The organism is Streptomyces sp. cg40, from assembly GCF_050320165.1.
GTDB classification, from domain to species: Bacteria; Actinomycetota; Actinomycetes; order Streptomycetales; family Streptomycetaceae; genus Streptomyces; species Streptomyces hokutonensis.
Genome location: NZ_CP190128.1, coordinates 9,093,393 through 9,548,559 on the forward strand (window position 1 = coordinate 9,093,393; position 455,167 = coordinate 9,548,559).

At 70.8% G+C, this 455,167-nt stretch carries 404 protein-coding genes, 2 tRNA genes, 6 pseudogenes and 1 riboswitch (2 of these 413 only partly in view); of the genes and pseudogenes, 244 read left to right on the forward strand and 168 right to left on the reverse strand.

The features are described 5' to 3' along the window. The 4 genes in view from glyA to ACQHII_RS41045 are tightly spaced (at most 12 nt apart) and all read left to right on the forward strand, a layout consistent with a single transcriptional unit that may run on beyond the window. Window positions 1-711: the 3' portion of a serine hydroxymethyltransferase gene (gene glyA / locus ACQHII_RS41030; RefSeq protein ID WP_427923992.1), read on the forward strand. It extends 573 nt beyond the left edge of the window; only the last 711 of its 1,284 coding nucleotides appear in the window; the start codon falls outside the window, past its left edge; it ends in the stop codon at window positions 709-711. Continuing rightward, window positions 708-1,940 carry a sarcosine oxidase subunit beta family protein gene (locus tag ACQHII_RS41035; RefSeq protein WP_427923993.1) on the forward strand — a complete coding sequence of 411 codons (1,233 nt, stop codon included), beginning with the start codon at window positions 708-710 and terminating at the stop codon, window positions 1,938-1,940. Before glyA ends, ACQHII_RS41035 begins: the two co-directional genes overlap by 4 nt. 12 nt (window positions 1,941-1,952) lie before the next feature. After that, entirely contained in the window at window positions 1,953-5,246 is a 3,294-nt protein-coding gene (locus ACQHII_RS41040; protein ID WP_427923994.1) for a sarcosine oxidase subunit delta family protein, read from the forward strand. Beyond that, window positions 5,239-5,850 (forward strand): sarcosine oxidase subunit gamma, encoded by a 612-nt coding sequence (locus ACQHII_RS41045; RefSeq protein ID WP_427923995.1) that lies wholly within the window; start codon window positions 5,239-5,241, stop codon window positions 5,848-5,850. Before ACQHII_RS41040 ends, ACQHII_RS41045 begins: the two co-directional genes overlap by 8 nt. A 64-nt stretch (window positions 5,851-5,914) precedes the next feature. Here ACQHII_RS41045 and ACQHII_RS41050 read toward each other — a convergent pair whose 3' ends face one another. Next, window positions 5,915-7,375 (reverse strand): MFS transporter, encoded by a 1,461-nt coding sequence (locus ACQHII_RS41050; protein WP_427923996.1) that lies wholly within the window; start codon window positions 7,373-7,375, stop codon window positions 5,915-5,917. A 264-nt stretch (window positions 7,376-7,639) separates the two neighbouring features. On the opposite strand from ACQHII_RS41050, the gene ACQHII_RS41055 reads away from it, so the two are divergent. Continuing rightward, window positions 7,640-9,415, forward strand: coding sequence for a tannase/feruloyl esterase family alpha/beta hydrolase (locus ACQHII_RS41055; RefSeq protein WP_427923997.1), 1,776 nt, complete (start codon window positions 7,640-7,642; stop codon window positions 9,413-9,415). 139 nt (window positions 9,416-9,554) lie between these two features. Next, window positions 9,555-9,887, forward strand: a complete 333-nt coding sequence (locus ACQHII_RS41060) for a DUF2218 domain-containing protein (RefSeq protein ID WP_427923998.1) — start codon at window positions 9,555-9,557, stop codon at window positions 9,885-9,887. 19 nt (window positions 9,888-9,906) lie between these two features. Here ACQHII_RS41060 and ACQHII_RS41065 read toward each other — a convergent pair whose 3' ends face one another. The 6 genes from ACQHII_RS41065 to ACQHII_RS41090 form a co-directional block, all read right to left on the reverse strand. Then, the gene (locus tag ACQHII_RS41065; RefSeq protein WP_427923999.1) at window positions 9,907-10,443 is read right to left on the reverse strand and encodes an NUDIX hydrolase family protein; all 537 of its coding nucleotides are present in this window, start codon (window positions 10,441-10,443) and stop codon (window positions 9,907-9,909) included. Between the two features lie 15 nt (window positions 10,444-10,458). Next, window positions 10,459-11,598: an amidohydrolase family protein gene (locus ACQHII_RS41070; RefSeq protein WP_427924000.1), complete on the reverse strand. Its 1,140-nt coding sequence runs from the start codon at window positions 11,596-11,598 to the stop codon at window positions 10,459-10,461. A gap of 2 nt (window positions 11,599-11,600) precedes the next feature. Beyond that, complete coding sequence (locus tag ACQHII_RS41075) at window positions 11,601-13,004, reverse strand: glutamine synthetase family protein (RefSeq protein ID WP_427924001.1); 1,404 nt, start codon at window positions 13,002-13,004, stop codon at window positions 11,601-11,603. A 36-nt stretch (window positions 13,005-13,040) separates the two neighbouring features. Then, window positions 13,041-13,853, reverse strand: a complete 813-nt coding sequence (locus ACQHII_RS41080) for an SAM-dependent methyltransferase (RefSeq protein WP_427924002.1) — start codon at window positions 13,851-13,853, stop codon at window positions 13,041-13,043. A gap of 112 nt (window positions 13,854-13,965) precedes the next feature. After that, the gene (locus ACQHII_RS41085) at window positions 13,966-14,811 is read right to left on the reverse strand and encodes a hypothetical protein (protein ID WP_427924003.1); all 846 of its coding nucleotides are present in this window, start codon (window positions 14,809-14,811) and stop codon (window positions 13,966-13,968) included. Between the two features lie 96 nt (window positions 14,812-14,907). Further along, the gene (locus tag ACQHII_RS41090; protein ID WP_427924004.1) at window positions 14,908-15,255 is read right to left on the reverse strand and encodes a hypothetical protein; all 348 of its coding nucleotides are present in this window, start codon (window positions 15,253-15,255) and stop codon (window positions 14,908-14,910) included. A 165-nt stretch (window positions 15,256-15,420) separates the two neighbouring features. Between ACQHII_RS41090 and ACQHII_RS41095 the strand changes: the two are divergent. Then, window positions 15,421-15,879, forward strand: a pseudogene (locus ACQHII_RS41095) (potassium channel family protein); the annotation flags it as partial. A gap of 25 nt (window positions 15,880-15,904) precedes the next feature. On the opposite strand, the gene ACQHII_RS41100 reads toward ACQHII_RS41095, so the two are convergent. The 4 genes from ACQHII_RS41100 to ACQHII_RS41115 form a co-directional block, all read right to left on the reverse strand. Beyond that, window positions 15,905-17,458 (reverse strand): carboxylesterase/lipase family protein, encoded by a 1,554-nt coding sequence (locus ACQHII_RS41100; RefSeq protein ID WP_427924005.1) that lies wholly within the window; start codon window positions 17,456-17,458, stop codon window positions 15,905-15,907. 109 nt (window positions 17,459-17,567) lie between these two features. Next, window positions 17,568-19,049 (reverse strand): MFS transporter, encoded by a 1,482-nt coding sequence (locus ACQHII_RS41105; protein WP_427924006.1) that lies wholly within the window; start codon window positions 19,047-19,049, stop codon window positions 17,568-17,570. Window positions 19,050-19,141: 92 nt separating this feature from the next. Continuing rightward, window positions 19,142-20,353: a sensor histidine kinase gene (locus ACQHII_RS41110; RefSeq protein WP_427924007.1), complete on the reverse strand. Its 1,212-nt coding sequence runs from the start codon at window positions 20,351-20,353 to the stop codon at window positions 19,142-19,144. Between the two features lie 82 nt (window positions 20,354-20,435). Next, window positions 20,436-21,473 (reverse strand): zinc-dependent alcohol dehydrogenase, encoded by a 1,038-nt coding sequence (locus ACQHII_RS41115; protein WP_427924008.1) that lies wholly within the window; start codon window positions 21,471-21,473, stop codon window positions 20,436-20,438. A 254-nt stretch (window positions 21,474-21,727) separates the two neighbouring features. Between ACQHII_RS41115 and ACQHII_RS41120 the strand changes: the two genes are divergently transcribed. After that, the gene (locus tag ACQHII_RS41120) at window positions 21,728-22,225 is read left to right on the forward strand and encodes a MarR family winged helix-turn-helix transcriptional regulator (protein ID WP_427924009.1); all 498 of its coding nucleotides are present in this window, start codon (window positions 21,728-21,730) and stop codon (window positions 22,223-22,225) included. A gap of 4 nt (window positions 22,226-22,229) precedes the next feature. Here ACQHII_RS41120 and ACQHII_RS41125 read toward each other — a convergent pair whose 3' ends face one another. From ACQHII_RS41125 to ACQHII_RS41140, 4 genes are read right to left on the reverse strand one after another with little or no spacing between them, the layout of a single operon-like run. Then, the gene (locus tag ACQHII_RS41125; RefSeq protein WP_427924010.1) at window positions 22,230-22,922 is read right to left on the reverse strand and encodes a response regulator; all 693 of its coding nucleotides are present in this window, start codon (window positions 22,920-22,922) and stop codon (window positions 22,230-22,232) included. A 39-nt stretch (window positions 22,923-22,961) separates the two neighbouring features. Further along, on the reverse strand, window positions 22,962-24,959 hold the full coding sequence (locus ACQHII_RS41130) for an FtsX-like permease family protein (RefSeq protein ID WP_427924011.1): 1,998 nt from the start codon (window positions 24,957-24,959) through the stop codon (window positions 22,962-22,964). A 16-nt stretch (window positions 24,960-24,975) separates the two neighbouring features. Beyond that, on the reverse strand, window positions 24,976-25,659 hold the full coding sequence (locus tag ACQHII_RS41135) for an ABC transporter ATP-binding protein (RefSeq protein WP_427924012.1): 684 nt from the start codon (window positions 25,657-25,659) through the stop codon (window positions 24,976-24,978). Further along, complete coding sequence (locus tag ACQHII_RS41140; RefSeq protein ID WP_427924013.1) at window positions 25,656-26,030, reverse strand: DUF4333 domain-containing protein; 375 nt, start codon at window positions 26,028-26,030, stop codon at window positions 25,656-25,658. Before ACQHII_RS41140 ends, ACQHII_RS41135 begins: the two co-directional genes overlap by 4 nt. A gap of 155 nt (window positions 26,031-26,185) precedes the next feature. On the opposite strand from ACQHII_RS41140, the gene ACQHII_RS41145 reads away from it, so the two are divergent. Next, the gene (locus tag ACQHII_RS41145; RefSeq protein ID WP_427924014.1) at window positions 26,186-27,349 is read left to right on the forward strand and encodes a sensor histidine kinase; all 1,164 of its coding nucleotides are present in this window, start codon (window positions 26,186-26,188) and stop codon (window positions 27,347-27,349) included. A 57-nt stretch (window positions 27,350-27,406) separates the two neighbouring features. Here the strand turns inward: ACQHII_RS41145 and ACQHII_RS41150 are convergent, their stop codons facing one another. Beyond that, window positions 27,407-27,550, reverse strand: a complete 144-nt coding sequence (locus tag ACQHII_RS41150; protein ID WP_427924015.1) for an SAM-dependent methyltransferase — start codon at window positions 27,548-27,550, stop codon at window positions 27,407-27,409. Next, a complete protein-coding gene (locus ACQHII_RS41155; protein WP_427924016.1) occupies window positions 27,547-28,371 on the reverse strand; it encodes a lysophospholipase in 825 nt (274 codons plus the stop codon). Before ACQHII_RS41155 ends, ACQHII_RS41150 begins: the two co-directional genes overlap by 4 nt. 114 nt (window positions 28,372-28,485) lie before the next feature. Between ACQHII_RS41155 and ACQHII_RS41160 the strand changes: the two genes are divergently transcribed. Together ACQHII_RS41160 and ACQHII_RS41165 are read left to right on the forward strand one after the other, a co-directional pair. Continuing rightward, a complete protein-coding gene (locus ACQHII_RS41160; protein WP_427924017.1) occupies window positions 28,486-29,259 on the forward strand; it encodes a sulfite exporter TauE/SafE family protein in 774 nt (257 codons plus the stop codon). Window positions 29,260-29,291: 32 nt separating this feature from the next. After that, complete coding sequence (locus ACQHII_RS41165) at window positions 29,292-30,041, forward strand: cobalt-precorrin-6A reductase (protein WP_427924018.1); 750 nt, start codon at window positions 29,292-29,294, stop codon at window positions 30,039-30,041. Here ACQHII_RS41165 and ACQHII_RS41170 read toward each other — a convergent pair. From ACQHII_RS41170 to ACQHII_RS41185, 4 genes are all read right to left on the reverse strand, one after another. Next, window positions 30,028-30,492, reverse strand: coding sequence for a hypothetical protein (locus tag ACQHII_RS41170; RefSeq protein ID WP_427924019.1), 465 nt, complete (start codon window positions 30,490-30,492; stop codon window positions 30,028-30,030). The genes ACQHII_RS41165 and ACQHII_RS41170 overlap by 14 nt on opposite strands. Before the next feature lie 42 nt (window positions 30,493-30,534). Next, complete coding sequence (locus ACQHII_RS41175; protein ID WP_427924020.1) at window positions 30,535-32,613, reverse strand: MDR family MFS transporter; 2,079 nt, start codon at window positions 32,611-32,613, stop codon at window positions 30,535-30,537. Window positions 32,614-32,683: 70 nt separating this feature from the next. Further along, entirely contained in the window at window positions 32,684-33,457 is a 774-nt protein-coding gene (gene cobF, locus ACQHII_RS41180) for a precorrin-6A synthase (deacetylating) (RefSeq protein WP_427924021.1), read from the reverse strand. 147 nt (window positions 33,458-33,604) lie between these two features. Beyond that, complete coding sequence (locus tag ACQHII_RS41185) at window positions 33,605-34,135, reverse strand: DUF309 domain-containing protein (protein ID WP_427924022.1); 531 nt, start codon at window positions 34,133-34,135, stop codon at window positions 33,605-33,607. Between the two features lie 100 nt (window positions 34,136-34,235). On the opposite strand from ACQHII_RS41185, the gene ACQHII_RS41190 reads away from it, so the two are divergent. The 3 genes from ACQHII_RS41190 to ACQHII_RS41200 all read left to right on the forward strand — a co-directional run bounded on the left by ACQHII_RS41190 (window position 34,236) and on the right by ACQHII_RS41200 (window position 35,729). After that, a tRNA-Pro gene (locus ACQHII_RS41190) sits at window positions 34,236-34,309 on the forward strand. A gap of 227 nt (window positions 34,310-34,536) precedes the next feature. Further along, window positions 34,537-35,427, forward strand: a complete 891-nt coding sequence (locus ACQHII_RS41195) for an IS3 family transposase (protein ID WP_427924023.1) — start codon at window positions 34,537-34,539, stop codon at window positions 35,425-35,427. Between the two features lie 164 nt (window positions 35,428-35,591). After that, a complete protein-coding gene (locus ACQHII_RS41200) occupies window positions 35,592-35,729 on the forward strand; it encodes an aldehyde dehydrogenase family protein (RefSeq protein ID WP_427924024.1) in 138 nt (45 codons plus the stop codon). A 45-nt stretch (window positions 35,730-35,774) separates the two neighbouring features. Here ACQHII_RS41200 and ACQHII_RS41205 read toward each other — a convergent pair whose 3' ends face one another. The 8 genes from ACQHII_RS41205 to ACQHII_RS41240 all read right to left on the reverse strand — a co-directional run bounded on the left by ACQHII_RS41205 (window position 35,775) and on the right by ACQHII_RS41240 (window position 48,945). Beyond that, window positions 35,775-37,235 carry a condensation domain-containing protein gene (locus tag ACQHII_RS41205; RefSeq protein ID WP_427924025.1) on the reverse strand — a complete coding sequence of 487 codons (1,461 nt, stop codon included), beginning with the start codon at window positions 37,233-37,235 and terminating at the stop codon, window positions 35,775-35,777. After that, entirely contained in the window at window positions 37,228-39,570 is a 2,343-nt protein-coding gene (locus ACQHII_RS41210) for a M20/M25/M40 family metallo-hydrolase (protein WP_427924026.1), read from the reverse strand. Before ACQHII_RS41210 ends, ACQHII_RS41205 begins: the two co-directional genes overlap by 8 nt. Further along, entirely contained in the window at window positions 39,563-41,365 is a 1,803-nt protein-coding gene (locus ACQHII_RS41215; protein ID WP_427924027.1) for a non-ribosomal peptide synthetase, read from the reverse strand. The genes ACQHII_RS41210 and ACQHII_RS41215 overlap by 8 nt, the downstream gene beginning before the upstream one ends. After that, complete coding sequence (locus tag ACQHII_RS41220) at window positions 41,365-44,733, reverse strand: amino acid adenylation domain-containing protein (RefSeq protein ID WP_427924028.1); 3,369 nt, start codon at window positions 44,731-44,733, stop codon at window positions 41,365-41,367. Before ACQHII_RS41220 ends, ACQHII_RS41215 begins: the two co-directional genes overlap by 1 nt. Further along, complete coding sequence (locus tag ACQHII_RS41225; RefSeq protein ID WP_427924029.1) at window positions 44,730-45,545, reverse strand: class I SAM-dependent methyltransferase; 816 nt, start codon at window positions 45,543-45,545, stop codon at window positions 44,730-44,732. Before ACQHII_RS41225 ends, ACQHII_RS41220 begins: the two co-directional genes overlap by 4 nt. Window positions 45,546-45,561: 16 nt before the next feature. Next, on the reverse strand, window positions 45,562-46,632 hold the full coding sequence (locus ACQHII_RS41230; protein WP_427924030.1) for an ornithine cyclodeaminase family protein: 1,071 nt from the start codon (window positions 46,630-46,632) through the stop codon (window positions 45,562-45,564). Window positions 46,633-46,693: 61 nt separating this feature from the next. Continuing rightward, window positions 46,694-47,926, reverse strand: coding sequence for an MFS transporter (locus ACQHII_RS41235; protein ID WP_427924031.1), 1,233 nt, complete (start codon window positions 47,924-47,926; stop codon window positions 46,694-46,696). Beyond that, window positions 47,923-48,945: a pyridoxal-phosphate dependent enzyme gene (locus tag ACQHII_RS41240; RefSeq protein WP_427924032.1), complete on the reverse strand. Its 1,023-nt coding sequence runs from the start codon at window positions 48,943-48,945 to the stop codon at window positions 47,923-47,925. Before ACQHII_RS41240 ends, ACQHII_RS41235 begins: the two co-directional genes overlap by 4 nt. A 562-nt stretch (window positions 48,946-49,507) precedes the next feature. On the opposite strand from ACQHII_RS41240, the gene ACQHII_RS41245 reads away from it, so the two are divergent. The 5 genes from ACQHII_RS41245 (at window position 49,508) to ACQHII_RS41265 (ending at window position 55,201) form a co-directional block, all read left to right on the forward strand. Further along, window positions 49,508-50,254 carry an IclR family transcriptional regulator gene (locus ACQHII_RS41245; protein WP_427924033.1) on the forward strand — a complete coding sequence of 249 codons (747 nt, stop codon included), beginning with the start codon at window positions 49,508-49,510 and terminating at the stop codon, window positions 50,252-50,254. A 95-nt stretch (window positions 50,255-50,349) separates the two neighbouring features. Continuing rightward, the gene (gene hisD, locus ACQHII_RS41250) at window positions 50,350-51,723 is read left to right on the forward strand and encodes a histidinol dehydrogenase (RefSeq protein WP_427924034.1); all 1,374 of its coding nucleotides are present in this window, start codon (window positions 50,350-50,352) and stop codon (window positions 51,721-51,723) included. Next, window positions 51,720-52,976: an alpha-hydroxy acid oxidase gene (locus tag ACQHII_RS41255; RefSeq protein WP_427924035.1), complete on the forward strand. Its 1,257-nt coding sequence runs from the start codon at window positions 51,720-51,722 to the stop codon at window positions 52,974-52,976. Before hisD ends, ACQHII_RS41255 begins: the two co-directional genes overlap by 4 nt. Then, window positions 52,969-53,700, forward strand: coding sequence for an SDR family NAD(P)-dependent oxidoreductase (locus tag ACQHII_RS41260; RefSeq protein WP_427924036.1), 732 nt, complete (start codon window positions 52,969-52,971; stop codon window positions 53,698-53,700). The genes ACQHII_RS41255 and ACQHII_RS41260 overlap by 8 nt, the downstream gene beginning before the upstream one ends. Before the next feature lie 40 nt (window positions 53,701-53,740). Beyond that, window positions 53,741-55,201 (forward strand): purine-cytosine permease family protein, encoded by a 1,461-nt coding sequence (locus ACQHII_RS41265; RefSeq protein ID WP_427924037.1) that lies wholly within the window; start codon window positions 53,741-53,743, stop codon window positions 55,199-55,201. A gap of 400 nt (window positions 55,202-55,601) precedes the next feature. Here ACQHII_RS41265 and ACQHII_RS41270 read toward each other — a convergent pair. Beyond that, window positions 55,602-55,751, reverse strand: a pseudogene (locus ACQHII_RS41270) (thioredoxin family protein); the annotation flags it as partial. A 3-nt stretch (window positions 55,752-55,754) separates the two neighbouring features. Between ACQHII_RS41270 and ACQHII_RS41275 the strand changes: the two are divergent. Continuing rightward, the gene (locus ACQHII_RS41275) at window positions 55,755-56,081 is read left to right on the forward strand and encodes a CHAT domain-containing protein (RefSeq protein ID WP_427925519.1); all 327 of its coding nucleotides are present in this window, start codon (window positions 55,755-55,757) and stop codon (window positions 56,079-56,081) included. Window positions 56,082-56,161: 80 nt separating this feature from the next. On the opposite strand, the gene ACQHII_RS41280 is transcribed toward ACQHII_RS41275, so the two are convergent. The 3 genes from ACQHII_RS41280 to ACQHII_RS41290 all read right to left on the reverse strand — a co-directional run bounded on the left by ACQHII_RS41280 (window position 56,162) and on the right by ACQHII_RS41290 (window position 58,154). After that, window positions 56,162-56,977 carry an SAM-dependent methyltransferase gene (locus tag ACQHII_RS41280; protein WP_262057566.1) on the reverse strand — a complete coding sequence of 272 codons (816 nt, stop codon included), beginning with the start codon at window positions 56,975-56,977 and terminating at the stop codon, window positions 56,162-56,164. Window positions 56,978-57,040: 63 nt separating this feature from the next. Continuing rightward, window positions 57,041-57,277, reverse strand: coding sequence for a DUF397 domain-containing protein (locus tag ACQHII_RS41285; RefSeq protein ID WP_427924038.1), 237 nt, complete (start codon window positions 57,275-57,277; stop codon window positions 57,041-57,043). Between the two features lies 1 nt (window position 57,278). Further along, entirely contained in the window at window positions 57,279-58,154 is an 876-nt protein-coding gene (locus tag ACQHII_RS41290) for a helix-turn-helix domain-containing protein (protein ID WP_427924039.1), read from the reverse strand. Window positions 58,155-58,657: 503 nt separating this feature from the next. On the opposite strand from ACQHII_RS41290, the gene ACQHII_RS41295 reads away from it, so the two are divergent. From ACQHII_RS41295 to ACQHII_RS41315, 5 genes are all read left to right on the forward strand, one after another. Next, entirely contained in the window at window positions 58,658-59,005 is a 348-nt protein-coding gene (locus ACQHII_RS41295; RefSeq protein WP_427924040.1) for an ATP-binding protein, read from the forward strand. Between the two features lie 265 nt (window positions 59,006-59,270). Next, window positions 59,271-59,657, forward strand: a complete 387-nt coding sequence (locus tag ACQHII_RS41300) for a hypothetical protein (RefSeq protein WP_427924041.1) — start codon at window positions 59,271-59,273, stop codon at window positions 59,655-59,657. 149 nt (window positions 59,658-59,806) lie between these two features. After that, on the forward strand, window positions 59,807-60,454 hold the full coding sequence (locus tag ACQHII_RS41305; RefSeq protein WP_427925520.1) for a hypothetical protein: 648 nt from the start codon (window positions 59,807-59,809) through the stop codon (window positions 60,452-60,454). Between the two features lie 56 nt (window positions 60,455-60,510). Beyond that, window positions 60,511-60,924 (forward strand): DUF6153 family protein, encoded by a 414-nt coding sequence (locus ACQHII_RS41310; protein ID WP_427924042.1) that lies wholly within the window; start codon window positions 60,511-60,513, stop codon window positions 60,922-60,924. A gap of 74 nt (window positions 60,925-60,998) precedes the next feature. Continuing rightward, on the forward strand, window positions 60,999-61,598 hold the full coding sequence (locus ACQHII_RS41315) for a DUF305 domain-containing protein (RefSeq protein WP_427924043.1): 600 nt from the start codon (window positions 60,999-61,001) through the stop codon (window positions 61,596-61,598). 60 nt (window positions 61,599-61,658) lie between these two features. On the opposite strand, the gene ACQHII_RS41320 is transcribed toward ACQHII_RS41315, so the two are convergent. Next, window positions 61,659-62,786, reverse strand: coding sequence for a DUF5954 family protein (locus tag ACQHII_RS41320; protein WP_427924044.1), 1,128 nt, complete (start codon window positions 62,784-62,786; stop codon window positions 61,659-61,661). Between the two features lie 166 nt (window positions 62,787-62,952). Between ACQHII_RS41320 and ACQHII_RS41325 the strand changes: the two genes are divergently transcribed. Beyond that, entirely contained in the window at window positions 62,953-63,615 is a 663-nt protein-coding gene (locus ACQHII_RS41325; protein ID WP_019070839.1) for an NUDIX domain-containing protein, read from the forward strand. Window positions 63,616-63,703: 88 nt separating this feature from the next. Further along, the gene (locus tag ACQHII_RS41330; protein WP_427924045.1) at window positions 63,704-64,702 is read left to right on the forward strand and encodes an aldo/keto reductase; all 999 of its coding nucleotides are present in this window, start codon (window positions 63,704-63,706) and stop codon (window positions 64,700-64,702) included. Here the strand turns inward: ACQHII_RS41330 and ACQHII_RS41335 are convergent. From ACQHII_RS41335 to iolC, 6 genes are read right to left on the reverse strand one after another with little or no spacing between them, the layout of a single operon-like run. Continuing rightward, window positions 64,692-65,477 (reverse strand): GntR family transcriptional regulator, encoded by a 786-nt coding sequence (locus ACQHII_RS41335; protein WP_427924046.1) that lies wholly within the window; start codon window positions 65,475-65,477, stop codon window positions 64,692-64,694. The genes ACQHII_RS41330 and ACQHII_RS41335 overlap by 11 nt on opposite strands. A 33-nt stretch (window positions 65,478-65,510) precedes the next feature. Beyond that, window positions 65,511-67,004: a CoA-acylating methylmalonate-semialdehyde dehydrogenase gene (locus tag ACQHII_RS41340; protein WP_427924047.1), complete on the reverse strand. Its 1,494-nt coding sequence runs from the start codon at window positions 67,002-67,004 to the stop codon at window positions 65,511-65,513. 29 nt (window positions 67,005-67,033) lie between these two features. Further along, on the reverse strand, window positions 67,034-68,911 hold the full coding sequence (gene iolD, locus ACQHII_RS41345) for a 3D-(3,5/4)-trihydroxycyclohexane-1,2-dione acylhydrolase (decyclizing) (RefSeq protein ID WP_427924048.1): 1,878 nt from the start codon (window positions 68,909-68,911) through the stop codon (window positions 67,034-67,036). Continuing rightward, window positions 68,911-69,807, reverse strand: coding sequence for a 5-deoxy-glucuronate isomerase (gene iolB, locus ACQHII_RS41350; RefSeq protein WP_427924049.1), 897 nt, complete (start codon window positions 69,805-69,807; stop codon window positions 68,911-68,913). Before iolB ends, iolD begins: the two co-directional genes overlap by 1 nt. Before the next feature lie 14 nt (window positions 69,808-69,821). Next, on the reverse strand, window positions 69,822-70,700 hold the full coding sequence (locus ACQHII_RS41355) for a Cgl0159 family (beta/alpha)8-fold protein (RefSeq protein ID WP_427924050.1): 879 nt from the start codon (window positions 70,698-70,700) through the stop codon (window positions 69,822-69,824). A 39-nt stretch (window positions 70,701-70,739) separates the two neighbouring features. Further along, a complete protein-coding gene (gene iolC / locus ACQHII_RS41360; protein ID WP_427924051.1) occupies window positions 70,740-71,708 on the reverse strand; it encodes a 5-dehydro-2-deoxygluconokinase in 969 nt (322 codons plus the stop codon). A 289-nt stretch (window positions 71,709-71,997) separates the two neighbouring features. Between iolC and ACQHII_RS41365 the strand changes: the two genes are divergently transcribed. Genes ACQHII_RS41365 through ACQHII_RS41390 form a run of 6 tightly spaced genes read left to right on the forward strand, consistent with a single transcriptional unit; the run spans window position 71,998 to window position 78,738 of the window. Continuing rightward, a complete protein-coding gene (locus tag ACQHII_RS41365) occupies window positions 71,998-73,017 on the forward strand; it encodes a sugar ABC transporter substrate-binding protein (RefSeq protein WP_427924052.1) in 1,020 nt (339 codons plus the stop codon). Beyond that, on the forward strand, window positions 73,017-74,093 hold the full coding sequence (locus ACQHII_RS41370) for an ABC transporter permease (protein ID WP_427924053.1): 1,077 nt from the start codon (window positions 73,017-73,019) through the stop codon (window positions 74,091-74,093). Before ACQHII_RS41365 ends, ACQHII_RS41370 begins: the two co-directional genes overlap by 1 nt. Before the next feature lie 5 nt (window positions 74,094-74,098). Beyond that, window positions 74,099-75,013 carry an ATP-binding cassette domain-containing protein gene (locus ACQHII_RS41375; protein ID WP_427924054.1) on the forward strand — a complete coding sequence of 305 codons (915 nt, stop codon included), beginning with the start codon at window positions 74,099-74,101 and terminating at the stop codon, window positions 75,011-75,013. Between the two features lies 1 nt (window position 75,014). After that, window positions 75,015-75,923, forward strand: coding sequence for a sugar phosphate isomerase/epimerase family protein (locus ACQHII_RS41380; RefSeq protein ID WP_427924055.1), 909 nt, complete (start codon window positions 75,015-75,017; stop codon window positions 75,921-75,923). Between the two features lie 52 nt (window positions 75,924-75,975). Then, window positions 75,976-76,995 carry a Gfo/Idh/MocA family protein gene (locus ACQHII_RS41385; RefSeq protein ID WP_427925521.1) on the forward strand — a complete coding sequence of 340 codons (1,020 nt, stop codon included), beginning with the start codon at window positions 75,976-75,978 and terminating at the stop codon, window positions 76,993-76,995. 18 nt (window positions 76,996-77,013) lie between these two features. Then, the gene (locus tag ACQHII_RS41390) at window positions 77,014-78,738 is read left to right on the forward strand and encodes a tetratricopeptide repeat protein (protein ID WP_427924056.1); all 1,725 of its coding nucleotides are present in this window, start codon (window positions 77,014-77,016) and stop codon (window positions 78,736-78,738) included. Here ACQHII_RS41390 and ACQHII_RS41395 read toward each other — a convergent pair. From ACQHII_RS41395 to ACQHII_RS41405, 3 genes are all read right to left on the reverse strand, one after another. After that, window positions 78,687-79,709 carry a Gfo/Idh/MocA family protein gene (locus ACQHII_RS41395; protein WP_427924057.1) on the reverse strand — a complete coding sequence of 341 codons (1,023 nt, stop codon included), beginning with the start codon at window positions 79,707-79,709 and terminating at the stop codon, window positions 78,687-78,689. The genes ACQHII_RS41390 and ACQHII_RS41395 overlap by 52 nt on opposite strands. Continuing rightward, a complete protein-coding gene (locus tag ACQHII_RS41400) occupies window positions 79,706-80,710 on the reverse strand; it encodes a Gfo/Idh/MocA family protein (protein ID WP_427924058.1) in 1,005 nt (334 codons plus the stop codon). Before ACQHII_RS41400 ends, ACQHII_RS41395 begins: the two co-directional genes overlap by 4 nt. A gap of 94 nt (window positions 80,711-80,804) precedes the next feature. Further along, complete coding sequence (locus ACQHII_RS41405) at window positions 80,805-81,980, reverse strand: phytanoyl-CoA dioxygenase family protein (RefSeq protein ID WP_427924059.1); 1,176 nt, start codon at window positions 81,978-81,980, stop codon at window positions 80,805-80,807. Between the two features lie 107 nt (window positions 81,981-82,087). Here ACQHII_RS41405 and ACQHII_RS41410 point away from each other — a divergent pair, with 107 nt between their 5' ends. Further along, window positions 82,088-83,119: a LacI family DNA-binding transcriptional regulator gene (locus ACQHII_RS41410; protein WP_427924060.1), complete on the forward strand. Its 1,032-nt coding sequence runs from the start codon at window positions 82,088-82,090 to the stop codon at window positions 83,117-83,119. A 16-nt stretch (window positions 83,120-83,135) separates the two neighbouring features. Here ACQHII_RS41410 and ACQHII_RS41415 read toward each other — a convergent pair whose 3' ends face one another. Next, window positions 83,136-83,480, reverse strand: coding sequence for a cupin domain-containing protein (locus ACQHII_RS41415; protein WP_427924061.1), 345 nt, complete (start codon window positions 83,478-83,480; stop codon window positions 83,136-83,138). A gap of 123 nt (window positions 83,481-83,603) precedes the next feature. On the opposite strand from ACQHII_RS41415, the gene ACQHII_RS41420 reads away from it, so the two are divergent. Then, window positions 83,604-84,128: a hypothetical protein gene (locus ACQHII_RS41420; RefSeq protein ID WP_427924062.1), complete on the forward strand. Its 525-nt coding sequence runs from the start codon at window positions 83,604-83,606 to the stop codon at window positions 84,126-84,128. Window positions 84,129-84,166: 38 nt separating this feature from the next. Here ACQHII_RS41420 and ACQHII_RS41425 read toward each other — a convergent pair whose 3' ends face one another. After that, a complete protein-coding gene (locus ACQHII_RS41425; RefSeq protein WP_427924063.1) occupies window positions 84,167-85,864 on the reverse strand; it encodes a sigma-54-dependent Fis family transcriptional regulator in 1,698 nt (565 codons plus the stop codon). A 161-nt stretch (window positions 85,865-86,025) separates the two neighbouring features. Between ACQHII_RS41425 and ACQHII_RS41430 the strand changes: the two genes are divergently transcribed. Genes ACQHII_RS41430 through ACQHII_RS41440 form a run of 3 tightly spaced genes read left to right on the forward strand, consistent with a single transcriptional unit; the run spans window position 86,026 to window position 89,716 of the window. Continuing rightward, the gene (locus ACQHII_RS41430) at window positions 86,026-87,762 is read left to right on the forward strand and encodes an FAD-dependent oxidoreductase (RefSeq protein WP_427924064.1); all 1,737 of its coding nucleotides are present in this window, start codon (window positions 86,026-86,028) and stop codon (window positions 87,760-87,762) included. A 26-nt stretch (window positions 87,763-87,788) separates the two neighbouring features. After that, entirely contained in the window at window positions 87,789-88,649 is an 861-nt protein-coding gene (locus tag ACQHII_RS41435) for an intradiol ring-cleavage dioxygenase (protein ID WP_427924065.1), read from the forward strand. After that, complete coding sequence (locus ACQHII_RS41440; RefSeq protein WP_427924066.1) at window positions 88,646-89,716, forward strand: maleylacetate reductase; 1,071 nt, start codon at window positions 88,646-88,648, stop codon at window positions 89,714-89,716. Before ACQHII_RS41435 ends, ACQHII_RS41440 begins: the two co-directional genes overlap by 4 nt. Here ACQHII_RS41440 and ACQHII_RS41445 read toward each other — a convergent pair whose 3' ends face one another. Further along, on the reverse strand, window positions 89,717-90,295 hold the full coding sequence (locus tag ACQHII_RS41445) for a TetR/AcrR family transcriptional regulator (protein WP_427924067.1): 579 nt from the start codon (window positions 90,293-90,295) through the stop codon (window positions 89,717-89,719). A 147-nt stretch (window positions 90,296-90,442) separates the two neighbouring features. On the opposite strand from ACQHII_RS41445, the gene ACQHII_RS41450 reads away from it, so the two are divergent. The 4 genes from ACQHII_RS41450 (at window position 90,443) to ACQHII_RS41465 (ending at window position 93,818) form a co-directional block, all read left to right on the forward strand. After that, window positions 90,443-91,909, forward strand: coding sequence for an MFS transporter (locus ACQHII_RS41450; RefSeq protein ID WP_427924068.1), 1,467 nt, complete (start codon window positions 90,443-90,445; stop codon window positions 91,907-91,909). 26 nt (window positions 91,910-91,935) lie between these two features. Next, the gene (locus tag ACQHII_RS41455; RefSeq protein WP_427924069.1) at window positions 91,936-92,700 is read left to right on the forward strand and encodes an NUDIX domain-containing protein; all 765 of its coding nucleotides are present in this window, start codon (window positions 91,936-91,938) and stop codon (window positions 92,698-92,700) included. Between the two features lie 69 nt (window positions 92,701-92,769). Next, complete coding sequence (locus tag ACQHII_RS41460; RefSeq protein ID WP_427924070.1) at window positions 92,770-93,684, forward strand: YceI family protein; 915 nt, start codon at window positions 92,770-92,772, stop codon at window positions 93,682-93,684. 60 nt (window positions 93,685-93,744) lie between these two features. After that, a tRNA-Pro gene (locus ACQHII_RS41465) sits at window positions 93,745-93,818 on the forward strand. A 135-nt stretch (window positions 93,819-93,953) separates the two neighbouring features. Here ACQHII_RS41465 and ACQHII_RS41470 read toward each other — a convergent pair. Then, window positions 93,954-94,133, reverse strand: coding sequence for a hypothetical protein (locus tag ACQHII_RS41470; RefSeq protein ID WP_427924071.1), 180 nt, complete (start codon window positions 94,131-94,133; stop codon window positions 93,954-93,956). Window positions 94,134-94,306: 173 nt separating this feature from the next. Between ACQHII_RS41470 and ACQHII_RS41475 the strand changes: the two genes are divergently transcribed. After that, complete coding sequence (locus ACQHII_RS41475; protein ID WP_427924072.1) at window positions 94,307-97,141, forward strand: BTAD domain-containing putative transcriptional regulator; 2,835 nt, start codon at window positions 94,307-94,309, stop codon at window positions 97,139-97,141. Here ACQHII_RS41475 and ACQHII_RS41480 read toward each other — a convergent pair. Beyond that, on the reverse strand, window positions 97,122-97,514 hold the full coding sequence (locus ACQHII_RS41480; protein WP_427924073.1) for an SH3 domain-containing protein: 393 nt from the start codon (window positions 97,512-97,514) through the stop codon (window positions 97,122-97,124). The genes ACQHII_RS41475 and ACQHII_RS41480 overlap by 20 nt on opposite strands. A 182-nt stretch (window positions 97,515-97,696) precedes the next feature. Between ACQHII_RS41480 and ACQHII_RS41485 the strand changes: the two genes are divergently transcribed. Further along, window positions 97,697-98,152 (forward strand): tellurite resistance TerB family protein, encoded by a 456-nt coding sequence (locus tag ACQHII_RS41485; protein WP_427924074.1) that lies wholly within the window; start codon window positions 97,697-97,699, stop codon window positions 98,150-98,152. Window positions 98,153-98,238: 86 nt separating this feature from the next. Here the strand turns inward: ACQHII_RS41485 and ACQHII_RS41490 are convergent, their stop codons facing one another. Beyond that, window positions 98,239-99,171 (reverse strand): M56 family metallopeptidase, encoded by a 933-nt coding sequence (locus tag ACQHII_RS41490; RefSeq protein ID WP_427924075.1) that lies wholly within the window; start codon window positions 99,169-99,171, stop codon window positions 98,239-98,241. Window positions 99,172-99,177: 6 nt separating this feature from the next. Continuing rightward, window positions 99,178-99,576 (reverse strand): BlaI/MecI/CopY family transcriptional regulator, encoded by a 399-nt coding sequence (locus ACQHII_RS41495; RefSeq protein ID WP_427924076.1) that lies wholly within the window; start codon window positions 99,574-99,576, stop codon window positions 99,178-99,180. A gap of 162 nt (window positions 99,577-99,738) precedes the next feature. Between ACQHII_RS41495 and ACQHII_RS41500 the strand changes: the two genes are divergently transcribed. After that, on the forward strand, window positions 99,739-100,314 hold the full coding sequence (locus tag ACQHII_RS41500; protein ID WP_200714024.1) for a TerD family protein: 576 nt from the start codon (window positions 99,739-99,741) through the stop codon (window positions 100,312-100,314). Window positions 100,315-100,382: 68 nt separating this feature from the next. Further along, entirely contained in the window at window positions 100,383-100,964 is a 582-nt protein-coding gene (locus ACQHII_RS41505; RefSeq protein WP_427924077.1) for a TerD family protein, read from the forward strand. A gap of 118 nt (window positions 100,965-101,082) precedes the next feature. Here the strand turns inward: ACQHII_RS41505 and ACQHII_RS41510 are convergent, their stop codons facing one another. Then, entirely contained in the window at window positions 101,083-101,742 is a 660-nt protein-coding gene (locus tag ACQHII_RS41510) for a zinc ribbon domain-containing protein (RefSeq protein WP_427924078.1), read from the reverse strand. Between the two features lie 165 nt (window positions 101,743-101,907). On the opposite strand from ACQHII_RS41510, the gene ACQHII_RS41515 reads away from it, so the two are divergent. From ACQHII_RS41515 to ACQHII_RS41535, 5 genes are all read left to right on the forward strand, one after another. Then, a complete protein-coding gene (locus tag ACQHII_RS41515) occupies window positions 101,908-102,606 on the forward strand; it encodes a lytic transglycosylase domain-containing protein (RefSeq protein ID WP_427924079.1) in 699 nt (232 codons plus the stop codon). 301 nt (window positions 102,607-102,907) lie between these two features. Beyond that, window positions 102,908-104,620 (forward strand): LCP family protein, encoded by a 1,713-nt coding sequence (locus ACQHII_RS41520; RefSeq protein WP_427924080.1) that lies wholly within the window; start codon window positions 102,908-102,910, stop codon window positions 104,618-104,620. A gap of 75 nt (window positions 104,621-104,695) precedes the next feature. Next, window positions 104,696-104,962 carry a hypothetical protein gene (locus tag ACQHII_RS41525; protein ID WP_427924081.1) on the forward strand — a complete coding sequence of 89 codons (267 nt, stop codon included), beginning with the start codon at window positions 104,696-104,698 and terminating at the stop codon, window positions 104,960-104,962. 81 nt (window positions 104,963-105,043) lie between these two features. Next, a complete protein-coding gene (locus ACQHII_RS41530) occupies window positions 105,044-105,256 on the forward strand; it encodes a hypothetical protein (RefSeq protein ID WP_427924082.1) in 213 nt (70 codons plus the stop codon). Window positions 105,257-105,499: 243 nt separating this feature from the next. Then, complete coding sequence (locus ACQHII_RS41535; protein WP_427924083.1) at window positions 105,500-109,060, forward strand: choice-of-anchor D domain-containing protein; 3,561 nt, start codon at window positions 105,500-105,502, stop codon at window positions 109,058-109,060. Window positions 109,061-109,484: 424 nt separating this feature from the next. Here ACQHII_RS41535 and ACQHII_RS41540 read toward each other — a convergent pair whose 3' ends face one another. Continuing rightward, a complete protein-coding gene (locus ACQHII_RS41540) occupies window positions 109,485-110,510 on the reverse strand; it encodes a glycoside hydrolase family 43 protein (protein ID WP_427924084.1) in 1,026 nt (341 codons plus the stop codon). Window positions 110,511-110,652: 142 nt separating this feature from the next. Here ACQHII_RS41540 and ACQHII_RS41545 point away from each other — a divergent pair, with 142 nt between their 5' ends. From ACQHII_RS41545 to ACQHII_RS41630, 18 genes are all read left to right on the forward strand, one after another. Beyond that, on the forward strand, window positions 110,653-112,470 hold the full coding sequence (locus tag ACQHII_RS41545) for an ABC transporter ATP-binding protein (RefSeq protein ID WP_427924085.1): 1,818 nt from the start codon (window positions 110,653-110,655) through the stop codon (window positions 112,468-112,470). Window positions 112,471-112,671: 201 nt separating this feature from the next. After that, window positions 112,672-114,021, forward strand: a complete 1,350-nt coding sequence (locus ACQHII_RS41550) for an extracellular solute-binding protein (RefSeq protein ID WP_427924086.1) — start codon at window positions 112,672-112,674, stop codon at window positions 114,019-114,021. Beyond that, window positions 114,018-115,019: a carbohydrate ABC transporter permease gene (locus ACQHII_RS41555; RefSeq protein WP_427924087.1), complete on the forward strand. Its 1,002-nt coding sequence runs from the start codon at window positions 114,018-114,020 to the stop codon at window positions 115,017-115,019. Before ACQHII_RS41550 ends, ACQHII_RS41555 begins: the two co-directional genes overlap by 4 nt. Next, window positions 115,016-115,879 (forward strand): carbohydrate ABC transporter permease, encoded by an 864-nt coding sequence (locus tag ACQHII_RS41560; protein ID WP_427924088.1) that lies wholly within the window; start codon window positions 115,016-115,018, stop codon window positions 115,877-115,879. The genes ACQHII_RS41555 and ACQHII_RS41560 overlap by 4 nt, the downstream gene beginning before the upstream one ends. Window positions 115,880-116,037: 158 nt before the next feature. After that, window positions 116,038-117,567: a glycosyl hydrolase family 28 protein gene (locus ACQHII_RS41565; RefSeq protein ID WP_427924089.1), complete on the forward strand. Its 1,530-nt coding sequence runs from the start codon at window positions 116,038-116,040 to the stop codon at window positions 117,565-117,567. Next, window positions 117,564-120,995: an alginate lyase family protein gene (locus tag ACQHII_RS41570; RefSeq protein WP_427924090.1), complete on the forward strand. Its 3,432-nt coding sequence runs from the start codon at window positions 117,564-117,566 to the stop codon at window positions 120,993-120,995. Before ACQHII_RS41565 ends, ACQHII_RS41570 begins: the two co-directional genes overlap by 4 nt. A 27-nt stretch (window positions 120,996-121,022) precedes the next feature. Next, window positions 121,023-122,273, forward strand: coding sequence for an alginate lyase family protein (locus ACQHII_RS41575; protein ID WP_427924091.1), 1,251 nt, complete (start codon window positions 121,023-121,025; stop codon window positions 122,271-122,273). A 115-nt stretch (window positions 122,274-122,388) separates the two neighbouring features. Continuing rightward, on the forward strand, window positions 122,389-122,502 hold the full coding sequence (locus ACQHII_RS41580) for a putative leader peptide (protein ID WP_317880146.1): 114 nt from the start codon (window positions 122,389-122,391) through the stop codon (window positions 122,500-122,502). 66 nt (window positions 122,503-122,568) lie between these two features. Then, on the forward strand, window positions 122,569-123,453 hold the full coding sequence (locus tag ACQHII_RS41585) for a glutathione S-transferase C-terminal domain-containing protein (protein ID WP_427924092.1): 885 nt from the start codon (window positions 122,569-122,571) through the stop codon (window positions 123,451-123,453). Between the two features lie 76 nt (window positions 123,454-123,529). Further along, window positions 123,530-123,638, forward strand: a riboswitch (SAM riboswitch). 336 nt (window positions 123,639-123,974) lie between these two features. After that, window positions 123,975-124,955 (forward strand): amino acid ABC transporter permease, encoded by a 981-nt coding sequence (locus ACQHII_RS41590; RefSeq protein WP_427924093.1) that lies wholly within the window; start codon window positions 123,975-123,977, stop codon window positions 124,953-124,955. After that, window positions 124,952-125,749 (forward strand): amino acid ABC transporter ATP-binding protein, encoded by a 798-nt coding sequence (locus ACQHII_RS41595; protein ID WP_427924094.1) that lies wholly within the window; start codon window positions 124,952-124,954, stop codon window positions 125,747-125,749. Before ACQHII_RS41590 ends, ACQHII_RS41595 begins: the two co-directional genes overlap by 4 nt. 64 nt (window positions 125,750-125,813) lie before the next feature. Beyond that, window positions 125,814-126,842 (forward strand): ABC transporter substrate-binding protein, encoded by a 1,029-nt coding sequence (locus tag ACQHII_RS41600; RefSeq protein ID WP_427924095.1) that lies wholly within the window; start codon window positions 125,814-125,816, stop codon window positions 126,840-126,842. A gap of 80 nt (window positions 126,843-126,922) precedes the next feature. Beyond that, window positions 126,923-127,660 (forward strand): GNAT family N-acetyltransferase, encoded by a 738-nt coding sequence (locus ACQHII_RS41605; RefSeq protein ID WP_427924096.1) that lies wholly within the window; start codon window positions 126,923-126,925, stop codon window positions 127,658-127,660. A gap of 47 nt (window positions 127,661-127,707) precedes the next feature. Next, the gene (locus ACQHII_RS41610; RefSeq protein WP_399116364.1) at window positions 127,708-127,797 is read left to right on the forward strand and encodes a putative leader peptide; all 90 of its coding nucleotides are present in this window, start codon (window positions 127,708-127,710) and stop codon (window positions 127,795-127,797) included. A 113-nt stretch (window positions 127,798-127,910) separates the two neighbouring features. After that, window positions 127,911-129,131 (forward strand): LLM class flavin-dependent oxidoreductase, encoded by a 1,221-nt coding sequence (locus tag ACQHII_RS41615; protein WP_427924097.1) that lies wholly within the window; start codon window positions 127,911-127,913, stop codon window positions 129,129-129,131. Window positions 129,132-129,150: 19 nt separating this feature from the next. After that, on the forward strand, window positions 129,151-130,524 hold the full coding sequence (locus ACQHII_RS41620) for an NtaA/DmoA family FMN-dependent monooxygenase (RefSeq protein ID WP_427924098.1): 1,374 nt from the start codon (window positions 129,151-129,153) through the stop codon (window positions 130,522-130,524). Beyond that, window positions 130,521-131,612, forward strand: coding sequence for an LLM class flavin-dependent oxidoreductase (locus tag ACQHII_RS41625; protein ID WP_427924099.1), 1,092 nt, complete (start codon window positions 130,521-130,523; stop codon window positions 131,610-131,612). The genes ACQHII_RS41620 and ACQHII_RS41625 overlap by 4 nt, the downstream gene beginning before the upstream one ends. Next, a complete protein-coding gene (locus ACQHII_RS41630; RefSeq protein WP_427924100.1) occupies window positions 131,605-132,741 on the forward strand; it encodes an LLM class flavin-dependent oxidoreductase in 1,137 nt (378 codons plus the stop codon). Before ACQHII_RS41625 ends, ACQHII_RS41630 begins: the two co-directional genes overlap by 8 nt. Here ACQHII_RS41630 and ACQHII_RS41635 read toward each other — a convergent pair. Further along, window positions 132,720-133,094: a hypothetical protein gene (locus ACQHII_RS41635; RefSeq protein ID WP_427924101.1), complete on the reverse strand. Its 375-nt coding sequence runs from the start codon at window positions 133,092-133,094 to the stop codon at window positions 132,720-132,722. The genes ACQHII_RS41630 and ACQHII_RS41635 overlap by 22 nt on opposite strands. A 49-nt stretch (window positions 133,095-133,143) precedes the next feature. Between ACQHII_RS41635 and ACQHII_RS41640 the strand changes: the two genes are divergently transcribed. After that, window positions 133,144-133,593, forward strand: coding sequence for an N-acetyltransferase family protein (locus ACQHII_RS41640; RefSeq protein ID WP_427925522.1), 450 nt, complete (start codon window positions 133,144-133,146; stop codon window positions 133,591-133,593). Here ACQHII_RS41640 and ACQHII_RS41645 read toward each other — a convergent pair. Next, complete coding sequence (locus ACQHII_RS41645) at window positions 133,568-133,750, reverse strand: hypothetical protein (protein ID WP_427924102.1); 183 nt, start codon at window positions 133,748-133,750, stop codon at window positions 133,568-133,570. The two genes, ACQHII_RS41640 and ACQHII_RS41645, sit on opposite strands and share 26 nt — an antisense overlap. A gap of 138 nt (window positions 133,751-133,888) precedes the next feature. On the opposite strand from ACQHII_RS41645, the pseudogene ACQHII_RS41650 reads away from it, so the two are divergent. Together ACQHII_RS41650 and ACQHII_RS41655 are read left to right on the forward strand one after the other, a co-directional pair. Beyond that, window positions 133,889-134,050, forward strand: a pseudogene (locus ACQHII_RS41650) (sulfurtransferase); the annotation flags it as partial. 169 nt (window positions 134,051-134,219) lie between these two features. Then, window positions 134,220-134,588 carry a sulfurtransferase gene (locus ACQHII_RS41655; protein ID WP_427924103.1) on the forward strand — a complete coding sequence of 123 codons (369 nt, stop codon included), beginning with the start codon at window positions 134,220-134,222 and terminating at the stop codon, window positions 134,586-134,588. A gap of 132 nt (window positions 134,589-134,720) precedes the next feature. Here ACQHII_RS41655 and ACQHII_RS41660 read toward each other — a convergent pair whose 3' ends face one another. Next, entirely contained in the window at window positions 134,721-135,818 is a 1,098-nt protein-coding gene (locus ACQHII_RS41660) for a M12 family metallopeptidase (RefSeq protein ID WP_427924104.1), read from the reverse strand. Window positions 135,819-135,915: 97 nt separating this feature from the next. Between ACQHII_RS41660 and ACQHII_RS41665 the strand changes: the two genes are divergently transcribed. Further along, window positions 135,916-137,793, forward strand: coding sequence for a LuxR C-terminal-related transcriptional regulator (locus tag ACQHII_RS41665; RefSeq protein ID WP_427924105.1), 1,878 nt, complete (start codon window positions 135,916-135,918; stop codon window positions 137,791-137,793). Window positions 137,794-138,147: 354 nt separating this feature from the next. Here the strand turns inward: ACQHII_RS41665 and ACQHII_RS41670 are convergent, their stop codons facing one another. Next, window positions 138,148-140,751: a CHAT domain-containing protein gene (locus ACQHII_RS41670; RefSeq protein ID WP_427924106.1), complete on the reverse strand. Its 2,604-nt coding sequence runs from the start codon at window positions 140,749-140,751 to the stop codon at window positions 138,148-138,150. 109 nt (window positions 140,752-140,860) lie between these two features. Here ACQHII_RS41670 and ACQHII_RS41675 point away from each other — a divergent pair, with 109 nt between their 5' ends. Genes ACQHII_RS41675 through ACQHII_RS41685 form a run of 3 tightly spaced genes read left to right on the forward strand, consistent with a single transcriptional unit; the run spans window position 140,861 to window position 143,480 of the window. After that, on the forward strand, window positions 140,861-142,297 hold the full coding sequence (locus ACQHII_RS41675; protein ID WP_427924107.1) for a S8/S53 family peptidase: 1,437 nt from the start codon (window positions 140,861-140,863) through the stop codon (window positions 142,295-142,297). Further along, window positions 142,294-142,932 carry an RNA polymerase sigma factor gene (locus tag ACQHII_RS41680; protein WP_427924108.1) on the forward strand — a complete coding sequence of 213 codons (639 nt, stop codon included), beginning with the start codon at window positions 142,294-142,296 and terminating at the stop codon, window positions 142,930-142,932. Before ACQHII_RS41675 ends, ACQHII_RS41680 begins: the two co-directional genes overlap by 4 nt. A 5-nt stretch (window positions 142,933-142,937) precedes the next feature. Beyond that, window positions 142,938-143,480, forward strand: a complete 543-nt coding sequence (locus ACQHII_RS41685; RefSeq protein WP_427925523.1) for a hypothetical protein — start codon at window positions 142,938-142,940, stop codon at window positions 143,478-143,480. Window positions 143,481-143,541: 61 nt separating this feature from the next. Here ACQHII_RS41685 and ACQHII_RS41690 read toward each other — a convergent pair whose 3' ends face one another. Both ACQHII_RS41690 and ACQHII_RS41695 read right to left on the reverse strand, forming a co-directional pair. Further along, window positions 143,542-144,768: a cytochrome P450 gene (locus tag ACQHII_RS41690; protein WP_427924109.1), complete on the reverse strand. Its 1,227-nt coding sequence runs from the start codon at window positions 144,766-144,768 to the stop codon at window positions 143,542-143,544. A gap of 57 nt (window positions 144,769-144,825) precedes the next feature. Further along, the gene (locus ACQHII_RS41695) at window positions 144,826-145,650 is read right to left on the reverse strand and encodes an N-formylglutamate amidohydrolase (RefSeq protein ID WP_427924110.1); all 825 of its coding nucleotides are present in this window, start codon (window positions 145,648-145,650) and stop codon (window positions 144,826-144,828) included. 84 nt (window positions 145,651-145,734) lie between these two features. Here ACQHII_RS41695 and ACQHII_RS41700 point away from each other — a divergent pair, with 84 nt between their 5' ends. Next, a complete protein-coding gene (locus tag ACQHII_RS41700; protein WP_427924111.1) occupies window positions 145,735-146,076 on the forward strand; it encodes a DUF5713 family protein in 342 nt (113 codons plus the stop codon). Between the two features lie 88 nt (window positions 146,077-146,164). On the opposite strand, the gene ACQHII_RS41705 is transcribed toward ACQHII_RS41700, so the two are convergent. Beyond that, on the reverse strand, window positions 146,165-148,384 hold the full coding sequence (locus ACQHII_RS41705) for an NADP-dependent isocitrate dehydrogenase (RefSeq protein WP_427924112.1): 2,220 nt from the start codon (window positions 148,382-148,384) through the stop codon (window positions 146,165-146,167). A 210-nt stretch (window positions 148,385-148,594) separates the two neighbouring features. Between ACQHII_RS41705 and ACQHII_RS41710 the strand changes: the two genes are divergently transcribed. After that, window positions 148,595-150,178, forward strand: a complete 1,584-nt coding sequence (locus tag ACQHII_RS41710) for a M1 family metallopeptidase (RefSeq protein ID WP_427924113.1) — start codon at window positions 148,595-148,597, stop codon at window positions 150,176-150,178. Window positions 150,179-150,220: 42 nt separating this feature from the next. Here ACQHII_RS41710 and ACQHII_RS41715 read toward each other — a convergent pair whose 3' ends face one another. Next, window positions 150,221-151,318, reverse strand: coding sequence for a mechanosensitive ion channel family protein (locus tag ACQHII_RS41715; RefSeq protein WP_427924114.1), 1,098 nt, complete (start codon window positions 151,316-151,318; stop codon window positions 150,221-150,223). A gap of 246 nt (window positions 151,319-151,564) precedes the next feature. Here ACQHII_RS41715 and ACQHII_RS41720 point away from each other — a divergent pair, with 246 nt between their 5' ends. After that, window positions 151,565-153,004 (forward strand): FGGY family carbohydrate kinase, encoded by a 1,440-nt coding sequence (locus ACQHII_RS41720; protein WP_427924115.1) that lies wholly within the window; start codon window positions 151,565-151,567, stop codon window positions 153,002-153,004. Window positions 153,005-153,213: 209 nt separating this feature from the next. Here ACQHII_RS41720 and ACQHII_RS41725 read toward each other — a convergent pair whose 3' ends face one another. Further along, window positions 153,214-154,146, reverse strand: coding sequence for a lysylphosphatidylglycerol synthase transmembrane domain-containing protein (locus ACQHII_RS41725; RefSeq protein WP_427924116.1), 933 nt, complete (start codon window positions 154,144-154,146; stop codon window positions 153,214-153,216). Window positions 154,147-154,296: 150 nt separating this feature from the next. Between ACQHII_RS41725 and ACQHII_RS41730 the strand changes: the two genes are divergently transcribed. Then, window positions 154,297-156,174 carry an ABC transporter ATP-binding protein gene (locus ACQHII_RS41730; protein ID WP_427925524.1) on the forward strand — a complete coding sequence of 626 codons (1,878 nt, stop codon included), beginning with the start codon at window positions 154,297-154,299 and terminating at the stop codon, window positions 156,172-156,174. 11 nt (window positions 156,175-156,185) lie between these two features. Here ACQHII_RS41730 and ACQHII_RS41735 read toward each other — a convergent pair whose 3' ends face one another. The 3 genes from ACQHII_RS41735 to ACQHII_RS41745 form a co-directional block, all read right to left on the reverse strand. After that, window positions 156,186-157,637, reverse strand: coding sequence for a purine-cytosine permease family protein (locus ACQHII_RS41735; protein WP_427924117.1), 1,452 nt, complete (start codon window positions 157,635-157,637; stop codon window positions 156,186-156,188). Window positions 157,638-157,921: 284 nt separating this feature from the next. After that, on the reverse strand, window positions 157,922-159,265 hold the full coding sequence (locus ACQHII_RS41740; protein ID WP_427924118.1) for an aminomethyl transferase family protein: 1,344 nt from the start codon (window positions 159,263-159,265) through the stop codon (window positions 157,922-157,924). A gap of 384 nt (window positions 159,266-159,649) precedes the next feature. Then, window positions 159,650-160,549: a LacI family DNA-binding transcriptional regulator gene (locus ACQHII_RS41745; RefSeq protein WP_427924119.1), complete on the reverse strand. Its 900-nt coding sequence runs from the start codon at window positions 160,547-160,549 to the stop codon at window positions 159,650-159,652. A gap of 413 nt (window positions 160,550-160,962) precedes the next feature. On the opposite strand from ACQHII_RS41745, the gene ACQHII_RS41750 reads away from it, so the two are divergent. The 7 genes from ACQHII_RS41750 (at window position 160,963) to ACQHII_RS41780 (ending at window position 168,899) form a co-directional block, all read left to right on the forward strand. Continuing rightward, window positions 160,963-162,369: an NAD-binding protein gene (locus ACQHII_RS41750; RefSeq protein WP_427924120.1), complete on the forward strand. Its 1,407-nt coding sequence runs from the start codon at window positions 160,963-160,965 to the stop codon at window positions 162,367-162,369. Between the two features lie 169 nt (window positions 162,370-162,538). Then, window positions 162,539-163,429: a dihydropteroate synthase gene (gene folP, locus ACQHII_RS41755; RefSeq protein ID WP_427924121.1), complete on the forward strand. Its 891-nt coding sequence runs from the start codon at window positions 162,539-162,541 to the stop codon at window positions 163,427-163,429. A gap of 106 nt (window positions 163,430-163,535) precedes the next feature. Beyond that, window positions 163,536-164,879, forward strand: coding sequence for an aminomethyl transferase family protein (locus ACQHII_RS41760; protein ID WP_427924122.1), 1,344 nt, complete (start codon window positions 163,536-163,538; stop codon window positions 164,877-164,879). Window positions 164,880-165,059: 180 nt separating this feature from the next. Then, window positions 165,060-165,932 (forward strand): methylenetetrahydrofolate reductase, encoded by an 873-nt coding sequence (locus tag ACQHII_RS41765; protein ID WP_427924123.1) that lies wholly within the window; start codon window positions 165,060-165,062, stop codon window positions 165,930-165,932. Beyond that, entirely contained in the window at window positions 165,929-166,837 is a 909-nt protein-coding gene (gene purU, locus ACQHII_RS41770; RefSeq protein WP_427924124.1) for a formyltetrahydrofolate deformylase, read from the forward strand. Before ACQHII_RS41765 ends, purU begins: the two co-directional genes overlap by 4 nt. Window positions 166,838-166,880: 43 nt before the next feature. Beyond that, window positions 166,881-167,744, forward strand: a complete 864-nt coding sequence (locus ACQHII_RS41775; RefSeq protein WP_427924125.1) for a bifunctional 5,10-methylenetetrahydrofolate dehydrogenase/5,10-methenyltetrahydrofolate cyclohydrolase — start codon at window positions 166,881-166,883, stop codon at window positions 167,742-167,744. A 78-nt stretch (window positions 167,745-167,822) separates the two neighbouring features. Then, window positions 167,823-168,899: a chorismate-binding protein gene (locus tag ACQHII_RS41780; RefSeq protein WP_427924126.1), complete on the forward strand. Its 1,077-nt coding sequence runs from the start codon at window positions 167,823-167,825 to the stop codon at window positions 168,897-168,899. Between the two features lie 93 nt (window positions 168,900-168,992). On the opposite strand, the gene ACQHII_RS41785 is transcribed toward ACQHII_RS41780, so the two are convergent. Continuing rightward, window positions 168,993-170,105: a cobalamin-independent methionine synthase II family protein gene (locus tag ACQHII_RS41785; RefSeq protein WP_427924127.1), complete on the reverse strand. Its 1,113-nt coding sequence runs from the start codon at window positions 170,103-170,105 to the stop codon at window positions 168,993-168,995. A gap of 101 nt (window positions 170,106-170,206) precedes the next feature. Beyond that, a complete protein-coding gene (locus tag ACQHII_RS41790; RefSeq protein ID WP_427925525.1) occupies window positions 170,207-170,812 on the reverse strand; it encodes a TetR/AcrR family transcriptional regulator in 606 nt (201 codons plus the stop codon). 464 nt (window positions 170,813-171,276) lie between these two features. Between ACQHII_RS41790 and ACQHII_RS41795 the strand changes: the two genes are divergently transcribed. Both ACQHII_RS41795 and ACQHII_RS41800 read left to right on the forward strand, forming a co-directional pair. Further along, window positions 171,277-172,188 (forward strand): LysR family transcriptional regulator, encoded by a 912-nt coding sequence (locus tag ACQHII_RS41795; RefSeq protein ID WP_427924128.1) that lies wholly within the window; start codon window positions 171,277-171,279, stop codon window positions 172,186-172,188. A gap of 136 nt (window positions 172,189-172,324) precedes the next feature. Beyond that, a complete protein-coding gene (locus ACQHII_RS41800; RefSeq protein WP_427924129.1) occupies window positions 172,325-173,452 on the forward strand; it encodes an MBL fold metallo-hydrolase in 1,128 nt (375 codons plus the stop codon). Window positions 173,453-173,683: 231 nt separating this feature from the next. On the opposite strand, the gene ACQHII_RS41805 is transcribed toward ACQHII_RS41800, so the two are convergent. From ACQHII_RS41805 to ACQHII_RS41825, 5 genes are all read right to left on the reverse strand, one after another. Then, the gene (locus ACQHII_RS41805; RefSeq protein WP_427924130.1) at window positions 173,684-174,709 is read right to left on the reverse strand and encodes an amidohydrolase family protein; all 1,026 of its coding nucleotides are present in this window, start codon (window positions 174,707-174,709) and stop codon (window positions 173,684-173,686) included. A 322-nt stretch (window positions 174,710-175,031) separates the two neighbouring features. Beyond that, window positions 175,032-176,336, reverse strand: a complete 1,305-nt coding sequence (gene dctA, locus ACQHII_RS41810) for a C4-dicarboxylate transporter DctA (RefSeq protein ID WP_427924131.1) — start codon at window positions 176,334-176,336, stop codon at window positions 175,032-175,034. A gap of 63 nt (window positions 176,337-176,399) precedes the next feature. Beyond that, the gene (locus ACQHII_RS41815) at window positions 176,400-177,296 is read right to left on the reverse strand and encodes a hypothetical protein (RefSeq protein ID WP_427924132.1); all 897 of its coding nucleotides are present in this window, start codon (window positions 177,294-177,296) and stop codon (window positions 176,400-176,402) included. Continuing rightward, window positions 177,289-178,155, reverse strand: coding sequence for an amidohydrolase family protein (locus ACQHII_RS41820; protein ID WP_427924133.1), 867 nt, complete (start codon window positions 178,153-178,155; stop codon window positions 177,289-177,291). Before ACQHII_RS41820 ends, ACQHII_RS41815 begins: the two co-directional genes overlap by 8 nt. A gap of 465 nt (window positions 178,156-178,620) precedes the next feature. Next, a complete protein-coding gene (locus tag ACQHII_RS41825; protein WP_427924134.1) occupies window positions 178,621-179,250 on the reverse strand; it encodes a GntR family transcriptional regulator in 630 nt (209 codons plus the stop codon). A 353-nt stretch (window positions 179,251-179,603) separates the two neighbouring features. On the opposite strand from ACQHII_RS41825, the gene panD reads away from it, so the two are divergent. The 4 genes from panD (at window position 179,604) to ACQHII_RS41845 (ending at window position 182,536) form a co-directional block, all read left to right on the forward strand. Continuing rightward, window positions 179,604-180,023, forward strand: a complete 420-nt coding sequence (gene panD / locus ACQHII_RS41830) for an aspartate 1-decarboxylase (protein ID WP_427924135.1) — start codon at window positions 179,604-179,606, stop codon at window positions 180,021-180,023. Window positions 180,024-180,045: 22 nt separating this feature from the next. Continuing rightward, complete coding sequence (locus tag ACQHII_RS41835; RefSeq protein ID WP_427924136.1) at window positions 180,046-180,390, forward strand: GNAT family N-acetyltransferase; 345 nt, start codon at window positions 180,046-180,048, stop codon at window positions 180,388-180,390. A gap of 40 nt (window positions 180,391-180,430) precedes the next feature. Further along, a complete protein-coding gene (locus tag ACQHII_RS41840; protein ID WP_427924137.1) occupies window positions 180,431-181,069 on the forward strand; it encodes an aspartate/glutamate racemase family protein in 639 nt (212 codons plus the stop codon). Between the two features lie 1,113 nt (window positions 181,070-182,182). Next, a complete protein-coding gene (locus ACQHII_RS41845) occupies window positions 182,183-182,536 on the forward strand; it encodes a VOC family protein (protein ID WP_427924138.1) in 354 nt (117 codons plus the stop codon). 42 nt (window positions 182,537-182,578) lie between these two features. Here the strand turns inward: ACQHII_RS41845 and gndA are convergent, their stop codons facing one another. Beyond that, window positions 182,579-184,018 carry an NADP-dependent phosphogluconate dehydrogenase gene (gndA, locus tag ACQHII_RS41850; RefSeq protein WP_427924139.1) on the reverse strand — a complete coding sequence of 480 codons (1,440 nt, stop codon included), beginning with the start codon at window positions 184,016-184,018 and terminating at the stop codon, window positions 182,579-182,581. A gap of 255 nt (window positions 184,019-184,273) precedes the next feature. On the opposite strand from gndA, the gene ACQHII_RS41855 reads away from it, so the two are divergent. Then, window positions 184,274-185,470 carry a transglycosylase family protein gene (locus ACQHII_RS41855; protein WP_427924140.1) on the forward strand — a complete coding sequence of 399 codons (1,197 nt, stop codon included), beginning with the start codon at window positions 184,274-184,276 and terminating at the stop codon, window positions 185,468-185,470. Here ACQHII_RS41855 and ACQHII_RS41860 read toward each other — a convergent pair. Beyond that, a complete protein-coding gene (locus ACQHII_RS41860; RefSeq protein WP_427924141.1) occupies window positions 185,460-186,584 on the reverse strand; it encodes a DMT family transporter in 1,125 nt (374 codons plus the stop codon). The genes ACQHII_RS41855 and ACQHII_RS41860 overlap by 11 nt on opposite strands. 210 nt (window positions 186,585-186,794) lie before the next feature. Here ACQHII_RS41860 and ACQHII_RS41865 point away from each other — a divergent pair, with 210 nt between their 5' ends. The 8 genes from ACQHII_RS41865 to ACQHII_RS41900 all read left to right on the forward strand — a co-directional run bounded on the left by ACQHII_RS41865 (window position 186,795) and on the right by ACQHII_RS41900 (window position 198,485). Then, window positions 186,795-187,544, forward strand: coding sequence for a (2Fe-2S)-binding protein (locus tag ACQHII_RS41865; RefSeq protein WP_427924142.1), 750 nt, complete (start codon window positions 186,795-186,797; stop codon window positions 187,542-187,544). Window positions 187,545-187,583: 39 nt separating this feature from the next. Further along, window positions 187,584-188,735 (forward strand): glycogen synthase, encoded by a 1,152-nt coding sequence (gene glgA, locus ACQHII_RS41870; RefSeq protein WP_427924143.1) that lies wholly within the window; start codon window positions 187,584-187,586, stop codon window positions 188,733-188,735. Window positions 188,736-188,786: 51 nt separating this feature from the next. After that, window positions 188,787-190,007, forward strand: a complete 1,221-nt coding sequence (glgC, locus tag ACQHII_RS41875) for a glucose-1-phosphate adenylyltransferase (protein ID WP_427924144.1) — start codon at window positions 188,787-188,789, stop codon at window positions 190,005-190,007. A 144-nt stretch (window positions 190,008-190,151) separates the two neighbouring features. Beyond that, the gene (locus tag ACQHII_RS41880; protein ID WP_427924145.1) at window positions 190,152-192,767 is read left to right on the forward strand and encodes a PA14 domain-containing protein; all 2,616 of its coding nucleotides are present in this window, start codon (window positions 190,152-190,154) and stop codon (window positions 192,765-192,767) included. 17 nt (window positions 192,768-192,784) lie between these two features. Next, window positions 192,785-195,100, forward strand: a complete 2,316-nt coding sequence (locus ACQHII_RS41885; protein ID WP_427924146.1) for a GH92 family glycosyl hydrolase — start codon at window positions 192,785-192,787, stop codon at window positions 195,098-195,100. A gap of 155 nt (window positions 195,101-195,255) precedes the next feature. Then, entirely contained in the window at window positions 195,256-196,581 is a 1,326-nt protein-coding gene (locus ACQHII_RS41890; protein WP_427924147.1) for a wax ester/triacylglycerol synthase family O-acyltransferase, read from the forward strand. 106 nt (window positions 196,582-196,687) lie between these two features. Next, complete coding sequence (locus tag ACQHII_RS41895; protein WP_427924148.1) at window positions 196,688-198,181, forward strand: SDR family NAD(P)-dependent oxidoreductase; 1,494 nt, start codon at window positions 196,688-196,690, stop codon at window positions 198,179-198,181. Between the two features lie 70 nt (window positions 198,182-198,251). After that, the gene (locus ACQHII_RS41900; protein WP_427924149.1) at window positions 198,252-198,485 is read left to right on the forward strand and encodes a hypothetical protein; all 234 of its coding nucleotides are present in this window, start codon (window positions 198,252-198,254) and stop codon (window positions 198,483-198,485) included. 9 nt (window positions 198,486-198,494) lie between these two features. Here the strand turns inward: ACQHII_RS41900 and ACQHII_RS41905 are convergent, their stop codons facing one another. The 3 genes from ACQHII_RS41905 to ACQHII_RS41915 all read right to left on the reverse strand — a co-directional run bounded on the left by ACQHII_RS41905 (window position 198,495) and on the right by ACQHII_RS41915 (window position 200,478). Next, window positions 198,495-199,301, reverse strand: coding sequence for an SDR family oxidoreductase (locus tag ACQHII_RS41905; protein ID WP_427925526.1), 807 nt, complete (start codon window positions 199,299-199,301; stop codon window positions 198,495-198,497). A gap of 28 nt (window positions 199,302-199,329) precedes the next feature. Further along, window positions 199,330-199,905, reverse strand: a complete 576-nt coding sequence (locus ACQHII_RS41910; RefSeq protein ID WP_427924150.1) for an HD domain-containing protein — start codon at window positions 199,903-199,905, stop codon at window positions 199,330-199,332. A 132-nt stretch (window positions 199,906-200,037) separates the two neighbouring features. Then, the gene (locus ACQHII_RS41915; protein ID WP_427924151.1) at window positions 200,038-200,478 is read right to left on the reverse strand and encodes a TetR-like C-terminal domain-containing protein; all 441 of its coding nucleotides are present in this window, start codon (window positions 200,476-200,478) and stop codon (window positions 200,038-200,040) included. Here ACQHII_RS41915 and ACQHII_RS41920 point away from each other — a divergent pair. After that, entirely contained in the window at window positions 200,444-201,064 is a 621-nt protein-coding gene (locus ACQHII_RS41920) for an alpha/beta hydrolase family protein (protein WP_427924152.1), read from the forward strand. The genes ACQHII_RS41915 and ACQHII_RS41920 overlap by 35 nt on opposite strands. A gap of 8 nt (window positions 201,065-201,072) precedes the next feature. On the opposite strand, the gene ACQHII_RS41925 is transcribed toward ACQHII_RS41920, so the two are convergent. After that, a complete protein-coding gene (locus tag ACQHII_RS41925; RefSeq protein ID WP_427924153.1) occupies window positions 201,073-201,639 on the reverse strand; it encodes a class I SAM-dependent methyltransferase in 567 nt (188 codons plus the stop codon). Between the two features lie 131 nt (window positions 201,640-201,770). Between ACQHII_RS41925 and ACQHII_RS41930 the strand changes: the two genes are divergently transcribed. Genes ACQHII_RS41930 through ACQHII_RS41940 form a run of 3 tightly spaced genes read left to right on the forward strand, consistent with a single transcriptional unit; the run spans window position 201,771 to window position 205,377 of the window. Continuing rightward, entirely contained in the window at window positions 201,771-203,051 is a 1,281-nt protein-coding gene (locus ACQHII_RS41930) for a sensor histidine kinase (RefSeq protein WP_427924154.1), read from the forward strand. Beyond that, window positions 203,048-203,755: a response regulator gene (locus ACQHII_RS41935; RefSeq protein WP_427924155.1), complete on the forward strand. Its 708-nt coding sequence runs from the start codon at window positions 203,048-203,050 to the stop codon at window positions 203,753-203,755. The genes ACQHII_RS41930 and ACQHII_RS41935 overlap by 4 nt, the downstream gene beginning before the upstream one ends. A gap of 59 nt (window positions 203,756-203,814) precedes the next feature. Then, window positions 203,815-205,377, forward strand: coding sequence for an alpha/beta hydrolase (locus ACQHII_RS41940; RefSeq protein ID WP_427924156.1), 1,563 nt, complete (start codon window positions 203,815-203,817; stop codon window positions 205,375-205,377). A gap of 97 nt (window positions 205,378-205,474) precedes the next feature. Here ACQHII_RS41940 and ACQHII_RS41945 read toward each other — a convergent pair whose 3' ends face one another. From ACQHII_RS41945 to ACQHII_RS41955, 3 genes are all read right to left on the reverse strand, one after another. Next, complete coding sequence (locus ACQHII_RS41945; RefSeq protein ID WP_427924157.1) at window positions 205,475-206,797, reverse strand: salicylate synthase; 1,323 nt, start codon at window positions 206,795-206,797, stop codon at window positions 205,475-205,477. Continuing rightward, a complete protein-coding gene (locus tag ACQHII_RS41950; protein ID WP_427924158.1) occupies window positions 206,794-207,609 on the reverse strand; it encodes a class I SAM-dependent methyltransferase in 816 nt (271 codons plus the stop codon). The genes ACQHII_RS41945 and ACQHII_RS41950 overlap by 4 nt, the downstream gene beginning before the upstream one ends. A 187-nt stretch (window positions 207,610-207,796) precedes the next feature. Further along, window positions 207,797-208,930 carry an FAD-dependent oxidoreductase gene (locus tag ACQHII_RS41955; RefSeq protein WP_427924159.1) on the reverse strand — a complete coding sequence of 378 codons (1,134 nt, stop codon included), beginning with the start codon at window positions 208,928-208,930 and terminating at the stop codon, window positions 207,797-207,799. Between the two features lie 252 nt (window positions 208,931-209,182). Between ACQHII_RS41955 and ACQHII_RS41960 the strand changes: the two genes are divergently transcribed. The 4 genes from ACQHII_RS41960 (at window position 209,183) to ACQHII_RS41975 (ending at window position 213,592) form a co-directional block, all read left to right on the forward strand. Beyond that, window positions 209,183-209,788, forward strand: a complete 606-nt coding sequence (locus ACQHII_RS41960) for a TetR/AcrR family transcriptional regulator (protein WP_427924160.1) — start codon at window positions 209,183-209,185, stop codon at window positions 209,786-209,788. Between the two features lie 190 nt (window positions 209,789-209,978). Continuing rightward, window positions 209,979-211,547, forward strand: a complete 1,569-nt coding sequence (locus ACQHII_RS41965) for an oleate hydratase (protein ID WP_427925527.1) — start codon at window positions 209,979-209,981, stop codon at window positions 211,545-211,547. A gap of 623 nt (window positions 211,548-212,170) precedes the next feature. Beyond that, a complete protein-coding gene (locus tag ACQHII_RS41970; RefSeq protein WP_427924161.1) occupies window positions 212,171-213,232 on the forward strand; it encodes a ricin-type beta-trefoil lectin domain protein in 1,062 nt (353 codons plus the stop codon). Window positions 213,233-213,274: 42 nt separating this feature from the next. Beyond that, window positions 213,275-213,592, forward strand: a complete 318-nt coding sequence (locus ACQHII_RS41975; protein WP_427924162.1) for a hypothetical protein — start codon at window positions 213,275-213,277, stop codon at window positions 213,590-213,592. Between the two features lie 31 nt (window positions 213,593-213,623). Here the strand turns inward: ACQHII_RS41975 and ACQHII_RS41980 are convergent, their stop codons facing one another. Continuing rightward, window positions 213,624-214,394 carry a methyltransferase domain-containing protein gene (locus ACQHII_RS41980; protein WP_427924163.1) on the reverse strand — a complete coding sequence of 257 codons (771 nt, stop codon included), beginning with the start codon at window positions 214,392-214,394 and terminating at the stop codon, window positions 213,624-213,626. A 28-nt stretch (window positions 214,395-214,422) separates the two neighbouring features. Between ACQHII_RS41980 and ACQHII_RS41985 the strand changes: the two genes are divergently transcribed. Further along, a complete protein-coding gene (locus ACQHII_RS41985) occupies window positions 214,423-214,905 on the forward strand; it encodes a MerR family transcriptional regulator (RefSeq protein WP_427924164.1) in 483 nt (160 codons plus the stop codon). Here ACQHII_RS41985 and ACQHII_RS41990 read toward each other — a convergent pair. After that, window positions 214,863-215,975, reverse strand: a complete 1,113-nt coding sequence (locus ACQHII_RS41990) for a sensor histidine kinase (RefSeq protein ID WP_427924165.1) — start codon at window positions 215,973-215,975, stop codon at window positions 214,863-214,865. The genes ACQHII_RS41985 and ACQHII_RS41990 overlap by 43 nt on opposite strands. Continuing rightward, a complete protein-coding gene (locus ACQHII_RS41995) occupies window positions 215,972-216,640 on the reverse strand; it encodes a response regulator (RefSeq protein WP_427924166.1) in 669 nt (222 codons plus the stop codon). The genes ACQHII_RS41990 and ACQHII_RS41995 overlap by 4 nt, the downstream gene beginning before the upstream one ends. A 178-nt stretch (window positions 216,641-216,818) precedes the next feature. Between ACQHII_RS41995 and ACQHII_RS42000 the strand changes: the two genes are divergently transcribed. Continuing rightward, window positions 216,819-218,063: a DUF418 domain-containing protein gene (locus ACQHII_RS42000; protein WP_427924167.1), complete on the forward strand. Its 1,245-nt coding sequence runs from the start codon at window positions 216,819-216,821 to the stop codon at window positions 218,061-218,063. Window positions 218,064-218,137: 74 nt separating this feature from the next. Here the strand turns inward: ACQHII_RS42000 and ACQHII_RS42005 are convergent, their stop codons facing one another. After that, window positions 218,138-218,806 carry a winged helix-turn-helix transcriptional regulator gene (locus tag ACQHII_RS42005; RefSeq protein ID WP_427924168.1) on the reverse strand — a complete coding sequence of 223 codons (669 nt, stop codon included), beginning with the start codon at window positions 218,804-218,806 and terminating at the stop codon, window positions 218,138-218,140. 81 nt (window positions 218,807-218,887) lie between these two features. On the opposite strand from ACQHII_RS42005, the gene ACQHII_RS42010 reads away from it, so the two are divergent. Together ACQHII_RS42010 and ACQHII_RS42015 are read left to right on the forward strand one after the other, a co-directional pair. Beyond that, window positions 218,888-220,486, forward strand: coding sequence for an MFS transporter (locus ACQHII_RS42010; protein ID WP_427924169.1), 1,599 nt, complete (start codon window positions 218,888-218,890; stop codon window positions 220,484-220,486). Then, window positions 220,483-221,274 carry an SAM-dependent methyltransferase gene (locus tag ACQHII_RS42015; protein WP_427924170.1) on the forward strand — a complete coding sequence of 264 codons (792 nt, stop codon included), beginning with the start codon at window positions 220,483-220,485 and terminating at the stop codon, window positions 221,272-221,274. Before ACQHII_RS42010 ends, ACQHII_RS42015 begins: the two co-directional genes overlap by 4 nt. Window positions 221,275-221,689: 415 nt before the next feature. Here ACQHII_RS42015 and ACQHII_RS42020 read toward each other — a convergent pair whose 3' ends face one another. After that, window positions 221,690-222,580, reverse strand: a complete 891-nt coding sequence (locus ACQHII_RS42020) for an alpha/beta fold hydrolase (protein ID WP_427924171.1) — start codon at window positions 222,578-222,580, stop codon at window positions 221,690-221,692. A gap of 57 nt (window positions 222,581-222,637) precedes the next feature. Between ACQHII_RS42020 and ACQHII_RS42025 the strand changes: the two genes are divergently transcribed. Together ACQHII_RS42025 and ACQHII_RS42030 are read left to right on the forward strand one after the other, a co-directional pair. Continuing rightward, on the forward strand, window positions 222,638-223,213 hold the full coding sequence (locus ACQHII_RS42025; protein ID WP_427924172.1) for a TetR/AcrR family transcriptional regulator: 576 nt from the start codon (window positions 222,638-222,640) through the stop codon (window positions 223,211-223,213). A gap of 106 nt (window positions 223,214-223,319) precedes the next feature. Then, on the forward strand, window positions 223,320-224,555 hold the full coding sequence (locus ACQHII_RS42030) for an epoxide hydrolase family protein (RefSeq protein WP_427924173.1): 1,236 nt from the start codon (window positions 223,320-223,322) through the stop codon (window positions 224,553-224,555). A gap of 21 nt (window positions 224,556-224,576) precedes the next feature. Here ACQHII_RS42030 and ACQHII_RS42035 read toward each other — a convergent pair whose 3' ends face one another. Further along, complete coding sequence (locus ACQHII_RS42035; protein ID WP_427924174.1) at window positions 224,577-225,947, reverse strand: cellulose-binding domain-containing protein; 1,371 nt, start codon at window positions 225,945-225,947, stop codon at window positions 224,577-224,579. A gap of 151 nt (window positions 225,948-226,098) precedes the next feature. Next, entirely contained in the window at window positions 226,099-228,807 is a 2,709-nt protein-coding gene (locus ACQHII_RS42040; RefSeq protein WP_427924175.1) for a pectinesterase family protein, read from the reverse strand. Window positions 228,808-229,075: 268 nt separating this feature from the next. Here ACQHII_RS42040 and ACQHII_RS42045 point away from each other — a divergent pair. The 3 genes and pseudogenes from ACQHII_RS42045 to ACQHII_RS42055 all read left to right on the forward strand — a co-directional run. Further along, window positions 229,076-229,288, forward strand: a pseudogene (locus ACQHII_RS42045) (RNA polymerase sigma factor); the annotation flags it as partial. A 118-nt stretch (window positions 229,289-229,406) separates the two neighbouring features. After that, entirely contained in the window at window positions 229,407-229,928 is a 522-nt protein-coding gene (locus ACQHII_RS42050) for an aldo/keto reductase (protein ID WP_427924176.1), read from the forward strand. Between the two features lie 119 nt (window positions 229,929-230,047). Further along, entirely contained in the window at window positions 230,048-230,452 is a 405-nt protein-coding gene (locus ACQHII_RS42055; protein ID WP_427925528.1) for a hypothetical protein, read from the forward strand. A 58-nt stretch (window positions 230,453-230,510) separates the two neighbouring features. Here ACQHII_RS42055 and ACQHII_RS42060 read toward each other — a convergent pair whose 3' ends face one another. After that, window positions 230,511-231,092 (reverse strand): Rv1733c family protein, encoded by a 582-nt coding sequence (locus ACQHII_RS42060; protein ID WP_427924177.1) that lies wholly within the window; start codon window positions 231,090-231,092, stop codon window positions 230,511-230,513. A gap of 127 nt (window positions 231,093-231,219) precedes the next feature. After that, window positions 231,220-231,615: an STAS domain-containing protein gene (locus ACQHII_RS42065; RefSeq protein WP_427924178.1), complete on the reverse strand. Its 396-nt coding sequence runs from the start codon at window positions 231,613-231,615 to the stop codon at window positions 231,220-231,222. A gap of 119 nt (window positions 231,616-231,734) precedes the next feature. Between ACQHII_RS42065 and ACQHII_RS42070 the strand changes: the two genes are divergently transcribed. From ACQHII_RS42070 to ACQHII_RS42090, 5 genes are all read left to right on the forward strand, one after another. Further along, window positions 231,735-232,832, forward strand: a complete 1,098-nt coding sequence (locus ACQHII_RS42070; RefSeq protein ID WP_427924179.1) for a zinc-dependent alcohol dehydrogenase family protein — start codon at window positions 231,735-231,737, stop codon at window positions 232,830-232,832. After that, window positions 232,825-233,574 carry a helix-turn-helix domain-containing protein gene (locus ACQHII_RS42075; RefSeq protein ID WP_427924180.1) on the forward strand — a complete coding sequence of 250 codons (750 nt, stop codon included), beginning with the start codon at window positions 232,825-232,827 and terminating at the stop codon, window positions 233,572-233,574. Before ACQHII_RS42070 ends, ACQHII_RS42075 begins: the two co-directional genes overlap by 8 nt. A 49-nt stretch (window positions 233,575-233,623) precedes the next feature. Further along, the gene (locus ACQHII_RS42080; RefSeq protein ID WP_427924181.1) at window positions 233,624-234,070 is read left to right on the forward strand and encodes a pyridoxamine 5'-phosphate oxidase family protein; all 447 of its coding nucleotides are present in this window, start codon (window positions 233,624-233,626) and stop codon (window positions 234,068-234,070) included. 219 nt (window positions 234,071-234,289) lie between these two features. Further along, the gene (locus ACQHII_RS42085) at window positions 234,290-235,123 is read left to right on the forward strand and encodes a universal stress protein (RefSeq protein WP_427924182.1); all 834 of its coding nucleotides are present in this window, start codon (window positions 234,290-234,292) and stop codon (window positions 235,121-235,123) included. Window positions 235,124-235,259: 136 nt separating this feature from the next. Then, a complete protein-coding gene (locus tag ACQHII_RS42090; RefSeq protein ID WP_427924183.1) occupies window positions 235,260-235,880 on the forward strand; it encodes a hypothetical protein in 621 nt (206 codons plus the stop codon). A gap of 81 nt (window positions 235,881-235,961) precedes the next feature. On the opposite strand, the gene ACQHII_RS42095 is transcribed toward ACQHII_RS42090, so the two are convergent. From ACQHII_RS42095 to ACQHII_RS42105, 3 genes are all read right to left on the reverse strand, one after another. Beyond that, entirely contained in the window at window positions 235,962-236,396 is a 435-nt protein-coding gene (locus ACQHII_RS42095; RefSeq protein ID WP_427924184.1) for a pyridoxamine 5'-phosphate oxidase family protein, read from the reverse strand. Window positions 236,397-236,644: 248 nt separating this feature from the next. Beyond that, entirely contained in the window at window positions 236,645-237,064 is a 420-nt protein-coding gene (locus ACQHII_RS42100) for a hypothetical protein (protein ID WP_427924185.1), read from the reverse strand. Window positions 237,065-237,188: 124 nt separating this feature from the next. Further along, the gene (locus ACQHII_RS42105) at window positions 237,189-238,031 is read right to left on the reverse strand and encodes a hypothetical protein (RefSeq protein WP_427924186.1); all 843 of its coding nucleotides are present in this window, start codon (window positions 238,029-238,031) and stop codon (window positions 237,189-237,191) included. A 282-nt stretch (window positions 238,032-238,313) separates the two neighbouring features. Here ACQHII_RS42105 and ACQHII_RS42110 point away from each other — a divergent pair, with 282 nt between their 5' ends. From ACQHII_RS42110 to ACQHII_RS42145, 8 genes are all read left to right on the forward strand, one after another. Further along, a complete protein-coding gene (locus ACQHII_RS42110) occupies window positions 238,314-240,041 on the forward strand; it encodes a GAF domain-containing protein (protein WP_427924187.1) in 1,728 nt (575 codons plus the stop codon). A 172-nt stretch (window positions 240,042-240,213) separates the two neighbouring features. Further along, complete coding sequence (locus tag ACQHII_RS42115; protein ID WP_427924188.1) at window positions 240,214-241,518, forward strand: GAF domain-containing protein; 1,305 nt, start codon at window positions 240,214-240,216, stop codon at window positions 241,516-241,518. 59 nt (window positions 241,519-241,577) lie between these two features. Beyond that, window positions 241,578-243,098, forward strand: coding sequence for an aldehyde dehydrogenase family protein (locus tag ACQHII_RS42120; RefSeq protein WP_427924189.1), 1,521 nt, complete (start codon window positions 241,578-241,580; stop codon window positions 243,096-243,098). Window positions 243,099-243,112: 14 nt separating this feature from the next. Then, on the forward strand, window positions 243,113-243,481 hold the full coding sequence (locus tag ACQHII_RS42125; protein ID WP_427924190.1) for a DUF779 domain-containing protein: 369 nt from the start codon (window positions 243,113-243,115) through the stop codon (window positions 243,479-243,481). Between the two features lie 10 nt (window positions 243,482-243,491). Beyond that, window positions 243,492-244,505: a zinc-dependent alcohol dehydrogenase gene (locus ACQHII_RS42130; RefSeq protein WP_427924191.1), complete on the forward strand. Its 1,014-nt coding sequence runs from the start codon at window positions 243,492-243,494 to the stop codon at window positions 244,503-244,505. Between the two features lie 43 nt (window positions 244,506-244,548). Beyond that, window positions 244,549-245,682 carry an NAD(P) transhydrogenase subunit alpha gene (locus ACQHII_RS42135; protein WP_427924192.1) on the forward strand — a complete coding sequence of 378 codons (1,134 nt, stop codon included), beginning with the start codon at window positions 244,549-244,551 and terminating at the stop codon, window positions 245,680-245,682. After that, window positions 245,679-245,993, forward strand: a complete 315-nt coding sequence (locus ACQHII_RS42140) for an NAD(P) transhydrogenase subunit alpha (RefSeq protein ID WP_427924193.1) — start codon at window positions 245,679-245,681, stop codon at window positions 245,991-245,993. The genes ACQHII_RS42135 and ACQHII_RS42140 overlap by 4 nt, the downstream gene beginning before the upstream one ends. Before the next feature lie 5 nt (window positions 245,994-245,998). Further along, window positions 245,999-247,417: an NAD(P)(+) transhydrogenase (Re/Si-specific) subunit beta gene (locus tag ACQHII_RS42145; protein ID WP_427925529.1), complete on the forward strand. Its 1,419-nt coding sequence runs from the start codon at window positions 245,999-246,001 to the stop codon at window positions 247,415-247,417. A 63-nt stretch (window positions 247,418-247,480) separates the two neighbouring features. Here the strand turns inward: ACQHII_RS42145 and ACQHII_RS42150 are convergent, their stop codons facing one another. Further along, window positions 247,481-248,365 (reverse strand): universal stress protein, encoded by an 885-nt coding sequence (locus ACQHII_RS42150; protein ID WP_427924194.1) that lies wholly within the window; start codon window positions 248,363-248,365, stop codon window positions 247,481-247,483. A gap of 182 nt (window positions 248,366-248,547) precedes the next feature. On the opposite strand from ACQHII_RS42150, the gene ACQHII_RS42155 reads away from it, so the two are divergent. From ACQHII_RS42155 to ACQHII_RS42165, 3 genes are all read left to right on the forward strand, one after another. Next, window positions 248,548-249,219 carry a CBS domain-containing protein gene (locus tag ACQHII_RS42155; RefSeq protein WP_427924195.1) on the forward strand — a complete coding sequence of 224 codons (672 nt, stop codon included), beginning with the start codon at window positions 248,548-248,550 and terminating at the stop codon, window positions 249,217-249,219. A 114-nt stretch (window positions 249,220-249,333) separates the two neighbouring features. After that, window positions 249,334-249,756, forward strand: coding sequence for an Hsp20/alpha crystallin family protein (locus ACQHII_RS42160; protein ID WP_427924196.1), 423 nt, complete (start codon window positions 249,334-249,336; stop codon window positions 249,754-249,756). 13 nt (window positions 249,757-249,769) lie between these two features. After that, window positions 249,770-251,293 carry an MBL fold metallo-hydrolase RNA specificity domain-containing protein gene (locus ACQHII_RS42165; RefSeq protein ID WP_427924197.1) on the forward strand — a complete coding sequence of 508 codons (1,524 nt, stop codon included), beginning with the start codon at window positions 249,770-249,772 and terminating at the stop codon, window positions 251,291-251,293. A 358-nt stretch (window positions 251,294-251,651) separates the two neighbouring features. On the opposite strand, the gene ACQHII_RS42170 is transcribed toward ACQHII_RS42165, so the two are convergent. Both ACQHII_RS42170 and ACQHII_RS42175 read right to left on the reverse strand, forming a co-directional pair. Beyond that, complete coding sequence (locus ACQHII_RS42170; RefSeq protein ID WP_427924198.1) at window positions 251,652-252,164, reverse strand: universal stress protein; 513 nt, start codon at window positions 252,162-252,164, stop codon at window positions 251,652-251,654. Window positions 252,165-252,282: 118 nt separating this feature from the next. Continuing rightward, a complete protein-coding gene (locus ACQHII_RS42175) occupies window positions 252,283-252,936 on the reverse strand; it encodes a DUF4389 domain-containing protein (protein WP_427924199.1) in 654 nt (217 codons plus the stop codon). Between the two features lie 351 nt (window positions 252,937-253,287). Between ACQHII_RS42175 and ACQHII_RS42180 the strand changes: the two genes are divergently transcribed. From ACQHII_RS42180 to ACQHII_RS42190, 3 genes are all read left to right on the forward strand, one after another. Next, on the forward strand, window positions 253,288-254,187 hold the full coding sequence (locus tag ACQHII_RS42180; protein ID WP_427924200.1) for a universal stress protein: 900 nt from the start codon (window positions 253,288-253,290) through the stop codon (window positions 254,185-254,187). A gap of 40 nt (window positions 254,188-254,227) precedes the next feature. Then, window positions 254,228-254,473 carry an SHOCT domain-containing protein gene (locus ACQHII_RS42185; protein WP_427924201.1) on the forward strand — a complete coding sequence of 82 codons (246 nt, stop codon included), beginning with the start codon at window positions 254,228-254,230 and terminating at the stop codon, window positions 254,471-254,473. Window positions 254,474-254,716: 243 nt separating this feature from the next. Further along, entirely contained in the window at window positions 254,717-255,565 is an 849-nt protein-coding gene (locus ACQHII_RS42190; RefSeq protein WP_427924202.1) for a universal stress protein, read from the forward strand. 189 nt (window positions 255,566-255,754) lie between these two features. On the opposite strand, the gene ACQHII_RS42195 is transcribed toward ACQHII_RS42190, so the two are convergent. Beyond that, on the reverse strand, window positions 255,755-256,744 hold the full coding sequence (locus ACQHII_RS42195) for an Acg family FMN-binding oxidoreductase (protein WP_427924203.1): 990 nt from the start codon (window positions 256,742-256,744) through the stop codon (window positions 255,755-255,757). Window positions 256,745-256,878: 134 nt separating this feature from the next. Beyond that, window positions 256,879-257,568, reverse strand: a complete 690-nt coding sequence (locus ACQHII_RS42200; protein ID WP_427924204.1) for a response regulator — start codon at window positions 257,566-257,568, stop codon at window positions 256,879-256,881. A gap of 225 nt (window positions 257,569-257,793) precedes the next feature. Here ACQHII_RS42200 and ACQHII_RS42205 point away from each other — a divergent pair, with 225 nt between their 5' ends. Next, the gene (locus ACQHII_RS42205) at window positions 257,794-258,372 is read left to right on the forward strand and encodes an Rv1733c family protein (protein ID WP_427924205.1); all 579 of its coding nucleotides are present in this window, start codon (window positions 257,794-257,796) and stop codon (window positions 258,370-258,372) included. Window positions 258,373-258,437: 65 nt separating this feature from the next. Here ACQHII_RS42205 and ACQHII_RS42210 read toward each other — a convergent pair whose 3' ends face one another. Then, on the reverse strand, window positions 258,438-259,097 hold the full coding sequence (locus ACQHII_RS42210; protein ID WP_427924206.1) for a CBS domain-containing protein: 660 nt from the start codon (window positions 259,095-259,097) through the stop codon (window positions 258,438-258,440). A 35-nt stretch (window positions 259,098-259,132) separates the two neighbouring features. Continuing rightward, window positions 259,133-259,597 carry a Crp/Fnr family transcriptional regulator gene (locus tag ACQHII_RS42215; protein ID WP_427924207.1) on the reverse strand — a complete coding sequence of 155 codons (465 nt, stop codon included), beginning with the start codon at window positions 259,595-259,597 and terminating at the stop codon, window positions 259,133-259,135. 220 nt (window positions 259,598-259,817) lie between these two features. On the opposite strand from ACQHII_RS42215, the gene ACQHII_RS42220 reads away from it, so the two are divergent. The 15 genes and pseudogenes from ACQHII_RS42220 to ACQHII_RS42290 form a co-directional block, all read left to right on the forward strand. Beyond that, a complete protein-coding gene (locus tag ACQHII_RS42220; RefSeq protein WP_427924208.1) occupies window positions 259,818-260,018 on the forward strand; it encodes a hypothetical protein in 201 nt (66 codons plus the stop codon). A gap of 122 nt (window positions 260,019-260,140) precedes the next feature. Continuing rightward, window positions 260,141-260,644, forward strand: a complete 504-nt coding sequence (locus ACQHII_RS42225) for a hypothetical protein (RefSeq protein ID WP_427924209.1) — start codon at window positions 260,141-260,143, stop codon at window positions 260,642-260,644. 624 nt (window positions 260,645-261,268) lie between these two features. Then, window positions 261,269-261,895, forward strand: a complete 627-nt coding sequence (locus ACQHII_RS42230) for a DoxX family membrane protein (protein ID WP_427924210.1) — start codon at window positions 261,269-261,271, stop codon at window positions 261,893-261,895. Window positions 261,896-262,044: 149 nt separating this feature from the next. After that, window positions 262,045-262,950, forward strand: coding sequence for a universal stress protein (locus tag ACQHII_RS42235; RefSeq protein WP_427924211.1), 906 nt, complete (start codon window positions 262,045-262,047; stop codon window positions 262,948-262,950). A 36-nt stretch (window positions 262,951-262,986) separates the two neighbouring features. Further along, entirely contained in the window at window positions 262,987-264,009 is a 1,023-nt protein-coding gene (locus ACQHII_RS42240; RefSeq protein ID WP_427924212.1) for a zinc-dependent alcohol dehydrogenase, read from the forward strand. Between the two features lie 5 nt (window positions 264,010-264,014). Beyond that, the gene (locus ACQHII_RS42245; RefSeq protein ID WP_427924213.1) at window positions 264,015-264,893 is read left to right on the forward strand and encodes a universal stress protein; all 879 of its coding nucleotides are present in this window, start codon (window positions 264,015-264,017) and stop codon (window positions 264,891-264,893) included. A gap of 84 nt (window positions 264,894-264,977) precedes the next feature. Continuing rightward, window positions 264,978-267,359, forward strand: a complete 2,382-nt coding sequence (locus ACQHII_RS42250; RefSeq protein WP_427924214.1) for a phosphoketolase family protein — start codon at window positions 264,978-264,980, stop codon at window positions 267,357-267,359. Window positions 267,360-267,390: 31 nt separating this feature from the next. Beyond that, window positions 267,391-268,404 carry a type I glyceraldehyde-3-phosphate dehydrogenase gene (gap, locus tag ACQHII_RS42255; protein ID WP_427924215.1) on the forward strand — a complete coding sequence of 338 codons (1,014 nt, stop codon included), beginning with the start codon at window positions 267,391-267,393 and terminating at the stop codon, window positions 268,402-268,404. A 150-nt stretch (window positions 268,405-268,554) separates the two neighbouring features. Continuing rightward, window positions 268,555-271,245, forward strand: coding sequence for a GNAT family N-acetyltransferase (locus tag ACQHII_RS42260; RefSeq protein WP_427924216.1), 2,691 nt, complete (start codon window positions 268,555-268,557; stop codon window positions 271,243-271,245). Window positions 271,246-271,257: 12 nt separating this feature from the next. Beyond that, window positions 271,258-271,989, forward strand: coding sequence for a CBS domain-containing protein (locus ACQHII_RS42265; protein ID WP_427924217.1), 732 nt, complete (start codon window positions 271,258-271,260; stop codon window positions 271,987-271,989). A gap of 20 nt (window positions 271,990-272,009) precedes the next feature. Beyond that, complete coding sequence (locus ACQHII_RS42270; protein ID WP_427924218.1) at window positions 272,010-272,519, forward strand: flavodoxin domain-containing protein; 510 nt, start codon at window positions 272,010-272,012, stop codon at window positions 272,517-272,519. Between the two features lie 396 nt (window positions 272,520-272,915). Further along, on the forward strand, window positions 272,916-273,506 hold the full coding sequence (locus tag ACQHII_RS42275; RefSeq protein ID WP_427924219.1) for a TetR/AcrR family transcriptional regulator: 591 nt from the start codon (window positions 272,916-272,918) through the stop codon (window positions 273,504-273,506). 270 nt (window positions 273,507-273,776) lie between these two features. Beyond that, on the forward strand, window positions 273,777-276,032 hold the full coding sequence (locus tag ACQHII_RS42280) for an MMPL family transporter (RefSeq protein WP_427924220.1): 2,256 nt from the start codon (window positions 273,777-273,779) through the stop codon (window positions 276,030-276,032). A gap of 146 nt (window positions 276,033-276,178) precedes the next feature. Beyond that, the gene (locus tag ACQHII_RS42285; protein ID WP_427924221.1) at window positions 276,179-276,967 is read left to right on the forward strand and encodes a LuxR C-terminal-related transcriptional regulator; all 789 of its coding nucleotides are present in this window, start codon (window positions 276,179-276,181) and stop codon (window positions 276,965-276,967) included. Next, window positions 276,907-277,554: pseudogene (locus ACQHII_RS42290) on the forward strand (response regulator transcription factor); the annotation flags it as partial. The gene ACQHII_RS42285 and the pseudogene ACQHII_RS42290, both read left to right, overlap by 61 nt. Window positions 277,555-277,706: 152 nt before the next feature. Here the strand turns inward: ACQHII_RS42290 and ACQHII_RS42295 are convergent. After that, window positions 277,707-278,180, reverse strand: coding sequence for a cyclic nucleotide-binding domain-containing protein (locus ACQHII_RS42295; RefSeq protein WP_427924222.1), 474 nt, complete (start codon window positions 278,178-278,180; stop codon window positions 277,707-277,709). Between the two features lie 165 nt (window positions 278,181-278,345). Next, complete coding sequence (locus tag ACQHII_RS42300) at window positions 278,346-279,176, reverse strand: universal stress protein (protein ID WP_427924223.1); 831 nt, start codon at window positions 279,174-279,176, stop codon at window positions 278,346-278,348. A gap of 165 nt (window positions 279,177-279,341) precedes the next feature. Here ACQHII_RS42300 and ACQHII_RS42305 point away from each other — a divergent pair, with 165 nt between their 5' ends. Both ACQHII_RS42305 and ppdK read left to right on the forward strand, forming a co-directional pair. Next, complete coding sequence (locus tag ACQHII_RS42305; RefSeq protein ID WP_427924224.1) at window positions 279,342-280,277, forward strand: universal stress protein; 936 nt, start codon at window positions 279,342-279,344, stop codon at window positions 280,275-280,277. Window positions 280,278-280,291: 14 nt separating this feature from the next. Next, window positions 280,292-282,994, forward strand: a complete 2,703-nt coding sequence (gene ppdK, locus ACQHII_RS42310) for a pyruvate, phosphate dikinase (RefSeq protein ID WP_427924225.1) — start codon at window positions 280,292-280,294, stop codon at window positions 282,992-282,994. A 70-nt stretch (window positions 282,995-283,064) separates the two neighbouring features. Here ppdK and ACQHII_RS42315 read toward each other — a convergent pair whose 3' ends face one another. Together ACQHII_RS42315 and ACQHII_RS42320 are read right to left on the reverse strand one after the other, a co-directional pair. Continuing rightward, window positions 283,065-284,663, reverse strand: a complete 1,599-nt coding sequence (locus ACQHII_RS42315) for an acetolactate synthase large subunit (RefSeq protein ID WP_427924226.1) — start codon at window positions 284,661-284,663, stop codon at window positions 283,065-283,067. Beyond that, window positions 284,647-286,020 carry an FAD-binding oxidoreductase gene (locus ACQHII_RS42320; RefSeq protein ID WP_427924227.1) on the reverse strand — a complete coding sequence of 458 codons (1,374 nt, stop codon included), beginning with the start codon at window positions 286,018-286,020 and terminating at the stop codon, window positions 284,647-284,649. Before ACQHII_RS42320 ends, ACQHII_RS42315 begins: the two co-directional genes overlap by 17 nt. Before the next feature lie 223 nt (window positions 286,021-286,243). On the opposite strand from ACQHII_RS42320, the gene ACQHII_RS42325 reads away from it, so the two are divergent. Together ACQHII_RS42325 and ACQHII_RS42330 are read left to right on the forward strand one after the other, a co-directional pair. Then, window positions 286,244-286,873, forward strand: coding sequence for a DUF3887 domain-containing protein (locus ACQHII_RS42325; protein WP_427924228.1), 630 nt, complete (start codon window positions 286,244-286,246; stop codon window positions 286,871-286,873). Window positions 286,874-286,896: 23 nt separating this feature from the next. Then, window positions 286,897-287,112 (forward strand): PLDc N-terminal domain-containing protein, encoded by a 216-nt coding sequence (locus ACQHII_RS42330; RefSeq protein WP_427924229.1) that lies wholly within the window; start codon window positions 286,897-286,899, stop codon window positions 287,110-287,112. A 59-nt stretch (window positions 287,113-287,171) separates the two neighbouring features. Here ACQHII_RS42330 and ACQHII_RS42335 read toward each other — a convergent pair whose 3' ends face one another. Then, window positions 287,172-287,534, reverse strand: a complete 363-nt coding sequence (locus ACQHII_RS42335; protein WP_427924230.1) for an oleate hydratase — start codon at window positions 287,532-287,534, stop codon at window positions 287,172-287,174. A gap of 212 nt (window positions 287,535-287,746) precedes the next feature. Here ACQHII_RS42335 and ACQHII_RS42340 point away from each other — a divergent pair, with 212 nt between their 5' ends. The 8 genes from ACQHII_RS42340 (at window position 287,747) to ACQHII_RS42375 (ending at window position 296,648) form a co-directional block, all read left to right on the forward strand. Continuing rightward, window positions 287,747-289,150: an amino acid permease gene (locus ACQHII_RS42340; protein ID WP_427925530.1), complete on the forward strand. Its 1,404-nt coding sequence runs from the start codon at window positions 287,747-287,749 to the stop codon at window positions 289,148-289,150. A 52-nt stretch (window positions 289,151-289,202) separates the two neighbouring features. Next, window positions 289,203-290,423, forward strand: a complete 1,221-nt coding sequence (locus ACQHII_RS42345) for an arginine deiminase (protein ID WP_427924231.1) — start codon at window positions 289,203-289,205, stop codon at window positions 290,421-290,423. 58 nt (window positions 290,424-290,481) lie between these two features. After that, on the forward strand, window positions 290,482-291,483 hold the full coding sequence (gene argF / locus ACQHII_RS42350; protein WP_427924232.1) for an ornithine carbamoyltransferase: 1,002 nt from the start codon (window positions 290,482-290,484) through the stop codon (window positions 291,481-291,483). A 3-nt stretch (window positions 291,484-291,486) separates the two neighbouring features. Next, entirely contained in the window at window positions 291,487-292,410 is a 924-nt protein-coding gene (locus ACQHII_RS42355; RefSeq protein ID WP_427924233.1) for a carbamate kinase, read from the forward strand. Between the two features lie 148 nt (window positions 292,411-292,558). Continuing rightward, window positions 292,559-294,817: a formate C-acetyltransferase gene (gene pflB / locus ACQHII_RS42360; RefSeq protein WP_427924234.1), complete on the forward strand. Its 2,259-nt coding sequence runs from the start codon at window positions 292,559-292,561 to the stop codon at window positions 294,815-294,817. Window positions 294,818-294,822: 5 nt separating this feature from the next. Beyond that, window positions 294,823-295,560 carry a pyruvate formate-lyase-activating protein gene (gene pflA, locus ACQHII_RS42365; RefSeq protein WP_427924235.1) on the forward strand — a complete coding sequence of 246 codons (738 nt, stop codon included), beginning with the start codon at window positions 294,823-294,825 and terminating at the stop codon, window positions 295,558-295,560. Window positions 295,561-295,935: 375 nt separating this feature from the next. Next, window positions 295,936-296,109, forward strand: coding sequence for a hypothetical protein (locus ACQHII_RS42370; protein ID WP_019068289.1), 174 nt, complete (start codon window positions 295,936-295,938; stop codon window positions 296,107-296,109). A gap of 56 nt (window positions 296,110-296,165) precedes the next feature. Beyond that, entirely contained in the window at window positions 296,166-296,648 is a 483-nt protein-coding gene (locus tag ACQHII_RS42375) for an N-acetyltransferase family protein (RefSeq protein WP_427924236.1), read from the forward strand. 9 nt (window positions 296,649-296,657) lie between these two features. Here the strand turns inward: ACQHII_RS42375 and ACQHII_RS42380 are convergent, their stop codons facing one another. Further along, a complete protein-coding gene (locus tag ACQHII_RS42380; RefSeq protein ID WP_427924237.1) occupies window positions 296,658-298,001 on the reverse strand; it encodes an amidase in 1,344 nt (447 codons plus the stop codon). 257 nt (window positions 298,002-298,258) lie between these two features. On the opposite strand from ACQHII_RS42380, the gene ACQHII_RS42385 reads away from it, so the two are divergent. Further along, window positions 298,259-300,118, forward strand: a complete 1,860-nt coding sequence (locus ACQHII_RS42385) for a family 20 glycosylhydrolase (protein WP_427924238.1) — start codon at window positions 298,259-298,261, stop codon at window positions 300,116-300,118. Between the two features lie 18 nt (window positions 300,119-300,136). Continuing rightward, window positions 300,137-301,684, forward strand: coding sequence for an alpha-L-fucosidase (locus tag ACQHII_RS42390; RefSeq protein ID WP_427924239.1), 1,548 nt, complete (start codon window positions 300,137-300,139; stop codon window positions 301,682-301,684). 10 nt (window positions 301,685-301,694) lie between these two features. Here ACQHII_RS42390 and ACQHII_RS42395 read toward each other — a convergent pair whose 3' ends face one another. Together ACQHII_RS42395 and ACQHII_RS42400 are read right to left on the reverse strand one after the other, a co-directional pair. Continuing rightward, the gene (locus tag ACQHII_RS42395; RefSeq protein ID WP_427924240.1) at window positions 301,695-302,600 is read right to left on the reverse strand and encodes a helix-turn-helix domain-containing protein; all 906 of its coding nucleotides are present in this window, start codon (window positions 302,598-302,600) and stop codon (window positions 301,695-301,697) included. 159 nt (window positions 302,601-302,759) lie between these two features. Further along, window positions 302,760-302,999 (reverse strand): DUF397 domain-containing protein, encoded by a 240-nt coding sequence (locus ACQHII_RS42400; protein ID WP_427924241.1) that lies wholly within the window; start codon window positions 302,997-302,999, stop codon window positions 302,760-302,762. Between the two features lie 221 nt (window positions 303,000-303,220). On the opposite strand from ACQHII_RS42400, the gene ACQHII_RS42405 reads away from it, so the two are divergent. Next, a complete protein-coding gene (locus ACQHII_RS42405; protein WP_427924242.1) occupies window positions 303,221-303,769 on the forward strand; it encodes an ATP-binding protein in 549 nt (182 codons plus the stop codon). Window positions 303,770-303,833: 64 nt separating this feature from the next. On the opposite strand, the gene ACQHII_RS42410 is transcribed toward ACQHII_RS42405, so the two are convergent. Then, window positions 303,834-304,640 (reverse strand): SAM-dependent methyltransferase, encoded by an 807-nt coding sequence (locus ACQHII_RS42410; RefSeq protein WP_427924243.1) that lies wholly within the window; start codon window positions 304,638-304,640, stop codon window positions 303,834-303,836. A gap of 70 nt (window positions 304,641-304,710) precedes the next feature. Continuing rightward, on the reverse strand, window positions 304,711-305,718 hold the full coding sequence (locus ACQHII_RS42415) for a LacI family DNA-binding transcriptional regulator (protein WP_427925531.1): 1,008 nt from the start codon (window positions 305,716-305,718) through the stop codon (window positions 304,711-304,713). 270 nt (window positions 305,719-305,988) lie between these two features. On the opposite strand from ACQHII_RS42415, the gene ACQHII_RS42420 reads away from it, so the two are divergent. From ACQHII_RS42420 to ACQHII_RS42445, 6 genes are read left to right on the forward strand one after another with little or no spacing between them, the layout of a single operon-like run. Continuing rightward, window positions 305,989-307,281, forward strand: coding sequence for an ABC transporter substrate-binding protein (locus tag ACQHII_RS42420; protein WP_427924244.1), 1,293 nt, complete (start codon window positions 305,989-305,991; stop codon window positions 307,279-307,281). A 6-nt stretch (window positions 307,282-307,287) separates the two neighbouring features. Beyond that, the gene (locus tag ACQHII_RS42425; RefSeq protein ID WP_201049696.1) at window positions 307,288-308,181 is read left to right on the forward strand and encodes a carbohydrate ABC transporter permease; all 894 of its coding nucleotides are present in this window, start codon (window positions 307,288-307,290) and stop codon (window positions 308,179-308,181) included. After that, entirely contained in the window at window positions 308,178-309,080 is a 903-nt protein-coding gene (locus ACQHII_RS42430; protein ID WP_427924245.1) for a carbohydrate ABC transporter permease, read from the forward strand. Before ACQHII_RS42425 ends, ACQHII_RS42430 begins: the two co-directional genes overlap by 4 nt. A gap of 43 nt (window positions 309,081-309,123) precedes the next feature. Then, the gene (locus ACQHII_RS42435) at window positions 309,124-310,380 is read left to right on the forward strand and encodes a glycoside hydrolase 5 family protein (RefSeq protein ID WP_427924246.1); all 1,257 of its coding nucleotides are present in this window, start codon (window positions 309,124-309,126) and stop codon (window positions 310,378-310,380) included. Continuing rightward, complete coding sequence (locus tag ACQHII_RS42440; RefSeq protein WP_427924247.1) at window positions 310,377-312,395, forward strand: endo-beta-N-acetylglucosaminidase; 2,019 nt, start codon at window positions 310,377-310,379, stop codon at window positions 312,393-312,395. The genes ACQHII_RS42435 and ACQHII_RS42440 overlap by 4 nt, the downstream gene beginning before the upstream one ends. A 42-nt stretch (window positions 312,396-312,437) precedes the next feature. Then, window positions 312,438-315,452, forward strand: coding sequence for an alpha-mannosidase (locus ACQHII_RS42445; RefSeq protein ID WP_427924248.1), 3,015 nt, complete (start codon window positions 312,438-312,440; stop codon window positions 315,450-315,452). 157 nt (window positions 315,453-315,609) lie between these two features. On the opposite strand, the gene ACQHII_RS42450 is transcribed toward ACQHII_RS42445, so the two are convergent. Further along, window positions 315,610-316,368 carry a nuclear transport factor 2 family protein gene (locus ACQHII_RS42450; protein ID WP_427924249.1) on the reverse strand — a complete coding sequence of 253 codons (759 nt, stop codon included), beginning with the start codon at window positions 316,366-316,368 and terminating at the stop codon, window positions 315,610-315,612. 96 nt (window positions 316,369-316,464) lie between these two features. Here ACQHII_RS42450 and ACQHII_RS42455 point away from each other — a divergent pair, with 96 nt between their 5' ends. After that, window positions 316,465-317,358, forward strand: coding sequence for an AraC family transcriptional regulator (locus ACQHII_RS42455; protein ID WP_427924250.1), 894 nt, complete (start codon window positions 316,465-316,467; stop codon window positions 317,356-317,358). Window positions 317,359-317,430: 72 nt separating this feature from the next. On the opposite strand, the gene ACQHII_RS42460 is transcribed toward ACQHII_RS42455, so the two are convergent. After that, entirely contained in the window at window positions 317,431-318,132 is a 702-nt protein-coding gene (locus tag ACQHII_RS42460) for a FadR/GntR family transcriptional regulator (protein WP_019068307.1), read from the reverse strand. Between the two features lie 163 nt (window positions 318,133-318,295). On the opposite strand from ACQHII_RS42460, the gene ACQHII_RS42465 reads away from it, so the two are divergent. Genes ACQHII_RS42465 through ACQHII_RS42500 form a run of 8 tightly spaced genes read left to right on the forward strand, consistent with a single transcriptional unit; the run spans window position 318,296 to window position 326,193 of the window. Next, window positions 318,296-319,369: a sugar ABC transporter substrate-binding protein gene (locus tag ACQHII_RS42465; protein WP_427924251.1), complete on the forward strand. Its 1,074-nt coding sequence runs from the start codon at window positions 318,296-318,298 to the stop codon at window positions 319,367-319,369. Continuing rightward, entirely contained in the window at window positions 319,366-320,877 is a 1,512-nt protein-coding gene (locus tag ACQHII_RS42470; RefSeq protein ID WP_427924252.1) for a sugar ABC transporter ATP-binding protein, read from the forward strand. The genes ACQHII_RS42465 and ACQHII_RS42470 overlap by 4 nt, the downstream gene beginning before the upstream one ends. Beyond that, the gene (locus tag ACQHII_RS42475; RefSeq protein ID WP_427924253.1) at window positions 320,870-321,898 is read left to right on the forward strand and encodes an ABC transporter permease; all 1,029 of its coding nucleotides are present in this window, start codon (window positions 320,870-320,872) and stop codon (window positions 321,896-321,898) included. Before ACQHII_RS42470 ends, ACQHII_RS42475 begins: the two co-directional genes overlap by 8 nt. Before the next feature lie 60 nt (window positions 321,899-321,958). Then, the gene (locus ACQHII_RS42480) at window positions 321,959-323,308 is read left to right on the forward strand and encodes an L-fuconate dehydratase (protein ID WP_427924254.1); all 1,350 of its coding nucleotides are present in this window, start codon (window positions 321,959-321,961) and stop codon (window positions 323,306-323,308) included. Further along, window positions 323,305-324,060: an SDR family NAD(P)-dependent oxidoreductase gene (locus tag ACQHII_RS42485; RefSeq protein WP_427924255.1), complete on the forward strand. Its 756-nt coding sequence runs from the start codon at window positions 323,305-323,307 to the stop codon at window positions 324,058-324,060. Before ACQHII_RS42480 ends, ACQHII_RS42485 begins: the two co-directional genes overlap by 4 nt. Continuing rightward, window positions 324,057-325,046, forward strand: coding sequence for an aldo/keto reductase (locus ACQHII_RS42490; protein ID WP_427924256.1), 990 nt, complete (start codon window positions 324,057-324,059; stop codon window positions 325,044-325,046). Before ACQHII_RS42485 ends, ACQHII_RS42490 begins: the two co-directional genes overlap by 4 nt. Then, entirely contained in the window at window positions 325,043-325,357 is a 315-nt protein-coding gene (locus ACQHII_RS42495) for an L-rhamnose mutarotase (protein WP_427924257.1), read from the forward strand. Before ACQHII_RS42490 ends, ACQHII_RS42495 begins: the two co-directional genes overlap by 4 nt. Next, window positions 325,354-326,193 carry an amidohydrolase family protein gene (locus ACQHII_RS42500; protein WP_427924258.1) on the forward strand — a complete coding sequence of 280 codons (840 nt, stop codon included), beginning with the start codon at window positions 325,354-325,356 and terminating at the stop codon, window positions 326,191-326,193. Before ACQHII_RS42495 ends, ACQHII_RS42500 begins: the two co-directional genes overlap by 4 nt. Here ACQHII_RS42500 and ACQHII_RS42505 read toward each other — a convergent pair. Then, window positions 326,181-327,608, reverse strand: a complete 1,428-nt coding sequence (locus ACQHII_RS42505; protein WP_427924259.1) for a lipase maturation factor family protein — start codon at window positions 327,606-327,608, stop codon at window positions 326,181-326,183. The genes ACQHII_RS42500 and ACQHII_RS42505 overlap by 13 nt on opposite strands. 135 nt (window positions 327,609-327,743) lie before the next feature. Between ACQHII_RS42505 and ACQHII_RS42510 the strand changes: the two genes are divergently transcribed. From ACQHII_RS42510 to ACQHII_RS42520, 3 genes are all read left to right on the forward strand, one after another. Further along, a complete protein-coding gene (locus ACQHII_RS42510) occupies window positions 327,744-329,090 on the forward strand; it encodes a DUF6777 domain-containing protein (protein WP_427924260.1) in 1,347 nt (448 codons plus the stop codon). 86 nt (window positions 329,091-329,176) lie between these two features. Continuing rightward, on the forward strand, window positions 329,177-331,243 hold the full coding sequence (locus ACQHII_RS42515) for a SpoIIE family protein phosphatase (protein ID WP_427924261.1): 2,067 nt from the start codon (window positions 329,177-329,179) through the stop codon (window positions 331,241-331,243). Window positions 331,244-331,274: 31 nt separating this feature from the next. Beyond that, window positions 331,275-332,138, forward strand: coding sequence for an Fpg/Nei family DNA glycosylase (locus ACQHII_RS42520; RefSeq protein WP_427924262.1), 864 nt, complete (start codon window positions 331,275-331,277; stop codon window positions 332,136-332,138). 51 nt (window positions 332,139-332,189) lie between these two features. On the opposite strand, the gene ACQHII_RS42525 is transcribed toward ACQHII_RS42520, so the two are convergent. Then, entirely contained in the window at window positions 332,190-332,441 is a 252-nt protein-coding gene (locus ACQHII_RS42525) for a hypothetical protein (protein ID WP_427924263.1), read from the reverse strand. A 26-nt stretch (window positions 332,442-332,467) separates the two neighbouring features. Continuing rightward, window positions 332,468-333,184, reverse strand: coding sequence for an SDR family oxidoreductase (locus tag ACQHII_RS42530; RefSeq protein ID WP_427924264.1), 717 nt, complete (start codon window positions 333,182-333,184; stop codon window positions 332,468-332,470). Between the two features lie 72 nt (window positions 333,185-333,256). On the opposite strand from ACQHII_RS42530, the gene ACQHII_RS42535 reads away from it, so the two are divergent. Beyond that, window positions 333,257-334,078, forward strand: coding sequence for a helix-turn-helix transcriptional regulator (locus ACQHII_RS42535; protein WP_427924265.1), 822 nt, complete (start codon window positions 333,257-333,259; stop codon window positions 334,076-334,078). Here ACQHII_RS42535 and ACQHII_RS42540 read toward each other — a convergent pair. The 3 genes from ACQHII_RS42540 to ACQHII_RS42550 form a co-directional block, all read right to left on the reverse strand. After that, window positions 334,065-334,715, reverse strand: a complete 651-nt coding sequence (locus tag ACQHII_RS42540) for a zf-HC2 domain-containing protein (RefSeq protein WP_427924266.1) — start codon at window positions 334,713-334,715, stop codon at window positions 334,065-334,067. The two genes, ACQHII_RS42535 and ACQHII_RS42540, sit on opposite strands and share 14 nt — an antisense overlap. A gap of 141 nt (window positions 334,716-334,856) precedes the next feature. Beyond that, a complete protein-coding gene (locus ACQHII_RS42545; RefSeq protein ID WP_019068324.1) occupies window positions 334,857-335,372 on the reverse strand; it encodes a hypothetical protein in 516 nt (171 codons plus the stop codon). 157 nt (window positions 335,373-335,529) lie between these two features. Beyond that, window positions 335,530-336,075 (reverse strand): sigma-70 family RNA polymerase sigma factor, encoded by a 546-nt coding sequence (locus ACQHII_RS42550; protein ID WP_359614403.1) that lies wholly within the window; start codon window positions 336,073-336,075, stop codon window positions 335,530-335,532. Between the two features lie 222 nt (window positions 336,076-336,297). Here ACQHII_RS42550 and ACQHII_RS42555 point away from each other — a divergent pair, with 222 nt between their 5' ends. Beyond that, window positions 336,298-337,437, forward strand: coding sequence for a CapA family protein (locus ACQHII_RS42555; protein WP_427924267.1), 1,140 nt, complete (start codon window positions 336,298-336,300; stop codon window positions 337,435-337,437). 25 nt (window positions 337,438-337,462) lie between these two features. Here ACQHII_RS42555 and ACQHII_RS42560 read toward each other — a convergent pair whose 3' ends face one another. Then, entirely contained in the window at window positions 337,463-337,939 is a 477-nt protein-coding gene (locus tag ACQHII_RS42560) for a MarR family winged helix-turn-helix transcriptional regulator (protein WP_427924268.1), read from the reverse strand. 57 nt (window positions 337,940-337,996) lie between these two features. Here ACQHII_RS42560 and ACQHII_RS42565 point away from each other — a divergent pair, with 57 nt between their 5' ends. After that, the gene (locus ACQHII_RS42565) at window positions 337,997-338,824 is read left to right on the forward strand and encodes an alpha/beta fold hydrolase (protein ID WP_427924269.1); all 828 of its coding nucleotides are present in this window, start codon (window positions 337,997-337,999) and stop codon (window positions 338,822-338,824) included. A gap of 7 nt (window positions 338,825-338,831) precedes the next feature. On the opposite strand, the gene ACQHII_RS42570 is transcribed toward ACQHII_RS42565, so the two are convergent. Continuing rightward, window positions 338,832-339,293, reverse strand: coding sequence for a universal stress protein (locus tag ACQHII_RS42570; RefSeq protein WP_427924270.1), 462 nt, complete (start codon window positions 339,291-339,293; stop codon window positions 338,832-338,834). A 90-nt stretch (window positions 339,294-339,383) separates the two neighbouring features. On the opposite strand from ACQHII_RS42570, the gene lysX reads away from it, so the two are divergent. After that, on the forward strand, window positions 339,384-342,662 hold the full coding sequence (gene lysX / locus ACQHII_RS42575; RefSeq protein WP_427924271.1) for a bifunctional lysylphosphatidylglycerol synthetase/lysine--tRNA ligase LysX: 3,279 nt from the start codon (window positions 339,384-339,386) through the stop codon (window positions 342,660-342,662). Between the two features lie 91 nt (window positions 342,663-342,753). After that, entirely contained in the window at window positions 342,754-343,593 is an 840-nt protein-coding gene (locus ACQHII_RS42580) for a polysaccharide deacetylase family protein (protein ID WP_427924272.1), read from the forward strand. 39 nt (window positions 343,594-343,632) lie between these two features. On the opposite strand, the gene ACQHII_RS42585 is transcribed toward ACQHII_RS42580, so the two are convergent. Next, window positions 343,633-344,304 carry a class F sortase gene (locus ACQHII_RS42585; protein WP_093623622.1) on the reverse strand — a complete coding sequence of 224 codons (672 nt, stop codon included), beginning with the start codon at window positions 344,302-344,304 and terminating at the stop codon, window positions 343,633-343,635. Between the two features lie 332 nt (window positions 344,305-344,636). Between ACQHII_RS42585 and ACQHII_RS42590 the strand changes: the two genes are divergently transcribed. Next, window positions 344,637-345,140: a hypothetical protein gene (locus tag ACQHII_RS42590; RefSeq protein ID WP_427924273.1), complete on the forward strand. Its 504-nt coding sequence runs from the start codon at window positions 344,637-344,639 to the stop codon at window positions 345,138-345,140. 95 nt (window positions 345,141-345,235) lie between these two features. Here ACQHII_RS42590 and ACQHII_RS42595 read toward each other — a convergent pair whose 3' ends face one another. The 3 genes from ACQHII_RS42595 to ACQHII_RS42605 form a co-directional block, all read right to left on the reverse strand. Next, the gene (locus ACQHII_RS42595; protein WP_427924274.1) at window positions 345,236-345,784 is read right to left on the reverse strand and encodes a hypothetical protein; all 549 of its coding nucleotides are present in this window, start codon (window positions 345,782-345,784) and stop codon (window positions 345,236-345,238) included. Between the two features lie 234 nt (window positions 345,785-346,018). After that, window positions 346,019-346,783, reverse strand: a complete 765-nt coding sequence (locus tag ACQHII_RS42600; RefSeq protein ID WP_427924275.1) for a DUF4239 domain-containing protein — start codon at window positions 346,781-346,783, stop codon at window positions 346,019-346,021. Window positions 346,784-346,799: 16 nt separating this feature from the next. Continuing rightward, window positions 346,800-347,405, reverse strand: coding sequence for a hypothetical protein (locus ACQHII_RS42605; protein ID WP_427924276.1), 606 nt, complete (start codon window positions 347,403-347,405; stop codon window positions 346,800-346,802). A 269-nt stretch (window positions 347,406-347,674) separates the two neighbouring features. Between ACQHII_RS42605 and ACQHII_RS42610 the strand changes: the two genes are divergently transcribed. From ACQHII_RS42610 to ACQHII_RS42620, 3 genes are all read left to right on the forward strand, one after another. After that, on the forward strand, window positions 347,675-348,634 hold the full coding sequence (locus ACQHII_RS42610) for an SCO0930 family lipoprotein (protein WP_427924277.1): 960 nt from the start codon (window positions 347,675-347,677) through the stop codon (window positions 348,632-348,634). A 339-nt stretch (window positions 348,635-348,973) separates the two neighbouring features. Continuing rightward, window positions 348,974-349,786: an SAM-dependent methyltransferase gene (locus ACQHII_RS42615; RefSeq protein ID WP_427924278.1), complete on the forward strand. Its 813-nt coding sequence runs from the start codon at window positions 348,974-348,976 to the stop codon at window positions 349,784-349,786. Continuing rightward, window positions 349,783-351,927, forward strand: a complete 2,145-nt coding sequence (locus tag ACQHII_RS42620) for a putative bifunctional diguanylate cyclase/phosphodiesterase (RefSeq protein WP_427924279.1) — start codon at window positions 349,783-349,785, stop codon at window positions 351,925-351,927. Before ACQHII_RS42615 ends, ACQHII_RS42620 begins: the two co-directional genes overlap by 4 nt. A 12-nt stretch (window positions 351,928-351,939) precedes the next feature. Here ACQHII_RS42620 and ACQHII_RS42625 read toward each other — a convergent pair whose 3' ends face one another. Continuing rightward, on the reverse strand, window positions 351,940-353,166 hold the full coding sequence (locus ACQHII_RS42625) for a PQQ-binding-like beta-propeller repeat protein (protein ID WP_427924280.1): 1,227 nt from the start codon (window positions 353,164-353,166) through the stop codon (window positions 351,940-351,942). A 44-nt stretch (window positions 353,167-353,210) separates the two neighbouring features. Continuing rightward, entirely contained in the window at window positions 353,211-354,092 is an 882-nt protein-coding gene (locus ACQHII_RS42630) for a LysR family transcriptional regulator (RefSeq protein WP_427924281.1), read from the reverse strand. 120 nt (window positions 354,093-354,212) lie between these two features. On the opposite strand from ACQHII_RS42630, the gene ACQHII_RS42635 reads away from it, so the two are divergent. From ACQHII_RS42635 to ACQHII_RS42665, 7 genes are all read left to right on the forward strand, one after another. Next, complete coding sequence (locus ACQHII_RS42635) at window positions 354,213-354,884, forward strand: succinate dehydrogenase (RefSeq protein WP_427925532.1); 672 nt, start codon at window positions 354,213-354,215, stop codon at window positions 354,882-354,884. A 1-nt stretch (window position 354,885) separates the two neighbouring features. Beyond that, window positions 354,886-356,838, forward strand: a complete 1,953-nt coding sequence (locus tag ACQHII_RS42640; RefSeq protein ID WP_427924282.1) for a fumarate reductase/succinate dehydrogenase flavoprotein subunit — start codon at window positions 354,886-354,888, stop codon at window positions 356,836-356,838. Continuing rightward, window positions 356,835-357,584 carry a succinate dehydrogenase/fumarate reductase iron-sulfur subunit gene (locus tag ACQHII_RS42645; RefSeq protein ID WP_427924283.1) on the forward strand — a complete coding sequence of 250 codons (750 nt, stop codon included), beginning with the start codon at window positions 356,835-356,837 and terminating at the stop codon, window positions 357,582-357,584. The genes ACQHII_RS42640 and ACQHII_RS42645 overlap by 4 nt, the downstream gene beginning before the upstream one ends. 121 nt (window positions 357,585-357,705) lie before the next feature. Then, complete coding sequence (locus ACQHII_RS42650) at window positions 357,706-358,731, forward strand: hypothetical protein (protein ID WP_427924284.1); 1,026 nt, start codon at window positions 357,706-357,708, stop codon at window positions 358,729-358,731. 172 nt (window positions 358,732-358,903) lie between these two features. After that, window positions 358,904-359,677 (forward strand): GNAT family N-acetyltransferase, encoded by a 774-nt coding sequence (locus ACQHII_RS42655; protein WP_427924285.1) that lies wholly within the window; start codon window positions 358,904-358,906, stop codon window positions 359,675-359,677. Next, window positions 359,677-360,612, forward strand: a complete 936-nt coding sequence (locus ACQHII_RS42660) for a lysophospholipid acyltransferase family protein (RefSeq protein ID WP_427924286.1) — start codon at window positions 359,677-359,679, stop codon at window positions 360,610-360,612. The genes ACQHII_RS42655 and ACQHII_RS42660 overlap by 1 nt, the downstream gene beginning before the upstream one ends. Window positions 360,613-360,730: 118 nt before the next feature. Beyond that, complete coding sequence (locus ACQHII_RS42665) at window positions 360,731-361,903, forward strand: alanine--tRNA ligase-related protein (RefSeq protein WP_427924287.1); 1,173 nt, start codon at window positions 360,731-360,733, stop codon at window positions 361,901-361,903. Here the strand turns inward: ACQHII_RS42665 and ACQHII_RS42670 are convergent. Next, window positions 361,873-364,188 (reverse strand): ATP-binding cassette domain-containing protein, encoded by a 2,316-nt coding sequence (locus ACQHII_RS42670; RefSeq protein ID WP_427924288.1) that lies wholly within the window; start codon window positions 364,186-364,188, stop codon window positions 361,873-361,875. The genes ACQHII_RS42665 and ACQHII_RS42670 overlap by 31 nt on opposite strands. 172 nt (window positions 364,189-364,360) lie before the next feature. Here ACQHII_RS42670 and ACQHII_RS42675 point away from each other — a divergent pair, with 172 nt between their 5' ends. Then, the gene (locus ACQHII_RS42675) at window positions 364,361-365,383 is read left to right on the forward strand and encodes an alcohol dehydrogenase catalytic domain-containing protein (protein WP_427924289.1); all 1,023 of its coding nucleotides are present in this window, start codon (window positions 364,361-364,363) and stop codon (window positions 365,381-365,383) included. On the opposite strand, the gene ACQHII_RS42680 is transcribed toward ACQHII_RS42675, so the two are convergent. Together ACQHII_RS42680 and ACQHII_RS42685 are read right to left on the reverse strand one after the other, a co-directional pair. Further along, window positions 365,373-366,368 (reverse strand): LLM class flavin-dependent oxidoreductase, encoded by a 996-nt coding sequence (locus ACQHII_RS42680; protein WP_427924290.1) that lies wholly within the window; start codon window positions 366,366-366,368, stop codon window positions 365,373-365,375. The genes ACQHII_RS42675 and ACQHII_RS42680 overlap by 11 nt on opposite strands. 52 nt (window positions 366,369-366,420) lie before the next feature. Further along, complete coding sequence (locus tag ACQHII_RS42685) at window positions 366,421-366,843, reverse strand: (2Fe-2S) ferredoxin domain-containing protein (protein ID WP_427924291.1); 423 nt, start codon at window positions 366,841-366,843, stop codon at window positions 366,421-366,423. 68 nt (window positions 366,844-366,911) lie between these two features. Here ACQHII_RS42685 and ACQHII_RS42690 point away from each other — a divergent pair, with 68 nt between their 5' ends. The 4 genes from ACQHII_RS42690 to ACQHII_RS42705 all read left to right on the forward strand — a co-directional run bounded on the left by ACQHII_RS42690 (window position 366,912) and on the right by ACQHII_RS42705 (window position 369,001). Next, window positions 366,912-367,406 (forward strand): LNS2 domain-containing protein, encoded by a 495-nt coding sequence (locus tag ACQHII_RS42690; RefSeq protein WP_427924292.1) that lies wholly within the window; start codon window positions 366,912-366,914, stop codon window positions 367,404-367,406. Between the two features lie 69 nt (window positions 367,407-367,475). Then, window positions 367,476-367,817 carry an ArsR/SmtB family transcription factor gene (locus tag ACQHII_RS42695; protein WP_019068355.1) on the forward strand — a complete coding sequence of 114 codons (342 nt, stop codon included), beginning with the start codon at window positions 367,476-367,478 and terminating at the stop codon, window positions 367,815-367,817. A gap of 3 nt (window positions 367,818-367,820) precedes the next feature. Next, window positions 367,821-368,333, forward strand: coding sequence for an SRPBCC family protein (locus tag ACQHII_RS42700; protein ID WP_427924293.1), 513 nt, complete (start codon window positions 367,821-367,823; stop codon window positions 368,331-368,333). Then, window positions 368,333-369,001 carry a dihydrofolate reductase family protein gene (locus ACQHII_RS42705; protein ID WP_427924294.1) on the forward strand — a complete coding sequence of 223 codons (669 nt, stop codon included), beginning with the start codon at window positions 368,333-368,335 and terminating at the stop codon, window positions 368,999-369,001. The genes ACQHII_RS42700 and ACQHII_RS42705 overlap by 1 nt, the downstream gene beginning before the upstream one ends. A gap of 9 nt (window positions 369,002-369,010) precedes the next feature. On the opposite strand, the gene ACQHII_RS42710 is transcribed toward ACQHII_RS42705, so the two are convergent. From ACQHII_RS42710 to egtA, 5 genes are all read right to left on the reverse strand, one after another. Then, on the reverse strand, window positions 369,011-369,226 hold the full coding sequence (locus tag ACQHII_RS42710; protein ID WP_019068358.1) for a dodecin: 216 nt from the start codon (window positions 369,224-369,226) through the stop codon (window positions 369,011-369,013). A gap of 93 nt (window positions 369,227-369,319) precedes the next feature. Beyond that, on the reverse strand, window positions 369,320-370,282 hold the full coding sequence (gene egtD, locus ACQHII_RS42715) for an L-histidine N(alpha)-methyltransferase (protein WP_427924295.1): 963 nt from the start codon (window positions 370,280-370,282) through the stop codon (window positions 369,320-369,322). Continuing rightward, complete coding sequence (egtC, locus tag ACQHII_RS42720) at window positions 370,279-371,052, reverse strand: ergothioneine biosynthesis protein EgtC (protein WP_427924296.1); 774 nt, start codon at window positions 371,050-371,052, stop codon at window positions 370,279-370,281. Before egtC ends, egtD begins: the two co-directional genes overlap by 4 nt. After that, the gene (gene egtB / locus ACQHII_RS42725) at window positions 371,052-372,383 is read right to left on the reverse strand and encodes an ergothioneine biosynthesis protein EgtB (RefSeq protein WP_427924297.1); all 1,332 of its coding nucleotides are present in this window, start codon (window positions 372,381-372,383) and stop codon (window positions 371,052-371,054) included. The genes egtC and egtB overlap by 1 nt, the downstream gene beginning before the upstream one ends. Next, window positions 372,380-373,684: an ergothioneine biosynthesis glutamate--cysteine ligase EgtA gene (egtA, locus tag ACQHII_RS42730; protein WP_427924298.1), complete on the reverse strand. Its 1,305-nt coding sequence runs from the start codon at window positions 373,682-373,684 to the stop codon at window positions 372,380-372,382. The genes egtB and egtA overlap by 4 nt, the downstream gene beginning before the upstream one ends. A gap of 280 nt (window positions 373,685-373,964) precedes the next feature. Between egtA and ACQHII_RS42735 the strand changes: the two genes are divergently transcribed. Next, the gene (locus ACQHII_RS42735) at window positions 373,965-374,789 is read left to right on the forward strand and encodes a TIGR02452 family protein (RefSeq protein ID WP_427924299.1); all 825 of its coding nucleotides are present in this window, start codon (window positions 373,965-373,967) and stop codon (window positions 374,787-374,789) included. A gap of 4 nt (window positions 374,790-374,793) precedes the next feature. Here the strand turns inward: ACQHII_RS42735 and ACQHII_RS42740 are convergent, their stop codons facing one another. From ACQHII_RS42740 to ACQHII_RS42755, 4 genes are all read right to left on the reverse strand, one after another. Then, on the reverse strand, window positions 374,794-375,240 hold the full coding sequence (locus ACQHII_RS42740) for a type II toxin-antitoxin system PemK/MazF family toxin (RefSeq protein ID WP_019068365.1): 447 nt from the start codon (window positions 375,238-375,240) through the stop codon (window positions 374,794-374,796). Between the two features lie 55 nt (window positions 375,241-375,295). Then, window positions 375,296-376,783, reverse strand: a complete 1,488-nt coding sequence (locus tag ACQHII_RS42745; RefSeq protein ID WP_427924300.1) for an SPFH domain-containing protein — start codon at window positions 376,781-376,783, stop codon at window positions 375,296-375,298. Between the two features lie 144 nt (window positions 376,784-376,927). Further along, on the reverse strand, window positions 376,928-377,146 hold the full coding sequence (locus tag ACQHII_RS42750) for a hypothetical protein (RefSeq protein WP_427924301.1): 219 nt from the start codon (window positions 377,144-377,146) through the stop codon (window positions 376,928-376,930). A gap of 2 nt (window positions 377,147-377,148) precedes the next feature. After that, a complete protein-coding gene (locus ACQHII_RS42755) occupies window positions 377,149-378,594 on the reverse strand; it encodes an amidase (protein WP_427924302.1) in 1,446 nt (481 codons plus the stop codon). 249 nt (window positions 378,595-378,843) lie between these two features. Here ACQHII_RS42755 and ACQHII_RS42760 point away from each other — a divergent pair, with 249 nt between their 5' ends. After that, window positions 378,844-380,232, forward strand: a complete 1,389-nt coding sequence (locus ACQHII_RS42760) for a glycoside hydrolase family 43 protein (protein ID WP_427924303.1) — start codon at window positions 378,844-378,846, stop codon at window positions 380,230-380,232. 13 nt (window positions 380,233-380,245) lie between these two features. Here ACQHII_RS42760 and ACQHII_RS42765 read toward each other — a convergent pair whose 3' ends face one another. Then, window positions 380,246-381,697 carry a PucR family transcriptional regulator gene (locus ACQHII_RS42765; protein WP_427924304.1) on the reverse strand — a complete coding sequence of 484 codons (1,452 nt, stop codon included), beginning with the start codon at window positions 381,695-381,697 and terminating at the stop codon, window positions 380,246-380,248. A gap of 103 nt (window positions 381,698-381,800) precedes the next feature. Here ACQHII_RS42765 and ACQHII_RS42770 point away from each other — a divergent pair, with 103 nt between their 5' ends. From ACQHII_RS42770 to ACQHII_RS42780, 3 genes are read left to right on the forward strand one after another with little or no spacing between them, the layout of a single operon-like run. Continuing rightward, a complete protein-coding gene (locus tag ACQHII_RS42770; RefSeq protein WP_427924305.1) occupies window positions 381,801-383,336 on the forward strand; it encodes a purine-cytosine permease family protein in 1,536 nt (511 codons plus the stop codon). Window positions 383,337-383,356: 20 nt separating this feature from the next. After that, a complete protein-coding gene (locus ACQHII_RS42775; protein WP_427924306.1) occupies window positions 383,357-383,758 on the forward strand; it encodes a nuclear transport factor 2 family protein in 402 nt (133 codons plus the stop codon). Window positions 383,759-383,773: 15 nt separating this feature from the next. Beyond that, window positions 383,774-385,198 (forward strand): gamma-aminobutyraldehyde dehydrogenase, encoded by a 1,425-nt coding sequence (locus ACQHII_RS42780; protein WP_427924307.1) that lies wholly within the window; start codon window positions 383,774-383,776, stop codon window positions 385,196-385,198. On the opposite strand, the gene ACQHII_RS42785 is transcribed toward ACQHII_RS42780, so the two are convergent. From ACQHII_RS42785 to ACQHII_RS42800, 4 genes are all read right to left on the reverse strand, one after another. Continuing rightward, window positions 385,190-386,149, reverse strand: a complete 960-nt coding sequence (locus tag ACQHII_RS42785) for an SMI1/KNR4 family protein (protein WP_427924308.1) — start codon at window positions 386,147-386,149, stop codon at window positions 385,190-385,192. The genes ACQHII_RS42780 and ACQHII_RS42785 overlap by 9 nt on opposite strands. Window positions 386,150-386,282: 133 nt before the next feature. Beyond that, window positions 386,283-387,575, reverse strand: a complete 1,293-nt coding sequence (locus ACQHII_RS42790) for a cation:proton antiporter (RefSeq protein WP_427924309.1) — start codon at window positions 387,573-387,575, stop codon at window positions 386,283-386,285. Between the two features lie 244 nt (window positions 387,576-387,819). Further along, entirely contained in the window at window positions 387,820-389,190 is a 1,371-nt protein-coding gene (locus ACQHII_RS42795; protein ID WP_427924310.1) for a Fic family protein, read from the reverse strand. Window positions 389,191-389,251: 61 nt separating this feature from the next. Beyond that, a complete protein-coding gene (locus ACQHII_RS42800) occupies window positions 389,252-390,559 on the reverse strand; it encodes an MFS transporter (RefSeq protein ID WP_427924311.1) in 1,308 nt (435 codons plus the stop codon). A gap of 280 nt (window positions 390,560-390,839) precedes the next feature. Between ACQHII_RS42800 and ACQHII_RS42805 the strand changes: the two genes are divergently transcribed. After that, complete coding sequence (locus ACQHII_RS42805) at window positions 390,840-391,184, forward strand: hypothetical protein (RefSeq protein ID WP_427924312.1); 345 nt, start codon at window positions 390,840-390,842, stop codon at window positions 391,182-391,184. Here the strand turns inward: ACQHII_RS42805 and ACQHII_RS42810 are convergent. Further along, window positions 391,181-392,782, reverse strand: a complete 1,602-nt coding sequence (locus ACQHII_RS42810) for a purple acid phosphatase family protein (protein ID WP_427924313.1) — start codon at window positions 392,780-392,782, stop codon at window positions 391,181-391,183. The two genes, ACQHII_RS42805 and ACQHII_RS42810, sit on opposite strands and share 4 nt — an antisense overlap. A 526-nt stretch (window positions 392,783-393,308) precedes the next feature. Further along, the gene (locus tag ACQHII_RS42815) at window positions 393,309-394,499 is read right to left on the reverse strand and encodes an MFS transporter (RefSeq protein ID WP_427924314.1); all 1,191 of its coding nucleotides are present in this window, start codon (window positions 394,497-394,499) and stop codon (window positions 393,309-393,311) included. Window positions 394,500-394,631: 132 nt separating this feature from the next. Between ACQHII_RS42815 and ACQHII_RS42820 the strand changes: the two genes are divergently transcribed. Continuing rightward, entirely contained in the window at window positions 394,632-395,711 is a 1,080-nt protein-coding gene (locus ACQHII_RS42820) for an AraC family transcriptional regulator (protein WP_427924315.1), read from the forward strand. A gap of 4 nt (window positions 395,712-395,715) precedes the next feature. On the opposite strand, the gene ACQHII_RS42825 is transcribed toward ACQHII_RS42820, so the two are convergent. The 3 genes from ACQHII_RS42825 to ACQHII_RS42835 are packed head-to-tail and all read right to left on the reverse strand — an operon-like array spanning window position 395,716 to window position 399,346. Beyond that, complete coding sequence (locus tag ACQHII_RS42825; protein WP_427924316.1) at window positions 395,716-397,128, reverse strand: aldehyde dehydrogenase family protein; 1,413 nt, start codon at window positions 397,126-397,128, stop codon at window positions 395,716-395,718. Then, entirely contained in the window at window positions 397,125-398,003 is an 879-nt protein-coding gene (locus ACQHII_RS42830; RefSeq protein WP_427924317.1) for an SDR family NAD(P)-dependent oxidoreductase, read from the reverse strand. Before ACQHII_RS42830 ends, ACQHII_RS42825 begins: the two co-directional genes overlap by 4 nt. Then, a complete protein-coding gene (locus ACQHII_RS42835; protein WP_427924318.1) occupies window positions 398,000-399,346 on the reverse strand; it encodes a flavin-containing monooxygenase in 1,347 nt (448 codons plus the stop codon). The genes ACQHII_RS42830 and ACQHII_RS42835 overlap by 4 nt, the downstream gene beginning before the upstream one ends. 293 nt (window positions 399,347-399,639) lie before the next feature. Between ACQHII_RS42835 and ACQHII_RS42840 the strand changes: the two genes are divergently transcribed. Then, on the forward strand, window positions 399,640-400,593 hold the full coding sequence (locus ACQHII_RS42840; protein WP_427924319.1) for an SMP-30/gluconolactonase/LRE family protein: 954 nt from the start codon (window positions 399,640-399,642) through the stop codon (window positions 400,591-400,593). A gap of 62 nt (window positions 400,594-400,655) precedes the next feature. Here the strand turns inward: ACQHII_RS42840 and ACQHII_RS42845 are convergent, their stop codons facing one another. Next, window positions 400,656-402,278 (reverse strand): MFS transporter, encoded by a 1,623-nt coding sequence (locus ACQHII_RS42845; RefSeq protein WP_427924320.1) that lies wholly within the window; start codon window positions 402,276-402,278, stop codon window positions 400,656-400,658. Window positions 402,279-402,419: 141 nt separating this feature from the next. Here ACQHII_RS42845 and ACQHII_RS42850 point away from each other — a divergent pair, with 141 nt between their 5' ends. Then, entirely contained in the window at window positions 402,420-403,415 is a 996-nt protein-coding gene (locus ACQHII_RS42850; protein WP_427924321.1) for an Lrp/AsnC family transcriptional regulator, read from the forward strand. Between the two features lie 77 nt (window positions 403,416-403,492). On the opposite strand, the gene ACQHII_RS42855 is transcribed toward ACQHII_RS42850, so the two are convergent. The 3 genes from ACQHII_RS42855 to ACQHII_RS42865 form a co-directional block, all read right to left on the reverse strand. Next, on the reverse strand, window positions 403,493-404,833 hold the full coding sequence (locus ACQHII_RS42855; protein ID WP_427924322.1) for a jacalin-like lectin: 1,341 nt from the start codon (window positions 404,831-404,833) through the stop codon (window positions 403,493-403,495). Window positions 404,834-405,062: 229 nt separating this feature from the next. Next, complete coding sequence (locus tag ACQHII_RS42860; protein WP_427924323.1) at window positions 405,063-406,157, reverse strand: helix-turn-helix domain-containing protein; 1,095 nt, start codon at window positions 406,155-406,157, stop codon at window positions 405,063-405,065. Window positions 406,158-406,395: 238 nt separating this feature from the next. Next, complete coding sequence (locus ACQHII_RS42865; RefSeq protein ID WP_427924324.1) at window positions 406,396-407,370, reverse strand: alpha/beta hydrolase; 975 nt, start codon at window positions 407,368-407,370, stop codon at window positions 406,396-406,398. A gap of 214 nt (window positions 407,371-407,584) precedes the next feature. On the opposite strand from ACQHII_RS42865, the gene ACQHII_RS42870 reads away from it, so the two are divergent. Further along, the gene (locus ACQHII_RS42870; RefSeq protein ID WP_427924325.1) at window positions 407,585-408,532 is read left to right on the forward strand and encodes a TerC family protein; all 948 of its coding nucleotides are present in this window, start codon (window positions 407,585-407,587) and stop codon (window positions 408,530-408,532) included. A 74-nt stretch (window positions 408,533-408,606) separates the two neighbouring features. Further along, window positions 408,607-409,488, forward strand: coding sequence for an LLM class F420-dependent oxidoreductase (locus ACQHII_RS42875; RefSeq protein WP_427924326.1), 882 nt, complete (start codon window positions 408,607-408,609; stop codon window positions 409,486-409,488). A gap of 73 nt (window positions 409,489-409,561) precedes the next feature. Here the strand turns inward: ACQHII_RS42875 and ACQHII_RS42880 are convergent, their stop codons facing one another. Next, window positions 409,562-410,125: an NAD(P)H-dependent oxidoreductase gene (locus tag ACQHII_RS42880; protein ID WP_427924327.1), complete on the reverse strand. Its 564-nt coding sequence runs from the start codon at window positions 410,123-410,125 to the stop codon at window positions 409,562-409,564. Window positions 410,126-410,230: 105 nt separating this feature from the next. On the opposite strand from ACQHII_RS42880, the gene ACQHII_RS42885 reads away from it, so the two are divergent. After that, entirely contained in the window at window positions 410,231-410,911 is a 681-nt protein-coding gene (locus tag ACQHII_RS42885; RefSeq protein ID WP_427924328.1) for a TetR/AcrR family transcriptional regulator, read from the forward strand. 7 nt (window positions 410,912-410,918) lie between these two features. Here ACQHII_RS42885 and ACQHII_RS42890 read toward each other — a convergent pair whose 3' ends face one another. Both ACQHII_RS42890 and ACQHII_RS42895 read right to left on the reverse strand, forming a co-directional pair. Continuing rightward, entirely contained in the window at window positions 410,919-412,055 is a 1,137-nt protein-coding gene (locus ACQHII_RS42890) for an FAD-dependent oxidoreductase (RefSeq protein WP_427924329.1), read from the reverse strand. A gap of 35 nt (window positions 412,056-412,090) precedes the next feature. Beyond that, window positions 412,091-412,765: a TetR/AcrR family transcriptional regulator gene (locus ACQHII_RS42895; RefSeq protein WP_427924330.1), complete on the reverse strand. Its 675-nt coding sequence runs from the start codon at window positions 412,763-412,765 to the stop codon at window positions 412,091-412,093. 140 nt (window positions 412,766-412,905) lie between these two features. Between ACQHII_RS42895 and ACQHII_RS42900 the strand changes: the two genes are divergently transcribed. Together ACQHII_RS42900 and ACQHII_RS42905 are read left to right on the forward strand one after the other, a co-directional pair. Beyond that, entirely contained in the window at window positions 412,906-413,940 is a 1,035-nt protein-coding gene (locus ACQHII_RS42900) for a LacI family DNA-binding transcriptional regulator (protein ID WP_427924331.1), read from the forward strand. Window positions 413,941-414,136: 196 nt separating this feature from the next. After that, window positions 414,137-415,573: a benzaldehyde dehydrogenase gene (locus ACQHII_RS42905; protein ID WP_427924332.1), complete on the forward strand. Its 1,437-nt coding sequence runs from the start codon at window positions 414,137-414,139 to the stop codon at window positions 415,571-415,573. A gap of 9 nt (window positions 415,574-415,582) precedes the next feature. Here the strand turns inward: ACQHII_RS42905 and trxA are convergent, their stop codons facing one another. After that, complete coding sequence (gene trxA, locus ACQHII_RS42910) at window positions 415,583-415,972, reverse strand: thioredoxin (RefSeq protein ID WP_019068403.1); 390 nt, start codon at window positions 415,970-415,972, stop codon at window positions 415,583-415,585. Window positions 415,973-416,094: 122 nt separating this feature from the next. Between trxA and ACQHII_RS42915 the strand changes: the two genes are divergently transcribed. Then, the gene (locus tag ACQHII_RS42915; RefSeq protein WP_427924333.1) at window positions 416,095-417,525 is read left to right on the forward strand and encodes a dihydrolipoyl dehydrogenase family protein; all 1,431 of its coding nucleotides are present in this window, start codon (window positions 416,095-416,097) and stop codon (window positions 417,523-417,525) included. A gap of 14 nt (window positions 417,526-417,539) precedes the next feature. On the opposite strand, the gene ACQHII_RS42920 is transcribed toward ACQHII_RS42915, so the two are convergent. Further along, a complete protein-coding gene (locus ACQHII_RS42920) occupies window positions 417,540-418,184 on the reverse strand; it encodes a peptide deformylase (protein ID WP_427924334.1) in 645 nt (214 codons plus the stop codon). Between the two features lie 163 nt (window positions 418,185-418,347). Here ACQHII_RS42920 and ACQHII_RS42925 point away from each other — a divergent pair, with 163 nt between their 5' ends. Beyond that, window positions 418,348-419,739 (forward strand): PepSY-associated TM helix domain-containing protein, encoded by a 1,392-nt coding sequence (locus ACQHII_RS42925; RefSeq protein WP_427924335.1) that lies wholly within the window; start codon window positions 418,348-418,350, stop codon window positions 419,737-419,739. 64 nt (window positions 419,740-419,803) lie between these two features. Here ACQHII_RS42925 and ACQHII_RS42930 read toward each other — a convergent pair whose 3' ends face one another. Genes ACQHII_RS42930 through ACQHII_RS42940 form a run of 3 tightly spaced genes read right to left on the reverse strand, consistent with a single transcriptional unit; the run spans window position 419,804 to window position 421,125 of the window. Further along, window positions 419,804-420,151 carry a tetratricopeptide repeat protein gene (locus tag ACQHII_RS42930; protein WP_363093604.1) on the reverse strand — a complete coding sequence of 116 codons (348 nt, stop codon included), beginning with the start codon at window positions 420,149-420,151 and terminating at the stop codon, window positions 419,804-419,806. A 48-nt stretch (window positions 420,152-420,199) separates the two neighbouring features. Then, complete coding sequence (locus tag ACQHII_RS42935; RefSeq protein ID WP_427924336.1) at window positions 420,200-420,646, reverse strand: helix-turn-helix domain-containing protein; 447 nt, start codon at window positions 420,644-420,646, stop codon at window positions 420,200-420,202. After that, window positions 420,643-421,125, reverse strand: coding sequence for a MarR family winged helix-turn-helix transcriptional regulator (locus ACQHII_RS42940; protein WP_427924337.1), 483 nt, complete (start codon window positions 421,123-421,125; stop codon window positions 420,643-420,645). The genes ACQHII_RS42935 and ACQHII_RS42940 overlap by 4 nt, the downstream gene beginning before the upstream one ends. Window positions 421,126-421,263: 138 nt before the next feature. Between ACQHII_RS42940 and ACQHII_RS42945 the strand changes: the two genes are divergently transcribed. Next, window positions 421,264-422,229 (forward strand): pirin family protein, encoded by a 966-nt coding sequence (locus ACQHII_RS42945; RefSeq protein ID WP_427924338.1) that lies wholly within the window; start codon window positions 421,264-421,266, stop codon window positions 422,227-422,229. 369 nt (window positions 422,230-422,598) lie between these two features. Continuing rightward, window positions 422,599-422,736 carry a hypothetical protein gene (locus tag ACQHII_RS42950; RefSeq protein WP_427924339.1) on the forward strand — a complete coding sequence of 46 codons (138 nt, stop codon included), beginning with the start codon at window positions 422,599-422,601 and terminating at the stop codon, window positions 422,734-422,736. A 252-nt stretch (window positions 422,737-422,988) separates the two neighbouring features. On the opposite strand, the gene ACQHII_RS42955 is transcribed toward ACQHII_RS42950, so the two are convergent. Then, window positions 422,989-424,554 carry an MFS transporter gene (locus tag ACQHII_RS42955; protein WP_427924340.1) on the reverse strand — a complete coding sequence of 522 codons (1,566 nt, stop codon included), beginning with the start codon at window positions 424,552-424,554 and terminating at the stop codon, window positions 422,989-422,991. After that, complete coding sequence (locus tag ACQHII_RS42960) at window positions 424,551-425,984, reverse strand: MFS transporter (RefSeq protein WP_427924341.1); 1,434 nt, start codon at window positions 425,982-425,984, stop codon at window positions 424,551-424,553. The genes ACQHII_RS42955 and ACQHII_RS42960 overlap by 4 nt, the downstream gene beginning before the upstream one ends. 139 nt (window positions 425,985-426,123) lie before the next feature. On the opposite strand from ACQHII_RS42960, the gene ACQHII_RS42965 reads away from it, so the two are divergent. The 4 genes from ACQHII_RS42965 to ACQHII_RS42980 all read left to right on the forward strand — a co-directional run bounded on the left by ACQHII_RS42965 (window position 426,124) and on the right by ACQHII_RS42980 (window position 429,424). Then, window positions 426,124-426,759 (forward strand): TetR/AcrR family transcriptional regulator, encoded by a 636-nt coding sequence (locus ACQHII_RS42965; RefSeq protein ID WP_427924342.1) that lies wholly within the window; start codon window positions 426,124-426,126, stop codon window positions 426,757-426,759. Window positions 426,760-426,938: 179 nt separating this feature from the next. Then, window positions 426,939-427,199 (forward strand): hypothetical protein, encoded by a 261-nt coding sequence (locus ACQHII_RS42970; protein WP_427924343.1) that lies wholly within the window; start codon window positions 426,939-426,941, stop codon window positions 427,197-427,199. A 91-nt stretch (window positions 427,200-427,290) separates the two neighbouring features. Beyond that, a complete protein-coding gene (locus tag ACQHII_RS42975; protein WP_427924344.1) occupies window positions 427,291-427,968 on the forward strand; it encodes a response regulator transcription factor in 678 nt (225 codons plus the stop codon). Continuing rightward, window positions 427,961-429,424, forward strand: a complete 1,464-nt coding sequence (locus ACQHII_RS42980) for a sensor histidine kinase (protein WP_427924345.1) — start codon at window positions 427,961-427,963, stop codon at window positions 429,422-429,424. Before ACQHII_RS42975 ends, ACQHII_RS42980 begins: the two co-directional genes overlap by 8 nt. 52 nt (window positions 429,425-429,476) lie before the next feature. Here ACQHII_RS42980 and ACQHII_RS42985 read toward each other — a convergent pair whose 3' ends face one another. Next, window positions 429,477-430,427, reverse strand: coding sequence for a GlxA family transcriptional regulator (locus tag ACQHII_RS42985; RefSeq protein WP_427924346.1), 951 nt, complete (start codon window positions 430,425-430,427; stop codon window positions 429,477-429,479). Between the two features lie 73 nt (window positions 430,428-430,500). On the opposite strand from ACQHII_RS42985, the gene ACQHII_RS42990 reads away from it, so the two are divergent. From ACQHII_RS42990 to ACQHII_RS43000, 3 genes are all read left to right on the forward strand, one after another. Beyond that, window positions 430,501-431,166 carry an HD domain-containing protein gene (locus ACQHII_RS42990; RefSeq protein WP_427924347.1) on the forward strand — a complete coding sequence of 222 codons (666 nt, stop codon included), beginning with the start codon at window positions 430,501-430,503 and terminating at the stop codon, window positions 431,164-431,166. A 108-nt stretch (window positions 431,167-431,274) separates the two neighbouring features. Then, the gene (locus ACQHII_RS42995; protein ID WP_427924348.1) at window positions 431,275-431,868 is read left to right on the forward strand and encodes a carbonic anhydrase; all 594 of its coding nucleotides are present in this window, start codon (window positions 431,275-431,277) and stop codon (window positions 431,866-431,868) included. A gap of 111 nt (window positions 431,869-431,979) precedes the next feature. Beyond that, window positions 431,980-432,783 carry an alpha/beta fold hydrolase gene (locus ACQHII_RS43000; protein ID WP_427924349.1) on the forward strand — a complete coding sequence of 268 codons (804 nt, stop codon included), beginning with the start codon at window positions 431,980-431,982 and terminating at the stop codon, window positions 432,781-432,783. Between the two features lie 226 nt (window positions 432,784-433,009). Here ACQHII_RS43000 and ACQHII_RS43005 read toward each other — a convergent pair whose 3' ends face one another. Both ACQHII_RS43005 and ACQHII_RS43010 read right to left on the reverse strand, forming a co-directional pair. Next, window positions 433,010-434,626, reverse strand: coding sequence for a succinic semialdehyde dehydrogenase (locus tag ACQHII_RS43005; RefSeq protein ID WP_427924350.1), 1,617 nt, complete (start codon window positions 434,624-434,626; stop codon window positions 433,010-433,012). Between the two features lie 164 nt (window positions 434,627-434,790). Next, window positions 434,791-435,417 (reverse strand): TetR/AcrR family transcriptional regulator, encoded by a 627-nt coding sequence (locus ACQHII_RS43010; RefSeq protein WP_427924351.1) that lies wholly within the window; start codon window positions 435,415-435,417, stop codon window positions 434,791-434,793. Window positions 435,418-435,527: 110 nt separating this feature from the next. On the opposite strand from ACQHII_RS43010, the gene ACQHII_RS43015 reads away from it, so the two are divergent. The 6 genes and pseudogenes from ACQHII_RS43015 (at window position 435,528) to ACQHII_RS43040 (ending at window position 441,615) form a co-directional block, all read left to right on the forward strand. Continuing rightward, entirely contained in the window at window positions 435,528-436,949 is a 1,422-nt protein-coding gene (locus ACQHII_RS43015; protein WP_427924352.1) for an MFS transporter, read from the forward strand. Between the two features lie 64 nt (window positions 436,950-437,013). After that, window positions 437,014-437,889: an NAD(P)H-binding protein gene (locus tag ACQHII_RS43020; RefSeq protein ID WP_427924353.1), complete on the forward strand. Its 876-nt coding sequence runs from the start codon at window positions 437,014-437,016 to the stop codon at window positions 437,887-437,889. A 38-nt stretch (window positions 437,890-437,927) separates the two neighbouring features. Further along, window positions 437,928-438,758: an oxidoreductase gene (locus ACQHII_RS43025; protein ID WP_427924354.1), complete on the forward strand. Its 831-nt coding sequence runs from the start codon at window positions 437,928-437,930 to the stop codon at window positions 438,756-438,758. 53 nt (window positions 438,759-438,811) lie between these two features. Beyond that, a pseudogene (locus tag ACQHII_RS43030) lies at window positions 438,812-438,979 on the forward strand (transposase); the annotation flags it as partial. 192 nt (window positions 438,980-439,171) lie between these two features. Beyond that, entirely contained in the window at window positions 439,172-440,566 is a 1,395-nt protein-coding gene (gene dctA, locus ACQHII_RS43035; RefSeq protein WP_427924355.1) for a C4-dicarboxylate transporter DctA, read from the forward strand. After that, window positions 440,566-441,615, forward strand: a complete 1,050-nt coding sequence (locus tag ACQHII_RS43040; RefSeq protein WP_427924356.1) for an isocitrate/isopropylmalate family dehydrogenase — start codon at window positions 440,566-440,568, stop codon at window positions 441,613-441,615. The genes dctA (ACQHII_RS43035) and ACQHII_RS43040 overlap by 1 nt, the downstream gene beginning before the upstream one ends. A gap of 49 nt (window positions 441,616-441,664) precedes the next feature. Here the strand turns inward: ACQHII_RS43040 and ACQHII_RS43045 are convergent, their stop codons facing one another. The 3 genes from ACQHII_RS43045 to ACQHII_RS43055 all read right to left on the reverse strand — a co-directional run bounded on the left by ACQHII_RS43045 (window position 441,665) and on the right by ACQHII_RS43055 (window position 445,381). After that, the gene (locus ACQHII_RS43045) at window positions 441,665-442,450 is read right to left on the reverse strand and encodes a hypothetical protein (RefSeq protein ID WP_427924357.1); all 786 of its coding nucleotides are present in this window, start codon (window positions 442,448-442,450) and stop codon (window positions 441,665-441,667) included. A 70-nt stretch (window positions 442,451-442,520) separates the two neighbouring features. Continuing rightward, window positions 442,521-443,519, reverse strand: a complete 999-nt coding sequence (locus ACQHII_RS43050) for an AraC family transcriptional regulator (RefSeq protein ID WP_427924358.1) — start codon at window positions 443,517-443,519, stop codon at window positions 442,521-442,523. A 170-nt stretch (window positions 443,520-443,689) separates the two neighbouring features. After that, window positions 443,690-445,381 (reverse strand): RICIN domain-containing protein, encoded by a 1,692-nt coding sequence (locus tag ACQHII_RS43055; protein WP_427924359.1) that lies wholly within the window; start codon window positions 445,379-445,381, stop codon window positions 443,690-443,692. Between the two features lie 1,584 nt (window positions 445,382-446,965). On the opposite strand from ACQHII_RS43055, the gene araB reads away from it, so the two are divergent. The 3 genes from araB to araD all read left to right on the forward strand — a co-directional run bounded on the left by araB (window position 446,966) and on the right by araD (window position 451,078). Further along, window positions 446,966-448,645 carry a ribulokinase gene (gene araB / locus ACQHII_RS43060; protein WP_427924360.1) on the forward strand — a complete coding sequence of 560 codons (1,680 nt, stop codon included), beginning with the start codon at window positions 446,966-446,968 and terminating at the stop codon, window positions 448,643-448,645. A 161-nt stretch (window positions 448,646-448,806) separates the two neighbouring features. Beyond that, a complete protein-coding gene (araA, locus tag ACQHII_RS43065) occupies window positions 448,807-450,324 on the forward strand; it encodes an L-arabinose isomerase (RefSeq protein WP_427924361.1) in 1,518 nt (505 codons plus the stop codon). 31 nt (window positions 450,325-450,355) lie between these two features. Further along, window positions 450,356-451,078 carry an L-ribulose-5-phosphate 4-epimerase AraD gene (araD, locus tag ACQHII_RS43070; protein ID WP_427924362.1) on the forward strand — a complete coding sequence of 241 codons (723 nt, stop codon included), beginning with the start codon at window positions 450,356-450,358 and terminating at the stop codon, window positions 451,076-451,078. Between the two features lie 221 nt (window positions 451,079-451,299). Here the strand turns inward: araD and ACQHII_RS43075 are convergent, their stop codons facing one another. Beyond that, window positions 451,300-452,319 carry a LacI family DNA-binding transcriptional regulator gene (locus ACQHII_RS43075; RefSeq protein ID WP_427924363.1) on the reverse strand — a complete coding sequence of 340 codons (1,020 nt, stop codon included), beginning with the start codon at window positions 452,317-452,319 and terminating at the stop codon, window positions 451,300-451,302. 253 nt (window positions 452,320-452,572) lie between these two features. Here ACQHII_RS43075 and ACQHII_RS43080 point away from each other — a divergent pair, with 253 nt between their 5' ends. Both ACQHII_RS43080 and ACQHII_RS43085 read left to right on the forward strand, forming a co-directional pair. After that, the gene (locus ACQHII_RS43080) at window positions 452,573-454,579 is read left to right on the forward strand and encodes a glycoside hydrolase family 127 protein (RefSeq protein ID WP_427924364.1); all 2,007 of its coding nucleotides are present in this window, start codon (window positions 452,573-452,575) and stop codon (window positions 454,577-454,579) included. A gap of 89 nt (window positions 454,580-454,668) precedes the next feature. Then, window positions 454,669-455,167, forward strand: the 5' end (the start) of a protein-coding gene (locus ACQHII_RS43085; RefSeq protein WP_427924365.1) for a sugar ABC transporter substrate-binding protein. Its footprint extends 755 nt past the window's final position; only the first 499 of its 1,254 coding nucleotides appear in the window; it begins with the start codon at window positions 454,669-454,671; its stop codon lies beyond the right edge, outside the window.

Sequence of the window (455,167 nt, forward strand, 5' to 3'; positions counted from 1 at the left end):
GACGAGGTGGGCGCCCTGCTGATGGTCGACATGGCGCACTTCGCGGGCCTGGTGGCCGCGGGCCTGCACCCGAACCCGGTCCCGCACGCGCACGTGACCACGACGACCACACACAAAACCCTCGGCGGCCCGCGCGGCGGAGTCATCCTCACCAACGAGGCCGACCTCGCCAAGAAGATCAACTCGGCGGTGTTCCCCGGCATGCAGGGCGGCCCGCTGGAGCACGTCATCGCCGCGAAGGCGGTCTCGTTCAGGGTCGCGGCCTCACCCGAGTTCGCCGAACGCCAGGCCCGCACTCTCGCGGGCTCGCGCATCCTCGCCGAACGCCTCACGCGGCCGGACGTGGCGGACACCGGGGTGAAGGTCCTCACCGGCGGCACGGACGTCCACCTGGTCCTGGTCGACCTGCGCGACTCCGAACTGGACGGCAGGCAGGCGGAAGACCTCCTCCACGAGATCGGCATCACCGTCAACCGCAACGCCGTCCCCTTCGACCCGCGCCCGCCCATGGTCACATCGGGACTGCGCATCGGCACCCCGGCACTGGCGACACGCGGCTTCACGGAGGAGGACTTCGCGGAGGTCTCCGACGTGATCGCGCGGGCCCTCCAACCCGAGCCGGACACAAGCGAGTTGCGCGCCCGCACGGAGGCCCTGGCGGCGCAACACCCGCTCTACCCGCACCTGTCCGAGGAGGACGACCCCCGATGACCCCGCGCACCCCGGGCGCCGACCTCCCCGAACACCCCGACTGGCTGTGGCGCACACCCGAGCCGAAACGCTCGTACGACGTGATCGTGGTCGGCGGCGGAGGCCACGGCCTGGCCACCGCCCACTACTTGGCGAAGAACCACGGCATCACGAACGTCGCGGTGCTGGAGAAGGGCTGGCTCGCGGGCGGCAACATGGCCCGCAACACCACGATCATCCGCTCCAACTACCTCTGGGACGAGAGCGCGGGCATCTACGAGCACGCGCTGAAGCTGTGGGAGGGACTGGAGGAGGAACTCGACTACCCGATCCTCTTCTCCCAGCGCGGAGTGCTCAACCTCGCCCACAGCCTCCAGGACGTCCGAGACAGCGTGCGCCGGGTGGAGGCCAACCGCCTGAACGGCGTGGACGCGGAATGGCTCGACGAACGCCAGGTCAAAGAGGTCTGCCCGATCGTCAACATCTCACCGGACGTGCGCTATCCGGTGATGGGCGCCACGTATCAACCACGCGCGGGCATCGCCAAGCACGACCATGTGGCCTGGGGCCTGGCCCGCTCGGCGGATGCCGCCGGCATCGACATCATCCAGAACTGCGAAGTCACCGGCCTGGACATCGTCGACGGCAGGGTGACCGGCGTCCAGACGACGCTCGGCCCGATAGCGGCAGGCAAGGTGGCCCTGTGCTCAGCCGGCCACACATCGGTCCTCGCGGCGATGGCGGGCATCGAACTCCCCCTCCAGAGTCACCCGTTGCAGGCGCTGGTGTCGGAGCTGCTGGAGCCGGTCCACCCCACGGTCGTCATGTCCAACGCGGTCCACGTGTACGTGAGCCAGGCGCACAAGGGCGAGTTGGTGATGGGCGCGGGTATCGACTCGTACAACTCCTACACGCAGCGCGGCGCGTTCCACATCATCGAGGAGCAAATGGCGGCGGCCCTCGAACTGTTCCCGGTCTTCGCCCGCGCCCACGTCCTGCGCACCTGGGGCGGCATCGTGGACGTCACCCCCGACGCCTCACCCATAGTCGGCCTCACTCCGGTCAACAACCTCTACCTGAACTGCGGTTGGGGAACCGGAGGCTTCAAGGCCACCCCGGGCGTCGGCTGGGTCTACGCGCACACCATCGCCCACGACACGCCTCACCACCTCAACGCCCCCTTCTCGCTCGACCGTTTCACCACCGGCGCGCTCGTCGACGAGCACGGCGCCGCCGCGGTGGCCCACTAGGGAGCCCGAACCATGCTGCTGATCCCCTGCCCCTGGTGCGGGCCCCGCGACGAAGCCGAGTTCCACTACGGCGGCCAGGCCCACGTGGCCTACCCGGAAAACCCGTCAGACCTGACCGACGAGGAGTGGGCCCGCTTCCTCTTCTTCCGCGCCAACCCCAAAGGCCCCTTCGCGGAACGCTGGAGCCACGCGGCAGGCTGCCGGCGCTGGTTCAACGCGGTACGCGACACGTCGACGAACGAGATCCTGACGGTGTACAGGTCGGGCGAGCAACGCCCGGACACATACGAACCACGTCAGGCACAGTCAGCCCGTCGGGCGTCCACTTCTCAACAAGGTCCCGCACCATCAGCCCGTCCGGCGTTTGAGGACGAGGCCCCTTCAGGGCCGACGGGGGTCCAGGGGGCAGAGCCCCCTGGGAACGGGACGGGTAGGGGCGGCGGGGGCGCTGCATCCATCGGCGGCTCCGCCGCGGGTAATCCGTACCGCCACCCCACCCAAGGCCGAATCCACCGAAACACCCCCCTCACCTTCACCTTCGACGGCACCGAATACACGGGCTACAAGGGCGACACCCTCGCCTCCGCCCTCCTCGCCAACGGCGTCGTCCAAACCGGCACCAGCATCAAACTCGGCCGCCCCCGAGGCATCTTCACCGCCGGAGTCGAAGAACCCAACGCGGTCATCCAGATAGAGGCCCCCTTCCCGGAGCCGATGCTCCCCGCGACCACGATCGAGCTCTACGACGGCCTCGTCGCGACCAGCCTCCCCGGCCAGGGCCGCCTCGCCGCCACCCCGGACCCGGCCCGCTACGACGCCGTCCACACCCACTGCGACCTGCTCGTGGTCGGCGCGGGCCCCGCCGGCCTCGCGGCCGCCGCGGCCGCCGCCCGCAGCGGAGCCCGAGTCGTCCTCGCCGACGACCGCCCCGAACTGGGCGGCAGCCTCCTCGACACGGCCCAACTCCTCTACTGGGTAAAGGAGTTGAGCGAGGAACTCACCGCCACCCCCGACATCCGCGTCCTGTCCCGCACCACCGTCTTCGGCCACTACGACGACAACCACCTCCTCGCCGTGGAACGCCGCACGAACCACCTCGGCGCAGCGGCCCCCACCCACGTCTCCAGGGAACGCGTCTGGCGCATCCGAGCCCGCCGAGTAGTCCTCGCAACGGGCGCGCACGAACGCTCACTTGCCTTCGCGGACAACGATCGCCCCGGAGTAATGCTCGCAGCCTCGGCCCGCGCCTACGTCAACCGCCACGGCGTCCTGCCCGGCCGCCAGGCCGTCGTCTTCACCACCAACGACAGTGCGTACGCAGCCGCGTTGGACCTCGCGAGCGCCGGAATCCACATCGCGGCGATCGTGGACACCCGCCCGTCCGAGAACGGGCCGACGGAGTGGGCACGCCGAGCCCGAGAAGCCAGCATCGAAGTATTCACCGGACACGCAGTCGTCGCCACCGAGGGCACCCCGCGACTCAGCGCCGTGACGGTCGCCCCCTACGCCGAAACCACAGGCACGACAAGGCACTTCGCGGCCGACCTCCTCCTGGTCTCCGGCGGCTGGAACCCGGTGGCCCACCTCTTCAGCCAGGCGGGCGGCAAGCTCCGCTACGACGACACCCTCGGCTCCTTCGTCCCCGACACCTGCCGTCAGGCGGTCGAGGTCGCGGGCAGTGCGAACGGAGCGCTGGACCTGGCCGAAGTCCTCGCGCAGGGCGCAGCCGCAGGCACCCGCGCGATCGAGGCCGAGGGCTACACCGCCGAGGCCCCGAACCTGCCCCAGGTGCCCGCGGAACCCGCCCCCACCCCCGCCATGCAGGTCTTCCTCGTCCCCTCCGCAACCGAAGCCCCCCGCTTCGTGGACCTCCAACGAGACGTCACAGTCGCCGACTTGACCCGCGCCACATCCGCCGGCCTCAACTCGGTCGAACACACCAAGCGCTACACCACAGCGGGCACCGCCAACGACCAGGGCAAGACCTCCGGCATCCTGGCGAGCGGGGTGGTCGCCGAACTCCTCGGTGTGGACGTGTCGTCGCTCGGCACCACAACCTTCCGCCCGCCCTACACCCCCGTCTCCTTCGCCACCCTCGCGGGCCGCGACCGGGGCGCGCTGCACGACCCGATCCGTACGACCGCCCTGCACGACTGGCACGTCATGCAGGGCGCCCTGTTCGAGAACGTCGGCCAGTGGAAGCGCCCTTGGTACTACCCGCAGGACGGCGAGGACATGGAGACCGCGGTCCTGCGCGAGTGCGCGGCGGCCCGCGAGGGCGTCGCGTTCATGGACGGTTCCACGCTCGGCAAGATCGACGTGCAGGGCCCGGACGCACCCGTCTTCCTCGACCGGCTCTACACCAACATGATGAGCAACCTGAAGGTCGGCATGATCCGTTACGGAGTCATGTGCCGCCCGGACGGCATGGTCTTCGACGACGGCACCGCCATCCGCCTCGCCCCGGACCGCTACCTGGTCACCACGACCACGGGCAACGCCGCCGCGGTACTGGACTGGATGGAGGAGTGGCACCAGACCGAGTGGCCCGAACTCCGCGTCCACTGCGCCTCGGTGACCGAACAGTGGGCCACGGTCGCCCTGGTCGGCCCCCGCTCCCGCGAGGTGCTCGGCTCGCTCGCTCCCCAACTGGCCGTCGGCAACGACGACTTCCCGTTCATGGCCTGGCGGGACACCACCGTCGCCGGCATCGAGGCCAGGGTGTGCCGGATCAGCTTCTCTGGCGAACTCGCCTACGAGATCAACGTGTCACCGTGGGAGGCCCTCGCCCTGTGGGAGGCGCTGTACGAGGCCGGTGCCCCCTTCGGCATCACCCCGTACGGCACCGAGACCATGCACGTCCTGCGCGCCGAGAAGGGCTACCCGATCATCGGCCAGGACACCGACGGCACCGTGACTCCCCATGACCTGGGCATGAGTTGGGCGGTGTCGAAGAAGAAGCCCGACTTCGTCGGCAAGCGTTCCTACGCCCGCGCCGACGCCGTCCGCCCCGACCGCAAACACCTGGTCGGCCTGCTCCCGGACGACCCCGCCGCCTACCTCCCCGAGGGCACCCAACTGATCGCCGACAGCGTGCTTCCGGCCCCGCCCGTCCCGATGCTCGGCCATGTCACCTCCAGCTACCGCAGCGCCGCCCTCGGCCGCACCTTCGCCCTCGCCCTGATCAAGGGCGGCCGCGACCGCATCGGCGACCGCCTCTACGCCCCGGTGGGCGACCGCCTGATCCCGGTCACCGTGGCGAGCCCCGTCCTCTACGACCCCGAAGGAGCCCGCCGCGATGGCTGACACCGCCCTCTCCGTGCCGCGCCGCAGCCCCCTCGCGGGTGCCGCGGACCGGCTGGCCGCCGCGACCCGTTCCTCCGGCGGCGCGGTCCGGCTGGCCGAGCTGCCCTTCCTGGCCAAGGTGAACGTCCGGCTCGACGCGAAGGGCGCGGCGGCGGACGCCGTAGGACTCGCTCTTGGGCTGTCGCTGCCCCTGGAGCCCAACACAGTGGTGCGGGCTGGAGAGTTGAGGGCGCTGTGGCTCGGGCCCGACGAGTGGCTGGTGGTGGGGCCGCCGGGCACGCAGCGGGACGTGGAGCACCGGATCCGGGCGGCGAGCAGTGACGAGCATGTGTCCGTCACCGATGTGTCCGCCCAGCGCACCACCCTGCTCGTCTCGGGCGCCCGGGCCCGCGACCTGCTCGCCCACGGCTGCCCCCTGGACCTGCACCCGCGTGCCTTCGGTGCCGGACGCTGTGCCCAGACCACCCTGGCCCGCACCCAGGTCGTGCTGGTCGCCCGGGACGAACCCGGGGCCGGATTCTGGGTGTTGGTGCGTTCGTCCTTCGCCGGGTATCTGACGGACTGGCTGCTGGACGCGGCGGCCGAATATCTCCATAGCGCCTGAACCGACGCTACGCCGAAGGCCGTTCGCCCGTCGCCGGGAGAACGGCCTTCGCGGCACGCTGACTTCAGGCCGCCTGGCCGACCTCCACCTCGTCGAGATGCTTGCTCTTGGGGATCAGAGCGACGAGCACCGCGCCCACGGCGACGCAACCGACCACCAGCCAGAGGCCGTTGGTGAAGCCGGCGTCGAGATAGAACTGGGTGCCCTTGAGGATCGCCCCGTGCTGCGCCATCACGACGAAGGCCAGCTGGGAGACGACGATCTGGGCGACGCCCTGGCCGAGGTTCTGGACGCCGTTGGCCAGCGCCTGTTCCTCGGGTGTGACCACCTCGATGATCATGATGGGTACGATCGCCATGGTGATGCCCGTACCCAGCCCCGCGATCACGCCCATCTCGATGATCTGCGGGGCGCTGTGGTGCAGATGGGTGCCGATGCCGTAGCCGAGGACCGCGAGTGAGGCGCCGGTGCCCAGGAGGATGCGTGCGTCCAGCCGGCGGGCGAGGAAACCGGTGGCCACGGCCCCGATGATGATCATGGCGCTGATGGGGCTGGTCACGATGGCGTTGTGGGTTCCCGACCAGCCGAGGCCCGCCGAGATGGTGGGGATGTTGGGCATCAGGATCAGGAGCTGGATCACCACGCCGACGGCGCTGAGCGAGCCGGCCGCGATGGACGTGGCCAGCAGAACGGTCCACACGGGGCGACGCCGGGTCATGGAGAGGGGGAACAGGGGTTCGGCGACCCGGCGCTCCACGAAGACGAAGACGACCAGCGCGACGGCGGCTCCGACGACGTAGCCGATGAACTTGCCGCTGCCCCAGCCCCAGTGCGAGCCCTGGCCGACGGCGTAGACGATCGCCGTGACCCCGCCGCCGAGGAGGATTCCGCCGACCCAGTCCATCCGGCCGGCCGCCGCGCGGACCGGGCTCTCCGGCACGAAGGCGCCCACCAGCAGGAAGCTCACGGCGGTGCTGATGGCCATGAACCACAGGACACCGCGGAAGCCGTAGTCGTCCAGCAGCCAGCCGGACAGGAACGGTCCACCGAAGGCGACGAGACCGACACCGCCGGCCAGGATGCCGCTGGCGACGCCGACCCACTTGCGGGGGAACACATCGCGGGTGATGGCGTAGGCGAGCGGCGCGCTGGCGGTGTAGATGCCCGCGATGCCGCGGCCGATCAGCAGGGTGCGGTAGTCGGTGGCGACGGCCGAGAGCAGGTCGCCGACCAGGCCGAGCCCGATGGCGACGAGCAGGACGCGCTTCTTGCCGAAGATGGCCGCTGCCTTGACCACGAACGGCAGGAAGAACGTTCCGGTCAACAGGGTCATCAGGGTGAACCACGCGATCTCCGTGGTTCTGAAGTGGATCGCGATGTCGGCCTGTGCGATGCCGGACAACGCGGCCATGAGCGCGACGAGTTGGACGGTCCACACGAGCGCGATGACCACGAGGGCGTTGCGAGCGGTGGAGGGTGATGTTTCGTCGTCCTGCGGGGGACTGATCTGGGTCTGGGAGGACATCGGCGGCCTTCCGTAAGTGAGCGGAGCGAAGGTCCAGTGAGCCGATAAATTAGACCTAACGGTCGGTACAATCAATAAGTTGCGCAGAAAGAAAACTGATGGTGCGGCGGGCGTCGGCTCCGGCCCTGGTCGGTGGTATCGCGCCAAGTCTTCGACGAAATCGTCAACAATAGAGTCGACGCTATTGCCTGCGGATTACCGGAGAGCTACGTTCCTCGCCGTGCCTGCACGACCCCGGTCCGGCGAGCGAACGGAGTACTCAGCATGCCCAAGCTGTTCAGAAGGTGTCGTTGGAACTCGGCCACCTTCCTGGCCACCCTCGCGGCGGCCGTCGCCCTGGTGATCGGGGCGAGCCTGGTGCTGGCCAACAGCGCCACCGGCGGTGCGCAGGCCGCCGACTCGGCGTCGGCGAAGGCTGTTTCGGCGGCCACCTCGACCTCGGGCATCGCGCCGGCCATGTCCTGCTCCGGCGTCGCCCAACTCGACCTGGCCGCCGCGGTCCCGGGCGTGCCCTTCGAGATCAGCTCGGCCACCGAACTCGCCGCGAGCGCCAACACCCTCGGCAACTGGGCCGCTTGTGACGTCAAAGGCGTGATCGCCCCACAGATCCACTTCGAGATCAAGCTCCCCGAGACCGGCTGGCAGGCCGACTACCTCCAGCTCGGCTGCGGCGGCCTGTGCGGCGGCGCCACCGTCACCAACGCCCCCGCCTCCGCCGGCTGCGTCCCGCTGACCACCGGCGCCTTCGCCGTCGCCTCCAGCGACGAGGGCCACCAGGTAGGCGGCGGCCTCTTCTCCACCGACCCCACCCTGAGCGCCGACTTCGGCTACAAGTCCGACCACGAACTGGTCCAGGCGGCCAAGGCGATCATCAAGCAGTACTACGGCCGGGCGGCCACCCACTCCTACTTCGACGGCTGCTCCCAGGGCGGCCACCAGGGCCTCACCGAGGCGCAGCGCTACCCGACCGACTTCGACGGCATCATCGCCGGCGCCCCGGCCAACAACTTCACCGCGCTGAACACCTTCTCGCACGCCTGGACCGCCCAGTCCGTGTACCTGAACGGCGGCCCGGCGACGATCACCAACGCCGACCTCGCCGACCTCCACAAGGCCGTCCTCAAGGGCTGCGACGCCCCCGCCGACGGCATCGTCGCCGACCCGCTCAGCTGCACCTGGGACCCCGGCACCATCCAGTGCGCGGCCGGCCAGACCTCGACGTCCGACGCGTACTGCCTGACCGCCGACCAGGTCACCACACTGCGCCGCATCTACGCCGGACCCGCCGACGAACACGGCCAACTCCTCTACCCCGGCTACCAGTTGCGCGGCTCCGAGCTGAACTGGGCCGGCATCATCACCCCGGCCACCGCGACCGGCACCAGCGGCGACATGAGCTTCGTCCGCGAGACCCTGCGCTACCAGATCTTCGACAGCCCCCAACCGGCCCTGACCTACAAGGACATCAAGTTCACGGCCGCCTACTACGACAAGGTGATGCGGCCCAACGAGGGCATGTACGACGCCACCGACCCCGACCTCACCGCGTTCAAGAAGGCCGGCGGCAAGCTGATCCTCTGGCACGGCCTCGGCGACCAGCACATCCCGGCCGTCGGAACGATGGCCTACTACAAGGCGGTTGAGAAGGTCATGGGCGGCGAGGCGGCCACCGAGTCCTTCGCCCGGCTGTTCCTGCTCCCCGGCGTCGCCCACTGCGGCGGCGGCCAGGGCCCGAACACCTTCGACGCACTGACCGCGATCACCGACTGGGTCACCGAGGGCGACGCCCCGGCGAGCCTGACGACGAAGTCGGTCGACAGCGGCGGCAACACCACCGCCTCCCGCCCGGTCTACCCCTTCCCGTACTACGCCAAGAACACCACGGGCGGCTCGGACACCGACGCGAGCAGCTACACCCCCGTCAAGTCCACCGCGGAGGCCAGGCTCAAGCTCGACTGGCTCGGCTCCTTCCGCTCCGGCTACGAGACGGTCGGCAACTGGGTGGGCCGCAAGTGGGTCGTCACCAAGGGCAAGAACTGACATACGGGAGAAGCCGACGGGCACGGCATCCATACGTTTCGGATCGTGCCGGGTGTCGTGTCCGTGCGGTCGGCGCAACTCTCCGGCACCATCGAGTCGTTGAGCACCCCCGTCGCACCCCCGTCACCCTGGAGCCCTCATGTCCCGATCCGAGGCACGCGTCGTCACCGACCGGCCGCAGCGCTACGCCAAGCAACTCGCCTCCCACCTGGGCCGGCGCAGCGAGACCAGTTGGGACGAGGAGACGGGGGAGGGGCGTCTCGTCTTCCAGGACGGCACAGGATCGCTGACCGCCACCGAGGGGGCGTTGCTGCTCGCGGTGGAGGCGGAGCCCGAGTTCCTCGATCGGCTGGAAGACGTGGTGGGCCGGCATCTGGTCCGCTTCGGCACCAAGGACGAGCTGGTCGTCGAGTGGCGGCGCGACAACGGCGAACCCGGCACCAGTCAGCGCAGCCCCGGCGACACTGCCTGAGCCGCGGTGACGGTCCAGGTCAGGACACGCAGCCCACGTGGGCCAGCGCCTGCTTGAGCAGCACCCCGTGCCCGCCCGGCATCTCGCTGCGCAGCGCCTCCGAGGCGGCCTCCTCCGGACTGAACCAGACCAGGTCGAGCGCGTCCTGCCGGGGCCGGCAGTCACCGGTGACCGGCACGACGTAGGCAAGGGACACCGCGTGCTGCCGGGGGTCGTGGTACGGGGTGACCCCGTGCGTGGGGAAGTACTCGGCGACCGTGAACGGCTGCAGCGAGGCCGGGATACGGGGCAGCGCGACCGGGCCGAGGTCCTTCTCCAGGTTGCGCAGCAGGGCGTCCCGGATCCGCTCGTGGTGCAGTACGCGGCCGGAGACGAGCGTGCGGTTCACCGTGCCGTCGGGGCCGATGCGCAGCAGCAGGCCGATGCTGGTCACCTCGCCGCTGTCGTCGACGCGGACGGGCACCGCCTCGACGTACAGGATCGGCATGCGGGCGCGTGCCTGTTCGAGGTCGTCGGCGGACAGCCAACCGGGCGTGGTATCGGTCATGTCAGACATTGCTTGATCATACTTTCAGTGTCCGTCGGATAGCCGGTAGACCCGGCGGGCGTTGTCCGCTCCCGCCCAGCGCGCCATTCGCAGCGCGTCGGACAGGCCCAGTTCGTCGGCGTCCACCCGGTCCTGGAGAAGATCCCCCAGACCCCGGCGGAACGCCAGCGCGCCGAGCCCGTAGAACTCGGCCAGACCATAGGCGTCGGAGCTGTACAGCAGTTTGCGGAAGGGGGTGACCTCCAGCGCCTCGGCCAGTACCGCCCGAGCCCGGAGCGGACCTACATGATGCAGGGTGAGTCCCACATCCAGGTACACCCGCTCGAAGACGGCCGCCAGGTAGCCGGCCTGGCGCTGGTACGGCCAGCAGTGCAGGAGCAGCACCGGGATCGTCCCGGAGATCAGGTGCAGCCAGTCCGTGAGGAGGGTCGGGTCCGTGCGGTGCAGCCGGATGTCGTTGTCGCCGAAGCCCGTGTGCAGTTGGAGCGGGAGCCCCAGGTCGACCGCGGTCCACAGCAACTCCCGCGTCAGCACCGGGTCTTCGAGCCGTCCGCCCCGGGTCAGCCAGGCGCGGGCCGCGCTGGTCACCTCCGCCTCCGAGGGGCGGGCGGGGTCGAGATCGAACCCCGTCCGGTACGCGGCCACCGACTTCACCCCCACCACCCCCGTCCGCCGCACCGCGTCCAGGGCGGCGGCCCGGAACGCGTCCGCGTACCCGTCCGGCTCGACACCCCGCGCGGCCACACCCTCCGCGACGGTTTCAAGCCGTACGACCTCATGGGCGACCGCGCCGGTCACCCCGGCGAGTTCGGCGGGCGTGGTGATGGCGTGCGGGGCGAACCCCGTGTCGACGCAGAACACACCCGTCCCCGCTGCGGCGAGGAAGCGCCGGTTGACCTCGTCCGGCCCCAACTCGGCGCGCCGGGCGAGGTATTCGTCGGCGGGCGCGTGCCGCTCCAGGTCCAACAGGGGTGCGCAGTGACGCCGTACGGCGATCCCGACCGGGCTGTCGAAAGGCGAGATCCCGCTGCCGGGCCAGACGTCGCCCTCGGTGAGCAGTGACTCGAAGGCCGTCCGGTCCAGGTCCTCGGTGACGACCCCGTGGCAGTGGTGGTCCACCAACTCCAGTGCGGCGAGCGCCTCGTGGACCGGTCCAATGCCCATCGTCAGTACTTCCAGCGGTAGGCCGCCGCGATCCGCTCGTCGTCCAGGTCGGTCACGGCCGCGATCTCGCCCTGTCGTACGGCGATCACCGCGTCGGCCAGGACCGGTCCAAGTGCGGCCCGCAGCAGCTCGTCCTTGCGGAACTCGGCGACCGACTCGGCCAGCGAGGTCGGAAGTCGCCGTACACCACGGGCCGTTGCCTCCGCCGTGCCGAGGTGTGCCGGGTCTCCGGTGGTCTCCTCGGGCAGGGCGGCCGACGAGGTGAGGCCGTCGAGTCCCGCGGTGATCAGGCAGCCGAGGGCGAGATAGGGGTTGGCGGCCAGGTCGACCGGCTTCACCTCCAGGTTCGCCGCCTGGGCGCGGAGGCCTGCCGTACCGGTGATGACACGCACCGCGGCCTCGCGGGTCTCGCGGCCCCAGGCGGTGAACACCCCGGCCCACTGGGAGGGTTGGAGCCGGAAGTAGCTGGCCGGGCTCGGCGCCGTGACGGCGGTGAGGGCCGGGAGGTGGGCGAGGACGCCGGCCGCGAACGACTCGGCGCCGGCCGTCATGCCGTAGCGCCTCTCGCCCCCGGCGTGCAGGTTCGCACCGTCGCGCCAGGCCGAGAGGTGGATGTGCCCGCCGTTGCCGACACCCTGGGCGAGGACGGCCGGCGTGAACGAGGCGCGCAGGCCGTGCCGCCCGGAGACCGCGCGCACGGTCTGCCGTACGAGCACGCTGCGGTCGGCCGCCGCGACCGGGTCGAGCGCGCCGACCGAGAGCTCGAACTGCCCGGCCGCGTACTCGGGATGGAACTGGTCGACGTCCACGCCCTGCGCCGCCAGTGCGGACAGCAACTCGGCGCCGTAGTCGCTCAGTTCGACCTGCCGGGTCGCGCTGTAGGCCGGGCCGGTCGTGGCGGGGACGAACTCGCCGGCGGGTGCGGTGTCCAGGCCGAGCACCCACTCGATCTCGATGCCCGCGCGGAAGGTGAGCCCGTGCCGCCGCTCCGCGTCCGTGACGATCCGGCGCAGGAACGTGCGGCTGCAGCCGGGGTGTTGCTCGCCTTCCTGGGTGATCCGGTCGACCGGCGCCCAGGCCCAGCCGGGCTGCCCGGACAGGACGGTCAGCTGGTCCAGGTCGGGGTACAGGCGCAGGTCGCCGTCCGGTGAGCCGAGGACGTCGGTCGTGACGATGGAGTCGTTCGCCAGGAAGGTGTCGAACACCGGGGACATGCCTACGCCCCAGGCCGCGGCCGAGGCGAGCCTCGCGGTCGGGACCGTCTTCACCCGGCCCACGCCCGCGGTGTCGACGTAGGCCAGGACGATCCCGTGCACCCCCCGTCCGGTCAGCTCCGTGGCCAGTGCGGTGGCGCGCTCGACCTCGCCGGGGCGTCCGCCGGGCAGTGGGTCGGCAAGGGTGGTCATACGTCCTCCACGGTCGCGTCCTGGTCGGCTGCGCCGTCAGGGTTTCACGGCCACAGCTCCGAACTGCGGTACCACGGCCGGGGAGTCGGAGTCCGGGCGCCACTGCGAGCACGGCACCAGACCGGGGTCGAGGAGGTCGAGGCCCTCGAAGAAGGCGGCGACGTCGGCGCGGCTGCGGGCGGTGATCGGGGGAGTGGCGTTCTCGTTCCAGAACTCCATCGCCGGGACGTTGCCCTCGCCGCCGAGATCCGCGTCGAAGGTGGGGTGGGTGAGGACCAGGAAGCTGCCCGAGGGGACCGCGGCCATGACGTTGCGCACGACCTCCCGGGCTGCCTCGGTGTCGAGGACGAAGTTCAGGATGCCCAGCATCATCACCGCGACGGGACGTTCGAAGTCCAGTGTGTCGGCGGCTCGTCGGACGATCGTCGCCGGGTCGTGCGCGTCCGCGTCGATGTAGTCGGTGACGCCCTCGGGGGTGCTCGTCAGCAGCGTACGGGCGTGGATCAGCACCAGCGGGTCGTTGTCGACGTACACGATCCGCGCGTCCGGGGCGACGCGCTGGGCGATCTCGTGCGTGTTGTCGACGGTCGGCAGTCCGGTGCCGATGTCGAGGAACTGCCGTACCCCGAGCTCGCCGGCCAGGAACCGCACCGCCCGGCCGAGGAAGTCCCGGTCGGCGCGGGCCACTTCACGGATCACCGGGAACATGCCGGCGACGTGCTCGCCGACCCGCTGGTCGATCTCGTAGTTGTCCTTGCCGCCGATCCAGTAGTTCCACACACGCGCGTTGTGCGCCACACCGGTGTTGAGCCGGGTTGGTCCCTCTGCCGGGGTGTCGCTGTCACTCACGTCTTGACTCCTTGTCGCCCGCGCCGCCGTCCCCGCCATTGTGCCGCGAGTTGATCACCCGGCCCAAGGATTCGCGATGATCGGGCGCATGTTCTTCGGAGAGAGCGAACTGTCAGTCGACGTCGCCGGGTTGGGCGGGCGGCGTCTTCCCGGCCAGGACGTCCTTCAGATGCGAGGTGCCCTGCTGCACGGCGGCCTTGGTCGTACCCGACTCCGTGCCGTCGAGGCCGCCGGAGGTGACGGTGATCGCATCGGTGCCGACGCGGACGACCGCCAACTGGAGTGTGAGTGTGGTGGGTTGGGCGGCGCCCGTGCTCGTGACGGTCACCTGGAGACCCTGTCGGGCGTCGCCGACGGACGGCACCGAGTCCTCGATGACCTGGACCGTGCGCCGGCCGCCCTTGGAGTCGGTCGCGGTGAACTGGTCGCACTTCACCGGCAGCGTCTTCAGCCAGTTCAGGGAGGCGCCGAGCCTGGCCCGGTCGTAGGCGGCGACCTGGTACAGCAGTCGGGACTCGCTCTGCTCGAACCCGGTCAGCGCGGACGCGCCGGACGGCTTGCCGAGGAGATCGTCGCCGTAGAGCGCGTCGAGCAGTTTCTGGCAGTCGGCGGAGTTCGTCTTCGCAGTGAGGAGGGCGCCGACGTCGACCTTGCCGATGACGAGCTTGTCGCCCCAGGTCGCTGCGTCCTTGACCTGCGTCCAGTTGTCCTCCAGGTCGGCCTCGGTGATCAGCGCGGCCTTGGCACCCGCCTCGGTGAGGACGGGCGAGGCGGACCTCCCGGTGCGGGGCGAGGCGAGCGGAGACTTCGCGGCGAGCGGGGAGGCGGCGATGTCCGAGGCGCTGTCACCGCCCGCACCACCGCTGCCGCCGGAACAGGCCGCGCAGGTCAGCAGCGTGCCCGCCGCCAGGGCTGCGGCGGCGACACGGACGGGGCGGGAGGACGGGCGACGGTGCATGACGGGGCCTCCAGGGGGAGTGGCGGTCCCCCTCAGGGCACCATCGGGCCGCCCGGCCCTCCAGCGCAGGGGGCCGTTCGGGTGAGAGGAGTGGTGTCAGGGTGCGCTGTCCGGCGGCGACTCCTGCGGCCCGGAATGCCGATGCGGCAGATGCAGATGATGCTCATGCGGCTGTGGGGGTTCGTGCTCCGCGAGGCGCGCCCGTTCGGCGAGCCCGGCCTCCAGCACGTGCACCGTGCGCCCGCCGCACTTCGGGCAGACCGCGTCGGCGAGCGGCGACCTCATGGCCCGGCCCTCCTCGTCGACGTACTCCTGCGTGGTCAGGCCGGAGGCGTCGGTCGGGTCGGTGAAGAACATGACCTGGAAGGTGGCCTCCCAGAAGTGGCCGCAGTCACCGCAGGTGAACGCGAAGGTCTCCGGAACGGCTCGGGGTTCCGCCGTCATGGAACGGTCCTCTGTCTCGTGGGCGGGCGGGTCGGACAGCAGTGCCCTCCAGCGCACAACGCCGCACGTCGTACGGCAACTCGAACGCCCCGTCCGGCATGCCCGCACCCGTCCCCGCCCCGACACTGGTCCCAGGCCCCGGCACCGTGACACGAAGGAGTGACCATGCTGCCCGGATTCCTCACCAGGGCGGTCGAGTTGCTGCTCGGCAGGGAGGGCCGCTCCCTCCATCTCAAGGCGGCGGGCGCGGCGACGGCGGTCCTCGGCGTGGTGATGCTCGTCGGCTCGTGGGCCGTGGTCGCCGCCGAACACGGAGCCCGCGGCGCCAACCTGACGACGTACCCGAGGGCCCTGTGGTGGTCGATCGAGACGGCGACGACGGTCGGGTACGGCGACTTCTACCCGGTCACGTTGTGGGGCCGCGTGGTCGGCTCGGTGGTGATGGTCGTCGGCATCACCACCTACGGCCTGGTCACCGCTGCTCTGGCCACCTGGTTCGTCGGCCGCGAACAGCGCCGCCGGCATCATCTCGCCGACGGCGCAAAGGAGTTGAGCGAGGAGACGGCCCGCGCCTTGCACGAACGCTTCGACCGGCTGGAGCGGTTGCTCGCGGGGAAGGGGGGAGAGCCCGTGACGGTACGCGGCCCGGCTACTCGGCCAGCGGCAGCGCGCGGAAGGTGTACCCCTCCCACAGTCGCCGAGAGGTCTCCTCGGGGTAGGCGCTGACCACGGGGTGGGCGTCGAGGACCTGCACCGACCGCTGCTCGGTGTCGTACGCGGGCCAGCCCGGGTCGCCCGTTCGCGCGAACTCCGCCCAGGACGACCGGAATCGGGACGACAGCGCCAGGGCCTCGGGAGAGGGCTCGACGTCGGCGAACAGCAGATTCCCCAGGTCGGCGCTGAAGGTGCCGAACAGCAGCGGGACGTCGAGGCCGTGGCAGGCGCCCAGCACACCGCCCAACCCCGGGGCGGGCCAGGTGAGTTCGTAGACGTGCGCGCGACCGCCGCCGGCGAGCTGAGCCTCGGCCAGGTGCAACGAGGGGGCGCCGAACAGCCAGTCGGTCTGGACGCGTTCGTGCAACTCCTCGGGTGAGCCGTCCGGGAAGGCGTCGCGATACGCCGACTCGGCGTCCGGACCGGGCCCGAACCGCCGCAGTGCCGTACTCGCGTCCGCCGGCCCGATCTTCCCGGACTGCCCGGCGAGCACGACGAACAGCCGGTACTCGTCCCGGTTGTGACCGACCATCAGTTCCACGTCCCGGGCCGCACCGGCCGCCAGCCCCTCCCAGGGCGTTACGGGCAGCACCTCGCCGTCCACGACGGGCGAGAACGGCGTCACCGTGTGGACGACCGAACCCCAGCGGTCCTCGTACTGGGGCATCTTGGGGCCCAGCGTCTCGCCCAGCGAAGGCAGTTGGCGCGGGTCCACGGTCGCCAGGTCGGCGACCGTGGGGCGCAGTCCCGCCTCGGCGGCGATTGCGGCGGCGATGTCCTTGGCCAGCGGGTCGGAGAAGAAGGTGCCGGGCACGCTCTGCGCGATCGCCCGCCGGAACAGCCCGGACGCGCTCGGCATGACCAGCAGCGAGGCCACCGAGCCGCCGCCGGCCGACTCGCCGAAGACCGTGACCTGTTCCGGATCGCCGCCGAACGCCGTGATGTTGTCCCGCACCCATTCCAGCGCGGCGACCTGGTCGAGCAGCCCGCGGTTGGCGGGCGCGCCGTCGATCCGCGCGAACCCCTCGATGCCGACACGGTAGTTGAGGCTCACGACCACGACATCGCCGTCTCGCGCGATGTGCTGGGCGTCGTAGCCGGGGCTGCCCGCGTGCCCCAGCTTGTAGGCCCCGCCGTAGATCCACACCATGACCGGGCGGCGGGCCGCCGGATCGGGTGCGGGTGTCCACACGTTGACGGTCAGCCAGTCGTCGCCCATGGGGCCCGTCAGGACACCCCGGCGGCCCTGGATACCGGACTCCTGCGGGGGTGGCGGCCCGAACTCGAAGGCGTCGCGCACACCGTCCCAGCCGCGTACCGGGCGCGGTGCCTGGAAGCGGGCCTCCCCGACGGGCGGTTCGGCGAACGGGATGCCGCGGAAGACCACGAGCCCGTCCTCCAGCCGTCCGCGCACCGCACCGGCGGCGAGCCGCACCACCGGTGCGGCGGCCGAACCGGCCTTCGTGTCACGGGAGTTGGGCGTTGTCATCGTGGACTCCTCGCTCGGGGACGGCAGGCTGCGCGGACAGGCCGAGGGCGGTCGCCGTCCCGCTGGGTGCGGGGCGGCGACCGCCGTGTGCTCGATGAACCAGAATGCCTCAGGCCTTGGCCTCGGAGACCTCCGGAGCGGGGGCCGGTGCCTTGTCGGCCGGTGTCTCGACGGCCGTACGGGCCTTGGGGATCAGGCTCGCGAGGAAGAAGGCCAGCAGCGCGGCTCCCGCACCGATCGCCATGACCACCTTGAAGCCGTTCTCCGACGGAAGCGCGGCGCCGCCGAAGTCGGTGGTCATCTGGGCCAGGATCACACCCGCGATGGCGCTGGCGAAGCTGGTGCCCAGGGACCGCATCAGGGTGTTGAGGCTGTTGGCGGCACCGGTCTGGGACGGGTCGACCGCGCCCATGATCAGAGCGGGCAGGGCGCCGTAGGTGAAGCCGACACCCGCGCCGATGATGCAGGAGACCAGGATGAGGTGCCAGACCTCGGACATCAGCAGGATGTTCAGGGCGTAGCCGGAGGCCACGATCAGGGCGCCGATCATCAGGGTGACCTTGGGGCCCTTGGCCTTGGTGACGCCCGCCGACACCGCCGACATGGCCATCATGACCAGGCCCTGCGGGGCCAGCACCAGGCCCACCGTCAGCATCGACTTGCCCAGGCCGTAGCCGGTCTGCGTGGGCAGTTGGAGGAGCTGGGGGAGGACCAGGGACATCGCGAACATCGAGAAGCCGAGGGCGATCGAGGCCAGGTTGGTGAAGAGCACCTGCGGCTTGGCGGTCGTACGCAGGTCGACCAGCGGCTGCGGGCTGCGCAGCTCGTACCAGCCCCAGGAGAGCAGGATCACGACGGCGGCGACACCGAGGACCAGGGTGGTCGCGCTGGTCCAGCCCCAGTCGGAGCCCTTGGAGATGGCGAGCAGCAGCGAGACCAGTCCGGCGGAGAGCCCGAGCGAGCCGACCAGGTCGAAGCGGCCACCGGTGCGGACCTTCGACTCGGGCACCAGCGTCAGGACCAGCAGGAAGGACAGGACACCGAGGACGGCGGAGACCCAGAAGAGGATGTGCCAGTTGTAGTGGTCCGCGATGAAGGCGGCCGAGGGCAGACCCAGGGCGCCACCGACGCCGAGCGAGGCGCTCATCAGGGCGGTGGAGCCGGCCAGCCGGTCGCTGGGCAGTACGTCCCGCATGATGCTGATGCCGAGCGGGACGACCGCGGCGGCCAGCCCCTGGAGTGCGCGGCCGATGACCATCGGGACCAGCGAGTCGGCCAGGGCGCACACGATCGAGCCGGACACCAGCAGCACGATGCTGGTCAGCAGCATCCGGCGCTTGCCGAACATGTCGCCGAGGCGGCCCACGACCGGGGTGGCCACGGCGGCGGCCAGCAGGGTGGCAGTGACCGCCCACGCGGTGTTCGACGCGGAGGCGTCCAGGTACTTCGGGAGCTCCGGGATGATCGGGATGACCAGCGTCTGCATCAGCGAGACGACGATTCCCGCGAAGGCCAGCACCGCGACGACGGCGTTCGACCTCGGCGGAGCGGAGGAACCCGCTTCGGCGGGTCGGGCAAGGGCGTCGGACATGGCGGAGCCTCCATCGGGAACGGGAACGAGCTGCGACGATCAGGGACGAGCTGACTTGCTTGACTCACTCAACCATAATGAGATTGATTGAGTTACGCAAGTACATCTTGGGTGTGAGCCGGTGAACGGGGGAGTAACGGCAGTTCGGTCACGACCTCGAAGCCGCCCTCGGGCCGATGGCCTGCATGGAGTCGGCCACCGGCGGAGAGCGCCCGCTCCCGCATGCCGATGACGCCGTACCCGCCCCCGGCGGCGGGGGAGGAGGGGGCTGCCGTACCCCCGTGGTCGGTGACGGTGATGCCCAGCCGGTCGTGCGAGTAGCAGAGCCGCACCTCGGCCGAGCCGGTGCCCGCGTGCTTGGTCACATTGGTGAGCGCCTCCTGCACGATCCGGTACGCCGTGAGGTCCGTACCGGCGGACAGCGGCCGCGGCCTGCCCTCCGTGCTGACGCTGACGACGAGGCCGGCGGGCTCGAACGAGGCGGCCAGCTCGGCGAGTTGAGCCAGCCCGGGTGCAGGGCCCGAGGGAGTCTCCGAGTCGTCCGCGTGCCGCAACAGGCCCACGGTGGCCTTGAGTTCGCGGACGGCCGACAGCGTGGTGCCCGCGAGTTCGCCGGCGATCCGCTCGGCCTCCTCGGGGCGGCTGCGCATCAGCCGTACGACGGTGCCTGCTTGGAGGTTGGCCAGGACGAGGTGATGGGCGACGACGTCGTGCAGATCGCGGGCGATCCGCATGCGTTCCTCGGTGACACGGTGCCTGGCCTCCTGCTCGCGGGTGCGTTCCGCGTGCTCGGCGCGGGCCTGCACCGCCTCCAGATAGGCCGCGCGGAGCCGGGTGGTGGTGCCGAGCGAGGTGGGCAGCAGCAGCCAGAAGACCGGGCCGAGCAGTTTCAGGACCAGCGGTTCGTTGTTGGGGCCCACGATCAGGGCCGTGCCCACCAGCAGGGTGATGCCGGCGGCGGTGAAGAGGTTCGCGGTGGTCCGCTCGGAGCGCAGGGCCAGCGTGTAGAGCGCGACCATGAGCGGGCCGATCACCAGGACCGTGACGATGTAGCCGAGCCCGGCCACCGCCATGGCGCAGCAGAGGGTGAGCACCACGGTCGTGCGCGGCAGAGTGCGTCGCCACAGCAGGGCGACCGAGGCGAGACCCGTGACCAACACGCCGGGCCACCAAGGGACTTCGAGGTCGCGGCCGGGGATCGTCAGCATGCTGCCGGGGAAGGCGCAGGCGAGGAGTACGGCGGCGAGGACCAGGTCGACGGTACGGGGATGGCAGCGCAGCACCCGCTGCAGGCGGTGGATCATGGTGTGGGGGTCCTGTCCGGGGCGGCCGGGCGCGCCGGTGGCCGCCGGGGGCGGTGGGGCCGGCGCGCCGTCCGCTGCTCGTCTACTCGTCGAAGGTGACGACGATCTTCTCCGCCGCGCCCGGCGTCAGCGCGAGCTCGAAGGCGTGCTCGACCTCGCCGAAGGGCACCCGGTGACTGATCAGCTTGGCGAACCGCTCGTGGTGCTCGACGATCTCCTGGGTGACCTCGAAGATCTCGGTGGGGTAGCCCTGCGAGGCGATCAGGGTGAGCTCGCTGCGCAGCATCCCGCCGAGGTCGATGTCGGCGCCCTTCTTCTGTACGGCGACCATGACCAGCTTGGCGCCCCACTTCGCGGAGTCGACCGTGGTGTTGACGACGGCGGCGACACCGGCGGCGTCGATGTAGATGTCGGTGCCGGGGCGGGGCTGGCCGAGCGCGTTGGCGGCCTGCCCGTGCAGCTCGGTGAGGCGTGACGTCACGTCCTCCTCGGCGGAGTTGATGACGGCGTCCGCGCCGACCGCGAGAGCGGTCTCCATGCGGGAGGCGATGACGTCGGCGACGACGACGTGCTCGACCCCGCGCAGCTTCAGCCAGATCGCCGCGCCCAGGCCGATCGGTCCGGCGCCGAAGATGACAACCTTGTCGCCGGGCTTCGCCTCGGAACGGTTCACGGCGTGCCGGGCCACCGCCATCGGCTCGTTGAGGGAGGCGACGTCGAAGGGCACGGTGTCGGGGAAGACGGTGACGCTCTTGCCGACCTCGCAGTCCTCCAGCAGGAGGTAGTCGCTCATGGCACCGTGCCTGCCGCCGCAGCCGATGATCCCGGAGGGGGAGCCCTGCGGGTTGACGACCACCCGGTCCCCGGCCTTCAGACCGTCGACCTCGGCGCCGACCTCGACGATCTCGCCGGCCGGCTCGTGCCCGAGGGGGACCGGCACCATGGTGCCGCCCGCGCCGAACGGGCCGCCGCCGATGTGCAGGAAGAAGGTGTCGGTACCGCAGATCCCGCAGGCACGGATCTTCATGAGGGCGTCCTTGGGCCCGGGCACCGGACGCTCGACGTCCACCACCTCGATCTTGTCTACGGAGCCGGTCTGGACGGACTTCATCGTGGCCATGAGGGAGCTCGCTTTCCATGTGCGTGAGGGGTGTCACCGGCCCCGGCGGCGGACGGGGGGAGTGCTCCGACCGCCGGGCCCGGTGACGGCGCCATACTCCGTCCCCACGGCGTACGGCGCGACGGGGACACCTCCGCTTCGGTGACCCCAGCTCTGGACTTGCTTGAGTTAGGCAACCATAAATGCATTACTTAAGTCAAGCAACCGTCTCTCGACCTTGCTTAACTCAGGCAAGTACCTGTTACGGTGGACGCATGTCCACACCGCCACCCGCAACAACGCCCGTCCCGGCGGACGTAGTCGAGATCGAGCGGGTCCTGACCCGCATCGCCTATCTGGCCGGGCGGGCCCGGCAGCACGAGCGTCTGATGGCGCTGGTCGGGCTGCCCCTGGACCGGGCCGCCGTGGCGATTCTGCGCTACATCGCCGAGAGCGAGCCGCTGCGCCCCGGAGTCCTCGCGGTCCGGATGTCGGTGGAGGCCTCCCATGTCACCCGCCAGCTACGGCAGTTGGAGCAGCTCGGCCATGTGGTCCGCATCCCGGACCCCGACGACGGCCGCGCCCAGCGCATCCAGCTCACCGACAGCGGACTGGCCGCCGTCGACCGCATCCGGGACGTGAGCCGCCGGGGCATGGAGATGGCGCTGGCGGACTGGTCCTCGGAGGACCTGCGCCAACTCGCGGCGCTCTTCCACCGGTTGGTCGACGACTTCGTCACGCACGCCGAGGCGGCCCTGGACATCCCGGCCTGACGGCTCAGGGGGCCGGCCGCACCTGACCGTGCTGCCAGGCCCAGGCCGCGATCTCGACGCGGTTCCGCGCGGCCAGTTTCAGCTGGACGCTGGAGAGATGCGTCTTCACCGTGGACAGGGAGACGTACAACTCGGCGGCGATCTCGGCGTTCGTCCGGCCGAGGGCGACGAGCCGGACGACCTCGGCCTCGCGGTCGGTGAGCGGCTCGCGCAACGCCGGTGCGGGCGGGGCCGGTTCGGGTGCCGCCGTGGTCGTGTCGGTGAGGTGCCTCAGCAGCCGGACGGTGACCGAGGGCGAGACCAACGAGTCGCCGGCCGCCGCCGCCCGGACCGCCTCCGCCAGCAGTGTCGGCCCCGAGTCCTTCAGCAGGAACCCGCAGGCCCCGCCGCGCAGCGCGCCGTACACGTACTCGTCCAGGTCGAAGGTCGTCACCACGACCACCCGCAGTGGATCGGCCACGTCCGGCCCCGCCAGCAACCGCGTCGCCGCCAGACCGTCCAGCTTCGGCATCCGGATGTCCAGCAGACACACATCGGGCCGCTCACGCCGGGCCAGCGCCACGGCCTCCTCCCCGTCGACCGCCTCGGCGACCACGGTGATGTCGGGCTGCGCGTCCAGGAAGAACCGGAAACCGGTACGGACCATCTCCTGGTCGTCGGCGATCAGCACACGGATGGGCGGGGCGGGGACGGTCATGGGTCGATCATGCCTCAGAGGGGAAGGGGGCGGTCGGTGTCAGTCCGTCGTCCGGGCCGGGTCCGCCGTGACCGCGCGCAGCAGCGGGCGGCTGGTGCCGATCGCGGCGAGCATGGCGAGGGCGCCGAGGGTCACGCAGACGGCCAGTTGCACGGCGCCGGAGGTGCTGATCGTGCTGCCTGCGGCCTTGTTGACCTGGACGGCGGCGTACAGGCCGGTCGCGGTGGTGCCGCCGGCCAGGACGAGCAGCGGGAGCACCGTCTCGCGGACCCTGGCCCGGTCCAAGACCTTCAGCGGCGTACCGGACAGACGCAGCAGACCGTACGTACGACGCCGGTCGAGGACGTTCGCGGCGGCGGTCAGACCCGCCGAGGCCGTCGCGACCAGGAAGCTCACCGCCAGTGTGGCGGTGCCGAGTTGGGCGAGCCGGTCGGTGACGGCGGCGTCCTGCGCCTCCGCGTAGGCACCCGCGTACGGCAGTCGTCCCGCGGCGAGCGGCTGGAGGACGGTGACGGCCGTGTCGAGGGCGGCCGGTCCGCCGGAGACGCGCGCGACCACGCCGTCGCTGCCGCCGAGCAGGAAGCCGTCGTCGTCCGTGCCGACGGTCGCGTCGACGCCCGCCGCGCGCAGCAGCCGGCGGGCCTCGCCCACCGTGTGCCGGGCGTCGGCCGCGTTCGCGGTCGGTACGGCGACCTGGCCCTGGTGGTCGAGGCCGACGATGCCGAGCAGGCCGACGGTGAAGAACCCGGCGACGAACCCCGCCAGCACCAGACCACTGACCGTCCGCCAGGCACCGCGCGGATCGTCGCTGAGCCTGCGGGCCGCCAGCAGGGTCGCCGGGCGGCGGGCGAACCGCCCCACGACCCGGCCCAGCCGGTCCACGAGCCACGGCCCGAACATCCAGAACGCGCCGTAGAACAGCACCATCAGCGCGACCAGCGTCCCCGGCTTCAGCGTGCTGCCGTGCGTGCTCATCCGGATGTAGACCAGCACCGCCACGAACAGCACGAGCCGGACCAGCCGGGTACGGCGCGGGTCCGACTGCTGGGCGACCCCGAGCGGCGAGGACGCGACCTGCCGCAGCGTCGACATCGCGCTCACCGCGATCAGCCCGGCCACCCCCACCACGACCGCCACCACCCACGGCAGCCCCACCCACAACTGCCCGACGTACCAGGTCCCGATCCCGTACGGCACCTCGGCGAGCGCGGGCAGCAGCGCGGCGTAGGCCACCGCCCCCGCCAGGGCACCGGCCGCACCCACCGCTGCCGCCTCCACGCCGGTCATGGCGAGGATCTGCCGGGGAGTCGCCCCGGCGAGCCGCAGCGCCGCGAGGCGTTGTTCCCGGCGGGCAGCGCCTAGCCGCCCGGCAGCCGAGGCCAGCACGATCACGGGGACGACGAGTAGACCCACACCGAGTAGTACGGCCGACTGGTCGTCGACGGTGAACACGCTCCGCTGGGTACCGGCGAACCCGGAGACCACGGAGCGCGCCGTCAGCCCCACGTCGTAAATGCCCTGCCCGTCCGCCGACTCGGAGACCGCCGGGTCCGTGGGGGACCGGCCGATCACCGCCACGAGCTCGTCGGGCGAGGCGAGCCCGGCGGCGCCGATCGTGCCGTAGGACGTCGACTTCGGGAAACGGTCGGCCAGTTGGGTCGGGGGGAGGGCGCGGAGGAGTCGCGCGAGGGCCGGGGAGACGTACCAATCACCCTGCTTCGGGAAGGAGTTGAGGCCGGGTGGGGCGGGTGTCGGTGCCTGGTGCGGGAGTTGGGCCAGGGAGACGACGGTGATCGGTTCGTCGCGGACGTAGGTCGTGGCGAGGGCTTGGATCGCGGTGCCGTGGCGGTCGGGGTCGGGGGTGCGCCAAGCGGTGCGGTCCGCTCGGGCACCCGCGCCCAAGTAGGCGGCGAGCAGGGTGAGCAGGACGAGGGAGCCCACGGCGGCCGCTGCGGCGGCGAGGAGTTGGCTCTGCAGGCCGCGGCGGCCGGAGGACTTCGCGAGGTGCCAGGTCAGGGACAGAACGGGGGAACGCATCGAGGTCTCTGAGAGCTCAACTGGCGGTGAACTGGCTGTAGTTGCTGATCCGGCCGTCCCGGACCTGGAGGACCCGGTCGCAGTGCGCGGCCACCTCGGCGTCGTGCGTGACCATCACCAGCGCGGCACCCTGCTCACGGGTCACCGACGTCAGCAGCCGTACGACCTCCGTGCCGGTCGCCTGGTCCAGGGCGCCGGTCGGCTCGTCGGCGAAGACCACGTCCGGCGCCACGGCCAACGCCCGTGCGATGGCGACCCGTTGGGCCTGGCCACCGGACAACTGGCCGGGGCGGCGTCCCTCCAGACCGTCCAGGCCGAGCGGTGCGAACCAGCGCCGGGCGCGCTCCACCGCCTGTGCGCGGGGCAGCCCCTCCAGCATCAGCGGCAGGGCGACGTTCTCCTCGGCGGGCAGTTCGGGCAGCAACTGACCGGACTGGAAGACGAATCCGAACCTCTTGCGGCGCAGCGCGCTGAGCCGGTTCTCGCCCAGGTCGTCGATACGGTCCCCGCACAGCAGCACCTGGCCGCCGTCCGGGCGGACGATCCCCGCAAGGGTGTGCAGCAGCGTGGACTTGCCGGAGCCCGACGGGCCCATGATCGCGAGGGAGTCGCGGGCACCGACCTCCACGTCCACGCCCGCCAGGGCCGTGGTGGAGCCGTACTTCTTGATCAGGCCGACACCGGCCAGCACGGTGCTCATGAGCGGTCGAACTTCCAGGTGACGGAGTCGGCCGAGGCCTTGACCACGGTGACCGGGATGTCGACCGCCGTGCCGTCGCTCTTGCGGCCCGTGCAGGTGACGGTCGCTCCGGCGACGGCCTTCAGGCCGGTGGGGCAGGTGACCCCCGAGATCTTGTCGCCGACCCAGGGGAGCGGGTGGTACCTGCTCTGCGCCCGGCCGGCCACGATGTCCGCCGACAGCGCCTTGTGGCCGTCGACCGTGACCGTGCTGTGCGCGTCGAGTTCGGTGGTGGACTGCGTGCCGGACAGCAGATGGGTGCCGAGCGCACCGAGGGCGACCGCGGCCGTCGCGCCGCCGATCACCCCGATGACGAACCTGGTGGACTGCATCACGCGTACTCCTGAAGGGTGGGAGGGGAGGAAGCGGTCCCACTCTCGTCGGCCCGGACCCGGGCCCGCCTCGGCCGAACGGCCAGGGTTCGCACCACCCCCGCTCGACCGTTCGGCCGATCCCACCACACCACGCCTCGCATACCGTGACCAGCATGAGATCCGTCACCGGCCGGGGCTGCGCACGGGGGCTCGCCGTGGGCGCCCTGCTCGGTCTCGCGGCCTACGACCTGAGTTTCACCGCCTCCACCGGCCGCTCGGCCTGGCCCGCGGTCCTGGTGCTCGGCATCGGCCTGGCCGCCGTCCTGTGGTCCGTCGCCCGGCGCCCGCGGTGGCTCACCCCGCAGCTGCGCACTGCCGCGCCCGCCGTCCTCTCGCTCCTCTACAGCGCGGGCGCGATCCTCGCCGGGCACTCGGAGCTGTTCGGCCCCGGCGAGATCGTGATCCTGCTGACCCTGACCTTCATCGCCGTACGGCACTGCCCGCAGCCCTGGGCCGCGGTCTGCGGCGTCCTGGACGGCCTCGCGCTGCTCGCCCTGCCGGCTCGCTACTTCCACTCGGTCACCGACGACAACCTGCTGCTGGTCACCACGATCGGACTGGTCCTCGTCGGGGCCACCGCCGGGTTCGCCGGGTATCTGCGCTCCCTCGACTACCGCCGCACCGTCGCGGTCACCGAGACCCGGCGCGCCGAACGCCTCGCCATCGCCGCCGACCTGCACGACTTCGTCGCCCACCACGTCACCGGAATCCTCGTGCAGACCCAGGTGGCCCGCATGATGGCGACCAGCAGGCCCGCGGACCTCGACCCCGTGCTCTCGGGCATCGAACGCGCCGCGACCGAGGCCCTGGCGTCCATGCGGCGCACGGTCGGTGTGCTGCGCGACGCCGGACCGGACGCGGCCGACCGCCGCCCGGCCGGCGACCTCGCCGCCGTCGCCGAACTCGTCGACGGCTTCGCGAGCCCGGTCCAAAAGGTCGTCCTGCGCCGCGACCCGGCACTCCCCGACGACCTCCCGCACGAGGTGCAGGCCGCCGCCTTCCGGGTCGTACAGGAAGCCCTGACGAACGTACGACGGCACGCGGCCGACGCCGCCGAGGTCACCGTGGGGCTGCGCCGCGCGGGCCGCCGGCTGGAGGTCACGGTGACGGACGACGGCCGCGGCGGCACCCAGCTTCCGGCCGCCGCGCACGGCGGCGGCTTCGGTCTCGTCGGCCTCACGGAACGGGTGACGGCGCTCGGCGGTGAACTCCGGGCCGGTCCGCGCGCAGGGGGCGGGTGGGAGGTGCGGGCAGTGTTTCCGGCGGGGCGGCCCTGAGGGGGCGTGGCTTTCCGGGCGGTCCCGTCAGGCCTTGAAACCGACCCCTCCGTACAGCTAGACCGGTCCCTCGCCGGGCGGTGTCTCGCCCTCCGCGAGTTCCGGGTGCCAGTCGGTTATGGACACGATCCCGGGGGCGATCGGCTCAAGTCCCCTGAAGAAACTGCCCACTTCGGCGTGCGAGCAGTTCGGCACGGTCATGCCGACCCGGTGCCGTCGCTCAACACGCCGTCCAGGAAACGGATCAGGTCCGCGAAGACCTCCGCCCGGTTCGTCTCGTGGAACACCTCGTGCCGGGAGCCCGGATACACGTGCTCGGTCAACTCCCCACCGCTCAGCCGCTCGACGCCCACGAGACTGCCGGACAGCGGGACGAGCCGGTCGTCACCGCCGTGCAGCCACAGCAGCGGCAGCCGGCCGATGTCGCCCCCGTCGGCGACCGTCGTCAGGGTGCGGGCGAAGGCCTCCAGCGTCGGCCGCTTCATTGGACCGTGCCAAACCAGCGGATCCGCGGCGTACGCCGCACCGACCCCCGGGTCACGGGAGAGCGCGGCCGGGCTGATCGGGACGTCCGGGATCTCGTCGAGGGCGAGCAGCCGCTGCGGCAGCTCCCAGGTACCGATCACCGGCCCGGACAGCACGAGCGCGGCGAGCTCGTCGCCGTAACGCTGCGCGAAACGGGATGCGATCAGGCCGCCCATGGAGTGGCCGATCAGGACGAGGGGCACGCCCGGGTAGGTGGCGCGGGCCAGGTCGGCGACGGAGTGCAGGTCCGTGACCACGTCCTCGAAGTCGTCGATCAGCACACGCTCACCGCCCGACTCGCCGTGACCCCGGTGGTCGGGCCCGAGGACGGCGGCGCCGTGCGCGACGAGTACGGCGGCCAACCCGGCGTACCGGCCCATGTGTTCGCCGTAGCCGTGCGCGACGAGGACGACGTACCGCGGGCGCTCGTGCGGCCACTCACGTGCGGTGATCGTGCTGCGGGTACCGGGGAGGACGTGCTCGCGGGTGTCGGCCACGGTCAGAAACTAGCACCGCCGGTCCGACGCCATGATCCACCGAGGTATGGCAGGGGCCACCTGGCGAGACACTCCTTACGCGGGGAGATGTAAGGACATACGATCGGTCCTCGCATGAACACGATGACGCTCTGGCACATATCCGGCTGGGAATTCGCCGCGCTCGCCGCCGCGGCCCTGCTCGTCGGCTTCTCCAAGACCGCCGTGAGCGGGGCCAACACGGTCAGTCTGGCGATCTTCGCTGCCGTCCTGCCCGCCCGCGCCTCCACCGGCGTACTGCTCCCGATCCTGATCGTCGGAGACGTGCTCGCCGTCCTCACCTACCGGCGGCACGCCCACTGGCCCACCCTGTGGCGGCTGTTCCCGGCGGTCGCGGCGGGAGTCGTGATCGGGACCCTGTTCCTGGTGTGGGCCGACGACGCGGTCGTACGGACGTCGATCGGCGCGATCCTGCTGTTGATGGCCGGGGTGACCTTGTGGCGCCGCCGCAGGGCGGAGGCCGACGACGAACCGGACTCGGTGGCCACCAGGTCCGGGAGGGTGAAGGCCCGCTCCTACGGGGTGCTCGGCGGCTTCACCACGATGGTCGCCAACGCCGGCGGTCCGGTCATGTCGATGTACCTGCTCTCGGCGGGCTTCCGGAAGCTAGGCTTCCTGGGCACCTCGGCCTTCTTCTTCCTGATCGTCAACGTGACCAAGGTGCCCTTCAGCGTCGGCCTCGGCCTGATCGACGGCCACTCACTGCTGCTCGACGCGGCACTCGCGGCGTTCGTCGTGCCCGGCGCGCTGATCGGCAAATGGGCCGTGAACCGCATCAACCAGCGCCTGTTCGAGCAACTGGTGATCGCGGCGACGATCATCGGCGGCCTGCAACTGCTCCTGCGCTGACTCTCGGCCCCGTGACCTCGTACGCTCGCCCCATGCCCCCGCACATCCTGATCCTCGGCGGCACCACCGAGGCCCGAGAGCTGGCCGCCGAGCTGGCGGTACGGCGTTCCGAGGTCCGGGTGACGACCTCGCTCGCCGGGCGGGTCTCGCGGCCCCGGGCACTGGCCGGGGACGTACGGATCGGCGGGTTCGGCGGCGCGGACGGGCTGGCCGAGTGGCTGCGGGAGCAGCGCGTGGACGCGGTCGTCGACGCCACGCACCCCTTCGCCGAGTCGATCACCGCGAACGCGGCACGGGCCGTGGCGGACACCGGGTTGCCCGCCGTGGTCCTGCGCCGGCCCGGCTGGCGACCGGTACCCGGAGACCGCTGGCACCCGGTCGCCACACTGCCCGAGGCCGCGGAGGCGCTCCCCGGACTCGGGCACCGCATCCTCCTGACCACCGGCCGCCTGGGTCTTGCCGCCTTCGCCCACCTGTCCCAACTGCACTTCGTCGTACGGTCGGTGGAGCCGCCCGAGTCCCCGATGCCACCGGACATCGAGGTACTCCTCGCACGCGGGCCCTTCACGGTGGACGACGAGGCGGCGCTGCTGCGCAAGCACCGGATCGACGTGGTTGTGACGAAGGACAGCGGGGGAGCGGCGACGGCGGCCAAACTCACGGCCGCGCGGGAGGCGGGCGTCCCGGTGGTGGTCGTAGGACGGCCGCCGTTGCCGGAGGGCGTGCGCGTGGTGCCTGATGTCGCCGGGGCGCTGGAGTGGCTGGGGTTCAGCCCGGGGTGACGACCGTCGCCCGGAGGCGGTCCACCGCGCGCAGCACCTCGTCACGGTTCTTGGCGCTCTTGATCCAGGCGGGGAGCCGGGCGACCAGGGTCATCTTCTGCCCGGTGTCGTACCAGGGTGCGCGTTCGCGCAGGTCGGCGGCGACGAACCGCCTGATGAGGTCCAGGTGTCGGAGGTTGTACGCCCACACTTCGCCGTGCCTTGTCCCGGCCCGCAGCCACAGGGTCGGCCGGGGGCCGTGGGACGGAGTCGTGTCGATCCGGCACAGGCCGCAGGACCGGCAGACCAGGCGTGTGTGCGGATACCTCCTGCCGTCGGCGTCCGGAGGTGTGCACGGGCGCCGCTCGAAGTGGGCGATCCGCTCGCAGCGCGGGCACCGGACCAGCGTCGACGACGCGAAGTCGGCGAGTGTGGCGCGCGGGTCGTGGAAGCGCACGGGTGTCCGGGACATGCCGTGAGTGTGACAGCGGCTCCGCTCGCCCGGCACCCGTTTTCAGGAGGCGGAGTTCTCCGCCAACTCCGCCGGGCGCTGCGGGAGTCCGGAGCTCAGGTCCTCCACCAGGAGGCGCTTGGCGATGGTGTCGACCGCGGCACGCAGGTCGGCGTTCGAGGGGCGGCCGATGTCCTGCTGGACCCGGGCCTCCAGCCAGTTGCCCCAGGCCCTGCCGATGATCTCGGCCTCGCGTTCGCCCGCCGCGGTGTGGGAGAGGAGGGAGCCGGTGCGGGTGAGGTAGCCCTCCTCGACCATGCGGTCGAAGACCGGGAGGAGCACCTCCGGGGGCATGTGACGGCGGGCGGCGATCAGGCCGAGGCTGGCGTGGCCGACCATCCTGCCGAACAGTTCGACCTGCATCACGGCCCAGGCACCCGCGATGTCCAGCCGGGTGTCGGAGTCCGTGATGATCCGCCGGGCGGTGTCGAGGTCCGTGCTGCCGATGACCTTGCCGACGGCCGCTTCGAGGAGGCGCTGCGAGTCCCCGCCGCGCGGTGACGCGAAGCCCTCGCCCATGTCGGTGGAGCCCATGCGCGCGCTGTCGCGCAGTTCGACCTGCTTGAGGAACAGGGCGACGACGAAGCCGATCACCGCGACCGGGACCGTCCAGCGGAACACCGTCTGGATGGTGTCGGCGTACGCGTTGATGATCGGCGCGGCGGCGGCGTGCGGCAGTTTGTGCAGGCCCTCGGGGCTGGTCGCCGCCTTGGTGATGGTCGCGGGGTTCAGCGCGCTCGTCCTCGCGGCGGACGCGATGCCGTCCTTGAGGTTGGGCGCCAGGCTGTTGGCGTAGATCGTGCCGAAGACGGCGGTGCCGAACGAGCTGCCCAGCGTACGGAAGAAGGTGACGCCGGAGGTCGCGGTGCCCAGGTCGGTGTACTCGACGGTGTTCTGCACGGCGATCGTCAGCACCTGCATGCACAGCCCGATGCCGGTGCCGAGCACGAACATGTACACCGATTCCAGGAACGCTCCGGTGCCCGGACCCATGAGGGACATCAGATACAGCCCGACGCCCATCACCGCGGAGCCGATGATCGGGAAGAGCCGGTACTGGCCGGTCTTGCTGACCACGTTGCCGCTGAACACGGACGCGATCAGCAGCCCGATCACCATGGGCAGCGTCCGCACACCGGAGACCGTGGCCGAGTCGCCGTCCACGTACTGAAGGTAGGTCGGCAGATACGTGAGCGCGCCGAGCATCGCGAAACCGACGATGAAGCTGAGGATCGAGCAGACCGCGAACACCGGGTTGCCGAACAGCCGCATGGGCAGCATGGGTTGGGCGGCCCGCGTCTCCACCCAGCAGAACAGGGCGAGCGCGATGGCGCCGCCCACGAACAGGCCGATGATGGTCGCCGAACCCCACGCGTACTCGTTGCCGCCCCAACTCGTCGCCAGGATCAGGGAGCTCGCGCCGACCGCGACCAGTGCGATGCCGAGATAGTCGATGACGGGCCGTACGGCCGACTTGACCACGGGGATGGTGCGGGCCGCCGCGACGACGACCACGATCGCGATCGGCACGTTGACGTAGAACGCCCAGCGCCAGGTCAGATGGTCGGTGAACAGGCCGCCCAGCAGCGGTCCGATGACCGTGGCCACGCCGAACACCGCGCCGATCGCGCCCTGGTACTTGCCGCGCTCCCGCAGCGGGATGACGTCGGCGATCAGCGCCATCGCCGTCACCATCAGCCCGCCCGCGCCGATGCCCTGCACCGCACGCCAGGCGATCAGCAGCGTCATGTTGGTGGCGAGACCGCACAGGAACGAGCCCGTGATGAACACGATCGCCGAGACCTGGAAGACCACCTTGCGGCCGAACAGGTCACCGAACTTGCCGACCAGCACGGTCGCTACGGTCTCCGCCAGCAGATACGCGGTGACCACCCACGACATGTGCGCGGCGCCGCCCAGGTCCGACACGATCGTCGGCAGGGCCGTGCCCACGATGGTCTGGTCGAGGGCCGCGAGCAGCATGCCGAGCATGATCGTCACGAAGACGACGTTGCGACGGCGAGGGTCCAGCACGGGGGGCTGCTGCGCGGAGGGCAGCGAGGTTTCCTCGGCGACTGTCACGAGGTCACTTTCACACCGGTGGACCATCCGTGCACAGTGGGCGGGGCCGCTCGGGTTGCTTCCTCGCGCGCTACTCCGCCGCCGGGTGCCGGCGCAGCAGATACGTGTCCATGATCCAGCCCTTGCGCTCCCGGGCCTCCGCCCGCAGCCGCTCGATGCGCGGGGCGGCCTCGGCTATCGGCCCGGAGGCGAGGATCTCGTCCGGGGTGCCGATGTAGGCGCCCCAGTAGATGTCGATGTCCTGGTCGGCGTACTTCCGGAAGGTCTGCTGCGCGTCGAGCATCACGACCACGTCGTCGACGCCTTCCGGGAACCCCTCGGACAGCCGCCTGCCGGTGGTGATCTGCACCGGCCGGGCCACCCGGTTCAGCCCCGTGCGGTGCCGGGCGACGAGCGCCGAGACACTGCTGATGCCGGGCACGACGTCGTACTCGAAGGCCGCCGCGCCCCGCTCCAGGATCTCCTCCAGGATCCCGAGCGTGCTGTCGTACAGCGAAGGATCCCCCCACACCAGGAACGCGCCGCTCTCGTCCTCGCCCAACTCCTCGGTGATCAGCCGCTCGTAGATGTCCGCGCGGGCACTGCGCCAGTCCCCGACCGCGGGGGAGTACGCGGCGCCCCCGGCCTTCCGGTCCCGGTCCGGGTCGCGCGCCTCGACCAGGCGGTACGTCGCCTCCGGTATGTGCGCGTCGAGCATGTCCCGGCGGAGCCCGGTCAGGTCGGACTTCACCTCGCCCTTGTCGAGAATGAAGAACACGTCGGTGCTCCGCAGCGCCCTGACCGCCTGGAGGGTGAGCTGCTCGGGGTCGCCCGCACCGATACCGATGACATGAATCTTTCGCACACCCCCGAGTCTGCCCCACGCCACTGACAGTCCGTACATCGCACCGGCACGGACCGGCACGGACACGGCATCGACCGGCTAGGACGTCGCGCGTAACACCGGCGCAGACCGGCTAGGACGTTCCGTGCAACACCGGCACAGGACCGCCTAGGACGTCCCGCGCAGCCGGGGCGCCCGTGCCCGCGCGTCCACGCTCCCGCCGCCCCGCTCCACGTCGTCCCCGAGCCCCCGCGCCCACGCGGCGACCCCCGCGAGATCCATCCCGTACGGCCGCTCCCGCCCGGTCAGGGCCGCCCACTCCGCCACGCCGCCGGCCCCGCGCCGCAGCAGCCGGGCGCCGCCGGTGACGTTCCCCCGGGCCGCGTGCGTGAGCCCCACCGCGAGCTGGGCGAGCCCGCGCCACAGGGCCCGCTCCTCGTCCGGCCCCGACTTCCAGGCGTCCTCGAACACCTCGTGCGCGTGGAACGGCTTCCCCTCGTCGAGCAGCGCCTGCGCCTCGACGACGGTCTCCTCCGGCGCCCGCACGACGCCCTCGGGCTGCCGGGCCACGCCCTGCGAGCCGTACGGCAGCGGCCGCCCGAGTCCGTCCCGGGGCCGGGCATTGCGCGCCCGCCCGTCGCCGTCCCGGTCCCGCAGGTCGTCCGTACCGTCCGCACCGGCCGAGGATGTGTCGCTCATACGACGATTGTCCCGCGCCCGCCACCGGCTTCGGCGCACCCCCGGGCGTGGGGTAGGCTGCTGTTCGCGCGATCACGCGGTTCACCGCAGGAAAGCGCACCGGGACGTGGCGCAGCTTGGTAGCGCACTTGACTGGGGGTCAAGGGGTCGCAGGTTCAAATCCTGTCGTCCCGACTTTTCGAAGTCGCAGTTCAGGGGCCGTTTCAGAGGAAATCTGAAGCGGCCCTTTGATCATTCCTGGGGACCATTTGGGGACCAGGGCGCTTGACGGGGGGTGATGCCGGTATGACCTCCGAAGAGCAAGAGGAACTCAGGTGACTGCGGCGGGAGAACGCCCGGCTGAAGGAGGGCAGCGAGATCCTCCGGAAAGCCGCTGCCTATTTCGCACGGGAGACGACACGGTGATCCGCTTCTGTTTCGTCGACGAATACCGGAACGCCCATGGCGTGAAGCGGATGTGTGACGTCCTGGGCTGGGACCGCTCCGGCTACTGCACCTGGCACAAGAACAAGGAGACACGACAGCAGAGGGCGGACGGGGAAGAAGAACTGGCGCGGCAGATCCGGGAGATCCACACCGATTCCCGGGGCGCCTACGGAGCCCTGCGTATCACTCGCTCCTTGCGGGTGCAGGGACGCGTCGTGAATCGAAAGCGCGCCGCGCGGGTTGTGCGGGAACGGCAGCTCTCCGGGATGACGCGCCGGAAACCACGGTCGCTGACGAAACCGGACCGCATGGCACCGCCGGCCCCCGACCTCGTTCAGCTGGACTTCAACGCACCGATGCCGGGCCTGAAGCTCGTCGGTGACATCACCTGCCTGCCCACAGCCGAGGGATGGCTGTACCTGGCCGCGGTGATCGACCTGTGCACGCGTGAAGTCGTGGGCTGGTCTATGGTCGACCACATGCGTACGCAGCTGGTAGGTGACGCCATTCGGATGGCTCATGCCGGCGGGCATACGGCCGGTAACGCAATCTTCCACACCGACCGCGGATCCCAATATACGTCTATCCAATTCCGGGAAAAATTGGCGGAGTTGGACCTCCGTCAGAGCACAGGCCGAGCCGGCTCGTGCTTCGACAATGCGGCTGCGGAGAGCTTCTTCGCCGTACTCAAGTCCGAGATCGGCACCACCGCTTGGCCGACCCGTACCCGTATGCAGGCCCGGCAGGACGTATTCCGATGGATCGCGCAGTATTACAGCCGAGAGCGGATCCACTCGACCATCGGCCACCTCACCCCGCACCACGCACGGACCCGCTATCGGCAACGCCTCGACCTCGTGGCATAAAACGGAAGTGTCGGACTTCAAGGGGTCACTTCGGACGAGGCCATCACCCTCGCCAACGCCACCGAGTACAGCCTGGCCTACGCCGTGTGGTGCGGGGGCGTCGCCCGGGGGATGACCCTGCCCACCGCATCGAGGCCGGCCAAGTCGCTGTCAACAGCGGTGTCATGGGCATCGAGGCACCGTTCGGCGGCTACCGGACGAGCGGCATCGGCCGGGAAAAGGGCATCGGCGCCCTCCACGAGTACACCCGGCTCAAGACGGTCAGCGTCAGCGTCACCCTGCCGGACCCCGCGACCAAGTGACGTTCGCCGGCGTCACCGGAGAACACGACGGGCAGCAGGGATCCGTCACTCCGTGAGCCCGCTGGTGCCGGTGACCCAGTTGTCCCTGCCCCAGGGGGTCGCCGCGTCTTCCAGCGGATCGATCTCGCCGTTGGTCTCCGCCGTCGAGAGGAGTTCCGCGACGGTGTGTTCGGGTTCCCGAACCGCGGCGGCCAGAACTCTCGACAGGAAGGTGAGGAACTCGATGGCCTCGCCGGGGCTCATGAGGGAGGGACGATGGGTGAGCCAGCCGGAGGCCGGTCCGTCATCAGGCTCGATCAGGTACAGCGCCAGGGCCCGAGGGAGGGCTGCGGTGCGAAAGCCCAGGAGTCGGAAGGGCAGGTCCCCGGGATGGTTCGGTTCCGCGTCGCACATCGATCGTGGATAGACCTGCAGAGACACGGGAGCCACGTCGTCGAGGTCCGGGGCGTCCTGGTGGCTTCCCTCCGACAGGGCGTCTTTTACCAGGTGAAATGGTGTACCGGCGTGGTCCAGGGAGTCGAGCAGTGTGTCCTGTGCACGTTCCACCAGTCGCGGGAAAGGCGCCGCGCGGTCGACGGGGACTCGCAGCAGTACTCGGTTGGCGAACAGGCCGACCAGCGCCTCGTGCTCCTCCTCGTCACGTCCGGCGTACGGTACGGAGATGATGGCCTCGCCTGCCCCCGACCGCTGCGCCAGCGCCGCGGCCAGGACGGCCAGGGTGATGGTGTACGTGGTCGTCCCGAGCGAATTCGCCAAGCGCCTCAGCCCTGTTCCCGTGTTCTCGGGGAGGGTGAATGGCATGTCCAGTGCGGACGTGCTCCGCGGCGCGGGCGTTTCGCCACCGGTCCACAGTCCGCTGGAGACTCCGGACAGGTGCGTGCGCCACCACGGTAGGTCTCGGCTCGACCAGCCGGACCTGTCACGCTCCGCGCGCTCGGAGACGTATGCGGCCCAGCCGCCGTCCGCCTTGGTGTCCGGCTCCGCCGGAGCAGCCTCTCCGTTCGCCAACTCCCTGTAGCTGTCTTGGATTTCTCGGACCAGGACGCCACAACTCCAACCGTCGGCCACGATGTGGCTCACCGTGAGGAGCAGGAGATGGAGCTCCGCTTCGAGGGTGATCAGCGTGACACGCAGGGGCCAGTGCGACTCCAGGTCCACACGGATCGCACTGTCCCTTGCGCCGAGTTGGGCGCAGACGGCTGCTCTGCGGTCCTCCGGCAGACCGGTCAGCCTGACCGTGTGGATCGGAAAGGTGACCGGCGCTGCGCGGAGTGTGGCTCGGGGCGCCTCGTCAGGTCCGGGGATGACGCGCGTCCGCAGGGGAGCGTGGCGGCGGACCACCGCGGCCACGGCCCGGGACAGCAGGAGCGGGTCGACCTCGTCCTGTATCAGGTAGGTCGGCGAGATCTGGTCGGCGAGGCCGTCCGAGGCGCGTGCTGCCCGCCAGCGACGTACCTGACTCTCCGTCAGATCGATGGGGGTCGCGTCGTGTTCGTCGTCACGCATGTGACGTCCTCCCTTCGGCGCGAGCAGTCGAGGGGGTGGCGGACACCCGTAGTTGGGCGAGGAGTTGGTAGATGGTTTCCGTGCCCCGTCGCAGTGCCTCTGCCTCGATGTACTCGTCCGTTCCGTGCATGCGCCGCAGGCTCTCCCGTTCGACGGCATAGGGATAGATCCCGTAGACCGGAATGTCCTGTTCCCTGAAGGGGACCGCGCTGGTCACCGCTTCGAACTGCGCTGCCGTCGTGGCCACCCCGTCGTGGGTCGTCGCCACCGCCCGCTGCCACATGCGGAAGATGTCCGTGTCCTGGGTGGACGACGGCGTCGCCAGGTAGCCGGTGATGCGGTCCAGCGTCTGCTGCTCCGTTTCGCCTGTTCGACCGATGACGGTCAACTTCGCGTGGTCCACGACCAGTTCCCGTAGCAGACGCAGTACGTCCGCGGGCGCGTCGGCATGGGGAAGGAAGCTGACGCGCAGCTGCGCGGACGCGTGACCGGGGACGATGCTCGTGTAGTAGCCGGCGTCGGCGGAGATGAACGCGAGGGTCGTACGCATCATGGCGTTGTGCAGCTCGGGATGGCCGCTCAGCTTGAGGGCGTGCTCCCCCGCGGTGTTCCGCGCCGACTGGGAACGGGCCTCCAGCATGTCCCGTAGAGCGGCCGCGAACGCCTGGTCACGGGTGCTGCGGCTCAGCGCGTCGAAGTAACCGCGGGACAGTGTGTTCGGACGGATGCGGAAACGGTACGCGTCGAGCAGTTCGAGAGCCCGCGCGAGACGGATGACCGCCTGCCCCTCATAGGGCTTCGACGTGTGGGTCGCGTACCCCCCGGTGTCGATCTGGACGAGCATCGACCGTTTGTCGGAGCAGGTCAGACTGGCGAGCATCGGGGATGTTCCGTCCGGCTGGTTGAGTACCCAGCCGCCCTCCGTCAGTACGACACCGGGAACGATCTCGCCCGGCTTCTGGGAGAGCAGCCAGCTCACCCCGTAGGGGCCGTTCTCCTCGTCGCAGTCCGACCAGAAGATCACCTCGCGGTCGAAGCGCGCTCCTTCTCGCAGATGCCTTACCAGGGCAGTGACGAATGCCGCGTTGGTGCCCTTCATGTCCAGGGCGCCGCGGCCGTACAGACGTCCGTCCTTCACCTCACCCGCAAACGGATCCACCGTCCAGGGGTCGCCGACCGCGGGCACGACGTCGGAGTGGCCGAGCAGCAGCAGCGGCGCCTTGTCCGTGGGGCCCGCGGCCGGCACCCGTGCAAAGAAGTGGACGTTGTCGGCCTTCGGCGTGGGCACGATCTCGGTCGTTGCCCCCGCGTCGTCGAAGATGCCCTGCAGCATGCGGGCGTACGGCAGCGTGACCGCCCCGTCGCCCGGATTGCTCGTGTCGTGCCGGATCATCGCGACGGCGAGAGCGACCGGATCGGCCGCGTCGACGGTGAAAGCCGTCGCGGCGGCTCGAACCTGGGCCGGACGGTCTCCGGCCCTGTCGGAGCCGGCCGCTGCGGCTGCCGCTTCCGGGGGCTGTGCCGGCCCGATGGACAGGGAGCCCAACGTGCCGGCGACCGCCCCGACACCGAGCCCGAGCAGCGACCGTCGTGACGGCTTCTGGGCGTCGGCCACGGCCGACAGACAGACGTGGATCACCTGCTCGGGATGAGTCCGGTGAACGTAGTGGCCGCCGTCGAGGACGTGCTCGGACCAACCCGCGTCGGTGTGTCGTCCCCAGTCCCTGGCCGCGGATTCGAGTACGCGTGTGTCGTCCTTGGCCCGAACAGTCCGGATGGGTACGGGAAGGGGCGACGCGGCACGGCCGTCGTATCCGCCGGCGAGCCGGAGATCCGCGAGTACCGGCGGCAGCAGGAGTTCTTCGAACGCGGTGTCCTGGAGGAGTTCGGGCTCGGTGAGGCCCGTCCGAGCCACGTACGCTCGCGCGTCCGCCGAGGTGAGGGGCCCGGCCTCACCCGTGTAGGCCGTCGGTGGCCGACTGGCCACCGGGCAGAGCCGGGCGACGTCGCGGTCCGCCGCCAGCAGAGCCCGGCAGATCTCGTACGCGATGACGCCCCCCAGACTGACACCGACCAGGACCAGTCGGTGGTCGAAGCGGAGCAGCTCGGCGGCGACAGCCGACGCGTACTCGGACATGTCCGTCACCGGCGCCTCGTCCGTGCGCAGTCCCCGGCCCGGGGGGTCCACCAGGGCCAGTGCGGTGCCCGTCGGTGCCCGGGACACCCAGGAGCTGAACGACGCCCCGTGGGCACCGGTCGGTGGTACGCACACGACGAGCGTGTGGGCGTCGTCCGTCGGCTGGGGGAAGCGCAGCCACGCGGCTCTCTCACGCATGTGTCACACCCTGTCCGGCCTCTCGGCAGAGCGCGGCGATCCCCGAGAAGGTCGGGGCACCGAGCAGTTGGCGCAGGCTGACACGTCGGCCGAATGCCTTTTCCAGCCGGTTGGTGAGTCGCACGGCCAGCAGTGAGTGCCCGCCCGCGTCGAAGAAGTTCTCGTCGGCCGTCGCCGGAGCCGTGCCGAGCAACTGCTCCCAGAGCCCGACAAGCACGCTCTCCGTGTCGTCGGTGGGGGCGAACCGCTCCCGTGGTCCGTGGGTGACGCTCTCGGCGCGCGTCCTGAGGAGGCTGCGGTCCAGCTTGCCGTTGGTGCCCAGCGGCAAGTCCGGCAGAACGATGATCCGTGACGGGACCATGTAGTCCGGCAGCCGGTCGCGGACGTAGGCGCGCAGAGCCGCCGGATCCGCTTCGACCGCTTCGGTCACACAGGCGATCAGCCGAGGCTCACCCTGTTCCTCGGCGACGTAGACACCCGCGTCGGCGACGAACGGAGACGTACGCAGGGTCGTCTCCACCTCTTCGAGTTCGACGCGGTAGCCGCGGATCTTCACCTGGTTGTCGGAGCGCCCGACGATCTCCAGGTTCCCGTCCGACGACAGGCGGCCGCGGTCTCCGGTGCGGTAGCGCCGGACCCCGTCGGCCCCTGTGGCGAACCTGTCGCTGTCGCCGTCGCGGACGTAGCCCAGCGCGAGCGGTGGCCCCGCCACCCACACCTCGCCGACCACGCCGGGGGGCAGTTCCCGGCCGAGCCGGTCGTGCACGGTGAGGGACGCGCCGGCCACGGGCTTGCCCACCGGCACTCGTTCGGCGTCCGGAGCCAGCGCCGACACGTCGTACGCCGCGACGTTCGAGGCCGTCTCGGTCATGCCGTAGAGATTGAGCAGTGTGGTGCCCGGAAGCAGCTCGCGGAACCGCAGGGCCGTGGTCACCGGCAGCGCGTCGGCCCCGCTGGTCACCAGGGTCGGCTGGTGGGCAAGGCCGCCGCGGCGGTCCACCTCGTCGAGCAGTCCCGTAACGAGGTGCGGAGTGAGGAACAGATGCGTGAGGTGTTCCCGGACGACGGCGTCCGCGAAGAGCGCGGGATCCAGAACCTCCTCCCGGCTCAGGAAGACCGACGGGATGCCCTGCAGCAGACCGCCGAGCATCTCCCAGGGAGAGGCCACCAGCGACACGGACTTCTGGACCGCGATGACCGCTCCGGGCTTGAAGGGGTGATCGCTCCACATCCACAGCAGCCGGTTGAACACGGAACCACGGCTGACACGCACGCCCTTCGGGGCGCCGGTAGTGCCCGAGGTGTAGACGATATGGAACACCGATGTGCTGGAATCGCCGGAGTCGTGAGCCGTCAGCACCGGCCCCTCCGAGACCTCCGCCAGGCGCACCCGGGGTGCGTCGAGCGTGGGGAACTGGTCGAGCCCCGGCTCCGCCAGGACGCAGTCGGGTGCCACCTCCTCGATCATCCGGCGCTGTCGGCGAGCCGGAACCGCGGGGTCGAGGCCGAGGTAGCCGGCGCCCGTCCGCAGGATGGCGAGCACCCCGGCGAGAGCGGCGGGGCCCCGGTCGGCCGCAAGCGCGACGATGCCGCCGGGCCGCACCCCGCGATCGGCGAGCTGTGTCGCGAGGCGGCCACTCCATTCGTCAAGCTCTCGGAACGTAAGGGTCTGCCGGCCACTACGCACAGCGGTCGCGTCCGGGGCCGCGGCCACCTGGGCCGCGAACAACTGCAGGAAGGGCGCGGAGCCGTTGCCGAGTCCGGCCTTCTCGGGTGCGGGGATGTCGGACAGCATCAGTGTGTTCCTCCCGTGGTGAGGTTCGAGACGAGGTGCCGGCTTTCCGCGCCGGGCAGGAGATCCAGCGCGCGGATCGTGGTGCCGGGGCTTTCCGCCAGTGCGCGCACGGCCAGCAGAGTGCTCTGGAGCACGCGCCGGGCGGCGTCCGCGTCCATGAGCTGCTCCTGGTAGGCGAACTGCAGGACGAGTTCCAGCGGACCGTGCGGCTGGGCGTAGAGCGCGCAGTCGTACTTGGTGTAACCGGTGTCGAGTTCGACGAAGCGGAAGGTCACGCCGTCCGCGGTGGTGTCCCTGGCCGGATAGGCCGGCATGTTGAGCATGGTCTGGAACACGGGCGTCGCCGAGCCGCTGCGTGCGGCCGACGGAAGGTCCCGCAGCGTCCAGCCGAAGGGGTGGTCGGCTGCGGCATAGCCGTCAAGGACCACATCGCGCACCTCCTCGGCGAAGGCACCGAGGGACGTGTCTGCGTCCACCGGGATGCGCAGCGGCAGCATCGACAGCATGAAGGCCGCCACGTCGGCCTGCTCGGGCCGGTCGCGGCCCGCCATCGGGGCGCCGATCACCACCTCGTCGGCGTCTCCGTAGTAGGTGAGAGCCAGTGCGTAGGCGGCGAGGAGGACACTGAACGCCGTGCCGCCCACGCGCCGTGCCGCCGCCCGCACGGAGGCGGTCAGCTCTTGGTCGACCACGGCCTCGACGATCCGGCCGCGGTACGTCGGCCGGGCCGGACGCGGCTTCTGCGCCACGTCGAGTACGGGCAGCTCACCGGTGAGCTGCCGCCGCCAGTAGGTTCCGGCCTCGGCGACCTCCGGCGTGCGCTGCAGCCGGCTCTGCCAGTCGAGGTAACGGTCGTAGCTCGCGGCCCTTGTCCCGGAGGCGACGGCCCCGGGTTCCGCCACCAGCCGATACAGGTCGGCGAGCCGTTGGAAGAGCACGGTCGCACCCCAGCCGTCCAGCAGGATCTCGTGCATGCTGACCAGCAGCCGGTGTTCCGCGTCTCCCATGACGAACAGCTGGACCCGCAGCGGCGGCTCGGCCGACAGGTCGAAGGGACGGGCGGCTTCGGTGACGGCGCGAGCACGATAGTGGAGTCGACGCTCCTCGGCGTCCTGGCCTTCGAGGTCTTCGGCTTCGGGCAGCGGCACCCGCCAGTACGGATAGGTGTGGACGATTTCGCCGTCCCGCTCCGTGAACCGGGCGACGAGGGCGGGGTTCTCATCGAGCAGCAGGTCCCAGGCGAGGGAGAGCCGGACGCGGTCCAGCGGACCGTCCAGCAGCAGCGAGCCCTGATAGCTGTAGTACGGACTGTCGGGGTCGAGGCGCCAGTGGAAGTAGACCCCTTCCTGCTGCGGTGTCAGCGGGCGGGTGCGCGGACCCTCTGCCCGGACGGCCTCGGCAGCGGGTGCTTCGGGGGCGGGCGCGTCGGTGGCGAGGGCGGCGAGCGCCGCAGGGCTGCCGTCGATGAGGACGTCCCGCAGTGTCGCGCGGGTCCCTTCCGCACGCAGCCCGGACAGCAGACGCATGGCGAGCAGCGAGTCTCCGCCCAGTTCCAGGAAGGTGTCGGTGCGGCTCACGGAGTCGATGCCCACCAGCTGAGCGATGAGAGCGGCGATGTGCCGCTCCACGGGATTCGCCGGCAGGTCGAAGGCACGGTCGACGGACCGCTCCCTCGGGGGAGGCGCGGGGAGGGCCGCGTAGTCCGTCTTGCCGTTTCTGGTGAGGGGCAGGTGCGGAAGCTCCACGAGCGCGCGCGGCACCATCGACTTGGGCAGCCGGTCGGCAAGGAACGCGCGCAACTCGTCCACGGCGAGAGGAGAACGGTGCGGTACGGCATAGCCGACGAGCCGGGGAGTTCCCGTGGCAGCGGTCGCGAGCCCTGTCTCCCGGGCGACGAGCGCCGGGTCGGGTTCCGGGACGTGCACGGTCACGGCACAAGCGGCCACCGCCGGGTGGGCGCCGAGGACGGTTTCGATTTCGCCGAGTTCCATCCGTACGCCGCCCACCTTCACCTGGCGGTCGATCCGGCCGAGGTATTCGAGTTCGCCGGCGGGAAGGACACGTACGGCGTCTCCCGTGCGGTACACCCTGCCGTGTCCGCCGAAAGGGTCCTGAAAGAAGGCCTCGGCCGTACGTCGCGGATCGCCGAGGTAGCCACGGCCGACGGCGACACCGCCCACGAACAGTTCGCCCACCTCGCCGCGCGGGCAGGACAGCCAGGCGCCGTCCTCCTCGCGCAGCACGTACAGCGTGACGTTGCCGATGGGACCGCCGATCGGCAGGTGGCGAACCTCGGGGCCGGGCGGGTCGAGTCGGGCATGGGTGACGTCGTCAGAGCATTCCGTGGGTCCGTACGCGTTCACGAGTCCGATCGCCGGAAAGGCCGAGAACCAGCGCAGAGCCAGTGGCGGTGGCAGCTCCTCACCGGTGGCGATCATCCAGCGGAGTCCGCCGAGACCGCCGTCGGCGGGTCGGGCGTCGTGGGCATCCAGCAGGAAGCGGATCAGCGTGGGTACGACCTCAAGGACGGTCGTACCGCGACGCCTGACGGACGCCAGCAACGCGCTCCCGTCCTGGGCCTCGTCGTCGGTGTAGATCTGTACGGTGCCACCGGTCAGGAACGGGACGAGCATCTGCCAGATGGAGATGTCGAAACCCAGCGGGGCGGTCTGCGCGAGTGTGTCCGCTTCGTCGAATGCCAGGTCCTGGACCTTCGCCCAGAGATGATTGAGCATTCCCTGATGCTCGACGAGCGCTCCCTTCGGACGACCCGTGGATCCCGAGGTGTAGAGGACGTAGCGGATCTCGTCCGGCGGCGGTGGCAGCGGCCGCGCGGCGAAGGGCGTGTCCGCGTCGGCCAACGTCAGTGGCAGGACCGGGCAGCAGGCCGCCTCGGCACCCTTGAGCAACGGTTCCCGGCCGTCCGGAGGGCCGGTAGTGATCAGCAGGACCGCCGCGCTGTCGTTCAGCACGTCCTCGACACGGGCCGCTGGCCACCCGGGATCCACGGGAAGATAGACGGCTCCCAGTAGTTCCAAGGCCAGAAACGCCGTCACGACCTGGCTGCCGCGCCGGCCGCCGACGGCGACGACGTGCCCGGCACCAATGCCCTGTGCGGAGAGTGCCGCCGCGGCTCGCCGGGCCTCGTCGGCCAGTTCCTGGTAGCTGAGGGTGCGGTCGGCCTCCTCGATGGCCGGACGTCGAGGCGTCCGATCGGCGTGGCGCTCCACATGCGTGATGACCGCGTCGGTCAGGTCGTACGCCTCGGTCCTGGACAACGCGGCGGAGATCGCGGCCTGCCGCTGTCCGGCGGCGATGGGAAGCAGCTCGAAGGCGCCGGGTGCCACGAGCGCGGCGCGGCCGTTCACACCCGCTCCTTCTTCTCGGCGACCACGAGGAGGTACTCCACGGGAACACCGGTGCCACGGCCGTCAGCGGTGACGAAGCGCTCCGTCATCTCCACCATTTCGGCGCGCAGTTCGAACCATCGGCTGGGTGGGGAAATGGTGTTGCGGGCGGCGATGCACGGACCGAAGCAGGACTCGAAGAAGGCGACCAGCGCCTCGGCGTCCGGGAAGGGATACCAGAGCTCTCGGCGCTCGGCCGTCAGCGCGAACTGCTTCCCCAGCAGCTCCCGCAGGTAGTCCTCGTCGCCCCACAGCATGGGTTGGCCCTGGTGACCCGTGGGAGACGGGAAGTACGCGGAGAGGATCTCCTGGAAGTGCGCGGTCCAACTGCGGCTGGTCCAGTTGCACATGCCGATGCGTCCGTCGACACGGCAGACCCGCGCCATCTCGCCCGCGGCGGCCTCGTGGTTGGGGGCGAACTGCACACCGTAGGTGGAGGTCACGAGATCGAACGACTCGTCCTCGAAGGGGAGTTCCTCGGCATCGCCCCGGTGCAGGTCAACCTGGACCCCGGCTTGCGCGGCGCGCTCGCGCGCGTCCGGGAAGAACTCGTCGGTCAGATCGAGCCCCTGGACACGGGCCCCTCGCTGTGCCGACAGGATGGCCACGTTGCCGTTGCCGGTCGCCACGTCCAGGTGTGCCGTGCCCGGCCCGGGCGCGAGCCGTTCGATCAGGTCGACGGCTCCGGGCCTGAGCAGGTCGGCGACATGGCGGTACTCGCCGTACGACCACATGGTGCGGTTGACTTCACGGATGTCCTGATGCGTGGGCATGAGTGTCTCGTCTCTCTCAGAGGCTGAGCAGGCTGCCGATGCCCCGGGCTTCGGCCTCGGCGTGAACTCGGTCGGCTACGGCGACGTCGAGGATGGACATGCCGAACGGGTTGCTGACGACGATGTCGGTCTCGTTGCGGCGACCGGGATGACGTCCCGTCACGATGTCTCCCAAGGTGGCGTCGATCCGCCGGGCTCTCGGCTGCCGGCTCACACCGGAGCGCGGTTCACCGTCAGGGCCGAGCAGGGTCCCTGCCCGGTGCATACGGCCGAGCAGACGTCGCGGGTCGTCGCGCACCAGACCCCAGTCGTCCACCACGACCAGATCGGCGTCCAGGACGGCCGCCTCGGTGAGATCGTCCAGGGAGACATGCGCGACCAGCGTGCCGGGCTTGAGCCAGTCGGGCTCGATGTACCCCTCGGTGACGGTGGTGACAGGGACGACGAGATCGGCATCGGCCACGCATTCCCGCGCTCCGTCAACCGCCTTCACCTTGACGCCTTCCCCGTCGGGCAGGCCGGTGACGAAGTCCAGAAAGGTCTTTGCACGGCCCGGTGTGATGTCGTAGGCGACGACTTCGTTCACCGTGGGCAGACTGCGCAGAAGCAGCGCCGCATGGGCCTGTGCCAGGGTCCCGCAGCCGATGAGCGCCAGCGTTCGCGGTGATTCGACGGCGAGATGCCGTGCCGCCAGCGCGGTGACGGCGGCAGTACGCATGGCGCTGATGTACGCGGCCTCCATGAGGGCGACGGGCCGCGCGGTCTCCGGTTCGAGGAGCAGGGTGAACCCCTGGGAGCGGGGGATGCCCCGGTCGGGGTTGGCGAGGCTCGCGTTGATCGTCTTCAGACCGATCACCGGACGGGTGTCACCGAGGAGTGCGCCCGGCATGGCCAGGCATCGGGCGGCGGCGCCGTCAGGCGTGGTCCAGCCGAGGTACGCCTCCTCCGGGAGGATCGACCTGCCTTCGCCGTGCAGGACGAGTGCCTCGGCCACCGCGTCGACGATGTCGACACCACGGGCCGCTTCGATGACATCCGCTCGGGTCAGGTAGCGGAACCTGCTGTCGGGATACTGCTCGAAGTCCATGGGGGATCTCCTGGAGTCCGGCGGGTACGGGAGGGAGCGGGCACAAAGGCCTGGATCGGTGTCAGCCACCGGGTTGGAGAACGGACGACTCCACGCGGTGCTGGGCTCGGAGCACGAACACGGGAACGATCGAGGCGAGGACGAAGAGCACGGCGAGGACCATCCAGCCGGCCGTTCCGAGAGCGATGACGACTCCTGTCATCAGGAGGGGGCCCGCCACCCGGTTGGCCGTTGTACGCCCGAGGTTGAACAGCACCAGGTAGGAACTGCGCGCGTCTTCGGGAGCGAGCTCGTAGGAGAGCGTCCATGAGGCACCCACCTGCAGCACTTCGGCGAAGGTCAGGACGACGACGGCGCACGCCATGACCGAGACGGCGCCGCGTACACCGAATCCGGGCGCCGCGGCGAATCCGACGCACGAGACGGCGAGCAGTCCACCGGCGGCGCCGTAGGCGGACCAGGAGCTCCGGGTCGTGCGATAGCAGCGGTTCAGCGGGTACTGCAGAGCGATGCACGCGACGGTGTTGACGGTGTAGAGGATTCCGACGAAGCGCTCGGGCACGTCCGTGTGCGTCACCAGCCACAGCGGGAAGGCGATGTTCAGCATCGGCGTCCACAGCGAGAGCACGGCGTTGTACAGGGTGAGGTTCAGCAGCCGACGGTCTTTCAGCAGTGGTGTGATGCTTCGCCGTGCTCGCGGGGCAGTACGGTCTCCGCCCATGACGAGCAGCAGCAGGGCGACGGCCGCGTACGCGGACGCACCGCCCAGCAGCAGCCAGTGGAATGTGCCGCGATCGGCTGTGCCGAGCACGACGCCCGCGATCAAGCCGCCCACGCTGATACCTACGTTGACGATCGTGCGCTGCACAGCCATGACCCGGCTGCGCAGGTCCTCGGTCGTCTGAGCGCCCACGTATGCCTGGACGAGCGGTGGGGAGGACTGTTCCGCCACGGCGATGGCGACCGTGACACACAGGAAGCTGGGCCAACCGTCGACCCAGAGGTAGGACAGTGTGGCGATCGAACGCAGGAGATCGACGCCGACCAGCACCCGGCGCGGTCCGAAGCGTTCCGCGAGCCGGGCGACCAGGACCGCGCTCGGCATGGCCAGGGCTCCCGCGATGCTCAGTCCGGCACCCACCGCTGCGGCGCTCAGCCCCACGACCTGAATGAAGTAGATGGTCGAGACGGCCAGGAACAGGCCGGTTCCGGTCCACTCCACGAACGCCACCAGCTGAATCGACGGCAGGTAGGCGCTCCACGTGGACCTGTCGGCCCCTTTGAGCATGCTCATGAAGCATTCCAGGCGAAGGAGAGTCCTCGGGCGCGCAATCGGCCGATCGCGTCGCTGAGGTCGTCGTGGATGCCCTGCGCCTTGATCCAGTCGTCGGAGTAGAAGGTGTCGAAGTACTTGGCGCCCCCGTCCGCCGCGAGACAGACGGGGAAGGGGCCCGGCGTCCCCGACTCGACGTCGTGGACAAGGGCGCGGACCGCGCAACCGGTGGAACCACCGACGGCCATGCCCAGGTCCTCGCGCAGAACGCGGCAGACGGCGATGGCCTCGACATCCTCCACGTGCACGGCACGGTCGTGCTCTTCGTGGCTCAGAAACGTGGATCGCCGGCTTGCCCCGATCCCGGGTATGAGCCGCCGGCCGGTGGTGCCGCCGAGGGCGACCGAACCGGTCACATCGACGGCTACACAGGTGACATCGGGCCGATGCCGACGCATGTACGCCGCAATGCCCGCGAGCGTTCCCCCGGTGGAGACAGGCGCGTACACGGCACTCAGCAGTGGTCCCGCCTGGTCGGCGATCTCCGGTCCGGTGGTGTCCTGGTGCACTTGCGGGCTCGCCAGGTTCTCGTACTGATTGGGCCAGCGATACGTCGGGTTCTCGGCGCAGATGCGGCGCACCGTGTCGAGTCTGCTCAGGAGGTAGCCGCCTTGTCCGTCGGGCTCGTCCACCACGATCAGCCGGGCTCCTTGCTCGACCAGCGTTCGTCGAGTCGCTCGTGGTGTCTTCAGATCCACGACCGCCAGAAACTCGCAGTCGATGGCGGGAAGGATGTGCGCCATCGCCAGGCCAAGATTTCCCGAGGTCGATTCAACGACCACTGTGCCCGGTACGAGCGGCTGTTGCCGATGGAGTTCCCGCAGCAGCCCGACCGCTGTCCGCGCTTTGATCGACCCAGCGGCGCCGTGCTCTTCCAATTTGAGGCCGAATGCGGTCGTGCCGCCCTGTAACGAGAGCGAAGCCCGACCCAGCGGCGTGCGGCGTAACGCACGCTCGAAAACACGCTCGACACGCAACATGGAGCCCCCGTTCAGTTCCGCCAGGCGAGTGGTCGACTGCCGGTGAAGGTGATTCATCGCGAATGGCTGTGCGTTGTTTATCGCCCTTCATGGCGACAGCAATGGCGATTTCCGGCTGCCATGAAAACAGGCGTCACGAGACAGTCGAACAATATGCGGCTTCTGAGCACCTCGATGACGTGAGGGCATGGCAAACAGGTCACCCGTCCTTGTGGGCTGTCGCGATGCGGCGTTCGCAAATAGGAACGGCGTACTCGGTCGATGCGTCCAGCATGAGGATGATCGACAGTCGACGTCAAGACTGCCTTGAGCCCTTTATAAGCCATTCGCAGGAGCATCCACTTGGACACGCTTAATCGCGATATGCGCCGATTTGACAATGTCGTTGAAAGCGGAGGAGTGGGGCACCTGTGCGACTCTCGCGAGCGCCCCTTGACGGACCTGCCTCCGTGTCCCAAGATTCGACGAGCCTGTTGCACGTCGTTCCTATATGGGAACGCTTCTGGTGCTCCTCTGTTCTGTTCAACTCGTTGTCGACCGACGCCAAGAACGAGGAGAGTTCGTGGAGGAATCGGGATTCGGGGCCGTAATGCCGACGGGTAATCGCTCGGTGAGCAGGGCACTGGACATTCTTGAGTTACTGGCCGGCTCTGAGCGCCCGCTGGGCCTGGCCGAAGTGGCCAAGAGGCTCGATCTGCCGAAGACCAGCGCGCTGAGCCTGCTGCGCGCCCTGCTGTCGCGTTCCTTCGCGGCGCTCGACGAAGAAGGCCGGTATACGCTCGGTCTGCGCAGTTTCGAAGTGGGCAGTGTTTATCTGCAGCGGATGACGCCCGTCCGGGCCGTCGAGACGGAACTCCGCGTTCTCACCGTCGAGTTGCTGGTCACCTCGCACTTCGCCATTCTGCAGGGCAACGACGTCGTCTACTTGGCCAAACACGATCCGCCACAGGGCGTTGTCCGCCTGGCGAGTTCGCTCGGTGCGCGGCTGCCGGCCATCAGTACCGCCGTCGGACTGGCACAGCTCGCCCACACGGGGCTGCCTCCCGAAGCGCGCACGGCCCGGTTGCTGGAACAGGTGGAGCAGGTCAGGCTCACCGGCTACGCGACCGACGACGGTGGCACGGTGCACGGCATCCAGTGCGTGGCGGCTCCGGTCTTCGACGCCGGCGGCTGCTGTGGCGCCATCGGGATCAGCCACCTGCAGGGCGGGCAGGAGACGGCGGTGGTGGCTTCGGCGGTGTGCAACGCGGCCCAGCGTGCCTCGGCTGTTCTCGGCGGTGCCCGCGTATTGCCGGACACCGCGACCTGAGTTCCCGCGGCCCCCGCTCCCCGGGGACGCTCCAGCGCCAAGTCCTGCGACGAATGGCCGAAGTCCCGTCCCAGTACTCCGGAAGGTGCCGATCCATGACCACCACCACGACCACGACGACCAACGGTCCCCTCCGTCTGATCGGAGTGTGGTCACAGCTCGACTCCGACTCGCGCGCTCGCGCGGTCACCCGCGGCACCGACAAGATCTTCGATCCCGCATTACGCGCAAGCGTTCTCGAACTGCTCGACGATGTCCGGACCAACGGGGACGACGCCCTGGTCCGCGCCTTGGCGAAGTACGACGGCTGCACAGTGGCCCCGGACCGGCTGCGCGTCACGGAAGACGAGTTCGAACAGGCACGACGTGCCGTCGACCCGAAACTGCTGACCGCTGTCCGCGACAGCATCGACCACGTACGGCGCTTCAACGAGCACGTCGCGGCCCGCGGTGACTGGAGCTTCGAGAGCGAGCCCGGTCTGACGGTCGGCGAGAAGGTCGGCCCCATCGCCGCCGCCGGGCTGTTCGTGCCAAGCGGCAAGGGCTCGTACCCCTCCGTCCTCGTCCAGTTGGGCACCCCCGCACGGGTCGCGGGCGTACCGGAGATCGCCGTCGTGGTACCGCCCGTGCCGGGCTCCGACGGAGAGATCGACGCTGCCGTCCTCGTCGTCGCCGACGAACTGGGCCTGCGCCAGGTGTTCCGCGCCAACGGGCCGTCGGGCATCGCAGCCCTGGCCTTCGGCACGGAGACCGTACCCAAGGTCCGAAAGATCGTGGGGCCCGGAAGCCCAGCGGTCATCTGCGCCCAGGTCGAGGTACAGCGCTTCGGCACCGTGACAAGCATGCTCCTGGGGCCGAGCGAGAGCTTGATCTTGGCCGATGACAGCGCCGACGTCCGGCTGCTCGCCGCCGACCTGCTCAACGAGGCCGAGCACGGACCGGACTCCTCCAGCCTGCTCGTCACCGACAGCGGGGCGCTCCTCGATGCCGTCCAGCACGAAGTGGCACGGCAGTTGGCCCGGCTTCCCGAACCCCGCCGCGGCTACGCGGAACTGGCCCTGGGCGTCAACGGCGGCGCCGTGCTGGTCGAGAACCTCGAAGAGGGCGCCGAGGTGGCCAACCACTATGCCCCCGAGCACATGCAGATCGCCGTCCGTGACGAGGACGCGGTGCTGGCCCTGCTCCACGACGCCGGCGAGATCCTGGTCGGTCAGTGGACCCCGGTGTCGGCGGCCAACTACGTCATCGGGTGTCCGGCCGCCCTGCCGACCAGTGGATTCGCCAAGGTCAACGGCGGGGTGACAGCGGAAGCCTTCCTCAAGCGCACGGCCGTGGCACGCGCCGATGCGCGGGCACTGGCCAGGATGAGCGACACGGTCATCGCGTTCACCGGGCACGAGGGATTCCCTGCCCACGAGGCCGCCGTGCGCATCCGACTCGACGGCGCCGGACACGGAGCGGCACGATGAGGATGCGTGAGATCCGCGAACTCGTCCGACCCCGCGCGTCCGGCCTCGGCCGCACCTCCGTCCTCGACCGCTGCCATGACATGGATGACCTGCGTACCGCGGCCCGCCGACGGCTGCCCCGCGCCGTATTCGACTACGTCGACGGCGGGGCCGACGAGGAGATCACCCTCGCGGCCAACCGCGACGCGTTCCGTCGCGTGTGCTTCTCTCCCCGTGTGCTGCGCGACGTGTCCGCTCCCGACCTGTCCACCCGGCTGTTCGGGGCGGACCTCCGCTCGCCGCTGGGGCTGGCGCCCACTGGCTACACGCGCATGATCCACCCCGATGCCGAGCCCGCGGTGGCCCGCGCCGCCGCGGCGCGCGGCCTTCCCTACACCCTCTCCACCGTCGCGACCACGGCACTGGAGGACGTGGCGGAGACAGGCCACACCAACCTGTGGTTCCAGTTGTACGTGCTGAAGGACCGCGCCCTGACGTACGCACTGGTCAGCCGGGCCGAGGCCGCCGGCTTTCACGTACTGGAGGTCGCCCTGGACACAGCCGTCGCCGGTCACCGCACCCGGGACGCGCGCAACGGCTTCACCATCCCGCCCAGGCTCGCCCTGCGCACTGTCCTGGACATCGGCACCCGACCCGGTTACTGGACGTCCGTGCTGCGGGGCGCGCCGCTCACCCTGGCCAACCTGCAGGCGTCGGACTCACCCGGACAGCGGGCCACGGTCGCCGCCCTCAACGACCTCTTCGATCCCGCGGTGACCTGGGACGACATCGCCGAACTGCGAGCGCGGTGGCCGGGCGCGCTGATCCTCAAGGGACCACTCGGTCCCGCGGACGTGCGCCGCGCCATCGAGGCCGGCGCCGACGGCGTCCACCTCTCCAACCACGGAGGCCGGCAGCTCGACCGGTGCGTCAGCCCGCTCGACCTGCTCCGGCCCGCCCGCGAGGCCGCCGGGGACCGCCTCGCGCTGGTGCTGGACTCCGGTGTCCGGCACGGCGCGGACATCGCCGCGGCCCTGGCGCTCGGAGCGGACCTGTGCATGATCGGGCGCCCCTACTTGTACGGTGCCGCGGTCGGCGGCCGAGCAGGTGTCGAGCGCGCGGTCGACCTGCTGGTCGCCCAACTGCGCCGCACCGTCCAGCTGTTGGGCGTCACCGACCTGACGGAGCTGCGTAAACACGGGCCGGAACTGGTCGCCCTGACGCCGTCACCGCTTCCGCACCGGCCGGCCGGAGGCGAGGACGGCCATGTCTGACGCACCGCGCAGGATCCTTGTCTCCGGCGGCACCAGCGGTATCGGGCGTGCCTGCGTCGAACGCCTCGTCTCCTGCGGGCACCGGCTCTGGGTCCTCGGCTCGCGCGAACCCGGACTGCGAGCGGTCAGGGAGGCCCTGCCGCTGGCCGGGAGCAGCCGCTGCGACGTCGCCGACGCCGACGCCGTGGAGGGTGCGGTCGCCGAGGCGGTGGCCGAACTCGGTGGTCTCGACGGGGCGTTCGTCAACGCCGGCATCGACGGCCTCGGCGTCCCGGCGACCGATGTCGATGTCGCCCACTTCCGCCGGGTCCTGGACGTCAACGTCATCGGGGCGTTCCTCGTGGCCCGGGAAACCGCCAAGGCCATGAAGGGCCCGGCCTCGATCGTCATGAACGCGTCCATGAACGCGCTCCGTCCGGAGACCGGGTTCGTGGACTACAACGCCAGCAAGGCCGCCGTCGTCAGCATCGCGCGGACCATGGCGATCGAACTGGCACCTGAGGGCATCGCGGTGACGGCACTGTGCCCCGGCTACTTCCCCACCCCCATGACGGCCCCGTACCTGGACGACCCCTCCACCCGAGCCGAACTGCTGGCGAAGATCCCGGCCGGACGCTTCGGCCGGCTCCACGAGGTCGCAGCCCTCGTGGACTTCCTGCTGACCTCGGATGCCGCCTACATGACCGGCGGCGTGATCACCCTGGACGGCGCGGCCGGCGCCTGACCCCAGGTCCCCGAACGGTCCCCCACACTAGGAGTTCGCGGTGCACGAGTCCGGCACGCCCCTCTCCTCCTCCGCTCCCCGCGCCGACCGGCCGCCGCCCTCCCCGGACGCGGAACGGACGTGGTCCCCGGAGCGAAGGTCCGTCGAGTTCGTACCGCACCAGGCCAGATACGGCCGTAGCCGAAGCCTCTTCACCCTCTGGTTCGGCGCCAACATGCAAGTCACCACCATCGCGGCGGGCGCACTGAACGTCTCGATCGGTCTCAGTCTCGGCTGGGCACTGCTGTCCGTCCTGGTCGGCAACCTGACCGGTGCGGTCTTCATGGCCCTCCACTCGGCGCAGGGTCCCCGACTGGGCATTCCCCAAATGATCCAGAGCCGGGCCCAGTTCGGGTACGTCGGCGCGATCCTGCCCCTGGTCCTGGTCCTGCTGATGTACCTCGGCTTCTTCGCCACCACGGGCGTGCAGGGCGGACAGGCCCTGGCGGGATGGAGCGGAATGCCGGCGTCACCGGCCATGATCCTCGTCTCCACGGCCATCCTCATCGCGGCGATCTTCGGCTACCGGCTCATCCACGCCATGCAGAAGTGGGTCAGTCTGCTGTCGTGCATCGCCTTCGCCTACCTGACAGTCCGGCTCCTGACCGCGGGCGACCTGGCCGCCGCGTGGCAGCATCAGCACGTGACCGCGGGCTCCTTCCTGCTCGGCACGGCACTGGCCGCCACCTGGCAGATCACCTACGCCCCTTACGTAGCCGACTACTCGCGCTACCTGCCCCAGCACACCTCCATCAAGAGCACCTACTGGTACACCTACGCCGGCTCCGTCCTCGCCTCCTGCTGGATGATGGCGTTCGGGGTCCTGGCGGCGGCAGTTGCCCCGAGCTCGTTCGACGGCGGCTCGGTGGAGTTCATCGTGCACCAGTCCCAGGGCGACTACGGCGTGTTCTACGCGGTGATCCTTCTTGGCATCGTGGGCATCAACTCCCTGAACCTGTACGGCATCTTCATGGCGACCACGAGCATCGTCACCGCCCTGACGCCGCTGCGCGTGGGCCCACGGTCCCGGGCCCTGATCATCACGCTGGCCGCGTCCGCCGGCACCACCGTCGGCCTGTCCGCGAGCAGCGACTTCCTCGGCAACTTCCTGAACTTCATCCTGTTGCTGGCCTACTTCCTGATCCCCTGGACGGCGATCAACCTCGCGGACTTCTACCTGGTCCGCAAGGAGACGTACGACATCCCGTCGATCTTCGACCCCGCGGGCCGGTACCAAGGCGTCGACCTTCGGACGGCGACCGCCTATGCCGTGGGTGTTGCCACCGAACTGCCTTTCGTCAACTCGGGGTTCTACGTCGGCCCGCTGGTCGCGCCCCTCGGCGGAGCGGACATCTCGTGGTGCATCGGACTGGTCACCTCCGGAGCGGCGTACGTCTTCCTCATGCGACGGTTCACGCGCGCCGGCGACGGGAAGCTCATGGCGGCGACCTCTTCCAACTGAACGGGCAGGCCCGACAGTTGATCGGACAAGATCGATCCCGACAACCGACTTGCCTGGTGAAGGGCTTGGAAGTCACCGTGAATGAAGCCGGTCGGCAGCCCACTGGACAGGGCCGTGGCGCGCGTGACCTCGGCCGCGGCAGCCGTGTGGTCTCCGTCCGTGAGATCGCCCGGACCGCCGTGGAGGCGCCGCAGCCGGCTGCGCCGGCAGCGCGTCGGATCCGGCCGTGAGTTGTCGACGGACGACACGTGCATGGCGTCAACCCGTTGCACGAGATCGTGGCCGCGACCGACTGCGTTGGGTGACCTGTGGGGGTGTCTCAGCCTCAAGGTGCCTCAGGCGGCGCAGCTCCCACAGGCGGGACGAGACGGGCCTCGCGGCCATGTGCCGCAGCGGCCGCTCAGAGGTGGCCGTCCAGGAACTTCCGTACCTCGGCGATGGTCATGGGCCCCGTGCCGTGCGCCACCGCCTCTCCCTCCTTCAGCAGGACGTAGGACGGGGCTCCGGTGATCCCGTATCGCTCGGTCGCGGCCGGACAACGTGTGATGTCGTCATCACGCACACGGACGTCGGAGACACCTTCCTCGCATTCCTGTCGGCCTGTGACACCTTCACTGCCGGAGACGTCGTTCCCGACGAATGCCTGACCGTCGGGTCGGCCCCGCAACTCACCGGGTACCGTCACGTGATCGCTACCCAGTGGCCCGTGTGCGACGGAGGTACCGCAGACCTCGCGGCTGTCCTCAGGAACCCACCTGGTGGGTCCTCTGCATTCACCTCGGTCCGGAGCGGCCAAACCAAGCAGGGCGGTGACGGCGGACGTCGCTGTGGGCCAGGATCTGGAGCCGGTGGGTGGACCACACGGCGCTCGCGACCCTGAACAGCACGCGCACGAACGCACGCCCTGCGCAGATGAGGGGCGGTTCCGGAGGATTCCGGAACCGCCCCTCGATCATGTGGTCACGGCTTGCGTGCGACCGCTCCGTACATCGCGATGTCCTCGTCGCGGATGTTCTGCTCGCCCGTGCCGTCCGGGTGCCACTTGTGGACCTGGACGATGCCGGGTTCGACCAGCTCGAGACCGTCGAAGAACTCGTGGGCCTCGTCGATGGTGCGCAGCCGCATCGGCATGTCGCGGGCCGCGTACTCGCGGGCGACGCGGCCCACCTCCTGCGGCGCGAACTCGGCGGTGCCGATCGACATCGCGAGGTAGCTGCCCGAGGGGAGGGGCTCCAGCAGGCGCCGTACGACGCCCACCGCGTCGTCCGCGTCGAGCATGAAGTGCACGATGGCGATCACCGTCAGCGCCACCGGCCGGGAGAGGTCCAGGGTCTCGCGCAGCTCCGGCGCGTCGAGGATCGTGGACGGTTCACGGAAGTCGGCCTCGATGTACGACGTCCTGCCCTCGGCCGTGCTGGAGAGCAGCCCCTGGGACAGGGTGAGGACGATGGGGTCGTTGTCGACGTAGACCACTCGTGACTCGGGAGCCACCTGCTGGGCGATCTCGTGCAGGTTCGGCGAGGTGGGGATGCCGGTGCCGACGTCCAGGAACTGGCGGACGCCCGCCTCCTCGGCGAGCCAGCGCACGGCCCGGTTCATCCAGTCCCGGTTGGCGCGCATGTGGATCGGGAGCGCGGGCCACTCCCGGGACATGGCGTCGCCCGCCTCCTTGTCGGCGGGGTAGTAGTCCTTCCCGCCCATGATGTAGTCGTAGATCCGCGCGGAGTGCGCGTGCTCGGTGTCGATGCGGTCGGCCGGCCATCCGTTGTCGGGCAACGCCGTGTCTCCCATGTGAGTTGTGAAGGTTCGGGACGAACTCTCAATAAAAACAAGGGGGGTTCACAGAAGGAAGTCGGCGTCACCCGCCTTCACGCCCGTGACGAAGCTCGTCATCTCGCGGGGTGTGAAAACCAGCGCCGGGCCGTCGGGGTCGGTCGACTGCCGTACGGCGACGCGTCCGTCGGCGAGCTTCTTCACTTCCACGCAGGCGCCGCCGGCGTCGTCGCTCCACGGCTTGGTCCAGCCGCGTGTGCCGAGGTTCCGGGACGGTATGCCGTTGCGTATGGGGTGGTGCACGTCAGAGCTCCTTGCGAATCGCACCGAGGAGGGCCTCGGTCTTGCGGGCGGGTGCCGCCTGGGCACCCAGCCGGTCCAGGGCCTCGCGATACACCACGACGTCGTCGCTCTTGTCCAGATAGACAGCGCCCACCAGGCCGTTGAGATAGACGACGTCGGGCAGTTCGGCCGCCCGGAACCGGAAGAGGTGGAACGCCCCGGCCCGCATCGCCGGGTGCGGGCCGTTGGCGAACGGCATGATCTGCAGCGTCACATGAGGCAGCCGGTTGACCTCGATCAGGTGGTCGACCTGGGCGCGCATCACCGCGGAACCCCCGACCGGCCAGCGCAGCACCGTCTCGTCCATCACGACCCACACCCGCGGGGGCGCCTCGCGGGTCAGCAGCTCCTGGCGGCGCATGCGCAGGGCGACCCGGCGCTCCGTGGCCTCGGCGGCGGCGTGCGGGTTGCCCGCGCCGAGCAGGGCCCGTGCGTACTCCTCGGTCTGCAGCAGCCCGTGGACGAACTCGTTCTCGTAGGCGCGTACTTGCAGCGCCGCCTGCTCCAGGCTCAGATACGCGGCGAACCAGTCCGGCATGACATCGCGGTACGTGTGCCACCAGCCGCGCTTGCTGGCCTCGCGGACCGACTTCAGGAAGGTGTCGATCTCCTGACGATCCGTCACCCCATAGACCTGGAGCAGCTTTTCGGCGTCCGCCAGGCGCAACCGGGCCACCTTGGCGGCCTCCATGCGGCGGATCGTGGAGTGGCTGACCCCGATGGCCGCGCCCGCCTCCTCGTACGTGAGTCCCGCGCGGGTCCGCAGTTCCTCCAGCTGGCGGCCGAGGATCATGCGCAGGACGGAGGGGACGCCGCCCCAGTCGGTCTCCGCGGTCACGGTCTACCTCCCTTGCGCCTCCAGCTCCGGGCGGCAGTCTGGCAGGGTCTCGCTCTTCAGGGACTCTTTCGATCACTTCCTGGCGGAAGCAGCATGCACTTCGCGAGGTGCAATTTTCAACTTGCCGGTTGCGATGCGTTGTTGGCAGGTGCCACAGTAAGCAGGTCGTCACGGCTCCTCGAAGAGCCGGACGGCGCAGCCCAGTTGGGGGAAAGGGCTACGACCTGCGTTGGCCCGGCAGGGTCGCCGTTCGCGCCTCGTGCGCGGCCGGTCGGCGCGACACCGGCACCGCCCAGGGTGCGAAGGCACACGAAAGGCGTACGGCGATGGCTCCGCCCTCTGTCCCCCAGCCGCTGGACCGACCTCCCGGAGGCGAGCGCCCTGGCCGACTCCCTGGGCCGCGAGGCCCCGGCCGGCTCGTCTCCGGGAACCAACACCCCCGCCACAGCCATCTGTTCGGCCTGCCGGCGACCCCGGCGTCGGTAGGCCTGGCGCGCAGAACCGTGGACGAACTGCTCATCGCGTGGGGCGTCCGCGAAGCCGTCCGGGACAACGCCGTCGTCGTGACCTCCGAACTCGTCACCAACGCGATCACGCACTCCGCGAGCGACTGGATCGTCTGCGAGGTGCGGATCGCGGACGGAGTCCTCCGGATCGAGGTCGAGGACCAGAACCGCGGTTCCACGCTCCCGGCACCCGGTCGGCCCGGCCCCGACGACCAGGGCGGGCGCGGTCTCCTGCTCGTCACAGCGCTCAGCAGAGACTGGGGCGCGGTGGACGTCCCGCACCGGTCCGGGCGGATCGTCTGGGCCGAACTGGCCACGGGCGAGGGCGAATCCGCCCCGCCCTGACGTCCGCCCGCGTCTCCCCGCCCGGCCCATTCCCCCACCTGGCCGAAGGGTCCCCCACATGTACCTGTCCCGCCGCCGCGACCCGATCCCGTCCCCCTCCGAGCCGTCGGCTCGCAGCTTCGCTCAGCCTCCCCATCCCGCCGAGCCGCCGGTTCCTGGCTTTGCTTCACCCCCGTCCCCCTCCGGGCCCCCGGTTCACAGCTCCGCCCAGCCCCCGAATCCCGTCGAGCCGCCGCCGCACGACCGCGTCCGCCCCGGACGCCTGGTGATCCCCGCACCGTTACGCGCGAGCCTCGGCTACGACGCCGTGGGCATGCCCCGGGAACACGGGGAACGCATCCTGGACCGTCTGCACCGCGTCGGCTGCATCTTCGCCGACGCCCGGCGCTGGTGGTGGATCGTGCCGGCCGGTTCGCACATCGGCGTCGTCTGGCCGCCGTCCATCAGCTACGCGATCGGCGCCCAGTTGGCCGACCCCTCCTGGACGAGCACCCGCCCGAAACCGGGCCGGGAACATCCCCGGCTGATCCATTCCCCCGAGACCGGGCAGCCCTACACGCCGCCGATACCCCTGTACTTCCTCACCTGTCGCGTCGCCGGCAGCGCTCCGCTCTGGTCCCTGGAGACGGCGAACCGGCCGGCCGCTCAGTGATCCGCTACGGCCTCCGACGTATTTCCGGTCCGGTGGGGTGTCGGTAGGAACACCCCCGATCCGGTCCTCAGGCCCAGGGACTGTGTGTGGCTTCGGCGGCAGGATTCAAGGCGTACCGAATCCACCACACGGAAACTCCGGGGGACCCCATGAACGAAATGTCGGCCAGGCGTCTTGCCGGCGGTGCGGGAATCGCCACCGCTGCCCTTCTCATCGTCGAAGTTCCGCTGTACTTCATCTATTCGGGGCCGCCGCCGGACGCGAACGTCCTCTCCCGGCTGCTGATCGGGATCGTCGCGCTGGCCTTTCTGCTGGTGTTCGTGACAGCCTTCCGCGAACTGGTGAAGCGGGTGAATCCCGCGTACGAGTGGGCCGGTTCCATGGCCTTCACCGCGGGGCTGGTCTACACGACGGTCACGCTGGTCTCCAGCGGTCTGGAGGCCGGTGCCGTCATCGCCGCCGACCATCCGATCGACCCGACGATCGACGTCAGCGGCACCTACATTCTCTACGGGTCGATCTCCCGGCTCATGCTCGCGTTCTTTCTGACCGCGCTGGGATTCGCCGTCTCCCGCACGGAAATCCTGCCGCGCTGGACCAGCCGGTCGGCCTATGTCCTGGCCGGGATCAATCTGGCTTTCGTACCGTCCCTGTTCTTCGGGAACTCTCCCGCGAACTTCTACGCGGCGAACGGCTGGGGAACCACCGCTCTCATGGGCGCCGTTCTCAGCTATTGGCTGCTCGCGCTGGGCATCTCCACCTACCGCAGCGCGAAAGCGCCGGCAGCGCTGAACTGACCGGGGAAAGGCACCCCTTGTGCGGCCACCATACCCAGGGAGGGTATGGTGGCCGCATGGCCCGTCCCGGACATCCCGCAGCGCCGCACCCGAGGGTGCGGCGCTGCGGGATGCTCGTGGCCACGGTGCTCCTGGGCCTCCTGGGCATGCACGGACTCGGGCCCGTTCCGCTGGCCCACCCCGTGCCGGAGCACGCCGTGACCGCCATGACGGCGGCCATGGGAGAGAAGGCGTCGACCCCCGACCCCTGCGATCACGACGGGGGCGGCTGCGGCAGCCACATGACCCACGCGGACGCGACCTGCGCCTCCGCCTCCGTCGCCGGCACTCCGGCCGTGGCTCCGCTGCTGGTGCCCGACGTGGCCGCCTGCGCTCAACTGCCGGACGCGCTAGGGTCCTTGACCGACGGCGGCCCCGACGGCGGCCGAGCCCCGCCCTCCCTCGCCGAACTCCAACTCCTGCGGATCTAAAGCGGCCCGCGCGCCCACCCGCGCGCTTCGGCATGCCCAGCACAGACAACCGCATGAGTTCCAGGAGTACCACCATGACCGCACAACGCGGGTTCGCCCGTCGTACCGTCGCGCTCGCCGTCACCGCCTCGGTGGCCGCCCTCACGCTCGCCGCCTGTGGCGACAACAGCGACAGCAAGGGAAGCGGCGGGACCAAGACCGGCGGGCACAACGCCGCCGACGTCTCCTTCTCCAAGGAGATGATCCAGCACCACCGGCAGGCCGTGGAGATGGCCGGACTCGCCGCCGACCGGGCCTCCTCGGCCCAGGTCAAGAGCCTCGCCACGAAGATCAAGGGCGCACAGGACCCCGAGATCAAGACCATGTCCGGCTGGCTCACCTCGTGGGGCGAGAAGGTGCCCCAGGACATGACCGGCATGGGCCACGACATGTCGTCCTCGGCGTCCGGGATGATGACCGAGGCCGACATGGGCAAGCTGGAGAAGGCCTCCGGCGCCATGTTCGACAGCATGTTCCTCAACATGATGGTCGAACACCACGAGGGCGCCGTGACGATGGCCAAGACCGAGAAGGCGGACGGCAGTTACGGCCCCGCCACCGCGCTCGCGGCCGACGTGATCACGGCGCAGAGTGCCGAGATCGAGCAGATGAACAAGATGCTCGGCAAGAACTGACGCCACCGGTGGACGGGGTGGGGCCGATCGCGTGCCGTGCGGTCGGCCCCACCCCCACGCTCAGGACCCCTCCGCCGCCTCCCGCTTCCGGCGCTGCTCCTCGAACAGCCGCAGGAACTCCTTCGCCTGCTCGTCCGCCACCCGCTGCTGCTCGGCCTCCTCCTCGCCGACCACCCGGTTCTCGTCGAACAGGCCCTCCGCGCGCAGCTGTTCCTCCTGGACGGCGGTCGGCAGCTCCGGGTCGTGGTCGGAGGGGCGCGGGCCCTCGGGACCGTCGGGGCCGATCCGGACGAGCCGTTCGACCCGCACGATCCGCGTCCGGCACCCGTCGATCACGATCTCGTCGCAGCGCTCGGCGTCGATCCGGTCGGCCGCCCGCGCGTACTCGGCCCGTGTCTCCTCGTCGAGCTGCTCCATGGCCGGCGCCATCACCCGCAGATAGGTGGTGAGCGTGTCCCGCGCCCCCTGCGGGCTCTGGTTGGTCATCTGCGTCGGCTGCCAGCCGCCGTCCGTGTACTCCGCCGCGGTGAACTCGGCGGGCAGCAGCACACCCCCGGGATGCGTCTTCAGGGCGCGAACCGAGTCCCTGCGCACGGGGGCGGGGGCCGTGCCCGGGGCGCGGACCAGCGAGAGCAGTTCCATCCGCAGGATGCCCTCGGACATGCCCGTCGCGGTGAACGGGTCGATCACGAACCCCGTGGTGCGGCTGGGCAGTTCATGGCCGTGCCCGACCTTCGCCGGGTCGGGGTCGGACGGGCGGGGCGGCTCCGGTCCGGTCGGTCCCATCCGGATGAACTGGTCGGCCCGCACGACCCGGAACCGCCGGTCGTGCACCGTGAGCTCGTCCACCTTCTCCCAGTCCAGCCGCTCCGCTCCCCGCAGCCACTCCTGCTGGGACGCCGTGTCGCCCGCGTCGCCGGCCTCCCGCGCGCGTTGGCGGAAGGTCATCGCCAGTGTGTCGCGGGAGCTCTGCGGGGCCATGTTGCCGAACCGGGAGACGACCTGCCAGCCGCCGGAATCCAGCTCCTCGGCCACTCCGAACACCGGGCCGCCGCCGGCCAGGACATCCGGGTAGGCCTCGCGGGCCTGCCACGCCTCCACGTCCGCGAGGGCGGCCGCCGGGGCGTCCTGCAGCGCTTCCATCCTGATCACCCGGTATCCGGGAACCTGATCGCCGTGCTCAGACATGCTCCCAGCATGCCCAGCCGACAGGACGACAGGCGACGAATCAACGCAACCGGCACATCGGTTGGGCCCCCGGCTCGCCGGATTCGGCCACGCGTTCCACACCGCGGGGTGATAGACGTCGGGGCATGACCAACTCGATCGTCTCCTCCTCTCCGGCCGGCATCCGATGACCGCGGGCGCCGACACCCCCGACCGCCGGGGCCGCACCGGCCTGGACCGCACCGGCCTCGACCTGACCGGCAACCCCCGGGTCAGGGTCCGCGACGTGACACTGCTCTCCAGCCACTGGTACGTCGAGCGCACCACCACCTTCGACTTCCGGCACGCCGACGGCACCTGGACCACCCAGGAACGCGAGACCCACGACCGCGGCAACGGCGCGACACTGCTCCTCTACGACGCCGAGCGCGAAACGGTCCTGCTCACCCGGCAGTTCCGCTTCCCCGTGTACGTCAACGGCCACCCCGACGGCATGCTCGTCGAGACCCCGGGCGGCCTCCTCGACGACGAGGACGAACACCCCGAGGAGGCCGTACGGCGCGAGGTGGTCGAGGAGACCGGGCACACCGTGGGCGAGGTGGAGCACGTCTTCGACGTCTACATGAGCCCCGGCTCGGTCACCGAACGCATCGGCTTCTACGCCGCCTCCTACGGCCCCTCCACCCGCACCCACGAGGGCGGGGGCCTCCAGGAGGAGGGCGAGGACATCGAGATCCTCGAACTGCCCTTCCGCAGCGCCCTGGAGATGATCCGCACCGGGGAGATCGCCGACGCCAAGACCATCATGCTGCTCCAATGGGCGGCGCTGGACGGGCCGTTCGCCAAGTAGCCGCACAGAGGCTTGACTTGAAGTGCGCTTCAAGCGCGAGACTCCCGTTCGTGCCCGGAGAACCCGGGTGCGAACGGGAGGGATCATCATGAAGTACCGCACCATCGGCGCCGATCCGGCCCACCGCCGCGAGGTGAGCGTGCTCGCGCTCGGGGCCATGCTGTTCGGCTCCCGCACCGACGAGGCGACCTCCTTCGCCGTGCTCGACCGCTATGTGGAGGCCGGCGGGAACTTCATCGACACGTCCGACAACTACGCGTTCTGGACCGACGGCAGCCAGGGCGGCCAGAGCGAGAAGCTGCTCGGGCGGTGGCGGCGCAGCCGCGGCATCGGCGACGAGATCGTCATCGCCACCAAGCTCGGCGCCCGCCCGCTGGCCCCCGGCACGAGCTACACCGACAACCCGGAAGGCCTGTCCGCGAAGGTCATCCGCGAGTCGGCCGAACGCAGCCGCGAACGCCTCGGCGTGGACAAGCTCGACCTGCTGTACGCCCACATCGAGGACCAGAGCGTTCCGCTCCAGGAGACCGTCAAGGGCTTCGCCGAACTGGTCGCCGAGGGCACCGTCGGTGTTCTCGGCGTCAGCAACCACGCCGCCTGGCGGGTGGAACGCGCCCGAGCGCTCGCCGCCGCGGCCGGACTGCCCGGCTACGAGGTCCTCCAGTACCAGCACAGCTATCTGCGCCCCCGGAACGACGTACCGTCGGAACTCTTCCCCGACGGCAGCCTCGGCAGCGCGGGCCCGGACCTGCTCGGCTATCTGCGCGCCGAGCCCGCCCTCACCCTGGTCGCCTACTCACCCCTGCTGGCCGGCGCCTACACCCGCGAGGACAAACCCCTGCCCGCCGACTACGACCACCCCGGCACCCCCGCCCGCCTCGCCGTGCTGCGGGAGGTGGCGAAGGAGACCGGGGCGAGCGTCAACCAGGTTGTCCTGGCCTGGCAGTTGGGCGGTCCGCTGCCGATCGTCCCGCTCGCGGGCGCCTCGTCGGTGGCCCAGCTGGAGGAGAACCTCGCGGCCGTGGACCTGGAGCTGACGGCGGAGCAGCGCGCACGCCTGGACTCCGCCGTCCAGGTCAGGGCCTGACCAGCAGCTGGAAGTCGAACGCGTACCGGGACGCCCGGTAGATGTGCGTCCCGTACTCGACCGGCCGCCCCGTGTCGTCGTACGCCGTGCGCTGCATGGTGAGCAGTGCCGCGTTCTCCTTCTCGTCGAGCCGGGCGGCCTCCTCGGGGGTGGCCGAGCGGGCACCTATCGTCTGGCGGGCGCTGTGCAGGGTGATGCCGGCGGTGCGCAGCATCCGGTACAGACCCGTCGACTCCAGCCGGGCGGTGTCGAGTTCGAGCAGATTGGCCGGAAGGTAGTTGCACAGGAACGCCACCGGCTGGCCGTGCGTGGAGCGCAGCCGTTCCAGGAGCGTGACCTCGCTGCCCTCCGCGACCCCGAGGGCCGCCGCGACATCCGCGGTCGCGGGCACGCCCTCGTTGCGCAGCACTTCCGTGGTCGGTCCCTGCCCGGCCGACTCCAGGTCGTCGTAGAGGCTGCTGAGCTCCAGCGGTCTCTTGACCTGGCTGTGCACCACCTGGGTGCCGACCCCCCGCCGCCGGACCAACAGCCCCTTGTCGACAAGGGACTGGATGGCCTGGCGGACGGTGGGGCGGGACAGACCGAGGCGGACCGACAGGTCGATCTCGTTGCCCAGGAGGTTGCCCGGCGCGAGGGTCCCGTGCTCGATCGCACCCTCCAGCTGCTGTGCGAGCTGGTAGTACAGCGGCACCGGACTGTTGCGGTCCAGGGCGAAATGCAGGCCGTCGAGCGGGGATCCGGTCACGGCACGCGAGTAGCCACCGGTCTTCGCCACAGAAGGCACCTCCTCACAAGGGGTGACGGATCGTCAGGAGTTGCTGGGGAAACCGAGGTTGATGCCACCGTCGGCCGGGTCCGGCCAGCGGGTGGTGATCACCTTGCCCTGCGTGTAGAAGGCGATGCCGTCGTTGCCGTAGATGTGGAGGTCCCCGAAGAGGGAGTCCTTCCAGCCGCCGAAGGAGTGGTAGCCCACGGGCACCGGGATCGGCACGTTGACGCCGACCATGCCCGCCTTGACCTCCATCTGGAAGCGGCGGGCGGCGCCGCCGTCCCGGGTGAAGATCGCGGTGCCGTTGCCCCAACGGGAGCTGTTGATCAGGGTGATGGCCTCGTCGTAGGACTCGGCGCGGACGACGACCAGGACCGGTCCAAAGATCTCGTCCTTGTACGCGTCCGCCGTCAGCGGGACCTTGTCGAGCAGGGAGACACCGAGGAAGAAGCCGTCCTCGTGGCCCTCGACCGAGAAACCGGTGCCGTCGACGACGACCTCCGCGCCCTGGGCCGCGGCCGAGGCGACGTAGGACGCCACCTTGTCGCGGTGCTCGCGGGTGATGAGCGGGCCCATCTCGCTGGCCGGGTCGTTGCCGGGGCCGATGCGCAGGTTGCCGGCGCGCTCGGCGATCTTGCTCACCAGCTCGTCGCCGGTGTCGCCGACCGCGACCACGACGGAGACGGCCATGCAGCGCTCGCCGGCCGAGCCGTAGGCCGCGTTGATCGCCTGGTCGGCCGCGAAGTCCAGGTCCGCGTCCGGCAGGACGAGCATGTGGTTCTTGGCGCCGCCGAGGGCCTGCACGCGCTTGCCGTGCTCGACCGCCTTGAGCTGGATGTACTTCGCGATCGGCGTCGAGCCGACGAAGGAGACGGCCTCGATGTCCGGGTGCTCCAGGATGCGGTCGACGGCGACCTTGTCGCCCTGCACGACGTTCAGCACACCCTGCGGCAGACCCGCCTCGGAGGCGAGTTCGGCCAGCCGGAAGGACGCCGACGGGTCCTTCTCGCTCGGCTTCAGCACGAAGGTGTTGCCGGTCGCGACGGCCAGGGGGAACATCCACATCGGCACCATGGCCGGGAAGTTGAAGGGCGTGATGCCCGCAACAACGCCCAGCGGCTGGCGAATTGACGCCACGTCGACACGGGTCGAGACCTGCGTCGACAGCTCGCCCTTCAGCTGCACGCTGATGCCGCAGGCGAGTTCGACGATCTCCATGCCGCGCGCGACCTCGCCGAGCGCGTCCGAGTGCACCTTGCCGTGCTCGGCGGTGATCAGCTCGGCGATCTCGTCGCGGTGCGCGTCCAGCAGCTCGCGGTACTTGAACAGGATCGCGGTGCGCTTCGCGAGCGAGGAGGTGCCCCAGCTCTCGAACGCGGCCTTCGCGGAGGCGACGGCGGCGTCCACCTCGTCGACGGTCGCGAAGCCGACCTGCTTCTCCTGGGCGCCGGTCGCCGGGTTGTACACGGGGCCGAAGCGGCCGGACGTGCTCTCGACGGGCTTGCCGTCGATCCAGTGGGTGATCGTCTTCATGGTGCAAGTGCCTTTCGGGGGAGGGGGGTTCAGAGGTGGCGGCGACGGTCGACGACCTGGCGGTCGTACTCCTGACGGGCCTCTACGGCCGATGCGCGCGAGGCGGTCTCGGCGACCGGTACGTCCCACCAGGCCTCGGCCGGGGGAGCGGTCGGGGTGGCGGTGTCGGTCTCGACGTAGACGCAGGTGGGCCGGTCGGAGGCGCGGGCCGCGGCCAGTGCCTCGCGCAGTTCGCGCACGGTCTTGGGGCGCAGGACGTCCATGCCGAGGCTGGCCGCGTTGGCGGCGAGGTCGACCGGGAGCGGGGCGCCGGAGAAGGTGCCGTCGGCGGCCCGGTAGCGGTAGGCGGTGCCGAAGCGCTCGCCACCGACCGATTCGGAGAGGCCGCCGATGGAGGCGTAGCCGTGGTTCTGGATCAGCACCAGGTTGACCGGCAGGCCCTCCTGGACGGCCGTGACGATCTCGGTCGGCATCATCAGATACGTGCCGTCGCCGACCAGCGACCACACGGCGACGTCGGGCGCGGCCTGCTGGACACCGATGCCGGCCGGGATCTCGTACCCCATGCAGGAGTAGCCGTATTCGAGGTGGTACTGGCGCGGCGAGCGCGCCCGCCACAGCTTGTGCAGGTCACCGGGGAGCGAACCGGCCGCGTTGATCACCACGTCGTCGTCGCCGACAACCGAGTCGAGGGCGCCGAGGAGTTGGGTCTGGGTCGGTACGGCGTTCTCGTCCGGGGCGGTGAACGCGGCGCTGACCACCCGCTCCCAACTCTCCTTGCCCGCGCGGTACTCGGCCTCGTAGGCGGCGTCCACGCGGTGGCCTTCGAGGCTCGAAGTCAGCGCCTCCAGACCGGACTTCGCGTCCGCGACCAGCGTGCGCGCGGCCAGCTTGTGGGCGTCGAAGGCGGTGATGTTGAGGTTGACGAAGCGGACGGCCGGGTTCTGGAAGAGCGTGTTGGAGGCCGTCGTGAAGTCGGTGTAGCGGGTGCCGACGCCGATGATCAGGTCGGCGGCGCGCGCGATGTCGTCGCTGACCGCGGTACCGGTGTGGCCGATGCCGCCCAGGTCGGCCGGGTGGTCGTGGCGCAGCGAGCCCTTGCCCGCCTGCGTGGAGGCGACCGGGATGCCGGTGGCGTCGACCAGGGCCTTCAGCGCCTCTTCGGCGCGGCTGTGGTGGATGCCGCCGCCCGCGACGATCAGCGGGCGCGCGGCGGACCGGATGGCCCGGGCGGCCTCGGCCAGTTCGAAGACATCGGGGGCAGGACGGCGTACGTGCCACACGCGGTCGGCGAAGAAATCCTCCGGCCAGTCGTAGGCCTCGGCCTGAACGTCCTGCGGGAGAGCCAGAGTTACCGCTCCGGTCTCGACCGGGTCGGCGAGCACGCGCATCGCGTTCAGGGCGGCCGGGATCAGCGCCTCGGGGCGGCTGATCCGGTCGAAGTAGCGGGACACCGGGCGCAGGGTGTCGTTGACCGAGAGGTCCGCCTCGACCGGGTGCTCCAGCTGCTGGAGCAGCGGGTCGGCGGCGCGGGTCGCGAAGTAGTCGCCGGGGAGGAGCAGGACCGGCAGACGGTTGATCGTGGCGAGCGCGGCGCCCGTGACCAGGTTGGTGGCGCCCGGTCCGATGGACGTCGTGACGGCCTGCGCGGAGAGCCGGTCGAGCTGGCGGGCGTAGCCGACTGCCGCGTGCACCATGGCCTGTTCGTTGCGGCCCTGGTGGAACGGCATCGTGTCCTCGCCCGCCTCCAGGAGCGCCTGACCGAGTCCCGCGACATTGCCGTGGCCGAAGATGCCCCAGGTACCGGCGATCAGCCGGTGCCGTACGCCGTCGCGCTCGGTGTACTGGGCCGACAGGAACTGCACCAGGGCCTGCGCGACGGTCAGGCGGCGGGTGGGGGTGGTCATCAGGACTTCTCCGGTGCCGTGTAGAGGGGGAGGCGGGGGTCGACGGGCTGCTCGGGCCACGTGCCGCGGACCCAGGCGTGATCGGGGTGGTCGCAGATCAGCCAGGAGCGGTCCTCGTCGGGGCCCGCCATGACGTTGAGGTAGTACATGTGGTGGCCGGGCACCGCCATCGAGGGCCCGTGCCAGCCGTCCGGGATCAACACGACGTCCCCGCCCCGGACTTCGGCCAGGACGTCGGTGTTACGGCCCTGCCCGGACGGGGAGACGCGCTGGTAGCCGAGGCCCGGCGTGCCCTCGTGGTCGGCGAACTCGAAGTAGTAGACCTCTTCGAGGACGGACTCCTCACCGGGCCGGTGCTCGTCGTGCTTGTGCGGCGGGAAGGAGGACCAGTTGCCGCCCGGCGTGATCACCTCCACGGCGATGAGCTTGTCGCACTCGAAGACGCCGGCCGCGCCGAAGTTGTTGACCTGGCGGCTGCTGTTGCCGGTGCCGCGCAGCTCCACCGGCACCGAGGAGGCCGGGCCGTAGCGGGCGGGCAGTCGGCGGGTGCAGCGGGCGCCGGTCAGCGCGAAGCGGCCACCGCCGGCCGACGAGATCGTCGTACGGGAATCCCTCGGGACGTACGCGAAGTCGCTCACGGCGGTGAACACGCTCTCGCGGCCGTGGAGTTCGAAGGTGTCGTGGCCGAAGTCGTCGGCGGCCGAGACCGTGCAGCCGCCGCTGAGCGGGAGGACGATCCACTCGCTGTCGTCGGTGTCGAAGGTGTGCGTGCCGCCCGGCGGCAGCTCCACGACCCGCAGGCTGGAGTAGCCCCAGGCCGCCGACTCGGGGGTGACGTCCACGACGTAGGGGCCGCCCAGGGCCTTTCCGGCGGGAAGGTGGTACGCGCTCGTCATCGTGTGCCTCCGGTTCACAACAGACCCACGGCGGTGTCCACCGCCGCTTCCACGCCGCCGTCGGCGGGGTACAACAGGGAACGGCCCACGACCAGGCCCTGGACGGTCGGCAGCCGCAGCGCCTTGCGCCACTTCTCGTACGCGCCCTCCTGGTCGTCGCCGACCTCGCCGCCGAGCAGCACGGCCGGCAGCGTCGAGGTCTCCATGACCTCGGCCATGTCGTCCGGGTCGGCGGTGACGGGCAGCTTCAGCCAGGTGTAGGCCGAGGTGCCGCCCAGGCCGGAGGAGATGGCGATCGAGCGGGTCACGGCTTCCGCGGACAGGTCGTTGCGGACCTTGCCGTCGACCCGGCGGGAGATGAACGGCTCGACGAACAGGGGGAGTTGACGGGCGGCCATGTCGTCTATCGCGCGGGCCGTCGACTCCAGGGTGGTGAGGGAGCCCGGGTCGTCGTAGTCGATGCGGAGCAGCAGCTTGCCCGCGTCGAAGCGGAGCCGCTCGATGTCCTCGGCGCGGTGGCCGGTGAAGCGGTCGTCCATCTCGAACGCGGCGCCGGAGAGGCCGCCGCGGTTCATCGAGCCCATCACGACCTTGCCGTCCAGGACTCCCAGGAGCAGCAGGTCCTCAAGTATGTCGGCGGTGGCGAGCACCCCGTCGACACCCGGCCGGGACAGCGCCACGCACAGGCGTTCCAGCAGGTCGGAACGGTTCGCCATGGCCGTACGGCGGTCGCCGACGCCGAGCGCGCCGCGGGCCGGGTGGTCCGCGGCCACGATCATCAGACGGCCGCTGTCACCGAGCAGCGGGCGCCGCACCCGGCGGGCCGCCGCCTCGGCGATCGCCTCCGGATGGCGGGCTCTGACCGTGACCAGGTCGGGGATGCTGATGCTCAAGAGAAGCTCCGTTCAGGGGTGGCTCGGGCGGTCACGGGGTCAGGCGTCCACGCGCGCGCCGGCGAGCAGGTCCTCGACCTCGGACTCGGTGGGCATCGCGGTGGAGCAGGCGAGGCGGGAGGCGACGAGGGCGCCGGCCGCGTTGGCGAACCGCATGGTCTTCGCCAGCTCCCAGCCGGACAGCAGTCCGTGGCACAGCGAGCCGCCGAACGCGTCGCCCGCGCCGAGACCGTTGAGCACCTCGACCGGGACCGGCGGCACCTCGGCGGTCGTGCCGTCGCGGTGCACGGCCAGCACACCCTTGGGGCCCTGCTTGACGACGGCCAGCTCCACGCCCGCCTCCAGCAGCGCCTCGGCGCAGGCGCGGGGCTCGCGGACGCCGGTGGCGATCTCGCACTCGTCGAGGTTGCCGACCGCGACGGTGGTGTGGCGCAGGGCCTCCGCGTAGTACGGGCGGGCCTCCTCCGGGTCCTTCCAGAACATGGGGCGCCAGTCCAGGTCGAAGACCGTCGTGCCGGCCTTGTCGCGCGCCTTGAGGGCGGCCAGCGTGGCGGAGCGGCTCGGCTCCTCGCTCAGCCCGGTACCCGTGATCCAGAAGACGCGGGCCTGGCGGATCGCGAAGTAGTCCAGCTCGTCGGTGAGTATCTCCAGGTCGGGGGCCTTGGGCTGCCGGTAGAAGTACAGCGGGAAGTCGTCCGGCGGGAAGATCTCGCAGAAGGTGACCGGGGTGGGGTACTCGGCGACCGGCGTGACCCAGCGGTCGTCCACCCCGAAGTCCCTGAGCGCCTCGTGCAGATAGGCGCCGAAGGGGTCGTCGCCGGTGCGGGTGATCACCGCGGTGTTCCGGCCGAGCCGGGCGGCGGCCACGGCCACGTTGCTCGCCGAACCTCCGAGGAACTTCCCGAAGGTCTCCACCCGCGCCAGCGGCACGCCGGACTGCAACGGGTAGAGATCGACCCCGATACGACCCATGGTGATGAGATCGAAGGGCTGGGCTGACTCGGCCATGCGCGGCACTCCTCTGAGCTACTGGGGGGTGGGCGGGTCCCGAGGGCCTGCCGACTCCCAGGTGTAGGACTCCGAGGGGCGCTCTGTCAATAGTTTGTACTTACATTCGGACCTGCTTGTGAAATGATGTCTTAACAAAGTATTGACAGCGGGCGCGACCGGGGATTGGATTCCGTCCCAGCGCAACAGCCGTGTTTCACGGCTACGACCCGGGGCCGCACAGGCCCCGAGCCCTGATCTCTGAGATCATTGCTCCCTTTCCCCTGAAGCACAGTGAGGTGCAGGAAAGATGGACCGTTCTTCCCACTCCCGTACGCGCAGAATGGCCCCCTTCGTGGCGGTCGCCGCGGCAGCGGCACTGACCCTCGCCGGCTGCTCCAGCAGCTCGGGCGGCAAGAAGTCCACGGAGGACACCTCCGGCGCCTCCGCGGGCAAGGCCAGCACTCCCCGCATGACGGTCGCCCTGGTCACGCACCAGGCGCCCGGGGACACGTTCTGGGACATCGTCCGCAAGGGTGCCCAGGCCGCCGCCGACAAGGACAACATCAAGCTCATCTACTCGGCCGACCCGAACGCGGGCAACCAGTCGAACCTGGTGCAGAACGCGATCGACCAGAAGGTCGACGGCATCGCGGTCACCCTCGCCAAGCCCGACGCCCTCAAGGACGTCATCGGCAAGGCGAAGACCGCGAACATACCGGTCGTCGGCCTCAACTCCGGTCTCAGCGACTGGAAGAAGCTCGGACTGCTGGAGTTCTTCGGCCAGGACGAGACGGTCGCCGGCGAGGCGCTCGGCAACCGGCTGAACACGGAGGGCGCCAAGAAGGTCGTCTGTGTCATCCAGGAGCAGGGCAACATCGGCCTGACCCAGCGCTGCGACGGCGTGAAGAAGACCTTCAGCGGCACCACCGAGGTCCTCAACGTCAACGGTACGGACATGCCGTCGGTGAAGTCGACGATCACCGCCAAGCTCACCCAGGACAAGGCCATCGACTACGTGGTCGCGCTGGGCGCCCCGTTCGCGCTGACCGCCGTGCAGTCGGTGTCCGACGCGGGCAGCAAGGCCAAGATCGCCACCTTCGACCTCAACAAGGACCTGACGGGCGCCATCAGCAAGGGCACCATCCAGTTCGCGGTCGACCAGCAGCCGTACCTCCAGGGCTACCTGGCCGTCGACTCGCTGTGGCTGTACAAGAACAACGGCAACTACAGCGGTGGTGGTGAGCAGCCCGTACTGACCGGCCCGGCCTTCGTCGACAAGACCAACGTCGCAGCAGTCGCCAAGTACGCCGCCAACGGAACCCGGTGATGAGCATGACCCAGCACGCCGAGCCGGCGGTGACCACACCGCCGGCCCCCGGCCCCAAGCCCACCGACGGCCGGACCGCGGAACGCCCGCTGGCCATCCGGCTGTTGGCCCGCCCCGAGGTCGGTGTCTTCCTCGGTGCGGCAGCGGTGTACGTGTTCTTCCTGATCGCTGCTCCGCCGGTGCGGGACGGCGCGTCGATGGCGAACATTCTCTACAGTTCGTCGACGATCGGGATCATGGCGCTGCCGGTGGCGCTGCTGATGATCGGCGGGGAGTTCGACCTCTCGGCCGGTGTCGCGGTGATCACCTCGGCGCTGACCGCGAGCATGCTCAGCTACCAGCTCACCATGAACGTGTGGGTCGGTGTGATCGTCGCGCTGGTGGTGTCGCTGGGGATCGGGTTCCTCAACGGGTGGATGGTCGTCAAGACCGGACTGCCGAGCTTCCTGGTCACCCTGGGCAGCTTCCTGATCCTCCAGGGCGTCAACCTCGCCGTCACCAAGCTGGTGACGGGGAACGTGGCGACCGACGACATCAGCAACATGGACGGCTTCGGCCAGGCCAAGAAGGTCTTCGCGTCCTCGTTCGAGGTCGGCGGCGTCAACGTGAAGATCACCATCGTGTACTGGCTGGTGTTCGCGGCGATCGCGACCTGGGTGCTGCTGCGCACGAAGTACGGCAACTGGGTCTTCGCGGTCGGCGGCAACAAGGACTCCGCCCGCGCCGTCGGTGTCCCGGTGGCGTTCACGAAGATCTCGCTGTTCATGCTGGTCGGCTTCGGTGCCTGGTTCATCGGCATGCACCAGCTGTTCTCCTTCAACACCGTGCAGTCCGGCGAGGGCGTCGGGCAGGAGCTGATCTACATCTCCGCGGCCGTGATCGGCGGCTGTCTGCTGACCGGCGGCGCCGGCTCGGCGATCGGCCCGGTGTTCGGGGCGTTCATGTTCGGCATGGTCCAGCAGGGCATCGTCTACGCCGGCTGGAACCCCGACTGGTTCAAGGCGTTCCTGGGCGTGATGCTGCTGGGCGCCGTCATGATCAATCTGTGGGTGCAGCGCACCGCGACCCGGAGGTGACCTCGATGACCGACAACACGACCGGCACCCACGGCGCGATCCTGACCGACACGCCGGCCACCGGCGGGGACCACCCCCTCGTCCGGCTCCGCAACGCCGGCAAGTCCTACGGCAACGTCCGTGCCCTGCACGGCGTCGACCTCGAAGTCCGCCCCGGCCAGGTCACCTGCGTCCTGGGCGACAACGGCGCCGGCAAGTCCACCCTGATCAAAATCATCTCCGGCCTGCACCAGCACACCGAGGGCGAGTTCCTCGTCGACGGCCGGCCGGTGCACTTCACCACCCCCCGCCAGGCACTCGACCGCGGTATCGCCACCGTCTACCAGGACCTGGCCGTCGTCCCGCTGATGCCGGTGTGGCGCAACTTCTTCCTCGGCTCCGAGATGACCAAGGGCCCCTGGCCCGTCCGCCGCCTCGACATCGAGAAGATGAAACAGACCGCCGACGAGGAACTGCGCAACATGGGCATCGTCCTGGACAACCTCGACCAGCCCATCGGCACCCTCTCCGGCGGCCAGCGCCAGTGCGTCGCCATCGCCCGCGCCGTCTACTTCGGCGCCCGCGTCCTCATCCTCGACGAACCCACCGCCGCCCTCGGCGTCAAGCAGTCCGGCGTGGTGCTCAAGTACGTGGCCGCAGCGCGGGAGCGGGGCCTCGGGGTCATCTTCATCACCCACAACCCCCACCACGCCTACATGGTCGGCGACCACTTCAGCGTCCTGCGCCTGGGCACCATGGAACTCTCCGCCGAACGCAGCGCCATCACCCTGGAGGAACTCACCAACCACATGGCGGGCGGCACCGAACTCGCCGCGCTCAAGCACGAGTTGTCCCAGGTCCGCGGCGTCGACGTCGAGGAACTCCCCGAGGAGAAGGACCTCAAGGCCTCGGCGGGCACCGCTTCCGAAGGGACGTCCTGACATGGCCGAGCGTGCCCTCCTGGACCGCATCCGGGTGGGCTCCGCCCCCGACTCCTGGGGCGTGTGGTTCCCGGACGACCCCCAACAGGTGCCGTGGCAGCGGTTCCTGGACGAGGTCGCCCAGGCCGGCTACTCCTGGATCGAGCTGGGCCCGTACGGCTATCTGCCGACCGACCCGGCCCGGCTCACGGACGAGATCGCCGCGCGCGACCTGAAGGTCTCCGCGGGTACGGTCTTCACCGGCCTGCACCGCGGCCCCTCCGTCTGGGACGCCACCTGGGAGCACGTGAGCCAAGTGGCCGCGCTCACCCAGGCGATGGGCGCCAGGCATCTCGTGGTCATCCCCTCCTTCTGGCGGGACGACAAGACCGCCGAGATCCTGGAGCCGCCGGAGCTGACCGGCGAGCAGTGGGCGCACCTCACCAAGGGCATGGAACGCCTCGGCCACGAGGTCAAGGAGGCGTACGGGCTCGACATCGTCGTCCACCCGCACGCCGACACCCACCTCGACACCGAGGACCACGTCGAGCACTTCCTCGACTCGACCGACTCCGAACTGGTCAACCTCTGCCTGGATACGGGGCATTACGCCTACTGCGGCGGCGACAGCGTCAAGCTGATCGAGGCCTACGGCGAACGCATCGGCTATCTGCACCTCAAGCAGGTCGACCCGGAGATCCTCGCCGACGTCGTCAAGAACGAGATCCCGTTCGGACCGGCCGTGCAGCGCGGCGTGATGTGCGAACCGCCGTCCGGCGTACCGGAGTTGGAACCGGTGCTGGTCGCGGCGCAGCGCCTGGGCGTGGAGTTGTTCGCGATCGTCGAGCAGGACATGTACCCGTGCGAGCCGGACAAGCCCCTCCCCATCGCGGAACGCACCCGCAAGTTCCTCCGCTCCTGCGGTGCTTGACGAACGTGAGCAACGTGACGACCCTGACGAGCCGAAAGGACGGCCGATGGCCATGAACCCGCGCGACACGCTCGGAGTGGCAGTGGTCGGAACCGGAAAGATGGGGGCGGACCACGTCCGCCGGATCGAGGACGTGATCAACGGCGCCCGGGTGAGCGCCGTCGTGGACGTCGACGCCGAGCGCGCCAAACGGATCGCGTCCGGGATCGAGGGCTGCACCGCGTACACCGACCCGGCCGCCGCGATGGCGGCGGCCGACGTCGACGCGGTCCTGATCGCCTCACCGGGCCCCGCCCACGAGGCGGCCCTGCTGACGGCCTTCGAGCACGACCTCCCGGTCCTGTGCGAGAAGCCGCTCACCCCCGACGCGGCCTCCGCGCTGCGCGTTCTGGAGGCCGAGGTGCGCCTCGGCCACCGCCGGGTCCAGGTCGGCTTCATGCGGCGCTACGACGCCGAGTACATGAAGCTCAAGTCCCTGCTGGAAACAGGCCAGTTGGGCCGACCGCTGATGCTGCACAACCGGCACCGCAACGCGGCCAGCCCGCCCTTCTTCACCAGCTCCATGCTGATCAGCGACTCCGTGGCCCACGAGACCGACGCGACCCGTTGGCTCCTCGGACACGAGATCACGGCCGTCCACGTGCTGCGCCCACGGCCCTCGGCGAGCGCCCCGGACGACCTCCAGGACCCGCAGTTCGTCGTCTTCGAGACCGACGGCGGCGCGATCGTCGACGTCGAGATGTTCGTCAACTGCGGCTTCGGCTACCAGGTCCAGGCCGAGATCGTCTGCGAACGCGGCACCGCCCGCATCGGCGACGGCCACGCCATGGTCACCAACATGGCCGGCCGCTGGGGCGGCACCATCGCCCAGGACTTCACCGAACGCTTCGCCGACGCCTACGACCGGGAGATCCAGACCTGGGTCGACGCCACCCGCCGCGGCGAGGTCACCGGCCCCACGGCCTGGGACGGCTACGCGTCGGCGGCCGTGTGCGAGGCGGGAGTACGGGCGTTGGAGGAGGGTGTGCGGGTAGAGGTCGAGTTGGCGGAGCGGCCCGCGCTCTACCGCTAGCGACTTCAGGGGGCGCGGATGGGCCCGGTGCGCATGCTGCTGCCGTCGCTGCGCGCGACGGCACGCCTGGCTCCCGGTCCGGGAGTTCCGCTGCTCGGGGCCGCGCTGCTGCACTGCGCGGTCCCCGGCTGGGCCCTGCTGCGTCCGCCCCCGCCCGCCCGGCGGTCGGTCTGGGCCCGGGAAGCGGTCGCCCTGTACCGCCCCCAGGCAGAGCAAACCCGCCCCGGACAACGCCACTTGGACGCGCTCAGCCGCGCACTGGTCGTGCACGCCCACACCCTGGTGCTGGCGAAGCGGTACGCGGAAGCCGGCCCCGTCGTGGACGCGGCGCTGGCTGTGCCGGGAGCGCGGATGTCACCGACGCTGACCGCGTGCGCCCTCCACACACGGGCACAGGCACTTGTCTTCGGCGGCCGGGCGGACGAGGCCCAGGAACCCGCCCGGGAGTGCGTGGAGTCGTACCGCGGTTCGCCGCCTCCCGCGCGGCGGGACCGAAGCCTGGGTGCCTTGCCGGTCGCCCTGCGCACGCAGGGACTCGCGTTCACCCTCGTCGGCCGTACGGCGGAGTCCGTCGCCGTGTACCTGGAGTGTGCCGACCTTCTACGGGCCATGCCCATACGGCGGTTGTCGCGTTTCCTGCGGCTGCGGGCGCAGGTGCTGGTCGAACTGGCCGGCGGACTGCGGGCGCTCGGCCGGTACGAGGAGGTCCTCGCGCTGGAGGCCGAGGCGAAGGACGCGGTGTACGGGATGATCGCGAGGTTCTATCCGGAACTCGTCCTGCCGTTGCGCGTCCGGCTCCTCACGGACCTGGCCCACTGCCGCAGCGCGACGGGCTCTCCCGCTGCCGCACGCACGAACGCCGACGAGGCGGTGGCCCTGGCCCGTGAACTGGCCGACCAGCCCGAGTGGTTCGCCGAGGCGCTGTACTGCCTGGGCCTCGTCCTCGACGAACTGGGCGCGTACGACGAGCTGTTGACCATCCTCATGGAACTGGCCGAGCTGTACACGCGCCTGGCCGCCGACCGTCCGGAGGTCTTCGAACCGCTGCTCGCCGACACCCTGGACGACCTGGCCCGCTGTCACCGGCGAAGCGGCGATCACCTCAAGGCCGTGGCGGACACGGAACGGGCCGTGGCCCTGTACCGGCGCCTGGGACGGCAGGAGGACCAACTCGCCCGCCTCCTCGCCAACTTGAGCATCCGTCAGCAGAGCGCCGACGACGCGGAGTCGGCCGTGTCGAGCGCCCGCGAAGCAGTGGCCCTCACCCGCCGGCTCGCCGAGTCCGACAGCGAGACCCACGGTCCCCCGACCGCCCGCCGCCTGCGGGTCCTGGCCCAGGCCCTCGGTCTCGCCGGCGACCACACCGCCGCCGTGGCCCGCTACGAGGAGGCCGAGGCCGTCCTGAGAGACCTGATCGGCGTCCCCGGTGTCGAGGCGGAACTGGCGGTCACGGTCTCGGCCCTCGCCGACGCGCTCGACACCGGGATCCAGGACCGGCTGGCCGCCGGTCGGCCCGACGAGGCGGTCGCCGCCCTGCGCTGCCTGCTGGACCTCACCCGCCGCACCGACATCAGGGACGTCCACGCCCGGTGTGTCATCGCCTTCGCCCGCTCCCGTGCGGAACGCCCGGACGACATCGACGTCGTCCGGGCGTGGGAGCGGGTGGTCGGAGAGCCGTACCCGACCTTCGTCTACCGCAGAACCGACACCCGCGGCCGGGGCGCGAAGCCCGCCGCGCGGTAGGACTCGTCGATGAGGGTCATCGTCGCGACCGCGTCGTCCGGACCCAGCGGCAGGGGCGCGCCGTTCCTCAACCGGGCGGCGAACGCGTCCAGTTGGTAGGTGTACGAGGAGCGGCGGCCGAGGCGCTCCGTGCGCTCGCCGTCCGTGGTGCGGACGACGACCCGGTCGTCGAGGTGGGGGAGGACGAAGTTGGGCGCGAACGCCTCGCCCCGGCTGCCGGTGATCCGGCAGCTCATCACCAACTCGTCGTAGGCCATGTGGCAGCGGGCGGAGCCCGTGGCGCCGCTCGGGAAGGCGAGGTCGGCGTCCAGCCACTCGTCGACGCCCGGCGCGCCCGAGCGTTCGCCGCCCCGGGCCGAGACCAGCCGGGGTGCGCCGCCCGCCCAGGGCGCGAGCATGCGCTGGGCGTGCAGGCTGTAGCAGCCCAGGTCCATGACGGCGCCGCCGGCCAGGTCGAGCGACCAGCGCGGGTCGGTGTCCGGCGGGGCCGGGATCGCCACGAGGGTCTCCACGTGCCGCAGTTCGCCCAGTTCACCGGAGGCCAGCAGCTCGTGCAGGCGGCGGGTGACCGGGTGGAAGAGGTAGTGGAAGGCCTCCATGAAGACCGTGCCGGCCTTCGCCGCCGCCTCCCGGACCTCCGCCGCCTCCTCGGCGTTGCTCGCCGAGGGCTTCTCCGACAGGACGTGCTTGCCCGCCTCCAGGGCGGCGAGGTTCCACGGCCCGTGCAGACCGTTGGCGAGGGGGTTGTAGACGACCTCCACCTCGGGGTCGGCGATCAGGTCTGCGTACGAGTCCGCGACCCGCTCGACGCGGTGCGCCGCGGCGTACGCCTGCGCGCGGTCCCGGTCGCGGGCGGCCACCGCCACGAGGCGGTGGCCGGTCGTCCGGGCCGGGCCGATCAGGGAATGCTCGGTGATCCGAGCCGCTCCCAGTACTCCGATGCGCAGTGGTTCCCGGCCCGGACCGCTCATGCTTCGCGTACCTCCTGGATGGTGACGGGGCGGTGCTCGTGCAGCGACAGGGTGCAGGCGTCGGCGATCCAGCCGGCCTCCAGCGCGTCCGCCACGGTGCAGGGGGAGGTGCGGGTGCCGGCCACCACCTCGGTGAACGCGGTGAGTTCGGCGCGGTAGGCGGCCGTGAAGCGGTCCATGAAGAAGTCGTGCGGGACGCCCGCCGGGAAGGTCACGCCGGGCTCCACGGAGCGCAGCGGCAGCTTGTCCTCCAGGCCGACCGCGATGGAGTCGGTGAAGCCGTGGATCTCCATGCGGACGTCGTAACCCCGGGCGTTGTGGCGGGAGTTGGAGACCACCGCGATGGTGCCGTCGTCCAGGGTGAGGATGGCGCCGGTGGTGTCGGCGTCGCCCGCCTCCTTGATGTACTCGGCGCCCCGGTTGCCGCCGACCGCGTACACCTCGACGACCTCGCGGCCGGTGACCCAGCGGATGATGTCGAAGTCGTGCACGGAACAGTCGCGGAAGATGCCACCGGAGGCGGCGATGTACGCGGCCGGCGGCGGCGCCGGGTCCAGCGTGGTGGAGCGCACGGTGTGCAGCTTGCCCAGTTCGCCGGACTGCACGGCGGCGCGCGCGTTGACGAAGCCGGTGTCGAAGCGGCGGTTGTAGCCGATCTGGATCGGCACGTCGCTGCCCTCGACGGCCTTGAGGACCTTGACGCCCTCGGCCATCGTCCTGGCGACCGGCTTCTCGCAGAAGACCGGGATGCCCGCCTCGACGGCGGCCAGGATCAGGCCCGGGTGGGCGTCGGTCGCCGCGGCCACCACGACACCGTCGACCCCGGCGGCCAGCACGGCCTCGGGGGAGTCCGCGACCTCGGCGCCGAACCGCTCGGCGGCCTTCTTGGCGGCCTCCGCGAACGGGTCGGCCACGACGAGGGACTCGACCACGTCGAGTCCGGACAGGGTCTCGGCGTGGAAGGCGCCGATACGGCCGAGGCCGAGGATTCCGATGCGCATGGGGGCTCTTGCTTTCTTGAGGGGTGCGGGTGTCTTGCTGTTGTCCCTCGCGAGGGTTCCTCGCGAGACGGTGAACGTCGGTCGGGGGTGCTCCTCAGCTCTCGCGCCGTTCGGCGCCGGCCCGCAGCTCGCCGCGGAGCGCCTGCGGGGCCCATCCCTCGCGCACCGCGCGGCGCACGATGTCGGCCTGCGAGGGCGGGGCGAGCCCCTCGACGGGCGGGTCGTTGTCGAGGTTGGTGGGGAACGGATAGCCCTCGGCACTGGCCGCGACGACCGCGTCCAGCCACTCCTCGCGCACGCCTTCGGCCTTCCGCCGGAGCAGCACCGGGAAGACCGCGTTGCTGACGGCCTCGCGGTCCACCGTCTCCATCGCCCGCCCGAACGCGGAGGACACCTGGAGCAGGTTGGCCATGCGCCGCACATCGGCGGTGCGGTTGGTGCCGGCCGCGTGGAACAGTGCCGGGTTGAAGAACGCGGCATCGCCCTTGGCGAGCGGGAGTTGGATGTGATGGGCCTCGAAGTAGGCCTGGAATTCCGGGAGTCGCCACGCCAGATAGCCGGGCTCGTACTTCTGCGAGTGCGGCAGGTACATCGTCGGCCCCGACTCCACCGGCATGTCGCAGTGCGCGACGGCCCCTTGGAGGGTGAGCACGGGCGAGAGGCGGTGCACGTGCGCCGGGTAGCCGGCGGCGGTCTCGTTGCCGAGGAAGCCGAGGTGGTAGTCGCGGTGCGCGGTCTGGGCCGCGCCGCCCGGGTGGACCACGTTGATCTGCGAGGTGACCTGGTAGCCGGGACCGAGCCAGGCCTCGGACACCAGGGCCAGCATGTCGTTCGCGTAGTAGTCGGCGAACGCCTCCGGGTCGTAGAGCGCGGCCTTCTCCAGGGCGTTCCACACCCGGTCGTTGGCCCCCGGCTTCGCGAAGTGGTCACCGGCCCCCGCGCCGGAGGCGTGCTGCTCGGCGATCAGCGCGTCGAAGACCTCGGTCGTACGGTCCACCACCGTCGCGTCCGGGAACGCGTCCCGCAGGACCACGATGCCGGGTCCCTCGGCGAACACCCGCACCAGCTCGGTCCCCACCTCGCGGCGCTCACCGGCCGCCACCGACTTGCGGAGCCGGTCGCTGTCGTAGACGAGGACGTTCCGCTCGACCGAGGACGCGTACGGGAAGTCGCCCAGGTCGGTCGGCTGCTCGACGAGCGTGCGGAAGGCGTCGAGGTCGCAGTCCTGCTCGGTGAGCCAGGCGGGGCGTGCTGCGGATGTGAAGGACATCTTCGTCCCCTCGGGTCACGGAGTGGTGCGGTCCTGTCATTCTTGTCAGTACAAACCCTTCGAACAACCGGCAGCATGCCATCAAAAACCCCTCAAGGAGACGACCGGTGGGCCACCCCTTCCCGATCAGGGAAATCGCACGTCAGGCGGGTCTCAGCGAGGCCACCGTGGACCGGGTGCTGAACGGCAGGGGCGGTGTCCGCGAGAGCACCGAGCGTGAGGTCAGGCAGGCCATCGCCGATCTCGACCGGCAGCGCACCCAGGTCCGGCTGGTCGGCCGTACGTTCATGATCGACATCGTGATGCAGACACCGGAGCGCTTCTCCACCGCCGTACGGGTGGCGCTGGAGGCCGAGCTGCCCGACCTGCACCCGGCCGTGGTGCGCTCCCGCTTCCACTTCCGCGAGACCGCGCCGGTCAAGGAACTCGTCGCCACCCTCGACCGGATCGCCCGGCGCGGCTCGCAGGGCGTCATCCTCAAGGCGCCGGACGTCCCCGAGATCACCGCGGCCGTCGGCCGGCTCGTCACCGCCGGTATCCCGGTCGTCACCCTGGTCACCGACCTGCCCGCGAGCGCCCGCCTCGCCTACGTCGGCATAGACAACCGGGCGGCGGGCGCCACCGCCGCCTACCTGATGGGCCAGTGGCTCGGCGACCGCCCCGGCAACATCCTCACCAGCCTGAGCAGCGGTTTCTTCCGCAACGAGGAGGAGCGCGAGATGGGCTTCCGCAGCACCATGCGCGCCCGCTACCCGGACCGGGCCCTCGTGGAGATCACCGAGGGCCACGGCCTGGACGCCACCCAGTACGAGCTGGTCCGGGCCGCCCTCAAGCGCGACCCGGACATCCGGGCGGTCTACTCGATCGGCGGCGGCAACATCGCGACCCTGCGCGCCTTCGCCGACCTGGGCCGCGAGTGCGCCGTGTTCGTCGCGCACGACCTCGACCACGACAACACCCGGCTGCTGCACGAGCACCGGCTCTCCGCCGTCCTCCACCACGACCTGCGCCAGGACGTCCGCGAGGCCTGCCGCCTGGTGATGCGCGCGCACGACGCGCTGCCGCCCTCCGGACCGACCCTGCCGTCCGCGATCCAGGTCGTCACGCCCTACAACATGCCGGTGGCGGCGGCCCGTTGAGGATCGGCGGCGATCGTCAGAGGTTGATCGCGTACGCCTTGCGCAGCGTCTCGTGCACCGTCCACGTCGTACGGTCGCCCTCGCGCAGCACGGCCAGGTCCCCGGGACCGACCGTCAGCGTCTCCCCGCCCTCGACCTCGATGGTCGCCGAGCCGCTGATCACGACGAACAGCTCGTCCGCCTCCGTGTCGGTGACCACCCCCGGCGTGATCTGCCAGATCCCGCGGATCTGCCGCCCGTCCTCGGACTCCCACACGACCTTCCCGGTCACCTCGGGCGTACCGGAGACGATCTGCGCCGGGTCGAGAGGCTCGGGTTCGAGCTCGGCGTCGGGGATGCGGACAACGAAACTGTGCGTCATACGGCGACCCTAGCCCGGCCGGGCACGGCCCGTGCGTGGACACTGTGTGGGGTATCGGCCCAGGTCGGGGGACACTTCGTCGCGGAGTGGCGGCCCGGGTGGGGCCGGGCGATCGTGGAGGGCATGGCGCAGACCACGGAGGCCGTCCCCGAACCGCAGCCGCACCCGCACTCGCACGCGACCCGGGAGAACATCCTCTTCGGAGGCGTCTACGGCGCCGTCCTCGCCTGCTCGATGGTCGCCGCGCTCACCCAGTACGGCCACACCGACCAGGCCAGCCGCCGCTACGACGCCCTCTGGCTGCTGGTGACCGCGGGCGCCTCGGCGCTCGCCCACGGGTACGCCCACTACATCGCCGAGCGCGCTCCGCACCGCCGCTGGGACGCCCTGCGCACCCTGCGTGACGAGTGGCCGCTGGTCGCCGCCGCGGTGCCCACCGTGCTGCTGCTCGCCGGGGCCGGCTGGGGCTGGTGGCCCGCGAACGGCGTCGAGTACGCGGCCTTCGTCCTCAACATCGCGCTGCTGTTCGTCCTGGGCCTGGTCACGGCCCGCTGGTCGGCGCGGAGTTGGGTGGTGGCCGTGGTGATCGGGGTGCTGGACGCGCTGCTCGGCGTGGTCGTGGTGGTCGCGAACGCCCTGATCAAATAGGCCGGTTCAGTGTCCGACGGGCCTGGTCGATCCGCTGCTCACGAGACGCCCTGGTAGCCGCGCAGCTTGCGGTACAGCGTCGCCCGTCCGATGCCCAGCGCGGCAGCAGCCCGCGCCTTGTTGCCGCCGTGCCTGCGCAACGCGCCCAGGATCGCGGCGCGTTCGGCGTGCTCCATCGGGCTGAGCCGCCGCGCCGCGGGACCCTCCCGGACGGGATCGGGCAGTTCGGCCCGCCGCACCGGACCGGTGACCCGCCGATGCTCGGCCAACGTCCGTACGACATGAGCGAGTTCGGTGACGTTCCCGGGCCACGGATGCTCCTCCAGGGCCCGCAGCGCGTCCAGCGTCCAGCTGAGCGGCGGCTGTCCCGGGGCCGGCCGGGGAGCCAGGACCGGCAGCAACTCCCGTACGTCCTCGCGGCGTTCACGCAGCGCGGGCAGGGCGACCGACCGGGCGGCCAGGGTGTCCAGGAGGCGCTGGAAGCAGGGGCCCGGGGGAGTGCCGGGCGTGTAGGTGACCAGCAGACGCACGTCCGGGTGTTCTTCGAGCACGGAGTTGAGCGCGGCGACGTCCGGCTGGGCCAGCCGTTCGGCGTGCCGCAGGAGCAGGGGGCGGCCGTCGGCCAACTCGCTGTACTTCACGCCCAGTTCGGGCGACTCGGCAGCGTCGGCGACCAACGGCACGGTCTCGCCGAGCAGTTCACGGGCCAGCGCGGTCTTGCCGGTGCCGCGCTCGCCGGTCAGCAGCAGCAGCGGCTCCGGCACCCGGGCCAGCTCCACCGCCCGCGCGACCGCGTGCCGCCAGGGCACCGACCCGCCCGCGAGCGCCAGCGCGGGGCGCGCAACGGGACGCGGCACCTCGACGGCCCGCGCTTCGAGTACGGCGACGATCCCGAGCACGTGCCCCTCGTGCCGTACGGGAGTGATCGCGGCGGTGCAGCCGGCGTTGTCGGGGAGCGTCGTGTCGTACGACTCCCGGTTCGTGCTCGCGCGCTCCAGGGCGGCCAGGACCTGGGGGGTGGCGAGGCGGACGGCGGCCTCGCTGATCAGGCGGTTGCGGCCGTCGAGGGCGACGACCGCGCGGCCGGGGCCGTGCGCGGCGCGGGTGTAGGCGTCGAGGAGCACCCGTTCGGCCGTACGGGAGCGGGCGAGGAGTTCCGCCTCCACCGAGACGGCCGCGGCCTCCGCGAGGGCGGCACCGGGATGCGGGCCGCAGCCGGCGCACAGGCCGGACGCGACCGTCACCGTGCCGAGCGCCTGCCCGGTCTCCGGGGCGAACAGCGGCACGCTGACCGCGGACACGTCCTGCCACAGGTCGAGGAAGTGCTCGGGACCGTGCACCTCGGCCCGGCGCCGGGTGCGCAGGGCGAGTGTCGCGCTGTTGTGGCCCACCTCCCGCTCGGACAGATCGCGGCACCGGTCGCCGCCGGGTACCTCGCCCGCCGTCCACAGCACCCGCAGCCGCTCGTCGGTCAGCAGCAGCGCCGAGTGGCCGCCGAGCGCCGGCGCGACGCGCTCAAGGACTGGCCGCGCCGCCTCCAACAGGGCTGATTCGACAGGCGGTTCGGGATCCTGGACCGGTCCATCGAGGTCGTGCCGTACGCCGAAGAAGCGGGCGCGCCGCCACGCGGCGAGGACCTCGTCCGGGACGCCGTCGGGCAGCGGGCGGCCGGTCAGGAACCGCTCGCGCGCCTGGCGCAGCGGGGCGAGGGCGGGGGAGTGCTCCACGACGGTCATGACGCCTCACACCGTATCGGGCCCGTGACGGCGGCCGCCGTGGGGCTGTGACTGTCTCGTAATGAGACACCCGAGGGTGTTCCGCCCGCATGATGATCGTGAAGAGTCGGTGCCCTTCTCACCCCGGCCCCAACCTGCCTCACCCCCTGGAGCGTCCCGCCGTGCACGTTGTCGAGACCGACGTACTGATCGTGGGCAGCGGCCCGGCCGGAGCCGCCGCCGCGCTGGCGCTGAGCACCTACGGCGTCCCCCACATCGTCGTCACCCGCTACTCGCGCCTCACCAGGACGCCCCGCGCGCACATCACCAACCAGCGCACCATGGAGGTCCTGCGCGACCTCGGCGTCGAGGACGAGGTGCTGGCGAAGGCGACCCCGCAGAACCTGATGGGCAACACCACGTTCTGCACCAGCCTGGCCGGCGAGGAGCTGGGCCGGATCCGCTCCTGGGGCAACGACCCGCTCGTACAGGCCGCGCACGACCTGGCCAGCCCGACCCGCATGTGCGACATGCCGCAGCACCTGATGGAACCGGTGCTCGTCGACGCGGCGCTCGCGCGCGGCTCGAACGTCCGCTTCAGCACGGTCTACAAGTCCTTCGAGCAGGACGAGGACGGCGTCACGGTCACCGTCGAGGACCGGCTGCGCGGCGACGAGTACCGGATCCGCGCCAAGTACCTGATCGGCGCGGACGGCGGCCGTTCGCAGGTCGCGGAGGACGCCGGGCTGCCGATGGGCGGCCAGATGGGGGTCGCGGGCAGCATCAACATCGTCTTCGAGGCGGACCTCACGAAGTACACCGCCCACCGGCCCTCCACCCTCTACTGGGTGCTCGCCCCGGGGGCCAACGTCGGCGGCATCGGCGCGGGCCTGGTGCGCTGCGTCAGCCCCTGGAACGAGTGGCTGATCGTGTGGGGCTACGACGTGACCGCCGGCGCCCCCGACCTCACCGAGGAGTACGCGCTGTCCGTCGTAAGGCAGTTGGTCGGCGACGACGACATCCCCGTGACCATCAAGTCGTCCTCCGCGTGGACGGTCAACGAGATGTACGCCGAGACCTACGCCAACGGCCGGGTCCTGTGCGCCGGGGACGCCGTCCACCGCCACCCGCCGTCCAACGGGCTCGGCTCCAACACCTCGATACAGGACGCCTACAACCTGGCGTGGAAGCTGAAGCTGGTCCTCGACGGGACGGCCGCACCCAAGCTGTTGGACACGTACGACGCCGAACGCGCGCCCGTCGGCAAGCAGATCGTCACCCGCGCCAACAAGTCCATCGGCGAGACCGCCCCGATCTTCGAGGCGCTCGACGGACTCTCCCCGCAGACCCCCGAGCAGCTGTGGGCCAACATCGCCGCCCGCAAGGACGCCACCGAGGCCGCGGAGAAGCAACGGTCCGCGCTGCGCGAGGCGATCGCCTACAAGGTCTACGAGTTCAACGCGCACGGCGTCGACCTCAACCAGCGCTACACGTCCGACGCGATCGTCCCCGACGGCACCCCCGACCCCGGCTTCGGCCGCGACCGCGAGCTGCACCACCAGCCCAGCTCCCGCCCCGGCGCCAAGCTCCCACACGCCTGGATCACCTCCGGCACCCGCACCGTCTCGACCCTCGACACGGTCGGCAAGGGCCGCTTCACGCTCCTCACCGGCATCGGCGGCGAGACCTGGCTGCGCGCGGCCGAGGCGCAGTCCCTCGACATCGCCACGGTCGTCATCGGCCCCGGCCGGCAGTACGAGGACCCGTACGGCGACTGGGCCCGCCTGAGCGAGATCGCCGACGGGGGCGCCCTCCTCGTCCGCCCCGACGGCTACGTCGCGTTCCGCCACGCCGACGCGGCCGAGAACGCCGAACAGTTGCTCACGGACGCGCTGCGCCGCATCCTCGGGCACGGCTGACATTTCGCTTTGTTTAGGGAGCCGTAATGACCACTCATGTCACCGTCACCGACGAAGCCGTCGCCAGTCTGCGGGACACCGCCGACCCGCGCCTGCACGAACTGCTCTCCGGCCTGATCCGGCACCTGCACGCGTTCGCGTCGGAGACCCGCCTGACCCAGGAGGAGTGGGAGCGGGCGATCGGCTTCCTGACGGAGACCGGCCAGACCTGCACGGACACCCGGCAGGAGTTCATCCTCCTGTCGGACGTGCTCGGCCTGTCGATGCTGGTGGAGACCATCAACGGCGAGCGCGAGGCCGGTGCCACCGAGTCGACGGTGCTCGGTCCCTTCCACATGACCGAGTCGCCGGTCCGTGAACTCGGCGCGAACATCGACCTGTTGGGTGGCGGCGAGCCCTGCGTGGTCAGCGGCCGGGTCGTGTCGGGGGACGGCACCCCGCTCCCCGGCGCCCTCCTCGACGTGTGGCAGGCCGACGGCAACGGCTTCTACGACGTGCAGCAGCCGGACGTCCAACCCCCCGGCAACGGACGGGGGTTGTTCACCACGGACGCCGAGGGCCGCTTCCGGTTCCGCACCTGTGTGCCGAGCCCGTACCCCATCCCCACGGACGGCCCGGTCGGCGACCTCCTCAGGGCGACCGGCCGCCACCCCTACCGCCCCGCCCACATCCACTTCATCGCCACGGCCGACGGCCACACCCCCGTCACCACCCACATCTTCGTCGCGGGCAGCGACTATCTCGACTCCGACGCCGTCTTCGCCGTCAAGCAGAGCCTCGTCGCGGACTTCACCCCGACCGACGACCCGTCCCTGGCACGGGAGTTCGGCATCGCCAACCCGTTCCGGCACGCGCGGTTCGACCTCGTACTGGAGCGGAGCGCGTGAAGGACTTCCTCGACTTCGCCTACGACGCCCAGCCCATGCGGGTCGTCTTCCGTCCCGGCGCCGCGCTGACCGCGACCGCCGGTGAGGCCGAACGGCTCGGTCTGCGGCGGGTGTTGGTGCTCTCGGGTGCCCGGGGCGCGGACACCGCCCAGGCGGTCGCCGACTCGCTGGGAGAGGTGTGCGTCGGGGTGCACGCCGAGGCGAAGATGCACGTGCCGGTCGAAGTGGCCGACCGCGCCGTCGAGTTGGCGCGTTCGCTGGGTGCCGACGGATGTGTCGCGGTCGGCGGCGGTTCGTCGATCGGGCTCGGCAAGGCCATCGCCCTGCGCACCGGCCTCCCGCTGATCGCCGTGCCCTCCACCTACTCCGGCTCGGAGATGACCCCGGTCTGGGGCCTCACCGAACACGGCGCCAAACGCACCGGCCGCGACCCCGCCGTCCGGCCCCGCAGCGTCGTCTACGACCCGGAGCTGACCCTCGGACTCCCCGTCCCGCTCACGGTGACCAGCGCTATCAACGCCACCGCGCACGCCGTCGAGGCCCTCTACGCCCCGGACGGTTCACCCCTGATCGCGCTGATGGCGGAGGAGGGCATGCGGGCGATGGCGGGCGCGCTTCCCGAACTGGCCGCCGAACCACGGTCGTTGGAGGCCCGTGGGCGCGCCCTGTACGGGGCGTGGCTCTGCGGTTCCTGTCTCGGCGCCACCACCATGGGCCTGCACCACAAGCTCTGCCATGTCCTCGGCGGCACCTTCGGCCTGCCGCACGCGGAGACCCACACGGTGGTGCTGCCGTACGCGCTGGCGTACAACGCGCCCGCCGCACCGGAGGCGGCGGCCGCGGTGGCCCGTGCGCTGGACGCCCCGGTTGCCCCGACCGCCCTGTGGGAGCTGGCCGGACGGCTCGGCGCACCGCGCTCGCTCGCCGAACTCGGCCTGAAGGAGGGCGACTTGGCGACGGCGGCCGAACAGGCGGTGAGCCAGGCGTACGCCAATCCCAGGCCGGTCACCGAGGAGGGCGTACTCGCCTTGCTGCGCGCGGCCTACGAGGGCGCCGCCCCCGTGTAGTCAGCGGTTCGTGCGGACGCCGTCCAGCGCGATGGCCAGGACGCGGTCGCGCTGGGCGTCGTCCACGAACGTCGTCCCGGTGACCCCGGCCACCAGGCGCAGCAGATCACCGAAGTCCATGTCGGTGCGGGCCAGGCCCGCCTTCTGCGCGCGCTCGAACAGCGGGCCGCCCGCGGAGAACATCGACTCGCGGCAGGTCCCGAAGATCTCCGAGTCGTTCTCCAGCGCCTGGCGCACCGCCTGCTTGGTCACCATGTAGCCCGAGAACCGGCCCAGCCACGACGTCAGCGCCTCCCACGGCTCCTGGTCGGCGACGTCCAGGGCGGCCTGGCACAGGGAGTTCACCTCGTCCGCGTAGACGCTCTCGAAGAGGGCCCGGCGGGTCGGGAAGTTGCGGTAGAGCGTGCCGATGCCGACGCCCGCGCGTCTGGCGACGTCCTCCAGCGAGGCGTCCGCGCCGTGCTCCGCGAAGGCCTCGCGGGCGGCGGCCAGCAGGGCGTCGTAGTTGCGGGCGGCGTCCTTTCGGTGGGGGCGCTGGGCCGCGACGATTTCACTGACGGGGAACGGCTGGGCCGTCACTGATGCCTCCCGGGCGGACTCGGTTGAACCGGAGGTGTGCCTCCGCTATGGTGGAGGGGTACCTCCACTTTAGCAGTGGTGGGTGCGTACCGCCGTGCACGTGTGCGTGCGGACGCGCCCTGCCTGCTTGTTTCGGAGAGGCTCTCCATGCCCCGCACATCCACCACCCGCCTCACCTTCGCGGTCCTCGCGACGGGAGCGGGCGTCTTCTCCATGCTGCAGTCGCTGATCGCGCCGGCCCTGCCGACCGTCCAGCACGCGCTGCACACCTCCCAGTCCACCGCGACCTGGGTGATGACGGCCTATCTGCTGTCCGCCTCGGTCTTCACCCCGATACTCGGCCGCGTCGGCGACCTGATCGGCAAGAAACGCACACTCGTCGCCGTCCTGCTCGCCATCCTGGCCGGCTGTCTCGTCGCCGCGCTCGCGCCCAACATCGGCGTACTGATCGTCGCCCGGGTCGTCCAGGGCATCGGCGGCGCGCTGCTCCCGCTCTCCTTCGGCATCATCCGCGACGAGTTCGACGCGTCCCGAGTACCGGGTAGCATCAGCAACCTGTCCGCCGTGATCGCCGCCGGCGGCGGTATCGGCATGGTGGCCGCCGGACCCATCGTGTCCGCGCTCGACTACCGCTGGCTGTTCTGGTTCCCCGTCGGCATCGTCGCCGCCACCACCCTCATCGCCCTGCGCTACGTCCCCGAGTCGCCGAGCCGCGCCGGGGGGAGCGTCAACTGGTCCGGCGCAGTGCTCCTTTCGGCCTGGCTGGTCGCCCTGCTGCTGCCGCTGAGCCAGGCGAGCCGGTGGGGCTGGGGCTCCATCCGGGTCGTGGGCCTGTTCGCCGCGGCCGTCGTACTCTTCGCGGCCTGGCTGTACGCCGAGGCCCGCTCCCGCAGCCCGCTCATCGACCTCAAGGTGATGCGACTGCGGTCCGTGTGGACCACCAACACCGCCGCGCTGCTCTTCGGCGCCGGCATGTACTCGATCTGGTCCTTCCTGCCCGGCTTCGTCCAGACCCCGTCGTCCGCCGGCTACGGCTTCGGCGCCAGCGTCACCGCGTCCGGACTCCTGATGCTGCCCATGCTGATCGCGATGTTCGTCTCCGGCGTCCTCAGCGGCCGGCTCGAACCCGTCGTCGGCGCCAAGGCACTGCTCACCGCCGGTGCCGCACTCGGCGCGGTCGCCTGCGGCATCCTCGCCCTCTGGCACGACCAGCAGTGGCAGATCGCCCTCGTCGCGGGCATCTTCGGCCTCGGTATCGGACTCGCCTTCGCCTCCATGGCCAACCTCATCGTCGGCAGCGTCCCGCCCGAGCAGACCGGCGCCGCGACCGGCATGAACGCCAACATCCGCACCATCGGCGGCTCCATCGGCGCCGCGGTGACCAGCGTCCTGGTCACCGGCCACCTCCAGGCGTCCGGCCTGCCCTACGGCTCCGGGTACACCCACGGCTTCACGCTGCTCGCGGTGCTCTGCCTGGCCGCGGCGCTGGCCGCGCTCATGGTGCCGGTGCGGCGGGCCGGACGTGGCGGAGGAACGACCGTCGGCACCTCCGAGTCGACGCTCCTGAAGGCGGAGGAAGAGGCCTCGGTGATGGCTCCCGGCGCCCTCAACTGACCCGGCCGGTATGCCAGCATGAGCCGATGATCGAACCGAGCGCGCGGCGCCCCGGCGCCGAACTCCTGGACGTCCACCGACTCAGGCTTCTCGAATCAGCCGCTCCTCGGCTCACCCCCGAGGAGCGGCTCGCCATGGACCGCGTCTGGGACGAACGGGTGCGCGCCAACCCGAGTCTCTTCGACGGGCCGGTCCTGGTGTGCGCGGGCACACGGCGCGAGGGGCCGTACGGACTGGCCGTCTCCTGGGTCCGGACGACCTACCGGCACTTCGCCCTCCGCCGCGTCCCGTGGTCCACCTCGTGGCTGCCGTCCTTCTTCGTCTCCGTCCTCCAACCGGCCGACGACGGACGGCTGCTGGTCGGCCGGATGTCCAACTCCACGGCAGCTCCGGGCCGTTGGCAGCTACCCGGCGGCTCGCTCGAACCCCCCGAGGGCGGCCAACCGCTCGACATGCGGGCCCTGCACCGCCACGCCGCACGGGAGTTGATCGAGGAGACCGGCATCGAGGCCCGGCCCGAGGACCTCACCTTCTGGAACGTCACCCGTGCCGGAAACGGCAGCATCGGTGTCCTGTTCCGCGCCCCGTCCCTCCCGGCGACGCGGCTGAGCGAGCGGTTCGAGGCGATGGCGGCCGCGGAGACGGCACAGGGCCGCGAACCGGAACTGAACCGCATCGCGCTGATCGGCTCCACGGCCCAACTCCCGGACCTGGCGGGCCCGCACGCGGACTATCTGGAGCCGATCGTCCGCCGCTACGCGGAAGGCGGCGGAACGGGTGTCTCGATATGAGACACCCGCAAGGGTGACGAAGCCTTCAGGATCGGCGGAGCACGACCGCTGTGAAGAAAGGTGATCACCATGGCCCTCGCACTGCTCAGGCGCTGGCTGCCCCAGGGCGCCTCCGCCCCGGCGGCGGGCCTCTCGCTCCCCCTCCCGCCCGGCGCCGGCGGCCTCGGCCGTGAGATCGTCGACCCGATGGGCGTGCCCATGGCGTCCGCCGAGGTCACGGTGACGGCCCTGGACTCGCACCGCGTCACCGCCTCCGGTACGACCGACCCGTACGGCTTCTTCCTCGCCGTGCTGCCGCCCGGGCGCTACAGCCTCCTCGTCTCGGCCCAGGGACTCCAGCCGCACCAGGAGACGGTGGAGATCGCCGCCGGAACCGCCGCGCCCACCGAACGCGTATGGCTCCAGCCCGGCCGCGCCCAGGAACTCCCGCCGCCCGGCACCTGGCTCTTCGACCCGCCGCACACCGCGATCCGCTTCATCGCCAAGCACGTCGGCATGGCCCATGTGCACGGCCGCTTCGAGCGTTTCCAGGGCGGCATCCAGATCGCCCAGGAGGTGACCGAGTCCAAGGTCCAGGTCCGCATCGACGCGTCCAGCATCACCACCGGCAACACCACGCGCGACAACCATCTGCGCTCCGGTGACTTCCTCGACGTGGAGCGCTACCCGTACATCGACTTCACCAGCACGCGGTTCGCGTACCGCGGCGGCAGCAAGTGGACCTTGCAGGGCTCGCTCACGATGCACGGAGTGAGCCGCTCGGTGAACCTGGACACCACCTACCTGGGCACCGTCAACGGCGGCTACGCGGAGGAACTCCGCTGCGCGGCCCTCGCCACGGCCGAACTGCACCGCGAGGACTACACGTTGAACTGGCGCAGCATGCTCGCCCGGGGCATCGCGGTCGTCGGCCCCACCGTCCAGCTGGAGCTGGACATCCAGGCGATGTACCGCACCCACGACACCCCGACGCCGCCGAAGTGACCTTGCGCATGCGGTAAGGTTTACCTGCGCGTTCACCCGACCGACCGGGTGGGGCGCGACCGGGACGTGGCGCAGCTTGGTAGCGCACTTGACTGGGGGTCAAGGGGTCGCAGGTTCAAATCCTGTCGTCCCGACGGTGCGAAGGGTCTTCACGGGCGAGAGCCTGTGGGGGCCCTTTTCGCGTGGGTCGTTTCCGATCAGGCCCCCGACGACGCGGCGGCCCGGACGAGCGGGGCGACGAAGATACACACGCGTCTTGACAAGAAGTGCTACACCGCGAGCTGGTCGGAGCACCCGTCCGGCGTGGCCTCGGGCCCGCCGCCCACCTCCGCCGAGGTCATCGTGGGGCTGCCTTCCTGTGACAGCGGCTGCACCCAGCCGCCGGCGAACTTCGGCACCCCCGGTGAGCCGGCCCGGCACGCACTCCGCCCGGCGAGGCGGAACGACATCGCCGAGGGGAAGACCTGACCGGCCGGAACCTTGTCGGGCTGTCTTACGCGTGCGTAGCGTGTGACGTGACCTGGTGCCTGGGAGGTGTCGACAGGGCGACGCCGGTGAACGGGCTGACCGGCCAGGGCAGAGTGCGGACGGTGCGCGCGTCCGATCGCCGGGGGTTGTCGTGGTGACGTTCAGACTTCTCGGGCCCGTCGAGATCGTGGGCCGCGGCCCCGTCGACGTGGGCCCTCCGCAGCGGCGGAGCGTGCTGGCGGCGCTCGCCGTGGACGCCGGACGGGCAGTGCCGTTGGAGACACTGCTGAGGCGCGTGTGGGGTGAGGATCCGCCGGAGGGGTCGCGTTCGGCGCTGTACGCGCATGTGGCCCGCATCCGGCAGGTGCTCGCGGCCACCGGGGCCGTTCGCGCGCCGGGCCTGCTGCGGCGGAGCGGTGGTTATGTGCTGGACACCGACTCCGAGGAGGTGGACCTCCACCGGTTCCATCGCCTGGTCGCCGACGCCCGCCGAACCGGCCGGAGCGACGCAGACCAGGTGCGGATGCTCCGCGAGGCCCTGGACCTGTGGCGCGGGGAGCCGCTCACCGGACTGTCGGGGGAGTGGGTGTCGCGGATGCGCGACACCTGGGAGCGGCAGCGGCTGGACGCGGTCACCGCCTGGGCCGACGCGGAGACCGCGGTGGGCAACCACGCTGTGGTGATCGGCCGCTTGCCCGAACTGATCGGCGAACACCCGCTCGTGGAGCCGCTGGTGGCCGTGCTGATGCGGGCGCTGTACGAGGCGGGGCGCGGCGCCGAGGCCCTGGAGTGCTTCGCCGAGGTACGCGAGCGGCTGGCCGAGGAGCTGGGCGCCGATCCGGGGGCCGAGCTGCGGCAACTCCACCGGGCGATCCTGCAAGGCGCCCACGAGCCGGCCCGGGCCACGGCTCCGCCGCCCGCGGCACGGCCCCGGTCCGCGCCGGTGCCGGCCCGACTGCCCCTGGACGTACCGGCGTTCACCGGCCGGGAGGAGGAACTGGCCCGGCTCGACAAGATCCTCGCGGAGGGCATCGGCAGCCCCGCGCCGGCGGTGGTCTCGACCCTCTCCGGGACCGCGGGCGTGGGGAAGACGGCCATGGCCGTCCACTGGGCGCACCGGGTGGCCGACTGGTTCGAGGACGGCCAGCTCTACGTCAACCTCCACGGCTTCGAGCCTTCGCGGCCACCCGTGACCCCGGTGGAGGCACTGCCCCGATTACTGGAGGCGTTGGGCGTGCTCCCGCAGCACATGCCGGTGAGCCTGGAGGCGCAGACCGGGCTGTACCGCAGCCTGCTGGCGGGACGGCGGATGCTGGTGATGCTCGACAACGCCCGCGACGCCGAACAGGTGCGGGCGTTCCTCCCCGGCAGTCCCGGCTGCTTCACCCTGGTGACCAGCCGGAACCGGCTCTCCGGACTGATCGCCCTGGAGGGAGCCCGGAGCCTCGTCCTGGACGTGCTGCCCGCGGCGGAGTGCCGGCGGCTGCTCGCCCGCCGGATAGGTGCCGAGCGCGTGATGTCCGAACCGCTTGCGGTCGACGAGATCGTGAGCCGCTGCGCGCGGCTGCCGCTGGCCCTGGTGATCGTGGCGGCCCGCGCGGCCGTCGAGCCGCGGCTCGGCCTGGCCCGGCTCGCCGCCGAACTCCGGGACGCCCAGGCCTCGCCCGACGGGCTGGACAGCTTCGGCGACGAGGACACCCGGGCGGACGTACGGACCGTCTTCTCCTGGTCGTACGGCGCCCTGAGCCCCCAGGCCGCCCGGATGTTCCGGCTGCTCGGTGTGCACCCCGGTCCGGACATCAGCGTGGCCGCCGCCGCGAGCCTCGCCGGGCTCCCCGTCCAGCACGCGGGCCGACTGCTGACCGTGCTGGCCGACAGCTGTCTGGTCACGGAGTACTCGCGCGGCAGATACGTACTGCACGACCTCTTGCGGATGTACGCCGCCGAACTCGCCGGTACCGCGGACGCCGCCGAAGAGACGCGAGCCGCGTACGACCGTGTGTTCGGCCACTACCTGCACTCCGCGCACTCCGCCGACCGCATGCTCGATCCGCACCGCGACACGATCGCACTGCCGCCCGCGGTCCCCGGCGTCTCCCCCGAACACGCCGCGGACCACGGAGCGGCCCTTTCCTGGTTCACCGCCGAGCACCCCGTGCTCCTCGCGGTGGTGCACCGGTCGGGCACCGCCACGAGGGCACCGGATGCCCAGGTCTGGCAGCTGACCCGTGCCCTGAGCACGTTTCTGCAGCGCCGCGGACACTGGTCCGACTGGGCCGCCGCACAGGAGGCCGCGCTGGACGCCGCGCTCCGCTCGGCTTCCCCGGTCGGCGAGGCCGACGCCCACCGCGGCCTCGGCCGTGCGTACACCCGCCTGACGCGTCTGGACGAGGCGCTCACCCACCTCGCCCGCGCCCTGGACCTCCACAAAGCCCTCGACGACCGTACGGAAGTGGCCCACACCCACCTCGACCTGGCCCGCCTGCACGCCCGGCGGGACGCCTGCCCCGAAGCCCTGGCCTGCGCCCAGGAGGCCCTCGACCAGTACACGTCCCTGGGCCACCGGGCCGGACGGGCGCGGGCACTGAACGCGGTCGGCTGGTACCACGCGCAGCTCGGCGACCACCAGCGGTGCGTGGAGTTGTGCGGGCAGGCGCTGGAACTCTTCACCGAACTCGGCGTCCGCGACGGGCAGGCGGACACCTGGGACAGCCTCGGCTACGCCCACCAGCACCTCGGCGACCACCGCCGGGCCGCGGACTGCTACGGCAACGCCGTCGCGCTCTTCCACAGCCTCGGCGACCGCTACTTCGAGGCCGACGTGCTGGTCCACCTCGGCGAGAGCCACCGTGCCGCCGGCGAGACCCGGGCGGCACAGCGGGCCGCGCGGAGCGCGGCGGACATCCTCGACGAACTCGGCGTACCGGACTCGGACGGGGTCCGGGCCCGGCTGCGCCGCCTCGGCCTGCTCAGGAGTAGTCGCAGGTGAGACCCGCTTGGGCGCCGTAGTTGGGCAGCAGGGAGTCGCTCACCCACCCGTACGTGCCGTCGGTTTCGTTCTTGAGGTACGTCCAGGTGTTTCCGGAGTCGTTGAAGAGATAGCAGTAGTAGTTCAGGACGTCCCGGTTGTCCGCGTAGCCGGTGATACCGCAAGCGGTGCTGGGTCCGGAACGCATGTTCGCGGAGACGCCCGCCGTCTGCCGCACATAGGCGCTCCCGTCGCGGTTGGGGCCGCTGATGTTGCAGGTTGCCGCGGACGCGGGCGCGGCCAGTCCGACCACGGCCGCCGGAACGGCGAGTGCGGCCACTGCGACGGATACGAGTCCGTGCCTCGCCGGCCTGGTGCTGAAGTTCTTGTTCACTCTTCCTCCCCTGCGCGATGACGTGCGATGACGTGCACGTGACGACGATGGAGAGGAGTCCTTGCCGGAAACTTGTCGGAATCTTGCTGCCGGTGCAGCTGCTATCTTCTACAACGCTGTAGATATAGAAGTGGACGGCCGCCGGGTTCACCCCGGACGGCCCCGGAGCATTCGGAGTTGGCATGGCACTCTGGGACCGCATCAAGGAGTCGGCATCGACGATGCAGACCCAACTCGTGGCGAAGAAGAACGACTTGAAGAGCGGGGCGTTCCGGGACGCGAGCATGGCGATGTGCGCGCTCGTCGCCGCGGCCGACGGGAGGATCGACCCGGCCGAGCGCCAGCGGGTCGCCCAACTCATCTTCAGCAACGAGGTGTTGCAGAACTTCCCGGCCGACGACCTCCAGCGCCGCTTCGACGACAACCTCAACAAGCTGACCGCCGATTTCGACTTCGGCAAGGTGGGCGTGCTCCAGGAGATCGCCAAGGCGAAGAAGAAGCCGGCCGAGGCGCGTGCCGTGATCCAGATCGGCATCGTCATCGGCGGCGCCGACGGTGACTTCGACGCCACCGAGCGGGCCGTGGTCCGCGACGCCTGCTTCGCGCTGGGGCTGCCCCCGCACGAGTTCGACCTGTGAGCCGACCCCGCTGAGCTGAACAGAGGTGAACAGAACAGCCCTGCGGCCCACGGGAGTTGTGTCCCGTGGGCCGCGACTGCGTTCCGCTACAGCGGAGTTGCCGCGTGCAGCAGGAGCAGCAGCGTCACCGCCGAGTTCGCCGAGAACGTGGCGGACAGGGCGGCGCCCGCCGCGGCGCTCCACAGGGCCAGGCCCACGGCGGTGAACAGCGGCGGCCAGGTGCGTGCCGGAGGCGCCGGCGCGAGCAGCGCGGCGACGCGGCGGGGGAGCGGTCCCGGCGCCGCGAGGCCCGCGAGCGTCGGTCCCGGTGTGCCGCGTGAGACGAGCGCCGCCTTGCCGATCGCGCGGGCCACGGCCTTGCGGCTGCCGACACGGTGGGCGGCCTCCTCGTCCGCCCAGCGCTCGGCGACGTAGACGACCGCCGTCCGCAGTGGCAGCAGGAACGGGTTTGCCTGCGCGGCCAGTTGAGCGATCAGCAGGTGGCGGTGGTGCCGGGCGGCGAGGTGGGCCCGCTCGTGCGCGAACAGGGCTCGGCGCTCCTGAGCGTCCAGGCGGTCGAGCATGCCGGTGGACACCACGATCCGGTCGCGTGGACCGGCGGGCAGGGCGTACGCGTACGGCTCGGCGTCCGGGAGGACCGCGACCGACGTGTCGCGCAGGCCGGTGAGTGCCGCGTGAGCCTGCCGTCGTACGCGGAAATGGCGCCACAGGGTCCGGCCGCAGCCCCCAACCACCGCCAGGAGCAAGGGAATCGCGGCTTTCCCCGCGATCTCGTCCTGGGGCACGCTCTCCCGGACCTCGGGATCCGACCAGCCGTCCGGCAGGGGATTGCCGGGGAGTTGTGCGGTGCCGACCACCATCAGCAGGCCCAGGCACAGGGTGCTGCACACGGCCATGACGGCGGCCACGACGCTCAGTACGGTCGTCGCCGCGCGCGGGTGCAGATGCTGGGTGGCGAGGTGGGCGATCGGCCAGGCCGTCAACGGCAGGAGCAGTGGCAGGAGGACGAAGACACCCACGGGGCGTCAGCCCGCCGACTCGTCGGGCTCGTCGGCCGCCTGGTCCAGCAGGGCGCGCAGCAGTTGCTCGTCGTCCTCCGGCAGGGCCGTGATGAAGCTGGCCAGTACCGCCCTGCGGTCCTGCTCACGATCGAGCACCTTGCGCATCTTCAGCGCGGCGAGCCCCGCCTCGTCCGCGGCGGGCGACCAGACGAACGAGCGGCCCTCCCGCCTGCGCGTCACGGCCTGCTTCTCCAGCAGGCGGATCAGCACGGTCATCACGGTGGTGTAGGCGAGATCGGCGTCCAGACGCTCCTGCACCCAGGCCGCGGTCACCGGCGTCCCGGCGGTGTGCAGGGCGGTGAGCACCTGCGTCTCCAGCGCGCCCTGTGCCCGGCGCGGGGGACGCGGATCCGGTTTCGCCACGTTCCGTTCTCCTCCTGCCGCTGCGGGGTCGCGATCGTCACATCGTAGCTACGCGGTGTCGGCGGTCCGTGCCGCCCTCCCTGATATTTCTACAGTGTTGTAGATTCTAACCCGGGTCCGTGCCTCGGACCCGGATCGTCGGCATGCGTGGAGGGACGAGTCATGGGTGTTTCCCTGTCCAAGGGCGGCAATGTTTCGCTGAGCAAGGAGGCGCCGGGTCTCACGGCGGTGCTGGTGGGCCTGGGCTGGGACGTGCGCACCACGACCGGCGCGGACTTCGACCTGGACGCCTCCGCGCTGCTGCTCGACGCGTCGGGCAAGGTCCCCTCCGACCAGCACTTCGTCTTCTACAACAACCTCAAGAGCCCCGAGGGCTCGGTGGAGCACACCGGCGACAACCTCACCGGTGAGGGCGAGGGCGACGACGAGTCCCTCAAGGTGGACCTCGCCGCCGTACCGGCCGAGGTCGACAAGATCGTCTTCCCCGTCTCGATCCACGACGCCGACTCCCGCGGACAGAGCTTCGGGCAGGTCCGCAACGCCTTCATCCGCGTCGTCAACCAGGCCGGCGGCGCCGAACTCGCCCGCTACGACCTGTCCGAGGACGCGTCGACCGAGACCGCCATGGTCTTCGGCGAGCTCTACCGCAACGGCGCGGAGTGGAAGTTCCGTGCGGTGGGCCAGGGTTACGCCGCCGGGCTGGCCGGCATCGCCGCCGACTTCGGGGTCGGTGTCTGAGGAGTCCGCACCCGCGCCCCGAACTCCTCGTCCAGCAGCCCGCCGAGCGGCAGAAAGAGAGACCGCGCATGTCCGTCAACCTGGGCAAGGGCCAGCAGGTCAGCCTCAGCAAGTCCGACGGCAGTGCCCTGACGTCCGTACGCATGGGGCTCGGCTGGCAGGCCGCGCCCCGCAAGGGATTCCTGGCCAAGCTGACCGGTCCCCGCGAGATCGACCTGGACGCCTCGGCCCTGCTCTTCGCCGGCCGGGAGTCCGTCGACGTCGTCTACTTCCAGCATCTGACGAGCGACGACGGTTCCGTCCGCCACACCGGGGACAACCTGGTCGGCGGCGCCGGCTCCGGTGACGACGAGACGATCCTGGTGGACCTCGGCCGGGTCCCCGTCCACATCGACCAGATCGTCTTCACGGTCAACTCGTTCACCGGTCAGACCTTCGCCGAGGTGCAGAACGCCTTCTGCCGGCTGATCGACGAGACCACCGGACAGGAGCTGGCCCGCTACACGCTCAGCGGTGGTGGCACCTACACGGCCCAGATCATGGCAAAACTTTACCGAGCGGGTGGCGGCTGGCAGTTGAAGGCGATCGGCGAACCCGCGGCCGGCCGCACCTTCCAGGACCTGCTGCCCGCCGTGGCCGCCCATCTGTGACCGCTCCCGACCCGTGCCGAGCGGCACGGGTCGGGACTCGGAGCGCCGGCCGTGCTTCGCGCCCGCGAACTGCCGCGCTTTGTCGGGGACTTGCGCGTCCTCGACACCGCTGACCGCGCTACCGCCGTGTTCCGCACCCCGGGCAGAACGCGGCGCCGTCCGGCACCGCGGCGGAGCAGGACGTGCACGCGTTGGACTGGGCGAGGTGATAGCCGCACCCGGAGCAGAAGGCGGCCCCGTGGGTCTCGGTCCGGCACTGCGGGCACACCAACTGCCGTGGTGTGGAGGGGTCGTAGCCCTGTCCGGCCTGCTGGCCCGCGGCGTAGGCCCGCTGGGACGCCATGTCGTTGAGGCCGCGCTGCTGGGCCGCCATGGCCTCGGCCGCGGTGTCGGGGGCGCAGCGCAGACACAGGCCCTGTGCCGCGTTCCAGCAGCGTCCGCAGACGTAGTCGGTGCAGCGCGCGCAGCGGTTGAAGTGCCCCTCCGCGTTGTCGATCGCCTGCTGGAAGGCGTGGTCGCGGGCCTGTCCCCAGCCGGCTCCCGCGAGCCCGTCGGCCGCGGACGACATGCCCCGGCCGGCGCTGCCCAGCAGACTCCAGGCCGCGTCGACGCCCTTGCCGAGCCAGGTGGCGGCCCGCTCGCCGACGTACGCCTCGAACGGTGAACGCCAGGTGTCGTAGCAGCGGGCGCACGAGAACTCGAACTGGAAACCGGCCCCCGTTCCGTTGCGTACGCACAGGTCACGGTAGTTGTTGCTGAAGTAGATCTCACCGCTCACGTGGTCCCCCCACAGTTCAGGCCATCGGCACACTGCCGTATGACGCGAGCGGCAGAGTACTGGTTCTCGCCAAATTCCCGGTGATGGGGGGACATCTGACCAGGGGGAGGGCTTGCGGTACGTTCGGGTTCCGGATGCGCACGCCGTCCTGAGAGAAGGCGGGAGATGGCCGAACCCCGGACCCGGTCCCGGCGACGATGGCTCGCGCTCGCGGTCTTCGCGGTCGTCGTCTACGTCCTCGTACGCGCGGCGGACACGCCACAGGCCGCGACTCCGAGCCCGTCGACCCGGGCGTCCGGATCGGCCACGGCGGGTGGTTCGGTCACGGCGGGTGGTTCGGCCAGTCCGTCGGCCTCGCCCACCACCTCGTCCTACGACCCAGCCGCCTACGCGGCCCAAGTCCGCGCCCGGGCCCAACAGGCCGGTGTGAGCGCCCAGTTGGTGATGGCGATCCTCTACAACGAGGCGTACAAGCCGCATGACGCGGCCTTCGAGCGGGCCTGGCAGCGGTACAAGCCGGACGCGGCCTTCGGTATCGCCAACATGCACCGCGCGACCTTCGACGAGGTCAAGCGGGGCCGGGACTTCGCCGACCGCAGCTGGGACGAACTCCCCGACGACCGCGACCTCGCCATCGAGGCCGAGGCCTGGTACCTGCACGACCTGGCGGCTCAACTCCCCGCGGCCCGCCACACATCCCTCGGCGAGGACGACCTGCTCGCCCTCGGCTACAACACCGGCGCGGGCAACATGCTCGCCTTCGCCCGCGGCACGACCCCGGGCAGCCAGGCGCAGTCGTACCTGGACCGCCTGCACGCCAACTGGGCCAAGGCCGGGAAAGCCGTTGCCGGGCAGGGCAGTTGAACGTCACTCGCCGGGTCGGCGAAGACACCGCTGCTCAAGGCCGCCCGGAATCCCGCTCCTTGAGTGCAGGCGTCCAGGACTCGCTCTTGAAGATCCGGGTCGCCCTGCCCGCCGGGAGTCCGTACGACCGAACAGGGCCTCGCTCGATCCGAGTTGGGACCCCGGAAGGGGGAGAGCCCTGAGGCGGAAGTGATGACAGTTGCTATATTGCGCAATCATCCGGCTCAAGGGGTGCGCCCTGACATGCGGGTGGGCCCGTCGGGGCGGTGGTCGGTGTCGGTGACAGCGTAGGGAGTGGTGGATGAGCGACCCCCGGGGCGAGAGGTCCGGCCGTGCGGCCACGCGGGATCGCTCCGGCATGCCACGCCCGCGCAGAGCGGACGAGGGGTCGGCCCATCGGCCACCGGCCGGGAGAGCCGCCGCGCGGCAGGCGGCGAGGGGCGGCGGTCACCGCTCGCGCCGCCGGGCCAAACCGGTGGCCCGGCGCCGAAGGGTCGCCCGCATAGCCCTGATCACGGTCTCGGCGCTGATCCTCGTGACCGCCGGAGTCGGCACCTGGCTCTGGGAGCACCTGAACGGCAACATCAACAGCGTCGCGCTCGACGACGGCGCGGGCGGCAAGGAGAAGGCCGACGCCTTCGGCCGTACGCCGATCAACCTCCTGGTGATCGGTTCGGACGGCCGGAACAACGCGGCCGACTGCAAACTGGGCGGCGGCTGCGGCTCCGGGAGTTCGACCGTCGGCCACAACGCGGACGTGGAGATGGTGGTGCACGTCTCCGCGGACCGGTCCAACGCCACCGTGATGAGCGTGCCGCGCGACACCATGACCCAGGTGCCCGCCTGCAAGGACCCGGACAGCAGCCAGGCGACGGCCGGTTACTACGGCCAGATCAACAGCGCGCTGCAGTACGGCCCGGCATGCCAGGTGAAGACCGTGCACCAGCTCACCGGCGTCACGATCGACCACTTCGTGATGCTCGACTTCGCCGGTGTGGTGAAGATGTCCGACGCGGTCGGCGGGGTCTCGGTCTGCGTCAGCGACAACGTCTACGACACCTACTCGCACCTGAAGCTCGCCAAGGGCACCCACACCCTCAAGGGCGAGGCGGCGCTGGAGTTCGTCCGTTCCCGGCACGGCTTCGGCGACGGCAGCGACCTCGGCCGTACCGTCTCCCAGCACCTCTTCCTGAGCGCGATGATCCGCAAGTTCAAGAGCGCGGGCACGCTGGCCAACCCCGCCAAGGTGTACTCCCTGGCCGACGCCGCCACCAAGGCCCTGACCGTCGACACCGGCCTCGGCAGCGTCGGCAAGCTCGTGGACCTGGCGACCGACCTGGACAAGGTCCCCTCCAAGCGGATGACCTTCACCACCATGCAGACCGGCGCCGACCCGGCCAACGCCGACCGGGTCGTCCCGGCGGCCGGTGCCAAGTCGCTGTTCGCGGCCATCGCCAACGACCAGTCGCTGAGTTCGGGCAGCGGCAAGAAGAAGAAAGCATCCTCCTCGCCGACCGCGTCCGCGCCCGCCACGGTGCCGGCCGCCGAGGTCGCCGTGAAGGTGGAGAACGGCACCACCATCGGCGGACGCGCCTCCGTGATCGCCGACGCCCTCATCGCCAAGGGCTTCAGCCCCGGCACCAGCACCGGCAACGCCCCCGAACAGGCGGCGACCACCAAACTCACCTACGGCCCGGGCGAGAAGGCCGAGGCCCAGACGGTGGCCTCCGCCCTCGGCCTGTCGGCCTCCCACCTCACCCAGAGCAGCGCGAGCGGCCTGACCCTCGTCATCGGCGCCGACTGGCCTACCGGCACCACGCTCTCCGGCGGTTCCTCGTCCGCCGCCCCCGCCGACACCCACGCGGCCGTCTCCAACGCCAACGCCTCGACCGCCGACCAGTCGAACTCCTGTGCCAAGGTCAGCCCGTACAAGACCGTGTCCCTGAACGGCGTGCCGATGACGCCCGCCCAGGCCTACGCGGCGGCGAGCAGCAGGAAGGACTCCGCTTCGTAGCCGACGACGGCCTCCGCGGCCGCGGCCCCAATATTCTCGGCAGGGACCCGCCTCGTGTCCGTACCATCCTCCGCGATGAAGAGGCGTGTGCAGTTCACCGAGCAGGTCGCGCGGTTCCTTGAGTACATGCCGGCCTCGGACCGGGAGAAGTTCGAGCGCCTCCTCGGCCGGATCGTGGCCGACCCCGAGGGCGACGGCAGTCACCTCGCCCACACCACCGACACCGTGACGCGTTCAGCCTGGGCAGACGGCGTCAACATCCACTACGTCGTGACGAGCTTCTTCGTGGTCGTCATCGTGCTGGACATCTACGACGCGACGCGCGGCTTCAACGAGGTGTAGCCCTCGGAGTGTGCGCAACACGCGGCGTTCACGAATTGCGCGCTGAAGCAAGAAACTTGCACTCACTTGTGCAATTGATTCTTGACCTCGGCCCCGACGGCCCAGTACTCCAGCGCGGCCCTTGAGGCCTCCGGCCATTCCTGCGTCCATCTGGACGGCACCGGCCGGTCGGTGCGGTGGACGAACACCACCGGCCGGCCGATCTCCTTCCTCGACGTCCGCGCGAGCATCCCCGATTCGGCGTCCGGCGGCGGTGGCTCCACCGCGACGCTGAACCTGTACGTCGACGCCTGACCTCTGACCCCACCCTCCCCACGTGCCGCAGGACCCTCCGTCCGGCGGCACCGGCATATGCGCGGTCCACCTGAGATCTTGCGGGCCACGTTTTTATTTGTTGCAGAGTTCTGTCTAGTTATTGCGTGATCATGTCTATGACATTACGGTCCCCCATGCATCGTCACCAACCCCCCGTCTCCCTCCCCTCCCTGGCGATGCCCGCGGAACAGTCGCGGCATTTCATGATCAAAGGAGTGGCACGTGTTCCATTCCATCCGAGATCTGAGACGAGCCCTCGTCTGGGCGGTCAGCACCGTGATGCTGGCCGCCGTCGGCGTCTTCGCTCTGGCGGCGGCACCCGCCTCGGCGGCGTCCACCGCCACCGGCGGCAGCGGCGCGAGCCTGCCCTACGTCGAGGTGCAGGCGGAGAACTCCGCCACCAACGGCACGAACATCGGCCCGAGTTACACCGCCGGCCAGCTCGCCGACGAGGCCTCCTACCGCAAGGCCACGACCCTCCAGGGCACCGGCCAGTACGTCACGTTCACCACACCGGTGGCCACCAACTCGATCAACTTCCGCTACAGCATCCCCGACACCTCGGGCGGTTCGGTGTACACCGCCGCGCTGTCGCTGTACGTGGGCGGCGTCAAGCAGCCCGACTTCACCCTGACCAACGCCTACAGCTGGTACTACGGCAGCTACCCCTTCACCAACACCCCTGGCAGCAACCCGCACCACTTCTACGACGAGGCCCACCGTCTGTTCTCCACCACCTATCCGGCGGGCACGACCTTCAAGCTCCAGGTCGACGCGGGCGACACCGCCTCCTCCTACACGATCGACTTCGCCGACTTCGAGCAGGTCGGCGCCGCCCTGACCGCCCCCTCCGGCTCGGTCTCGGTGACCAGCAAGGGCGCCGACGCGACCGGCGTGGCCGACGCGACCAGCGCGTTCAACGCCGCGATCAGCTCGGCCGGCCCCGGCGGCACCGTGTGGATCCCGCCGGGCACCTTCAACATCCCCGGCCACATCAGCGTCAACAACGTCACGATCGCCGGCGCCGGCATGTGGTACTCCACCGTCACCGGCACGGCCCCCGGCTTCTACGGCAACTCCGCGCCCAACGCGAGCACCGGCGTCCGCCTCCAGAACTTCGCGATCTTCGGCAATGTGCAGGAACGCGACGACAGCGCCCAGGTCAACGGCATCGGCGGCGCGATGAGCTCCTCCACCGTCTCCAACCTGTGGATCGACCACATGAAGGTCGGCGCCTGGATGGACGGGCCGATGGACGGCCTGACGTTCACCGGTATGCGCATCCGGGACACCACCGCCGACGGCATCAACTTCCATGGCGGCGTCACCGATTCGAAGGTGACCAACAGCGACATCCGCAACACCGGCGACGACGGCATCGCCACCTGGGCGGACTCCGCCATCGGCGCCGACGCGGGCGACACGATCTCCAACAACACCGTGTCCCTGCAGATCCTCGCCAACGCCATCGCGATCTACGGCGGCCACGACAACACCGTCAGCGGCAACCGGGTCGTGGACACCGGCATCGCCCAGGGCGGCGGCATCCACGTGGGGCAGCGCTTCACCTCGACCCCGGTCGGCACCACCACGATCTCCGACAACACCATGGTCCGGGCCGGCAGCCTCGACCCCAACTGGCAGTTCGGCGTAGGCGCGTTGTGGTTCGACGGCAGCCAGGGCGCGATCACCGGACCCATCAACGTGACCAACGCCCTGATCCAGCAGAGCCCTTACGAAGCGGTGCAGTGGGTCGAGGGCACCATCAGCGGCGTCAACCTCACCAACGTGACCATCGCCGGCACCGGAACCTTCGCCCTCCAGGAACAGACCGGCGGCGCGGCCAAGTTCACCAACGTCTCGGCCACCGGCGTCGGTTACTCGAATCCGGTGTACAGCTGCTCGGGCGGCAACTTCGTCGTCACCGACGGCGGCGGCAACTCCGGTATCAGCGGCACGCCTTACTGCGGCGGCTGGCCCGCACCCGTGTATCCGCCCTATCCGTCCGAAGGCGTGACGGCCACCCCCGGCGCGCTCAACTTCGGTTCGGTGGCTACCGGTTCGACGAGCGACGCCCAGACCGTGACGGTCTCCAACCCGACCAACAGCGCCGCGTCCGTCTCCTCGATCTCCGCCAGCGGCGACTTCTCCCAGACCAACACCTGCGGCTCGTCGATCGCGGCGAACGGCTCCTGCACAGTCAGTGTGAGGTTCGCGCCGACCGCGACGGGCAGCCGTAGCGGATCTCTGACCGTCAACGCGGGCGGGGTCACCAACACGGTCACCCTCTCCGGTACCGGCACCGCGCCGGGGCCGGTGCTGAACACCGACCCGGCGAGTCTGGCCTTCGACGGTACGGTGGTCGGCTCGTCGGCCACCGCGCAGACGGTGAAGGTGACGAACTCGGGCACCGCGTCGGCGACCGTCTCCGCCGTCGCGGCGACCGGTGACTTCAGCCAGACCAACAACTGCTCCACCCTCGCGGTCGGCGCCTCCTGCACGGTGACCGTCGGCTTCAAGCCCACCACGGGCGGAGCGCGCACGGGCAACCTGACCGTCACCAGCAACGCCAACAACAGCCCAACTGCCGTATCCCTGACCGGAACCGGCATCGACAGCACCACCGACATCGCCGCCGGACGGCCTGCTTCGGCGAGTTCGAGCAACAGCCCCTACGTCGCCTCGAACCTCACCGACCCGGACGCGTCGACGTACTGGGAGGGCACGAACGGCTCGTTCCCGCAGTGGGCGCAGGTCGACCTCGGCCAGAACTACAGTGTCGGCAAGGTCGTCCTCAAACTCCCGCCGGCCACGGCATGGTCGGCCCGCACCGAGACCCTGTCGGTGCAGGGCTCCACGGACGGCTCCAGCTTCTCCACCATCAAGGCCTCGGCCGGCTACACCTTCGACCCGAACGCCAACGGCAACACGGCGACCATCACGTTCAGCGCCGCCACGGCGCGCTATGTGCGGGTGAACATCACCGCCAACTCGGGCTGGAACGCGGCCCAGTTGTCGGACTTCGAGGTGTTCCCCAGCGGCGGCGGCTCCTCCCCGGCGACCCTCTCGGCCAGCCCGACGTCATTGACGTATCCCACCCAGGCGCTCAACACCGCGAGCAGCGCGCAGTCGGTGACGGTGACCAACACCGGGACCGCCGCCGCGACCGTCTCCGGCGTCACCACCACGGGCGACTTCGGGCAGAGCAACACCTGCGGGACGTCGATCGCGGCGGGCGCCTCCTGCACGGTGGCCGTCACCTTCACACCCACCGCGTCCGGCACCCGAACCGGCGAACTCGACATCGCCAGCAACGCGTCGAACGGCACCACCACGGTCCAGCTGACCGGCACCGGAGCCGGCACGGTGAGCCGCAACCTGGCGGCGGGCGCGGCCACCACCGAGTCCAGCCACACCGACGTCTACGCCTCGTCGAACGTGACGGACGGCAACCAGGGCACCTACTGGGAGAGCGCCAACAACGCCTTCCCGCAGTGGGTCCAGGTCGACCTCGGCTCCGCGCAGAGCACCGGCCGCGTCGTCCTCCAACTCCCCGCCACCTGGGGCGCCCGCAACCAGACGCTGTCCCTGTCGGGCAGCACCGACGGCTCCTCCTTCACCACCCTCAAGGCGTCGGCCACCTACACCTTCGACCCCACCACCAACAACACGGTCACCCTCACGTTCACCGCGGCCACCGAGCGGTACCTCAGGGTGAACATCACGGCGAACAACGGCTGGCCGGCCGGCCAGATCTCCGAGTTCCAGGTCTGGAACACCTGACCTGACACGACGGTGCCGCCGGGCGCACCCGCGCCCGGCGGTCCCCACCACCGAACGGAGTCGGGATGTGTGTCACCCGCAGGGTCTTCCTGAGGGCCGCGATCGCGGCCACCGCGGTGGGAGCGGCGGAGTCCGTATTCCCTCCGACAGCGTCAGCCGCGGGCTCGCCGGGCGACGTCGTCGGCAAGGTCACCGTCGGCCACCAGGGCTGGTTCGCGTGTGTCGGCGACGGCGCGCCGATCAACGGCTGGTGGCACTGGAGCCAGGACTGGGGCCGGCCGCCGTCCCGCAACAACACCAATCATCAAGTGCTGGCCCGACGTGCGCGAGTACACGAACACCTACCAGACCTCGTACGCCGCCCTGGGCCGGGCAGGTCTCGGAGTTCCAGGTGTACGGCGCCCGAGGGGCGGTCGGTGTCGGGTCAGCCCCCGCCGTCCAGGTCCGTGCGCTGCCGCATCACCCGCAACTCGCGGTCCAGCAGCTCCACTTCGTACAACTTGCCGCGCGCGTTCTCAAACGGACGGTGGAGGATCAGCATCAACCGCCCCTCGAACGTGGGGAACAGCATCCCGTGTCCGCTGTCCTCCCGTACCAGCGGCCGGTGTTGGTGCCACGGCCCGGTGAGTTCGCCCGACTCCGAGACGGCGTAGGTCTGGACGTAACCACCGCTCAGGCTGCCGTCCGGGTCGGCACGGTTCTTCTCGTACGTCGACCAGAGCATGAGCAGGGAACCGCCGGGGGTGCGGTAGAGCTGCGGTCCGTCCGTGACGTAGGGCGGGAGTTGGTGCGGGACGCCGGCCGGGATCTCCTCGCCGATCCAGGACGCGTCCGAGGCCTTGAACAGGAAGACCGGGTCGCCGATCGTCCCGGTGAGGTCCGGGGCCAGCCGGATCGCCTCCATGGTGCCGTCGACGGTCTGCAGCCACTCGTGCGCGTACACCATCCACGGCTGCCCGGACGGGTCGACGTACAGCGTGCCGTCCAGGGTCATGAGGTGTTCGGGAGGGGTGGGGCGTAGGGGGTCGACCACGGTGAAGGGGCCGAGCAGGGAATCGGACACGGCCGTGACCGTGCCGCGCCGGTGGTTCGCGAGGGTGAACGGCGTGCCCCAGCGGCCGGGCGGCGGCACCGGAAGCGGGCGCTTCTCGTCGTGCAGCGTGGTGAAGAGGTAGTACCTGCCGTTCCAGGGGTGCACCTCCGGCGCCCAACCGCCGTCGCCCGCCCAGAGGTCGGTCTGTTCCGCCGCCAGGAACACCACCGCGGGACGTGTCCAGTCGCGCAGGTCGGGACTGCGGTAGACCATCGTGCCGACGCCCTCGACACCCGACACCGAGGGGTCGTTGGACGTGTAGAGGTGATACGTGCGCGTCTCCTCGTCCGCGACGACGAACGGATCGTGCAACGGCATGTCGGGGAGCCGCAGGGGCTCACTCACCTGGATCACCATGAACTCACCGTAGGGCCCTCATCCCCCGTGCGCACCACCGCTGTTGGGGGAAAAACGCTTGGACCGCACGGCCGCCCGCGCGGGACACTGCCATTCCTGGCCAGCGCCTATGCCGGGCGCCGTACGACATCATGGGGTGGGGATGGGATCGCCTGAAACGCGCGAGGCCGGGTCGCGCCGGGGCTCGGTACTGCTCGCACTGCGTTACTACGGCCGGGAGTTGGCCCGGCTCCGCCGGTGGACCGCGCCCGCCACACTCTTACCGGCACTGGGCAACATCGGCATCAACTACGTCGCTCCGCTGATCGTCGCGAAGCTCGTCGGCCGTATCGCCGGCGACACGGGCATCGGCGTTCGCTCGACCCTGCCGTACGTCCTCGGGTTCGCCGGAGTGCTGCTGTTCGCCGAGGTGCTGTGGCGGCTCGGACTGCACTGTCTCAACCGGCTGGACGCGCTCGGCATCGAGCACCTGTATGTGATCGGCATGGACGAGCTCTTCGCCAAGGACGCCGCGTTCTTCCACGAGAACTTCGCCGGGTCCCTCACCAAGCGGGTGTTGAGCTTCGCCTCCCGCTTCGAGGAGTTCGTCGACACGATGACCTTCCAGGTCGTCGGCAGCCTGGTGCCACTGCTGTTCGGCTCGGTCGTGCTCTGGCGCTACGAACCGCTGCTCGTCGTAGGGCTGTTGGTGATGATCGCGCTCACCGCCCTGGTCGTGGCACCCCTCATCCGGCGCCGCCAGGCACTCGTCGACCAGCGCGAGGAGGCCATCGCCCGGGTCTCCGGCCATGTCGCCGACAGCCTGATGAACATGGACACGGTCCGCGCGTTCGCCGCCGAGGAACGCGAGGCCGCCGAACACCGCTCCCGTGTCGCCAAGTCGCGCCGGCTGACCCTGCGCTCCTGGGACTACGGCAACCTGCGCATCGACACCATCGTCGCGCCACTGTCCGTACTCACCAACGCACTTGGCCTGCTGCTGGCGGTCGCGCTGGGCGGCGGCGAGCACGGAGTCGAGGCGGTCGTGGTCGCCTTCACGTACTACTCCAACGCGACCCGGATCATGTTCGAGTTCAACCAGATCTACCGGCGCCTGGAAAGCTCGATGACCGAGGCCGCCCAGTTCACCGAACTGCTGCTGGCCTCGCCCACCGTGCTCGACCCGGACACGCCGGAACCGCTGCTCTCCCGCGCCGCCGACGTCCGCTTCGAGAACGTGACCTTCGCCCACGCGGGCGCCGACACCCTCTTCGACGGGCTCGAACTGAACGTGCCCAGCGGCACGAAGATCGGCCTCGTGGGCCGGTCCGGCGGCGGCAAGACCACGCTCAGCCGGTTGCTGCTGCGCATGACGGACATCGACTCCGGCCGCATCCTGATCGGCGGTCAGGACATCAGCCGGCTGCGCCAGGCCGACCTGCGGAGCCTGATCGCCTACGTCCCGCAGGACCCGGCGATGTTCCACCGCACGCTGCGGGAGAACATCGCGTTCGCCCGGCCCGACGCCACCGACGCCGAGGTCCGCCGGGCGGCCGAGGCCGCGCACGTCACCGAGTTCGCCGACGCGCTGCCGGACGGCTTCGACACGATGGTGGGGGAGCGCGGGATCAAGCTCTCCGGCGGACAGCGTCAACGCGTCGCCCTGGCCCGGGCGATCCTGCGCGACGCCCCGATCCTGCTCCTCGACGAGGCGACCAGCGCCCTCGACTCCGAGAGCGAGATCCTCGTCCAGGAGGCGCTGTGGCGGCTCATGGAGGGGCGGACGGCACTCGTCGTCGCGCACCGGCTGAGCACGGTCGCCGGCATGGACCGGCTCGTCGTCCTCGACCGCGGCCACATCGTCGAACAGGGCACGCACCAGGAGCTGTTGGCGGCCGAGGGCGCCTACGCGAAGCTCTGGCAGCATCAGTCGGGCGGTTTCCTCGACGAGAGCCCCGAGCGCGCCGCCGACCTGCACTGACGTTCCGGACACCGGCCAGGTGTCCGGGATTTTCAGCACACAGACGGACAACCGGTTTCTAGTAAACCGTGTTCCAGGACTGTGTCGTCGAGGTCACCCAGTCTTTTCGAAAGTTCGCCCAAGGTCTTGACGCCGTTTCCAAGCCGGAAGAAGCTCTGCCCCAACGCGTGACAACCGGTTTCTATTGGAGGTGGTGCGGTCATGCACCCACATGCTGGTGCACCCCTGAGCCGCCGACAATTTCTCGCCCTCTCGGCAACCGGTGCCGCGACCGGCGCGGCGGCGCTGAACGGCTGCGCCCTCCAGGTGTCGACCGGGGTGCGCGCAGGGGGCGAGACCATCACGGTGATGGCGAAGGCCGACGACCTCGGCCCCGACCTCGTCAAGCAGGCCAAGCAGGACACCGGCATCGCCATCAAGCGGGTCGACTACGACATCACCAAGCTGATCGCGATGCTCACCAGCGGCAACCCGCCGGACCTGGTGCGCGGGGTCGGCGCCGTGGACGCCGCGTTCTACGCCGCGCGGGACGTCATGCAGGAACTGGACTCCTACTTCGCCACCAGCACCGTCCTGCGGCCGGGCGACCTCGATCCCGTCAACGACCTCTGGCGCTACGACGGCAAGGTCCAGGGCAGAGGCCCCCGCTACGGCATGGCCAAGGACTTCTCCCAGGACTCCATGTTCTGGTTCAACACCGCGGCCTTCGACAAGAAGGGCGTCGCCTACCCGTCCGAGGACACCCCCATCACCTTCGACGAGTGGCTGGACCATGCCCAGCACCTCGTACAGCGTTCGAACGGTCAGACGACCGTCTTCGGCGGCAGCTACAACGGCCTGGTCAAACTCACCCTCATGGCGACCATGACCGCATCCGCCGGCGGCAGCCTGTTCGCCGACGACTTCGACAAGGTCGACTTCACCACCCCCGAGGCCCGCAAGGCGCTGGCCTGGTACCTGGACTACTGCAAGCTCAAGGTCGGCCCCAGCCCCGTCCTGCCCGACCCCAACGGCTGGGACGGACCCACCTACCAGGCCGGCCGGATGGCCATGTCGAACAACGGCTACTGGATGGGCGGCATGATCGGCACCGACAAGAAGCTGGCCGAGGTCTCCCGGCTCGCCCCCGCCCCCGTCTTCGCGGGCGGCCCCCGGATCAGCGCCTGCCAGGGCGGCACCGGCATGTGGATGCCCCGCGGGTCGAAGAACAAGGGCGCCGCCTGGCGGGTCTTCGAGTGGTTCTTCGGCGAGTCACCCGCCAAGGCCCGCGCCTCCAGCGGCTGGGGCATCCCCACCCTGAAGTCCCTCCGGCCCCTGATGCCCCATCAGGAGGACTTCCAGAAAAGGTCGTTGAGCGCACAGCAGAACGAACTGAAGCACTTCTCGGTGGTCGCCGTCTCGCCGTACATCTCGGGTGACGCCTTCGAGTCCCTCTTCAACCAGGCGGCCACGCCCGCGATGCAGGGCGAGATGTCCGTCGAGCGCCTCGCCGGACGCCTCAACTCGGTCATCAACGAACAGATCAAACGCGGGAAGGAGCAGGTGGGATGACGGTCGATCAGGCGTCCTCGCCGGCCGTCGGACGGCCGCGCCCGACCGCGGACGCGGGCCGCCCCCGGTCCGCCGCGCGCACCGGGCCGTCCATGACGACGCGCAAGCACCGCGCGTTCTACATGTTCGCCTCACCGTGGATCATCGGCTTCTCGCTGCTGACCATCGCACCCATGGCGTACGCGCTGTGGCTGAGCTTCACCACCTACGACGGCATCTCCCCGCACTGGCACTACGTCGGCCTCGGCAACTACCGCGAGCTGATGGGCGATTCGGTCACCTGGGACGCCCTCGGCCGGGCCGGTCTCTTCGCGCTGCTCTCCGTACCGCTGTCGATCGTCGCGGGACTGGCACTCGCCGTCCTCGTCAACCGCCCCCTCAAGGGACGCGGCCTCTTCCGCACCCTGCTCTACCTTCCCGCCGTGGTACCGCCGGTGGGCGCGGGCATCGCCTTCAAGAACCTCTTCGACCAGAACTCCGGTGCCGCCAACGGCGCGTTGACCTTCTTCGGCTTCGACGCGATCGGCTGGCTGGCCGACCCCTACGCCCGCTACGTCCTCGTCATGACGGTGCTCTGGGCCGCCGGCAACATCATGATCATCTCGCTGGCGGGGCTCCAGGACGTCCCCCGCGAACTCCACGAGGCGGCCCGCATCGACGGCGCGAGCGCCTGGCGCACCTTCCGCAGTATCACCGTGCCGCTGCTGTCACCCGTACTGCTCTTCCAGACCGTGACCGGGGTGATCGCCTCGGTGCAGACCATCATGCCCATGCTGCTGGCCCCCATCGCCGGTACGGGCGGCCTCACTTCGATCCCGCAGTCCAACTACACCTACATGATCCATGTGTTCTCGGAGTACTTCGCGCTCGGCCGCTACGGCTACGCCTCCGCGCTGCTGTGGGTGCTCTTCGTCCTGATCCTCGTCGCGACCGGACTCATCTTCAGGTTCACCTCCGGCGTGGTCTTCTACAACGTCGGCCCGGAGGCGCAGAAGTGACCGCCACCAGCGTGCACCCCAAGTCCCCGGCCCGCACGCGGATACGCGTCAACCGGCTCGTCCTCTACACGGCGCTCGTCGTCATCACGGGCCTGTTCCTGGGCCCGTTCGGCTGGCTGATCCTCACCGGCCTCAAGGCCCCCGCCGAGCTGGCCGCCGCACCCGTGCACTGGCTGCCGACGCACTTCGAGTGGCACAACTTCGTCGACGCCTACCGGGCCATCGACTTCCTCGGCTACGCCCGCAACTCCCTGATCATCGCGACCATTTACGCCACTCTCGTCACGCTCAGCTCCGCCTGGGTCGGCTTCGGCTTCGCCCGGCTCACCGCGCCCGGCAAGAAGGTCCTGTTCGGCATCCTCATCGGCTCGATGATGCTGCCCCAGATGATCACCCTGCTGCCGACCTACCTGATCTTCGCCAAGTTCGGCATGGTCGACACCTATTGGCCGTGGGTGCTGTGGGGTCTGTCCTCGGCGCCATATCTCGTCTTCCTCTTCCGCCAGTTCTTCGCGGGCCTTCCCCGCGAGTTGGAGGAGGCGGCCATCGTCGACGGCTGCGGCTACGGCGGGATCTTCTGGCGGATCTTCCTTCCGCAGTCCTGGCCGGTCCTCTCGGCGAGCTTCGTCATCGCCTTCACCTGGACCTGGGGCGACTACATCGCGCCCCAACTCCTTCTCTCCACCGACCACTCCACGCTCGCCGTCGCGGTGATGACCACCTACGTCTCGGCGGCCGGCACCCCCAACACCAACCTCCAGGCCGCGGCCTCCGTCATGTACGTCGTCCCGATCCTGCTGATCTTCCTCGTCGCCCAGCGCGGGTTCGTCGCCGGGATGTCGACGAGCGGTCTCAAGTAGCCCTTCTTTGCGCCCTGTTGCACCGCGACTGAGCCGTAGGGGTGCGCCGGTGTCGAGAGCGTGAGCGCGCGGAGGCCCGAAGGGCTGAGCACGGTCGCGGGCTCGACACCGGCTGGAGCACCCCGCAGGTGAAGGAGCAAATCAAACAAGGAGTAGGTATGAACACGCCCTTTTCCCGTCGTGCGGCCCTCCAGGCCGCCGGTGCCACCGCGCTCGCCGCCGGTCTGTCCGGGCTGACCGCCACGGCGGCGCACGCCGGCGACGACCACAACTCCCGCCCCAAACTGGTCACTTACCCGCGCCCCACGGCCATGCCGACCAACACCAGCTTCCAGGTGCGGGTCCGTACCGCCCCCGACGGCGTCTGGCAGACCCTCGACATCTACCGGCCGCAGTTCGAGGAGATCAACGCCACCACCGGGTCGGGCAAGGTCTACAGCTCGTCGATGGCGTACTTCGACTTCAACGGCTCGGTCGAGATCGAGGTGACGTACCTCAAGGGCGGCACCACCAAGGCCCGGGTGAGACCGGACGCGCTGGGCATCACGCCCGAACTCCTCGGCGACACCCTGCGGTTCACCCTGGACGAGCCCAGGGACGTCGTCGTCCAGATCAACGACGAGATCTTCGACGCCCTGCACCTGATCACCAACCGCGTCGAGCACCACGCCCCGTCCGCCGACGACCCGGACGTCATCTACTTCGGCCCCGGCGTCCACACCGTCACGGGCAACGTCCTCCTGGTCCCCAGCGGCAAGACCGTCTACCTCGCGGGCGGCGCCGTCCTGACCGCGCAGGTCTACTTCAAGGACGTGGAGAAGTCCCGCCTCACGGGCCGCGGCGTGCTCTACAACAACCCCGGCGGCGCGATCCTCTGCGAGGGCAGCAAGAACATCCGGGTCGAGGACGTCATCATCCTCAACCCGGCAGGCTACGCGGGCACGTTCGCCGAGAGCGACAACGTCCACATCAAGAAGGCACGCGCGTTCAGCTCGAAGGGCAACGGCGACGGATTCGACGTCTTCTCCTCGACCCGGATCACCTTCGACGGCTGCTTCATGCGCAACTCCGACGACTGCATCGCCATCTACTGCCACCGCTGGAACTACTACGGCGACACCCGCGACATCACCGTCAAGAACTGCACTCTGTGGGCCGATGTCGCCCACCCGATCAACGTCGGCACACACGGCAACTCCGACGCGCCCGAGACGATCGAGAACCTCGTCATCGAGAACATCGACATCCTCGACCACCGCGAACCCCAGATGAACTACCAGGGCTGCATCGCCCTCAACCCCGGCGACTCCAACCTCATCAAGAACGTCCGCATCGAGGACGTACGGATCGAGGACTTCCGCTGGGGCCAGGTCATCTACATGAAGGTGATGTTCAACACGAAGTACAACACCTCGGTCGGCCGCGGCATCGACGGCGTCTACGTCAAGAACCTCAGCTACACGGGCACCCACGCCAACCCGTCGCTCTTCCTCGGCTACGACGCCGAACACGCCATCACCAACGTCACGTTCGAGAACCTGGTCATCAACGGGCTGGTCGTCGCCGACTCGATGAAGAAGCCGAGTTGGTACTACACCACTGACGAGATTCAGTGGTTCTACAACGAGCACGTCACGAACTTGAAGTTCCTCACGACGGCCGAGGCAGAGGCGGCTGCGGCGTCATGAGGAGCCCTGCACGTAGGAGAGCGTCTCGGTCGGCTGCGGCGCCGTTGGGGCTGGGCGCGCAGTTCCCCGCGCCCCTCAAGGGCGTTGTCGAACCGGAGTCGACTACACCGGGTTCGCTCAGCCGCCGGGGCTTCCTCGGCGGCACCGCGGCCCTCCTGCTGGCCTCGGGTGCGAGCGGACTGCTCGTACCCGGGCGGGCGGCGGCCTCGGACGACACCGGAGTGACCTTCTCCCACCCCGGCCTCCTGCACACCACCGACGATCTCGCCCGGATGGGAGCGGCGGTCGCCGCCAAGCAATCCCCGGTCTACGACGGCTACTTGGCGCTCGCGGCCCACGCCCGCTCCTCCGCGTCGTACGCCGTGCAGAACACCGGGCAGATCACCACCTGGGGCCGCGGCCCCGCCAACTACCAGAACCAGGCCGTCGCCGACTCGGCCGCCGCCTACCAGAACGCCCTCATCTGGGCGGTCACCGGCGACACCGCGCACGCCGACAAGGCCCGCGACATCCTCAACGCCTGGTCCGCCTCGCTCACCGCGATCACCGGAGCCGACGGCCCCCTCGGCGCCGGCCTCCAGGCCTTCAAGTTCGTCAACGCGGCCGAACTCCTCCGCCACACCGGCTACGACGGCTGGAGTGCCGCCGACATCGCCCGCTGCGAGGACTCCTTCCTCCGCGTCTGGTACCCGGCGCTCTCCGGCTACACCCTCTACGCCAACGGCAACTGGGACCTGACGTCCCTTCAATCCCTGCTGGCCATAGGCGTGTTCACCGAGCAACCCACCCTCTTCTACGACGCGCTCCGCTTCGCCGCGGCCGGTGCGGGCAACGGCAGCGTCCTCCACCGCATCGTCACCGCCGCCGGCCAGGGACAGGAGAGCGGCCGGGACCAGGGCCACGAACAGCTCGCGGTCGGCCTGCTCGCGGACGCCGCGCAGGTCGCCTGGAACCAGGGCGTCGACCTCTGGGGCTTCGACGACAACCGCATCCTCGCCAACGTCGAGTACGCCGCCCGCTACAACCTCGGCGGCGATGTCCCCTTCGTCCCCGACCTCGACCGCACGGGCAAGTACATCAAGCTGGCCGTCTCGGCCACTTCGCGCGGCAACCTGCCGCCCATCTACGAGATGGCGTACGCGCACTACTCGGGCGTGCGCGGCCTCGACGCCCCGTACACGAAGAACGCCGTCTTCCGCGGCACCGGCGGCACCCGGGTCGTCGAGGGCAGCAACGACGATCTGCCGAGTTGGGGCACCTTCGCCTACGCCGGCGCCACGGCAACTGCGCCGACCGTGCCGACACCACCGGCCGGTGTCACGGCATTGGGCAACGACCGTTCGGTGCAGGTGAGTTGGCTGCCCTCGACCTGGGCCGACTCCTACACGGTCCTGCGGGCGAACGACGTCGACGGCCACTACGAGAGGATCGCTTCCGGCGTCGACCAGCCGACGTACACCGACCGCGACGTGCACGCCGGACGGACGTACTACTACACCGTCACGGCCACCAACACCATTGGAGCGAGCGGCAGTTCGGCATGGGCAGCCGCCTCCGCCGGGCTCCCCGGGCCCTGGTCGACCCAGGACATCGGGGACGTGAAGATCCCCGGTTCCGCCGTCTTCGACGGGGAGCGCTTCGTGCTGGAGGCGAGCGGTACCGCCGACACCTACCGTCTCGTCCACCTCCCACTGCGCGGCGACGGCACGGTCACCGCGCGGATCGTATGGCCGCTCAGCTCGCAGTACTCCAAGATCGGTGTCACCGTCCGCGCCTCCCTCGACGCCGACGCTCCGCACGCCTCGATGCTCGTCCAGGGGCTGCCGCTGCACACCTGGAGCGGAGTGTGGACCGTGCGGCCCGCTACCGGTGCCGACATCTCCGCGACCGGCAGCACTCCCGTACCGCCCGCGCAGCAACAGGCGATCACTGTCAACGCGTCCTTCCCGATCTCCGACCTCGGCACGCTGCCCGAGTCGGCCACCCCGCTGGAGGCGCCGTACGTCGAGGGCGCCGGTGACGGCTACCGGCTGCGGAAGCCCTACTGGGTGCGGGTGACCCGGAAGAGTGCGCGCTGCACCGGCGCCATCTCGCCGGACGGCGTCCACTGGACCGAAGTCGGTTCCACCGAGGTCGAGTTGGGACGCACCGCGTACGCGGGACTCGCCCTCACCTCCTGCCTCGGAGTCGACCAGGACTACGCCGAGACCGGCACCGGCGCCTTCGACAACGTCAGCGTGACATCCGCGAGCGGCACGGTGTGGCGCGTGCCCCGCCCCGCCCGTACCGCCACCGACCCGACGGCCCAAACCGGTGCCGACGCGGTCGAGTTGGCCTGGAGCGACCCGGACCTCTCCGCCGAGTACACGGTCCTCCGCGCCACGCGGACCGACGGGCCGTACAAGCCCCTCGCCACCCGCGTCGGTCCGGTCGGCTTCGGTACCCGCATCCGGTACGTCGACGCGACGGGGACGCCTGGAACGACGTACCACTACACGGTCGCGAAGACCAACGCCGGTGGACGCGGGCCGCGTTCGACACCGGCCCGGGCCGTGATGCCGAACCCCTCCGCGCCCCAACTCACCTCCGCGAACACCGTGTTCACGAACGAAGGAGCCGACTTCCGTCATCTGCTGCGGGCCTCGCACGAGCCCGTGCGGTTCACCGCGGACGGGCTGCCCGCCGGGCTGCGCATCGACCGGCGCACCGGGCTCATCTCCGGAATCCCCACGGAGACGGGGGAGTTCACGGTCGCGACCACCGCCGGCAACGCCTCAGGGACCGCCACCGGCACCCTCGCTCTCACGGTCGGCACCGCGCCGCCCGCGCCGTGGACGTACGGCGATCTCGGCGACACCGTGCTCGACGACCGTGACTTCGGGACGCTGGGCGTGGTGGCGATCACCACGCCGGGCAGCACGTCGTACGACGGCGGGACCTTCACCGTGCGCGGCGCAGGCGTCGATCTGAACGCCAACGGCCAAGGAATGACAGGGCAGTTCGTGCGGCGGCCGGTCAGCGGTGACTGTGAGGTCGTCGCCCGGCTCGTCTCCCGGACCGGTGTCACGACCGACCGGGTCGGGCTGCTCATGGCGAAGTCGCTGTCGCCGTTCGACCAGGCGGCGGGCGTAATCGTCAGTGGTGGGACGACCGCACAGCTCATGCTCCGCAGGACCGTGGCCGGTGCCTCCGCCTTCACCGGTGGTGCCGCTGTCACCCTGCCCGCCCTGCTGCGGCTGAAGCGCGTCGGGACCGCCTTCAGCGCGGCGTTGTCGACCGATGACGGTGTCACCTGGACCCCCCTCGCCGACGGAGAGATCCCCGGCTTCGGTGACGCCCCCTACTACGTCGGTCTGGTGGTCTGCTCGCGCAGTCAACCGGTCCGCTGCACCACGGAGTTCGACGAGGTGAGCATCACGCCCACCTGATCCTCCACGGATTGGAGATGCACAGCGATGAGCCGCACTTCCCCCCACGAGCACCTCCGCAGAACAGAGTTGAGCCGCCGCGGTCTGTTGAAGACCGCGGGCGGGCTCACCGCAGCCGTCGCTCTCGGCGGCGCCGCGGTGGCCACGACCGCGCACGCGGCCCCGGCCACCTTCACCCACCCCGGCATGCTGCACAACGCCGGTGACATCAACCGGGCCAAGGTCAGGGTTGCGGCGGGAACCGACCCCTGGCTGTCCGGCTGGAACAGGCTGACCGCCAACTCCCACTCGCAGTCGACCTGGACGAACCGGGCGACCGCGACGATCATCCGGGGCGGCGACGGCCAGAACTACAGCCTGCTCTACAACGACATCGCCGCCGCCTACCAGAACGCCCTGCGCTGGAAAGTCGGTGGCACCGAGGCGAACGCCGTGTGTGCCGCGAACATCCTCAACGCCTGGTCGACCACGCTGACTTCGGTCACCGGGAACGCCGACCGGTTCCTCGCGTCCGGTATCTACGGCTGGCAGTTCGCCAACGCCTGCGAACTCATGCGGGACTACAGCGGGTTCGATCTGGCCGCCGCGCAGGAGATGCTGGCCAACGTCTTCTATCCGCTCAACAACAGCTTCCTCACCAACCACAACGACGCCTGCATCACCAACTACTGGGCCAACTGGGACCTCTGCAACATGGCGTCGATCCTGGCCATCGGGATCCTCAACGAGGACAGCGCCAAGTACGACCAGGCCGTCACGTACTTCAAGTCGGGTGCGGGCAACGGCTCGATCGCGCACGCCGTGCCGTATCTGTACACCGACTCCGACGGCTACGCGCTCGGCCAGTGGCAGGAGTCCGGCCGCGACCAGGGGCACACCGTCATGGGCATGGGGCAGATGGGCGCCGTGTGCGAGATGGCCTGGAACCAGGGCGACGACCTGTACTCGTACGACAGTCGCCGCTTCATGAAGGCCGCCCAGTACGTCGCCAAGTACAACGCGGGCAGCGACGTGCCCTTCACCACCTACACCTGGGGGACCGGGCAGAGCTGCGCCCAGTCGTCCCAGACGGTGATCTCCTCCGCCTCGCGCGGCCAGATCCGGCCGGTGTGGGCGATGCTCCACTTCCACTACAACCGCCGGATCAGCCTCGACGACAAGTACATCTCGGCCATGTACTACAACCTCGTCGCACCCGAGGGCGGGGGAGGTGACTACGGCTCCGACAGCGGCGGCTACGACCAGCTCGGCTTCGGGACCCTGATGTACGCGAAGTAGCGGCCCGGCCTGTCCACGGGTCGGGACCGGTGCCCGACCCGTGGACGCCCTCTTGACCCCGGGCGACGGTGGATCGACACTCCAGTAGGGAATCCTAGTGAACAGGTAGGGAAACATGGGGCGCCTTGAGCCGGTCACCACCAGCCGAGTGGACCGTTCGCCCCTTCTGACCTCCCGCCGTCACATCGATCTGCTGCGGGTCTGCAGCGCCATGAGCCCACTGCGCTGAGCCCCTCCACCGTTCGACGACGCTTCCGCCGCGCGTACGTCCACGCGCCCGTACCCGGGGAGTCCCATGTCCGTCACGCCTCTCGCCGCCGTCCCCTCGCCCCGCTCCGCCCCCCTGTTCAGGGGCAGGATCGGGAGCGACGCGCGCAGCGGGCACTACGCCGTCCCGCGCCGCTACCGCCTCCATCTGTCCACCGCCTGCGCCGACGGCCTGCGCATCGCCGTCACCCACAGCCTGCTCGGCCTCCACGAGAGCTGTCCGGCCGTGTTCCTGTCCGCCGTACCCGACTGTCCGAGTGGTGGACACTCCGCACTGCGTCCGCTCTACGAGGCGAGCGCCCACCGCTACTCCGGTCCGGCCGCCGCGCCCGTCCTGAGCGACGACTGGTCCGGCCGGATCGTCAGCACCCACGCTCCCGACATCACCCGCGACCTCGCCCGGCACTTCGGCGCGGGCGGACCCGAGCTCCACCCGTGCGGCGCCGAGTCGGAGATCGAGGCCGTCGAGCGGCTCTGCGCGCAGGGCATCGAGGACGCGGCACAGCGCGCCGGCGCGGCCGGCGGCGAACAGGCCGGGCGTGACGAGGCCCTCGGCCTGCTGCTGGAGACGCTGGGCTCGCTCGACCGCTGGCTGGACGGCCGCGAGCACATGATCCGCGACGAACTCACCGCCGCCGACGTCGAGTTGTGGGTGACGCTGGTGCAACTCGACACTGTGCACCGCTACCACCTGGACGCCGCCGCCGTGCAGCGCATCGCCGACCACCCCCACCTGTGGGCCTACGCCCGCCGGCTGGCCGCCCACCCGGCCTTCGGTACCCACCTCGACCTCGACGGCATCGCCCGCCGCCACCACGCCCGCTGCCAGGGCCTGGAGGCCGCCGGCGCCGCCGTCCAGATCCTGGACTGGGCAGCCCATGCCGCGGACGAAACGGGAGCTTGCCGCAGTTGAGCGGCGTCTCCACCGTCCATTTGCTGGACGGCCGTTGACATTCGTTCGGGCAATTGTCTTAACTTGCGGCCAGAACGGTCATGAGTGTCAGCGACAAGCCCTGGCTTGCTGACCGGCAACCCTCGCACGCGGTGGGGTGCCCCAGGTGACGACCGGACCGGATGACGTTTCGGTAAGCGCGAGGCCCCACGGGGCCGGAACAGTGACAGGTGACGCCATGTACGCAGCTCCCAGGACGGCCACATGCCGCCCGCAGGGCTGCGTACGGTCGTACGCCAACCTGTTCGTCGCCGACCGCGCTGTCGATCTGCTCCGGGTCAGCAGCGCACTGTGTACCGCGTCGGGCCGCGCCCGCTGTCGCGCCTGACGACCAGTCGGCCGACGCACCTCTGACGCACACCCGATCCCGTCGGTGTGCCTGCCCCCTTCCCCGCCCCCGGTCCCGCGCACCCCGCGCGTGCCGTCAGCCGTCGCGCGTCCACCGCCGCGGACCGGGGTCTGTGAAACCGCCGGAGCCCACCATGAGTGAACCCCCAGGCACCACCGTGTCCCTGGCTGCCGTCCCCGCAGCCGACGCCCCGTCAAAACCCCTGACGGCACAGCGAGTTCAGCCGCTGCGCCGGCCCGGCCGGTGGATCGTCACGCTGGTCGTGCTGGTGCTGATCGCCCAGTTCGTCCACGGACTGGTCACCAACTCCTTCTACCAGTGGGACCGCTTCGGCTACTGGTTCCTGCGCCCGACGATCCTCGACGGACTCGTCATCACGCTCGAAGTGGCCGCGCTCAGCGCGGTGTCGGGCCTCCTCGGCGGCATCCTGCTCGCCCTGGCCCGGCTGTCGAAGAGCCCCGTGCTGCGCGCCGCGAGCTGGACCTATGTATGGGCGCTGCGCTCCATCCCGCTCATCGTGGTACTGATCTTCCTCTACAACTTCAGCGCCCTGTACCAGACCCTCAGCATCGGCGTCCCCTTCGGCCCCGCCTTCTTCTCCTTCGACGAGTCGAAGCTCGCCACCGACATGGTCGTCGCCGTCGTCGGACTCAGCCTCAACGAGGCGGCGTACGCGGCCGAAGTGGTCCGCGGCGGCATCCTCTCCGTCGACCAGGGCCAGCACGAGGCGGCCTCCGCGCTCGGCCTCCCCAAGGGCTACCAGTTCCGCAGAATCGTCTTCCCGCAGGCCCTGCGCTCCATCACCCCGAACTACGTCAACCAGCTGATCGGCCTGATCAAGAGCACCTCGCTGGTCTTCTACGTCTCGCTGCTCGACCTGTTCGGCTCCGCGCAGACGATGGGCTCCACCTACCCCGGCGACATCGTGCCGCTGCTCCTGGTCGTCACCGTCTGGTACCTGATCCTGACCAGCGTCGTGTCGGTCGTCCAGTTCTACGTCGAGCGCCACTACGCCCGGGGCGCCACCCGCTCCCTGCCGCCCACCCCGATCCAGAAACTCCGCGACGGTGTCACCGATCTGCGGGCCCGCATCCGCAGGGAGACCGCCGTATGACCACGAACACCGTCGAACCGCTGGCGGACATCACACCCGCCGCCGTAGAGGTGCACGACGTCCACAAGTGGTACGGCGCCCACCGGGTGCTGGACGGCGTCGATCTCACGGTGCGGCCCGGCGAGGTCACCGTGATCCTCGGCCCGTCCGGCTCCGGCAAGTCCACGCTGCTGCGGGTCATCAACCACCTGGAGAAGCCCGAGATCGGGTACGTCAGCGTCAACGGCGAGCTGATCGGGGTGAGGCAACAGGGCGGACGGCTCAAGGAGTTGAGCGAGCGCGCCATCCTCGCGCAGCGCAGCCGGATCGGGTTCGTCTTCCAGAACTTCAACCTCTTCCCGCACCTGACCGTCCTCGACAACGTGGCCGCCGCCCCGGTCGCCACCGGCAGGCTCGGCAAGCCCGAAGCACTTGAACTGGCAAGGGAGTTGCTCGCCCGCGTCGGTCTCGCCGAGAAGACCGGCGCCTACCCGAGGCAGCTCTCCGGCGGCCAGCAGCAGCGCGTCGCCATCGCACGGGCCCTCGCCCTCCGCCCCGGCGTCATCCTCTTCGACGAGCCGACCTCCGCCCTCGACCCCGAACTCGTCGGCGAAGTCCTGTCCGTCATCAAGGACTTGGCGACCAGCGGCACCACCCTCGTCATCGTCACCCACGAGATCGGCTTCGCCCGCGAGGTCGCCGACCGGGTCGTCTTCATCGACGGCGGAAAGATCGTCGAACAGGGCCCGCCGCACGAGGTCCTCGACAAGCCACAGCACGAGCGCACCAGGGACTTCCTCAGCAAGGTCCTCTGAGCCACCCCCTCTTCACCTTCACCTTCACCTTCAACAGCCCTCAACACCGAGCCTAGGAACAGCCATGTCTACTCTCAGCCTGCGCAGCAGAATCACTCGCGGACTCACCGCGGGAACCGTCCTCGCTTCCCTCGCCGGTGGTCTCGCGGCCTGCGGCGGCGACAGTGACGCGGCCACCACGTCCGCCGGTGCCGCCTCCGGCACCGTCACCGTGGGCGCCTTCTCCCTCGGTGCCGCCAAGGAGGCCACGCTCAAGGTCGCCGAAGTGAAGTCGATCAGCGCCGAGTTGCCCAAGTCCATAGCGAAGAGCGGCAAGCTGGAGATCGGCGTCGGCTTCCTGCCCGCCGGTTCCCCGCCGCTCGGCTACGTCGGCTCGGACCAGAAGACCCTCACCGGTTCCGAGACCGACATCGCCCGCCTGGTCGCCGCCGTCCTCGGTCTCAAGCCCGAGCTGAAGAACTCCACTTGGGAGAACCTCTTCATCGGCCTGGACAGCGGCAAGGTCGACGTCGCCTTCTCCAACGTCACCGACACCGAGGAGCGCAAGGCGAAGTACGAGTTCGCCTCCTACCGCGAGGACAACCTCGGCTTCGCGGTGAAGGCCGACAACTCCTGGAACTTCGACGGCAATTACGAGAACCTCGCCGGCAAGACCGTCGCCGTGGGCGCCGGCACCAACCAGGAGCGGATCCTCCTGGAGTGGAAGAAGAAGCTGGCCGCCGAGGGCAAGAAGGCGCTCACCGTCAAGTACTTCCAGGACAACAACAGCACCTACCTGGCGCTGGCCTCCGGGAAGATCGACGCCTACCTCGCCCCCAACCCCTCGGTCGCCTACCAGGTCTCCTCGACCAAGGGCACGGCCAAGGCGGTCCGCAACGCGGGCACGTACTCCGGCGCCGGATCCACCCTCCAGGGCCTGATCGCGGCCACCGCGAAGAAGGACAGCGGCCTCGCCAAGCCCCTCGCGGACGCCATCAACTACCTGATCAAGAACGGCCAGTACGCCAAGTGGCTGGCCGCCTGGAACCTCTCCAACGAGGCCGTCGCCAAGTCCGAGATCAACCCGCCCGGACTGCCCAAGACCGACTCCTGACCCACCCTCTCCGCAAGGGGACCCCGCCACGCCCCGGCGGGGTCCCCGACCCGTGCGACCAGTACCGGAGCCGTCACCCGATGTCTTCCACCGCCAGCCTCGAAACGACCACCTCCCACGTCCTGGACAACCCGGCCTGGGCAGCGCTCACCGGCCCGCACACCCACCTCGCCGAACGCGTCGGCCGCGCCGCCCGCTACCCCGTCGACGTGGCCGCCTTCAACGCCATCACCGACAACGACGACCCACGCGCCTGGGCCGACCTGGCCACGCTCATCGGCCCTGGCGGAACCGCCGCCGTGCGCGGAGTGAGCGAGACCCCGGACGGCTGGGAGATCGTCCGTTCCGGACAGGGTGTCCAGCTGGTGGACACCGGTCTGCGGGCCGAGCCGGACCCCGAGGCAGTCCTCCTCGGCCCGGACGACGTGCCCGAGATCCTCGACCTGGTCGCCCGCACCGAACCCGGCCCCTATCTGCCCCGCACCGTCGAGATGGGCACCTACCTCGGCATCCGCCACGAGGGCCGACTGGTCGCCCTGGCCGGCGAGCGCCTCCACCCGCCCGGCTGGACCGAGATCAGCGCCGTGTGCACCGACCCCGGCCACCGCGGCCGGGGCCTGGCCACCCGCCTGGTCCGTGCCGTCGCCGCAGGCATCAAGGAACGCGGCGACCACCCCTTCCTGCACGCCGCCGCCACCAACACCAACGCCATCCGGCTGTACGAGTCGATCGGCTTCACCCTGCGCGCCCGTACGGTCTTCTCGCTCGTACGCTTCACCGGTCCGACTTCCGCCGCCGATCCGGAAGAAACGGCATAGCCGTGCGGTTGCCCCTACTGAAGCCGGATTCCGTGGAGGTGGAGCACATGTGTGGCACCGCTGTCCTCCACGTGCGACTCACCACCCGCCAGCACATAGACCTGCTGCGCGTGGCCGGCGCGCTCTGTCGCCCCTGACCCCTCCCCCAGCCTTCGGCCGGGGGGACCCCCATTCGCTGCGCTCCCCAGCCGCCGTGCGCCCATGTCCCTGGGCCGGCGATCTCGTACGGACCTCCAGGAAGGCACCACTCGTGTCATCGACCTCCCCTTCTCCACTGCATCTCGCCGTCGCCCTCGACGGCACCGGCTGGCACCCCGCCTCCTGGCGCGAACCGGTGGCCCGGCCCCGTGACCTGTTCAAAGCCGCCTACTGGGCCGACCAGGTCGCCGAGGCCGAGCGCGGTCTGCTCGACTTCGTGACTTTCGAGGACGGCCTAGGCCTCCAGTCCTCGCACTACGGCGAACTGGACGGCCGCACCGACCAGGTCCGCGGACGCCTCGACGCCGTACTGATCGCGGCCCGGATCGCACCGCTGACCAGCCACATAGGTCTGGTCCCGACAGTGGTGTCCACGCACACGGAGCCCTTCCACATATCCAAGGCGATCGCCACCCTCGACTACGTCAGCACCGGCCGCGCCGGTGTGCGGGTGCAGCTCTCCGCCCGGCCGCACGAGGCCGACCACTTCGGACGGCGCACCTTCGAGCCGCTCAGCCTGGAGAGCCTGCGCACCCCCGCCGGACAGCAGCGGCTCACCGAGCACTTCGACGAGGCCGCCGACTACATCGAGGTCGTGCGCCGCCTCTGGGACAGCTGGGAGGACGACACCGAGATCCGGGACGTCGCCACCGGCCGCTTCGTCGACCGCGACAAACTGCACTACATCGACTTCGAGGGCCGCCACTTCAGCGTCAAGGGCCCCTCGATCACCCCCCGGCCGCCGCAGGGCCAGCCGATCGTCAGCTCTCTGGCCCACCAGACCGTCCCGTACCGGCTGGTGGCCCGCGCCACCGACATCGGCTATGTCACCCCGCACGACACCGAGGACGCGCGGGCGATCGTCGCGGAGATCCGCGCCGAACAGGACGCGGCGGGGCGCGCCGACGAGCCGCTGCACATCTTCGGCGACCTCGTCGTCCTCCTCGACGACGACGAGGCCACGGCGGTCGCCCGCCGTGAGCGCCTCGACGCCCTGGCCGGAGAGCCGTACACCAGCGACGCCCGGATCTTCGCCGGTACACCCGCCCAACTCGCCGATCTCCTCCAGGAGTTGCAGTCGGCGGGGCTGACCGGCTTCCGGCTGCGGCCCGCCGTCGCCGGACACGACCTGCCGGCGATCACCCAGGGGCTGGTCCCCGAACTCCAGCGCCGGAACGCCTTCCGCCGCGCCTACGAGGCCGACACCCTGCGCGGCCTGCTGGGGCTCGCCCGCCCCGCCAACCGCTACGCCGCCGCCGCGGCCACCGCCTGAGCCGGAGGGACCGTACGACATGAGCAAGCCCCTGAAGCAGATCCACCTGGCCGCCCACTTCCCCGGTGTCAACAACACCACCGTGTGGAGCGACCCCGCGGCCGGCAGCCACATCGAGTTCAGCTCCTTCGCGCACTTCGCGAAGACCGCCGAGCGCGCCAAGTTCGACTTCCTCTTCCTCGCCGAGGGACTGCGGCTGCGCGAACAGGGCGGGAAGATCTACGACTTGGACGTGGTCGGCCGCCCCGACACCTTCACGATCCTCGCCGCGCTCGCCGCCGTCACCGAACACCTCGGCCTCACCGGCACCATCAACTCCACCTTCAACGAGCCCTACGAGGTGGCCCGCCAGTTCGCCAGCCTCGACCACCTCTCCGACGGCCGCGCCGCCTGGAACGTCGTCACCTCCTGGGACGCGTTCACCGGCGAGAACTTCCGCCGCGGCGGCTTCCTGCCGCAGGACGAGCGCTACTCCCGGGCCAAGGAGTTCCTCGCCACCACCAACGAACTCTTCGACTCCTGGCACGGCGACGAGATCCTCGCCGACCAGGCGAGCGGCACCTTCCTGAGCGACGCCAAGGCCGGAGCCTTCGTCCACCAGGGCCAACACTTCGACATCCAGGGCCAGTTCAACGTCCCGCGCTCCCCGCAGGGACGCCCGGTCATCTTCCAGGCGGGCGACTCCGACGAGGGCCGTGAGTTCGCGGCCTCCAGCGCCGACGCCATCTTCAGCCGGTACAGCACGCTCGACCAGGGCCAGGCCTTCTACACCGACGTCAAGTCCCGCCTCGCCAAGTACGGCCGCAGGCCGGACCAGTTGCTGATCCTCCCGGCCGCCACCTTCGTGCTCGGCGACACCGACGCCGAGGCCGAGGACCTGGCGAAGGAGGTCCGCCGCCAGCAGGTCAGCGGCGCCACGGCCATCAAGCACCTGGAGTTCGTCTGGAACCGGGACCTGTCCTCCTACGACCCGGACGGCCCGCTGCCCGACATCGAACCGGACGTCAGCGACAACCACATCTCCAAGGGCCGCGCGCAAGTACGCATGTACCGCGACCCGTTGGCCACCGCCCGCGAGTGGCGCGAGCGGGCCGCCGCGAACAACTGGTCCATCCGGGACCTGGTCATCGAGACCGGCAACCGGCAGGCCTTCATCGGCTCCCCGTCCACGGTCGCGAAGACCATCAACGACTTCGTGCAGGCCGACGCCAGCGACGGCTTCATCCTCGTCCCGCACATCACCCCGACCGGACTCGACCCCTTCGCCGACAAGGTCGTCCCGCTCCTCCAGGAACAAGGCGTCTTCCGCACCGAGTACGAAGGACCCACCCTCCGCGACCACCTCGGCCTCGCCCACCCCGACGAGGTACGCGAGGAACGGGCGGCGTCGTGAAGTTCCTCGCGATCACGCTCATCGTCCACCGGCCCGACCCGGTCACGGGCATCCAGAAGCCGACCCACGAGCGTTTCCGCGAGGTCCTCGAAAACGCCGTACTGGCCGAGGAGTTGGGCCTGGACGGCTTCGGTGTGGGGGAGCGGCACGAACGGCCCTTCATCTCCTCCTCGCCGACCGTCGTCCTCAGCCACGTCGCCGCCCTCACCCGCCGTATCCGGCTCTTCACGGCGGTCACCACACTGAGCCTCCTCGACCCGGTGCGGGCCTACGAGGACTACGCCACACTGGACCATCTCTCCGGCGGACGCCTCGACCTGATCATCGGAAAGGGCAACGGCACGGCCCAGCGCGAGCTGTTCCACGTCACGCCCGAGGACCAGTGGGAGCGCAACGCCGAGAGCTACGAGGTGTTCCGGCAGCTCTGGCGGCAGGACAAGGTGACGGCGAAGACCAGGTTCCGCCCGGAGCTGAAGGACGCGGAGGTGTGGCCGCGCCCCTACCAGCAGCCGATCCGGGTCTGGCACGGCAGCGCGACGAGCAAGGAGAGCGTCGACCTGGCGGCTCGCTACGGCGACCCGCTGTTCTCAGCGAACGTCACCAACCCCATAGAGCCCTATGCCGAGTTGATCCGCCACTACCGGGAGCGCTGGGAGCACTACGGCCACGATCCGGCGGACATCGCGGTAGGCGCGGGCACGGCCGGCCTCTATGTCGCTCCCACGACCCAGGAGGCGCTGGCCGTCTACCGCCCGATCTTCGAGAGCAACCTCGCATTCCAGAAGCAGGTCGGCCTGCCCGTCGTCTTCGAGACCCTGGAGGACTTCGTCGAGCGCAGCTCCGCGCTGATCGGCAGCCCGCAGCAGGTCATCGACAAGGTGCACCGCTACCACGAACAGTTCGGGCACACCCTGCTCCATCTGCACGCGGACGCAGGTGGCTTGACGGACCGTCAGCACCGTGACTCGCTGGAGCTGTTCGGGTCGGCGGTGGCTCCCGTGCTGCGCAAGGCCATCCCGGACCCGCCCTTCGACTGGGGCCCGGTATTGCCGGATGCGTCCACGACTGAGGAGCCCGCACATGCCTGACATCCCGCTCGGCGTCCTCGACCTGGTCCCGATCTCCTCGGGCTCCAGCGCACCCGAGGCCCTGCGCAACTCCATCGAACTCGCGCGCAGGGCCGAGGAGTTCGGATACGCCCGCTACTGGTTCGCCGAACACCACCTCAACCCCGGGGTCGCGGGCACGTCCCCCGCGGTGGTCCTGGCGCTCACGGCGTCCGCGACCTCCACCATCCGGCTCGGCTCCGGAGCCGTACAACTCGGCCACCGCACCGCGCTGTCCACGGTCGAGGAGTTCGGCCTGCTCGACGCGCTGCACCCGGGCCGCTTCGACCTGGGCCTGGGCCGCTCGGGCGGCCGACCGTCGCCCCCGCTGCCGTCGGCCACCCCGGTCGTCGACGGCCGGGCCCCCAACGGCCTGCGCATCCCGCCCCGTTTCTCCTTCGAACGGCTCCTCGGCTCACCCAGGATCGCCCTCCAGCGCAAGCTGCTCCTGCTGCCCAAGGCCGAGTCCCAGGAGTACGGCGAGCAGATCGACGACGTCCTCGCGCTGCTGGCCGGCACGTACCGTTCCCCGGAGGGCGTCGAGGCCCACGTCGTACCGGGCGAGGGCGCCGACCTGGAGCTGTGGATCCTGGGCAGCAGCGGAGGAACCAGCGCCGAGGTCGCGGGTCGCAACGGTCTCCGTTTCGCGGCGAATTACCACGTCAGCCCTGCCAGCGTCCTTGAGGCGGCGGACGGTTACCGCGCCGCGTTCCAGCCCTCCGACGTCCTCGACAAGCCGTACGTCAGCGTCTCCGCCGACGTCGTCGTCGCCGAGGACGACGAGACCGCCCGCGAACTCGCCACCGGCTACGGACTGTGGGTGCGCTCCATCCGCACGGCGGAGGGCGCCATCAAGTTCCCGACCCCTGACGAGGCCCGCGCCCACGTCTGGACCGACGAGGACCGCGAACTGGTCCAGGACCGCATCGACACCCAGTTCGTCGGCTCACCCGCCCGGGTCGCCGACCAACTGGAACAACTCCAAGAGGCGGTCGGCGCCGACGAGTTGCTCATCACCACCATTACCCACGCCCACACGGACCGGGTGCGCTCCTACGAACTCCTCGCAGAAGAATGGCGCCGCCGGGGTCACTCCTCCCAGTCGAGCTGATGCTCCGGGGTCCCCACGGAACGCCCGTACGCGACCGCTTCGGCGCGGCCGGCCTCATCGCCGCGCCGATAGCGGAACACCTTTCCCGCGAAGACGACGACCCGCTCATCGCCGACGGTGAAGTCGGCGTACCAGCCGTTGGCCCGCTCCAAAGTGGCGGCGAGCGCGTTCGCGATCGGACCCGAGGCGCTGTCGTCGTCGGTCTCCCACTCGATGAACGTCCACGCGTCGGGCTGCCCGGCCGTCGCGCTCGCCGAGTTGTCGACCCGCTCGATCTTCCGGATACGCAGCCCGTGCGGCGCGAACACGGCACCGGGGCGCAGGCTCTCGCCGAGAACGTAACCCGTGATCATGACCCATCTCCTTCTCAACTCCGTATGGCTCTCTGCCATGATCGATGCCATGGACGTCCGTATCGAACCCGCCGATGTCATCGACCTCCACCAGGTCCTGGAGGACCACGCACGCTACTGGGGAGAGCGTGACCTTCGCGCGCTGCATCTGACCGCGCTGGTGCAGGAGTTCGGGTCCACGTGTCTGGTCGCCCGGGCCGACGACGGCATCCGTGGGTACCTCTTCGGGTTCGTCACTCCCGATCACACCGGCTACGTGCACCTGATCGCGACCCGGGACGACGCACGCGGCACAGGTCTGGGGCGCGACCTGTACACGGCGTTCATCGAGGCCGCCGGACGGCAGGGTGCCGTCCGCCTCAAGGCCATCACCTCGGTCACCAACGAGGGTTCGGTCGCCTTCCATCGCACCCTCGGTTTCGACGCGAGTCTGGTCGAGGACTACGACGGGCCGGGCCGACCCCGCGTCGTCTTCACCCGCGAACTGCCGCCCGGCTAGCGCGGGCGCACAGGTCCAGCAGACGCCGTCCGCCCTCCTCGGCGAACCACTCCGCGTGGCCCACGTAATACTCGTACGCCAGCCGGGTGTTCTCCGCCGACCGCGTCACACCGTGGAAGTAGCCCAGCTCGGAGAGCGCGAACTCGGCGTGGACCAAGGGGAGTAGTGCGGGGAGTGCCTGAGACTCCGCTGGACTGAGCGGACGCATGGACCGGTAGCCGGACGGCGATCACCGCTCCGCGAGCGGGCGCGGGACCTGGCCGAGCGGCACCTGCCCGGATCGCGACACGCCGATCTGACCGGTGACTTCTCCGACCACGAGGCGCCGTACCGCTTCGCCGCGCCGTCCCCCGAGGCCCTCGCCGCCGTGCTGGCCCGGCTGGGTGTGGGGGAGGGAACCGAGGTCGTCACGTACGACAGCGGCGGCGGCATCTGGGCGGCCCGCCTGTGGTGGATGCTCCGGGCGATCGGCGTACCGGTGACGGTCCTGGACGGCGGTCTCGAAACGTGGGAGGCGGCCGGGCGTCCGCTCGCCTCCGGCGACGACACCGCGCCGGTCGGGGACGTTCGTCCCGTGACACCCGTCGTACGACCGGATCTGTGGTCTGTGGTCCGGGATCGAGGACGTGGCGGCAGTCAGCCGCGGCGAGCGGCCCGGCACCCTGGTCTGCGCGCTGCCGTCCGGCGGCTACGACGGCTCCGTGCCGACCCGCTACAGCCGCCGCGGACACATCCCCGGCAGCCGCAGCCTCCCGGGACGGGGACTTCTCGACGAGGCCGGACGCGTCCTGCCGACCGAGGAACTCACTGCCAGGATCGGAGCCGTCCTCGACACCGACGACTCACCGGTCGTCCTGTACTGCGGCGGCGGGATCTCGGCGGCGGGCGCCGCACTCGCGCTCACCCTGCTCGGCCGTACGGACGTCTCCGTCTACGACGGCTCACTGGAGGAGTGGTCCAAGGACCCTGCCCGGCCACTGGAGTTGGGGTCCTAGAACGGTTAGGCGGCCGAACATGGTGGCGTGGCCGAGGAAACGTCTCCCTCCCCCGAAGGTGACGTTTCCTCGGCCGCTTCCCCCGGCGCCGGACCGTGGTCCGTCCGTCCGCGTGCGGCTGTACTCATGCTGTTACCAGCACATCACCGCGGTGTCCCCCGACCCCCACGTGGAGTACAGGCGCACACGGACGAAGTAGCGGCGGCCCTTGACGAGCCTGACCTTGAGCGTTGCGTTGTGCGGGGTGCCCCCGTCGTCCTGGCCGGCGAGGAAGCGTGGTTCGCCGTCCCGTTCCTCGAAGACCACGACGACCGCGTCGCTGTCCCCGAAGGTGCCGAGGGCGTACTCGCGCGTCTGGGTCGGCTCGATCGCGAAGTCGGCCTGCTCGCCCGGCCCCAGTCGCAGCGGCGCCGAACGGAACGGCACCAGCTCGGCCGGCCGGGGAGGGCCGACGGGCGGGTACCAGCGGAGCACGAACTCCTTGTCCGAGGAGGAGAGTCCGCCGTGCGGGTGCAGACCCGTGCGGTACTCCTCCGGCTCCAGGACCAGGCCGGACGTGAACGGGTACTCCATGATCGACTGCGGGTCCCAGACGGAGCCGTTGACCTCGTCCGGGTCCAGCTTGCGCAGGATGTTGAACCGTGTGCGGTCCCGGCTCCAGAAGTTCGGAGGGCCCGCCAGCTCGGCGTACACGGCCTCGTCGTCCCAGTGGATCCCGGCGAACGGGCTCTGGTGCTCGTGCAGCATGCCCAGGGCGTGCCCGATCTCGTGCAGGGCCGTGCCGCGCTGTCCGGGCGCGGTCAGGTCCCAGCCGAAGTTCATCGTGCGGTCGCCCAGACCGACTGTGAGCGCGTCGCGCCCCACCGCCGACCAGGAGCCGTCACCGGCCTGGAACCCGATGCGCAGCTCCGCCTCCGAACGGTCGCTCACCTCGGCGAAGTCGACACCGATGCCGAGCCCCTGCCACTCACGGAAGCACTCGCGTACGACGTCCTGCTGCTCCTTGGCGCCGGCCCACGGCACCCGCTGCAGCTCGCCGGTCCCGGGCACCGGGATGACGGACGTGTCGGCGGCGGCGGAGTTGTCGACGTCGAAGAAGTAGTAGTGCAGGACCGTGCCGTTGACCCACATCCGGCTTCCGCCGACGAGCGCACCGCGCCGCTCCGCGGCCAGTCCCGGTCCGAACTCCGGGGCCGGCTGCTGCGTGAGGGAGCAGTAGCGAGCGGTCATGCGACCAGAGTGCCGGTGACGGTACCCGGGCGCCTGAGTCGAGGGCTACTCAAGTCACCCTGTATCAGGCGTGAGTAGCCCGACTCATATCTGCGTGATGACTTTCGAACAGGACGCGAAGACCCTTGAACTGCCCTGGCCGTTCACCGGCCGGGAGGACGAACTCGAACTGATCCGCAGGTCGTTGACGGCGGGACGGCACGGCATCGTGGTCACCGGCCCGGCCGGCCGCGGCAAGACCCGGCTCGTCACCGAGGCCGTCCGGGGCGGCGACTGCGCCCGGATCACCGGGACGCCCGAGACCCGCGCGCTGCCCTTCGCCGCGTTCGCCCACCTGCTGCCCGAGAGCGTCTCCCTGCACCGAGCGGTCCAACTCCTGTCCGGCACCCGGCTGTTGCTCATCGACGACGCCCACCTCCTCGACGACTCCTCGGCCGCCCTCGTCCACCAGCTCGCCGTCCACGGCCGGACCCGCCTGATCGTCGTGGTGGCCGACGGCGACCCGGTGCCCGGCGCGGTCTCCCGCCTGTGGACAGGCGAACTGCTGCCGCGCCTCGCGCTGGAGCCGCTGCCCCGCGAGGAGATCGCCCAGCTGCTCGCGGCGGGCGCCGGCGGCCCGCTGGAGCCCCTCACCGTGAAGCGCCTCCACCGCCTCTGCCAAGGCGATCTCCGTCTGCTGCGCGACCTGTTCGGCGCGGTGCGCGAGCGCGGGCTGCTGACTCGTGCCACGGACACCGACGAGTGGGCCTGGCGCGGCCCGGTGCCGGTCACCGCGACGGTCCGCGAACGCACCGCGCAGGTCCTCGCCCGGGCCGACCTCGACGAGCGCGAGAGCCTCGAACGCCTCGCCTTCGCCGAGCCGTTGGCGTCCGCCCTGGACGACTTCGACCTCGACATCCTCGAACGCCTGGAGGCCGAGGACCTGATCCGCGTCGACGACCGGGGCGCCGTCCGCCTCACCCACCCCCTGCACGGCCCCGCGCTGCGCGCCGCCGCCGGCCGGCTCCGCGCCCGCCGCCTGGCCCGCACCCCCGACCAGTGCGTCCCGGCCCTCGCGGCCGAACGGGCCGAACTCACCGACCGCATCGACCGCACCGACGTACGGCCGCTGCCGACCCCGGTGGGGGAGTGGCTGGTGGCCGAGGGCGCACAGGTACCGGCCGGGTACGCGGCCGTACGCGCCCGGTTCGCCAGGCTGCGCGGCGAACTGCGCGAGGCCGCGGCCTGGGCGCGGGAAGGACTGCGGGAGACCCCTGCGGATCGCGCCTGCGAGGCCGAACTCGCCCTGGCCGCCGCCCAGTCGGGCGATGTGCCGGACACCGACCAGACCCTCGCCCACCGCCCCGCGACCGGCTGGCTGGCGGCGGCCCGGGGCGATGTGGAGACGGCCCGCGAGACCGTGGCCGAGGCGGTGGCGCCGGACCGGCGCGGGGACGCCGCCGAGGACGGCAGGCCCGCCGCGTACGCCCTCTACGACGCCGTACGCCTCGGCGCTCCCGAACGCGTCGCCGGCCGGCTCGCCCGGCTGCCCGGCGACGGACCGGCCGTGCTCGCCCGGCACGCCGAGGCGCTGGTCGACGGCGACGGGCCCGCGCTGGACCGGGTCGCGGGGGAGCTGGAGCAGCGCGGGTTCCTGCTGTTCGCGGCCGAGGCGCACGCACAGGCCGTCCGGGCGCACCGCGATCCGCGCGCCGCCCGCATGTCCCGCACCCGAGCGGTCGCGCTGGCTCGACGCTGCCAGGGCGCCCGCACCCCGGCACTGTCCGGCCTGGTGCTCGGCGAACTCACCGCCCGCCAGCGCCAGATCGTCACCCTCGCCGCAGCGGGCCTCAGCAACCGCCAGATCGCCGAACGCCTCACCCTCTCGGTCCGCACCGTCGGCAACCACCTCTACAGCGCCTACGCCCGCCTCGGCGCGAGCGACCGCGGCGCGCTGCCGTGGTTGGTGGAGTTGCCGGCGGGGCAGTCGGCGTGACCGGTGGCCCGCCGCCGGTTCGGCCGGTGAGGGTGCTCCGAATGGGGTGAGCGTCCGGCTTGTGGGCTGGTGGATGGTGGTGCCCGGGGTGTGGTGCAGGGGGTCTGCCGGTTGGCGCGAGGGGGTGGGGGCGCTGCCGTGGTTGGTGGAGTTGCCGGCGGGGGAGTCGGCGTGACCGGTGGCCCGCCGTCGGTTCGGCCGGTGAGGCTGTTCCGAAGAGGGTGAGCGTCCGGCTTGTGGGCTGGTGGGCGGCGGTGCCCGGGGGTGGCCGCGGTGTGGCGCAGGGGCTTTGCCAGTCGGCGCGATCGGCCGGGGCGCAGTCGGCGTGACCCGGTGCGCCCCCGGGGCGGCCGGTCAGGCCGCTCCGAACGCCGTGAACGCCCAGCCCGTTGCCTGGTGCATCGCGTCGCCCGGCAGCGCGGCCCGGGCGTCGCGCAGGGCCTCCGCCAGGGACAGGCCCGCGCCGAGGCCCTTGTGGAGGGCGAGCATCAGCGGGACCACGGCGGCGTCGCTGACGGGGGCGCTGCTCGCCACCACTCCCGCCGTGCCCAGCGGGAGCAACGCCGTTACCAGGCCGAGGAGTTCGTCCGCGCCCACCGGGGCGAGGCGGGCCGTGTCGCAGCTGGAGAGGATGATCCGGTACGGGCTGCGGGCGAGGCGTTCGAAGTCGTGGACGATGAGCGGGCCGTCGGCCATGCGAAGGGCCGAGAACAGGGGGCTGTCCGCGCGGAACGTGCCGTGCGCGGCGATATGGGCCAACGTCGCGCCGTCCAACTCGGCCAGCACCCGGGGGACTTCGGCGTCGTCGTGCTCCAGGACCGTGGGCCTGCCGTAATGGTCGGCCAGGGCCGGGACCTCGGCGCCGTCGGTCGCGAGGCCGGGCCCGCGCACCAGAACGTGCCGTCCGCCGGGCGGTGGCCCGGTGTCCAGCGCGCGCAGCCAACTACCCGCCGACGGCGACACACTGAGCACCCGCTCGCGCAGCGAGGGCAGCAACGCCCAGGGAACGCGGTGGAGTCGGCCCGGCGGGACCACCACCACCGGCCCGGAGCCAAGGTGTTGGGCCGCCTCGCCCAGGAGGAGTTCCTCCAGCCGTCGGCCCGCCGCCTCCACGACCGGGAGCCTGGCCTCCGCCCCGGGGTGCGCCAGTCGCCGCAGCCCCGCCTGCACGTGTTCCGCCTCGGCCATCGCCTCGGCAAGCAGCCCCGCCTCGAACCGCCGGACCCGCCCCTGGCCGCAGAGCAGGGCGTGCACCCGCCCGTCGACCACGGCGAGTTCCACCAGCCGTCCCTCACCGAGCCGCGCCAGCAGCCGAGTCGGGTCGAAGCGTTCGCCCTCGCCGGGGGCGTCGCCGCGCATGTGGAGGGTGCGGGAGCGGATCTCCCCTTCCAGGCGCCGCTGTTCGCGCTCCAGGGCCTGTACCGGGTGGCCCTCCATGCGGGCCTCCTCCGCGCGGGCGGCGATCTCACGGAACGCCGTCAGACCGCTGAGCAGGACGGGGTCGGCGGGCGGCCGGGCGGGCGGGGTGGACAGCGCGGTCGCCCGCCAGCGCTCGCTCCACGCCAACAGCCGTCGCGGGCCACCGGAGTCGAGGCTCGCCCGCTGTGCGAGGGCCGCCAGCTCAGCGCCCTGGGCGGTCGCCCGGGCCCGCAACTCCGAGGCGCCCAGGGTCGTACGGTGGTCGTCCAGGACGTCGAGTCCGCGTCGGCAGGCTTCCAGGACCCCGCGTCCCGAACCGGCGGCCTCGGCGCGCAGTGCCTGCGCCGCCCAGCCGGTCATCCGGGCCAGCGGCGGTCCGGCGCGTCTGCTGCGGGCGGCGACCGCCAAGTGCCGTTCCGCGTCCGCCGTCCAGCCCAGCGCCAGCGCGATCCGGCCCGCGAGCAGCGCGGCCTCCGGCGCGGACGGGGAGCCGAACGCGGCCAGCCGACCGGCCACCGCGGCGGCGTCCGCGACCAGCCGGCCCGAGGCCCGACCGGCCGCCAACCTCGCCTCGATCAGCACCAGTTGGGCATGCGTCTGCCACCAGGTGCGGCGCTGCGCGGCGAACAGCCGTACCGCGACGGCCGCGCGCGCGATGGCCGTGGCCGGATCGTCCGCGAGCCGCGCCGCCCGGGCGGCCACGAGCAGCAGCTCCGCCTTGCGGGTGGACTGCCCGCCGATGCCGTCCAGCAGCCCGACCGCCGTGTCCGCCTGGGCCAGTGCCTCGGCGGCCAGGCCCGCGCTCAGCAGCACCTCGCAGCGGCGGATGGTGAGCATGAAGGTGGGGGTGGTGAGTTTGGCGTACATCTCCTCTGCCTCGTCGAGGAGTTGGAGCGCCACCGGGATGTCGCCCGACCGGAACGCGGCCAGACCCCGGCTCTCCACCGCGTCGGCCTTGTCGTGCTCCTGGCCGGTGGTCTCCCACAGCCGCTCGGCCGCGGTGAAGTCGGCGTCGGCCCGGTCCACCGCGCCGAGCGCGAGATGCACGGTCGCGCGCAGGGTCAGTGCCCGCGCCGTCCAGATCACGTCCTCCGTCTGCCGCAGCACGGGTATCGCCCGCCGTACGTCGTCCAGCGCCTCCTTGTGCCGGCCCAGCACCCACCAGACGTAGGCCCGGCGGAACAGGACGCGCGCCCGGGTCTGTCCGCCACCGCGAGCGATGCCCCGCTCGAAGGCCGCCAGGCCCTGCCGGGTGCGGCCCGCGTGCACCAGCGCCACCCCGAGCGTGCCGAGGACGTCCGCCTCCCGCTCCGCCGACTCCGCGCGCGCCGCCAGGTCGCGGGCGCGCCGCAGGTGCTTGAGGGCGAGTCGGAGATCGCCGAAGTCCCGCTGCCAGATACCGATCACATGGTGGGCCACGGAGGCCTGGAACGGCGTCGGATCGCCGTCGAGGACCTCCCGCGCACCGGCCAGCGCCTCGCTCGGAGCCGCGAACACCATCGGCAGCAGTTCGAGAACCGGGTCGCCATCCGCTGTCACTCCTCGGATGGTAGTGGCCCCCGGTGCACACCACACGCGTTTGGCGCTGTATCAAGTAACGGCCCGCGGGCTCTGACTGACGACCGCCGCCGCAGTGGAGGGACACGCCATGGCACCACAGCGATTCCACGAGCAGTTCGACCAGATCCAGCGCTCGATGCCCGACATCCCCCTCGCGATGGGGCCCGACGACTCCGCCGAGTTCTTCTACGAGAAGGGCGTCGTGCTCGCCCGCGACGGCGAGGAGGCCCGCCTCGTCGAGGACACCGTACGCACCCACTTCACCGCGGCCACCGGCCTCACCGCCGACTCCGTCCGCCGGGCCGGACCCGAGACCAACCGGTCCGGGATCACCCGCATCCAGGTCGGCGACCCCGGCCACGGCGACCGGCGCGGCGACCGCGCGGTTGCCAACGCGCTGCGCGCCCTGCGCGAACCGGAGGGCCGCGCGGGCCGCCGGCTCGTCAGCCGCAACCATGTCGTGTCGATCGCCGTGAACGCCTGTCCCGGCGACGAACCCGTGCCCGCTCCGCTCACCCAGGGCGCCAACCCCGCACCCGTGGAAGCCGGTTACGACGCGGACACCGCCGTCGACGTCCTCGTCATCGACACCGGGCTCATGCACGACTACCGGTCCTACCCGCTGCTCGCCCACGTCCAGGGCGACCCGCAGATCAGGGAGACCGACGCGGCGGGAGTGCTCCAACAGTACGTAGGACACGGCACGTTCATCGCCGGGCTCGTCGCGGCCGTCTCGCCCAACACCGAGGTGACCGTCCGCAACACCCTCAACGACGCGGGCGCCATCCTCGAATCCGACTTCGGCGAGGCGCTGTTCGCCGCCGTCGACCAGAACGGCTGGCCCGACGTCATCAGCCTCTCCGCCGGCACCAGCAACGGCCGCACCGACGGACTCCTCGGCGTCGAGGGCTTCATGCAGGCGCTGCGCGCCCAGCGCACCCTGCTCGTCGCCGCGGCCGGCAACAACGCCAGCGCCACCCCCTTCTGGCCCGCCGCCTACGCCGACCTGCCCGACTACCAGGACGTCGTCCTCTCGGTCGGCGCCCTGCGCGGCGACGGCGAGTACGGCGCCTGCTTCAGCAACCACGGCGCCTGGGTCAAGGCCTACGCCCCCGGCGAGCGGCTCGTCGGCCCCCTCACCGGCTTCGACGCACCCACGCCGTACACCTACCAGCACAGCACCTACGACGCCTGCCGGTTCGGCTTCACCTACTCCTGCACCTGTCAGTACCCCAGCCACACCGGGGTGTTGAGCCAGCAGGGCGACAACTCGACCGGAAAGCCCGACCAGGTGATGTTCGAGGGGTTCGCGCACTGGAGCGGGACCTCGTTCGCCACCCCCGTCGCCGCAGGGCTGGTCGCCGCCTACATGACCGCGAACAAGGAGAGCGACGCACGCGCCGCCCGTACCCAACTCCTCGCTGCCAACACCGAGTACGCCGAAGTACGCGGGGCGCATGTACCGGCGCTGCGCCCGCCCACCTGGCGCCCGGTCCCCGTCGTGCCGCTCTCCGCTCCGGCATGAGGGCCGGAACCATCCCCTCCACGGCGTACGATGACATGCCGTACACGAGGGGTGGCACCGTGGACCGTGCAGAAGTCGGCGCGCTCGTCCGGTCGGCAGTCGACGGCGACGCGGCGGCCTGGAAGGCGCTCGTGGAGGGGCTCAGCCCACTGGTCTGGTCAGTGGTGCGCGCCCATCGGCTCTCCGACGCCGACGCCGGCGAGGTGTACCAGACCGTGTGGTTCCGCTTCGCCCAGCACCTGGGCCGGATCCGGGACCCCGACAAGGCGGGCTCCTGGCTGGCGAGCACCGCGCGCAACGAGTGCCTGAAGGTGATCAAGGGACTGCGGCGGCTCATGCCCACGGACGATCCCCAACTCCTCGACCGCGTCAGCGAGGAGCGCACCCCCGAGCAGTCGGTCCTCGACTCGGAGGAGGCGGCCACCGAGGCCGAGCGCATCCGCAGGCTGTGGCAGGAGTTCGCCGGACTGGGCGAACGGTGCAGGCAGTTGCTGCGGGTCCTGATGGCCTCGCCGCCACCCAGCTATCAGGAGGTGTCCGCCGGTCTGGGCATCGCCGTGGGCAGCATCGGACCCATGCGCCAGCGCTGTCTGCGCCGGCTGCGAGCCCGACTGGACGCCGGGGAGGCGCTGTGAACGGCATGTACGGCGACGGTCCCGGCGCGTTCGACGCCTTCGGCCAGGACCCCCTCGACGACGAGGAGTTCGACGACCAGCAGGGCGAACAGGGCGGCGACGGCTCGGAGTTCGACGACGCCCTCCTGGAGGAGGAGCTGCGCCAGGCGGCCGCCATCCTGGATCCGGTCCCCGCCGAACTGCGCCAAGTCGCCATGGATGCCTACGCGTTGTACGACATGGACGCCCGGCTCGCGGAGCTGACCTTCGACTCCCTGGTGGACGCCATCCCGGTCAGGGGAGCCCTGGACGTACCCCGCATGCTGACCTTCACGGCGGGCGAACTCAGCGTCGACGTGGAAGTCACGAGCGAGGGCCTGATGGGCCAGGTGATGCCGCCCCAGTCGGCCGGCATCGAGGTCCTGAACGGCCCGCAGGCCCTGCGCCCCACCACGCTCACGGCCGACTCGATGGGCCGTTTCACCAGCGACGTGACCCCGGCCGGCCCGTTCGCGCTACGGCTGCGGACCGGCGGGGAGGTGGTCGTCACGGAGTGGCTGCGGGCGTGACCGACGGTGCGCGAGGAAGGAGAGCGGGACACCCCTTCCTCGCGCATCAGGGCCCAGCGCCCTACCAGGTCACCGGCAGCGTCTGCGGTCCCCGGATCATCGTCTTCCGGCGCCAGACGATCTCCTCGGCGGGGACGGCCAGTTGGAGCCCGGGCAGCCGGTCCAGCAGGGTGTCGACGAGGAGTTCGGTCTGTAGCCGGGCCAGCACGGCGCCGGTGCAGTAGTGCGGGCCGTTGCCCAGGGCCAGATGCGGGTTGGGATCGCGGTCGACGTCGATGCGGTCCGGGTCCGGGAAGACGGCCGGGTCGCGGTTGGCGGCGAGGTAGGAGACGTAGACCGGGTCCCCCGCGCTGATCCGGTGGCCGTGCAGCTCGACGTCCTCCAGGGCGATCCGGGCCAGCCCGACGGAGGAGCGGTGCGGGATGTACCGCAGGAGTTCGTCCAACGCGGCCTCCCTGCACTCCGGTTGACCCCGCAGGCGCTCCAGCAGCTCGGGGCGGGTGAGCATCAGGTACAGCATCTGGCCGCAGTTGTGGGTGACCGCCTCCCCGCCGATCTGCAACGGGCCCGCGAGGCCCACCGCCTCCGGCTCGCTGATGTCGCCCCGGGCCACGGCGGTGCCCAGCAGTGAGTACACATCGGTGCCGTCGCTGTCGGCGCGGGCACGGATGGTGTCGGTGATCCACGCGTACATGCCGTTCTTGGCGCGGTCGGCGGCCTCGGCACCACCGGACGTGGAGATGATCTGCCGGGTCCAGGAGTGCACCTGCTCCCGGTCCTCCTCGGGCACGCCCATGACCTCGCTGACCACAGCGAGCGGGAAGGGCTCCAGGACCCGCTCGATCAGATCCGCCGGCGGCCCGTCCGCCACGACCCCGTCGACCAGCGAGTCCAGCAGCGCCTGCGCCCGGGGCCGCAGCCGTTTCATCGCGCCGACCGTGAATGCGCCCGCGACCGGCTTGCGCAGCCGGTTGTGGTCCGGCTGGTCGGCGAACGCCAGCGACCCCGGACGCGGCTTGAAGTGCGGGGCCATGCGCGTCACTTGACGGGTCGTCACCTCCGCGCGGCCGAATCGCGGATCATTGGTGATCATCTTCACGTCGTCGTAGCGGGTGGCCAGCCACGCCCAGCCCTCACCGTGCGGCAGCCGGATCCGGTTCAGCGGGCCCTCGCGCATCAGCTCCGCGAGGACCGGGTCGAAGTCGGTCCCCGTCAGCTCGATCGGGGGCCAGTCGCGCACGGGCGGCTGCGGGGCCTGGCTGGTCAGCGTGGTGGTCTCCTCGGTCATGCGTCCACCCTCGTACGCCCCCGCCCGCCTGTCTTGCGGGAGTGCTCCAGCCGGAGGTCAGCCCGACACGGAGGCCACGAGCGCCGCCAGCGCGGAAGCGAGCCGGGCGACCGAGAGACCGTCGGGCTGGCCCCCGGGCTCCGTCATGTACGTGTCCCGGCGCAGCTCCACCATCAGCGCTCCTACGGCCGGCTCCTTGCCGTAGAACTCCAGCGGTACGTAGGTCCCGATGAAGGGGCTGTTGACGCCGATCCCCCCGCACCCCGCGAAGGCCTCGCGCGCCGCCGCCAGCAGGGTGGGCGGGGTGTGGAAGGCGTCCGTGCCCAGGCAGACGGGCGGCCGGGGGCCGGTGCCGTGGAGCTCGTAGGGGAGCGGGGCGGTCGGATAGGAGTGCAGGTCGACGACGACGGCCCGGCCGGTCGCGGCCAGCCGGTCGGCGACGGCCTCCGCCATGGCCCGGGCGTACGGGCGGAAGTAGCGGTCGATCAACGGCTCGGGGTCGTGCTCTGCGGGCCGTAGCTCGGCGCGGTGCGTGGTGCGGGTGTAGACCGCGCCCATGCCCACGGCGAGCATCTCCTCCCGCTCGTCCGGGAACCGCTCCGGATCGACGACCAGCCGCGACAGCCGGTTCACGAACCGCCACGGGCGGAACGCACACGCGCGCGCCGCCTCCTCGGCGATCCGGGCCGTGTGGCTGTCCGTGATGTGGTCCAGCTCGCGCGCCAGTGCCTGGTCGTCCAGCACGATGTCCGCGCGGACCTCGTCCGGTATCTCCCGCGCGGAATGCGGCACATGAAGGATCACGGGCGAGTCGGCGGCGCCGGGCAGCAGCTCGAAGGACGGCGCGGAGGAAGACGCCGAGGACGGCGCGGAGAGGGACACGGGCGGCTCCCGGAGGCGTTGTCAGTGGCGTGGTGCAGGATCAAGGTATCGGCAGCGACGATCACGAACCGGGGGAGCACCGCCATGCCCGTCAGCAACCAGCAGATCACCGAGCACGCGTTCCTGCGCGCGCTGTACCGGGACGACTACTACCCCGACCCCGTGGTGGACCTCGGCAAGGCGATCCTGCTGCGCCTGTGCGAGCGCATCGAGACCGAGCGGCCCGCCGACCTGCGCGCGCTGTACGTGCTGACCGAGGTCGCCACCGAGGAGTTCAACGCGCTGCAGGACGACTTCGAGGCGGCCGGCAGTGAGATCGAGACCGTGGCGCGCGAGGAGATAGCCGAGGACTTCTGGTTCGTGGCCAAGGCGTACGGCTTCGCGGACGCGGACGTGGAGGAGCTGATCGCCGTACGGGACTGGTGACCGGTGGGCTGTCGCGCTGTCGCGTGGGAACGCAGCCGCCCCGGCCGGGACGAACCCGGCCGGGGCGGAGTGGCACGGAGAGCTTGCGTCAGCTCAGGGAGGCCAGCGCCTCGTTCCACGTCGTCGACGGGCGCATCACCTTCGCGGCCTTGGCCGGGTCGGGCTGGTAGTAGCCGCCGATGTCCGCCGGGTGGCCCTGGACCGCGAGGAGTTCCTCGATGATCGTCTGCTCGGCGCCCGCGAGCGTCTCGGCGAGGGAGGCGAAGGCCTTCGCGAGGTCCGCGTCCTCGGTCTGCGCGGCCAGCTCCTGCGCCCAGTACAGGGAAAGGAAGAAGTGGCTGCCGCGGTTGTCGATGCCGCCGACGCGACGGGTCGGCGACTTGTCCTCGTTGAGGAAGGTCGCCGTCGCCCGGTCGAGGGTGTCGGCGAGGACCTTGGCGCGGGTGTTTCCGGTGAACGTCGCGTACTGCTCCAGGGAGGGGACCAGCGCGAAGAACTCACCGAGCGAGTCCCAGCGCAGGTAGTCCTCCTTGACCAGCTGCTGCACGTGCTTCGGCGCGGAGCCGCCGGCGCCCGTCTCGAAGAGGCCGCCGCCCGCCATCAGCGGGACGACCGACAGCATCTTGGCGCTGGTGCCCAGCTCCAGGATGGGGAAGAGGTCGGTCAGGTAGTCGCGCAGCACGTTGCCGGTCACCGAGATGGTGTCCTCGCCGCGGCGGATGCGCTCCACCGACAGCTTGGTGGCCTCGACCGGGGCGAGGACACGGATGTCCAGACCCTCGGTGTCGTGCTCCGGCAGGTACGCCTCGACCTTCCTGATCAGCTGGGCGTCGTGCGCGCGGGTCTCGTCCAGCCAGAACACCGCCGGGCTGCCGGTGGCACGCGCACGCGTGACGGCCAGCTTCACCCAGTCCTTGATCGGAGCGTCCTTGGTCTGGCAGGCGCGGAAGATGTCGCCCTCGGCGACCGGCTGCTCCAGGACGACATTGCCGGCCTGGTCGACGAGGCGGACCGTACCCGCGGCCTGGACCTCGAAGGTCTTGTCGTGGGAGCCGTACTCCTCGGCCTTCTGCGCCATCAGACCGACGTTGGGCACCGAGCCCATGGTCGACGGGTCGTAGGCGCCGTGGGCGCGGCAGTCGTCGAGGACGGCCTGGTAGACGCCGGAGTAGGAGGAGTCCGGGAGCACCGCGAGGGTGTCGGCCTCCGCGCCGTCCGGGCCCCACATGTGGCCGGAGGTGCGGATCATGGCCGGCATCGAGGCGTCGACGATGACGTCGGACGGCACGTGCAGGTTGGTGATGCCCTTGTCGGAGTCGACCATCGCGAGCGCGGGGCCCTCGGCGATCTCCGCGTCGAAGGAGGCCTTGATCGCGTCGCCCTCGGGCAGCGCGGCGAGGCCCTTGAGGATGCCGCCGAGACCGTCGTTCGGGGAGAGACCGGCGGCGGCGAGCGTGGCGCCGTACTGCTCGAAGGTCTTCGGGAAGAAGGCGCGGACCACGTGGCCGAAGATGATCGGGTCGGAGACCTTCATCATCGTGGCCTTGAGGTGCACCGAGAAGAGGATGTCCTCGGCCTTGGCGCGGGCGATCTGCGCGGTGAGGAACTCGCGCAGCTCGGCGACGTGCAGCACGGAGGCGTCGACGACCTCGTCCTTCTGGACGGGTACGGACTCGCGCAGCACGGTGGTGGTGCCGTCCTCGGCGACCAGCTCGATGCGCAGCGCACCGGCCTCGGCGATCGTCGCGGACTTCTCGGTGGAGCGGAAGTCGTTCTCGCCCATGGTCGCGACATTGGTCTTGGAGTCGGCCGACCAGGCGCCCATGCGATGCGGGTGGGTCTTCGCGTAGTTCTTGACCGAGGCGGGGGCGCGCCGGTCGGAGTTGCCCTCGCGCAGGACCGGGTTCACCGCGGAGCCCTTGACCTTGTCGTAGCGGGACTGGATGTCCCGCTCCTCGTCGGTCTTCGGGTCGTCCGGGTAGTTCGGCAGCGCGTAGCCCTGCTCCTGGAGCTCGGCCACGGCGGCCTTGAGCTGCGGGATGGACGCCGAGATGTTCGGCAGCTTGATGATGTTGGCCTCGGGCGTCTTCGCCAGTTCGCCCAGCTCGTGCAGGGCGTCCGGGATGCGCTGGTCCTCGGTCAGGTACTCCGGGAACACGGCGATGATGCGCCCGGCCAGCGAGATGTCCCGCGTGGTCACGGCGACACCCGCCTGCGAGGCGTACGCCTGGACCACCGGCAGGAAGGAATACGTCGCCAGGGCCGGGGCCTCGTCAGTGTGCGTATAGATGATGGTCGAGTCAGTCACCGGTGCTCCGCTCCACGTCTGCAACATTGCTCGACATCAAGATATCTCGTGATGCGGTCCCACTCGACAGCGGTCCGTCCGCACTGCGCGAACACCAGTCCGTCGATCAAGGGCAACCGTTCGCCCGACCTCGTGGTCAGTAACGGGTGGATCACCTTCACCGACCGACGGCCGGAGCTGACCACCCGGCCGCCCGAGCGAAAGCGGACCATGAGAAATCGCACCAGAGTGACGGCCCCGCTGGCCGCCCTGATAGGTACGGCCACGGCACTGACCACGGGTTCCCCGGCCTTCGCGGCCGGACGGGGGAACGACGACGGGACGACCGGAGGGGGCAACGCGGACACGGCGACCGGACGGGGGAAGGGCGCGGAGGGCGGCGAGACCCTCGGCGACCCGGTGTACCCGGGCCTCGGCAACGACGGCTACCGCGTCCACTCCTACGACCTCGACCTCGCCTACGACGCGACGACCAAGCTCGTCGCCGGCACAGTCACGATAGAACTGCGCACCACCGAGGCCCTGACCCGCTTCTCCCTCGACGCCCTCGGCCTCGACATCCACGAGGTCCGCGTCCAGGGCCGCAGCGCCGACTTCGAGCAGGCGGGCGAGAAGCTGCGGATCACGCCCGCCCGGACGCTGCCGGCGAAGGCCCGGGTCACCGTCTGCGTGGAGTACTCCGCCGACCCGAGCCGCGCCGCCGCACCTACCGGCGGCTGGGTCCTCACCCCCGACGGTTTCGCGGTGTGCGGCCAGCCGAACCTGGCTCACACCGTCTTCCCCTGCAACGACCACCCCAGCGACAAGGCCGACTTCACGTTCCGCGTCACCGTCCCGGACGGGCTGCGCGGGGTCGCGAACGGTCAACTGGTGTGCACCGAGCGGCTGGACGGTGACCGGACCGCGTTCAGCTACCGCTCGCGCTCGCCGATGGCGACCGAGCTGGTGCAGATCACGGTCGGCGACTACGTCGTCAAGGAGCGCCGCGGCCCGCACGGCCTGCCGCTGCGGGACATCGTGCCGACCGCCCGCGCCGCCGCCCTGGAACCGGCGCTCGCGCTGACCCCGGGCCTGGTGGACTGGCTGGAGCAGCGGCTGGGGGCGTTCCCGTTCGAGACGTACGGACTGCTGCCCTGCAACTCCGACAGCCCGACCGCCTTCGATTTCACGGGACTCGAGACCCAGACCCTCACCCTGTACAAGCCGAACTTCCTGCTCCAGGTGGAGAGCAAGATCGGCTCGCACATGATGCACGAGCTGGTCCACTCCTGGTTCGGCAACAGCGTCAGCCCCGCCACCTGGGCCGACCTGTGGCTCAACGAGGGCCACGCCGACTTCTACGGACTGCTCTACCGCTACGAGCGCGGCTGGCCCGACTCGCTCGGCCTCACCACGATGGAGGCCCGCATGAAGGACACCTACGCGCGCGGCGACCAGTGGCGCCACGACTCCGGGCCGGTCGCGGCCCCCAACGCGGTCAACCTCTTCGACAACCAGCGCTACCTGGGCGGTGTCCTGGTCCTGTACGCCCTGCGGGAGTTCATCGGCGAGGACACCTTCCACGCCGTGGAGCGCACCTTCCTCGCCCGCTACCGCGACTCCTCGGCGACGACGGAGGACTACATCGCCGTCGCGTCGAGGGTCTCTGGCCAGGACCTGTCCGGTTTCCTTCGGGACTGGCTCTACGGTACGACGACGCCGCGCATGCCCGGTCATCCGGACTGGACGGTGACGCCGGTGAAGCCGTCGCTCGCCGCCCCGCGGCACTACCGCGACAACTCGGCGACGCTCTGAGGGAGTTGACCGGTCGGGGTCGGCCCGGCCGCACTTGACCCGTCAGTCGAGCCGGGCGGAGGACACTTCGCCCGGCTCGTCCTCCCGGACCCGCTGCTGCGGTATGGCGATGGACCCCTGCTGGAGCGCCACGGTCCGCGTCGGCGCCGGGATACGGATGCCTTCCTCCCGATACCGCTTGTGCAGGCGCTTGATGAACTCGTGCTTGATGCGGAACTGGTCGCTGAACTCGCCCACGCCCAGGATCACCGTGAAGCCGATCCGCGAGTCGCCGAACGTGTGGAAGCGGATGGCCGGTTCGTGCTCCGGGATCGCTCCGGTGATGTCGGTCATGACCTCGGCGATGACCTCCATGGTCACCTCCTCGACGTGCTCCAGGTCGCTGTCGTACCCGACGCCCACCTGGACCAGGATCGTCAACTGCTGCTCGGGACGCATGAAGTTGGTCATGTTCGTCTTGGCGAGCTGGCCGTTCGGTATGACGACCAGGTTGTTGGAGAGCGCCCTGACCGTCGTCTGACGCCAGTTGATGTCCTCGACGTAGCCCTCCTCGCCGCTGCTCAGCCGGATGTAGTCGCCGGGCTGCACGGTCTTCGAGGCGAGGATGTGGATCCCGGCGAACAGGTTCGCGAGGGTGTCCTGGAGCGCGAGCGCGACGGCGAGACCACCGACGCCCAGGGCGGTGAGCATGGGCGCTATCGAGATGCCCAGCGTCTGGAGCATCACCAGGAAGCCGATGGCCAGGACCAGTATCCGGGTGATGTTGACGAAGATCGTGGCCGAACCGGCGACACCGGAACGGGAGTTGGTGACCGCCCGGACCAGGCCGGCGATCACGCGGGCCGCCGACACCGTCACGGCGAGGATCACCAGCACCCGGAGCGTCTGGTTGACCTGGTGCTGAACCGTGTGCGTCAACGGCAGCACCGCCCCCGCGACCGCCGCGCCCCCGGCGATCGCCGACCACGGCACCACGGTCCGCAGCGCGTCGACGATCACGTCGTCGCCGCTCCAGCGGGTGCGATCGGCGTGCTTGCCGAGCCAGCGCAGCAGCACGCGCAGCAGGAACGCCGCCAACAGGCCCGAGGCCAGAGCGATTCCGGCCAGCATGAAGTCGTCCAGGGTCGGCGTGCGGTTCATCGGTCACCTCGAATTGCGGGCATTGCCGGTAGTGCGGTCGCGCCGGCCGGGACGGACCCGCACACCGACGCGACCGCTCATCCTGCCGTATCCGTGCCGTGGGTCCGTACCCCCGCATCCCCCGCTGCTGCCCGGTTGTTCCCAACTCCTCAGATATATCTACGAGTTGACTGAAGATCAGAAATGCTTGACGCGGTGTGCGGGACGGCGGCAGGCTGGCGGGCGTTGATCTACGGGAGGGGTGGTATGACGGGTCCGGTACTCGCCGTCGACCAGGGAACATCCGGTACGAAGGCCCTGGTGATCTGTCCCGAACGCGGCGTGATCGGCACCGGGTTCGTCTCGGTGGGGAACCGCCGGCCGGCGGACGGCCTGATCGAGGCCGACCCCGAGGAACTGTACGAGTCGGTGATCGTCGCCGGGCGCCGCGCGCTCGCCGAGGCCGACGAACCCGTGACGGCGCTTGGCCTCGCCAACCAGGGCGAGACCGTGCTCGCCTGGGACCCCGACACCGGTATGCCGCTGACCGACGCGCTCGTGCGGCAGGACCGGCGTGCGGAGAGCGTCTGTGCCGGACTCGCCGAGCACGCCGACGAGTTACGCGTACTGACCGGGCTGCCGCTCGACCCGTACTTCGCCGCCCCCAAGATGGCCTGGATCCGTCGGCACCTCACCCGCGAGGGCATGGTCACCACCAGCGACTCCTGGCTGGTGCACCGCCTCACCGGCACCCATGTCACCGACGCCGCGACGGCCGGCCGTACCCAGCTCCTGGACCTGGACAAGGCCGTCTGGTCGCCGCGCGCCCTCGACCTCTACGGACTCCTGGACGAACGCCTCCCGGGCGTCGTCGACTGCGCCCGACCCATCGGTACGACCACCGCGTTCGGCGCGGAGATCCCCCTCACCGGACTCGTCGTGGACCAGCAGGCGGCCCTGTTCGCCCAGCGCATCACCGCACCCGGCAGCGCCAAGTGCACTTACGGCACAGGGGCGTTCCTGCTCGCGCACACCGGCGGTGCACCCCGGCGCGGAGACTCGGGCCTGGCGAGCTGCGTGGCCTGGCGGCTGGACGGGCGGACGAGTTACTGCCTCGACGGGCAGGTGTACACGGCCGCGTCCGCCGTACGCTGGCTCACCGACCTCGGCGTCATCGCCGGCCCCGCCGACCTCGACCGCGTCGGCGGCACCGTCCCCGACAACGGCGGCGTCACCTTCGTCCCCGCCCTCGCCGGACTCGCCGCCCCCTGGTGGCGCGGCGACCTGCGCGGCTCCCTCACCGGACTCGGCCTCGACACCACGGCCGGACACCTGGTGCACGCCCTGTGCGAGGGCATCGCCGCACAGGTCGTCGAACTCGCCGCGGCCGCCACCACCGACCTCGGCACCCCTCTAGACGTGCTGCGCGTCGACGGCGGCCTCGCCCGCTCCGCCCTGCTCATGCAGACCCAGGCCGACCTGCTGCAATGCCCCGTCGAGGTGTCTGTGCTGCCCGACGCGACCGCCCTCGGCGTGGGCGCGCTGGCCCGACTCGGCGCCGAACCCGGACTGTCCCTCGCCGACGCGCTGCCCGACGCGAAACCCTCCGCCGTCTACGAACCCCGCATCGGCCCCGACCACGCGGCCGAACGCCTCGCCGCCTTCCGGTCCGAGGTCACCGCCCTGCTCGACCGGACCCCCGCATGACCGTCACGGCCAACGACCCCCTGCCGCCCCGGAGTTCCCACAGCAGCAGACCCGACTCGCCGCAGGAGGAGCCCAGTTCGGTGATTCCGTGCTCGCCAGGCAAGTAAAAAGAATAAACGAGGGAGTTGAGGCAAGCGCGAATCAGCCCTGGCCGACGATTCGACCAGGGCTGATGCTTCTTTACAGGGATGTCGGATCGGAGTCGTGAATCAGATGACTCGCAGCCGGACCAGCGCGCCGAGCGTCAACGCGCCCGGAATGATGGGGATCCAGACGGTGATGATCCGGTACGCCAGCACCACCGCCGTGGCCACCGCGACCGGACCGCCCGCCGCGACCAGCGCCACGATCAGCGCGGCCTCCACCGAGCCGATCCCGCCCGGCGTGGGCACCAGTGCGACGGCGACCGTCGCCGCGAGATAGGCGAGCGCCATCTGCGCGGGCGGCACCGGCAGATTCAACGCCTGCCCCACGGCGACCAGTCCGGCCGCCTGAAGCGCGGGGAACGCCAGCGAACCGCCCCACAGCGCCAGCGCCCGGGCCGGCCGGGTGTGCACCGAACGGGCCTCGCTCAGCGCGGTGCGCAGGAACGACAGGACGGCGGTACGCAGCCGCCGTACCAGAACGAGCACCACGACCGCCGCGCACAGCACGGCGCCGAGGATCAGCAGCAGCGGGCCAACCGCCCCCGCGGGAAGGAGAGTTCCCAGGCGCAGGGCGTCAGGGAAGGCGATCAGCAGACCGGTCAGCAGGGTCAGCCGGGCTATCGACTCCGCGAGCAGGAACAGGGCCAGCGCGGCCGACGAACGGGCCAGCGGCAGCCCGCACACCGTCAGGAACCGCAGGTTCACCGCGCCCGCGCCAAGTCCCGTGGGCAGCAGGTGATTCGCGGCGCCCGCCGCGAACTGTGTGGCCAACAGCCGTCGCGCGGGAAGCCGTTCGACGACGGCGCCCTGCCGGGTGACCGCGGCGGCGACCCACGTCAGACAGGTGGCACCGGCCGCCGCCACCAGCCAGGGCCACTCCGCCGACCGCAGCTGGCCGAAGCCCGCGACGAGGACGGACCGGTGCTGGACGGCGACGACGGCGACCAGGAGCAATGGGAGCAGGCACAGGATCTGCCGGACGCGGATGTGTCTCACATCACTGGAGGTTCTCCGCGCCACGACAACTGCGGGTTGCGGCAGCACGGACAGTTCCTTACGCGAGGCCTTACACGTGTCCTCGCGCGGGGATCCGGCGGATACGTTGACCTCAACGCCGCTTGAGGTCCTACGGTCTCTCCCATGAGCATGGAGAGCACGGCCTGGACCCAACTGCACAGCGTCATGACCGCGGAACAGGAGCGCCGCCCGCTGGCCCGCGCCACGCTCCGCCGCATCGCCGCGTTCGCGCGACCGCACCGCCGCCCGATCGCCCGCTTCGTCCTGCTCGGGGTGCTGACCGCCCTGCTCGCCGTCGCGACCCCCGTACTGGCCGGACATGTCGTCGACGCGATCGTGTCGGGTGGCGACGACGGCACCGTCGTACGCCTCGCCCTGCTCATCGCCCTGATCGCGGTCGCGGAGGCGGCGCTCGGCATTCTCGGCCGACGCCTTTCCTCGGCGCTCGGGGAGGGACTCATCCTCGATCTGCGGACAGCCGTCTTCGATCATGTGCAGCGCATGCCGGTCGCGTTCTTCACACGTACCCGTACGGGAGCGCTCGTCTCCCGACTCAACAACGACGTCATCGGCGCCCAGCGGGCGTTCAGCAACACGCTCTCCGGAGTGGTGTCCAACGTGGTGACACTGCTGCTCACGCTGGCCGTCATGCTCACCCTGTCCTGGCAGATCACCCTGCTCGCGCTCGTCCTGCTCCCGGTGTTCGTCATCCCGGCCCGCCGGATGGGCAGCCGCATGGCCCGCATGCAGCGCGAGGCGGCGACCCTGAACGCGGCGATGAGCACCCGTATGACCGAACGCTTCTCCGCCCCCGGCGCCACCCTCGTCAAACTCTTCGGCCGCCCCGAGGAGGAATCCGTGGAGTTCGCCGAGCGCGCGAGCCGCGTCCGCGACATCGGCGTCCGCACGGCCACCGCCCAGTCGGTGTTCATCACCTCACTGACCCTGGTCTCCGCCCTGGCCCTCGCCCTCGTCTACGGCCTCGGCGGCTGGTTCGCCCTGCACGGCACCCTGGAGCCGGGCGCCGTCGTCTCCCTGGCCCTGCTCCTGACCCGCCTCTACGCCCCGCTCACCGCGCTCGCCGGAGCCCGCGTCGAGGTGATGAGCGCCCTGGTCAGCTTCGAGCGCGTCTTCGAGGTGCTCGACCTGAAACCGCTGATCGAGGACAAACCCGACGCCCGCGAGGTCCCCGAGGGCCCGGTCGCGGTCGAGTTCGACGAGGTCCGCTTCGCCTACCCCTCCGCCGACAAGGTCTCCCTCGCCTCACTCGAAGAGGTCGCCTCCCTCGACACCCGCGGCGGCGCCGAGGTCCTGCACGGCGTCTCCTTCCGCGCCGAACCCGGCCAGACCGTCGCCCTCGTCGGCTCCTCCGGCGCCGGCAAGTCGACCATCGCCCAACTCCTGCCCCGGCTCTACGACGTCGACGAAGGCGCCGTCCGCATCGGCGGCACCGACGTCCGCGACCTCACCGCCGCCTCCCTGCGGGCCACCCTCGGCATGGTCACCCAGGACGGCCACCTCTTCCACGACTCCGTCCGCGCCAACCTGCTGCTGGCCAGGCCCGCCGCCACCGAGGACGAGTTGTGGGACGCGCTGCGCCGCTCCCGCCTCGACGATCTCGTACGGTCCCTGCCCGACGGCCTGGACACGGTCGTCGGCGAACGCGGCTACCGTCTCTCCGGAGGCGAGCGCCAACGCCTCACCATCGCCCGCCTGTTGCTGGCCCGCCAGCGCGTCGTCATCCTCGACGAGGCCACCGCCCACCTGGACAACACCTCGGAGGCCGCCGTGCAGGAGGCCCTGACGGAGGCACTCCAGGACCGTACGGCCGTGGTGATCGCCCACCGGCTGTCCACGGTGCGCTCCGCCGACCAGATCCTGGTCGTCGAGGCGGGGCGCATCGTGGAACGCGGCACGCACGACGAACTCCTCGCCGCCGACGGGCGGTACGCCGAGCTGTACCGCACGCAGTTCGCGAAGCAGGCGGTACCGGACGCGGTCGCATAGGGGGCGCGAGGTCAGGGCTCGCGGTGTTCGTGCGCCGCCTTCTCCAGGTCCACTGCCTCCGCCTCGGCCACCCGGATCTCGGCCTCGACGTCGATCGAGCGGCTGAGCCACCAGTACAGGAGCCCGGCGACCGGCAGTCCGACGAACAGGGAGAGGTCGGCGCCGTCCATGGCGTGGGCGATCGGGCCGACGTAGAGCGTGCCGACGGAGAAGAACGGCACCATCACGCCGAAGCCCACCAGGTAGGAGATGATCCCGTGCCAGCCCCAACGGCCGTAGATGCCGTGCGGGTTGAAGATCTCGGCGATGGCGTAGTGACCGCGGCGCACCACGTAGTAGTCCATCAGGTTGACCGCGGTCCACGGGATGAACAGATAGAGCACCAGCAGCAGGAAGTTGTTGAAGTTCGTCAGGAAGTCGGCGGTCGCGGCGAACGCGCCGATCAGCGAGAGCGCGGCGGTCAGCCCGATCGTCAACGCCCTTACGCTCACGGTGGGTCGGACCCTCTTGAGCGAGTCGATCGCGCTGATCAGGGTCAGCGAACCGCCGTACATGTTCAGCGCGGTGACGGAGATCAGGCCCAGGGTGGCGAAGAGGAGGACGATCGCGCCGAAGCCGCTGAACACCTTGTCGCCCGCCGCGTTGATCGAGCGGATCGTGTCGAAGTCCTTGCCCGCCCAGGCCGCGAGCAGCGCGCCGAGCGTCATCAGCCAGACCCCGCCGAGCGCCGAGCCGAAGTAGGTCCAGTAGAAGGTCTTGCGGACGGTCACGTCCGGCGGGAGGTAGCGCGAGTAGTCCGAGACGTAGATCGCCCAGCTGATCTGATAGCCGGCGACCACACCGAACTGCGCCAGGAACGGCGTCCAGGAGAAGCCGCCGAGGTCGAAGGAGCCCGCCGGGTAGTGCAGGGTCGCCAGCACGCCCACGGTGAAGATGCCGAAGACGACCAGGAAGGTGTACGTCAGGAACTGCTCCGCCTTGTGGATGACGTCGTAGCCCACCAGCGCGATCACGAAACCGACGACGGTGACCACGGCCACCCACATCTTGGTGTTGCCGTGCACCGTGGTGTGCAGGGCCTCACCGGCCAGGATCGTGTTGAAGACGTTGAAGCCCGCGTACTGCACATACGCGAACAGCCACACCAACAGGGCGCCCACGTAACCGAATTGGGGCCGCGACTGGATCATCTGCGGCAGTCCGAGCTGCGGTCCCTGGGCCGAGTGGAAGGCCATGAAGAAGGTGCCGAGCAGGGTGCCGGCGACGATCGCGATGAGCGACCAGATGAGGTTGCCGCCCTCGGTGATGCTGATCAGACCGACCGCCAGCGTGGCGATCTGCGCGTTCGACATGAACCACAGGGGGCCGAGGTGCCACAGCTTGCCGTGGCGCTCGTTCAGGGGGACGTAGTCGATGGAACGTATCTCCAGCCCCGACACCCGGGGCTCTGATGCGGTGGTCACGGTGCCTCCCAGGTGCTGATCCAGCCTCTGTGGCCACATTCATCCCCCACGGAGGACTCGGCAACCGCAACGGAGACTGTGAAACCAGCCCTTGACCCGCGACCGCGTGGAAGGAGCCGAGTCCGGGAGTTTCCGATGCCGCGCACCGTGTTCAGGCCCAAGCTCCAAGACCGCCCTCGTCGACGCCTGTCGGGCACGGGTGGTGCGGGCGGGGCACCAGGCGGGAGCCGCCTGCCTGGTGCCCCGCCCTGCAAGGGGCGCAACCTCGCCGGAGCGGACCGCTGTCAGTGCTTGGCGCCGGCGAAGGGCCTGCGGATGACGGTGGCGCGGATGGTGGTCTGGGAGTGGCGTTCGACGGTGGGGTTGGCGGAGCCGCCGTCGGGCTCGCCCCAGACCAGTTCGACCTGCTGTCCGTACTGGACGTCGTCGTCGATCATGACGACGGATATCCAGCCGCGGACGTTGGCCGTGTAGCTGCACAGGGTCGACAGACCGACCAGCCGGCCGTTGCTCTCGACGCGGTCGAACTGGGAGGCGGCGTAGAAGGCGGCGGGCATCTCGATGTACTTGAAGCGCCGGTCGCCCTGCTCGTACTGGGAGGCGAAGACACGCGCGACGTCATCGCGGTGCCAGGCCAGCCAGGCCTTGCGGCGGTGCTTCTCGCCTTTCCGGCGCTCCAGTGCCTCGCGGCCGATGAAGTCGTGGTCGAACTTGAGGATGTGGCCGTAACCGAGGTCCCAGGGGGTGACGTAGTAGTCCTCGACGCGGTCGGAGGCGAAGCTGCCGCCGAGGGAGAGATTGGCTTCGAAGGTCCGCACGCCGAGCCATTCGCGGTACGTCCTCATGCTCTCGCCCGAGTAGACCGCGGGGACGGTGTTGGCGATCCAGCCGGACTCGGTGGCCACGGAGGCGTAGGCACGGGCACCGATCTGACGGACACCGAAGGGCTCGCCGGCTTCCAGGATGGCGTCGCGGACGTCGTCGATGTGTTCGTAGGGGCCGAAGAACTCAAGGCCGGGGAAGCCGGACATACGGTGGTTGAGGGCGGTGACCTCGTGCTTGCCGATGTTGAACCTGCCCATGCTGAAGAAGGGGATGTCGGGCATGGGGCCGCCGTTGACCTGCTCGAAGATGGCCGAGGCGTGCGGGCCCTGGAGTTGGAGGCGGAAGAACTCGCGGCCGTGCGGGTTCTGCGCGGTGCGTTCGTCGCGGCGCAGGGTGACGTCGTAGCCGCCGGTCTCGGCATGGAACTGGACCCAGTTGAGGGCCGGCGGACGGCCGACGAGGCGGACATGGTTGTCGGCGAGGCAGAAGAGGATGCAGTCGCCGATCATGTAGCCGTCGTGGTTGACCGCGATGAACTGCTTGGCCTTCATCGGGCCGAAGCCCTGGAAGGTGTTGGCGCCGACATCGGCCAACAGCCGGTAGCAGTCGGGTCCTTCGACGGTGAGGTCGGTCATGTGGTGGGACAGGTCCATCAGCGCCGCCGAGTTGCGCCAACTCTCCTGCTCGTCAAGCCAGTTGGTGAACTCGGCCTTGATCGGGAACGGGTAGGCGCCGGAACGGCCGCTGCGCAGCAGGCCCAAGGGCCCTCCGGCCGCCTGGATCTGCTCTTCGAGTTGTGCCATCGGTGTTCTCCATGTCGTCGCGATGCGTGGGTGAGGCGGCGGCAAAGGCGTGGCCGGCCGTTCTGTCGACGGCAGGGGCGAAGCCGTTTGCGACGCCTGGCGTCGTGAGTGACCCGGCTCGGGGGTGTCGCGGCTGAGGGGTGCGGCCCGAACGGGCGGGCACGCCGAAGAGCCGGAAGCCTTCGTCGGCGTTGTGTACTGTACGGTACGGTACACTTCTGGCGCGCTCAAGAGCCGGGCGCGGAAAATCTGAAGCGGAGGGCCGGCAGCGGCCGGCCGGAGGTCACGTTCCGCCTACGCCGACGAGGGCGTGGACCCTCCGGTCGGTGGAATCCACGCCGCCGTCTTCGTGATCACCGCGGGTGAAGTGCGTGGCCCGCCCCGTCAGGTCGACTCGCGGACGACGACCCGCGCGGGCGGGGGCTCCAGACCGCTGGTGTCGAGCCCCAGGGCGAGCCGGGCGCTGAGCCGGCCGTGGGCCTCGCCGTCGACGTTGATCGTGGTCAGCGAGGGGATGACGTGTTCGCCGTAGCCGTTGTCGTCGAAGCCGATCACGGCCGTGTCGGCCGGCACGCGCCGGCCCAGGTCGCGCAGGGCGGTGAGGACGCGCAGGGCCACGTCGTCGTTGAAGCCGGCGATCGCGGTCACCGCGGGGGTCCGGGAGAGGAACGCGCTGACGGCGTCGGCGCAGGCGGACCGGTCCCGGGGGGTGATGAAGGAGACGGGAGTGGGGATGCCGAGGTTCTGTGCGGCGTGCTCGATGAAGCGGAGCCGGGCCGCGGCGAGCGGTGACTCGGTGTCCGGCAGCGCCAGGGCGATGTGAGTGTGGCCGTGTTCGACGAGGTGGCGGATCTGGAGCGCGGTGTGGGCGGCCAGGCCGTTGCGCCAGCCGCCTCCCAGGTCGTCGAGGGCGTGACCGGTCAGGTACGTCTCGCCGAAGCGGATCACCGCACGGGGGACGATGGCGTCGAGGACCTGCTGCGTGGACTGCTTGGTGTGGTGGCCGTGCCGGACCAGGAGCACGTGGTCGTGGGCGGCCAACTCCGTGTCGAGCCCGTGGATGTAGCTGCGGGAGTACGCGCCTTCCATGCCCGCGTCGATGTTCAGGACGACGACCCGGGAGGACCCTTCGCGCAGTGCTCGCGCCACGCCGTGCGGAACGTAGCCGAGAGTTCGGGCCGCCTCCTTCACCCGGTCGCGGGTGGCGGCCGAGATCGTCTGGTGAGGGTCGTCGTTGAGAACGAAACTGACGGTGGCGCGGGAAACACCGCTCGCCGCAGCCACGTCGTTCAGCGTGACTCTTCTGGACGTCCCCATCACCCCTGCTCTGACGTTCTCGTGCGCACCTGAGTCCCAGCGACATGGGCGTTCACCCATTGTAAGGAGACCGACGGGATTCGATCGCGCCTTGCCCCGTACGGCACTGAACCGTACGGTACGGCGCGGCGGGCATGGAGATCCCGGATCGGGCGTCCCTCCGTATCCTCGCGTAATCACGCCGAGCCGTCCTACAGACGGGCGAAGGGTCGTACGCCGTGGTGCCGTCCGAAGGCCGGCCGTGGCTCCCGCGTCGGTCGTTCACGACAACCACCGTCGGCCGAAGGCCACTTGACGACCCGCACCGCTTCCCCGACCGGCTCCAGCCGGTCGACCGCCCACCGGCTCACCGTCATCTCTCAAGGCAGGACATCGCCCTTATGGCCTTGGATTCAGTGCATCACAAGCAGCACGGCCCCGTCCGTTCGTACGTCGTCATCGGCGACACGCACCTGGCCGGCCGGGTGTGCAGTGCGCTTCACGGCTCGTCCGACGCGGTGCGGCACCTCCCGCGTCCGCGTGACCCCGAACTGCGCGCGGCGCTGGCCCCGCGGCCGGCGGGCGTGGCCGTACTGCTCCACGACGATGTCGCGGCCCTGCGCTACGCGCTCGCCGTCGCGCACGTCTCGCCCGACGTACCTCTGATCGTCACGATCTTCGATCGCACGATCGCCGATGAACTCGCGCGCCTCCTGCCGCAGTGCGACGTCACCTCGCCGGCCGACCTCGCGGCGCCGTCACTGGCCGGCCCGTGCCTGGATCCTTCCTTCGTCGCCGCTCGCCGGCGCGGAGGGTGTGTCCAGGTCGTCCGGGAGCGTGACGGTGTCCTGGCAGCCGAGGAAGCGGCCCTGCCGGGGCAGCGGCGTCGCCGGTACCTCGGACGGTGGGGCGGGTTCCAGCTGCGCTCCCACGATCCGGGCACCCGGCTGCTCGTCCTGGGCATGCTCGCGATGCTCGTCGTACTCGCCGCCGACTGGGTGTGGCTCACGGCGGCCGGCCATCGCCCGTCCGAGGCGCTGTTCGAGGCGGCCCGGGTGGTGGCCGGCGTGGGTCCGGCCGCCGCGCCACCGGACGCCCACGCGTATCAGTTCTTCGCCGTCCTCGCGATGCTGAGCACCGTCGCCTTCACCGCCTTCTTCACCGCGGGAGTGGTCGAGCGCATGCTCGGACCGCGCCTGATCGGGCTGGTCGGTCCGCGCACTCTGCCCCGCGCGGGGCACGTCATCGTGGTGGGAATGGGCCAGGTCGGCATGCGCCTCTGCGTCGAGCTGCGCGCCCTGGGCATCCCCGTCGTCGGCGTCGAACGCGACCCGCAGGCCGCGACCGCACGGCTGGCGCGCACCCTCGGGATTCCCGTCATGGACGGTCACGGCGGAGACCGCCACGTACTGGAACGGCTGCGCATCGGTCACGCCCGGGCGCTGGCCGCCGTCGGCTCCGACGACCTGGACAACGTCGCCGTGGCCATCGCCGCCCACGGCGTCGCACCGCACATCCGCGTGGTGATGCGAGCGGGCGAGGACGACGCCATCGCCGAGACGCGCTCGCTGCTGCCCATGGGTGTCGTCTCCGACATCACCGGTCTGGCCGCCGGGTATGTGGTCGCCCGGCTGCGCGCCGAGCCGGTCGGCGACGTGGTCGCCCATCACGACGAGATCAGGTTGCGGGACACCTCCGGCGTGTGGCGCCGCAGCGCCCTGGTCGGTCACGACCGCTGCGCCCACGTCGAGGGGCGTCGTCAGCTGACGGGCGACGAAATTCGACCGCCCAGGACTAGAACGATTTAGCGATCCGTTGTAACGTGTCCGCTATATCGATTTAGCTTTTCCAGCTCGCAGGGCGGACGGCCCGCGGGCGGAGGAGGTCGTTCGACCCGTGATCGACATGCGATGTGCCGTGGCGCAGCCACCCCCGCAAGGTCCCGCCGGGCTTCCACGGCCCGGCCGGTGCCTGGTGATGGGCATCTTGAACGTGACCCCGGACTCGTTCTCCGACGGTGGCCGGTACGCCGGGACCGGACCGGCCGTGGAACGGGGTCTGAGACTCGCGGAGGAGGGCGCCGACCTGGTCGACGTGGGCGGCGAGTCCACCCGGCCGGGGGCCGAACCGGTCCCGGTGGAGGCGGAGTTGACCCGTGTGGTGCCGGTGGTGCGGGAGCTGGTGCGTGCGGAGGTGGCCGTCAGTGTGGACACCATGCACGCGGCGGTCGCCCGCGCCGCGATCGAGGCCGGCGCCTGCATGGTCAACGACGTCAGCGGAGGGCTGGCGGATCCCGCCATGGCCGCCGTCGTCGCGGCGGCCGGGGTGCCGTACGTGGCGATGCACTGGCGTGCGCCCAGCCGCGAGATGGACCGCCACGCGGTCTACCGCGACGTCGTCGGCGATGTCACCGCCGAACTGCTGCGCCGCGTGGAGGCGCTCACCGCGGCCGGGATCGATCCGGGGCGCATCATCCTCGACCCCGGACTCGGGTTCGCCAAGCGTGCCGCCCACGACTGGGAACTCCTCACGCATCTGCCCGACCTGCGGGCCACCGGTCTCCCCGTGCTGGTGGGGGCGTCCAGGAAGCGTTTCATCGGTGCCGCGTTGAGCGACCGGGCGGGGATCGACACCGTGCCCCGCGACCGCGACGCGGCGTCGGCGGCGGTGTCCGCCCTGGCCGCCGCTGGCGGCGCGTTCTGCGTGCGCGTGCACGACGTCCGCTCCAGCCTGCACGCGGTGTCTGTGGCCGCCGCCTGGGCGGGCGTCCGTCGGCTCGCGGAGTCCGGAGACCGTCGCGCTGAGCCATCAAAGAATGCGCCGCACGAGTCTCCCCAAGCTCCGAACCCGTCTGCTAGCTTGCGCTAGATCGTTCTAGCGATCCCCCTTTTCCTCCCGAAGTGAGCCGATTGTGACGAGCCGCGTCACTAGATCGATTTAGCACTTCTGGGAGAGGGCTTTGAGAGGAGCCGCAATGGCAATCCCCAGTCTTCAGGACGGCATCGACAAGGCCGGTTCGCCCGTCGGTCTGCTCTGGCAGCCGAACGCCGAGCCGTGGACCCCCGAGGTGGTCGAGCGGGAGTACGTCGGCTGGCGCCAGGAGCAGGCGGCCTGGCACGAGGGCGTCGCACTGCTCAACCTCTCGCACCACATGTTCGACCTGTGGATCGAGGGTCCCGACGCCACCCGGGTGCTGGCCGACTACGGCGCCAACAACTTCGAGAAGTTCGCGATCGGCCAGGCCAAGCAGTACGTACCGGTCACCCGGGACGGCAAGATCGTCACCGACGGCATCCTCCTGCGGCGCGCCGAGGACAAGTACCTCCTCAGTGGTGTCCCCGCCGCCCAGCACTGGGTGCAGTACCACGCGGAGAAGGGCGGCTACGACGTCGCCTTCGAGACCGACGCGTCCTCCGCCTTCCGGCCCGGCGGCGGTGACCCCAAACTGTTCCGCTACCAGATCCAGGGTCCGCTGGCACTGGAGCTGATCGAGAACGTCTTCGGCGGCCCGCTGCCGGAGACCAAGTTCTTCCACTCCACGCCGGTCACCCTGCACGGCCGCTCCTTCGAGGCACTGCGCCACGGCATGGCCGGGCAGGCGGGCTACGAGTTCATCGGCCCCTGGGAGCACGCCGCGTACGTGCACGAGGCGTTCCTCAAGGCCGGTGAACCGCTGGGCCTGGTGCAGGTCGGCGCGCTGGCGTACACCACGCCGAGTGTCGAGAGCGGCTGGATCCCCTCGCCGGTCCCGGGCATCTACGTCGACCCCGAACTCGCGGAATACCGCGCCTGGCTCCCGCTGTTCGGCATCGAGGGCAAGCGCCCGCTCAACGGCAGCTACTTCTCGGAGAACATCGAGGATTTCTACGTCTCCCCGTACGAGCTGGGCTACGGCCGGCTGATCCACTTCGGGCACGACTTCCACGGCCGCGACGCCCTGCTCAAGGCGAAGGACGAGCCCCGCCGCACCAAGGTCACCCTGGTGTTCGACGCCGACGACGTGCGCCGGGTGATCGGCGGGGGAGCGGATCCTGGCTTCGTCCTCACCTACGCCCGCCACCGGGTGGAGACCTCGGCCGGCCTGGTCGGCGCGACCATGCAGACCGCGTCGATCGACCCGGTCGGCACGGTGCTGGCGCAGACGCTGATCGACTCCGCGCACGCCGAGCCCGGCACCGAGGTGACCGTGGTCTGGGGCGAGCACCCCGGTCTCGGTACCGACCCCGAGGCCGACCTCGGGTTCCCGCGCATCCGCGCGACCGTCCAGCCCAGCCCGTTCGACCGGCACGCGCGCACCGAGTACCGGCGTAACCGGTAGCACTTCGCGGGGCCGGCTCGTCGTCCGCGGGCCCGTCGTGGCTGGTCGCGCCCACGCGGCGGAGCCGCACATCGACGCGGCCCCGCACCCCTGCGGGGCGCACCGCGCACGGTGGGTGGCCGGACGTGGCGTCACACGTCCGGCCGCCCACCGCCCCCTTCCCGATCGACAAGGAGCACGATGAACCCCCTCAGCACGGCCTCGGCGGCGGTGAGCACATCGCTGCTGGAGGACTTCTCCCTGGAGATGACAGGCAAGGACGTCCCGAAACTGGAGGAGGCCCGGCACTCCATCCCGCAGGGCACCCGCATCAACGTCACCTTCCTCGGCAACGAGAACCTCGAACTGCGCCTGGAGGCGTCCCGGGCGGTGAAACGCCTCGGCTTCGTGCCGGTGCCGCACATCTCCGCCCGACGCCTCGGCTCGCAGGCCGAGTTCGAGGAGTTCCTCGCCCGGCTCCGGGCCGACGGCACCTGCGCCAACGTCTTCACCGTCGGCGGCGACCCCACCCGCCCCGAGGGCCCCTACGAGGACTCGCTCGCCCTCATCGAGACGGGACTGCTGCGGGAGTACGGCGTCCGGCACATCAGCATCAGCGGCTACCCGGAGGGCCACCCGGACATCGCTCGGGACGTGCTGTGGTCCGCGCTGCGGGAGAAGAACGCGTCCATCGCCGAGCAGGAACTCGACGGCAGCGTCATCACCCAGTTCGGCTTCGACGTCGATCCCGTCCTGGCCTGGCTGGAGAAGGTCCGCGCGGAGGGCATCACGCTGCCCGTCCGGATCGGCGTCCCCGGACCGGCCGGTGTGCGACGGCTGATGTCGTACGCCACCCGGTTCGGCGTCGGCACCAGCGCCTCCATCGCCAAGAAGTACGGCCTGTCCATCACCAACCTGATGGGCACCGCGGGCCCGGACAGGTTCCTGCGCGCACTCGCGGACGGCTACGACCCGGCCCGCCACGGAGACATAAAGATCCACTTCTACACCTTCGGCGGCCTGCGGGCCACGTCCGAGTGGATCGCACAGTTCAGGAAGGACAACCTCGTATGACCGTCACGCAGGCCGCGCCCACCAGCATCACCAAGAAGACCGGGGGAGCGGGGCACCAGGCGTCACTGATCGTCCAGGGAGCCGACGCCACCGGCATCGTCGCGGCCGTGACCTCGGTCCTCGGCCGGCACGGCGCCAACATCGTCTCCCTCGACCAGTACTCCGACAACCCGCAGGGCGGCGCCTTCTTCCAGCGCACGGTGTTCGGCCTGGAGGGACTGCGGGCCGCGCTGCCCGGCCTGCGCGCCGACTTCGACAAGGAGTTGGTGAAGCCGTACGGCCTCGGCTACACCCTGCGCGACCTGTCCGTGCCGAAACGGGTCGCGATCTTCGCCTCCAAGTCCGACCACTGCCTGCTCGACCTGCTGTGGCGCCACCGGCAGGGCCAACTCCCGGTCAGTATCGCCATGGTGATCTCCAACCACCCCGACACCGCGGAGGAGGTACGCAGCTTCGGCATCCCCTTCTTCCACGTCCCGTCCATGGGCGCGGACAAGTCGGCCGCCGAAGCCGAACACCTGCGGCTGCTCAAGGACAACGTCGACTTCGTCGTCCTCGCCCGCTACATGCAGATCCTCTCCGGCGACTTCATCGAGCAGGTCGGCGTACCGATCATCAACATCCACCACTCCTTCCTGCCCGCCTTCATCGGCGCCGGTCCCTACGCCAAGGCCAAGGAGCGGGGCGTGAAACTGGTGGGCGCCACCGCCCACTACGTCACCGAGGACCTCGACGAGGGCCCGATCATCGAGCAGGACGTGGTGCGGGTCAGCCACGCCCACACGGCCGCCGACCTCACCCGTCGCGGAGCCGACGTGGAACGCGCCGTCCTCTCCCGCGCGGTGCTGTGGCACGCCGAGGACCGGGTCATCCGCAACGGCAAGCACACCATCGTCTTCGCCTGAACCCGCGCGTGGAACGTTCACCGGCAGAAAGCGGTTCGCCCTCATGACAACCACCATCGACGGTTCCCGGATCGCCCGTGACATCCGGGCCCGGGTCGCCGAACGGGTCGCCGAGACCGCGGTCCTGGGACGGGTGCCCGGTCTGGCGACCATCCTGGTCGGCGACGACCCGGCCAGCGCCGTCTACGTCGCCGCCAAACGCCGCGCCATCCGCGAGGCCGGTATGCGCGACTTCCACCGACACCTTCCCCGGCACTCCTCCGAGGCCGAAGTCGCCGCGCTCATCGACGAGTTGGCGGCCGCACCGGACGTCTCCGGAATCCTGCTCCAACTCCCGCTGCCCGCCCACCTCGACGCCGCGGCCCTGATCGACCGGATCCCCGCGGCCAAGGACGTCGACGGCCTGACCACAGCCAGTGCGGGCCGACTGGCCCGCGGCGAACGCGGACTGCGCCCCTGCACACCGAGCGGCGTCATCGAACTCCTCGACACCGAGGGCATCGAACTCAGGGGCGCGTGCGTCGCCGTCGTCGGCTGGGGCGAACTCGTCGGCCGCCCCCTGGCCCAGCTGCTGCTGAGACGCGGCGCCACGGTGACGGTCGCCCACGAGTTCACCGCCGACCTGGCGGCCGTCACCCGCCCCGCGGACATCGTCGTGGTCGCCACCGGAGTCCGGGGTCTTGTCGGACCCGAGCACGTCAAGCCCGGCGCCACCGTCATCGACGTCGGCATCCACCGCACCCCCCAGGGCCTGACCGGCGATGTCCGCGCCGCCGAACTCGACGGCGTCGCCGGCCGCATCACCCCCGTTCCGGGCGGGGTGGGCCCGATGACCATCGCCATGCTGATGGTCAACACCCTCCGGGCAGCCGAGTGGAACGCCGTGCCCGACACCGTGCCCGCATGAGCGAGTTGGCGGGTTGGTGCCCAGGGCGTCGACGCGCGCCGAAGCTGTTCGCCCGCGATCGGAAAGGTGCCGGACACGATGCGACTGCCACTCCGACTCCCGCCGCTGGCCCGGCTCGGTGGCCGGGTGGCGACCGACCTGATCGACGTCACCCATGACCCCGCCGCGCTCGACTCCGAGGGCTTCTGGGCCGTCGTGGCCGACTTCGAGGGGCGCTTGACCTGCGCCCGCTTCCGAGACGTACGGCCCGCCGCGCAGCACCCCGTCCGAGGCGCCCGTTGGAACGGTCCCGCGCCCGGCCTGTGGGCCACGTCGCTGGACCGCGAGGCCTACATGGAGGGCGTGCGGCGTATCCGCGAGCACATCGCGCGCGGTGAGGTGTACCAGGCCAACCTCTGCCGTGTGCTGTCCGCACGCATCGGCGCGGACGCCGACATCGAGGCGCTGGCCGACCGGTTGGCGGCCCGCCACCACGCGCCGTACGCGGGCCTGATCAGGCTGCCGGGCCCGGGTCTTGAGGTGGCGACGGCCTCCCCCGAACTCTTCCTGCGCCGCGAAGGGCGGGCGATCGAGTCGGGCCCCATCAAGGGGACCGGGCGCACCGAGGCGGACCTGCTGGAGAAGGACTTCGCCGAGAACGTGATGATCGTCGACCTCGTCCGCAACGACCTCGGTCGCGTGTGCGCCACCGGCAGCGTCACCGTGCCGGACCTGTGCGCGGTGGAACGCCATCCCGGGCTCGTCCACCTCGTCTCCACGGTGAGCGGCGAGCTGCGCGACGGAGTGGGCTGGCCCGAGCTGCTGGCGGCGACCTTCCCACCGGGATCCGTCACGGGCGCTCCGAAGGAGAGCGCCCTCGGCATCATCACCGCCCTGGAGACCGCACCTCGTGGACCGTACTGCGGCGGCATCGGCTGGGTCGACGCCGATCGCGGCACCGGCGAACTGGCCGTCGGTATCCGCACCTTCTGGATCGACCGCGCCCGCCAGCGCCTCAACTTCGGCGCCGGAGCCGGCATCACCTGGGACTCGGACCCCGAACGGGAGTGGCAGGAGACCGAGTTGAAGGCGGCGAGGCTGCTGGCGATCGCATCCAACGGCGGCTCGGCGGACGCGCACCCGCGCCGACGGCTCGCGGTCCTCGACGGCACGTGAGGAACCGCACCGGGTCAAAGACCCACTGGACGGAGGCTGTTGAGCCGTGAGCCAGCCGCTGTAGCGCCCTTGCTGGGTGCCGTGGTGCCGCGATCAACCCCAGACAAGACGCGCGGTCTCCGCGACGAGCTCCAGCTTGCGGCGCTGTTCGTCGACGGTCAGCAGATTGCCCTGGCTCGTCGAGGCGAACCCGCACTGCGGGCTCAGGGCGAGCTGCTCCAACGGCAGATACTGCGACGCCTCGTCGATGCGCCGGCGCAGGGTGTCCACCGACTCCAGCTCCGCCACCTTGGACGACACCAGCCCCAGGACGACGGTCTTGGCGGGCGGCACGAAGCGCAGCGGCTCGAAGCCGCCGGAACGCTCCGTGTCGTACTCCAGCAGGAAGCGGTCGACCTCGACCTCGCCGAACACCCGCTCCGCGATGGGCTCGTAGCCGCCCCGGGCGGACCAGGCGCTGCGCATGTTGCCCCGGCAGAAGTGCATGGCCACGGTCATGCCGGGGCGCCGCGAACGGGCCGACCGTATAAGGCCGTTGTCCGTGTCGATGATGTGGGAGAGATGTCCCTCCAGGTCGGTCACCCGGCGCATCCGCGCGGCCTCGGGATCGATGTTGGCCCAATAGGCGAGCGAGTCGAGCTGAAGCCAGGACACTCCGGTGTCGATCAGATCGGCGATGTCCTGCCGGTAGATGCCGGCCAGCGCAGCCACCGCGTCCCGTCGGGTCGGATAGACGTCCTCCGACACCCCCGGCCGCCAGAAGCCCGCCACCATCGTCGGACTGGCCATGGTGATCTTGTACGGCCCCTGTGTGTTCCCGGACAGCCAGCGGGCCTCGGCGAGGGACAGCGGCGTCCGCCGGTACAGGGGCGCGGTGATCGCCACCGACGCGACGTCGCCGTCGAGTTCGGCGCCGTCGCTGTCACGGATCCAGCGGGGCCGGGCCGAGGACTCCTCGGCGGGAGCCAGCCCGCCGACCGTCTCCACCACCGAAGCCATGAAGTCGTCCCGCCGCACCTCGCCGTCGGTGAAGACCTGCATTCCGGCGTCCTGTTGCAGCTTCACCGCGGCGGTCGCCGCCTGGTCCTCGAGCTCGGTGAGCCGCTCGCCGGAGACCTCCCCCCGCCGGTGCGCGGCACGCGCCGCCAGCAGTTCCCCGGGACGCAGCAGGCTTCCCACATGTTCGGCTCGGATCGTCGTCGGCATCGGCCGTCCCTTGCTCGAAGGTCGCAAGACAGCTGTACGGTACGGTCCAGTACACCTCGGGGGCAAGATGTGTGCCGGGCGCAGTGTGCTTCGCGAAGAGGTCAGGCCGGGTCGACGGAGACACCGTGCAGAAAGACCCGTACCGCCTCCTCGATGGACGCACGGACCTCGGCCTCGGTCAGCTTCACGGGCGCGTCCGTCAGCAGCCGCATCTGCGCGTGGCCCAGCATGGCCTGGTAGAGCTGTTCCGCCGCTCGCACCGGGTCCTCGACCCTGATCAGCCCGTCGTCGCACGCCTGTTGGAGGCAGCGCCCGAGTACCGCGTGACCCGCGTTCGGCCCGTGCTCGGCGAAGACCTCCCCGAGCCCGGGGATGCGTACGGCCTCCGCGGTGACCAGCCGGTGCAGGGCGATCGCCTCGGGCGTGAGGACGACACCGGCGAAGTGCTGACCGAGTGCGACCAGGGTGTCGGTGAGGTTCGCGCTGCCCGGCGTGAACGTGTGCAGCGGCTGGGACCATTCGTCGCACAGCGCCTGCACGGACGCGCGGAACAGGGCGCTCTTGTCGGTGAAATAGCGGTACAGGGTCGCCTTGGACCCGCCCACCGCCGTCAGTACGTCCTCCATGGAGACGCCGGCGTAGCCGCGCGCGATGAACAGCTCACCCGCAGCCCGCGTGATGAGTTGTCGCCGGTCCGTCGCTGTCATCCTCACACCGGTCATGTTAGGTGCCTGGCTGCTGCGGACTTCGGTCAGCTCCACCGGCTCTGGCGCGGGTCAGGTCATGGACCGCGGCGGCGCGGCAAGGTCGAGACGGCGACCGCCGCCGCAGCCGTCCCGGGCCGCCTCCGTGAGGCGGCCGGATGCCGAGTTTCGCGATCATCGCGGCGGCCTCCTCGGCCTCCTCGGCCTCCTCGGCCTCCTCGGCCTGCCTCTGTGCCGAACCGGGGCTTCCAGCAGGGACCTCGTGATCATGACTGGTTTCTGTTACGATCACTAGATCGATCTAGTATCGGTAAGTGTGTCGACCGGCATGACCCTGACGGTCCTCCGCTTCGCCATCGTCCGCCTTCCGGGTTCGTCGCCTGCGAGATGGCTTCACCCACGTGCATCGCCCCATGTTCGACGCGGCCCGGAGGGACACCGGCGCCGCGGACGACCGGAGGAACGCCATGGACCGTCTGCTCCTCATGCGCAGTTTCGTCATCGTCGCCGACCTCGGCAGCTTCAGCGGAGCCGCCAAAGCGCTGGGGTCGTCGGGATCACTCGTGTCGCGGCATGTCGCCGAGCTGGAGCGACAGGTCGGCGTCCGGCTGGTCAACCGCACGTCCCGCTCGGTGAGCCTGACCGAACCGGGCCTGCGCTACGCCGAGTTCGCCGCCCGCATCGTGAAGGAGATCGACGCCGAGGACTCCAGCATCGCGGATCTGCACGACAGGGCGGAGGGCGTGCTCAGCATCATCTGCCCGAAGTGGATAGGGAGTCTGGACCTCGGGGACGCCATCGCCGCGTTCTCCGCGGCCCACCCGAAGATCCGGATCCGGTTCGAGCTGGGAGGCGTGTCCGACCGTACGTACGACTTCCTGGACGGCGGCTTCGACCTGGCGTTCCACACTCGGGACCTCCGGGACTCCAACGTGCGCCTGAAGAAGATCGCCTCGCTGCCCTTCGTCCTGTGCGCGTCGAAGACGTACATCGACGAACACGGCCCCTTGGCGCACCCCAATGACCTGGCCACCCACGACTGCCTGGTGCACATCAACGACCCCGTCTGGCGCATCGGGCACGGACGCGCCTCCACGCTGCACAAGATCCGCAACGTGGCCTTCTCGTCCAACTCGTACATCGCCCTCCAGAAGGCCGCCGTCCACGGCCGCGGCATCGCCCTGCTGCCGCAGCGGTCCGCCTACGACGATCTCGTCTCCGGCGCTCTGCAGGTCCAGCTGCCCGAACTGGCCGCACCCGACCGCCCGCTCTACGCGATTCACGGCCCCGGCCCGGGCACCCAGCGCAAGATCACGGTCTTCCTGGACTTCCTCGCCAAGTGGTTCGCGGAGAACCCGATTCCCACGATCGGCTGTTGACGTTCGCCGATACCTGCGCGGCGCGAAACTTTATGATTCGCCCCGGTAACCAATATTTTGTACCGACTGATGGACAGCCGTGCTCGGTGTGGCCACTGTGGCAACGCGAATCGAGCCACGAAGGAGCTGTCTCCTCATGTGTGAACCTCTGGGTGAACCGACGTCCCGCCGGACGATGCTGGGCGCGATGACGGCCTCGGCCGCCGCCGTGGCCCTGCCGCTCTTCGGCGCCGAACCGGCCGCCGCGGCCACGAACACCGCATCCGCGCCCTCCGCGACAGGCCTGTCCGTGACGCTGCTCGGCACCAACGGCGGCCCGCCGCCCCTGGCGACCCGGTACGGCATCGCGTCGGCCCTGACGGTCAACGGCAGGACGTACGTGATCGACTGCGGACGAGGGGCGGTGACCCAGTACCTGCGCGCCGGCCTGTCCATGCCCTCGCTGGCCGGAATCTTCCTGACCCACCTGCACGCCGACCACATCGTCGACTACTACTCCTTCCCGCTGCTGTCGGCGGGCGCCTCGGGCGCGCAGGGCTTCCAGAACCCGATCCAGGTCTACGGCCCCGGTCCCGCCGGGATCGCGTCGACCGTCGCCGGTGCTCCGGGGCCGTTGCCGGGCACCGTCGAGATGACGAGGCTGGCGGGCCGGGCGTACGCGGCGTCGCCGACCTTCTTCATGACCGAGCACGCGGGCATCGACCCGGCGACCCTGCTCGACGTCCACGACGTCCTGCCGCCGTCCTCCGTCGGCGCCTCGGCGGCGAACTCCGCGCCGGCCATGGCGCCGTTCACCGTCATGGAGAACGACGACGTCAAGGTCACCGCCGTCCTGGTCCCGCACGGCGCGGTGTTCCCCGCCTACGCCTACCGCTTCGACACCGACCACGGCAGCGTCGTCTTCTCCGGCGACACGGCACCGACCCAGAACGTCATCACGCTCGCGGCGCACGCGGACGTCCTGGTCCACGAGGCCCTGTACCCGGCCGGTCTCGCGAGCCTCGGCCTGCCCCAGGCGCTGATCGACCACATCACCTCGACCCACACGGATGTGGCCCAACTGGGCCGGATCGCCGCCGAGTCGGACGTGGGCACCCTGCTCACGACCCACCTCGGCCCGGGGCAGCAGACGGTGGTCTCCGACGCGACCTGGCGCCGCCTCCTCCGCGACAGCGCACGCCGGGCCGACTTCGGCGGACCGATGGTCCTGGGCACGGACCTGCTGCGGCTGCCGGTACGGAGGCGCGGGGCGCGGCGGTCCTGAGCCGTCAGATGCCCGGCTGGAAGGCTGTCGCTACGAGTGGTTCGCCGTGACCACTTGCTGACGTGACGCGCAGCCACTGCGGGGAGCCCAAGAAGAGACCAGTGATGACCTTGAACTCTCGGTAGGGCTTCCCGGCAACGGTCATGGGAACTGCACCAGGGCTGTCCGACGAGCCAGTCCAGGGCAGACGTAACTCTCAGGCCTGGACGGGCAAACGGCCGCGGAGACCGCTCAGCGGCCCTGGTCGCTGAGGAGTGCGTCGAGGCGGGGGTAGACAGTGCGCGCGTTGTGCTCCTGTACGGCGGCCAGTCGGTCGGCGGACAGCCCGGCCGCGTGTGTGTAGCGGCGGGTGTCGTCGAAGTGGTGGCCGGTGCAGGGGTCGATGTCCCGTACGGCGCCGATCATCTCCGAGGCGAAGAGGATGTTCTTCGTGGGGACGACGTCGAGGAGGAGGTCGATGCCGGGCTGGTGGTAGACGCAGGTGTCGAAGTAGACGTTGTCGAGGAGGTGTTCTTCGAGTGGGGGTTTGTCGAGGGCCATGGCCAGTCCGCGGAAGCGGCCCCAGTGGTAGGGGACGGCGCCGCCGCCGTGCGGGATGATCAGGCGGAGGGTGGGGAAGTCGGTGAAGAGGTCGCCCTGGAGGAGCTGCATGAACGCTGTGGTGTCGGCGTTGAGGTAGTGGGCGCCGGTGGTGTGGAAGGCGGGGTTGACGCTGGTGCTGACGTGGACCATCGCCGGGGTGCCGTACTCGACCATTTTCTCGTAGAGCGGGTACCAGGAGCGATCGGTGAGGGGTGGGGCGGTCCAGTGGCCGCCTGAGGGGTCGGGGTTGAGGTTGAGGGCGACGGCGCCGAACTCCTCCACGCAGCGGGTCAGTTCGGGTATGCAGGTCGCGGGGTCGACGCCCGGGGACTGCGGGAGCATGGCGGCGGGGACGAAGCGCCGGGGGTAGAGGGCGGCGACCCGGTGGCAGAGCTCGTTGCAGATGGCGGCCCAGGCGGCGGAGGTCCGGAAATCCCCGACGTGGTGGGCCATGAAGGACGCGCGGGGTGAGAAGACCGTCATGTCGATGCCGCGTTCGTCCATGAGGCGCAGCTGGTTGGACTCGATGCTCTCGCGCAGCTCGTCGTCGGAGACGCGGAGGTCGGCGGGGGAGGGGGCGGTCGCGGGGTCGGTGAGCGAGGCGATCTGCCGGTTGCGCCAACTCTCCAGCGCGGGCGGCGCGGTGGTGTAGTGCCCGTGACAGTCGATGATCATGAGTTCGTCCCTCTCGCGGAAGTCTTGTCGGTGCCGACGGGGATCCCGTGTCCTTGCCTGCAATGTCGTCAAAGGTTTGTGGTGGGGGATGGGCGCCGCCGATCGCCTCCGTCGCCGGGGCGCCCGGCGTGGGTGATGTGGCGGCCCCGGAATCCGTCTCGGCCACATACGGCATCGGTTGGCTGTGGCTGTGGCTGTGGCTGTGGCTGTGGCTGTGGCTACGGGCGACGGTGTGACCGGACATCCACGTCTGCCTCGCGCCTGACGTCCCCGCCCGGTATCGAGGCCGCCCCGCCCTGGCCTGCTTCGTGCACCGGGCGCGTCACGCGGCTGTCCGGTAACCGGCATCGAGTTCCGCGTCCAGCCGGTCCCGGTCGATGGCGTTCTCCCATTTCCCGACCACGAGTGTCGCCACGCAGTTGCCGGCGACGTTGGTGAAGACGAAGGCGGCCGACAGGATGCTGTGGATGCCCAGCACCAGGGCGATGCTGTCCACCGGGATCTTGTGCGTGGTGCTCAGGGTCAGCGCCAGCACGGCGATCGCGGACCCCGACACCCCCGCGCCGCCCTTGGACGTCAGCAGCAGCACGAGCAGAAGACCGACCTGCGCCTTCCAGCCCAGGTCACTGCCGGTGGCCTGGGCCAGGAAGACACTGACCGACGCGAAGTACAGACACGTTCCGTCGTGATTGAAGCTGTACGCGGTGGGCAGCACCAGACCCACCACCGGCTCGTCCACTCCAAGTCTCTCGAGTTTGGAGGTGAGTTGGGGGAAGACGCTCTCCGACGAGCTGGTGCCGAGCACGAGGAACAGCTCCGCGCGGAAGTACCGCAGCAGCTTGAACAGGCTGACGCCCGCATACCGCGACACCGGCCACAGGACCAGGACGAAGAAGAGCACGACGATCAGGTAGAAGACCCCGATCAGTTTTCCGAGCGAGGTCAGTGTGCCCAGTCCGTACTTGGAGACCGTGAAGGCGATGGCGCCGAAGGCCGCGAGCGGTGCGATGCGCATGACCTTGCGGATGATCCAGAACAGCGTCTGCTGGACGCTGCCGACGATGTCCAGCACGGGTTGCGCCCGATCGCCGAGCGAGGCCAGACCGCAGGCGAACAGGACGGAGAACACCAGGACTTGAAGGATGTCTCCCTCGGCGAACGCCTGTACCGCGGAGGTGGGCACCAGGCTGACTAGGAAGTCGTCAAAGCCTTGCGACTTGGCGGGTGCGGTATCGGCCGCCGAGTGCAGTGACGACGGATCTATGTGCATACCCGCACCCGGGCGCAGCACGTTGACCACGACGAGCCCGATGACGAGGGCGATCGTTGTGATCACCTCGAAGTACACGAGTGAGCGCACCGCGATACGGCCGACCTTGCCGAGATCACGGACACTGGCGATGCCGTGGGTGACGGTGCAGAAGATGATGAGACCGACCACCATCTGGATGAGGTGGATGAAGATGTCGCCGAGGAACTGAAGATGGTGTCCGACGGACGGGGCGAAGTTGCCCACGACGACGCCCAGCGCGACTCCTGCGAGCACCTGGAACGCGAGGTCGTGGTAGAGGCGGCGGGGCGGCCTGACCGGTTGTACGGGTACGGCCGTGGATGTTGCTTCACTCATCGGCGTTTCCAGTTTCGTCGTTGAAAGACTGGGTTGAAGGATTGCTGGGGCGCTGGTGGGGGCTCAGGCGGTGTCGCTGCCCAGGACCCTCCTCGCCGGTTCGAAGATCTCCTCCGGCGTGAGCTTCCTGGGCAGCAGCCCCTGCTCCAGGCAGGCCCCCACGACGAGTTCGATCGGCTCACGCAGACGGTCGAAGCCGAAGAGGGCCGGGGCCGGTACGGCATCGGGGCGTTCGACGGCCGCATCGGCCCTGAGGAGAAGGTGATACGCCGCTCGGACCGCCTGCGGGTCCCGGCGGCAGACCGACGCACCGGCGACGACCATGTGGTTGACGGGCATGTACCCGTGCCGGTGCCACCACTGCTCGTCACGTGCGTCGGCGTCCGGTACGACGCGCACGAACTCCTCACTCTCGGGGAGGTCGTTGCCGAGTATCGCGGCGTCGATCCGGCCCTCGCGCAACAGATCGGGCAGGGCGGCCCGGCCGCTCTCGCGCCTGACGAAGCCGGGGTCCGTGTACTGGGCCACGTGAGGTTCGTCGTGGGTGATCCAGCGGATGTCGCGTGGCACCAGACCGAAGTCCTCGGCGAGGTGTGCGCGCACCCACATCCCGGTGGTCTGGGTGTACGAACGCACACCGACCCGCCTGCCCGCCAGCTGTGCCGGTGTGACCGGTCGTGCGGCGTGGGCGATGAGACAGCCCCGCTGGAAGCGCGCGGCCACCACGGCCGGCAGCAGGACCACGGGACGGCCGTAGGCGATGGCCTGCAAGGCGGTCACGACGGCCAACTCGCTGAGGTCGTAGGCCTCTTCGCGCACCATGGGCGCGAAGGCCCGGTGGATTGGTACGACGTCGCTGAACGACAGAGTGACCCGCGCGTCACGGATTTCGCCGCTCTTCAGCTTCGCGGTGTGAAGGTGGTCGGCGAGGACGGTGCGCAGGACGGAGGGCTCAGGCATGTGCTTCGCCCGTCGTCGCGAGGGCGGGATAGAACGCGAGGGCCGTACCGCCGAAGATCGACCTCAGGTCGTCGTCGCACAGGCCGGCCAGCGCGCCCCGGGCCTCGTCGAGGATGCCGGAGAGAGTCCCTTCCGCCGCGGGGAAGTTGGAGCCCCACGCGATACGTCCGGCGCCGTACGAGGCCAGCAGGTCCGCCAGGAAAGCCTCGCTCGTGGACTTGCCGACCTTGGCGGCGTCCAAGGCCCGATGGGTGAGTTTCAGGTGGACGCCGGGGTGGTCCGCCAACTCGAACAGTTCCCTCGACAGACGGTAAGGGGGGCCGTCGGACAGATCGGGGCGCGCGCAGTGGTCGAGCAGTACCCGCACCCGGGGAAAACGCTCCAGCAGTCTCCGCAGGGCGGGCAGACCCTGGATCGTCATCTGAAGACACACGGGGATGTCGTTCCGCTCCGCGTAGGCCCATGTGGGATACGAGCGTTCGTGGCCCAGCCAGTCCGCCTGGCCGGGCATCGTGGTCCCGGTGGTGAACAGGCGGAAGCCGGACAGCCCCTGCTCCTGGTACTTCTCCATCTGCGCTGTGGCGTCGTCGGCCAGGGCGTCGATCGAGTAGACCCCGACGAACCGGTCCGGGTGGGTCCGGACGGCTTCGGCGACGTAACGGTTGTCGTGCCCGTAGACCGTCGAGGCCTGTACCACCACGGCCCTTGAGACCCCCGCCTCGTCGAGCGCGCGCACCAGGCCGTCGATGTCCACGGGGTGGGCCCGCGACCACGCGGACTGCCGTCCCCCGACAGGGGCGTGGGGATAGCGCGTGGTGTCCGACGAGATGACGTGCGTGTGCGTGTCCACGATCTGCACCAGGTCTCCCAAGGGTTCTCGGACGGACGCCGGTCGCTCGGCACGTTGGCCGGAACCTGCACACCGACTGAAGTCCAGGCGGCCAAGATTGTCAACAATTTTATCCGCTAATTTTTGCAGCGATGAGCAACGGGCGGTGCCGACCGACCGTGGAGGAGGGGTTGCGGGGAGGGGCGAAACGGGGGGCCGGAACGACATGGGCCATTGCTGACGTGGAGAGACGGCCGACTGTTGATCCTCTGTGGGCATGCCGCGTCTCGGGGGCGGTCGGCCGCGCCGACGACGACAGGCGTGTATCGAAGTGCGCAGGGCCGGCCCGGCATCCCACCGTGGCGGGTGACGCCTTCCGGCGCACCCCTGCGTGATCCCGCCGGTCAGGGGCGGTGCCCGCTGTCCGACCGGAGGAGGCCGTCCGACCGGAGGAGTCCGTCCGACCGGACGGGGCTGCCCCCGGTGCGCGTCATCTCACACGGGCGACGGGCCGTGCGGCCCGGTCGTGCGCAACTCGTCGATCACGCTGGCCAGTTGGGCCTCGGCGGCCGCGTCGGCGGCGTCGGCGTCACCGGCGACGACAGCGTCGATGATGGACAGGAGCTGGGGCAGAGACTGCTGCGGGCGTCCGGGCCGCATCGCGAGCCGGAACTGGAACCGCACCATCTGTGTGTTGAGGCGCTCCAGTTGACGCTTGGCGACCACCTGGCCGCTGAACTCGATGATGAGGTCGTGCAGTCTTCGGTTGAGCGTCGAGTAGGTCTCGGGGGAGTTCTCGGCGACCGCCGCACGCAACTGCGCGCCGACCTCGGTGAGTTCGGCACGCTGCGCCTCGCTCGCGTGCTCGGCCGCCCTGCGCGCGCACACCCGCTCCAGCGCGGAGCGGCACTCGGTGATCTGGATGGCCTCCTCGACCGAGATCACCCTGACCCGCGCCCCTCGGTTGCGCACAATCTCCACCAGGTCGTCGGAGACGAGGTCGAGCAGCGCTTCGCGTACGGAGCTCCTGGTTACCCCGAGCTCGTCGGCCAGGTCCTGCACCACGAGCCGCTGCCCCGGCACGAGCTCGCCGACCCGCAGAGCGTGGCGGATGTAGGTGCTCACGTGGCTCCGAGCGGCCGCCCCTTGGATGCGCGTGCTGGTCACAGGCTGTCGCTCTCTCCCACCCGCGGACGTGCGCCGCCCTGTGCTCACAGGGTCCGGATCAGATCGCTGATTTTATCACCGGAGATATTGTCAGCGATCATGGGCGGTGGTTGAGCGGGATCCTTGACGTCGCCGCGTGCCGAGTGGTTCGCGGTCAAGCGGTTCGCGCGTACTTAGCGAGTCGGCACGGTCAGCACGAGTCCTGAAAAACCCGGGGAGAGCTGACCGTGCACGCGACTCGTTGTAGGGTGGGGAAACAGCCCTTGACCTGCAATAACGCAGGCAGGGAGCCTACTTGTGGGAGTACCCCGATGCTGCGTACTATGTTCAAGTCCAAGATCCACCGTGCCACCGTCACCCAGGCCGACCTGCACTACGTCGGCTCCGTGACCATCGACGCCGAGCTGCTGGAAGCCGCCGATCTGCTGCCCGGCGAGCTGGTGCACATCGTCGACATCAACAACGGCGCCCGCCTGGAGACATACGTCATCGAGGGCGAGCGGGGCTCGGGAGTGATCGGTATCAATGGTGCCGCCGCCCATCTCGTCCACCCCGGAGACCTGGTGATCATCATCAGTTACGCTCAGGTGTCCGACGCCGAGGCGCGGGCGCTTCGGCCCCGGGTCGTGCACGTGGACTCCGCCAACCGGATCGTGGGCCTGGGTGCCGATCCGTCCGAACCGGTACCGGGTTCGGAGCAGGCGCGCAGCCCGCAGGCCGTCACGGCCTGACCACCACACCAGGAGTAGGCCCATGAGCGAGATCGAGATCCGCGACGACCGGGCGGCGGGCCGCCTGGAGGCGATCGGCGACGGCGAAGTCGTAGGCCACATCGAGTACTTCGTCCTCGAATCCCCCGAGCGCGCGCTCGTCCCGGTCCACACCATCGTGGAACCGGCCCACGAGGGAAAGGGCATCGCGGGTTCACTGGCCCGCGAGCTGTACGGCATCGCCGCGCGTGAGGGCATCGTCGTCGCCCCGCTCTGCCCCTACGTCGTGAAGTGGGCGGCCCGCCATCCCGACGAGGCTCCGGCCGCCGATCCCGCGCTGCAGAAGGCGGCGATGGAGTGGCTCGCGGCGCATCCCGGCCGGTTCTAGACGGCACGTCGGTACCGGTTCCGGAAGAAAGGCCCGCCGCGTGCTCGCCCTCCTGCACACGTCACCCGCCCACGTCCCGGTCTTCGACGCCCTGCGCGACGAGGACCACCAGGGCCTGGACCTGTGGCACTTCGTCGACGAGGAGTTGCTCGCACGGGCCCGCCGCGAGGGCCCGGAAGCGGTGACCGACGCGGTACGGGACGCACTGGCGCAGGCCGTCGCCGCGGGGGCCCAGGCGGTGCTGTGCACCTGCTCGACCATCGGCGCGGTGGCGGAGTCGGCAGGTGCCGACATCGGTGTGCCGGTGCTGCGCGGCGACCGCCCGATGGCGGCGGCCGCCGTCGCCGCGGGTGCCCGCGTCGTCGTGGCCGCCACGCTGGAGAGCACGCTGGGGCCGACGGTGGCGCTGGTCGAGGAGGAGGGCCGCCGCATCGGCCGCCCCGTCGCCGTTCGCACCCTGCTTGTCGAAGGCGCTTGGGCCCGCTTCGAGTCCGGCGACGACGAGGGCTGCGCCCGACTGGTCGCCGATGCGGTGGACGCGATCGAGGATGCCGACGCGATCGTCCTGGCGCAGGGTTCCATGGCCGGCGCCCAGCACCTGACGACCACCCGGATCCCGGTGCTGTCGAGCCCGCGCCTGGGGCTGGGCGCGGGGGCTCGGGCGGTGCGGGCGGGGTGAGTCCGGCGGGGCTGGGCTGCGTGCGTCGAGTGAGTCCGGCGGGGTCCGGGGGCTTTGCGTCGGATGAGACTGGCGGGGCCTGGGGGCTGTGCGCTGGTGAGTCTGGCGGGTTCGGACGGCGCGCATCGGGTGGGTCCGGCGAAGCTCGGGCCCGGGCTGTCGGGTGTGTCCGGCGGAGCTCGGATCAGCGGTGGCGGGTGAGTCCGGCAGAGTCCAGGGGGCGTGCGTCGGGTGAGTCTCTCAGGACTCGGGCGAGGCGTGTGGGGTGAATGCGGCCGGGCTCGGGCAACGGGCGTCAGGCGTGTCTGTCAGGGCTCGGGTGACCAGTGTCGGGTGAGTCCGACTGGGCCCGGAGGCCCAGCGCCGAGTGAGTTCGCCGAGGCCCGGGCGCTGTGCGTCGGGAAGTCTGGCGAGGCTGGGGCAGCGCCTGTGGGGTGAATCCGGCGAGCCCCAGGCCACCCCTTGCGGGCGAATGCGGCGGGGTCCGGAGGCCCTGCCTCGGGCGAGTCCGACAGGACCCGGGGACTGAACGTTGGATCAGTTCGACGGCGCCCGCGCAGTGCCCGTCGGCCGCGCCCGCCGACGTCCCGCCCCGCGCGTCCCGTGAGCCCGCCCGGGTGAGTGGCGGCGCGGGTGACGGGTAGGTGGGGGAGTAGTCCAGAGCCGACGTACCCACTGGCTGGAGGACACCATGACCAACCCGTATCCCGACCCCGTACCACCCGGACCCACCCCGGGACCGGGCCCCGACCCCGTACCCCCGGGACCGACTCCAGGCCCCGGTCCCGTACCGCCAGGCCCGACTCCCGGCCCCACACCGGGCCCGGGTCCGGACCCGGAACCCCCGACGCCCCGGCCCACGCCACCGCCGGGTCCCGTCCCCGGCCCGTCCCCTGTTCCACCCGGCCCGACCCCGGAGCCCTCCCCGTCCCCCATTCCACCGGGACCGGAACCCGTACCGAACCCGGAGCCGGGACCGCCGCTCACCTGAAGCCGTGAGCGTGGCGCCGGCCGTGTGAAGCGGGGCACCTGCGAGTCGCCCATCTGAAACCGGTCGCAGGCCATGACGTCCGACCTCACCGTCCCGGCCGCCCTCCTGGCAGGATGGCCGACATGGAACGTGTGCTTGGAATCGGCGGACACTTCATGCGGGCCACCGACCCTGCGGCCCTCAGCTCCTGGTACCGCGACTGCCTCGGTCTGGACGTCGACGAGCACGGGCTGTGGCAGCAGGAAGCCGGGCCGACGGTGTTCGCGGCCTTCCCCGCCGACACCGACTACTTCGGGTCCCGCACCCAGCAGACGATGCTCAACTTCCGGGTCCGCGACCTCGACGCGATGCTCGCGCAGTTGCGCGCCAAGGGCGCGGACGTGGACGCGGAGACACAGGACATGGACGGCGTCGGACGGTTCGGCTGGGTCACCGACCCCGAGGGCAACCGCATCGAACTGTGGCAGCCCGCCTGACCGGATCCCCGGCAGGCGGGCTGGACACGGCAGCGGACGAGGTCAGCCCGTGACCTCCGAGCGGTCACCGCCCCACAGGGTGTGGAACGAGCCCTCCTGGTCCACCCGGCGGTACGTGTGCGCCCCGAAGAAGTCCCGCTGCCCCTGCGTGAGCGCCGCGGGCAGCCGCTCGGCGCGCAGTGCGTCGTAGTAGGCGAGGGCGGCCGAGAAGCCGGGCGTCGGGACACCCTGGCGGGTCGCCGCTACGACGACTTCGCGCCAGTCGTCCTGCGCCGCCGCGATCTCCTGCGCGAACGTCGCGTCCGCCAGCAGGCTCGGCAGGTCCGCGCGGGCGTCGTACGCCGCGCGGATACGGTCGAGGAACGCCGCGCGGATGATGCAGCCGCCGCGCCAGATCGAGGAGACCGCGCCGAGGTCGACGTTCCAGTCGTACTCCTCGCTGCCCGCCGCGATCTCGTGGAAGCCCTGCGTGTACGACACGATCTTCGACGCGTACAGGGCCTGCTCGACGCGGTCCGCGAAGGCCGCCGCCTCGGACTCGCCCAGCGGCGAGGCCGTCGGTCCGGCCAGGCCCCGTGACGCCTCGCGCAGGGCCGCGTGCCCGGACAGGGAGCGGGCGAAGACCGCCTCGGCGATGCCGGAGACCGGGACCCCGAGGTCGAGGGCGATCTGCACCGTCCACCGGCCCGTGCCCTTCTGCTCGGCCTGGTCGACGACGACGTCCACGAACGGCTTGCCGGTGGCCGCGTCCACGTGGGACAGCACCTCGGCGGTGATCTCGATCAGATAGGAGTCCAGCCGGCCCGTGTTCCAGGTACGGAAGATCTCCGCGATCCTGGCGGGGGAGTACCCGGCGACATCGCGCAGCAACTGGTACGCCTCGCCGATCAGCTGCATGTCGGCGTACTCGATGCCGTTGTGCACCATCTTCACGAAGTGCCCGGCGCCGTCGGGACCCACATGGGTCACACAGGGCGCCCCGTCCGCGGCCTTCGCGGAGATCTTCTCCAGCATGGGACCGAGCGAGTCGTACGACTCCTTCGGGCCGCCGGGCATGATGCTCGGCCCGTGCAGCGCGCCCTCCTCGCCGCCGGAGACGCCCATGCCGACGAAGTGGATGCCCTGTTCGCGCAGGTCGCGCTCGCGGCGGCGGGTGTCCGCGAAGTGCGCGTTGCCACCGTCGATGATCATGTCGCCGGGTTCGAGGAGCGGGGCGAACTCCTGGATCACCGCGTCCGTCGGGTCACCGGCCTTGACCATGATGACCAGGCGGCGCGGACGCTCCAGCGCGGTCACGAAGTCCTTGGCCGTCTCCGCCGCGATGAAGTCGCCCTCGCCCCCGAACTCCTCCACCAGGGCGTGGGTGCGGGACGCGGTCCGGTTGTGCACGGCGACCGTATAGCCGTTGCGCGCGAAGTTCCGGGCGAGGTTGCGGCCCATGACCGCGAGGCCCGTGACGCCGATCTGCGCTGAAGTGCTCATTCGGTTGGCTCCTAAGGATCAGGAAGATCAAGCCTAAAGATCAGGAAGGTCCTGAACGTCGGTGGTACCGGTCGTGCTCGCCAGTATTGCCGCTCGGTCCATCCTGGCCTGCCGGTACCCCGGCCGCACGTGCTCACCGCAACCGGAGCGGCCCGCTGACCACTTGAGCCACAGGGCGGCCGGTTGCCGTCTTGTCATGGCCTGTTCGTGGCGCTTACTTTTGGCCCTCCTGACGTATGTCGAGGGGGATTCTCCATGGCCGTACGCGGCCGGCACCGCCGGTATCAGCCGAACAGGATCAACCGTTCCTCGCTCCTCACGGTCACGGCGGGCGGTGCGGGCATCGCGATCCCCCTCGTCGGCGCCGGTGCGGGCAGTGCCCAGGCGGCCGACGTGAGCACCTGGAACAAGGTCGCCGCCTGCGAGTCCAGCGGCGACTGGAGCATCAACACGGGCAACGGGTACTACGGCGGGCTCCAGTTCACCCAGTCCACCTGGGAGGCTTACGGCGGCACGGCGTACGCGAGCCGCGCGGATCTGGCCACCCGGGACCAGCAGATCGCCGTCGCGGAAAAGGTGCTCAAGGGGCAGGGCCCCGGCGCCTGGCCGGTGTGCTCGGTGCGCGCCGGGCTCACCCGGGGCGGCGACACCCCCGACATCCACGTCGGCGGCACCAGGACCGGGAGTACCAAAGCCGGCAGCACCAAGGCCGAGGACGCCAAGACGCAGACCGCCAAGCGGTCCGTGAAGGACGTACAGCCGCAGACCACACCGCAGTCCCGCGCGGGCACCGTCGAGATGTACACGGTCGTGCGCGGCGACACCCTCTCCGGGATCGCCGAGACCGAGCGCGTCGACGGCGGCTGGCACGCGCTCTACACCGCGAACCGCACGACCGTCGGCGACGACCCGGACCTGATCCTGCCGGGCCAGCGGCTGAGCCTGCACGGCAAGGCCGAGACGAAGACCCGTACGGCGACGAAACCGGCCACCAAGGCGGCCACGAAGACCGAGACGAAGAAGACCACCACCAAGAAGTCGACGAGTGACTCCCTCGTCGCCCCCGTCAACGCCCCCATCGGCACGGCGTACCACGCGGAGGGCTCCGCCTGGTCGAAGGGCTACCACACCGGCGTCGACTTCCTTGTCCCCACCGGCACTTCGGTGAAGGCCATCGAGGCGGGGCAGGTGGTCACCGCGGGCTGGGGCGGCTCGTACGGCTACCAGGTGGTGATCCGGCACGCCGACGGGCGGTACTCGCAGTACGCCCACCTGTCCGCGATCTCGGTGCGGGACGGGCAGTCCGTCGGCGCCGGGCAGCGCATCGGGCGGTCGGGGTCCACCGGCAACACCACGGGCCCGCATCTGCACTTCGAGGTGCGGACGGGGCCCGGGTTCGGTACCGACATCGACCCGCTCGCCTATCTGCGGGCCGGCGGCGTCACGATTTGACGCGTGTGCGATGCCGGTCGTGGACCGGCATCATCACGTACAGCCCGGCGTGGAACGGGCCGAAGTAGCTCGGTGTCGCGGCGGAGCCGGCCGGCTCCAGGGTTCCGTAACCCTCGTCCGCCGGGATCGCCGCCGGGGCCGGGACCAGAATGTCCCCGGCCGTGACGCCGAGGTCCACGTCGACGTTCGCGCTCACGTCGACGGGCTGTCCAGGGAGGGCGTCCAGCAACTCCTCGATGGGCGCCGGCGCGACGGGAGCCGCCGTGGTGGACGATGCGTGCTCGCTCTCCAGCCGCTCGGTGGTGAGCAGGATCAGGCCACCGGCGGCGACCACTCCGGCGCTCAGGGCGAGCAGGGTGCCCGTCGTGCCGTAGCGGAAGGTCTCGCCGAACATCGTGATGCCGACGACGGCCGCCACCACCGGGTTGACGACCGTCAGGACGGCCAGCGGAGCCGCCAGGCCCGCGCCCCGGTAGGAGGCCTGCGAGAGCATCAGACCGGCGACCGCGAAGACGGCGATCACGGCCAGGAAGGGGATGTCGGTAGCCGATATCGCGCCGTTGTCCCAGTCGACCGTCACCGTCTTCGTGAACACCGAGGACATGCCGAACGCTATGCCGGACGCGGTCGCCAGCAGCACGCTGCGCACCGCCGGGTGCCGGTGTGCCGCGCGGCCCGCGATCATCAGGGTCGCGACCACCGCACCGGTGAACACCGCCACGGACACCCGCTGGGCGGTGCTCAGCGAGTGGCTGTCGGACGCGCCGACCAGGGAGAGCAGACCGGCGAGACCGATCGTCGCCATGATCGCGCCGCGCCACGCGGTGGAACCGGCCTTGCGGCCGACGAACAGGGCCGCCATCGGCAGCGCGAACACGATGGTCAGCGCGCCCAGCGGCTGCACCAGGCTCAGCGGGCCGTAGGCCAGCGCCACCACGTGCAGCAGACCGCCCGCACCGTTCAGCGCGACCGCCGCCCACCAGCTCGGGCGGCGCAGCGGCGCGTACTCCTGGTCGGGAGAGGACACCGCGACGCGCTCCTGCACGATCGCTCCGCCCGCGTAGGCCACGGCGGAGACGAGCGACAGCACGATGGACAACGCGAGGGCGCTCATCGGCAGCTCCTCTGCGTCAGGCGGGTGCCTCTGGCACCACGCGGCGAACGGTCGGCTTTCATACAGAACACGATGCCGCCCGATCTTCTTCCCGTCGTCGTACCTGAGCACCGATTGGGTAGTACTGCCGATGGAGTACGAACCACCCCTTGTCCTCCCCAAGGTGGGTGACACCAGGGGGACACCCCCTGGGTGGAACCCCTAGGAGCCTTGGTACTACTGCTGTTCGTGGACCTCGACCCCGAACTCGCCGCGCTCCGCGCCCTCGGCGGCTTCTTCGTACTACGCACGGGCGCAGCACCGAACGGCCCGCTGCCGACGCTCGCGGCGATCTACGAAAACCCGGTGTCGGATGTTTACGGAAATTCCCTGACTTTCCGTGTTCATGCCGTCGCGGAGCGTCTCCGGGCCCCTGAGCTGCGCATTTCCGCCTCGATCGCACAACAGGCGCTCGCGGCCCGCTTGTGGTCGGCGGCGCTCGGCTGTGCCGCCCTCTACGGCCGCGTCCCCGACCTCGACCCGCGCCTGCTGCACTGGGACGCGGGCGGCGCCGCACCGGACGACCTGTGGCTGGCCGAGGTCCGCCCGCTGCCCGTCGACGCCCTGGCGGACGTCGTGCTCCACGCCCACCTGGAACCCCTGAACGCGGCCCTGATCGCCCACCACCGCATCTCCGCCGGCCTGCTGTGGGGCAACGCGGCCTCCGCGCTGGCGGGCGCGGCCCGCGAACTCGACCGGTGGGCACGCGCGCGTGGCCGTCCGGAAGTGGCCACGCGCGCGCGTGCCCTCACCGCGGAACTCCTCGCCCACCCCCTCCTCGCCGGCACCGGAACCCTCACCGGAACCGCCTTCCGGCGCCGCAGCTGCTGCCTCTACTACCGGGTCCCCGGCGGCGGGGTCTGCGGGGACTGCTGCTTCACACAACCGCCCGGCCCTTCCGCGAAAGCCGCTTCTGGGTGACCATGAGTGCAATCAGCCGCTGAGAACAAGGGGTTACGGGTGCGAGTGGGACTGCTGACCCGGGAGTACCCGCCGGATGTGTACGGCGGCGCGGGCGTCCATGTGGAGTTCCTGGCCCGGGAGTTGAGGCCCCTGGTCGACCTGGACGTGCACTGCTGGGGCGAGGGCCGCACGGAGGGCGTCGTACGCCACCGCTCCTGGCCGACCCTGGACGGCGCCAACGACGCCCTGCGCACCTTCTCCGTCGACCTCTCCATGGCCGCCGCCCTCGAAGGCCGCGAACTCGTCCACTCCCACACCTGGTACGCCAACCTGGCCGGCCACTTCGCCAAGCTCCTCTACTGCGTCCCGCACGTGATGACCGCCCACTCCCTGGAGCCGCTGCGCCCCTGGAAGGCCGAGCAGCTCGGCGGCGGCTACGCCCTCTCCAGCTGGGCCGAGCGCACCGCGATCGAGGCCGCGGACGCCGTGGTCGCCGTATCGGGAGCCATGCGCGAGGACATCCTCGCCTGCTATCCGTCGCTGGACCCCGCCACCGTACGGGTCATCCACAACGGCATCGACACCACGCTCTACCGCCCCGACCACGGCACCGACGTCCTCACCCGGCTCGGCATCGACCCCGACCGCCCCTACGTGCTGTTCGTCGGCCGCATCACCCGCCAGAAGGGCGTGCCCCATCTGCTGCGCGCGGTGCGCGGCCTCGACCCGGCCGCGCAGGTCGTGCTGTGCGCGGGCGCGCCCGACACGCCCGAGATCGACCGTGAGTTCCGCGACCTCTTCGAGGAGCTGAGCCGGGTCCGCGAGGGCGTGCACTGGATCCCCCAGATGCTGCCCCGACCGGAGGTCATCCAGCTCCTCACCCACGCCACCGTCTTCGCCTGCCCCTCGGTCTACGAGCCCCTGGGGATCGTCAACCTGGAGGCGATGGCCTGCGGTACCGCCGTGGTCGCCTCGCGTGTCGGGGGCATCCCCGAGGTGGTCGCGGACGGCGAGACCGGCCTGCTGGTGTCCATCGAGGAAAACTTCGAGGAGAACCTGGCGACGGCCCTCGACTCCGTGCTCGCCGACCCGGAGACTGCGAAGCGCATGGGCGAGGCAGGGCGGAAGCGCGCGGTGGGCGAGTTCGGCTGGGACGCCGTGGCGCTGCGCACCGCGCGGCTCTACGAGGAGATCCTCAAACAGGCTTAGTGTGCGCTGCTCAGGGGCAGGCTGGGGTCAACCAGGGTGAGGGGAGCGGCCATGCGTCGTGGCGGACCTTCGGTGCTCGGGATCGTACTGGCGGGCGGTGAGGGCAAGCGGCTGATGCCCTTGACCGCCGACCGGGCCAAACCCGCGGTCACCTTCGGCGGCACGTACCGCCTCGTGGATTTCGTACTGTCCAATCTCGTCAACGCCGACATCCTGCGCATCTGCGTCCTCACGCAGTACAAGTCGCACTCGCTGGACCGCCACATCACCACCACCTGGCGCATGTCCAGCCTGCTCGGCAACTACGTCACACCTGTTCCGGCGCAGCAGCGCCTGGGCCCGCGCTGGTACCTCGGCAGCGCGGACGCGATCCTCCAGTCGCTGAACCTGATCTACGACGAGCGCCCCGAGTACGTCGCGGTCTTCGGCGCCGACCACGTCTACCGCATGGACCCCCGGCAGATGCTCGCCCAGCACATCGACAGCGGCGCGGGCGTCACCGTGGCCGGAATCCGTGTCCCGCGCGCGGAGTCCTCGCAGTTCGGCGTGATCACCCCGGGCTCGGACGGCCAGACGGTCGAGCGGTTCCTGGAGAAGCCCGCCGACCCGCCGGGCCTGGTCGACGACCCGGAGTGCGTCTACGCCTCCATGGGCAACTACATCTTCACCACCAAGGCCCTGATAGAGGCCCTCCAGCGGGACGCCGAGGACATCGGCTCGGTGCACGACATGGGCGGCTCGATCCTGCCCGCGCTCACCGACCGGGGCGAGGCCGCGCTCTACGACTTCAGCGCCAACCACGTCCCCGGCGAGACCACCCGCGACCAGGGCTACTGGCGCGACGTCGGCACCCTGGACGCCTACTACGACGCCCACATGGACCTCATCGCCGAGCGCCCCGCCTTCAACCTCTACAACCGCAACTGGCCGATCTACACCCACTCCGGCCAGCTCTCCCCGGCCCGCTTCAACGCCGGCGGCATGGCCAGCGAGTCGATCATCAGCTCCGGCTGCCTCATCCGCGGCCAGGTCACCCGCTCGGTGCTCTCCCCGGGTGTGGTGGTCGACCCGGGAGCCGTCGTCCAGGGCTCGATCCTGCACGACAACGTCCACATCGGGCGCGGCGCGGTGGTCCGGGGCGCCGTCCTGGACAAGAACGTCGAGGTCCCGCCGGGCGCGACGATCGGCGTCAACCCGGAGCGCGACGCCGACCTGTACACGGTCTCCAAGGGCGGGGTCATCGCCCTCGGGAAGGGCCAACTGGTCACGTAGGTACCGGACATCGGCCCCGGTGCGTCTCGACCGCACCGGGGCTTTGCCGTGCCATGACCCAGACTTGTCATGTCCCTGGACGGAAGGCGGAATCCGTGTTGTCATGCCAACTGCTGCCCATGACAACGTTGTTATGGAGGTTCCGTGCGCATCAGACGTCTCAAGGACCGACTCGCGTTACTGCTCGCGCTGGCACTCGGCATCGCCGCCCTGGCGGCCGTCCCCACCGCGAACGCCACCACCGCCGACGACCCCGTCGAGATCCACGGCCTGAAGGGCGAGTACTACACCCAGTCCGCTCCGGGCGCCTTCGACTTCGCCGACCTCAAGGCCACCGGCGTCGACCCGAACCTCGACTTCGACAACCTCGAACCCCGGCTCGCCTTCACCACCGGCCAGTCGGACGACGTCAGCGTCCGCTGGACCGGAAAGATCGTCCCGGCGAAGTCCGGCCCCCACACCTTCTCGATCATCGGCGACAACGGCTTCCGCCTCTGGATCGGCGGACAGCTCGTCATCGACCACTGGGTCGACGACTGGGACACCGAACAGACCGCCGCCCCTGTCGAGTTGACCGCCGGCACGGCCTACGACATCAAGGTCGAGTACTTCGAGCACTACGGAGGCTCCAACCTCCACCTCCGCTGGACCGAACCCGGCGGCACCAAGGTCCCCGTCCCGCAGTCGGCCTTCCGCCTCCCCGACGGCTACGACTACGACGGCGCGATCGCCACCACGGTCACCGGCACCGGCCGCACCCTCAAGCTCGACTTCGCCCAGCCCCTCGCCACACCCCCGGCCGACCTCACCGACCACCTCGAAGCGGTGATCGGCGGCGCCAAGTGGCCCTTGGGGGCGGCTCAGTTGGACCCGACGGACGCGCGAACCCTGCTCGTCCCGCTCACCGAACCCGTCGTGGGCAACAAGACGGGCACCGCCCCCGGCACCGCAGACATCCGCTACGACGGCGCAGCCGGCCTCACCACGGCTGATGGCAACGTTATCAACGCCTTCTGGAGCACCGGCCCGAACCGCTCCACCCACGAACTGCGCACCCGGTGGGCCGACCAGGTGGGCCCGCACAACGCCCTCCCCGAGTACCCGCGCCCCCAGCTCACCCGCACCGACTGGCGCAATCTCAACGGCAGTTGGCAGTTCGCGGCGGCGACAGCGGGGGAGTCCCCGCCCGTCGGCCGGACACTCGCCGAGCGCATCCTCGTCCCGTACCCCGTCGAGTCCCAGCTCTCCGGCCTCGAACGGCACGAGGACCGCATGTGGTACCGCCGCACCTTCACCGTCCCCGCCGACTGGAGGATCGGCTCGGGCAAGCGGCTGATGCTCAACTTCGGTGCCGTCGACTGGCGGGCCGAGGTCTACGTCAACGGCACGAAGGTCACCGAACACCAGGGCGGCTACGACAAGTTCAGCGCCGACGTCACCGACGCCCTGAAGCCCGGCCGCACCCAGGAACTGATCGTCGGCGTCTACGACCCCACGGACGCGTCGAACGGCGAGAACCCCCCGATCGGCAAGCAGCGCCTCGACCCGAGCGGCATCTGGTACACCCCGACCTCGGGCATCTGGCAGACGGTCTGGATGGAACCGGTCGCCACCGACCACGTCGACTCCCTCAAGCTCACCCCGGACGTCACCAAGAGCCAACTCGCCGTCGAGGCACAGGGAGTCAGGGACGGCGTGGCGATCACGGCGACGGCGTACGACGGAAAGCGAGCGGTGGCCACCGCACACGGCCGCACCGGCGCCCCGCTCACCCTGACAGTCAAGAACCCCCAACTCTGGTCGCCCGACAACCCGTTCCTCTACGACCTGAAGGTCACCGTCGGCCAGGACCGCGTCGGCAGCTACTTCGGGATGCGCTCGATCGCCGTCGAGAAGGTGAACGGCGTCCCGCGCACGGTCCTCAACGGCAAGCCGGTCTTCATGATGGCCACCCTCGACCAGGGCTTCTGGCCCGACGGCCTCTACACGGCTCCGACCGACGAGGCACTGGCCCACGACCTCAAGGTGCACAAGGAGTTGGGCTTCAACGCGGTGCGCAAGCACATCAAGGTCGAGCCCGACCGCTGGTTCTACTGGGCCGACCGGCTCGGCCTCATGGTGTGGCAGGACATGCCCGCGACGACCGCCGGGGTGAACCCGTCGCCCGCCGCCCGCGCCGAGTACGAGCGCGAGCTGAAGCAGCTGATCGACCAGCACATCAGCAGCCCGTCGATCGTCATGTGGGTGACGTTCAACGAGGGCTGGGGCCAGTACGACGAGGCCCGCATCGCCGACCAGGCCAAGGCCTGGGACCCGACACGGCTCGTCAACAGCATGTCCGGCATCAACCTCGGCGTCGACGGCGGCACCGGCGACATCATCGACGAACACGGCTATCCCAGCCCCGCCCTGCCACCCCACCCGGACGGTCAACGCGCCCTGGTCAGCGGCGAGTACGGCGGTCTCGGGCTCGCGGTCCCGGGCCACGCCTGGTCGGTCCAGCAGTCGTACGTCGACGTCGACCCGGCCGCCTACACCGACGACTACCTCACCAAGCTCGCCGAGGTGCACGCCCTGACCTGCCAGGGGAGCAACGGCGCGGTCTACACGCAGATCTCCGACGTCGAGGGCGAGTTGAACGGCCTGATGACCTACGACCGGCGGGTACTGAAGCCCGACGCACAACGGGTGAAGGCCGCCCAGCAGGCCCTGATCCACGACGCCTCGCAGGCGACCCCCGCAGGGTGCCCCACCACCTGAACTCCCTTGGAGGACCCATGAGATGGACCCGGCGCCTGCGGTTGTGCATGGCGGGGGCGGTGGCAGTGTCCGCGCTGTTCGCCGCCCCCGCCGCAGCCGAGGCCTCTGTCGACGGTCAACTCACCGACCTGGTCAACCCGTTCATCGGCACCGAGAACGACGGCAACACCTATCCCGGCGCCGCCGTGCCCTTCGGCATGGTGCAGTTCTCGCCGGACACCGGCCACAACACCGGCTACGACTACTCCCAGAACCACATCCGCGGCTTCTCCCTCGTGCACCTCTCCGGCGTCGGCTGCGGCCTCGGCGGCGATCTGCCCGTACTGCCCACGACCGGCGAGGTGACGCAGACCGACTACGCCCAGTACGCGGCCGAGTTCGGCCACGACGACGAGCACGCGAGCCCCGGCTACTACCAAGTCGGCCTGAAAACAGGCATCGAGGCCGAACTGACGGCGACCGCGCGCACCGGCGTCCAGCGCTACACCTTCCCGGCCACCGACAAGGCCAACGTCCTGCTCAACGCGGCCCAGTCGCTGCACTCCGGGGTCTCCTCGCAGGTCGAGGTCCTCGACAACAGGACCGTGCGCACCACCATCACCGGCCGCGGCTTCTGCCAGGACACCAAGCCCTACACCGTCCACACGATCACCCGCTTCGACCGGTCCTTCACCACCTACGGCACCTGGAACGGTCCAACGGTGACCGCCGCTTCCAGGACCGGGAGCGGCGGCGCGTACGTCCGCTTCGACACGACGAAGGACCGTACGGTCGAGGCGACCACGGCCCTGTCGTACGTCGACGCGCACGGCGCGGCCGTCAACCTCCGTGCGGAGGGCGGGAGTTCGTTCGACGCGGTACGCCACCGGGCCCGACGGGCCTGGGAGGACCGGCTCGACGACGTCCGCGCACAAGGCGGTTCCGACGCTCTGCGTCGGACCTTCTACTCGTCCTTGTACCGGTCCTTCCTCGCGCCCAACATCGGCAGCGACGCCGACGGCCGCTACACCGGCTGGGACCAGAAGATCCACCGCGCGAAGGGCTTCACCTACTACCAGAACTGGTCCCTCTGGGACACCTACCGCACCCAGTCCCAACTCCTCGCCCTGCTCGCGCCGCGCGAGGCCCGGGACATGGCGATCTCGGTGATCAGGATCGACGAGGAGAGCGGCTGGCTGCCCAAGTGGGGCTACGGCACGGTCGAGACGAACATCATGACCGGCGACCCGGTGACGCCGTTCCTCACCAACGCCTATCAGCAAGGCCTGTTGAAGGGCTACGAGGAGCGTGCCTACCGGGCGTTGAAGCAGAACGCCGACGGCATGCCGCCCACCGAGTCGGCGGCGGTCGGGCGGGAGGCCAACAAGGAGTACATCGCGGAAGGCTTCGCGCCGTACATCGAGGACCGCCCGCACGCGAAGCCCGGTGACTCCGACTACGACCACGGGGCCTCGGCCACCCTGGAATACGCCCTCTCGGACGCGATGCTCGCGCAGATGGCCCGTGACCTGGGGCACCCCGCCGACGCCGCCCGGTATGCGGCCCGCGCCCAGAGCTACCGGAACATCTTCGACCCCTCGACCGGCTTCTTCCGCGCCCGCGATGCCTTCGGCGCCTTCGTCGGTCCCGCCGACCCGGCGCAGAGCGAGGGCTTCCACGAGGGCACGTCCTGGCAGTACCAGTGGCTGGTACCGCAGGACCTGCCCGGCATGGTCGACCTCATCGGCGGGCGACAGGCGGCCAACGCACGGCTGGACTCCTTCTTCGCCTACGACCAGCTGCTCGCCGACCCCGCGAAGACCGCCCGCGAGGTGTGGGTCAACGGGCCGTACGACTACTACAACGCGGACAAGTACAACCCGCAGAACGAGCCCGACCTGATCGCCCCCTACACCTATCTGTCGACCGGGCAGCCCTGGAAGACGACCGATGTCGTCCATGCGGCGCTGACCCTGTTCACGGACGGCCCGACCGGCATGACCGGCAACGACGACCTCGGCACGATGTCCGCCTGGAACGTGCTGTCGTCGATCGGGATCTTCCCGGTCCAGCCCGGCTACGACACCTGGGGTCTGTCCACGCCCGTCTTCGAGCGGGTCGACCTGACCCTGGACCGCCGCTACTACCCGCACGGCGCCCTCACCATCAAGGCGCCCGGCACCTCCGCCGGCGACCGCTACATCCAGGCGGCCCGGACGGACGGGACGCCGTACGACCGCACCTACCTCACGACCGGGCAGTTGAGGTCCGTACGGTCGCTGGACTTCACGGTCGGCCCGCACCCGTCGGAGTGGGGTACGTCACCCCAGGCGGGACCACCGGCACTGAAGTGACCTCAGGCGCCACTGGAGTCCCGCCCCTCCCAGAGGGGCGGGACCGGGGCTGGATGTAATCTGCTGTTAACTGTGCGTAGCTTGATCGTACTTGACCGTAATCGCTTGTCGGCGCTTGACTGCTTGCTCACCCCTAGTCGACGCGAGGCAAGCCTTTGACTTCCGATCTGCTCGCTCCCCTCGACCTGGCGTTCTGGAACATCGAGTCCGACCGGAACCCGATGCACCTGGGCGCACTCGGCGTCTTCTCGGCACACTCGCCGACCGCGGGAGCCCACGCCGCCGACCTCCTCGCCGCCCGCGCCGCCGCCGTGCCCGGGCTGCGGATGCGCATCCGGGACGTGTGGCAGCCGCTGTCGCTGTCCTTCGGGAGCGCCACCCGCGAGGAGGACCCCGACTTCGACCCGCTGCACCACGTCCGGCTGCACGCCCCGACCGCCGACTTCCAGGAGGTCGCGGGCCGGCTCATGGAACGCCCGCTGGAGCGCGGCCGGCCCCCGTGGGAGGCGCATGTGCTGCCCGGCGAGGACGGTGTCTCCTTCGCCGTGCTGTTCAAGTTCCACCACGCCCTGGCCGACGGACTGCGGGCGCTGACCCTCGCCGCCGCGATCCTCGACCCGATGGACATGCCCGAGCGGCGACCCCGTCCCGAGGAGCCCGCACGCGGTCTCCTGCCCGATGTGCGCAAGCTGCCCGGGCTGCTGCGGGGCGCCCTGTCCGACGTAGGCCGGGCCCTCGACATCGGGGCGTCCGTCGCCCGCTCCACGCTCGACGTCCGTTCGTCGGCGGCGCTGGCCTCCGAGCCGTCGGGCACCCGTCGTACCGCCGGAGTCGTCGTCGACCTCGACGACGTGCACCGGATCCGCAAGACCGTCGGCGGCACCGTCAACGACGTGCTCATCGCCGTCGTCGCGGGCGCCCTGCGCCGCTGGCTCGACGAGCGCGGCGACGGCAGCGAGGGCGTCGCGCCCCGCGCCCTGATCCCCGTCTCCAAACGCCGCCCCCGCAGCGCCCAGCCGCAGGGCAACCGGCTCTCCGGGTACCTGATACGGCTGCCCGTCGACGACCCCGACCCGCTCGGGCGGCTCGACTCGGTGCGCGCGGACATGGACCGCAACAAGGACGCGGGTCCCAACCGGGGCGCGGGCGCCGTCGCCCTGCTCGCCGACCACGTGCCGGCGCTCGGCCACCGGCTCGGCGGACCGTTCGCCGCGCAGGCCGCCCGGCTCTGGTTCGACATCCTCGTCACCAGCGTCCCGCTGCCCAGCATCGGTCTGAAGCTCGGCGGCAACCCGGTCACCGCGGTCTTCCCGTACGCCCCGCTGGCCCGCGGCCAGTCCCTCGCGGTCGCCGTCTCCACCTTCCGGGGACACGTCCACTACGGCCTCGTCGCGGACGCGGCCGCCGTACCGGATCTCGATCTGTTCGCGCGTGCGCTCACCGAGGAGGTGGAGACACTCATCACCGCCTGCGGGTCGTGACGCGGAACGAGTTTGGTGCTGCGGCCCGGCGCTCCGTAAAATTCCCTGTTCGACGGCCGGTGCGCTCTGAGCGCCGCCGCGGACGACCCAAGGAAACGGCAGCGCGATGACGGTGACAGAGAACGGCTCCACGACCCCGGACGAGGTCGTGTACGGGCCCGGCATCGACCCCGAGCGGCTGGCCGTCTGCCTCAGCGTGCTCGACGAGCTGGAGAAGATCGACGTCGACCACCCCGACGCGATCACCGTGCGCCGGGCCACCGCCGGTATCTACCGCAGCGTCAAGCAGCGCCGCCGCCAGGAGCGCCGGGCCGCGAAGACCGCGCACGACAAGGCCGTCACCGAGTCCACCGCGACCGGCTCCGCCCAGCGCATCGACGACGAGACCGAGGGCCTGCTCCCGTCGTCGGTGACGGAGGAGGGCCGGATCGCCGGGATACTCCAGCGACCGCGCTCCTGCTACACCTGCAAGACCCGGTACGTGGAAGTCGACTACTTCTACCACCAGCTCTGTCCCGACTGCGCCCGCCTGAACCGCGAGAAGCGCGACGTCCACGCCGACCTCACCGGCAAGCGCGCGCTGCTCACCGGCGGTCGCGCCAAGATCGGCATGTACATCGCGCTCAGGCTGCTGCGCGACGGCGCCCACACGACGATCACCACGCGCTTCCCCAAGGACGCCATCCGCCGCTTCAAGGCCATGGACGACTCGGCGGACTGGCTGCACCGCCTGGAGGTCGTCGGCATCGACCTCCGCGACCCGGCCCAGGCCGTCGCCCTCGGCGACCAGGTCGCCGAGGCGGGCCCGCTGGACATCCTCATCAACAACGCGACGCAGACCGTACGACGCCTGCCGTCCGCCTACGCCGCGCTCGTCGACGGCGAGAGCGCCCCGCTGCCCGCCGGAGAGCTGCCCGCCCACCACGTCATCGGCGCGTTCGGCTCCGGCGCGGTCGACGGCCTCGCCGCGCTGCCCGTCGGGATCTCCGGCCTCGACGCCCAGCAGGTCGCCGACCTGGCTCTGGTCGCGGGCAACGCCAGCGTCGCCCGGCACCTCGACGGCACCGCCATCGACGCCGGTGGCCTGGTCCCCGACGTGGTCGACACCAACACCTGGGTGCAGACCATCGAGCAGATCTCCCCGGTCGAGCTCCTTGAGACCCAACTCTGCAACTACACCGCGCCGTTCATCCTCATCAGCAAGCTCCGCCCGGCCATGGCCGCCGCCGCGAAGACGGCGACCAGCGGGCGCTCGTACATCGTCAACGTCTCCGCGATGGAGGGCGTCTTCGGGCGCGGCTACAAGGGCGCCGGACACCCGAACACCAACGCCGCCAAGGCCGCGATGAACATGGTGACCCGCACCAGCGGCCAGGAGATGTTCCAGTCCGACGGCATCCTCATGACGTCCGTCGACACCGGCTGGATCACCGACGAACGCCCCCACTACGACAAGCTCCGCCTCGCCGAGGAGGGCTTCCACGCCCCACTTGACCTGGTCGACGGGGCGGCCCGGGTTTACGATCCGATTGTGCGCGGCGAGCAGGGCGAGGACCTGTACGGCGTCTTCCTGAAGGACTACGCGCCCGGCAAGTGGTAACCCGCCACCCCGGCCGCGAGCCGGGGTCCGCCGGGTCCCGGCCCTGGTGAGCGCCGCGCGAGGAGTTCCCATGGCCAGTGCACACGGCATCGATCCGAGGGCCTTCGAAGACCCGCGCAACCACTACCCGACCGACGACCAGTTCTACGCGAGCGACCGCCCGGCACACCCCGTACTGCCGGAGGACCGCCCGCGCGGCGGCGGGCCCACGACCACGGTCAAGCACCGTGGGACCTGGGCCACCGTCGCACTCCTCGCCGGGATCGTCCTGCTGATCCTCGTGGGGATCGCCCTGTTCCCGTGAGCGAGCCGGTCATGAGTGCGGCGGTCCCGCCGACCTCAGCCGGTCGTGGACGGCGTACCCGCCCGACGTGTACGCCGCGCGCACCCGTGTCCCGCCGTCCACCAGCAGCTCCGCCCCGGTGATCCACTCGGCCTGGTCGGAGGCCAGCCACAGCACAGCCCGTGCGATGTCGGCCGGTTCCCCGATCCGGCCGAGCGGCAGCCCGGCGGCGACCTCCGCCTCGCCCGGCTCCCACACGAAGCGCGCCATCTCGGTGCGTACGAGTCCCGGGGAGACGGAGTTGACCCGCACCCCCGGCGCGAGTTCCCCCGCGAGCTGCTGCGTGAGGTGCAGCAGCGCCGCCTTGCTGGTCGAGTAGGCCCCCACGTTCGGCCCGACATGCGCGGCACCCTCGGTGCACACGTTGACCACCGCACCGCCGTGCTCCCGCATCCACGCCCGCCACGCGCACTGCACCAACCGCAGCGGCGCCTCGACGTTCACGGTGAAGGCAGCCCGCCAGGCATCCGGATCGGCTTCCATCAGCGGGCCGTACGGCTGGTTCGTCGCCGCGTTGTTGACGACCACGTCGATCCGCCCGAAGGCACGCAGCACGAACTCGGCCAATTCCCTCGGGTGTTCGGGGTCGCCGACATCCCCGGGCAGTCCGACCCCGCCCAACTCCGCCGCGACACGCGCCACTTCACCGGAGTCCCGTGCGCTCACGCACACCTGGGCCCCGGCCCCGGCGAACGCCTCGGCGACCGCGCGCCCGATCCCGCGCGTGCCGCCGGTGACCAGGACGGCCCGACCGCGCAGACCGTACGACGACGACATCATCGCCGTACGATCTCATGACGGACCGTCAGTCGACAGCCCCCAGGCGGGAGTTGGGCAACCGTGAGTTCCGGGCGGCGACGATGCCGAGGACCGTGCGCCAGTCCTCCAGGACGCCGGCGTCGAGGTCGACGACCTTGGCCGCGTCGTCGGCCTGGCGGAGGGTGATCGCGTCGTCGGCGAGCGGATCGCGCTCGAAGGCGGCGGCCTCGGCGTGGGACATCGGACCGCCCTGGGCCCGAAGGGTCAGCGTGCTCTGCGCGGACAGGTCGTGGTCCGGCGAGACGGTGGCCAGGTAACGCTTCGCCGGCACATGCAGGCGGACCAGGTGGGCGACCCGGTCGCCGAGCAGGGCGTGGACGGCGTCCGCCGCGTGGTCGGCGTGTCCGGCGTCGTCGCCGGGTTGGAGGAGATGTCCGATGTCGTGGACCAGGCCGGCGACCTGGAGTTCCTTGTCGGCGGGGCGACTTCGGCGCAGCAGTGCGGCGGTCTGCAGTGCGTGGTCGTGCAGATCGACCGGATCACCGCTCCGGTCCGGGGTGTCCCAGGCGCCCCGGCAGGCGTACAGCAGGTCCATCAGCTCCTCGACGCTGCGCAACTCCATGCGTCAGTCCTCCCGCGAGACAGCCTGTGCGGAACGCCAGGAGATCATGGCGAGCTTTCGGACCGGCCAACGGGACCTGAACTGCGCGACGCCTTCGGTGACGCAGGCCATGCGCCGGCTCGGGAGTCGCCGCTATGGGGAGTCGGGCCGCGTGCGGACGGAGTCCTGTCCGGCCAGGCCGTGCAGGAGGGTGTCGATCATCCGCTCGATCCGGTCCTCCTCGACGGGTTGCCGGACGAGCAGTGCTCTGAAGTGGAGCGGTGCGACCAGCAGTTCGAGGGTGAGCTGGTGATCGGCGTCGGCCGGGAGTTCACGGCGGTCGATGGCGCGGTCGACGACGACTCGGGTGACGTCGTAGCGGCTCTCCCCGAACTGGGCGCGACTCTCGGCCAGTTGAGGATCCTCCTCGGCCGTGGCCATCGCCTGGGCCAGTGCGATGCCCAGGGGGGTGTCCAGGTAGGCCCATCTGCTCGCGCCCTTCGACCTCCCCGCCGACCGGCCGGTGGTGCTCGCCGGCGGGGGCGTGGACAGCTGGAAGATGGATGTGCACGGGCTGACGGTGCTCCTGGCCATCCACCTCCGGGCCCGGGTGCTGGTCTTCGACATCGCGGGCACCGGCGAATCGACGGTGCCGATGACCGGCGTCGGCGGCGCGGAGCTGGTCACCGGGCTGATCGGGCACGCCCGGTCGCCGGGCAACGTAGTGGTCGCGCATGTGGGCAGCTCGATGGGCGGGTATTTCTCGGCCCGGTCGGGTCTCGGCGGTGAGGTCGACGCCGCCGTGGTGCTGGGCGGGCCGGTCGAAGCGGCGTTCACCGACGCGCGCAAGGACGCCTTCGGGATGGACGGGATCCTCGGCAACGCGATGGGCTTCGACGCGCCGCCCACCCGCGAGCAACTGGTCGCGGGCCGGGCCGAGTTCTCGCTCCGCCCACTGCTCGACCAGGACCGCAACAGCCCCATGCTGGTGGTGAACGGCGCCGACGACGTCCACGTGCCGCAGCACGACACCCTGGTGTTTCAGGGCCGCCGCGACACCGTCGTGAACCTCGTCCCCGACACCGGGCACTGCGCGGTGAGCAAGCTGCCCGAGGTGTTCCCGGCGATCATCGGCTGGCTGGACGGCGCGCTGGCCGACAAGGCGGAGACGGACCGGTGAGCGGCCGGTCATGGTTTCTGGGTGGCCCGGTGTACGAACGCGGGTGGCAGGTTCGGCCAGACCACGGTCGAGCGTTCCAACTCGCTGAAGCGGCGGGCCAGTTCGGCGGTGAAGTGCCGGGCGGGTGGTGTCCAGGCCGCGTGGAGGTAGGCGAAGGTGGCGAACCGGCCGCCGGGCGTGAGGACTTCGGCCACGGCGTCCAGGATGCGCCCGCGCTGTTCCCGGGCCATGACGGTCCACGGCAGCCCGGAGACCACCGCATCAGCCGGTTCGCCTGCCACGCCCGCCAGTTCGGCCGCCGAGCCGCGCACCACGGTCAGGCGTGTGTCCCGCCGGGTGGCCGAAAGCCTCGCCGCGAGCGCCGGGTTGAGCTCGATCGCGACTAGCCGTGCCGAGGGCGCGAGCCGGGCCAGGATCGCGTCCGTGAACACCCCGGTTCCCGGGCCGAGTTCGACCACGAGCCGGGCCTCCTCCAGGCCGATGCCCTCGGTCATCGCATACGCCAGCCGTCGTGAACTGGCCGCCACGGCACCGGTCATGAGGGGCCGTCTGAGGAATTCGGTGGTGATCGACATGGCGGCCATGGTGGAAGCGCCCGGGGTGGCCGTTCGTCGTGTCCCCGGGCGGTGCGTGTACGACCGTGGGAGGACCCCATGACGCCCGCCGGGACGATGTGGGGGAGCGGTCCCGGCCGTAGCGTGAAGTGGTGCTTCGGCTGATCGAGACCCTGTCCCGCCTGCGGCGGAGCCGCCCGTGGCTGACGGACGCCCTGCTGGTCGTGCTGGTGGCGGTGCCGCCGGTGATCCGACCGGAGCCGGGCTGGCGGCCGGTCTGGGTGCAGGCGGTCGTGTACGTCGCCCTGGTACTGCCCCTGCTGTGGCGCCGCCGCCGGCCGGTGCTGGTCGCGGCCCTGGTGACGGCGGTGTTCTGGGCGCAGTTCCTCGGACAGGTGTGGGGGCAGGAGCCGGGACGCGGCGCCGTCGCCCTGGCCGCGGCCCTGGCCACCCTCACGGTGCGCGGCCTGCGCCGCGCCGCCGCGGTGACCGTGGTCTGCGCCGCCGGCTGCGTGGTGCTGTGGATTCCCGCGTGGCAGCGGGACTACGGCGCCGGCCCGGGTGCCCGGGGTGCCTGGCTCACTCCGCTCGCGGTGGGCCTTCTGCTGGCCGGGGCCTGGGTGTTCGGCGAGTACGTCCGGGCCCGGCGCGCCTACGTCGCCGAGTTCGAACGGCGGGCCGCGCTCGCCGAATCGGAACGCCTCGCCCTGGCCAAGGTCGCCGTCGCCGAGGAACGGGCCCGCATCGCCCGCGAGATCCACGACGTCCTCGCGCACAGCGTGAGCGTGATGGTGCTCAACGCGGAGGGCGGCAGGCTGATGCGGCACGTCGACCCCGCCGTCGTCGACCGCACCCTCGGCGTCATCAGCGCGACCGGCCGCGAGGCCCTGGGCGAACTGCGCCGACTGCTGGAGGTGTTGCGCACCCCTGACGCGGGCGCAGACTCCGGTTCCGCTCCCGATGGCGCCGATCCCGGCGGTTCCGCTCCCGATGGCGCCGGCGAACGCCTCTCGGCCGATCTGCGGCGGCTGGTCGGACGACTCAACACCAGTGGCAGGCAAGCCCAGTTGGACCTGCGCGGAGAACAGGACGGCCTTCCGGCGGATCTCAGCGCGCAGACGTACCGCATCGTGCAGGAGGCGCTCACCAACGTCGTCAAGCACGCCCCGCCGGACGCGACGGTCCACGTACGGGTCGACACCGGCAGCCAGGGGCCCGGCCGGCTGGTGCGCGTCAGGGTGGAGAACTCGGCCGGAGCGACGGACCGGCGCCCGGCTCCGCTGCTCCCCTCCGGCCGCGGGCTCACCGGCATGCGCGAGCGAACCGCCCTGTACGGCGGACGCGTCGACGCCGGCCCCACAACCGACGGCGGCTACCGCGTCGTAGCGACCCTGCGTCCTGCCCGGCACGAGCCCACCGCGGCGACCCGATGAAGGAACAGGCCCCGACCCCGAATCGCTTCGCGTCATCGGCATCGACGTCCCGGGTGCTGATCTGCGACGACCAGGAGCTGATCCGGATGGGGCTGCGCATGGTCGTCGACAGCCAGCCCGATCTGACCGTGGTGGGTGAGGCCGCCGACGGCGACGCGGCGATCGCGGGTGTGGCCGCCCTGGAGCCGGACCTCGTCCTGATGGACGTCCGCATGCCCGGGCTGGACGGGCTCGCCGCGACCGAGATCCTCTGCGCGCGGCCCCAGGGGCCGCGCATCCTGCTGGTCACCACCTTCGACCTCGACGAGTACGCCTACGCGGCGCTGCGGGCCGGCGCGAACGGCTTCCTCGTGAAGGACGCCCCCGCCGAGGAGATCCTGGTGACCGTCCGCGCGGTGCTGCGGGGCGCGACCATGGTGGCGCCCTCGCTGACCCGGCGCCTGGTCGAACGCTTCGTCCTGCACGCCCCCGTGACCGCGCCCGCCCAGCGCGACCGCCTGGCGGCCCTCACCGAGCGGGAACGCGAAGTCCTCGCCCTGGTCGCCAAGGGACTCGCGAACGGCGAGATCGCGGACCGCCTCTTCGTCGGGGAGACGACCGTCAAGACCCACCTCGGCCGGATCCTGACCAAGCTCGGCCTCCGGGACCGTATCCACGCGGTGATCTTCGCCTACGAGAGCGGGCTGGTACGAGTCGGGGACTGAGCGGTGGCGCCCCGAAAACCGGGATACAGCCCCCACCAGTGATGGCTACAGTGAGTGACATGACGATCACGTTCCGCGCGGCATTCGGGAGGGCGGTGGCGGCGGCGCTCCTGGCCGTGGCCGCCCTCCCGGCGACCGCGGTCGCTGTTCCGCAGACCCCGATCACGCCCACCGACCCGGCTCCGGACCAGCGGCATCTCGTCTGGAAGACCTGTGCCCGCGGTCCCGACGACGACACCGGCAAGGCCCTCGACCGGGCCGGCGCCCAATGCGCCGACCTGGCGGTCCCGCTGGACTACGCGACCCCCGGCGGCCGGACGATCGGCATCGCGGTGGCCCGCCTCCGGGCCGCCGACCCCGCCCACCGCATCGGCACGCTGCTCTACAACATGGGCGGACCGGCGGATCCGGCGATCGAGTCCCTGTTGGCCGTCGGCGCGGCGATGGGGGAGACGGCCCGGCGCTACGACATCGTCGGCGTGGACCCGCGCTTCACCGGCCGCAACACACCACTCGACTGCGGCTGGCGGACCGAGACCTACTTCCGCTCGGCGGGATCGGACCGGGCGGGCTTCGAGCGCACGAGGGACTTCGAACGCGGCCTCGCCGAACAGTGCCGCGACCGAGCCGCAGCCCTTCTGCCCCACGTCTCCACGCGCAACGCGGCCCGCGACATGGACGCCGTCCGCGCCGCCCTCGGCGAGCGCCGGATCTCCTACTACGGCGTCTCGTACGGCACGTATCTGGGTGAGGTCTACACGGCGATGTTCCCCGGCCGCACCGACCGTGTCGTCCTCGACGGCGTGCACGATCCGAGCCGCCTCGCCCCCTGGGCGGAGTACGGCACGGAGAAGGTCGACGAGGACGCCCTGCGCCACTGGGCGGGCTGGGCGGCGGCCCACGACGGGACGTACGGGCTGGGCTCCACCGCCGACGCCGTGCTCGCCACCCTCGACGGCATCCAGTCCGCGGCCGTCGGGCGACCGTTGGCCATCGGCCCGTACCGGGTGGACCGGCACGTGGCGCCGCTGTTCGAGTACGCGGTCCTCGGCGACGACACGGAGGAGGGGGACGCGCTCGTCGCGGGTGTCTTCCGCACCCTCAAGCAGGCCGCCGACACCGGACACGCCGAGCCGGACGCCTTCCTCACCGCCTTCCTGGCGGCGACGCTGACCGGCGACGGCTCCGCGTACGGCAGCACCCAGACCGCGTACCTGTGCGCCGACACACCGGGACCGCGCGACACCGAGGTCCACTGGCGCGCGATCGAACGGACCCGCGCCCGGCACCCGCTGTTCGGCCCGCTCCTCAACAACGTCACCCCGTGTTCCTTCTGGCCGCGGCCCGTGGAGCGGCCGGTCACCACCGTCCAGAACAACATCCCGGCCCTCATGGTCAACGCCACCGGCGACCCCCGGGTGCCGTACTCGGAGGCCCGGCAGATGCATGCCAGGTGGCCCGCGTCCCGGTTCGTCACCGTCACCGGCTCCTACCGGCACGGGGTGTACGGCACCGACTACGGCGACGTCTGCGTCAACGACACCGTCAACGCCTACCTCGCCACCGGACGGCTCCCTGCGGCCGACCGAATTTGTGGGCCCGTACGGCCGGCGCGGCAATGAAGGGGCGTAGCCCCGCTCCCCGGACACCGGCGGCATCCGGTCCCGCCGCGTCCCCGAACCCGGAAGCTCCGGTTCGTGGCGCCGAACCGACTGCCCGTCAAGCGGCGGGATCAGAAGGGATTTCCGTTGTGGCGACGGGGGTCTGTCCGCTGATGGCGGGGACGAGATGGTGGGCGACGCTGCGCAACTTCTCGCAGGTTTCCTCGTGTTCGCGTTCGGGCCGGGACTGCGCCACGACGCCGGCCCCGGCCTGGAGCCAGCACCGTCCGTCCTGTCGGAAGACGCTGCGCAGCACGAGGGCGGCGTCCAGGGTGCCGTCGGCGTCGCAGGTGAGGACCGCGCCCGCGTACAGGCCCCGGGGCCTTCCTTCGAGGGTCCGGATCAGGGGATACGCCGGAGTCTTGGGGATACCGGTCGCGGTGACGGCCGGGAAGAGGGCCGCGAACGCGTCCCAAGGGCCGCGGTCGGGGCGGAGTCGTCCGGTGACGGTGGAGGCAAGATGCTGGACGGTGCCGCGGCCGAGGACGGTCATATATGCGCTGACAACGCTGTCGTCGCACACCGTGTCGAGCTCTTCCAGCGCGAGCCGGACCGAGATGGCGTGCTCGTGGATCTCCTTGGGGTCGCCGAGGAGGGCGGCGCGCAGCCGGGCGTCGTCGGCGGCCGTTCCGGTCCTGGCCCGGGTGCCGGCCAGCGGGCGGGTGGTGACACGGCCGTCGGCGGTGACCTCGGCCACCGTCTCCGGGCTGAACCCGGCGGCCTGAATGCCGCCGAGGTCGAGCAGGAACGAGCGTGCGGGGGTGTTGGCCCGCCGCCCCGCGACAAAGCTGGCGACCAGGTCCACCGGGGCCGGTACGGGGACCTGCCGGGAGAGGATGACCTTCTCCAGCGGGCCCTGCCGCCGCAGTTCCACCAGGGCCGCGGCGACCGCGGCCCGGTAGTTGCCGGTGTCCTCCAGGGGGAGCGCGATCCGTCCGGCCGGTTCCGGCGGCCTGCCCGGGGCGGGGGACCGGACCAGGTCGGCGATCAGGTCCAGCCGTTCGGGGACGACGGACCGGACGAGGACCTCCGTCCCGTCGGCGCGCACCTCGTCGGTGGGCACGACCAGGTGCAGCAGGGTCTGCGTGGGGTCCGGGTCTCCTCCGGCCAGTACGGCGCCCAGTTCGAACGCGGCCCAGCCGTACGCCCGCCAGTCCTGGACCGGAGTCTCGGCGAGGCGTGCCCCCACCCGTCCGAACTCTGCGGTGTCCGCCCCGGTCAGCCGGACCGAGGCCAGGACGCCGCCGGCCAGGGACCATCCGGCATCGCTCTCGTACACCACGTACGGGTCGAACAGGCCGCTGCGGACCAGCCGGGCCATCAGCGGCAGCGGGTCCTCCCGCAGCGGCAGGCGCAGTTCCCGGTAGGTGGTGCGGGTCATCGGGGTCCGTCCTTCTCGCTCTCGTGCGAGCGGCGGCCCCGCGCGCTGATCAGGGGGTAGGAGTTGACGACGAATTCCGGGTGCCGCAACAGCGCCTGGAACCCGTCCAGTTCAGCCGCCGGCACACCGGACCGGGCCAGCCCGTCGGCGACCTGGTCGGTGTTGTGCCGGTGCAGGGCGATGCCGGTGCCGCCGCCGGGCCATGCCTCGGCATACGTGCTCGCGGCGATGTCGCGCAGTCCGGCGGCGGCCATCGCTCCCAGCGTGCGGCGTCCCCACAATGGATCGGCCCCGGCCTCCGCCAGCAGGCCCATCAACGCCGTGTGGACCCGGTCGAACAGTTCCGCCGACGAGGCGTCGGGCGCGGCCAGCACCGGGGTCCAGCCACAGTCGAACTCCTCCAGCACCAGCCATCCGCCCGGTCGCAGAGCCGCAACGAGCTTCTGGAGCACCTCCAGTCGCTCCGGCAGATGCAGCAGAACCAGCCGGGCGTGGACGAGGTCGTAGTCCCTGTCCGGCAGCGGATCGTGGACGACGTCGTGCCGCAGCAGCCGCACATGCTCCGGACGGTCGTGTGAAGCGGCCCACCGCGGTTCGAGCTCGGTGACCGTCACCTGGCCCCGCGGCCCCACCCGGTCCCCGAGCCAGTCGCCCAACGAGGAACTGCCGCCGCCGACTTCGAGGCATCGCCAGCCCGTGGCGAGTCCGGTCAGTTCCAACTGACGGCGGGAGACGGGGTCGTAGCACGACTCCAGAGCCGAGAAGCGGCCGACGGCCTGCGCGGCGGCGCTGTCGAAGAGGTAGTGGGACACGGACTGCCTCCACGTACAGGAGGGAACAGTGCTCTCCCATGGTCACGGAGTGAGCGGGAGTCAATACACGGCGCTCAAGAGGCAGCCCGGTCGAAAGGCGTACCCGGGCTCACTCATGGGACGTACGGTTGTCGAACTCCGCGTCCTGGCTCCGTGGTTCACGCGGGGGAGGCCGGTCCCACCCTCGTCAGCCTTCCTCCTGCCGCGCGAAGTCGGGAAGTTCGGTGGACAGGAGGTGTTCGGCGCCGCCGTCGAGGAGTCGCTGCATCTCGGTGGAGCGGGGTAGCAGGGTCTTCTCGTAGGTGTGGAGGGCGTCGTCGACGGTGGGGTGGTTCGCGAGGGCGAGGGCCAGTTCGCAGGCGTCGAGCATGGCGAGGTTGACGCCGACGCCGAGCGGGGGCATGAGGTGGGCGGCGTCGCCGAGCAGGGTGACGGTGGGGTCGTGGTCCCAGGTGTGGGGGACGGGCAGGGCGTGGACGGGGCGGTCGACGTAGCGGCCGTCGTTGTCGCCGATCAGTCGGCGCAGCGCCGGTGACCAGTCGCGGAACCGCTCCAGCAGCAGTGCCCGGATGCCGTCGGTGTCCTGGACGGTCAGGCCGCTCGCGGTGATCCAGTCGGCGGGGACGCGCTGGATGACGTAGACACGGATGTGGTCGCCGCTGCTGCGCTGGGCGAACAGTCCGCGGTCGCCGTCGGCCGCGGCGGCGCTGCCCTGGCCGACGAGTCCGGCGATGTCGGGGTGCCGGTTCTCGACGTCGTGGAACCAGGCTTCGAGAAAGCTGATGCCGGTGTACTCGGGGGTGGCGGGAGAGAGGGCGCGGCGGACCCGGGACCACGCGCCGTCGGCGCCGATGACCAGGTCGGCCTCGACGGTCGTGCCATCGGTGAAGTGGAGCTGCCGGGGGCCCACTTCGGGACCGCCGACGGTTTCGAGGGTGCGGCCCCAGCGGACCGTGCCCGGCCGGAGGGAGTTCAGAAGGAGGTCGCGCAGCTGACCGCGGTCGATCTCCGGCTTGAAGCGGTCGCCCTCTTCGGCGGTGTGGTGGAACAGGAGCGTGCCCTGCGGGTCCAGTTGACGCATCTCCTGCCCTTCGGGGCGGGAGAGCTGGAAGAACTCCTCCAGCAGTCCGGCCTCGCGCAGGGCGATCTGGCCGTTGTCCTCGTGGAGGTCGAGGGTGCCGCCCTGGTCGCGGGCGTCGGGACCCGACGCCTGGTCGTGGACGGTGACGGCAATGCCGTGCAGCTGGAGAATCCGGGCACAGGTCAGGCCGCCGGGACCGGCACCGATGATCGCGATGCGCGGGGTGGGTGAGGTATTCATGGTGGTGCTCCGTTCCTGCCGCGGGAAGGTGTGGTGAGAGTCGGTCAGTCGGCCGCGGTGGCGGGGGCAAGATCGTGTCCGCCCATGCCGAGCAGGACCATGACTGATCACTCCTTTCAGAGGGGGAGTCGAAGAGGTAGGGGGGCGGCCGGGCGATGCCTCGCGGCCACGGCTCCAGAAAAGCACAGCTGCTCAATAAGTGCAACGACTCAACTTTTGAACTCGGTCCATGTTCGGGATAGAATGGTGGCCATGACCGAGACCCGGAGCGCGCCCGTCCCGGTGGGACGCCGCGAACGCAAGAAGGCCGCCACCCGCCAGGCCATCGCCGACGCCGCCCTGCGGCTGTTCCTGGAACGCGGCTACGACGACGTCGGCATCCGCGAGATCGCGGACGCCGCGGACGTCTCCACCACCACGCTGTTCAAGCACTTCCCCGTCAAGGAAGCCCTGGTCTTCGACGAGGACGCCGACCAGGAGGCCCAACTGCTCGCCGCCGTACGCGAACGCCCCGACGGCCGGTCGATCCCGGCCGCCCTGCGCGAGCACGCCCTCCACCACCGCAGGGGCGCGGCCGGCGACGACCCCCGCTTCACCGCCTTCTTCGACCTGATCAACAACACCCCGGCCCTGCGCGACTACGCCCAGGCCATGTGGCTGCGCCACAGCGAGGCCCTGGCCCGGGTCATCGCCGAGGAGAGCGGCCTTCCCCACGACGACCCCGCCTGCGCCGCCCTGGCCCACTTCGCCCTCGAAGCCCCCCGCGCCGCCCGCGGGCACGGCGACCCCGAGGAAGCCGTCACCCGCGCCTTCGACCTGCTCGACAAGGGCTGGAGCGCGGTCGCCGCCGGCCGGTGAGCCGGGCGCCCTCTCCCGCACCGATCGATCCTCTCCGGCGGGCGGCGAGCCGCTCGGACGCTCACCCGTCCGGCCCGGTCCTGCTGCACGGGGCGGACCTTCGGCCGAGGCTGAGGTGGCTGACCGTGCACCGGTGAAGCGCCCGCGCGTCCGCGCGAGCCGCCCGGGCGGCATCGAAAGGACGGCGTTCATGGCGAAGGCGTATCTGGTGGGCAGCGGTATCGCGTCGCTGTCGGCGGCGGCGTTCCTGATCCGTGAGGGCGGGTTCGCCGGATCGGACATCGTGATCCTGGAGGAACAGGACCGCAAGGGCGGCAGCCTGGACGCGGCCGGTTCGCCCGAGACCGGCTACACGATGCGCGGCGGCCGCATGTTCGAGATCCACTTCGACTGCACGTACGACCTGCTCGGCTCGATCCCGTCCCTGGACGACCCGTCGAAGTCGGTGACCGAGGACACCTTCGCCTTCCACGAGGACTTCGCCTGGGACGACCACGCCCGGCTCGTCGACGCGGCGGGCAAGGTCGTCGACTCGCACTCGATGGGCTTCTCCGAACGCGACCGCCTCGAACTGGTGAAGTGCGTGAGCACCCCGGAGAAGCTGCTCGACGGCAAACGCATCACCGACTGCTTCGGCGAGGGCTTCTTCCGCACCAACTTCTGGTGGATGTGGTGCACCACCTTCGCCTTCGAACCGTGGCACAGCGCGATCGAGTTCCGCCGCTACCTCAACCGCTTCGTCCACCTCTTCAAGACCTTCGACTCCATGTCGGGGATCTACCGGACCCGCTTCAACCAGTACGACTCCATCGTGCGCCCGCTGCTGAAGTGGCTCACCGAGCAGGGCGTGACCGTTCAACTCGGCACGCGCGTCACCGACTTGAGGCTGGCCGAGGGGAACGCTCCGACCGTCGAGGCGTTCACCTGGACGCGGGAGGGCCGCGGCGGGGAGACGGTTCTCGCCCCCGGCGATCTGGTGCTGGTCACCAACGGCTCGATGACCGCCGACTCGACACTCGGCTCGACCGACACCGCACCCGTGCTCGACACGTCCGGCGCCGCCGGTGCCTGGCAGTTGTGGGAGACGCTCGCGGCGAAACGGCCGGGCCTGCTGGGCAACCCGGCGGTCTTCAACTCCTCGATCACGGACTCCACTTGGGCGTCCTTCACGGTCACGACCAAGGACCCGACCTTCTTCGAGCTGATGGAGAAGTTCAGCGGCAGCGAGGCCGGCAAGGGCGGGCTGATCACCTTCAAGGACTCCAACTGGCTCCTGACCATCGTCCTCAACCACCAGCCGCACTTCCGCGAGCAGCCCGAGGACACCTTCGTGTGGTGGGGCTACGGCCTCTTCCCGGACAGGGAGGGCGACTTCGTCCGCAAGCCGATGCGCGAGTGCACCGGCCGGGAGATCCTGGACGAGGTCCTGCACCATCTGCGGTTCGAGGAAGGTCCGCAGATCCTCGACCACTCGATCGTGATTCCGGCGCTGATGCCGTACATCACCAGCCAGTTCCTGGTCCGCAGCGCCGGGGACCGGCCGCAGGTCGTCCCGGAGGGCTCCATCAACCTGGCCTTCATCGGCCAGTACGCCGAGGTCCCCGACGACGTCGTCTTCACCGTCGAGTACTCGGTCCGCACCGCCTGGACCGCGGTGGCGGGACTGCTCGGCCTGGACCGGCAGCCGCCACCGGCCTACAAGGGCGGGCACGATCCGAAGGTACTGGTCGAGGCGCTGCGGACCATGCACCGCCGGTGAGTTGACGGCTCGCACGGTCGTTCCGGCCCCTGGACAATCGGGGCCGGCACGACCGTGTGCGCCATCAGATGGGCGGTCGTCGATGGCCGCCCGGCGGGCGGGCGCACGATCGGTTGCCCATGCGCCGACTTCAAGTCCTGCCAGGGGCAGGGCAGTTCGGCCGCACCGGGATATGGCAAGTCCTTTGAGGGACAAGGGCGGTTCGCCCTCGACCGGTTGTCGCGGACGCCGGAGTCCCGATGAGCACGCTCGCCGGGACCCGGAGCGGCGTGTTCGTCAGCACCAGCGACAACGAGCAACGGCCGGGCGGGCAGGGCGACTTGGCGGACCCCGGTCTCCACGCCTCGGCCTCCACGCCGGGCTGGGCACCGCCCTCTGCGCGCCGCACGGCAGGATCGGTCACGCCTCCGACCTGCGAGACCGCGGACACCGCGTGTCGCCCTTTGCACAGGCGGTCGTGAGCACGACAGAATCGCCTTCGAGCGTGAGGACGGTGATCGCCGGCGCCCGCTCAAGGCCATCGCGGACCAGCACAGGCGACCACGGACGATCACGGCGTCTTCGACACTTCGACGCCGTGTCGGCCGCGCAGGAATCCACGACCCCAGTACCGGAAGGACGACATGACGGCCTCCTCCGAGGATCCGACGGCGGAGGCCGTCACGGCCCCGACCGACCAGTCCGGCACCGCGCCGCTGCCCCTGCCGCGCCGGTCGAAGGGACCCTCGGCGATAGCCGAGGCCGCCGCGGCGCTGGGGCCTGTTCCCGCTTCCGACTCCGGGCCTGTTGCCCCGCCGCCCATGTCCGCGGCGGCGGCCGAGTTCGCGGCACTCACCGAACGCGTGCCGGACACCGAGGCGTCAGGGAGACGTACCGACCTCTTCGCCGGAGATCTGACCGACCGCCGCACCGACATCACGGCCGTTCCGAGCCCGTCCGTGCCCCGACCCGCGCGGCGCCGCAGGCTCCTGCTCGCCGTCGCCGCTACCGCCGCCGCCTTGCTGACCGGCACCCTCCTTCTCGTGAACGGGGGCGACGGGAAGGGGAGTTCGGCGGCCGGCGCCGCATCGGACACCGTCCGGGGCAGCGGACAGAACGAGGACGTGACCGACTCGTCCGACTCCGCCTCGCCGTCGGGTGAATCCTCCGCGCTCGAAGCCGACTCCACCCGGCAGCCGACCCCGAAGGCCGGTTCATCGGCGTCGGCGAAGAGCACCGCTGATGCCACGGCCACGGCTTCTGCGAAGGGCGGCACCAAGAACGGCGCTGCGCCGTCCGGCAGTTCCTCGCCAACCGTCGTCCAGGGCGTAGTGATCCGGGGGCACGGCTCGGGCCGCTGTATCGACGTGACCGGAGGCAAGCCGGTGGACCACACCCGCCTGCAGATCTGGGACTGCACGGGCGCCGCCCGACAGAAGTGGAAGATCGGGCCGGACGGAACGGTCCGTGCCCTGGGCAAATGCATGGACGTCGACGGCGGTTCGCGGACGGACGGCGCGTGGATCAAGCTCGTCACCTGCAACGGCACCGGGGCCCAGCGGTTCCGGCTCACCGCCGCGGACGACCTGGTCAACATCCAGGCCGACAAGTGCGTCGACGTGACCGACGCGGGGACCGCCAACGGCGCGGAACTGCAACTGTGGAGCTGCACCGGCGGGGACAACCAGAAGTGGAGCACGGGCTGACGGCACATCTCCCGGGTGTGCTGTCCGGAGAGGTTGGCTCAGGTGGGTAGGCGGGGGCGGGGCTACCGATACGTCGGGCCGGCCGAGTCGAAGGCCGCGGTGCGGGCCGGTGACGGCAGGGACATGATGCTGGGCTTGGACGCCGGTGAGATCAGCTTCCTGTGCGAGGCGGGTCGTTGGACCGTGAGCGAGGTCAGCAACCAGTCCACCGGGTACTGTCCCTCCGGCTTCACCTGCGAGGTCGTGTTCCGGCGGTGCCCCGACTGCCAGGAGCACAACATCGTGCGTGAGGACGACTTCGTCTGCGTCTTCTGCGGCAGCGATCTGCCCGCGGTGTGGAACGTGGACCCCACCGCGTGACGGCCGAGGATCACAGAAATCGCCGCACGGCCTAGGCCGACGCGGAGGCCACGAAGAACGGAATCGCGACGAGGAAGCGGCCGGTCTCCGCACGTCGGCGCTGTTCCGCGAGCCACGCGTCCGCCCGGGCACGGTCGACGGCGCCGCCGGCGCAGGCCGGTTCGGCGAGTCTCGCGAGGAGCGACAGCATCGCGGGGTCTGTGAACACGCTGGTGTGCGCCTCGACCGCGACGTCGGCGAAGCCGCCCCTAAGGAGCAGGTCACGGGACTGGCGGCCGGCGCGGGGTGTGGCGAGGAGGTCGGCGCGGGCGTGCACGATCGTGCGGGTGAGCGCCGCGTCGTCCGAGTCGATCATGATGGCGTCCCAGTCCTGGCCGACCAGGACGATCCTGCCGCCCGGGCAGAGGACCCGTCGTGCCTCCGCCACCGCGCGCTGCGGCTCCTTGAGCAGATGGAAGAGCTTGTCGGCACGGTAGCCGCGCACGCTGTTGTCGGCGAACGGCAGTTCCTCCGCCTCCGCGTCCCGGAACTCGGCCTTCGGCCAACGGCTTTGGGCCGCGGCCAGCATCCATGGGCCGGCGTCCACCCCCACTGCGCGGACGCCGCGTCCGGCCAGCTCCGCGACGGCCCGTCCGCCGCCGCAGCCGACGTCCACGACGGTCGAGCCGGGAACGAGGGACAGCAATTCGTAGGAGCGAGCCCGGAGTCGGACGGCGCTCGGCGTCTCGTCCGCCGCGTCGAGGACGGCCAGCAGGGCTTCGGTGTCGCGGCGCTCGTCAGCCGCTTCCTGGTTCTTGGACATGCACGTCATGCTGCGACTTAATGTCGGCATGAAGTCAAGCGAACTCGTCGGCGGTGCGGACACGTTGAGCATCGGCGCCCTCGCGGCACGGTTCGGCCTGGCCACGCATGTGCTGCGGCACTGGGAGACGATGGGCCTGCTGCACCCCGGACGGGACGCGGGCGGGCGCCGCCGCTACGGCGCGGACGACCTCACCCGCGTGGCGACGATCCTCCTCCTGAAGGAGGCCGGCCTCGGCCTGAACACCATCGGGTCCCTGTCCGCAGCTGCCGACCGCGCCACCCGGCACGAGATCCTGCGTCCCGCGGCCGAGGAACTCCGGTCGAGAATCGCCGCGGCCCAGGCCTCGTTGGAGTTCATCGAGGGCGGCCTGAACTGCGCGTACGAGGACATCACCCAGTGCCCGAACTACCGGAGGCACCTCGCCGAGCGGATCGGCCCGCGAAGCCCGGCCGCCGATCGGCCGCCTCAGGACGCGTCCCGCACCGGGAACTCCAGCCGCAGTTCGTAGCCGCCGTCGGCCGTGGGGCCCGCGCTGACGCTGCCGCCGAGCAGTTCGGCACGCTGGCGCAGACCGATCAGACCGTGGTGTGAGCCGGGGAGGGGGAGCGCGGGGCGCTGCGGGGCGGAGTTGACGACCACGACATGCACGGTCCCGTCCTGTTGCCCGATTCGGATCGCGGCCCTGGAACCGGGGGCGTGCTTACGGATGTTGGTCAGCGCTTCCTGGACGGTGCGGTAGACGGCGCGCTGCACCGAGGGCGGAAGTTCCTGGGGCAGTTCGGACCGTAGCTCGGCCTCGATGCCGCTGCTGTCGACCAGTTGGGGCAGGTCGGCGAGCAAGGGTTGCGGAGTCAGTTCGGTGGGGCGGCTGCCGGCGGCGCGCAACACGCCGACCATGTGCCGCAGTTCGTCCAGCGTCTGCACGGCGAGCCGCCGGATGTCGGCCGCGGCCTCCTTCGTCTCCGGGTCCCGGTTGCCCACCTGGAGCGCCCCCGCCCGTACGGCGATCAGGCTGACCTGGTGGGAGACGACGTCGTGCATCTCCCGGGCCAGTTGGGCGCGTTCCTTGGCCAGCACGTTCTGGGCGAGCAGCCGGCGTTCGTGCTCGCGCGCCTCGGTGATCTCGGTGAGGCGCAGTCCGAGTTCGCGCCGGGCCTGGACGAGCTGGCCGAGGAAGACGGGAGCCGTCGCCGTCGCCAGGCTGTAGGTGATCGTGATGAGCGTCGCGGCATCCGTCGGGTCGGCGAACTCCGGTACCGGCCACGACCACGCCGTGGTGTCGCCGACCGTGAACACCGCCGCGCAACCGGCCAGCAGGACGCGACGGCGGGAGAGCGAGGCCAGGGTGTACAGCGCGGCGAGGGTAGCGAACACCGAGTCCGTGACGAACGTGGCCGGCAGCGCCAACAGGTAGGTCAGCAGCGGCAGTCGGTGACGCAGTACGAGGGAGAAGGCGCCCAGCAGGGCGCAGGCCATGGCGATGCGGTCGCCGGGGTCGACGTGGACCCAGACGTCCAGCAGGGCGGCGGCGAGCAGCGCGCCGTCGAGCCAGGGAGCGGGCGGGCGGCGGGGAGTCATCGGCCCTCCGGCGCCGGTGGCGCTTCCTTGAGCAGGCCGGCGCGGTCGGCGAGCAGCGCCGCCTGGACCCGGCTGCCCACCTCCAACTTGGCCAGGACGGCGCTCACATGGTCCTTGACCGTCGCGGAACTGAGGTGCATCCGCTCGGCGATCCCGGTGTTGGACAGCCCCTCGGCGACCAGGACGAGTACGGTCCGTTCGCGCTCGGTCAGCCGGCCGATGCCGAGGGCCGCCGGGCCGCGCGGATCGGCGTCCAGATAGCCGCCGACGACGGTGCGGGTGACCTTGGCCGACAGCACGACCCCGCCATCGGCCAATGACCGTATGAGGTAAGGCAGTTGCTCGGGATCGGTGTCCTTCAGCAGAAAGCCGGACGCGCCGGAGCGCAGGGCCGCCGCCACGTACTGGTCCATGTCGAAGGTCGTGAGCATGGCGACCACCGGCGGCTCCGGCAGCCGGCGCAGCTCGGCCAGCACGGTGAGCCCGTCCACGTCCGGCATCCGGATGTCGAGCAGCACGACGTCCGGACACGTCTCCCGCACGGTACGGACCGCCGCGCCGCCCGAGACGGCCGCCACCACCTCGATGTCGTCCGCGGCATCGAGGATGTGCCGGAAGCCCGTACGGACCATGGCCTCGTCGTCGACCACCAGAACCCGGATCATGTGTGCACCGCTCCCCGCCCGATCACCGCCGGATCGCTACGACGCCGGGATCGGCCCACCGGTTCCGCGAGTGCTTCCGCGCGCCGCCCCCCGGCGGGGGTGCCCCGCCGGTCGGCGGGGGCGACTCCGGTCACCTGCCGGATGGTTGGGAGGCCCGCCGCGCACGATCCTGAAACGCATGACACAACCAGCGCCGCCGGTCTTACCCCATCCGCCCCCGCAACCGCCCTCGCACACACCGGACCCCCCGCCTCCCGCGCGCACACCGCCGGCGGGACGGCTCGTGGCCGTCGACCTGGCCCGCGGACTCGCGGTCCTCGGCATGTACGCCGCGCACGTCGGCCCCGACCCCGCCGTCGGCGGGCCACTGGGCTTCGCCATGGAGCTGGCACGCGGCCGTTCCTCCGCGCTCTTCGCGCTGCTCGCGGGGTTCTCGCTCGTGCTCATCACCGGCCGCCCGGAACCCCGCACCGGACGCGCGGGCCGGCAGGCCGCCTGCCGGATCGTCATCCGCGCGCTCGTCCTGATGGCACTGGGCTACGCCCTGACCGCGCTGAACACCGACGTCGACGTGATCCTGTCCTGCTACGGCCTGCTCTTCCTCCTCGTCCTGCCGCTGCACCGGCTGAGCGCACGGACGCTGGCGGCCGTCGCCGCCGCGGGCGCGCTCGTCCTGCCCCAACTGCTGTACGTAGTACGGCAGTCCATCGAGGGCGGCGACTGGGCCGACGCCGTCGTCGCCGCCGATCCGCTCGCCGGGGTCACCGGCACGGACGGCTTCATGGACCTGCTCTTCACCGGCGCGTACCCGGTGCTCACCTGGATGCCGTTCATGGTCGCGGGCATGGCACTGGCCCGCCTCGACCTCACCCGGCCCCGGCTCCGCGCCCGCCTGCTCCTCACCGGCGGCGCCCTGACCGTGCTCGGCTACGGCGGTTCATGGCTGGCCCTGCACCTCGTCCCGCACGCGCTCACCGCGGTCGGCGCGGCGACGGACGGCGGCGCCGCGTCCTCGGCCTGGTGGTCCGACACCGTAGGAGACCTCGGGGACGACACCCCGGCCGCCTGGCTCCTGGTGGCCGCACCGCACAGCCAGACGACGTTCTCCATCCTCGGCAACACAGGCGTCGCGCTGACCGTCATAGCTCTCTGCCTCTGGACAACGCACAGGCTGCCCCGGCTCACCCGCCTGTCCGCACCCGTGACCTCGGTCGGCATGACCGCGCTCACCGCCTACGTCCTGCACATCCTCGCCATCCGCGCCGTCGGCATGGAGGAGTCGACGGGCCCGGCACTTCTGTCCCTGTTCATCTTCATCACCGCCTCCATGCTCCTGGCGACCGCCTGGACCCGACGGTTCCGCCGCGGCCCGTTGGAACACCTGCTCCACGGCACGACCCGCATCGCGGACCGCATCATGTGATCCCGCCTGTCGGGCCCGGTGGGCGTCTGGTTCAGGCAGGTTCGGAGCGGCGGGCCTTCAAGGCGCGTCGTCGCTCACTGGACTGCCTCGTCCTGAGTGCGCGCCGGGTCCCGCGCGACAGGGCGGAGGCGGGTTAGCAGGTCGTGTCGGCCGCGGACGACCAGGCCGAGCCGGCCGGCGCGTTCGGCATCGAGTACTCCGCTGAGCAGTCCGAGGACGGCACGGGGCGGTCCGTCCAGGACGAGGTCCGCGTCGGTGGCACGGCCGGGCCGGGTGTGGACCTGGCCGTTCCGCAGCTCGATGACGGCCAGCTCGTCATTCGCGACGAGCTGGACGACCGCGGGCGGGGCGTCGGGATCGGCGTCGGTGGTGAACCATGCCGGGGCGTAGGCCAGCCACTGTGCCTGGAACGCGTCGTCGGGCCGTTCGACGCTCATGAACCGCAGACCCCACAGCCCGAGCGCCTTCAGCACCGGCTCCAGCTCCAGGCCGGTCTCGCTCAGGGCATAGAGGGCGGTGGCGACCGGCGGCGGCGCGTCCTCGCGGGTGATCAGTCCGGCTGCCTCCAGCTCCTTGAGGCGGGTCGACAGGAGGTTCGCCGCGACGCCCGGCAGCCCGTTCTTCAGGTCCGTGAACCGGCACGGGCCGCGGAGCAGCAGCTCCCGGACGATCAGCAGCGTCCAGCGGTCTCCCACGACGTCGAGGGCCCGGGCGATCGAGCAGTACTGGCCATAGCTCCGCATGCGCCAAGCGTAGCCCGCGGGTAGTTTATTTTCCAAATCGAGTGGTAGAGAAAATCAACCACCTGTGCCTAATCTTCCACCATGACTCGCACACCCACGACTCGCACACCGTCGAAACCGCTGGTGCTCGTCGCACTTCTCGCGGCGTCGTTCGTGATCAATCTCGACACCACTCTGGTCAACGTGGCCCTGCCGACGCTGACGCGTGAACTGGGCACCTCCACCTCCCAGTTGCAGTGGGTGGTGGATGCCTACAACTTCGTGTTCGCGGCTCTCCTGCTGACCTCGGGGAGCCTGTCCGACCGCTTCGGCCGCAAGGGCATGCTCCTGGCCGGCCTGCTGGTCTTCGGCGTGTCCAGCTTCGTCGGGGGATACGCCGACACCCCGGCGGAGCTGATCGCGGCCCGGGCCGTGATGGGTCTGGGGGCGGCCATGACGTTCCCGGCCACGCTCTCCCTGCTCACCGGCGTCTTCACCAGCCGCAAGGAGCGCGCGCTGTCCATCGGGCTGTGGGGCGCGACGGCCGGTATGGCCATCGCGCTGGGGCCGATCGCCGGCGGCTTCCTGCTCAAGCACTACAGCTGGTCGAGCGTCTTCTACACCCTCGGCCCGGTGTCCCTGGTCGTCATCGTGCTGGTGGCGGTGTTCGTCCCCAGGTCGCGGAATCCTCGCCCGTCCCGCCTGGACTTCCCGGGCCTCGTCCTGTCCGGCGGGTTCATGGGGCTGCTCGTCTACACCATCATCGAGGCCCCGGACCGCGGCTGGGCATCACCGGCGTCACTCGCGGGCTTCGCCGGTGCCGTCCTCCTGCTGATCGCGTTCGTCGTCGGCGAGCGCCGCGCGGAGGAGCCGATGCTCGATGTGCGGCTCTTCAAGGACATGCGCTTCAGCGCCGCCAGCGCCTCGGTCACGATCGCGTTCTTCACGCTGTTCGGATTCATCTTCCTGATGACGCAGTTCTTCCAGTTCATTCGGGCCTACAGCCCCTTGTCCACCGGCGTGCACCTGCTGCCGGTCGCGGTCTCCGTCGCCGTGGGATCCACCCTCGGGACGCGGCTGGCGGTCCGGGCCGGCACCAAGGCGGTCGTCACCGCCGGGCTCGCCCTCCAGGCGGTCTTCTACTTCTGGGTCGCGAGCGACATCTCCCCGACCCTCGGATACGGCGTCATCGCCGTCCAGATGGTCGTCTACGGCCTCGGAATGGGCCTGACCTCGGCGCCCGCGACCGAGTCCATCATGGGCGCGGTCGCGGCCGACCAGGCCGGAGTGGGATCCGCCGTCAACGACTCCACCCGCCTCCTCGGCGGAACCCTCGGCGTCGCGGTCATCGGCAGCGTGTACGCCTCGCTGTACGACGCCCGGCTCGACACCGCACTCCCGGCACTGCCCTCCGCGCTGACGGACCTCGCCCATCAGTCCGTCGGGGCGGCGTTCGGTGTCTCCGGCCAACTCGCCGCCGACGGCCGGTCCGCCGCGGCCGAGGCCGTACGCCAGGCCGCGACCGGAGCCTTCGACCACGGTCTCGGCGTCGGGTGCGTCGTGGCCGGAGTCGTCGCGGTCGCGGGTGCGCTGCTCGCCGCCGTCTTCCTGCCGGCCCAGCCCCCGCGGCAACCCGGACCGGCACACCAGCCGGCCGAGTCGGCCGACACCACCAACTACCGGAAGGACCCGGTGTCATGACCTACGGAGAGACCGCCGTCCGCCAGACCATCGACCGACTCCTGAGCGACCACCTGGATCTCGACGCCGCGGCCGACGGAGCCCTGGACAACCTCGACCAGTTCCACATCGGTGGCGCGGGAGCCGTCGACCGACTCATCCCCACGCTCGCCCTCGCGCCCGGTGACGTCGTCCTGGACGTCGGCTCCGGATTCGGCGGCCCCGCACGCCAGATCGCCCGCCGCACCGGCAACCGTGTCGTCGGCATCGACATCACTCCGGCCTACGTCGACGCCGCACGCGACCTCGCCGCGAGGGCCGGCCTGGGCGACCTCGTCCAGTTCCGCGCGGGGGACATCGCCGGCTTCCGGCCCGATCCGCCCTTCGACGCCGCGATCACCATGCACGTCCAGATGAACGTGCGGGACAAGACCCCCTGGTTCCGTCACATCGCCGAACGCCTCGCCCCCGGCGCGCGCCTGGCCCTCTGGGAGGTCTGCCAACCACACCCGGCCGACCTTCCCTGGCCCATGCCCTGGTCGCTCGACGGCACCGACAGCTTTGTCGTGCCCGCCGAAACACTGCTCGGCTGCGTCCAGGACGCGGGGTTCACCGAGGTCGAATGGACGAACGAGTCGACCTGGGTCCAGGACTGGATCACCCAGACCTTCGCGAACGGCCTGCCCACCGGACCCGCACTCCCGATGCTCCTCGACGACGGCCACACCCGCCTCGTCAACTACGCCACCGCACTCGCGGACGGCTCCCTCGAAGTCTGGCGCGGCTGTTTCACCAAGGACGCCGACTGAGGTTGGCCCTTGGCCCGGCTCTGAAGGCCGGGATCGATGCCGAGCACGAGATCAAGGTCCGGCAGCTCGGAGGTGCGCTGCGCGCGGCCACTGCCTGCGGCTCCCCGACGTCCGCGGAGTCCGTCGCGGAGAACGGGCCGAAGACCAGTGGTTGGAGCCTGCCTCGTACGCCTGCACACTGACGTCGGCCGGCCAGGTCACGGCCGTGGCGCCTGGCGGGCACCTTCCGGGTGACGGTCCGGGACGGAATGACGGTGGAGGCCGTCGGGCTCGACGGGGACACCTACGACCCGAAAGCCGGCTGACGAACTGAGCCGGCCCGCCGATCCGCATGTTCCGGCGACCGTTCCGTCCGGTGAGCGGGAGTGTCGGCGACCCGTGCGCCGGGATCCGCCGGGAGTGTGCCCGGCGGCTGTCAGGCGAGGAAGTCCTCCAGGATCTCGACGAACCGCACCGGCTGCTCCTCGGCCGGGTAGTGGCCGCAGTCGTCGAGGACGACCCCCGTGACGTCGTCGGCCGCCGGCCGCATCGTCCGTGCGGCGTTCTCGCCGCTCCACAGCGCGCCGCCGACGCCGAGCACGGGCAGGGTCAGCCGGGTCCTGGCGCGCTGCTCGTTCTGCGCGATCGTCTCGTCCAGCGCCCGGTAGTACGCGAAGCTCGCCCGCAGCGCGCGAGGATCCGCGGTGATCGCGTCGACGTAGACGTCGACGGCGTACGCGGGGATCGCGGTCGGCGTGGCGGCCTTGGTGGCGAACTGCCAGCCGAAGAAGAGCCGTTCGCGTCCCCGGACGAGTTCCTCGTTGAGGTCGGTGAGCCGGTTGAAGCCGAACTGCCAGAGCCTCAGGTTGGCCGCGGCCGGGCCGAAGAACGGCGGGGACGGCGTGAGACCGGGGATCACCGCTTCGACGATGGCGAGCCGGCCCACCCGCTCGGGATGATCGGCGGCGAGGGCGTACGAGGTCCACGTGCCGATGTCGTGGCCGACCACATCGAACCGGTCGTGTCCGAGCGCGGTCATCAGCGCGACCAGATCGGCGGCGAGCGTGCCGGCGTCGTACCCGTCGTCGGGCTTGTCGGAGAGCCCGGCGCCGCGCGAGTCGACGGCGACGACGGTGTGCCGGCGGGCGAGCGCGGGCATCACCTCCCGCCAGGCGTACCAGGTCTGCGGCCATCCGCCGACCAGCAGCAGCGCCGGGCCGTCCCCGCCGGTGACCGCGTGCAGCCGCAGTCCGTTCACCTCCACGAGCCGGCTGGTGAAGACGTCGGGGAATCCGTCGGGCAGCCGCAGCGAACTCAAGTTGGTCATGCCGGGGACCATACCCATCTTTGAATGATCGGTACAAGATGTGTAGAGTGACGGACCATGGCAGGCCGCAAGCAGTTCGACGTGGACGAGGCGCTACGACGTGCGATGCACGTCTTCTGGCGCTGGGGTTATTCGGAGGCCTCGATCGATCGCCTGACCGAGGGCACCGGCCTGGGCCGGGGCTCGCTCTACGGCACCTTCGGCGACAAGAGCGCCCTCTTCCGCCAAAGCCTCCAACGCTACGCGCAGACCTACCACCCGCTGTACGAGCAGGCGCTGTCCGGCCCTCACCCGGACCCGAGCGCCGTTGTGGCCGCCTACCTCCGCGTCACCCTGAATCGCATCGCCGACCCGACGGTCCCGGACGGCTGTCTGCTCACGGTGTCGGCGACGCAGTTCCCGACGCTCGACGCGGAGGGCCGGGCGATGGTCCGCGCCATGATCGACGGTCTGCGGACGATGCTGGAGCAGGCGCTACTGGCGACGGGGGCGGGCGAGCAGGAGGCGGCGGAACTGGCGTTGTGCACACTGGCGACGAACAAGTCCCTGGCGGTACTGAGCCGCGCCGGCTTCTCGGCCGAAGACCTGGCAACCGTCGCGGCAGCCGCCGCCAAGAACGCCAAGCCCCTGTGACCTGATTGGATGGGCGGTCGGAGGGCGTCGGCGGCCGGGCACGCGGCAGGCCGTCACGGTTCGCCGTCCAACTGGTGGGCGGTACACCACAGTTAGGAACCATGCGATGAGCACCCCGTACGAGTTCCCTCTGAAGCCCGTTTCGATCCACGTGTCCGACGAGGTCCTCGACGACCTGCGCGCCCGCCTCGCGGCGACCCGTCCGCCGCTGGACGAGGGGAACGAGGACTGGTCCTACGGCGTCCCCGACAGCTGTCTCCGCGAGCTCGTCGCCTACTGGCGGGACGGTTACGACTGGCGTGCGGCCGAGGCGGCCATCAACGTTCACGAGCACTACCGGGTGAGCGTCGCCGGTATCCCGCTGCATTTCATGCGTGAACCCGGCCGCGGTCCCCGTCCGGTTCCGTTGATCCTGACCCACGGCTGGCCGTGGACGTTCTGGCACTGGTCGAAGGTGATCGGTCCGCTCGCCGATCCGGCCGCGTTCGGCGGTGACCCCGCCGACGCGTTCGACGTCATCGTGCCGTCCCTGCCCGGCTTCGGCTTCCCCGGTCCGCTCACCGGCTTTCCGGACGTCAACTTCTGGAAGGTCGCCGACCTTTGGCACACCCTGATGACCCAGACTCTGGGGTACGACAGGTACGCCGCCGGGGGCTGTGACATCGGCGGTGTCGTCACCAGTCAGCTCGGCCACAAGTACGCCGACGAGCTGTACGGCATCCATATCGGCTCGGGGCTGCCGCTCGACTTCTTCAACGGCCCGCGCGCCTGGGACTTCGGCAGCAGAAGGCCCCTCACCGACGACCAGCCCGCCGATGTCCGGGCCCGGATCATCGAGATGGACCGCCGCTCGGCCTCCCACCTCGCCGTGCACATGCTCGACGGCGCCACCCTGGCCCACGGTCTGAGTGATTCCCCCGCCGGACTGCTGGCCTGGCTCCTGGAGCGCTGGAACGCCTGGAGCGACAACGGCGGGGATGTCGAGTCCGTGTTCACCAGGGACGATCTGCTCACCCACGCCACGATCTACTGGGCGAACAACTCCATCGCCACGTCGATGCGTTACTACGCCAACGCCAACCGCTATCCCTGGACGCCCGCCCACGACCGCACCCCGGTGGTGCGGGCCCCGGTCGGCCTCACCCTCGTCACCTACGAGAACCCGCCCGGCGTCCACACCGCCGCCGAGCGCGTCGAGGCGTTCAAGAAGGGGCCGCAGAGCGCATGGTTCAACCACGTCAACGTCAACGCCCATGAGCACGGCGGCCACTTCATCCCCTGGGAGAACCCAGACGCCTGGGTGAACGACCTGCGCCGCACCTTCCGCGACCGCAGGCCCTGAACAGCGTCGAGGCCTTCCTCATCAGTAGCCGTAGCGGCTCTTGATGTGGCGCCAGAAGTCCCGGATCATCCACTTGTCGAACTCGGTGATCTCCGTGGCGCTTCCCGCGTTCATGATGAAGCCGCCGACGTCGGGGGTCGGGGTCCAGTCGTAGAAGTCGTCGAGGCCGAAGGTGTGGCCGACTTCGTGCAGGTAGATGTGCAGATTCTCCTCGTCCAGGGCGTTGGTGAAGTACTCCTGGTCCAGGCGCTGTCCCCAGTCACCGCCCGCACCGCCGAAGCCCATGCCCTTGGTGAGCCAGAGGGACTCGTCGTAGTGGTGGGCCTCCTTGCCGGGGCACTGGGAGTAGTCGCCGTCCTGGTGGAAGAACCGGCCGCAGGGCTCGGCGCATTGGGGTGCGCCGCCCTCGTCGAGGTTGCCGGCGTAGATGTCGACGGAGTCGTCGTCCCACTTCAGGGTGGAGCGGTCCTTGACCGCCCAGCCGACGACCTTGACCTTCACGGACGCGTAGGGCCACTGGTTGTAGCCCTTGCCGTTCTCGCTGAGCGCGGTCATCCACTTGTTGAACTGCTTCTGGAGGGTCGCCTGGACCTTGTCGCGCAGTGTGGCGGTCACCGGGTTGTCGGAGTCCCAGCGGACGCAGTAGTTGAGGGTGCCCTTGGTGGCCATGAGCTGGTCGTAGCCATAGTTCTTGAAGCCGTAGATGTCCGGGTACGTCGAGGCCATGTGGTCCCAGGTGTCGCCGAGTTGCTTGACGATGCCGGACGGCGGGTTCCATTCGGCGGCGCTCGCGGCCGTGGTGCTCGCGGCGGCCGTAGGGGTCGGGGTGGGCGTGGGGGTGACGGTCGTCTTGGACGTGCTCGTTGCCGTCGCCGTCGGGGTGGGCGTCGGGCTGCTGGACTCGCTGAAGCTGGGAGCGACGGTCTCGCCGGGGCTGGGGGTGGTGTCCGTCCCGGAGGAGCAACTCCTGCCGTTGAGCTTGAAGTTGGTGGGTGTGGCGGTGGCTCCGGTGCGTGAGCCGATGAAGCCTGCGGTGACGGTGGCTCCGGGGGAGAGTGTGCCGTTCCAGCTGGTGTTCTTGACGGTGACCGTCGTACCGGACTGCTGCCAGTCGCCGTTCCAGCCCTGGGTGATCCTCTCGCCTCCGCCGAGTTGGAAGGTGAGGGTCCAACTGGTCTGTGCCGCACCCTTGTTGGTGATGCCGACCGTTCCCTGGAAGCCGTCCGTCCATTGGCCGGCGACGTTGTAGTCGACCGCGCAGGTCGGTTCGGCGCCGTTGGCCAGCATCGGTACCAGCGCGCCGGTTCCGGCCACGAGGGCTGCGGCGACCGCGAGAGGGACCGGGCGCAGGAAGCGGTGCCTCAGTCGGTGGGACGTACGGGGTGATCTCATGGGGTGGTTCGTTCCCTCGGTGCGTGGGCTGTGTCGGGCTCCAGTGGTCGCCGACGGGGGAGTTGGTTGCCGTCGCGGTGAAACTGGATCTCCGGGGGCGCAGTGCTGGCGGCGCGCTCCCCGACGGGCGGGGCCGGGGAGCGCGCCGCCGCTACTTGACGGTCGCCTTGCTCTGCACGACGTACGCCGGGCCCGAGGCGGGCCTGACGGTGGTGGAGGTCGTGCTCACCGTCGCGTTGCGGACAATCAGGCCCGTCTTCGCGGTGATGTCCACCGAGGTCAGGGTCAGGCCGGTGATCGGCCGCTCCGGTACGCCGACGATCTGGCCGGCGGTGGTGGCGCCGGTCGCGGTGATGTCGGCGAGGGTGATGTCGTGGTAGTTCGGTGTGGTGCTGGTGACCGGCTGTGCGGCGTCGCCGTCCGCGGGGATCGACGGGTAGTACCCGGTGATCTGGATCGGGGTTGTCACGTCGGTCATCTTCAGGTTCTTGTAGGTGACGGCGTGGATCTCGCCGGCCCTGCCCCGCGCGGACTTGATCCGGACTCCGGCGGTGGTGCCCTTGAGGGTGTTGTCGTGGATGTCGATGTCGTAGATGCCGCCCGCTGTGTAGCTGCCGATGGACAGGCCGTGGCCGTGCAGGATCGTGCAGCCGCTGAGCGAGATGTCGTGGGACGGGCCGCCCTCCGCCGAGGAGTTGATGGCGATGTCGTCGTCGCCGGTGTCGATCGTGCTGTTGGTCACCGCGACGCCGGAGGACGACCACACGTCGATGCCGTCGGTGTTGGGCGCGTTGGCCGGTGCCTGGACGGTGATGCCGTCGACGGCGGACTCGGTGACCTTCTTGACGGTGATGTTGACGTTGGGGGCGTTCTTCAGCGTGATCCCGGTGATCTTCACGTTCGAGGCGTTGCTGAGGGAGACCAGGCCGGGGCGGGAGGAGAGCGTCTTGCCCGCCGCCTTCTCCTGGTTGGTCCGGGTCCACCAGGGGGCGCCCTGGCCGTCGATCGTGCCCGCGCCGGTGATCGTCAGGTTGTTCACACCGGAACCGCCGAGGAGTGGCGTCAGCTTTCCGCCGGACAGCGGGTAGTCCGCCGCATTCTGGGAGGCCAACAGGGTTGCTCCGGCGTCGAGTTGGAGCGTCATGTCGGCGGCCAGGGTCAGGGCGCCCGAGACGTACTTGCCGGCGGTCAGCTCGACCGTGCCCTTGCCCGCACAGGCGTTGATCGCCTTCTGGAGGGCTACGGTGTCCTTCGTCGTGCCGTCGGCCTTCGCGCCGTAGGCGGTGGGCTTGCAGACCGTGCCGGATGCCGGACTCGTCGTAGTGGCGACGGTCGTCGGGTTCCAGCCGTCCGAACCCGCCAGGTACTTCTGCGGGGTGTAGTCGGCCGCCTGGGAGTCGGTCAGTTGGGGGCGGGCGCTGTTGACCGTCGCGCCGGCTCCGGTGTTCTTGTACTCGTCGAAGCGGGCCTTCGTCCAGACGGCACCGGACATGTCGCTCCAGGGCTGGGCCGTCCTGACGAACGACCCGAGGGTGGACTCCCGGTAGAGCACCTGGGCGTCCTGGCGCCACGGGCGGCCGAGGCTGCCGGTGCCCGCCGCTCCGGCCCCGACGATGTTCGACCTGTAGAAGAGATAGCCGTAGCGGCGGGTCGCCGGGGTGCTGGCCGCGGTGATGTAACCCCCGCTGCCCAGTTGGTAGATGTCGCTGCGGTCGAAGACCGCGATGCCGCCGCCGAAGATGAAGTCGACGGTGCCTTCCACATAGGACTTCAGGAAGTACGCCCGCGCGGAGTCGTTGACGAGGAGGGTGTCCTGGTGGCCCAGGAGCCGTACGTCGGTGAGGGTCGCGCGGTCGGCGGACAGGCTCAGGGCCACGGCCTGGCTGGGGCTGGCCGTGTAGTCGTAGTCGTTGGAGATCGTCAGGTTCGACGCCGAGAAGTCGTGCCCGTCGACGAACGCGGTCGCGCTGCCGAAGGTGCCGTACGTCGTCCCGTCGGACTTCTTCGTGCTCGCCCCGTGGTTCTCGACGAGTACGACGTCGGAGGCGCTGGTGCCCAGGCCCTTCAGCGTGACGTAGGGCTTGTTGCTCGGGATGGTGAAGACGCCCCGGTAGGTGCCCTTCTTGACGGCGATGGTCACCGGCTTGGTGTTGTTCGCCGGGACCTTGTCGATCGCCGCCTGGACGGTGGTGACGTTCCCGGAACCGTCCGCAGCGACGGTGATCGTCGTGCCCGTGGCCGTGCTCGCGGTCGGACTCGCGCTCGCCGCCGCCGAGTCGGTGCCAGCCGGGGTGAGCGTCCAGCGCTTGTTGCTGTTGGTGGTGCAGGTCTCCTGGATGACGGCGGCGCCGGGCGCGGTGCTCGCGTTCGCGTCGCTGACGCACAGGCCGCTGCCGACGTTGACGATCTGGAAGGTGTCGTCGCGCGCCGGCTTCACCGTCCAGAGCTGGTTGGCCTGGTCGGTCCCGCAGCCCCACTGCTGGAGCCGGACCCCGGTGGTGCCGGACGCGCCGGGGACGTCGAGGCAGAGCCCGCTCGCGGCGGACCTGATGGCGAACCTGCCCGAGCCCCGGTCGACCAGGGTCCACTGCTGGTTGGCCTGCCCCTGGCCGCAGCCCCACTGCTGGATCAGCGCGCCGCTGGAGCCGCTGCTGCCGACCAGGTCCATGCACAGCCCGCTCCTGGCGACCGCGAGCGTGTAGGTGCCGGCCTTCGCTTCGGCCGTCTGCCCACCGGTTCCCGTGACGACGGTGGCCGCCGTCGCGACACCGCCCACGACGACGAGTGCCGCCCCGCCGGCCGCCGCGATGCGCCACTGGGCCCGCCTGCTCCGGGCGCGTCTGCCACGTCTGAGGTACATGCCGTTCCTTTCTCCGCTGTCACCACGGAGACGAAGCACCTCAGTGGGCCATAACAGGTTCGGCACCACGAATTTCGGTCGGAGACGCGAACGAGTTTCATTCGGCGGCTCGAACGGGGCGGCCCCTGCCCGATCTTGGTCCGTTCGCACGCCTGTGCCATCATGACCGCCTCCAGCTGAGGGATCACTCTGTGAGGGCGCATTGCGCGAGGTTCCGGCACGACCCACGACCGACACGGCGGCCCGTCCGCCCGGAGCCGACCCGTCCGTGACCGCCCTCGTCGACGCGGCCCGCTCCGGCGACGCCGACGCGCGGGCCGCCCTGTTCGGCGAGTATCTGCCGTTGGTCTACAACATCGTCGGACGCGGTCTGCACGGGCATGCGGACGTCGACGACGTCGTGCAGGAGACCATGCTGCGCGCCATGCGGGCCCTGCCCGAACTGCGCGATCCCGAGCGGTTCCGGTCCTGGATCGTGGCCATCGCGATCCGGCAGATGCACGACCACAGACGCCGGAACAAGGCGGCACTGGCCCGCCACACGCACGTGGCCGACGCGGCCGAAGTCTCTCCTCGACCGGGACCTCGTCGTGGAAGCGGTGGATCTGGTAGAGGTCGATGTAGTCGGTGCCCAGGCCGCCTGGCAGTTCGCCAAGCTCCAGCACGCCGCCGACCTCGGCGGCTGGACCCGCTTCGTGTCCATGCAGAACCAGTACAACCTCCTGCGCCGCCAGGACGAGCCCGAACTCATGGCCATGTGCGGCGACATGGGCGTGGGACTCGTGCCCTACTCCCCGAACGGCAAGGGACGCCTGGCCCGTCCCGTCGGCGAACAGAGCACCCGCTCCTCCACCGACCACGTCGTACAGGCCTTCGGCAGCGAGTACGACGTGCCGGTCATCAATGCCGTGCGGAAGGTGGCGGAGGCGCGGGGCGTCCCCATGGCCCAGATCGCCCTCGCCTGGGTGCTGCGCAACCCGCTCGTCTCCGCGCCCATCGTCGGCGCCACCAAGCCGCACCATCTCCAACAGGCCGTGGACGCCCTCGCGTTGAGGCTCTCGGGCGAGGAAGCGGCAGCGCTCCAGGAGCCGTACACCAACGCCGGGCCCTCCTGGTTCTGAACACCGGACCACGGATCCGCGGCCCAACTCCCGCACAGCAGAAAGGCGTTCAGCAACCCCTGCGGTACCGCACCCTCGGCAACTCCGGCCTCGCCGTCTCGAAGCTGGCGTTCGGCACGATGAACTTCGGCACCGAGAACACCGAGGAGGAGTCGTTCGCGCTGCTCGACGCCTTCATCGAGGGCCTGCCCCCGACCCCCGAGCAACGCGCCAAGGGCGAGCAGCGCGTGGTTCAGGCGGGCCGTGACTACGTCGCCGGGTCTACCGCGATGGTCCCGATCAACCCCTCCTGGGACAACCGCCTCCTCGACCACCTCGCCCACGGCGAGCTCGCGGAGTTCGACTCCTGGACCGTCGAGGCCATGGCCAAGGAGGGCGGCGGCTCCGCCCACGAGGTCCGCACCTGGATCGCCGCGTGCGCCTCCCTGGCGGCCACCGGGCCGTACGAGATGACGTCCCGTTTCTACGAGGCGATCCCCGCGTGGATCGCCGGGTTCGCGGTGACGACGGCGCGGGGACGGTGACGACGGCTACGGGACACGCAGCGGAAGCCGGACGATCGCCCCGGCCCGGGTGTTCGGATCAGCTCGTCTTGCGGCCCCAGCTCGGCCCCACCAGTTTCCACTCCGTGCCCCAGGAGTCGATACGCCGCTGGTCCAGCCGGTACCGTGCGACGGCCCCGGTGCCGAATGCCAGACCGGCGAAGGCGAGCGCGGCGATCAGGCCGAGGACGGTGGATTCGAGCGTCGCGTCGGTGCGGCTCGGGGGCTCGACGGTGAGATCGCCCGCGGAGTTCACCCAGACCACGACCTCGGCTCCGGCCTTCTTTCCCGTCTCCACCAGCGTGCTGCCCGTACGGCGGGTGCCGTCGGCGGTCGTCCAGCGGACCTCCGCCTTGATCAGGTCCCGGGCTCCGTCGACCGTCGCGCCGGTGGACGCGGTGTCCGTGATGAGTACCGCGTGTACCGAGTGCCGCTCGGTGCGCTGCGCGGAGAACACCTCGTCGGCGGCGTGGAACGTCACCAGGCCACAGAGCGCGCCGCCCACCAGGACCACCGCCCACATCACCAGGACGATCCAGGCCGCGACGATGTCGTCGTGCCGGCGCAACGGGTTGCTCCGCAACCGCCACAGCCGCTTCTTCAGACGCCTGTTCCCGCCCATGAGTCCGCACCTCCTCGTCTTGGTCTCTTATACGAAGGTGCCGGTCCGGAATGCGGGGTGGCATGGGCCGAACAGGGACTGCCGGGTTACCCCATCGGCACCTCGACCCGGGGCCCGGACGGGCCGTTCAGCCCGCCGTGGCGGAGGCGCCGCCGGACTCCGGCCCGGCGGCCAGAGCGGTCGACAGCCGCGCGTGGATCTCGAAGGCATCACCGAGCTGGGCGTGACGCAGGATCCGCAGAAAACCCGTCCTTCCGGTGACGAGCCGGAGCCGTCCGCCCCGGGCGGCGCTCCGGTTCTGTGCCCGGCACAGGACGCCGAGACCGGCACAGTCGATGAACGACAGGGCGCGCAGGTCCAGTACGAGATCGGGGGAGGGGACCGCGGTCAGCGCATCCAGGCGCGCCGACAACGGCTGACCCGTGAGGAGGTCGATCTCGCCGTGCAGTGCCACGACGGTCGTCCCGGCGATCACACGTTCCGAGGAACGTAGAGCGGAGGCGGGGGTGTGGATCTCGGTCATGGTGCGAGCCAACCGGCCAAATGGTCCCGCGAGGAAGGGCCGACCGGCCCAAGCGAGGCGCGACGGACCCGGACACGCTGGGCAGACGGGGGCAGCCGACCGAGTGGGGAAGGAACGTCATGAAGGGCTACGTCTTCCATGGTCCGGGACAGTCCTCCTGGGACGACGTCCCGGATCCCGGTATCAAGGACGCCACCGACGTGATCGTGCGCGTCGACGCCGTCACCGTCTGCGGGACGGATCTGCACATCCTCAAGGGCGATGTGCCCGAGGTGCGGCCCGGCACGGTCCTGGGCCACGAGGCGGTCGGCGAGGTCGTGGAAGCGGGCTCCGGCGTGCGGACCGTACGGCCCGGGGACCGGGTCCTGGTCTCCTGCATCACCGCGTGCGGGCGCTGCGCCTACTGCCGCGGGGCCATGTACGGCCAGTGCCGCGGCGGCGGGGGCTGGATTCTCGGCCATCTCATCGACGGCACCCAGGCCGAGTACGTGCGCGTCCCGCACGCCGACCTCTCCGTCCACCCGCTGCCCGGCACGCTGGACGCCAGGGACGCCGTGCTGCTGGCGGACATCTTCCCCACCGGATACGAGGTGGGGGTGCTCAACGGACAGGTGCGCCCCGGCGACACGGTCGCCGTTGTGGGTGCCGGTCCGGTCGGACTGGCCGCGATCGCCACGGCGCGGCTGTTCTCGCCCGAGCGTGTCGTCGCCGTGGACCTGGCCGCCGCCCGGCTGGACGCGGCGAAGCGGTTCGGCGCCGACGTCGTCGTGGACGCCCGCGAGACCCCCGAGCAGCTGATCGCCGATCTCACCGACGGGATGGGAGCGGACGTCGTGATCGAGGCGGTGGGCGTGCCGGAGACCTTCGAGCTGTGCACGCGCATGGTGCGGCCCGGCGGTCGTGTCGCCAACGTCGGAGTCCACGGCAGGCCCGCGACCCTGCACCTCGAAGACCTGTGGATCAAGAACATCACCATCACCACCGGCCTGGTCGACACCCACTCCACCCCCACCCTGCTGAGGATGGCCGCCGCCGGACGGCTGCCCACCTCGCAACTGGTCACCCACACCTTCCCGCTGGAGCGCATGGAGGAGGCGTACGACGTCTTCGCCGACGCCGCCGACACCGGCGCCCTCAAGGTCGTCCTCGGCGGGACGCGGCACGAGGAAGTCGCCGTCCGCACAACAGGAGAAAAGGACGTGACGAGCCATGCCTGACCCGTTCCCGCTGAGCGTGACGGAGGGATCGCCCACGGGTGACCTCGGGCGCCGGATCACCGTACGGCGCACGGCACTTGACCTCTCTCGGGAGGAGACGGCCGACCGCGCGGGGGTGGCGGCGAGCTACCTCCAGTACCTGGAGGAGTTTCCCGGTGCCGCTCCGAACAGGAGCGTTCTGCTGAGGCTCGCCGCAGCCCTGGAAACCACCGCGACCGACCTCGCCGGGGGCAGTAGCGATCTCACACCTGGCCAGGGCCGGGCGGGCTCCGGGCCGACATTCACCGCGCTCACCGTCCAGGAGTGCCGTGAACTGCTGTCGACCCACGGGGTGGGCAGGGTCGCGGTGCCCACCGCCTCGGGACCCGTCATCGTGCCGGTCAACTACAGCGTGGTCGACGGCGCGATCGTGTACCGGACCGCTCCCGGTGCGATGCCGTCCCGGGCGGCGGGCCGCCAGGTGACCTTCGAGATCGACCGCATCGACGACGCGTTCGCCGAAGGCTGGAGCGTGCTGGCGCTCGGCCGGGCGCGGACCGTGACCGACGCCGACGACGTGCGGCGGCTGACGGAACACGCGTTCAGCACGCCGTGGGCCGGCGGCCCGCGCGAGGAGTGGGTCCGTATCGACGCGCTGAGCCTCACCGGACGTCGGATCACCACGCGCCGAGGGACCTTCTCCGAGGCGAGCGGGACTGACGACCCCTCACCCGCCGCTCCTGCACGGCGAAACATGGAGTGACACCCACTGACCCACGAACCCCCGCACAGGGCGAGAGACGGACTGGCTGATGTATTCCAACGACGGATTCCGCGAACTGGAACGACACGAGTGCCTGCGCCGGCTGGGGCAGGCCCCCGTCGGCCGCATCGTGCACACCCGCCAGGCCCTGCCCGCCGTGCTGCCCGTCAACTTCTGTCTGGACCACGACGGCGCGGTGCTGCTGCGCACCTCCGTGGCCTCGGAGCTCGTGCGCGCGATCGACGGCTCGGTCGTCGCCTTCGAGGCCGACGAGGTCGACGCCGTCGCGCACTCGGGCTGGAGCGTCGTCGTCACCGGGTCGGCCACCGTGGTGACCGACCCGGCCGAGCACGAACGCATGCTCCGAAACGGCCCGACCTCCTGGGTTCCCTCGTCCCAGGAGGTCTTCGTCCGAATCGAGCCCGAGCTCGTGACGGGCCGTGAACTCGTGGGCGGGCGCTCGATGTACGGGGTGAACCTCACCGGCGCAACGTGACGACGGCCTGAGCGATCCACCCAGTGCCGCTCGCAGCGGACTACACCGGGACCGTACGGCCCCTCAAGAAGGGGCCGTACGGCGTGTCAGCAGGTTCCTGCGGCCCCTGACCCGGCTCCTTCGCGCAGGACGAGCATCGTCGCCGGAGCCGTTGCACGCCTTGGCGGCCTCTTCCCGCCGAACGCGGCGAGTACGCAACAGCCAGAAGGGAAACGGGACATGACTATCCATCATGTGGTCGTCGGAGTGGACGGTTCGCTGATCTCCGTACGGGCGCTGGACCGCGCCGCGGACGAATCCGCGCGGCGCGGCGTCGAACTGACCGTGGTGTACGCCGTGCCCGACAGCGACGAGGCCGGACCGGTCCTGGCGTCCGCCCTCACGCGCGTCGGCGCACGTCACCCCGAGCTGACGGTGGTGACCAGGGACGCCGTCGGCGGCCCGGTGCGCACACTCGTGCGGGAGAGCGAGGGCGCTGACCTCACCGTCGTGGGAACCCGGGGCATGGGCGGCATCACCGGCCTGCTGTTCGGCTCGGTGAGCCTGCGGCTGGCCGCGCAGGTGCGCAGCCCGCTGCTCGTCGTCCGCGGCGACCATCCGTGCGACGACGGACGGCCCGTGCTGCTCGGCCTTGAGGGCGACAACGACCAGGACACCGCGCTCTACGCCTTCCAGGAGGCCGAGCGGCGCGGTGTCCCACTGCACGTCCTGCACTCATGGACCCACCGGCACGTCACCCCCGAACTGCCCTCCCTGGTCGCGGCCACGAGCCCGGGCCAGGAGCAACTCGCCCGGCAGGGAAGGGCGGAGGACTCCGTACCGCGCTTCGCCCTGTCCCGGCTGAGCGAGCGGCACCCCGGTGTCCGGGTCGAGAGCCGCACGGTCCGCAGCGGGCCGGCGCACGCCCTGCTGGAGGCCACGCGCGACTGCGCCGTCGTGGTCGTCGGCGCGCACCACCGCACCCACCGGTTCGGCCCGCGACTGGGCCCCGTGGCGCACACCCTGCTGCACCGCTCCCACTGCCCGGTGATCGTGGTGCCCACCGCCGACTGACCTTGCAGGCAGGGACGTTCGGCCCCTCGCTCCGGGCCTTGCAGCCCCTCCGCCGTCGCGGTCCGCCGCGAGACATTGAGGGCGCAACGAGAGTCCTCTGATCCAACGCGTCGTTCCCTCGAAAGGGATGAGCATCATGGCAGTCCACAACCAACCCCAATCCCACACGCGTTTCCACTTCCCCTCCCTGCACCGCACCGGGACGGCACAGGCCGCCACCGACACGACGGCGGAGACCACCACGGCGCGTGCCTACGCCTTCGCGTCCCTGCGTCTGCTGACCGGGTTCGTCTTCCTGTGGGCGTTCCTGGACAAGACGTTCGGCTTCGGTTACGCGACTCCCTCCGGGAAGGGCTGGATCGACGGTGGTTCGCCGACCAAGGGCTTCCTGAGCAGTGTGGCGGCGGGTCCGATGGAGTCGACGTTCCATGACTGGGCGGGGGCGGGCTGGGCGAACTGGCTGTTCATGCTCGGTCTGCTCGGCATCGGTGTCGCACTGATCTCCGGTGTCGCGCTGCGGCTGGCCGCGGTGGCGGGCACGGTGATGATGGCGCTGATGTGGATCGCGGAGTGGCCGCCGGCCAAGCACCTGTCGGACGGGTCGCTGAGCATGTCGTCGAACCCGTTCGCCGACTACCACCTGATCTACGCCGTCGTGATCATCGCCCTCGCGGCGGCCGGCGCCGGTGCCACCTGGGGCCTGGGCAGGATCTGGGCCAAGCTCCCCGTCGTCCGCGACCACAACTGGCTGAAGTAACAGCCAAAAGCACGTCGTGACCGGGGTACCGCCGCACAACAGCGGTGGTACCCCGGTCAGTTGCGTGAGGTCGGCCGAACCTCAGCAGGACCGGTCGGCGGGGACGAGCAGCAGCCCGGTCACCAGATCCGGGTGGATGCGCACCACGTAGTCCATCGTCTGCGGCACCCACGGCCGCAACAGCTTCTGGTACCGGGCCAGTTCGCCGGTGTCGGTCACCAAGTGGGCGTAGCCGGTGACCACCACGCTCCAGCCGAGGTGGGTGTCGGGGTCGATGTCGTCAGCCTCGTACGCGACGACGACCCCCGAACCGTCGGCCTGGAGGGCGCGCGAGGTCATGGCCGCGCCTTCGTGCGTCCCGATGACGATGACGCCGTCGTCGACGATGTGATTGACCGGGCGGATGGTCGGCAGCGCTTGCCGGGTGAAGGCGATCCTCCCCAGGGACACGCTGCCCAGCAGCCGCAGGGCCTCTTCCGTGGTCGTGGGCTGCCTCCGTACGGGTTCGTCACTCACTGCTTGGGGTCTCCGGCTGACGGCCCACCGGGGGCGTACAGCCGATGGACATGGTGGGCAGGGGCTCGATCAGCCAATGGAACGGCGCCGGGGCACGATCCGATAGGGCCGATCGGCCTCTCGCCGTCGGCCGACCGGCCCGTTGTCCTGAACCCCGGTGTGCGGACGGCGGGCGCCGTCGACGCGGAGGACGAGTCCCTCGGCCGCCCCGGCGACGTCCTACGGCCGCTCCGACACCGCGGCAGGGGTTACGGCGCGGGTTCCGGCTGGTCCTGCCGCGGGTCGTCGCCCGGGCCGCCGCGCCACGGAGGCGGGGTCGCGGACCGGCGGGCCGTGTCCGTGCGGTGTACGACGCGCTCCATGCGGTTGCGCAGCCGATCCTGCAGGCGGTCCGCGAGTTCGTGCGCGCTCGCCTCCCTGGCCTGGACGACCAGGAGGTCGCTCCCCACCCGGATCTCGGCCGTGGCCGACCACGGCTGCTCGACGTGATGCGCGGCGGCCCTGGCGATCCGCACCTCGCCGCCGCTGCCGACAAGCTCCGGCCGGTCGAACAGTACGGTCAGTTTGGCCCGGAGGTAGGCGACGGACTCGTCGTCGACCTCGCCCTCGGTCCGCACCTGCATGACGGTTGCCGTGGGGGCATGGCCGCCGGTGTCTCTTGGAGTCATCTGCTCCACTCCTCTGATCGTTTGCCAGCGACTCCAGACTGGCCCCGCCGTCGGGTCGGGCCCAGTGCCGACCGGCCCGTGACGGGGGCCAGGGGTCCTCTTCCGGAGCGGTCGGGGAGTGGTGTCACCGTTCGTCGGGTTCGGACGTCCCGGGGGCGACGCCCGCCGAGTCGGCGTCGTGGTCCAGCTGGAACACGCTCTCCCGCAGGGCCTGGATCACCCCGTCGAGCTCGGCCACTCCGCGCATGAGCCGCTCCCGCGCCGGGCCCTCCCCGATCATCGCGGCTGTGCTGTGCAGGTCCAGCCCGGTCTCGAAGACCTTCCGCACCACGCTCTCGCGGAGATCGGCGGCGATACGGTCCCGCTCCCTGGTCACGGAGAGCTCGCGGATCTTCGCCTGCAACTCCGCGTTGGCCACCAACGAGCCTTTGACACGGTCCCGCAGACCGTGAGCGGCCACCGCGATGAGCACGCTGAGCGCCGTCCAGAACACCACGCGCCTGGCCAGCACGTCACCAGGGGTCGACTGGGCGATGGACGACACCGCCTGGACGGTCACCACCGCCAGCACCACGCACGCCGACTCCCACTGACGGTGGAAGAGCGCCGACCAGATCAGCGGGACCAGCAGCCCGAGTCCCACGCCGGAGGCCACGCCCGAGGCCAGGATCAGTTCCAGGACGGAGCCGGCATAGAGCAGCGGCACCAGAACCGGGGTCCATGCCGGCAGCCGTCGCCACGGCAGAAGGAAGGCACCGGCGCACACCGGCAGAAGCGCGATGCTCGACCAGTACTCCGGCCAGGACTGCACGCCACCGTCCGGCACCAGGACACTGACCGTGGCCATCACGGCGACCAGCCCGAACGGAACGGCCCGCGACACCAAACCGGGCTGCTGGAACTGCCAACCGACGGTGTCGCCGTCGGTGTCGGTCAGTGCCCGCCAGGGATCGGTCTGAGATTCCACGGCACACTCCCCAGAGAGCCGGAACGCTCGAAGGACGTGCCCAGAGGCACATGCGACCGTGGGCATCATATCGACGTACACCCGCTTCCCACAGAAGCCGTCCACCGGTCCGGGCACCCGTTGACAGGGCTGTCCCAAAGGGATTGAGAACTGACCGGGATCCCCGGTAAGAGGGCACCACAGCGGCCTGATCCCGTGTCCCCGCGCGTCTCCGACCGATACCGTGGCATCAGACCAGACAGGTCGACCCGTGGTGTGGTGAGGCGATCTGGAGGATCACCGGTGGCAAGCCCTGAGGAGTCCCGGGAAGCCCGTATACGGCTGCCGCAGCTGAAGCTGGACGAGCTGCTCGAGGAGCTACAGGCACGGCTGGACGCGGCCCGCGGTACTCGCGACCGGGTGCACAGCCTGCTGGAGGCGGTGCTCTCCGTCGGCAGGGAACTGGACCTGGAGCAGGCCCTGCACAGCATCGTCGAGGCCGCCGCGGTACTCGTCGACGCCGAGTACGCGGCGCTCGGCGTGATCGCCCCGGACGGAAAAGCCCTGTCGGCCTTCCACACGGTCGGCGTCTCCGAGGATCAGATCGCCCGCATCGGCCCGTACCCGGAGGGCCACGGCATCCTCGGCGAGCTGATCCGCCATCCCGAGCCGCTGCGTCTCGCGAAGATCTCCGAGCACGCGGCCTCGTACGGCTTCCCGCCCAACCACCCGCCGATGAACACCTTCCTCGGCGTACCGATCCGGGTACGCGACCAGATCTTCGGCAACCTCTACCTCACCGAGAAGCGAGCCGGCGCGCAGTTCGACGACGAGGACGAGTCCGTCCTGTCCACCCTGGCCGTGGCGGCCGGTGTCGCGATCGACAACGCCCGCCTGTACGAGGAGTCCCGGCTGCGGGAACGCTGGCTGCGGGCGAACGCGGAGATCACCCACACCCTGATGTCCGGCGACGCCCGAACCAAGGTCCTTGCCCTGATCGCCGAACGGGCCGGCGAGATCACGGGCTCCGCCCTCGCTGCGGTCGCCCTGCCGATGGAGGACACCGAGACGCTCGCCGTGGAGATCGCCGTCGGCATGGACGCCGAGGCCCACCAGGGGCTCATCCTGCCCATGGACCGCAGCCTGATGGGCCTGGCCTTCTCCGGCGCCGCTCCCGTCACCAGCATGGACGCGAGCAATGACGGTCGTATCTCCTCGGAGCCACGGCGCTTCGAGGGACTCGGCCCCGCGGTGGCCGTGCCCATCGGCTCGGGCGAGGCCGGTGTGCGAGGCGTGGTCCTCCTGGCGCGAGAGGCCGGGCGGCAGCCCTTCTCGGTGACGGAGACCGAGACCCTCCAGGCCTTCGCCGCACAGGCGGCCGTCGCGATGGAACTGGCCGAGCGCCGACGGGACGCCGAGGAGGTCGCGGTGCTCCAGGACCGCGACCGCATCGCCCGTGACCTGCACGACCTGGCCATTCAACGGCTGTTCGCCACCGGCATGACCCTCCAGAGCGCGGGCCGCTTCATCGACCACACCGGGGCCGCGGAACGCGTGGCGCGGGCGGTGGACGACCTCGACGAGACCATCAAGATCATCAGGTCGACGATCTTCGGTCTGCGGGCGCGTGACGGTGGGGCCGGGACGGGCCTCCGGGCTCGCGTCGTGCGCGCGGTCGGCGAAGCCGCCCCGGTGCTCGGCTTCGCACCCAGCGTGCGGATGGAGGGCCTCATCGACACCGATGTGCCGCGGGAGACCGCCGACCAGGTGATCGCCGTACTGACCGAGGCGCTGACCAACGTCGCCCGCCACGCGCGGGCCGGCCGGGCCGACGTCGCCCTGGAGACCGACGGCCGCGAGGTGCGGCTGACGGTGACCGACAACGGCGTGGGCATTCCGCCCGAGGGCCGCCGCAGCGGCCTGCGCAATATGCGGGAGCGGGCCGAGAACCTCGGCGGAGACCTGGAGCTGAGCCGTCCGGAAGGCGGCGGCAGCACGCTGGTGTGGCGGGTTCCGGTGACGGGGGAGTAGGGAGCCCCCCACCGCGTCGGACGCGACGCGAACGGGCCGTGCGGGTCTGCGGCCGCACCCCTGCCGGGACCCGGGAGACCCTGGCACCAGGGCCGTTCGGCCTCTGCAGTTCGTCCCGCCGTAGGGCTGAGGTGGAAGTGACGGACCCGGAGAACGGCCCCTGGGATGTGCGATGGACGCTTCCACCACCTCGGCGAAAGCTCTGCGCGCGGCGCACGAACGCTTCGTGACGGTGCCTGGGACGGTGTCCCCCGTACGTGACCTGGTGGCCGCGTCGTGGCGGCGCTGCCGGCTGCACGGCGTCCGTCCCGACGGCAGCCAGCTGCCGCCCCTGCACATCGCGTCCCTGGAACTGGCCGCCTACCGGCGCACCCATCCGCTGGCCACGGTCGTTCCCCTGTTCCGCGAACTGCTCGGGGCAGGCGCCGCCGACGACGGGCACATCTTCGCCGTCGCCGACACCGACGGCACCCTGCTCTGGGTCGAGGGCGACTCCGCGACCGTCGAGCGGGGCGAGCGGATGCACTTCGCCGAGGGGGCCGTCTGGTCCGAGACCCGTGCCGGGACCAACGCGCCCGGCACCGCACTGGAGTTGGGCCGCCCCGTCCAGATCGTGACCGGCGAGCACTTCAGCTCTGCCGCACACGCCTGGTCGTGCGCCGCGGCCCCGATCCGCGATCCCGCCACCGGACGGGTCCTCGGCGTGGTCGACCTGTCCGGCGGCGGCACCATCGCCACACCCCCGGCCCTGGCCGCCGTACGGGGAGCGGCCCTCGCCGCCGAGGCACACCTCGCCCGGACGCCGAACACGTCGGTGGGAATGCCGGACCTGGTCGGACGCGGTGACGACGTACGGCTGCACGTGCTCGGCCGGGACAGCGCCTTGCTCGAATGCGGTGGACGGGTTCTGCGGCTGAGTCCGCGGCACAGCGAGATCGTGCTGGCCCTCGCTCTGGCCGCTCACGGGATGACGGGCGACCGGCTCGCCCTGGAACTGTCGGACCGCGAGGTACCGCCCTCGACGCTCCGGGCCGAGATGACCCGGCTGCGTACCGTCCTTGGTCCCGCCCTGCTCGGCTCCCGGCCGTACGCGTTGCTGCGCCCCGTGCGGACCGACCTCGGCGAGATCTCCGACCTCCTCGCCGAGGGGCGGGTGGCGCAGGCACTTGCCCACTACCCGGGGCCGTTGCTGCCGCGCTCCGACGCGCCGGTCGTGGTGGAGCAACGGCGTTGTCTGGAACAGCAGTTGCGCGGCGCCGTGCTCGGCAGCGGCGACCCCGCGCTGTTGCGTCGCTGGATCGCCGCGGACTGGGGTAACGACGACATCTCCGCATGGTCGGCGCTTGCTCACGCCCTGCCGTGCGGATCGCCCCAGCGCGCCGCGGCGGCGGCCCGCGCCCACGCGCTGGACGTCGACAGCGCTGTTCCGCCGCAGGTCGTACGGCATGCAGCGGTGTTGCAGCGTTCGCGTTCCTAGCGTGTTGAGCATCACCACGACCGTCGTGATGAGCAACCCCGAGGGAAAAGGGGACGGTCATGAAGTACCAGCCTCCTGGCCGGGCGGGCAGCCCCGTGGACGTCGCGCCCCGCTACGAGAACTTCATCGGCGGCAAGTGGCAGGCACCCACCACGGGCGAGTACTCGCCCAACCTGTGCCCCGCCACCGCCGAGCCGATCTGCGAGGTCCCGAAGTCCGGACCCCAGGACATCGAACTCGCCCTGGACGCCGCGCACTCCGCGCAGCCCAAGTGGGGCGAGGCGTCCACCGCGCAGCGCGCCGCCGCGCTCAACGCCGTCGCCGACGCCATCGACGCCCACCGCGAGGAACTGGCGATCGCCGAGAGCTGGGAGAACGGCAAGCCGGTCCGCGAGACTCTCGCGGCCGACATCCCGCTCGCGGCCGACCACTTCCGCTACTTCGCGGCAGCCGTCCGCGCCGAGGACAGCTCGATCACCGAGATCGACAAGGACACGGTGGCCTACCACTTCCGCGAGCCGCTGGGCGTGGTCGGTCAGATCATCCCGTTCAACTTCCCGCTGCTGATGGCCGCGTGGAAGCTGGCTCCGGCGCTCGCCGCCGGCAACGCCACGGTGATCAAGCCCGCCTCCCCGACCCCGTGGTCGATCCTCAAGCTGATGGAGGTCGTCGGCGACCATCTGCCGCCCGGCGTCCTCAACGTCGTCAACGGTCCCGGCGCCGAGATCGGCAAGGCCCTCGCGACCAACAAGCGCATCGCCAAGGTCGCTTTCACCGGCGAGACCACCACCGGCCGCCTGATCATGCAGTACGCGGCCCAGAACATCATCCCGGTCACGCTGGAGCTGGGCGGCAAGTCGCCGAACATCTTCTTCAACGACGTCGCGGCCTACGACGACGACTTCCTGGACAAGGCCGTCGAAGGACTCGTCCTGTACGCGTTCAACAAGGGCGAGGTCTGCACCTGCCCCTCGCGTGCCCTCATCCAGGAGGACATCTACGAGGAGTTCATGGGCCGCTGCCTGGAGCGCATCCGCGCCATCAAGCAGGGTGACCCGCTCGACACGGCGACCATGATCGGCCCGCAGGTCTCCAGGCAGCAGGTCGAGAAGATCGCGTCGTACGTCGACATCGGCCTCAAGGAGGGCGCGGAACTGCTCGTCGGCGGCCACCGGCCCACCATGGAAGGCGAGTTCGCGAACGGCTACTTCTACGAGCCGACCGTCCTCAAGGGCCACAACAGGATGCGGGTCTTCCAGGAGGAGATCTTCGGACCCGTCCTCGCCGTCACCACCTTCAAGGACGAGGCCGAGGCCCTGGAGATCGCCAACGACACGCTCTACGGCCTCGGCGCCGGCGTGTGGAGCCGCGACACCGGACGCACCTACCGGATGGGCCGCGCCATCAAGGCCGGCCGGGTCTGGACGAACTGCTACCACCAGTACCCCGCGGGTGCCGCGTTCGGTGGCTACAAGGTCTCCGGCATCGGCCGCGAGAACCACAAGATGATGCTCGACCACTACAGCCAGACCAAGAACCTCCTGGTCAGCTACAGCGACAAGCCGCTCGGACTGTTCTAGAGGAGCGCAGCGACATGCCCGGAAGAGTCGACTACGGCACCGTCGGGCGCGTCACCGCCACGCGTGCGGCGCGCAAGGCCATCGCAGTCCTGCGCGCCGCCCACGGCCGGCCCGTCATGTTCGTCCAGTCGGGCGGCTGCTGCGACGGCAGCGACCCGATGTGCTTCCCCGGCGGTGAATTCGCCCTGGGAGACGGCGACATGCTCGTCGGCGTGGTGGACGGCTGCACCTTCCACGTGAACGCCGACCAGTACGAGGCCTTCGGCCGCCCCTTCTACGTCCTGGACGTGGAACCGGGCACACCGGGCGGCTTCTCCCTCGCAGCCGGAGACGGGCTGCGTTTCGTGACCCGGGTCAACCCGGCCCGGTGCAGGACCACTTGAGGAGCAGATCATGAGGGCAGCAGTCGTCACCGACTTCGGGAAGCCACTGGAGATCCAGGACCTTCCCGTCCCCGAGCCCGGCCCCGGCCGGCTACTCGTGAAGATGGAGGCCTCCGGCCTCTGCCACACCGACATCCACGCGGCCCACGGCGACTGGCCGGTCAAGCCGCAACCGCCCTTCGTCCCCGGTCACGAAGGCGTCGGGCCCGTACAGGCCGTCGGCGCGGGCGTGTCCCACGACCTGATCGGCAGGCGGGTCGCGATCCCGTGGCTCGGCTCGTCCTGCGGCACCTGCCGCTACTGCGTCTCCGGCTGGGAGACCCTCTGCGAGAGCCAGGTCAACTCCGGCTACTCCGTGGACGGTTGCTACGCCGAGTTCGCCGTCGCCGACGCGGGTGCCGTGGTGCGGGTCCCCGACGGCGTGTCGTCCTTCGACGCGGCGCCGCTGACCTGCGCGGGCGTCACCACCTACAAGGCGATCAAGGTCGCCCGGGTGACCCCGGCCGAGCGGGTCGCCGTCTTCGGCATCGGCGGCCTCGGCCACCTGGCGCTCCAGTACGCGCGCCTCGTCGGCGGGTTCGTCACCGCCGTCGACCTCGAACCCGACAAGCTGGGCCTCGCCCACCAGCTCGGCGCCGACCTGACCGTCAACGCCCGTACGCACGACCCGGTCGAGGAGATCAGGAAGGCCGGCGGCGCGGACGTGGCCGTCGTCCTGGCCGCCGCACCCAAGGCGTTCGAGCAGGCGTACCGGTCGCTCAACCGCGGCGGACGGCTCGTCATGGTCGCCCTGCCCGCCGACAACGCGTCGATCGACGTGCCGATCTTCGAGACCGTGCTCGGCGGGATCTCCGTCATCGGCTCCATCGTCGGCACCCGCCAGGACCTGTCCGAGGTGTTCGCGCTGCACGCGGCCGGCCGCACCAAGGTCATCGCCGAACCGCGGCGCCTGGACGAGGTCAACGACTCCTTCGACGAGGTCCTCGGCGGACGGGCCGAAGCACGGCTCGTCTTCGAGTTCTGACTGAGTCCGCAGACCCCCGGACCACAGAGAGAGGCAGCAGGTCATGGGAACCGTCACCGTAGGAGCCGTACGGGAGAGGGCACCCGGTGAACGCCGGGTCGCGCTCGTCCCCGAGGCCGTAACCCTCCTGCGCCGGGCCGGAATCGACGTCCTCGTCGAGGCCGGTGCCGGGTCCGGCGCCTGGTTCACCGACGCCGAGTACACCGGGTCCGGCGCGACCGTCGTGTCCGCGGAGGAGCTGTACGCACGCGCCGACGCCGTGCTGTGCGTGGGACCGCCGGACCCGGAGAGCGCCGAGGCGCTGCGCCCCGGGCAGACACTGATCGGCCTGCTCGAACCGCTCCGCCACCCCGCCCTCGTCGACGGACTGACCGGACGCGGGGTCCGCACGGTGAGCCTCGACCTGCTGCCCCGCACCCTCAGCCGCGCCCAGTCCATGGACGCGCTGACCTCCCAGGCCAACGTCGCCGGCTACAAGGCGGCGGTCCTCGCCGCCGACTCCTACGACCGGTTCCTCCCGATGCTGACCACCGCGGCGGGCACCATGCGCCCGGCGCAGGTCCTCGTCCTCGGCGCCGGAGTGGCCGGGCTTCAGGCGATCGCCACCGCCCGGCGCCTCGGCTCCGTCATCTCGGCGTACGACGTACGCCCCGCGTCCCGAGGGGAGGTGGAGTCGCTGGGCGCCCGGTTCCTCGACATCCAGACCGCCCAGGCACCGGAACCGGGCGCCGAACAGACCGGCTACGCACGGGAGTTGACCGAACAGGAGCAACAGGCCCAGCGGGCGGCGCTGGACGAGCACATCGCCGGCTCGGACATCGTCATCACCACCGCCCAAGTCCCCGGCCGCAAGCCGCCGTTGCTCGTGACCGCCGAGGTCGTCGGGCGGATGAAGCCCGGCTCGGTCGTCGTCGACCTCGCGGCGAGCGAGCTCGGCGGCAACGTCGAGGGCACCGAGGCCGACAAGACCACCGTCCTCGACAACGGCGTCACCCTGATCGGCGCCGGCCGGCTGCCGTCCGCCATGGCGACCGCCGCGTCCACCGCCTACGCCCGCAACCTCGTCGCCCTGCTGCGCCACCTGGTGCCGGACGGCGAACTCGTCCTCGACCCGACCGACGAGATCACGGCCGCCCTCATGGGCGGAACAGCTCGGACAGGAGGTGCATCCTCATGAACAACCTCGACCTCCTCACCGCGATCACCGTCTTCGTGCTGAGCGTCCTGGTCGGCATCGAGGTCATCAGCAAGGTCCCGGCGACCCTGCACACCCCGCTGATGTCCGGTTCGAACTCGGTGCACGGCATCGTCGTCATCGGCGCGATGCTCATCGCCGCCGAGTCGCACACCTGGCTCGGCTACGTACTCGCCTTCGTGGCCATGGTGTTCGGCGCCATGAACGTGGTCGGCGGGTACGTCGTCACCGACCGGATGCTGGAGATGTTCAAGGCCCGGCCCGCCGCCGGAACACGGGACAAGGAGGTGTGACCGCGATGGACACCGTCTCCAACGCCGTCCACTACGTCTTCCTGATCGCCGCCGCCTGCTTCGTGCTCGGCCTGCACCTGATGAACCACCCGCGCACGGCCCGCCGCGGCAACACGCTCTCCGCCGGGGCCATGGCCGTCGCGATCGGTGCCACGGTCTGGCTCGTCGTCCACGAGAACCGGATCAGCACCACCGGCTGGCTCGTCCTCGTCAGCGGCGGTCTCGTCGGCGCGGCACTCGGCCTGTGGGCCGCACGCGAGGTGAAGATGACCGCGATGCCCCAACTGGTGAGCGTCTTCAATGCTGTTGGCGGTGGCGCGGCTGCCCTGATCGCGGTCAACGACCTGCTCCAGGCCGACCATCCTGCCGCACTGGGCGCACGCGTCTCGCTCCCAGGCGCCCTGGACATCGTCATCGGCGCCGTCACCTTCTCCGGCTCGCTGGTCGCGGCGGGCAAGTTGCAGGGTCTCGTGTCCGGCTCGCCGATCGTGTTCCCGGGGGCACGCCTGCTCAACGTGCTGCTCCCGGCGTCCTTCGCCGTCGGCACCGTCTGGCTGGTGCTGGCCCCGGACTCCTCAACGGCCCTGTACGGACTGGTCGTTGTCGCCCTGCTGTTCGGTGTGACGATGGTCCTGCCGATCGGTGGCGCCGACATGCCGGTGGTCATCGCCCTGCTGAACGCGTTCACGGGGTCGGCGGTCGCGATGGCGGGCTTCGTCCTCGACGAGACCGCCCTGATCATCGCGGGCATGCTCGTCAGCTCCTCGGGCGGCATCCTCACCAAGCTGATGGCCGACGCCATGAACCGTTCCATCATGAACATCGTGATCGGCGGCTTCGGCACCGGCGACAGTGCCCCGGCGGCGGTCGGCGCCGACGGAGCACCCGCCCAGGTGCGCGCGATCTCCGTCGACGATGTGGCGATCCAACTCGCGTACGCGAGGAAGGTCGTCTTCGTCCCCGGCTACGGCCTCGCCGCCGCCCAGGCGCAGCACGAACTCGGCGACCTGGCAAAGGTGTTGACCGAGCACGGCGTCGACGTCAGCTACGCCGTCCACCCGGTGGCCGGCCGGATGCCGGGACACATGAACGTGCTCCTGGCCGAGGCCAACGTGCCGTACACCCAGCTCAAGGAAATGGATGACGTCAACCCCGAATTCCCGCAGGCGGACGTGGCGTTGGTGATCGGCGCCAACGACGTCACCAACCCGATGGCCCGCCGCCCCGGCAACGCGATCTCCGGTATGCCGATCCTCGACGTCGACAAGGCGAAGAGCGTGGTCGTCATCAAGCGTTCGATGGGGCACGGCTACGCGGGCGTCGACAACGAGCTGTACACCGATCCGAAGACCGGCATGTTCTTCACCGACGCGAAGAAGGGACTGACCGAACTGAAGGCGGCCGTGGGCGAGTTCGTCGGCTGAGCGGCAGACATGAGTGAGGCCCACGCGGCCGGCGCGTGGGCCTCACTCATGGGCCGTGGTGCTTCACTCGTGCGGGACGATCGCGACCGGGCAGCGGACGTGGTGCATCACCGCGTGGGCGACCGGGCCGGTGTGCGTACCCACCTTGGCCGGGCGGTTGCGGCACCCGACGACCAGCAGGCCGGCGTCTGCCGCGGCGCCCTGGATCAGGTGCGCCGGACGGTCGTTCGCCACGACCTCGTGGACCTCCACCGTCGGGTACTTCGCGCGCCACGGCCCGAGGACCCTGGCCAGCTCCCGCTCGGCGTCCTCCTGCGCGCTCGTGTTCTTGGCGCCGGGCCCGGGCGAGATCGACTGCTGCCAGGCATGCACCGCACGCAGTGGTGCGGACCGCACTACAGCACTCTCGAAGGCGAACACGAGAACGTCCTCGCACATACGCGCCAAGTCGACACCCACCACCACCTCGCGGTACGGCGCACGGGCCGACGGCTTGCCGTCCTGGCCGGGCATCCGCTCGCTCGCCGGGGTCTCGTCGGCCCGGACCAGCACGACCGGCCGGGTCGCGCGAGCCACCGTGGCCAGCGCGACGGAACCGGCCAGGAACCCGCCGAATCCGCTGAACGCGCGGCTGCCCAGCACCAGCAACTCGCCCTCCGCGCCTGCCGCCACGAGGGCGTCGGACGCGGGCCGGGCGATCTGCTCGGCACTCAGATAGACCTGCGGATACCTCTCGTTGACCCGGTCCATGGCTTCGCGGAGAATCCGCCGCGCCCAGTGCCGGGGCGCTTCCAGCTCGGGCAGATCCGACGGTTCGGCAGACCCCGTCTGCCACGCGTGCACCAGACGCAGCGGCACACCGCGGCGCAACGCCTCCCGCGCCGCCCAGTCGGCGGCGGCGAGGCTCTCTCGTGAACCGTCCAGTCCTACGACAACAGGACGCAGCACGGTCAACACCTCCCTGGATCGGTGGCCGCGGACCGGTCCGCGGACCCGGTACCACCAGCGTCGTCCCGACGAAACCGCAGTAGGAGAGCCCATCGGGGTCCAGGTGGGGACCACTCGGCTCATGCGCCTGGTGCTGCCGGCGCCGAGGCTGAAGATGTTCCGAGACATCACCGGAGGACATCATGCACGGCATCCCGCACATCGTCTGCGACGTCATGACCCGCACCGTCGTTGCCCTTGGCCGCGATGCCGGGTTCAAGGAGATCGTCAAGACCATGCGGCAGTGGAAGGTCAGCGCGCTTCCCGTCCTGGACGACGAGGGGCGAGTGATCGGTGTGGTCTCCGAGGCCGATCTGCTGCCCAAGGAGGCGTTCCACGACGGCGACCCGGACCGGTACTCCGAGCTGCGTCGGCTGTCCGACCTGACGAAGGCCGGAGCCGTCACCGCGGCCGAGCTGATGACCGCGCCGGCCCTCACCGTCCACGCCGACGCCACCCTTGCCCGGGCCGCGCGCACCATGGCTCAGACGCGGACCAAGCGGCTCCCGGTGGTCGACGACCAGGGCCGGCTGAAGGGCATCGTCAGCCGCTCCGACCTGCTGAAGGTCTTCCTCCGGAAGGACGAGGACATCGCGGAGGAGATCCGCCACGAGGTTGTCGCCCGCCTGTTCCCGGAGTCGGTCGAACCGATCCGCGTGGAGGTGTGCGACGGCGTCGCGACCCTCGACGGCCGTGTCCCCGACACCGCCTTGGTGCCCGTCGTCACCCGCCTGGTGCGGGCGGTCGAGGGTGTGGTGGACGTGGACTGCGCGCTCGTGGGGCCGCCGCGCCGCCCGGACCTCGAACCGCTCTGACCCCCGAAGTGATCGGCTGCCAGGGCCGACCGGGTCGAGCACGGGCCCGGTCGGCCCACGCGTGCGTTCCCTCCGCGCGCCATGCTGGAAGTGGCCAAGAAGAGGAGGGAGAACATGAACGGCATGATCGAGCGGCTGCCTGGCTGGCCGGCGCTCCCCGACCTGTTCGGCTGGGTCGAGACCGGGTTCCCGGGCACGCACACGGTTCCGGGACTGCACACCATCCGGATCGAGGAACACCTGACCGACGGGACGTATCTGCTGCGGGCCGAGCTTCCCGGCATCGACCCCGCGAAGGACGTCGAGATCACGGTGACGGAAGGCGTTCTGACCCTGCGGTCCGAGCGCAGTGAGGAGACCACGCAGAAGCACCACACGGAGTTCCGCTACGGAAGCTTCGCCCGCTCCGTCCGGCTCCCCGCCGGCGCGAAGGGCGACGAGGCCACCGCCGCGTACAAGGACGGTGTCCTGACGATCACGGTCCCGGTGCCGGAGACGAAGACGGGCACCCGGACCATCCCGGTGCAGCACGGCTGACCGCTCACGTGCCGTGCAGCGCCATGTGTACGCGGCCGGGACAGGGCACCCGGCCGCGTACACGACCGAGCCCCGCTCCCTCGACGAGGAGACCGCCATGGTCCCGAACACGGCATCACCGTCGGCACAGCCCGCGGAAGCCCGTACCAGACCCGCCCTGCTCACCTTCCTGGGCGGCGTCGGAACGGTCACCGGCAGCAAGTTCCTCGTCGAGAGCGACCACGCACGCGTGCTCGTCGACTGCGGCCTCTTCCAGGGCCTCGCCGACCTGCGCCGGACGAACTGGCGGCGGCTGCCCTGCGACGCCGGCGACATCGAGGCGGTCGTCGTCACCCACGCCCACCTCGACCACTGCGGATACCTGCCCAGGCTGGTGCGCCACGGCTTCCACGGCCGCATCGTGACGACCGAGTACAGCGCCCGCCTCATCGAGATCGTGCTCCGGGACAGCGCCAAGCTCCAGATGGAGGCCGCCCAGCACGCCAACGACCACGGCTGGTCCAAACACCGGCCCGCACAGCCGCTGTACGACGACTCGGACGTCGACCGCACCCTCAAGCTCATCGACCCGGTACCGACCGGCGAGAGCACCGAACTCGCCCCGCACACCCGCCTCACGCTGCACCCGGCCGGCCACATCCTCGGCTCGGCCTGGGCCCTGCTCACCCTGGAGGACGGGCACACCCTCGCGGTCAGCGGCGACCTCGGGCGCCCCGGGCATCCCCTGCTACGGCCCCCGGAGCCGTTCTCCGGCGCGGACGTCCTCCTCATGGAGTCGACGTACGGAAATCGCCGCCACGAGGAGGACGCCGGGCGGGCCCACTTCGCCGACGTCCTGACCCGGACCCTCAGGAGAGGCGGCACGGTCGTCATCCCCGCGTTCGCCCTCGACCGCACCGAGGTCGTCCTGCACGAGCTCGCCGAACTCCGCCGCCAGGGCCTGCTGCCCGCCGCCGTACCGGTGTACGTCGACAGCCCGATGGCCCTCGCCGCGCTCGACGTCTACCGGGACGCCGTCCTCGCGAAGGCCCCCGAACTGCGGCCCGAGGTCACGGACGCAGGGACGGACGCGCTGAGCCCCGAGCCGTTCCTCGCCGCGCGGACCGTCCAGGAGTCCGTCGAGATCGGCCGTACGACCGGACCCGCCGTCATCGTCTCGGCGTCCGGCATGGCCACCGGTGGCCGCGTCCTGCACCACCTGGAGCGTCTGCTGCCCGACCCGCGCAACACCGTGATGGTGGTGGGCTTCGCCGCCCGGGGCACCCGGGCCCGCGACCTCGTCGACGGGGCCAAGGCGCTCAAGATGTTCGGCGAATACGTGCCGGTGCGCGCCCAGATCGCCGACGTACCGCACTTCTCCGCCCACGCGGACGCGGCTCAGATCCTCGACTGGCTGCGCGGCGCACCCGCCCCGCACACCACCTACCTGGTGCACGGCGAGCCCGAGGCGGCCGAGGCACTGCGGGACCGCATCGACCGGACGCTGGGCTGGACGGCCGTCGTACCGCGGTCGGGGGAGCGGGTCCTCGTGAGGTGACACCGCAGTGCCCCTTCAGTACGGGAGACGGCGTCCGGACGGGGTCCGCAGGTCGAGCGGCGCGGGCCGGCGCGGGATCGAGGGGCGCTTGGTCTCCTGTATGCGCTTCATGACCGCCGCCTCCTGGACTCCCGTGGGCCTGGTGCCTCTCACCCGGCCGCCGCGTATGCCCTGAGCCTCGTCCGTGACCGCTCCTACGACGATGGGGCCCTGGACCCCGGTGCGTGGGCCACGGCGACCGAGCACCGGAGCCGAACGGCCCAACCCCTCGTACCCGTACGACACACCCCGCACTCTTCAAGCACGGGAATCGGCCCGGACCCAGGTCCGAGCCGGTCGCTTCTGCTGCCCGACGGCGCTACGAGGCACCACTCCTGGCCAGCGGAGGCGAATCGACGGCTTTCTGCGGTTCCCGGGACCGCTCCGTGACCGGAACGGTCACCACCGGAACCGTCGAGTGCCGCAGGCATTCACGGCCCACCGGGCCGACCGAGGGCAGCCCGAAGTTCCCGTGCGCCTTGCGCCCCAGGGCCAACAACAGTGCGCCGCGCGCCTGTTGGAGCAGCACGCGGGCCGGTGGCCCCTCCACCACGACGCGGCGCACGGCATCGTCGATCCGCGGCCCGAGAGCCTCGCGCACGGTGGCGGCGAGGACCCGGACGGCCCGCTCGTGCTCCTGGGCGGCCGTCGGACGGGCGGGTGCCGGCGCGTAGGGCGCGTGGCCGCTCGCGGCCGGCTCCCAGGCGTGCACGGCGACGAGGCCCGTGTGCAGGATCTCGGCCTGCTCGGCCGCCCAGCGCAGGGCGGCCATCGACGCCTCGGATCCGTCGACGCCCACCACGATGCCGTTGCCGTCGGTGTGTTCGGTCATGGCAGCCTCCCTGGTCGGCCTCTTGCCATCACAGTGGCCCGGACACGGACGCCGTGGCCTGAGCCGACGGGGGCCTTGTCCGGGCCCAAAGGTCCCTTGCCTTCGCGGCGCCGGAGGGTCAGGACGGCACCTCCGGTTCGTCACCTCCCTGGTCGAGCCGGAACGGCGGATACACGTCGGTGAGGAGCGCCGCGTACGCGACCACGCGCAGCACCCACCGGTTGAGCCCGATCACCAGGTCGAACAGGCCGCGCGGATAGCGCCCGGTGGCGGCCAGCGAGACCCCGGCGAACACGGCGAGCAGCGTGATGAGCCCGCCCGAGGCCCAGGGCACCTTCAGCCCGCCGAGCAGGAACCCCAGGACCAGATAGTGCGGTACGGCCAGGAGCCACCACTTCACCAGGACGAGACCGCGCGACAACTGCTCCGGGTACGCCAGGTCCCAGTGGGTGGGGTAGTCGGGCACGTCGGCGAGGGTGAAGGGCGGGTAGCGGTCGGTGCCCAGGGCACCGTACGCGTAGTACGCCACCCGCCAACTCCAGCGCAGCACACCGGTGTTGAAGTCGAACAGCGGGCGCGGGTAGCGGCCGGTGAACAGAATCGAGAAGAAGGCGGCCACGCTCGCCCCCACGAACGCGATCCACAGGAAGAACAGGACGACGTAGTGGGGGAGGGCGAGCAGCCACTTCACCAGCCACAGCCAGCGGGACTCGGGCGGATCGAGGTGTGCGGTGAGCCGGGCCGGATGTACTGCGGGCATCGCTTCATTCATGGCGGACGATCCTTTCCGAGGCCGGTGCCGTCAACTCCGGTAGTGCTGGTGGTCGTCGTGCTTGCCGATGTAGTGCCGCTCCTCGATGACGGCCTCGCGCTCGCCCAGGCGCAGCACGGTGCCGCCACTTGGCCGCGAGGTGCCGCGGATGCCCTCCCTGCCGGGAGCCGCGGCGTCTTCCCTGCGGCGTCACCGCCAGCGTCCCGCTCCGGTGTCCGGCGGCCCATGGGCTGAGCGGGCAGACGGTGGGGCCGGACGGTCCCGTCCCGGGCCCTGCGGCCCCTCCCGGCCCGGCGGTCGACGCACGACGCTGGCACCGAGGAACACACCGAGTGTGGGGAGGTGCTGATCATGCTCGCGTCCGTCATGGCGGGAGTGGACGGATCGCCGGAGAGCCTGGCCGCCGCCGAATGGGCGGCCCGCGAAGCACTGCGCCGCGGCCTGCCGCTGCGGCTGGTGCACGCCTGGGACTGGCATCCGCGTCGTGGAGAGAGGGAGGCCGACAGCGCGACCCAGCGGTATCTGGCGCGGCGCGCCCTGCGGCAGGCGGAGGACCGGGTCCGGGCGACGTGCCCGGACGTGCGCCTGTACGACGACCAGGTGGAAGGGGCCGCGGTCCCGGCCCTGCTGAAACTGGCCGAAGGCGCCGAGCTGGTGGTACTGGGTTCGCGCGGCCTGACCGGTGCCGCCGGGTTCCTGGTGGGCTCGGTCGCACAGGGGGTGGTGGCCCGAGCCACGGGACCCGTGGTTCTGGTCCGGGCGGGCGAGGCAGCGGCGGACGAGCAACTGCCGGACCTCGGCGACGGCGCCGGCCTGCGGACCGGCTACCGGGACGTGGTCCTCGCCGTCGACCTCGACGCACCCTGCGAGGCGGTGATCGAGTTCGCCTTCGAGGCGGCCCGGCTGCGCGGTGCGCGGCTCCGGGTCGTCCACGCCTGGCAGACGCCCACGCTCGGGCTCGGTCCCGGTGAGGTCGACCTGCTCAACGACCCGCACCGGGCCGAGGAGTGGGAGGCCGCCCTGGCCGGCGCGCTGCGGCTGTGGCGCGACAAGTACCCCGGCGTCGAGGTCGTCGAGACCGTGACCAGGGACCGGCCGCAGACCGCGCTGATGCGGGCCGCCTGCGGCGCGAGCCTGTTGGTCGTCGGCCGCAGGATCACGGAACGGCCGGTCGGCCGTCGCATCGGTCCGGTGACCCACGCCGCCATCCACGATGTCGACTGCCCCGTCGCCGTCGTCCCGCACGACTGAGGATGTGATCACCGTGATGACGTACTGGAACCAACACGGCATGAGCGGATGGGACTGGTTCGCGATGTCGGTCGGCTCGGTCCTGCTGTGGGCCCTGCTCGTGACCATCGCCGTCCTGCTCATCCGCAACCTGAGCCGTGGCTCTCAGCGTCCGCACCCCCTCGGATCGCCCCCGCCCGAGCAGGTGCTCGCCGACCGGTTCGCCCGCGGGGAGATCGACGAGGAGGAGTACCGCAACCGCCTGGCCGTCCTGCGTACGGATGGTTCCAGGCTCACTGAACACTGAGGTCGAGGGGCGGGACGACGATCGACGGCACGGGCCGTCCGTCGCCCCGCTCTTCGGCGTTGCGGAGCCGGTCGCCGAGTCGTCCGGAGGGACATCGGACCCGACGGGTACGGGCACGGGGGCCGGTCGGTGGGTCGACGGGGTCCGTCCGGCCCCTGTGGGCGTGCCGGGGGCCGCACGAGTCTGGAGTCCACTGAAGCGCCGCTTCCATCAGGGAGGGTGCCTGGAGAGGGGTGGACTGTGATGAGTGGCCCGGTGGTTGTGGGAGTGGACGGTTCGCGGTCGAATCTCGCCGTGGTGGAAGTCGCCGCGCAGGCCGCCGAACGGCTGGGAGTCGACCTGGAGTTGACGCAGGTGGTCGGCTGGCCGGCCGGAGCCGGACGGTTCGGCGTCCCGTCGTGGGAGATGGACGGGACCGGTGGGTACGCGTCGGCGAGGGGCGTGCTGGACCAGGCCGAGCGGCAGGCCCACCGCACCGCACCGCACGTGCGGATCTCGCGCGAAGTCCTCGTCGGCGAACCCGAGAACGTGCTGGAGGGCGAGTCGCGCACCGCGTCTCTGACGGTTGTCGGAGCCGACGGCGCGCAGGGGTACGGTACCTCGCGCAAGGGATCGCTGGCCGGGCGCCTGTCCGCGCGGATGTCCGGTCCGCTGCTGGTCGTACGGGGCAGGCCGAACCCGGTCGGTCCGGTGCTGCTCGCCGTCCACGGCACGTCGACGCTGCGCGGAGCCGCCGAATTCGCCTTCGCCGAGGCCTCGGCACGCGGGGTGGACCTCGTGGCCGTGCAGCTGCGGAACATCTCCGCCGCCCGTCCCTACGGCGGCTCCGCCCGCGCCGTGACGGCGGACGAGGAGGATGCCGCGCTCACCGGTGCCCTGGCCGAGCTCCACGCGCGGTACCCGGATGTCACCCTCCGGTGCCGTCGGCCCCGCGGTCGGTCCCGCCGGGCCCTGGTCGAGGCCAGCGCCGACAGCCAGCTCCTCGTGGTCGGGGCGCGCGGCCGGTTCGGGTTCGTGGGGCTGCCGCTGGACCCGGTCTGCCAGACGGCGCTGCGCGAGGCGGACTGCCCCGTCGCCCTCGTCCACTGCTGACGCGTGCGGACGGCCGCATGGACCAGTGACCGGTAGAACGCCACCTGGCGTTCTACCGGTCACTCCCGGTTCTGGAAGCGAGCCACCTTGTCGCCGACGAACCGAAGCCGTGGGAGCGGGGGCCGGAGGTTGCTGGGCGCGACGCAGCAGGAGGGCCGGGCGCCCGGACCTGGTTGGCCGGCCGTGCCGTCAGGCGTGCGAGGCAAGCCGCGCGTCCTCCCGCAGCGCCTGACGCGCCGTACGGCGTGGTGAGGCGGGCCCCTGTGGACCGTAGCCGAGGCGGAGCACCATCTGCGCGTGCGCCCGTCGGCCGTCCGTGAGTTGCTCGCGCAGGTCGGGCCACTCCAGCGCCTGGTGGAGCAGGGAAGCCCGTACGCCGTGGGCGGTGGCCACCAGCAGGACGCGGTCGAGTGCCTCACCGGCGCGCAGCCAGTCCGTCCGGCGGTCGTGGAGGGTGGACAGGACGGCGAGGGAAGGGCGTTTCTCGAAGGGGCGGGCGACGAGGGCCATGGGGTGTCGGTGGGAGGTGAAGTCCCGCATCGGGATCCGTTCCCGGAAGTCCTGCGGCCCGATCGCCTCCGGCGGCATGCCGAGCGAGTCGCCGTTGGGCGGGTGGACCCAGCGACGGCCCTCCGCTGCCCGGTCCGAGTCCGCCGTGTTGCGCTGCTCCGCCTCACGGGTCAGCCGCAGCAGCCGGTCCGTCTCGACCGGTCCGGGAAGGCCGAGCGTCGCGCCCTCCGCATGGGCCGCCTCGGTCAGTTCGGCCAGCACGGAGGCCGGCACCTGGCGGTCGGAGAACGGGAAGCGGCTGCTGTGCCGGCGCCACACCGCGTCGTACAGCTGCGGCGCCGCCGGGAACCGCGCGGTTCCGGCGAGCCGGACGGTGGCCAGCAGGTCGGGTTCGTGGGGGCGGGGGAGCAGTCGGGTCACGGGTTCCCAGCCGTGGTGGGCGACCGCCACGCGCAGGTTGAACAGGGCGCAGCCGACCGAGACGTGCAGGGCGCGCCCCGACGGGTCGGTGTGCCGCAGGCCGCGTTCCGCGACCGCCCGGATCTCCAGCGTGACGGTGTCCGGGTCGAGCCGGAACCGCCAGGGCTGGGTGTTGTGGATCGAGGGTGCGGCGACGGACGCCGCGATCAGCGTCTCCAGGGTCGGCACGTCGAGAACCGTGCTGGACATGTGGTCTCCTCCCCGCCCGCGCCCGAACGGCGGCCGGGCTGTTCGCTGTTCCTGCCCAGCGTGGTCCTGCGAGGAGGACCAGGAGGAGGGGCCGTACGGCCCTTGGGAGTGCGCCGGACGGCCCGGCGCGCTGCTCAGTTGCCGGACTCGGGCTGCTCCAGGTGGGAGGCCAGCACAGCGGCCTGTACCCGGCGCTGGACACCCAGCTTGGCCAGCAGCCGGGAGATGTGGTTCTTGACGGTCTTCTCCGACAGATACAGCTTCTTGCCGATCTCGCGATTGGTGAGGCCGTCCCCGATCAGTGCGAGGATCTCCCGTTCACGCGGGGACAGGCTCGCCAACTCCGGTGCGATCTCCGGGGCTTGGGCGGGTTCGGCACGCAGCGAGCGCATCAGACGGGCCGTCGTCGCGGGGTCGAGCATCGACTGCCCGGAGGCGACCGTCCGTACCGCCGAGATCAGGTCGGAGCCCTTGATCTGCTTGAGCACATAGCCGGAGGCCCCGGCCATGATGGCGTCGAGCAGGGCGTCCTCGTCGTCGAACGAGGTCAGCATCAGGACGGCCAACTCCGGCATCTGGTCGCGCAGTTCACGGCAGACGGTGATGCCGTTGCCGTCGGGGAGACGTACGTCCAGGACGGCGACGTGCGGGCGCACGGCGGGGGCCCGTACCAGTGCGTGCTCGACGTTCTCGGCGTCGCCCACCACCGAGATGTCCTCCTCGGCGTCCAGCAGGTCGGCCAGGCCACGTCGTACGACCTCGTGGTCGTCCAGCAGGAACACACGGATCGGATCCTGTGCGGTGAAGGTGCGTGCCTCGGTCATCTCGACCCCTCGTTCCCCGGAGTGTGAGCGGACGGCGGGCCGTCCGTGGACACGATCATCACGCGCCCGGCCCGGAAGCACTAGGGCCGACCGGCCCAACCGCCCCTTCCGGCGTGTCCTCACCGGCCCCCGCGCGACGGTCGGGCGGCCCCTCCCGGCGGCGATCACCCGGTGGGACCGTCCTCTTGTTCTCGTCTTCATGATGCCCGTGAGGGGGTGTGACCGATGCGGAAGATCAAGCGCGTGAAGGTCCTGGGGTGGCGCTGGCGGCGCAACGAACTGCGTCGGCACAGCGACGCGGTGGAAGCGTGGATCGTGCTGGGCGCCTGGACGTTCGCGATGGCCGCGGGGACTGTCGCCGGTGTGGCCGGTGCCCAGAGCGTCGCGGCGGCCCAGGCGCGGGACGCGGCGGTGCGCCGGCCGGCGACCGCCGTGCTGCTCACCGCCGTGCCGAGCGGAAAGGGCGCGGGCGTCGACTACAGCCGCGTGAAGGCGAAGGTGCGCTGGACCGACGCACAGGGCGTCGTCCGCACCACTACGACGGACGTGAAGGCCGGAGCGGACGTCGGCAGTACGGTGCCGGTGTGGACGGACGGGCACGGCCACCTGATGAGCGAGCCCCCGAGTCCGTCCGTGGCGACGGCCCGTGTGGTGGCCGCCGGTACCGGAGCCGGACTGGCCGGCGGACTGTTCGTGCTCGCCGGCGGACGCCTGATCCGGCTGAGGGTGGAACGGCGGGCCACCGACCAGTGGGGCGAGGAGTGGGAGCGGGCCGCGGCCCGGTGGGGGCGCAGGACCGGCTGAGACGCCGTTGCCCCGTCGGCCGTCGGTGGCCGGCGGGGCAACGGTTTACGGGCTCGCGGCAGCTCTCACTCCGCGGAGTGTTCGGGCCCGTCGAGCCCGAACTCCACATCCACGACCCCTTCGACTGCTCGGACGAGCCGCGCCGCCACGGGAACCAGGGACGTGTCCCTTACCCGGCCGCCGAGCCGTACGACCCCGTCCCGCACCTCGACCCGGACCGTCGACGCGGGACCGGGGAACAGGTACGCGACCACCTCGCGGCGCACCTCCTCGGCGATCTCCTCGTCGTCCCGGAGGAACACCTTCAGCAGGTCGGCCCGGCTGACGACGCCCTCAAGCCGGCCCGCGTGGTCGACGACGGGCAGCCGCTTGACCTTGGCCCGCGCCATGGTCCGCGCCGCCTGCGCGAGCGTCGCGCCCGCACCCGCGGTCAGGGCGGGCGACGTCATCAGCTCGCCCGCGGTCACCGAACCGGCCTTCGCGAGGTCGGACAGCCGGCGCAACTGGGTGTACCGGTCGGGGTCGCTGTCGCGGAACTCCTCCTTGGGCAGCAGATCGGCCTCCGAGACGATCCCGATCACGCGGTCCGCCGCGTCGAGCACCGGCAGGGCGCTGACCTTCCGCTCCTGCATCGTGCGGACGATGTCCTTGAAAACGGCTCCACGGACGACGGTGGCGACGGTACGCGTCATCACGTCGCCCACGATGTGCGGTGATCCATGCATGGTCACTCCTCCCTCATGACGGTCCATCGGCGCGGTCACCGCATGCCGCCGCTGCCGTACGGGGCGTACAGGTCCAGCAGCCGGGTGCGGGCCGAGCGGAGCCGGTGGGCCACGATGTCGCCCACCCACTGCGAGACGGTCATGCCGAACGCGGGGTCTTCCTCGCACAGTGCGCGTACGGCCGTGGCGTCGAACTCCCAGGCGCGTACCGGTGTCGTCGCCTCGGCGCCCAGGTGCCAGGAGTGCGGGCCGAACAGCCAGGACCAGCCGACGAGTTCGTTGTGCCCCAGCGATTCGATGACGGCGGCCCGGCGGCCGGGCACGCGCATGTCGAGGGCGATCGTGCCGGTGCGGATGATCCAGAACCGGTCGGCGCGGGCGCCCTCCTCGAAGAGCCGGGTGCCCAGGGGGATCGACACCTCCCGCGCGAGCTTCATCAGCCGTTCGCGGTGCTCCGCGGGCAGGGCCCGCGGCATGCTCGTGGTGGGGGAAGCGTTCATGGCGTGCCTCCAGAAAGTCTTACGGACCTACCACCTCCAGCGTGTGCCGGTGGGTCCCGCGCTGCCATGGGCCACTTGGCCTGCGGAACGGGCCGACCGGCGCCCCCGGGGGAGCCCTGCGGCACCCTGTGCCACCACGTCTCCCGCGGTTCGATGAAAGCGAGAGAAGCACTCGACAGGGATTCGACAGAGATTCGGCGGAGACGAGGGGGTGGACACCGTGGGTACGACCTTGACACCGGAGTTCTGGAGGCAGTTCGCCGTCCTGCTGGTGATAGCGACCGCGCTCACCGTCGTGGTCGGCGCCGCGCTCGACGCGCTGGTGCTGCGGATGCGCGCCCGCCGGACCCCGAAGCGGCCGGCGGCCTCGTCGGTGGTCCGCACGCACCGGCCGGCCGGGCGGACGCCCGTCCACCACTGACGCACCGTTCGCGAAGGCCGGACCCGCAGTCGCCGATCCATTTCGGTGACCTGCGGGTCCGTCGCTCATCGGAACGTGGGGGCGCTGTCGGCGGCCCAGCAGCGGGTTCGTACGATCGGACCGTGATCAAGCAGACGACGGTGCGCATGGGGCGGAAGCAGGTCCTCGGGACCGTCGTCTGCGGTGTGATCGCCCTTTCCCTCGTCGGTGTCGCCGTGTACATGGCCGTCTCGGCCGTCGGGCGCCTGGGGCTGATCGGGCAGCAGCTGACCATGCGGGTCTCGTACTGCGACGCGACCGCGCCGGCCACGACATCCCGGGGCGGCACCCATGCCGACCTCGTCTGTCGGGGGTTCGTGGATCCGGCGCAGGTCTCCGGCGGCGCGATACACCGGATCACGGCGACCGGCTTCTCCTCGGAGCCGTCCTTCGGCGCGCCCGTAGAGGTGTCCAGGGAACCGTGGGGGTCCTGGGTCCCGGTGGACCAGGGCGCCTGGAACAAGCTGGGCCGCGCTCTCTCCCCGCTGGTCCCGCTCGCCTTCGCCGGCTTGTTCGCCAAGGTGCCGCTGGCCGTGTGGCGAGGCCGGAGGAACTCCGCAGAGCCGCGCGCGGGGGCCTCGGCGTAGGAGCGGGCTTTCGCGCTCGAAGCCGGCGCCGAGCCCGTCGGGCCGGGGAGCCGGCCGGAACGCGGCGCTGGACCTGGGGCGCCGACCACCCGCGCGCCGGTCGGTGGCGCGCTGTAACCGTCGGGTCCTGCTCGCGTCGTGGTGCGCTGACGGCCCACGGAGTCGCCGTGAGTTCGATGCCGCACCGGCACACCAAACCCACCCCCCGGCCAGGGGACGGCCAGGATCGCGGCCCACACCTCCCGGAAGCCCGAAGGCCTGGCCGACCGTCAGCATGTTCTGCGTGAACGCCGGTGTGGTGCGGGCGAGTTCAGGAGGATCGCCGTCATTGAGCTGGACGGCAACGGCGCCGCAACGGCGACAACGGACGCCACTCCAGTGTCGGAGGCCTGGGCACGATCCTCAGCCGCGCTCACGCGCGCGCCCTTCAACTGCTGGGCGCAGCCCGAGAAGTCGAGGTTCCGCGCGCTGGCCGAAGCCTGTCCTGCCGGAGGCCCAACAGGCCCTGCGGAAGGGGCCGTTCAGCCCGTCACCGGCGGACCAACGGCATCAGGTGACGGACGTTCCGCCGTACCAGAGTGAGCGGTGCAACGAACGACCCGACACCTCGAAAGGACCACGATCATGGCCGTTCACGAGCACCCGCACCGCACCTCCGGCTTCCACCTGCCGACGTTCCGCAGGAACGGGTCCGCGTCCGAGGGCGCCGTGACGGCAGCCGCCGCGGAGACCACCACGGCGCGTGCCTACGTCTTCGCGTCCCTGCGCCTGTTCACCGGGTTCGTCTTCCTGTGGGCGTTCCTGGACAAGACGTTCGGCTTCGGTTATGCGACTCCCTCCGGGAAGGGCTGGATCGACGGTGGTTCGCCGACCAAGGGCTTCTTGAGCAGTGTGGCGGCGGGTCCGATGGAGTCGACGTTCCATGACTGGGCGGGGGCGGGCTGGGCGAACTGGCTGTTCATGCTCGGTCTGCTCGGCATCGGCGTCGCACTGATCTCCGGTGTCGCGCTGCGGCTGGCCGCGGTGGCGGGCACGGTGATGATGGCGCTGATGTGGATGGCGGAGTGGCCGCCGGCCAAGCACCTGTCGGACGGGTCGCTGAGCATGTCGTCGAACCCGTTCGCCGACTATCACCTGATCTACGCCGTCGTGATCATCGCCCTCGCGGCGGCGGGCGCCGGTGACACCTGGGGCCTGGGCAGGATCTGGGCCAAGCTTCCGGTCGTCCGCGACCACAACTGGCTGCGGTGACCGCGGCAGCTACGGCGGGCCCTCGTGAGGGGGCCCGCCGTGCGGCTGCCCATTGGGCCGAACGGCCCCTGTCGGGGACCTGCGGCCCCTGCCACGGGAACCCCTACGCCACGAACCTGGAATCAGACATCCGTTCAGGAGGAAGAATCATGGTCCGCACTGTTGTCGCAGGTCTCGACGGTTCCCCCGAGAGCCGCGCCGCCGCCGAATGGGCGGCCCGCGAGGCCGAACTGCGCGGCCTGGCGCTGAAGGTCGTCCACGTCTGGGAGCCCGCCCCGGACCCGCTGGCCCAGGCCCCGCTGCTGGGTGCCGAGACGCAACAGCACTGGAGCCAGCGCATTCCGCGCGAGGCGGGCGAGGGTCTGCGGCTGCGCCACCCCGGCCTGGACGTGACCGAGGACCAGGTGACCGGTACGCCCGCGGACACGCTGCTCGACGCGGCGAAGGACGCCGAACTGCTGGTCCTCGGCTCGCGCGGACTGAGCGGCGTCGGCGGATTCCTCGTCGGTTCCGTCGGCCTGTCCGTCGTCGCCCGCGCCGAGTTGCCCGTGGTCCTGGTCCGGGCCGGCGAACAGGCCGCCGACGAGCACGAGAAGGGCGCGGCAGGCAGCCCGTCGACCGAGACCCCGTACCGGCCCGTGGTCCTCGGCCTGGACGCCGACACCCCCGCCGACGCGGTCATCGAGTTCGCGTTCGCCGAGGCCGCCCGCCGCGGCACCGGACTGCGTGTCGTCTACGGCTGGAACCTTCCGCCGTACTACGCCTACGGCCTCGCGATGGACTCGGGCCTGAACGACGAGCTCTCCCGTGAGGAGACCACCGCGCTCACCGAGGCCCTGCGCCCCTGGCGCCAGAAGCACCCCGACATCGAGGTCGCCCTGGAGCCCCGCGTCGGCAGCGCCGCCGACCACCTGGTGGACGCCTCCCGCGAGGCCTCACTGGTCGTCATCGGCCGCCGTATCCGTCGTGCCGCGCTCGGCGCCCACATCGGCCCGGTCGCACACGGCGTCCTGCACCACGCCGTCGCCCCCGTGGCCGTCGTCGCCCACGACTGACCCACCCCCGTCTTTCCCCCCTGAGGAGCAGTAGTCATGAAGGCAGCAGTTGTGCGGGCGTTCGGTGAACCCCTGGTCATCGAGGACCGCCCCGACCCCGAGCCCGGCCCCGGCCAGGTCCGTGTCCGTGTCGAGGCCTCCGGGCTGTGCCACACCGACATCCACGCCGCGCACGGCGACTGGCCGGTGAAGCCCAACCCGCCGTTCGTCCCCGGCCACGAGGGCGTCGGCCTCGTCGAGAAGCTCGGCGACGGCGTCACCCACTTGACCGTCGGCCAGCGGGTCGCCGTGCCGTGGCTCGGCAAGGCCTGCGGGCGGTGCGAGCACTGCCTGTCGGGCTGGGAGACGCTGTGCGAGCAGCAGATCAACACCGGCTACGGCTGTGACGGCGGCTACGCCGAGAAGATGCTGGCCTGGGCCGACTTCGCCCAGCCGGTGCCCGACGGCGTGAGCGCGGTCGACGCCGCCCCGCTGACCTGCGCCGGCGTCACCACGTACAAGGCGCTCAAGGTCGCCGGCGTGCGGCCGGCCCAGCTCGTCGCGATCTCCGGTGTCGGCGGGCTCGGCCACCTGGCCGTGCAGTACGCGAAGATCGCCGGCGCCCAGGTCGCGGCCATCGACGTCACCGACGAGAAGCTCGAACTCGCCACCGCGCTCGGCGCAGACCTCGTCATCGACGCCCGCAAGGACGACGTGGGAGAGGTGCTCAAGCGGCACGGCGGCGCGCACGCGGCGATTGCCCTGGCCGTCAACGAGGCCGCGTTCGCCGCCGTCAACTCCGGGCTGCGGCGCGGCGGGAAGCTCGTCATGGTCGCCCTGCCCGCGCACGGCACGATCCAGGTCCCGATCTTCGACACCGTGCTGAACGGCACCTCCGTGATCGGCTCGATCGTCGGCACCCGCCAGGATCTCGCCGAGGTCTTCCAGCTGCATGCCGCCGGACAGACCAAGGTCATCTCCGAGACCCGCCCGCTGAGTTCGGTCAACGAGTCCATCGCCGACGTGCTGCGCGGCGACGTCAAGGCCCGGATCGTCTTCGACCTCGCTTCGGGGCGGTGACGGTGATGCCGAAGGCCCTGCCGATCGTCGTCGGCGTCGACGGTTCCGAGCCCAGTCTGCGGGCCGTCGACTGGGCGGCCGACGAGGCCGCCGTACGCGGACTGCCGCTGCGCCTGGTGTACGCGTCGCTGTGGGAGCGGTACGAGGGAACCTCGCTCGCCGCCGACATCGTCAAGCCGTCCGAGCAGGTGCTGGCCGAGGACATCGTCGACAGTGCCGCCCGCCGGGCGCGCCGCCGGCAGCCCGACCTGGACGTGAGCGTCGACGTGCTGCCCGAGGAACCCGAGTACGCGCTGGTGCGGGAGAGCCGCAGCGCCTCCGCGCTGGTGACCGGCACCCGTGGCCGCAGCGGTCTGGCCGAGGCGCTGCTGGGCTCCGTGAGCCTGACCGTGGCCGGGCACGCGCAGTGCCCGATGATCATCGTCCGCGGCAACCACGACAACCAGGCCCGCACCGCCACCCACGGCCGCGTCGTCGTGGGCGTGGGGGAGAAGCCGGCGGGCTCGGCGGCCGTGCGCTTCGCCTTCGAGGAGGCGCGGCGGCGCGGGGTGCCGGTGGATGTCGTACGGGCCTGGCGCTGCCCCGCGCACGAGAGCACCGACCATCCGCTGATGTCCGGAGAACCGGCCCGGCTGCACGAGCAACAGGCGGTCGAGGCGCTGGAAACGGCCCTCAAGGACGTACCCGACGACGTCGAGGCGCACCGCCGTGTCGTCGAGGGTCCCACCCGGGCCGTACTCGTGGACGCCTCGCGCGACGCCGACCTCCTGATCGTCGGGGCCAAGCGCCGCCCCGGGCACTACGGACTCCAACTCGGCCGCGTGGCCCACGGAGTGCTGCACCACTCCGCCTGCCCGGTCGTCGTCGTGCCCGAGCACGCCTGAGCACGAGCCTCTCCAACTCCGCCCGCCGACGCCGTAGTTACGCCGTTCTCTCTCGACTCACGCCGATGACTTCCGGAGCCTCCGATGCCCAAGGCCGAAAACCTGGACGCCCCCGCACTCTCCGACGACGAACTGCGCACCCTGGACGCCCACTGGCGCGCCGCCAACTACCTTGCCGCCGGGCAGATCTACCTGATGGCGAACCCGCTGCTCACCGAACCCCTGAAGCCGGAGCACATCAAGCCGAGGCTGCTGGGCCACTGGGGCACCTCGCCCGGCCTCAACCTCGTGTACACCCACCTCAACCGGGTGATCAAGGCGCGGAGCCTCGACGCGCTGTGCGTGTGGGGACCCGGCCACGGCGGACCCTCCGTGGTCGCCAACTCCTGGCTGGAGGGCAGCTACAGCGAGACCTACCCGGACGTCAGCCGCGACGCGGCCGGCATGGAGCGGCTGTTCAGGCAGTTCTCGTTCCCCGGCGGCGTGCCCAGCCATGTGGCGCCGGAGACCCCCGGTTCGATCCACGAGGGCGGTGAGCTCGGCTACTCGCTCGCCCACGCCTACGGCGCCGCCCTCGACAACCCGGACCTGCTCGTCGCCTGCGTGATCGGCGACGGCGAGGCGGAGACCGGCCCGCTGGCCGCCGCCTGGCACTCCAACAAGTTCCTCGACCCGGTCCACGACGGCGCGGTCCTGCCGATCCTGCACCTCAACGGCTACAAGATCGCCAACCCGACCGTCCTCTCCCGCCTCCCCGAGTCCGAACTCGACGAGCTGCTGAGGGGATACGGCCACGACCCGATCCACGTCACCGGCGACGACCCGCTCCAGGTGCACAAGGCCATGGCCGCCGCGTTCGACGACGCGCTGGACCGCATCGCCGTGATGCAGCGCACCGCCCGCGAGGACGGCGTCACCGAGCGCGTGCACTGGCCGGTGATCGTGCTGCGCACCCCGAAGGGCTGGACCGGTCCCGCCGAGGTCGACGGCGTCCCGGTCGAGGGCACCTGGCGCGCACACCAGGTCCCGCTGGCCGAGGTGCGCGAAAACCCTGAGCACCTACGGCAGTTGGAGGCGTGGCTGCGCTCCTACCACCCGGAGAAGCTCTTCGGCCCGGACGGCCGGCCCGTCGCCGAGGTCCTGGCCTGTGTGCCCGAGGGCGCCAAACGGCTGGGCTCCAGCCCGTACGCCAACGGCGGACTGCTGGTGCGTGACCTGCCCATTCCGTCCCTGGACCGTTTCGCGGTCCCGGTGGAGAAGCCGGGCACCACCCTGCACGAGCCGACGCGCGTCCTCGGCGACCTCCTCGAACAGGTCATGCACCACACCTCGGCGAGCCGCGACTTTCGTGTCGTCGGCCCGGACGAGACCGCTTCCAACCGCCTCCAGGCCGTCTTCAACTCCAGCGGCAAGGCCTGGCAGGCCGGCTACTTGCCTGTCGACGAACACCTGGAGCGGCACGGCCGGGTGATGGAGATCCTCTCCGAACACACCTGCCAGGGCTGGCTGGAGGGCTACCTCCTCACCGGCAGGCACGGACTGTTCTCCTGCTACGAGGCCTTCGTCCACATCGTCGACTCGATGGTCAACCAGCACATCAAGTGGCTCAAGACATCGCGGGAGTTGGCGTGGCGGGCGCCGATCGCCTCCCTCAACTACCTGCTGACGTCGCACGTCTGGCGTCAGGACCACAACGGCTTCTCCCACCAGGACCCCGGTTTCGTCGACCACGTCCTCAACAAGAGCCCCGAGGTCGTCCGCGTCTACCTCCCGCCGGACGCCAACACCCTTCTCTCGGTGGCCGATCACGTCCTGCGCAGCCGCGACTACGTCAACGTGGTCGTCGCCGGCAAACAGCCCTGCTTCGACTGGCTCTCCATGGACCAGGCACGCGCCCACTGCGCGCGCGGCGCCGGGATCTGGGAGTGGGCCGGCACGGAGAACGGTGGCGAACCGGACGTCGTGCTGGCCTGCGCCGGCGACGTCCCGACCCTGGAGGTGCTGGCCGCCGCCCAGTTGCTGCGCCGCCACCTGCCGCAGCTCGCCGTCCGGGTCGTCAACGTCGTCGACATGACCCGGCTGCTGCCGCGCGAGGAACACCCGCACGGGATGAGCGACTTCGAGTACGACGGCCTGTTCACCGCCGACAAGCCGGTCATCTTCGCCTACCACGGCTACCCGTGGCTCATCCACCGCCTCGCCTACCGCCGGGCCGGCCACGCCAACCTGCACGTGCGCGGCTACAAGGAGTCCGGCACCACGACCACACCGTTCGACATGGTCGTCCGCAACGACCTCGACCGCTACCGCCTCGTCATGGACGTCATCGACCGCGTCCCCGGCCTCGCGGTACGCGCCGCCGCCGTGCGCCAGCAGATGGCCGACGCCCGCACCCGCCACCACGCCTGGATCCGCGAACACGGCACCGACCTGCCCGAAGTCGCCGACTGGACCTGGAACGCCTGAAAACCCCTGCCCAGCAAAGGAGTTCACCGCCATGACCGTACGCGTCGGCATCAACGGCTTCGGCCGGATAGGCCGCACCTATCTGCGCGCGGCACTCGACCGCGCCGAGGCGGGCACCCAGGACGTCGAGGTCGTCGCGATCAACGACATCACCTCGCCCGCCACCCTCGCCCATCTCCTTGAGTACGACTCCACGTTCGGCCGCATCGGACGCGAGGTCGCCCACGACGACACCTCGATCACCGTCGACGGCCGGCGCATCGAGGTCACCGCCGAACGCGACCCGGCCGCGCTGCACTGGGCCGACTACGGCGCCGGCATCGTCATCGAGTCCACGGGCCGCTTCCGCGACCGCGACTCCGCCGCCCTGCACCTCAAGGCGGGCGCGCACACCGTGCTGCTGTCCGCCCCCGGCAAGAACGCGGACGCGACCATCGTGATGGGCGTCAACGACTCGACGTACGACCGCCGGCAGGACCGGATCGTCTCCGCCGCCTCCTGCACCACCAACTGCGTCGCCCCGATGGTCAAGGTCCTCCACGAGACCTTCGGCATCGACCGCGGCATGATGACCACCATCCACGGCTACACCAACGACCAGTCCCTCCTCGACGGCCCGCACAAGGACCTGCGCCGGGCCCGCTCGGCGGCCCTCAGTATCATCCCCACCAGCACGGGTGCAGCCCGCGCGGTCGGACTGGTGGTGCCCGAGATGGCGGGCGCCCTGGACGGCATCGCCGTACGCGTCCCCGTCGAGGACGGCTCGCTCACCGACCTCGCGGTCGTCCTGAACCGCGAGACGACGGCGGACGAGGTCAACGCCGCGTTCGCCGAGGCGGCCGACGGCCCCCTCAACGGCATCCTGCGCGTCTCGAAGGCCCCGATCGTCTCCCGCGACGTCATCGGCGACCCCGCGTCCTGCGTCTTCGACCCGGCGCTCACCCAGGCGAACGGCACCCTGGTCAAGGTCTTCGGCTGGTACGACAACGAGTGGGGCTACACCAACCGCCTCCTCGACCTGACGGCGCTGGTCGCCGACGACTGAGCACGACCGCGAGAGGCCCCATGAGGTGGGCCTGTGGGACGGGTTCCCGAGGGCCGATCGGCCCCACGGTCCACCCCCAGGCAGCCCATGGGGCCTCTCTCCGTTCCGCGGGACGCTCGAAGTGCCGAAGAACCCCGGAGGAGACCCCCGATGACGGACGACGTGCTCAACCGACCGACAGTCCACGCCCTGCTCGCGGACGGCACGACCGTGTGCATCCGTCCCGCCGAGACCGGCGACCACGACCAACTCCAGGGGCTCTACGAGGAGATGTCCCCGGAGAACCTGCGGCTGCGCTTCTTCGGAGTGAGCCGCCGGTCCGCCCAGATAGCGGCCGACCGGGCCGTCCGGCCGCACCCCGGATACCGGGCCCTGCTCGCCGAGGCCAAGGGCCAGGTGATCGGGCTCGCCGAGTACGACACCGGCGGCACCGGGACGGCGGCCGACATCTCCGTCGCGGTCGCCGACGGACTGCACCACCGAGGAGTCGGCACCCTTCTGGTCGAGCACCTGGTCTCCGCCGCCCGCGCCGAGGGCATCACGACGTTCACGGCCGACGCGCTCAGCGAGAACCACGAGATCCTGCGGCTCTTCGCCGACCTCGGCCTGCGCACCGCCCGCCGTTTCGAGGGCCCCGAGATGCGCTGCACCATCGAACTCGACGAGGACGAGAACTACCTGTCGGCCACCGAGGCCCGCGGTCGCGCCGCCGACGTCGCCAGCCTCGTACCGCTGCTGCGGCCGGACTCGGTCGCCGTCGTCGGCGCCGGACGTACGGCCGGTTCGGTGGGCCGGGCGATCCTGCACCACCTGAAGGCCGGCGGCTTCACCCGCCGCCTCCTCGCGGTGAACCCCGCGGCCACCTCGATCCTCGGCGTGCCGAGCCACCCCTCCGTCGGCGCCCTGCCCAGGACGCCCGACCTCGTGGTCGTCGCCGTACCCGCCGCCGCCGTCCCGGCCACCGCCGAGGAGTGCGGCAAGGCGGGCGTACGCGCCCTCCTCGTCGTCACGGCGGGACTCGACCACGCCCAGGCCACGGCGCTGACGGCGGCCTGCCGGACGTACGGCATGCGGCTCGTCGGTCCCAACTGCCTCGGGGTCTCCAACACCGACCCGGAACTGAGCCTCGACGCGACCTTCGCCGCGGGCCACCCGAGCCCCGGCACCGCGGGCATCGCCGTGCAGTCCGGCGGGGTCGGCATCGCGCTGCTCGACGGGCTGTCCCGGCTCGGGATCGGCGTCTCGACCTTCGCGTCCCTGGGCGACAAGTTCGACGTCAGCGGCAACGACATGCTCCAGTGGTGGGAGAGCGACGGCACCACCGACCTCGCCCTGCTGCACCTGGAGTCCTTCGGCAACCCGCGGGCGTTCTCCCGTACCGCGCGGCGCGTGACCCGCCGGATGCCGGTCCTGACCGTCGACGCGGGCCGCACCGACGCGGGCCGTCGCGCCGCCGCCTCGCACACCGCGGCGGCCGCCACCCGGACCATGACCCGCGGGGCGCTGTTCACCCAGGCCGGCATCACCGCGACCCACTCGGTCGGCGAACTCCTCGAAGCCGCCGCCCTGTTGCACTCTCAGCCGCTGCCCACCGGCTCCCGGGTCGCGATCGTCACCAACGCGGGCGGAGCCGGGGTCCTCGCGGCCGACGCCTGCGCCGAGGCCGGGCTCGCCCTGCCGACGCCCACCCCCGAACTCGTCGACGACCTGCTCGCCGTACTCCCGGAAGGCGCCGTCGTCGGCAACCCGATCGACGCCACCGCGGCGGTGAGCGAGGACCAGTTGAGGGACTGCGTGGGCCGGATCATGCGGCACGCCGGCGTCGACGCCGTGCTCGTGGCCCTCGTTCCCACGGCGGTCGCCGAGGCGACCGGCGACGATCTCGTCCGGGCGCTCACCCGCGCAACCGGACACAGGCCGAAGCCGATTGCCGCGGTACGGCTCGAACAGGCCCTGCCCGTCGAGCTGTTGCCCACCACGGACGGCCGTACCGTCCCCGCGTACGCCGAACCCCAGGCGGCGGCACGGGCGTTGGCGCACGCCGCCCGCCGTGCGGCCTGGCTCGCCCGGCCCGCCGGGACCATCCCCGACCTCGACGGCGTGGAGACCGCGCGCGCCCACACCTTCGTCGAGAACTACCTCGACGCGAACCCGGACGGCGGCTGGCTCGACCCACGACAGTGCGCCGAACTCCTCGGCTGCTACGGCATTCCCCAGCTCGCCTGGGCCTGGGCCGACACCGAGGACGGCGCCGTCCTCGCCGCCGACCGGCTGCGCGGCGCCGACGGCCGGGTGGTCATGAAGGGCCACTGGCCCGGCCTGCTGCACAAGAGCGAACAGCGCGCCGTCCACCTCGACCTGCGCGGCGACGCCCAAGTACGCGCCGCCTACCGGGACTTGGAGACGCGGTTCGCCGGACTGCTGACCGGCGTGGTCGTGCAGCCGCTCGCCGAACGCGGCACCGAGCTGTTCGCCGGCGTCGTCCAGGACCAGGTCTTCGGACCGCTCGTCCTGTTCGGGCTCGGCGGCACCGCGACCGAGATCCTCGCCGACCACGCGGCGCGGCTCGCCCCGCTCACCGACCACGACGTGCACGACCTGATCACGGCCCCGCGCTGCGCCCCGCTCCTGTTCGGCGCGCACGGCAGCCGGCCCGTCGACCTCGAAGGCCTCGAACAGCTGCTGCTGCGGCTGTCCCGGATGGCGAGCGACCTGCCGCAGCTGGCCGAGGCCGACTTCAACCCCGTACTCGCGGCACCGGGCGGAGTCTCCGTCCTCGATGCCCGCGTCCGCCTGCTGCCCCGCGGGGCGCAGGACCCGTATCTGCGCCGACTTCGCTGAGGAGGGAACACCATGAAGCACAACAAGATCGGCTCCGTGATGACCACGGAGGTCGTTCGCGCCACCTACGGGACGTCGTTCAAGGAGGTGGCACGCCTGCTCGGCGAGCACCGCATCAGCGGCCTGCCGGTGGTCGACGAGGACGACAAGGTCGTCGGAGTCGTCTCCGAGACGGACCTGATGGCCCGCCAGGCCGAGGCACCCGACCCGTACGAGCCGAAGAAGCGGTTCCGGTTCGCCGGTCTGACGCGCAGCGCCAGGCGGCGGGCGGCGAAGGCCAGGGCCCGCACCGCCGGTCAGCTGATGACCGAACCCGCCGTCACCGTGCACGCCACCGACACCATCGTCGAGGCCGCGCGGACCATGGCCCAGCATCGCGTGGAGCGGCTGCCCGTCCTCGACGAGGAGGACCGGCTCGTCGGCATCGTCACCCGCCGCGACGTGCTCCAGGTCTTCCTGCGCTCCGACACGGACATCCACGACGAGGTCGTCGAAGAGGTCCTGGTCCGTGCCCTGTGGCAGGCGCCGCGCAGCATCGACGTCTCCGTGGTCGAGGGCGTCGTCACGCTCGCCGGCCAGATGGAGCGCAAGAGCGAGACGGAGATCGCCCTCTCCATGACCCGCCAGATCGACGGTGTCGTCGCGGTCGTCGACCAGCTCACCTACCGGCGGGACGACTCGCAACTGCGGCCCGAGGAGCAGAGGTTCCACGGTGTCACCGAGGACTGGGTACGCCACGTGTGAAGTGAGAGGAGGGGACCGCCATGCCCACCAGCGTGCTGGTCACCTACGGAACGACGAACGGATCGACCGCGCGGATCGCCGAGGCCGTGGCCGAGGTCCTGCGCAAGGCGGGCCTCACCACCGACCTGTTGCCCGCCGGGTCCGTGTTGAGCGTCATGCCCTACGACGCCGTGGTGCTGGGTGGCGGGCTCTACGCCGGCCGCTGGCACCGCGACGCCCGCCGGTTCCTCAACCGGCACGGCCGTCAACTGGCAAAGCGCCCGGTGTGGTTGTTCAGCAGCGGTCCACTGGACGCCTCGGCCTCGGAGCGGGACATCCCGCCCGTGTTCGGCGTACGGCGGGCCATGTCCCGGCTCGACGCCAGGGGCCATGTCACCTTCGGCGGCTGTCTGGAGGACGGCGCCAAGGGGCGCATCGCCCAGTCGATCGTGCGCAACGGCAAGGGCGGAGACTTCCGCGACTTCGGCGCGATCGAGGAGTGGGCGGGGCGGATCGCGGACGAGTTGCTGCCGAAGGGGAAGGAGGACTGACCGACCTGTCGCACGTGCACTTCGGAGGGGACGGCCCCGGCGCGGCACCGATGCGCCGAGGCCGCTCCGTGTGGCGGGCGCTGTGGGCTGCGCGTCGTTCACCGGGGAGCGCGGATGCCGAGGACGATCGCGAGCATGAGGGGTGCCCGGTCCTCGGGGGTGGACATGGCGGTGAGTTGGAGGAAGCCTCCTGGGTCGGCGGCCGGTGCGATGCGGCGACCGGCGTCTGCGCACCCGTCGCGTCCGGCCAGGAGGGCCCGCCCGCCGCGAGCGAAGCCATCGCCAGTGACGTGTGACCCACGACACATAGGAAACGGTGCCGTTTTCTTCGCGGTCTCGCTAGTCTGATGCCGTCCGAAGAAAACGGCACCGTTTTGCAGAGGGAAGGGGCAGGTCGTGGCCGAGCAGTCCACCGCTCGTGGCAGCCGCTTCACCCCCCTGCGCGCGGCCCAGCTCTACGACGCCGTGCTCGACCTCCTGCGGGAGGTCGGATACGAGGCCCTTTCGATGGAGGCCGTGGCCACTCGCGCACGGTTCAGCAAGGCCACCCTCTACCGCGACTGGGGCGGCAAGCCCCAACTGGTCGCAGCGGCCGTGGAGTTCCGCAGGCCGACCCGGGTCGGCCTGATCGACACCGGTTCACTGCGCGGCGACCTGTACGCGATGGTGGACCAGGCCGACGACAACCAACTCGCGCGCGACGCCGCTCTGCAACTGAGCGTGGGCCACGCGATCTACACCAACTCCGAACTCCGTCGCACCCTGAGAGAGGTGAGGCTCAACCCGGCCCTCGACGACATCGGCACCATCCTCCGGCGCGGTGTCCACCGGGGCGAGGTCGCCCCGGACAACCCGGCGCTGGACGTCGTCCCGCCGATGCTGGTCAGTCTCATCGTCGCCCGCCCACTGCTGAGCGACACGGCGATGACCCGGGACGACCTCAGGCGGACCGTGGAAGCACTGGTCTTCCCCGCGCTCGGTCTCTGACCCACCCGAATCCGGGTCTTCACGCGCCGGCCCTCCCCACCGTCGGCGTGCACCGCACACCCTTCCCGCCCCGGCTTCCCGCGCCGTCGGCTCCCCGCGCCCTGCCCGGCCAATGACGGCCGCGCGATGACGCGCCCTCCCCTCTTTTCGCGTCCCCACACATCCACACACACCCCCACCTGACGCGCGCCGCTCACGTCGTCGGGGTACCCCCGCACGCCCTCATGTCCTGACGGGCGTCGCCAACGACCTGACCGAGAGAGCACCATCATGGCCACATTCCTGTACAGACTGGGGCATACCTCCTTCCGGCGGCGCCCCGTCGTCCTCCTCGTCTGGCTCGCCCTGCTGGGCGCCGCCGTCATCGCCGCCCTCAGCGCGCCGGCCACGAAGGCACTGCCCTTCACCCTGCCCGGCGCGGAGTCCCAGAAGGCGTTCGACCTCCTGGACCAGCGGTTCCCCGGCTCCGCCTCGGACGGAGCGACCGCCCGAATCGTCTTCAAGGCCCCTCAGGGACAGACGGTGACCACCGCGGCCAACAAGGCCGAGGTGCGGAAGGTCGCCAAGGAGATCGCGAGCGGCTCCGACCAGGTGGCCTCCGCGGTCGACCCCTACACCGCCGGGGCCGTCAGCAAGGACGGCTCGACCGCGTACATCTCCGTCACCTACAAGGTGACCGCGGCCGAGGTGGACTCCGACTCCCACGACGCGCTCGACAAGAGCGTGGAGCAGGCGCGTGCGTCCGGCCTCACCGTGGAAGCCGGCGGAAACGCCGTCAAGGTGGCGGCCCACGGCGCCGCCGCCGAGGTCATCGGCGTGATCGTCGCGGCAGTCGTCCTGGTCATCACCTTCGGCTCCCTGGTCGCCGCCGGACTGTCGCTGCTGACCGCGCTCATCGGCGTCGGCATCGGCTTCCTCACCCTCACCGCGCTCAACTCACCCCTCGAACTCGGCGACAACGCGGGGGTGTTGGCCCTCATGCTGGGCCTGGCGGTCGGTATCGACTACGCGTTGTTCATCGTCTCCCGCTACCGGTCCGAACTCGCCGAAGGACACCCGAAACAGGAGGCCGCCGCCCGCGCCACGGGCACCGCCGGATCGGCGGTGGTCTTCGCGGGCCTGACCGTGATCATCGCGCTGGCCGGACTCGCCGTGGTCAACATCCCCATGCTGACCAAGATGGGCTTCGCCGCCGCCGGATCCGTCACCATCGCGGTGATCATCGCCGTCACCCTCGTACCCGCCCTGCTCGGCTTCGCGGGTGACCGGGTGCTGTCCAAGCGGAAAGCCGGGGCGAAGAAGTCCCGTACGGAGAAGCAGCCCGGTGAGGCGAACACCCCGCTGAACACCCCGACAAAGTCCCCGATGGGTGTGCGCTGGGCGCAGTTCGTACTCCGGCGTCCGGTCGCCGTCCTCCTGACGTGCGTCGTCGGCCTCGGTGTGATCGCCGTCCCGACGGCCTCCATGACCCTGGGCCTGCCCGACGACGGCGCCCAGCCCACCGACACCACCCAGCGCCGCGCCTACGACCTGCTCGCCGAGGGCTTCGGCGTCGGCTTCAACGGCCCGCTCGTCGTCGTGGTCGACACGACCAGGAGCGACGACCCGAAGACGGCGGCCACCGACGTGGTCACCAGGATCGGCAAGCTCGACGACGTGACCGCCGTCGCCCCGCCCCGCTTCAACCAGGCCGGAAACACCGCGATCATCACGACCGTCCCCTCGTCCAAGCCCGCCTCCGAGGCCACCGAGAAACTGGTCGAGCACATCCGCGACACCGGCACGGCCATCGAGAAGGACACCGGCGCGAAACTACTGGTCACCGGCCAGACGGCGGTGAACGTCGACTTCTCCCAGAAAGTCAACGACTCCCTCGTCCCCTACCTGGCCCTCGTCGTCGGACTCGCCTTCCTGCTGCTGATGGCCGTCTTCCGGTCCGTCCTCGTCCCACTCAAGGCCGCACTCGGCTTCCTGCTCTCCGTCCTCGCCGCTCTCGGCGCGGTCGTCGCCGTCTTCCAGTGGGGCTGGCTCGCGAGCCTGATCGGAGTGGAGGAGACCGGGCCCATCATGAGCCTGATGCCGATCTTCATGGTCGGCATCGTCTTCGGCCTGGCCATGGACTACGAGGTCTTCCTGGTCACCCGCATGCGGGAGGCGTACGTCCACGGCGAGGGACCGGGACAGGCCGTCCTCACCGGCTTCCGCGACGGAGGACGCGTGGTCACCGCCGCCGCCGTCATCATGATCGCCGTGTTCTCCGGCTTCATCGGCGCCAGCGGAGCCATGATCAAGACGATCGGCTTCGGCCTCGCCGTCGCCGTCCTCTTCGACGCCTTCGTCGTCCGCATGGCCATCGTGCCCGCCGTACTGGCCCTGCTCGGCAAGTCCGCCTGGTGGCTGCCCTCCTGGCTCGACAGGATCCTGCCGAACGTCGACGTCGAGGGTGAGGGACTCGCCAAGTCCACCGCCCCGAAACCGGGTTCGGGACCGGGGAACGACGACCAGCCCCAGCCCGTCCACGTCTGACCGTCCGCCTCTGCCCCGTACGTCGATGCCCCCGGGCACGCGCGCACAACGCCCGGGCCCGGGGCCCGACCGGACCGCCTGCGCACACCCCGCACCCCGCTCCCGCCACCCCGTGGACACCCATCCCCCCACTGGAGCAGTCCGGCATGATCACCGTCCTCCTCGCCGACCCCCACGCCCTCCACCGCCTCGGCCTGCGTACCCACCTCGGCTCCCGCCCCGGCCTGACCGTCGTCGGCGAGGCGACCACCGGCGTCGAGACCGTCCGCATGCACGAACGTCTGCGACCGGATGTCGTACTCCTCGGCAGCGGCCTGCCCGCCACGGGCGTCACCACGACCGTCCGCCGCCTCGGCCAGACCCGCACCCCCGGCTCCACAGCACCCCGCGTCCTCGTCCTGAGCACCGCACACCGCGACGAGCACGCCTACGACGTCCTGCGCGCCGGAGCCGACGGCTTCCTCCCCGCCACCGTCACCCCCGACGCCCTGATCGCAGCCGTCTTCGCCGTGGCCGCCGGAGACGCCGTCGTCTCCCCCCGCCTGGCCGGCGCCCTCATCCACGCCGTCCGCTACGGCCCCCGACCCGAAATCCCGGTCCCCTCGGGCCGGTTGGAGGACCTCACCGAGCGCGAACGCGACGTCCTGGCGGCCCTGGCCGCCGGCCGGTCCAACGCCGAGATCTCCGCCCAACTCTCCATCGCCACCACCACCGTCAAGTCACACATAGGCAGCATCCTCACCAAGATCGGAGCCCGCGCCCGCGTCCAGGCCGTGGTCTTCGCCTACGAATCCGGACTCGTACGCCCACCCCTCACCCCGGCCGGCCCATCCCTCCCGACCCCCCACCGAACGACGGACCTTGAGGAACCGACATGCACGTACTTCTCGTCGAGGACGACCCCGCCATCGCCGAACCGCTGGAACGCGGCCTGAAGCGTTACGGTCACACCGTGCACCGGGCCGCCACCGGACAAGAGGCCCTGCGCGCGGGAACACACTGCGACTTGGTCCTGCTCGACCTGGGACTGCCGGACATCGACGGCCTGGACGTCTGCAGGCAGTTGCGCACCGCCGGCGACGTCCCGCTGATCATGATCAGCGCCCGGGACGGTGAGGCCGACAAGGTCGTCGGCCTCGAACTCGGCGCGGACGACTACCTCGTCAAACCCTTCCTCATACGGGAGTTGATCGCCCGCATGCGCGCGGTGCAACGCCGCCGCACGAACGCCCCGCCGCCCGCCCCGCAACCCTTCGAATCCGGCCGACCAGGGGTAGTGATCGACCTGCCCACGACCGGACGGAGACCCGACCGCTACGGCCGGGTCGTCCTCGACCGCCCAGCCCACCGCGTCTTCCTCGACGGAACCGAAGTCCCCCTGACACCAAGGGAGTTCGCGCTGCTCGCCTTCCTCACGGCACACCCCGACGTACTGGTGACCCGCGAGACCATCATGTCCTCGGTCTGGGACACCAACTGGTTCGGCCCCACCAAGACCCTCGACACCCACGTCTCCGCCCTCCGGCACAAGTTCGGCGACGCCCTGACCATCCAGGCCGTACGCGGCGTCGGCTTCCGGCTGTCGGCAACTGCGACTGCTCAGGCACCAGTTCGGCCGGGATCTCGACGCCACAAACACCAGAGCGGAGAAGATCCACCAACCGGCCCCGTCGGTCAGGCGTCGGTCCTTCCCGAGGTCGGGGCGGGCGTCGCGCGCAGGTCGACCAGCCGGGCGCGGGCGGCACTCAGGCGGTGGGCCAGCACCCGGCCGACCCAGTGCTCGACGGCCCGGCCGAACTCGGCGTCGTCCAGGCACATCAGACGGACGGCGACCGCGTCGAACTCGTAGGCCTGCACCTGGGTCACCGTCATGGCGCCCAACTGCCAGACGTACGGCTCGTACAGCCAGGACCAGCCGACGAGATCGCCGATGCCGAGCGTCTCGACGACGGGTGGCGGGCGGTCGGGCAAACGGATGTCGAGGGCGGCGGTGCCGGTCCTGATGATCCAGAAGCGGTCGGCGTGCCCGCCCTCCTCGAACAGCCGTGTACCCGGCGGGAATCGGACCTCGCGGCCGACCCGCAGCAGCCGTTCGCGATGGACGGACGGCAGTGCGTGGTTCAGACGGAGCGCGATCGAAGGGGGCATCTCTCTGTCTCCGTTCCGTGTGCGGCGGCGCCGACCCGGAGGGTGCGCGTGCCGAGGACGGCGATGCGCCTGCGCACCCTCACACCTCTCACCGTGCGCCACCGCCGCCCGCACCCACAGGGGCCGAACGACCCATCGGCCGGGGCCGACCCGCCCCGCCCCGGCCTACGACGGCACGACGGCGACCGGGCAGCGCGCGTGCTTCAGGAGGGTCGACGCGGTGGTGCCCGGGGCGGTGCGCCGGCCGATCACCACCAGTCCGGACGTCGCGGAGGCGTGGGCCAGGGCCTCGGGCGGCGGGAGCAGCAGCACGTCCGTCCGGACCCCGACGTCCGGGTACTTGCCGCGCCACGGGCGCAGCGCGTCGGTCAGCAGGTCCTCCTCGTGGTCCTCCCGGGCGGCGCGTTCCTGTTCCGGCAGGGGAAGGAGGGAGGCGGCCGCGTTGGCGGGAAGCGCCCAGGCGTGCACCGCGTGCAGCGGGACGTGGTGCAGCCGGGCCGTCTCGAAGGCGAAGCCGAGTGCGCCGTCCGACGGGTCCCGGGCGTCGATGCCCACGGTGACGGCGTCGGTGTGGCCCGGCACGTCGAGTCCCGCGAGAGTGCCGGGTACGAGGACCAGGGGGCCGGGGCACCGGGTGGCGAGGGCGGCTGCGGTCGAGCCCAGGGGGGTTTGGGTGTGCTGTCCTTCGCCGCGCAGTCCGAGCACGATTAGTTCCGCGTGGGCGCCCGCCGCGCGCAGTTCGGGGACGGGCGCTCCGGTGAGGCTCACTGGCCGGACGGTCAACGACGGGTGGCGGGCGGTGAGTTCGGTGACCACGTGGCCCGCCACGGTGTCCGGGCGGTAGGGCCACCGTTCCACCGGGTCGAGGTTCTCCGGCGGTGCCACATGCACCACCCGCAGCGGCAGCCCGCGCCGCAGCGCCTCACGCGCGGCCCAGTCCGCGGCGACACGGCTGCGTGCCGACCGGTCGACTCCGGCGATGATCACTCGTTCCATGGTGTGCCGCCCTCCAGGTCCGTGGCCCCTCCACGATGACGGTTCGGGGCCGGAACGTGGTGGGGCCGAACGGACCCGGGTGGTGACCTGGCGGCCCATACCTGCGGGCAGAGCGCGGGACGACGCTGGAGGCGAGGAGCAGACCGAGCGCAGGAGGTGCGGACCATGCTTCCGCCCGTCATCGCCGGAGTCGACGGTTCCGCGGAGAGTCTCGCCGCGGCAGGCTGGGCCGCCCGCGAGGCGGTACGCCGCGATCTGCCGTTGCGGCTCGTGCACGTCTGGAACTGGCATCCGCGCCAGGAGGAGGGCGAACCCGTCACGGCCGCCATGGGGGTACCTCCCACGCCCTTGAGGCAGTGGGGGAGGCAGCGGGCACGCCACGTCCTGCGACAGGCGAAGGAGCGGGCCCGCGCCGTCGCCCCCGGTCTCCACCTCTGCGACGAGCAGGTCGAGGGTCCCGCGACCGCCGCCTTGCTGAAGGCGGCCGGCGAGTCCGAGCTGCTGGTGCTGGGCTCGCGCGGGCTGAGCGGGTTCACCGGATTCCTGGTGGGCTCGGTCGCACAGGGCGTGGTGGCCCGTGCCACACGTCCCGTGGTGCTCGTCCGGGCGGACGAGATACCGGCCGACGAGCACCTTCCGGCAGGCAACGGCAGTGCCTCCGTCCTGACCGGCTACCGGGACGTGGTCCTGGGCGTCGACCTGGGCGATCCCTGCGACGCGGTGATCGAGTTCGCCTTCGAGGCGGCGCGACTGCGCGGCGCCCGCCTCCGCGCCGTCCACGCCTGGCAGCCGCCGTCCCCGCTGGGGCTCGGCCCCGGCGAGATCGGCCTGCTGGACGGAGCGCGGCGAGCCGGGGAATGGCACGGCTTCCTGTCCGCCGTACTCCAGGTGTGGCGCGACAAGTACCCCGGTGTCGAGGTCGCCGAGACGGTCACGGAAGGCCGGGCACAGTCCGTGCTGCTCCGGGCCGCCTCCGGAGCGGGCCTCCTCGTGGTCGGCCGGCACCTCACCGACCGGCCGGCGGGCCCGCGTATCGGCCCTGTCACCCACACCGCCATCCATCACGTCGGCTGCCCCGTGGCCGTCGTACCCCACGAGTGAGAGGCCGAGTCCTGATGACCGCACCGACCAAGTACGTGTACGAGTTCGCCGAAGGCAGCCGCGACATGGCCGCCCTGCTGGGCGGGAAAGGAGCCGGCCTGGCCGAGATGACCCGGCTCGGGCTGCCCGTGCCGCCCGGATTCACCGTCACCACCGAGGCCTGCAAGGCCTACCTGAAGACGGGCGAGGAGCCGCCCGAGCTGGCCGTCGAGGCAGCCCTCGCGCTGGCCGGACTGGAACGGGCCATGGGCCGCACCCTCGGCGCCCCCGACGATCCGCTGCTGGTGTCCGTCCGCTCGGGCGCCCGCTTCTCCATGCCCGGCATGATGGACACCATCCTCGACATCGGCCTCAACGACCGGTCCGTCATCGGACTCGCCGAGGCCTCCGGCCAGGAGCGGTTCGCCTGGGACTCCTACCGGCGGCTCATCCAGATGTTCGGCCACACCGTGATGGGCGTGGACGGCGATCTGTTCGAGCAGGCCATCGCCGCGCACAAGGCACGGCGCGAGGTGAGGGGCGACCACGACCTCGACACCGCCGAACTCGCCCTGATCACAGAGGAGTTCAAGGCGATCATCCGCAAGGAGACCGGTGAGGAGTTCCCGCAGGACCCGGCCGAGCAGCTGGCCCGCGCCATCCGCGCGGTCTTCGACTCCTGGAACGGCGAACGCGCCCGCGTCTACCGCCACCGCGAACACATCTCCGAGGACCTCGGCACCGCCGTCAACGTCCAGGCGATGGTCTTCGGCAACCTCCATTCCGCCGTGACCTTCGAAAGCAGCGGTACCGGCGTCACCTTCACCCGCGACCCCGCCACCGGCGAACGCGGCATGTACGGCGACTACCTGCCCGACGCCCAGGGCGAGGACGTCGTCGCCGGAGTCCGTGACGCCCTGCCCCTGATCGAGCTGAAGCGGCTCAACCCGCGCGCCTACCACCAGCTCGCCGATCACCTCCACACCCTGGAGCACCACTACCGCGACCTGTGCGACGTCGAGTTCACCGTCGAGCGCGGCAAGCTGTGGATCCTCCAGACCCGCGTCGGCAAGCGCACCGCCGAGGCCGCCTTCCGTATCGCCCACGACCTGCGCGAGGAGGGCACGATCGGCGCGGACGAGGCCCTGGTCCGTGTCGACGGCACCGAACTGACCCGCCTGATGTTCCCCCGCTTCGACACCACCCCGGCCGACGTTCCCCTCGCCCACGGTGTTCCCGCCTCCCCGGGCGCGGCCGTCGGCGTCGTGGTCTTCGACTCCGCCGAGGCGGTACGACGCGCCGCGGCCGGCGAGGCCACGGTCCTGGTCCGCCGGGAGACCACCCCCGACGACCTCCCCGGCATGATCGCCGCCCAGGCCGTGCTGACCAGCCGAGGCGGCAAGACCAGCCACGCGGCCGTCGTCGCGCGCGGCATGGGCAAGGTCTGCGTCTGCGGCGCCGAATCCCTCACGGTCGACCCGACGGCCCGTCAGTTCACCACGGAATCGGGTGTGTTGGTGCGCGAGGGCGACACCGTGTCCGTCGACGGCACCGCGGGCACCGTCCACCTCGGCGCACTCCCGCTGACCGCGTCCGACGTCGGCCGCGCACTGGAGACAGGCACCGCGAGCGACCCGCTCACCGAGGCGGTCCTCGGCGCCCTCACCCACGCCGATTCCGTACGACGCCTCGAAGTGCGGGCCAACGCCGACACCCCCGAGGACGCCGTACGCGCCCGCAGCCTGGGCGCGCAGGGCATCGGCCTCTGCCGTACCGAGCACATGTTCCTCGGCGAACGCAGGGCGCTGGTCGAGGCGATGATCCTGGCCCGGGACGACAACGCCCGCCGAGACGCCCTGGGCGCCCTGCTGCCCCTCCAGCGCGAGGACTTCACCGGCATCCTCACGGCGATGGACGGACTGCCGGTGACCATCCGGCTCATCGACCCGCCCCTGCACGAATTCCTGCCGGACCGCACGGAGTTGGCCGTACGCCTGGCCCGCGCCGAGCACCCGGACCCGCACGACCGCGAACTGCTCGCCGCCGTCGAGCGCATGCACGAGCAGAACCCGATGCTCGGCCTGCGCGGCGTCCGGCTCGGCCTGGCCGTACCCGGCCTGATGGCCATGCAGGTGCGGGCGATCGCCGAAGCGGCGGTCGCGCGACTGCGGGCCGGCGGCCGGCCGCGCGCCGAGATCATGATCCCGCTCGTCGGAACGGTCGAGGAACTGCGACTGGCCCGCACCGAGGCGGAATCGGTCCTCGCGGAGGTCGAGCAGGAGACCGGCACGACCCTCGACTGCCCGATCGGCACGATGATCGAACTGCCGCGCGCCGCGCTCACCGCCGCCCGGATCGCCGAGTCCGCCGACTTCTTCTCCTTCGGCACCAACGACCTGACCCAGACCACCTGGGGCCTGTCCCGCGACGACGCCGAGGCCTCCTTCTTCCCGCTCTACGTGGAGAAGGGCGTCTTCACCGTGTCGCCGTTCGACACGATCGACCAGGAGGGCGTGGGCCGACTGGTGGAACTGGCCGTCGAGGCCGGCCGCGGCGTCAACTCCCGCCTGGAGACCGGCGTTTGCGGCGAACACGGCGGTGACCCGGAGTCCATCCACTTCTTCCACCGGGTGGGCCTGGACTACGTCTCCTGCTCGCCGTTCCGTGTTCCGGCGGCCCGGCTGGAGGCGGGGCGGGCGGCGCTCATGGACATCATCGGAGGCAGCGACAGCAGGTGAGCGGAGCCGAGCGAACGGCTCGGGCGCGGGTCGCCTCCACGGGACCCGCGCCCGAGCCGTCGGGACACGCTCAGAACAGTGCCGGAACGACCGCCTCGATCAGATGCGGCCCGGGCTCGGCGAAGGCCTCGCGCAACCGGTCCGTGAATTCCTCGGCGGTGGTCGCGCGCGACGCCGGTACGCCCATGCCCCGGGCGAGGGCGACGAAGTCGAGGCCGGGCCGGGTCAGATCGAGCAGGTCGCGGTGGGCGGGGCCGTCCGTGCGTGTACCGAGGCGCTGGGACTCCATGCCGAGGATCGCGTACGAGCCGTTGGCGAAGACCACGGTGGTGATGTCGAGCCCCTCGCGAGCATGCGTCCACAACGCCGAGACGGTGTACATGGCGCTTCCGTCGGCCTCCACGCACAGCACCGGCCGGTCCGGGCCGGCGATCGCCGCGCCGGCGGCGAGCGGCAGGCCCTGGCCGATGGCCCCGCCGGTGAGGGTGAGCCAGTCGTGGCGCGGTGCCCCCGCCGTGGCCCCGGGGAGCCAGAGGCCGGAGGTGTTGGCCTCGTCCACCACGATCGCTCCCTCGGGCAGCAGCGCCCCGACGGCCATGGCGGCGGACTCGGCGGTCAGCGCGCCGGTCGGTGCGGGCGGCCGGGCGGCGGGCTGAGGCACCGCCGATACGTCCGCCGCGACGGCGTCCGCCAAGCTGCCCAAGGCGGCGGAGATGTCGTCGGCCGCCGTGGCGAGTGTGTGGACCCGGCAGCCGTCCGGCACCAACAGACTGGGCAGACCCGGGTGGGCGAAGAACGACACCGGGGCGCGGGCGCCCACCAGCACCAGGTGCCGTACGCCGTCGAGTTGGGCCATCGCGCCCTCGGCGAGGTAGCCGAGACGCTCCACCGCCGGCAGGCCCGCGCCGCGTTCCAGGCGGGCCGGGAACGTCTCGCACAGGAGCCGGGCACCGGTGGCGGCGGCGATCCGGCCGGCCGCGCCCAGCGCCGGTTCGCGGGTGGCTGTGCCGCCGAGGAGCAGGGCGGCGGATGCGCCGGTGCGCAGGGCCGCGGCCACGGTGGCGACGGTCCGTTCCGGTACGGCGGCGGGTGGCGGAGGCGCGATCGGCGGCGCGGGTCGGGCACCGTCCGACCAGGACACGTCGGCGGGCAGCAGAAGAGTGGCCACCTGTCCCGGAGCGCCCGTGGCGGCGGCCACCGCCTCGGCCACGTCACCACCGACCGCGGCGGGGCCGGCGCAGCGGCGGACCCAGCAGGAGACGGTACGGGCCAGCGCGTCGACGTCCGACTCCAGCGGCGCGTCGTACTTCTTGTGGAAGGTCGCGTGGTCGCCGACCAGGTTCACCACCGGGGTGGCGGCGCGGCGGGCGTTGTGGAGGTTGGCCAGGCCGTTGCCGAGCCCCGGGCCGAGATGCAGCAGGGTGGCGGCGGGGCGGCCGGTCATCCGGCCGTAGCCGTCGGCCGCTCCGGTGGCCACACCTTCGAACAGGCACGGGACGGCACGGAGGGTGGGCTCGTCGTCCAGGGCGGCGACGAAGTGCAGTTCGGAGGTGCCGGGGTTGGCGAAGCACACCTCGACACCGGAGTCCCGGAGGGTGCGCGCGACGGCATGGGCACCGTTCACGGTGATTCCGCCCTTCACATGGATGAGGTCAGTCGAAGAGGACACCGGGGTTGAGGATCCCGTCGGGGTCGAAGGCGTGCTTGATCCGGCGCATCAGTTGCACCTTGGCGGGGTCCTCCAGCTCCAGGAAGTACCGCTTCTTCGCCGTACCGATGCCGTGCTCGCCGGAGATCGCCCCGCCGAGGTCCGTGCCCGCCCGGAACAGCCGTCGAAGGACCTTGTCCCGCCGCCGCTCGTCCGGCTGGAAGACCGCGAGGTGCACGTTGCCGTCCCCCGCGTGCCCGCAGCCGGTGATGATCGACCCGCTGTCCCCGGCGATGACGTCCGCCGCGGCGAACAGCCGGGGCAGGGAGGCGCGGGGTACCACGATGTCCACGATCTCGTCGGCGCCGGCCGCCTTGGAGGCCCAGAACGCCCGCTCCCGGGCCTCGATCAGGCGGCGCGCCGCTGGTGCGGGCAGCACGTAGACGTCTGCCGCGCCCAGTTCGAGCAACTGCCCGCCGAGCGACTCCACATCGGCCTCGACCCGATCGGCCGACTGCCCTTCGAGGACCACGACCAGATAGGCGAGGGCCGTGTCGCGGACCTGTTGCGGGATGCCGAGCCCGAGATCCTGCTGGGCGGTCATCGCCGCCATCGTGAGCATGTCGACGTACTCCAGGGCCAGCGGATCCAGGCCCCGGGCCAGCAGGCACGGTACGGCGCGTGCGATCTCCTCGGCCGTCGCGAAGGGCGCCAGCACCGTCGCGCCGTGCCCGGCGCGGGGCTTCAGGCGCAGGACCGCCTCGGTGACGAGAGCGAGGGTGCCCTCGGACCCGACGAGCAACTGCGTCAGGTCGTAGCCCGTGCTCGTCTTGACGTACTTCCCGCCGCTGCGCACGATCTCGCCGGAGGCCAGGACCGCCTCGACACCGAGGACATGGTGGCGGGTGACGCCGTACCGGACGGCGTGCATGCCACCGGCGTTGGTGGCGATGGTGCCGCCGACCGACGCGCTCGGCTCACCCGGGCGTACCGGGTAGCACAGCCCGAACTCGGCCGCGTGGTCGTCGAGTTCGGCCAGGGTGACACCGGGCTGGACCACCGCCGCATGATTGTCGGCGTCGATCTCCACCACGCGGTTCATCCGCTCGAACGACACGACGATCCCGTCCGCGCCGGGCACGCAGGCCCCGCACAGCCCGGTGCCGGAACCCCGTGCCGTCACGGGGACCCGCTGCATGGCGGCGACCGCCAGGATCTCTGACACCTCGGCGGTCGCCGCGGGACGCACCACGTACCTCGGCGGCCGTGCCGCGACGGCCAGCGACTCGTCGTGCCCGTACTCCTCCGGAACGCGGTCCTCCATGAGCAGGTTCTCCGGCCCCACCACCTTCGCCAGGAGCGATCCGGTGTCGGTCATGATCCCGTTCCCTTCGTCGAGTCTCCTGTCCCGCACGCCCGAACCCGAGGTCGGGTGACGCGCTCGCCATGATGCGGGTGGGCGGCAGGCGAAGGAACGGTCCAACTGGCCCTGAAACAAGTCCAGTTGGCACCGTCTGCTCCCCGGAGAGGCAGGGCCGGGGTCGGGCCGCAGCCGTAAAGGACTGCTTGACGCGGTCTGCTTGTAAAGGCATCCTTTACGTGTGGTCGATTCCCCGCGGACTCTCGCCGCGCTGAGCGCTCTGCTGTCGGAGCAGGCTTCGGGTCTGGCCGAGGCAGTGGGCAGTCCGCTGTCGTCGCCGGCATATCTGGACCTGGTGCGCGGTGCCCGGGACGTCGACAGGCTGGCGGAACAGGTACTCAAGCTGTGCGTGCAGCAGTGCCGCGACGCCGGGCACACCTGGCAGGAGATCGGGGATCTGCTCGGTGTCACGCGCCAGGCCGCCTTCCAGAGGTTCGGCAAGCCCATTGATCCCCGCACGGGAGAGCCCATGGACAAGACAGTGCGTATGTCCGACGCCGCGGAGCGGGCGGTCGCGATCGTCACGGCCGTTCTCGAAGGGCGTATGGACGAGGCCCGGCAGTCCTTCGACGCGCGGGTGCTGGAGGCCTTCACGGATGAGGTCCGGGGTGACGGCCTGGCGGCGGTCGCCGGTCTCGTGGGGGAGTTCGAGGGATTCGGCGAGGGAGAGCCGTTCGTCCGCCGGATCGGCGACCACACGGTCGTCGACATCCCGCTGCGGTACGAGGCCGGCGACATGAAGGCGAGGGTGGCGTTCGACACGGACGAGAAGGTCGCCGGGATCTTCGTCCTGGCCCCCGAAACGCCATGACACGCGCGCTGGGAGACTTTCCCGTGTTCGCCGGGTCCCTCGGCTCGCCGCCGCCCTCGCCGTGGGTCGCGATCGTGCCGCTCGTCGCGGTCCTCCCCGCCGTCCTGTGCATGGTCGACATATCGCGCCACCCGCGCACGCAGCGGTTCCCGCCTCAGGTCTGGCTCGCCGTCTGCGCGTTCGGAAACGTCTTCGGCCTCCTCGCCTACCTCAGGTTCGGACGCAGCGAGGACCGGTGACGCACGAGGGCCTCGGCCGGCGGTGGGAACCGCGCGGGCCGAGGCCACCACCCGCTTCTTCAGGCCAGCGCCGCCCGGAGCACGTCGAAGGCCGTCGTCGGATCGGCCAGGGCGTGATAAATGCCGGGTATCTCGCGCTCGTCGAGGCCGAGCAGGCCGTAGACGGCGTGCATGGCACCGCGCACGGAGTACTCGACGGTGAAGACCACGTCCTCGGGGATCTCCGTGAACTGGCCCAGGAAGGCGAAGTCGGCGGAACCGCGCGGGATGACCAGGGGCCGGTCGTGCACGGTGCGCGGGGCGAACTGGCTGGTGATGTACGGCATCATCACCGGGATCACGGCCGTGCTCGCGCGCCGACCGCCGGACCGGTCGCCGAAGCCGCTGTTCCATTCCCCGAACCGTCCTCCGCGGCCGATCACTGGGCCGACCGGGCCGCGCCGGTTGGGACCAACGGTCCCGAGGGGGGGATATTCGGCCACTGATCACTGGCGCCGGGTCCGACAAGGATTGTGCGTGGATCGACCGGTCCGCCACGACCCGCACAGGGAGCACAACCATGCCCAGGACCAAACGAAGTGACGGCTCGTCACTTCCCAAGGCCGCTCTCGGCCTCTCCGGCGCGACCGCGCTCGTGGTCGGCACCATCATCGGAACCGGAGTGTTCGCACTCCCCTCGGCCCTCGCACCGTACGGCCCGATCTCACTCGTGGCGTTCGGGATCGTCACCCTCGGCGCACTCGCGCTGGCGGTGACCTTCGGCGCCCTGTCGAAGCGCGTCCCGGCGAGCGGCGGACCCTACGTCTACGCCCGTGAGGCCTTCGGCGAGTTCGCCGGATTCCTGAACGCCTGGTCGTACTGGATCACCGCCTGGGCGGGCAACGCCGCGATCGTGGTGGCCTGGGTCGGCTATGTCGAGGTGTTCGTCAACACCGGTCACAAGACGGCGATCTCGATCCTCATCGCGCTGATCGGGCTCTGGATACCCGCCGCGATCAACCTCACCGGCGTACGGAACATGGGCGCCGTCCAGGTGTTCACCACCGTGCTGAAGTTCGTCCCGCTGCTCTTCATGGCCACCATCGGGCTGCTGTTCGTCGACCCGCACAACTTCGGCTCGTTCAACGCCAGCGGCCAGTCGGCCATGGGCGCCATCTCGGCCGCCGCACCCATCGCGCTGTTCAGCTACATCGGCCTGGAAGCCGCCTCGGTGGTCGCCGGCCGCGTCCGCGAACCGGGACGCAACGTGCCGCGCGCCACGATCTACGGCACCCTCGCCTGCGCCGTCATCTACATCCTCGGTACCCTCGCCGTCTTCGGCACCGTCTCGCACGGCGAACTCGGCGCCTCCACCGCCCCGTTCACCGACGCCGCCAACAACATCCTCGGCGGCACCTGGGCCGGCGACACCGTCGCCGTCGCAGCCATCGTCTCCGGTATCGGCGCCCTCAACGGCTGGACCATGCTCTGCGCCGAGATGCCGTACGCCGCCGCCCGCGACGGACTCTTCCCCGGCGCCTTCGCCAAGCTGCGCGGCGAGAGCGGCGTCCCGGTCTTCGGCATCATCGCCTCGACCGTCCTGGCCTCGCTGATCACCGTGTTCAGCTACACACGCTTCGAGGACGTCTTCACGAAGATCGTGCTGCTGAGCGTGCTGACGGCCGTGATCCCGTACCTGTTCTCCGCCGCCGCCCAGCTGTACTGGCTGGTGGTCCGCGGACGCGAGAGCATCGCCGGCCGACGGCTGGCCCGTGACGTCACCGTCTCGGTCCTGGCGATGGCCTTCTCGTACTGGGCGATCCAGGGCAGCGGCTACCAGACCGTCTACTACGGCCTGTTCGTCCTGCTCCTCGGCCTGCCGGTCTACATCTGGCTGAAGCGCGGCCAAGGGGTCTACGGCGAGGAGCCGACCCGCGAGCCCGTCGCCGAGGGCCGGGCCCCCGAGACCGCCACACCGCCGGTCAAGCGGATCTCCCGCGGACTGCCCACCACCCGCACCGGCGGCCTCCGCAGGAACCTCCTCCGCCACCGCGACTGACCGCGCTCCCCGCACCGGCCCCGCACCGTACGACCACAGGAGCAGCCCCGCCATGAACACCACCACCTTCCACGTCGACTCCGAGGTCGGCCGCCTCCGCCAGGTGATCCTGCACCGCCCCGGCCTCGAACTCTCCCGGCTGACCCCGCGCAACGTCGACGCCCTGCTCTTCGACGACATCCTGTGGGCCAAGCGCGCCCGCGAGGAGCACGACGCCTTCGCGCAGGTCCTGCGCGACCACGGGGCCCGCGTGCACTACTTCGCCGACCTGCTGGCCCAGACCCTCGACACTCCCGAAGCCCGGGACTGGCTGCTGGAGCGGGTCTTCACGCCGGCCACCGTCGGTCCCGCACTCATGGACCCCTTGCGGGAGTTGTGCGTCGACCTCGACGGAGAGACGCTCGCCGCCCACCTCATCGGCGGGATCCTCAAGAGCGACCTGCCGCTCGCCACCCCGCACAGCCTGGTCTGGAACGCGCTCGACGCCGAGGACTTCGCGCTGACCCCGCTGCCCAACCACCTCTTCCCGCGCGACAACTCCTGCTGGCTGTACGACCGCCTGTCGGTCAACCCGATGGCCAGGACCGCCCGGCGCCGTGAAAGCCTGCACGCCGAGGCCATCTACCGCTTCCACCCGATGTTCGCCGGCACCGTCACCCCGCCACTCCTGGACGGCGAGGTCGGCACCCTGGAGGGCGGCGACGTCCACGTCCTGGGCAACGGCGCCGTCATGGTCGGCATGGGGGAGCGCACCACCGCGCAGGCCGTGGAGAACCTGGCGGCCCGGCTCTTCGCCACCGGCACGGCGAACCGTCTGATCGCCGTCCAACTCCCCGCCGCCCGCGCCTACATGCACCTCGACACCGTGCTCACCATGGTCGACCGCGACGCCTTCACCGTCTACCCGGGCCTCGCGGACTCCCTGCGCTCGTGGACGCTGCGCCCCAGCGACACCCGCGAGACCGGCTTCGACGTCACCCCGAACTCCGACCTCGCCGGCGCCCTGGCCGAGGCCCTGGACCTGGACAAGGTCCGGATGCTGTCCGCGCCGCAGGACATCCGCGGCGCCGAACGCGAACAGTGGGACGACGGCAGCAACTTCCTCGCCGTAGAACCCGGCGTGGTCGTCGGCTACGAGCGCAACGTCACCACCAACACCTACCTCCGCAAGCAGGGCATCGAGATCGTCACCATCGCCGGCGCCGAACTCGGCCGCGGCCGGGGCGGACCGCGCTGCATGAGCTGCCCCGTCGAACGCGACCCGGCCGCCTGACGGCCCGACCCGGCAGAGGGACCGCCCGACCGCCCGATCCAGCAAGGGGACCACCACCATGACCGTCGACCTGCGAGGCCGCTCCTACCTGAGCGAACTCGACTTCACCGCCCCGGAGATCCACCACCTCCTCGACCTCGCCGCCCACCTCAAGGCAGCCAAGCGCGACGGCACCGAGCAACCCCGGCTGACCGGCCGCAACCTCGCGCTGATCTTCGAGAAGACCTCCACCCGCACCCGCTGCGCCTTCGAGGTCGCCGCCGCCGACCAAGGCGCCCGCACCACCTACCTCGGCCCCGGCGACACCCACATCGGCGCCAAGGAGTCCGTCGCCGACACCGCCCGCGTGCTGGGCCGCATGTTCGACGCCATCGAGTACCGCGGCTTTGACCAGGCCCTGGTCACCGAACTCGCCACCCACTCCGGTGTCCCCGTCTACAACGGCCTGACCGACACCGCGCATCCCACCCAGAGCCTGTGCGACGTCCTGACCATGGACGAGCACAGCTCCAAGCCCCTGCCCGACATCGCCTACTGCTACCTCGGCGACGCCCGCAACAACATGGGCAACTCGCTGCTGTCCATGGGCGCCCTGCTCGGCATGGACGTACGCATCGCCGCGCCCAGCGCGTTGTGGCCGACGGCCGAACTGGTCGCCACCTGCCGGGAGTTGGGCGAGAAGAGCGGAGCCCGGATCACCCTCACCGAGGACGTCGACACCGCCGTGCACGGGGCCGACTTCCTGCACACCGACGTGTGGGTCTCCATGGGCGAACCGGCCGACTCCTGGCGCAAGCGGATCGAACTGCTCCTCCCGTACCAGGTGAACGAGAAGACGCTGGCCGCCACCGGCAACCCGGACGTCAAGTTCATGCACTGCCTGCCGGCGCTGCACGACCGCCGCACCCACCTCGGCCAGGACCTCTTCGACACCTACGGCCTCGACGGCCTGGAGGTCACCGCCGACGTGTTCTCGTCTCCCGCGTCGATCGTCTTCGACCAGGCGGAGAACCGCCTGCACACCATCAAGGCCGTACTCGTCGCCACCCTGGAGGACTGAGCCATGCGCATCGTCATCGCCCTCGGCGGCAACGCCCTGCTGCACCGCGGCGAGCGCCCCGACGCGGCCGTCCAGGAGGCCAACATCGACCGCGTGACCACCGCGATCGCGGCCCTCGCCCACGACCACGAGATCGTCATCACGCACGGCAACGGTCCCCAGATCGGCCTGCTCGCCGTGGAGAGCGCCGCCGACCCCGCCCTCAGCGCCCCCTACCCGCTCGATCTGCTCGGCGCCCAGACCCAGGGCATGATCGGCTCCCTGCTCGCCCGCACCCTGCACGACGCCCTGCCCGGACAGCGGATCGCCGCGCTGGTGACCCACACCATCGTCCGGGCCGACGACCCGGCATTCGAGCACCCCACCAAGTTCGTCGGCCAGGTGTACCCGTACGACGTCGCGTCCGCACTGGCCCGCAGACGCGGCTGGCGCATCGCCGCCGACACGACCGGCTGGCGCCGCGTCGTCCCCTCCCCGGCGCCCGAACGGATCCTGGAGACCGACACCATCCACGACCTGCTGGGCAGCGGCACGCTCGTCATCTGCGCGGGCGGCGGAGGCATCCCCGTCACCTCGGACAACGACACCGGCGCGCTCACCGGTGCGGAGGCCGTCGTGGACAAGGACCTGACAGCGGCCCTGCTCGCCGAGGACCTGAAGGCCGACTTCCTGCTCATCCTCACCGACGTGCCCTGCGTCTACTCCGGCTACGGCACCCCCGACCAGCAGCCCGTCCTCGGCGCCACCCCCGCCCAGTTGCGCGGCGGCGGCTTCCCGGACGGCTCCATGGGACCCAAGACCGAGGCCGCCGCCCGGTTCGTCGAGCACACCGGGGGACTGGCCGCGATCGGTGCCCTGGACGCGGCCTACGAGATCGTGCACGGCCGGTCGGGCACCCTCGTCCGCCCCGACCTGCCCGTCGTATGAGCGCGTCCCGGCGGGGGAGGGCCGTTCGGCCCCACCAGAGGGTCGAACGGCCGAGGTCAGGGCCCTGACCGGCCCTCCCGTCAGGGGAGGAGCCGCACGAGTATCGGTAGTGAGGCATTCCAGTGCGAAGCGAGGGAGAGAACCGGCGATGACAACGACAGTGGCAGCCGGAACACGGGCGTCCGAGGCCTGGCGCGGCTTCGCCGGCACCTCCTGGCGCGAGCGCGTCGACGTCCGCGACTTCATCCAGGCCAACTACACGCCGTACGAAGGCGACGCAGGCTTCCTGACCGGCGCGACCGACCGTACGCGCGCCGTCTGGGAGAAGGTCAGCGCACTGTTCCCGGAGGAGCGCAGCCGGGGCATCCTCGACGTCGACACCCGCACCCCCTCCACGATCACCTCGCACGCCCCCGGATACATCGACCGCGAACGGGAGCTGATCGTCGGCCTCCAGACCGACGCCCCGCTGAAGCGCGCGATCATGCCCAACGGCGGCCTGCGCATGGTCGAGAACGGCCTCAGGGCGTACGGCTACGAGGCCGACCCCTTCGTCACGAGCGTCTTCGGCACCTACCGCAAGACCCACAACGACGGTGTCTTCGACGCCTACACCCCCGAAATGCGCGCCGCCCGCAAGGCAGGCATCATCACCGGACTGCCCGACGCCTACGGTCGCGGCCGGATCATCGGCGACTACCGCCGCGTCGCGCTCTACGGCACGGACCGGCTGATCGAGGCCAAGCGCGTCGAGCGGGCCAAGCTCGACGCCTGCGCGTCCGTCGCCGACATCATCCGGGACCGGGAAGAACTCGTCGAGCAGATCAGGGCGTTGGGCGAACTGACCCGGATGGCCGCCACGTACGGCTGCGACGTCTCCCGCCCCGCCGCCACCGCCCACGAGGCCGTCCAGTGGCTCTACCTCGGCTACCTCGCCGCCGTGAAGGAGCAGAACGGCGCCGCGATGTCGCTCGGCCGCACCTCCACCTTCCTCGACGTCTACCTCCAACGGGACCTGGAGGAAGGGGTCCTGGACGAGCCCCGCGCTCAGGAACTGATCGACGACTTCGTGATCAAGCTGCGGATCGTACGGTTCCTGCGCACCCCCGAGTACGACGCCCTCTTCTCCGGCGACCCGACCTGGGTGACGGAGTCCATCGGCGGCATGGGCACGGACGGCCGCCCCCTGGTCACCCGCACCTCCTTCCGCTTCCTCCAGACCCTCTACAACCTCGGCCCGGCGCCCGAACCGAACCTGACCGTCCTGTGGTCGCCGCAACTCCCCTTCGCCTTCAAGGAGTTCTGCGCCCAGGTCTCGATCGACACCAGCGCCGTCCAGTACGAGTCCGACGAGCTGATGCGCCCGCGCACCGGCGACGACACCGCGATCGCCTGCTGCGTCTCCGCGATGGAGGTCGGCAGGCAGATGCAGTTCTTCGGCGCCCGCGTCAACCTCGCCAAGGCGCTGCTCTACGCCGTCAACGGCGGCCGGGACGAGATGACCGGCGACCAGGTCGCGACCCCGACGACCCCGCTGACCGGCGAGTACCTCGACTACGACGAGCTGTCGGCGGCGTACGACCACGTCCTGGACTGGCTGGCCCGGACCTACGTCAACGCGCTCAACGTCATCCACTACATGCACGACAAGTACGCCTACGAGCGCATCGAGATGGCGCTGCACGACTACCCCGTGCACCGCTTCATGGCCTGCGGCATCGCCGGCCTGTCCGTCGCCGCCGACAGCCTGTCCGCCGTCAAGTACGCCCGGGTGAAGGTGTTCCGGGACGCCACCGGCCTGGCCGTCGACTTCCGTACCGAGGGCGACTTCCCGGCCTACGGCAACAACGACGACCGCGCCGACAGCATCGCCGTAGAACTGGTGGAGTCCTTCATGGCGAAGGTGCGTCAGTACCCCACCTACCGGGACGCCGAGCACACCCAGTCGGTCCTCACCATCACCTCGAACGTCGTCTACGGCAAGCACACCGGCAACACCCCCGACGGCCGCCTCGCCGGACAGCCCTTCGCCCCCGGCGCCAACCCGATGAACGGCCGCGACCGGCACGGAGTCGCCGCCTCCGCGCTGTCGGTGGCGAAACTGCCGTACGAACAGGCCCGTGACGGGATCTCGTTGACGACGACGATCACGCCCGAGGGACTGGGGCACGCGCCCGGCGAGCGTGCCGGGCACCTGGTGGGCATCCTCGACGCCTACATGGCCGCGGGCGGCTTCCACATGAACGTCAACGTGCTGGACCGGGCGACGCTGGAGGACGCGATGGAACACCCGGAGAACTACCCGGACTTGACGATCCGGGTGTCCGGCTACGCCGTCAACTTCGTCCGCCTGACCCGCGAGCAGCAGCTCGACGTGATCAGCCGCACCTTCCACGGATCGCTGTGAGTGCCATGCGCACCGCGACCACCGGCCGGATCCACTCCTGGGACCTGTCCACCGGCGTGGACGGCCCCGGGACCCGGTTCGTCCTCTTCGTCTCCGGCTGCCCGCTGCGCTGCCTGTACTGCGCCAACCCCGACACCTGGCACATGCGCGACGGCCAGGAGATGAGCGTCGACGCGGTCATGGGGGAGATCGGGAAGTTCCGCGACTTCGTGAGCACGGCCGGCGGCGGGGTCACCGTCACCGGCGGCGAACCACTGCTCCAGTCGGCGTTCACCGCGGAAGTCCTGCGCCGCTGCAAGGAGGCCGGCCTGCACACCGCGCTCGACACCTCCGGCTTCCTCGGCGTCCGCGCCACCGACGAACTCCTCGCCGACACCGATCTGGTGCTCCTCGACATCAAGTCCTTCGACGTCAACACCTACCGGAAGCTGACCGGCGGAGAACTGGCGCCCACCCTGAACTTCGCCACCCGCCTCGACCGGCTCGGCGTGCCGATGTGGATCAGGTACGTCCTGGTCCCCGGCTGGACCGACGACCTGGCGTCCGTGGACGCCCTGGCCCGCTTCGTGTCGGGTCTCGGCGCGGTCGAGCGGGTCGATGTCCTGCCGTTCCACAAGCTGGGCGCCTCGAAGTACGACGCTCTCGGCGTTCCCTTCCCGTTGCGGGACAACCCGGTGCCTGCCCCGGCTCTGATCGAGAGCGTCCGCGCGTGCTTCAGGGAGTACGGAGTTCAGGCCTATTGATCACGTCGTGCGTTCGTCGATCAGCCCTCACACTGGTCGAGAGGCGAGGAATGTGCACGGGCCCGGCGGCCCAAGGTGTCCGGGCCGGTCGGGCCCGGTGGCTGAGCGTTGCTAATTTTTACTCCATGTTTTCAGCCCCATCGAGCGGCAGCCCGCTCATTTGGTTAGTCTGGGGCGGACGGACAGCACCAAGGGGTCCCACCCACACCCATGGTCCGTCCCGGGGCAAGCCGTTCACAACGGCCTGCTCTCACACGAGTAACCGGCGCCACCGCGTCCGAACTGCCTTTAACCCACACCCGAGCGGGCCTCAGGTACCGGACCGGAGAACGGCCGGTATGCCCCGAGGGTGACCCGACACATAAGGAGTGCGCGGTGACACCGGAGAAGACGAATCGCGAGCAACGCCCCAAGGAACCGACGGAGCGTGCGGGCCACCGGTCCGACGAGCTCGGCAGCCTGGCCGTGTGGGCACGGTCCGCCCCCATCCGTCTCGCGGGCTACGAGGACGACCTCGCCGAGCCCCACATCCTGCCCAGCGTGGACTGACCCCCCACGGGACCCATCGCGATCGCCGACGGCATGGGCGTGCGAAAATCGCGCCCATGCTGATCAGAGAAGCCGCGGCCGACGACTGGTCGCGGATCTGGCCTTTCTGGCACCGGATCGTCGCCGCCGGCGACACCTACACCTGGGCCCGGGACACCTCCGAAGAGGCGGCCCGGGCCCTGTGGACGTCCCCGCCCAAGCGCGTGTACGTCGCCGAGGACGAGAGCGGGACGATCGTCGGCTCGGCCTTCGTCACCCCCAACTACGGCGGCCCCGCCGACCGCATCGCCAACGCCGGCTTCATGGTCGACCCCGACCACGGCGGCCGGGGCATCGGCCGGGCCCTCGCCGAACACATCCTCACCGCCGCCCGCGAGCAGGGCTTCCGCGGCATGGTCTTCAACGCGGTCGTCGAGACCAACCCCGCCGTCAAGCTCTGGCGCTCCCTCGGCTTCACGATCCTGGGCACGGTGCCGGACGCCTTCGACCACCCCCGGGACGGCCGCGTGGGCCTGCACATCATGCACCGCGCCCTCTGACCAGGGCCTTCAGCCAAGCGGCGCGGTCCGCACCCACGGGCGCAGCCTCTCCAACTGGTCCGCCAGCTCCAGCAGCGCCGCCTCCGACCCCGGCCGCCCCACCAGCTGTACGGCACAGGGCGCGCCCGAGGGGAGCGTGCCGAACGGGACCGACATCGCGGGCCAGCCGGTGAGGTTCCACGGGGGAGTCATCGGCGAGTAGTTGGTGTTGGCCAGCACGTTCCGCAGCCAGCCCCGCTGGTGCCACGGCCCGGCCTTGGGGGAGCGGCGGGCCAGCGCCGCCGTCAGCAGGATGTCGTACTCGGCGAAGAACGGCGTCAGCCGCTCCCGCAGCTGCTCCCGGCTCCTCCCGGTACGGACGCTCTTCACGAACCGCCGCCCGATCGCCGCGTGCACCCGGGTCCGCCGCGCCAGCCTCCGCGGGTCGAGCCCCGCCGCGTCCACGGAGGTGCCCGCCGTCCAGTGCGCCAGCGAGGTGGTGCTCAGCGACAGCGGATACGGCGGATCGGCGCGGTGCAGCGAGTGTCCCGCCTCGGCCAGCAGCCCGGCCGCCTCCCGTACGGCGGTCGTATACGGCTTGCCGACGGCGACCCCGGCGAGCGGGCTGCGCACGGATACGGCCACCTTGCGGGCAACGGGTTCGTCGGGTCGCACGACCTCTGTGTCCGCGATGACCGAAAACAGCAGCCGGGCGTCCTCGACGGTCGTCGCGAGGGGGCCGTTTTCGGACATTCCGAACCAGTCGCCGTCGCCGATGCCGGCCGGGACGACCCCGAAGCCCGGCTTGATGGTGACCAGACCGCAGTTGGCCGCGGGGATGCGCAGGGAGCCCATGCCGTCGTTGCCGAGCGCGATCGGCACCATGCCCGCCGCGACCGCCGCCGCGCTGCCGCCCGAGGAACCCCCTGCGGTGCGGGTGGTGTCCCACGGGTTGCGGGCGGTGCCGTGGACGCCCTCGGTGGTGCCGAAGACGCAGAGCTCGGGCACGTTCGTCAGCCCCACGACCACCGCGCCCGCCGCGCGCAGCCGGGCCACGGTGGCATGGTCGTGGTCGGCGGGGGTGTCCGGGGTCGCGGCGGAGCCGACACGGGTGGACTCGCCGGTCACGGCGAGGTTGTCCTTCACGGCCACCGGCACGCCCGCGAGCGGCAGTTCGGTCAGGTCGGCCCGTGCGCCCACCGCGTCGGCCTCCGCGAGCGCGGCCTCGGCCCGCACCACCCGGAACGCGCCGATCCGCCCGTCCAGCCGCTCGATCCGGGCGAGATGCTCGGCCACCACCTCACGGGGCGTGGCCCGCTTCTCGCGTACGGCGGCGGAGATCTCGGCGGCGGTACGGCCGATCCAGCTGGTCACGGGCGCGCTCCTTCACTCTACTGGCGAGTACGTAGGGAGAACTGTGCCTCGGCAGGCGCGTCGCGTCGAGGGGTGACCGGCCTTGGACATTCGCTCCCGTCTTGTTGGACTTTTCACGAGCCGACGCCGGGCATGTGTCGGCTGACCTGCTGGTCATCCGACCAATGGCTCAACTTGACTACTCCCGCCGCCCGTTGACAGCCCCTGAGCGCAGTCCAATCATCAGTCGTCCGATCAATCGCGACCGGTGGAGTGTCATGGCTGAGCGAGGGAAGAGACGGTTCCGGCTGGTCGTATTCGCAGCGGTGTGCGCGCTGCTCGCGGCACCCGCAGCGCCGGCGGTCGCGGCCCAGCAGGAGCGGGCGGCACCTCCGGTGACCGTGCCCGCACTCTCCAACTGGACTCCGCAGAACGGGAGTTACGACTTCGGGCCCGGGACCCGGCTGGTGGCCGGCAGTGCGAGCGAACGCAGGGTCGCCGACACCCTCGCCGGCGACCTGAAGGCGGCGGGCCACGGAACAGTGCCCGTCGTGCGAGGCGGCACCACCCGTCCCGGCGACATCGTGATCGAAGTCCGGCCGACCCAGGGCTCGTTGGGCACCGAGGGCTATGAACTCCAGGCCGGGAAGCGGCTGTCGGTCACCGGCGCGACCGAGACCGGCGCCTTCTACGGCACCCGGACCCTCCTCCAACTCCTCGCCCAGGGGAACCACGTCCCGGCCGGCCGCACGGTCGACGTACCCCGGTACAAGGAGCGCGGAGTCGGTGTCTGCGCCTGCTACATCCACATCTCCCTGCCCTGGCTGGAGAACCTGGTGCGCGAGATGGCGTACCACAAGCTCAACCAGCTGCTCCTGGAAATCAAGGTGAAGAGCGACGCGCACCCCGAGGCGAACACCTGGGGCTACTACACCAAGGACGAGCTGCGCGGCCTCGTCGCCCTCGGTGACAGGTACCACGTCGAGATCATCCCGGAGATCAACTCCCCGGGCCACATGGACCCGTGGATAGAGAACCGCCCCGACCTCCAGCTCACCGACAGCGACGGCAACAAGCAGCCCGCCCGGCTCGACGTCACCCAGCAGGCGGCGTTCGACTACTACACGAGCCTGATGGACGAGTACGCGCAGGTCTTCACCGCACCGTCCTGGCACATGGGCGCCGACGAGTACATGCTCGGCTCCGACTACTCCAAGTACCCGCAGATGCTGCGCTACGCCCAGGAGAAGTACGGCGCGAACGCCACCCCGCAGGACGCCTACATCGACTTCATCAACCGAGTGCAGGCCTACGCCGCGAGCAAGGGCAAGCGGCTGCGCATCTGGAACGACGGCCTCACCGGCGCCAACACCGTGCCGGTGGCGGCGGGCACGACGGTCGAGCACTGGCTGAACGTCCAGGAGAAACCGAGCCAACTCATCGCCCAGGGCTACCCGTTGATGAACGCGGCCTACTCCCTCTACCTGGTGCGCGGCGGCTTCCACAGCGACACCGAGTCGCTCTACGACCAGAGCTGGGATCCTCGCAGCTTCGAAGGCGAAAAGCTCACCTCCAGCACCGGCATCACCGGGGCGAAGATCAGCCTCTGGCCAGACAACGGACGCGGTGAGACCGAGAACGAGGTCACCGCCGACACCGAGCCCGCGCTGCGCCACCTCGCCCAGGCGACTTGGGGCGACCCGCACCCCGACGCCACCTACGCCCAATTCGCCGCGCGGGGCACGGCAGTTGGTCACGCCCCCGGATGGCGGGACTTGACCCGGGTACCGGTCGCGGACGGGACGTACACCTTCCGGACGGAGGGTGCCTCCCTCGACGCCATTGTGCAGCGCACGCCGGACGGCTACGCGACGGTGCGGACCGCCGCCGGCTGCCTGGAGATACGGGGAGGCAAACTCACCCTCAACGTGCCACTCCAGCCGGGAGTCGCGGCCACCTCGCAGCCCTGTGACACCGCGAACACCATGCAGCGCTGGGAGTTGGAGCCTGTGCCGGGCGGCTACCGGCTCGTGAACGCCATCACGCAGATGGCGCTGAGCGTCGCCGACGACGGCCGGCTCGTCCAGTACCCGCCGGATCAACACCAACCCGCCGTCTGGCACTTGACCGCCCACTGACCAGAGGAGTCCCACCCCATGGCCCTCTCCAGACGTCTCTTCGTCCTCTCGGCCACCGCGCTCGCCGCGACCGCCACCGCCACGACCCCCGCCCTCGCGGCCCCCCTGCCCCCGACCGACTCCCGCTATCGCATCCCCGTCAGTCCGGACGACACCGAGGCCGACCTGGTCCGCAAGGCCTCTCAAGTCCGGCCCACCGCACGGCAGGTGGCCTGGCAGCAGCTGGAGCGGACGGCGTTCCTGCACTTCGGCGTGAACACCTTCACCGGCCTGGAGTGGGGGACCGGCGACGAGGACCCGAACGTGTTCCAGCCGACCGGCCTCGACACCGACCAGTGGGCCCGCGCCCTGCGCGACGGCGGCTTCAAGCTCGCCATCCTCACCGTCAAGCACCACGACGGCTTCGTCCTCTACCCCTCCCGCTACACCAACCACACGGTGGCGTACAGCAGTTGGCGTGCGGGGCAGGGTGACGTCCTGCGGTCCTTCGCCGACTCCATGCGACGGTACGGCCTCAAGGCCGGTGTCTATCTCTCGCCCGCCGACGAGAACCAGTACCTCCACGGCGTCTACGCCAATGGCAGCGCACGCGCCACACGCACCGTCCCCACGCTCGTCGAGGGCGACGACCGCACTCCGGACGCCTTCTACACGCTGGACGCGACCGACTACGGCGCCCACATGCTCAACACCCTCTACGAAGTGCTGACCGAGTACGGCCCGATCGACGAGGTCTGGTTCGACGGCGCCCAGGGCCGCATCCCGCCGGGCCACGTCGAGGACTACGACTGGGACAGCTGGTACACCCTGGTCAGATCACTCGCCCCGGACGCGGCGATCGCCGTGACCGGACCGGACGTGCGGTGGGTCGGCAACGAGGGCGGCACCGCGCGGGAGGACGAGTGGAGCGTCCTCCCGGTCGAGGAGGAGCAGTACGGCCGCACGGACTGGGCGCTGTCCTACGACACCCCCGACGAGGGCAGCCGCAGCGCCCTCGTGGCCGCGCAGCCGAACACCGACTACCTCCAGTGGTGGCCTGCCGAGTGCGATGTGTCGATCCACGACGGCTGGTTCTACCACCCGGGCCAACTCCCGAAGAGCGTCGACGAACTGCTCGACATCTACTTCGGCTCCGTGGGCCGCAACGCGGTCCTGCTGCTCAACGTGCCGCCGGACACCGACGGCCTGCTGGCGGACCCGGACGTGGCGCGGCTGCGCGAGTTCCGTGAGCGCGTGGACCGTGAACTGCCCGAGGACCTGGCACGCGGAGCCCGGACGGCTGTCTCGCCGGGACGGGTCACCGTCGACCTCGGCACCCAACAGGCGGTCGACCGCGTCCGGTTGGCGGAGGACATCGGGCGCTACGGCCAGCAGGTCGAGGCCTTCGTCGTCGAGGCGTACGTCGACGGGAGCTGGATTGAGGTGACCCGGGCCGGGACGATCGGCGCCAGCCGCATCCTGCTGCTGCCCGCACCCGTACGCGCCCGGCGCTGGAGGGTCCGCGTGACGGCGGCCCGCGACACGGTGAGGATCGCGGAGTTCGGGCTGTACCGCTCGCGCGCCTGAGGGCCGGGGCTCACCCGGCCTTGAGGAGCTTCTCCAGGAAGGCCACCGACTCGGGGCCGGGCAGCGCCACCAGGCTGAGCCGGTCCATGACCGCGAGGTAGTGGTCGACCTCGTCGGGCTTGTCCAAGTAGAGGGCGCTGGTGAGCTGTTCGAGATAGACGATGTCCGGCAGGTCCGGGACCGGGAAGCGCAGCACGGTGATCGGACCGCCGGCGGCCGCGTGGCCGCCGACCTCGAACGGCAGCACCTGAACCGTGATGTTCGGGTGGGCAGCCGCGTCGATCAGGTGCCGGAGCTGCTCACGCATCACCGCAGCTCCGCCCAGCGGACGGCGCAGCGCCGCCTCGTCCACCACGAACCACAGCTTCGGCCCGTCCGGCCTGGTGAGCAACTCCTGGCGGATCATGCGGAGTTCGACGCGACGCTGGATCGAGTCCGGCATGTCGACCGGGCGACCGAGCCGGACGACGGCTTCGGCGTACGCGGCGGTCTGCAACAGGCCCGGGATGAACTGGACTTCGTACGTACGGATGAGGGAGGTGGCTTCCTCCAGCCCCAGGTGCTGCTCGAACCAGTTGGGGAAGACGTCACCGTAGTCGCGCCACCAGCCGGGTTCGTTGGCGCGGCGGGCCGAGTCCAGGAACTCCTGGCGGGCGTCCGGCTCGTGGAGGCCGTACAGCGTCAACAGGTCGGCCACGTCACGCTCTTTGAAGCCGACGCGGCCCAACTCCATACGGCAGAGCTTGGCGTCCGAGGCGCGTATGGCCGAAGCGGCCGTGTCCCGGGTGATGTTGAGGGACTCGCGCAGTCGACGGAGCCGGGTGCCCAGCATGATGCGCTGGACCGTCGGGCCACCGCGCTGAAGGCTCAGCACGTCCGTACCCAGAGGGGCGTGTTCCGGTTGAGCTGCAGTCATGTTCATCCCCTCGGCGGTCGCGCCGATACTGCCCGCGGGTTTTCGGGACTCAAGACAGGATCGTAGCACCGAGGTTCCGGATAACTGCGGGGAGTGAAGGAGCCGGAAGGTGCCGGCCTGTGTCCGGCGCCTTCCGGCCATCCGCGGGTCTGCCTGACTTCAGCGGCCGGGGAGTAGGCCGTCGAAGTCGCCGTCCTTCACACCGCGGACGAACGCGGAGATCTCGGCGCTGGTGTAGACGAGCGCTGGACCTTCGGGATGGCGCGAGTTGCGCACGGCGATGTGGCCGTCGGAGAGCGCGGCCAGCTCGACACAGTTGCCCTCGGGGTTGCTGTGGTGGCTCTTGCGCCACTCCGCGCCGCTCAGCAGGGTCGCCGACATGCCGTTCGCGTGCTCCATCTGAGGCCTCATCACTCCCCGGAAGATCGGATGCAATTGCAGCTTCAATTGCACCCATTGGTGATGTGGAGGACGATAGCCCTCGGGGGGACCGCTCGCAAGATCATCTGCAATTGCAGCGGTAATTGCCGATGCACTTGCGTCCGCAGGGTCAGTCGGAGGACGATGTTCCGGACAGGTGTAGCGCGCGCAGTTGTTCTCTTGGGGTCTCAGGGGTCGCGATGTCCGCAGAGCAAGTCGTACGACCGGTCGACTCCCTGCGGATCGAGGGCACTTGGGAGTGGCTGTGCCGGGCCGTCGACGAGGTGGGTCGACCCGCACCGGGGCAGACCATCACCTTGGTCCCCGCCGCAGGGGACGGAGCCGACCCGGCCCTCTGCTCGGTCCTGGTCGTGCCGCCGATGCCCCAATCGGCGCATGTGGCACGGGACTTCACCCGCGCCGCGCTGGCCGAGCGGGCCGGGGACGAACTCGTCGACGACATGGCGGTCACCGTCTCGGAACTGGTGAGCAACGCGTTGCGCTACGGCCGGGCGCCCAACTCACTTGTGGAGCCGCAGCCTTCACTCTGGCTCGCGGTGTGGGACCGGCTGCCGTACGCGGTGTGCGCGGTCACCGACGACAGCGACCGCATACCCGTGGAGGGGCACCCGGACGAGTTCGCGGAGTCCGGACGCGGCCTCCAGGTGGTCTCCGCGCTCAGCGACTCATGGGGCTGGAACCTGCGGGCGGGCGGCGGCAAGACGGTGTGGGCGCTGTTCCGGCTCTGACGCGACGGACAGCACAGAAGCGGGGTACCGGCCCGACGCCGGTACCCCGCTTCTGTGTTGCCGCTCAGACCTTGCGGCCGATGCCGCAGATCGTGTCCACGACTTCGGACGGACTCCGGCCCACGTCGACGGGCTCGGGCCGCCACTGCGAGATGGGCACGATGCCGGGCTCGACGGGCTCGAGACCGTCGAAGAAGGCCGCCACCCGCGAGGGACTGCGCAGGTAGTAGGAACTGGCGGAGTTGGCGTTGTACACCGAGATCGCCTGGTTGAGCGCCGGGTTGGTGTCCGTGCCGTCGGTCAGCGCGAGATAGCTGCCCGGGGGAAGTGCGTCGAGGAAACGGGCCACGACGGCCTCGGGCTCGTCCGAGTCCGGGATCTGGCCCAGGATGCCCAGCATCGTCAGCGCGATCGGCTTGCTGAAGTCCAGTGTCCGGGCCGCGGCTTCGAGGATCGTCTCGGGATCGCGGACATCGGCCTCGACGTAGGCGCAGGCGCCTTCGGGCGTGCTGGTGAGCAGCGCCTGCGCGTGCACCAGCACCAGCGGGTCGTTGTCGACGTACACGATCCGGCTCTCGGGCGCGATGCGCTGCGCGACCTCGTGCGTGTTGTCGACGGTCGGCAGGCCGGTTCCGATGTCGAGGAACTGGCGGATGCCCGCCTCCGCGGCGAGATGGCGTACGGCCCTTACCAGGAAGCCTCGTTGGAGGCGGGCGAGCAGGGCGATGTCCGGGAACATCTTGATGATCATTTCGCCGGCCTCCCGGTCGGCGGCGTAGTTGTCCTTGCCGCCCAGGAGGAAGTTCCACACACGGGCGGAATGCGGCCGGTCGAGCTGGAGCCGGTCGGCCAGCGGGTCTTCGGAGGTCATGGGCAAAGCCTCACACGAAGTACCCGGCGGTGTCCGGCGATTCGGGCTCGAACCGGGAGACACAGCACTTTCACACCCGTGCCGGTCCCGTACTGTCCCGCTCGATCAGCCGTGGCACCGGCACCCGCACCGTGCGCGCCGGTCCGCCGTCGAGCAGCGCGGTCAACTCCTGGGCCGCCGTGCGGCCGAACTCCACACTGTCCCGCGACAGCGCCGACAGCCACGGCCGGACCATCCGGCACAGCGCCGAGTCCTCCCAGGCGACCACCGACACGTCCGCCGGTACGGAGAAGCCGAGTTCGGCCGCGGCGGCCACCCCGGCGACGGCCATCACGTCGTTGTCGTAGATCAACGCTGTCGGCGGAGAAGGGACTTCGAGGATCCGGCGGGTGACGGCGGCGCCCGCCGCGTCCGAGTAGTCGGTCGTCACCGAGTGCACCTCGGTCAGCCCGCGGCGCCCGGCCTCGGCGCGCAGGGCGCGGATCCGGCGCTCGGTGTGCGCGAGGCCCGGCAGACCCGCGATGTGCGCGATACGGCGGTGGCCGCGCGCGGACAACTCGTCGACCACCGACGCCATCGCGCCCGCGTCGTCCGCCCAGACCGTCGACAGACCGGGATGGCGTTCGTCGGGCGCGCCGCCTATGACGACGGCGGGCAGGCCGAGTTCGTCGAGGAGGTCGGGACGCGGGTCGGCGGTGCGCGGGTCGGCCACCAGGACGCCGTCCACGCGGTGTTCGGCCCACCAGCGCCGGTAGACCGCGCACTCGTCGTCGACGTCCTCGGCCATCTGGAAGAGCAGCCCGAGATGACGCTCGGCCAGTATCTCCTGGATGCCCGAGACGAGTTGGAGGAAGAAGGAGTCGACGCCGAGGGTGTCCGCGGGCCGGGCCAGCACGAAACCGACCGTCGCCGCGCCCTCCCCGGACAGCGCCCGCGCGGCCGTGCTGGGCCGCCAGCCGAGCTGTTCCGCGACCCGGCGCACCCGGTCGCGGGTGATCTCGGAGACGCCGGGCCGGCCGTTGAGCGCGAAGGAGACCGCGCTCTCGGACACGCCGGCGCGCTGCGCGATGTCCTTCATCGTCGGCCGTCGCGCGGGTGACCGCTTGCCTGACAAGCCCGTTCTCCATTCCATCGGTGCCGCGCACTAATGCGCTTGAGCCAGCACACCCTAAAGCGCATTAGTGATCCATCGCAAGAATGCGAACACACTTCGCTGAGCTGGGATGTTGGCCGGATCCGGCCAACTAATGAATTTAGCTGAGCGGAATCCATTGACGGGCCCCGCGAACAGCGTGCAAGGTCTGCCCCGGCACGATTGCCCAAACCCACTGCAAAGGAGCGACCCGCCGTGCGCATCTCCCGCAGAGCCTTCGCCGCCGCTGCCGCCGCCGTAGTCCTCATGCCGCTGAGCGCCTGCGGCTCCGGAGGAGACGACAGCGGATCGACCGACGCCTCGGGCAAGGTCGAGGGCGACATCACCTTCCAGACCTGGAACCTCCGCGCCAACTTCAAGACCTACTTCGAGGGCGTGATCTCCGGCTTCGAGAAGCAGTACCCCGGCACCCATGTGAAGTGGATCGACCAGCCCGCCGAGGGCTACGCCGACAAGATCAGCGCCGACGCCGCCGGCGGCACCCTGCCCGACGTCGTCAACGTCTCCCCGGACCTGGTCGCCCCGCTCGCCAAGGCGGGCCTCGCGATGGACCTCGACAAGGCGGCCTCGAAGTACAGGAGCGAGTACCTGCCCGGCGCCTGGGCCAGCCACCAGATACCGGGCATGACCGGGACCTACGCCTTCCCCTGGTACCTCAACACCGGACCGCTGTTCTACAACAAGTCCCTCTTCAAGCAGGCCGGACTCGACGCCGACCAGCCGCCGAAGACGTACGACGAACTCTTCGCCCAGGCACTCCAGTTGGCGAAGAAGACCGACGGCAAGGTCGCCACCCTCGCCAACGTGCCCACCATCGAGGACTTCGGCCGCTACGGCGTCGAGCTGATGAACAAGGCCGGCACCGCCTTCGCCTTCAACGACGCCAAGGGCGTCGAACTCCTCACCAAGTACAAGGAGTTGTACGACGCGAAGGCCCTCGACCCGCAGGCGCTCACCGCCACCCCCGAGTCGTCCGGCAAGAAGTTCCTCACCGGGGCCGTCGCCATGAACCCGGGCAGCGCCCTCGACCTCGGCAACTTCAAGAAGCAGGCGCCCAGCCTGTACAAGAACATCGGCATCACCGACCAGATCACCAGCACCGGCCACGTCAACATGTACGTCATGGGCGTGATGGTCAACTCCAAGACCAAGCACACCCCCGCCGCCGTGGCCTTCGCGCACTACGTCACCGACGCCCAGCAGCAGATGTCGTTCGCGAAGAAGGTCGCCATCTTCCCGAGCACCGCGGGCTCCCTCGACGACCCGTACTTCACCAAGGAGGACGGCACCGACGAGACCCGGGTGCGGATCGCGGCGGCCAAGTCCCTGAAAAACGCCGTGAATTACACACCGGTGCTGTTCAGTGAGCAGATGAAGACCGCGCTGCGCAACGAGGTGGCCAAGGCGCTCCAGGGGAAGGAGAGCCCCAAGACGGCTCTTGACAACGCTGTCAAGCAGTGCGACACGCTTCTCCAGCAGCAGGGATAGTCCGAGATGGCTCTCTCCACCGTCTCCCGGGTGCGGCGCCAACTGCCCACCAGCCCGTGGCTGTTCGCCGCCCCCGGGCTGCTGATCACCGGCGCCTTCATCCTCTACCCGTTCGGCTCCACGCTGGCCAACGCCTTCACCGACCGACGCACTCTGATTCCGGGCCACTTCGTGGGCTTCGCCAACTTCCGCGAGCTGTGGCACGACGACATGTTCTGGACCGGCCTGCGCAACAGCACCCTGTACATCCTCGGGGTGGTCCCCGCACTCGTCGTACTCCCGCTGCTGCTCGCCCTGTTGGTGCAGAAGAACATCCCCGGCATCACCTTCTTCCGGTCCGCCTTCTACACCCCGGTCGTCGCCTCGATCGTCGTGGTCGGACTCATCTGGGTGTGGCTGCTGGACGAACGCGGCCTGGTCAACTCGCTGTTGGAGTCGATCGGCGTCGGCCGGATCGGGTTTCTGAGCGACCAGTGGCTGTTGCTGCTGAGCGCCATGGCCGTCACGGTCTGGAAGGGCCTCGGCTACTACATGATCATTTATCTGGCCGCGCTCGCCAACGTACCGCGTGAACTGCACGAGGCCGCCTCGGTCGACGGCGCGGGCGCGGTCCGCCGCTTCTTCACGGTCACCGTGCCGGCCGTCCGCTCCACCATGGTCCTCGTCGGCGCGCTGTCCTCGGTCGCCGCCTTCAAGGTGTTCTCCGAGGTCTATCTGATGGCGGGCCCCAGCGGCGGCCCGGCCGGCGAGGACACCACCCTCGTGATGCTCGTCCAGCGCACGGGTACGGGGCTGACCGGCAGGGTCGGTTACGCCTCCGCGCTCTCCGTCGTCGTCTTCGTCGTCACGGTTGCCCTGATGCTGCTGGTCCTGCGGGCCGACCGGAAGGAGGACGCTTGAGCGTCATCGAGCGCACAAGACCCGTCCAGAAGACGGCGGTTCGCGAACCCCGCGTCACCGACGAGCACGGCCGCCGCATCCGCGTCTGGGAACTCGCCCTGCGCTACACGCTGTTGCTCGCCGTTCTCGCCATCACGGTCGGCCCCTTCCTCTGGCAGCTCTCCACCTCGCTCAAGGGCCCGACCGAGGACATCTACAGCTCACCGCCGACCTTCCTCCCCGAACACCCCACCCTGCACAACTACAAGAGGGTCGCCGACACCATCCCGGTGTGGGACTACGCCTTCAACTCGCTGAAGGTCGCCTCCGCCAACGTCGTGACGAACTGCGTCGGTTCGGCGCTCGCGGGCTACGCGCTGGCCCGGCTGCGTTACCGGGGCCGCCGCGTCGCCACCCTCGTCTTCATCCTCGCGATGCTGGTGCCGGTGGAGGGCATCATCATCGCCCAGTTCACCACCATGCGGGAGCTGGGCCTCAACAACACCCTGATCGGGGTGGTCCTCCCGGGCTGCATCGGCGCGATGAACGTCCTGCTGATGCGCAACGCCTTCCTCAACCTGCCGTACGAGATAGAGGAGGCGGCCTACGTCGACGGCGCCAACGTGTGGCAGCGGTTCCTGCGGATCGCGCTGCCGTCCGTGAAGGGCACGATCGCGGTCGTCGCGATCTTCGCCTTCATGGGCGCCTGGGACGACTTCCTGTGGCCGCTCATCGTGCTCAGCGACCCGTCCAAGTTCACGCTCACCATCGGCCTCAACTATCTGCACGGCACCTTCGCCAACGACGAACGCCTCGTCGCCGCAGGCACGGTGATCGCCGTGGCCCCGCTGATCGCCCTCTTCGCCTGCCTCCAGCGGTACTTCTTCCGGGGCGTGGGCGAAGGCGCCGTGAAGGGCTGACGTCTCCTTGCCTTCAGACACGCACTACAGAACCAGGATCCCGATGTCTTCTGCCGTGCGCTTCGGCGTCAACTACACCCCCAGCCAGGGGTGGTTCCACCACTGGCTCGACTTCGACCTCGACTCCGTACGCGCCGACCTCGACTCGATCGCCGAACTGGGCCTCGACCACATCCGGGTCTTTCCGCTGTGGCCGTACTTCCAGCCCAACCGCACGCTGATCAGGCCGCGCGCCGTAGAGCAACTCGTGCAGCTCGTCGACGCGGCCGGTGAGCGCGGGCTCGACGTCAACGTCGATGGTCTGCAAGGGCACTTGAGCAGCTTCGACTATCTGCCCGCCTGGACCCGCACCTGGCACCGGCGCAACCTCTTCACCGACCCGGACGTCCTCGACGGCCAGGCCGCCTATCTGCGCACCCTCGCCGCCGCCCTCGCCGACCGGCCGAACTTCATCGGCATGACCCTCGGCAACGAGGTCAACCAGTTCTCGGCGGGCCCGCATCCGGACCCGGACCGGGCGGCCGAGGACCAGATCGACGCCTGGCTGGAGCGGATGCTCGCCGCCTGCGCGGAGGGCGCGCCCGGCAAGCCGCATCTGCACGCCGAGTACGACGCGACCTGGTACCAGGACGACATGCCGTTCACCCCGGCCCAGGCAGCCCGCAGGGGCGCGATGACGGCCGTGCACTCCTGGGTCTTCAACGGCACCGCCCAGCGCCACGGCCGGACATCCGTACCGAGTGAGCATCACGCTGCGTATCTCGTCGAGTTGAGCAAGGCATGGGCCGACGAGGCGCACCGGCCCGTCTGGCTCCAGGAGGTCGGCGCGCCCCAGCCACTCGTCCCCGTCGAGCACGCGGCGGACTTCGCCTCCGCGACCATCGCCAACGCCCTGGACTGTCCCGATCTCTGGGGCATCACCTGGTGGTGCTCGCACGACGTGTCCCGCGATCTCGCCGACTTCCCCGAACTCGAATACGGGCTGGGCCTGTTGACCAACGACCGGCAGCCCAAGGACATCGCGCTGGTGTTGGCGGAGGCGGCCCGCGAGCCCACGTACGCGCCCGCCACCCGCAGCACGGCGCTCGTGGTGCCCGCCGATCCGTCGGTCCGCTCGGTCTGCGGTCCCGGCGGGCGGGTCTTCGACGCCTACTTCCGACTCGTCGCCGACGGCGCCCGCCCGGCGACCGTCCTCGACGTGCGCGCGGACGACAAGGAACACCTCGCCGCGCGCGGCATCACCGAAGTCGTCACTCCCGATCAGGTACTCCCCACCCCACAAGGAGACGCCAGCTCGTGAACCCCACCAGACGCACCGTCCTGCTCGCTGCCGGCGCGGCGGCCCTGATGCCCCAACTGCCCCTGCCCGCCTACGCGTCAGGGCAGGCCGCGGCCACCGCGACCCCGCCGTACGCGAACTACTGGTACCCGGACTCCCTGCCCTCCGGCACCCCGGGCACCGGCATCACCTGGCGCAGCCTGAAGACCTGGACCGCAGCCTCGGACACGGACCTCGCGTTCAACGCCGCCGCCGTCCCTCTGGCCGCGCGCTTCACCCCGACCCCGGCCAACACCACCGCCCGCTCCGGCCAGGCCCGCATCCAGTCCCTGGTCTCCTTCGGGCCGACGTCGAGCAACCCCTCCCAGGGCGCGGCCACCGCCGACTACTACGCCCTCACCCACTGGTCCTACCTCGACGAACTCGTCTTCTGGGGCGGCTCGTCCGGCGAGGGCATCATCCTCGCCCCCAACGCGCCGATCGTGGACGCCGCCCACCGGCACGGCGTCCCCGTCCTCGGCAACATCTTCCTGCCGCCCGTCGCCTACGGCGGTCAACTCCAGTGGACCCGCGACCTGGTGCAGAAGGATGCCGCCGGGCACTTCCCGCTCGCCGCCCAACTCGTCGCGGTGGCCGCCGCGTACGGCTTCGACGGCTGGTTCGTCAACGCCGAGACCGGCGGCGGCAACACCGCGCTCGGCACCGACATGCAGGGCTTCGTCAGCGAGTTGAAGTCCCTTGCCGCCGCGCAGGGGCAGCGGGTCACCTGGTACGACGCGATGACCGTGAACGGGACGGTCAGCTGGCAGGGCGCGCTGAACACCTCGAACCAGGCGTTCTTCCAGGCCGCGAACGACATGTTCATCGACTTCCGGTGGAGCACGAGCACCCTGGCCGCCTCCGGCACGAAGGCCGACGGACTGGGCCGCAGCCGCTACGAGTTGTGGGCGGGTGTCGACGTCGAGTCCAACGGGTCGAACACGTCGGTGAGTTGGGACGCGATGGTGCCGACGACCAAGGCGCACATCACGTCCGTCGGCTTTTACCGGCCCGAGTGGACCCGCAACCACCTGCCCGCGACCCGCACCCCCGGCGACTTCCACGCCGCCGACGACCGCTTCTGGACCGGGCGTTCACTCGACCCGTCGATGCCGGACAGCACCGACCCGTGGCGGGCGCCGGCCGTGTCGGTCGCCGATCGCTCCACGGTGGGCGGGGCACTGCCGTTCGCGAGCGTCTTCAACACCGGGCACGGGCTGCGCTGGTACGAGGACGGCACGGTCACCTCGGACGCGCAGTGGAACCACCTCGGACTCCAGGACCGGTTGCCGTCCCGCCGGTGGTCGGTGCGCACGACGGGTCAACGGCCCACCGTCACCTTCGACTTCGCGGACGCATGGCGGGGCGGCAGCAGTGTGCTGGTCTCGGGCGCACTGGACCAGCCGACGACGCTGGACCTGTACGCCACCCAGCTGCCGATCACCGGTGACACGGTGGCCGACCTGACCTTCCGCACCGACAGCGGCAGCGCGAACGTCGAACTGGCCGTCGCCACCGCCGAACCGAGCACGGCCGGGGCGCCATCGCCGTACACGTATCTGCCGGTGACGGCCCCGGGCAGCGGCTGGCAGACGGTGACCGTGCCGCTCACCGGTCTCTCCGGCACGCTCCACGCCATAGGTGTACGACTCACCGCGACCCAGGGGCCGGTCACTTGGCGGCTCGGTGGTCTCGCCGTGCGCGATGCCGACGCGTCGCCGACGCCGGCCGCTCCCGCCAACTTCCTCATCAGCGCCGCCACCGGCGGCAACCTGCGCTTCGCCTGGGACGCGGCGCCCGGTGCCGTACGCCACTACACGCTGTACCGGCTGCTGCCCGACGGCACCCGGCGATTCCTCGGCGGCACCTGCCAGCGCGCCTTCTACGTCGGCGGGCTCACGGCCGAACAGGGCGAGCAGCAGGCGTGGTTCGAACTGCGCGCGACAGGGGAGCTGTACACAGCGTCGGCCCCCGTGACCGTCGCCCACGCCTGGTAACACCCGTAGTCCCACCCGCAACCGAGCCACGGAGCACCCCACATGCATGACGACCGCAGCCTGGTCGAAGCCCGCCTCAAGCGTGTTCTCGAAGAGCGCATCCGTCCCGCCGTGTATCCCGAGTCGGTGCCGCTGGAAGTGGCCGTCTGGCACGCGCCCGACGAGCCGGTGCCCGTGGCCGAGGGGCTCGCGGGCACACCCGAACCGATCGAGGTGGGCGCCCGGTGGGGTGCTCCCTGGGGGACCAGCTGGTTCCGTGTCACCGGGACCGTCCCGCAGGAGTGGGCCGGGAAGACCGTCGAGGCACTGCTCGACCTCGGCTTCGACGAGAACATGCCCGGCTTCCAGTGCGAGGGCCTCGTCTACCGGCCCGACGGCACGCCCGTGAAGGGCCTCAACCCGCGCAACCAGTGGGTCCGGATCGGCGCACCCGTCGCCGGCGGCGAGGAGGTGCGGCTGTACGTCGAGGCCGCGTCCAACCCGGTGGTCCTGGACTACCACCCGTTCCTGCCCACGCAGTTGGGCGACAAGGAGACCGCCGGCAGCGAGCCGCAGTACACGCTCACCCGCATGGACCTCGCCGTCCTCGACGAGAACGTCTGGCAGCTGGTCCTCGATCTGGAGGTGGTCGGCGAGCTGATGGCCGAGCTGCCGGTGGACTCCGCGCGCCGCTGGGACCTGCTGCGGGCCGTCGAGAAGACACTCGACGCGGTGGACCTCCAAGACGTCAACGGCACTGCGGAACAGGCCCGTTCACAGCTGACGGCCGTCCTCTCGACGCCCGCCGTGCCGTCCGCGCACCGCATCAGCGCCATCGGGCACGCGCACATCGACTCCGCGTGGCTGTGGCCGCTGCGCGAGACGGTCCGCAAGGTGGCCCGGACAACGTCCAACATGACGGCACTCCTTGAGGACGAACCCGACTTCATATTCGCCATGTCCCAGGCCCAGCAGTGGGCCTGGGTGAAGGAGCACCGGCCCGAGGTGTGGGCGCGGGTCAAGAAGGCGGTGGCGGACGGGCGGTTCGTGCCGGCCGGCGGCATGTGGGTGGAGTCCGACACCAACATGCCGGGCTCGGAGGCGATGGCCCGTCAGTTCGTGCACGGGAAGCGGTTCTTCCTCGACGAGTTCGGCATCGAGAACGAGGAGGCCTGGCTGCCCGACACCTTCGGCTTCGCCGCCGGACTTCCGCAGATCATCAAGGCCGCCGGTTCCAAGTGGCTGCTGACGCAGAAGATCTCCTGGTCGCAGACGAACAAGTTCCCGCACCACACCTTCCGTTGGGAGGGCATCGACGGCACCCGGATCTTCACCCACTTCCCGCCCGTCGATACCTACAACTGCTCCATGCAGGGCCGCGAGATCGCCCACGCGGCACGCAACTTCAAGGACAAGGGCGTCGCCCGCCACTCCCTCGCGCCCACCGGCTGGGGCGACGGAGGCGGCGGCACCACCCGCGAGATGGTCGCCAAGGCGGCCCGCCTGCGCGACCTCGAAGGCTCCGCGGCCGTGGCCTGGGAAACGCCGAAGGAGTTCTTCGAGAAGGCCGAGGCCGAATACCCCGAACCCCCCGTCTGGGTCGGCGAGTTGTACCTCGAACTCCACCGCGCCACCCTCACCAGCCAGGCCAAGACCAAGCAGGGCAACCGCCGCAGCGAACACCTCCTGCGCGAGGCCGAGCTGTGGGCCGCCACGGCCGCCGTACGGGCCGGATTCCCTTACCCGTACGAGGACTTGGACCGGATCTGGAAGACGGTGCTGCTGCACCAGTTCCACGACATCCTCCCCGGCTCCTCCATCGCCTGGGTGCACCGCGAGGCCCGGAAGACCTACGAGGGACTGGCCGCCGAACTGAACGGCATCATCGACGCGGCCCAGCGCGCACTGGCGGGGGAGGGGACGCGCGAGCTGGTGTTCAACTCGGCGCCCCACACCCGCGACGGCGTTCTCGCGGGAGGCGCCCAAGTCCCGGCGGCGGAGGGCGAGTCGGCCCTCGCGACACGGGTCGGCGGCGGACACGTACTCGAGAACGGCCTGCTGCGCATCGAGATCGACGCCCGCGGACTCGTCGTCTCCGCCTACGACATCGAGGCCGACCGCGAGACCATTGCCCCCGGCCTGGCCGCCAACCTGCTCCAACTCCACCCGGACTTCCCGAACATGTGGGACGCCTGGGACGTCGACGAGTTCTACCGCAACACGGTCACGGACCTCACGGACGTGGAGGAGGTCGTCGCCGACGGGAACACGGTGCGGATCGTACGGTCCTTCGGCGCGTCCAAGGTCACCCAACTGCTGTCCCTCGCCCCCGGGGAGCGGCGACTGCTCATCGACACCGAGGTCGACTGGCACGAGACCGAGAAGTTCCTCAAGCTCGCCTTCCCGCTCGACGTGCACGCCGAACGGTACGCGTCCGAGACCCAGTTCGGGCACTTCCACCGCCCCACGCACACCAACACCTCATGGGAGGCCGCCAAGTTCGAGGCCTGCAACCACCGCTTCGTCCACCTGGAGGAACCCGGCTGGGGTGTCGCCGTCGTCAACGACTCGACGTACGGCCACGATGTGACCCGTACGGTCCGCACCGACGGAGACAAGGGCACGACCACCACGGTCCGCGTCTCCCTGCTGCGTGCCCCGCGCTTCCCGGACCCCGAGACCGACCAGGGCGTCCACCGGTTCCGGCACGCGCTGGTGCCGGGCGCGGGCATCGGGGACGCGGTGCGCGAGGGCTGGCGGATCAATCTGCCGGAGCGGCGGGTCACCGGCGGGCAGGAGGTCGCGCCGCTGGTGAGCGTGGACCGGGACTCGGTCGTCGTCACGGCGGTGAAGCTGGCGGACGACGGGAGCGGGGATGTCGTGGTCCGGTTCCACGAAGCCCACGGGGGGCGGGCCAGGGCGAGGCTGACGGTCGGCTTCCCCTTCGACTCCGTCGAGGCCACGGACCTGCTGGAACGTCCGTCGGCCGATGCCGGAGAGGTGACCCGTGAGGGCGAGCGACTGGCCCTGCGGCTACGGCCGTTCGAGCTGGTGACGCTGCGGTTCCGGCGCGCCTGAGCGCACCAGGAGGCCGCAGGACCACGGCTTCCGTCGCGTCCCCTCCGTCCGGCGCACAGGCAGGGCGGAGCGGGACGGTCCGGCGGTGGCGGCCCGCCCCGCCTCGCGGATCGGGTCCGCGGGCTTCTCGGGGTGCGCGACACATACGCGCCGGACCTCAGAACAGGCCGTTGGAGTGCGGCAGTTCGGCCGGGACGGGAGCGATGACGTCCCAGTGCTCGACGATCCTGCCGTCGGCGACCCGGAACAGGTCCCAGTAGGCGACCGGCACCCCGAACTCGCCCTCCGACTGGAGGAGCACGAGGTCGCCCTCGGCCACGACCTTGTGGACGTTCTTGTAGACCAGGTTCTTGCCCTGCTCGGCCCACTTGGCAGCGGCGGCGCCGAAGCCGTCCAGACCGTCGGCCGCCTCCGGGTTGTGCTGGCGGTAGGTCTCGGTGGAGACGTAGGCGGTGAGCACGGAGTAGTCGGCGCCCTTGAGGACCTTCTCCGCGAACCCGGCGACCAAATCGCGGTTGGTTTCGGTTTGTTCGAGGTCGGTCGGCTCGGCCGGGCCGTCGGTCTGCGAGCGTCCGGAAGCGGTCGTCGGCACAACCGGTGTCAGGGCGTCCCAGTGCTCGGCGAGCCTGCCGTCGGCGTCCACGCGGAACAGGTCGAAGGCGACCAGGGGCTCGGGGCCGAAGCCGTGGTACGTGCCGTGGAGCGCCACCAGGTCGCCGTCGGCGATCACCCGTGCACCCTCGTAGCGAAAGCCGTCCGGCAGCCCGGCGACCAGCTGCCGCAGTGCCTCGGGTCCGTCCGCCGCGAGGCTGCTGTGCTGACGGTAGTCATCGGCCACCCAGCGGTCCACCGCGCTCGGGTCCTTGTCGCCGAACAGCTCACCGGCCGCCTTGAGGACGATCTCCTTGTTGCCCATGGCACCTCTCCTGTCTGAGGGTTCCGGCGGCACCTTGCCCGCCGGACTGCGTCCACTCTCCCGGCCGGCTCGCCCCGGCGCACGGTAGAGTCGGGCATGACCATGGTCGAAATGGGACACGTGCCGGTGATCGAGCGGGGTTATCGGAATCCGCTCAGGCCGGATCTGCTGATGGAGGTCGTCACCTTCGCGGACCTCGCTCGTCGACTTCCGGGAGCGGAGTTCAGGCGGGTGCACCGGCTCGACTTCCATCACCTCACGTTCGTCCACGGTGGCGAGGCGACCGGCATGGTCGACTTCGTCGACGTGCCGCTCCGGCCGGGGACACTGCTGTACATCCGGCCCGGCCAGGTGCAGCGTCTGCCCATGACGTCCGGCGGCGCTCGGCCGGACCTGGACGCGACCGTCGTCCTGTTCACCCCGGACTTCCCGCCCCGCTTTCCCACGATCGTGCGGGTGACGGACGACGTCTTCGGCCCGGCCCACTGGCTGCTCGGCCCGGACGACCGCGACCGGTTCCGCCGCGCTCTGGCCGATCTCGCGGCCGAGTACGCCGACCTCCCCAGACAGGACCCCGAGATCACGAAGGAACTGCTGCGCCAGCTCCTCGCGGCCCTGCTGCTGCGCATCGCGCGCCTCCCCGCCGACGACGGCCGCACACAGGCGTCCACGGAGGAGCCGTACCGTCTGTTCCGGCACGAACTGGAGCGATCCTTCGCGGTCCTGCGCCAGGCCCACGACTACGCGGCCCGGCTCGGCTACTCACTCAAGACGGTCAACCGCGCCTGTCGGCGGGCCACCGGCCACACTGCGAAGCAACTCATCGACGCCCGGGTCCTGTTGGAGGCCAAACGCCAACTGGCCCATACCGATCTGCCCGTCGCGGCGATCAGCCACCGGCTCGGCTTCACCGAACCCACCAACTTCAGCAAGTTCTTCACCCGCGTGACCGGACTGACCCCGGGCGCCTTCCGCGACACCCAGCGCTGACCGGGCGAACCGCCCGCCGCCCACCACGCGCTCCTGGGCATCAGGACAGCACAGGTGCCCGAACTCCCGCCCCTACGCCCCGAGTTGCGACCGCAGCCACTCCTCGACCTCGCCCACGTGCGAGGCCGCCGCCGCCCGGGCCGCCTCCGGGTCGCGGGCCACCAACGCCCGGTGGATGGCCGCGTGTTCGCGGCGGGTGCGGGTGAAGGCACCCTCTTCCTGGTAGCCGCGCCAGACCCGGGCGCGGAACGTCCGGGACGACAGGCCCTCCAGGATCGCGGCCATGGTGTCGTTGCCCGCGGCGGCGGCGATCTCGCGGTGGAAGGCGAGGTCGTGGGCGAGGATCTCCTCGGGGTCGTCGGTGGCGTTCATCGCCGTGAGGTGCTTCTCGACCTCGGCCAGCTGGTCGGGCGTGATGCGGGCGGCGGCCAGGGCGGTCGCCGTCGACTCCAGGATGCGGCGGACCTCCAGGAGCTCCACCAGGCGCGGCCCGCGGGAGAGGTCGGCGACGACACCGAAGGTCTCCAGCAGGTCGCCGGCCTCCAGCTGGGTGACGTAGATGCCCGAACCGTGCCGGGCCTCCAGGACGCCCAGCACCGTGAGCGCGCGGATCGCCTCGCGCATCGAACTGCGGGAGATGCCCAGCTGGGCCGCGAGATCGCGCTCGGTGGGCAGCCGCTGGCCCGGCTCCAGACGGCCCTCGCCGATCAACGCCTTGATCGAGTCGATGGCGCGCTGCGTCACGGTGCCCTTCGGCGGAGCCGTCTCGTCCACGCAATCCTCCACTCACCGGGTGCGCCGCAGTCTAACCGCTGAGGTGGTCGGACCACTACTGCGGAAATCCCGGAAAAACTGCCTCTGCGGGGTGTTGTTTCGGGGAAGTGGTCTGATAAATATGCGGTCATCTGCTCGGACACGCTCAACGAGGAGCCACCAAATGCTCGGCAGGACAGTGGGGATACGCAGCAGGTTGCGCATGGTCGGTGCGGTGGCCGCGGTCACGGGCACCGCGCTCGTGCTCACCGCGTGCGGCAGCACCAAGGACACCGGCGCGAGCAGCGCCGGCGGCAGCAGCGGCACCGGCAAGGTGGGGGTGATCCTGCCCCTGCTGACCTCGCCGTTCTGGCAGTCGTACAACGACTACGTGCCGAAGATGGCGAAGTCCGAAGGTGTCGACGCGCTCAAGACGGTCAACTCCAACAGCGACCCCTCGCAGCAGATCACCGACATCAACAACGAGCTGAACCAGGGCGTCAAGGGCCTGGTCGTCGCCCCGCTGGACAGCGCCGCCATCGAAGCCGGCCTCGACCAGGCGGACCGCAAGGGCGTACCGGTCGTCGCCGTCGACGTGGCGCCCGACAAGGGCAAGGTCGCGATGGTCGTGCGCGCCGACAACGTCGCGTACGGCGAGAAGGCCTGCGAATACCTCGGGGCGCACATCACCAGCGGCAAGGTCGTGCAGATCATGGGCGACCTGGCGTCCGTCAACGGCCGTGACCGGTCGGAGGCGTTCAGGGACTGCGTGAAGAAGAAGTACCCGAAGCTGAAGGTCCTGGAGATCCCCGCCAAGTGGGAGTCCGACACGGCGGCCTCCAAGCTCGACACGCTCCTCAACGCCAACCCCGACATCAAGGGCATCTACATGCAGGCGGGCGGCGTCTATCTCGCGCCCACCCTCCAGACCCTCAAGTCCAAGGGCATGCTGAAGACTGCGGGCCAGGCCGGGCACATCACGATCGTCTCGAACGACGGCATCCCGCAGGAGTTCGACGCGATCCGCAAGGGCGAGATCGACGCCACCGTCTCCCAGCCGGCCGACGCCTACGCGAAGTACGGCATGTACTACATCAAGGCCGCGATGGCGGGGAAGACCTTCGAGCCCGGCCCCACCGACCACGACTCCACGATCGTCAAGCTGCCCAGCGGCATCCTGGAGGACCAGCTGCCCGCGCCCCTGGTCACCAAGGACAACGTCGACGACCCCAAGCTCTGGGGCAACACGGTCAAATGAGCATCGAGAAAAGCCCGTTGATCCCACTTGTCGAGGCGCGGGGCATCGTCAAGCGGTACGGCCCCACCGTCGCCCTCGCCGACGGTCGACTGACCGTGCTGCCTGGCGAGTCCCACGCCCTGGTCGGCCGCAACGGCGCCGGCAAGTCCACCCTCGTCACCGTCCTCACCGGCCTGGCGGCCCCCGACGAGGGCACGGTCCGCTTCGACGGCGCGCCCGCGCCCGCGCTCGCCGACCGGGACGCCTGGCGCGCCAAGGTGGCCTGCGTCTATCAACGGCCCACCGTGGTACCCGAGTTGACGGTCGCCGAGAACCTCTTCATCAACCGTCAGCCGACCTTGCGCGGCGGAGTCATCAGCTGGCGCAGGCTCCGCACCGAGGCCGCGGAACTCCTCGACACCTGGGACGTGCGCGTCGACCCCGAGGCGCGCACCGCCGACCTCAAGGTCGAGGACCGCCAAATGGTGGAGATCGCCCGGGCGTTGAGCTTCGGCGCCCGGTTCATCGTCCTCGACGAGCCGACCGCCCAGCTCGACAACCGGGAGATCGAACGGCTCTTCACGCGGATGCGGGCGCTCCAGGAGTCCGGTGTCACCTTCCTGTTCATCTCGCACCACCTCCAGGAGGTGTACGAGGTGTGCCAGACCGTCACCGTGCTGCGCGACGCCCGCTGGATCACCACCGCACCGGTCGCCGAGCTCCCGCGCCGCGCCCTGGTGGAGGCCATGGCGGGGGAGTCCATCGCCGAACTGGACGTGCAGCTGCGGGAGTTGGACGACGCGGCACCCGTACTGCTCGACGCGCGCGGGCTCACCTCAGAGTCGTACGAGAACGTCGACCTCTCCGTCCGCCGCGGCGAGGTCGTCGGACTCGCCGGGTCCAGTGGCAGCGGCAAGATCGAGCTGGCCGAGTCCTTCACCGGGCTGTACACGCCGACCGGCGGCACCGCCCAACTCGATGGCGAGAAGCTGCCGTTCGGGGATGTGCAGGCCGCGTTGAAAGCCGGTGTCGGCTGCGTTCCGCGTGACCGCCACGGCCAAGGTCTGGTCTTCGGGATGTCGATCGGGGACAACGCCACCATGACCGTCCTCGACCGGCTCGGCCGCTTCGGGTTCGTCGCCACCGACCGCAAACGCGGCTTCGCCACCGAGCTGATCGACCGGCTCGACATCCACGCCGAGGGCCCCGACCAGCCCGTATCCGACCTGTCCGGGGGCAACGCGCAGAAGGTCGTCATGGCCCGCGCCCTCGCCTCCGACCCCAGGCTGCTGGTCCTCATCAACCCCACCGCGGGCGTCGACGTGAAGTCCAAGGAGTCACTGCTCGCCCGCATGGACAGCGCCCGCGACGACGGCACCGCCGTGCTCGTCGTCTCCGACGAACTGGACGACCTGCGGCGCTGCGACCGCGTCCTCGTCCTCTTCCACGGCCGTGTCGTCGCCGAGCACCCGGCGGGCTGGCGCGACCACGAGCTGATCGCCTCCATCGAAGGAGTGGACCATGGCTGACACCAAGGCGGCCCCGCCGCTCGCCGCCCCACGCGCCACCGGGGCGGCCTCGGCCCGCACGGTCCTGCTCCGCCGGGCCCGTGAACTCGCCCTCGTACCAGCCCTGTTGGTGCTCCTGGTGCTCGGGGCGATCGTCAACGACTCGTTCCTCACCGAGCGGAACCTGATCTCCATCCTGGGCGCCTCCGCCGCGCTCGCGATGGTGGTGCTCGCCGAGTCGCTGATCCTGATCACCGGCAAGATCGACCTCTCGCTGGAGTCGGTGGTCGGCATCGCGCCCGCCATCGGCGCCCTGCTGGTCCTGCCTGCCGCCGAGTCCGGCTGGGGCACGGAGTGGTCGGCGCCGCTCGCCCTGGTCGCGATCCTCGTCGTGGGCGGGATCATCGGCGCCTTCAACGGCATCCTGGTGGTGAAGTTCAAGCTCAACGCCTTCATCGTCACCCTCGCGATGCTGATCGTGCTGCGCGGACTGCTGGTCGGCGCCACCAAGGGCAAGACGCTGTTCGGGATGCCCGACTCCTTCTTCACCCTGGCCACCAGCACCTTCCTGAGCGTCCCGATGTCGGTGTGGCTCGCCGCGGTCTGCTTCGCCGTCGCCGGGTTCGTGCTCAAGTACCACCGCGTTGGGCGCGCCCTGTACGCGATCGGCGGCAACCAGGAGGCGGCCCGCGCGGCCGGTATCCGCGTCGACCGGATGCTCCTCGGGGTGTCGATCGTCGCCGGTGTCCTCGCCTCGGTGGGCGGGATCATGCAGACCGGCTACGTCGGCGCGATCAGCGCCAACCAGGGCAACAACATGATCTTCACCGTGATGGCGGCGGCGGTCATCGGCGGCATCAGCCTCGACGGCGGCAAGGGCACCATGTTCGGCGCCTTGACCGGCGTACTCCTCCTGGGAGTTGTACAGAACCTGCTCACCCTCGCCCAGGTCCCCTCCTTCTGGATCCAGGCCATCTACGGCGGAATCATCCTGGTCGCCCTCATGATCGCCCGCATCACCACGGGCCGCGCCCAGGACTGACCGCCCGGCTTCCGGCACCCGCACGGCACCGGATCCCTGTACCCGACCGAAAGGCCTTCCGTGTCACCGATCCCCGGCCCGTCCGCTCGCGTCACCGCGGTCGACACCTACGACATCCGTTTTCCCACCTCGCGCGAGCTCGACGGTTCCGACGCGATGAACCCGGACCCCGACTACTCGGCGGCCTACGTCGTCCTGCGCACCGACGCGGCCGACGGGCACGAGGGGCACGGGTTCAGCTTCACCATCGGGCGGGGCAACGAAGTCCAGGTCGCCGCGATCCACGCGCTGCGGGACCATGTGATCGGCCGGTCGGTCGACGAACTGTGCGCGGACCCGGGGACGTTGAACCGCGACCTGATCGGCGACAGCCAACTCCGCTGGCTGGGGCCCGAGAAGGGCGTGATGCACATGGCGATCGGCGCCGTGGTCAACGCGGCCTGGGACCTCACGGCCAAGCGTGCGGGCAAGCCCCTGTGGCAGCTCCTCGCCGACGCCGACCCCGAATGGCTCGTCAGCCAGATCGACTTCAGGTACATCACCGACGCCCTCACCTCGGACGAGGCCCTGGACATCCTGCGGCGCGGCCGGGCGGGCGCCGAGGAGCGCCGAACTCGCCTTCTGGAGACGGGATTTCCCGCCTACACCACCTCCGCCGGCTGGCTCGGCTACGACGACGAGAAGCTCACCCGGCTCGCCGTGCAGGCGGTCCGCGACGGCTTCCGGCAGATCAAGCTGAAGGTCGGCGCCGACCTCGACGACGACATCCGCCGCTGCCGCGTGGCCCGTTCGGCCGTCGGCCCCGGCATCCGGATGGCGATCGACGCCAACCAGCGCTGGAACGTGGACGAGGCGATCCGCTGGACCAAGGCCCTCGCCGAGTTCGACCCGTACTGGATCGAGGAACCCACGAGCCCCGACGACGTCCTCGGCCACGCCGCCATCCGCGCCGCCGTGGCTCCGGTGAAGGTCGCCACCGGCGAACACGTCCAGAACCGCGTCGTGTTCAAGCAGCTGCTCCAGGCCGGCGCCCTCGACATCCTCCAGATAGACGCGGCCCGCGTCGGCGGAGTCAACGAGAACCTCGCGATCCTGCTGCTCGCCGCAAAGTTCGGAGTGCCCGTCTGCCCGCACGCGGGCGGCGTCGGACTGTGCGAACTCGTCCAGCACCTCTCGATGTTCGACTACCTCGCCGTCTCCGGCACCACCGACGACCGCGTCATCGAGTACGTGGATCATCTGCACGACCACTTCCTCGATCCGGTGGTGATCCGCGAAGGTCACTACATGGCACCCAGCACACCCGGCTTCTCGGCCACCATGCGGCCCGAGTCCATCGCGCGCTATACGTTCCCCGGCGGCACCTTCTGGGCCGCCGACCTCGGCAGCCAGAAGGGACACGCGGCATGACCGACTTCGAGGGCCTCAAGGCCCTGGTCACCGGCGGCGCCTCCGGTATCGGCCGGGCCACCGCCGAACTCCTCGCCGAGCGGGGCGCGTCGGTCGCCGTTCTCGACCTGGACCCCAGCAGTGTCGAGAAGCCGCTGCTCGGCTACCGCGCCGACGTCACCGACGACGCCTCCGTACGGCAGGCCGTCGCCTCCGCCGTCGCCGACCTCGGCGGACTCGACGTCGTCGTGAACAACGCGGGCATCGGCGCGCAGGGCACCGTCGAGGACAACGACGACGACGAGTGGCACCGCGTCCTGGACGTCAACGTCGTCGGCATGGTCCGCGTCACCCGCGCCGCGCTCCCGCACCTGCGCGAGTCCTCCCACGCCGCGATCGTCAACACCTGCTCCATCGCCGCCACCGCCGGACTGCCCCAACGCACGCTCTACAGCGCCACCAAGGGCGCCGTGCAGTCCCTCACCCTCGCCATGGCTGCCGACCACCTCCGCGAGGGCATCCGCGTCAACTGCGTCAACCCCGGTACGGCGGACACCCCTTGGGTCGGCCGCCTCCTCGACTCGGCCGCCGACCCGGCCGCCGAACGCGCCGCCCTGGCCGCCCGCCAGCCCTCCGGCCGGCTCGTCTCGGCGGCCGAAGTCGCGGGCGCCATCGCCTACTTGGCGAGCCCGCTGTCCGGCGCCACCACCGGCACCTCGCTCGCCGTGGACGGCGGCATGCAGGGCCTGCGGCTGAGGCCGGTGGGCCAGTGAGCACCCTCGGCAGCAGCGGGGTCGAGGTGGGCGGGCTCGGTCTCGGCGCCGCCCCGCTGGGCAACCTGTTCACCGAGGTCGACGACGAGCAGGCGTACCAAGCCGTCAACACCGCCTGGCAGCAGGGCATCCGCTACTTCGACACCGCACCCCACTACGGCATCGGCCTGTCCGAGCGGCGCCTCGGCTCCGCGCTGCGCGACCGTCCGCGCGCTCAGTACGCGATCTCCACCAAGGTCGGCCGCCGCCTCGAACCAGTGCAGAAGGTGACCGGCGACGACCTCGCCGACGGCTTCGCCGTGCCCGCAACCAGCCGCCGCGTCTGGGACTTCACCGCCGACGGGATCCGCCGCACCCTGGACGCCAGCCTGGAACGGCTCGGCCTCGACCGCGTCGACGTCGTCTACCTCCACGACCCCGACGACCACGCCGAACAGGCCTTCCGCGAGGGCTATCCCGCCCTGGAGAAACTCCGCGCAGAAGGTGTCGTCGGCGCCATCGGCGCGGGTATGAACCAGGCCGGGATGCTCACCCGCTTCATCCAGGACACGGACGTCGACGTGGTGCTGTGCGCCGGGCGGTACACCCTGCTCGACCAGAGCGCCCTCGCCGAACTGCTCCCGTCCGCCCTCGCGCGCGGCAAGTCGGTCGTCATCGGCGGCGCCTTCAACTCCGGCCTGCTGGCGGACCCGAAGCCCGACGCGACCTACAACTACGCCCAGGTACCGGCCGAGGTGCTGGACCGGGCGCTGCGCATGAAGGAGGCGGCCGAGCGGCACGGCACGACCCTGCGCGCCGCCGCCCTGGCGTTCTGTGCCGCGCATCCGGCCGTGGCGAGCGTCCTGGTCGGCGCCCGCTCGGAGGCCGAAGTCCGCGATTGCGCCGAGCAGTTCGCGGCCGAGGTGCCGGGCGCGTTCTGGCAGGAGCTGCGGGACACGGGGCTGTTGTCCGCCGACGCTCCCGTACCGAGCGAGGAGCCGAGTTGAGAGTGGCCCTCCACACCAAGGTGCGCGCCGATCGCGTCGACGCGTACGAGAGTGCCCACCGCGAGGTCCCCGAGGAACTCACCGCCGCGATCCGGGCCGCCGGTGCCACCTCCTGGACGATCTGGCGCAGCGGCACCGACCTCTTCCACGTCCTGGAGTGCGCCGACTACGCCCGCCTGCTGGCCGAGTTGGAACAGCTCCCGGTGAACATCGCCTGGCAGGCCCGCATGGCGCAACTCCTGGACGTGGTGCACGACTACACGAGCGAGGGCGCCGACGCCGGCCTGCCCGTCGTATGGGAGCTGCTATGACCGTCGACGCCCACCACCACGTCTGGGACCTCTCCGTCCGCGACCAGGACTGGATCACCGGCCCCGAACTCCAGCCGATCCGCCGCGACTTCACCGTCACCGACCTCGAACCCGAGGCACGCGCGGCCGGCGTCGACCGGACCGTCCTCGTCCAGACCATCACCGTCGCCGAGGAGACCCCGGAGTTCCTCGCCCTCGCCGACACGCACGACCTGATCGCCGGAGTCGTCGGCTGGACCGACCTCACCCGCCCCGACATCGCCGACGAACTGGCCCGGCTGCGCGAACTCCCCGGCGGCCACTACCTGAAGGGCATCCGCCACCAGGTACAGGGCGAACCCGACCCGAACTGGCTGCTGCGCCCCGACGTACGCCGTGGCCTCGCGGCCGTGGCCGACGCGGGGCTCGTCTACGACCTCCTCGTGCTGCCCCACCAGTTCCCGGCCAGTGTCCAGGCAGCCGCGTCCCTGCCTCAACTCACCTTCGTCCTCGACCATTTGGGCAAGCCGCCCATCGCCTCGGGCCGACTGGAGCCGTGGGAGGCCGCCCTGCGCTCCCTCGCCGCACTCCCCAACATCCACTGCAAACTCTCCGGCCTGGTCACGGAGGCCGACTGGAAGAACTGGAGCACCCGGGACCTGCGCCCCTGCACGGACGTGGCGCTCGACGCCTTCGGCCCTGACCGGCTGATGTTCGGCACCGACTGGCCGGTGTGCACCCTGGCGGCGAGCTACGGCGAAGTCGCCGCCGCGACAGGCGAGTTGACCGACGGTCTCAGCGCGGCTGAACGCGCCGAGGTCTTCGAGGGCACGGCGACTCGCGTCTACGGCCTCTGAACCACTCTCGCCAGCCTGGTCGGCGGGAAGTACTCCCGCACGAACGTCCGCTCCCAGCAGGCGCCCGTCTCCCGCAACTCCCGCCAGCTCGTGTAGCGGTAGCGGAAGAGACGGGCCCGGACGTAACGCGGGGGCGCCTGCGGCGGGAACGGCGAGCGGCGCAGCAGTCGTAGCGTGTCCCGGTCGTTCTCCAGCAGCCGTTCCACCAGGGCACCGAACCACGGCTCGGCGTAGCCGGGGGAGAGCGCCGCGAACCACATCATCCAGTCCAGCCGCAGGTGGTACGGCGCGAACTGGCGCGGCCAGTGGCGCGGTTGGCCCGGCTTGCCCCTGAACTCGTACTCCCGCCAGTCGGAGTCCTCGCGCGGGACGGTATCCGTCGTACCCTCGACCACCACCTCGTAGCGGACGCGGCCGACGTTGCCGAACGCGCCGTAGGTGTTGACCAGATGGAGCGGGTCGAAGGAACGGTTCATGATCTGGCGGCGGGAGAGCATGTTGCGGACCGGGCGGTGGCTGAGCCGGAGCAGCAGGGCGGCGACGGCCAGGACCACCACCTCGTACCAGACGGGCGGTGGGCCGGGGGCGGGCGACGGTGCTGTGCGGGGGAGTCGGAGCGCCGAGAGAGCCAGCGCGATGGTGATCCAGTTGAGCCAGGCGAAGTTGCCGGACAGGACCAGCCACAGCTGAGTGGCGATCATCAGGGACGCGGCGGCCGTCGCGACCGGCTGCGGGGTGAACAGCAGGACGGGCACGACGAGTTGGGTGAGGTGGTTGGCCGCGACCTCGATCCGGTGCAGCGGGCGCGGGAGACGGTGGAAGAACCAGCTCAGCGGGCCCGGCATCGGCTGTGTCTCGTGGTGGAAGTCCAGACAGGTCAGCTTCCGCCAGCAGGCGTCGCCGCGCAGCTTGATCAGGCCCGCGCCAAACTCGACCCGGAACAGGATCCAGCGCAGCAGGAACAGCACCACGATCGGTGGCGCCACCTCGTCGTTGCCGAGGAGGACGGCCAGGAAGCCGACCTCCAGCAGCAGCGACTCCCAGCCGAACGCGTACCAGGTCTGCCCGACGTTGACGATCGACAGATACAGCGCCCAGGGCAGGAGCCACAGCAACATCCCGCCCCAGAGGGGGAGTCGGGAGTCGAGCCCGGCGGCCAGCGCCACCGACACCGCGCAGCCCGTCCACGCGCAGAGCGCGAAGAAGCGGTCGGAGTAGTGGAGTTGGAAGAGGCTCGGGGCCCGCCCGAACGGCATCCGGCGGACGAACCGGGGGACCGGCAGCATGCCCCGCTCACCGATCAGCGCACGGAACTGCAGCGCCGCCGTGAGGAACGCGACCAGATAGACACCGGCCAGGGCCCGCTGGAAGACCAGCCGGCTCAGCCAGTAGTCGGGTGCGGTGAACCATCCCACGACCGTGCGCTCCTCCCTCCATCGTCACACCTCGACCGACCGTCACTCTGTGTCTTCCATGCCTCCGGTTGCGTAACCCATGCGGGTGAAGCAGACAATAGTGGCGAATCACCCGGCTTGAGGCGGGAGAACACGGTGCGCACATCGACCGGAACCATCGCCACGGCCTGCGCGCTCTCGGCGGCGCTCCTCGTCGCCGGCTGCGGCGGCGACGGCGCCCACGGCATGAAGTCGAGCGGCAGGGCCACGAAGTCGAGCGGCGAGATCTTCCTTCAGCCCGTCGCGGCGCAGGGCCCCGATCCTTTCACGGACTCCACGGCCACCGCGCCGAGTGCCAGGCCGAGGGTCACCCGAACGCCGCAGTCGGCGCCCACGGGGCCCGCGCCCGCGCTCCCGACGCCCACGCGGACCGCGTCCCCCGCGCACACGCTCGCCGTCTCCGGAGCCACGCCCGGCCTCTACGGCGGCACCGCGCGGACCGGCAGTTGCGATGTCGAGCGGCAGATCGCGTATCTCACCCGGGACCAGGCCAAGGCCGGTGCCTTCGCGCAGGCCGAGGGGATCTCCCGGAGCGCGATTCCCGGCTATCTGCGCGGGCTGACCTCGGTCGTGCTGCGCGCCGACACCCAGGTCACCAATCACGGCTTCCGTGATGCCCAGGTGACCGGTTTCCAGTCGGTCCTCCAGGCCGGTACCGCCGTCCTCGTCGACAGCCGGGGCGTGCCCCGGGTGCGCTGCGCCTGCGGCAACCCGCTCAAGGTGGGTGTGGCGGGCGGGAACTCCGGCAGCAGCGGACGGGGCTGGTCCGGGTACCGGCCCGCCGAAGTCGTCGTAGTGACACCGGCTCCGCAGGTGATCACCAACATCACGATCGTCAACGTCGTCGACAACACCTGGATCGAACGGCCCCTCGGCCATCGAGGGCCCCACCACGACCACGTCGTACGGCCGCCGGTCCATGTGCCGCCGACACGGCCCGGCACCACGCAGGCTCCGCACGGGAGCACGTCTCCGGGTCCGCACGACAGCACCTCTCCGCGCCCGCACGGCAGCCATTCCAGCGCCCCGACCGGAGGAACGGGTACCCCGTCCGGCGGGACGAGCATCTCGTCGAGCCCTTCGTCGAGCGCCTCGCCGGGCAGGCCGCCGGACTCTTCGCCGAGCGCCGCTCCGAGCGCGTCCCTGAGCGCCTCCCCGAGCGTCTCGCCGAGCGAGGAGAGCGCGTCCCCCAGTGACGGCCGTAGCACCGCCCCGGACGACCTCACCACCCCCTGCGCGACCCCGACCGTCACGGTCTCCCCGGGTGCGGCCGGCGGAACGGCGGCCCGGATACCTGCCCCAGGTGCCGTGGGCTGCCCCACCGCCACCGTCACTGCCGCCCCCAGGACGAGCGCGCCCCAGCCCTCCCAGGACCAGGGGTCCCCGGACGAGATCGGCCCGACGGCCGTCCCGGAGACCCCCGGCCTGCCTGACGTCGGCTGACGGTGCCCGCAGAGGCCGCAGCGGAGATGCGGCCATAGGCCTCGGACAAGTCGAATAATCGGGCAAATCCTGGCAAGGTGGGCCGCATGGTTGATCGGGGAGCGAGCGCCCTGTCACTCCCGGACGACTGGCCCGCCCACCCGGACCCGATCCTGGCGCTCAACCGCATGGGCAGCTTCGACTGGGACCTGGACAACGGCATGTTCCACATGGACGCCCAGGCCCACGAGGTCTTCGACCTGCGCCCCGACGAATACGACGGACGCCCCGAGACCCTGGCGATCCGGGTACCGCTGCCCGAGGGCTACCGGCTCGACGGTCTCGTCTCCCAGGCGATGAAGGACGGCAGCGAGAACTACGGCGCCTACTTCCGGATGCGGCTGCGCGACGGCACCCTGCGCTGGACCCACACCCAGGGCTACATCCGGCGCGACGAGACGGGCCGCCCGCGCCGGATCATCGGCATCGTGCGGGACGCCACCGAGGAACTCGCCGAGAGCGCGGCCCGCCGCGAACAGGCCGCCCTGGACGCGGCCCGGCGCGACCAGACCAACGTCGTCCAGCTCACCACCGCCGCGCTCGCCCACGCCCGGACCGTGCAGGACGTCATCGACGTCCTCCAGGACACCCACGGTCTCGTCCACCTCGGCGCGACCAGACTGGTCATGGGGCTGGTGGAGGCCGGCCGGATCCGCCTGGTCGCCGAGGGCAGCGTCGTACCCGGCAAGGAGGTCCTCCGGATCGACGACCCGTACCCGATGACGGAAGTCGTACGGACGCTCAGCCCGGCGTTCATCGAGTCGCCCGAGGAGTTCGCCGAGCGGTACCCGCTGCTGTGGCAGCACATCGCCGGACTGCACATCACCGCGGGCGCCTATCTGCCGCTGATCGCCCAGGCTCGGCCGATCGGCACGATGGGGCTGCTCTACAGCGACCGGCGCGGTTTCTCGGCGGAGGAGCGCAACGTGCTGGTCGCGCTGGGCAGCAGCATCGCGCAGAGCCTCCAGCGCGCGATGTTCTACGAGCAGGAGAAGGACCTCGCCCAGGGCCTCCAGCAGGCGATGCTGCCGCGGGCCATCCCGAGCGTGCCGGGCGCCGACGTCGCGGTCCGCTACCGGTCCGCGAAGCTCGGGCGGGACATCGGCGGTGACTGGTACGACCTGATCCCGCTGCCCGGTGGCCGGGTCGGCGCGGTCATCGGCGACGTCCAGGGCCACGACACGCACGCCGCCGCCGTCATGGGCCAGCTGCGGATCGTGTTGAAGGCGTACGCGGCCGAGGGACACACCCCGGCCACGGTCATGGCCCGTGCCTCCGTCTTCCTGCACGAACTCGACACCGACCGCTTCGCCACCTGCCTCTACGCCGAGGCCGACCTGTCCACCGGAGTGGTCCAGGTGGTCCGGGCCGGTCATATCGACCCGCTGGTGCGGCAGTTGGACGGGACCTGCCGTCGGATGTCCGTCACGGGCGGGCTGCCGCTCGGTCTGTCCGCCGAGTTCGGGCGGCTCGAATACCCCGTCTCCACCGTCGAACTCGACCCCGGCCAGACCCTGCTGCTGTGCACCGACGGCCTCGTCGAACAGCCCGGGGCCGACCTCGACGACGGCATGCAGACCCTCGTCGCGCTCATCGCCTCCGGCCCCGACGACGTACGCGACCTCGCCGATCTGCTCATCGACGTGGCCGAGGAACGCGGCGGCGAGGACGACGTGGCGCTGCTCCTGCTGCGCCGCCGCGGCCTCGACGCCCCGCGCTCCGGCGGCCGGCTCCAGCAGCATGTGGCGCCCGGCGACTCCGAGGCGCTCACCGAGGCCCGGCACATGATCCGGTCCGCCGTCCGGGCCTGGGGCGGGCGTGAGCGCGCCGACGAGGTCGAACTCGTCGCCGACGAACTGATCACCAACGCCCTGATGCACACCGAGGGCTCCGCGATCGTCACCCTCAGGGTGCTCACCGGCCCCGACCGCCGGCTGCGCGTCGAGGTCGAGGACTCCTCCAGCGCCCTCCCGCGCCGCCGCGAGGCCGGCGAGGACGGCGTATCCGGGCGCGGTCTCCTACTCGTCGACCTGCTCACGGACGTGTGGGGCGTGGAGGCGCGCGGCAGCGGCAAGTGCGTGTGGTGCGAGTTCGTGGTGCCCGACCGGAGCTGACCCCACGCGCCGCTGATGGCACCCTGGACGTATGCCGGAACTTCCCGAGGTCGAAGCGCTGAAGGACTTCCTGACCGAACACCTCGTCGGCCACGAGATCGTACGGGTGCTACCCGTCGCCATCAGCGTCCTGAAGACGTACGACCCTCCGCCCACCGCGCTGGAGGGACACGAGGTGGTGGCCGTGCACCGGTACGGCAAGTTCCTGGACGTCGAGACGGACGGCGGCCCGCACTTGGTGACCCACCTCGCCCGGGCGGGCTGGCTGCACTGGAAGGACCGCCTCCCCGACGGCCCGCCCCGCCCCGGCAAGGGCCCGCTCGCGCTCCGCGTGGCCCTGGAGACCGGCGAGGGCTTCGACCTCACGGAGGCGGGCACCCAGAAGCGCCTCGCGGTGTACGTCGTGACCGACCCGCGGTCCGTCCCCGGCGTCGCCCGCCTCGGCCCCGACCCCCTGGCCGACGACTTCGACGAGCCGCGCTTCGCCGCACTCCTCAAGGACGAACGCCGTCAGCTCAAGGGCGCCCTGCGCGACCAGACCCTGATCGCCGGGGTGGGCAACGCGTACAGCGACGAGATCCTGCACGCGGCGAAGACGAGCCCCTTCAAACTGGCCGCGTCCCTGACCCCGGCCGAGACCCACACGCTCTACACGGCCCTGCGCACCACACTCCTGGACGCCGTCGAGCGCTCCCGAGGCGTCGCGGCGGGCCGCCTCAAGGCGGAGAAGAAGAGCGGCCTGCGCGTCCACGGCCGCACCGGCCAGCCCTGCCCGGTCTGCGGCGACACCATCCGCGAGGTCTCCTTCAGCGACTCGTCCCTCCAGTACTGCCCCACCTGCCAGACGGGCGGCAAGCCGCTTGCGGACCGGCGGATGTCGCGGTTGCTGAAGTAGCGGGGCGCTACTGCCAGAGGTCGGCTCCGTCACGCCCGCCGGGATCCGACGTCAACAGGTCCTCGCGCAGCCCCGGGAGCGCCTGCCCGCGTCGAGGGTGTCGAGCGTCGCGAACACCGCCTCGTACGCGACGGCCCGGACCAGGCGGACGAGGTCGTCCCTGTCCGCCCCGGCGGCCGACAGCCTCTGGGCGGCTGGGAGTTGATCCAGCGCGCGAGGGGTGCCCCACCCGTCGATCGCGTCGCGCCACAGGCCGCGCAGCAACACGGATCGGGTGGTCTGGGCCGGCTCGGTGTCGTCCATCGCCACAGGATGCCCTGCCGATCGGCTCACCAGGGCACGGGTGTCCCGTCCCAGGACAGGAACCGGCCCGTGGGCCCGTCGTCCGGCAGCAGGGCCAGGTCGACGGCGCCGCGTGCAGCTTCCGCCGGGTCTCCGTCGCTCGCTGCGGCCCGTTCGTTGAGGTCTGTCGCCCGCAGGCCCGGCGCGAGGGCGTTCACCTTGAAGCCGTCGGCCGCCAAGGACTGGGCGTAGAAGAGGGTGAGGGCGTTGAGGGCCGTTTTCGAGGAGCGGTAGGCGGCGCCCGCTCCGGCGTGGGCGGCGAACTCCCGGTCCGGGTCGGCGCTCCAGGCCAGGGAGCCGGTGCCGCTGGAGATGTTGACGATGCGGGGGTGGGAGGAGCGGCGGAGGGCCGGGAGGAACGCGTTGGTGACCGCGAGGACTCCGAAGACGTTCGTCTCGTAGGTGCGGCGGATGTCGTCGAGGTCGGCTTCGGGTGCGGGGCTCGCCCCGGCCATGATGCCCGCGTTGTTGACCAGGACGTCCAGGGCGGTGACCTCTCGTGCCGCCGTCGCGATGCTGTCGGCGTCCGTGACGTCTAGGACCAACAGGCGGGCGCCGGGGCCCAGTTCATCGACCGCCCGGTGTCCCCGGTCCGCGTCGCGCGAGCCGACGTACACGGTGAAGCCCTCGGCTACGAGCAGGCGGGCGATCTCCTTGCCGATGCCCTTGTTGGCGCCGGTGACCAGTGCTGTGGAATCGTTCATGGGGACGACGATTCCGTGTCCGGCGCCGTCGAACCAGGGACTACCGGTCCCTGGCGGCCGGAGGGAGGCACCGTGACCGACAGACGGGAACTGGCCCGGTTTCTGCGCGGGCGGCGGGAGCGGCTGGTGCCGGCCGACGTGGGGCTGCCGGGGGAGCCGTCCCGGCGGACCTCCGGACTGCGCCGGGAAGAGGTCGCCGAGTTGGCCCACATGTCCGTCGACTACTACGCCCGCCTCGAACAGGCCCGCGGCCCCCGGCCTTCGCCCCGGGTCCTGGACGCGCTCACCGGAGTGTTCCGGCTCACCGCGGCCGAACGGAGCCATCTGTTCCGGCTGGCGGGCACCCAGGTGACGCCGCTCGCCGCGCCAGTACGGACCGTCCGTCCGCATGTCGCGGCCCTGCTGGAGCGCATCCCGGACACGGCGGCCATCGTCACCGACGCCACCTACGACGTCATCGCCTGGAACCCGCTCGCGGACGCCGTACTCGGCGGGGATCTCCGCACGCGGCCGAACTTCGCGCGCCGCCGCTTCCTGGGCCGGCCCCTGGAGAGTTCGAGTGCCGAGGAGTCCGCGCACATCGTGGTCTCCCGGCTGCGCCGCGCCGCCGACCGCTATCCGTACGACCCGGACCTCGCCCGCCTGCTGGCCGAACTGCGCGCCGGCAGCGAGGAGTTCACGCAGATCTGGGACACCGACCCGGTACACGCCCCGGGGCACCGCGCCAAGACCCTCACCCATCCGAGGGTGGGCCCGCTGCGGGTGAACTGCGATGTGCTCACGGTCCCGCACGACGACCAGGAGGTCGTCTTCCTCACCGCGGACCCGGGCACCCCGTCCGCGCGAGCCCTGCGGCAACTGGCCGCCGCAGGGCGGGACTTCAGTGCGAGGTGAGCCGCACCAGCTGCCGGCCGTCGGCCGTCCGCACGTCGTAGTGGTCGATCTCGTCGGGGTGCATCGCCGCGCCACCCTGCATCGTGATCATCGTCGCGTCGTGCGCGGGAACGTTCCAACTGGTCACGACCTGCTCGGAACCGTCCTTGCCGACGACCACGAGACGACAGGAGCGGGGGCCCGCGCCGTCCTTGATCTTGAGGGACACATCACTGCCGTAGTTCTCGTTCGCGGCCGTGACCTGTGCCCACACGCCCGACTTGGCGTCGGTCGCGGTGAGTTGCACCGCCCCGTCGCCGCCCCCGGCGAGCGTCGCCACCGCGGGGCCGCCCACGGCCAGTACCACCGAGGCGGCCACGGCGTAGAGAAAACGCCGCCGTCCGGCCCGTTGACGGGCGGACACCTCGCCGAGCAACCGGTCGAGCAGCCGGGGCCCGGGTTGCGCCATGGGGTGCACGTAGCGCGGCGTCGCACGCCGGTACAGCATCAACTGCCGTGAGGCGGGACCGAATTCGGTCACATGCGCCGCGCAGCTGGTGCACTCCATGAGGTGATCCTCGAAGCGGAAGGCCTCCGCCTCGTCCAGCACGCCGAGCGCGTACGCGCCGACGTCGCGATGCCTTTCCAGGGACCTCATGACGAATCCTCGTGCCGTTAGGTGCGGGTGGGGTTACTCCTTGCTCCCATCGGTACGCACCAGCCCGTCGAATCACTCAAGGCGCACACAGAATCGCCATCACGAATTCGTAGCGGTCGAACCCGTGGATTGGTCCCTGTTTCAAAAAAGATGGATGGCGAGATGGCCGAGCGGCAGACCCAGCTGCCAGGCGGGCGTCCAGACCTTCGGCCCGTCGTCCTCACCGGTCACCGGACCGCCTCCCGGCACCGCGTCCAGATCGGGCGCGAGCAGCTCGGTCTCCTCCAGCCAGCGCCAGGCGTTCTCCGCCAGCGCGAGGTCCGGTGCGTCGACGCCGGCCTCGACCGCCTCCGCCGTCAACTTGGACATACGTTCACCGACCCAGTCCTGCCACGGCTGGTCGTACGCCGTGAGCGAAAGCCAGGTCTCAAGTTGGGTGACCACTCTGATACCGGACAATTCACCGTCCGTGTCGGAGAGGAAGATGGTCAGCGCCAGCGCGTCCCGTCCCGCACGGAACTCGAAGGACGTCGGCGGCATCAGGTCGCCGGTCCGCAGCAGTTCGTCGGCGATGTACTCGGCGTACAACCACGCCATGGGGACGGTGAGTTCACCGCCACCGGTGCCGTCCGTGCTCTCTTGACCTCTGTGCAGCATCCCTTCCTGCCTTCCTCCGGTGCGTGCGCGTCGCCCGGCCCGGGGCTCCGTCAGGAACCCCCGGGCCCCCCAGTCCGGAACACGGATGAGGACAGCCGATTACTCAACCAGGGTCCTGAGCAAGGCGCTTTACGGAGGTTTGACTAAGGAGTTGGTTTCACCGCAGGTCGGCCGCATAGCCGGGAAGCACCCGGCGCAGGGCGCGGAGCGCGTAATAGGCACGGGACTTCACCGTACCGGGCGGAATCCCGAGGGCCGCCGCGGCCTCCGCCACACTCGCCCCCTGGAAGTACACGAGCACCAGGACTTCGCGGTGCTCCGGAGTGAGAGTCTTCACAGCTTCCCGCACATCGAGCGTCGCCGCCGACCGTTCCGCGTGATCGGCGCAGACCCGCGCGTTCTCCAGGACCGCGTCCCCGACCTCGGGCGGTCGCGCCTGCCGGGCCCGCCGCGCGTCGATGGCGAGCCGCCGGCCCACCGTCAGCAGCCAGGGCCGTACGGAATCGAAGTCGTCGGCGCGCAGGGCCTCGGGGTGCTGCCAGGCCCGTACCAGGGTCTCCTGGACGAGGTCCTCGGCGCGCTGGCGGTCGCCGTCGCAGAGCCGGAGCAGCAGCGCGAAGAGCGGCCTGCCGTGCTCGCGCTGCAGTGCGGCGAGCTCGTGCTCGGCGGTCGTTCCGTTGGTGAGCGTGGGTCCGGCCGTCATGGCCGTATGGCATCGCAGGGGGCCGTCCGGGGACAGAGGGCGCACAAGGGGCGTGCGGCGGACGGTCGATCGCGTCGGCGAACGGTGCGACGAACGGTCCGCGCCCCCGGGGATCCCCCACACGCGCACACCGGACGGGTCATCAGGGGCCGGAAGCCGTTTGCGGGGGCGCCGAGGTTCATACCTATCGGTGGGTAAATATGACCACAGTGGGGTGAATTGATGATCGCACGCAGACGACAGGTGGCCGTCGCCCTGGCGGGGGTTCTCGCCGCGGCCGCCGCCTGCCAGGCCCAGCACCACGACCCGAAGGCCGCCGGCCGCCCGGCTCCCCCCGCCGCCCGCGGCTTCACCCTCGTCGCCGCCGGCGGCATCCTCCCGCACAGCGCCGTCCTCGACCGCGCCCGCTTCGACGCGGGCGGCACCGGCTACGACTTCGCGCCGATGCTCTCCGGCGTCCAACCCCTCGTCTCCCGGGCCGACCTGGCGCTGTGTCACATCGAGACGCCCTACGGCGACCGCACCGGCTCCCCGTTCTTCGACTCCCCGCCCGAGGAGGCCCGGGCCCTCGCCGCGACCGGCTACGACAGCTGCTCCACCGCCTCCGACCACAGCCTGGACGACGGCCCGTTCGGCGTCCAGCACACCCTCGACACCCTCGACGGCGCCGGCGTACGGCACGCGGGAACGGCGCGCGGGGACGCCGAGGCGCGCACGGTCACGCTGCTGCGCGCCGGTCCGGCGAAGGTCGCCCACCTCGCCTACACCACCAACACGAACGGCGTCCCGCTCCCGGCCGGCGAGCCCTGGTCCGTCAACCTCCTCGACCCCGCCCGCATCCTCGCCGACGCCCGCGAGGCCCGGCGCGCGGGCGCCGACGTGGTCGTCGTCTCGCTGCGCTGGGGCACGCCGGGCCAGGACACGCCCGACCCGCAACAGGTCGCGCTGGCCGGGGAGCTCACCGCCGCCCGTACCGACGGCCGCCCCGACATCGACCTGATCCTCGGCACCCACGCCCGCACCCCGCAGGCGTACGAGAAGGTCAACGGCACCTGGGTGGTCTACGGGCTCGGAGACCAGGTCACCGGCGAGATGTACGACAACGCGGGCACCCAGAACCCCGGCGGCAACACGAGCACCCTCGCCCGCTTCACCTTCGTGCCGCCCGTCCGGCCGGGCGCGCGGTGGGAAGTGGCCAAGGCGGAGTTCGTCCCAGAACTCTTCGACGTCGACGCGGGCCGGGTCGTCGACGTCGACCGGGCGATCGGCCAGGGCGCCGAGCTGACCGCCGACCGCGACCGCATTCGCGAACTGGTGCTGAGCCGGGGCGCGGCGAAGGACGGGCTGGTGATGGGGAAGTAGCTCGTGATGGGGAAGTGACGGACGGTCAGTCCACGTCCACATCGACGTGGTCGAAGGTCCTGAGGATCTCGGTGAGCACCCGCACGCACGCGCTGACCTCGGCGTCGGTCAGATCGCCGCCGACCTGGCGGTTCAGGGAGTGCTCGCGGCCGAGGACGGATGTGATGACCGACCGGCCCTCCTCGGTGAGCCGGATCAGGGAGGACCGCTGGTGTGCGGGGTTGGGCGTCACCTCCACCCAGCCGTGGTCCGCGGCCTCGTTGGTCATGCGCTGCACGAACTGCCTGCTCAGGGCCAGGGTCCGGCCCATCTGAGGCACCGTCATGGGCCCGTGCTGCCGCAGCAGATCGAGTACGGCGCGCACACCGACGGAGACCCCCTCGACCGGTTCGCCCTGCTCGACCTTGCGCAGGGCGCGCCGGTAGAGCGGGCCCACCAGGTCGAAGACCTCGGTGAGGCGGTGGCCGAGTTCGTCGGGGGAGAGGGGAGCGGAGTCGTTCACGGCCCCATCATGACACCTGGGTTGCCAACCCTCCTCAAGGATGACACCTTGGTTGTCATGACAGCTGCTTCGGAACGTGCTTCGAACCTGAGCTTCTTCGCATCTGCCGACGGGGACCTGGCCTACCTCGACGTGGGCACCGGCGACCCGGTCGTCCTCCTCCACTCCGGCTTCGCCGACCACCGCGTCTTCGACGACCAGATACCGGTCCTCGCCCGCGAATTCCGCGTCATCGCCCCGGACATCCGCGGCCACGGCTTCTCGGCCAACGCGAGCAGACCGTTCCGCTGGGCCGACGACCTCGCGGGACTCCTGCACCACCTCGACCTGGGGCCCGCCGTCCTGGTCGGCCTGTGCATGGGCGCGGCAGTAGCCACCGACACCGCGCTGGAACACCCCGAACTGGTCCGGGCGATCGTCGTCTCCGGCGCCGGCACCAGCGCGTTCGAGTACACCGACCCCCAACTGCTCGAACGGCAGGCCCGGGTCGGGCAGTTGCTCGCCGCGGGTGACTTCACGGGCTGGCTCGACCACTTCGCCGAAGGCGTGGCGGGTCCGCACCGCGAGGTGGCCGAGGTCGAGCCGTCCGTCGTCCAACGCCTGCGCGAACTGACCACGCATACGCTCGCCAAGCACACACCGGGCGAGCGCGACTGGTACGTCCCACTGGGCGACCCTTGGCCCCGCGTTCCGAAACTCGACGTCCCGGTCCTGGCGATCAACGGCGCCCTCGACTGGCCCGACAGCCTCGCCATGGCGAACCGCTTCACCGGCACGGTCCAAAACGGCCGCTCGACCACGATCGAGGGCGCCGCCCACTACCCGAACATGGAGAAGCCCGAGGAGTTCAACGCGATCCTCATGGACTTCCTGCACTTCCTCTGACGGTGCCCTACGGCACGACCGTCACCGGCCACCGCCCCGCCTTCACCAACCGCACCGCGACCGAACCGACGATGCGGTGGCCGGCCTGTTCGGAGGCGCCGACGACGACCGCGTCGGCCTTCAGCTGGTCGGCGGCCTTCACCAGGCCGCCGTAGGGGTCGCCGCGGAACGTGTGGAACTCCCAGCGGATGTCGAATATCCCCTTCACCCGCTCGGTCTCGTGCCGGATCTGGGCGACCAGGTCCTCGGCGATCTCGTCGGTCGTCTCCGCGACCGGTGCCCCCATGGCCGCGCCCGCCGCCAGCACCGGCTGCACGTACACGATGGCGAGCAGCGCGTGCTGCCGCCGGGCCAGGCCCGCGGCATAGGCCGCGGCCCGCAGCGAGGACTCGGAGCCGTCCACCCCGGCCACGATGACCTTCGGCCCGTCCGTGCCCCGCTCGAACTGAGTTGGCTGCTGTTCCGTCACGGCTGCGAGGTTATCGGAACCCGCAGGTCCCGAACCCTCCCGGGAGTTCTCGACGGGCGCGCGGCCCGCCCTGTTCCTACAGTCGGAAGCATGACCGCCACCGTCGAGGGTGCCAGGGCCAAGGACACCACGGGCCCGATACGACCGCCCGGACACGGCTTCCTCAGCAGGGTGCCGGAGGGCTTCGCGACCTTCTTCGGCGCCCTCGGCCTGCTGTGCCTGCTGCTGGCCTTCTCCGAGACGCTGCGCCGCCTGCTGCGCCCGGTCGTCCGCTTCCTCGACCTGCTGATCGTCCCCGTCAGCGCCAACCTCGCCTACGCGGTCTTCCTGTTCCTGCTGGCCGCCGCGACCGCCGCCCGCAAGAAGATCGCCTGGTGGCTGGTGGTCGTCTATCTCGCCCTGCTGGTCCTCACGGACGCCCTCGGCGTAGCGCTGGGTCTGTACGCCGCGTCCCTCCCGTCCCTCGTCGTGTGCGGACTGCTGCTGATCCTGCTGATCGTGGCCCGCAAGCAGTTCTACGCCGCCTCGCGCCGGGCCGCCGTCCGCCGGGCCCTCGCCGTCCTGTTCGCGGGGCTCGCCGTGGCGATCCTCGCCGGCTGGGGGCTGATCTCCCTCTTCCCCGGCACCCTGCCCGAAAGCCAGCACCTGGCCCTGGCGGCAAACCGCGTCTGCGGCGGTCTGGTCTCCGCCCGCTCCTTCCACGGCCGTCCGCCCCGAGCCGTGTCCTTCCTCCTCGGCCTCTTCGGCGCGCTCGCCCTCCTCAACGCGGCCACCGTCCTCTTCCGCTCCCAGCGCCTCGAAGCGGCCCTGCACGGCGACGAGGAGGACCGCATCCGCGCCCTCCTGAAGGCCTACGGCGGCCAGGACTCCCTCGGCTACTTCGCCACCCGGCGCGACAAGGCCGTCGTGTTCTCACCGAGCGGCAAGGCAGCCGTCACCTACCGCGTCGAGGCCGGCGTCTGCCTCGCCAGCGGCGACCCGGTCGGCGACCGCGAGGCCTGGCCGCACGCCATCGCCGCCTGGCTCGACCTGGCCCGCCGCCACGCCTGGGCCCCCGCCGTGATGGGCGCCTCCGAGGACGGCGCGAGGGCCTTCGCCCGCGCCGGGCTCGGCGCCCTCCAACTCGGCGACGAGGCGATCCTCCACGTCGCCGACTTCGACCTCGCGGGACGCGACATGCGCGTCACCCGCCAGGCCGTCGGCCGTGTCCGGCGCGCCGGTGCCACCTGCCGCATCCGCCGCCACGCCACCCTCACCGACACGGAGATGGAGGAGGTCGTCGACCGCGCCGACGCCTGGCGCGACACCGAGACCGAACGCGGCTTCTCCATGGCCCTGGACCGCCTCGGCGACCCGGCCGACGGCGACTGCCTCCTCGTCGAAGCACTCGACGAGGACGGCAAGTTGCTCGCCCTGCTCTCCCTCGTCCCCTGGGGCACCGACGGCGTCTCCCTCGACCTGATGCGCCGCGACCGCACCGCGCCCAACGGCGTCATGGAGTTCATGGTCGCCGAACTCTGCGCCGCCGCACCGAAGTTGGGCGTCCACCGGATCTCCCTCAACTTCGCCGTGTTCCGCTCGGCCTTCGAGGAGGGCGCCCGCATCGGAGCCGGACCGGTGCTCCGCCTGTGGCGCCGCCTCCTGCTGTTCTTCTCCAAGTGGTGGCAACTGGAGGCCCTTTACCGCTCCAACGCCAAGTACCACCCCGAGTGGTACCCCCGCTTCATCTGCTACGGCGAGACCGCCTCGCTGGCCCGGATCAGCCTCGCCTCCGGTATCGCCGAGGGCTTCGTCTCCGTACCGTCGCTGCGCCAACTCTGGGGAAAGGGGCACCCGAAGAGCGGACAGCGGCCCGCGACCACCGCGGGGCTGCCGCCCCTGTCGGCACTCGGCCCCGACGGAGGGGACGAGGCCGGGACCGACGGCCCGGACAGCGGCCTGCCCGAACAGGTACGCGTCCGGCACCGCACCCTCGACCGCCTCGTCGCCACCGGCACCGACCCCTACCCGGTCGGCGTCCCGCAGCGCACCCACACCCTCGCCGAGATCCGCGCGGGGGACCAAGTCACCGTCGCCGGGCGGGTGATGAGGGTGCGCGACCTCGGCGGCATCGTCTTCCTCACCCTGCGCGACTGGTCCGGCGACCACCAACTCGCCCTCACCCGCGCCGAGTCGGGCCCCGCCCTCGACCGCTTCACCGCCGACACCGACATCGGCGACCACATCACCGCCACCGGCCGCGCGGGCACCAGCGACAAGGGCGAGCCCACCGTCTTCGTCACCTCCTGGCAGCTCACCGGCAAGTGCCTGCGCCCGCTGCCCGACAAACGCCGGGGCCTGACCGATCCCGAGGCCAAGGTCCGCATGCGCTACCTCGACCTGGTCGCCAGCCCCGCGGCCCGCGACGTGGTCCGCGCCCGCTCCACCGCCGTACAGGCCCTGCGCCAGGGCCTGTTGGAGCGCGGCTACCTGGAGGTGGAGACCCCGATGCTCCAGCAGATCCACGGCGGCGCCAACGCCCGCCCCTTCACCACCCACATCAACGCCTACGACCTGGATCTGTATCTGCGGATCGCCCCGGAGCTGTACCTCAAGCGCCTCTGCGTCGGCGGCCTGGAGAAGGTCTTCGAGATGGGCCGGACCTTCCGCAACGAGGGCGTCTCCTACAAGCACAACCCCGAGTTCACGATGCTGGAGGCCTACCAGGCGTACGCCGACTACGACGTGATGCTCGACCTCGCCCGTGAACTCGTCCAGGGCGCCGCGACCGCCGTCTTCGGCTCGCCCGTCGCGCGCAAGGACGGCGAGGAGTACGACATCTCGGGGCGGTGGCCGGTCAAGACCGTCCACGGCGCGATCTCCGAGGCCCTCGGCGAGGAGATCGACGCCGACACGGAGCCGGCCCGTCTGCATCTGCTGTGCGACCGTGCGGGCGTGCCGTACGGCGCCGACGACAGCCGCGGGGACGTCGTACTGGAGATGTACGAGCGGCTGGTGGAGGAGCCGACCCGGCTGCCGACCTTCTACAAGGACTTCCCGACCGACGTCTCCCCGCTCACCCGTCGGCACCGCACCGACCCACGGCTCGCCGAACGCTGGGACCTGGTCGCCTTCGGCACCGAACTCGGCACCGCCTACTCCGAGCTGACCGACCCCGTCGAACAGCGCCGCCGCCTCACCGCCCAGTCGCTGCTGGCCGCCGGGGGAGACCCCGAGGCGATGGAGCTCGACGAGGACTTCCTCGACGCCCTCGAATACGCGATGCCGCCCACCGGGGGCCTCGGCATCGGCGTGGACCGACTGGTCATGTTCCTCACGGGTCTGACGATCCGTGAGACGCTGCCGTTCCCCCTCGTCCGGCGCCGCTGAGCGTCCGAACGCTGGGCCGGGCGGGTGTTTTCCTGCCGCCGCTCCGGTGTCGACGTGGGGCGGCGGTCCCCAGCCGGGCGACTGATGAGTCATGAAGAAGGATCAGTCGCTCACGCGCCGACGGGCCCTGCTCGCCGGCGCCGCCGCCGTCGGGGCGGCCGGCACCGCCGGTCTGCTGTACTCCGGACTCTCGGACGACGCCCCCGTCAAAGCCGCCGCCCCCGCCGCCGGGCCCCCACGGCGCCTCGCGCGCAAGCCCTCCTCCTACCGCCTCCAGCCCGTGGCCGGATACGGCGCACCCCACACCACCCTCGCCCACGTCCCGGTACGGCACGAACCGTTCCTGCGCATGTCCGGACGCGGCAACACCATGGTGCTCACCTTCGACGACGGACCCGACCCCCGCTACACCCCGCACATCCTGGACACCCTCGCCGAGTACGACGTCCGCGCCACGTTCTTCGTGTGCGGCGAGATGGCCGACTGGAACCGCGACATCCTGGCCCGGATGTCCGACGAGGGCCACGTCGTCGGCAACCACACCTGGTCGCACCCCCTCCTCACCAAGCTGACCCGGAGCCAGATCCGCTCCGAGATGGAACGCACCAGCGACGTCATCGAGGACGCCTACGGGGAACGGCCCCTGTGGTTCCGCGCCCCCTACGGCGCCTGGAACCGGGCCGCCTTCCAACTCGGCTCCGAGCTGGGCATGGAGCCCCTCGCGTGGACCGTCGACACCCTCGACTGGGACACCCCCGGCGTCCGCCACATCGTCAACGCGGTCGAGGACGGCGCCGCCCCCGGTGTCGTGGTGCTCTCGCACGACGCCGGGGGCGACCGTTCCCAGAGCGTGAAGGCGCTGCGTGAATATCTGCCGCACCTGCTCGACTCCGGCTATCACATGACTTTGCCGCGCCGCCGGACCACCTGACGGGTCGACGGGTCTTCGCCCGCCCGGCCGGGGAAACGCTCAGCGGACCTCGACCAGGCGGGCGAAGACGACGACGTTCCCGTCGTAGCCGTTCTGCTTGGAGAAACCGCCTCCGCAGGTGATGACGCGGAGTTCCGGAGTTCCCTTGGAGGCGTAGACGCGGTCGCCGGGGAAGTTGCTCTTCTCGAAGACCTCGATGCCGTAGATCTCGAATACGGCCGTCTTTCCGTCCTTGCGCTCGACCTCGACGCGATTTCCCTTCTTGAGGGCCCCGAGTCCGTAGAACACGGCGGGGCCCATTTTGTTGTCGACATGGCCGACGACGACCGCAGTGCCCTTCTCGCCGGGCGAGACGGCACCGGTGAACCAGCCCGCCAGGTTCGGGTCCTCCGGCGGCGGCGCGCCGACCCAGCCGTCCGCGTCCAGGCCCACCGGCATGACCGGGGCGTCGACGCGGATCGCGGGAATTCTGACCCGGTCGGCGACGGAGTACGGGAGCGGGGCCGGGGCCTTGCCGAAGGTGCCGACGCCGGTCCGGCTGTCGGCGGCAGCCGCCGAAGCCGGCTGCGGCGGACCCACATCGAACTCTCCCGAACCATTCCGAATGAGCGCGAGACCGGTCAGCAGAACAAGCGCTATCACTCCCCACGGGGCGCGCTTCTTCTGCCGCTCCTCCTCTTCGGCAAGCTCGGACAGCTCGGACGCAGACATTCGCCATCCCCTCTCGACGCGGCCGTCGCCACGTCAATCGCGCATACGAGAACGCTAAGTCCCGAATGCGGAACCGGCGACGGGGCAGGCGCGAACGGGTGGCCCGGTCATCCTTATGTGCGCCATATGAGGAAGAGGCGGCAGGAATTTTCTGACGGTCCGTGACCTGCGGCAATATCCGATTGTCCGGTTCTCCCTCGGCGTGTCCCCTCACCAGGACGGACCATTCCCGAAATGCGGGCGCGTGCAAGGCATCTGAGGGTGCGTCTGGGAGGCGTTTTCTCGCCGATCGACCGGGGACGGGTCCCGGGGCGCCTTCCGCGGAGGATGACATGCGTACAACTCGTGCCCTGGCTGCCGCCGGTGCCGCGGTTGCCGTCCTGGGGCTCGCCGCCCCGGCGGCCCTCGCGGACGGCATGGGGGAGAGCCCCAGCAACATCGTCGCCCTGCCCAGCGTGATCGCCCGCGGCGGCCAGCTGACCGTCACGGTCGACGGCTGCTTCACCGGCGCCACCGCCAACTCGCCCGGCTTCGAACGCCCCGCGAACCTGTCCTCGCTCGTCGGCGGGGCCGGCCAGACCGCCAGCGGAACGGCGCGGATCAGCCGGAACGCCGGTCCGGGCCCGTACAGCATCACCGTGCGCTGCCGGAACGGCTCCGTGCTGACCCGGGACTCCGCCTACACCGTCATCGGCGGTGTCCGCGGCGGTCTCGGCGGCAGCAGCAGCGCCGGGGCGACCCCGACCGACATGGCGATCGGCGGCGGCCTGGTCGCCGCGGCCGTCGTGGGCGGCGGGGTGTTCTGGATGCGCCGCCGCAGCGAGCGCCTCATCTGACCTCCTCCCCCTTCGGAGGTCGCGAGGCACGCAACAGGCCTTCGCCCCGGACCCTTTCGGGTTCCGGGGCGAAGGCCTGTGCGGGCGGTGGTGTGTCAGGCGCCGTCCTCCCCGGTACGGCGACGGGAGAAGTGGTACGCCGCCCCGACCGAGCCCGCGATGAGGGCCGCGCCGATGCCGAGCTCCTTGAGGTCGAAGCCGGCGATGCTGCCGCCCTCACCGGCCCGTACCCCCCGGGGCATCTGCTGCGCCGGCTGGAGCGGCTGGACGTTGTTGTTGGTGCGGCCGGTGGCGATGGTCAGACCCGTGGAGCCGCTCTCGCCGTTGCACGTGAACGTCACCTGGTACACCGCGCCCGGCCTGGCGTCCCAGTCGACCATCGCGGTCGCCGAGGACTGGCCCGGCGAGATCCTGACGGTGTCGAAGACCCCGGAGGAGACGGTGACCGAGCCCTTGCACCCGCCGCTGTCGCGGTCGACCTGCAAGGTCACCTGACCGCCCGCCGCGATCGTCGAGGGCAGGACGCTGAAGCCGAACGGCGTGATGTTGTGGTTGCCGTCGCCCTTCGCGACGGCGGCCGGCGCCGCGAGGGCGAGGGCGCTGATGCCCAGCAGTGTGGCCGAGGCGACGCGTATCGCGCGCATGGTGGTTCCTCCGGGTCCCCGAGGAGCAGCCGCGGACCTTTTCCGCTGGCGCCGTAAATGCACCTCGATGTCCGAAACGCTAGGAACATGTGTGCGCTCCCGCGATCCCAGTCGCGCGAATGGGGCAACGGTGTGGGCCGCACAGGGGACGCCGTTCCTGCGACCGGGGGACGGCCGCGGCGTGGCGGACGCCCCCCGGCGAGTGGCCCCCCGGCCGGTCCCGGTGAGGGGCCGTCAGTCCTTGATGTGCGGGAAGAGGTTCAGGAACGGCTGCGCGGACGCCGTGATGCCACGGCTGTAGGGCGCGTCGAAGTCCCAGATCAGGAACAGCAGGAAGGCGATCAGCGCCGAGAACAGCCCGGCGAGGATGAGCTCGCGTTTCGTACGCCGGATCTGGAGCGCGAAGACCATGCCGATGGTGATCACCGCACCGGCGAGCAGCCCGAACCACACCACCGCCGGCATCGTCGCCCCGGTGGAGTCCGCGCGGGCGCTGCGGGCCAGGTCGGCCGCGGCGACCTGCTCGACGAGCGGCTGGTAGGCCTGCGCCTGGAAGTCCGTCTTCGGCTGGTAGTCGGTGACGTCCGCACGGATGCGCTGGAGGAGGTCGGTGCCGCGCTGGGTGAGCTTCTGGTGGTCCGCCATCGTCTTCCACTCGGTGTTGACGACCTGTGAGACGTAGGCGTCGACATCTGCCCGGATGCGGTCGCGCTCGTCCGGCGGATAGGCCCGCACCCGCTCCGAGATCTCGTGCAGTGCCTGCGCCTCCGCCTGCACATGGTCCTGGGCGGCGCTGCGGGCCTCCCAGACACCGGCGATCGCCAGACCCAGGACGATGGCGTACACCACGCCGATCCACATCGTCATGTACTCGATGACGTCCGGGGTCTCGCTGGGGTCCTCGTCCTCGGACGCCGCGCGTTCGCGCAGGAAGGTGACGATGACGACGACGACACAGGCCGCCGCCATCGCGAGGGCGAGAACAAGCCATTCCGACAAGGGTTTCCTCCGGGGATCAGCGCGGACGCAGCGCGGCGATGGCGATCACCGCGGGCAGGGTGATGAGCAGGACGTAGACGACCGGCGGCGTCCGGCCGGTGGCGGGCCGCGGGCGCGGCTGGGCGTGGTACTTCGGATAACTCACCGGGGTCGCCGCGGGATGCGGGGCGGGCCTCGGCTTCGGTGTCGGTTTCGGCGGCGGGGTCGGTGTGGGCGTGGGCGTCGGGGCGGGCCTGGGCAGCGGAGCCGCGGGCGCCGGGCGGGGCGCCGGAGCGGGCGGCGGAGGCGTGGGTTTGGGTGTGGGCCGGGGCTTCGGCGTCGGGGTGGGCGTCGGCTTCGGCGGGGGAGGCGGAGTGGGTTTCGGCGGTGGCGGAGTGGGTGTCGGTGAGGGGCAGGGCGGCGGGGGCGGTTCCGGGGTCGGCTTCTCGCAGGCCGGGGGCGTCGGCCAGGAGTCGCCACCGGCCACCGCCACCGCCTGCGTGCCGTCCGGCCCGGTGGAGGCGTACGCGCACGCGTCGGCCGCCGCCGGGCCCGCCGGTGCGCCCGTCAGCAGCCAGGTGAGCGTCACCAGGGTCAACACCCTTGCGGCGAGGGCGGTTCGGGTCGGTTCGGGTCCATGCACGACGAAGATCATGAGGCCTCGCGGGGCCGCGCGCGCGGGAGCGCGAGGGGATTGCCCCGAACGAGTGGAAGGCGCTGTGCGACGGTTTGACGATCCGACTGTCGGAGGTGGCCGGATGCGTACGCGCATACGACGCGACCGCTGTGTCACAGGTGTCGGAAAGAAATTTGTGCGGCCGTTGAACACTTCCGTGGTCCCCACCCGTACCTAGGACCGTGCGGCGGCACAGACGGGCGCTGCAACATCCAGGTGATTATGGGGAGTTGACGATGAATACCTCCTGGCGGAGCGCCTCACTCGCGGCGACGGCCGTGTCCGTCATGGTGCTGACGGCGGCGTGCGGTTCGGAAAATGTGACCACACCTTCCTCTGCGGCACAGAACGTCGGTGCCACGGCGGCGGCCGGAGGTTATGGCAGCGTGGGGGCCGCGACGTCGAGCCCCAGCTCCGCGAGCAACGGCTATGGCGCAGACGGCCAGCAGGCCGCGGCGGCCGAGCCCGCGGGCCAGCTGACCGTTGCCAACAACCCCGACCTCGGCAAGGTGTTGAGCGACGGAGCGGGGCTGACCCTCTACCGTTTCGACGCCGACACGGCCAATCCCCCCAAGTCGAACTGCGACGGCGACTGCGCCACCACGTGGCCGCCGGTTCCCGCCGACGACGCCACCGCCGGCGCCGGTATCGACAAGTCCCTCATCGGCGAGGTGACCCGCTCCGACGGCACCAAGCAGCTGACCATCGGCGGCTGGCCCGCCTACCGCTACGCCAAGGACGTCAACGCCGGTGACGTCAACGGCCAGGGTGTGGGCGGCAAGTGGTACGCGCTCGCCCCCGACGGCAAGAAGGCGACCCTCGCCTCGCTGCCCGGCCTCTCCGTCCGCAAGGACGCCAAGCTCGGCGACATCGTCGTCGACAAGAACGGCCACACGGTCTACCGCTTCCTCAAGGACAAGGCATGGCCGAAGTCCGTCTCGAACTGCGTCGGTGCCTGCGCGGAGAAGTGGCCGGCCGTCGGGATCGTCTCGGCGAACGACACCAAGGGCGTCGAGAAGAAGGGCCTCATGGGCTTCACCCGGTCCGACGGCGCCAAGCAGATGACCGTCGACTGCTGGCCGATCTACACCTTCTCCGGTGACACGGCCGCCGGACAGACCAACGGTCAGGGCGTGGGCGGCACTTGGTACGCCGTCTCCCCTGAAGGAAAAGCGGTCGGCGCGCCCGCGGCGTAGCGAGAACCTCCCCAGGGTTGATCGCCCCCGCCCACTCGGCAACGGATACGCGGAAGGGAGGGACGCGGGCAAGCGACAAGAATGCCGAACACAGCAGCGCGTACGACCACAGGTCCGCCCCCTCCGCACCGCACGGAGGGGGCGGGCCGCTTTGGCATTTCACACGCGGCGAATTCCGGCATTCTCCGCGCCTCTCCGCGTGTCCCCGCACGTCAATTCGGCACGTGCCGAAGGCAGTGACCGGGAACGGACGGTCAATTTCCGTTTCCGCTCGCTCCTTTGGCGGGCGATCAGTAGCCTCAGCTCGAACACCGGATCGCCTACGCCTTGGAGAGATACATGGAGCGTCCCGCCTGGGCACCACGAAGCATCGACATCTCGGTGCCGAGCGTTTCGCGTATCTACGACTACTACCTGGGCGGTTCGCACAACTTCGAGGTCGACCGGGAGGCGGCCCGCAAGGCCATGGAGTTCCTCCCGGGACTTCCCAAGATCATGCAGGCGAACCGGGCGTTCATGCGCCGCGCCGTCCGCTTCGCGGCGGCCGAGGGCATCACCCAGTTCCTCGACATCGGCTCCGGGATCCCCACCTTCGGAAACGTCCACGAGGTGGCCCAGGAGGCCAGCCCCGGCGCCCATGTCTTGTACGTCGACCACGACCCGGTGGCGGTCGCGCACAGCCAGGCGGTCCTCGCGGGCAACCTGACCGCGGACGTCGTCGCGGCCGACCTCCGCAAGCCCCAGGAGATCCTGGCGAGCGCCGAGGTTCAGCGCCTGATCGACGTGAATCGGCCAGTGGCCCTCCTTCTCGTTGCCATACTGCACTTCGTGGAAGACGCGGACGACCCGTACGGAGCGGTGGCACAGCTGCGCGACGCACTCGCGCCCGGCAGCCTGCTGATCCTCACTCACGCCTCGTACGAGGGAATCCCGTTGCCACCGGAGCGGGCAGAGGGCGCGGTCGACGTGTACAAGGACATTCGCAATCCGCTGATCATGCGCTCGCGCGACGAGATCGCGCGGTTCTTCGAGGGGTACGACATGGTGGAACCCGGACTGGTGCCGATGCCGGACTGGCGGCCCGACACCGCACCGGAGGACGAGGATCCGTATTCGTTCTCCGGATTCGCCGGCGTAGGACGCACGGCGTGATCGCGGAGCCGGACGGGCCGGAGGACAGACTGCGCAGGTTCGCGACCATCTGGAGCCGGGCGGTGTTCCCGGCGACCTCGACCTCGCTGACCCGCCCGGAGTTCGAGGAGCTGCTCCTGCCGCTGGCACGGCGGTTGAGCGACGCGCTGCGCGCCAGGACCTTCGAGGCCGAGGAGGGCAAGCAGGTCGGCGCCGCCCTCGTCGCCGCGCACTGCACCGACCCCGACGCCCTCAGCCGCACCCTGGAGTGCGTCGACGCCTACCTGGTGCTCTACTGCGGCGGCGACGGCTCCCAGGAGGACCTGCGGATCCGCTCGGCCCGCCTCCAGCACGCCATGGCCGCCGGCTTCGCCCAGGAGCTGCGCGAGCGCACCCTCGCCGAGCAGGAGGCCATCTCGGTGGCCGCCCTCCAGGCCCAGGGCGTCGTCGCCCAGGCCCTGCACGCGACGGAGGCCCGTTTCCGCGCGGTCTTCGAGGGCGCGGCCATAGGAATCGGCATGGCAGACCTCGAAGGCAACATCCTCCAGGTCAACGGCGCGCTGCTGCGCATGTTCGGCATCTCCGACCAGACCATGGGCGGCCGCAACGTCCGCGAATGGACCCACCCGGACGACGCGCCCCAGACCTGGACCCTCTACGACGAACTCGTCCGCGGCGAACGCGAGCACTACCACGTCGAGAAGGCGTTCTACCGGCCTGACGGAACGGTCCTGTGGACCAACCTCACCGTCTCCCTGCTGCGCGACGCCGACGGCAACCCGCAGTACCAGCTGGCCCTCATGGAGGACACCACCGAGCGCCGGCTGCTGAACCTGCGGCTGCGCTACGAGGCGACCCACGACGCCCTCACCGGCCTCCCCAACCGCACCCTGTTCTTCGAACGCCTGGAGAAGGCGCTCGGCGCGGGCGACAACCAGCGGTTCGGGCTCTGCTACCTCGACCTCGACGGCTTCAAGACCATCAACGACAGCCTCGGCCACGCGGCCGGCGACCGGCTGCTCGTCGAGGTCGCCGACCGGCTCCAGTCCTGCGCGACCGCGCCCGGCGAGATGGTCGCCCGGCTCGGCGGCGACGAGTTCGTGGCGCTGACCACCGGCCCCGACACCGAGCGCGAGGTCGACGAACTCGCCGGCCGCATCATGAACGCGCTCATCACCCCCGTCAGCATCGACGGCCGTGACCTCACCGTGCGCGGCTCGATCGGCATCGTCGAGGGCCCGGCCGGCGAGCGCGGCCCGGCGGAGGTACTGCGCAGCGCCGACATCACGATGTACCGGGCCAAGTCGGCGGGCGGCAACCGCTTCGAACTCGCCGACCCCGAGGCCGACGCCCGCGCGATCACCCGCCACGGTCTGACGACGGCACTTCCGGCCGCCCTGGACCGAGGCGAGTTCTTCATCGAGTACCAGCCGCTGGTCCACCTCGGCGACGGCAGTGTGCGCGGCGCCGAGGCCCTGGTCCGCTGGCTGCATCCGCAGCACGGTGTGCTCGGCCCCGACCGGTTCATCCCGCTCGCCGAACACACCGGCCTGATCGTGCCGTTGGGCCGCTGGGTCCTCGACCAGTCCGTCCGGCAGGCCAAGCAGTGGCAGGAACGACACGGCGGCAACGACGCCACCGGACCGCTGCGCATCAACGTCAACCTCTCGCCCTGCCAGCTCAGCCACCCCGGCCTGGTGCAGGACACCGTCGACATCCTGGAGCGGGCGGGCGTCAGCCCCGACGCGCTCTGCCTGGAGGTCACCGAGTCCGCGCTCATCGGCGCCGACGACGACCTCCTCAAGCCGCTGCGCCAACTGGCCGAGATGGGCGTCGACATCGCCCTCGACGACTTCGGCACCGGCTACTCCAACCTCGCCAACCTCCGCCGTCTGCCCGTGAGCATCCTCAAGTTGGACCGTTCCTTCACCCAGGGCATGCAGCAGTTCCCGGCCGACCCCGTCGACCTCAAGATCGTCGAGGGCATTGTCTCCCTCGCCCACAGCCTGAACCTCGCGGTGACGGTCGAGGGCGTCGAGACGGGCGCGCAGGCCGAGCAGTTGCGGATACTCGGCTGCGACACCGCCCAGGGCTGGTACTACGCCCGCCCCGGCCCGCCGGAGCGGCTGCACGACCTGGCGCTGGTCGACGCGACGGGCTGAGCGACCGCTGCCTCAGGGCAGCGGGACCGACCGCAGGCTGCGATGGGTGCCCGCCTGCACGAGGACATGGCCAGGGTCGCCGCCCGGCACGGCGAGCCTGGGGTACTCCCCGCCCCTCGCCTGTGAGTACCGCGGGGACATGCGAGGCGCGGCGTCGCCGGTCCCCTTCGGGCCGGCGCGCAGGTCGATCGAGATCACCCGGTCCCTGGCGGCGGCGTCGTTGACCGGGGTGAAGGTGAGGAACCGGTCACCCGCCAACTCCCCCTCCTCCGTGGTGTCGTAGTAGCTCCACAGCCTCTTGGGGTGGACGAGGTCGTACGCGTTCCAAGTGCCGGCGCTCGAATCCTCCGCAGGGGCCTCGTACAGCACGAGCACGCCGTCGGACGAGATCACCCCGCGCTCGGGTTTGTCTCCTGTGTCCTCGGCTGTCTTCAGCGGCCGGAGCGTGTCCGGGTCCAGGCGCTGGAGCGGGGGAAAGGTGTCCCCGGCGAAGTACGGGCTGCCGGTGCACACGAGGAACTTGCCGCCGGAGATGAGGTTCGGGCACTCGACACCCTGGGCGCTGGTCGCCACTTTCGCCCCGGTGCGGGTGTCGCGGGCGGTGACCGTCGTGCCGTCGGTGGTGTAGACACGGCCCCCGAAGACGGCCATGTCCCCGTGCGGATCCACCGCGGCGCTGCGGTGCCACAGCGGCTTGCCGTCGGACGCCCGGAAGGCGGCGAGGGTGCTGATCCCCGTGCCCGCCGTCGTGGTCTCGAGAACGTAGACGGTCCCGTCCGCCACCCTGATGACCACCGGGACGGTGGACCCGTCGGTCAGCCGACGTGTCCAGGCGGCCTTGCCCGTGCGCAGATTCGCCGCGCTCAGGGTCGCGCCGGAGCTGGTCACGGCCCGTTCGGTGGCCGAGTCGACGACAAGCTCCGCGTCCTTGCCGCGGCCGGTCGGCGGGACGGACCAGGTGACCTGGCCGGTGCTGCGGGACCGCCCGACGAAACCGCCGGAACCGGTGCGGCACACGACCTGGTGAGCCGTCGCCTCGCAACGGCCGTCCTCCGCCGGGTAGGAGGCGGTCCACGCATGCCAGCCCGAGTCGGTGACGGGGGTCGGCGAGACGCTGCTCGGCGCGGATGCCGAAACCGTCGTACGAATCGATTCGCCGGAAGGCGTGCTCCCCGAGCCCGAGCAGCCCGCGAGTATCAGCCCGACCAGCGGCACACCGGCCAGCCATGTTCTTCGCATCTCTGGTTCCCCCCTCGTACGCGAAGGGTTCATCGTACGGACGATCAGCGCTCCAGCAGCATGCGTTGCAGTTCTCTGGCCGCCCGCGGCGGCGCCACATCGCTGCGGTGCGCGAGCGCGATCGTCCGGTGCAGACCGGGCCGGGCCAGCGGGATCACCCGCAGCCCCCGCCCGGACTTCGTCGCGACCATGCGCGGGACCACGGCCACGCCGAGCCCCGCCCGTACGAAGCCGAGCACCGCGTCCATCTCGCCGCCCTCCACCGCGAAGTCCGGCTCGAAGCCCTCGGCGCGGCACGCGGCGACGGTCAGTTCCCGCAGGTCGTAGCCGTGCCGGAACATCACCAGGCGCTCGCCCTCCAGATCGGAGATCCGCACCGTCCGCCCCCGGCCCGGCACCGGAGCCTCCGGTGACGACACGACCACCAGGTCCTCGCGCAGCAGCTCCACCGTCGTCAGTGCCGGTGACGGAGTGGGCAGCGGCAGCACCACCAGGGCCAGGTCCAGGGCGCCGCGCGCGAGTTCGCGTACGAGATCGTGCGAACCGCCCTCCTCGATCAGCAGCCGGATGCCGGGATAGCGGTCGTGGAAGGCGCGCAGCACGTCCGGCAGCAGGCCCGTGCACAGGCTCGGGGTCGCGCCCAGGCGGATCCGGCCGCTGCGGAGCTGGACCAGTTCGAGGACCTCGTGCCGGGCCGTGTCCGCGTCCGCGAGGATGCGGCGCGCGAGCGGCAGCAGCGCCTCGCCCGCGTCCGTGAGCGTGATGTTGCCCCGGGCCCGCAGGAACAGATCCGCCCCCAACTCCCGCTCCAGCGCCTTGATCTGCTGGGACAGCGAGGGCTGGGCGACATGGACGAGATCGGCGGCCCGGGTGAAGTGCCGGGTCTCGGCGACGGCCACGAAGTACTGGAGCTGCTGGAACTGCATGCAGCCATGATAGTCGTAGCCTATGGAATCCAGGCGGATCATGTCTTGGACCGATCGACCTTCCGCCGCCTAACGTCCGTGGACATGGCTCTGGCAACGCGGACGGACCGACGGCCGTCGATGGCGCGCACGGTGTGGGACAGCTCCGTCGGCAAGAAGACAGTGATGGCCGTCAGCGGCCTGATCATGCTGCTGTACCTGGTCGTCCACATGATCGGGAACCTGAAGATCTTCTTCGGCGCGGGCGAGTTCAACCACTACGCCCACTGGCTGCGCACCGTCGGCGAACCCTTCATGCACTACGAGTGGACGCTCTGGCTGATCCGGATCGTCCTCGTCGTCGCCGTCGTCGCGCACGCCGTCTCCGCGTACCAGCTCAGCCGCCGCGACATCAGGGCACGCCCCAGCAAGTACGTGCACAGGAAACCCCGGGCGACGTACGCCACCCGCACCATGCGCTGGGGCGGGATCATCCTCGCCCTGTTCATCGTCTGGCACATCCTCGACCTGACCACCGGGACCGTGCACTCCGGCGGCTTCCAGGAGGGCCACCCGTACCAGAACGTCGTGGACACCTTCTCCACCTGGTACGGCGACACCATCTACATCGTCGCGATGCTTGCCCTCGGCCTGCACGTCCGGCACGGATTCTGGAGCGCGGCCCAGACCCTCGGCGCGGGCAGCCGCAGCCGCGACCGCGCCCTGAAGACCATCGCCAATGTCCTCGCACTGCTGCTCACGGCCGGCTTCATCGCCGTCCCCGTGGGCGTCATGACCGGAGTGGTGAGCTGAAATGACCCTGGAATACGCGGACTTCACGACCGGCGAACCCGTCACCGACACCAAGGCGCCCACCGGCCCCATCAACGAGCGCTGGGACACCCGCCGTTTCGAGGCGAAACTCGTCAACCCCGCCAACCGGCGCAAACACACGGTGATCGTCGTCGGCACCGGCCTCGCGGGCGGCTCCGCCGGCGCCACCCTCGCCGAACAGGGCTACCACGTAGTCCAGTTCTGCTATCAGGACTCTCCGCGCCGCGCCCACTCCATCGCCGCCCAGGGCGGTATCAACGCGGCGAAGAACTACCGCAACGACGGCGACTCCGTCCACCGCCTCTTCTACGACACCGTCAAGGGCGGCGACTTCAGGGCGCGGGAGTCCAACGTCCACCGCCTGGCGCAGATTTCGGTGGAGATCATCGACCAGTGCGTGGCACAGGGCGTGCCGTTCGCGAGGGAGTACGGCGGCCTGCTCGACACCCGCTCCTTCGGCGGCGTGCAGGTGTCCCGCACCTTCTACGCCCGGGGCCAGACAGGGCAGCAGCTCCTCCTCGGCGCCTACCAGGCGCTCTCCCGGCAGATCGCCGCCGGGAACATCGAGATGCACCCGCGCACCGAGATGCTCGACCTGATCGTCATCGACGGCAAGGCACGCGGGATCGTGGCACGCGATCTCGTCAGCGGCCGTATCGACACGTACTTCGCGGACGCGGTCGTCCTCGCCAGCGGCGGCTACGGCAACGTCTTCTACCTGTCGACGAACGCCATGAACTCCAACGCGACCGCCGTCTGGCGGGCCCACCGGCGTGGCGCGCTCTTCGCCAACCCGTGCTTCACGCAAATCCATCCGACCTGTATCCCGCGCACCGGCGAGCACCAGTCCAAGCTGACGCTGATGAGCGAGTCGCTGCGCAACGACGGCCGCATCTGGGTGCCGAAGGCAAAGGGCGACGAGCGCCCGCCGAGCCAGATCCCCGAGGACGAGCGCGACTACTACCTGGAGCGCATCTACCCGTCCTTCGGCAACCTGGTGCCCCGCGACATCGCCTCCCGGGCCGCCAAGAACGTCTGCGACGAGGGCAGGGGAGTGGGTCCCGGCGGACAGGGCGTCTACCTCGACTTCGCCGACGCCATACGGCGGTTGGGCCGCAAGGCCGTCGAGGAGAAGTACGGCAACCTCTTCGACATGTACGCCCGGATCACCGCCGAGGACCCGTACACGGTCCCCATGCGGATCTACCCCGCCGTGCACTACACGATGGGCGGCCTCTGGGTCGACTACGACCTCCAGACCACGATCCCCGGCCTGTTCGCGATCGGCGAGGCCAACTTCTCCGACCACGGCGCCAACCGCCTCGGCGCCTCCGCGCTGATGCAGGGCCTCGCCGACGGCTACTTCGTGCTCCCGGCGACCATCAACGACTACCTCGCGCGCCATCCCGGACACGAGGAGATCGACCTCCAACACCCCGCCGTACAGGAGGTGTTGGCCGAGACCGAGGACCGCATCAACCTGCTGCTGGCAGTGGACGGCGACCGCACCCCGGACTCCTTCCACCGCGAACTCGGCGAACTCATGTGGGAGTTCTGCGGAATGGCCCGCACCGACAGCGGACTGCGCAAGGCACTGGAGCGCATCCCGCAGATCCGCGAGGAGTTCTGGCGGCGGATCAAGGTCCCGGGTACGGGCGAGGAGTTCAACCAGTCGCTGGAGAAGGCGAACCGCGTCGTCGACTACCTCGAACTCGCCGAGCTGATGTGCCTCGACGCGCTCAACCGCGCCGAGTCCTGCGGCGGCCACTTCCGCGAGGAGTCGCAGACCCCGGACGGCGAAGCGGCGCGCAGGGACGAGGAGTTCGGCTACGCGGCCGCCTGGGAGTTCACCGGCACCGGCTCATCTCCCGTACTGCACAAGGAAGACCTGGTCTTCGAGTACGTCCACCCCACTCAGCGGAGCTACGCATGAAGCTCACCCTGCGCGTCTGGCGGCAGCGCAACGCCGACGCCGAAGGCGCCATGTCCACCTACCAAGTGGACGGAATCTCCTCCGACATGTCCTTCCTGGAGATGCTCGACACCCTCAACGAGGAACTCATCCTCAAGGGAGAGGACCCGGTCGCCTTCGACCACGACTGCCGCGAGGGCATCTGCGGCGCGTGCAGCCTCGTCATCAACGGCGACGCGCACGGCCCCGAGCGCACCACCACCTGCCAGCTCCACATGCGGTCCTTCCAGGACGGCGACACGATCGACATCGAGCCGTGGCGTGCCTCGGCCTTCCCAGTCGTCAAGGACCTCGTCGTGGACCGCTCGGCCTTCGACCGGATCATCCAGGCCGGCGGCTACATCACCGCGCCGACGGGCGCGGCCCCCGAGGCCCATGCCACACCGGTGCCGAAACCGGACGCCGACTCCGCCTTCGAGCACGCCGAGTGCATCGGCTGCGGGGCGTGCGTGGCCGCGTGCCCGAACGGCGCGGCGATGCTGTTCACCTCCGCCAAGGTCAACCACCTCAACGTCCTCCCGCAGGGCGCACCCGAGCGCGAGACCCGCGTCCTCGACATGGTGGCCCAGATGGACGACGAGGGCTTCGGCGGCTGCACCCTCGCCGGCGAGTGCGCCACCGCCTGCCCGAAGGGCATCCCGCTGGTCTCCATCACCAGCATGAACAAGGAGTGGCTCCGGGCGACCCGCAAGGTCGCCAAGCGCTGAACCGCCCCACGAACTCCCTTACGGGACAAGAACGTTCGCCGACAAGATGCGGACGGGCGGGACCGGGAGTGGTGCTCATCCCCGGTCCCGCCAGGCATCGCCCCCTCGGTAGGCTGCCCACATGATCTTCACAGGCAAGGGGAAGGCGCGGTTCCTCGACGCGGTGGCGGGCTTCGAGACCGCCGTGCGCCAGGGGGACGGCGAGCGTTCGCAGCAGGCGATGGAGGAGATAAAGCGGAACTTCGAGCACGCGCGGGACGACGATCTCGCCCAGGTCGGCCCGCGCCTGGCCGCACTGCTGCCGACGGTGCCGCCCGGGCCCCGCGCCCTGGTCGCCGTACTGATCGGCGCCTGTGTCGAGCGGGGCGCGGACGCCGGCGCCTGTGCGCCGCACATCTTCGAGGGACTGGCCGAAGTACTCGGTGTCGCCCAGGAGTTCAGCGCACGCTGGGCGGCGACCGGCGGCGGAGAATTCCCCGATCCCGACCCGGCCGCCCTCACCGAGGCCGCCCTCGAACGGGTCGGACAGGACGCCGCCGTCGGCTGGATCACCCTGCAACAGTGGGAGATGGCCTCCGTGGCCATGCTCAACCGCCCGGTGGTGCGCACCACACTCCGGGCCGAAACCCGCCTCGGTCTCCTGCGCGCCCTGCACGAGATACGGGAGGCGTCCGGCCACGACTTCAAATGCCTGCACCATGCCCTCCTCGTCCTCGACGACGAACCCCTCCTCGCCCTCCACCGCCCCACCGGCACCGGATATCTGCTCCGCATGACCGGCATCGGCGACACCTTCCAACTGCACACCCTCCTCGCCGACGTCCTCATCGGCGGCGGACACGTGCCGGGGGAGGCGCCCTCCGCGCAGGAGGCGGCCGTGTGCCGGGACGCCCCGGGGCAGGTGCCGACCACCGGATCCTTCAACCTCGTGACCCCGGACGGCGAATGGGTGTGGAACGAGGGAACTCCCACGGACATCCCGGTCGTTGAAGGCGTACGGGTGGTGGTCCTCGACCCGCCGCCGTACAAGCGGGGGTGGCCCGCCGGCCGGTTCTTCCCCGGGATGGCCGGTGACCTGGTGCTGGAGCGGGTGCTCGGCGCCGACGAGGCCCAGGAGTGGCTGGGGCGGTGCGCCCCGCCGAAGTGAGCGGCACACCCTGAGGGCCCGGGCGCGGGGACGCCGTTCAACAACCCCACATCCCTGCTCCGGGCACAGGTCACGCGCAGGACGCCCGGCATCGGAAGAACTGTTGCGACCGGACATACGGAACCGGCCAGCCAGTTCCTCCGCCGAACCCGGCCCGTGATCAGGGAGAGCCATGACCGGCGTTTCCACCCTCGACCGTCCCTCGCAGCCCGCCGCGCCGACCCGCTACACCGTCACGCTCGCCCGTGACGAGGACGACGTACGTGCCGCGCAGCGGCTGCGGCACGACGTCTTCGCCGGGGAGATGGGCGCCCACCTGTCCAGCCCGCAGCCCGGCCTGGACGTGGACGCCTTCGACGCCTACTGCGACCACCTCCTCGTCCGCGACACGGTCACCGGACAGGTGGTCGGCACCTACCGGCTGCTGCCGCCGGAGCGCGCCGCGGTCGCCGGACGGCTCTACTCGGAGAGCGAGTTCGACCTCGCCCCCCTCGACTCGATCCGCCCGGGCCTCGTCGAGGTCGGCCGCTCCTGCGTCCACCCCGACCACCGCGACGGCACGGTCATCGGCCTCATCTGGGCCGGCATAGCCCGCTACATGGTCGACCGCGGCCACGAATGGCTGGCCGGCTGCTGCTCCATCCCGCTCGCCGACGGCGGCGCCCTCGCCGCCGGCACCTGGGACCGGGTCAGCGCCAAGCACCTCGCCCCCGAGGAGTTCCGGGTACGCCCGCTGCTCCCCTGGAGCCCCGACGGCGTCACCCGCCCCGCCGACCGCGTCGAACTCCCGCCGCTGCTGCGCGGCTACGTCCGCCTCGGCGCCTGGGTCTGCGGCGAGCCCGCCCACGACCCGGACTTCGGGGTCGCCGACCTGTACGTGCTGCTGTCGATGCGCCGGGTCAACCCGCGCTATCTGCGGCACTTCCTCTCGCTCGTCCCGGCCTGATGAGCGTCTGGCTGCCCAGCGCGCCCTGCACCCCCAGGACGTGCATCGGGTCGACGGGGTCCGTCACGGCCGTACCGCGCGCCGTGCTGCGATTCGTGGCCGTACTGGTCGTGGTGGCCGTCGGGGCCGCCCTCACCCCCATCGGCGGGCGCATCCCGGCCCGCGTGGTGCGCTGGTGGTGCCGGACGATCGTCCGGGCCGCCGGCATCCGGCTCCGTATCACCGGCAGTACGACGCCCACCGGCGGGCTGCTGCTGGTCGCCAACCACATCTCGTGGCTGGACATCCCGCTGATGGCCGCCGTACGCCCGGCCCGCATGCTGGCCAAGGCCGAGATCCGGCACTGGCCCGTCGCCGGGACCCTCACCGCGGGCAGCGGCGCCCTGTTCATCGACCGTGACCGGCTGCGGGCCCTGCCCGAGGCGGTCGCCTCCATCGCGGGCGCCTTGCGCGCCGGCGGAGCGGTCGCCGTCTTCCCCGAGGGCAGCACCTGGTGCGGCCTGGCCCAGGGACACTTCCGGCGGGCCGTCTTCCAGGCCGCGCTGGACGCCGGCGTACCCGTCCAGCCGGTCGGCCTGCACTACGTCACGGACGGCGGTACGGCCAGCACAGCGCCCGCCTTCGTGGGCAGCGACTCGCTGCTCACCTCGGTGTGGCGGGTGGTGTCGACGCGCGGACTGGTCGCCGACGTCGAGGTGGGGGAGACCATAGCGCCCGGCAGCCACCCCGACCGCCGCTCCCTCGCCCATGCCGCGCAGACCGGGGTCTCGGGCCGGGCCCACCACCCGGACCACTGCACCTCGGTGGCGCGGACCCCGGTGAAAATTCGCAGGACGACGCGGAGGCGTCCTGCTAGCGTCGCGGCCATGAGGATCATCAGGCACACCGGCACCGCGACCGCGCGAGCGACCAGCTCGCCGGCCGCCGACGCCTGACTTCACCACCTCTCCCGGCGGCCGGAAACGGACCGCCGGGACGTGTCGTTTCCAGCCTCTGCGCAGGTCTCCCCGCGGTTCCTTTCCGGTCCCCACCCGACCAGAAGGACCCACCGCCATGAACGCCGACGACACCGTCCGCACCTTCCTCGACTTCTACCGCGAACGCGGACACGAGCCGATCACCGGCAGCACCCTGCTCCCACCGCCCTCCGACCCGGTCCTCTTCACCACCTCCGGCATGCACCCGCTCACGCCCTACCTCCAGGGCCGCCCCCATCCACAGGGCCGACGCCTGACCAACGTCCAGCGCTGTCTGCGCACCACCGACCTCGACGAAGTCGGCGACCCCACCCACCTCACCGTGTTCGAGATGCTCGGCTCCTGGTCGCTGGGCGACTACGGTCATCCGCAGAGCCTGCGCTGGGGGTACGAGCTGCTGCGGGACGGCTTCGGCATCCCGCGCGAGAAGCTGTATGTCACCGTCTTCGACACGGACCTCGAATCCCTGGAAACCTGGCGGGAGTTGGGCCTCCCCGTCGAGCCGACCCACGACGAGAACTGGTGGTCCAACGGACCGACCGGCCCCTGCGGCCCCGACTCCGAGATCTTCTTCTGGACCGGCGACGGCCCACCGGAGGGCAGCCCCACCACCGACTCGCGCTGGGTGGAGATCTGGAACCACGTGCACATGCGGTACGAACGTGGCGAGGACGGCGAACTCCTGCCGCTGCGGCAGGTCAACGTCGATACGGGCATGGGGTTGGAGCGGTTCGTCTCCGTCCTCCAAGGGTGCCGGTCGGTCTATGAGACGGATCTGTTCGAGCCGTGGATGCGGTTGGTTCCACCGCTGTGGGATCTGGACGAGCACTCGGTGCGGCTGGTCTGCGACCACCTGCGGTCGAGTGTCGTGGTCCTCGGCGACGGGGTACGGCCGTCCAACACCGGGCGCGGGTATGTCCTACGGCGGCTGGTGCGGCGGTTGCTCACGGTTTTGCGGCGCGAGGATCCCTCGCGCACGCTGGGTGATCTGCCGGGGGAGCTTGTCGAGCACACGCTCGACCACTTTCGGCAGTCGCTCGGGGGCGATGTCGTGCGGGATGTGCTGATGGACGAGGAGCGGGGGTTCGAGCGGCTTCTGGAGCGGGGGCGGCGGGTGTTGTCGCGGCCGGAGTTCCGGGGGCCGCTGAGTGAGGAGAACTACCGCTACCTGCACGACACTCATGGGTTGCCCCGTGAATTGGTCGACGGCCTGTGGGGTCAGGAGGTTGCCAGGGCCCTCCTCAAATAGGGGGCCGTAGCGCTCCCCGACGCCCCCGCCACCTCCCTCGGTCGGCCCGTCGCCACGATCCGGCCGGCGTCCAGGTCGATCACCCAGTCCGCGCCCGCCACCACCGCCATGTCGTGCTCGACCACGATCACGGTGTGGCCGGCGTCGACCAGTCCGTGGAGCTGGCGCAGCAGGACCTCGACGTCGGCCGGGTGGAGGCCGGTGGTCGGTTCGTCGAGGACGTAGAGGGTGTGGGTGCGTCGGGTGCGCTGCAACTCGCCTGCCAGCTTGATGCGTTGGGCCTCGCCGCCGGACAGCTCCGTGGCGGGCTGGCCCAGTCGGAGGTAGCCGAGGCCGACGTCGAGGAGTGTGGTGAGGCTGCGGCTCACGGCCGGGGTGTCCGCGTCCGCGAAGAAGTCCGCCGCGGCCTCCACCGTCAGGTCGAGGACCTGGGCGATGTTCCGTTCCCGGTACGTCACTTGGAGTGTCTCGGGGTTGTAGCGGGCGCCGCCGCAGTCCGGGCAGGGTGCGTAGGTGCTCGGGAGGAAGAGCAGTTCGACGCTGACGAATCCCTCGCCCTGGCAGGTCTCGCAGCGGCCGCCCGGCACGTTGAAGGAGAACCGGCCCACGCCGTAACGCCGTTGCCGTGCCTCGTCGGTGGCCGCGAAGACCTTGCGGACCACGTCGAAGAGGCCGGTGTAGGTGGCGAGGTTGGAGCGAGGGGTGCGGCCGATCGGCTTCTGGTCGACCGACACCAGCCGTCCCACGCCCGGCAGTTCCCCGGTGATCTCGCCGATGAGGGTCGACTTTCCGGAGCCCGAGACGCCCGTGACCGTGGTGAACACGCCCAACGGGAACTCCGCGGTCACGTCCCGCAGGTTGTGCCGGGTGACCGGGCCGACCTTCAACTCGCCCCAAGGGGAACGGACGTCGCGGGCGGGGGTCGGTGAGCGGTCGAAGAGGAAGCGGGCCGTCGCCGACTCCTTCACCTTCGCCAGGTCGGCGACCGGTCCGCTGTGCAGCACCCGCCCGCCGTGCTCGCCGGCCAGCGGGCCCACGTCCACCAGCCAGTCGGCGGCGCGCATGACGTCGAGGTGGTGCTCCACGACGAACACCGAGTTGCCTGCGGCCTTCAGCCGGTCCAGCACCGCGAGCAGGGCCTCGGTGTCGGCGGGGTGCAGTCCGGCGGACGGTTCGTCCAGGACGTACACGACACCGAACAGGCCGGAGCGCAACTGCGTTGCCAGGCGCAGGCGTTGGAGTTCGCCGGGGGAGAGGGTGGGGGTCGCGCGGTCCAGGCTGAGGTGGCCGAGGCCGAGTTCGAGGACGGGGGCGATGCGGGAGGTGAGGTTCTCGGTGAGGACGCGGGCCGCCTCCGAGGTACCGCCCAGCGTGCCCGCCAACTCCGCCAGCGGCAGCGCGGCCAGGTCGGCGATCGTACGGCCCGCGACGGTCACCGCCATGGACTCGGCGCGCAGCCTGCCGCCTCCGCAGAGCGGGCAGGGGGCGCTGGTCAGGAAGCGTTCCGCCTTGGCCCGGAGCGTGGGGCTCTTCGTGTCCGCGAAGGTCTTCATGACGTAGCGGCGGGCGCTCATGTACGTGCCCTGGTACGGGCGTTGGATGCGGTCGGAGTCCCGGACCGGATGGACCGTGACCACCGGCTGCTCGTCCGTGAACAGGATCCACTCCCGCTGTTCGGCGGGGAGCTCGCGCCACGGTACGTCGACGTCGTGGCCGAGGGTGTCGAGGATGTCGCGCAGGTTCTTGCCCTGCCAGGCGCCCGGCCAGGCGGCGACCGCGCCCTCACGGATCGAGAGCGAGGGGTCGGGGACCAGGGACTCCTCGGTCGTGCGGTGCACCCGGCCGAGGCCGTGACACTCGGGGCACGCGCCCGCCGCCGTGTTGGGGGAGAACGCGTTCGAGTCGAGGCGTCCGGCGCCGGGCGGGTAGTCGCCGGCGCGGGAGAACAGCATCCGCAGAGAGTTGGAGAGGTTGGTGACCGTGCCCACCGAGGAGCGGGACGTGGGCGTCGAGCGCCGCTGCTGGAGTGAGACGGCGGGCGGGAGGCCGGTGATCTCACCGACCTTCGGGGCGCCGATCTGGTGGATCAGCCTGCGGGCGTACGGCGCGACCGACTCGAAGTAGCGGCGCTGGGCCTCGGCGTAGATCGTGCCGAAGGCGAGGGACGACTTCCCGGAACCGGAGACGCCCGTGAACACGGCCAGCACGTCCCGCGGGATGTCGACGTCGACGCCCTGGAGGTTGTGCTCACGGGCGCCGCGGACGCGGACGTAGGGGCTGTGCATGACCCGGCGAGTCTATGCGACCCGGGCCGGGGACGCCCGCTGACCTGCGGGGGTGCGGCGGTGTCCGGGCTGTGCCACGTTGGAAGACACGGAAAGCGGTCGCCGCGGAGTCGCGTGTGTCCACCGTCCTGCGTCCGGCCAGGCCATATGCGCAGCCCTCCGGGAGACAGGTATGAGCAGGTATCGAGTCGCGCAGGTCGGCGTCGCGGGCGGCGGGTTCGAGCTCGTCGAGCGTGAGGTGCCGCAGCCGGGCCCCGGCCATGTGCGGATCGCCGTGGAGGCCTGCGGGATCTGCCACAGCGACACCTTCTTCGTCGACGCCGGGGTGCCCGGCGTGCGCTTCCCGCTAGTCACCGGGCACGAGATCGCCGGGCGGATCGACGCGCTCGGCGAGGGCACCTCGGACCGGGGGTGGCGGGTCGGCGACCGGGTGGCGGTCGGCTGGTTCGGCGGCAGCTGCGGCCACTGCACCCCTTGCCGCCAGGGCGACTTCATCGTCTGCGAGAACCTGAAGGTGCCCGGCTGGGCCTACGACGGCGGCTTCGCCGAGATGACGATCGCGCCCGTTGACGCGCTCGCCCGGATCCCCGAGGGCCTGTCGGCGAGTGCTGCCGCGCCCATGGGCTGCGCGGGCGTGACCACCTTCAACGGACTGCGGCGCAGCGCGGCGGGGCCCGGCGACCTGGTGGCCGTGCTCGGACTCGGCGGTCTCGGTCACCTGGGTGTGCAGTACGCGGTCGCGATGGGATTCGAGACCGTGGCGATCGCGCGCGGCGCCGAAAAGGCCGACTTCGCCAAGCAGTTGGGCGCGCACCACTACGTCGACAGCACGGCGGACACCGAAGTCGCCGAGGCGCTGCGGGCGTTGGGCGGAGCGAAGATGGTGCTGGCCACCGCGGGCAACGCCGACGCCGCCGCGGCGACCGTGGAGGGGCTGAGGCCCCGAGGTGAGCTGGTGGTCGTCGGGGCGGACAACGCGCCGTTGGCGATCAGTCCGCTCCAACTCATCATGCCCGCCAAGGTGGTTCGGGGCCATCCGTCCGGCACCGCCCAGGACGTGCAGGACACGCTGGCCTTCAGCAGCCTGCACGGGATCCACCCGATGGTGGAGACCGTACCGCTGGAGCGGGCCGGCGAGGCCTATGAGCGGATGCTGTCCGGGGCGGCCCGCTTCCGGATGGTGCTCACCCCCTGAGCGAGGCCAGCCGCCGATAGGAGTCCAGCAGGGCTTCGCGGTCGTAGGTGCTGGTGGTGACGAGGACCTCGTCCGCGCCCGTCTCCTTCAGCACCGTCTCCAGCTCGTGGGCCACCTGCTCCTCGGTGCCCGCGAGCTGTCCGGTGAGCCCGGCCTCGTAGAAGCCGAACTCCTTGTCGGACATGGCCAGTTGCTCCACCCGCTCGGCGGGCGGCAGCGGCGGGAACGTGCCGTGGGTGCGCGAGTACGCCATCGACCAGGCCTCCGGTACGAGGAGTCGGCGGGCCGCCTCGGGGGTGGCGGCCACGGCGATCGTGCCCGAGATGACGACGTACGGCTGGGTGGCCCAGGGGGAGGGGCGGAAGCGGGCGCGGTAGTGGTCGATGCCGCGCCGCATCTTCTCCCGGTTGCGCAGGTCGCCGATCACCATCGGCAGCCCGGCCCGGGCGGCGATGTCGGCGCCCTCGCCCATCGCGAGCACGAACGGCGGGACGGCGAGGCCCTCCGAGGGCCGCGCGTGTGCGCCGGTCGGCGAGGTGCCCCGGAACCAGCCGAGCAGTTCGTCGAGTTGGCCGGCGAAGTCGTCGGCGTCGTCCTTGTCACGGTCCAAAGCCTTGCGCACGCCGTCCGTGAAACCGACCGAGCGGCCCAGGCCCATGTCGATCCGGCCCGGGAACAGCGACTCCAGCACCCCGAACTGCTCGGCCACGACCAGGGGTTGGTGGTTGGGCAGCATCACCCCGCCCGTCCCGACCCGGATGGACCGGGTGGCCGAGGCGACGGCGGCGGCCAGCACGGTCGGCGCGGAACCGGCGACCCCGGGCACACCGTGGTGCTCCGACACCCAGAACCGGTGATAGCCCAGCTCCTCCACCTCCCGCGCCAGCCGCACGGTGTCGCGCAGCGCCTCGGCGGGCGGATGGCCCTCGCGGGTGCGGGACCGGTCCAAAACGGAGAACGGGGTCGAGGCGATCAGGGAGCTCACATGGTGTTCAACGTCCGCCGGCCCCCGGCATTCCCCGGGGCGGGCGGAGCGCTCACCGGCGGGACCGCACGCGTGCGTCCCGCGGCGGGTCGATGAACTGCAACTCCAGCGTGACGGGCGGCTCCGCGAGCCCCGGCCCGCCCGCCGCCGCCCACTCCAGTACTTCCTCCGTGCAGTCGTCGTCCATCGCGAACCCGACCCAGGTCGGCCGCCCGCCGGCCCGTCTCCCTGCGGCCGACGGCTGGACCACGATCACGTTGGCCTGGTCGCACGGGCCGAGGCAGTCCGTCGTACGCACCGCGAAACCGTGCTCGGCCGCACCCGACCGCAGCCGTTCCAACTGCCAGGCGTGGTCCGTGCCCGGGTGCTTGCGCGGGTCGCCGCAGCAGCAGCCCCGGCAGACGACCAGGGTGCAGGGCCGTTCTCGGGCGGCTCCTATGAGGAACGTACGGGGTGCGGGAGTTGGGGCAGCCATACGAGAAGCATGAGGCCAGGGCCTCGGGCGGTCGCCGCCGGGGTGCGGGGGCTGTCTATGGTGGCCCGGTGACGACAGCTGACAGCAGGCGACCCCTCGCCGTGTTCGACCTCGACAACACCCTCGCCGACACGGCCCACCGGCAGCGGTTTCTGGAGAACAAGCCGCGCGACTGGGACGGCTTCTTCGGCGCCGCGTCCCAGGACCCGCCGTTGGCGGAGGGTGTCGCGCTCGCGCTGGAGTGCGCCGAGGAGTGCGAGGTCGTCTATCTGACCGGTCGGCCCGAGCGCTGCCGGCGCGACACGCTCGACTGGCTCGCCGCACAGGGGCTGCCCGACGGGCGGGTCTTCATGCGGCGCAACGACGACCGCAGGCCCGCCCGCCGCACCAAGCTGGAGATCCTCAAGCGGCTCGCCCGGGACCGGGACATCCGGGTTCTCGTGGACGACGACGAGCTGGTGTGCGACGACGCCGAGCGTGCCGGGTTCAGGGTCGTACGAGCCCGTTGGACCGTTCCATCCGCCGCGCTGGAGGCGGCGCAGGAGGGGGAGGGCCGGACCTGAGGGGACGGTGGTGCCTGCTCCCCCCTCCTCTCGCCTTGACGCATTCCCATATCGGCATACGATGGCTGTATGGCACGAGCAGCGACGACGTCGGACGTCTTCAACGCGATCGCCGAGCCGCAGCGCCGGGAGATCCTGGCGCTGCTGCGGGCGGGCGAGCGGCCGGTGACCGAGTTGGCGCACGAGCTGGGGATGAGCCAGCCGGGGGCGTCCAAGCATCTGCGGGTGCTCCGGGAGGTAGGCCTGGTGCGGGTCCGCGAGGCGGGCAAGCAGCGGCTGTACGGCCTGGACGCCCGCGGGCTGCGGCCCGTCCACGAGTGGGCCGGCGGATTCGAGCGGTTCTGGAACGAGAGTTTCGACCGGCTCGACACCTATGTGCAGGACCTCAAGCAGGCACGGCAGGAGGACTGACCGATGGCAGGGACAAGGCAGGAAACGGGGGCGGGGGCGGAGTCGGCCACGGCCGAGCGGGAGATCGTGATCTCCCGGGTCGTCGACGCGCCCCGGGAGCTGGTGTTCGAGGCCTTCACCGAGGTCCGGCATCTGTCGCGGTGGTGGGGGCCGGACGGGTTCACCACCACCACGCGGTCCTTCGAGTTCCGCGAGGGCGGGGAGTGGGTCTTCGTGCTGCACGGGCCCGACGGGACCGACTACTCCGAGTGGATCCGCTGGACGCGGATCGTCCCGCCGGAGCGGATCGAGCTGCTGCACGGTGAGACCCGCGACGACCCGAACGCCTTCGAGTCGGTCCTGGCCTTCACGCCGGCCGGCGCCGCGACCCGGATCGTCATGCGCACGCTGTTCCCGACCAAGGAACTGCGTGACGAGGCGGCCGAGAAGTACCACGCGATCGAGGGCGGCGAGCAGACCCTCGGCCACCTGGCGGCCTACGTCACCGAGCTCGCGCGGAAGGGGGCGGAGGGCTGATGGCCGGCAAGGTGTTCTTCAGCGTGTCGATGTCGCTGGACGGCTTCGTCGCGCCCGAGTCCGTGCCCGATGAGCTCACGCTCTTCGCGCCCGAGAGACGGGACGACCCGGACGTCCGGCGCTGGCTGGGGCAGTGGACCGAGCTGCAGCAGTGGGTGTTCCCGCTGCGGTTCTTCCGGGAGAACGCGAAGCTGGGCGAGGGCGGTGAGGAGGGCGTCGACAACGACATCGCGCGGGCGACGTTCGAGCGCACCGGCGCGAGCGTCATGGGCAGGCGCATGTTCGACCTCGGCGAGCAGTCCTGGCCGGAGGAGGCGCCCTTCCACACCCCGGTCTTCGTGGTGACGCACAGCAAGCGCGACCCGTGGGAGCGGCCCGGCGGCACCACGTTCCACTTCGTCGACGACGGCGTCGAGCACGCCCTCGACCGGGCCCGCGAGGCCGCCGGCGACCGCGACGTCCGCATCGCGGGCGGCGGCGCGACGATCCTGGAGTACCTGAACGCGGGCCTGGTCGACGAGTTCTCGATCGCGCTGGCACCGGTGCTCTTCGGCACCGGCACCCGGCTGTTCGACGGCGTGGACCGGTCCAGGATCGCGCTGGAGCCGGTCCGCGCGCAGCCGTCGTCGCGGGTGACGCACCTGACCTACGCGGTGCGCCGACGGTAGCTCCGGCCGTCAGTCCTCGTCCTCGATGCGGAAGCCGACCTTCAGACCGACCTGGTAGTGCTCGATCTGCCCGTTCTCGATCTGGCCCCTGACCTGCGTCACCTCGAACCAGTCGAGGCTGCGCAGGGTCTGCGCGGCGCGGGCGACGCCGTTGCGGATGGCCTGGTCGATGCCCTCGTGAGAGGTGCCGACGATCTCGGTGACCCGGTACGTGTGGTTGGACATGCGGGTACTCCTCTCGGCCGTGACGGGCGCGTCACGCGTCACTCCACCGTGCCCCAAGGTGCGGCGGTACGCGAGACGGCCCGTCACACGAGGTCAGCGCACCACGCTCAGTGACAGCGCGAAGCGGCCCTCCCGGTCGGTCCACCAGTGGGCCAACTCCAGCCCGGCCGCCGCCAGTTCGCTCCGCACGCCCTCCTTGCGGAACTTCGCGGAGATCTCGGTGCGCAGTTCCTCGCCGGCCGCGAAGTCGACGGCGAGATCGAGCGCCGGGATCTTCACGGTCTGGTCCGTGCGGGACCGCAGCCGCATCTCGATCCACTCGTTGCCGGCGTCCCAGAGGGCCACGTGGTCGAAGGCGGCGGTGTCGAAGTCGGCGCCCAGTTCGCGGTCGACCACGGTCAGGACGTTCTTGTTGAACGCGGCCGTCACCCCGGCCGCGTCGTCGTACGCCCTGACCAGGACCTCCTCGTCCTTGACCAGGTCCGTGCCCAGCAGCAGCGCGTCGCCGGGCGAGAGCAGCGCGCGGAGACCGGCGAAGAACGGGGCGCGTTCGGCCGGCAGCAGATTGCCGATCGTGCCGCCCAGGAACGCCAGCAGGCGCGGTCCCGGTGTCTCCGGGAGCGTGATCGCGCCGGTGAAGTCGGCGATCAGGGCGTGCACGTCGAGACCCGGGCGCTCCGCGATGAGGGCGTGCCCGGCCTGGGTGAGCGCGCTCTCGCTGACGTCGACCGGGACGTACAGGGCCAGGCCGGGGAACGCGTCGAGGAGGTGGCGCGTCTTGTCCGAGGAGCCGGAGCCCAGCTCGACGAGCGTCCGGGCGCCGGTCGCGGCGGCGATCTCGTCGGCCCGGTCGACGAGGATCTCGCGTTCCGCGCGGGTCGGGTAGTACTCGGGCAACTCGGTGATCCGCTCGAAGAGTTCGCTGCCGTGGGCGTCGTAGAACCACTTCGGCGGGAGGGTCTTCGGGGTGCGGGTGAGGCCGTGCAGGACGTCGGCGCGCAGGGCCGCGTCGGTGGCGTCCTCGGGCAGGGTGCGGGTGAGAAGGAACGGGCTCACGTGCGGGGCTCCTTCGGTGGTGCGAGGTCTTTCAGGGGGGTGAGGAGGACCTCGGCGCGGTTCGCGGTGAGCAGAGTGCGGTCGGGGACCTCCTGCCAGTGCGGGTCGTCGTCGTAGGGCTCGGAGGCCACGACCGTGCGACGGCCGGGCTCGGAGAGGTACCAGAGGGAGTCGCCCCAGGCTGTCGCGGCGATCGAATCGCCGTTGGTGAGAAGGAGGTTGAGCCGGGAGCCGGGGGCGGCGTGGGCCACCTCCACCACCGTGTCGGCCAGTGCCTGGCCCTCCTCGTCGCCCGCCCGCAGCCGGGCGAGGACCAGCGCCCAGACCAGCGCCGAGTCGCAGCGGGCCTCCAGGGACAACAGGTCGACCGGCGGCAGGCGTTGGGCCAGTGCGGCGAGCGTCTGGGGCCAGCCCGTGACGGCGCCGTTGTGGCTGAACAGCCAGGGGCCCGCGGCGAACGGCGCCGCCGCGGCCTCCCCGTCCGCGCCCGCGAACGTCGCGTCCCGTACGGCGGCCAGCAGCGCCCCCGTACGGACCACGCGGGCCAGGTCGGCGAAGGACTGGTCGCCCCAGATGGGTACGGCCCGCCGGTAGCGGCCCGGCACCGGGTCGCCCTCGGCGTACCAACCCACCCCGAAACCATCGGCGTTGACCGTCCCGTGCCGCTGCCGGCGCGGCTCCCAGGACTGGCGGTACAGGCTGTGCTCCGGGTCCACGAGGAGCCGGCCGAGCGGCTCCTCGGGTCCCAGGTACGCCAGATGACGGCACATCAGACGGCCCCCGAGCGGGCCGTGCGGAATCCGGAGAAGATCTGCCGCCGGATCGGATAGTCCCAGTTGCGGAACGTGCCCCGGCAGGCCACCTCGTCCACCGCGAACGAACCGCCGCGCAGCACCTTGTACTCGGGGCCGAAGAACACCTCCGAGTACTCCTTGTACGGGAACGCCCTGAACCCCGGGTAGGGCAGGAAGTCGCTCGACGTCCACTCCCACACGTCACCGATCAACTGCCGTACGCCCAGCGGTGATTCGCCCGCCGGACAGCTGCCCGCGGGTGCCGGGCGGAGGTGGCGCTGGCCGAGGTTGGCGTGCTCGGGGGCCGGGTCGGCGTCGCCCCACGGGTAGCGCATCGAGCGGTCGTTCACCGGGTCGTGGCGGGCCGCCTTCTCCCACTCCGCCTCGGTGGGCAGCCGGCGTCCGGCCCAGCGGGCGTAGGCGTCCGCCTCGTACCAGCACACGTGCAGGACGGGCTCGTCGAGCGGCACGGCCTCCGTCGCGCCGAAGTGGCGCCGCAGCCACTGCTTGCCGTCCTTGCGCCAGAACAGCGGCGCGACAACGGAGTTGCGGCGGATGTGCGCCCAGCCGTCCTTGGTCCACCAGCGCGGGTCGTCGTAGCCGCCGTCCTCGATGAACGCCAGATACGCGCCGTTGGTCACCGGGGTCGTGTCGATGTAGAAGGGGGCCACCTCGCGCCGGTGCGCGGGCTTCTCGTTGTCCAGGGCCCACGGCTCGCTGGAGGTGCCCATCGTGAACGGGCCGCCGGGGACGAGGACTTCGGCCGGGCCGGTGAACAGCGGTACCGGTTCCGGGTCCGGAGCCGTCAACGCCTGTGGTCCGGTGCGGAGCTGATGGGTGATCAACATCGTTTCGTCGTGCTGCTGTTCGTGCTGGGCTACCATCCCGAAGGCGAAACCCGCCTCCGTCAGCCGCGTCCCGCGGAACGTCGAGTCGGCCAGGACGTCCGTCACCCGGCCGCGCACCTCGGCCGCGTACTGCCGGGCCTCCGCGGGCGGCAGCAGCGGCAGCGAGGGGCGTTCGGAGCGCGGGTGCTCGAACGCGTCGTAGAGGCCGTCGATCTCGGGGCGCATCGCGTCCCGGCCGCCGACGGCGCGCAGCAGCCACAGCTCCTCCTGGTTGCCGATGTGTGCGAGGTCCCAGACCAGCGGGGACATCAACGGCGAGACCTGTGCGGTGAGTTCGGGCTCGTCCACGCAGCTCGTCAGGAGCGTGGTGCGGTCCCGGGCCGTGGTGAGGGTGGTCAGCGCCCGTTCCCTGAGCGCCTCGATATCGATGTCATCGACGGTGGTGTCGGCGTCGGTCATGTGCGGATGTCCTTCCCGTGCGGGCGGCTGTCCGTGCCACGCACGCGGTCGAGCAGATCGTCGGCGGGGCAGCGGCCCCGGATGACATAGCGGTCGAAGTACGCGCGGACGGCGTCCACGACCTCGGCGCTCGCGCCCAGCCGAGGCAGCGCCTCCAGCGCCGTCGCGAAGCACACGAGCGCCACCTCGTGCAGCTCCGGGTCGGACAGTCCGTAGCGGGCCGCGTCGATCCACAGCGGATTGTGCGGCGCGGGCAGCCCCAGGGACCGTTCGGCCAGCGGCTTCACGGCCCGGTACGCCGTCTCGGCGGCCTCCGGGTCGTCGAACAGCGCCGTCGTCACCGCGAGCGGCACGATCCAGCCGTCGTCCCCGGGCTGCGCGTCGATCATGCGCAGTTCGAGATGACCGCGCGGTCTGACCGGCGGGAACAGGGTCGTGAGGTGATAGTCGAGGTCGTCACGGGTCGGGGGCGTGGACGAACGGGTCCACTCCCGGAACGTCAGCCCCTCGGGCACGTCCCACGGGCCGTCCTCGCGCCGGACGCACATCACCGGCGAGTCGAGCACGTGCTCGGCCCAGGCGCCGCGCGGTTCCGCGTCCAGCGGGGGCGCGCCCGCCCGGCCGGGGCCTATCTCCATCCAGATCAGCTGCCGGGAGGAACGCCAGCCCGTGGGGCTGCGGCCGACCAGCGGGGAGTTGGCGAACGCGGCCACCAGCACCGCGCCCAGCTGGTGCGCCAGCCACCAGCGCCGCCCGTGGCCGAGCGGCCCAGGCTCCTCGTAGCCCGCGTCCAGGCACACCTGCACGGACGCCGAGGTGCACATCATGCGGCGGCCGGCGGGGCCGGTGCGATCGAGGCAGCGCTCCATCGCGTCGTAGCGCGGCTCGTGCAGGAACCGGCGAGGCGGGTGCCAGGGGTCGTGGCCGACGCCGACCAGCCCCAGGTTGTCGCGGGCCAGCACCGTGCGGACGGTGTCGAGGTCTTCGGAGACGGAACCGATGCACTCCATCAGGGAGGCGGCGGGCGACGAGCTGAGTTCCAGCTGGCCGCCGGGCTCGACGGTGAGCGCCGACCTCAGGTGCACGGTCTTCAATGCGGCGTAGGCCGCTTCGAGCCGTTCGGGTGTCACGGGGAGCTGCGGCAGCCGCAGCTCGTGGACGAGCCATTCCACTTCGACCCCGAGGGTTCGGGGCGGACCGGTCTTGAAGCAGATGCCCCTGACCAGGGCCTCCACCTCGGGTTCGGTGACCGCGGTACGGGGCTTCGTACAGTCGCTACAGTCACTTGCCGTATCGGACATGTCGGGATCCTCCTGAGATTCCACCATGCCACCGGCCCGGTTTCGGTTGAGCCCGGGTCGGCACACTCGTACCACCCAAGACCCTCGCGGCGAGTCGCACAAGGGTGCGTATTGCCGCGTTCGGGATCGGTAATCTCCGGTTCGCCGGCCGTTCGCGGAGCCCGGAAACTCCGTTGCACCGCACGACCAGCATCGCTCACGATGGATGCATGAGCACGACGGGGGAGAACACGGGGGAGATCGCGGGGCGCGCTCTCATGGCGTACACGGGGGTTATGCCATGAGCGCGCGCCTGCGCGGTATCGCGCAGGAGACCGAGCAGATCGTGGCGGCCGGGGGGTACCGCACGGCGGACGGGCGCGAGGTGTCCGTCGCGGACCGGATCGAGGCGGCCCGGGCGGGTACGAGCCTGCACGGACCGGAACCGGTGCGCATACCGGAGTTCCCGCCGGTGGACACGTCCATCGAGGTCACGGGCGAGAGCAGCCTGGAGGCCGCCCGCCGGATCACCGGCCCGGTGGCCGTCCTGAACTTCGCCTCGGCCCGGAACCCGGGCGGCGGCTTCCTCAACGGCGCGCAGGCCCAGGAAGAGGCCCTGTGCCGCGCCTCCGCGCTGTACACCTGCCTGCTAGAAGCCCGCGGTTTCTACGACCACCACCGCGCCCACCGCGACCCGTTCTACACGGACCGGGTCATCCACTCACCGGCCGTCCCCGTCTTCCGCGACGACAAGGGCCGCCTCCTGGACGAGCCGTACAGCGCGGGCTTCCTGACCGCCGCCGCTCCGAACGCGGGGGTCGTGCTGCGCACGGCACCGGAGCGCGCGGCCGAGCTGCCGGGTGCCGTCGCCGTACGCGCGGAGCGGGTGCTGGAGACGGCGCTCGCGCACGGTTACCGGCGGCTGGTCCTCGGGGCCTGGGGCTGTGGGGTGTTCCAGAACGACCCGGCACAGGTCGCGGGCGCCTTCCGCGCGCTGCTCGGGCCGGGCGGACGGTTCGCCGCGGCCTTCGAGCACGTCGTGTTCGGCGTCCTGGACCGCACACCGGGTGCCACGGTCCGGGACGCCTTCGTACGAGCCTTTCCGGAGCGTCAGCTCCAGAAGTAGCCGCTCAGGTCCAGCCGTAGCGCTCGTGCAGCCGGTGGCGGACGAGGTTGAAGCGCATCTGGTCGATGGCGCACGCCTCGCGGCGCATGCCGTCCTCGTGCAGGCGCAGGACGCGGTCCACGTCGACCCAGGAGTCGCGGCCCGACTTGTCCCACGGGCCGTTGCCGATCGCCACCCACTCGCGGTCTGCGTCGTGCCGCTTGCTGGAGAGCTGGACGGCGAGCAGCGTCCCGCCGGGCTCACGGGCCACGACGAGCACCGGGCGGTCCTTGCCCCGGCCGTCGTTCTCCTCGAACGGCACCCAGGTCCAGACGATCTCACCGGGGTCGGGGTCCCCGTCGTGCGCGGGGGAGTACTCGGTACGCACCTTGCCGACCTCGCGCGGGTCGGCCTCGGTGGTGGCGGAGGGGCCGAAGCGGCCCGGGACGTTCTCATCGGTAAACGCGGTCACGGGGGGCACCTTAGAGGGTGTCCCCCGTGCTCCGTGCGTCAGCCTCCCGTTGACGTCACTTCTCGTCCTTCTCCACCGGCACCTTCTGCGACGGCGGTGCCACGCTCCCGTTGAGGGCCGAAGTCCCGTTCGGGGCCTGCCCGTTCTCGTTCATCGTGGCCAGCAGCTGGCGGGCCAGACCGAGTCCGGCACCGCCCATGGTGAGCGCCTTGGCGAGCATCTCCGCCATGCCGTCGGCCCCGTTGAGGACCACCATGTTGTCGACGCTGCCGAACGCGGACGCGCCGGCCCGTACGATCTCCGGCCAGTTCTCGGCGAGTTGCTGCGCGACCACCGCTTCCTGGTTCTCGGCGAGGGCCGCGGCCCGCGCCTTGATGGCCTCCGCCTCGGCGAGACCCTGGGCCCGGGTCGCCTCGGCGGCGGCCAGACCCTTGGCCTGTGCGGCGGCGGCCTCGGCCTCACCGGTGGCCCTGGTCGCCGTGGCGGCGGCGGCACCGCGTGCCTGGGTCGCCTCGGCCTCGGCGTTCGCGGCCGTCTTGATCCGGCTCGCCTCCGCCAGGGCCGCCAACTCGGTCTCCTTCGCCTTGGCCTGCGCGGCGGAGATCCGCGCGTCACGTTCGGCCTCGGCACGGGCCCGGGTCTCGTAGGCCTGGGCGTCCGCGGGCTTGCGGACGTCCGCCTGGAGCTGCTGTTCCCGGCGCAGCGCGTCGAGTTCGGCGATCCGGGTCTCCTGGACGACGACGTCCTGCCGGGCGGCGGCGTCCGCGAGCGGTCCGGCCTGCCGGGCCTTCGCCGCCGCCTTGTCGCGCTCGGCCTGGTAGCCGGCCTGGAGGATCTCGCTGTCCCGGGTGGCCTCCGACATCCGTGCCGCGGCCTTCTGCTCGGCCTCGGTGGCAAGCCGGTTGGCCTCGGCCTGCGCGATGCGCGCGTCCCGCTGGACGGCCGCCGCGTGCGGCATCGCGAGGTTCTTGATGTACCCGGTCGGGTCCTCGATCTCGTGGATCTGCAGCGAGTCCACGATCAGACCCAGCTTCTCCATCTCCGTGCCGCACGCGGCACGGGTCTGGCCGGTCAGTTTCTCCCGGTCGCGGATCATGTCCTCGACCGTCAACCCGCCCACGATGGACCGGAGATGACCGGCGAAGACGTTGTGCACCCGCTCCGACATCATCTTCTGCTGGTCGAGGAAACGACGGCCCGCGTTGGCGATCGACACGAAGTCGTCGCCCACCTTGAAGATGACCACGCCCCGCACCTTGAGCGGAATGCCCTGGGTGGTCACACAATCCACGTGCAGTTCGGTCTCGTTGAGGTCCAGCGAGATCTTGCGCACCGCCTGCACACCCGGCAGCACCAGCGTGCCGCGCCCCGTGACGATGCGGAACCCCATGCCCTCTTCGAGGCCTTCGGTACGGTGTTTCGAGCCGGAGATGATGAGTGCCTCGTTGGGCTCGGCCACCCGCCACATCGACTTGAACAGACCGATCATTACGAGGACGGCGACAACCGCCACCCCCGCTACGACGCCGATGACCATCGGCATACGCCCCCTTGTGATGGTGCCCTTTCGGCACCGAACGAAGGGAGTGTGCGCCTGTGCGACACCCGGGTACAGACGTTGACGGATCCTTGTTGCAATCTTGACGCGAACGCCCTTGAAACGGCTCTCACCTGCGGGGGAGCACGCTCAACTGTCGTACGCCGCCGTTACGTAGACGGTACGCGGCGGAAGATATTCCACGACCATCACCACCGTGCCCCGCTCGATCCGGTCGGCGCCGGCGGCGGCGTACGCGAGGAAGTGCTCGGCGCCGCCGCGCACCCGGACGATCACCTCACCGACGAGCCCGGGTCCGACCGTTCCGGTGACCCGCCCCATCAGCCCGACCATCGAAGCGTCTTCCATGGTCACAGGGTACGGGCCGAACCGGGCTGTGCCGCCGGGGAATCCGTGCCGATCGGCTCCGGCCACCGCTCGTGCCAGCGCAGCTCCGCCTCCAGTCGGGCGGCCAGTGACAGCAGCAGCGGTTCGCTGTTCGCCGGGCCCAACAGCTGGGCGCCGACCGGGAGTCCGTCCGCGACGAACCCGGCGGGGACGTTGACACCGGGCCAGCCGAGGATGTTCCACGGCCAGGCGTACGGACAGGCGGCGATCATCGCGCGGTCGGTGGCCAGGCCGTCCAGGTCGAGCATCGCGCCGACCAGGGGCGGGGGAGCGGCAGTTGTGGGTGCGAGGACCAGGTCGTACCTCCCGAAGAACGCGCCGAACCGGTCGTGCAGGTGCGCCTCCGCGCGGCGCGCCGCCCGCAGCGGGGCCCCGCCGAGCAGCCGGCCGAGGCGGGCGGCCTCCAGGGTGCGGCGGTCGAGGAGTTCGGGATGCGGTGCCTCGCGGACCCGCTCGGCGAGACCGACGGTGGCCCGGGGGAGGAAGGTCAGCCCGATCTGGCCGTAGGGCGGATCGTCCTCCACGACCCTGTGGCCCAACTGAGCCAGTTTCTCCGCGAGTTCGAGGATCCGAGCCCGTACCTCAGGTCGCAGCCGGGCCGGCAGCGCGGTGAACGGCGGCTTCAGGGAGAGCGCGATGCGCAGCCGGCCGGGGTCGCGCCCCACGGCTTCGGACATTCCCGACGCGGGCGGCCGGTGCGGGTCCTGGGCGTGATTGCCGCTCGCCGCGTCCAGCAGCAGGGCCGCGTCCGCGACCGTACGGGCGAGGACGCCGTTGACCGTGATGCCCTGGAAGGACTCCCCGCGCGGCCAGGTCGAGATACGGCCGCGCTGCGGTTTGACGCCGACGAGGTGGGTCCAGGCGGCGGGGATGCGCACCGACCCGGCGCCGTCCGAGCCGAGCGCGGCCGGGACCAGTCCCGCCGCGACGGCCGCTGCCGAGCCGCCGGACGAACCCCCGGGCGTATGAAGGGAGTTCCACGGATTGCGGGTCGCGCCGAACGCCGGCCCCTCGGTGAACGGCCACTGCCCGAGTTCGCAGGTGTTGGTCTTCCCGACGATCACGGCACCGGCCGCCCGCAGCCGTCGTACCGCCTCCCCGTCCTCGGCCGCCGGCGGGAACTCGCCCCGGCAGCCGAACGCGGTCGGCTCGCCCGCCACGTCCGTGTCGTCCTTGACGGCGACCGGCACCCCGAGCAGCAACTTGCTTGTCCCGGCGGCCAGTTCGCGGTCCGCCGCGTCGGCCTCGGCGAGCGCGGCCTCCCGCCGTACGACCCGAAAGGCGTTCAGGGAGGCCTGAGTCGCCTCGATCCGGGCCAGTGCCCGCTCGGTCAGGGTGCGTGACGTCACCTCGCCGGCGGCCAGCGCGCGGGCGGACTCGGCGAGGCCGGGGGAGCGGTCGGGCGTCATGGCGGCACCTCCGTGGCGCGTGGTCCACCGAACGGTAACGGCCGGAAGCCCGGTGTGGTGAGGATGCGGCAACTTCCCGCGTGGCGTGGACGGTTGGCCCTCCGCCACCAGATCCGCCACAGGCTTCCCACAGAGATCTTCCAGCACTGCGCAAACCATTGACGTGTTCCTGACCCACCCCTACCTTCTGACCGAATTCACGAACCGCGTTCGACATGGCGAACGTCCGAGTCTCCGGGAGAGCCGCCCGTGACCACACGTCCCCCCACACCGTCCCGCCGCGCCCTGCTGCGCGCGCTGGCCGCCCTGCCCGTCTCCGCGCTTGTCGTGGGCGAGGCCCCCGGACTGCTCGGCACGGCCCTGGCCGCCGCCCCCGCCGCCGGCTACGCCACCCGCTACACGATCGTCCCGTTCCTCAACAGCGACGACGGCACCGTCAACGTCTACCAGTCCGACGACGCCACCGACTTCCGCCTCGTCCAGGCCACCGCCTACACCCCGCCGAGCAACCGCATCCGCGACGCGAGCGTGTTCAAGCACACCGACGGCTACTACTACCTGACGTACACCACCCACACCTGGGAGGACGTCAGTACCACCATCGGCTTCGCCCGCAGCGCCGACCGGGTCAACTGGACGTTCCTGTATGACTACACGGTCCCGATCACCGACCTGTCCCGCGCCTGGGCCCCCGAGTGGTTCGTCGACAGCGACGGCAGTGTCAACGTCATCGTGTCCTGCTCCACCACCGACGACGAGTGGATCTTCACCCCGTACCGGCTGAAGGCCACCAACTCCGCGCTCACGGCCTGGAGTTCACCGGTCGCCCTGTCCGGCATCGGCTCCAACCACATCGACACCTACATCGTGCGCATCGGCTCGACCTACCACGCCTTCACCAAGAACGAGACGGCCAAGTACATCGAGTACGCCACCGCCACCAGCCTCACCGGCCCCTACACGATCTCCAAGACCGGCGACTGGGCCGGCTGGGGCAGCTACCGCGAGGGCCCCTCGGTGATCCAGCTCGACAACGGCGGCTGGCGGATCTTCTTCGACGGCTACGGCGACGGCACCTACTACTACAGCGACAGCTACGACACCTTCGCCACCTGGTCCGCGCCGACCGCGCTCACCACCCTCTCCGGCACGGCACGCCACTTCACGGTCATCAAGGAGACGGTGTCCGGCGGCCCGAGCCTCGCGACCGGTGTCACCCGCTCCTTCCAGTCCGCCAACTACACGACCCGCTACTGGCAGGAAGTGTCCTCGCTGCTCAACCTGCCGGTAGTGACCAGCGCCAGCACCACCGCGCTGAAGCAGGCGTCCACGTTCACCGTCGTCGCGGGCCTCGCCGACGCGACCGGCTTCTCCTTCCGGGACAGCGCGGGCAACTACCTGCGCCACTACGACTTCCGGGGCCGCTTCGACGCCGACGACGGCACGACGACGTTCGCGAAGGACGCCACGTTCTACGCCCGGACCGGCGCCACGACCGGCTCGCTCCGCTTCGAGTCGTACAACTACCCCGGCTACTACCTGCGCCACTACAACTACCAACTCCGGGTGGACCCGACCGACGGCACGGACCTCTTCCGTACGGACAGCTCGTTCGTGCCGGTGACGGCCTGGGCCTGAGCGAAGGCGGTGCTCAGTCGGTGAGGCCCAGCGCCCCGGCCGCCTGGATCGCCAGCCAGACCTCGGCCAGCGCACCCGTCGACGTCAGGTCGCGGTCGGTGAGCGTGCCGAAGCGGCGCAGCCGGTAGGCGAGGGTGTTCGGATGGATGTGCAGGGCCGCCGCGGCTGTGTCGGTGCGGCGGTCCCGCTCCATCCAGGTACGGGCGGAGACCAACAGCTGCGAGTCGTGGGCCTCGTCGTAGCGCAGCACCTCGCCGAGCACGTGCTCGACCAGTGCCGTCAGGACGGCCGGGTCGTCGGGGAGCCAGCGGCCGGTCGCGTCGTCGCCGTAGCGGACCACGGGCCGGCCCGACTCCATCGCCTTGGAGACCGCCCAGAGCGCCTCGCGCTGGGCGACCCGCAGCGCGGCACCGGGCAGGAAGGGCCGGCTCATCCCGGCCGCCACACCCGGGAGTTCACCGATCGCCACGGTCAGCTCGGGCGCGCCCAGGACATAGCGGTCCTCGCCCCGGGTGAGCAGCAGATGGGGGTGGTCCTCCAGGCAGCGCAGCAAGGCCTCGTCGGTGGTGTGGCGCACCACCAGGAGCACGGTGTCGCCGTCGATCGCATGTCGGGCGAGCCTGCGGCGCGCGGCCTCCGGGTCGAGGACCTCCTGAAGGAGTTCGGCCAGGGTCTCCGCGCCCTCGCGGCGCAGCGTCTCGCGTTCGTTGCGCACCATCGCGAGCCGCAGTGCCGCCACGGTGGCGATGTGCTGGGCGACGGCGAGCCCCGCGGGCTGGGCGCCCTGCCGCTCGTAGGCGACCAGGAAGCCCGCCGGGCCGCCGGGCGCGGGCACCGGCAGGACGAAGCCGCCGGGGACGGTCGGCGGGGCGTCGACGGAGGCCGGCAGGACGGCGGGATCCGGCACGGGGACACCGGGCAGCAGCGGGCGGCCCTGGGGCGTGCACAGATAGACGTCGTAGCCGGAGAGATCTTCGAGGCGGCGCAGCAGCGTCGGCGTGTCCAGGTCCTCGGCGACCAGCCAGCGCAGCGCGCCGAAGACCTGGAGCTGCGCGCCCAGCCGGTGCCGGGCGTCCTCCTGGACGGAGGCCGCGACCTCCTGGGAGACCGCGATGAACGGGACGGCGAGCGGCACCTCGAGGATCGGGAAGCCGCGCTCCTCGGCCGCCCGGAAGAACGCGTCGTGCAGCGGTGGCATGTGCAGCTGCGCCGAGAGCGCGAGCGCGGACACCCCGGCGTCGTCCAGCCGCTCCAGATAGGCGCGCTGTCCGGCCGCCGTGCGCGGCACCGCGAGACCCGTCGTCATGATCACCTCGGCGCCCAGCAGCCAGGGCGTCGGATCGGTGAGCTCGCTGGCGTGCGCCCAGGAGACGGACCGGCCGAGCCCGCCGCGACCGGCCTTCACCGACAGCTGTAGCGCCGGGAAGGCGAGCAGATCCTCGACGGTCACTTTGTTTCCAGCCACAAAAGAAAGCCTACTGCTCCGTGACCGCCACAATTGTCGCCGGTCGGGCACGGGCCACAGACTGTGGAACCGGCCCCCCGCATGAACGGAAGGTGGAGCGCCAGTGACGACCTCGATCACCGAAATCGAGACCTACGGCGTCGAACGGATCCCGGACGAGGACCGCACGGCCCGCCCGATCGACCTGTTCCGGCTCGCCTTCGGCGGCGCCAACACCTTCGCCACCTGTGTGCTGGGCGCCTTCCCGATCCTCTTCGGCCTCTCCTTCTGGCAGGGCCTCGCCGCCACCGTCCTCGGCCTGGTCGCGGGCGCGCTGCTGCTGGCCCCGATGGCCCTGTTCGGCCCCACCAACGGCACGAACAACGCCGTCTCCTCCTCCGCCCACCTGGGCGTGCACGGCCGGGTCGTCGGCTCGTTCCTCTCCCTGCTCACGGCCGTCGCGTTCTTCTCGATCTCCGTGTGGTCCTCGGGAGACGCGCTCGTCGGCGGCGCGCACCGCCTCGTCGACGTCCCCGAGTCGGACGTCACCTACGGCATCGCGTACGCCGTCTTCGCCGGACTCGTCCTGGTCGTCTGCGTCTACGGCTTCAAGTTCATGCTGCTGGTCAACAAGGTCGCCGTGCTGGCCGCGTCGGCCCTCTTCGTGCTCGGCGCCTTCGCCTTCGCCGGCGACTTCGACCCCGGCTACGCGGGCACCTTCGCCTCCACCGCCGACCCGCTGTTCTGGCCCTCGTTCATCGGCGCCGCGCTGATCGTGCTCTCCAACCCGGTCTCCTTCGGCGCGTTCCTCGGCGACTGGTCCCGCTACATCCCGGCCGGGGCCCCGCGCCGCCGGGTGATGGGCGCCGCGTTCCTCGCCCAGCTCGCCACCCTGCTGCCGTTCCTCTTCGGCCTGGCCACCGCGTCGATCATCGCCTCGAAGGCAGCCAAGTACGTCGACCCGGCCGCCCCCAACTACGTCGGCGGCCTCCTCGCGATCTCGCCCGGCTGGTACTTCCTGCCGCTGTGCCTGATCGCCCTGATCGGCGGCCTCTCCACCGGCACGACGTCCCTCTACGGCACGGGCCTCGACTTCTCCAGCGTCTTCACCCGCTTCAGCCGCGTCCAGGCCACCTTCTTCATCGGCGCCCTGTCGATCGCGTTCATCTTCGTCGGCCGCTTCGCGCTGAACCTCACGCAGTCCATCTCGACGTTCGCCACGCTGATCATCACCTGCACCGCGCCCTGGATGATCGTCATGACCCTCGGCTACGTCACCCGGCGCGGCTGGTACGACCCGGACGCGCTCCAGGTCTTCAACCGCCGTCAGCGCGGCGGCCGTTACTGGTTCACGCACGGCTGGAACTGGCGCGGCATGTCCACCTGGCTGGTCTCCGCCGTCGTGGCCCTTCTGTTCACCAACCTCCCCGGCCAGTTCGTCGGCCCGCTCGGCGACCTCGCGGGCGGCACCGACATCTCCCTGCCGGTCGGCCTCGCCCTCGCGGTCGTCCTCTACCTGGCCCTGCTCACCGTGTTCCCCGAGCCGCGCGAGGTGTACGGACCGGCAGGACCCCGCTTCGTACGAGCCTCGGACACCCCAGTGCCGCCGATCACCGGCGGTATGGACGAGGCCGTGGCCGAGCCCGCCGTCACCCACTGACCTTTCACGAGGAGCCGAGCATGAGCACCACCACAGTCCAGGAAGTCCGGGCCGCCGCCGACGCGCTCGTCGCCGCCTTCGCCGAGGGCCGCCTCGACGACTACTTCGGCGCCTTCGCCCCGGACGCGAGCTTCGTCTTCCACACCACCCCGCAGCGGCTCGGCTCCACCGCCGAGTACCGCGCGCTGTGGCAGCGCTGGGTGGACGAGGACGGCTTCCGCGTCCTCGGCTGCGTCTCGTCCGCACAGCTGATCCAGCCCTTCGGCGACACCGCGGTCTTCAGCCACGACGTGGAGACCCGGATCGCCACCCAGTCCGGTGAGGAGACCGTCCAGGAGCGGGAGACCATCGTCTTCGCCCGCGCGGACGACGGCGCCTGGACCGCCGTACACGAGCACCTGTCCGCCCGCAGCGCCGCCTGACCAGGAGAGACGTCCATGAGCACCACCTTCCGCAACTACATCGACGGTGCGTTCGCGGACGCCTCGGACGGCCGCACCCTCGATGTCGTGGACCCCACCACCGGTGACGTCTACGCGACCTCCCCGCTCTCCGGGGCGGCCGACGTCGACGCGGCGATGGCCGCCGCCGCTGCCGCGTTCCCCGCCTGGCGCGACACCACCCCGTCCGTACGGCAGCGCGCGCTGCTGAGGATCGCCGACGCGATGGAGGCCCGGGCCGACGAACTGGTCGCCGTCGAGAGCCGCGACACGGGCAAGCCGCTGCACCTCACCCGCAGCGAGGAACTCGCCCCCGCCATCGACCAGATCCGCTTCTTCGCGGGCGCGGCGCGGATGCTCGAAGGGCGTTCGGCCGGCGAGTACATGGAGGGCATGACCTCGATCATCCGGCGCGAGCCCGTCGGTGTGTGCGCACAGGTCGCGCCCTGGAACTACCCGCTGCTGATGGCCGTCTGGAAGTTCGCGCCCGCGCTGGCGGCCGGCAACGCGGTGGTCCTCAAGCCCTCCGACACCACCCCCGCCTCCACCGTCCTGCTCGCGGAGATCATCGGCTCGATCGTGCCGAAGGGCGTCTTCAACGTCGTGTGCGGCGACCGCGACACGGGCCGCCTGATGGTGGAGCACCCCATCCCCGCGATGGCCTCCATCACCGGCTCCGTACGCGCCGGCATCCAGGTCGCCGAGTCCGCCGCGAAGGACGTCAAGCGCGTCCACCTGGAACTCGGCGGCAAGGCGCCCGCGGTGGTCTTCGAGGACGCCGACCTGGACAAGGCGGTCGAGGGCCTGGTCGTCGGCGGCTTCTTCAACGCCGGCCAGGACTGCACGGCCGCGACCCGGGTCCTGGTCCACGAGTCGGTCCACGACGCGTTCGTGGCCGCGCTCGCGAAGGCGGCGGCGGAGACGAAGACGGGCCTGCCGGACGACGAGGACGTGCTCTACGGCCCCCTCAACAACGCGGGCCAGCTCGCCCAGGTCAGCGGCTTCGTCGAGCGCCTCCCCGAGCACGCCAGGATCGAGACGGGCGGCCACCGGGTCGGCGACCAGGGCTACTTCTACGCCCCGACCGTCGTCTCCGGCCTCCGCCAGGACGACGAGATCGTCCAGAACGAGGTCTTCGGCCCGGTCATGACCGTCCAGTCCTTCACCGACGAGGCCGAGGCCGTGCGATTCGCCAACGGCGTCGACTACGCGCTGGCCTCCTCGGTGTGGACCAGGGACCACGCGCGGGCGATGCGGATGTCGAAGAACCTCGACTTCGGCTGCGTCTGGATCAACACCCACATGGCACTCGTCGCCGAGATGCCGCACGGCGGCTTCAAGAAGTCCGGCTACGGCAAGGACCTCTCGGCCTACGGCTTCGAGGACTACACCCGGATCAAGCACGTCATGACGTCACTCTGACCCGAGTGCGGCCAGGCGCCGCCAACGGCCTTCCCGCGCAGGGTCGACGGCGCTGCGCCACACCAACGTCCCGCCGATCAGACCAGGTTCGTCCCGGGGCGCGAGGGCCGGGGCTTCGAGCGCGTCGGCGGTCTCCTCCAGATAGGTGACCAGCGTGTCGCGCTCGTCGTCGGTGTGGTCGTCGTAGCGCGACCACCGCCCGAGGAAACCGGTCTCGGTGTCCAGGTAGAGCCCCGAGACACGGTCGGCGGGACTGTCCGCCGCGACCGGGATCCAGCCCGGCCGCCACACGGTGATCCGCTCCTCCTCGGGATGACCGGCGTACGCGCTGTCCAGGTGGGCCTGTGCCTCCGTCTTCAGCCGGTATACGGCGGCCACCGCGTCCAGGGGCAGCAGCGCCCGGTTGCCCGGCAGACAGCCCCGCCCGTCGACCCCGTCGTCGCCCGCGGTCAGCAGCCACAGGACGGTCAGCTCGACCGGTATCCGCACCCCGAGTTCGCTCTCCAGTGCGGCTACGGCGGCCAGGTCGGCGCCGGTGCGGAGCGCGGCGTAGGAGTCGGGCGCGTTGTCACGGAGCCGGCGCGTGATCCGGTGCCACGCATCCGCGACCTCCCGCACGGTGACCGCGGTGACCGCGGTGACATCAGGAACGGCGGGCAACTCCCGTTCCGGCTCCGCCTCTTGCACGTCGTCTTGCTCGGCGGCAGGGGCCAGGGTGACGTACCGGATCTCGATCCGGTCGGGCTCGTGGAGGTAGCCGACGGTCAGTGAGGGACAGTCCTCGAACAGCTCGCCGTCGACCAGCACCGTACGGATGCCGGGCAGTCGCGAGGGCACGCCCAGCTCCGGGTCGTCGGTGAGCTGCCCCGCCACGGCCTTCAGCGCGTAGGGAGCACCGGCCCCGAGCCGGGCGGCGGCATCCCGCACGAGTGCGGGTATCTCGATGTCCACGGCCCGGCGCTCCTTGCGGTCTGGGGAAGAGCGATGCGCTCCACACCCTAGGTCGCCCACCTCGCCAGGGCCGCGTGTCCCCCAACTCGTCTGGAACACGCGGCCGTTGGCCACCGACCGTGCGGTGCGGGCGCTACGGGCGGTCCGCTCCCGCGTGGGCGTCGCCGACGGCGACCGGCTCCCGGCGTCTGCGGGTCATGTCCTGCGGGGTCGCGCGCAGTGCGAGAGCGCGGGGGTAGATCGCCTGGAGGAGCGGGCCCGTCATGGCGGTCGTCAGTACCGCCATGACCACCATCAGCGAGTACAACCGCTCGTCCAGGATGCCGAGTTGGCGGCCGACGCTCAGGATGACGAGTTCGGTGAGACCTCGGGTGTTCATCAGGACGGCCAGGGCGGAGGAGATGCGCCGGTCCAACCCGTTGGCGTAGGCGCCCGCGTACGCGCCGACGAGCTTGCCGCCCACCGCCACCAGCAGGATCAGCGCCAACTGCCCGAGATCGGACCAGCCGAGCCGGGACAGGTCCACCTGGAGGCCGGCGACCAGGAAGAACACCGGGAGCAGCAGCACGTTGTTCACGAGCCCGACCCGTTCGTGCAGATCGGCCCGCAGCCGCTCCGACCCCGAGCGCGGGACGACCGCCCCGAACAGGAACGCCCCGAAGATGAAGTGCAGCCCCATCCACTCGGTCGCGGCCCCCGACACCAGCAGCCCGGCGAACGCCGTCGCCAGCAGCACCGCGGTCGGCTGCCCGGTCACCCCCGGCCGCTTCAACAGCCGCCCCAGCAGCCACCGTACGGGGTAGAGCATCAGCAGCAGATACGGCAGGAACAGCAGCGCCCGCCCGGGGTCGCCGCCCGGCGCGATGATCGCCACCACCACGGCCAGCAGCGACCAGGCCAGTACGTCGGCGAGGGCCGCGCAGCACAGCGCCAGCGTGCCGAGCGGGGTGCGGTCCAGGTTCCGGTCGGTGAGGATCCGGGCGAGTACCGGGAACGCGGTGATGGACATGGCGGCGCCCATGAAGAGGACGAAGCCCGGATGGTCGGGGCTGGGATGGTCGCGCAGGAGGTGGACGCCGAGTGCCATGCCCAGGCCGCACGGCAGCAGCAGCGAGGCCAGGGAGACGGAGGCGGCGATCCGGCCCGTGCCGCGCACCATGTCGCGGTCGAACTCCAGGCCCACCAGGAACATGAAGACGGCGACCCCGACATCGGCGAGCGCGGTCAGGAACGGCCGGATGTCGGTCGGCAGCAGCGCGCGCGAGACCGCACCGTCGAACAGGGTCGGGCCGAGCAGGACGCCGGCCAGGATCTCGCCGACGACCGGGGGCTGCCCGAGACTGCGCGCGAGGGCGCCGAACAGGGCCGCCGCGACGATGACGACGGCGAGGCCGGCCAGTAACGCGGATGCTTGGGAGGAGGTCATGGCGCGGTGGACTCCTTGTGCCGGGGGTGCCGCGACGGGTGCCGGGGGTGCCGCGACGCCGGGGGTCCTCGTTTGGCCCGGACGAAAACGTGCCACGCCGGGCCGAAGTGAGGGCGCCGGTCCTTCGAAGGCATCGGTACTGCGTTATCCGAGATTGCGGATTTCGTGAGCGACACCTCGCTCCGCCTCTTCGGAAATCCTGTGCAATTCACGGACCGGCACAGCGAAGTGGTCGGCGATTGGGTCAGTGCGATTGTTCGCGGGCGCGGCTCCGCGTCTCCCTGAGATGACAGTCGACGGACCGGGCCATGATCAGCCCGCTCTTCGGATCGTCGGCTGCGACGCCGAAGCTGCGGATCAGGGAGACCCCGTCCAGCGCCACACCCTCGCGGGCGAGGACGAAGACAAGGGCGAGGAAGGCCGACCGCGCGTTGCCGTCGTCGAAGGGATGGAAGAAGCACACGTCGAGACAGACGCGAGCGGCACGGGCCGTCAGCGAAAAAGGGCGTTCGCCGTCCCGCGCGCTCTCGGCCAGGCAGGCGTCCAGGAGTTGACGGGTGTCGGGGCCGATGCCGTAGCGCTCTCTGCCGCCCTTGGCGAAGGCGGGCAGGGTGCGGAAGGACGGTGGGCGCGGTGTGCCGAGGACGTGCCGCTGCCAGCCGCGCAGCAGCTCGAAGTCGAGCGCGGCGCCGCGCTCCGCGTCGGCCCGCACCAGCTCCAGGGCGGCGAGCAGGCCCTCCCCGCGCGCGGTGTCCACGGCGAGATCGAAGGTACGTATGCTCTCCGCGGCGCCGTCCCGCGACGGGACCACCGGCTCGTCCCCACCGCCGTCCGGCACGTCCTCCCACACCGTGGCCGCGCGCACCGCGAGCCAGCTCAACAGGTGGTCCGGCAGGGGTCCGGGCGGCCCTGCGACATCCTCGGGCCGCAGGGACCCCGCGATCCGTTCCGCTACGTCGTCCAGCAGTACCCGGTCGGGTGCGGTCCAGCTCTTGAACCGACCGCCGACGGCTTCGGCGACCAGCCGCCGCGCCACCTCGGGGTCGACGTGCCGGCCGGCGAGGAACCAGGTGAGGACCTGTTCGCAGTGCCCCTGCCAGCCACTTCCGGCACCCGTGCGGTCGGTCACGTGCAGGATCAGGTTCCGGGCGCTGGACTCCCACAGGATCCGCCGGTCCGCCAGGGCGGACAGGTCCAGCGGATACGCCTCGAACCAACCCGCCAGCTGCTCAAGCCAGTTGCGCCACTCGCACAGCCCGGCGACCACCCGGTCCAGGGTCGCCTCCGGGGTGTCCACCGAGTGCGAAGGACAGCACCAGCTCCCGACCGGCCCGCCGTCGAAGTCGCCCTCGTCGTGCGCCCACCGCCAGCCCACGGCCCAGTTGCCGTAGTGCTCGGCGAGGGCGTGCGACATGGCGTCGGTCCAGGGCCGCGCCACGTCCCAGTTCCAGTCGCGCGTCGCGGGATCGCCGTAGGAGAGGTTCGGGCGGACGGGTACCCGGCGGGCCGGTCCGAGGGAGCGGACCACCCGTGCCGCGGACCCGCTGTCGAAGGGGTGACGGGCCGGGTCCACCTCGTCCCAGCTCAGGTACCGCGGGTTCAGGTCGTTGTGCACCGCGCAAGCCTGCACACTCGCCCGGCGCGCGATCAACCGAATTGGCGCCGGGCGCGGCCCGTCAACGCGGCGTCGTCGACGGCTCGTTGGGGAGGGCGGCCCTCGGTGGTCCGTCGGCGGTCGCGCGCAGCGTGGGTTCGTTGCGCAGCCGTACGAAGGTGACGGCCAGGGCGGCCGCCTGGACGGTGGCGCAGCACAGGACGGCCGTGCCGAGGTGGGCCGGCGGGGTGAGGGCGACCAGGATGCCGGCCACCGGGAACGGCAGCAGCAGGAGCAGCATGGTCAGGGAGAGCGTGGTGCCGAAGGCCGTGGCCGGGATGACCAGGGAACGAAGGGTGCGCAGTACGACGGTGAGGCCGCCGTCGCCCGCCATGAACAGCGCGACGAGGACCGTGTACGCGGCGTAGGACGGGGCCTGCGGGAGAGCCAGGCAGGCCGCCGAGGCGAAGGTCGCGCACACCACCCCCACGCCCCACAGGTCGAGCCGGCTCAGCGCGAGCCGGCAGCAGGTGACCGCCAGCAGGGTCGCCGCGGCGGCGGCGGACCACAGGGTGCCGACGTCGGCGGAGGAGCGGCCGAAGTTCTCCACCACGATCACGGGGCTGGCCGACTGGAGCAGACCGAGCGCGAGATTGGAGCAGGCCAGACCCGCCACCAGCCAGCGCAGCGCGGGCAGTTTGCGCAGCATGCGCAGCCCGGTCCGCAGCCCGCCGGGCGTCCGCTCGCCGTCGGGCCGCGCGGAGCGCAGCGGGGTGGGCGGGGTCTGTAGCCCGAGCACGGCGGCCAGCAGCGACAGCGCGGTCAGGCACCCGAGCATCCAGCCCGGTCCCACCAGCAGCAGGAAGCCCGCGAGCAGGGGGCCGACCAGCATCGCGGTCTGGTCGATGCCGATCAGCACCGACTGCACTCCGTGCGGCCGGTGTTGGGCCCGCCGGGTGACGATCGCGCCGACCGCCTCGTTGGCGACGAAGCTGAACTGGGTGAGCGTGCCGGTCACCGCGGCCAGCACCAGCACGGTCACCGTCTCGGCCGTGCCGCGCGGCAGCACGGCCAGCGTGACCGCCGCACCGGCCAGCACCAGCGCCCGCAGCAACGAGGCCAGGAAACACACGATGGCCGCGCCGCGCCGGTCCACCACATTGCCGGCCAGCACGAACGCGGCGATCCGGGGCGTCCACTCCAGCGCGAACGCCAGACCCGTCAGAGAGGGGGACCGGGTGATCGCCAGGACGAGAAGCGGCATGGCGTACGTCGACATCGAGAACGCCAGGGCGTCACTGGTGCGGGGTGCGTAGATCCGTCGAAAAAGACTGCCGGACGGAACGGCTGCATGGCGACCGGCGGGCGGCCGGTCCTCGTGCAGGGTCATGGCCACTGAGCGGAGGGCTTTCGGTGAGGCGTGTCACGGAGGGGGAAACGGGCGGCCCCCACTCACGGCGAAAGGAATTCGCGGAGGGCGGGGGAAGGGGTAAAACGCCTACCGGCAACGGCAGTTGAGGCGTGAAATATATCGCAGCTCAGGGGTTCGGCATATCCCGTGCGCACATCTCCGCACGTTCTGTGCAAGGGATTCGCGGCATTCCCGATGCCGATATCGGAAGTGTCCGCAGATTCGTGGCCCGGAGGCCGAAAGGGAGGCCGTCGCGTTCGTGCACGGCCGACGGCGTCTCGACCTCGCGGCACTCGTGGACGATCCCGGTGTCGTGGACTCCCGGGCGCCGGGGCAGATCCGTCGGCGGGGCGAGGCCGCCCGCACGCTGGTCCGCGACTGGCTGTTGGGCGACAGCCCGGGCCCGGGTGAGGCCGGTCAGGATGTCCTCCAACACGCCGTGGGACGTGGGGGAGTCGGTGCCGGGTCCGAACGGGCTGCCGCCGTCGAGCGGTACGTCTGTTTCGGTCTCGCCCGGCTCGTCGGGTACGGCGTGAACGCGCTCGCCCTCGTGGACGGCGGCCACCGGCACCACGCCGGTGGCCGCCGCTCCCATTCCTGCTAGTAGCCGTGCCCGGCCTTCTTCACCTTGCGGGAGACCGTGAACCGGTCGACCTCCGCGCCGGTCGCGGCCAGCGCCCGCACCGTGAGGGTCGTCGTACGGCCAGGCGTCGCGGGGGCGACGTCGACGCGGATGAACGAGTAGCCGGTGTAGCGGACCCGGGACCAGTCGACGTTCTCGGTGACCTTGCCGTCCTTGCCCGTCCAGTACGTCGGCACCGAGTCGATCGCGTCCTCGTTGCCCTCGTAGCTGTCGGCCACCGGGAAGCTGTACACGCTCTCGCCGCCCGCGCCCGCCGTCACGTACACCACACCGCCCTTGGCCGGCTCGTGGGTGCCGCCGATCGGCAGGGTCCGTACGGCCTTGTCCTGGACGACCGGGTCGGTGCGCTCGTAGACGTGGTTGTGGCCGTTGACCACCAGGTCGACCTGGTGCTTCTCGTAGAGCGGCACCCACTGCTCGCGCACCCCGCCCTCGGAAGCGTGCGAGCTGGTCGTGGAGAAGGCGCAGTGGTGGTGGAAGACGACAACGAAGTCGACGTCCGTACGGGCCCGCAGCTCACCGAGCCGCTTGTCGAGCCAGGCGGTCTGCTTGCCGCCGGTGTAGCCGATGTTGGCGGGGATCTCGTACGACACGTCGTTGGCGTCGACCGAGACCACGCCCACGTTGCCGTGGACGAAGGAGTAGACACCGGGAGCCGACGTGGCGTCAAAACCGTTGCCGGGCAAGGTGAAACGGGCCTCGTTGCCGCCGTACCCGTTGGGGGAGTACCAGGACTCCATGTCGTGGTTGCCGAACGCCACCATCCACGGCACCCGGCTGGAGAGCGGCTCGATCTGCGCCAGGAACGAATCCCACTGGCGGGCGTCGTAGTTGCCCGCGTCGCCGGGCAGCCCGTGGCCGGTCTCCTCGGCGTAGCAGATGTCGCCCGCGTGCAGGTGGAAGGCCGGACTCTGCGCCTGGACAAGGGCGTTGAGGCCGATGGAGGTGTAACTCGGGTTCTGGTCACCGAAGGCGGTGAACGTGAACGGCCGGGTGCTGTGCGTGCGGGGCGCGGTGGTGAAGGAGTAGATCGTGTGCGCGGCGCCCGGGTCGGCGGGGTCGAAGCCGTCGTGGCCGACGCCGTAGTAGTACGTCGTGTCCGGGCTCAGGTTGTCCAGCGCCGCGTGCACGTAGTACTGGTCGATGTCCGCGCTCTTGCCGATCCCGGCCGGTGTGAACAGGTCGCGCACCTCCGCCGGTATGCGGTGGCTCAGGTCGAGGGGACTTCTGCCGATCCGCAGGAACGGCTTGTTCACCGGCAGCGGCACCTGCCACGACACGCGCATCTGGGTCCGGGGGTCGGCGCCGTAGGCCAGATGCCGGCCGAACGGCGCCACCAGCGAACCGTGCACGGTGGACGTGGTGGATGCCGGCACCAGCGTGGGCGTGGCCGCCGCGGCGACACCCTGGCCGCCCGCGAGGGCGACACCAGCGGCGGCGACCGCGCCACCGCGCAGCAGACCGCGCCGGGAGAAGGCGCGGCGGAGGTACTCGTGTTGCTCGGGCATGCTCAGGGTGTCGGCGAGCCGGTCGGGGAGGCCCATGCGAGGAGTGTTCATGGGCGCGACGCTGGCAGCGCCGGTTGAACGACCGATTGCCGCACGCCCATGGACTGGCCATATCCCGCCCATCGCCTGGCTTGTCTGCTACGCCTCGGATGTCGCCGGTGGTGGGGCGAAGCGTGGGGCCGCGGCGGGGGCGGGCAGCGTCAGGGAGGGGGCTGGTGCTGCGTGTGCGAGCCGGGATTGGTCGTGTTCGGTGCGTTGCTTGGCTTGTCTGCTACGCCTTGGTTGTCGCCGGTCGCCGGTCGCCGGTCGCCGGTCGCCGGTCGCCGGTCGCCGGTCGCCGGTCGCCGGGTGAAGTGCCGGGTCCTGGCCAGGGCGGGGAGCGTCAAGGGGGTGGTGCTGCGTGTGCGAGCCGGGATTGGTCGTGTTCGGCGCGTTGCTTGGTTTGTCCGCTACGCCTCGGATGTCGTCGGCGGCCGGGTGAAGTGCCGGGCTCCGGCAAGGGTGAGCGGTGCCAGGGGGCTGGTGCTGCGTACGCGAGCCAGGGCGGGCCATGTCCCGGCCATCGCCTGCTTGTGTCCTACGCCTCGGATGTCCTCGGTGGCCGGGTGAAATGCCGAGCCCCGGCCAGGACGAGCAGCGCCAGGGCGGCCGGTGCCGCGTACGCGAGGCGGAACTCGCCGGTGGAGCCGAGCAGTCCGCTCACCGCGCCACCGGTGAGGACGCCCGCGTAGTTGAAGAGGTTCAGCCGGGCCAGGACCGTTTCCGAGGCGGCCGGGCGCAGCCGGGCGGCGGAGGCCAGACACAGCGGGGCCAGTACCGACGCGGCCAGGCCCACCACCCCGGCCGCGAGCACGGCGAACGGCCAGCTCGGCGCGATGGCCATGCCCGCCAGCGCACCCGCCACCACCAGCGCCGCCGTGCGGACGACGGCCACGGTCCCGACCCGCTGCACCAGCCGGTCCACGCTCGCGCGGCCGACGACCGTGCCGCCCTGGTACGCCGCGTACGCCATCGGCGCGACCGTGAGCGACGCGGCGAGGGGCCCCCGCAGATAGACCGCCGACCAGGCGGAGACCGTCGAGTCCACGACGTAGACGACGAGCAGGACCAGACCGAAGGGGAGCAGCCGCAGCCACAGCCGGCGCCCCAACGGCGGTTGCGCCGAGGGCACTTGGGCGGAGGGAAGGCTGTGCGTGCGCAGACAGCAGACGATGAGCAGAAGGAAGCCCGCCTGCACGGTCAGGCCGTCGCCCACGGGCAGGGCGAGGCGGGCCGTCCCGGCGGTGAGCAGGGCCGCGAGCACACCGCCCACGCTCCACGCCGTGTAGAAGGAGCCGAAGACGCTACGGCCGTAGGCGTGTTCGATCGTGGCGGCCCGGGTGTTGATCCCGACGTCGAGGCCGCCCACCGCGAGACCGAAGAGGACGTACGCGCAGACGGCGGTCCCGGGGCCGGGTGCCTGGCCGATCAGGATGAGCGCGACGGCGGCCGTGAGCAGGGCGCCGCGCATCGTGGCGACCGGACCGGCGACACGGACCGCGGCCAGCCCGAGAAAGCTGCCGAACCCGGCCGCCAGAGCGACCGCGACCAGCGTGGCGGTCGTCAGGAGCGGCGACAGCCCCTGGTGCTCGGTGACCGCGGGGACGGTCGTGTACACGGCGGCGACGGAGACACCCTGAGCGGCGAACGCGAGCGTCGCCACCCTCCGGGCGCCGGCCCTGGCGGCGCGACGCCCGCTCTCCGTCCGGCCTGGAGCGCTGACTGACATGCAGGGACCGTAGGCGGGCGGTGCCGGACGGACGCAGGACGCCGGGGGCCGTTGAGGGGACTCTGGCGGCCAGCGGATACGACCGGTGAGGCCCGGGTGCTTACGGTGGTCGCCCACGAGGAGGTGAGTGCGATGTTCCCCGACCCCGCCCCGGCGGACCCGCACGGGACCAGCCGCAGCACATCGGCGACGATCCAGCCGAACATCCTGCGCTATCTCGTCACCGTCGCCGACGAACGCGGCGTCGACCTGCGGCCTCTGCTGAACCAGGTCGGCCTGGACGAGACGCTCATGCGGTCCGCCGCGCTACGGGTGTCGTACCGGCAGGGCAGCGCGGTGATCCGGCGCGCGGTGGAGCTCACCGGGGACGAGCGGCTGGGTCTGAGGGTCGGCGCGGCGCAGCACCTCACCGCGTGGGGCCTGCTCGGGTTCGCGCTGCTGGCCGCCGACACCCTGCGCCACGCCATCGAGACCGGGGTGAAGTACCAGAACATCTCCGGCGCGATGACCGTGTGGTCGACCGGCGTGGACGAGGACGGCGCCTTCGTCCTGCGCGCCGACCTCCCCGATCCCGCCGTCGACCCGAGCGTGGCCTCGTTCCTCGTCGAGGAGGGGCTCGCCTCCGTGGTCACCGTGTCCCGACTGGCCATCGGCCCGGACTTCGCGCCGCGCGTGGTGGAGTTCTCCGCCCCGCCACCCCGTCAACACGCCCTGTACGACGCCGTGTTCGGCTGCCCGGTCCGCTTCCGCGCCCCGGCCGACCGCATCGTCGTCGACCCCGCGTGGGCCCGCGCCCCGATGCCCGGCCGGGACCCGGTGACGTACGCCTCGACCCTGGAGACGCTCGACGCCCAACTCGCCTCCCGCACCGGGCAACAGGACCTCCTCGAAGTGCTGGAGGTGTCCGTGGCCCAGAGCCTCCCGGTGATCCCGTCCTTCGGCGAACAGGCGCGACGGCACGCGACCAGCGAGCGGACCCTGCGCCGCCGGCTGGCCGACTGCGGCACCACCTACGAGGCACTGGCCGAGGGAGTACGCCGCGAACGCGTCGAACAGCTGCTGCTGCGACCGGAGTCGACGCTGCGTGACATCGCCCACCGGGCGGGCTTCTCCGACGAACGCGCCCTGCGCCGCGCGGTACGCCGCTGGCACGGCACTTCCCCGGTCCAGCTGCGGGAACGACTGCTCCGGGCGGCTCCGCACCGCGAATGACGGGTCAACGGGTGCGGATCCAGACCGTCTTCTCCCGCGTCCACTGGTCGAAGGCGTTCGTCGACTTCTCCGCGCCGCCGAACCCGGACTGCTTCCAGCCGCCGAACGGCGTGGTGATGTCCCCCTCGCTGTAGGAGTTGACGGAGACCACGCCCGCCTCGATGCCACGGGTCAGCCGCAGCGCGGTGTCGAGATCACGGGTCCAGACGGAGGCGGCGAGCCCGTACTCGGTGGCGTTCGCCATCCGCACCGCCTCCTCCTCGGAGCCGAAGGTCTCGACGGTGACCACGGGACCGAACAACTCCCTTGTGAGTACGGCGCTTTCGGTGGGGGCGCGGGTGATCACGGTGGGCGGGTAGTAGGCGCCGTGAGCGGGGAGCCCGTGGGGGAGTCCCGCCGTGTGGATCTGCGCTCCGGCCGCGCGGGCGGCGTCGACGGCACCCGCGACCCGGTCGAAAGCTGCGCGGTCGATGAGCGGCCCTTGCTGGGTCCGCGGGTCGGCCGGATCGCCGACGACGAGTTCCCGCGCCGCCGCCGTGAACCGCTCCACGACCTCCTCGGCGATGCTCCGGTGCACCAACACCCTTGAGCCGGCCGTGCAGTTCTGCCCCGTCGTCAGGAACGCGGCCTCGATCATGTCGCCGATCAGCTCGTCGCCGTAGGAGAGCGCGTCGGCCATCAGCACCTGCGGGCTCTTGCCGCCCATCTCCAGGGAGACGCGTTTGAAGTTGCTGTCGGCGGCGGCCCTGAGGACGCGGCGGCCGGTGGCGGTGGAGCCGGTGAAGGAGAGCGCCCGGACGAGGGGGTCGTGGGCGAGGGCCGCGCCGGTTTCCGCGCCGTAGCCCGGCAGTACCGTGAGCACGCCGTCGGGCAGGCCGGCCTCGGTGGCGAGGGCGGCGAGGTGGAGGGCCGAGCGCGGGGTGGCCTCGGCGGGCTTCACGAGGAGACAGTTGCCGGCGGCCAGCGCGGGGCCGATCTTCCAACTGGCCATCGCCAGCGGGTAGTTCCACGGCAGGATCGCCGCGCCGACACCGACCGGCTCGCGACTGACGAGACCGAGCGCCTCGGACCCGCCCGGCGCGATCCGGCCGAAGACCTTGTCGGCCGCCTCGGCGAACCAGCGGACCGCCTCGACCGCCCCCGGCACATCCCCCGTACGGCACTCCGTGATCGGCTTGCCCGCGTCCTCGCTGTCGAGCCGGGCGAGGAGTTCGGCGTCCCGTTCCATGAGTTGGGCCAGCCGCAGCAGTACGGCGCTCCGCTCGCGGACCGGGAGCTGCGACCAAACCCCTGATTCGTAGGTGAGTTGGGCCTGTTGGGCGGCCTTGGTGACGTCGTCGGCGCTCGCGGCGGGCAGGGTGGTGAGCGGTTCGCCGGTGGCGGGGTTGACGACGGTCAGGCTCTCGTTCCTGGTCATGCCTCCTCCACCAACTCCCAGCGTTCGTCGGTCTGTCGGGCCAGTCCACGGCGGCGGAGCTCCTCCAGATAGCGGGCCATGCCGCGGTCGCCGCGCCTGCGGAACAGGGGGAAGATCCTGGGCAGCAGGTTCGGGACGAGCATCGCGCAGCGGACCAGACGGGACTCGCCTGACCGGGGGTAGGCCTCAAGCCGCGGCCTGTCCAGCAGGCTCACCACGGCCGCGACGACGTCTCCCGGCTGCTGCGGCCGGTCCTGGAACTGCATCGAGTTGCCGCCGTCCACGGCCTCCTGGCGCAGCATCCGGGTGTCGGTCGCCGAGGGCAGCACAGACCCCGCCACGATGCCCCTGGCGCGCAGATCCAGACCGATGGCGAGCATCGCGCCGCGCAGCCCGAACTTGGACGCCGTGTAGATCGGGGTCTCGCCCAGCGGGAAGATCCCGCCCAGGGAGACCGTGGTGACCACCCGGGCGTCATGCGAGGCCTTCAGCAGGGGGATCGCGATCCGGGTGGCGACCAGCGGTGAGGTCAGATTGAGGGTGATCTCCTGCTCGATGCTCTCGACACTGCGCGCGTCGAAGCGCTCCGAGCTGGTCATGCCCACGTTGTTCACCAGCACGTCGAGCCGGCCGTGGATCTCGCCGACCCGCTCGAACAGCCCCTCCAACTGGGCTCGTTGGGTGAGATCGCAGCCGATGCCCGAGTGCCCGGCGCCCGGCAGAGCGGCGGCCACCTTCTCGGCACGCACCCCGTCGATGTCGACGACGACACACCGCGCGCCGCCCACCGCGAAGCGTTGGCACAGCGCACTGCCGATACCGCCCGCGCCGCCCGTGACCAGCACGACCTTGTCGGTGAAGTCGAACCGCCTCATGCCGCCGTCCCCACCCGTCGCGGGGACCGCACGGCCGGCGCCTGACCCTCGGTGCGCCAGCCCAGCTGCCGGGCCACCTTGCCCAGATACTTGACGAACGCCCCGCTGTCGACGTAACCGGTGTGCCGGGGCGAGGCGACGAACTTCAGTCCGCCGGACAGATCCGGCCGGTCGGCGCGGACCATCTGCGCGAACCGCTCGGCGTTGGCCGGCCCGTGCCGTGCGTCGTGCAGATACCCGGCGATCAACTGCCCCTGCATGTCGAAGAGTTGATAGGCACCGGAGTTGGTCTCGACGAACCCGATGCCGAACAGGCCCCGGTGCTCGCGCGAGAACGACGACAGATACAGGTCGGGATGCTGTTCGTCGCCGAAGTACCGCTGCGCGACCGGGACTTTGTGGACGAAGCCGGTGGCCAACAGGATCAGGTCGAAGTCGTCGCTCGTGCCGTCCGTGAAGTGCACGGTACTGCCCTCGGCGCGGGCGATGCCGGGCCGGGCGGTGATGTCGCCGTGCTGGAGGTGGTGGATCAGCATCGAGTTGATGGCCGGATGCGTCTCGAACAGCTTGTGGTCCGGCTTCTGCAACCCCAGCCGCGTCGGATCGCCGTTGACGATCCGCAGCAGACCGCCGAAGACCCGCTGCGCCAGCCACATCGGCAGATGCGGACCGCTGTTGGCGATCGTGTCCACCGGCCGCCCGAACAGATGCTTGGGGATGAACCAGTATCCGCGCCGCATGCTGATCACCGCACGGTCGGCCGTCCGGGCCGCGTCGCACGCGATGTCGCAGCCCGAGTTCCCCGCACCCACGACCAGCACCCGTTTGCCGCGCAACTCCTCCGCGCTGCGGTACCCGACAGTGTGCCGGATCTCCCCACTGAACTCCCCAGGAATGTCAGGGATGTTGGGATGCCACTGCGAGCCCGTGCACACCACCACCTGCCCGTGCAGGCTCTCCCGCCCATCGGTCCGGGCGACGGTCCAGGTGCCGTCCTCGTTCTTCTCGACGCTCGCGACCCCGGCACCGAACTCGATCCGGTCCGTCAGCCCGTAGGCGTCGGCGAAGGACCGCAGGTACGACAGGATCTGCCGGTGCGGTGGATAGTCCGCGAAGTGATCGGGCATGGGGAAGCCGCTGAAGCCCGACAGGGTCCGGCTGGAGATGAAGTGCGCCGACTCGTACATCGGCCCGCCCGGATTCTCGATGTCCCAGATCCCGCCGACCCCGGTGTGCCGCTCCAGATGCGTGTACGGCAGCCCCCGCTCCGCCAGCGCCCTGGCGACCGCGAGCCCGGCGGGCCCCGCCCCGATCACACACGTGTCCAACTGGCTTTCCGTCACGAGCCTGCCTCCTCGGTCGTCCCGTTCCACGGGTGGTGGAGGAAACGTATGCACCGGCTGTCCTGCGGGAACTGACCCGCGCGGTCAGGGACGGGACCCCGGCGGCCGGGGACAGCGGACCTCGCCGGATACGGGTGGGGCGGGTGGGAACTCCGGGCCGTGACGGGCCGTTGCCCAAATGCCGAGCCTTGGTGCGGAGTTGAAGAAGATTTCACCCGAGTCCCAGGGCTCGCCCGAGTCGCCGAGTTTGCCCGACCGCACCCCCACCCCACTCGTCCCCGGAGGCCCGAACGATGACCCGGAACCACCCCCGGCCCAGCCGGCGAGCCGCCTTACTCGGCGGCGCCGCCCTGACCGCCCTCGCCGTCACGGCCGGCACCGGCACGGCACGCGCCAACTCGTCCACCGCCGAGGCCGGTTGGCCGACGGAGTTCCCCCTGCCCAACGGCTGGCTCCCCGAGGGCATCGCCATCGGCAGCAGGCCGTACGCCTACATGGGCTCCCGGGCCGACGGCGCGATCTACCGCACCGACCTGCGCACCGGTGAGGGCAAGGTCCTCTCCGAGGGCGCCACCGGCCTGGTCTCCGTCGGGCTGAAGCTCGACCACGACGGCCTGCTGTACGTCGCCGGCAGCACCGGAGCCGCGCGAGTCGTCGACTCCCGCACCGGCGAGATCCTGACGACCTATCAACTCACGCCCACCACCGGCCACTTCATCAACGACATCACCCTGCTCGGCGACCGCGCCTGGTTCACCGACTCCCTCGACGCCGTGCTCTACGGCGTCCCCCGCGGCCGTACGGGCGAGGTCACCGCCCTGCCGCTCACCGGAGACTGGGTGCAGACGCCCGGGGTGAACAACGCCAACGGCATCGTCGGCACCCCGGACGGCCACGGCCTGATCGTGGTCAGCAGCAGCCCCGGCAGGCTCTACCACGTGTCCCTGAGGACCGGCGCCGCCACCGAGATCGTTCTCAGCGGAGCGTCCGACGTGGTCAACGGCGACGGTCTGTTCCGGATCGGCCGGACGCTGTACGTCGTCCAGAACCGCCTGAACCGGATCAGTGTGTTCGACCTCGATGCCGAGGTCACCACCGCGACCCTGCGCACGACGATCACCGACCCGCGCTTCGACGTCCCCACGACCGCCGCCCGCTTCGGCAACCGGCTCTATCTGGTCAACGCCCGCTTCACCAGCCCGCAGACGCCCGACACGACGTTCACCGCCGTCGCCGTGTCGATCTGACGCGACAGCGGGCGGGGCTCCCTTCGCGGCTCTTCGCGAAGGGAGCCCCGCCCGTGGGTGGATCAACGGTGCGGCGTCGGCTCAACTGCCTCTGCGACAGCGGCCGTTGCGGCGCCAGTGGTGTTCGTGCCGGCGACCGGAGTCGCCGTAGCAGCGGCGCTCTGCCGTGGGCGGAGCAGCAGTACGCAGACGAGCGCCGCGAGGAGCGTCAGCGACCCGGCCACCACCAGGCACAGGCGCATGCCGTCCAGGAACGAGTCGCCGAGTGCGCCGAGCGCCCGCCCGGTGTTCGCGCCGAGGTTCATGTGTGCGACGGCGCCCAGACCTCCGGCGTCGGCGGTCGCCACGATGCTGTGCTGCGTCGCGCCCGTCACCCCCGCGTCGGCCAGGTGGCCGGGCAGGGTGTCCAGCGCCCTGGTGGTGAGCAGGGCGCCCAGGACGGCCGGGCCGAGCGCGCCGCCGACCTGCCGGAACGCGTTGTTGCCGGCCGCCGCCATCCCCGCCTGCTGATACGGCACGGAGGCCACGGCGGTCGCGGTCATCGGCGTCAGGACGGTCCCGATGCCCAGGCCAAGCAGCGCCAGCCGCCACGCGATGGAGGCAAATGAGGTGTCGGCGTCGACGCCGGTCAGCGAGAACAGCGCGCCGGAGATGACCAGCAGACCACCCGTGATCAGGACGCGCGGGGCGACCCGGTGCATGAGCCGCCCGACCGGCTGGCCGACCACGATCGCCGCCGCGGTGACCATGAGCAGCCGCCAGGCCGCCCCCAGCGTGTCGAGCTGCTGGACGAGACCGAAGTACAGGCTGAGCAGGAAGAAGAAGCCGATCAGCGCCAGGAAGGTGATCATCGCGACCAGGGTGGTGGCGGTGAACGCGGGGCTGCGGAACAGCGTCAGATCCAGCATCGGGCTCTCGCTGCGGCGCTCCGCGAACACGAACGCGACTCCACCGGCCACCGCCGTGAACAGGGCGACCATGACCTTGACGTCCGTGAAGGAACCGGCGCCGCCCTCGATCACGCCGTAGACGAGTGCGGTGATGGAGAGGGTCGCCGTCAGCTGGCCGGGCCAGTCCAGCTTCCGGCCGTGCGGGGCCCGTGAGTCGGGGAGCAGCCGGGCCGCGACGCCCAGGGCGATCAGCGGGACGGGGACGGACAGCAGATAGATCCAGCGCCACGAGGTGTGGTCGAGGATGACGCCGGCGATCAGCGGGCCGACGGCCAGCGCGGCCATGAGCGAGGTCGCCCACAGGCCGATGAACTTGCCGCGCTCCCGGTGGTCGGGCACCGCGTGGCTGATCAGCGCCAGGGTGGTGGGCAGCAGGGTCGCCGCGCCGAGACCGGCCAGCGCCTGGCCGATCCACAGCACCTGCACCGACTGCGCGCACAGCGCCACGGCGGCACCGGCGGCGGCGAACAGCAGGCCCGCCTGGAACACCTTCTTGCGCCCGTGCACATCGCCGAAGACCCCGGCGGTGAGGATGAACGCGGCCATGGGCAGGACGAACGCGTCCTGGACCCAGGACAGTTGGGCGGTCGACGCGTTCAGCGCCGACTGGATGGCGGGCAGGCTCACGGCGACCGTGGTCACCGGCAAGTAGGCGACGAAGACGCCGAGGCAGGCCATGACGAGGGTGGCCGCCCGTCGGTCGGCCGTCCCGCTCGCCGGGGTCGTGACGTTCACGGAGAACTCTCCTTCTTGACTGCGGTGCCCTCGAACGGGCACGCGTCCCAGGATCGGCTCCGGTATCGACAATCACCAACGTGCGACCGAGAAGCGACCGGAAACCTCCAACGCGACCTCAAGTGGTGTCAGACTTTCCCCATGACAGACGCCGTCGACGGAAAAATCCTCCGTGCCCTCCAGTGCGCGCCACGTGCCTCGTTCCGGCTGGTCGGCGAGGTGGCCGGGGTCTCGGAACAGACCGCCGCCCGGCGTTTCCACGCGCTGCGGCGGGACGGGGTGATGCGGGTGGTCGGCCTGGTCGATCCGGCCGTCCACGGCGACGCGCGCTGGGTGGCCCGGATCCGCTGCCGCCCCGACCGGGTCGGCCCGCTCGCCGACGTCCTCACCCGCCGGCCCGACATCGCCTACGCGGGACTCGCGTCCGGCGGTTCGGAGATCATCTGCATCATCACGGCACCGGTCCACGTGCCGCGCGACGACGTCCTGCTCCGTCAACTGCCCAGGTCGGCATCGGTGTTGGACGTCAGCATCGACCTGCTCATCCATCCCTTCGGCACGACGGGCCGAAGCGACTGGACGGGCTACGGCGGTCACCTCACGCCCGAGCAGATGCAACTCCTCGTCGGAGAACGGCCGTTGACCCCCACCGGACCGCCCGTACGCCTCACCGACGAGGACACCCCGCTCCTCGACGCGCTCGCGGAGGACGGCCGCGCCACCCACACCCAGCTCGCCGATCTCACCGGCTGGTCCACGGCCCGCGTGGGCCGGCGCCTGGAGGCTCTGGAGAACTCGGGCGCTCTCACCTTCGACGTCGAACTGCTCTCCGCACGCCTGGGGTTCGCACTCAACGCCACCCTGTGGCTCCGGGTGGCCCCCGCCCGGCTCGCCCACGTCGGCGAGGAACTCGCGGACCACGACGAGGTCGCCTTCGCCGCCGCCATCAGCGGCGAGTCCAATGTGATGGTGGTCGTCATCTGTCGTGACACGGAGGACCTGTACCGCTACCTGACCACCAAGGTCGCCGCGGTCCCGGGCATCGACGGCTACGCCGTGAGCATCCGCGTCCACACCCTGAAGCAGGCCACCTCGCTCATCTCACGCGGACGGCTGGTGCCCCCGGCGTTCGCATAGTCCGGCCGGAGCGCACCGGGCCGGATCACCCGCGGCGGCGGGTGATCCGGTGGGCGGAAGCGAGGTGTTACGGCGGGTCAGCGCTTGGTGTAGATGAAGCCGACCTTGTCCAGCTCGTCGCCGGAGCGTCCGTGGAAACCGGCGATCTGCCAGCCGGACGGGGCGGTGCGGGTCACGCAGTCCGAGGTGGTGGTGCCACCGGCCAGGGTGTTGCCCAGGTTGGTGGTGAACTTGGCGTAGAAGATCCGCGTGGTGTCGTTGTACTTGCTCTCGCACAGGTACGCCGAGGTCACGTACTCGCCGCTGCCGAGTGTCAGCGAGGACGCGGTGCCGCCGGTCCCGCCGTGGGTGAGCGTGGTGCCGTTGGCCAGCGTGATGCCGACCTGGTCGACGCGGGAGCCGGAGCGGAGCGAGATCTTGGTGGCGCGGGCGGCGGCCGGGACGCTGTCGATGTCCTGGTAGTAGTCGCCGTGCGGGCCGCCGAACTGGTCGCTGAGCTGGAAGTCCGCGTTCTGCGACCAGGTGAAGCCGACCGTGATCGGGTCGTGGTCGGAGAGCATCAGCCCGTCCGAGGTGAGGAACTTGGCGTGCTCGTTGTTGTACGAGGTCGCGTTGAGCGTGACCAGCTTGCTGCTGCGGTAGAGGACCTTGTCCACGACCTCGCAGGTGTTGGGGACGGTGGCCCCGGTCTGGTCGCACACCAGCGCGTCGCTGCCCTTGACCGGTGCGACGCCGCCGCGGATCAGCTTGACCCAGGCGTCGGTGAGCCCGTTGTTCGCGGCGAACTCGGCGATGGTGTCGGCGGTGCGGGTGTAGCGGGTGTTGGTGTCGCCCATGACGACGACGGCGTTGCCCGCGGAGTGGGTGCTGATGAACGAGGTGAGCTGGCTGAGGTTGTCGGCGCGGGAGGCCTCGTCGCCGTCGTTGGTGCCGGCGTTGGTGTGCAGGTTGTAGAAGTCGACGTACACGCCCTCGGCCAGGCGCTCGCGCATGAACGTGAAGCCCTTGGGGGTCAGGCAGTCGCCCGAGTCGATCTGGCAGGAGTTCCAGCCGACCCGCTCGAAGTCGTCGCCGTCCCAGGCGTAGTTGGAGACGGTGTTGAGCCCGCTGCCGATACCGGCACCGCCGCTGGTCGCGGTGCGGTAGGGGTGCGTGTCGGTGGAGTACAGGTAGGCGTGGTAGTTGAAGTCCTCCTGCACGTTCACGATGTCGTACGGGGCGATGCGCGTGCCGATCGCGGTGGTGCTCGTGTCGCGCGGCGTCGAGGCGCTGGAGAGCGACTCGGGCAGCCCGGCGATGTTGTAGCTGAGCACGCTGAAGCTGCCCGAGGTCGCGGCGGCGGCCGGTGTGGCGGCAGCCACCGTGAGCCCGCCCAGGGCCGCGGCAGCGGTCGCCAGACAGGCGAGAAGTCTGCGCATGGGGAAGTGCCTCCTGCGGAGTGACAGAGGGGGAGGGTGGTGCGGCGGTCATGTCAAAATGTAGCGACAAGCGCTTGCTATGACTCCCCTCCGGCCGCACCGAATCGGGAATTCCGCGTGACGCAGGGATGGCCAAGTTCCCTTGCGCGCCCGTTTGTTGACGGTGCGGGGGGATACCGTCCAGGGGTGCGGGCCGACAGCAACCGCTCGACCGGCGTGGCCCCGGCCGCTACGGGCGCGCCAGATGCCGCATCGTCAGCGCCAGTTGCAGCCGCAGCCGTCCCTGCGGGGTGCGTACCGGCCAGCCCAGCAGGGACTCCGCGTGGGTCAACCTGTCCTGGAGCGTGGAGTGATGGACGTTGATCTCGGTGGCCGCCGCGCGCAGGCTCGTGGTGGCGGCGACCGCGTTCAGGGTGACCAGCAGCCAGGGCGCGTTGGCCGCCGCCGTCTCCAAGTCGTGGACGTCGGGCGGCGGTTCGGCGCCCGGTGCGACCAGATCGGCGAGGAGCGCGATGCCGCCGAGCGCGTCGGCGTGCACGATCCGCTCGCCGGGGTCCTGCGCGGTCCCGTCGGCGGTGAAGCGGAGGGCGGTGCGGGCGGCGGCCCAGGAGCGGGGCAGGTCCAGTAGGGGGACGGCGGGCCCGATGCCCAGCCGTCCGGCGGGCAACTCGGCGTCCGTCGGGAGCGGGTGCACCGGAGCGGGCTGCGGGCCGGCGTCCGGGTGCGGGGCGCCCGACACGGGCCGCCCGCCGCCGCACGTACCGCTGTCCCGGGGCGCGACGACGACCCGGGGCGGCCGGTCGAGCGGGGCGACGGCACGCGCCCGGGTCGCGGGGTCGGCCACGTCCAGGCCGAGGCGGCGGGCCGCGTGCAGCCGGGCCGGCTCGGGGGCCGTGGCGTCGAGCAGCGTCTCCACCAGCTCCGGGTCGTCGGCGGGCACCCGGCCCCGGGTGCGGTCGAGCACGAGCCGTACGACGCCGGCCGCCCGCTCCAGGATCACCGCGTCGACGACACTGGGCGCCGTCTCCGCCGTACGCTCCAGCCACAGCGCCGAGGCCCCGCCCGGTGCCAGCGCGAACGACGGCCAGGAGGGATCGGGCGGCGACTCGCTGTCCCGGCGTGTGCCGTCCGCCTCGACCCGCACCCGCACCCGCCGCTCGGCGTCGACCAGCCGCGCGGCACACCCGGCCAGCACCGCCGCCCCACGCACCAGCGCCTCGAGACCCGCCCGCGACTCGGCGAGCCGATCGAAGTAACCGATGACCTGGACGGCGGCACCGGCGTCCGGATCCAGCGCGGTCAGGCGCCCGGCCAGCTCTTTCATATCCCCATGGTGCGTCATGGAACGGGTGTGCAGGAGTCCGCGGACAGGGTTCCTTCGCGGGCGGGGCGCGGGGGAGTGCGGAGGCGACGCGTGGAACGCCTCCGCACTCCGGCGAACGCGGACCACCGGCGCCGACCGGGCCACCGGCGCCGACCGGGGCGGCACGGCACCGTACGCGTGCCGACAGCGGCCTCCGATCGCCCTCGCCCGCGGCCTCGTACGGCAGCCGCCCGAACCCCTACGCCCCCAACAGCCGCCGCAGCCAGGTCAGATGAGCGGCCCGGGCCGCCTGCGACAGCGCCGCCTGCGGGGCGAAGCCGTCGAAGCCGTGGAAGCCGCCGGGCCAGACGTGGAGTTCGGCGACGCCTCCCGCCTGCCAGAGGCGGGACGCGTAGGTGACGACCTCGTCGCGGAAGGTCTCGGCCGAGCCGACGTCGAGGAAGGCCGGGGGCAGGCCGGTGAGGTCCTCCGCGCGGGCCGGCGCGGCGTACGGGGACACGTCGGGGCCGCCGCGGCGCTCGCCGAGGAGCGCGGTCCAGCCGGTCTCGTTGGCCGTGCGGTCCCAGACGCCGACGCCGACCATCTGGTGGGCGGAGGGGGTGTCGTTGCGGTCGTCGAGCATCGGGCACAGCAGCAACTGGCCGATCGGGCGCGGGCCGCCGCGGTCCCGGGTGAGCAGGGCCAGCGCGGCGGACAGACCGCCGCCCGCGCTCGCGCCCATGAGAACGATCCGCTCCGGGTCGCCGCCGATCTCCTTCGCGTGCTCCGCCGTCCACAGCAGGCCGGCGTACACGTCCTCGATCGGCGCGGGGTGCGGATGCTCGGGCGCCAGCCGGTACTCCACGGACACCACCACCGCGTCCAGTTCCCGCGCGTACTCCAGCGCCCCGGACACCCCGACCCGGTTGTCGCCGAGCACCATGCCGCCGCCGTGCACGTGGTAGATGACGGGCAGCGGCCCGGCGGTCGCGGGTGCGGTCGGCCGGCAGATCAGCAGCGAGATGTCGGGCTCGCCGACCGGCCCCGCCACCTCGCGGTCCTCGACGGCGAAGGCCCCGTCCAGCGTGATGTCCAGCTGTCCCAACTGTGTGATGGCCGGTCCCTGGCGGATCTCCTCGATGTCCTCCAGCGACATCCCGGGCGAGATGACCTCCTTGATCAACTCCAGGGCTGCGGCGAGTTCGGGGTCGAACGGGGGCGGGACGGACGTCATGCGCTTCTCCTCACGCTGGGCGCGGCGGCTCGTACGGCCATACTCCGCGCGGTCGCCCCCGGTTCGCCCGCCGCCGTCCGGCGGAACCTCCCCGCCGGACGGCGGGTGCCTTGCCGGGAAGTGACCTGTTGTTCATCTGCGGGACGTGGAAGGGATCCTCCACGCCGACAACGATGTCCAAACCCCCACGGACAGACCCGTACCAGGAGCACCAGTGAACGTCTCCCTCACCGTCTGGCTGCTGACGATCGTCGCCCTGTGCGCCCTCGTCGGCGCCGACTTCCTCATCGGCCGCAAACCCCACGACGTGTCCGTCAGGGAGGCTGGCATCTGGACCGTGGTCTGGGTCGTGCTGGCCTGTCTGTTCGGACTCGGACTGCTCCTCTACGGCGGGAGCGGGCCCACCGGTGAGTTCTTCGCCGGGTACATCACCGAGAAGTCGCTGAGCGTCGACAACCTCTTCGTGTTCGTGCTGATCATGGGCAAGTTCGCGGTGCCCTCCCAGTACCAGCAGCGGGTGCTGATGGTCGGCGTCCTCGTCGCCCTGGTGCTGCGCGCGGGCTTCATCGCGGCCGGTGCCGCCATCATCTCCGCGTTCTCCTGGGTGTTCTACATCTTCGGCGCGTTCCTGATCTGGACCGCGTGGAAGCTGGTGCAGGACGCCCGCAAGGGCGGACACGAGGAGGAGTACGAGGAGAACAAGCTCCTCAAGATCGCCGAGCGCCGCTTCGGCGTGGCCGACCGCTATCACGGCACCAAGCTGTTCATCAGGGAGAACGGCAAGCGGATCATGACGCCGATGCTGGTCGTGATGCTCGCCATCGGTTCCACCGACGTGCTGTTCGCCCTCGACTCCATCCCCGCGATCTACGGCCTCACCCAGGATCCGTACATCGTGTTCACGGCCAACGCCTTCGCCCTGATGGGCCTGCGCCAGCTCTACTTCCTCATCGGTGGCCTGCTCAAGAAGCTCGTCCACCTGAGCTACGGCCTGTCGATCATCCTCGGCTTCATCGGCGTCAAACTGGTGCTGCACGCGCTGCACGAGTCCGGGGTGCACGTCCCGGAGATCTCCATCCCCTTCTCCCTCGGCTTCATCGTGCTCGTCCTGGCCGTGACGACGTTCACCAGCCTGCGGGCCACGAGGACCCAGAGCGCTTGACTTCGAGAACGCTCGAAGACCTACCGTCACGAAGGACGGTGAAGGTCCGGGCGAACTGTGGAACGGAGTCGGACATGCGGGTCGGTGTGCACATCAACCGGTTCAACCATCCCGGAGGGCCCGCGTCGATCGGGCCCGAGCTGGCCGCCGCGGGTGCCGCGGCCGAGGCGGCGGGCGTCAGCTGGCTGTCGGTGATGGACCACTACTTCCAGATGGAGTTCAACGGCGGCGCCGAGGACCCCATGCTGGAGGCCTACACGACACTGGGCTTCCTGGCCGCCCACACCTCCACGGTCCGCCTCGGCGCGCTGGTGACCGGTGTGACGTACCGGAATCCGGGGCTGCTCGCGAAGATCGCCACCACCCTCGACGTGCTCTCCGGCGGCCGGGCCACGCTCGGTGTCGGGGCCGCCTGGTACGACCGTGAGCACCATGGTCTCGGCGTGTCCTACCCGCCGGTCGCGGAGCGTTTCGAGCGGCTGGAGGAGACCCTGCGGATCTGCCTCCAGATGTGGGACCCGGAGGCCAACGGCCCCTTCGAGGGCGAGCACTACCGGCTGGCCGAGACCCTGTGCGTGCCTGCGCCGGTCAGCAGCCCGCACCCCGAGATCATGATCGGCGGCAGCGGCGAGAAGAAGACCCTGCGGCTCGTCGCCCAGTACGCCGACGCCTGCAACCTGATCGTGTCGACGCCGGACGAGCTGCGGCACAAGCTGGAGGTGCTGCGCGGGCACTGCGACCGGCTGGGGCGCGACTACGACCGGATCCGCAAGACCATCGTCCACACCGGGGAGTCGGTCACGACGGGCGATCTCGACGCCTTCCTGTCGGAGATCGACGGCTTCACCAAGCTCGGTGTCGACACGGTGATCCTGGGCCCGCGCACCGGGGAACCGGCCGAGTGGATCGAGCGGTTCGTGGCTCCGGCGGTGCCGCGCCTGGCCGAACTGGACTGACGTCAACCGACATGAAAGGGGCCGGAGTTCACATGAACTCCGGCCCCTTTCACGGTGCGGCGGGGTGCCTCGATCAGGCGGCGACGGCCTCGTCCGCGTGGCCCTTCAGCTGGGAGAGGACCTCGGTCAGCTGGGCGACGACCTCGGCGTCCTCGGACGGGTGGGTCTCGGCGAAGCGCACCACGGAGCCGGGGATCGAGAGCTTGAGCTCCTCGATCACCTTGCCGCCGGCGATGCCCACGGCCTTGCGGGCCTCGTCCTGCGCCCACACGCCGCCGAACTGGCCGTAGGCGGTGCCGACCACGACGACCGGCTTGCCGCCGAAGCCGCTGGCGCCGTAGGGGCGGGACAGCCAGTCGATGGCGTTCTTCAGCACGGCCGGGATGGTGCCGTTGTACTCGGGGGAGAAGAAGAGGAAACCGTCCGCGGCAGCGGCGGCGGCGCGCAGCTTGGCGGCGGCGGCCGGGACATTGCCCTCGACGTCGATGTCCTCGTTGTAGAACGGGATGTCGGCGAGACCCTCGAAGATCTCGATGTCGGAGCCCTCGGGCGCGAACTTCACGGCGGCCTCGGCGAGCTGGCGGTTGTGCGAGCCGGCACGCAGGCTGCCGACGAGCGCGAGGATACGAACAGACATGGGGGACTCCAAGAGGGGGGCTGAAACACTGCCGTTACGATCCGGACCGAGGTCCGCTTAAAAGTTGTACCAGCCTAAGCGGACCGCGGTCCAGTTTTGTTCCCCGTGCTTTACGCTGTCTTCATGTCCAGCGCCCTGCCGCCCTTTCCGAAGCCCGAGGAGTCCATAAGCGAGCCCCAGTTGCTGGAGGTCCGCTCCTTCGGGGACGAGCCGTGCCTGCGCGCCGACGCGGCCCGCAACCGGGCCAAGCTGCTGGAGGCCGCCGCCCGCCTGATCGCCGAGCACGGTGTGGCCGGCGTCACCATGGAAGCGGTGGCCACCGCGGCCGAGGTCGGCAAGGGAACCGTCTTCCGCCGCTTCGGCGACCGCACCGGTCTGCTGATGGCCCTGCTGGACCACTCGGCGAAGACGCTCCAGGCCGACTTCATGGGCGGGCCGCCGCCGCTGGGCCCCGGAGCGCCCCCGGTCGAGCGGCTGCGGGCGTTCGGTGTGGCGGTCCTCTACCGCTCGGCGGAGCAGCTGGACCTGCAACTGGCGGCACAGCCGGACCCGGCCCGCCGTTTCTCCCACACCGCGCTCCTGGCGCTGCGCACCCACGTCACGATGCTGCTCCGGCAGATCCTGCCGGACGCCGACTGCGAACTGCTCTCCCAGCCGCTCATGGCGTATCTCGACCCGGCCCTGATCAACCATCTGACCAGGCAGTGCGGGATGCCGATGGAGCGGCTCGAAGCCGGCTGGATCGACCTCGTCGCCCGCCTGACCGCCACACCCCCGCCCTGCTGAGTCCGCCTCAGGCGTGGCCGGCGAACATGTCGAGGATGCCCTGAGGGGCGTCGGCCCGGAACATCAGCTCGCCGTTGGCCGCCGAGTCCGCGGCCGCCTCTTCGCTCCGCGGGAACAGCTTCTCCTCGTAGGCGGCGAGCGCGGTCTCGGTGTCGCCCGGGTGCGCGGCCAGCGCGAGGCCCAGGTCCGCCCCGTCGAGCATCGCGAGGTTGGCACCGACGCCCGCGAACGGCGACATCAGGTGGGCCGCGTCGCCCAGCAGCGTGACCCCGGGCACCCGGTCCCAGCGGTGCCCGATCGGCAGCGCGTGGATCCGCCGCGGGGTCAGCGGCCCGTCCGCGTCGCCGAGCAGCGCCCGCAGGCTCTTGTCCCAGTCGTCGAAGTGCCCGAGCGTGTACGCCTTCGCCGCCTCGGTGTCCGTGAAGTCGACTCCGTCGAACGCGTCCTCGGGGACGGCGAGCGCCACGTAGATGTGCAGGCTCCCGTCGGTCTCGCGGTGGCCCAGGAAGCCCTTGCCCGCGCCGAGCGCCATCAGCATGCCGCCGCCGACGACCTCGGCGCTCACCGGATGCCGTAGGTCGGCGTCCGGAAGGTCCACCTCGACGAACGAGACGCCGGTGTACGCGGGCCGCGCGTCCGAGAGCAGGGACCGCACCCGGGACCAGGCACCGTCCGCGCCGATCAGCAGATCGGTGGTGAAGGAGGTGCCGTCGGAGAGGGTCACCTCGTGTCGGCCGCCGTCGAGCGGGCGGGCGCCGGTGACCTTCGCGCCCCAGCGGACGGTGCCCGCGGGCAGGGAGTTCAGCAGCAGGTCGCGCAGTTGCCCGCGCTCGACCTCGGGGCGCCCGCCGGTGCCGTCGTCGGGATCGTCCAGCAGGACTGTGGCCGCCTTGTCGAGGACGCGGGTGGCCTCGCCGCCCGGGTGGACCAGCGCGCGGAACTCCTCGTACAGGCCCGCCGCGCGCAGCGCCGGCTGACCCGAGTCCTCGTGGATGTCGAGCATGCCGCCCTGGGTGCGCGCGGCGGGGGAGGCGTCCAGGTCGAAGACGGCGGCCTCGACGCCGTTGACGTGCAGGACCCGGGCGAGCGTGAGCCCGCCGAGTCCGCCGCCGATGATCGCGAGGGGGTGGTGAGGGGTGGTCATGGTGAACCTCCTTGAAACGGGCGGGAGTTGAGGTGTCAGCCGGGTACGGCGGTGCGCTCGATCCCGGCGATCAGCGCCTGGAATCTCCAGGACAGACGGGCCTCGCCCGCCCCGGACAGCAGCTCGGTGGAGCGGGCCGCGATGTGCGGGTGGGTCCGGTCGGAGACGTTGCGCAGGGCGTCGGTCAGGGCGTCCCAGTCGTCCCGGGGGGTGTCCTCGGCCGAGTGCTCGGCGGCCGTCGCGGTGGCCTGCTGGAGCAGCAGGTCCACGCCCCACGCGGCCTGCGCGGGCGGAACGCCTCCCTCGTCGAGCAGGGCGAGCAGGTTCTCGATCAGGTTCAGGTAGTGCGGGCCGCTGGGCCACGCCGTCAGTGCCGAACGGGCGAGGCTCGGGTGCTCGAAGAGCATCGCGGTGTACGCGGTGAGGATCTGCTCCAGGCGCTCGCGCCAGGAGCCCTCGGCCGGGACGGGCCCGATCGTGCCGAGCAGTTCGTCCAGGACCGCCGCGTGCAGCTCCGCGGTGTTGCGGACGTACACGTACAGCGAGGCCGGACCGGTGTCGAGCTCTTGGGCCAGGCGCCGCATGGTGACCTTCTGCAGACCTTCGGCGCGCAGCACCGCCACCGCGGCGGCGACGATCGCCGCCCTGCTCAGGGCGGGTTTCGCCGGGCGTTCACGGCGGCTGCGCGGAGTGTCGGGGCGAGCTGTCATGCCTCCACGGTAACGAACATGTTCGCTCCGAACAAGTTCGTGACGAACATGTTCGTAACATCCCGGACCATGTTGCCGTTGTGACGACCGTTGCCCCGCCGCGCTGCCGTAGCCCGGCTTCTGCCAAGATGCCGTACGTCATGGTGCAGATACCGAAAACGCCCGCAGCCCCGTCGCCCGCACCGCGCTCCGTTCCCACGAGCGCCGATGTGGCCCGCCTGGCCGGCGTCTCACGCGCGACCGTCTCCTACGTCCTCAACAACACCAGCGCCGTACGGATCAGCGAGCCCACCCGCCGCCGCGTCCACGAGGCCGCCAAGGAACTGGGGTACGTCCCGCACGCGGCGGCCCGCAGCCTGCGCGCCGGACACAGCCGGATGGTGCTGATGCCGGCGCCGCCCATGCAAGTGGGGCTTCTCTACAGCCAGTTCATCAACGAACTCCAGTGGGCGCTCAGCCGCCTCGACTACACGGTCGTGCAGCACGGCTCCGTCGGTCTGCGCGGCGACGAGGCCGCCCGCGCCTGGGCCGAACTCCGCCCGGTCGCCGTCCTGGTGCCCGGCGCCGGACTCGGCCCGCAGGGTGTCGCGGTCCTCAAGCGCTCCGGGGCGCGCGCCGTCCTCACCCTCGGCCCCGAGCCGATCGAGGGCGCGCACGTCATGCTCCTGGACCACGAGGGCGTCGGCCACTGTGCGGGCGAGCACCTCTACGGCCGCGGCCGGCGCCGGATCGGCGTGGTCGTGCCCGAGGAGCCGGGCATGGGGATCTTCTCCCGGCCCCGCCTCGAAGGAGTGCGCCGCGCCCTGCTCGGCACGGACGCCACGGTGACCGAACTCCCCCTCTCCTACAGCGAGGAGAGCGCCGCCGGGACCGCCGCCCGGTGGCGCGACCTCGGCCTCGACGCGGTGTTCACGTACAACGACGAGTACGCGATGCTGCTGATGCGAGCCCTCCAGGACGAGGGCATCCGCATCCCCGAGGACACCGCCGTGGTCGGCGCCGACGACCTGATGATCGGCCGGCTGCTGCGACCGCGCCTGAGCACCGTCCACATCCAGCTCCCGTCCGGCCGCGACCTGGCCGAACTCGTCGACAACGCGGTGCGCGACCCCGGCTCGGTGCCGGCCGTGCACGAACTGCTCGGCGCCAAGGTGGTGCACCGCGACTCCAGCTGAACCGGATCCGATGAGCGCGGGCCGGGGCGAACCCGCCGTACGCGACTAGAATGTTGCGTGCTCAACCAGGTGGGGGTGCGTTCGATCACGGATGCGGTCCAGACGTCTGCGCCCGATCGCCGCATCCCGTCACACGCACGCCCCGGGACTCCAACTACCCGCGCGGGTCCCGCCGTTGACGGATCGGAGAGCCGCCATGCCCCTGCTCGACCCCAAGATCTGGCAGTCCCGCCCGCTGTCGGGCCCGGAGTACCCGGTCACCGAGCCCGCCACCGGCGACCAGCTCGCCACCGTCACGCTCGCCGCGGCCGAGGACATACGCCCCGCCGTACGGGCGGCCGGATCAGCGCAGACCGAGTGGGCGCGCGTCCCGCACTTCGTCCGCGCCGGAGTGCTGCGCAGGGCTGGTGACCTGTTCGCCGCGCACGCCGAGGAACTGCGCGAGTGGCTGGTCCGGGAGTCCGGGTCGATCCCCGGCAAGGCGGACTTCGAACTGCACGTCGCCGCCCAGGAGTGCTACGAGGCCGCCGCGCTCGCCTCCCGCCCCGCCGGCCAGGTCCTTCCGTCGGAGGCGCCGAGGCTGTCGTACACCCGGCGCATTCCGGTCGGGGTCGTCGGCGTGATCGCGCCGTTCAACGCCCCGCTGATCCTCTCCATCCGCTCGGTCGCCCCGGCGCTCGCCCTCGGCAACGCGGTCGTCCTCAAGCCGGATCCGCGCACGGCGGTCTGCGGGGGACTGTCTCTCGCGGCGGTCTTCGCGGAGGCGGGCCTGCCCGACGAACTCCTCCAAGTCCTGCCCGGCGGTGCCGAGGTGGGGGCCGCACTGGTCGCCGACCCCCAGGTGCCCGTCATCTCCTTCACCGGCTCAACTGCCGCCGGGCGCGCGGTCGGTGAGGCGGCGGGACGTCATCTCAAGCGCGCCCACCTGGAGTTGGGCGGGAACTCGGCCCTGATCGTGCTGGCGGACGCGGATCTGGACGCGGTGATCTCGACGGCGGCCTGGGGTTCGTTCTTCCACCAGGGCCAGATCTGCATGACGACGGGCCGCCATCTCGTCCACGAGTCGCTCTACGAGGAGTACGTCGAACGCCTCGCCGCCAAGGCCGAGTCGCTGGCCGTGGGCGACCCGCACCGGGCGCAGGTCCACCTGGGCCCGATCATCGACGGTGCCCAACTCGCCAAGATCCACGGCCTGGTCGAGGCCAGCGCGGCGAGCGGCGCCAGGCTCGCGGCGGGCGGCACGCACGAGGACCTCTTCTACCGGCCGACCGTCCTCGCGGGCGTCGAGGACGACACCCCGGCCTACGCGGAGGAGGTCTTCGGCCCGGTGGCGCCGGTACGGTCCTTCGCCACCCCCGAGGAGGCGGCGGCGCTGGCCACGACCGGACCCTACGGTCTCTCGCTCGGCATCGTCACGCGCGACGCGGCCCGCGGCCTGGACCTGGCGGAACGCATCCCGACCGGGATCGTCCACATCAACGACCAGACCGTCAACGACGAGGCCGTGGCGCCCTTCGGCGGGGTCGCCGCGTCCGGCACCGGCGCCCGCTTCGGCGGCGAGGCCAATATCGAGGCCTTCACCGACGTGCGCTGGACGACGGTGCGCGCGGACGTGGCGTCGTACCCGTTCTGAGAGGGCTGCTCACTTACCGTTCTGCTCGGCCTGTGCCTGCTGCTCGGCGACCGACTTGCGGACCTCGTCCATGTCGAGCTTGCGGGCCTGGCCGATGACGTCGGTGAGGGCGGCCTCCGGCAGCGCGCCGGGCTGGGCGAACACGGCGACACGGTCACGGACGATCATCAGCGTGGGGATCGACTGGATACCGAAGGCCGCGGCCAGCTCGGGCTGGGCCTCGGTGTCGATCTTGCCGAAGACGAGGTCCGGGTTGTCCTCGGCCGCCTTCTCGTAGACCGGGGCGAACTGACGGCACGGCCCGCACCAGGACGCCCAGAAGTCGATCAGGACGAAGTCGTTGTCCGTGACCGTCTGGTCGAAGTTCTCCTTGGTGAGCTCCACGGTGCTGCTGCTCATGACGTGATTCCCTCTTCCTCGATGTGGGGGCGAAGCCGCCTCGGACAACACGGTCGTCCGGGCCCGTATTCCGCGCCCCTACCCGTGTGGCCTCAGCGCACACCACCCAGCAGACTGGCCCCATGACGGAAACGGAATCCATCGAGTACGACGTCGTGGTGGTCGGGGCCGGGCCCGTGGGGGAGAACGTCGCCGACCGCACCCGTGCGGCCGGTCTCTCCACCGCGGTCGTGGAGAGCGAACTCATCGGCGGTGAGTGCTCGTACTGGGCGTGCATGCCCAGCAAGGCCCTGCTGCGCCCGGTGATAGCCCGCGCCGACGCCCGCCGCGTGCCCGGCCTCGGCCATCTCGTCCAGGGCCCCCTCGACACCGCGGCGGTCCTCGCCCACCGCGACTACGAGGCCTCGGGCTGGAAGGACGACGGCCAGGTCCGCTGGCTCGACGGCATCGGCGCCGACCTCTACCGCGGCCACGGCCGCCTCGACGGCCCCCGCCGGGTGACGGTCACCGGCCCGGACGGCGTACGGCACGTCCTCACCGCCCGGCACGCGGTCGCCGTGTGCACCGGCACCCGCGCCCTCCTCCCCGACCTGCCCGCACTCGCCGACGTCAAGCCCTGGACCAGCCGCGAGGCCACCAGCGCCCAGGCCGCGCCCGGCCGGCTGATCGTGGTCGGCGGCGGAGTCGTGGCCGTGGAAATGGTGACCGCCTGGCAGGCGTTGGGCTCCCGGGTCACCCTCCTCGTCCGCGGCAAGGGCCTGCTGCCCCGCATGGAACCCTTCGCCGGCGAACTGGTCGCCGACGCGCTCACCGAGGCCGGCGTCGACCTGCGCACGGGCACCTCCGTCACGGCGGTGACCCGCGAGAACGGCACCGTCGTCGCCGTCACCGACAGCGGCGACCGCATCGAGGCCGACGAGATCCTCTTCGCCACCGGACGCGTCCCGCACACCGACGACATCGGCCTCGACACGATCGGCCTGGAACCGGGCTCCTGGCTGCCCGTGGACGACTCCCTGCGCGTCCAGGACAGCGACTGGCTCTACGCCGTCGGCGACGTCAACCACCGCGCCCTCCTCACCCACCAGGGCAAGTACCAGGCACGCATCGCGGGCGCGGCCATCGCCGCCCGCGCCTCCGGAGTCCCGCTCCTGGAGACCGACCCCTGGGGCGCCCACGCGGCCACCGCCGACCACGACGCCGTACCCCAGGTCGTCTTCACCGACCCGGAGGCCGCGGCCGTCGGCCTCTCCCTCGCCGAGGCGGAGGCGGCCGGCCACCGCGTCCGCGCCGTCGACGTCGAGTTCTCCTCGGTCGCCGGCGCCGGCCTCTACGCCGACGGCTACCGGGGCCGCGCCCGCATGATCGTCGACCTCGACGACGAGACCCTGCGCGGCGTCACCTTCGTCGGCCCCGGCGTCGGCGAACTGATCCACTCCGCGACCATCGCCGTCGTCGGCCAGGTCCCGATCAACCGCCTGTGGCACGCGGTCCCGTCCTACCCGACGATCAGCGAGATCTGGCTCCGCCTGCTGGAGGCCTACCGGGGCTGAACACCCCTGATGCCCTACGGCAGTTGAAAGCCGAGCGCAGCCGATGCCTCGACCGGTGTCGGCTGCGCCCAGCGCTCCGCCATCGCCTCGTTCGACGACAGCGAGCGCAGCTCGGCCCGGTCCAGATAGAGCAGCCCGTCGAGATGGTCCGTCTCGTGCTGCACGATCCGCGCGGGCCACCCGGCGAACACCTCGTCCACCGCCCGTCCGTGCTCGTCCTGCCCGGTCAGCCGCACCGACGCGTGCCGTGCCACCACCGCCTGATAGCCCGGCACGCTCAGGCACCCCTCGAAGAACGCGGCCCGGCCGTCGCCGACCGGCTCGTACGACGGATTGACCAGCACCCGGAACGGCTGCGGCACCCGCCCGCGCACCAACCGCACCTCGTCCGGCACCGGAGCCGGATCCTCGATCACCGCGATCCGCAGCTCCACCCCGACCTGCGGGGCCGCGACGCCCACGCCCGGCGCCGCGTGCATGGTCACGCGCAGCGCCTCGACGAACCGGGCCAACAGCGCGGGCTCCAACTGGCCGTCGAACGGCTCGGTTCCACGCCTGAGGACCGGGTCACCGGCCGAGACGATGGGCAACGGACCGCCGGCGGCGAGGAGTTCCTCGACCCGTTCGGCAAGGGGCGCGCGATCACTGGGAAGTGCCATCGCGCCAGGATGCCATGGCCTCCACCGCGGCCCGAACGTGACGCACGCCACTCCAGCCCTCGGGAACTCGGCGCCTTCACCCGCCGACTACTGGACCACTACGGCTACGACACACCCCCGCTCCGCACCGTCCCCGCCCCCTGCCTCCCGGAGAAGCCCGCCCATGTCCACCGCTCCCTCGACCGCCCCGGCCGAGGTCCCGCAGGAGCCCGCCCCGGCACCGTCCCCTAGCCGCTGGGCCCCGCTCCGCCCCCTGATCCTGCGTCTGCACTTCTACGCCGGAGTGCTCGTCGCCCCGTTCCTGCTGATCGCGGCGACCACCGGCTTCCTGTACGCCGGTGCCTTCCAGGCCGAACGGATCGTGTACGCCCACGAGTTGACCGTCCCCGTCGGCGACCGCGAGCTGCCGATATCGGAGCAGGTGGCCGCCGCCCGCAAGGCACACCCCGAGGGCACGGTCTCGGCGGTCCGGCCCTCCCCGGAGGCCGGCGCCACCACCCGCGTCATGCTCTCCGGCGTCGAGGGCGTCCGCTCCGACCACACCCTCGCGGTGTTCGTCGACCCGTACACCGGGAAGGTGCGCGGCGCGCTGGAACAGTACGGCTCCACCGGCGCGCTCCCGCTGCGCACCTGGATCGACGACCTGCACCGCAATCTGAACCTCGGCGAAACCGGCCGCCTGTACAGCGAGTTCGCCGCGAGCTGGCTGTGGGTCATCGCGGGCGGCGGCCTGGTGCTGTGGTTCTCCCGCCGCCGCGCCCTGCGCAAGGTGCGCGGTACCAGCGGACGCCGTCGCACCCTCGGCCTGCACGGCACGGTGGGTGTCTGGGCCGCCGCCGGTTTCGTCTTCCTGTCGGCGACCGGACTTACCTGGTCGACGTACGCGGGCGCCAACATCGACGAACTCCGCACCTCTCTCGGCCAGTCCACACCCTCGGTGTCCGCCGCCGCGAGCGGTGAACACGCGGGCCACGGCGGCTCCACCGCGACCGGCGCCGCCGAACACGGGGTGGGCCTCGACAAGATCCTCGCCGCCGCGCGGGCCAAGGGATTGGGCAATCCCGTCGAGATCGTCCCGCCCGCCGACGCGAACTCGACGTACGTCGTCAAACAGGTCCAGCGCAGCTGGCCCGAGAAGCAGGACGCCGTCGCCGTCGACCCCACCACCGGCACGGTGACCGACGAACTCCGCTTCGCCGACTACCCGTTGCTCGCCAAACTGACCCGCTGGGGCATCGACCTGCACACCGGCGTCCTGTTCGGCCTGGCCAACCAGATGGCCCTGATGCTGCTCGCCGGCTCCCTGATCCTGCTGATCGTGTGGGGCTACCGCATGTGGTGGCAGCGCGGCCGGGGTTCCTCCTTCGGCCGCCCGATCCCGCGCGGCGCCTGGGCCCGGCTGTCCCCGCTGGTCCTCGTCCCGTGCCTGGCGGTGATCGCCGTACTCGGCTATTTTGTCCCGCTGTTGGGCATCCCGCTGGCCGCGTTCATCGCGGTGGACGTGGTGCTGGGCGAGGTGGCCCACCGCAAGGGCCGCCGGACGTACGCGAGTTGACGACACATGTGGAGGGGCCAGGTTCCGTCACGGAACCTGGCCCCTCCACTCACGTCACCGCGTCTCAGACCTGCTCGAAGTCACCCGCGAGCGCCGAGGCGATCCGCAGATGCGAACCGGCCTCCTCGTGCCGGCCCTGCCGCTCCAGCGTGCGGCCCAGCATCAGCCGCGCGTAGTGCTCGACCGGGTCGCGCTCCACCAGGACCCGCAACTCGGTCTCGGCGCGCCGCAGTTGGGCCGAGTGGTAGTAGGCGCGCGCCAGCAGCAGACGCGGTCCGGTCTGCTCCGGCACCTCCTCGACCAGTCCGCCCAGCACCCGGGCCGCGGCGGCGTAGTCCTTGGCGTCGAAGAACAGCTGCGCGCGCTCCCAGCGCTCCGCCGGTGTTCCGTGGTCGTAGTACGTCATGTCCACTTGACCTCCTTCGACGCCCTCAACGGACCGTGTTGGTTGAATATTCCACTACTCCGCTACGGCGGCCAGCTCGGCGTTGGCCCGCTCGGTGATCAGGGTCAGCACCCGGCCGGTGGTCGCGAGGTCCTCCTCGGGGAGGTCGCCCCAGATCCTGGCGCTCGCCGCGCTCGTCTCCTTCGTGATCAGCTCGAACAGCTCCCGGCCGGCGTCCGTGATCCGCACGTCGGACGCGTCCGTCCCGAGCAGCCCGGCCGTGATCAGTTCGTCGATGGTGGCCTGCACGGAGTCCTCGTCGACCTTCAGGGATGCCACGGTGTCCGCGGTGAGCTGCGCACGGTCGACGGGCCCGGCGGCGAGGGCGACCGGCCGCAGGACGATCTGCTGCTGGAAGCCGAGGCCGTGACGGGTGAGGACGCTCTCCAGGACGGCGCGGGCCGCGTAGTGGGCCAGACCGAGCGTGCGGGCGTTGGCGGGGGTCGTGGTGGCGGTGGTCATGGCTGCTCCTTCTCGTGCTCACTCGCGGGGTTGAGGGGTGTGTCGAGCAGAATCGCCAGGTCCCGGCTGAACTCCCGGGTCCGTTCGCTGTCGAGACCGCCGAGCGGCTCCAGCAGCTGTCGCAGGAGACCCTGGACGACCTTGATCGCCTGCCGGGTCACCTCACGGCCCTCCTCGGTGAGGGCCAGCTGGACGGCGCGCGGATCGCGGGGGTCCCGGGCGCGCTCGACGAGGCCCGCCGACTCCAGGGCGCGGGCCAGCTTCGACACGTAGAGGGCTTCGAGTCCGGTGTGGTCGGCGAGGTGCCGCTGGCTGGGGCGCAGCCCGGAGCGCTGCATGCCGTACAGCGACGCCACCAGGGAGTACTGCGCATGGGTCAGTCCCAGGGGTGCCACCGCGCGGTCGACCGCCACACGCCACTTCATCGACAGTCGCCAGACCAGGAAGCCGGGCGTCGCGCCCTCGGATGCCGTACTCATGGCCGATACGGTACATGGCTATTATGTCCATGGCTACTATTTTCCGGACGGAGCTGCGACGGCGGGGGAGAGGCCCCGGGGGACGGGCCGGCGGTTGGCGGACTGACGGAACCGCCCGGACGGGACTAGGTTGTCGCCATGAGCAATCTTGATCGCGAAGCGGTTCCGGCCCTGTGCGGCGGCCGCGGTTTCGTGGTGGCGGAGCCCGTCCGTGAACTCCTCAGCCCTCGCAAGGTCCAGCTCGGCGAGTCCACCGAGGTCCGCCGGCTGCTGCCCAACCTGGGCCGCCGCATGGTCGGCGCCTGGTGCTTCGTCGATCACTACGGCCCCGATGACATCGCCGACGAGCCCGGCATGCAGGTGCCGCCACACCCCCACATGGGTCTGCAGACCGTCAGCTGGCTGCACGAGGGCGAGGTGCTGCACCGCGACTCGACCGGCAGCGTCGCGACGATCCGCGCGCGCGAACTGGGCCTGATGACCTCGGGCCGCGCGATCAGCCATGCCGAGCAGAGCCCCAAGTCGCACGCCCGCTTCCTGCACGGCGCGCAGCTGTGGGTCGCCCTCCCCGACAGCGACCGCCATGTCGAGCCGCACTTCGAGCACCACGCGGAGCTGCCGGTCGTCACGGCGCCCGGCCTGCGCGCCACGATCGTCCTCGGCGACGTCGACGGCGCGGCCTCGCCCGGCACGACGTACACCCCGATCGTCGGCGCGGACCTGGCCCTCGCGGCCGGCGCGGACGTACGCCTGCCGCTGGAGGCGGACTTCGAGTACGCCGTCCTCGCCATGTCCGGCGAGGCCCACGTCGACGGCGTCCCGGTCCTGCCCGGATCGATGCTCTACCTCGGCTGCGGCCGCACCGAACTCCCGCTGCGCGCCGCGTCGGACGCCGGTCTGATGCTGCTGGGGGGCGAGCCGTTCGAGGAGGAGTTGATCATGTTCTGGAACTGGATCGGCCGCACCCAGGAAGAGATCGAGCAGGCCCGTGAGGACTGGATGACGGGGTCGCGGTTCGGTGAGGTGAAGGGGTACGACGGGGCGCCGCTGCCCGCGCCCGAGCTGCCGCCGCTGGCGTTGAAGCCGCGGGGAAGGGTGCGCTGACCTGCTGGAATGTGCTGCTGGGCGGCCTGTGGCGGGGATCTGCGTACATTCGCCTACGGCGTCTGGGCGGCGCCCGAGGTTGTGCGTGGCTCGAAGCCGCAAGCCGACGATCGAAGAGATCCCCAAGCCTGCTCCCGGGTCCGGGCAGGTCCTGATCAAGGTAGCCGCGACAGGGGTCCGCATGTCGGGCCGTTCTCCAGGCCGGAGCCATCCCCGTGGGTCGACTTCGACGGTGGCTGGGCTGAATCGACTTGGCGAGCGTCGAGTCCGCGCTCGCCGTGCCGGACCCGATCCCGCTGGAGCGGGCGGCGATCATTCCCGACGCGGTCTCCACTCCGTGGGACGCCGTCGTCCGCCGTACCACTGCTCGTGGATCTGGTCGCAGGCGGACGACTCGACTTCCCCTGCTCCACCACTGCGGTACTGCCGCTGGAGCAGGCGTCGGTGGCCGTCGAGCGACTGCACGCCAAGGAAGGCAGCCCGCTGCGCCTCATCCTCCAGGCCTGACGGGGATCCGCGGCTGCATCGCCTCCCGCCGATGCGCTCGTCGACGACCGCCGGCGTGTGACCGACGGAGCACAATGAAGATCCGCCATGGCGTTGCCCGGAGCCCGGTCCTGCGATTGACCGGTGCCCAGTTCGTGGGCGGTGCCGGTGTTGATGGCTGTGCTCAGGCATCAACACCGGCTGTTCGGAGGGTTGTTGTGCGGCCTGAGGCCCTTTGGGTGCCTCACACCGTCCCGTTGACGTACGTACTGCTCACGCTTCGGTCGATGTCCGGGGACTGTGCACCTTTTGGCGGACGAACAGTGCCGCGGGCACGGCCATGGCGATCAGTACGACTCCGCCGATGACGTTGCCCACGTGCACGGCGTCGGTGAACGCCCTCGGTACGGCCGTTCCCACCACGCGAGCGAGGGATGCGGGTAGACCTGTGGCGCCGCCGCCGTGTGACGCGCCCTCCACGATGCGGTCCGCCTGTGGTGAGGGGATGCCGCCCTCGACGAGACGGTCGTGCAGGTTGCGGGGGAAGCGGCTGGTGACGATGGTTCCGAGCACGCTGGGTCCGAGGACCGTTCCCAGCTGACGGGCCATGTTCACCGCTGCCGACGCCATGCCCTGCTGTTGCGGTGGAACACTGTTGACCGCGGCGGCCGTTGAAGGGGCCGTCAGCAGGCCCGCGCCGATGCCCGCGACGAGCAGTCCGGGCCACATCGCGTCGTAGCCTCCCGAGGCATCGGTCGCGAGCAGCGCCAGGGACCCGGCTCCGATGAGGACCAGCCCCGCGGTGATCAGGGGCGTGAGGCCGACCCGGTGCACCAGCACGCGGGCGGCCACCACGGTGACCAGGAGGAAGGTGCCGAACAGCGGCAGCAGGCGCACCCCGACGTCGAGGGGGCTGGTCTGTCCCACGCGTTCCATGTAGAGCACGCTGAGCAGGGCGACACCGACCAGGCCGAAGACGCTGATGGCGGCGACGCCCATCACGGCCGAGAAGGAGGCGCTGCGGAAGAGTCGCAGGTCCAGCATCGGGTCCGGGTTGCGGAGTTCCGCGCGGACGAACAGGAACAGGGACACGGCGAAGACCGCGTACATGGTGATGATCGGCGGCTTCGTGTATCCCGTGGAGCCGCCCTGGATGATCGCGTAGGTGGCCGAGGCCGTCATCACCGTGCCCAGGACGAGGCCCGCGAGGTCGGGCCTGCGCGTGGGGTGTTTGGACTCGGTCACGAAGACGGGGGCCAGGAGGAGGGCCGTGGCGGCGATGACGATGTTGGCGATGTAGACGGCGTGCCAGGAGAAGTGTTCGAGCAGGGCTCCGGCGAGGATCGGGCCGACGGCCAGACCCACTCCGGAGCACGCGGCCCAGATGCCGATCGCGGAGGTGCGTTCGTGCGGGTCGGTGAAGGTGGCGCTGACGATCGCCAGGCTCGTCGGCAGGACGGCGGAGCCGCCGAGACCGGCGATGGCCTGTGCGGTGATGAGCATGCCGGCGCTGTCGGAGAAGACGGCGAGCACGCTGCCGGCCAGGAAGACGGCGGCACCCAGACTGAACACGCGGCGGCGCCCTATGAGGTCGCCGAAGGTCCCGGCGGACATCACGAAGCTCACGACAGCGAGGCTGTACGCGCTGGTGATCCACACCAGCGTGCTCGCGGTGACGTGCAGGTCGCTCTGGATGTCGCCCAGGGCGGAGATGGTGGAGGTGACGTCGACGAAGGCCATCATGACGCCGAGGCAGACCACCAGAAGACCGAGCCAGCGGCCCCGCCCGCCGGTGGGCGCCGTAGCGCGGGAGGCCTGGGCCGGAAGGGACGCCGTCATCGGACTGCCACCGGCTTCCGCTGCGAGACGCCCAGCGACACCACGCCCGCCACGGCCATGAGGGCCATCGTGACCAGCCACGCGTGCCGGTAGGTCTCCAGGGAGGCGCCGCCCGAGGCGGTGCCGAGCATGGCGACCAGGACGCTGATGCCGACGACCGAGCCGATCTGGGTGGACATGGTCACGATCGCGCTGCCGGTGGCGGCCTGCTCGGGACGCAGACCGACGGTCGCGGAAGAGACGACGGTCGGCAGCGCCAGGCCGGCGCCGAACCCGAAGAGCAGCCAGCAGGGGAGGACCCCGGAGGCGTAGTTCGGGTCGTTGTGCAGCAGAACGGCGAAGAGCAGGATGCCTGCCGCGGCGATCGCGCTGCCGGCCGCCGCGATGACACCGGCCGGGATCCGGAACCGGCGCTGGAGGGTCTCACTGGCGGTGGCCGCGATCGCGAAGCCGATCGGGCCGGGGAGGCTGGCGCACCCGGTCTTGATGGCGGAGTAGTGCCAGTGGGTCTGGAGCCAGAGGATCGTCGACAGCAACAGGCTGCCGAACGCGGCCACTTGGAGCATGCCGGCGAGGTTCGCCGAGGCGAAGATCCGGTCGCGGAAGAGGGAAAGGTCGACGACGGGCACCCGGTGCCGGGCCGAGCGGAACAGGAACGCGAGCAACCCGACGACTGCCACGGCCAGGGACATGACGACCCGGATGTCCGACCAGCCCCAGTCGGGCGCCTTCACCACGCCGAGCGCGAGGGCACCGACCACGACGATCAGCAGGACACCGCCGAGCAGATCGGGGATGCGGGCGTCCTGTTCGTGCCTGGCGTCGGTGATGAGCCGTGCGGCCAGCGCGATGGCGAGCAGTCCGAACGGAATGTTCACCAGGAACAGCCACCGCCAGGAGAGCTGCACCAGCAGACCGCCGAAGATCGGTCCGCACACCCCGGACAGCGAGCCCGCGGTGAACCAGACCTTGACGTACCGCTCCACCTTGTCGGCGGGCGCGCTCGTCAGCACCAGGCCGAGGCTGGCCGGGGTCAACAGCGCGGCGCCCACGGCCTGAAGAGCACGGAAGACGACCAGCACCCAGACGTCACCGGACAGGGCCGCGCCGAGGCTCGCCGCCACGAAGACGCCCATGCCGAGCAGGAAGCCGTTCTTGCGCCCGAAGCGGTCGGCGAGCCTGCCCGCGGGGACGAGGAGGGCGGCGAAGACGATCGCGTAGCCGTTGAGCACCCAGCTCAGGTCCGACAACGAGGTCGAGCCCAGGCCCTGCCCGATGTTCGGCAGACCGACGTTGGTGATCCACACGTCGAGCTGGCCGAGGAAGCTCGCCATGGCCAGCACGGCGAGGATGAGAGCGGGCCGCGCTCTCGAAGTGCCGCCGCCCTCCGACCGCGCTCGCGCAGGGGCCATCTGATCTTGCGAAGACATGCGTGTCTCATCCGTTCCGTGGGCTTCGAGGGATGCCGTGAGTGACCGGCGGCATAGTTCTGGACCGATCTGTCAAGAACCCTACGAAGTTCTGGAACGGTATGTCAAGAATGCTCGTGAGGCCTGTAAAGTGGCCCTCATGGGACGTCCACCGGGTTTCGACAGGGCCAAGGTCATGCAGGCCGTCGAGCGAAAATTCCGCCGTACCGGATACGCCGGCACGAGCGTCGACGACATCGCCAAGGCCGGCGGGCTGGGCCGCGGCAGCCTCTACGCCGCGTTCGGCGACAAGAGCACGCTGTACCTGGAGACGCTGTCGGCCTACTGCGACCGCAACGAGGCCGGCTGGGCGGCCGTACTCGAAGGCCCCGACCAGACCGCGCTGGAGCGGCTGCGGGTGTATCTCGCGAAGTCGGCGCGGGTCGTCCGTGACGACCCCGACGGGCTCGGTTGCATGGTGACCGGCTTCGTCGTCGAGGGCGTCGACCACGATCCGCAGGCCGACGCACGCGTCCGGCAGGCTCTCGCGAGAATCGGGAGTTCGCTCGCCGAGTGCGTTCAGGCCGCACAGCGGCATGGTGACCTCGATCCCGAGGTGGACGCCGCCGAAATGAGCCAGTTGCTCATGGCCGTCAACCGGGGCATGGAAGTGATGGCCAGGGCCGGGCTCGACGCGGCTGCGCTGGAACGTATGGCCGGTCACGCGTTCGAGGGACTCCCGCTCACGGAGCGGGCCCGCTCACGTCAGGTGTCCCGGGCGACCACCGCGCGATAGGCCCGCATCGCCCGCACGCCGTGGTCCTTGGGTTCTGCATGTGGGGCTGAAGATCTCTTCAGGTCCTTCAGCGGCTCTTCAGCGCTTCTCCGCGACGGTGTTCCCGTTCCGCACAGACGTCGCGTGCGAAGCGGATCGGTCCGTGGCACCTGGCGTCGCGTTCGATGGAGGAGTTCTTCATGGCACCGCTTCAGAAGCACGGCCGGTTGCGCCGGACGGGCATGCTCACCGCCACCACCCTCGCCGCACTCGCGGTGGTGTGCGGTGGAACGGCGACCGCCTCGACGGTGACGGGGGCCGACGGGTCGGTCGTCACGGAGGTCGACCTGACCCCGGGCGCGGTGCACTCGCATCCGCACGCCGGCCCGTCACAGATCCACTCGCATCCGCATGCCGGTCCGTCCCAAGTCCACTCGCACCCCGTCGAGCCGTCCAAGTAGGTGGCGGGCGCCGGGGCCCGGTGGGGCTCCGGGCGCGGGGTGCCCCAGTTGCCCGTTGCCGCCCCTTGTCGCCGCACAGGACGAGATACCCATGCGTGTACTGGTGATCGACGATGACGTCCGCCTCGTGGCCCTCCTCCAACGGGGACTCCGTGCCGAGGGCTACGCGGTGGACGCCGCCTACGACGGCCTCGAAGGCATCGAGCGGGCGGCGGAGGAGACGTACGACGTCATCGTTCTCGACGTCATGATGCCGCGGATGAACGGATACAAGGTCTGCGCGCACCTGCGGTCCACCGGCGACCGCACGCCGATCCTGATGCTCTCGGCGAAGGACGGCGACTACGACCAGGCCGAGGGCCTGGAGACCGGAGCGGACGACTATCTGATCAAGCCGTTCTCCTTCGTGGTGCTGGGGGCCAGGCTGCTCGCGCTGACGCGCCGTACCCGGCCCCAGGGGCGGGCCGTGCACCACTTCGGTGAGCTGGAGATAGACCTCGCGGCCAGGCGCTGCCGTCGGGCAGGTGTCGAAGTCCCGCTGACCGGGCGGGAGTTCGCCGTACTCACCTGTCTGGCCGAACGCCCGGACACCGCCGTCCACAAGAGCGCCATCCTCGACGCCGTCTGGGACAGCGCGGACCGACGCGGCCCGAACATCGTGGAGGTGTACGTCAGCGCCCTCCGCCGGAAGATCGACCGTCCCTTCGGCCGGGCGAGTATCGAGACTGTCGCGGGAGGCAGTTACCGGCTCCGGTCCGACGGTGCCTGAGCCGGCGCGGCGGGGTTCGGGTCTGCTGCCCCGCACGGTGCGCGGCCGGACCAGCGCGGTGCTGACCTTTCTGGCGGTGATCGCGGTGTCGGTGTCGGCCGCCGTTCCCCTGTTCTTCGTGCAGGACGGCCTCCATGATCCGGCGCGACAGAGCGCCGACGTTCAACTCTGGCTCGCGGAGCGCGAGTTGCGGCAAGGTGCACCTGTCGAGACCGTGAGGCGCGACGCACCCGACGTCAGTCTGCGTCTGGTACCGGAAGGGCAACTCGTCCCCGCCCCTTCGGAGAAGCCGGTACCCGTGCCCGGGGCCGGGGTGCCGGATCCGTCGAGCAGCGCGACGGCGCCGGGCGGCACGCCGGAGACCGGACACCCCGGCCAAGCCTCCGCGAGGCCGACGGCCACCGCCCCCGACCGCCGCACGGTGACGGTGAGGACGGAGCGGGGCGTCTACACGATCCAGGTCAACTCCCGTGTCACGCCCCCCCGTTCAGTGATCGGCTCCCTCGCCCGGGCCCTGGTCCTCGCGTCCCTCCTCCAACTGGTCTTCATGGCGGGGCTGATCTGGTACGCCATGGGCCGGGCCCTGCGTCCGGTGGAAGCCGTCCGCACCGAGTTCGCGAAGATCACCGCCGGCCGTCTCGGCCACCGGATACCGGTGCGGTCGTCGGACGACGAAGTCGCCCTGTTGGCCGCGACGGTGAACACCGGCCTGGACCAACTCCAGCGGGCGGTGGACCGGTTGGGGACCTTCACCTCGGACGCGTCGCACGAGTTGCGCGGACCGCTGACGACACTGCGCGCCCGGCTCGAGATCGCCAGGATGGTTCCGGAGCAGACCGACTGGCCGGACATCGTCGAGGAGTCGCTCGCCGATGTCACGCGGCTGGAGGAGATCGTCAACGATCTGCTGTTCCTGGCCCGGTTGGACGCCAACCAGCCGTTGAAGGGGGAGCCGATCCCGTTCACGGAATTCGTCCGCGGGGTCACCGGGGAGCTCTACGCGGACCAGCCGGTCGCGGTGATCGCGCCCGCGCCCGGGCCGGGCCGGACCGACACCGTCTTCGGCAGTCCCAGCTCGCTGACCCGGGTGCTGCGGAACCTGATCGACAACGGCCTCACCCATGCGGCCGGAGCGGCAGGAGACGTACAGGTCGAAGTCCTCGTCGGCGACGACCGGGTGGTGGTCGAGGTCCGCGACGACGGTCCCGGCATTCCGGAAGCGGACCGCGAGCGCGTCTTCGACCGCTTCGTGCGATTGGACGACGCCCGGACGGCCAGGAGCGGCGGGAGCGGTCTCGGGCTGGCCATCGCTCGTGACGTGTGCGTCGCCCACGGAGGACGTCTCACCGCGCAGGAGCCACCACCGGGCACGACCGGAGCCCGTCTGGTGCTGGAACTGCCCACGGCGGACCGGGTGTCCCGGACGGGCCACGAGATCGTCGTCGGCCCGGACTAGCCGGCGTCAGGGGCATCGGCGCCGGTGCGGGTCTGCGGGCGGGGGAGCGCGGTCAGGTCCGGGCCGGCTCCGTCCTGTGGCGGAACAGCGCCCGGTACTCCTGGGGAGAGGTGTCGAGGTGCCGGTGGAAGGCGGCCCGCAGGGAGGCGGGGGCACCGAAGCCGGTGAGGCGGCCGACCTGCTCGACGGGCACGGTGCTCGCTTCCAGCAGTTCGCGCGCCCGGTCGATGCGCGCGACGGTCAGCCAGGCCATCGGCGTGGTGCCGGTCTCCTCGCGGAAGCGGCGGATGAAGGTCCGCCGGGACATATGGGCGTGCTCCGCGAGGTCGTCGACGGTGACGGGGGCCGCGAGATTATCGAGCATCCACTCCCGCAGCGGAGCGAGTTCGTCTCCGCTCGCCTCGGGCCGGAACTGTTCGATGAACTGCGCCTGGCCGCCCTGTCGCCGGGGCGGCGCGACGAGATCCCGTGCGTGCGTGTTCGCCGCCGCCGCGCCCAGGTCGGCGCGGACCAGGTGCAGGCACAGATCGATCCCGGCCGTCACGCCGGCGGAGGTGAGGATGTAGCCGTCGTCGACGTAGAGCTGGTTGGGCAGGACGTTGACGCGGGGGTAGCGGCGTCGCAGTTCCTCGGCCTGCCGCCAGTGTGTGGTGACGGGGCGTCCGTCGATCAGTCCGGCCGCCGCGAGGGCGAAGACCCCGGTGCAGATGGAGACGAGCCGGGCGCCCCGGGCATGGGCGGCCCGCAGCGCCGCCAGGACGGCCGGTGAGTGGGTCGCGTCGATGTCGTCGTACCCCGGAATGATCACGGTGTCGGCGTTCTCCAGCGCTTCGAGACCTGCCGCGGTGGTGATCGCGAAGCCGGGTCCCGGCACGGGCCCGTTCTCGGCGCACACGGTCAGCTCGTAGTACGGGTCTGTCGAGAAGATCTGCGTCGCCGTGCCGAATTCGAGCGGAAGCACGCCGGGCAGCACGAGCACCGAGACCTGGTGTCTGTTCCTCATAGTGGCACGACAGTAGCGCTGGTTGGCATCCGTGCCACTTTTCGCGGGGCATCCGCTTTCGTAGCGTCAAGTCATGCCCGACACCCCCACCCTCTCGAACAAGCGGTACGACGACGTCCTGGCCCTCCCCTCCGGGCCGTTGGCCGAGGCGAGCCTCGCCGCCGCCCGCGCCGCGGTGCATCCGTCCGTGCTGAACCACTGCGTCCGCGGCTTCTACTGGTCCCGCCTGTTCGCCGCCCACGAGGGCGTTCTGAACGACGCGGACTACGACGAGGAACTCCTCTTCGCCGCCAACGTGATGCACGACCTGGGCACCGGGCCGGACGCGCCGGGCCTGCTCCGGTTCGAGATCGAGAGCGCGGACCTCGCCGCCGCCGTGCTGACCGGTGCAGGCGCCGCGGCGGGGGACGTCGACAGGGTCTGGGAGGCCATCGCCCTGCACACCACTCCGCAGATCCCCGAACGCTTGGGGCTGCTGACGTACCTGACCTACGAAGGCGTCTGGATCGACTTCGGCAAGAACGTGGACCTCGTGGCCGAGGAGCAGAGCCGGATCCATGCCGCGTATCCGCGGCTCCGGATGGTCCACCACCTGGCCGAGGAAGTCCTCGCCCACGGCGCCCGCTCCGAGACTGCGGCACCCCCCTACGCGCTCGCCTTCCACCTCGCGCAGGAGCGGGCGGCGGACGGCGTCACCACCATGGAGCGGGGCGTGGTCGGCGGGCCGTGGGGGGAGTAGGCGAGAGCCCGCCCCCAGAACACCGTGCCATATGCCCATTCCCACACGTGCAGTTTCCCCGGCCTCCCAAAAGGCCGGGGAGTCCACCATGAGAAGCGGAGCCAAGCAGTGTCGAATTTTGCGGAGTTCACATTCCGGGGACAACCGGGCTACGACGAAGCGGCGGTCCGGGAGATCGTCACCGGCTCGATTCCCGTCAGGACGATCGTCATGTACTGCTTCGACCCGCGGGCGGCCGGGGCCGCGCAGGCGGTGGCCGAACACTTCGGCGACGAGGTCTACCCCGGCGAGCTGCTCCTCGACGAGAACGGCAGGAAGATCGGCTCCACCGCGACGATGTTCCCCCTCGTCGTCGGGGGCGGGCGCGCGGCGGACGCCCTTCGCTCCGTCGCGGTCTCCCAGCACCTCTTCGGACTTGAGCGGGTTGTCGTCGTCCACCACTCCTTCTGCGGCGCCACCTCCTTCACGGCGGAAGGAATCACCGCCGCGTGGAAGCGGGAGCAGCACACCGACATCTCGTCGCTGTACGACTGGGACGGCATCGCCATCACCGACTTCGAGAAGTCGCTCACCTACGACGTGAACCTGATCCGCAACAGCCCGGGCACGCCGAAGCACCTGGAGATCTACGGCCTGTTCTACGACATCGACTCCGGGAAGCTGACCGAGATCGTCCGCGACCTTCCCGCCGAGGCCGCGTAGTCGTCCATGGGCAGCGCAGTCCCCGGGCCGTGCGCCCGCACCAAGACCGTTTCGTCATCGGCCACAGGCGCAACGCCGGCCATTGGCGATCAATCAGAATCGGACCTCGCCATGTCGACCGACGCAACCACTCCCCGATACTTCGACATCAAGGACGGCCGCATCTTCGCCCACGTACGTGAGGGGAACGGGCCCGCGCTGGTGTTCCTGCACTACTACGGGGGCTCGCAGCGGACTTGGCGCCCCGTGATCGAGCGTCTTCGTCCGGACCGGCCGTACGTCGCCCACGACCAGCGCGGCTGGGGTGAGTCCGCAGTTGTTCCGGGGCCGTACAACATCGACCAACTCGCCGACGACGCACAGCAGATCATCGACCAACTCGGCTATGACGAGTTCGTACTGGTGGGCCATTCGATGGGCGGCAAAGCGGCACAGGTCCTCGCGGCGCGCCGCCCCACCGGCCTCGTCGGCGTGGTGCTGGTGGCTCCCGCTCCTGCCGCGCCGGCCGGCGAAGTCACTCCGGAGGCCCAGGACTTCATGGTCCATGCCTACGACACGGTGGAGTCCGTCCATCGCGCCATCGACGGTCCGCTGACGAACGGCGGCCTCAGCGACAAGGACCGGGCCCAGGTGGTGGACGACAGCGTCCACGGGGCGCAGGAGGCAAAGGAGGCGTGGCCCCTTCACGCGATCTTGGAGGATCACAGCGCCCGCGTCGCCGCCATTGACGTACCCGTACTGGTGCTGGCCGGCAGTGATGACAAGGTGGATCCTCCGCAGGTACTGCGTGAGCACCTCCTGCCGATGCTGCCGACCGCCACACTTCGTGAGCTGCGGGGTACGGGGCATCTGTCGCCCCTGGAGGTTCCTGACCAGATCGCGACTCACATCGAGGCGTTCGTCGGTTCTCTGTAGGCGTCTTCGCGGAGAGCCCGCGGCTGTGATGCAGGTCGGGCGCGGGGCCGTGCCGCGCCGATCACCGTGGCGCCCGGTGCGCGGAACCGGCCGACGGAGCAGTCGAGTTCGGGTCCGACCGGCGAGCGGACTCCGGCGCAGCGGTTGGCGTTGCCGAGGGCCGCCCGTTCGCAGCGGGCGGCCCTGTCCGCGACAGGCACTCGGCGCGAACCGATGCGAGACCGGATCAGCCGAGTCGCAGCGCCTTCATGACGCGCAGGCTCAGGCTGATGAAAGCCGCGTAGTGATGGTCGTCCATGCCCAGAGCCGGGGCCAGCGGGAGGATTCGCTGCGTGGCGACGGTCTGGGGCTCCGTGTAGGTGAGGATGCCCTCACGGCCGTGTCGGCGGCCGAGTCCGGAGTCCTTCATGCCCCCCATCGGAGCCCGGACGCTGCCATGAGCCGATGCGTAGCCTTCGTTGACGTTCACGGTGCCGCTGTGCAGACGGGCCGCGATGCGTTCACCGCGCCGCGTGTCCTTCGTCCAGACACTGGAATTCAGGCCGTACGGCGTGGCGTTCACCCGCTCGATCGCCTCGTCCTCGTCGGTGAAGCGGTACACCGACACGACCGGCCCGAAGGTCTCCTCGGCGTGGACGGCCATCGTGGGCTCCACGCCGTCCAGGACGGTGGGCTCGTAGAAGAAGGGGCCGATGTCGGGGCGCGGTTTTCCGCCGGCGAGGACGGTGGCCCCTGCGGCGACGGCCTCGTCGACGTGCCGGGAGACCGTTTCCAGTTGGCGCTCGCCCGCCAGCGAACCCATGCCGACCCCGAAGCTCAGCGACGTGCCGAGGGTGAGCGTCTTTGTGTGCCGGACGAATCGCTCCAGGAACGCGGCGGCGACCGACGAGTGGACGAAGATCCGCTCGGCCGACAGGCACAACTGGCCGGCCGAGGAGAAGCAGGTCCGCACCGCGCCCTCGGCCGCCTTGTCCAGGTCCGCGTCGGCCAGCACCAACAGGGCGTTCTTGCCGCCCAGTTCGAGTGAGGCGCCGACCAGACGGGCCGCCGCGCGGGTCGCGACGTCCCGGCCGGTGCGGACGGAGCCGGTGAACGAGACGTGGTCGGCCTGATCCACCACGGCGGACCCGACGCTCCGGCCGTCGCCGATGACGATCTGCCAGACGTCGGTCGGCAACCCTGCCTCGATCAGTCGTTGGCGCGCCCACAGCGGAGTCAGGGCGCTCTGCGTGTCCGGTTTCGTCACCACGGCGTTGCCGGCGACAAGAGCGGGCAGCGCGTCCCCGAGGGAGAGTTCGAGGGGGTAGTTCCAGGGGACGATCTGCCCGACCACCCCTCTCGGGTGGTGCCACTCGGTGACTTTCGTTAACACCGGATACGCGCCGAGGTGCCGCTGCGGCCGGAGGTACGCGGGGGCCTTGCGCCCGTAGTGCCGGGCCACCACCGCGGCCCCCTGTACTTCCTCGTGCGCGTGCAGACGGGCCTTCCCCGTCTCCACCTGGATCAGGTCCATCGCCTCGGCCTGCTTGGCCAGGAGGATGTCGTGAAACCGGAGAAGCACGGCCGCACGCCTTCGAACCGGAAGCGCGGCCCATGCCCGCTGGGCTTCCCGGGCCCTGCTGAAAGCCGTCTCCACATCGTGCGCGGTCGACTCGGGCAACTCCGCGACCGTCCCGCCCGTCATGGGAGTACGGCTCACGGTACGGCCACTGCCCTCCACCCCTTGCGTGAGTCGAGACACGAGGTCGGAGGTCACCACATCGGTCGCCGTCCGGCCGCTGTGTGCTGCGGCAGGGTTGCCGTCACCGGTAGCGACGTCGGTAATTCCTGACTCGACACTCATCGACGCATGTCCCCATCAAGGTCGGCGCATCCGGTTTCGACAGCGGAGCGGTGCCAACGGACTCCAGGATTCTGGACCGTCTTGTCGGGAACGATATTGAGTTGTGGAATGAGATGTCAAGAACGCTGAAGGCGCACTTGAAGGGCTCGCACTCCGCAGTGCGGTCAGTGCTCTGCGGCGAATGACTCGATGTAGGCCAGCGCCCCGTGGAGCGCGTCACGCAGGGGCGTGGACTCGCCGGCCGCCTGGTCCAGCAGGGCTCCGCCCTGGAACGCGGCGGTGAGCAGGTGTGCGAGCGCGGCCGGGTCTGCCTCCGGTCGCAGTTCACCGCGCTCGCGCATCGCGCTCAGGCCGCGCTTGAACAGGTCCTGCCAGCGCTGGAAGCCGTCGGCCACCGCGTCCCGGTGGGAGGGCTCGGTCTTGACGACCTCGGCGGCGAGGGAGCCGAACGTGCACCCGCCGCGCAGCAGGTCCTGCGAGGCGACGTAGGAGTCGGCCCATCGGTGCAGGGCCGCGAAGCTGTCCAACTCGCCCAGTTCGGGCGCCTGGTGGCGGGCGACGATGTGGTCGGCCTGCCAGGCGAGCACGGCTCGCACCAGGGACTCCTTGGTGGGGAAGTGGCGCGTCAACTGTGAGCCGCTGACTCCGGCGGCCTCGCGGATCTGCTCGTTGTTGGTGTTCTGCGCGCCGTGTTCGTACATCAGCTCGGCGGCCGCCCGGACGATGCGTTCGCGGGTGGCCAGGCCCTTGGCGGTCAGTTTCTGACCCGGCGCTTCGCTGGTGGTGGTCATGGCCACAACCATACCGCAAAAAAGGGCTTGACAACCCTTTCGTTGGGGTGTTCCCTGGAGGCAGGTCAAAAAAGGGCTACCAAGCCCATTTTGTTGAGGAGGCGGACGGGATGTCCACACAAGTGGCACCGCAAGCGGTCGCGACGGCAGTGCACAACGCCCCGGTCCCGGCCGTCACCGAGGCCGGTCACCCGCGCCGGTGGAGCATCATGGCGGTGCTGGGTGCCGTCGCCTTCATGGCGCAGCTCGACTTCTTCGTCGTCAACGTCGCCCTCGACGGGATCGGGCAGTCGTTCCCCGGCACGGGCGTCGCGAGCGTCTCGTGGGTGCTGTCGGCCTACGCCATCGTCTTCGCCGCCGTGCTAGTGCCCGCGGGCCGGATCGCGGACCAGTGGGGACGCAAGAGGATGCTGCTGTCCGGAGTGGCGCTCTTCACCCTCACCTCGGCCGTAGCGGCCGCCGCACCCAGCCTCGGCGTGCTGGTCGCGGCCCGCGCTCTCCAGGCCGTCGGCGCGGCGATGATCGTGCCGACCTCGCTCGGCCTGCTCTACCCGAGCTTCCCCAAACGCCAGCACACCCTGGTGGTCGGTCTGTGGGCGGGCGTGGGCGCGATCGCGGCCTCGGCGGGCCCGCCCGTCGGCGGACTGCTCGTCACCCTCGACTGGCGGTGGATCTTCCTGATCAACGTCCCCGTAGGCATCGCCACCCTCGTCGCCGGCGCGCTGCTCCTGCCCGAGGTCCGTCAGCCCAAGGGCACCGCCCTGCCGGACCCGGTCTCCGCCCTCGCACTGCTGCTGGCCGTGAGCCTGCTGGTGCTCGCCACCGTCCAGGGCTCGGGGTGGGGCTGGACGGACCTCCGTACCGTGACCCTGTTCGCCGCAGCCGCACTGGCCGCCGCCGCGACCGTCGAGCGCACCCTGCACGCCCAAGCACCCGTGATCGAAAGGCAGTTGTTCGCCGGCCGGCAGTTCACCGCCGCCACCGTGGCCCTGTTCCTGTTCTCCGCCGGCTTCGCGATCGTCCTGCTCAGCACCGCCCTGTTCATGCAGGAGGTCTGGCACTTCAGCCCGCTGCGCGCCGGCGTCTCCATCGCACCCGCCCCGCTGGCCTCGATCGCCTTCGCGATGAACGCCGGTCCCATCCAGAGCCGCTTCGGACGCACCCTCCCCGCCGTGACCGGCACGCTGGCCATGGCACTCGCCGCCGCCTACTGGCTCGCGACCGTGCACACCGCCCCCGACTACTGGGGCGCCATGTTCCCGGGCCTGATCCTGGTCGGTCTGGCCGGCGGCCTGGCCCAGGCACCGCTGTTCGCCGCCGCCGGCACCCTCGCACCCGACCGCGCCACCACCGGCAGCGCCGTACTCAACATGAGCCGACAGATCGGCAGCGCCGTGGGCGTGGCCCTGCTCGTCGCCCTCACACCGCAGGCCACGGCCACCGGGTTCGACCACGCCTGGTGGGTCCAGGCGGGCGCCGGACTCGCCGCGGCCGCCGCGCTGATCGCCCTCCGGCCCCGCCGCACCCCCTGATCACGGGGCCGCAACCACCGCGCGGCACCCGCCAACTCCCTTTCAGCAAAAGGAGATCACGACCATGGAACGCAACCTTCTCGTCATCGGCTCCACCGGCAAGACCGGCCGCCACACCACCGAACTCCTCCTCCGGCGCGGACACCGCGTCCGCGCACTCGTCCGCGGCCTCGACGCGCGCGCCGAGCGGCTCGCCGCCCTCGGAGCCGAGGTCGTCGAAGGCGACGTACTCGACCTGGACTCCCTGGCCCGCGCGACCAAGGGGATCGACGCCCTGTACTTCACCTACCCGATCCGCCCCGGACTGATGGACGCCACCGCGAACGTGGCCCAGGCTGCCGAGGAGAACGGGGTCCGGGCGATCGTCAACATGTCGCAGGTCTCCGCCCGCCGCAACACCGCCAGCGACGCGGCACGCCAGCACTGGGTCGCCGAACGCCTCCTGGACCACTCCCCGGTCTCCGTCACCCACATCCGCCCGACCTTCTTCGCCCAGTGGCTCATCGACACCTGGGCCGATGGAACCGGCCAACTGCGCCTGCCGTTCGCCGACGGACGCCACGCCCCCATCGCGGAGACCGACCAGGCGAAGGTGATCGCGGCCGTCCTCGAAGACCCCGCCCCGCACGCCGGCCGGATCTACCCGCTGTACGGAGCCGAGGAACTCGACCACTACGAGATCGCCGAGAAGATGTCGAAGGCGCTGGACCGCGAGGTCACGTACGTGCCCATCGAACTCGACGAGTTCGCCGCCATCCTGCGCGGGCGCGGTGCGCCGGACCACCTGATCCAGCACCTGCTCGCCGTGGCCGTCGACTACCGCAACGGCGTCTTCGCCGGCACCAACGACCTCGTGAAGACGATCGGCGGCAGCGACCCCCTCACCGTCGAGGGCTTCATCGCGCAGAACCGCGCGGCCTTCGACCCGCAGACCGCCTGAATCCCGACTTGCCCACCACCTGAACACAGGAGAAGACAATGAGCGTTTGGTTCATCACCGGATCGTCCCGAGGCTTCGGCCTGGAGATCACCCGTGCCGCCCTCGCGGCCGGCCACCAGGTGGTCGCGACCGCCAGGAAGGCCGAGACCGTCCGCGAGCAGTTCCCCGACGCCGGCGACGCACTGCTCACCGTGCCGCTGGACGTGACCGACCCGCAGAGCATCCAGACGGCCGTCGACGCGGCGATCGAGCGGTACGGCCGGATCGACACCCTGGTCAACAACGCGGGCACCGGCCTGCTCGCCGCCGTCGAGGAGTCCGACGACGCCGCGGTCCGCGCGGTGTTCGAGACCAACGTGTTCGGCCCGCTCGCCGTCCAGCGCGCCGTGCTCCCGGTCCTGCGCCGCCAGCGCTCCGGCCATGTGATCAACATCAGCTCCATCGTGGGCTTCGGCACCGCGCCGGGCTGGGGCATCTACGCCTCCACCAAGTTCGCCGTCGAGGGCTTCACCGAGACCCTCCACACCGAACTGGCCCCCCTCGGTATCCACGTGACCCTCGTCGAACCCGGCTTCTTCCGCACCGACTTCCTCGACCCCGCCAGCCTGCACACCGGCCCCGACACCATCGACGACTACGCGCCCACCGCCGGCGCGATGCGTACGGCCGCCGCGAGCCTGAACCACGCCCAGCCCGGCGACCCGGCCAAGGCCGCACGCGCCATCGTCGAGATGGCCGCCGCCCCCGAGCCGCCCCTGCGCCTCCCGCTCGGCACCGACACCCTGCAAGCCTTCGACGCCAAACTGGACGCCTTCCGCACGGAGCTGGACGCCTGGCGGCACGTCGCCCTCTCCACCGATCACGACTAGGACTTGTCCGGCCGATCATGTGACAACTCCCTTGCCAAGCCGTTGCGCTGGGCATGGGGCGGGGTGATCTGACGGGTGCCGAGTGGGAACGGTTACGGCCGTTCCCGGCGGTCAGCAACGACCGTTGTGGCAAGTGGCGGGATCACCGGCAGGTGGTCAACGGGATTCTGCACAGGGTGAGGAGCGACGTGCAGTGGCGTGATCTGCCTGACCGGTTGGGCCCGTGAAAAACGCCGGGGATACGGGCGGCGAGGACCTTCTCAGCCCCCGTGACCTGCGGCGGCACTGATAGGCCGCGCCTATGCGGGGCATCGATTTTTGGTCGTGGACCCCTGATGCGGTGCCCGGTTCACTGTGGCCCAAAGCCGGCGCGGACCGATGGGGCTCGGTGTCGCGTGATCAGGGAGGTTGCAATGACGCATACCCCGGGCAACGGACGAGCCGAACAGGCCGCGCGTATCGCGGCGAAGCCGTGGTACCGGCAGCTGTACGTCCAGGTGCTGGTGGCGATCGTGATCGGCATCGTGCTGGGCTGGCGATGGCCGGACCTGGCCACCGACATGGAGCCGATCGGCACGACGTTCATCACCGCGATGAAGATGCTCATCGGCCCGATCGTCTTCCTGACGATCATCGGTGGCATCGCCGGTGTCGCGGACCTGAGAAAGGTCGGACGCACCGGGATCAAGGCACTCGCCTACTTCCAGGTCGGCACGATCGTCGCCCTGCTGACCGGCCTGATCGCCATCAACATCTTCCGGCTCGGCGACGGCGTCCACGCCGATCCGTCGACGCTCAGGACGTCGGGCGACGCGAGTCGGTACGTCTCGCAGGGCGAGCACCAGCACTGGTGGGAGTTCCTCACCAACATCGTGCCGAACAGCTTCTTCGGCCCGTTTGTGGAGGGGAACATCCTCCAGGTGATCTTCCTGGCGGTGGTGTTCGGCATCGCCGTCAAGATGGTCGGCAAGACGGGGGAGCCGATCATCGCCGCCGTGGGACGACTGACCGACGTCGTCTTCAAGGTGCTGTCCTTCGTCATGAAGGCAGCGCCGCTGGGCGCCTTCGGCGCGATGTCGTACGCCATCGGAAAGTTCGGCCTGTCCACGCTGACCAGCCTCGGCTCACTGATCGTCCTCTTCTACGTCACCTCCGCCCTGTTCGTCGTGGTGGTACTCGGCGCGGTGCTCGCCCTGTATGTGCGGCTGAACATCTTCCAGCTCCTCCGCTACTTCAAGGAGGAGTTCTGGCTGATCCTCGGCACCTCGACCGCCGAGCCCGCGCTGCCGGGGCTGATGCGCAAGCTCCAGTTCATGGGCGCGGAGCGGTCCACGGTCGGCCTGGTCGTACCGACCGGCTACAGCTTCAACCTGGACGGCGCGGCGATCTATCTGTCCCTGGCCACCCTCTACATCGCCCAGGCCACCGACACGTCCTTGTCCATCGGGCAGCAACTCGGCCTGCTGGCCGTCATGTTGCTGACCTCCAAGGGCGCCGCAGGGGTCGCGGGCGGCGGGTTCATCGCGCTCACCGCGACCTTGTCTACCGTTGGTTCCGTCCCGGCCGCGGGCATCATGCTCATCTTCGGCATCGACAAGTTCATGTCAGAGTGCCGGGCCCTGGTGAACTTCTTCGGCAACGCCGTCGCCACCCTGTTCGTCGCGAAATGGGAGAACGGCCTGGACCTGGAGCGGGCTCGCGCGGTGTTGGCCGGCGAGGCGGGCGAGGTGCCCCTGGCCACCGGGGCCGAGGAAGCTTGTCCGGTGGCTGCTTCCCTCACGCCTCGGACCGCCGAGGCGGCGCCCTGATGGTGTCCGTACTGTTCGCCCCGGACAAGTTCAAGGGCTCCCTGAGCGCCGACGAGGTCGCCCGCGCACTCGAACGCGGGCTGTTGGCCGGCGCCCCGCACACCCGGGTCGACCGCCTCGCACTGGCGGACGGAGGAGAAGGGAGCGTGGCCGCCGCCTGCGCGGGCGGCCTGTTCAGCCCCGAGAAGATCACGGTCGGCGGGCCGACCGGGCAGCCCGTCACTGCCTGCGTCGCGGTGCATGACCGCACCGTTCTCATCGAGGCGGCCGCCGTCTGCGGACTCGGCATCCTGCCGGGCGGGAGCAAGGCACCGGTGCGGAGCCCATTGCGCAAGGCCGACGACACCGAACTGGACTGGGTCGTCGTCCGCGAGAACAGCGAGGGCGAGTACGCCGGCCTCGGCGGCCGCAACCTCTCCGCACGGGGACAGGGCGGCGAAGTCGCCGTGCAGTCGGCCCTGTTCACCGAGGTCGGCTGCGAACGCATCATGCGCTTCGCCTTCGACCTGGCGCGGACCCGGACCCGCCGGAAGGTCTCCTCGGTGACGAAGAGCAACGCGCAGCAGTACGGCATGGTCCTGTGGGACGACGTCTTCAAGCGCGTCGCGCTCGACTACCCGGACGTGGAGACCGAGAGCGTCCTGGTCGACGCCATGTCCGCGAAGTTCGTGCTCAAGCCCGAAGACCTCTCCGTCGTCGTCGCCTCCAACCTCAACGCCGACATCCTCTCCGACCTCGGCAGCGCACTGGCCGGCAGCCTCGGCCTCGCCGCCAGCGCCAACCTCAACCCCGAGCGCCCCTTCCCCAGCATGTTCGAGCCGGTCCACGGCTCCGCGCCGGACATCGCCGGCCAGGGCCTGGCCAACCCGATCGGCGCGGTCGGCAGCGCGGCGCTGATGCTGGACCACTTCGGCCTGCCCGACCAGGCGGCCCGCCTGGAGAAGGCGATCGAGGCCACGACCGCCGCCGGCATCCTCACCCGCGACGTCGGCGGCACCGCCTCCACCGAGGACGTCACCAAGGCCCTCGTCGACGCGCTCACCGCCTGACCGCCAAGACCCTTGGCCGACTGCTGCACGCCCTCTCAGAAGCGCCTTCTCAGAAGCGACCCTCGTTGAGCGCCCTCTGCAGGCCTTCCGTGGTCTGCTTCCCCCACTGCCCGTCCTGGGTGACTCCGACGTGCGCCTGGAGTGCCTTGATCGTCTGCGGGCCGATCTGGCCGTCGACGGGCACATGGAGGTGGCTCTGGAGAGCCTTCTTGGTGTTCGGTCCGAACTGGCCGTCGGGGGTCACGCCCAGTACCCACTGGAGCGCCTTGGTGGTCAGGGTCCCGAAGCCGCCGTCCACGGTGAGCGGACAGTACGGGTTGTGGTTCGAGGACGGCGGAGTCGGTGAGCCGGTGCCGCCGCCGGGCAGCCGGAGATAGGTGAGGGGCTCGCCCCGGTGCGAGTTCGCCTCGTCGGCGAGGGTGGTGCGGATCGGGTCGGCCTCCTGGCCGTGGGACACGCACAGCGCGCCGAGACCCTTGGCCGCGCTTTCGACGAGGACGACGACGTGCGTACCGGTGCCCGCGCCGAAGACCACGAGATCGCCGGGCTGGGTCTCGGCGGCGGTGATGTGCTCGCAGTGGTCGAGCATCGTGCCGGTGTAGCCCTGCCCGTTGAACCCGGAGCCGTTCGGGTCCCCGGCCCCACTCCACTTCGCCATGAGCGTGGCGAAGCCCGAGCAGTCGGTCGAGAAGGGAAGCGCGTGCACTGCTATGCCGATGGGCATCGGCCGGGCCTGCGAGTAGTGGATGTCCGCGTTGTGCTGGACCCCCCAGAGACAGTTGCTCACCATCGCCTGCCGGACCTGTGCCGTGGTTGCCTGAGCGGCAGTATTCATCCTGCACTCCTGTTCGTGTACCTGTTGGACACGTTGTCAGTGCGCAGGGGGTGACGTCGTTGGCGTGGCGTCACCAGTTCATTGACGCTACGTCCACGGTCGTACCGCCCGCCTCCAGGGCCTGGCGGCGGTAGTCGCCCGGGGGTACGCCGTGCGCGCTGCGGAAGGCGCGGCTGAAGTCGGCGGCGTGGTGGAAGCCCCAGCGTGCGCCGAGGGCGTGGACCGGATGGTGCCGCAGCCGCGGGTCGGCGAGGTCGGCCCGCGCGTGCTCCAGGCGCAGGTGGCGTATCCAGGCCGCGAGGGTCATTTCGCGGTGCTGGAAGAGCCGGTGCAGATAACCGAGGGAGATGTGGTGGTGGGCGGCGATCGCGGCGGGCGTCAACTCCGGGTCCGCGAGGTTGTGTTCGACGAACACCTCGATCCGGGTGAGCAGTGCCTGGCGCCGGGTCTCCGGGGACAGCCGGTCCTCGGCGTCGATGTATGAGGCCAGGGTCGCGGCGGCCAGGTCGAGGGCCACCTCGCCCAGCCGTCGGAGCTCGCGATTGCCCACCTCTCTCCGCCCGACGGTCCCGGCGACGTCGACGAGGTAGCGGGCGAAGACGGCGCTTATCCCAGTGGCGCCGGACAAGTCTCTCGCAAGCAGGGGGTTGAGTCGTTCCGGGCGCAACGGCAGCGCGGTTCTGGGCAGTTGCAGCATCACCATCTCCCCCCGGCCGGCCCCGGGCAGGGCGCGGGTCTCGAACGGCTGGGAGGTGTCGTGGAGCAGCATCTGACCCGGGGTCAGCCGAGCCTCGTTGTGCCCCTGGGCGAAGCACAGCTCGTTCGTCATGACGACGCTGAGCCCGTACCGCTCGGGGTCCGAGCGGCGCACCAGGGCCGACGAGCGCACGGACCGCATCTCGGGATAGTCCAGCGCCGTCAACACGACCGGACCCAGCTCCGCCACCGTCACCACGGACCGGAAGTCGTCGGCGTGCGGGCTGCTGACCCTGGACGGCACGATGTCCTGGGCCATCTGCTCGCACCACCACGGAAACCGGTCGGCGGCCGGCAGATCCTCACTGCGCATGGTCAGTATCACGTGCTGTCCTCCCCCGGAAAGTCGCCGAAAGCAGGACAGCACAGCAGATTCAACGCACCGTCATGGAAACCCCAAACGGTCCCTGTGCTCTTGCAACCACTGGGTCAACTTGCCGACTTCGCGGCGTTCCGCAGTGGGAACGCCGCGAAGCGCGCGATCTAGGCCAGTGTGATGCTGTCCAGCTCGGCGTAGCCGACGCCTCCGGAGAAGCCCGGCGATCCCTTCGCGAGGCGGATCATGTTGTAACCCGCGTTGAGGCTGACGGTGACGCCGACAGTGCCCGTCGGGTGTCCCCATCCTGAGCCGGTCGGCGGGTAGGTGATCGTCGACCAGGCACCGCCGTTGTAGGCGAGCCCTTGCGTGGAGTTCGACCCCGTGGCGTTCGCGTACTTCACGGTCATCGTGTACGACCGCGCGGTCGGCACGTTGACCAGGAAGTCCACGAAGCTGTCGTCACGCATGTCGGTCGTGTGGTCGATCTGACCGACGTACCCGCCGTTCGAGGCGCTGGAGGCGCTCAGCCGGTTGGCGTTGACGACGGTCGCGTTCTCCGCCTCGTACGTCTGCTGCCACGTCGGCGCACCCGTCGTCGGCGTCTTGAGCAGCTGGTACGCGTCGAGGGAGTCCATGCCGCTCACCGGTACGGAGATGCTGCCGTCGGAGCCCACGGTGTACGTCGCCGTGGACACGGCGACCGGGGCGGTCTCGTTCGTCAGGCGCCCGGTGTTCTCGGTGCGCGAGAGCGCCACGGTGACCTGCGAGCCGAGGACACCGAGACCGTTCACCTTGACCGTGTCGGCGCCGCTGTCGCCGCCGAAGACGACGTTGACCTGCTGGCGGGTGGCGTCGTACGACGCCACACCGTCGAGGGTCGACTGGGGAACCGTCTCGACGATGTTGCCGGACTGGTCTCCGTACCACTTGTACGCCCAGTAGGACGCCGTCGGCTGGTTGTTGTAGAGCAGGCCGTTCACCGTGCCCGCCTCGTACCAGTAGGGGCGCTCGGCGTCGTGCACACCGGCCCGTTCGAAGGCGGCCATGTAGCGCACGCCCAGGCTCGGCGCGTCGATGTAGTCCTTGGCGCCGTACTCGTTGATGGAGATGGGCCGGTGGGTCAGACCCAGCGAGGTCTCGATGGCGCGGAAGTCGGCCACGTCCGCCGGGATGTCCGTCGGGCCGGAGACCAGCAGCTCGTGCCACACCGCGACCGCCGGAAGCGTGTTGGTGTTCTTGGCGTTGGTCATGAAGTCCAGCATCCAGGCGTGGTTGTAGACGCCCGCGCCCGGGCCCACGATCGGCGTGAGTGTGTCGACGGCTCGTATGTCGTTGTAGGTGCGCGTCCACATGGCGTCGAAGGTGCCGGCGTTGCCGCCCGTACTGTTCGTCCAGTTCAGGTCCGGCTCGTTCCAGATCTCGTAGCCCGCGATGTTCGTGGAGCCGGTCGCGTTCATCCGCGCCTGCACCATCGTCGAGACCTTCGACTCCCAGTCCGCCCAGCTCACCCAGTTGTAGCAGCACTGGCTGAAGATGTCGGGCAGGCGGACGTACTGCTGACCGCCCGCGGCAGTGACCTTGCCGGCCACCGACAACGCGTCGCAGCACGGCGAGGTCGCCCCGTTGCCCAACTGCTGCGTGCCCGGCGGGGGTTGGGTGAAGCTGTTGACGTGCAGCGGGTACAGCTGGCTCAGCGACGGAGCGCTGCTGCCGCTGTCGACACCGTAGAGTCCGCCGGCGGCCACGTGGGTGACGGGGCGGACCGTCGTTCCGACGTTGACCGTGAGGGTGTTGCCCGCGGCGTGCGCCGGTGTCGTGACAACCAGTCCGAGCACCGTCATCAGGGCCGCGATCACGGTTCTGATCAGGGCGTGGCGATGCGGAAGCCCGCTGCTCATCGTCAGCCGGGCCGGTCTCTTTCGAGGTGACGGCGCCGGTCCCGTGAGACCTGCGCGACGACGTACTCGGAGCATGTGAGTGCCCCTTCCTGTACCGAGGTGGGTGGGCCTGATTGGGAAACCGTTTTCCCATCGGCGTGCGCTTCTTCGGCGCGTATCGCGGAAGGGGGGGATCGTGCGAAGCCGGCGACTCGCTGTGCCACGTGAGAAGGAATGACGCCAGGTCATCGGCCATCACGGATCAATGTTGCGGCGATATTTCCGCACGGTGAAGGGCGGTGTCAATAGACCGGAACCCGCGCTTCCTTGATGGGTTTGCGCAACTTTGGGAAAACGCCTCGTCCGGGTGTGGCGGTGCCGGGCCCGTCGGACCGGAACACCTGCGGCGCCTGTCGTTCGGCACCGGTGGCCGACTCGGGCGGCCCCTGACGACGCCTGTGCGCGGAGGCGGGCAGGCCGGCGGGCCGGCATCCGGACGCGGAGTGGCGACGAAGGGCTCGACGCGCGGTTTCGCGCGGCCCGGCCGGTCGCCGGTCGGTGGACGGCGCGCCGCGCGGGTGCAGCTGCGCGCCGCTTCCGGGCGACGTGTCGTCCATCGTGCCGAAGGGAGCCCGCGTACCGCCTTCGCTGGTTGCCGTCCGGGATGGAGGTGGCTGCGGCAGCCATGATGGCGCCCCTGCTCGCGGTGCAGCCGGTCGAACTGGCGGAATCCCGAGTTCGCGGCTCGAATCACTCGCACCGGACGCCCTGTTGAGGCTCACCGGGCCGGGTCCGGCGGTTCTCGCGCGACGGCCCGCAGCGGTACGTATCGGACGGTTCCGAGGCGGAGGCGTCGGACCGTGATCGGCTGCCGTGACGGGTGACGCGGTCGCGGCTGCCGCCGGTCTGCTCCACCAATCGGCAGGCGGGGCGAGTGATGTCGCCGCGCCCGTGGGCGCACCCGCCGGTGGGATCGGGACGGAGGTCGCGGCGAATCCGATCCGGCGGAAACCACATCATCCTGACGGCGCATCCGGGTCGCCCGAGGCGTCCTGCGGGGGAGGCTCGGTGGATGCCGCGAGGTCACTTCAAGAAAACGATTTCGCCATGGTGTGACGCCCTGCGATGGGGGAGTGGCGCCACTGCCGACACCCGCGGCCGGCGGAGCGCGACCGGATGATGGGTGTCGCTGCGTCGCGATTCGTGCAGTACGCAGGCGGTACGGCCGATGAAGCTGTCGTACCGGACCGGGTGATTGTGGCGGAGGAGGCGTAGGTCTTTACGTGGAGGCGTCGACGGTCCACTATGGGCCCGAGCAAGATTGAGCAATCATTTTCTCAGTGATGCCACGCGGGTTGCCCCTCGTGGTGTCGGAGGGGATGGTTGGGGTTCGCCCATACGCGGTTGCCGGTCGGTCGTGGACGACGGGCGCGTTTCCTGTATTCGATATGCCGAACGAGTGTCGATATATCGAATAGCGCGAGCGCCGTGAACGTCGCGTCGACCAATCCGATGGGTCCTTCCCACCTGAAACCTGTTCGAGAGCACTAAGGACGGCCGGTTGTGAACACACCGCACGAGCACCGCGCGAACCTCGACACCTACGTCATCGGGGTCGACTACGGCACGCTGTCCGGGCGGGCCGTGGTGGTCCGGGTCGCCGACGGCGCCGAACTGGCCGTCGCCGAGCACCCGTACACCCACGCCGTCCTCGACCGGCAGCTCCCGGACGGCACGGCGCTGCCGCCCGACTGGGCGCTCCAGGTCCCCGCCGACTACATCGACGTGCTGCGCATCGCCGTACCCGAGGCGCTGGCCCGCTCCGGCGTACGCCCTGACCAAGTCGTCGGTATCGGCACGGACTTCACCGCCTGTACGGTCCTCCCGGTCCTCGCCGACGGCACCCCGCTGTGCGAACTCCCCGGACTCGCAAGCCGCCCGCACGCCTACGTCAAGCTCTGGCGCCACCACGCCGCACAGGCCCAGGCCGACCGCATCACCGCACTCGCCGACGCCCGCAAGGAGCCCTGGCTCAAGCGCTACGGCGGGAAGATCTCCTCGGAGTGGGAGTTCGCCAAGGCCCTCCAGCTCCTCGAAGAGGACCCGGAACTCTACGAGTTGACCGAGCGGTGGATCGAGGCCGCCGACTGGATCGTGTGGCGGCTGTCCGGCACGTACGTCCGCAACGCGTGCACCGCCGGGTACAAGGGCCAGCTCCAGGACGGCAGTTACCCCTCCGCCGACTATCTGGCCGCCCTCAATCCCGGCTTCGCGGGCTTCGTCGTCGACAAGCTGGATCAGCCGATCGGTCAACTCGGCGACCGGGCAGGCGGGTTGACGGCCGAGGCGGCGGCGTGGACGGGCCTGCCCGAGGGCATCGCGGTGTGCGTCGGGAACGTCGACGCGCATGTGACCGCCCCCGCGGCCACCGCCGTCGAACCCGGCCGCATGGTCGCCATCATGGGCACCTCGACCTGCCACGTCATGAGCAGCGACCAGTGGGCCGAAGTGCCGGGCATGTGCGGGGCCGTCCACGGCGGCATCCTGCCGGGGCTGTGGGGATATGAGGCCGGGCAGAGCGGTGTCGGGGACATCTTCGGCTGGTTCGTGCGCACCGCCTTCCCGGCCGCCTACGCCGAGGAGGCCGCCGCGCTCGGCCGCGATCCGCACGAACACCTCACCGCGCTCGCTGCCGGACAGCGGGTGGGCGAGCACGGGCTGGTCGCGCTGGACTGGCAGAGCGGCAACCGCAGTGTGCTCGTCGACCACGATCTGAGCGGGGTCGTGGTGGGCCTGACGCTGTCCACCCGGCCCGAGGACGTCTACCGGGCGCTGCTGGAGGCCACCACCTTCGGCACCCGCACCATCATCGAGGCCTTCGAGGCGGCCGGGGTGCCGGTGCGTGAACTGATCGTCGCGGGCGGCCTGATGAAGAACCCGCTGCTGATGCAGATCTACGCCGACGTCACCCGCCTGCCCCTCGGTGTCATCGACTCGGCGCAGGGTCCGGCACTGGGTGCGGCGATGCACGCGGCGGTCGCGGCCGGCGCGCACACCGACATCCGGGCCGCCGCCCGCGCCATGGGGCAGGCCCGCCCCGCCGTATACCCGCCGGACCCGGAGCGGGCCGCGGCCTACGACCGGCTGTACGCCGAATACCGGCTGCTGCACGAATACTTCGGCCGGGGCGCCAACGAGGTCATGCACCGGCTGCGCCGCCTGCGCACCGAGACCTCCGCCTGAGCGGCATGCCCCGCCTGGTGGTCAACTCCCTTCGCCAGAAGCCTCGGTGACCGTGTCGGATCCTCCGCGCACCGGAGGTTCGCCAGGAACACGGTCACGCCCTCACCCCGAGTTCTCCATCGGCGACACCTGAAGAGACCCATCACACGTAAGGAACCCTCATGGACACCAGCAGCACCCCCTACCCCGACCAGGAGATCTGGTTTCTCACCGGCAGCCAGGGGCTCTACGGCGACGACATCCTGCACCAGGTGGCCGAGCAGTCCCGCAGTATCGCCGAGATCCTCGGCGGCCCGGGGAAGATCCCGGTCCGGATCGTGTGGAAGCCCGTCCTCACCGACGCCGACGCGATCCGCCGGCTGTGCCAGGAGGCGAGCTCCTCCGACACCTGCGTGGGCGTGATCGTGTGGATGCACACCTTCTCCCCGGCGAAGATGTGGATCGCCGGACTCAGCGCCCTGGACCGGCCGTTGCTGCATCTGCACACCCAGTACAACCTGTCGCTGCCCTGGCCCAGCATTGACATGGACTTCATGAACCTCAACCAAGCCGCCCACGGCGACCGGGAGTTCGGGCACATCGAGTCCCGCCTCGGCATCGACCGCAAGATCGTCGCCGGTCACGCCACCGACCCCCGAGTCGTCCAGCGCGTCGCCGCCTGGGCACGCGCCGCCGTAGGCCGCCACGCCTCACGCACCCTGCGCCTTGCCCGCTTCGGCGACAACATGCGCGACGTCGCCGTCACCGAGGGCGACAAGGTCGAGGCCCAACTGCGCTTCGGCTACTCGGTGAACACCTACGCCGTCAACGACCTGGTCGCCGTAGTCGATCAGGTCGAGGACAAGGAGGCCGCCCAACTCGCCGCCGATTACGTCGAGTTGTACGACGTCGTCCCGGCCCTGCGCCCCGGCGGCATCCGCCACGACTCCCTCGTCTACGCGGCCCGCCAGGAGATCGGTCTGCGTACCTTCCTCACCGAGGGCGGCTTCACCGCCTTCACCACCAACTTCGAAGACCTGGGCGGGCTGCGCCAGTTGCCCGGTCTCGCGGTCCAGCGCCTGATGGCCGACGGCTACGGCTTCGGCGGCGAGGGCGACTGGAAGACCTCCGCGCTGCTGCGCACGATGAAGGTCATGGGCACCGGCAAGCCCGGCGGCACCTCCTTCATGGAGGACTACACCTACCACCTCGGCCCCGGCACCCCGCGCATCCTGGGCGCCCACATGCTGGAGGTCTGCCCCTCGATCGCCGCCGACCGCCCCAGCTGCGAGATCCACCCGCTGTCCATCGGCGGCCGCGAGGACCCCGTCCGGCTCGTCTTCAACGCGGCACCCGGCCCCGCCACAGTGGTCGGCCTCTCCGATCTCGGCGACCGCTTCCGGCTGACCGCCAACACGGTCGACGTCGTCACCCCCAGCGAACCCCTGCACCGCCTGCCGGTCGCCCGGGCCGTCTGGAAGCCGCGCCCCTCCCTCGCGGAGTCCGCCGAGAGCTGGCTGCTCGCGGGCGCCCCGCACCACACCGTCCTCAGCTCCGCCGTCGACACCGAAACCCTCACCGACTACGCCGCTATGACCGGCGTGGAACTCCTCACCATCGACGAGACCACCAGCACCGGACAGTTCGCCAAGGAGATCCGCTGGAACGCCGCCTACCACCGCCTCGCCCAGGCCCTGTGAGCAGAGTGCCGCACGCAGAAGGAAACGACTGATGAACCTGCACGTCCGCGACGGTCTGCGCCAAGAGGTACTCGCAGCGAACCTCGCCATCCCCCAGGTCGGCCTCGCCACTTTGACCTGGGGCAACGTGAGCGGGATCGACCGGGAGGCCGGGGTTTTCGTCATCAAGCCCTCAGGGGTTCCCTACGAGGACCTCTCGCTCGACGACCTGGTGACCGTACGGCTCGCCGACGGCAAGGTCGTCGACGGCGACCTGCGCCCCTCCACCGACACCGAGACCCACCGCTGCCTCTACCTCGCCTTCCCCTCCATCGGCGGCATCACCCACACCCACTCCACCCACGCCGTCGCCTTCGCCCAAGCCCGCCGCGACATACCCGTCCTGGGCACCACCCACGCCGACACCTTCAACGGGCCCATCCCCTGCACCCCGGACCTCACGCCGGAACAGTGCGCGAAGGACTACGAGTACAACACCGGCCGCGTCATCGTCGACCTGCTGGACAGCGACGACCAGAAGGCGGCCGAGGTCCCGGCCGCCCTCGTCGCCAACCACGGCCCCTTCACCTGGGGCACCACCCCCCGCAAGTCCCTCGAACACGCCATCATCTGCGAAGCCGTCGCCGACATCGCCATCCACACCCTCGCTCTCTCCCCGACCGGCCCACCGCCCCGACACCTGGTGGAACGCCACTACACCCGCAAGCACGGCCCCGACGCCTACTACGGCAACCCCGCACCGACGGCACTATGACCGTGGTTTTCCTCGCTCCAGGGGCGGTGCCCATCGGCTCGCCGAGTCGGCGGGCACTACCTGTCCGTGGGGGTCCGCGAGCCGGTCAGTGCCGTGCGCGGTTCGCGGCGTCGGGGCTCCGGCTCGTTCTGCGACAGGGACGGAGCGCGCGGCGGAGCCGACCGGATGCCGGGTGATACCGGCCCGTGTCGGCCACACCTGTGTCGCGCGGCGGCTCCGGCTCAGGTGGATTCGCGGACGACGAGACGGCACGGGACGGTGTGCAGGCCGGGCGCCGGTTCGGAACCGATGGCACTCAGCAGCCGCAGGGCCGCCTGCCGGCCGATCTCGGTGAGATCCGTATCGATCGTCGTCAGGGGCGGACGGGAGGCCAGCGCCATCACATCCCAGTTGTCGTAGCCGACGACCGCCACCTGGCCGGGGACGTCCAGGCCGTTCTCGCGCAGGGCGTCGGTGACCCCCCGGGCGATCTGGTCGTTGCCGCAGAAGAAGGCGTCCGTGTCCGGTGCGGTGCGCAACACCGCTTCCGTGGCGCGCCGTCCCCATGCCTCGCTCCACTCGCCGAAGTGGACCCGGCCGGTGGAGAGCTCCAGCGAGGAGCGCTCCACCAATTCCAGGGTGTGCCGGGCACGGTCACGGGCGGCCGCGTGGTGTGCGGGACCGGTGACATGCGCGATCCGGGTACGGCCGGACGCCAGCAGGTGCTCGACGGCCAGCTGTGCTCCGCTGCGGTCGTCGGAGACCACGGAGATGTCGTCCGGGTCGGTGGAGGGCGAGAGGGCGTAGACCGTCGGGATCGGCGAGACACCTTTGAGCGGCGGCCGTGGGTCGGTGCGCCGGCCGGTGACGATGATGCCGTCCACCCTGCGGTCCATGAGGTTGCGCAGGTGGTGCTGTTCGCGGATGGTGTCGCCGCGGGTGTCGCACAGCAGCACGGAGATCTTTCCGGCGCCGAGCGCGTCCTCGGCGCCGAGGAGCACAGGGGTGCTGAAGCGGCCGATGCCGTCGGTGGTCATCAGGCCGACGGTCCAGCTGCGGCCGGTGTGCAGGCTCTGCGCGTACTGGTTGGGCCGGAAGTCGAGGGCCTCAACGGCGTCCAGTACCCGCTGCCGGGTCTCGGGCCGCATTCTGCCGCCGCCGTTCAGTGCCTTCGAGGCCGTTCCGACGCTGACGCCCGCCAGCTTCGCGACGTCGGCGAGCTTCGCCCGCCCGTTTGCCGGGGAACCTGAAACGGCGGTCACTGCGCAATCCTTTTCTTAGGGGTCGTGGTCGGCCCATCCTGGCACTCTTCGCGACGGCTGACCAGTAGTGATGCAGAGAGCAGAAAATACTTCGTCGCACGTCTTGACTGTCGATGCCCACCTCCATACCTTTCCGGTCAGAAAAACGTTTGCTCAAACGGGTCCACGAGGCGGAGTACCGCCCGTACGGTTCCGGGACACGTCAGCCGCACGCCGGACCCCCGATCCGCCTCCCTCATATCTTCGGAGAGCCATGCCCCGCACACGCCCCACCGTGCCCACCCCCGAGCGCCCGACCGCGCTCGAAGCGGACGGCGCCCCCATGGGCCCGGTCCGCCTCGGCCAGGGTGCCACGACCGCCCTCACCCCCGCCGCCGCCGAGGTGAGCGCCGGGTTCTGGGAGACACGTCGCGAGGTGAACGCGCGGACCTCCGTGCCGCAGGGGCCCGGTCTGCTGGAGTCGGCCGGGAACCTGAACAACCTGCGTGTGGTGGCGGGCACGGCCGAGGGCGAGTTCAAGGGCGCGTACCCGTTCGTCGACTCGGACGTCTACAAGTGGTTGGAGGCCGCGTCCTGGCAGCTCGCCCAGTGGGCACCGGACGCCGACGACGCGCAGGCCCGCGAGCTCGCCGACGACGTGGAGCGGATCGTCGCCCTGGTGGCGGACGCCCAGCAGCCCGACGGCTACCTGAACACGTGGTTCCAGCTGCTCAAGGGGGGCGAGCGGTACAAGGACCTGCGCTGGGGTCACGAGCTGTACTGCGCCGGCCATCTCATCCAGGCGGCCGTCGCCCACCACAGAGCCACCGGCCAGCCCCAACTCCTCGACGTGGCACGGAAGTTCGCCGACCACATCGACTCCGTCTTCGGCCTTCCCGGGAGTGGAAAGCCCATTGACGGCATCGACGGCCACCCCGAGGTCGAGACCGCCCTGGTGGAGCTGTACCGGGAGACCGGCGAGCGCCGCTACCTCGATCTGGCCGGCTACTTCGTCGACCGGTTCGGCCACGGCCTGCTGGGCGGCGAGGCGTACTGCCAGGACCGGGTGCCGGTGCGTGAGGCAGACAACGTAGAAGGCCACGCCGTACGGCAGTTGTACCTGCTGGCAGCCGCCGCCGATCTGGCGACGGAGACCGGGGACGCCGAACTCCGGGCGGCGGGCGAGCGGTTGTGGCGGGCGATGACCGCCACCAAGACCCACCTCACCGGCGGACTCGGCGCGCACCACGACGAGGAGGACTTCGGCGACCCGTACGAACTGCCCAACGAACGTGCCTACTGCGAGACGTGCGCCGCCATCGCCTCCGTCCAGTGGAGCTGGCGGATGGCCCTGCTCACCGGCGAGGCCCGGTACAGCGACCTGATCGAGCGCACGCTGTACAACGGCTTCCTGGCCGGGGTGTCGCTGGACGGCGAGCGCTGGCTCTACGTCAACCCGCTCCAGGTCCGCGACGGCCACACAGACACCGGCGGCGACCAGTCGGCCCGCCGCACCCGCTGGTTCCGCTGCGCCTGCTGCCCGCCGAACGTCATGCGGCTGCTGGCCTCGTTGAACCACTACCTCGCCACCACGGACACCGGCGGCCTGCAGATCCACCAGTACGTCACCGGGCGCTACACGGGCCACCTGGAAGGCGGTCCGGTCACGGTGACCGCCCAGACCGACTACCCCTGGCACGGCACGATCGGCCTGACCGTGGAACAGACGCCCCAGGACAGCCCCTGGACGCTCTCCCTGCGCATTCCGCAGTGGTGCCGCGAGTACCGCGTCCGGTGCGGAGACACGGTCTACGACCAGGCCGACGCCCCCGTCACCGACGGCTGGCTGCGTCTGGAGCGCACCTGGGCCCCCGGCGACCAGGTCGTCCTCGAACTCGTGCTCGCACCCCGCCTCACCGAGGCCGACCCCCGCGTGGACGCCGTACGCGGCTGCGTCGCGATCGAACGCGGACCGCTCGTCTACTGCCTGGAGCAGGTCGACCACCCCGGTGGCGGCCTGGACGACATGGTCATCGACACCACAGTGCCGCTGGCCGTGAAGGACCGCCCCGACCTGCTCGGCGGCCTCGTCACCGTCGTGGCCACCGGACACCGCCGGCACATCCCCGACCAGGGCTGGTGGCCCTACGCGTCCGCCGGACCCGACACCGGCACCGTAGTGACGTCCCCCGGGGAACCCGTCGAACTGACCGCCATTCCCTACTACGCGTGGGCCAACCGCCAGGACGGCAGCATGCGGGTCTGGCTGCCCACCACCTGAATCCCCCTTCACCTCCGATCAGCCCTGCCCGTCCCTTCTCTCCTCCCTCCCCGCTCCCTGTGCACCACCCCAAGACAACGAGGTCACCCGTGAGAACCACCCGTCGCAACCTGATCGCCGCGGTCGCCGTCGTCGGCACCCTGGCCTCCGCCACCGCCTGTGGAGGCGGCTCCAGCTCGTCGGACTCCTCCTCCGGCGCGTCCGGGAAGACGTACAGCTTCTGGGACCCGTACCCGCAGTTCGACGCCTCCTCGGCGTGGGGCAAGCTCGTCAGCAAGTGCGGTACCGACGCCGGAGTCAAGATCAAGCGCACCGGCATGGACACCTCGGACCTGGGCAACAAGGCTCTGCTGGCCGCCCAGCAGGGCAACGCGCCGGACGTGATGCTGGTGGACAACCCGGTCGTCTCCACGCTGGTGGAGGCCGGGATCCTCAACAAGACCACCGACCTCGGTCTGGACACCTCGACTATCCAGAAGAACATCATCGGGGCCGGCACCATCGACAACGCCTCCTACGGCGTCCCCATCGGCGCCAACACCCTCGCGCTCTACTACAACAAGAAGATCCTGGCCGCGGCCAAGGTCG

Bases quoted from the DNA above. Each gene is read 5' to 3' on its own strand.
- ACQHII_RS42040 (WP_427924175.1), bottom strand. From the start codon at position 228,807: ATGTACCTCAGACGTGGCAGACGCGCCCGGAGCAGGCGGGCCCAGTGG.
- ACQHII_RS42265 (WP_427924217.1), top strand. From the start codon at position 271,258: ATGAAGCACAACAAGATCGGCTCCGTGATGACCACGGAGGTCGTTCGC.
- ACQHII_RS41945 (WP_427924157.1), bottom strand. From the start codon at position 206,797: ATGACCCGCACCACCTACCGGGAACTGCGCCTGCCGCTGCGGGAGGAC.
- ACQHII_RS41315 (WP_427924043.1), top strand. From the start codon at position 60,999: ATGACCGCACAACGCGGGTTCGCCCGTCGTACCGTCGCGCTCGCCGTC.
- ACQHII_RS41390 (WP_427924056.1), top strand. From the start codon at position 77,014: ATGGGCCCGGTGCGCATGCTGCTGCCGTCGCTGCGCGCGACGGCACGC.
- ACQHII_RS42010 (WP_427924169.1), top strand. From the start codon at position 218,888: ATGACTCGCACACCCACGACTCGCACACCGTCGAAACCGCTGGTGCTC.
- ACQHII_RS42735 (WP_427924299.1), top strand. From the start codon at position 373,965: ATGAGCGCGCGCCTGCGCGGTATCGCGCAGGAGACCGAGCAGATCGTG.
- ACQHII_RS42905 (WP_427924332.1), top strand. From the start codon at position 414,137: ATGCCCCTGCTCGACCCCAAGATCTGGCAGTCCCGCCCGCTGTCGGGC.
- ACQHII_RS41340 (WP_427924047.1), bottom strand. From the start codon at position 67,004: ATGAAGACGATCACCCACTGGATCGACGGCAAGCCCGTCGAGAGCACG.
- ACQHII_RS42585 (WP_093623622.1), bottom strand. From the start codon at position 344,304: ATGTCTGCGTCCGAGCTGTCCGAGCTTGCCGAAGAGGAGGAGCGGCAG.
- ACQHII_RS42775 (WP_427924306.1), top strand. From the start codon at position 383,357: ATGAGCACCACCACAGTCCAGGAAGTCCGGGCCGCCGCCGACGCGCTC.
- ACQHII_RS41550 (WP_427924086.1), top strand. From the start codon at position 112,672: ATGCACCCACATGCTGGTGCACCCCTGAGCCGCCGACAATTTCTCGCC.
- ACQHII_RS42860 (WP_427924323.1), bottom strand. From the start codon at position 406,157: ATGAAAGAGCTGGCCGGGCGCCTGACCGCGCTGGATCCGGACGCCGGT.
- ACQHII_RS43020 (WP_427924353.1), top strand. From the start codon at position 437,014: ATGGAACGCAACCTTCTCGTCATCGGCTCCACCGGCAAGACCGGCCGC.
- ACQHII_RS42990 (WP_427924347.1), top strand. From the start codon at position 430,501: ATGCCCGACACCCCCACCCTCTCGAACAAGCGGTACGACGACGTCCTG.
- ACQHII_RS42665 (WP_427924287.1), top strand. From the start codon at position 360,731: ATGAACGCCGACGACACCGTCCGCACCTTCCTCGACTTCTACCGCGAA.
- ACQHII_RS42435 (WP_427924246.1), top strand. From the start codon at position 309,124: ATGTCTTCTGCCGTGCGCTTCGGCGTCAACTACACCCCCAGCCAGGGG.
- ACQHII_RS42355 (WP_427924233.1), top strand. From the start codon at position 291,487: ATGCGCATCGTCATCGCCCTCGGCGGCAACGCCCTGCTGCACCGCGGC.
- iolD (WP_427924048.1), bottom strand. From the start codon at position 68,911: ATGACCACCCCCACCCGCCGCCTGACCGTCGCGCAGGCCCTGGTGCAG.
- ACQHII_RS42280 (WP_427924220.1), top strand. From the start codon at position 273,777: ATGGCCACATTCCTGTACAGACTGGGGCATACCTCCTTCCGGCGGCGC.
- ACQHII_RS42185 (WP_427924201.1), top strand. From the start codon at position 254,228: ATGAGCGGATGGGACTGGTTCGCGATGTCGGTCGGCTCGGTCCTGCTG.
- ACQHII_RS41520 (WP_427924080.1), top strand. From the start codon at position 102,908: ATGAGCGACCCCCGGGGCGAGAGGTCCGGCCGTGCGGCCACGCGGGAT.
- ACQHII_RS41165 (WP_427924018.1), top strand. From the start codon at position 29,292: ATGCCCCCGCACATCCTGATCCTCGGCGGCACCACCGAGGCCCGAGAG.
- ACQHII_RS42975 (WP_427924344.1), top strand. From the start codon at position 427,291: ATGCGTGTACTGGTGATCGACGATGACGTCCGCCTCGTGGCCCTCCTC.
- ACQHII_RS42900 (WP_427924331.1), top strand. From the start codon at position 412,906: ATGGTGCAGATACCGAAAACGCCCGCAGCCCCGTCGCCCGCACCGCGC.
- ACQHII_RS41415 (WP_427924061.1), bottom strand. From the start codon at position 83,480: ATGACGCACAGTTTCGTTGTCCGCATCCCCGACGCCGAGCTCGAACCC.
- ACQHII_RS41775 (WP_427924125.1), top strand. From the start codon at position 166,881: ATGACAACCACCATCGACGGTTCCCGGATCGCCCGTGACATCCGGGCC.
- ACQHII_RS41600 (WP_427924095.1), top strand. From the start codon at position 125,814: ATGTCTACTCTCAGCCTGCGCAGCAGAATCACTCGCGGACTCACCGCG.
- ACQHII_RS42960 (WP_427924341.1), bottom strand. From the start codon at position 425,984: ATGTCTTCGCAAGATCAGATGGCCCCTGCGCGAGCGCGGTCGGAGGGC.
- ACQHII_RS41515 (WP_427924079.1), top strand. From the start codon at position 101,908: ATGGCCGAACCCCGGACCCGGTCCCGGCGACGATGGCTCGCGCTCGCG.
- ACQHII_RS41260 (WP_427924036.1), top strand. From the start codon at position 52,969: ATGTCTGACGCACCGCGCAGGATCCTTGTCTCCGGCGGCACCAGCGGT.
- ACQHII_RS42925 (WP_427924335.1), top strand. From the start codon at position 418,348: ATGTCCACCGCTCCCTCGACCGCCCCGGCCGAGGTCCCGCAGGAGCCC.
- ACQHII_RS41910 (WP_427924150.1), bottom strand. From the start codon at position 199,905: ATGGAGTTGCGCAGCGTCGAGGAGCTGATGGACCTGCTGTACGCCTGC.
- ACQHII_RS41980 (WP_427924163.1), bottom strand. From the start codon at position 214,394: ATGTCCAAGAACCAGGAAGCGGCTGACGAGCGCCGCGACACCGAAGCC.
- ACQHII_RS42755 (WP_427924302.1), bottom strand. From the start codon at position 378,594: ATGACGCCCGACCGCTCCCCCGGCCTCGCCGAGTCCGCCCGCGCGCTG.
- ACQHII_RS42590 (WP_427924273.1), top strand. From the start codon at position 344,637: ATGCGTACAACTCGTGCCCTGGCTGCCGCCGGTGCCGCGGTTGCCGTC.
- ACQHII_RS42190 (WP_427924202.1), top strand. From the start codon at position 254,717: ATGAGTGGCCCGGTGGTTGTGGGAGTGGACGGTTCGCGGTCGAATCTC.
- araD (WP_427924362.1), top strand. From the start codon at position 450,356: ATGAACCTGCACGTCCGCGACGGTCTGCGCCAAGAGGTACTCGCAGCG.
- ACQHII_RS41115 (WP_427924008.1), bottom strand. From the start codon at position 21,473: ATGGCCACGATGAAGTCCGTCCAGACCGGCTCCGTAGACAAGATCGAG.
- ACQHII_RS42425 (WP_201049696.1), top strand. From the start codon at position 307,288: ATGGCTCTCTCCACCGTCTCCCGGGTGCGGCGCCAACTGCCCACCAGC.
- ACQHII_RS41990 (WP_427924165.1), bottom strand. From the start codon at position 215,975: ATGACTCCCCGCCGCCCGCCCGCTCCCTGGCTCGACGGCGCGCTGCTC.
- ACQHII_RS42410 (WP_427924243.1), bottom strand. From the start codon at position 304,640: ATGACCTCCGAAGACCCGCTGGCCGACCGGCTCCAGCTCGACCGGCCG.
- ACQHII_RS42515 (WP_427924261.1), top strand. From the start codon at position 329,177: ATGGTTGATCGGGGAGCGAGCGCCCTGTCACTCCCGGACGACTGGCCC.
- ACQHII_RS42300 (WP_427924223.1), bottom strand. From the start codon at position 279,176: ATGGAACGAGTGATCATCGCCGGAGTCGACCGGTCGGCACGCAGCCGT.
- ACQHII_RS43040 (WP_427924356.1), top strand. From the start codon at position 440,566: ATGGTGTCCGTACTGTTCGCCCCGGACAAGTTCAAGGGCTCCCTGAGC.
- ACQHII_RS42540 (WP_427924266.1), bottom strand. From the start codon at position 334,715: ATGAGGTCCCTGGAAAGGCATCGCGACGTCGGCGCGTACGCGCTCGGC.
- ACQHII_RS41860 (WP_427924141.1), bottom strand. From the start codon at position 186,584: ATGAGCGCCCTCGCGTTGTCCATCGTGCTGTCGCTCGTCTCCGCCGTG.
- ACQHII_RS42240 (WP_427924212.1), top strand. From the start codon at position 262,987: ATGAAGGCAGCAGTTGTGCGGGCGTTCGGTGAACCCCTGGTCATCGAG.
- ACQHII_RS42695 (WP_019068355.1), top strand. From the start codon at position 367,476: ATGGCACGAGCAGCGACGACGTCGGACGTCTTCAACGCGATCGCCGAG.
- ACQHII_RS41720 (WP_427924115.1), top strand. From the start codon at position 151,565: ATGACGGGTCCGGTACTCGCCGTCGACCAGGGAACATCCGGTACGAAG.
- ACQHII_RS41565 (WP_427924089.1), top strand. From the start codon at position 116,038: ATGAACACGCCCTTTTCCCGTCGTGCGGCCCTCCAGGCCGCCGGTGCC.
- ACQHII_RS42160 (WP_427924196.1), top strand. From the start codon at position 249,334: ATGAACGGCATGATCGAGCGGCTGCCTGGCTGGCCGGCGCTCCCCGAC.
- ACQHII_RS43045 (WP_427924357.1), bottom strand. From the start codon at position 442,450: ATGAATACTGCCGCTCAGGCAACCACGGCACAGGTCCGGCAGGCGATG.
- ACQHII_RS41995 (WP_427924166.1), bottom strand. From the start codon at position 216,640: ATGATCCGGGTTCTGGTGGTCGACGACGAGGCCATGGTCCGTACGGGC.
- ACQHII_RS41940 (WP_427924156.1), top strand. From the start codon at position 203,815: ATGACGATCACGTTCCGCGCGGCATTCGGGAGGGCGGTGGCGGCGGCG.
- ACQHII_RS42485 (WP_427924255.1), top strand. From the start codon at position 323,305: ATGACCGACTTCGAGGGCCTCAAGGCCCTGGTCACCGGCGGCGCCTCC.
- ACQHII_RS41305 (WP_427925520.1), top strand. From the start codon at position 59,807: ATGAACGAAATGTCGGCCAGGCGTCTTGCCGGCGGTGCGGGAATCGCC.
- ACQHII_RS41925 (WP_427924153.1), bottom strand. From the start codon at position 201,639: ATGTCGATCACCACCGAATTCCTCAGACGGCCCCTCATGACCGGTGCC.
- ACQHII_RS41575 (WP_427924091.1), top strand. From the start codon at position 121,023: ATGAGCCGCACTTCCCCCCACGAGCACCTCCGCAGAACAGAGTTGAGC.
- ACQHII_RS42565 (WP_427924269.1), top strand. From the start codon at position 337,997: ATGACAGCTGCTTCGGAACGTGCTTCGAACCTGAGCTTCTTCGCATCT.
- ACQHII_RS42630 (WP_427924281.1), bottom strand. From the start codon at position 354,092: ATGCAGTTCCAGCAGCTCCAGTACTTCGTGGCCGTCGCCGAGACCCGG.
- ACQHII_RS42865 (WP_427924324.1), bottom strand. From the start codon at position 407,370: ATGACGTCCGTCCCGCCCCCGTTCGACCCCGAACTCGCCGCAGCCCTG.
- ACQHII_RS41225 (WP_427924029.1), bottom strand. From the start codon at position 45,545: ATGCCCACGCATCAGGACATCCGTGAAGTCAACCGCACCATGTGGTCG.
- ACQHII_RS41055 (WP_427923997.1), top strand. From the start codon at position 7,640: ATGCCCAAGCTGTTCAGAAGGTGTCGTTGGAACTCGGCCACCTTCCTG.
- ACQHII_RS42450 (WP_427924249.1), bottom strand. From the start codon at position 316,368: ATGGGCAACAAGGAGATCGTCCTCAAGGCGGCCGGTGAGCTGTTCGGC.
- ACQHII_RS41960 (WP_427924160.1), top strand. From the start codon at position 209,183: ATGACCGAGACCCGGAGCGCGCCCGTCCCGGTGGGACGCCGCGAACGC.
- ACQHII_RS42285 (WP_427924221.1), top strand. From the start codon at position 276,179: ATGATCACCGTCCTCCTCGCCGACCCCCACGCCCTCCACCGCCTCGGC.
- ACQHII_RS42970 (WP_427924343.1), top strand. From the start codon at position 426,939: ATGGCACCGCTTCAGAAGCACGGCCGGTTGCGCCGGACGGGCATGCTC.
- ACQHII_RS42705 (WP_427924294.1), top strand. From the start codon at position 368,333: ATGGCCGGCAAGGTGTTCTTCAGCGTGTCGATGTCGCTGGACGGCTTC.
- ACQHII_RS41970 (WP_427924161.1), top strand. From the start codon at position 212,171: ATGACGGCCTCCTCCGAGGATCCGACGGCGGAGGCCGTCACGGCCCCG.
- ACQHII_RS41205 (WP_427924025.1), bottom strand. From the start codon at position 37,235: ATGCGTGACGACGAACACGACGCGACCCCCATCGATCTGACGGAGAGT.
- ACQHII_RS42500 (WP_427924258.1), top strand. From the start codon at position 325,354: ATGACCGTCGACGCCCACCACCACGTCTGGGACCTCTCCGTCCGCGAC.
- ACQHII_RS42800 (WP_427924311.1), bottom strand. From the start codon at position 390,559: ATGACCCTGCACGAGGACCGGCCGCCCGCCGGTCGCCATGCAGCCGTT.
- ACQHII_RS41090 (WP_427924004.1), bottom strand. From the start codon at position 15,255: ATGACGGCGGAACCCCGAGCCGTTCCGGAGACCTTCGCGTTCACCTGC.
- ACQHII_RS41690 (WP_427924109.1), bottom strand. From the start codon at position 144,768: ATGACCGAGGAGACCACCACGCTGACCAGCCAGGCCCCGCAGCCGCCC.
- ACQHII_RS41325 (WP_019070839.1), top strand. From the start codon at position 62,953: ATGACCGCGGGCGCCGACACCCCCGACCGCCGGGGCCGCACCGGCCTG.
- ACQHII_RS42895 (WP_427924330.1), bottom strand. From the start codon at position 412,765: ATGACAGCTCGCCCCGACACTCCGCGCAGCCGCCGTGAACGCCCGGCG.
- ACQHII_RS42250 (WP_427924214.1), top strand. From the start codon at position 264,978: ATGCCCAAGGCCGAAAACCTGGACGCCCCCGCACTCTCCGACGACGAA.
- ACQHII_RS42825 (WP_427924316.1), bottom strand. From the start codon at position 397,128: ATGACCAGGAACGAGAGCCTGACCGTCGTCAACCCCGCCACCGGCGAA.
- iolB (WP_427924049.1), bottom strand. From the start codon at position 69,807: ATGACGAGCGCGTACCACCTTCCCGCCGGAAAGGCCCTGGGCGGCCCC.
- ACQHII_RS41590 (WP_427924093.1), top strand. From the start codon at position 123,975: ATGAGTGAACCCCCAGGCACCACCGTGTCCCTGGCTGCCGTCCCCGCA.
- ACQHII_RS41920 (WP_427924152.1), top strand. From the start codon at position 200,444: ATGGATGTGCACGGGCTGACGGTGCTCCTGGCCATCCACCTCCGGGCC.
- ACQHII_RS41450 (WP_427924068.1), top strand. From the start codon at position 90,443: ATGCCCCGCACATCCACCACCCGCCTCACCTTCGCGGTCCTCGCGACG.
- ACQHII_RS42815 (WP_427924314.1), bottom strand. From the start codon at position 394,499: ATGTCAGTCAGCGCTCCAGGCCGGACGGAGAGCGGGCGTCGCGCCGCC.
- ACQHII_RS42135 (WP_427924192.1), top strand. From the start codon at position 244,549: ATGGGAACCGTCACCGTAGGAGCCGTACGGGAGAGGGCACCCGGTGAA.
- ACQHII_RS42965 (WP_427924342.1), top strand. From the start codon at position 426,124: ATGGGACGTCCACCGGGTTTCGACAGGGCCAAGGTCATGCAGGCCGTC.
- ACQHII_RS42780 (WP_427924307.1), top strand. From the start codon at position 383,774: ATGAGCACCACCTTCCGCAACTACATCGACGGTGCGTTCGCGGACGCC.
- ACQHII_RS42445 (WP_427924248.1), top strand. From the start codon at position 312,438: ATGCATGACGACCGCAGCCTGGTCGAAGCCCGCCTCAAGCGTGTTCTC.
- ACQHII_RS41035 (WP_427923993.1), top strand. From the start codon at position 708: ATGACCCCGCGCACCCCGGGCGCCGACCTCCCCGAACACCCCGACTGG.
- ACQHII_RS41835 (WP_427924136.1), top strand. From the start codon at position 180,046: ATGAGCGAGATCGAGATCCGCGACGACCGGGCGGCGGGCCGCCTGGAG.
- ppdK (WP_427924225.1), top strand. From the start codon at position 280,292: ATGACCGCACCGACCAAGTACGTGTACGAGTTCGCCGAAGGCAGCCGC.
- ACQHII_RS42270 (WP_427924218.1), top strand. From the start codon at position 272,010: ATGCCCACCAGCGTGCTGGTCACCTACGGAACGACGAACGGATCGACC.
- ACQHII_RS41540 (WP_427924084.1), bottom strand. From the start codon at position 110,510: ATGGTGATCCAGGTGAGTGAGCCCCTGCGGCTCCCCGACATGCCGTTG.
- ACQHII_RS42700 (WP_427924293.1), top strand. From the start codon at position 367,821: ATGGCAGGGACAAGGCAGGAAACGGGGGCGGGGGCGGAGTCGGCCACG.
- ACQHII_RS42595 (WP_427924274.1), bottom strand. From the start codon at position 345,784: ATGCGCGCGATACGCGTCGCCTCGGCCACACTGCTGGGCATCAGCGCC.
- ACQHII_RS42000 (WP_427924167.1), top strand. From the start codon at position 216,819: ATGACACAACCAGCGCCGCCGGTCTTACCCCATCCGCCCCCGCAACCG.
- ACQHII_RS41385 (WP_427925521.1), top strand. From the start codon at position 75,976: ATGAACCCGCGCGACACGCTCGGAGTGGCAGTGGTCGGAACCGGAAAG.
- ACQHII_RS42525 (WP_427924263.1), bottom strand. From the start codon at position 332,441: ATGGACGACACCGAGCCGGCCCAGACCACCCGATCCGTGTTGCTGCGC.
- ACQHII_RS41525 (WP_427924081.1), top strand. From the start codon at position 104,696: ATGAAGAGGCGTGTGCAGTTCACCGAGCAGGTCGCGCGGTTCCTTGAG.
- ACQHII_RS42945 (WP_427924338.1), top strand. From the start codon at position 421,264: ATGAGCAATCTTGATCGCGAAGCGGTTCCGGCCCTGTGCGGCGGCCGC.
- ACQHII_RS42100 (WP_427924185.1), bottom strand. From the start codon at position 237,064: ATGACTCCAAGAGACACCGGCGGCCATGCCCCCACGGCAACCGTCATG.
- ACQHII_RS41215 (WP_427924027.1), bottom strand. From the start codon at position 41,365: ATGCTGTCCGACATCCCCGCACCCGAGAAGGCCGGACTCGGCAACGGC.
- ACQHII_RS42200 (WP_427924204.1), bottom strand. From the start codon at position 257,568: ATGACCGAGGCACGCACCTTCACCGCACAGGATCCGATCCGTGTGTTC.
- ACQHII_RS42035 (WP_427924174.1), bottom strand. From the start codon at position 225,947: ATGAGATCACCCCGTACGTCCCACCGACTGAGGCACCGCTTCCTGCGC.
- ACQHII_RS42195 (WP_427924203.1), bottom strand. From the start codon at position 256,744: ATGTCCAGCACGGTTCTCGACGTGCCGACCCTGGAGACGCTGATCGCG.
- ACQHII_RS42085 (WP_427924182.1), top strand. From the start codon at position 234,290: ATGACTATCCATCATGTGGTCGTCGGAGTGGACGGTTCGCTGATCTCC.
- ACQHII_RS42245 (WP_427924213.1), top strand. From the start codon at position 264,015: ATGCCGAAGGCCCTGCCGATCGTCGTCGGCGTCGACGGTTCCGAGCCC.
- ACQHII_RS42545 (WP_019068324.1), bottom strand. From the start codon at position 335,372: ATGCTGCACAGAGGTCAAGAGAGCACGGACGGCACCGGTGGCGGTGAA.
- ACQHII_RS41790 (WP_427925525.1), bottom strand. From the start codon at position 170,812: ATGACAGCGACGGACCGGCGACAACTCATCACGCGGGCTGCGGGTGAG.
- ACQHII_RS42850 (WP_427924321.1), top strand. From the start codon at position 402,420: ATGACAGACGCCGTCGACGGAAAAATCCTCCGTGCCCTCCAGTGCGCG.
- ACQHII_RS41130 (WP_427924011.1), bottom strand. From the start codon at position 24,959: ATGCGTTCCCCCGTTCTGTCCCTGACCTGGCACCTCGCGAAGTCCTCC.
- ACQHII_RS41380 (WP_427924055.1), top strand. From the start codon at position 75,015: ATGGCCGAGCGTGCCCTCCTGGACCGCATCCGGGTGGGCTCCGCCCCC.
- ACQHII_RS41750 (WP_427924120.1), top strand. From the start codon at position 160,963: ATGGCCTTGGATTCAGTGCATCACAAGCAGCACGGCCCCGTCCGTTCG.
- ACQHII_RS41985 (WP_427924164.1), top strand. From the start codon at position 214,423: ATGAAGTCAAGCGAACTCGTCGGCGGTGCGGACACGTTGAGCATCGGC.
- glgC (WP_427924144.1), top strand. From the start codon at position 188,787: ATGCGTCGTGGCGGACCTTCGGTGCTCGGGATCGTACTGGCGGGCGGT.
- ACQHII_RS41365 (WP_427924052.1), top strand. From the start codon at position 71,998: ATGGACCGTTCTTCCCACTCCCGTACGCGCAGAATGGCCCCCTTCGTG.
- ACQHII_RS41135 (WP_427924012.1), bottom strand. From the start codon at position 25,659: ATGAGCACCGTGCTGGCCGGTGTCGGCCTGATCAAGAAGTACGGCTCC.
- ACQHII_RS41805 (WP_427924130.1), bottom strand. From the start codon at position 174,709: ATGATCATCGACTGTCACGGGCACTACACCACCGCGCCGCCCGCGCTG.
- ACQHII_RS42670 (WP_427924288.1), bottom strand. From the start codon at position 364,188: ATGCACAGCCCCTACGTCCGCGTCCGCGGCGCCCGTGAGCACAACCTC.
- ACQHII_RS42120 (WP_427924189.1), top strand. From the start codon at position 241,578: ATGAAGTACCAGCCTCCTGGCCGGGCGGGCAGCCCCGTGGACGTCGCG.
- ACQHII_RS42675 (WP_427924289.1), top strand. From the start codon at position 364,361: ATGAGCAGGTATCGAGTCGCGCAGGTCGGCGTCGCGGGCGGCGGGTTC.
- ACQHII_RS42400 (WP_427924241.1), bottom strand. From the start codon at position 302,999: ATGGAGCACGCGAACGGCATGTCGGCGACCCTGCTGAGCGGCGCGGAG.
- ACQHII_RS41125 (WP_427924010.1), bottom strand. From the start codon at position 22,922: ATGACCGTCCCCGCCCCGCCCATCCGTGTGCTGATCGCCGACGACCAG.
- ACQHII_RS42745 (WP_427924300.1), bottom strand. From the start codon at position 376,783: ATGCCGATGGTCATCGGCGTCGTAGCGGGGGTGGCGGTTGTCGCCGTC.
- ACQHII_RS41730 (WP_427925524.1), top strand. From the start codon at position 154,297: ATGGAGAGCACGGCCTGGACCCAACTGCACAGCGTCATGACCGCGGAA.
- ACQHII_RS41570 (WP_427924090.1), top strand. From the start codon at position 117,564: ATGAGGAGCCCTGCACGTAGGAGAGCGTCTCGGTCGGCTGCGGCGCCG.
- ACQHII_RS41640 (WP_427925522.1), top strand. From the start codon at position 133,144: ATGGACGTCCGTATCGAACCCGCCGATGTCATCGACCTCCACCAGGTC.
- ACQHII_RS41795 (WP_427924128.1), top strand. From the start codon at position 171,277: ATGGACCGTCTGCTCCTCATGCGCAGTTTCGTCATCGTCGCCGACCTC.
- hisD (WP_427924034.1), top strand. From the start codon at position 50,350: ATGACCACCACCACGACCACGACGACCAACGGTCCCCTCCGTCTGATC.
- ACQHII_RS42880 (WP_427924327.1), bottom strand. From the start codon at position 410,125: ATGTCTGTTCGTATCCTCGCGCTCGTCGGCAGCCTGCGTGCCGGCTCG.
- ACQHII_RS42145 (WP_427925529.1), top strand. From the start codon at position 245,999: ATGGACACCGTCTCCAACGCCGTCCACTACGTCTTCCTGATCGCCGCC.
- ACQHII_RS41470 (WP_427924071.1), bottom strand. From the start codon at position 94,133: ATGTCGTTCCGCCTCGCCGGGCGGAGTGCGTGCCGGGCCGGCTCACCG.
- ACQHII_RS41045 (WP_427923995.1), top strand. From the start codon at position 5,239: ATGGCTGACACCGCCCTCTCCGTGCCGCGCCGCAGCCCCCTCGCGGGT.
- ACQHII_RS41185 (WP_427924022.1), bottom strand. From the start codon at position 34,135: ATGAGCGACACATCCTCGGCCGGTGCGGACGGTACGGACGACCTGCGG.
- ACQHII_RS42530 (WP_427924264.1), bottom strand. From the start codon at position 333,184: ATGAACGATTCCACAGCACTGGTCACCGGCGCCAACAAGGGCATCGGC.
- ACQHII_RS41595 (WP_427924094.1), top strand. From the start codon at position 124,952: ATGACCACGAACACCGTCGAACCGCTGGCGGACATCACACCCGCCGCC.
- ACQHII_RS41485 (WP_427924074.1), top strand. From the start codon at position 97,697: ATGGCACTCTGGGACCGCATCAAGGAGTCGGCATCGACGATGCAGACC.
- ACQHII_RS41895 (WP_427924148.1), top strand. From the start codon at position 196,688: ATGACGGTGACAGAGAACGGCTCCACGACCCCGGACGAGGTCGTGTAC.
- ACQHII_RS42830 (WP_427924317.1), bottom strand. From the start codon at position 398,003: ATGAGGCGGTTCGACTTCACCGACAAGGTCGTGCTGGTCACGGGCGGC.
- ACQHII_RS42015 (WP_427924170.1), top strand. From the start codon at position 220,483: ATGACCTACGGAGAGACCGCCGTCCGCCAGACCATCGACCGACTCCTG.
- egtB (WP_427924297.1), bottom strand. From the start codon at position 372,383: ATGACCGACGCCGACACCACCGTCGATGACATCGATATCGAGGCGCTC.
- ACQHII_RS41815 (WP_427924132.1), bottom strand. From the start codon at position 177,296: ATGCCTGAGCCCTCCGTCCTGCGCACCGTCCTCGCCGACCACCTTCAC.
- ACQHII_RS41105 (WP_427924006.1), bottom strand. From the start codon at position 19,049: ATGTCCGACGCCCTTGCCCGACCCGCCGAAGCGGGTTCCTCCGCTCCG.
- egtA (WP_427924298.1), bottom strand. From the start codon at position 373,684: ATGTCCGATACGGCAAGTGACTGTAGCGACTGTACGAAGCCCCGTACC.
- ACQHII_RS42130 (WP_427924191.1), top strand. From the start codon at position 243,492: ATGAGGGCAGCAGTCGTCACCGACTTCGGGAAGCCACTGGAGATCCAG.
- ACQHII_RS41660 (WP_427924104.1), bottom strand. From the start codon at position 135,818: ATGACCGCTCGCTACTGCTCCCTCACGCAGCAGCCGGCCCCGGAGTTC.
- egtC (WP_427924296.1), bottom strand. From the start codon at position 371,052: ATGTGCCGTCATCTGGCGTACCTGGGACCCGAGGAGCCGCTCGGCCGG.
- ACQHII_RS41375 (WP_427924054.1), top strand. From the start codon at position 74,099: ATGACCGACAACACGACCGGCACCCACGGCGCGATCCTGACCGACACG.
- ACQHII_RS41370 (WP_427924053.1), top strand. From the start codon at position 73,017: ATGAGCATGACCCAGCACGCCGAGCCGGCGGTGACCACACCGCCGGCC.
- ACQHII_RS42625 (WP_427924280.1), bottom strand. From the start codon at position 353,166: ATGCGAAGAACATGGCTGGCCGGTGTGCCGCTGGTCGGGCTGATACTC.
- ACQHII_RS41915 (WP_427924151.1), bottom strand. From the start codon at position 200,478: ATGGCCAGGAGCACCGTCAGCCCGTGCACATCCATCTTCCAGCTGTCC.
- ACQHII_RS41170 (WP_427924019.1), bottom strand. From the start codon at position 30,492: ATGTCCCGGACACCCGTGCGCTTCCACGACCCGCGCGCCACACTCGCC.
- ACQHII_RS42520 (WP_427924262.1), top strand. From the start codon at position 331,275: ATGCCGGAACTTCCCGAGGTCGAAGCGCTGAAGGACTTCCTGACCGAA.
- ACQHII_RS41605 (WP_427924096.1), top strand. From the start codon at position 126,923: ATGTCTTCCACCGCCAGCCTCGAAACGACCACCTCCCACGTCCTGGAC.
- ACQHII_RS42415 (WP_427925531.1), bottom strand. From the start codon at position 305,718: ATGAAGGACATCGCGCAGCGCGCCGGCGTGTCCGAGAGCGCGGTCTCC.
- ACQHII_RS42395 (WP_427924240.1), bottom strand. From the start codon at position 302,600: ATGACTGCAGCTCAACCGGAACACGCCCCTCTGGGTACGGACGTGCTG.
- ACQHII_RS42650 (WP_427924284.1), top strand. From the start codon at position 357,706: ATGATCTTCACAGGCAAGGGGAAGGCGCGGTTCCTCGACGCGGTGGCG.
- ACQHII_RS41400 (WP_427924058.1), bottom strand. From the start codon at position 80,710: ATGCGCATCGGAATCCTCGGCCTCGGCCGTATCGGCGCCTTCCACGCC.
- ACQHII_RS41665 (WP_427924105.1), top strand. From the start codon at position 135,916: ATGACTTTCGAACAGGACGCGAAGACCCTTGAACTGCCCTGGCCGTTC.
- ACQHII_RS41435 (WP_427924065.1), top strand. From the start codon at position 87,789: ATGACCACTCATGTCACCGTCACCGACGAAGCCGTCGCCAGTCTGCGG.
- ACQHII_RS41955 (WP_427924159.1), bottom strand. From the start codon at position 208,930: ATGAATACCTCACCCACCCCGCGCATCGCGATCATCGGTGCCGGTCCC.
- araA (WP_427924361.1), top strand. From the start codon at position 448,807: ATGGACACCAGCAGCACCCCCTACCCCGACCAGGAGATCTGGTTTCTC.
- ACQHII_RS42205 (WP_427924205.1), top strand. From the start codon at position 257,794: ATGCGGAAGATCAAGCGCGTGAAGGTCCTGGGGTGGCGCTGGCGGCGC.
- lysX (WP_427924271.1), top strand. From the start codon at position 339,384: ATGACCGCCACCGTCGAGGGTGCCAGGGCCAAGGACACCACGGGCCCG.
- ACQHII_RS41685 (WP_427925523.1), top strand. From the start codon at position 142,938: ATGTACGGCGACGGTCCCGGCGCGTTCGACGCCTTCGGCCAGGACCCC.
- ACQHII_RS41635 (WP_427924101.1), bottom strand. From the start codon at position 133,094: ATGATCACGGGTTACGTTCTCGGCGAGAGCCTGCGCCCCGGTGCCGTG.
- ACQHII_RS43005 (WP_427924350.1), bottom strand. From the start codon at position 434,626: ATGAGTGTCGAGTCAGGAATTACCGACGTCGCTACCGGTGACGGCAAC.
- ACQHII_RS42640 (WP_427924282.1), top strand. From the start codon at position 354,886: ATGACCCTGGAATACGCGGACTTCACGACCGGCGAACCCGTCACCGAC.
- ACQHII_RS41230 (WP_427924030.1), bottom strand. From the start codon at position 46,632: ATGGACTTCGAGCAGTATCCCGACAGCAGGTTCCGCTACCTGACCCGA.
- ACQHII_RS42375 (WP_427924236.1), top strand. From the start codon at position 296,166: ATGCTGATCAGAGAAGCCGCGGCCGACGACTGGTCGCGGATCTGGCCT.
- ACQHII_RS41320 (WP_427924044.1), bottom strand. From the start codon at position 62,786: ATGTCTGAGCACGGCGATCAGGTTCCCGGATACCGGGTGATCAGGATG.
- ACQHII_RS42080 (WP_427924181.1), top strand. From the start codon at position 233,624: ATGTATTCCAACGACGGATTCCGCGAACTGGAACGACACGAGTGCCTG.
- panD (WP_427924135.1), top strand. From the start codon at position 179,604: ATGCTGCGTACTATGTTCAAGTCCAAGATCCACCGTGCCACCGTCACC.
- ACQHII_RS42790 (WP_427924309.1), bottom strand. From the start codon at position 387,575: ATGACCTCCTCCCAAGCATCCGCGTTACTGGCCGGCCTCGCCGTCGTC.
- folP (WP_427924121.1), top strand. From the start codon at position 162,539: ATGGGCATCTTGAACGTGACCCCGGACTCGTTCTCCGACGGTGGCCGG.
- ACQHII_RS42260 (WP_427924216.1), top strand. From the start codon at position 268,555: ATGACGGACGACGTGCTCAACCGACCGACAGTCCACGCCCTGCTCGCG.
- pflA (WP_427924235.1), top strand. From the start codon at position 294,823: ATGCGCACCGCGACCACCGGCCGGATCCACTCCTGGGACCTGTCCACC.
- ACQHII_RS41240 (WP_427924032.1), bottom strand. From the start codon at position 48,945: ATGTTGCGTGTCGAGCGTGTTTTCGAGCGTGCGTTACGCCGCACGCCG.
- ACQHII_RS41785 (WP_427924127.1), bottom strand. From the start codon at position 170,105: ATGCCGACGACGATCCGAGCCGAACATGTGGGAAGCCTGCTGCGTCCC.
- ACQHII_RS41620 (WP_427924098.1), top strand. From the start codon at position 129,151: ATGAGCAAGCCCCTGAAGCAGATCCACCTGGCCGCCCACTTCCCCGGT.
- ACQHII_RS42070 (WP_427924179.1), top strand. From the start codon at position 231,735: ATGAAGGGCTACGTCTTCCATGGTCCGGGACAGTCCTCCTGGGACGAC.
- ACQHII_RS42710 (WP_019068358.1), bottom strand. From the start codon at position 369,226: ATGTCCAACCACACGTACCGGGTCACCGAGATCGTCGGCACCTCTCAC.
- ACQHII_RS41060 (WP_427923998.1), top strand. From the start codon at position 9,555: ATGTCCCGATCCGAGGCACGCGTCGTCACCGACCGGCCGCAGCGCTAC.
- ACQHII_RS42455 (WP_427924250.1), top strand. From the start codon at position 316,465: ATGACCATGGTCGAAATGGGACACGTGCCGGTGATCGAGCGGGGTTAT.
- ACQHII_RS42020 (WP_427924171.1), bottom strand. From the start codon at position 222,580: ATGACCAACTTGAGTTCGCTGCGGCTGCCCGACGGATTCCCCGACGTC.
- ACQHII_RS42890 (WP_427924329.1), bottom strand. From the start codon at position 412,055: ATGACCACCCCTCACCACCCCCTCGCGATCATCGGCGGCGGACTCGGC.
- ACQHII_RS42810 (WP_427924313.1), bottom strand. From the start codon at position 392,782: ATGAACACTCCTCGCATGGGCCTCCCCGACCGGCTCGCCGACACCCTG.
- ACQHII_RS41460 (WP_427924070.1), top strand. From the start codon at position 92,770: ATGGCCCTCGCACTGCTCAGGCGCTGGCTGCCCCAGGGCGCCTCCGCC.
- ACQHII_RS42345 (WP_427924231.1), top strand. From the start codon at position 289,203: ATGAACACCACCACCTTCCACGTCGACTCCGAGGTCGGCCGCCTCCGC.
- ACQHII_RS42935 (WP_427924336.1), bottom strand. From the start codon at position 420,646: ATGACCACCGCCACCACGACCCCCGCCAACGCCCGCACGCTCGGTCTG.
- ACQHII_RS42685 (WP_427924291.1), bottom strand. From the start codon at position 366,843: ATGGCTGCCCCAACTCCCGCACCCCGTACGTTCCTCATAGGAGCCGCC.
- ACQHII_RS41555 (WP_427924087.1), top strand. From the start codon at position 114,018: ATGACGGTCGATCAGGCGTCCTCGCCGGCCGTCGGACGGCCGCGCCCG.
- purU (WP_427924124.1), top strand. From the start codon at position 165,929: ATGACCGTCACGCAGGCCGCGCCCACCAGCATCACCAAGAAGACCGGG.
- ACQHII_RS41765 (WP_427924123.1), top strand. From the start codon at position 165,060: ATGAACCCCCTCAGCACGGCCTCGGCGGCGGTGAGCACATCGCTGCTG.
- ACQHII_RS41905 (WP_427925526.1), bottom strand. From the start codon at position 199,301: ATGTCGTCGTCGTACGGTCTGCGCGGTCGGGCCGTCCTGGTCACCGGC.
- ACQHII_RS43000 (WP_427924349.1), top strand. From the start codon at position 431,980: ATGTCGACCGACGCAACCACTCCCCGATACTTCGACATCAAGGACGGC.
- ACQHII_RS42230 (WP_427924210.1), top strand. From the start codon at position 261,269: ATGGCCGTTCACGAGCACCCGCACCGCACCTCCGGCTTCCACCTGCCG.
- ACQHII_RS41050 (WP_427923996.1), bottom strand. From the start codon at position 7,375: ATGTCCTCCCAGACCCAGATCAGTCCCCCGCAGGACGACGAAACATCA.
- iolC (WP_427924051.1), bottom strand. From the start codon at position 71,708: ATGGCCGAGTCAGCCCAGCCCTTCGATCTCATCACCATGGGTCGTATC.
- ACQHII_RS43010 (WP_427924351.1), bottom strand. From the start codon at position 435,417: ATGACCACCACCAGCGAAGCGCCGGGTCAGAAACTGACCGCCAAGGGC.
- ACQHII_RS42465 (WP_427924251.1), top strand. From the start codon at position 318,296: ATGCTCGGCAGGACAGTGGGGATACGCAGCAGGTTGCGCATGGTCGGT.
- ACQHII_RS41100 (WP_427924005.1), bottom strand. From the start codon at position 17,458: ATGACAACGCCCAACTCCCGTGACACGAAGGCCGGTTCGGCCGCCGCA.
- ACQHII_RS41675 (WP_427924107.1), top strand. From the start codon at position 140,861: ATGGCACCACAGCGATTCCACGAGCAGTTCGACCAGATCCAGCGCTCG.
- ACQHII_RS41760 (WP_427924122.1), top strand. From the start codon at position 163,536: ATGGCAATCCCCAGTCTTCAGGACGGCATCGACAAGGCCGGTTCGCCC.
- ACQHII_RS43015 (WP_427924352.1), top strand. From the start codon at position 435,528: ATGTCCACACAAGTGGCACCGCAAGCGGTCGCGACGGCAGTGCACAAC.
- ACQHII_RS42060 (WP_427924177.1), bottom strand. From the start codon at position 231,092: ATGGGCGGGAACAGGCGTCTGAAGAAGCGGCTGTGGCGGTTGCGGAGC.
- ACQHII_RS42470 (WP_427924252.1), top strand. From the start codon at position 319,366: ATGAGCATCGAGAAAAGCCCGTTGATCCCACTTGTCGAGGCGCGGGGC.
- ACQHII_RS41160 (WP_427924017.1), top strand. From the start codon at position 28,486: ATGAACACGATGACGCTCTGGCACATATCCGGCTGGGAATTCGCCGCG.
- ACQHII_RS41780 (WP_427924126.1), top strand. From the start codon at position 167,823: ATGCGACTGCCACTCCGACTCCCGCCGCTGGCCCGGCTCGGTGGCCGG.
- ACQHII_RS41740 (WP_427924118.1), bottom strand. From the start codon at position 159,265: ATGGCACAACTCGAAGAGCAGATCCAGGCGGCCGGAGGGCCCTTGGGC.
- ACQHII_RS41845 (WP_427924138.1), top strand. From the start codon at position 182,183: ATGGAACGTGTGCTTGGAATCGGCGGACACTTCATGCGGGCCACCGAC.
- ACQHII_RS42075 (WP_427924180.1), top strand. From the start codon at position 232,825: ATGCCTGACCCGTTCCCGCTGAGCGTGACGGAGGGATCGCCCACGGGT.
- ACQHII_RS41935 (WP_427924155.1), top strand. From the start codon at position 203,048: ATGAAGGAACAGGCCCCGACCCCGAATCGCTTCGCGTCATCGGCATCG.
- gndA (WP_427924139.1), bottom strand. From the start codon at position 184,018: ATGAGCACTTCAGCGCAGATCGGCGTCACGGGCCTCGCGGTCATGGGC.
- ACQHII_RS42055 (WP_427925528.1), top strand. From the start codon at position 230,048: ATGAACTTCGGCACCGAGAACACCGAGGAGGAGTCGTTCGCGCTGCTC.
- ACQHII_RS42090 (WP_427924183.1), top strand. From the start codon at position 235,260: ATGGCAGTCCACAACCAACCCCAATCCCACACGCGTTTCCACTTCCCC.
- ACQHII_RS42140 (WP_427924193.1), top strand. From the start codon at position 245,679: ATGAACAACCTCGACCTCCTCACCGCGATCACCGTCTTCGTGCTGAGC.
- ACQHII_RS41235 (WP_427924031.1), bottom strand. From the start codon at position 47,926: ATGAGCATGCTCAAAGGGGCCGACAGGTCCACGTGGAGCGCCTACCTG.
- ACQHII_RS42305 (WP_427924224.1), top strand. From the start codon at position 279,342: ATGCTTCCGCCCGTCATCGCCGGAGTCGACGGTTCCGCGGAGAGTCTC.
- ACQHII_RS41075 (WP_427924001.1), bottom strand. From the start codon at position 13,004: ATGACCACCCTTGCCGACCCACTGCCCGGCGGACGCCCCGGCGAGGTC.
- ACQHII_RS41210 (WP_427924026.1), bottom strand. From the start codon at position 39,570: ATGCGTGAGAGAGCCGCGTGGCTGCGCTTCCCCCAGCCGACGGACGAC.
- ACQHII_RS42320 (WP_427924227.1), bottom strand. From the start codon at position 286,020: ATGACCGACACCGGATCGCTCCTGGCGAAGGTGGTGGGGCCGGAGAAC.
- ACQHII_RS41200 (WP_427924024.1), top strand. From the start codon at position 35,592: ATGGGCATCGAGGCACCGTTCGGCGGCTACCGGACGAGCGGCATCGGC.
- ACQHII_RS41070 (WP_427924000.1), bottom strand. From the start codon at position 11,598: ATGGGCATTGGACCGGTCCACGAGGCGCTCGCCGCACTGGAGTTGGTG.
- ACQHII_RS41405 (WP_427924059.1), bottom strand. From the start codon at position 81,980: ATGTCCTTCACATCCGCAGCACGCCCCGCCTGGCTCACCGAGCAGGAC.
- ACQHII_RS42660 (WP_427924286.1), top strand. From the start codon at position 359,677: ATGAGCGTCTGGCTGCCCAGCGCGCCCTGCACCCCCAGGACGTGCATC.
- ACQHII_RS42405 (WP_427924242.1), top strand. From the start codon at position 303,221: ATGTCCGCAGAGCAAGTCGTACGACCGGTCGACTCCCTGCGGATCGAG.
- ACQHII_RS41330 (WP_427924045.1), top strand. From the start codon at position 63,704: ATGAAGTACCGCACCATCGGCGCCGATCCGGCCCACCGCCGCGAGGTG.
- ACQHII_RS41420 (WP_427924062.1), top strand. From the start codon at position 83,604: ATGGCGCAGACCACGGAGGCCGTCCCCGAACCGCAGCCGCACCCGCAC.
- ACQHII_RS42820 (WP_427924315.1), top strand. From the start codon at position 394,632: ATGTTCCCCGACCCCGCCCCGGCGGACCCGCACGGGACCAGCCGCAGC.
- ACQHII_RS41500 (WP_200714024.1), top strand. From the start codon at position 99,739: ATGGGTGTTTCCCTGTCCAAGGGCGGCAATGTTTCGCTGAGCAAGGAG.
- ACQHII_RS42645 (WP_427924283.1), top strand. From the start codon at position 356,835: ATGAAGCTCACCCTGCGCGTCTGGCGGCAGCGCAACGCCGACGCCGAA.
- ACQHII_RS42855 (WP_427924322.1), bottom strand. From the start codon at position 404,833: ATGCGCAGACTTCTCGCCTGTCTGGCGACCGCTGCCGCGGCCCTGGGC.
- ACQHII_RS42005 (WP_427924168.1), bottom strand. From the start codon at position 218,806: ATGCGGAGCTATGGCCAGTACTGCTCGATCGCCCGGGCCCTCGACGTC.
- ACQHII_RS42555 (WP_427924267.1), top strand. From the start codon at position 336,298: ATGATCGCACGCAGACGACAGGTGGCCGTCGCCCTGGCGGGGGTTCTC.
- ACQHII_RS41585 (WP_427924092.1), top strand. From the start codon at position 122,569: ATGTCCGTCACGCCTCTCGCCGCCGTCCCCTCGCCCCGCTCCGCCCCC.
- ACQHII_RS41120 (WP_427924009.1), top strand. From the start codon at position 21,728: ATGTCCACACCGCCACCCGCAACAACGCCCGTCCCGGCGGACGTAGTC.
- ACQHII_RS42915 (WP_427924333.1), top strand. From the start codon at position 416,095: ATGACGGAAACGGAATCCATCGAGTACGACGTCGTGGTGGTCGGGGCC.
- ACQHII_RS41700 (WP_427924111.1), top strand. From the start codon at position 145,735: ATGCCCGTCAGCAACCAGCAGATCACCGAGCACGCGTTCCTGCGCGCG.
- ACQHII_RS42390 (WP_427924239.1), top strand. From the start codon at position 300,137: ATGGCCCTCTCCAGACGTCTCTTCGTCCTCTCGGCCACCGCGCTCGCC.
- ACQHII_RS41680 (WP_427924108.1), top strand. From the start codon at position 142,294: ATGAGGGCCGGAACCATCCCCTCCACGGCGTACGATGACATGCCGTAC.
- ACQHII_RS41395 (WP_427924057.1), bottom strand. From the start codon at position 79,709: ATGAGCGGTCCGGGCCGGGAACCACTGCGCATCGGAGTACTGGGAGCG.
- pflB (WP_427924234.1), top strand. From the start codon at position 292,559: ATGACAACGACAGTGGCAGCCGGAACACGGGCGTCCGAGGCCTGGCGC.
- ACQHII_RS42750 (WP_427924301.1), bottom strand. From the start codon at position 377,146: ATGGAAGACGCTTCGATGGTCGGGCTGATGGGGCGGGTCACCGGAACG.
- trxA (WP_019068403.1), bottom strand. From the start codon at position 415,972: ATGAGCAGCAGCACCGTGGAGCTCACCAAGGAGAACTTCGACCAGACG.
- ACQHII_RS42170 (WP_427924198.1), bottom strand. From the start codon at position 252,164: ATGACCGAACACACCGACGGCAACGGCATCGTGGTGGGCGTCGACGGA.
- ACQHII_RS41715 (WP_427924114.1), bottom strand. From the start codon at position 151,318: ATGAACCGCACGCCGACCCTGGACGACTTCATGCTGGCCGGAATCGCT.
- ACQHII_RS42875 (WP_427924326.1), top strand. From the start codon at position 408,607: ATGCGGGTCGGTGTGCACATCAACCGGTTCAACCATCCCGGAGGGCCC.
- ACQHII_RS41610 (WP_399116364.1), top strand. From the start codon at position 127,708: ATGTGTGGCACCGCTGTCCTCCACGTGCGACTCACCACCCGCCAGCAC.
- ACQHII_RS42295 (WP_427924222.1), bottom strand. From the start codon at position 278,180: ATGCCCCCTTCGATCGCGCTCCGTCTGAACCACGCACTGCCGTCCGTC.
- ACQHII_RS41065 (WP_427923999.1), bottom strand. From the start codon at position 10,443: ATGTCTGACATGACCGATACCACGCCCGGTTGGCTGTCCGCCGACGAC.
- ACQHII_RS41800 (WP_427924129.1), top strand. From the start codon at position 172,325: ATGTGTGAACCTCTGGGTGAACCGACGTCCCGCCGGACGATGCTGGGC.
- ACQHII_RS42125 (WP_427924190.1), top strand. From the start codon at position 243,113: ATGCCCGGAAGAGTCGACTACGGCACCGTCGGGCGCGTCACCGCCACG.
- gap (WP_427924215.1), top strand. From the start codon at position 267,391: ATGACCGTACGCGTCGGCATCAACGGCTTCGGCCGGATAGGCCGCACC.
- ACQHII_RS41855 (WP_427924140.1), top strand. From the start codon at position 184,274: ATGGCCGTACGCGGCCGGCACCGCCGGTATCAGCCGAACAGGATCAAC.
- ACQHII_RS41545 (WP_427924085.1), top strand. From the start codon at position 110,653: ATGGGATCGCCTGAAACGCGCGAGGCCGGGTCGCGCCGGGGCTCGGTA.
- ACQHII_RS42940 (WP_427924337.1), bottom strand. From the start codon at position 421,125: ATGAGTACGGCATCCGAGGGCGCGACGCCCGGCTTCCTGGTCTGGCGA.
- ACQHII_RS41150 (WP_427924015.1), bottom strand. From the start codon at position 27,550: ATGACCGTGCCGAACTGCTCGCACGCCGAAGTGGGCAGTTTCTTCAGG.
- ACQHII_RS42610 (WP_427924277.1), top strand. From the start codon at position 347,675: ATGAATACCTCCTGGCGGAGCGCCTCACTCGCGGCGACGGCCGTGTCC.
- ACQHII_RS41965 (WP_427925527.1), top strand. From the start codon at position 209,979: ATGGCGAAGGCGTATCTGGTGGGCAGCGGTATCGCGTCGCTGTCGGCG.
- ACQHII_RS42635 (WP_427925532.1), top strand. From the start codon at position 354,213: ATGGCGCGCACGGTGTGGGACAGCTCCGTCGGCAAGAAGACAGTGATG.
- ACQHII_RS41630 (WP_427924100.1), top strand. From the start codon at position 131,605: ATGCCTGACATCCCGCTCGGCGTCCTCGACCTGGTCCCGATCTCCTCG.
- ACQHII_RS42840 (WP_427924319.1), top strand. From the start codon at position 399,640: ATGACCCGGAACCACCCCCGGCCCAGCCGGCGAGCCGCCTTACTCGGC.
- dctA (WP_427924131.1), bottom strand. From the start codon at position 176,336: ATGAGTGAAGCAACATCCACGGCCGTACCCGTACAACCGGTCAGGCCG.
- dctA (WP_427924355.1), top strand. From the start codon at position 439,172: ATGACGCATACCCCGGGCAACGGACGAGCCGAACAGGCCGCGCGTATC.
- ACQHII_RS42920 (WP_427924334.1), bottom strand. From the start codon at position 418,184: ATGGCACTTCCCAGTGATCGCGCGCCCCTTGCCGAACGGGTCGAGGAA.
- ACQHII_RS42025 (WP_427924172.1), top strand. From the start codon at position 222,638: ATGGCAGGCCGCAAGCAGTTCGACGTGGACGAGGCGCTACGACGTGCG.
- ACQHII_RS43025 (WP_427924354.1), top strand. From the start codon at position 437,928: ATGAGCGTTTGGTTCATCACCGGATCGTCCCGAGGCTTCGGCCTGGAG.
- ACQHII_RS42235 (WP_427924211.1), top strand. From the start codon at position 262,045: ATGGTCCGCACTGTTGTCGCAGGTCTCGACGGTTCCCCCGAGAGCCGC.
- ACQHII_RS41110 (WP_427924007.1), bottom strand. From the start codon at position 20,353: ATGATCCACCGCCTGCAGCGGGTGCTGCGCTGCCATCCCCGTACCGTC.
- ACQHII_RS41885 (WP_427924146.1), top strand. From the start codon at position 192,785: ATGAGATGGACCCGGCGCCTGCGGTTGTGCATGGCGGGGGCGGTGGCA.
- ACQHII_RS41145 (WP_427924014.1), top strand. From the start codon at position 26,186: ATGAGATCCGTCACCGGCCGGGGCTGCGCACGGGGGCTCGCCGTGGGC.
- ACQHII_RS42385 (WP_427924238.1), top strand. From the start codon at position 298,259: ATGGCTGAGCGAGGGAAGAGACGGTTCCGGCTGGTCGTATTCGCAGCG.
- ACQHII_RS42955 (WP_427924340.1), bottom strand. From the start codon at position 424,554: ATGACGGCGTCCCTTCCGGCCCAGGCCTCCCGCGCTACGGCGCCCACC.
- ACQHII_RS41580 (WP_317880146.1), top strand. From the start codon at position 122,389: ATGGGGCGCCTTGAGCCGGTCACCACCAGCCGAGTGGACCGTTCGCCC.
- ACQHII_RS42210 (WP_427924206.1), bottom strand. From the start codon at position 259,097: ATGCATGGATCACCGCACATCGTGGGCGACGTGATGACGCGTACCGTC.
- ACQHII_RS42475 (WP_427924253.1), top strand. From the start codon at position 320,870: ATGGCTGACACCAAGGCGGCCCCGCCGCTCGCCGCCCCACGCGCCACC.
- ACQHII_RS42175 (WP_427924199.1), bottom strand. From the start codon at position 252,936: ATGAATGAAGCGATGCCCGCAGTACATCCGGCCCGGCTCACCGCACAC.
- ACQHII_RS41425 (WP_427924063.1), bottom strand. From the start codon at position 85,864: ATGACCGTCGTGGAGCACTCCCCCGCCCTCGCCCCGCTGCGCCAGGCG.
- ACQHII_RS41085 (WP_427924003.1), bottom strand. From the start codon at position 14,811: ATGCACCGTCGCCCGTCCTCCCGCCCCGTCCGTGTCGCCGCCGCAGCC.
- ACQHII_RS42215 (WP_427924207.1), bottom strand. From the start codon at position 259,597: ATGAACGCTTCCCCCACCACGAGCATGCCGCGGGCCCTGCCCGCGGAG.
- ACQHII_RS42155 (WP_427924195.1), top strand. From the start codon at position 248,548: ATGCACGGCATCCCGCACATCGTCTGCGACGTCATGACCCGCACCGTC.
- ACQHII_RS42615 (WP_427924278.1), top strand. From the start codon at position 348,974: ATGGAGCGTCCCGCCTGGGCACCACGAAGCATCGACATCTCGGTGCCG.
- ACQHII_RS41255 (WP_427924035.1), top strand. From the start codon at position 51,720: ATGAGGATGCGTGAGATCCGCGAACTCGTCCGACCCCGCGCGTCCGGC.
- ACQHII_RS42030 (WP_427924173.1), top strand. From the start codon at position 223,320: ATGAGCACCCCGTACGAGTTCCCTCTGAAGCCCGTTTCGATCCACGTG.
- ACQHII_RS41040 (WP_427923994.1), top strand. From the start codon at position 1,953: ATGCTGCTGATCCCCTGCCCCTGGTGCGGGCCCCGCGACGAAGCCGAG.
- ACQHII_RS42065 (WP_427924178.1), bottom strand. From the start codon at position 231,615: ATGACCGAGATCCACACCCCCGCCTCCGCTCTACGTTCCTCGGAACGT.
- argF (WP_427924232.1), top strand. From the start codon at position 290,482: ATGACCGTCGACCTGCGAGGCCGCTCCTACCTGAGCGAACTCGACTTC.
- ACQHII_RS41505 (WP_427924077.1), top strand. From the start codon at position 100,383: ATGTCCGTCAACCTGGGCAAGGGCCAGCAGGTCAGCCTCAGCAAGTCC.
- ACQHII_RS42180 (WP_427924200.1), top strand. From the start codon at position 253,288: ATGCTCGCGTCCGTCATGGCGGGAGTGGACGGATCGCCGGAGAGCCTG.
- ACQHII_RS42985 (WP_427924346.1), bottom strand. From the start codon at position 430,427: ATGAGGAACAGACACCAGGTCTCGGTGCTCGTGCTGCCCGGCGTGCTT.
- ACQHII_RS42115 (WP_427924188.1), top strand. From the start codon at position 240,214: ATGGACGCTTCCACCACCTCGGCGAAAGCTCTGCGCGCGGCGCACGAA.
- ACQHII_RS42655 (WP_427924285.1), top strand. From the start codon at position 358,904: ATGACCGGCGTTTCCACCCTCGACCGTCCCTCGCAGCCCGCCGCGCCG.
- ACQHII_RS41710 (WP_427924113.1), top strand. From the start codon at position 148,595: ATGAGAAATCGCACCAGAGTGACGGCCCCGCTGGCCGCCCTGATAGGT.
- ACQHII_RS43080 (WP_427924364.1), top strand. From the start codon at position 452,573: ATGCCCCGCACACGCCCCACCGTGCCCACCCCCGAGCGCCCGACCGCG.
- ACQHII_RS41310 (WP_427924042.1), top strand. From the start codon at position 60,511: ATGGCCCGTCCCGGACATCCCGCAGCGCCGCACCCGAGGGTGCGGCGC.
- ACQHII_RS43050 (WP_427924358.1), bottom strand. From the start codon at position 443,519: ATGCGCAGTGAGGATCTGCCGGCCGCCGACCGGTTTCCGTGGTGGTGC.
- ACQHII_RS41455 (WP_427924069.1), top strand. From the start codon at position 91,936: ATGATCGAACCGAGCGCGCGGCGCCCCGGCGCCGAACTCCTGGACGTC.
- ACQHII_RS42580 (WP_427924272.1), top strand. From the start codon at position 342,754: ATGAAGAAGGATCAGTCGCTCACGCGCCGACGGGCCCTGCTCGCCGGC.
- ACQHII_RS42550 (WP_359614403.1), bottom strand. From the start codon at position 336,075: ATGACGGCCGGACCCACGCTCACCAACGGAACGACCGCCGAGCACGAG.
- ACQHII_RS41900 (WP_427924149.1), top strand. From the start codon at position 198,252: ATGGCCAGTGCACACGGCATCGATCCGAGGGCCTTCGAAGACCCGCGC.
- ACQHII_RS41140 (WP_427924013.1), bottom strand. From the start codon at position 26,030: ATGCAGTCCACCAGGTTCGTCATCGGGGTGATCGGCGGCGCGACGGCC.